The 441,287-nt window shown below is 68.5% G+C and carries 459 protein-coding genes, 5 tRNA genes, 1 other RNA gene and 4 pseudogenes (2 of these 469 cut by a window edge); 245 read left to right on the top strand and 224 right to left on the bottom strand.

What is annotated here, in order from left to right:
- From rplP to RS883_RS04255, 25 genes are all read left to right on the top strand, one after another.
- Nucleotides 1-384 carry the 3' portion of a 50S ribosomal protein L16 gene (gene rplP / locus RS883_RS04135; RefSeq protein WP_096343773.1) on the top strand. Its footprint begins 48 nt before the window's first position, so only the last 384 of its 432 coding nucleotides appear in the window; its start codon lies beyond the left edge, outside the window; it ends in the stop codon at nt 382-384.
- Between the two features lie 3 nt (nt 385-387).
- A complete protein-coding gene (rpmC, locus tag RS883_RS04140) occupies nt 388-591 on the top strand; it encodes a 50S ribosomal protein L29 (protein ID WP_315762970.1) in 204 nt (67 codons plus the stop codon).
- 13 nt (nt 592-604) lie between these two features.
- The gene (rpsQ, locus tag RS883_RS04145; protein WP_315762971.1) at nt 605-883 is read left to right on the top strand and encodes a 30S ribosomal protein S17; all 279 of its coding nucleotides are present in this window, start codon (nt 605-607) and stop codon (nt 881-883) included.
- Nucleotides 884-968: 85 nt separating this feature from the next.
- Nucleotides 969-1,337, top strand: coding sequence for a 50S ribosomal protein L14 (gene rplN / locus RS883_RS04150; RefSeq protein ID WP_315762973.1), 369 nt, complete (start codon nt 969-971; stop codon nt 1,335-1,337).
- Nucleotides 1,337-1,654, top strand: a complete 318-nt coding sequence (gene rplX, locus RS883_RS04155) for a 50S ribosomal protein L24 (protein ID WP_315762975.1) — start codon at nt 1,337-1,339, stop codon at nt 1,652-1,654. Before rplN ends, rplX begins: the two co-directional genes overlap by 1 nt.
- Nucleotides 1,647-2,231 (top strand): 50S ribosomal protein L5, encoded by a 585-nt coding sequence (gene rplE, locus RS883_RS04160; RefSeq protein WP_315762977.1) that lies wholly within the window; start codon nt 1,647-1,649, stop codon nt 2,229-2,231. The genes rplX and rplE overlap by 8 nt, the downstream gene beginning before the upstream one ends.
- Before the next feature lie 19 nt (nt 2,232-2,250).
- Nucleotides 2,251-2,556, top strand: a complete 306-nt coding sequence (gene rpsN / locus RS883_RS04165) for a 30S ribosomal protein S14 (protein ID WP_315762979.1) — start codon at nt 2,251-2,253, stop codon at nt 2,554-2,556.
- 12 nt (nt 2,557-2,568) lie between these two features.
- The gene (gene rpsH / locus RS883_RS04170; protein ID WP_315762981.1) at nt 2,569-2,964 is read left to right on the top strand and encodes a 30S ribosomal protein S8; all 396 of its coding nucleotides are present in this window, start codon (nt 2,569-2,571) and stop codon (nt 2,962-2,964) included.
- On the top strand, nt 2,964-3,497 hold the full coding sequence (rplF, locus tag RS883_RS04175; RefSeq protein ID WP_315762983.1) for a 50S ribosomal protein L6: 534 nt from the start codon (nt 2,964-2,966) through the stop codon (nt 3,495-3,497). The genes rpsH and rplF overlap by 1 nt, the downstream gene beginning before the upstream one ends.
- On the top strand, nt 3,497-3,850 hold the full coding sequence (gene rplR, locus RS883_RS04180) for a 50S ribosomal protein L18 (RefSeq protein ID WP_315762985.1): 354 nt from the start codon (nt 3,497-3,499) through the stop codon (nt 3,848-3,850). The genes rplF and rplR overlap by 1 nt, the downstream gene beginning before the upstream one ends.
- Nucleotides 3,851-3,852: 2 nt before the next feature.
- Nucleotides 3,853-4,572: a 30S ribosomal protein S5 gene (gene rpsE, locus RS883_RS04185; protein ID WP_315762987.1), complete on the top strand. Its 720-nt coding sequence runs from the start codon at nt 3,853-3,855 to the stop codon at nt 4,570-4,572.
- A gap of 5 nt (nt 4,573-4,577) precedes the next feature.
- Nucleotides 4,578-4,754 (top strand): 50S ribosomal protein L30, encoded by a 177-nt coding sequence (gene rpmD / locus RS883_RS04190; protein ID WP_315762989.1) that lies wholly within the window; start codon nt 4,578-4,580, stop codon nt 4,752-4,754.
- A gap of 89 nt (nt 4,755-4,843) precedes the next feature.
- Nucleotides 4,844-5,398 (top strand): 50S ribosomal protein L15, encoded by a 555-nt coding sequence (rplO, locus tag RS883_RS04195; RefSeq protein ID WP_315762991.1) that lies wholly within the window; start codon nt 4,844-4,846, stop codon nt 5,396-5,398.
- A gap of 252 nt (nt 5,399-5,650) precedes the next feature.
- Nucleotides 5,651-7,024: a preprotein translocase subunit SecY gene (secY, locus tag RS883_RS04200; protein ID WP_315762993.1), complete on the top strand. Its 1,374-nt coding sequence runs from the start codon at nt 5,651-5,653 to the stop codon at nt 7,022-7,024.
- Between the two features lie 29 nt (nt 7,025-7,053).
- Nucleotides 7,054-7,704: an adenylate kinase gene (locus RS883_RS04205; RefSeq protein WP_315762995.1), complete on the top strand. Its 651-nt coding sequence runs from the start codon at nt 7,054-7,056 to the stop codon at nt 7,702-7,704.
- Nucleotides 7,705-7,749: 45 nt separating this feature from the next.
- On the top strand, nt 7,750-8,265 hold the full coding sequence (locus RS883_RS04210; protein ID WP_315762997.1) for an SRPBCC family protein: 516 nt from the start codon (nt 7,750-7,752) through the stop codon (nt 8,263-8,265).
- 210 nt (nt 8,266-8,475) lie between these two features.
- Entirely contained in the window at nt 8,476-8,844 is a 369-nt protein-coding gene (rpsM, locus tag RS883_RS04215) for a 30S ribosomal protein S13 (RefSeq protein ID WP_315764967.1), read from the top strand.
- Between the two features lie 104 nt (nt 8,845-8,948).
- Entirely contained in the window at nt 8,949-9,338 is a 390-nt protein-coding gene (gene rpsK / locus RS883_RS04220) for a 30S ribosomal protein S11 (protein WP_066583941.1), read from the top strand.
- 107 nt (nt 9,339-9,445) lie between these two features.
- Nucleotides 9,446-10,516, top strand: a complete 1,071-nt coding sequence (locus RS883_RS04225; RefSeq protein ID WP_315763001.1) for a DNA-directed RNA polymerase subunit alpha — start codon at nt 9,446-9,448, stop codon at nt 10,514-10,516.
- 244 nt (nt 10,517-10,760) lie between these two features.
- Nucleotides 10,761-11,183 (top strand): 50S ribosomal protein L17, encoded by a 423-nt coding sequence (gene rplQ / locus RS883_RS04230; RefSeq protein ID WP_315763003.1) that lies wholly within the window; start codon nt 10,761-10,763, stop codon nt 11,181-11,183.
- Nucleotides 11,184-11,264: 81 nt separating this feature from the next.
- Nucleotides 11,265-13,421 carry a prolyl oligopeptidase family serine peptidase gene (locus tag RS883_RS04235; RefSeq protein ID WP_315763005.1) on the top strand — a complete coding sequence of 719 codons (2,157 nt, stop codon included), beginning with the start codon at nt 11,265-11,267 and terminating at the stop codon, nt 13,419-13,421.
- A gap of 147 nt (nt 13,422-13,568) precedes the next feature.
- Nucleotides 13,569-14,213: a TonB family protein gene (locus RS883_RS04240; RefSeq protein ID WP_315763007.1), complete on the top strand. Its 645-nt coding sequence runs from the start codon at nt 13,569-13,571 to the stop codon at nt 14,211-14,213.
- 76 nt (nt 14,214-14,289) lie between these two features.
- Nucleotides 14,290-15,846 carry a glutamine-hydrolyzing GMP synthase gene (guaA, locus tag RS883_RS04245; protein ID WP_315763009.1) on the top strand — a complete coding sequence of 519 codons (1,557 nt, stop codon included), beginning with the start codon at nt 14,290-14,292 and terminating at the stop codon, nt 15,844-15,846.
- Between the two features lie 250 nt (nt 15,847-16,096).
- Nucleotides 16,097-16,510 (top strand): hypothetical protein, encoded by a 414-nt coding sequence (locus RS883_RS04250; RefSeq protein ID WP_315763011.1) that lies wholly within the window; start codon nt 16,097-16,099, stop codon nt 16,508-16,510.
- Between the two features lie 19 nt (nt 16,511-16,529).
- Nucleotides 16,530-17,276, top strand: coding sequence for a TorF family putative porin (locus RS883_RS04255; protein ID WP_315764969.1), 747 nt, complete (start codon nt 16,530-16,532; stop codon nt 17,274-17,276).
- 138 nt (nt 17,277-17,414) lie between these two features.
- Here RS883_RS04255 and clpA read toward each other — a convergent pair whose 3' ends face one another.
- Together clpA and RS883_RS04265 are read right to left on the bottom strand one after the other, a co-directional pair.
- Entirely contained in the window at nt 17,415-19,742 is a 2,328-nt protein-coding gene (clpA, locus tag RS883_RS04260; protein WP_315763012.1) for an ATP-dependent Clp protease ATP-binding subunit ClpA, read from the bottom strand.
- Nucleotides 19,743-19,869: 127 nt separating this feature from the next.
- Nucleotides 19,870-20,067, bottom strand: coding sequence for a DUF1192 domain-containing protein (locus tag RS883_RS04265; protein WP_315763015.1), 198 nt, complete (start codon nt 20,065-20,067; stop codon nt 19,870-19,872).
- A gap of 92 nt (nt 20,068-20,159) precedes the next feature.
- Here RS883_RS04265 and RS883_RS04270 point away from each other — a divergent pair, with 92 nt between their 5' ends.
- The 6 genes and pseudogenes from RS883_RS04270 to RS883_RS04295 all read left to right on the top strand — a co-directional run.
- On the top strand, nt 20,160-21,155 hold the full coding sequence (locus RS883_RS04270; RefSeq protein WP_315763017.1) for an NAD(P)H-quinone oxidoreductase: 996 nt from the start codon (nt 20,160-20,162) through the stop codon (nt 21,153-21,155).
- A gap of 97 nt (nt 21,156-21,252) precedes the next feature.
- Entirely contained in the window at nt 21,253-22,131 is an 879-nt protein-coding gene (locus RS883_RS04275; RefSeq protein WP_315763019.1) for a UDP-2,3-diacylglucosamine diphosphatase, read from the top strand.
- Between the two features lie 17 nt (nt 22,132-22,148).
- Nucleotides 22,149-23,171: a glycosyltransferase family 1 protein gene (locus RS883_RS04280; RefSeq protein WP_315763020.1), complete on the top strand. Its 1,023-nt coding sequence runs from the start codon at nt 22,149-22,151 to the stop codon at nt 23,169-23,171.
- Nucleotides 23,172-23,285: 114 nt separating this feature from the next.
- Nucleotides 23,286-23,939: a DUF1013 domain-containing protein gene (locus RS883_RS04285; RefSeq protein WP_315764971.1), complete on the top strand. Its 654-nt coding sequence runs from the start codon at nt 23,286-23,288 to the stop codon at nt 23,937-23,939.
- A gap of 113 nt (nt 23,940-24,052) precedes the next feature.
- Nucleotides 24,053-24,439 carry an NADH:ubiquinone oxidoreductase subunit NDUFA12 gene (locus RS883_RS04290; RefSeq protein WP_315763022.1) on the top strand — a complete coding sequence of 129 codons (387 nt, stop codon included), beginning with the start codon at nt 24,053-24,055 and terminating at the stop codon, nt 24,437-24,439.
- A gap of 293 nt (nt 24,440-24,732) precedes the next feature.
- Nucleotides 24,733-24,900 (top strand): annotated as a pseudogene (locus RS883_RS04295) (DUF2155 domain-containing protein); the annotation flags it as partial.
- Nucleotides 24,901-24,935: 35 nt separating this feature from the next.
- Here the strand turns inward: RS883_RS04295 and aat are convergent.
- From aat to RS883_RS04315, 4 genes are all read right to left on the bottom strand, one after another.
- Nucleotides 24,936-25,697, bottom strand: a complete 762-nt coding sequence (gene aat, locus RS883_RS04300) for a leucyl/phenylalanyl-tRNA--protein transferase (protein WP_315763024.1) — start codon at nt 25,695-25,697, stop codon at nt 24,936-24,938.
- Nucleotides 25,694-26,425 (bottom strand): ParA family protein, encoded by a 732-nt coding sequence (locus RS883_RS04305; RefSeq protein ID WP_315763026.1) that lies wholly within the window; start codon nt 26,423-26,425, stop codon nt 25,694-25,696. The genes aat and RS883_RS04305 overlap by 4 nt, the downstream gene beginning before the upstream one ends.
- 129 nt (nt 26,426-26,554) lie before the next feature.
- Nucleotides 26,555-26,938, bottom strand: coding sequence for a hypothetical protein (locus RS883_RS04310; protein WP_315763028.1), 384 nt, complete (start codon nt 26,936-26,938; stop codon nt 26,555-26,557).
- Nucleotides 26,939-27,044: 106 nt separating this feature from the next.
- Nucleotides 27,045-28,355: a type VI secretion protein ImpB gene (locus tag RS883_RS04315; RefSeq protein WP_315763029.1), complete on the bottom strand. Its 1,311-nt coding sequence runs from the start codon at nt 28,353-28,355 to the stop codon at nt 27,045-27,047.
- 99 nt (nt 28,356-28,454) lie between these two features.
- Between RS883_RS04315 and RS883_RS04320 the strand changes: the two genes are divergently transcribed.
- The 6 genes from RS883_RS04320 to RS883_RS04345 all read left to right on the top strand — a co-directional run bounded on the left by RS883_RS04320 (nt 28,455) and on the right by RS883_RS04345 (nt 33,215).
- A complete protein-coding gene (locus RS883_RS04320; protein ID WP_315763031.1) occupies nt 28,455-29,567 on the top strand; it encodes an S-(hydroxymethyl)glutathione dehydrogenase/class III alcohol dehydrogenase in 1,113 nt (370 codons plus the stop codon).
- Between the two features lie 13 nt (nt 29,568-29,580).
- Complete coding sequence (locus RS883_RS04325; protein ID WP_315763033.1) at nt 29,581-29,964, top strand: VOC family protein; 384 nt, start codon at nt 29,581-29,583, stop codon at nt 29,962-29,964.
- Entirely contained in the window at nt 29,961-30,317 is a 357-nt protein-coding gene (locus RS883_RS04330) for a cupin domain-containing protein (protein ID WP_315763035.1), read from the top strand. The genes RS883_RS04325 and RS883_RS04330 overlap by 4 nt, the downstream gene beginning before the upstream one ends.
- 2 nt (nt 30,318-30,319) lie before the next feature.
- Nucleotides 30,320-31,156 (top strand): S-formylglutathione hydrolase, encoded by an 837-nt coding sequence (fghA, locus tag RS883_RS04335; protein ID WP_315764973.1) that lies wholly within the window; start codon nt 30,320-30,322, stop codon nt 31,154-31,156.
- Nucleotides 31,153-32,373, top strand: coding sequence for an NAD(P)/FAD-dependent oxidoreductase (locus RS883_RS04340; RefSeq protein ID WP_315763037.1), 1,221 nt, complete (start codon nt 31,153-31,155; stop codon nt 32,371-32,373). Before fghA ends, RS883_RS04340 begins: the two co-directional genes overlap by 4 nt.
- Before the next feature lie 65 nt (nt 32,374-32,438).
- Complete coding sequence (locus tag RS883_RS04345; protein WP_315763039.1) at nt 32,439-33,215, top strand: SDR family oxidoreductase; 777 nt, start codon at nt 32,439-32,441, stop codon at nt 33,213-33,215.
- A gap of 248 nt (nt 33,216-33,463) precedes the next feature.
- On the opposite strand, the gene RS883_RS04350 is transcribed toward RS883_RS04345, so the two are convergent.
- A complete protein-coding gene (locus tag RS883_RS04350; RefSeq protein WP_315763041.1) occupies nt 33,464-34,642 on the bottom strand; it encodes a zinc-dependent alcohol dehydrogenase in 1,179 nt (392 codons plus the stop codon).
- Nucleotides 34,642-35,223: an SRPBCC family protein gene (locus RS883_RS04355; RefSeq protein WP_315763043.1), complete on the bottom strand. Its 582-nt coding sequence runs from the start codon at nt 35,221-35,223 to the stop codon at nt 34,642-34,644. The genes RS883_RS04350 and RS883_RS04355 overlap by 1 nt, the downstream gene beginning before the upstream one ends.
- A 313-nt stretch (nt 35,224-35,536) precedes the next feature.
- Here RS883_RS04355 and RS883_RS04360 point away from each other — a divergent pair, with 313 nt between their 5' ends.
- Nucleotides 35,537-36,079 (top strand): septal ring lytic transglycosylase RlpA family protein, encoded by a 543-nt coding sequence (locus RS883_RS04360; protein ID WP_315763045.1) that lies wholly within the window; start codon nt 35,537-35,539, stop codon nt 36,077-36,079.
- A 3-nt stretch (nt 36,080-36,082) separates the two neighbouring features.
- On the opposite strand, the gene RS883_RS04365 is transcribed toward RS883_RS04360, so the two are convergent.
- From RS883_RS04365 to RS883_RS04415, 11 genes are all read right to left on the bottom strand, one after another.
- Nucleotides 36,083-37,375, bottom strand: coding sequence for an MFS transporter (locus RS883_RS04365; RefSeq protein ID WP_315763047.1), 1,293 nt, complete (start codon nt 37,373-37,375; stop codon nt 36,083-36,085).
- Nucleotides 37,376-37,428: 53 nt separating this feature from the next.
- Nucleotides 37,429-37,908, bottom strand: a complete 480-nt coding sequence (locus RS883_RS04370; RefSeq protein ID WP_315763049.1) for a MarR family winged helix-turn-helix transcriptional regulator — start codon at nt 37,906-37,908, stop codon at nt 37,429-37,431.
- 43 nt (nt 37,909-37,951) lie between these two features.
- Nucleotides 37,952-38,284 (bottom strand): DUF423 domain-containing protein, encoded by a 333-nt coding sequence (locus RS883_RS04375; protein WP_315763051.1) that lies wholly within the window; start codon nt 38,282-38,284, stop codon nt 37,952-37,954.
- Nucleotides 38,281-40,065 (bottom strand): cation:proton antiporter, encoded by a 1,785-nt coding sequence (locus RS883_RS04380; protein ID WP_315763053.1) that lies wholly within the window; start codon nt 40,063-40,065, stop codon nt 38,281-38,283. The genes RS883_RS04375 and RS883_RS04380 overlap by 4 nt, the downstream gene beginning before the upstream one ends.
- A 17-nt stretch (nt 40,066-40,082) precedes the next feature.
- Complete coding sequence (locus RS883_RS04385; protein ID WP_315763055.1) at nt 40,083-40,520, bottom strand: iron-sulfur cluster assembly scaffold protein; 438 nt, start codon at nt 40,518-40,520, stop codon at nt 40,083-40,085.
- Between the two features lie 32 nt (nt 40,521-40,552).
- Nucleotides 40,553-41,098 (bottom strand): CvpA family protein, encoded by a 546-nt coding sequence (locus RS883_RS04390; RefSeq protein ID WP_315763057.1) that lies wholly within the window; start codon nt 41,096-41,098, stop codon nt 40,553-40,555.
- 318 nt (nt 41,099-41,416) lie between these two features.
- Nucleotides 41,417-41,986: an aminoacyl-tRNA hydrolase gene (gene pth, locus RS883_RS04395; RefSeq protein WP_315763059.1), complete on the bottom strand. Its 570-nt coding sequence runs from the start codon at nt 41,984-41,986 to the stop codon at nt 41,417-41,419.
- A gap of 142 nt (nt 41,987-42,128) precedes the next feature.
- Nucleotides 42,129-42,857, bottom strand: a complete 729-nt coding sequence (locus tag RS883_RS04400) for a 50S ribosomal protein L25/general stress protein Ctc (RefSeq protein ID WP_315763061.1) — start codon at nt 42,855-42,857, stop codon at nt 42,129-42,131.
- A gap of 114 nt (nt 42,858-42,971) precedes the next feature.
- Nucleotides 42,972-43,766 (bottom strand): DUF2189 domain-containing protein, encoded by a 795-nt coding sequence (locus RS883_RS04405; protein ID WP_315763063.1) that lies wholly within the window; start codon nt 43,764-43,766, stop codon nt 42,972-42,974.
- A 130-nt stretch (nt 43,767-43,896) separates the two neighbouring features.
- On the bottom strand, nt 43,897-46,239 hold the full coding sequence (locus RS883_RS04410) for a penicillin acylase family protein (RefSeq protein ID WP_315763065.1): 2,343 nt from the start codon (nt 46,237-46,239) through the stop codon (nt 43,897-43,899).
- A gap of 268 nt (nt 46,240-46,507) precedes the next feature.
- Nucleotides 46,508-46,963, bottom strand: a complete 456-nt coding sequence (locus RS883_RS04415; RefSeq protein WP_315763067.1) for a MarR family winged helix-turn-helix transcriptional regulator — start codon at nt 46,961-46,963, stop codon at nt 46,508-46,510.
- 91 nt (nt 46,964-47,054) lie between these two features.
- On the opposite strand from RS883_RS04415, the gene RS883_RS04420 reads away from it, so the two are divergent.
- From RS883_RS04420 to RS883_RS04435, 4 genes are all read left to right on the top strand, one after another.
- The gene (locus tag RS883_RS04420; RefSeq protein ID WP_315763069.1) at nt 47,055-48,218 is read left to right on the top strand and encodes an HlyD family secretion protein; all 1,164 of its coding nucleotides are present in this window, start codon (nt 47,055-47,057) and stop codon (nt 48,216-48,218) included.
- Nucleotides 48,215-49,789, top strand: coding sequence for an MDR family MFS transporter (locus tag RS883_RS04425; protein WP_315763071.1), 1,575 nt, complete (start codon nt 48,215-48,217; stop codon nt 49,787-49,789). The genes RS883_RS04420 and RS883_RS04425 overlap by 4 nt, the downstream gene beginning before the upstream one ends.
- 7 nt (nt 49,790-49,796) lie before the next feature.
- Nucleotides 49,797-51,227, top strand: coding sequence for an efflux transporter outer membrane subunit (locus RS883_RS04430; protein ID WP_315763073.1), 1,431 nt, complete (start codon nt 49,797-49,799; stop codon nt 51,225-51,227).
- Nucleotides 51,228-51,322: 95 nt separating this feature from the next.
- The gene (locus RS883_RS04435; protein WP_315763075.1) at nt 51,323-51,895 is read left to right on the top strand and encodes a hypothetical protein; all 573 of its coding nucleotides are present in this window, start codon (nt 51,323-51,325) and stop codon (nt 51,893-51,895) included.
- 118 nt (nt 51,896-52,013) lie between these two features.
- Here RS883_RS04435 and ruvC read toward each other — a convergent pair whose 3' ends face one another.
- The 5 genes from ruvC to RS883_RS04460 form a co-directional block, all read right to left on the bottom strand.
- Nucleotides 52,014-52,499, bottom strand: a complete 486-nt coding sequence (gene ruvC / locus RS883_RS04440; RefSeq protein ID WP_315763077.1) for a crossover junction endodeoxyribonuclease RuvC — start codon at nt 52,497-52,499, stop codon at nt 52,014-52,016.
- Between the two features lie 33 nt (nt 52,500-52,532).
- Nucleotides 52,533-53,276 (bottom strand): YebC/PmpR family DNA-binding transcriptional regulator, encoded by a 744-nt coding sequence (locus tag RS883_RS04445; protein ID WP_315763079.1) that lies wholly within the window; start codon nt 53,274-53,276, stop codon nt 52,533-52,535.
- A gap of 69 nt (nt 53,277-53,345) precedes the next feature.
- A complete protein-coding gene (locus tag RS883_RS04450; protein WP_315763081.1) occupies nt 53,346-53,882 on the bottom strand; it encodes a DUF1003 domain-containing protein in 537 nt (178 codons plus the stop codon).
- 4 nt (nt 53,883-53,886) lie between these two features.
- On the bottom strand, nt 53,887-54,126 hold the full coding sequence (locus RS883_RS04455; RefSeq protein ID WP_315763083.1) for a DUF2312 domain-containing protein: 240 nt from the start codon (nt 54,124-54,126) through the stop codon (nt 53,887-53,889).
- A 192-nt stretch (nt 54,127-54,318) separates the two neighbouring features.
- Complete coding sequence (locus RS883_RS04460; RefSeq protein ID WP_315763085.1) at nt 54,319-55,692, bottom strand: amidohydrolase family protein; 1,374 nt, start codon at nt 55,690-55,692, stop codon at nt 54,319-54,321.
- 84 nt (nt 55,693-55,776) lie between these two features.
- On the opposite strand from RS883_RS04460, the gene RS883_RS04465 reads away from it, so the two are divergent.
- Genes RS883_RS04465 through RS883_RS04475 form a run of 3 tightly spaced genes read left to right on the top strand, consistent with a single transcriptional unit; the run spans nt 55,777 to nt 57,810 of the window.
- A complete protein-coding gene (locus tag RS883_RS04465; protein ID WP_315763086.1) occupies nt 55,777-56,001 on the top strand; it encodes a DUF1272 domain-containing protein in 225 nt (74 codons plus the stop codon).
- Entirely contained in the window at nt 55,998-57,206 is a 1,209-nt protein-coding gene (thiD, locus tag RS883_RS04470; protein ID WP_315763087.1) for a bifunctional hydroxymethylpyrimidine kinase/phosphomethylpyrimidine kinase, read from the top strand. Before RS883_RS04465 ends, thiD begins: the two co-directional genes overlap by 4 nt.
- Entirely contained in the window at nt 57,199-57,810 is a 612-nt protein-coding gene (locus RS883_RS04475; protein ID WP_315763088.1) for a ribonuclease HII, read from the top strand. Before thiD ends, RS883_RS04475 begins: the two co-directional genes overlap by 8 nt.
- Nucleotides 57,811-58,173: 363 nt before the next feature.
- On the opposite strand, the gene RS883_RS04480 is transcribed toward RS883_RS04475, so the two are convergent.
- From RS883_RS04480 to RS883_RS04565, 18 genes are all read right to left on the bottom strand, one after another.
- Nucleotides 58,174-58,572: a flagellar protein FliS gene (locus RS883_RS04480; RefSeq protein WP_315763089.1), complete on the bottom strand. Its 399-nt coding sequence runs from the start codon at nt 58,570-58,572 to the stop codon at nt 58,174-58,176.
- A 2-nt stretch (nt 58,573-58,574) separates the two neighbouring features.
- Entirely contained in the window at nt 58,575-59,984 is a 1,410-nt protein-coding gene (fliD, locus tag RS883_RS04485; protein WP_315763090.1) for a flagellar filament capping protein FliD, read from the bottom strand.
- Nucleotides 59,985-60,032: 48 nt separating this feature from the next.
- Nucleotides 60,033-61,160 carry a flagellar type III secretion system protein FlhB gene (locus tag RS883_RS04490; RefSeq protein ID WP_315763091.1) on the bottom strand — a complete coding sequence of 376 codons (1,128 nt, stop codon included), beginning with the start codon at nt 61,158-61,160 and terminating at the stop codon, nt 60,033-60,035.
- Nucleotides 61,160-61,933, bottom strand: coding sequence for a flagellar biosynthetic protein FliR (fliR, locus tag RS883_RS04495; protein ID WP_315763093.1), 774 nt, complete (start codon nt 61,931-61,933; stop codon nt 61,160-61,162). Before fliR ends, RS883_RS04490 begins: the two co-directional genes overlap by 1 nt.
- A 102-nt stretch (nt 61,934-62,035) precedes the next feature.
- Entirely contained in the window at nt 62,036-62,305 is a 270-nt protein-coding gene (gene fliQ / locus RS883_RS04500) for a flagellar biosynthesis protein FliQ (RefSeq protein WP_315763095.1), read from the bottom strand.
- A 5-nt stretch (nt 62,306-62,310) separates the two neighbouring features.
- On the bottom strand, nt 62,311-63,132 hold the full coding sequence (gene fliP, locus RS883_RS04505; protein WP_315763097.1) for a flagellar type III secretion system pore protein FliP: 822 nt from the start codon (nt 63,130-63,132) through the stop codon (nt 62,311-62,313).
- Nucleotides 63,132-63,383: a flagellar biosynthetic protein FliO gene (locus tag RS883_RS04510; protein WP_184024382.1), complete on the bottom strand. Its 252-nt coding sequence runs from the start codon at nt 63,381-63,383 to the stop codon at nt 63,132-63,134. Before RS883_RS04510 ends, fliP begins: the two co-directional genes overlap by 1 nt.
- Nucleotides 63,384-63,389: 6 nt before the next feature.
- Nucleotides 63,390-63,695 (bottom strand): flagellar motor switch protein FliN, encoded by a 306-nt coding sequence (gene fliN / locus RS883_RS04515; protein WP_315763102.1) that lies wholly within the window; start codon nt 63,693-63,695, stop codon nt 63,390-63,392.
- A complete protein-coding gene (locus RS883_RS04520) occupies nt 63,692-64,657 on the bottom strand; it encodes a flagellar motor switch protein FliM (RefSeq protein WP_315763104.1) in 966 nt (321 codons plus the stop codon). Before RS883_RS04520 ends, fliN begins: the two co-directional genes overlap by 4 nt.
- A gap of 6 nt (nt 64,658-64,663) precedes the next feature.
- Nucleotides 64,664-65,254, bottom strand: coding sequence for a flagellar basal body-associated FliL family protein (locus RS883_RS04525; RefSeq protein WP_315763106.1), 591 nt, complete (start codon nt 65,252-65,254; stop codon nt 64,664-64,666).
- An 18-nt stretch (nt 65,255-65,272) separates the two neighbouring features.
- Nucleotides 65,273-66,586 carry a flagellar hook-length control protein FliK gene (locus RS883_RS04530; protein WP_315763108.1) on the bottom strand — a complete coding sequence of 438 codons (1,314 nt, stop codon included), beginning with the start codon at nt 66,584-66,586 and terminating at the stop codon, nt 65,273-65,275.
- A gap of 36 nt (nt 66,587-66,622) precedes the next feature.
- Nucleotides 66,623-67,054, bottom strand: a complete 432-nt coding sequence (locus tag RS883_RS04535) for a hypothetical protein (protein ID WP_315763110.1) — start codon at nt 67,052-67,054, stop codon at nt 66,623-66,625.
- On the bottom strand, nt 67,044-68,375 hold the full coding sequence (locus tag RS883_RS04540; RefSeq protein ID WP_315763112.1) for a FliI/YscN family ATPase: 1,332 nt from the start codon (nt 68,373-68,375) through the stop codon (nt 67,044-67,046). Before RS883_RS04540 ends, RS883_RS04535 begins: the two co-directional genes overlap by 11 nt.
- Nucleotides 68,369-69,118 carry a FliH/SctL family protein gene (locus tag RS883_RS04545; protein ID WP_315763114.1) on the bottom strand — a complete coding sequence of 250 codons (750 nt, stop codon included), beginning with the start codon at nt 69,116-69,118 and terminating at the stop codon, nt 68,369-68,371. Before RS883_RS04545 ends, RS883_RS04540 begins: the two co-directional genes overlap by 7 nt.
- Complete coding sequence (gene fliG, locus RS883_RS04550) at nt 69,111-70,067, bottom strand: flagellar motor switch protein FliG (protein ID WP_315764975.1); 957 nt, start codon at nt 70,065-70,067, stop codon at nt 69,111-69,113. The genes RS883_RS04545 and fliG overlap by 8 nt, the downstream gene beginning before the upstream one ends.
- A 47-nt stretch (nt 70,068-70,114) precedes the next feature.
- The gene (fliF, locus tag RS883_RS04555; protein WP_315763118.1) at nt 70,115-71,791 is read right to left on the bottom strand and encodes a flagellar basal-body MS-ring/collar protein FliF; all 1,677 of its coding nucleotides are present in this window, start codon (nt 71,789-71,791) and stop codon (nt 70,115-70,117) included.
- A gap of 6 nt (nt 71,792-71,797) precedes the next feature.
- On the bottom strand, nt 71,798-72,169 hold the full coding sequence (fliE, locus tag RS883_RS04560) for a flagellar hook-basal body complex protein FliE (protein WP_315763120.1): 372 nt from the start codon (nt 72,167-72,169) through the stop codon (nt 71,798-71,800).
- Nucleotides 72,166-73,434 carry a sigma-54 interaction domain-containing protein gene (locus tag RS883_RS04565; RefSeq protein ID WP_315763122.1) on the bottom strand — a complete coding sequence of 423 codons (1,269 nt, stop codon included), beginning with the start codon at nt 73,432-73,434 and terminating at the stop codon, nt 72,166-72,168. Before RS883_RS04565 ends, fliE begins: the two co-directional genes overlap by 4 nt.
- 255 nt (nt 73,435-73,689) lie before the next feature.
- Here RS883_RS04565 and RS883_RS04570 point away from each other — a divergent pair, with 255 nt between their 5' ends.
- Complete coding sequence (locus RS883_RS04570; RefSeq protein WP_315763124.1) at nt 73,690-74,733, top strand: flagellin; 1,044 nt, start codon at nt 73,690-73,692, stop codon at nt 74,731-74,733.
- A gap of 148 nt (nt 74,734-74,881) precedes the next feature.
- Here the strand turns inward: RS883_RS04570 and RS883_RS04575 are convergent, their stop codons facing one another.
- Genes RS883_RS04575 through trmB form a run of 4 tightly spaced genes read right to left on the bottom strand, consistent with a single transcriptional unit; the run spans nt 74,882 to nt 79,187 of the window.
- Nucleotides 74,882-76,513 (bottom strand): FAD-dependent oxidoreductase, encoded by a 1,632-nt coding sequence (locus RS883_RS04575; protein WP_315763126.1) that lies wholly within the window; start codon nt 76,511-76,513, stop codon nt 74,882-74,884.
- A 55-nt stretch (nt 76,514-76,568) separates the two neighbouring features.
- Nucleotides 76,569-77,873 (bottom strand): nicotinate phosphoribosyltransferase, encoded by a 1,305-nt coding sequence (pncB, locus tag RS883_RS04580; protein ID WP_315763128.1) that lies wholly within the window; start codon nt 77,871-77,873, stop codon nt 76,569-76,571.
- A gap of 5 nt (nt 77,874-77,878) precedes the next feature.
- Complete coding sequence (locus tag RS883_RS04585; protein ID WP_315763130.1) at nt 77,879-78,493, bottom strand: DJ-1/PfpI family protein; 615 nt, start codon at nt 78,491-78,493, stop codon at nt 77,879-77,881.
- A gap of 13 nt (nt 78,494-78,506) precedes the next feature.
- Entirely contained in the window at nt 78,507-79,187 is a 681-nt protein-coding gene (gene trmB, locus RS883_RS04590) for a tRNA (guanosine(46)-N7)-methyltransferase TrmB (RefSeq protein ID WP_315763132.1), read from the bottom strand.
- Nucleotides 79,188-79,935: 748 nt separating this feature from the next.
- On the opposite strand from trmB, the gene RS883_RS04595 reads away from it, so the two are divergent.
- The 11 genes from RS883_RS04595 (at nt 79,936) to tatC (ending at nt 89,068) form a co-directional block, all read left to right on the top strand.
- Nucleotides 79,936-80,715: an SDR family oxidoreductase gene (locus tag RS883_RS04595; protein ID WP_315763134.1), complete on the top strand. Its 780-nt coding sequence runs from the start codon at nt 79,936-79,938 to the stop codon at nt 80,713-80,715.
- Between the two features lie 162 nt (nt 80,716-80,877).
- Nucleotides 80,878-81,777: an EamA family transporter RarD gene (gene rarD / locus RS883_RS04600; RefSeq protein ID WP_315763136.1), complete on the top strand. Its 900-nt coding sequence runs from the start codon at nt 80,878-80,880 to the stop codon at nt 81,775-81,777.
- A 33-nt stretch (nt 81,778-81,810) separates the two neighbouring features.
- Nucleotides 81,811-83,541: an arginine--tRNA ligase gene (gene argS / locus RS883_RS04605; protein ID WP_315763138.1), complete on the top strand. Its 1,731-nt coding sequence runs from the start codon at nt 81,811-81,813 to the stop codon at nt 83,539-83,541.
- The gene (locus tag RS883_RS04610) at nt 83,541-84,293 is read left to right on the top strand and encodes an SPOR domain-containing protein (RefSeq protein ID WP_315763139.1); all 753 of its coding nucleotides are present in this window, start codon (nt 83,541-83,543) and stop codon (nt 84,291-84,293) included. The genes argS and RS883_RS04610 overlap by 1 nt, the downstream gene beginning before the upstream one ends.
- A 334-nt stretch (nt 84,294-84,627) precedes the next feature.
- Complete coding sequence (locus RS883_RS04615; RefSeq protein ID WP_315763141.1) at nt 84,628-85,635, top strand: glycoside hydrolase family 3 N-terminal domain-containing protein; 1,008 nt, start codon at nt 84,628-84,630, stop codon at nt 85,633-85,635.
- A gap of 120 nt (nt 85,636-85,755) precedes the next feature.
- A complete protein-coding gene (locus RS883_RS04620) occupies nt 85,756-86,181 on the top strand; it encodes a hypothetical protein (protein WP_315763143.1) in 426 nt (141 codons plus the stop codon).
- Between the two features lie 46 nt (nt 86,182-86,227).
- A complete protein-coding gene (locus RS883_RS04625) occupies nt 86,228-86,971 on the top strand; it encodes a segregation and condensation protein A (protein WP_409977389.1) in 744 nt (247 codons plus the stop codon).
- Nucleotides 86,968-87,546 (top strand): SMC-Scp complex subunit ScpB, encoded by a 579-nt coding sequence (scpB, locus tag RS883_RS04630; RefSeq protein ID WP_315763145.1) that lies wholly within the window; start codon nt 86,968-86,970, stop codon nt 87,544-87,546. Before RS883_RS04625 ends, scpB begins: the two co-directional genes overlap by 4 nt.
- A 27-nt stretch (nt 87,547-87,573) precedes the next feature.
- Nucleotides 87,574-87,795, top strand: coding sequence for a twin-arginine translocase TatA/TatE family subunit (locus RS883_RS04635; protein ID WP_315763147.1), 222 nt, complete (start codon nt 87,574-87,576; stop codon nt 87,793-87,795).
- An 83-nt stretch (nt 87,796-87,878) separates the two neighbouring features.
- Nucleotides 87,879-88,301 (top strand): Sec-independent protein translocase protein TatB, encoded by a 423-nt coding sequence (tatB, locus tag RS883_RS04640; RefSeq protein WP_315763149.1) that lies wholly within the window; start codon nt 87,879-87,881, stop codon nt 88,299-88,301.
- The gene (tatC, locus tag RS883_RS04645) at nt 88,298-89,068 is read left to right on the top strand and encodes a twin-arginine translocase subunit TatC (protein WP_315763150.1); all 771 of its coding nucleotides are present in this window, start codon (nt 88,298-88,300) and stop codon (nt 89,066-89,068) included. Before tatB ends, tatC begins: the two co-directional genes overlap by 4 nt.
- Nucleotides 89,069-89,128: 60 nt before the next feature.
- On the opposite strand, the gene RS883_RS04650 is transcribed toward tatC, so the two are convergent.
- The 3 genes from RS883_RS04650 to RS883_RS04660 all read right to left on the bottom strand — a co-directional run bounded on the left by RS883_RS04650 (nt 89,129) and on the right by RS883_RS04660 (nt 91,366).
- Complete coding sequence (locus tag RS883_RS04650) at nt 89,129-89,254, bottom strand: entericidin A/B family lipoprotein (protein ID WP_315763152.1); 126 nt, start codon at nt 89,252-89,254, stop codon at nt 89,129-89,131.
- Nucleotides 89,255-89,494: 240 nt separating this feature from the next.
- Nucleotides 89,495-91,096 (bottom strand): sensor histidine kinase, encoded by a 1,602-nt coding sequence (locus RS883_RS04655; RefSeq protein WP_315763154.1) that lies wholly within the window; start codon nt 91,094-91,096, stop codon nt 89,495-89,497.
- Between the two features lie 96 nt (nt 91,097-91,192).
- Complete coding sequence (locus RS883_RS04660; protein ID WP_315763156.1) at nt 91,193-91,366, bottom strand: NepR family anti-sigma factor; 174 nt, start codon at nt 91,364-91,366, stop codon at nt 91,193-91,195.
- Nucleotides 91,367-91,589: 223 nt separating this feature from the next.
- On the opposite strand from RS883_RS04660, the gene RS883_RS04665 reads away from it, so the two are divergent.
- The 3 genes from RS883_RS04665 (at nt 91,590) to RS883_RS04675 (ending at nt 93,348) form a co-directional block, all read left to right on the top strand.
- On the top strand, nt 91,590-92,399 hold the full coding sequence (locus RS883_RS04665; protein ID WP_315763158.1) for a response regulator: 810 nt from the start codon (nt 91,590-91,592) through the stop codon (nt 92,397-92,399).
- A gap of 59 nt (nt 92,400-92,458) precedes the next feature.
- A complete protein-coding gene (locus RS883_RS04670) occupies nt 92,459-92,596 on the top strand; it encodes a hypothetical protein (protein ID WP_315763160.1) in 138 nt (45 codons plus the stop codon).
- Between the two features lie 107 nt (nt 92,597-92,703).
- Nucleotides 92,704-93,348, top strand: a complete 645-nt coding sequence (locus tag RS883_RS04675; protein WP_315763162.1) for a sigma-70 family RNA polymerase sigma factor — start codon at nt 92,704-92,706, stop codon at nt 93,346-93,348.
- Between the two features lie 146 nt (nt 93,349-93,494).
- On the opposite strand, the gene RS883_RS04680 is transcribed toward RS883_RS04675, so the two are convergent.
- Entirely contained in the window at nt 93,495-93,674 is a 180-nt protein-coding gene (locus RS883_RS04680) for a hypothetical protein (protein ID WP_315763164.1), read from the bottom strand.
- 75 nt (nt 93,675-93,749) lie between these two features.
- Between RS883_RS04680 and RS883_RS04685 the strand changes: the two genes are divergently transcribed.
- The 8 genes from RS883_RS04685 to RS883_RS04720 all read left to right on the top strand — a co-directional run bounded on the left by RS883_RS04685 (nt 93,750) and on the right by RS883_RS04720 (nt 101,812).
- Nucleotides 93,750-96,428: a bifunctional [glutamine synthetase] adenylyltransferase/[glutamine synthetase]-adenylyl-L-tyrosine phosphorylase gene (locus tag RS883_RS04685; protein ID WP_315763166.1), complete on the top strand. Its 2,679-nt coding sequence runs from the start codon at nt 93,750-93,752 to the stop codon at nt 96,426-96,428.
- Entirely contained in the window at nt 96,425-96,883 is a 459-nt protein-coding gene (locus RS883_RS04690) for a peroxiredoxin (protein WP_315763168.1), read from the top strand. The genes RS883_RS04685 and RS883_RS04690 overlap by 4 nt, the downstream gene beginning before the upstream one ends.
- Complete coding sequence (locus tag RS883_RS04695; protein WP_315763170.1) at nt 96,880-97,698, top strand: ferritin-like domain-containing protein; 819 nt, start codon at nt 96,880-96,882, stop codon at nt 97,696-97,698. The genes RS883_RS04690 and RS883_RS04695 overlap by 4 nt, the downstream gene beginning before the upstream one ends.
- A gap of 93 nt (nt 97,699-97,791) precedes the next feature.
- Nucleotides 97,792-98,940: a M23 family metallopeptidase gene (locus RS883_RS04700; RefSeq protein ID WP_315763172.1), complete on the top strand. Its 1,149-nt coding sequence runs from the start codon at nt 97,792-97,794 to the stop codon at nt 98,938-98,940.
- A gap of 49 nt (nt 98,941-98,989) precedes the next feature.
- Entirely contained in the window at nt 98,990-99,367 is a 378-nt protein-coding gene (erpA, locus tag RS883_RS04705) for an iron-sulfur cluster insertion protein ErpA (protein ID WP_409977390.1), read from the top strand.
- An 8-nt stretch (nt 99,368-99,375) separates the two neighbouring features.
- On the top strand, nt 99,376-100,146 hold the full coding sequence (gene xth / locus RS883_RS04710; protein WP_315763173.1) for an exodeoxyribonuclease III: 771 nt from the start codon (nt 99,376-99,378) through the stop codon (nt 100,144-100,146).
- Nucleotides 100,147-100,205: 59 nt separating this feature from the next.
- A complete protein-coding gene (locus RS883_RS04715) occupies nt 100,206-101,393 on the top strand; it encodes a GGDEF domain-containing protein (protein ID WP_315763175.1) in 1,188 nt (395 codons plus the stop codon).
- Between the two features lie 170 nt (nt 101,394-101,563).
- Nucleotides 101,564-101,812, top strand: a complete 249-nt coding sequence (locus RS883_RS04720) for a hypothetical protein (RefSeq protein ID WP_315763177.1) — start codon at nt 101,564-101,566, stop codon at nt 101,810-101,812.
- Between the two features lie 45 nt (nt 101,813-101,857).
- On the opposite strand, the gene RS883_RS04725 is transcribed toward RS883_RS04720, so the two are convergent.
- Nucleotides 101,858-103,003 (bottom strand): N-acetyltransferase, encoded by a 1,146-nt coding sequence (locus RS883_RS04725; RefSeq protein WP_315763179.1) that lies wholly within the window; start codon nt 103,001-103,003, stop codon nt 101,858-101,860.
- Between the two features lie 89 nt (nt 103,004-103,092).
- On the opposite strand from RS883_RS04725, the gene RS883_RS04730 reads away from it, so the two are divergent.
- A complete protein-coding gene (locus tag RS883_RS04730) occupies nt 103,093-104,205 on the top strand; it encodes a fatty acid desaturase family protein (RefSeq protein WP_409977391.1) in 1,113 nt (370 codons plus the stop codon).
- A gap of 188 nt (nt 104,206-104,393) precedes the next feature.
- Here the strand turns inward: RS883_RS04730 and lptG are convergent, their stop codons facing one another.
- The 8 genes from lptG to obgE all read right to left on the bottom strand — a co-directional run bounded on the left by lptG (nt 104,394) and on the right by obgE (nt 113,509).
- On the bottom strand, nt 104,394-105,491 hold the full coding sequence (gene lptG / locus RS883_RS04735; RefSeq protein WP_315763181.1) for an LPS export ABC transporter permease LptG: 1,098 nt from the start codon (nt 105,489-105,491) through the stop codon (nt 104,394-104,396).
- Nucleotides 105,488-106,678: an LptF/LptG family permease gene (locus tag RS883_RS04740; protein ID WP_315763183.1), complete on the bottom strand. Its 1,191-nt coding sequence runs from the start codon at nt 106,676-106,678 to the stop codon at nt 105,488-105,490. The genes lptG and RS883_RS04740 overlap by 4 nt, the downstream gene beginning before the upstream one ends.
- An 85-nt stretch (nt 106,679-106,763) precedes the next feature.
- On the bottom strand, nt 106,764-108,683 hold the full coding sequence (locus RS883_RS04745) for an ATP-binding protein (protein WP_315763185.1): 1,920 nt from the start codon (nt 108,681-108,683) through the stop codon (nt 106,764-106,766).
- Between the two features lie 14 nt (nt 108,684-108,697).
- Entirely contained in the window at nt 108,698-109,966 is a 1,269-nt protein-coding gene (gene spt / locus RS883_RS04750) for a serine palmitoyltransferase (protein ID WP_315763187.1), read from the bottom strand.
- Between the two features lie 128 nt (nt 109,967-110,094).
- Nucleotides 110,095-110,340: an acyl carrier protein gene (locus RS883_RS04755; protein WP_096342328.1), complete on the bottom strand. Its 246-nt coding sequence runs from the start codon at nt 110,338-110,340 to the stop codon at nt 110,095-110,097.
- 66 nt (nt 110,341-110,406) lie between these two features.
- A complete protein-coding gene (locus RS883_RS04760) occupies nt 110,407-111,309 on the bottom strand; it encodes an NAD-dependent epimerase/dehydratase family protein (protein ID WP_315763191.1) in 903 nt (300 codons plus the stop codon).
- Nucleotides 111,306-112,454: a glutamate 5-kinase gene (proB, locus tag RS883_RS04765; RefSeq protein WP_315763193.1), complete on the bottom strand. Its 1,149-nt coding sequence runs from the start codon at nt 112,452-112,454 to the stop codon at nt 111,306-111,308. Before proB ends, RS883_RS04760 begins: the two co-directional genes overlap by 4 nt.
- The gene (gene obgE / locus RS883_RS04770; RefSeq protein WP_315763195.1) at nt 112,439-113,509 is read right to left on the bottom strand and encodes a GTPase ObgE; all 1,071 of its coding nucleotides are present in this window, start codon (nt 113,507-113,509) and stop codon (nt 112,439-112,441) included. Before obgE ends, proB begins: the two co-directional genes overlap by 16 nt.
- Before the next feature lie 195 nt (nt 113,510-113,704).
- Here obgE and RS883_RS04775 point away from each other — a divergent pair, with 195 nt between their 5' ends.
- Together RS883_RS04775 and RS883_RS04780 are read left to right on the top strand one after the other, a co-directional pair.
- The gene (locus tag RS883_RS04775; protein WP_315763197.1) at nt 113,705-113,917 is read left to right on the top strand and encodes a cold-shock protein; all 213 of its coding nucleotides are present in this window, start codon (nt 113,705-113,707) and stop codon (nt 113,915-113,917) included.
- Between the two features lie 61 nt (nt 113,918-113,978).
- The gene (locus RS883_RS04780; protein ID WP_315763199.1) at nt 113,979-114,161 is read left to right on the top strand and encodes a hypothetical protein; all 183 of its coding nucleotides are present in this window, start codon (nt 113,979-113,981) and stop codon (nt 114,159-114,161) included.
- A gap of 140 nt (nt 114,162-114,301) precedes the next feature.
- On the opposite strand, the gene RS883_RS04785 is transcribed toward RS883_RS04780, so the two are convergent.
- Entirely contained in the window at nt 114,302-114,877 is a 576-nt protein-coding gene (locus RS883_RS04785) for a TetR/AcrR family transcriptional regulator (protein WP_315763201.1), read from the bottom strand.
- A gap of 44 nt (nt 114,878-114,921) precedes the next feature.
- Here RS883_RS04785 and RS883_RS04790 point away from each other — a divergent pair, with 44 nt between their 5' ends.
- Nucleotides 114,922-115,764, top strand: coding sequence for a metal-dependent hydrolase (locus RS883_RS04790; RefSeq protein ID WP_315763203.1), 843 nt, complete (start codon nt 114,922-114,924; stop codon nt 115,762-115,764).
- A 201-nt stretch (nt 115,765-115,965) separates the two neighbouring features.
- Here the strand turns inward: RS883_RS04790 and RS883_RS04795 are convergent, their stop codons facing one another.
- From RS883_RS04795 to hspQ, 5 genes are all read right to left on the bottom strand, one after another.
- Nucleotides 115,966-116,472, bottom strand: a complete 507-nt coding sequence (locus tag RS883_RS04795) for a DUF4142 domain-containing protein (protein WP_315763205.1) — start codon at nt 116,470-116,472, stop codon at nt 115,966-115,968.
- 71 nt (nt 116,473-116,543) lie between these two features.
- A complete protein-coding gene (locus RS883_RS04800) occupies nt 116,544-117,083 on the bottom strand; it encodes a GNAT family protein (protein WP_315763206.1) in 540 nt (179 codons plus the stop codon).
- Between the two features lie 160 nt (nt 117,084-117,243).
- The gene (gene rpmA / locus RS883_RS04805) at nt 117,244-117,513 is read right to left on the bottom strand and encodes a 50S ribosomal protein L27 (protein WP_184024261.1); all 270 of its coding nucleotides are present in this window, start codon (nt 117,511-117,513) and stop codon (nt 117,244-117,246) included.
- Nucleotides 117,514-117,538: 25 nt separating this feature from the next.
- Nucleotides 117,539-117,844, bottom strand: a complete 306-nt coding sequence (gene rplU, locus RS883_RS04810) for a 50S ribosomal protein L21 (protein WP_315763208.1) — start codon at nt 117,842-117,844, stop codon at nt 117,539-117,541.
- Nucleotides 117,845-117,973: 129 nt separating this feature from the next.
- Nucleotides 117,974-118,354 (bottom strand): heat shock protein HspQ, encoded by a 381-nt coding sequence (gene hspQ / locus RS883_RS04815; RefSeq protein ID WP_315763210.1) that lies wholly within the window; start codon nt 118,352-118,354, stop codon nt 117,974-117,976.
- A gap of 118 nt (nt 118,355-118,472) precedes the next feature.
- Between hspQ and RS883_RS04820 the strand changes: the two genes are divergently transcribed.
- Together RS883_RS04820 and RS883_RS04825 are read left to right on the top strand one after the other, a co-directional pair.
- A tRNA-Ser gene (locus RS883_RS04820) sits at nt 118,473-118,563 on the top strand.
- Between the two features lie 44 nt (nt 118,564-118,607).
- Nucleotides 118,608-119,639: an NAD(P)H-dependent flavin oxidoreductase gene (locus RS883_RS04825; protein ID WP_315763212.1), complete on the top strand. Its 1,032-nt coding sequence runs from the start codon at nt 118,608-118,610 to the stop codon at nt 119,637-119,639.
- Between the two features lie 4 nt (nt 119,640-119,643).
- On the opposite strand, the gene RS883_RS04830 is transcribed toward RS883_RS04825, so the two are convergent.
- Nucleotides 119,644-120,540 carry a LysR family transcriptional regulator gene (locus RS883_RS04830; RefSeq protein ID WP_315763214.1) on the bottom strand — a complete coding sequence of 299 codons (897 nt, stop codon included), beginning with the start codon at nt 120,538-120,540 and terminating at the stop codon, nt 119,644-119,646.
- An 89-nt stretch (nt 120,541-120,629) separates the two neighbouring features.
- Between RS883_RS04830 and RS883_RS04835 the strand changes: the two genes are divergently transcribed.
- The 11 genes from RS883_RS04835 (at nt 120,630) to RS883_RS04885 (ending at nt 132,747) form a co-directional block, all read left to right on the top strand.
- Nucleotides 120,630-121,454, top strand: coding sequence for an SDR family oxidoreductase (locus tag RS883_RS04835; RefSeq protein WP_315763216.1), 825 nt, complete (start codon nt 120,630-120,632; stop codon nt 121,452-121,454).
- Nucleotides 121,455-121,521: 67 nt separating this feature from the next.
- Entirely contained in the window at nt 121,522-121,947 is a 426-nt protein-coding gene (locus RS883_RS04840) for a hypothetical protein (RefSeq protein ID WP_315763218.1), read from the top strand.
- 45 nt (nt 121,948-121,992) lie between these two features.
- Nucleotides 121,993-122,757, top strand: coding sequence for a hypothetical protein (locus RS883_RS04845; RefSeq protein ID WP_315763220.1), 765 nt, complete (start codon nt 121,993-121,995; stop codon nt 122,755-122,757).
- Nucleotides 122,758-122,806: 49 nt separating this feature from the next.
- Nucleotides 122,807-125,083: a phosphoenolpyruvate--protein phosphotransferase gene (gene ptsP, locus RS883_RS04850; RefSeq protein WP_315763223.1), complete on the top strand. Its 2,277-nt coding sequence runs from the start codon at nt 122,807-122,809 to the stop codon at nt 125,081-125,083.
- A 107-nt stretch (nt 125,084-125,190) separates the two neighbouring features.
- Nucleotides 125,191-125,979 carry a helix-turn-helix domain-containing protein gene (locus tag RS883_RS04855; protein ID WP_315763225.1) on the top strand — a complete coding sequence of 263 codons (789 nt, stop codon included), beginning with the start codon at nt 125,191-125,193 and terminating at the stop codon, nt 125,977-125,979.
- A gap of 69 nt (nt 125,980-126,048) precedes the next feature.
- Complete coding sequence (locus RS883_RS04860) at nt 126,049-126,969, top strand: hypothetical protein (RefSeq protein WP_315763228.1); 921 nt, start codon at nt 126,049-126,051, stop codon at nt 126,967-126,969.
- A gap of 49 nt (nt 126,970-127,018) precedes the next feature.
- The gene (gene tilS, locus RS883_RS04865; RefSeq protein ID WP_315763231.1) at nt 127,019-127,927 is read left to right on the top strand and encodes a tRNA lysidine(34) synthetase TilS; all 909 of its coding nucleotides are present in this window, start codon (nt 127,019-127,021) and stop codon (nt 127,925-127,927) included.
- A gap of 101 nt (nt 127,928-128,028) precedes the next feature.
- Nucleotides 128,029-129,990: an ATP-dependent zinc metalloprotease FtsH gene (gene ftsH / locus RS883_RS04870; RefSeq protein WP_315763233.1), complete on the top strand. Its 1,962-nt coding sequence runs from the start codon at nt 128,029-128,031 to the stop codon at nt 129,988-129,990.
- 340 nt (nt 129,991-130,330) lie between these two features.
- Nucleotides 130,331-131,101 (top strand): MipA/OmpV family protein, encoded by a 771-nt coding sequence (locus RS883_RS04875; RefSeq protein ID WP_315763235.1) that lies wholly within the window; start codon nt 130,331-130,333, stop codon nt 131,099-131,101.
- 33 nt (nt 131,102-131,134) lie between these two features.
- Nucleotides 131,135-131,836, top strand: coding sequence for an SDR family oxidoreductase (locus RS883_RS04880; RefSeq protein WP_315763239.1), 702 nt, complete (start codon nt 131,135-131,137; stop codon nt 131,834-131,836).
- The gene (locus RS883_RS04885; RefSeq protein ID WP_315763241.1) at nt 131,833-132,747 is read left to right on the top strand and encodes a 50S ribosomal protein L11 methyltransferase; all 915 of its coding nucleotides are present in this window, start codon (nt 131,833-131,835) and stop codon (nt 132,745-132,747) included. Before RS883_RS04880 ends, RS883_RS04885 begins: the two co-directional genes overlap by 4 nt.
- Before the next feature lie 18 nt (nt 132,748-132,765).
- Here the strand turns inward: RS883_RS04885 and RS883_RS04890 are convergent, their stop codons facing one another.
- The 4 genes from RS883_RS04890 to purD all read right to left on the bottom strand — a co-directional run bounded on the left by RS883_RS04890 (nt 132,766) and on the right by purD (nt 138,807).
- The gene (locus RS883_RS04890; protein WP_315763244.1) at nt 132,766-135,915 is read right to left on the bottom strand and encodes a PAS domain S-box protein; all 3,150 of its coding nucleotides are present in this window, start codon (nt 135,913-135,915) and stop codon (nt 132,766-132,768) included.
- Between the two features lie 234 nt (nt 135,916-136,149).
- Nucleotides 136,150-136,770, bottom strand: a complete 621-nt coding sequence (locus tag RS883_RS04895) for a response regulator transcription factor (RefSeq protein ID WP_315763246.1) — start codon at nt 136,768-136,770, stop codon at nt 136,150-136,152.
- A 59-nt stretch (nt 136,771-136,829) separates the two neighbouring features.
- Nucleotides 136,830-137,504 carry a helix-hairpin-helix domain-containing protein gene (locus RS883_RS04900; protein WP_315763248.1) on the bottom strand — a complete coding sequence of 225 codons (675 nt, stop codon included), beginning with the start codon at nt 137,502-137,504 and terminating at the stop codon, nt 136,830-136,832.
- Nucleotides 137,505-137,541: 37 nt separating this feature from the next.
- Nucleotides 137,542-138,807, bottom strand: coding sequence for a phosphoribosylamine--glycine ligase (gene purD, locus RS883_RS04905; protein ID WP_315763250.1), 1,266 nt, complete (start codon nt 138,805-138,807; stop codon nt 137,542-137,544).
- On the opposite strand from purD, the gene xseA reads away from it, so the two are divergent.
- Genes xseA through RS883_RS04920 form a run of 3 tightly spaced genes read left to right on the top strand, consistent with a single transcriptional unit; the run spans nt 138,806 to nt 141,246 of the window.
- Nucleotides 138,806-140,194 carry an exodeoxyribonuclease VII large subunit gene (gene xseA, locus RS883_RS04910; protein ID WP_409977392.1) on the top strand — a complete coding sequence of 463 codons (1,389 nt, stop codon included), beginning with the start codon at nt 138,806-138,808 and terminating at the stop codon, nt 140,192-140,194. The genes purD and xseA overlap by 2 nt on opposite strands.
- A 30-nt stretch (nt 140,195-140,224) precedes the next feature.
- Entirely contained in the window at nt 140,225-140,425 is a 201-nt protein-coding gene (locus RS883_RS04915) for a DUF2093 domain-containing protein (protein WP_315763253.1), read from the top strand.
- On the top strand, nt 140,422-141,246 hold the full coding sequence (locus RS883_RS04920; RefSeq protein ID WP_409977393.1) for a M23 family metallopeptidase: 825 nt from the start codon (nt 140,422-140,424) through the stop codon (nt 141,244-141,246). Before RS883_RS04915 ends, RS883_RS04920 begins: the two co-directional genes overlap by 4 nt.
- 289 nt (nt 141,247-141,535) lie before the next feature.
- Here the strand turns inward: RS883_RS04920 and cmk are convergent, their stop codons facing one another.
- Nucleotides 141,536-142,165 (bottom strand): (d)CMP kinase, encoded by a 630-nt coding sequence (cmk, locus tag RS883_RS04925; protein WP_315763255.1) that lies wholly within the window; start codon nt 142,163-142,165, stop codon nt 141,536-141,538.
- Nucleotides 142,162-143,505: a 3-phosphoshikimate 1-carboxyvinyltransferase gene (gene aroA, locus RS883_RS04930; protein WP_315763257.1), complete on the bottom strand. Its 1,344-nt coding sequence runs from the start codon at nt 143,503-143,505 to the stop codon at nt 142,162-142,164. The genes cmk and aroA overlap by 4 nt, the downstream gene beginning before the upstream one ends.
- A 106-nt stretch (nt 143,506-143,611) precedes the next feature.
- Here aroA and RS883_RS04935 point away from each other — a divergent pair, with 106 nt between their 5' ends.
- The 7 genes from RS883_RS04935 to RS883_RS04965 all read left to right on the top strand — a co-directional run bounded on the left by RS883_RS04935 (nt 143,612) and on the right by RS883_RS04965 (nt 148,129).
- Nucleotides 143,612-143,932: a TIGR02300 family protein gene (locus RS883_RS04935; RefSeq protein WP_315763259.1), complete on the top strand. Its 321-nt coding sequence runs from the start codon at nt 143,612-143,614 to the stop codon at nt 143,930-143,932.
- Nucleotides 143,933-144,041: 109 nt separating this feature from the next.
- A tRNA-Ala gene (locus RS883_RS04940) sits at nt 144,042-144,117 on the top strand.
- Between the two features lie 136 nt (nt 144,118-144,253).
- Complete coding sequence (locus RS883_RS04945; RefSeq protein ID WP_315763261.1) at nt 144,254-145,609, top strand: LysM peptidoglycan-binding domain-containing protein; 1,356 nt, start codon at nt 144,254-144,256, stop codon at nt 145,607-145,609.
- Nucleotides 145,587-146,075 (top strand): hypothetical protein, encoded by a 489-nt coding sequence (locus RS883_RS04950; RefSeq protein ID WP_315763264.1) that lies wholly within the window; start codon nt 145,587-145,589, stop codon nt 146,073-146,075. The genes RS883_RS04945 and RS883_RS04950 overlap by 23 nt, the downstream gene beginning before the upstream one ends.
- Before the next feature lie 69 nt (nt 146,076-146,144).
- A complete protein-coding gene (locus tag RS883_RS04955) occupies nt 146,145-146,414 on the top strand; it encodes a PadR family transcriptional regulator (RefSeq protein ID WP_315763266.1) in 270 nt (89 codons plus the stop codon).
- Nucleotides 146,411-147,037: a hypothetical protein gene (locus RS883_RS04960; protein ID WP_315763268.1), complete on the top strand. Its 627-nt coding sequence runs from the start codon at nt 146,411-146,413 to the stop codon at nt 147,035-147,037. The genes RS883_RS04955 and RS883_RS04960 overlap by 4 nt, the downstream gene beginning before the upstream one ends.
- A 30-nt stretch (nt 147,038-147,067) precedes the next feature.
- Nucleotides 147,068-148,129 (top strand): alpha/beta hydrolase, encoded by a 1,062-nt coding sequence (locus tag RS883_RS04965; protein ID WP_315763271.1) that lies wholly within the window; start codon nt 147,068-147,070, stop codon nt 148,127-148,129.
- Here RS883_RS04965 and RS883_RS04970 read toward each other — a convergent pair.
- Together RS883_RS04970 and RS883_RS04975 are read right to left on the bottom strand one after the other, a co-directional pair.
- The gene (locus RS883_RS04970; protein ID WP_315763273.1) at nt 148,101-148,874 is read right to left on the bottom strand and encodes a hypothetical protein; all 774 of its coding nucleotides are present in this window, start codon (nt 148,872-148,874) and stop codon (nt 148,101-148,103) included. The genes RS883_RS04965 and RS883_RS04970 overlap by 29 nt on opposite strands.
- Before the next feature lie 53 nt (nt 148,875-148,927).
- Complete coding sequence (locus RS883_RS04975) at nt 148,928-149,170, bottom strand: hypothetical protein (protein ID WP_315763276.1); 243 nt, start codon at nt 149,168-149,170, stop codon at nt 148,928-148,930.
- Nucleotides 149,171-149,426: 256 nt separating this feature from the next.
- Here RS883_RS04975 and RS883_RS04980 point away from each other — a divergent pair, with 256 nt between their 5' ends.
- A complete protein-coding gene (locus tag RS883_RS04980) occupies nt 149,427-149,747 on the top strand; it encodes a DUF485 domain-containing protein (RefSeq protein WP_315763278.1) in 321 nt (106 codons plus the stop codon).
- Nucleotides 149,748-149,767: 20 nt separating this feature from the next.
- A complete protein-coding gene (locus RS883_RS04985; RefSeq protein WP_315764985.1) occupies nt 149,768-151,396 on the top strand; it encodes a cation acetate symporter in 1,629 nt (542 codons plus the stop codon).
- A gap of 236 nt (nt 151,397-151,632) precedes the next feature.
- Here the strand turns inward: RS883_RS04985 and RS883_RS04990 are convergent, their stop codons facing one another.
- The 6 genes from RS883_RS04990 to RS883_RS05015 are packed head-to-tail and all read right to left on the bottom strand — an operon-like array spanning nt 151,633 to nt 157,707.
- A complete protein-coding gene (locus RS883_RS04990; RefSeq protein WP_315763281.1) occupies nt 151,633-153,312 on the bottom strand; it encodes a GMC family oxidoreductase in 1,680 nt (559 codons plus the stop codon).
- Between the two features lie 23 nt (nt 153,313-153,335).
- Nucleotides 153,336-154,169 (bottom strand): sugar phosphate isomerase/epimerase, encoded by an 834-nt coding sequence (locus RS883_RS04995; RefSeq protein ID WP_315763283.1) that lies wholly within the window; start codon nt 154,167-154,169, stop codon nt 153,336-153,338.
- Entirely contained in the window at nt 154,166-154,738 is a 573-nt protein-coding gene (locus RS883_RS05000; RefSeq protein ID WP_315763286.1) for a gluconate 2-dehydrogenase subunit 3 family protein, read from the bottom strand. The genes RS883_RS04995 and RS883_RS05000 overlap by 4 nt, the downstream gene beginning before the upstream one ends.
- Nucleotides 154,735-155,538 carry a DUF1080 domain-containing protein gene (locus RS883_RS05005; protein WP_315763288.1) on the bottom strand — a complete coding sequence of 268 codons (804 nt, stop codon included), beginning with the start codon at nt 155,536-155,538 and terminating at the stop codon, nt 154,735-154,737. The genes RS883_RS05000 and RS883_RS05005 overlap by 4 nt, the downstream gene beginning before the upstream one ends.
- Nucleotides 155,539-155,551: 13 nt before the next feature.
- The gene (locus tag RS883_RS05010; protein ID WP_315763291.1) at nt 155,552-156,460 is read right to left on the bottom strand and encodes a hydroxypyruvate isomerase family protein; all 909 of its coding nucleotides are present in this window, start codon (nt 156,458-156,460) and stop codon (nt 155,552-155,554) included.
- Entirely contained in the window at nt 156,457-157,707 is a 1,251-nt protein-coding gene (locus RS883_RS05015; protein ID WP_315763294.1) for an MFS transporter, read from the bottom strand. Before RS883_RS05015 ends, RS883_RS05010 begins: the two co-directional genes overlap by 4 nt.
- A 124-nt stretch (nt 157,708-157,831) precedes the next feature.
- Between RS883_RS05015 and RS883_RS05020 the strand changes: the two genes are divergently transcribed.
- Entirely contained in the window at nt 157,832-158,827 is a 996-nt protein-coding gene (locus tag RS883_RS05020) for a LacI family DNA-binding transcriptional regulator (protein WP_315763297.1), read from the top strand.
- A 187-nt stretch (nt 158,828-159,014) separates the two neighbouring features.
- Here the strand turns inward: RS883_RS05020 and rsmA are convergent, their stop codons facing one another.
- The 4 genes from rsmA to RS883_RS05040 form a co-directional block, all read right to left on the bottom strand.
- Nucleotides 159,015-159,836 carry a 16S rRNA (adenine(1518)-N(6)/adenine(1519)-N(6))-dimethyltransferase RsmA gene (rsmA, locus tag RS883_RS05025; RefSeq protein ID WP_315763299.1) on the bottom strand — a complete coding sequence of 274 codons (822 nt, stop codon included), beginning with the start codon at nt 159,834-159,836 and terminating at the stop codon, nt 159,015-159,017.
- Nucleotides 159,833-160,807 (bottom strand): 4-hydroxythreonine-4-phosphate dehydrogenase PdxA, encoded by a 975-nt coding sequence (gene pdxA / locus RS883_RS05030; RefSeq protein ID WP_315763301.1) that lies wholly within the window; start codon nt 160,805-160,807, stop codon nt 159,833-159,835. The genes rsmA and pdxA overlap by 4 nt, the downstream gene beginning before the upstream one ends.
- A gap of 43 nt (nt 160,808-160,850) precedes the next feature.
- The gene (locus RS883_RS05035) at nt 160,851-162,170 is read right to left on the bottom strand and encodes a peptidylprolyl isomerase (RefSeq protein WP_409977410.1); all 1,320 of its coding nucleotides are present in this window, start codon (nt 162,168-162,170) and stop codon (nt 160,851-160,853) included.
- 89 nt (nt 162,171-162,259) lie between these two features.
- A complete protein-coding gene (locus RS883_RS05040) occupies nt 162,260-164,512 on the bottom strand; it encodes an LPS-assembly protein LptD (protein WP_315763305.1) in 2,253 nt (750 codons plus the stop codon).
- A gap of 195 nt (nt 164,513-164,707) precedes the next feature.
- Between RS883_RS05040 and RS883_RS05045 the strand changes: the two genes are divergently transcribed.
- The 3 genes from RS883_RS05045 (at nt 164,708) to ndk (ending at nt 167,125) form a co-directional block, all read left to right on the top strand.
- Complete coding sequence (locus RS883_RS05045; RefSeq protein ID WP_315763307.1) at nt 164,708-166,168, top strand: leucyl aminopeptidase; 1,461 nt, start codon at nt 164,708-164,710, stop codon at nt 166,166-166,168.
- Between the two features lie 20 nt (nt 166,169-166,188).
- Nucleotides 166,189-166,626: a DNA polymerase III subunit chi gene (locus RS883_RS05050; protein ID WP_315763311.1), complete on the top strand. Its 438-nt coding sequence runs from the start codon at nt 166,189-166,191 to the stop codon at nt 166,624-166,626.
- Between the two features lie 76 nt (nt 166,627-166,702).
- On the top strand, nt 166,703-167,125 hold the full coding sequence (gene ndk, locus RS883_RS05055) for a nucleoside-diphosphate kinase (RefSeq protein WP_315763313.1): 423 nt from the start codon (nt 166,703-166,705) through the stop codon (nt 167,123-167,125).
- Nucleotides 167,126-167,419: 294 nt separating this feature from the next.
- On the opposite strand, the gene RS883_RS05060 is transcribed toward ndk, so the two are convergent.
- Entirely contained in the window at nt 167,420-167,677 is a 258-nt protein-coding gene (locus RS883_RS05060) for a hypothetical protein (RefSeq protein WP_315763316.1), read from the bottom strand.
- A 121-nt stretch (nt 167,678-167,798) separates the two neighbouring features.
- The gene (locus tag RS883_RS05065; protein WP_315763319.1) at nt 167,799-169,163 is read right to left on the bottom strand and encodes a M20/M25/M40 family metallo-hydrolase; all 1,365 of its coding nucleotides are present in this window, start codon (nt 169,161-169,163) and stop codon (nt 167,799-167,801) included.
- Nucleotides 169,164-169,284: 121 nt separating this feature from the next.
- On the opposite strand from RS883_RS05065, the gene ettA reads away from it, so the two are divergent.
- Both ettA and RS883_RS05075 read left to right on the top strand, forming a co-directional pair.
- Nucleotides 169,285-170,964: an energy-dependent translational throttle protein EttA gene (gene ettA / locus RS883_RS05070; protein ID WP_315763322.1), complete on the top strand. Its 1,680-nt coding sequence runs from the start codon at nt 169,285-169,287 to the stop codon at nt 170,962-170,964.
- Nucleotides 170,965-170,972: 8 nt separating this feature from the next.
- On the top strand, nt 170,973-172,157 hold the full coding sequence (locus RS883_RS05075) for a sensor histidine kinase (RefSeq protein WP_315763325.1): 1,185 nt from the start codon (nt 170,973-170,975) through the stop codon (nt 172,155-172,157).
- A gap of 147 nt (nt 172,158-172,304) precedes the next feature.
- Here the strand turns inward: RS883_RS05075 and RS883_RS05080 are convergent, their stop codons facing one another.
- Genes RS883_RS05080 through RS883_RS05090 form a run of 3 tightly spaced genes read right to left on the bottom strand, consistent with a single transcriptional unit; the run spans nt 172,305 to nt 175,554 of the window.
- The gene (locus tag RS883_RS05080) at nt 172,305-172,949 is read right to left on the bottom strand and encodes a pilus assembly protein (RefSeq protein WP_315763327.1); all 645 of its coding nucleotides are present in this window, start codon (nt 172,947-172,949) and stop codon (nt 172,305-172,307) included.
- Entirely contained in the window at nt 172,946-173,560 is a 615-nt protein-coding gene (locus RS883_RS05085) for a TadE/TadG family type IV pilus assembly protein (protein ID WP_315763330.1), read from the bottom strand. Before RS883_RS05085 ends, RS883_RS05080 begins: the two co-directional genes overlap by 4 nt.
- Nucleotides 173,557-175,554, bottom strand: coding sequence for a pilus assembly protein TadG-related protein (locus RS883_RS05090; protein WP_409977394.1), 1,998 nt, complete (start codon nt 175,552-175,554; stop codon nt 173,557-173,559). The genes RS883_RS05085 and RS883_RS05090 overlap by 4 nt, the downstream gene beginning before the upstream one ends.
- An 83-nt stretch (nt 175,555-175,637) precedes the next feature.
- Here RS883_RS05090 and RS883_RS05100 point away from each other — a divergent pair, with 83 nt between their 5' ends.
- On the top strand, nt 175,638-176,330 hold the full coding sequence (locus RS883_RS05100) for a squalene/phytoene synthase family protein (protein ID WP_315763339.1): 693 nt from the start codon (nt 175,638-175,640) through the stop codon (nt 176,328-176,330).
- A 46-nt stretch (nt 176,331-176,376) separates the two neighbouring features.
- On the top strand, nt 176,377-176,847 hold the full coding sequence (locus tag RS883_RS05105) for an EF-hand domain-containing protein (RefSeq protein WP_315763341.1): 471 nt from the start codon (nt 176,377-176,379) through the stop codon (nt 176,845-176,847).
- 4 nt (nt 176,848-176,851) lie between these two features.
- Here RS883_RS05105 and trmFO read toward each other — a convergent pair whose 3' ends face one another.
- The 5 genes from trmFO to RS883_RS05130 all read right to left on the bottom strand — a co-directional run bounded on the left by trmFO (nt 176,852) and on the right by RS883_RS05130 (nt 180,915).
- Complete coding sequence (gene trmFO / locus RS883_RS05110) at nt 176,852-178,198, bottom strand: methylenetetrahydrofolate--tRNA-(uracil(54)-C(5))-methyltransferase (FADH(2)-oxidizing) TrmFO (RefSeq protein ID WP_315764987.1); 1,347 nt, start codon at nt 178,196-178,198, stop codon at nt 176,852-176,854.
- Nucleotides 178,199-178,237: 39 nt separating this feature from the next.
- Entirely contained in the window at nt 178,238-178,618 is a 381-nt protein-coding gene (locus tag RS883_RS05115; protein WP_315763343.1) for a hypothetical protein, read from the bottom strand.
- 51 nt (nt 178,619-178,669) lie between these two features.
- Entirely contained in the window at nt 178,670-179,050 is a 381-nt protein-coding gene (locus RS883_RS05120; protein WP_315763345.1) for a hypothetical protein, read from the bottom strand.
- A gap of 63 nt (nt 179,051-179,113) precedes the next feature.
- Nucleotides 179,114-179,671 carry a GbsR/MarR family transcriptional regulator gene (locus tag RS883_RS05125; RefSeq protein WP_315763347.1) on the bottom strand — a complete coding sequence of 186 codons (558 nt, stop codon included), beginning with the start codon at nt 179,669-179,671 and terminating at the stop codon, nt 179,114-179,116.
- A gap of 41 nt (nt 179,672-179,712) precedes the next feature.
- Nucleotides 179,713-180,915, bottom strand: a complete 1,203-nt coding sequence (locus RS883_RS05130; protein ID WP_315763349.1) for a phospholipid carrier-dependent glycosyltransferase — start codon at nt 180,913-180,915, stop codon at nt 179,713-179,715.
- 96 nt (nt 180,916-181,011) lie between these two features.
- On the opposite strand from RS883_RS05130, the gene RS883_RS05135 reads away from it, so the two are divergent.
- The gene (locus RS883_RS05135) at nt 181,012-181,791 is read left to right on the top strand and encodes a transporter (protein WP_315763351.1); all 780 of its coding nucleotides are present in this window, start codon (nt 181,012-181,014) and stop codon (nt 181,789-181,791) included.
- A 177-nt stretch (nt 181,792-181,968) separates the two neighbouring features.
- On the opposite strand, the gene rpoH is transcribed toward RS883_RS05135, so the two are convergent.
- Nucleotides 181,969-182,874: an RNA polymerase sigma factor RpoH gene (rpoH, locus tag RS883_RS05140; RefSeq protein ID WP_315763353.1), complete on the bottom strand. Its 906-nt coding sequence runs from the start codon at nt 182,872-182,874 to the stop codon at nt 181,969-181,971.
- 69 nt (nt 182,875-182,943) lie between these two features.
- Complete coding sequence (locus RS883_RS05145; RefSeq protein ID WP_315763355.1) at nt 182,944-183,897, bottom strand: RluA family pseudouridine synthase; 954 nt, start codon at nt 183,895-183,897, stop codon at nt 182,944-182,946.
- Nucleotides 183,898-183,914: 17 nt separating this feature from the next.
- Between RS883_RS05145 and RS883_RS05150 the strand changes: the two genes are divergently transcribed.
- From RS883_RS05150 to RS883_RS05190, 9 genes are all read left to right on the top strand, one after another.
- Nucleotides 183,915-184,328, top strand: a complete 414-nt coding sequence (locus RS883_RS05150) for a M67 family metallopeptidase (protein ID WP_315763357.1) — start codon at nt 183,915-183,917, stop codon at nt 184,326-184,328.
- 65 nt (nt 184,329-184,393) lie between these two features.
- Nucleotides 184,394-185,038 carry a histidine phosphotransferase family protein gene (locus tag RS883_RS05155; RefSeq protein ID WP_315763359.1) on the top strand — a complete coding sequence of 215 codons (645 nt, stop codon included), beginning with the start codon at nt 184,394-184,396 and terminating at the stop codon, nt 185,036-185,038.
- Between the two features lie 54 nt (nt 185,039-185,092).
- On the top strand, nt 185,093-187,414 hold the full coding sequence (locus tag RS883_RS05160) for a chemotaxis protein CheA (RefSeq protein ID WP_315763361.1): 2,322 nt from the start codon (nt 185,093-185,095) through the stop codon (nt 187,412-187,414).
- Nucleotides 187,411-187,842 carry a chemotaxis protein CheW gene (locus RS883_RS05165; RefSeq protein WP_315763363.1) on the top strand — a complete coding sequence of 144 codons (432 nt, stop codon included), beginning with the start codon at nt 187,411-187,413 and terminating at the stop codon, nt 187,840-187,842. The genes RS883_RS05160 and RS883_RS05165 overlap by 4 nt, the downstream gene beginning before the upstream one ends.
- A gap of 63 nt (nt 187,843-187,905) precedes the next feature.
- On the top strand, nt 187,906-188,271 hold the full coding sequence (locus tag RS883_RS05170) for a response regulator (RefSeq protein ID WP_315763366.1): 366 nt from the start codon (nt 187,906-187,908) through the stop codon (nt 188,269-188,271).
- Between the two features lie 13 nt (nt 188,272-188,284).
- A complete protein-coding gene (locus RS883_RS05175) occupies nt 188,285-189,346 on the top strand; it encodes a chemotaxis protein CheB (RefSeq protein WP_315763368.1) in 1,062 nt (353 codons plus the stop codon).
- A complete protein-coding gene (locus tag RS883_RS05180) occupies nt 189,343-190,182 on the top strand; it encodes a protein-glutamate O-methyltransferase CheR (RefSeq protein WP_315763371.1) in 840 nt (279 codons plus the stop codon). Before RS883_RS05175 ends, RS883_RS05180 begins: the two co-directional genes overlap by 4 nt.
- 41 nt (nt 190,183-190,223) lie before the next feature.
- Nucleotides 190,224-190,910, top strand: coding sequence for an N-acetylmuramoyl-L-alanine amidase (locus RS883_RS05185; protein WP_315763373.1), 687 nt, complete (start codon nt 190,224-190,226; stop codon nt 190,908-190,910).
- Between the two features lie 71 nt (nt 190,911-190,981).
- Nucleotides 190,982-191,182 carry a hypothetical protein gene (locus tag RS883_RS05190; protein WP_315763376.1) on the top strand — a complete coding sequence of 67 codons (201 nt, stop codon included), beginning with the start codon at nt 190,982-190,984 and terminating at the stop codon, nt 191,180-191,182.
- On the opposite strand, the gene RS883_RS05195 is transcribed toward RS883_RS05190, so the two are convergent.
- The 6 genes from RS883_RS05195 to RS883_RS05220 all read right to left on the bottom strand — a co-directional run bounded on the left by RS883_RS05195 (nt 191,179) and on the right by RS883_RS05220 (nt 197,161).
- On the bottom strand, nt 191,179-192,870 hold the full coding sequence (locus RS883_RS05195) for a long-chain fatty acid--CoA ligase (RefSeq protein ID WP_315763379.1): 1,692 nt from the start codon (nt 192,868-192,870) through the stop codon (nt 191,179-191,181). The genes RS883_RS05190 and RS883_RS05195 overlap by 4 nt on opposite strands.
- 50 nt (nt 192,871-192,920) lie before the next feature.
- Nucleotides 192,921-193,121, bottom strand: coding sequence for a hypothetical protein (locus RS883_RS05200; RefSeq protein ID WP_315763381.1), 201 nt, complete (start codon nt 193,119-193,121; stop codon nt 192,921-192,923).
- Between the two features lie 51 nt (nt 193,122-193,172).
- Entirely contained in the window at nt 193,173-194,819 is a 1,647-nt protein-coding gene (locus RS883_RS05205) for a diguanylate cyclase (RefSeq protein ID WP_315763384.1), read from the bottom strand.
- 94 nt (nt 194,820-194,913) lie between these two features.
- A complete protein-coding gene (locus RS883_RS05210) occupies nt 194,914-195,873 on the bottom strand; it encodes a nitronate monooxygenase family protein (protein ID WP_315763387.1) in 960 nt (319 codons plus the stop codon).
- Between the two features lie 55 nt (nt 195,874-195,928).
- Nucleotides 195,929-196,156: a hypothetical protein gene (locus RS883_RS05215; RefSeq protein ID WP_315763390.1), complete on the bottom strand. Its 228-nt coding sequence runs from the start codon at nt 196,154-196,156 to the stop codon at nt 195,929-195,931.
- 114 nt (nt 196,157-196,270) lie between these two features.
- Complete coding sequence (locus RS883_RS05220; protein WP_315763392.1) at nt 196,271-197,161, bottom strand: DMT family transporter; 891 nt, start codon at nt 197,159-197,161, stop codon at nt 196,271-196,273.
- A gap of 131 nt (nt 197,162-197,292) precedes the next feature.
- On the opposite strand from RS883_RS05220, the gene RS883_RS05225 reads away from it, so the two are divergent.
- The 8 genes from RS883_RS05225 (at nt 197,293) to RS883_RS05255 (ending at nt 205,562) form a co-directional block, all read left to right on the top strand.
- On the top strand, nt 197,293-197,586 hold the full coding sequence (locus tag RS883_RS05225) for a hypothetical protein (RefSeq protein WP_315763394.1): 294 nt from the start codon (nt 197,293-197,295) through the stop codon (nt 197,584-197,586).
- Between the two features lie 85 nt (nt 197,587-197,671).
- Nucleotides 197,672-198,049: an SEC-C metal-binding domain-containing protein gene (locus RS883_RS17135; protein ID WP_409977395.1), complete on the top strand. Its 378-nt coding sequence runs from the start codon at nt 197,672-197,674 to the stop codon at nt 198,047-198,049.
- A complete protein-coding gene (locus RS883_RS05230) occupies nt 198,046-199,149 on the top strand; it encodes a GNAT family N-acetyltransferase (protein WP_315763396.1) in 1,104 nt (367 codons plus the stop codon). The genes RS883_RS17135 and RS883_RS05230 overlap by 4 nt, the downstream gene beginning before the upstream one ends.
- A 46-nt stretch (nt 199,150-199,195) precedes the next feature.
- Complete coding sequence (locus RS883_RS05235) at nt 199,196-199,705, top strand: (2Fe-2S)-binding protein (RefSeq protein ID WP_315763398.1); 510 nt, start codon at nt 199,196-199,198, stop codon at nt 199,703-199,705.
- Complete coding sequence (locus tag RS883_RS05240; protein WP_315763400.1) at nt 199,702-200,682, top strand: xanthine dehydrogenase family protein subunit M; 981 nt, start codon at nt 199,702-199,704, stop codon at nt 200,680-200,682. The genes RS883_RS05235 and RS883_RS05240 overlap by 4 nt, the downstream gene beginning before the upstream one ends.
- Entirely contained in the window at nt 200,679-203,015 is a 2,337-nt protein-coding gene (locus RS883_RS05245; protein ID WP_315763402.1) for a xanthine dehydrogenase family protein molybdopterin-binding subunit, read from the top strand. Before RS883_RS05240 ends, RS883_RS05245 begins: the two co-directional genes overlap by 4 nt.
- 10 nt (nt 203,016-203,025) lie before the next feature.
- Entirely contained in the window at nt 203,026-203,847 is an 822-nt protein-coding gene (locus RS883_RS05250; RefSeq protein ID WP_315763404.1) for a glycoside hydrolase family 16 protein, read from the top strand.
- A 134-nt stretch (nt 203,848-203,981) separates the two neighbouring features.
- Entirely contained in the window at nt 203,982-205,562 is a 1,581-nt protein-coding gene (locus RS883_RS05255; protein ID WP_315763406.1) for a cisplatin damage response ATP-dependent DNA ligase, read from the top strand.
- A 188-nt stretch (nt 205,563-205,750) separates the two neighbouring features.
- Here RS883_RS05255 and RS883_RS05260 read toward each other — a convergent pair whose 3' ends face one another.
- The 5 genes from RS883_RS05260 to RS883_RS05280 all read right to left on the bottom strand — a co-directional run bounded on the left by RS883_RS05260 (nt 205,751) and on the right by RS883_RS05280 (nt 209,104).
- Entirely contained in the window at nt 205,751-206,377 is a 627-nt protein-coding gene (locus tag RS883_RS05260; protein WP_315763408.1) for a PAS domain-containing protein, read from the bottom strand.
- A 67-nt stretch (nt 206,378-206,444) separates the two neighbouring features.
- The gene (locus RS883_RS05265) at nt 206,445-206,993 is read right to left on the bottom strand and encodes an LptA/OstA family protein (protein ID WP_315763410.1); all 549 of its coding nucleotides are present in this window, start codon (nt 206,991-206,993) and stop codon (nt 206,445-206,447) included.
- The gene (gene lptC / locus RS883_RS05270) at nt 206,993-207,637 is read right to left on the bottom strand and encodes an LPS export ABC transporter periplasmic protein LptC (protein WP_315763413.1); all 645 of its coding nucleotides are present in this window, start codon (nt 207,635-207,637) and stop codon (nt 206,993-206,995) included. Before lptC ends, RS883_RS05265 begins: the two co-directional genes overlap by 1 nt.
- Before the next feature lie 23 nt (nt 207,638-207,660).
- Nucleotides 207,661-208,281, bottom strand: coding sequence for a ribonuclease D (locus RS883_RS05275; RefSeq protein ID WP_315763415.1), 621 nt, complete (start codon nt 208,279-208,281; stop codon nt 207,661-207,663).
- Nucleotides 208,282-208,312: 31 nt separating this feature from the next.
- On the bottom strand, nt 208,313-209,104 hold the full coding sequence (locus RS883_RS05280; RefSeq protein WP_315763418.1) for a TerC family protein: 792 nt from the start codon (nt 209,102-209,104) through the stop codon (nt 208,313-208,315).
- A gap of 210 nt (nt 209,105-209,314) precedes the next feature.
- Between RS883_RS05280 and RS883_RS05285 the strand changes: the two genes are divergently transcribed.
- From RS883_RS05285 to RS883_RS05300, 4 genes are read left to right on the top strand one after another with little or no spacing between them, the layout of a single operon-like run.
- The gene (locus RS883_RS05285) at nt 209,315-210,121 is read left to right on the top strand and encodes a cold-shock protein (RefSeq protein ID WP_315763421.1); all 807 of its coding nucleotides are present in this window, start codon (nt 209,315-209,317) and stop codon (nt 210,119-210,121) included.
- A gap of 22 nt (nt 210,122-210,143) precedes the next feature.
- Complete coding sequence (locus RS883_RS05290; protein WP_315763424.1) at nt 210,144-210,950, top strand: glutaminyl-peptide cyclotransferase; 807 nt, start codon at nt 210,144-210,146, stop codon at nt 210,948-210,950.
- Between the two features lie 20 nt (nt 210,951-210,970).
- Nucleotides 210,971-211,945: a glutathione S-transferase family protein gene (locus tag RS883_RS05295; RefSeq protein WP_315763429.1), complete on the top strand. Its 975-nt coding sequence runs from the start codon at nt 210,971-210,973 to the stop codon at nt 211,943-211,945.
- A gap of 32 nt (nt 211,946-211,977) precedes the next feature.
- Nucleotides 211,978-212,490 (top strand): hypothetical protein, encoded by a 513-nt coding sequence (locus RS883_RS05300; RefSeq protein ID WP_315763432.1) that lies wholly within the window; start codon nt 211,978-211,980, stop codon nt 212,488-212,490.
- Nucleotides 212,491-212,722: 232 nt separating this feature from the next.
- Here the strand turns inward: RS883_RS05300 and RS883_RS05305 are convergent, their stop codons facing one another.
- On the bottom strand, nt 212,723-214,597 hold the full coding sequence (locus RS883_RS05305) for an ABC transporter ATP-binding protein (RefSeq protein WP_315763435.1): 1,875 nt from the start codon (nt 214,595-214,597) through the stop codon (nt 212,723-212,725).
- A gap of 190 nt (nt 214,598-214,787) precedes the next feature.
- On the opposite strand from RS883_RS05305, the gene recA reads away from it, so the two are divergent.
- On the top strand, nt 214,788-215,861 hold the full coding sequence (gene recA, locus RS883_RS05310) for a recombinase RecA (protein WP_315763438.1): 1,074 nt from the start codon (nt 214,788-214,790) through the stop codon (nt 215,859-215,861).
- A gap of 97 nt (nt 215,862-215,958) precedes the next feature.
- Here the strand turns inward: recA and lpdA are convergent, their stop codons facing one another.
- The 11 genes from lpdA to RS883_RS05365 all read right to left on the bottom strand — a co-directional run bounded on the left by lpdA (nt 215,959) and on the right by RS883_RS05365 (nt 228,888).
- Complete coding sequence (lpdA, locus tag RS883_RS05315) at nt 215,959-217,353, bottom strand: dihydrolipoyl dehydrogenase (RefSeq protein ID WP_315763440.1); 1,395 nt, start codon at nt 217,351-217,353, stop codon at nt 215,959-215,961.
- A gap of 141 nt (nt 217,354-217,494) precedes the next feature.
- Nucleotides 217,495-218,748, bottom strand: coding sequence for a 2-oxoglutarate dehydrogenase complex dihydrolipoyllysine-residue succinyltransferase (gene odhB, locus RS883_RS05320; protein WP_315763443.1), 1,254 nt, complete (start codon nt 218,746-218,748; stop codon nt 217,495-217,497).
- Nucleotides 218,749-218,775: 27 nt separating this feature from the next.
- Nucleotides 218,776-221,745: a 2-oxoglutarate dehydrogenase E1 component gene (locus RS883_RS05325; RefSeq protein ID WP_315763445.1), complete on the bottom strand. Its 2,970-nt coding sequence runs from the start codon at nt 221,743-221,745 to the stop codon at nt 218,776-218,778.
- 198 nt (nt 221,746-221,943) lie between these two features.
- Entirely contained in the window at nt 221,944-222,828 is an 885-nt protein-coding gene (sucD, locus tag RS883_RS05330) for a succinate--CoA ligase subunit alpha (RefSeq protein ID WP_315763447.1), read from the bottom strand.
- Between the two features lie 54 nt (nt 222,829-222,882).
- Nucleotides 222,883-223,176 carry a GIY-YIG nuclease family protein gene (locus tag RS883_RS05335; RefSeq protein ID WP_315763450.1) on the bottom strand — a complete coding sequence of 98 codons (294 nt, stop codon included), beginning with the start codon at nt 223,174-223,176 and terminating at the stop codon, nt 222,883-222,885.
- A 61-nt stretch (nt 223,177-223,237) separates the two neighbouring features.
- A complete protein-coding gene (gene mdh / locus RS883_RS05340; RefSeq protein ID WP_315763452.1) occupies nt 223,238-224,200 on the bottom strand; it encodes a malate dehydrogenase in 963 nt (320 codons plus the stop codon).
- Between the two features lie 145 nt (nt 224,201-224,345).
- On the bottom strand, nt 224,346-225,164 hold the full coding sequence (locus RS883_RS05345) for a shikimate 5-dehydrogenase (RefSeq protein WP_315763454.1): 819 nt from the start codon (nt 225,162-225,164) through the stop codon (nt 224,346-224,348).
- On the bottom strand, nt 225,161-226,279 hold the full coding sequence (gene zapE, locus RS883_RS05350; RefSeq protein ID WP_315763456.1) for a cell division protein ZapE: 1,119 nt from the start codon (nt 226,277-226,279) through the stop codon (nt 225,161-225,163). The genes RS883_RS05345 and zapE overlap by 4 nt, the downstream gene beginning before the upstream one ends.
- Complete coding sequence (locus RS883_RS05355; RefSeq protein ID WP_315763459.1) at nt 226,276-226,725, bottom strand: PaaI family thioesterase; 450 nt, start codon at nt 226,723-226,725, stop codon at nt 226,276-226,278. The genes zapE and RS883_RS05355 overlap by 4 nt, the downstream gene beginning before the upstream one ends.
- Before the next feature lie 134 nt (nt 226,726-226,859).
- Nucleotides 226,860-227,645 carry a succinate dehydrogenase iron-sulfur subunit gene (locus RS883_RS05360; protein ID WP_315763462.1) on the bottom strand — a complete coding sequence of 262 codons (786 nt, stop codon included), beginning with the start codon at nt 227,643-227,645 and terminating at the stop codon, nt 226,860-226,862.
- Nucleotides 227,646-227,883: 238 nt separating this feature from the next.
- Nucleotides 227,884-228,888 carry a sugar kinase gene (locus tag RS883_RS05365; RefSeq protein WP_315763465.1) on the bottom strand — a complete coding sequence of 335 codons (1,005 nt, stop codon included), beginning with the start codon at nt 228,886-228,888 and terminating at the stop codon, nt 227,884-227,886.
- Between the two features lie 89 nt (nt 228,889-228,977).
- On the opposite strand from RS883_RS05365, the gene uxaC reads away from it, so the two are divergent.
- Both uxaC and RS883_RS05375 read left to right on the top strand, forming a co-directional pair.
- The gene (gene uxaC / locus RS883_RS05370; RefSeq protein WP_315763467.1) at nt 228,978-230,399 is read left to right on the top strand and encodes a glucuronate isomerase; all 1,422 of its coding nucleotides are present in this window, start codon (nt 228,978-228,980) and stop codon (nt 230,397-230,399) included.
- Nucleotides 230,396-231,772 (top strand): mannitol dehydrogenase family protein, encoded by a 1,377-nt coding sequence (locus tag RS883_RS05375; RefSeq protein ID WP_315763469.1) that lies wholly within the window; start codon nt 230,396-230,398, stop codon nt 231,770-231,772. The genes uxaC and RS883_RS05375 overlap by 4 nt, the downstream gene beginning before the upstream one ends.
- Nucleotides 231,773-231,899: 127 nt before the next feature.
- On the opposite strand, the gene RS883_RS05380 is transcribed toward RS883_RS05375, so the two are convergent.
- The 3 genes from RS883_RS05380 to RS883_RS05390 are packed head-to-tail and all read right to left on the bottom strand — an operon-like array spanning nt 231,900 to nt 235,702.
- On the bottom strand, nt 231,900-232,898 hold the full coding sequence (locus RS883_RS05380) for a LacI family DNA-binding transcriptional regulator (protein WP_315763471.1): 999 nt from the start codon (nt 232,896-232,898) through the stop codon (nt 231,900-231,902).
- Nucleotides 232,899-232,915: 17 nt separating this feature from the next.
- The gene (locus RS883_RS05385) at nt 232,916-234,235 is read right to left on the bottom strand and encodes an alginate export family protein (protein WP_315763474.1); all 1,320 of its coding nucleotides are present in this window, start codon (nt 234,233-234,235) and stop codon (nt 232,916-232,918) included.
- Nucleotides 234,236-234,283: 48 nt separating this feature from the next.
- On the bottom strand, nt 234,284-235,702 hold the full coding sequence (locus RS883_RS05390; RefSeq protein WP_315763476.1) for a sigma-54 dependent transcriptional regulator: 1,419 nt from the start codon (nt 235,700-235,702) through the stop codon (nt 234,284-234,286).
- 152 nt (nt 235,703-235,854) lie between these two features.
- Between RS883_RS05390 and RS883_RS05395 the strand changes: the two genes are divergently transcribed.
- From RS883_RS05395 to RS883_RS05415, 5 genes are all read left to right on the top strand, one after another.
- Entirely contained in the window at nt 235,855-235,980 is a 126-nt protein-coding gene (locus tag RS883_RS05395) for an aa3-type cytochrome c oxidase subunit IV (RefSeq protein WP_315763479.1), read from the top strand.
- Between the two features lie 5 nt (nt 235,981-235,985).
- Nucleotides 235,986-237,113 carry an NAD(P) transhydrogenase subunit alpha gene (locus tag RS883_RS05400; protein ID WP_315763482.1) on the top strand — a complete coding sequence of 376 codons (1,128 nt, stop codon included), beginning with the start codon at nt 235,986-235,988 and terminating at the stop codon, nt 237,111-237,113.
- Nucleotides 237,113-237,484, top strand: coding sequence for a PH domain-containing protein (locus tag RS883_RS05405; RefSeq protein WP_315763485.1), 372 nt, complete (start codon nt 237,113-237,115; stop codon nt 237,482-237,484). The genes RS883_RS05400 and RS883_RS05405 overlap by 1 nt, the downstream gene beginning before the upstream one ends.
- On the top strand, nt 237,484-237,786 hold the full coding sequence (locus tag RS883_RS05410) for a proton-translocating transhydrogenase family protein (RefSeq protein ID WP_315763487.1): 303 nt from the start codon (nt 237,484-237,486) through the stop codon (nt 237,784-237,786). The genes RS883_RS05405 and RS883_RS05410 overlap by 1 nt, the downstream gene beginning before the upstream one ends.
- Nucleotides 237,787-237,892: 106 nt before the next feature.
- Nucleotides 237,893-239,392 (top strand): NAD(P)(+) transhydrogenase (Re/Si-specific) subunit beta, encoded by a 1,500-nt coding sequence (locus RS883_RS05415; RefSeq protein ID WP_315763489.1) that lies wholly within the window; start codon nt 237,893-237,895, stop codon nt 239,390-239,392.
- A gap of 4 nt (nt 239,393-239,396) precedes the next feature.
- On the opposite strand, the gene RS883_RS05420 is transcribed toward RS883_RS05415, so the two are convergent.
- A complete protein-coding gene (locus tag RS883_RS05420; protein ID WP_315763492.1) occupies nt 239,397-240,707 on the bottom strand; it encodes a hypothetical protein in 1,311 nt (436 codons plus the stop codon).
- Between the two features lie 149 nt (nt 240,708-240,856).
- Here RS883_RS05420 and RS883_RS05425 point away from each other — a divergent pair, with 149 nt between their 5' ends.
- The 4 genes from RS883_RS05425 (at nt 240,857) to RS883_RS05440 (ending at nt 245,357) form a co-directional block, all read left to right on the top strand.
- Nucleotides 240,857-242,041, top strand: a complete 1,185-nt coding sequence (locus tag RS883_RS05425) for an acyl-CoA dehydrogenase (RefSeq protein WP_315764990.1) — start codon at nt 240,857-240,859, stop codon at nt 242,039-242,041.
- Entirely contained in the window at nt 242,038-243,165 is a 1,128-nt protein-coding gene (locus RS883_RS05430; RefSeq protein WP_315763494.1) for a CaiB/BaiF CoA-transferase family protein, read from the top strand. Before RS883_RS05425 ends, RS883_RS05430 begins: the two co-directional genes overlap by 4 nt.
- A gap of 234 nt (nt 243,166-243,399) precedes the next feature.
- Nucleotides 243,400-243,735 (top strand): pilus assembly protein, encoded by a 336-nt coding sequence (locus RS883_RS05435; protein ID WP_315764992.1) that lies wholly within the window; start codon nt 243,400-243,402, stop codon nt 243,733-243,735.
- A complete protein-coding gene (locus RS883_RS05440) occupies nt 243,732-245,357 on the top strand; it encodes a pilus assembly protein TadG-related protein (RefSeq protein WP_315763496.1) in 1,626 nt (541 codons plus the stop codon). Before RS883_RS05435 ends, RS883_RS05440 begins: the two co-directional genes overlap by 4 nt.
- Nucleotides 245,358-245,426: 69 nt before the next feature.
- Here the strand turns inward: RS883_RS05440 and RS883_RS05445 are convergent, their stop codons facing one another.
- Nucleotides 245,427-246,278: an outer membrane protein gene (locus RS883_RS05445; protein ID WP_315763498.1), complete on the bottom strand. Its 852-nt coding sequence runs from the start codon at nt 246,276-246,278 to the stop codon at nt 245,427-245,429.
- Between the two features lie 176 nt (nt 246,279-246,454).
- Between RS883_RS05445 and parE the strand changes: the two genes are divergently transcribed.
- From parE to RS883_RS05460, 3 genes are read left to right on the top strand one after another with little or no spacing between them, the layout of a single operon-like run.
- A complete protein-coding gene (gene parE, locus RS883_RS05450; RefSeq protein ID WP_315763500.1) occupies nt 246,455-248,440 on the top strand; it encodes a DNA topoisomerase IV subunit B in 1,986 nt (661 codons plus the stop codon).
- Nucleotides 248,433-249,227, top strand: a complete 795-nt coding sequence (locus RS883_RS05455) for a hypothetical protein (protein ID WP_315763502.1) — start codon at nt 248,433-248,435, stop codon at nt 249,225-249,227. Before parE ends, RS883_RS05455 begins: the two co-directional genes overlap by 8 nt.
- A 52-nt stretch (nt 249,228-249,279) precedes the next feature.
- A complete protein-coding gene (locus RS883_RS05460) occupies nt 249,280-250,449 on the top strand; it encodes a hypothetical protein (protein ID WP_315763503.1) in 1,170 nt (389 codons plus the stop codon).
- Nucleotides 250,450-250,484: 35 nt separating this feature from the next.
- Here the strand turns inward: RS883_RS05460 and RS883_RS05465 are convergent, their stop codons facing one another.
- The 6 genes from RS883_RS05465 to RS883_RS05490 all read right to left on the bottom strand — a co-directional run bounded on the left by RS883_RS05465 (nt 250,485) and on the right by RS883_RS05490 (nt 254,533).
- Complete coding sequence (locus RS883_RS05465; protein WP_315763505.1) at nt 250,485-251,294, bottom strand: ATP-binding protein; 810 nt, start codon at nt 251,292-251,294, stop codon at nt 250,485-250,487.
- Nucleotides 251,295-251,463: 169 nt separating this feature from the next.
- Nucleotides 251,464-252,426 carry a CDF family Co(II)/Ni(II) efflux transporter DmeF gene (gene dmeF / locus RS883_RS05470; protein ID WP_315763507.1) on the bottom strand — a complete coding sequence of 321 codons (963 nt, stop codon included), beginning with the start codon at nt 252,424-252,426 and terminating at the stop codon, nt 251,464-251,466.
- Nucleotides 252,427-252,438: 12 nt separating this feature from the next.
- Complete coding sequence (locus tag RS883_RS05475; protein ID WP_315763509.1) at nt 252,439-252,714, bottom strand: metal/formaldehyde-sensitive transcriptional repressor; 276 nt, start codon at nt 252,712-252,714, stop codon at nt 252,439-252,441.
- Between the two features lie 33 nt (nt 252,715-252,747).
- Nucleotides 252,748-253,206, bottom strand: coding sequence for a vgr related protein (locus RS883_RS05480; RefSeq protein WP_315763510.1), 459 nt, complete (start codon nt 253,204-253,206; stop codon nt 252,748-252,750).
- On the bottom strand, nt 253,203-254,096 hold the full coding sequence (locus tag RS883_RS05485; RefSeq protein ID WP_315763512.1) for a hypothetical protein: 894 nt from the start codon (nt 254,094-254,096) through the stop codon (nt 253,203-253,205). The genes RS883_RS05480 and RS883_RS05485 overlap by 4 nt, the downstream gene beginning before the upstream one ends.
- Nucleotides 254,093-254,533 (bottom strand): copper chaperone PCu(A)C, encoded by a 441-nt coding sequence (locus tag RS883_RS05490; RefSeq protein WP_315763514.1) that lies wholly within the window; start codon nt 254,531-254,533, stop codon nt 254,093-254,095. Before RS883_RS05490 ends, RS883_RS05485 begins: the two co-directional genes overlap by 4 nt.
- A 175-nt stretch (nt 254,534-254,708) precedes the next feature.
- On the opposite strand from RS883_RS05490, the gene dnaK reads away from it, so the two are divergent.
- Entirely contained in the window at nt 254,709-256,616 is a 1,908-nt protein-coding gene (gene dnaK, locus RS883_RS05495; protein WP_315763516.1) for a molecular chaperone DnaK, read from the top strand.
- A gap of 122 nt (nt 256,617-256,738) precedes the next feature.
- A complete protein-coding gene (gene dnaJ, locus RS883_RS05500; protein ID WP_315763519.1) occupies nt 256,739-257,857 on the top strand; it encodes a molecular chaperone DnaJ in 1,119 nt (372 codons plus the stop codon).
- 123 nt (nt 257,858-257,980) lie between these two features.
- On the opposite strand, the gene RS883_RS05505 is transcribed toward dnaJ, so the two are convergent.
- The 3 genes from RS883_RS05505 to purB are packed head-to-tail and all read right to left on the bottom strand — an operon-like array spanning nt 257,981 to nt 262,422.
- Complete coding sequence (locus tag RS883_RS05505; protein WP_315763521.1) at nt 257,981-260,548, bottom strand: HWE histidine kinase domain-containing protein; 2,568 nt, start codon at nt 260,546-260,548, stop codon at nt 257,981-257,983.
- Nucleotides 260,549-261,085, bottom strand: coding sequence for a biliverdin-producing heme oxygenase (locus RS883_RS05510; RefSeq protein ID WP_315763524.1), 537 nt, complete (start codon nt 261,083-261,085; stop codon nt 260,549-260,551).
- Entirely contained in the window at nt 261,082-262,422 is a 1,341-nt protein-coding gene (gene purB, locus RS883_RS05515; protein WP_315763527.1) for an adenylosuccinate lyase, read from the bottom strand. The genes RS883_RS05510 and purB overlap by 4 nt, the downstream gene beginning before the upstream one ends.
- Before the next feature lie 238 nt (nt 262,423-262,660).
- Here purB and RS883_RS05520 point away from each other — a divergent pair, with 238 nt between their 5' ends.
- On the top strand, nt 262,661-263,152 hold the full coding sequence (locus tag RS883_RS05520) for a hypothetical protein (RefSeq protein ID WP_315763529.1): 492 nt from the start codon (nt 262,661-262,663) through the stop codon (nt 263,150-263,152).
- Between the two features lie 65 nt (nt 263,153-263,217).
- Here RS883_RS05520 and RS883_RS05525 read toward each other — a convergent pair whose 3' ends face one another.
- The gene (locus RS883_RS05525) at nt 263,218-264,903 is read right to left on the bottom strand and encodes a hypothetical protein (RefSeq protein ID WP_315763531.1); all 1,686 of its coding nucleotides are present in this window, start codon (nt 264,901-264,903) and stop codon (nt 263,218-263,220) included.
- A 98-nt stretch (nt 264,904-265,001) separates the two neighbouring features.
- A complete protein-coding gene (gene radC, locus RS883_RS05530; protein ID WP_315763534.1) occupies nt 265,002-265,685 on the bottom strand; it encodes a RadC family protein in 684 nt (227 codons plus the stop codon).
- A gap of 175 nt (nt 265,686-265,860) precedes the next feature.
- On the opposite strand from radC, the gene RS883_RS05535 reads away from it, so the two are divergent.
- From RS883_RS05535 to RS883_RS05575, 9 genes are all read left to right on the top strand, one after another.
- The gene (locus tag RS883_RS05535; protein ID WP_315763536.1) at nt 265,861-268,917 is read left to right on the top strand and encodes a YdbH domain-containing protein; all 3,057 of its coding nucleotides are present in this window, start codon (nt 265,861-265,863) and stop codon (nt 268,915-268,917) included.
- Complete coding sequence (locus RS883_RS05540; protein ID WP_409977396.1) at nt 268,914-269,141, top strand: YnbE family lipoprotein; 228 nt, start codon at nt 268,914-268,916, stop codon at nt 269,139-269,141. Before RS883_RS05535 ends, RS883_RS05540 begins: the two co-directional genes overlap by 4 nt.
- A 2-nt stretch (nt 269,142-269,143) precedes the next feature.
- Entirely contained in the window at nt 269,144-269,515 is a 372-nt protein-coding gene (locus RS883_RS05545) for a YdbL family protein (protein ID WP_315763538.1), read from the top strand.
- Nucleotides 269,516-269,671: 156 nt separating this feature from the next.
- Nucleotides 269,672-269,869 (top strand): hypothetical protein, encoded by a 198-nt coding sequence (locus tag RS883_RS05550; protein ID WP_315763539.1) that lies wholly within the window; start codon nt 269,672-269,674, stop codon nt 269,867-269,869.
- Between the two features lie 89 nt (nt 269,870-269,958).
- Complete coding sequence (locus RS883_RS05555; RefSeq protein ID WP_315763541.1) at nt 269,959-270,276, top strand: AtpZ/AtpI family protein; 318 nt, start codon at nt 269,959-269,961, stop codon at nt 270,274-270,276.
- A gap of 20 nt (nt 270,277-270,296) precedes the next feature.
- The gene (locus RS883_RS05560) at nt 270,297-271,103 is read left to right on the top strand and encodes a F0F1 ATP synthase subunit A (protein WP_315763544.1); all 807 of its coding nucleotides are present in this window, start codon (nt 270,297-270,299) and stop codon (nt 271,101-271,103) included.
- A 38-nt stretch (nt 271,104-271,141) separates the two neighbouring features.
- Complete coding sequence (locus RS883_RS05565; protein WP_096343951.1) at nt 271,142-271,369, top strand: F0F1 ATP synthase subunit C; 228 nt, start codon at nt 271,142-271,144, stop codon at nt 271,367-271,369.
- A 62-nt stretch (nt 271,370-271,431) separates the two neighbouring features.
- Entirely contained in the window at nt 271,432-271,923 is a 492-nt protein-coding gene (locus tag RS883_RS05570) for an ATPase (protein ID WP_315763548.1), read from the top strand.
- Nucleotides 271,916-272,578, top strand: coding sequence for a F0F1 ATP synthase subunit B (locus tag RS883_RS05575; protein ID WP_315763551.1), 663 nt, complete (start codon nt 271,916-271,918; stop codon nt 272,576-272,578). The genes RS883_RS05570 and RS883_RS05575 overlap by 8 nt, the downstream gene beginning before the upstream one ends.
- Before the next feature lie 67 nt (nt 272,579-272,645).
- Here the strand turns inward: RS883_RS05575 and RS883_RS05580 are convergent, their stop codons facing one another.
- From RS883_RS05580 to RS883_RS05600, 5 genes are all read right to left on the bottom strand, one after another.
- Nucleotides 272,646-273,272, bottom strand: coding sequence for an immunity protein Imm33 domain-containing protein (locus RS883_RS05580; RefSeq protein ID WP_315763553.1), 627 nt, complete (start codon nt 273,270-273,272; stop codon nt 272,646-272,648).
- Nucleotides 273,269-274,243, bottom strand: coding sequence for a 2OG-Fe(II) oxygenase (locus tag RS883_RS05585; RefSeq protein WP_315763556.1), 975 nt, complete (start codon nt 274,241-274,243; stop codon nt 273,269-273,271). The genes RS883_RS05580 and RS883_RS05585 overlap by 4 nt, the downstream gene beginning before the upstream one ends.
- Nucleotides 274,244-274,327: 84 nt before the next feature.
- Complete coding sequence (locus RS883_RS05590; RefSeq protein ID WP_315763558.1) at nt 274,328-277,450, bottom strand: TonB-dependent receptor domain-containing protein; 3,123 nt, start codon at nt 277,448-277,450, stop codon at nt 274,328-274,330.
- A gap of 150 nt (nt 277,451-277,600) precedes the next feature.
- Complete coding sequence (locus RS883_RS05595; protein WP_315763560.1) at nt 277,601-278,776, bottom strand: acetyl-CoA C-acetyltransferase; 1,176 nt, start codon at nt 278,774-278,776, stop codon at nt 277,601-277,603.
- A 30-nt stretch (nt 278,777-278,806) separates the two neighbouring features.
- Nucleotides 278,807-279,811, bottom strand: a complete 1,005-nt coding sequence (locus RS883_RS05600) for an alpha/beta hydrolase (protein WP_315763562.1) — start codon at nt 279,809-279,811, stop codon at nt 278,807-278,809.
- Nucleotides 279,812-279,906: 95 nt separating this feature from the next.
- Between RS883_RS05600 and phaR the strand changes: the two genes are divergently transcribed.
- Nucleotides 279,907-280,485 carry a polyhydroxyalkanoate synthesis repressor PhaR gene (gene phaR / locus RS883_RS05605; RefSeq protein WP_315763564.1) on the top strand — a complete coding sequence of 193 codons (579 nt, stop codon included), beginning with the start codon at nt 279,907-279,909 and terminating at the stop codon, nt 280,483-280,485.
- 3 nt (nt 280,486-280,488) lie between these two features.
- Here phaR and RS883_RS05610 read toward each other — a convergent pair whose 3' ends face one another.
- Nucleotides 280,489-281,544, bottom strand: coding sequence for a serine hydrolase domain-containing protein (locus tag RS883_RS05610; RefSeq protein WP_315763566.1), 1,056 nt, complete (start codon nt 281,542-281,544; stop codon nt 280,489-280,491).
- 142 nt (nt 281,545-281,686) lie between these two features.
- Between RS883_RS05610 and RS883_RS05615 the strand changes: the two genes are divergently transcribed.
- Nucleotides 281,687-282,985, top strand: a complete 1,299-nt coding sequence (locus tag RS883_RS05615; RefSeq protein ID WP_315763568.1) for an amidohydrolase family protein — start codon at nt 281,687-281,689, stop codon at nt 282,983-282,985.
- A complete protein-coding gene (locus tag RS883_RS05620; RefSeq protein ID WP_315763570.1) occupies nt 282,982-283,338 on the top strand; it encodes a YybH family protein in 357 nt (118 codons plus the stop codon). Before RS883_RS05615 ends, RS883_RS05620 begins: the two co-directional genes overlap by 4 nt.
- Here RS883_RS05620 and RS883_RS05625 read toward each other — a convergent pair.
- Both RS883_RS05625 and RS883_RS05630 read right to left on the bottom strand, forming a co-directional pair.
- Nucleotides 283,335-283,778 (bottom strand): hypothetical protein, encoded by a 444-nt coding sequence (locus RS883_RS05625; protein ID WP_315763572.1) that lies wholly within the window; start codon nt 283,776-283,778, stop codon nt 283,335-283,337. The genes RS883_RS05620 and RS883_RS05625 overlap by 4 nt on opposite strands.
- Nucleotides 283,779-283,839: 61 nt before the next feature.
- Complete coding sequence (locus RS883_RS05630) at nt 283,840-284,631, bottom strand: class I SAM-dependent methyltransferase (RefSeq protein WP_315763574.1); 792 nt, start codon at nt 284,629-284,631, stop codon at nt 283,840-283,842.
- A 180-nt stretch (nt 284,632-284,811) separates the two neighbouring features.
- On the opposite strand from RS883_RS05630, the gene RS883_RS05635 reads away from it, so the two are divergent.
- A complete protein-coding gene (locus RS883_RS05635; protein WP_315763576.1) occupies nt 284,812-285,060 on the top strand; it encodes a hypothetical protein in 249 nt (82 codons plus the stop codon).
- Nucleotides 285,061-285,108: 48 nt separating this feature from the next.
- Here the strand turns inward: RS883_RS05635 and mtgA are convergent, their stop codons facing one another.
- Entirely contained in the window at nt 285,109-285,825 is a 717-nt protein-coding gene (gene mtgA, locus RS883_RS05640) for a monofunctional biosynthetic peptidoglycan transglycosylase (protein ID WP_315763578.1), read from the bottom strand.
- Nucleotides 285,826-285,923: 98 nt separating this feature from the next.
- On the opposite strand from mtgA, the gene RS883_RS05645 reads away from it, so the two are divergent.
- Genes RS883_RS05645 through RS883_RS05660 form a run of 4 tightly spaced genes read left to right on the top strand, consistent with a single transcriptional unit; the run spans nt 285,924 to nt 288,890 of the window.
- Entirely contained in the window at nt 285,924-287,132 is a 1,209-nt protein-coding gene (locus tag RS883_RS05645; protein WP_315763580.1) for a trans-sulfuration enzyme family protein, read from the top strand.
- Nucleotides 287,129-287,527: a Co2+/Mg2+ efflux protein ApaG gene (apaG, locus tag RS883_RS05650; RefSeq protein WP_315763582.1), complete on the top strand. Its 399-nt coding sequence runs from the start codon at nt 287,129-287,131 to the stop codon at nt 287,525-287,527. Before RS883_RS05645 ends, apaG begins: the two co-directional genes overlap by 4 nt.
- Nucleotides 287,524-288,315, top strand: coding sequence for a LysR family transcriptional regulator (locus tag RS883_RS05655; RefSeq protein ID WP_315763584.1), 792 nt, complete (start codon nt 287,524-287,526; stop codon nt 288,313-288,315). Before apaG ends, RS883_RS05655 begins: the two co-directional genes overlap by 4 nt.
- Complete coding sequence (locus tag RS883_RS05660) at nt 288,312-288,890, top strand: GNAT family protein (RefSeq protein WP_315763587.1); 579 nt, start codon at nt 288,312-288,314, stop codon at nt 288,888-288,890. Before RS883_RS05655 ends, RS883_RS05660 begins: the two co-directional genes overlap by 4 nt.
- Here RS883_RS05660 and RS883_RS05665 read toward each other — a convergent pair.
- Nucleotides 288,834-290,090 carry a serine hydrolase gene (locus RS883_RS05665; protein WP_315763590.1) on the bottom strand — a complete coding sequence of 419 codons (1,257 nt, stop codon included), beginning with the start codon at nt 290,088-290,090 and terminating at the stop codon, nt 288,834-288,836. The two genes, RS883_RS05660 and RS883_RS05665, sit on opposite strands and share 57 nt — an antisense overlap.
- Entirely contained in the window at nt 290,091-291,230 is a 1,140-nt protein-coding gene (gene hemW / locus RS883_RS05670; protein ID WP_409977397.1) for a radical SAM family heme chaperone HemW, read from the bottom strand.
- An 83-nt stretch (nt 291,231-291,313) separates the two neighbouring features.
- Here hemW and RS883_RS05675 point away from each other — a divergent pair, with 83 nt between their 5' ends.
- Both RS883_RS05675 and RS883_RS05680 read left to right on the top strand, forming a co-directional pair.
- Complete coding sequence (locus RS883_RS05675) at nt 291,314-291,766, top strand: MarR family transcriptional regulator (RefSeq protein WP_315763596.1); 453 nt, start codon at nt 291,314-291,316, stop codon at nt 291,764-291,766.
- A gap of 1 nt (nt 291,767) precedes the next feature.
- Nucleotides 291,768-292,583, top strand: a complete 816-nt coding sequence (locus RS883_RS05680) for an NAD(P)-dependent oxidoreductase (RefSeq protein WP_315763597.1) — start codon at nt 291,768-291,770, stop codon at nt 292,581-292,583.
- Between the two features lie 29 nt (nt 292,584-292,612).
- Here the strand turns inward: RS883_RS05680 and RS883_RS05685 are convergent, their stop codons facing one another.
- The 3 genes from RS883_RS05685 to RS883_RS05695 form a co-directional block, all read right to left on the bottom strand.
- Nucleotides 292,613-293,026, bottom strand: a complete 414-nt coding sequence (locus RS883_RS05685) for a hypothetical protein (protein ID WP_315763599.1) — start codon at nt 293,024-293,026, stop codon at nt 292,613-292,615.
- 1 nt (nt 293,027) lies between these two features.
- Nucleotides 293,028-294,092 (bottom strand): hypothetical protein, encoded by a 1,065-nt coding sequence (locus RS883_RS05690; RefSeq protein WP_315763601.1) that lies wholly within the window; start codon nt 294,090-294,092, stop codon nt 293,028-293,030.
- A gap of 131 nt (nt 294,093-294,223) precedes the next feature.
- Complete coding sequence (locus RS883_RS05695) at nt 294,224-294,958, bottom strand: SDR family oxidoreductase (protein WP_315763602.1); 735 nt, start codon at nt 294,956-294,958, stop codon at nt 294,224-294,226.
- Nucleotides 294,959-295,043: 85 nt separating this feature from the next.
- Between RS883_RS05695 and RS883_RS05700 the strand changes: the two genes are divergently transcribed.
- A complete protein-coding gene (locus tag RS883_RS05700) occupies nt 295,044-295,421 on the top strand; it encodes a helix-turn-helix domain-containing protein (RefSeq protein ID WP_315763605.1) in 378 nt (125 codons plus the stop codon).
- Between the two features lie 77 nt (nt 295,422-295,498).
- On the opposite strand, the gene RS883_RS05705 is transcribed toward RS883_RS05700, so the two are convergent.
- The 3 genes from RS883_RS05705 to rph all read right to left on the bottom strand — a co-directional run bounded on the left by RS883_RS05705 (nt 295,499) and on the right by rph (nt 297,180).
- Nucleotides 295,499-295,738 (bottom strand): hypothetical protein, encoded by a 240-nt coding sequence (locus RS883_RS05705; protein WP_315763608.1) that lies wholly within the window; start codon nt 295,736-295,738, stop codon nt 295,499-295,501.
- A 99-nt stretch (nt 295,739-295,837) separates the two neighbouring features.
- Nucleotides 295,838-296,467 (bottom strand): RdgB/HAM1 family non-canonical purine NTP pyrophosphatase, encoded by a 630-nt coding sequence (gene rdgB, locus RS883_RS05710; protein ID WP_315763610.1) that lies wholly within the window; start codon nt 296,465-296,467, stop codon nt 295,838-295,840.
- Nucleotides 296,464-297,180, bottom strand: coding sequence for a ribonuclease PH (gene rph / locus RS883_RS05715; protein WP_315763613.1), 717 nt, complete (start codon nt 297,178-297,180; stop codon nt 296,464-296,466). The genes rdgB and rph overlap by 4 nt, the downstream gene beginning before the upstream one ends.
- Before the next feature lie 81 nt (nt 297,181-297,261).
- On the opposite strand from rph, the gene RS883_RS05720 reads away from it, so the two are divergent.
- From RS883_RS05720 to RS883_RS05755, 8 genes are all read left to right on the top strand, one after another.
- Complete coding sequence (locus RS883_RS05720) at nt 297,262-297,768, top strand: DUF6438 domain-containing protein (protein ID WP_315763616.1); 507 nt, start codon at nt 297,262-297,264, stop codon at nt 297,766-297,768.
- 3 nt (nt 297,769-297,771) lie between these two features.
- The gene (locus tag RS883_RS05725; RefSeq protein ID WP_315763619.1) at nt 297,772-298,248 is read left to right on the top strand and encodes a DUF6438 domain-containing protein; all 477 of its coding nucleotides are present in this window, start codon (nt 297,772-297,774) and stop codon (nt 298,246-298,248) included.
- Nucleotides 298,249-298,279: 31 nt separating this feature from the next.
- Nucleotides 298,280-299,320, top strand: coding sequence for a heat-inducible transcriptional repressor HrcA (gene hrcA / locus RS883_RS05730; RefSeq protein WP_315763622.1), 1,041 nt, complete (start codon nt 298,280-298,282; stop codon nt 299,318-299,320).
- 29 nt (nt 299,321-299,349) lie between these two features.
- Nucleotides 299,350-299,916 (top strand): nucleotide exchange factor GrpE, encoded by a 567-nt coding sequence (gene grpE, locus RS883_RS05735; protein ID WP_315763625.1) that lies wholly within the window; start codon nt 299,350-299,352, stop codon nt 299,914-299,916.
- Between the two features lie 198 nt (nt 299,917-300,114).
- The gene (locus tag RS883_RS05740; RefSeq protein WP_315764996.1) at nt 300,115-302,859 is read left to right on the top strand and encodes a [protein-PII] uridylyltransferase; all 2,745 of its coding nucleotides are present in this window, start codon (nt 300,115-300,117) and stop codon (nt 302,857-302,859) included.
- 13 nt (nt 302,860-302,872) lie between these two features.
- Nucleotides 302,873-303,232 carry a VOC family protein gene (locus RS883_RS05745; protein ID WP_315763629.1) on the top strand — a complete coding sequence of 120 codons (360 nt, stop codon included), beginning with the start codon at nt 302,873-302,875 and terminating at the stop codon, nt 303,230-303,232.
- Nucleotides 303,229-303,480: a hypothetical protein gene (locus tag RS883_RS05750; RefSeq protein WP_315763631.1), complete on the top strand. Its 252-nt coding sequence runs from the start codon at nt 303,229-303,231 to the stop codon at nt 303,478-303,480. The genes RS883_RS05745 and RS883_RS05750 overlap by 4 nt, the downstream gene beginning before the upstream one ends.
- 102 nt (nt 303,481-303,582) lie before the next feature.
- Complete coding sequence (locus RS883_RS05755) at nt 303,583-305,685, top strand: TonB-dependent siderophore receptor (RefSeq protein ID WP_315763634.1); 2,103 nt, start codon at nt 303,583-303,585, stop codon at nt 305,683-305,685.
- A gap of 114 nt (nt 305,686-305,799) precedes the next feature.
- On the opposite strand, the gene infC is transcribed toward RS883_RS05755, so the two are convergent.
- The 6 genes from infC to RS883_RS05785 form a co-directional block, all read right to left on the bottom strand.
- The gene (infC, locus tag RS883_RS05760) at nt 305,800-306,330 is read right to left on the bottom strand and encodes a translation initiation factor IF-3 (RefSeq protein WP_315763636.1); all 531 of its coding nucleotides are present in this window, start codon (nt 306,328-306,330) and stop codon (nt 305,800-305,802) included.
- A gap of 96 nt (nt 306,331-306,426) precedes the next feature.
- Nucleotides 306,427-306,996 (bottom strand): Uma2 family endonuclease, encoded by a 570-nt coding sequence (locus RS883_RS05765; RefSeq protein WP_315763639.1) that lies wholly within the window; start codon nt 306,994-306,996, stop codon nt 306,427-306,429.
- 10 nt (nt 306,997-307,006) lie between these two features.
- Entirely contained in the window at nt 307,007-309,007 is a 2,001-nt protein-coding gene (gene thrS / locus RS883_RS05770) for a threonine--tRNA ligase (RefSeq protein ID WP_315763641.1), read from the bottom strand.
- Between the two features lie 64 nt (nt 309,008-309,071).
- Nucleotides 309,072-309,566, bottom strand: coding sequence for a hypothetical protein (locus tag RS883_RS05775; RefSeq protein ID WP_315763643.1), 495 nt, complete (start codon nt 309,564-309,566; stop codon nt 309,072-309,074).
- Nucleotides 309,567-309,576: 10 nt separating this feature from the next.
- Nucleotides 309,577-310,152 (bottom strand): hypothetical protein, encoded by a 576-nt coding sequence (locus tag RS883_RS05780; RefSeq protein ID WP_315763645.1) that lies wholly within the window; start codon nt 310,150-310,152, stop codon nt 309,577-309,579.
- Between the two features lie 63 nt (nt 310,153-310,215).
- Nucleotides 310,216-311,037 carry an LD-carboxypeptidase gene (locus tag RS883_RS05785; RefSeq protein ID WP_315763648.1) on the bottom strand — a complete coding sequence of 274 codons (822 nt, stop codon included), beginning with the start codon at nt 311,035-311,037 and terminating at the stop codon, nt 310,216-310,218.
- Nucleotides 311,038-311,664: 627 nt separating this feature from the next.
- Here RS883_RS05785 and RS883_RS05790 point away from each other — a divergent pair.
- From RS883_RS05790 to RS883_RS05805, 4 genes are all read left to right on the top strand, one after another.
- Nucleotides 311,665-313,065 (top strand): glutamate ligase domain-containing protein, encoded by a 1,401-nt coding sequence (locus RS883_RS05790; protein WP_315763650.1) that lies wholly within the window; start codon nt 311,665-311,667, stop codon nt 313,063-313,065.
- Entirely contained in the window at nt 313,062-313,775 is a 714-nt protein-coding gene (locus tag RS883_RS05795; RefSeq protein WP_315763652.1) for an alpha/beta hydrolase, read from the top strand. Before RS883_RS05790 ends, RS883_RS05795 begins: the two co-directional genes overlap by 4 nt.
- A 67-nt stretch (nt 313,776-313,842) precedes the next feature.
- Nucleotides 313,843-314,790: a diaminopimelate epimerase gene (dapF, locus tag RS883_RS05800; protein ID WP_315763654.1), complete on the top strand. Its 948-nt coding sequence runs from the start codon at nt 313,843-313,845 to the stop codon at nt 314,788-314,790.
- 36 nt (nt 314,791-314,826) lie between these two features.
- Nucleotides 314,827-316,620, top strand: a complete 1,794-nt coding sequence (locus tag RS883_RS05805) for a diguanylate cyclase (protein ID WP_315763656.1) — start codon at nt 314,827-314,829, stop codon at nt 316,618-316,620.
- A 144-nt stretch (nt 316,621-316,764) separates the two neighbouring features.
- On the opposite strand, the gene RS883_RS05810 is transcribed toward RS883_RS05805, so the two are convergent.
- On the bottom strand, nt 316,765-317,055 hold the full coding sequence (locus tag RS883_RS05810; protein ID WP_315763658.1) for a hypothetical protein: 291 nt from the start codon (nt 317,053-317,055) through the stop codon (nt 316,765-316,767).
- A 75-nt stretch (nt 317,056-317,130) separates the two neighbouring features.
- Nucleotides 317,131-317,979, bottom strand: coding sequence for a pantoate--beta-alanine ligase (panC, locus tag RS883_RS05815; protein WP_315763660.1), 849 nt, complete (start codon nt 317,977-317,979; stop codon nt 317,131-317,133).
- A gap of 82 nt (nt 317,980-318,061) precedes the next feature.
- Between panC and RS883_RS05820 the strand changes: the two genes are divergently transcribed.
- From RS883_RS05820 to RS883_RS05835, 4 genes are all read left to right on the top strand, one after another.
- Nucleotides 318,062-318,862, top strand: a complete 801-nt coding sequence (locus RS883_RS05820) for a division plane positioning ATPase MipZ (RefSeq protein ID WP_315763661.1) — start codon at nt 318,062-318,064, stop codon at nt 318,860-318,862.
- Nucleotides 318,862-319,116: a J domain-containing protein gene (locus tag RS883_RS05825; protein ID WP_315763663.1), complete on the top strand. Its 255-nt coding sequence runs from the start codon at nt 318,862-318,864 to the stop codon at nt 319,114-319,116. The genes RS883_RS05820 and RS883_RS05825 overlap by 1 nt, the downstream gene beginning before the upstream one ends.
- Before the next feature lie 86 nt (nt 319,117-319,202).
- The gene (gene pgmG / locus RS883_RS05830; protein ID WP_315763665.1) at nt 319,203-320,585 is read left to right on the top strand and encodes a phosphoglucomutase/phosphomannomutase PgmG; all 1,383 of its coding nucleotides are present in this window, start codon (nt 319,203-319,205) and stop codon (nt 320,583-320,585) included.
- A 178-nt stretch (nt 320,586-320,763) separates the two neighbouring features.
- A complete protein-coding gene (locus RS883_RS05835; RefSeq protein WP_315763668.1) occupies nt 320,764-321,528 on the top strand; it encodes an exonuclease domain-containing protein in 765 nt (254 codons plus the stop codon).
- Nucleotides 321,529-321,546: 18 nt separating this feature from the next.
- Here the strand turns inward: RS883_RS05835 and RS883_RS05840 are convergent, their stop codons facing one another.
- On the bottom strand, nt 321,547-323,205 hold the full coding sequence (locus RS883_RS05840) for a DUF5597 domain-containing protein (protein ID WP_315763670.1): 1,659 nt from the start codon (nt 323,203-323,205) through the stop codon (nt 321,547-321,549).
- 153 nt (nt 323,206-323,358) lie between these two features.
- On the opposite strand from RS883_RS05840, the gene RS883_RS05845 reads away from it, so the two are divergent.
- The 3 genes from RS883_RS05845 (at nt 323,359) to clpB (ending at nt 328,305) form a co-directional block, all read left to right on the top strand.
- Entirely contained in the window at nt 323,359-323,808 is a 450-nt protein-coding gene (locus RS883_RS05845) for a DUF983 domain-containing protein (protein ID WP_315763673.1), read from the top strand.
- A 91-nt stretch (nt 323,809-323,899) separates the two neighbouring features.
- Entirely contained in the window at nt 323,900-325,534 is a 1,635-nt protein-coding gene (locus RS883_RS05850; RefSeq protein ID WP_315763676.1) for a M20/M25/M40 family metallo-hydrolase, read from the top strand.
- A 191-nt stretch (nt 325,535-325,725) separates the two neighbouring features.
- Entirely contained in the window at nt 325,726-328,305 is a 2,580-nt protein-coding gene (gene clpB / locus RS883_RS05855; protein WP_315763678.1) for an ATP-dependent chaperone ClpB, read from the top strand.
- A gap of 34 nt (nt 328,306-328,339) precedes the next feature.
- Here the strand turns inward: clpB and RS883_RS05860 are convergent, their stop codons facing one another.
- Nucleotides 328,340-329,602 carry a NupC/NupG family nucleoside CNT transporter gene (locus RS883_RS05860; RefSeq protein WP_315763681.1) on the bottom strand — a complete coding sequence of 421 codons (1,263 nt, stop codon included), beginning with the start codon at nt 329,600-329,602 and terminating at the stop codon, nt 328,340-328,342.
- Between the two features lie 175 nt (nt 329,603-329,777).
- On the opposite strand from RS883_RS05860, the gene RS883_RS05865 reads away from it, so the two are divergent.
- Entirely contained in the window at nt 329,778-330,815 is a 1,038-nt protein-coding gene (locus tag RS883_RS05865; RefSeq protein WP_315763683.1) for an amidohydrolase family protein, read from the top strand.
- On the opposite strand, the gene RS883_RS05870 is transcribed toward RS883_RS05865, so the two are convergent.
- Nucleotides 330,782-331,429: a glutathione S-transferase family protein gene (locus RS883_RS05870; RefSeq protein WP_315763685.1), complete on the bottom strand. Its 648-nt coding sequence runs from the start codon at nt 331,427-331,429 to the stop codon at nt 330,782-330,784. The two genes, RS883_RS05865 and RS883_RS05870, sit on opposite strands and share 34 nt — an antisense overlap.
- Nucleotides 331,430-331,482: 53 nt before the next feature.
- Here RS883_RS05870 and RS883_RS05875 point away from each other — a divergent pair, with 53 nt between their 5' ends.
- Together RS883_RS05875 and argB are read left to right on the top strand one after the other, a co-directional pair.
- Nucleotides 331,483-332,127 carry a queuosine precursor transporter gene (locus RS883_RS05875; RefSeq protein ID WP_315763686.1) on the top strand — a complete coding sequence of 215 codons (645 nt, stop codon included), beginning with the start codon at nt 331,483-331,485 and terminating at the stop codon, nt 332,125-332,127.
- The gene (argB, locus tag RS883_RS05880; RefSeq protein ID WP_315763688.1) at nt 332,124-333,023 is read left to right on the top strand and encodes an acetylglutamate kinase; all 900 of its coding nucleotides are present in this window, start codon (nt 332,124-332,126) and stop codon (nt 333,021-333,023) included. The genes RS883_RS05875 and argB overlap by 4 nt, the downstream gene beginning before the upstream one ends.
- Here argB and RS883_RS05885 read toward each other — a convergent pair whose 3' ends face one another.
- The 4 genes from RS883_RS05885 to pdxH all read right to left on the bottom strand — a co-directional run bounded on the left by RS883_RS05885 (nt 333,024) and on the right by pdxH (nt 335,900).
- Entirely contained in the window at nt 333,024-333,521 is a 498-nt protein-coding gene (locus RS883_RS05885) for a hypothetical protein (RefSeq protein WP_315763691.1), read from the bottom strand.
- 65 nt (nt 333,522-333,586) lie between these two features.
- Complete coding sequence (locus RS883_RS05890) at nt 333,587-334,372, bottom strand: PhzF family phenazine biosynthesis protein (RefSeq protein ID WP_315763693.1); 786 nt, start codon at nt 334,370-334,372, stop codon at nt 333,587-333,589.
- On the bottom strand, nt 334,369-335,322 hold the full coding sequence (locus RS883_RS05895; RefSeq protein WP_315763694.1) for a cation diffusion facilitator family transporter: 954 nt from the start codon (nt 335,320-335,322) through the stop codon (nt 334,369-334,371). The genes RS883_RS05890 and RS883_RS05895 overlap by 4 nt, the downstream gene beginning before the upstream one ends.
- Complete coding sequence (gene pdxH / locus RS883_RS05900; protein ID WP_315763696.1) at nt 335,319-335,900, bottom strand: pyridoxamine 5'-phosphate oxidase; 582 nt, start codon at nt 335,898-335,900, stop codon at nt 335,319-335,321. The genes RS883_RS05895 and pdxH overlap by 4 nt, the downstream gene beginning before the upstream one ends.
- 95 nt (nt 335,901-335,995) lie before the next feature.
- Between pdxH and RS883_RS05905 the strand changes: the two genes are divergently transcribed.
- The 3 genes from RS883_RS05905 (at nt 335,996) to RS883_RS05915 (ending at nt 339,939) form a co-directional block, all read left to right on the top strand.
- Nucleotides 335,996-336,892 (top strand): Ku protein, encoded by an 897-nt coding sequence (locus RS883_RS05905; protein ID WP_315763698.1) that lies wholly within the window; start codon nt 335,996-335,998, stop codon nt 336,890-336,892.
- A 133-nt stretch (nt 336,893-337,025) separates the two neighbouring features.
- The gene (gene ligD, locus RS883_RS05910; protein ID WP_315763700.1) at nt 337,026-339,464 is read left to right on the top strand and encodes a DNA ligase D; all 2,439 of its coding nucleotides are present in this window, start codon (nt 337,026-337,028) and stop codon (nt 339,462-339,464) included.
- Nucleotides 339,465-339,468: 4 nt separating this feature from the next.
- Nucleotides 339,469-339,939, top strand: a complete 471-nt coding sequence (locus RS883_RS05915) for an OsmC family protein (protein ID WP_315763702.1) — start codon at nt 339,469-339,471, stop codon at nt 339,937-339,939.
- A gap of 58 nt (nt 339,940-339,997) precedes the next feature.
- Here the strand turns inward: RS883_RS05915 and RS883_RS05920 are convergent, their stop codons facing one another.
- Complete coding sequence (locus tag RS883_RS05920; protein WP_315763704.1) at nt 339,998-340,663, bottom strand: HAD hydrolase-like protein; 666 nt, start codon at nt 340,661-340,663, stop codon at nt 339,998-340,000.
- Between the two features lie 402 nt (nt 340,664-341,065).
- On the opposite strand from RS883_RS05920, the gene RS883_RS05925 reads away from it, so the two are divergent.
- Nucleotides 341,066-341,653, top strand: coding sequence for an NAD(P)H-dependent oxidoreductase (locus RS883_RS05925; RefSeq protein ID WP_315763705.1), 588 nt, complete (start codon nt 341,066-341,068; stop codon nt 341,651-341,653).
- 203 nt (nt 341,654-341,856) lie between these two features.
- The gene (locus RS883_RS05930) at nt 341,857-342,237 is read left to right on the top strand and encodes a hypothetical protein (RefSeq protein WP_315763707.1); all 381 of its coding nucleotides are present in this window, start codon (nt 341,857-341,859) and stop codon (nt 342,235-342,237) included.
- Between the two features lie 163 nt (nt 342,238-342,400).
- On the opposite strand, the gene RS883_RS05935 is transcribed toward RS883_RS05930, so the two are convergent.
- Nucleotides 342,401-344,113 (bottom strand): gamma-glutamyltransferase family protein, encoded by a 1,713-nt coding sequence (locus RS883_RS05935; RefSeq protein WP_315763710.1) that lies wholly within the window; start codon nt 344,111-344,113, stop codon nt 342,401-342,403.
- 174 nt (nt 344,114-344,287) lie between these two features.
- Between RS883_RS05935 and RS883_RS05940 the strand changes: the two genes are divergently transcribed.
- The 7 genes from RS883_RS05940 to RS883_RS05970 all read left to right on the top strand — a co-directional run bounded on the left by RS883_RS05940 (nt 344,288) and on the right by RS883_RS05970 (nt 349,680).
- Nucleotides 344,288-346,084 carry a long-chain fatty acid--CoA ligase gene (locus RS883_RS05940; protein ID WP_315763711.1) on the top strand — a complete coding sequence of 599 codons (1,797 nt, stop codon included), beginning with the start codon at nt 344,288-344,290 and terminating at the stop codon, nt 346,082-346,084.
- 343 nt (nt 346,085-346,427) lie between these two features.
- Complete coding sequence (locus RS883_RS05945; protein WP_315763714.1) at nt 346,428-346,787, top strand: hypothetical protein; 360 nt, start codon at nt 346,428-346,430, stop codon at nt 346,785-346,787.
- Between the two features lie 81 nt (nt 346,788-346,868).
- Complete coding sequence (locus RS883_RS05950; protein ID WP_315763717.1) at nt 346,869-347,291, top strand: VOC family protein; 423 nt, start codon at nt 346,869-346,871, stop codon at nt 347,289-347,291.
- A gap of 3 nt (nt 347,292-347,294) precedes the next feature.
- Nucleotides 347,295-347,600: a polyhydroxyalkanoic acid system family protein gene (locus RS883_RS05955; protein WP_315763720.1), complete on the top strand. Its 306-nt coding sequence runs from the start codon at nt 347,295-347,297 to the stop codon at nt 347,598-347,600.
- A 55-nt stretch (nt 347,601-347,655) separates the two neighbouring features.
- Complete coding sequence (locus RS883_RS05960; protein ID WP_315763723.1) at nt 347,656-347,904, top strand: hypothetical protein; 249 nt, start codon at nt 347,656-347,658, stop codon at nt 347,902-347,904.
- Nucleotides 347,905-347,928: 24 nt separating this feature from the next.
- On the top strand, nt 347,929-348,414 hold the full coding sequence (locus tag RS883_RS05965) for a GAF domain-containing protein (RefSeq protein WP_315763725.1): 486 nt from the start codon (nt 347,929-347,931) through the stop codon (nt 348,412-348,414).
- 147 nt (nt 348,415-348,561) lie between these two features.
- A complete protein-coding gene (locus RS883_RS05970) occupies nt 348,562-349,680 on the top strand; it encodes an RcnB family protein (RefSeq protein WP_315763728.1) in 1,119 nt (372 codons plus the stop codon).
- 36 nt (nt 349,681-349,716) lie between these two features.
- On the opposite strand, the gene RS883_RS05975 is transcribed toward RS883_RS05970, so the two are convergent.
- Genes RS883_RS05975 through RS883_RS05990 form a run of 4 tightly spaced genes read right to left on the bottom strand, consistent with a single transcriptional unit; the run spans nt 349,717 to nt 352,517 of the window.
- Entirely contained in the window at nt 349,717-350,520 is an 804-nt protein-coding gene (locus tag RS883_RS05975) for a hydrolase 1, exosortase A system-associated (RefSeq protein WP_315763731.1), read from the bottom strand.
- Nucleotides 350,508-351,176, bottom strand: coding sequence for a hypothetical protein (locus RS883_RS05980; protein WP_315763735.1), 669 nt, complete (start codon nt 351,174-351,176; stop codon nt 350,508-350,510). The genes RS883_RS05975 and RS883_RS05980 overlap by 13 nt, the downstream gene beginning before the upstream one ends.
- A gap of 35 nt (nt 351,177-351,211) precedes the next feature.
- Nucleotides 351,212-351,484 (bottom strand): phosphopantetheine-binding protein, encoded by a 273-nt coding sequence (locus tag RS883_RS05985; RefSeq protein WP_315763738.1) that lies wholly within the window; start codon nt 351,482-351,484, stop codon nt 351,212-351,214.
- 34 nt (nt 351,485-351,518) lie between these two features.
- Nucleotides 351,519-352,517: a GNAT family N-acetyltransferase gene (locus RS883_RS05990; protein WP_315763742.1), complete on the bottom strand. Its 999-nt coding sequence runs from the start codon at nt 352,515-352,517 to the stop codon at nt 351,519-351,521.
- 51 nt (nt 352,518-352,568) lie between these two features.
- On the opposite strand from RS883_RS05990, the gene RS883_RS05995 reads away from it, so the two are divergent.
- Complete coding sequence (locus RS883_RS05995; protein ID WP_315763743.1) at nt 352,569-354,083, top strand: AMP-binding protein; 1,515 nt, start codon at nt 352,569-352,571, stop codon at nt 354,081-354,083.
- Nucleotides 354,080-355,297 carry a pyridoxal-dependent decarboxylase, exosortase A system-associated gene (locus RS883_RS06000; RefSeq protein WP_315763746.1) on the top strand — a complete coding sequence of 406 codons (1,218 nt, stop codon included), beginning with the start codon at nt 354,080-354,082 and terminating at the stop codon, nt 355,295-355,297. Before RS883_RS05995 ends, RS883_RS06000 begins: the two co-directional genes overlap by 4 nt.
- Nucleotides 355,298-355,349: 52 nt before the next feature.
- On the opposite strand, the gene RS883_RS06005 is transcribed toward RS883_RS06000, so the two are convergent.
- Together RS883_RS06005 and RS883_RS06010 are read right to left on the bottom strand one after the other, a co-directional pair.
- Complete coding sequence (locus RS883_RS06005) at nt 355,350-356,507, bottom strand: saccharopine dehydrogenase family protein (RefSeq protein WP_315763749.1); 1,158 nt, start codon at nt 356,505-356,507, stop codon at nt 355,350-355,352.
- 14 nt (nt 356,508-356,521) lie between these two features.
- A complete protein-coding gene (locus RS883_RS06010; protein WP_315763751.1) occupies nt 356,522-358,306 on the bottom strand; it encodes an ABC transporter transmembrane domain-containing protein in 1,785 nt (594 codons plus the stop codon).
- Between the two features lie 106 nt (nt 358,307-358,412).
- Between RS883_RS06010 and RS883_RS06015 the strand changes: the two genes are divergently transcribed.
- Nucleotides 358,413-359,384 (top strand): cysteine synthase A, encoded by a 972-nt coding sequence (locus RS883_RS06015; RefSeq protein ID WP_315763753.1) that lies wholly within the window; start codon nt 358,413-358,415, stop codon nt 359,382-359,384.
- Between the two features lie 161 nt (nt 359,385-359,545).
- On the opposite strand, the gene RS883_RS06020 is transcribed toward RS883_RS06015, so the two are convergent.
- From RS883_RS06020 to ald, 3 genes are all read right to left on the bottom strand, one after another.
- The gene (locus tag RS883_RS06020) at nt 359,546-359,998 is read right to left on the bottom strand and encodes a nuclear transport factor 2 family protein (RefSeq protein WP_315763755.1); all 453 of its coding nucleotides are present in this window, start codon (nt 359,996-359,998) and stop codon (nt 359,546-359,548) included.
- A gap of 68 nt (nt 359,999-360,066) precedes the next feature.
- A complete protein-coding gene (locus RS883_RS06025; protein WP_315763758.1) occupies nt 360,067-360,291 on the bottom strand; it encodes a DUF3072 domain-containing protein in 225 nt (74 codons plus the stop codon).
- 52 nt (nt 360,292-360,343) lie between these two features.
- Entirely contained in the window at nt 360,344-361,450 is a 1,107-nt protein-coding gene (ald, locus tag RS883_RS06030; protein WP_315763761.1) for an alanine dehydrogenase, read from the bottom strand.
- A gap of 128 nt (nt 361,451-361,578) precedes the next feature.
- Between ald and RS883_RS06035 the strand changes: the two genes are divergently transcribed.
- From RS883_RS06035 to RS883_RS06050, 4 genes are all read left to right on the top strand, one after another.
- Complete coding sequence (locus RS883_RS06035; protein WP_315763765.1) at nt 361,579-362,049, top strand: Lrp/AsnC family transcriptional regulator; 471 nt, start codon at nt 361,579-361,581, stop codon at nt 362,047-362,049.
- A 323-nt stretch (nt 362,050-362,372) separates the two neighbouring features.
- Nucleotides 362,373-364,217, top strand: coding sequence for a potassium transporter Kup (locus tag RS883_RS06040; protein WP_315763768.1), 1,845 nt, complete (start codon nt 362,373-362,375; stop codon nt 364,215-364,217).
- Entirely contained in the window at nt 364,214-364,726 is a 513-nt protein-coding gene (locus RS883_RS06045; protein WP_315763772.1) for a 2'-5' RNA ligase family protein, read from the top strand. The genes RS883_RS06040 and RS883_RS06045 overlap by 4 nt, the downstream gene beginning before the upstream one ends.
- 59 nt (nt 364,727-364,785) lie before the next feature.
- Nucleotides 364,786-364,862 (top strand) — tRNA-Met (locus RS883_RS06050).
- Nucleotides 364,863-364,871: 9 nt separating this feature from the next.
- On the opposite strand, the gene RS883_RS06055 is transcribed toward RS883_RS06050, so the two are convergent.
- Nucleotides 364,872-365,099 carry a hypothetical protein gene (locus RS883_RS06055; protein WP_315763773.1) on the bottom strand — a complete coding sequence of 76 codons (228 nt, stop codon included), beginning with the start codon at nt 365,097-365,099 and terminating at the stop codon, nt 364,872-364,874.
- A 63-nt stretch (nt 365,100-365,162) separates the two neighbouring features.
- The gene (locus tag RS883_RS06060) at nt 365,163-366,047 is read right to left on the bottom strand and encodes an ROK family protein (RefSeq protein WP_315763775.1); all 885 of its coding nucleotides are present in this window, start codon (nt 366,045-366,047) and stop codon (nt 365,163-365,165) included.
- A 170-nt stretch (nt 366,048-366,217) separates the two neighbouring features.
- Between RS883_RS06060 and RS883_RS06065 the strand changes: the two genes are divergently transcribed.
- From RS883_RS06065 to RS883_RS06090, 6 genes are all read left to right on the top strand, one after another.
- The gene (locus RS883_RS06065) at nt 366,218-366,382 is read left to right on the top strand and encodes a hypothetical protein (RefSeq protein WP_315763777.1); all 165 of its coding nucleotides are present in this window, start codon (nt 366,218-366,220) and stop codon (nt 366,380-366,382) included.
- 97 nt (nt 366,383-366,479) lie between these two features.
- Nucleotides 366,480-366,800 (top strand): hypothetical protein, encoded by a 321-nt coding sequence (locus RS883_RS06070; RefSeq protein ID WP_315763779.1) that lies wholly within the window; start codon nt 366,480-366,482, stop codon nt 366,798-366,800.
- Nucleotides 366,801-366,824: 24 nt separating this feature from the next.
- A complete protein-coding gene (locus tag RS883_RS06075) occupies nt 366,825-367,181 on the top strand; it encodes a CsbD family protein (RefSeq protein ID WP_315763781.1) in 357 nt (118 codons plus the stop codon).
- Between the two features lie 11 nt (nt 367,182-367,192).
- Complete coding sequence (locus RS883_RS06080) at nt 367,193-368,704, top strand: PAS domain S-box protein (protein WP_315763784.1); 1,512 nt, start codon at nt 367,193-367,195, stop codon at nt 368,702-368,704.
- On the top strand, nt 368,701-368,853 hold the full coding sequence (locus RS883_RS06085) for a hypothetical protein (RefSeq protein WP_315763787.1): 153 nt from the start codon (nt 368,701-368,703) through the stop codon (nt 368,851-368,853). Before RS883_RS06080 ends, RS883_RS06085 begins: the two co-directional genes overlap by 4 nt.
- Nucleotides 368,854-368,989: 136 nt before the next feature.
- Complete coding sequence (locus RS883_RS06090) at nt 368,990-369,130, top strand: entericidin A/B family lipoprotein (protein ID WP_315763790.1); 141 nt, start codon at nt 368,990-368,992, stop codon at nt 369,128-369,130.
- 82 nt (nt 369,131-369,212) lie between these two features.
- Here the strand turns inward: RS883_RS06090 and RS883_RS06095 are convergent, their stop codons facing one another.
- The 4 genes from RS883_RS06095 to RS883_RS06110 form a co-directional block, all read right to left on the bottom strand.
- Nucleotides 369,213-369,398 (bottom strand): hypothetical protein, encoded by a 186-nt coding sequence (locus RS883_RS06095; RefSeq protein WP_315763795.1) that lies wholly within the window; start codon nt 369,396-369,398, stop codon nt 369,213-369,215.
- A 48-nt stretch (nt 369,399-369,446) separates the two neighbouring features.
- Nucleotides 369,447-370,028 (bottom strand): inner membrane-spanning protein YciB, encoded by a 582-nt coding sequence (locus RS883_RS06100; RefSeq protein ID WP_315763798.1) that lies wholly within the window; start codon nt 370,026-370,028, stop codon nt 369,447-369,449.
- Nucleotides 370,029-370,235: 207 nt separating this feature from the next.
- Nucleotides 370,236-371,168: a signal recognition particle-docking protein FtsY gene (ftsY, locus tag RS883_RS06105; RefSeq protein ID WP_315763801.1), complete on the bottom strand. Its 933-nt coding sequence runs from the start codon at nt 371,166-371,168 to the stop codon at nt 370,236-370,238.
- Nucleotides 371,165-372,370 (bottom strand): MiaB/RimO family radical SAM methylthiotransferase, encoded by a 1,206-nt coding sequence (locus tag RS883_RS06110; protein ID WP_409977398.1) that lies wholly within the window; start codon nt 372,368-372,370, stop codon nt 371,165-371,167. The genes ftsY and RS883_RS06110 overlap by 4 nt, the downstream gene beginning before the upstream one ends.
- Before the next feature lie 55 nt (nt 372,371-372,425).
- On the opposite strand from RS883_RS06110, the gene RS883_RS06115 reads away from it, so the two are divergent.
- Complete coding sequence (locus RS883_RS06115) at nt 372,426-372,971, top strand: DUF924 family protein (protein WP_315763803.1); 546 nt, start codon at nt 372,426-372,428, stop codon at nt 372,969-372,971.
- On the opposite strand, the gene RS883_RS06120 is transcribed toward RS883_RS06115, so the two are convergent.
- Complete coding sequence (locus RS883_RS06120; RefSeq protein WP_315763805.1) at nt 372,946-374,556, bottom strand: putative bifunctional diguanylate cyclase/phosphodiesterase; 1,611 nt, start codon at nt 374,554-374,556, stop codon at nt 372,946-372,948. The two genes, RS883_RS06115 and RS883_RS06120, sit on opposite strands and share 26 nt — an antisense overlap.
- Nucleotides 374,557-374,788: 232 nt before the next feature.
- Here RS883_RS06120 and ffh point away from each other — a divergent pair, with 232 nt between their 5' ends.
- The 4 genes from ffh (at nt 374,789) to rimM (ending at nt 377,488) form a co-directional block, all read left to right on the top strand.
- Nucleotides 374,789-376,282: a signal recognition particle protein gene (gene ffh, locus RS883_RS06125; RefSeq protein ID WP_315763807.1), complete on the top strand. Its 1,494-nt coding sequence runs from the start codon at nt 374,789-374,791 to the stop codon at nt 376,280-376,282.
- A gap of 107 nt (nt 376,283-376,389) precedes the next feature.
- On the top strand, nt 376,390-376,794 hold the full coding sequence (gene rpsP, locus RS883_RS06130; RefSeq protein WP_315763810.1) for a 30S ribosomal protein S16: 405 nt from the start codon (nt 376,390-376,392) through the stop codon (nt 376,792-376,794).
- A 54-nt stretch (nt 376,795-376,848) separates the two neighbouring features.
- Complete coding sequence (locus tag RS883_RS06135; RefSeq protein WP_315763812.1) at nt 376,849-377,034, top strand: hypothetical protein; 186 nt, start codon at nt 376,849-376,851, stop codon at nt 377,032-377,034.
- The gene (gene rimM / locus RS883_RS06140; protein ID WP_315763814.1) at nt 376,997-377,488 is read left to right on the top strand and encodes a ribosome maturation factor RimM; all 492 of its coding nucleotides are present in this window, start codon (nt 376,997-376,999) and stop codon (nt 377,486-377,488) included. The genes RS883_RS06135 and rimM overlap by 38 nt, the downstream gene beginning before the upstream one ends.
- Nucleotides 377,489-378,291: 803 nt before the next feature.
- On the opposite strand, the gene RS883_RS06145 is transcribed toward rimM, so the two are convergent.
- The gene (locus tag RS883_RS06145) at nt 378,292-378,576 is read right to left on the bottom strand and encodes an integration host factor subunit beta (protein ID WP_315763817.1); all 285 of its coding nucleotides are present in this window, start codon (nt 378,574-378,576) and stop codon (nt 378,292-378,294) included.
- A 181-nt stretch (nt 378,577-378,757) separates the two neighbouring features.
- Nucleotides 378,758-380,467 carry a 30S ribosomal protein S1 gene (gene rpsA / locus RS883_RS06150; RefSeq protein WP_315763819.1) on the bottom strand — a complete coding sequence of 570 codons (1,710 nt, stop codon included), beginning with the start codon at nt 380,465-380,467 and terminating at the stop codon, nt 378,758-378,760.
- Nucleotides 380,468-380,786: 319 nt separating this feature from the next.
- Here rpsA and RS883_RS06155 point away from each other — a divergent pair, with 319 nt between their 5' ends.
- Nucleotides 380,787-381,431, top strand: a complete 645-nt coding sequence (locus RS883_RS06155) for a glutathione S-transferase (RefSeq protein ID WP_315763821.1) — start codon at nt 380,787-380,789, stop codon at nt 381,429-381,431.
- Nucleotides 381,432-381,455: 24 nt separating this feature from the next.
- Here the strand turns inward: RS883_RS06155 and RS883_RS06160 are convergent.
- From RS883_RS06160 to RS883_RS06180, 5 genes and pseudogenes are all read right to left on the bottom strand, one after another.
- Nucleotides 381,456-381,807 (bottom strand): annotated as a pseudogene (locus tag RS883_RS06160) (GIY-YIG nuclease family protein).
- A gap of 56 nt (nt 381,808-381,863) precedes the next feature.
- On the bottom strand, nt 381,864-382,082 hold the full coding sequence (locus RS883_RS06165) for a hypothetical protein (protein WP_315763824.1): 219 nt from the start codon (nt 382,080-382,082) through the stop codon (nt 381,864-381,866).
- Between the two features lie 66 nt (nt 382,083-382,148).
- On the bottom strand, nt 382,149-383,405 hold the full coding sequence (locus RS883_RS06170; RefSeq protein ID WP_315763826.1) for an N-succinylarginine dihydrolase: 1,257 nt from the start codon (nt 383,403-383,405) through the stop codon (nt 382,149-382,151).
- Between the two features lies 1 nt (nt 383,406).
- The gene (locus tag RS883_RS06175; RefSeq protein WP_315763829.1) at nt 383,407-384,417 is read right to left on the bottom strand and encodes an arginine N-succinyltransferase; all 1,011 of its coding nucleotides are present in this window, start codon (nt 384,415-384,417) and stop codon (nt 383,407-383,409) included.
- The gene (locus RS883_RS06180; protein ID WP_315765000.1) at nt 384,414-385,622 is read right to left on the bottom strand and encodes a hydrolase; all 1,209 of its coding nucleotides are present in this window, start codon (nt 385,620-385,622) and stop codon (nt 384,414-384,416) included. Before RS883_RS06180 ends, RS883_RS06175 begins: the two co-directional genes overlap by 4 nt.
- Before the next feature lie 98 nt (nt 385,623-385,720).
- Here RS883_RS06180 and RS883_RS06185 point away from each other — a divergent pair, with 98 nt between their 5' ends.
- From RS883_RS06185 to RS883_RS06195, 3 genes are all read left to right on the top strand, one after another.
- Complete coding sequence (locus RS883_RS06185) at nt 385,721-387,109, top strand: erythromycin esterase family protein (RefSeq protein WP_315763831.1); 1,389 nt, start codon at nt 385,721-385,723, stop codon at nt 387,107-387,109.
- A 49-nt stretch (nt 387,110-387,158) separates the two neighbouring features.
- On the top strand, nt 387,159-389,423 hold the full coding sequence (parC, locus tag RS883_RS06190; RefSeq protein WP_315763833.1) for a DNA topoisomerase IV subunit A: 2,265 nt from the start codon (nt 387,159-387,161) through the stop codon (nt 389,421-389,423).
- A gap of 80 nt (nt 389,424-389,503) precedes the next feature.
- Nucleotides 389,504-391,216, top strand: a complete 1,713-nt coding sequence (locus RS883_RS06195) for a putative bifunctional diguanylate cyclase/phosphodiesterase (RefSeq protein WP_409977399.1) — start codon at nt 389,504-389,506, stop codon at nt 391,214-391,216.
- Here the strand turns inward: RS883_RS06195 and RS883_RS06200 are convergent.
- The 3 genes from RS883_RS06200 to RS883_RS06210 are packed head-to-tail and all read right to left on the bottom strand — an operon-like array spanning nt 391,180 to nt 393,535.
- Nucleotides 391,180-392,376 (bottom strand): CCA tRNA nucleotidyltransferase, encoded by a 1,197-nt coding sequence (locus RS883_RS06200; protein WP_315763835.1) that lies wholly within the window; start codon nt 392,374-392,376, stop codon nt 391,180-391,182. The two genes, RS883_RS06195 and RS883_RS06200, sit on opposite strands and share 37 nt — an antisense overlap.
- Complete coding sequence (locus tag RS883_RS06205; RefSeq protein WP_315763836.1) at nt 392,373-392,957, bottom strand: CoA pyrophosphatase; 585 nt, start codon at nt 392,955-392,957, stop codon at nt 392,373-392,375. Before RS883_RS06205 ends, RS883_RS06200 begins: the two co-directional genes overlap by 4 nt.
- Complete coding sequence (locus tag RS883_RS06210) at nt 392,954-393,535, bottom strand: DUF1285 domain-containing protein (protein WP_315763839.1); 582 nt, start codon at nt 393,533-393,535, stop codon at nt 392,954-392,956. Before RS883_RS06210 ends, RS883_RS06205 begins: the two co-directional genes overlap by 4 nt.
- Nucleotides 393,536-393,679: 144 nt before the next feature.
- Between RS883_RS06210 and RS883_RS06215 the strand changes: the two genes are divergently transcribed.
- The gene (locus RS883_RS06215; protein ID WP_315763841.1) at nt 393,680-394,156 is read left to right on the top strand and encodes a MarR family transcriptional regulator; all 477 of its coding nucleotides are present in this window, start codon (nt 393,680-393,682) and stop codon (nt 394,154-394,156) included.
- 93 nt (nt 394,157-394,249) lie between these two features.
- The gene (locus RS883_RS06220) at nt 394,250-396,355 is read left to right on the top strand and encodes a malate synthase G (RefSeq protein WP_315763843.1); all 2,106 of its coding nucleotides are present in this window, start codon (nt 394,250-394,252) and stop codon (nt 396,353-396,355) included.
- 23 nt (nt 396,356-396,378) lie between these two features.
- On the opposite strand, the gene RS883_RS06225 is transcribed toward RS883_RS06220, so the two are convergent.
- Genes RS883_RS06225 through RS883_RS06245 form a run of 5 tightly spaced genes read right to left on the bottom strand, consistent with a single transcriptional unit; the run spans nt 396,379 to nt 402,066 of the window.
- Nucleotides 396,379-397,113 carry a PP2C family protein-serine/threonine phosphatase gene (locus RS883_RS06225; protein ID WP_315763846.1) on the bottom strand — a complete coding sequence of 245 codons (735 nt, stop codon included), beginning with the start codon at nt 397,111-397,113 and terminating at the stop codon, nt 396,379-396,381.
- Nucleotides 397,110-398,111 carry a type VI secretion system-associated FHA domain protein gene (locus tag RS883_RS06230; RefSeq protein ID WP_315763849.1) on the bottom strand — a complete coding sequence of 334 codons (1,002 nt, stop codon included), beginning with the start codon at nt 398,109-398,111 and terminating at the stop codon, nt 397,110-397,112. Before RS883_RS06230 ends, RS883_RS06225 begins: the two co-directional genes overlap by 4 nt.
- Before the next feature lie 6 nt (nt 398,112-398,117).
- Nucleotides 398,118-399,758 carry a serine/threonine-protein kinase gene (locus RS883_RS06235; RefSeq protein ID WP_315763852.1) on the bottom strand — a complete coding sequence of 547 codons (1,641 nt, stop codon included), beginning with the start codon at nt 399,756-399,758 and terminating at the stop codon, nt 398,118-398,120.
- A 59-nt stretch (nt 399,759-399,817) separates the two neighbouring features.
- Entirely contained in the window at nt 399,818-400,543 is a 726-nt protein-coding gene (locus tag RS883_RS06240; protein ID WP_315763854.1) for a LysM domain-containing protein, read from the bottom strand.
- Nucleotides 400,540-402,066, bottom strand: a complete 1,527-nt coding sequence (locus RS883_RS06245; RefSeq protein WP_315763857.1) for an EAL domain-containing protein — start codon at nt 402,064-402,066, stop codon at nt 400,540-400,542. The genes RS883_RS06240 and RS883_RS06245 overlap by 4 nt, the downstream gene beginning before the upstream one ends.
- A gap of 173 nt (nt 402,067-402,239) precedes the next feature.
- On the opposite strand from RS883_RS06245, the gene RS883_RS06250 reads away from it, so the two are divergent.
- Entirely contained in the window at nt 402,240-402,611 is a 372-nt protein-coding gene (locus RS883_RS06250) for a c-type cytochrome (protein ID WP_315763859.1), read from the top strand.
- A 9-nt stretch (nt 402,612-402,620) separates the two neighbouring features.
- A complete protein-coding gene (locus tag RS883_RS06255; protein WP_315763861.1) occupies nt 402,621-404,675 on the top strand; it encodes a TonB-dependent receptor in 2,055 nt (684 codons plus the stop codon).
- Here the strand turns inward: RS883_RS06255 and RS883_RS06260 are convergent.
- The 4 genes and pseudogenes from RS883_RS06260 to RS883_RS06275 form a co-directional block, all read right to left on the bottom strand.
- Nucleotides 404,672-404,800: pseudogene (locus tag RS883_RS06260) on the bottom strand (S-adenosylmethionine:tRNA ribosyltransferase-isomerase); the annotation flags it as partial. The gene RS883_RS06255 and the pseudogene RS883_RS06260 overlap by 4 nt on opposite strands.
- Nucleotides 404,801-405,078: 278 nt before the next feature.
- Complete coding sequence (locus RS883_RS06265) at nt 405,079-406,242, bottom strand: tyrosine-type recombinase/integrase (RefSeq protein ID WP_315763863.1); 1,164 nt, start codon at nt 406,240-406,242, stop codon at nt 405,079-405,081.
- Nucleotides 406,243-406,381: 139 nt separating this feature from the next.
- Nucleotides 406,382-406,693 carry a hypothetical protein gene (locus RS883_RS06270; RefSeq protein ID WP_315763865.1) on the bottom strand — a complete coding sequence of 104 codons (312 nt, stop codon included), beginning with the start codon at nt 406,691-406,693 and terminating at the stop codon, nt 406,382-406,384.
- Between the two features lie 406 nt (nt 406,694-407,099).
- The gene (locus tag RS883_RS06275; RefSeq protein ID WP_315763866.1) at nt 407,100-407,366 is read right to left on the bottom strand and encodes a hypothetical protein; all 267 of its coding nucleotides are present in this window, start codon (nt 407,364-407,366) and stop codon (nt 407,100-407,102) included.
- A gap of 366 nt (nt 407,367-407,732) precedes the next feature.
- On the opposite strand from RS883_RS06275, the gene RS883_RS06280 reads away from it, so the two are divergent.
- Nucleotides 407,733-407,900 carry a helix-turn-helix transcriptional regulator gene (locus tag RS883_RS06280; protein ID WP_315763868.1) on the top strand — a complete coding sequence of 56 codons (168 nt, stop codon included), beginning with the start codon at nt 407,733-407,735 and terminating at the stop codon, nt 407,898-407,900.
- A 416-nt stretch (nt 407,901-408,316) separates the two neighbouring features.
- Complete coding sequence (locus tag RS883_RS06285) at nt 408,317-409,600, top strand: DNA cytosine methyltransferase (protein ID WP_315763870.1); 1,284 nt, start codon at nt 408,317-408,319, stop codon at nt 409,598-409,600.
- A 1-nt stretch (nt 409,601) separates the two neighbouring features.
- Here RS883_RS06285 and RS883_RS06290 read toward each other — a convergent pair whose 3' ends face one another.
- The 4 genes and pseudogenes from RS883_RS06290 to RS883_RS06305 all read right to left on the bottom strand — a co-directional run bounded on the left by RS883_RS06290 (nt 409,602) and on the right by RS883_RS06305 (nt 412,516).
- The gene (locus tag RS883_RS06290) at nt 409,602-410,246 is read right to left on the bottom strand and encodes a hypothetical protein (protein ID WP_315763872.1); all 645 of its coding nucleotides are present in this window, start codon (nt 410,244-410,246) and stop codon (nt 409,602-409,604) included.
- 240 nt (nt 410,247-410,486) lie between these two features.
- Nucleotides 410,487-410,612: pseudogene (locus RS883_RS17165) on the bottom strand (S-adenosylmethionine:tRNA ribosyltransferase-isomerase); the annotation flags it as partial.
- A 178-nt stretch (nt 410,613-410,790) separates the two neighbouring features.
- Nucleotides 410,791-411,816, bottom strand: a complete 1,026-nt coding sequence (gene queA, locus RS883_RS06300) for a tRNA preQ1(34) S-adenosylmethionine ribosyltransferase-isomerase QueA (RefSeq protein ID WP_315763874.1) — start codon at nt 411,814-411,816, stop codon at nt 410,791-410,793.
- 10 nt (nt 411,817-411,826) lie between these two features.
- Nucleotides 411,827-412,516, bottom strand: a complete 690-nt coding sequence (locus RS883_RS06305) for a peptidylprolyl isomerase (RefSeq protein ID WP_409977400.1) — start codon at nt 412,514-412,516, stop codon at nt 411,827-411,829.
- Between the two features lie 133 nt (nt 412,517-412,649).
- Between RS883_RS06305 and RS883_RS06310 the strand changes: the two genes are divergently transcribed.
- Nucleotides 412,650-414,527, top strand: coding sequence for a S8 family serine peptidase (locus RS883_RS06310; protein ID WP_315763875.1), 1,878 nt, complete (start codon nt 412,650-412,652; stop codon nt 414,525-414,527).
- A 113-nt stretch (nt 414,528-414,640) separates the two neighbouring features.
- Here the strand turns inward: RS883_RS06310 and coaD are convergent, their stop codons facing one another.
- From coaD to RS883_RS06325, 3 genes are read right to left on the bottom strand one after another with little or no spacing between them, the layout of a single operon-like run.
- On the bottom strand, nt 414,641-415,090 hold the full coding sequence (gene coaD, locus RS883_RS06315; RefSeq protein WP_425475057.1) for a pantetheine-phosphate adenylyltransferase: 450 nt from the start codon (nt 415,088-415,090) through the stop codon (nt 414,641-414,643).
- Between the two features lie 53 nt (nt 415,091-415,143).
- Nucleotides 415,144-416,010 (bottom strand): polyprenyl synthetase family protein, encoded by an 867-nt coding sequence (locus RS883_RS06320; RefSeq protein WP_409977411.1) that lies wholly within the window; start codon nt 416,008-416,010, stop codon nt 415,144-415,146.
- A 44-nt stretch (nt 416,011-416,054) separates the two neighbouring features.
- Nucleotides 416,055-416,297: an exodeoxyribonuclease VII small subunit gene (locus tag RS883_RS06325; RefSeq protein ID WP_315763881.1), complete on the bottom strand. Its 243-nt coding sequence runs from the start codon at nt 416,295-416,297 to the stop codon at nt 416,055-416,057.
- A gap of 96 nt (nt 416,298-416,393) precedes the next feature.
- Between RS883_RS06325 and RS883_RS06330 the strand changes: the two genes are divergently transcribed.
- From RS883_RS06330 to rnpB, 3 genes are all read left to right on the top strand, one after another.
- Complete coding sequence (locus RS883_RS06330) at nt 416,394-417,758, top strand: NAD-dependent succinate-semialdehyde dehydrogenase (protein ID WP_315763883.1); 1,365 nt, start codon at nt 416,394-416,396, stop codon at nt 417,756-417,758.
- Between the two features lie 18 nt (nt 417,759-417,776).
- Nucleotides 417,777-417,965 (top strand): hypothetical protein, encoded by a 189-nt coding sequence (locus RS883_RS06335; protein ID WP_315763886.1) that lies wholly within the window; start codon nt 417,777-417,779, stop codon nt 417,963-417,965.
- A gap of 32 nt (nt 417,966-417,997) precedes the next feature.
- Nucleotides 417,998-418,364: RNase P RNA component class A (gene rnpB, locus RS883_RS06340), an RNA gene on the top strand.
- Nucleotides 418,365-418,408: 44 nt separating this feature from the next.
- Here the strand turns inward: rnpB and RS883_RS06345 are convergent.
- Complete coding sequence (locus RS883_RS06345; protein WP_315763889.1) at nt 418,409-418,954, bottom strand: hypothetical protein; 546 nt, start codon at nt 418,952-418,954, stop codon at nt 418,409-418,411.
- 70 nt (nt 418,955-419,024) lie between these two features.
- On the opposite strand from RS883_RS06345, the gene RS883_RS06350 reads away from it, so the two are divergent.
- Nucleotides 419,025-419,561 (top strand): J domain-containing protein, encoded by a 537-nt coding sequence (locus RS883_RS06350; protein ID WP_315763891.1) that lies wholly within the window; start codon nt 419,025-419,027, stop codon nt 419,559-419,561.
- Between the two features lie 18 nt (nt 419,562-419,579).
- Nucleotides 419,580-419,921: a (2Fe-2S) ferredoxin domain-containing protein gene (locus RS883_RS06355; RefSeq protein WP_315763894.1), complete on the top strand. Its 342-nt coding sequence runs from the start codon at nt 419,580-419,582 to the stop codon at nt 419,919-419,921.
- A 107-nt stretch (nt 419,922-420,028) separates the two neighbouring features.
- Here RS883_RS06355 and RS883_RS06360 read toward each other — a convergent pair whose 3' ends face one another.
- Nucleotides 420,029-420,433, bottom strand: coding sequence for a SufE family protein (locus RS883_RS06360; protein ID WP_315763896.1), 405 nt, complete (start codon nt 420,431-420,433; stop codon nt 420,029-420,031).
- Between the two features lie 193 nt (nt 420,434-420,626).
- Nucleotides 420,627-420,854, bottom strand: coding sequence for a hypothetical protein (locus RS883_RS06365; RefSeq protein ID WP_315763898.1), 228 nt, complete (start codon nt 420,852-420,854; stop codon nt 420,627-420,629).
- 114 nt (nt 420,855-420,968) lie between these two features.
- On the opposite strand from RS883_RS06365, the gene RS883_RS06370 reads away from it, so the two are divergent.
- From RS883_RS06370 to RS883_RS06395, 6 genes are all read left to right on the top strand, one after another.
- Nucleotides 420,969-421,053 (top strand) — tRNA-Leu (locus RS883_RS06370).
- 69 nt (nt 421,054-421,122) lie between these two features.
- Nucleotides 421,123-422,796, top strand: coding sequence for a trigger factor (gene tig, locus RS883_RS06375; protein ID WP_315763901.1), 1,674 nt, complete (start codon nt 421,123-421,125; stop codon nt 422,794-422,796).
- A gap of 196 nt (nt 422,797-422,992) precedes the next feature.
- Nucleotides 422,993-423,925: a glycosyltransferase family 2 protein gene (locus tag RS883_RS06380; protein ID WP_315763905.1), complete on the top strand. Its 933-nt coding sequence runs from the start codon at nt 422,993-422,995 to the stop codon at nt 423,923-423,925.
- Between the two features lie 71 nt (nt 423,926-423,996).
- Nucleotides 423,997-424,635, top strand: coding sequence for an ATP-dependent Clp protease proteolytic subunit (locus RS883_RS06385; protein ID WP_315763908.1), 639 nt, complete (start codon nt 423,997-423,999; stop codon nt 424,633-424,635).
- 178 nt (nt 424,636-424,813) lie between these two features.
- Nucleotides 424,814-426,079 (top strand): ATP-dependent Clp protease ATP-binding subunit ClpX, encoded by a 1,266-nt coding sequence (gene clpX / locus RS883_RS06390; protein WP_315763910.1) that lies wholly within the window; start codon nt 424,814-424,816, stop codon nt 426,077-426,079.
- A gap of 199 nt (nt 426,080-426,278) precedes the next feature.
- Nucleotides 426,279-427,148: a GGDEF domain-containing protein gene (locus RS883_RS06395; protein ID WP_315763912.1), complete on the top strand. Its 870-nt coding sequence runs from the start codon at nt 426,279-426,281 to the stop codon at nt 427,146-427,148.
- A 137-nt stretch (nt 427,149-427,285) separates the two neighbouring features.
- Here RS883_RS06395 and RS883_RS06400 read toward each other — a convergent pair whose 3' ends face one another.
- From RS883_RS06400 to RS883_RS06415, 4 genes are all read right to left on the bottom strand, one after another.
- Entirely contained in the window at nt 427,286-427,960 is a 675-nt protein-coding gene (locus RS883_RS06400; protein WP_315763914.1) for a hypothetical protein, read from the bottom strand.
- A 73-nt stretch (nt 427,961-428,033) separates the two neighbouring features.
- Nucleotides 428,034-428,348: a hypothetical protein gene (locus RS883_RS06405; protein ID WP_315763916.1), complete on the bottom strand. Its 315-nt coding sequence runs from the start codon at nt 428,346-428,348 to the stop codon at nt 428,034-428,036.
- 157 nt (nt 428,349-428,505) lie between these two features.
- Entirely contained in the window at nt 428,506-429,072 is a 567-nt protein-coding gene (locus RS883_RS06410) for a hypothetical protein (RefSeq protein WP_315763919.1), read from the bottom strand.
- Nucleotides 429,073-429,085: 13 nt separating this feature from the next.
- The gene (locus RS883_RS06415) at nt 429,086-429,313 is read right to left on the bottom strand and encodes a hypothetical protein (protein WP_315763921.1); all 228 of its coding nucleotides are present in this window, start codon (nt 429,311-429,313) and stop codon (nt 429,086-429,088) included.
- A 77-nt stretch (nt 429,314-429,390) separates the two neighbouring features.
- Between RS883_RS06415 and RS883_RS06420 the strand changes: the two genes are divergently transcribed.
- Entirely contained in the window at nt 429,391-430,533 is a 1,143-nt protein-coding gene (locus tag RS883_RS06420; protein ID WP_315763924.1) for an ionic transporter y4hA, read from the top strand.
- 73 nt (nt 430,534-430,606) lie between these two features.
- Here the strand turns inward: RS883_RS06420 and RS883_RS06425 are convergent, their stop codons facing one another.
- Nucleotides 430,607-432,280: a M1 family metallopeptidase gene (locus RS883_RS06425; RefSeq protein ID WP_315765007.1), complete on the bottom strand. Its 1,674-nt coding sequence runs from the start codon at nt 432,278-432,280 to the stop codon at nt 430,607-430,609.
- Nucleotides 432,281-432,356: 76 nt separating this feature from the next.
- Between RS883_RS06425 and lon the strand changes: the two genes are divergently transcribed.
- The 4 genes from lon to RS883_RS06445 all read left to right on the top strand — a co-directional run bounded on the left by lon (nt 432,357) and on the right by RS883_RS06445 (nt 436,154).
- Nucleotides 432,357-434,753, top strand: coding sequence for an endopeptidase La (gene lon, locus RS883_RS06430; protein WP_315763926.1), 2,397 nt, complete (start codon nt 432,357-432,359; stop codon nt 434,751-434,753).
- 213 nt (nt 434,754-434,966) lie between these two features.
- A complete protein-coding gene (locus RS883_RS06435; protein WP_315763929.1) occupies nt 434,967-435,239 on the top strand; it encodes an HU family DNA-binding protein in 273 nt (90 codons plus the stop codon).
- A gap of 118 nt (nt 435,240-435,357) precedes the next feature.
- A tRNA-Val gene (locus RS883_RS06440) sits at nt 435,358-435,432 on the top strand.
- A 323-nt stretch (nt 435,433-435,755) separates the two neighbouring features.
- A complete protein-coding gene (locus RS883_RS06445) occupies nt 435,756-436,154 on the top strand; it encodes a DUF4168 domain-containing protein (protein WP_315763932.1) in 399 nt (132 codons plus the stop codon).
- Between the two features lie 173 nt (nt 436,155-436,327).
- On the opposite strand, the gene purC is transcribed toward RS883_RS06445, so the two are convergent.
- Both purC and RS883_RS06455 read right to left on the bottom strand, forming a co-directional pair.
- Nucleotides 436,328-437,107: a phosphoribosylaminoimidazolesuccinocarboxamide synthase gene (gene purC, locus RS883_RS06450; RefSeq protein WP_184025265.1), complete on the bottom strand. Its 780-nt coding sequence runs from the start codon at nt 437,105-437,107 to the stop codon at nt 436,328-436,330.
- Between the two features lie 95 nt (nt 437,108-437,202).
- Nucleotides 437,203-438,147: a DUF4349 domain-containing protein gene (locus RS883_RS06455; RefSeq protein WP_315763939.1), complete on the bottom strand. Its 945-nt coding sequence runs from the start codon at nt 438,145-438,147 to the stop codon at nt 437,203-437,205.
- 90 nt (nt 438,148-438,237) lie between these two features.
- Here RS883_RS06455 and RS883_RS06460 point away from each other — a divergent pair, with 90 nt between their 5' ends.
- Nucleotides 438,238-439,509, top strand: coding sequence for an OmpP1/FadL family transporter (locus RS883_RS06460; protein ID WP_315765009.1), 1,272 nt, complete (start codon nt 438,238-438,240; stop codon nt 439,507-439,509).
- A gap of 251 nt (nt 439,510-439,760) precedes the next feature.
- Here the strand turns inward: RS883_RS06460 and RS883_RS06465 are convergent, their stop codons facing one another.
- From RS883_RS06465 to RS883_RS06475, 3 genes are all read right to left on the bottom strand, one after another.
- Nucleotides 439,761-440,378: a hemerythrin domain-containing protein gene (locus RS883_RS06465; protein WP_315763941.1), complete on the bottom strand. Its 618-nt coding sequence runs from the start codon at nt 440,376-440,378 to the stop codon at nt 439,761-439,763.
- A 68-nt stretch (nt 440,379-440,446) separates the two neighbouring features.
- Nucleotides 440,447-441,199 (bottom strand): pyrroline-5-carboxylate reductase, encoded by a 753-nt coding sequence (locus RS883_RS06470; protein WP_315765012.1) that lies wholly within the window; start codon nt 441,197-441,199, stop codon nt 440,447-440,449.
- A 47-nt stretch (nt 441,200-441,246) separates the two neighbouring features.
- On the bottom strand, nt 441,247-441,287 hold the end of the coding sequence (locus tag RS883_RS06475) for a YbjN domain-containing protein (protein WP_315763944.1). It continues 466 nt past the right edge of the window; the window shows 41 of its 507 coding nt (coding positions 467-507); the start codon falls outside the window, past its right edge; its stop codon occupies nt 441,247-441,249.

Consider the following 441,287-nt stretch of genomic DNA (forward strand, 5'->3'; position numbering starts at 1 on the left):
ATCAAGGGCGAGGCCAAGGGCGGCGCGACGCTGAACTTCGGCGCCTATGGCCTGAAGGCGATGGAGCCCGAGCGGATCACCGCGCGTCAGATCGAGGCGGCCCGCCGCGCGATCACGCGTCACATCAAGCGTCAGGGCCGCCTGTGGATCCGGATCTTCCCGGACCTGCCGGTGTCGTCCAAGCCCGCCGAAGTCCGCATGGGCTCGGGCAAGGGTGCCCCTGAGTTCTGGGCCGCCCGCGTCAAGCCCGGCCGCATCCTGTTCGAGCTGGACGGCGTGCCCGGCCCGCTCGCGGCGGAAGCGTTCGAGCGTGCGGCGATGAAGCTGCCGATCAAGACCAAGGTCGTGGCCCGCCTCGGCGACACGTCGCACCTGGAGGGTTAAGCAATGACCAAGGCAACCGATCTGCGCGCCAAGAGCGACGATCAGCTGGGCGAGGAGCTGGGCAACCTGAAGCGCGAGGCGTTCAACCTCCGCTTCCAGGTCGCGACCAGCCAGCTCGAGAAGTCGAGCCGCGTGCGCGAAGTGCGCCGCGACATCGCGCGCATCAAGACGCTGCAGACCGAGCGTTCGCGCTCGGACGCGAAGTAAGGAAGGGACCGACATGCCGAAGCGCGTGCTGACCGGGGTGATCGTCTCGGACAAAACCGACAAGACGGTGGTGGTGAACGTCGAGCGCAAGGTGAAGCACCCGCTCTACGGCAAGATCATCCGCCGCTCGAAGAAGTATCATGCCCATGACGAGGGCAACGAGTATCGCGAGGGCGAGACCGTGCGCATCGAAGAGACCGCGCCGATCTCGAAGCTCAAGACCTGGAAGGTCGTGGCGCGGGTGAACACCCATGCGACGCCCGAAGAGGTCGCGGCCGAAGCCAGCGCGTAAGTCTATGCTGCCGCCGGCTTGAGCCGGGGGTTGGTTGAAGGCGGGGTTGGGTCGGTATCCACCCCAGTGAGAAGGAACGGGTCACATGATCCAAATGCAGTCCAACCTGGAGGTCGCCGACAATAGCGGCGCCAAGCGGGTCCAGTGCATCAAGGTGCTGGGCGGCTCCAAGCGTCGTACCGCCGGCGTGGGCGACGTCATCGTCGTCAGCGTCAAGGAAGCGGCGCCGCGCGGCCGCGTGAAGAAGGGTGACGTGCACCGTGCCGTCATCGTCCGCACGCGCAAGGATATCCGCCGCGCCGATGGCTCGGTCATCCGCTTCGACGGCAACGCCGCCGTCCTCGTCAACAAGAACGAGGAGCCGATCGGCACTCGTATCTTTGGCCCGGTGGTTCGCGAGCTGCGCGGCCGTGGCTACATGAAGATCATCAGCCTTGCGCCGGAGGTGCTGTAATGGCCGCCGCGAAGATCAAGAAGGGCGACAAGGTCGTCGTCCTGTCCGGCAAGGACAAGGGCCGCACCGGTGAGGTGATCCAGTCGATGCCGCGCGATGGCAAGGTCGTCGTGTCGGGTGTCAACGTGGCCGTCCGTCACCGCAAGCCGACCCAGGCGAACCCGCAGGGCGGGCTCGAGCGCTCGGAAGCGCCGCTGCATGTCTCGAAGGTCGCGCACGTGACCGCCGACGGCAAGCCGACGCGCGTCCGCTTCGAAATCCGCGACGGCAAGAAGGTTCGCGTCGCCGCCAAGACGGGGGACGTCATCAATGGCTGACACCTACACGCCCCGCCTGCGCAAGCTGTATGACGACAGCATCGCCAAGGCGATGACCGAGAAGTTCGGTTACACCAACGCGCTCCAGGTGCCGCGCATCGACAAGATCGTCCTGAACATGGGCGTCGGCGAAGCGACTCAGGATAAGAAGAAGGTCGACCAGGCCGCTTCGGAGATGGAGCTGATCGCCGGTCAGAAGCCGGTCGTCACGCGCGCCAAGAAGTCGATCGCGCAGTTCAAGCTGCGTGAGGGCATGCCGATCGGCGTGAAGGTCACCCTTCGCCGCGAGCGCATGTACGAGTTCCTGGACCGCTTCGTCACGATCGCGCTGCCGCGCGTCCGCGACTTCCGCGGCCTGAACCCGAAGAGCTTCGATGGTCGCGGCAACTATGCCTGCGGCATCAAGGAGCAGCTGATTTTCCCCGAGATCAACTATGACCGGATCGAGAAGATCCGCGGCATGGACGTGATCGTGACCACCACCGCGAAGACCGATGAAGAGGCTCGCGAGCTCCTCCGTCTGTTCGGCTTCCCGTTCCCGCGTGCGGCGGACGATGAAGCGAAGCAGGCGGCATAAGGAAGGAAGAACTTAAGTCATGGCGAAACTGAGTTCTGTCAACAAGAACGAGAAGCGTCGCAAGATGGTCGCGAAGTACGCGCCCAAGTATGCGAAGCTGAAGGCGATCGCGAACGACGAGTCGCTCGATGAGACCGAGCGTCTCATCGCGCGCCTCAAGATGGCGGAGCTGCCGCGCAACGGCAATCCGACGCGCATCCGCAACCGTTGCGAGCTGAGCGGCCGTCCGCGCGGCTATTACCGCAAGTTCCGTCTTGCTCGCGTCATGCTGCGTGATCTGGCCAACAAGGGCCTGATCCCCGGCGTCGTGAAGTCGAGCTGGTAAGGGATCAAGACAATGGCAGTAACCGATCCCCTGGGTGACATGCTCACCCGCATCCGCAACGGCCAGCGCGCGCGCAAGGACAGTGTCCTGACGCCCGCGTCGAAGCTGCGGACTCGCGTGCTCGACGTGCTCCAGCGCGAGGGCTACATCCGTGGCTACAGCGAAGAGCAGATGGGGCCCGCGGCCGGCATCCGCATCGAGCTGAAGTATTTCGAGGGGCAGCCGGCGATCAAGCACGTCGCGCGCGTCTCGAAGCCCGGCCGCCGCGTCTATTCGGGTTCGCAGGAGCTTCCGCGCGTCCGCAATGGCCTTGGCATCACGATCGTCTCGACGCCCAAGGGCGTTCTGTCCGACGCCGAAGCGCGTGAGCAGAATGTCGGCGGCGAAGTGCTGGCGGAGGTGTTCTGATGAGCCGTATCGGCAAGAAGCCGGTCAGCGTTCCTTCGGGCGTGACGGCGAACATCGCGGGCGGCGAGCTCAGCGTGAAGGGTCCCAAGGGCACCCTCACCATGCCGCTGGCCGACGACATCAAGTATGAGACGGTCGAGGGCGGCATCTCGGTGCAGCCGGCGAACGACACCAAGCGGGCTCGCGCGTTCTGGGGCATGCAGCGCACGCTCGTCCAGAACCTGGTGACCGGTGTGACCGAGGGCTTTTCGAAGAAGCTGCTCATCACCGGTGTCGGCTATCGTGCGGCGGCGCAGGGCAAGACCCTGAAGCTGCAGCTCGGCTACAGCCACGACGTCAATTTCGACATCCCCGAGGGGATCGAGATCAAGACGCCGGATCAGACCACGGTCGAGATCAGCGGCATCGACAAGCAGAAGGTCGGCCAGGTCGCCGCGGAAATCCGCCGCTGGCGCAAGCCCGAGCCCTACAAGGGCAAGGGCATCAAGTATGCCGACGAGTTCATCTTCCGCAAGGAAGGGAAGAAGAAGTAATGAGCAAGGGTCTCTCTCTCTTCGAGAAGCGGCGTCGCCGCAACCGCACCGCGCTGCGCGCGCGTTCGGGCGGCCGTCCGCGGCTGTCGGTGCATCGTTCGGGCCGGCATATCTATGCCCAGGTGATCGACGATACCGAGGGCAAAACGCTCGCGTCGGCCTCAAGCCTGGTCAAGGGCGGCGGGCAGATCGGCGCGACGGTCGCTTCGGCGGCGGACGTGGGCAAGAAGCTGGCCGAGGCGGCCAAGGCGGCGGGCGTGACGCAGGTCGTCTTCGACCGCGGCGGCTTCCTCTATCATGGTCGCGTCAAGGCGCTGGCGGAAGCCGCGCGTGAAGGCGGATTGGAGTTCTGACGATGGCCGACGAAAACAACCAGACCGAGGCTCCGGCCGAGGCAGCGACGACCGCGCCGGACACCAACACCGGTGCGCCGCGCGGCGGCCGCGGCGGTCGCGGGCGCGGCCCGGGCGGCGGCGACAATCGCGGTCGTGGCGGCCGTGACGGCAATCGTGGTCGTCGTGACGACCGCAACCGCGACGATGGCGGCGAAGAACTGATCGAGAAGCTGGTCCACATCAACCGCGTTTCGAAGACGGTGAAGGGCGGCAAGCGCTTCGGCTTCGCGGCGCTGGTCGTCGTGGGCGACGGCAAGGGCCGGGTCGGCTTCGGCCATGGCAAGGCACGCGAGGTGCCTGAGGCGATCTCGAAGGCGACCGCCTCGGCCAAGAAGAAGATGATCCGCGTGCCGCTGCGCGAGGGTCGGACGCTGCACCATGACGGTCGCGGCCACTTCGGCGCAGGCAACGTCTATCTCCGCGCGGCGCCGTCGGGTACCGGCATCATCGCCGGCGGTCCGATGCGTGCGGTGTTCGAGAGCCTGGGCGTCGCCGACGTGGTGACCAAGTCGACCGGCACGTCGAATCCCTACAACATGATCCGCGCGACGTTCGAGGCGCTGGGTGAGCAGAGCTCGCCCAAGGCCGTCGCTCAGCGCCGGGGCAAGAAGATCGCCGACCTGCTCGGCCGTGGTGGTTCGCAGACCGCCGAGGCCGACGCCGCGGCGCTGGTGGAGTAAGGACCATGGCGACGATCAAGGTGACGCAGACGGGTTCGCCCATCCGCCGGACCAAGGATCAGCGCGCGACGCTGGTCGGCCTGGGCCTCAACAAGATGCACCGGACCGTCGAGCTCGAGGACACCCCCTCGGTGCGCGGCATGATCCAGAAGGTGCATCACATGGTGTCGGTCGAGGACTGATCCTCGTTTCGACATGACAAGACGAGGGAAGGGGGCTAACGGCCCCCTTCCTGATTTTAGCGCGAACCTAGCGAAAGCGAGTGCAAGACATGAAACTGAACGACATCCGCGACAACAAGGGCGCCCGCAAGGAGCGCGTCCGCGTCGGCCGTGGCATCGGCTCGGGCCTGGGCAAGACTGCCGGCCGCGGCCAGAAGGGCGCCAAGGCGCGCTCGGGCGTCGCGATCAACGGTTTCGAAGGCGGTCAGATGCCGCTCCACATGCGGCTGCCGAAGCGCGGCTTCAACAACCCGTTCGGCAAGGACTATGCCGAGGTCAACATCGGCGCGCTGCAGAAGGCGATCGACGAGGGCAAGCTTGAGGCCGGTGCGGCGCTCGACCAGGCCGCGCTGAACGCGGTCGGCCTGACGCGCGGCGGCAAGGACGGCGTGCGCGTGCTCGGTAAGGGCAGCCTGTCGGCCAAGCTCAACCTGACGGTCGCCGGCGTGTCGAAGGGCGCGCGTGAGGCGATCGAGGCCGCGGGCGGTTCGGTCAACGTGATCGAGGTCGTCCCCGCCGCCGAGAAGGCCGCGGCCAAGAAGGGCAAGGCCCGCACCGAGCGTCTCGCCGCCAAGGCCGAGAAGCAGCAGGCCAAGCAGGGCTGATTCGAGGAGGGGCGTCCGCCAGGCGGGCGCCCCTTCTGCCTTATGCCCATGAGGCCCGTTCGTCCTGAGCTTGTCGAAGGGCGTGTTTCGGGCACGTGCTTCGACGAGCTCGACACGAACGGATATGGGTTCGCATGCGATGAGGGCGGTCGATCGCCCGCCCGCCATTAGACATCGCCGCGCCACCGCCTATATGCACGAACCGGACGGGCGAAGGTTCCGCCCGCACTGATTCCCGGGACAGACATCCAGATGGCATCCGCAGCCGACAATCTCGCCACCAGCATCAGCCTGTCCAAGTTCGGCAAGGCGACCGAGCTCAAGAAGCGGCTCTGGTTCACGCTGGGTGCGCTCATCGTGTTCCGCATGCTGAGCTATGTGCCGCTTCCCGGCATCGATCCCACGCAGCTCAACCTGCTCGCGCAGCAGACGCAGGGCGGCGTGATGGACTTCTTCAACACCTTCTCGGGCGGCGCGCTGTCGCGCATGTCGATCATCGCGCTGGGCGTGATGCCGTACATCACCGCCTCGATCGTCGTGCAGCTCGCGACCTCGCTGTCGCCGCAGCTCGCCGCGATCAAGAAGGAAGGGGAGAGCGGCCGCAAGCGGCTCAACCAGTACACCCGCTACGGCACGGTCGCGCTGACCGCGATCCAGGGCTGGTTCATCGCCGTCGGGCTCGAGGCGTTCGGCGCCTCGGCCGGCGCACAGGCGGTGGTCGAGCCGGGCATGCTGTTCCGCGTGGGCGCGGTCATCAGCCTGATCGGCGGCACCATGTTCCTGATGTGGCTGGGTGAGCAGATCACCAGCCGCGGCATCGGCAACGGCATCAGCCTCATCATCATGGCGGGCATCGTCGCCCACCTGCCGACGACGTTGGTCCAGCTATTCGAGGGAAGCCGCACCGGCACCGTTGATCCGGTCCGCCTGCTCGGTATCATCGCCGCGGTCGCGGGCCTCGTTCTCTTCATCTGCTTCATGGAGCGCGCGCAGCGCCGCATCCTGATCCAGTATCCCAAGCGCCAGACCGCGCGCGGCGTTCAGGCCGAGCGCAGCCACCTGCCGCTCAAGATCAACACCGCGGGCGTCATCCCGCCGATCTTCGCCTCGTCGCTCCTGCTGATGCCGGTGACGATCAGCCAGTTCGCGGGCCAGAACGTGTCGGCGTCGAACGGCACCTGGTGGAATGACGCGATGATCGCGCTCAACCAGTATCTTCAGCATGGCAGCCCGGTGTATATGGCGCTCTATGCCGCGGGCATCATCTTCTTCTCGTTCTTCTACACCGCCGTGGTGTTCAATCCCGAGGAGACCGCGGACAATCTGAAGCGCTATGGCGGCTTCATCCCCGGCATCCGTCCGGGCAAGAACACCGAGAATTATTTTGACTATGTGCTGACGCGCATCACCGTGATCGGTGCGGCGTATCTGACGATCATCTGCCTGCTGCCGGAATATCTCGTCTCGGCGCTCAGCATCCCCTTCTATCTGGGGGGCACCAGCCTGCTCATCGTCGTCAACGTGACGATGGACACGGTGACGCAGATCCAGTCGCACCTGCTGGCACACCAGTATGGCGACCTCATCAAGAAGGCCAAGCTGAAGGGCGGTCGCGTCCGCCAGTAAGGCGGACCGTCGTTCCAAGGGGGGAATCAGTGGACATCATCCTTCTGGGGCCGCCGGGCGCGGGCAAGGGCACGCAGGCGCAGCGCCTCGTCGCCGATCGCGGCATGGTGCAGCTCTCGACCGGCGACATGCTGCGCGCCGCCGTCAAGGCGGGCACGCCGACGGGCCTCCAGGCCAAGGCCGTGATGGAAGCGGGCGCGCTCGTCTCCGACGAGATCGTGTCGGGCATCATCGGCGAGCGGCTGGACGAGCTCGGCGCCGAGCCGGGCCTGATCTTCGACGGCTATCCGCGCACCGCGGCGCAGGCCGCGTCGCTGGACGAGCTGCTGGCCGCGCGCGGGCGCAAGCTCGACTATGTGATCGAGCTGGTCGTCGACGAGGATGCACTCGTCGAGCGGATCACCGGCCGCTACACCTGCGCCAAGTGCGGTGAGGGGTATCACGACCGATTCAAGCAGCCCGCGGTCGAGGGCGTCTGCGATGTCTGCGGCTCGACGGAGTTCAAGCGGCGGCCGGACGACAATGCCGAAACCGTTCGCACGCGCATGGCCGAATATCGCGCCAAGACCGCGCCGATCCTACCGCATTATGAAGCCCAAGGGCTGGTACGCCGCATCGACGGCATGGCCGACATCGCGCACGTGACCGCGGCGATCGAGGGTATTCTCGGCGAGGGTTGACCCGCTCCGCCTTCCGCGACGAACATCGCGTGAAAGGGGGATGACGTGCGCTGGTCAGTCGTTCTGGGATTGCTCGTGGCGGCGCCCGCTGCAGCCGAGGTTCGGTCGAGCGCGCCTGACGCGTTCGTCAGCGAGCAGGTCGTTACCATTGACGCGCCGCCAGAGGCGGTGTGGACGCGGATGGGCGACATCGGCAGTTGGTGGGATCCGGCGCACAGCTATTCCGGACGCGCGACCAACCTGTCGCTGGACCTCGACGCGCATGGCTGCTTATGCGAGCGGCTGCCGGGGGAGCGGGGCAGCGTAGAGCACGCGCACATCGTCCATCTCGATCGTCCGCGGCTGTTGCGGCTGAGTGGCGCGCTGGGGCCGCTTCAGGCCGAGGCGGCGGTCGGCACGCTGACCTTTGCGCTGGCCAGGCAGGGCGCGGACACGAAGCTGACGGTGACCTATGTCGTCGGCGGCAACCTGCGCGGGAAGGGTGTGGCTCTCGCGCCGGCGGTCGACGGTGTGCTCGCGCATCAGGTCGCGAGGCTCAAGGCGGCGGCCGAACGGCGCTAGGTGCACGCCACAGCAGCGAAAAGGTTCCGCTTGACAGTTCGCGACTCGCTTGACAGGGGCCAGCGCCCCGCCTAACTGGCACCTCTTCCGACACCGCGGTTGACCGGCGGCGCGCTTTCGCGACCGCCGCTGCCGCGCGTTTCGGAGCAACGCGACGAGATAGCGGGCGTGCGGCCATGCCGCCTGCTGTGGAGCTGGGAGAAATCGTTCATGGCTCGTATTGCGGGTGTCAACATCCCGACCAACAAGCGCGTAATCATCGCGCTTCAGTATATCCACGGCATTGGCCCGTCCAAGGCCAAGGAAATCACCGACAAGCTGGAAATCGCCGCGGACCGCCGCGTGCAGGACCTGAGCGACCAGGAGGTTCTTCAGATCCGCGAGGCGATCGACGCCAGCTACACCGTCGAGGGTGATCTTCGTCGCGAGACCGCGATGAACATCAAGCGCCTGATGGACCTCGCCTGCTACCGTGGCCTGCGTCACCGCAAGGGCCTGCCGGTCCGCGGCCAGCGCACGCACACCAATGCGCGCACCCGCAAGGGTAAGGCGAAGCCGATCGCGGGCAAGAAGAAGTAAGAACGGTCCGGGGGACCGTTCTTCCTTCTTCTCCGTCGGAGACTGGTTCGAGGCAGACCGCCTCCCGGCCTCCGTACCACGACACAAAGTCAGGATGATTTCCAATGGCACGTGAACCGCAGCGCCTTCGCCGTCGCGAGCGCAAGAACATCACCGCCGGCGTCGCGCACGTGAACGCCAGCTTCAACAACACCATGATCACGATCACGGATGCGCAGGGCAATGCGATCAGCTGGTCGTCGGCCGGCATGATGGGCTTCAAGGGCTCGCGCAAGTCGACGCCGTACGCCGCGCAGGTCGCCGCCGAGGACGCGGGCCGCAAGGCCGCCGAGCACGGCGTCCGCACGCTCGAGGTCGAGGTCAAGGGTCCGGGTTCGGGCCGCGAGTCGGCGCTTCGCGCGCTGCAGGCGGTCGGCTTCCAGATCACGTCGATCCGCGACGTGACCTCGATCCCGCACAACGGCGTCCGCCCGTCCAAGCGCCGCCGCGTCTGATTTGATTATCGCGTCGCGCGGCGGTGCCGGCCTGGCGGGCCGCGCCGCCGCGCGACGCCGCGTTTCGGCGGGAAGCGCCCCGTTCCCGCCCAACCCAGGGGAAGCCTGTGTCTGTCAACGCAAAGAACTGGCAGGAACTCAAGAAGCCCAACGGCCTCGAAAAGAAGTCGGGCACCGATTCGAAGCGGAAGGCGACGTTCGTCGCCGAGCCGCTGGAGCGCGGCTTCGGCCTGACGCTCGGCAACGCGCTACGCCGCGTGCTGCTCTCGTCGCTTCAGGGCGCGGCGGTCACCTCGATCAAGATCGAGAACGTGCTGCATGAATTCAGCAGCCTGACCGGCGTTCGCGAGGACGTGACGGACATCGTCCTCAACGTCAAGCAGATCGCGCTCAAGATGCAGGGCGAGGGGCCGAAGCGCCTTCAGCTGTCGGCGACCGGGCCTGCCGAGGTCAAGGCGGGCGACATCGCCGTCACCGGCGACATCGAGGTGATGAACCCCGAGCTGGTCCTGTGCCACCTGGACGATGGCGCGACGCTCAACATGGAGCTGACCGCCGACACCGGGAAGGGCTATGTGCCCGCGACCGCCAACCGCCCGGCCGATGCGCCGATCGGTCTGATCCCCGTCGACGCGCTCTACTCGCCCGTCCGCCAGGTCAGCTACAAGGTCGAGAACACCCGCGTCGGGCAGGAGCTCGACTATGACAAGCTGACGCTGACGGTCGAGACCGACGGCACGGTGGTTCCGGACGACGCGCTCGCCTATGCGGCGCGCATCCTTCAGGACCAGCTGGCGCTGTTCGTCCACTTCGACGATTCGACGATGACGCGCGCGGCGCCTGCGGCTGCCACCGGCGGCCTGCCGGTGCCCGCCGCCGATACGCCGGGCGACACCGCGACGATCAACCGCTACCTGCTCAAGAAGGTCGACGAGCTGGAGCTCTCGGTCCGCAGCGCCAACTGCCTCAAGAACGACAACATCATCTATATCGGCGATCTGGTGCAGAAGACCGAGGCCGAGATGCTGCGCACGCCGAACTTCGGCCGCAAGTCGCTCAACGAGATCAAGGAAGTGCTTTCGAGCATGGGCCTTCGCCTCGGCATGGAAATCCCGGGCTGGCCGCCCGAGAACATCGAGGAAATGGCCAAGAAGCTCGAGCAGGAGATCATGGGCTGAGCCGCATCGGGCTAGCCTCGGCTAGCCCGAAGACGGCGACAGCCCGGCCGGCGGGTCGGCGTGCCGACCCGTCCGACGACCCGGCTTCGCCGCGTCGAGCCTCTCCACCACCGGCCTTTGGCCGGCGGTCCCCCTCCCCGAGCAAGCTCGCGGAGGTTCCGAAAGGCGAAGGGTGGCGGCCTCCAACGGCCACCTGGTCCGGGGTACCTGACACGGCCCCCGAACGAACGAGAAGGAAGTATCCATGCGTCACAAGTATGGCGGCCGTAAGCTTCAGCGGACCTCGGCCCACCGCATCGCGCTGTTCCGCAACATGTCGGCGGCGCTCATCAAGCACGAGCAGATCACGACGACGGTGGCCAAGGCCAAGGAGCTGCGCCCCTATGTCGAGAAGCTGGTGACGCTGGCCAAGAAGGGCGGCCTGTCGAACCGTCGTCTGGCGCATGCCCGCCTGCTCGACGACGCGCAGCTGGTGAAGCTGTTCGACGTGCTGGCGACCCGCTATGCCGATCGCGCCGGCGGCTATACCCGCATCATCAAGGCGGGCCCGCGCGCGTCGGACGCCGCACCGATGGCGATCATCGAGTTCGTCGACCGCGACGTCAGCGCCAAGGGCCAGGATTCGGGTCCGGTCCTGAGCGACGAGGATTTCGACGAAGCCGCCTGATCCGCGTCTTCTCCGAGACTTGCACGAAGGGCCGCATCCCGTCAGGGTGCGGCCTTTCTTGTATCATCGGAGACCAATTCGATGCGTGCCGCGCTGCTGACCTTGCCGCTCCTGTTCGCCGCCCCCATCCATGCGGCAGACGACCCCAAGCCGGAGACGCGAGCGCCAGTGACTGCCCCCATCACCTATCCCGCCACCGACAAGGTCCCCGTTACCGAGACGATCCATGGCGAGACGATCGCGGATCCGTATCGCTGGCTCGAGAACGACGTGCGCCGCGATCCCAAGGTCGCCGCATGGGTCGCCGCCCAGAACCAGGCGACCGACGCCTATCTCGCGACGCTGCCGGGACGCGCGGCGTTCAAGGCGCGGCTGACGCAGCTGTTCAACTATGAGCGGTTCGGCGTGCCGCAGAAGAAGGGCAGCCGCTATTTCTACAGCCGCAACTCGGGGCTTCAGAACCAGGCGGTGCTGTACGTCCGCGACAGCCTGAACGGCGAGGGGCGGGTGCTGATCGATCCGAATGCCTGGGCCAAGGACGGGGCGACGGCGCTGGGCGAGTATGAGCCGTCGGAGGACGGCAAGCGGCTGGTCTATTCGATCCAGGATGGCGGGTCCGACTGGCGGACGGTGCGCGTGCTCGACGTCGATACCGGCCAGCCGCTGGCCGACGAGCTGAAGTGGGTCAAGTTCTCGGACCTGAGCTGGGCCAAGGACGGGTCGGGCTTCTTCTATTCGCGCTTCCCCGCACCCGACGAGGCGGCGCAGTTCCAGGCGCTCAACGAGAACCAGGCGGTCTATTTCCACAAGGTGGGGACGCCGCAATCGGCCGACCGGCTCGTCTATTCGACGCCGGCCACTCCCAAGCGCGGGCATTCCGCCAAGGTCGGCGACGACGGCCGCTATCTCATCATCACGACGAGCGAGGGCACCGACAATCGCTACGAAGTGACGCTGATCGATCTTCAGGACGCGGCGTGGAAGCCGCGCACGCTCATCAAGGGGCTGGAGAACGAGTGGGGCTATGTCGGCAACCAGGGGACGCGCTTCTGGTGGTCGACCAACAAGGGGGCGCCGCGGTCGAAGATCGTGACGATGGACGTGGCCGAGGCGAGCCCGACCGCGCGCGACGTCGTCCCCGAGGATCAGGCGGTGATCGAGAGCGCCGGCCTGGTCGGCGGTCAGCTGATGATCGCCTATATGGTCGATGCCAAGAGCGAGGTGCGCCGCTTCACTCCGGATGGCAAGTCGCTGGGCAAGCTGGCGCTGCCGGGCGTAGGTACGGTCGCCAGCATCTCAGGCGACGCCGATCAGGACGAGGCGTTCTACGCCTTCACCAGCTTCAACGTGCCGACGACCATCTATCGCTATGACGTGAAGACGGGGGCGGCGACGCCCTGGGCCGCGCCGAAGGTGGCGTTCGATCCCTCACGCTACGGGGTCGAGCAGCGTTTCTATGCCTCGAAGGACGGCACGCGGGTGCCGATGTTCGTCGTACGGCGCAAGGACGTGACCGGCCCCGCGCCGACGATGCTGTGGGGTTATGGCGGGTTCAACGTCAGCTACACGCCTGCCTTCTCCGCGGCGCGGATCGCGTGGCTGGAGCAGGGCGGCGTGTTCGTCCTCGCCAACATCCGCGGTGGCGGCGAGTATGGCAAGGCGTGGCATGACGGCGGGCGCCTCAAGAACAAGCAGAACGTCTTCGACGACTTCATCGCGGCGGGCGAGTATCTGATCGCCGAGGGCATCACGAAGAAGGATGGCCTCGCCATCCAGGGCGGATCGAACGGCGGGCTGCTCGTCGGGGCGGTGGTCAACCAGCGGCCCGACCTGTTCGCCGCCGCGCTGCCGGCGGTGGGGGTGATGGACATGCTGCGCTTCGACCGCTTCACCGCGGGCCGCTATTGGGTGGACGATTACGGCTATCCGTCGAAGGCCGAGGATTTCCGGACCCTGCGCGCCTATTCGCCGTATCACAACGTCGCCGCGGGCAAGACCTATCCGGCGATCCTGGCGACGACGGCGGACACCGACGACCGCGTGGTGCCGGGCCATACCTTCAAATACACCGCTCAGCTTCAGGCGAGCGACATCGGCCCCAAGCCGCACCTCGTCCGCATCGAGACGCGCGCCGGCCATGGCAGCGGCAAGCCGACCGACAAGATCATCGAGGAGACGTCGGACCTCTATGCCTTTGCCGCCAAGTGGACGGGGCTGGACATCAAGCCCGTCCAATAACGGTTTGAGGAACAACTATAATCGCGATTGCGCGGATGCGGGCATGTGATAGCATAACATGACCGCATCCGCCGATGGGGTGGAGCGGCCATAGAGAGGATGCCCACCATGTCCTATGCCAATTCAGGCTCCGGACGGGAACGGATCGTGGCGATCGGCCTTGTCGGGCTGGTCCAGGGCGGCATCATTGCCGCGCTTCTATCCGGCCTCGCCATCCAGTTCGTCGACCGCATCGCCGACAAGCCGCTCGAAACCTATAACATCAAGGACGTGCCGCCGCCGCCACCGGACGTGGTCCCGCCCAAGAAGATCGAGACGCTGACGACCTCGATGATTCCGGAGACCAAGCCGCTGGTTACCGATCCGATCGTCAAGGTCGATACGCCGCCACTGGTGAGCGGCACGCCCGACATCGTGCTGCTGCCGCCCGTCACCGATATGAAGCCGGCGCCGATCCCGTCGCCGACGATCACGCCGACGCCCGCCGCCGATCTCTCGCGCGGTGCCGCGGCACGGGGTGCAGTGGGCGAGTGGTTCCCGCGCAGTGAATATCCCTCGGCCGCCCTGCGCGCCGGGATCGAGGGGCGCGTGTCGATCCGCCTCTCGATCGGCGCGAACGGGCGAGCGACCGGTTGCGACGTGGTGACGGGCAGCGGCAGCGAGGCGCTCGATGCCGCGACGTGCCGCCTGGCGCTTCGCAACGGCCGCTTCGAGCCCGCACGCGACGCGCTCGGCAACAAGACGGCGACGCAGCTTCGCCTGCCGCCGATCGTCTGGCGCATCGAGAACTGATCCCGGCTCCCTCCCTCGCGCTTGTCGCGGGGGAGGGTAGCCCTTGCCCTCGGCGCCGCGTCCGCTAGATGGGCGCATGGTCGAACCCACCGAATCCATCCTCATCGTCGACTTCGGCAGCCAGGTGACGCAGCTCATCGCGCGGCGCGTGCGCGAGGCCGGCGTCTATTCCGAAATCGCGCCCTTCACCGCCGCCGCCGAGGCGTTCGAGCGGCTGAAGCCGGCGGGCATCATCCTGTCGGGCAGTCCCGCCTCCGTCCTGGACGACGGAAGCCCGCGCGTGCCGCAGGTGATCTTCGACAGCGGCCTGCCCGTCCTTGGCATCTGTTACGGCCAGCAGGTGATGATGCACCAGCTGGGCGGCGCGGTGCAGAAGGGCGATTCGGGCGAGTTCGGCCGCGCCTTCATCGAGGTGGCCGAGCCCTGTGCGCTGTTCGACGGCATGTGGGGCGAGGGCGAGAGTCATCAGGTGTGGATGAGCCACGGTGACAAGGTGACCGCGCTCGCTCCCGGCTTCCGCCCCGTCGCGGCGAGCCCCGGCGCGCCCTATGCGGTGATCGCCGATGACTCGCGCCGCTATTACGCCATGCAGTTCCACCCGGAGGTCGTGCACACGCCGGACGGCGCGCGGCTGCTCGCCAATTTCGTGCGGCATGTCTGCGGCGCGTCGGGCGAATGGTCGATGGCCGAATTCCGCGCCGCCAAGATCGCCGACATCCGCGCGCAGGTGGGCAAGGGTCGGGTGATCTGCGGCCTGTCGGGCGGCGTCGATTCGGCGGTGGCGGCGGTGCTGATCCACGAGGCGATCGGCGAGCAGCTGACCTGCGTGTTCGTCGATCACGGCCTGATGCGCGCCGGCGAGGCCGATCAGGTCGTCAGCCTGTTCCGCGGCCACTACAACATTCCGCTCGTCCATGTGAACGCGGAGACGCTGTTCCTGTCAGGCCTGGCCGGGGTCACCGATCCGGAGGCCAAGCGCAAGTTCATCGGCAAGACGTTCATCGACGTGTTCGAGGACGAAGCCCGGAAGATCGGCGGCGCTGAGTTCCTGGCGCAGGGCACGCTCTATCCCGACGTGATCGAGAGCGTCAGCTTCACCGGCGGGCCGTCGGTGACGATCAAGAGCCACCATAATGTCGGCGGCCTGCCCGAGCGGATGGACATGAAGCTCGTCGAGCCGCTGCGCGAGCTGTTCAAGGACGAGGTGCGCGCGCTGGGCCGCGAGCTCGGCCTGCCGGAGATCTTCGTCGGCCGCCATCCGTTCCCCGGACCCGGCCTTGCCATTCGCATCCCCGGCGAGGTGACGAAGGAGCGCTGCGACATCCTGCGCAAGGCCGACGCGATCTACCTCGAAGAGATCCGGAACGCGGGGCTCTATGACGCGATCTGGCAGGCGTTCGCGGTATTGCTCCCCGTGCGGTCAGTTGGCGTGATGGGCGATGGGCGGACCTATGACAGCGTGCTGGCGCTGCGCGCGGTCACATCGACCGACGGGATGACGGCGGAGGCGTTCGGCTTTCCGGGCGACTTCCTGCCGCGCGTTGCGACGCGGATCATCAACGAGGTGCGCGGCATCAACCGCGTAACCTATGACTATACGAGCAAGCCGCCCGGCACGATCGAGTGGGAGTGACGAAGACTTGAAATCCCGCGGGGCGGGATTTCGGCTTCGCCACTCGGCGGCGATAGCCGCCGCGGCCTAACTGATGGCCCGCTCCAAGGGAGCAATCTCAGCATTCCCTGGGAATGGCCTCTGAGGCTCTTTTCGCTCCTGTAATTTCTTGTTGCGCTTGGAGAATGAGCGCGTCCCGCGCATTGGTCTGTCGCAGACCGGCGACAGCCGGCGCACCGCAGGAACGCCACAGGACAATAGAGGAGAGCCCATGTCCATCGCCCTCACGCTCGCCGCGCTGACGCTGGGTGAGATGCTGGAGCATCGAGTCACCGTCGCTCACGCCGGCACCGAGCATGCCGCCACCTATCGCGCGCGGGTCGCGCTCGACACCAAGACGATTGGCGCGCACACGCCCAACCGCCCCTCGCGCCAGCAATGTGCCTGGACCGCGGCAGTGACGGTCGAGCGCGCGCTGGATGCGGCGCCCGCCGCCGCGCGCCCCGTCGCCACCGACCGGACGCTGAAGGGCGTGCATCCGGGCGCCTGCCAGACCGCGCGCCCCGCGATCGAGGATAATGTCGCGCGCCGCAGCCCCGCGATCCGCGACCGGCTGGTCGCCGCGGCCGAGAATGACCGGGCGACCCTGGTTGCCGAGCTCGCGGCGATGCGTCCGAATGGGTGATCGGCATGGCTTGGCGCTGGTGCTTGCGATCGCGAGTGCCGGCGCTGGTGTCGGCGTCGGCGCCCCCGCGGCGCAGGCGCAGGAATTGTCGCGCCCGACCGCCTCGATCGAGGCGACGACCGACCATCGCCGCCGCGGCCTGAGCTGGAGCGACGGCGATCCGGCGCTCGATGCGATCGTCTCGGTTCCGCTGGCTGGATTGCGCGTCGATGCGCGCGCGACGACGACGCGCGGCGCGATCCGGCATGACGGCGCCGACATGGTGTTCGACGGCTCCGCGAGCTATTCGCGCGATCTGGCCAGCGGATTGTCGCTGACGGGCGGCGTCACCGGCCACTTCTTCGCGGGCGCGGCGAGCAAGGCCGACTACGGCGAGCTCGACCTGACGCTCGGCTATGCGTTGGGGCCGCTGCAACTCGATTTGGGCGGCAGCTATGCGCCCAAGCAGGACGCGATCGGCGGCGACAATCTCTACCTTCAGGCGCGCGCGAGCGGGTCGATCCCGCTGACGGGCATCGAGGTGGCGGCGCATGTCGGGCGGACGTCGGGGTCGACCGACGACCTGATCCGCGCCGCGCGGTTGCGGCCGGAGGGCATGAGCTATGTCGACTGGGGCGTGCGGGTGGAGCAGCGGTTCGGGCCGCTGGCGCTGGGGCTGCGCTATTCGGGCACGGACATCGATACCGATGCGGTGGCAGGATCGCCGTTCGCCGATCTGGACGATGCGGGGCACAAGCTGACCGCGCACGCGGCGGTGTTCTTCTAGGCTGCCGCCGTTATTCGCAAGCGTACGTCACCCCGGTCTCAGAGCCGGGGTCCCGCTTCCTCTTGCCTGTCAGGTAAGGAAGAAGCGGGACCCCGGATCAAGTCCGGGGTGACAGTCGTGGTTGGGCCAATGTAGGCCTTATTCCGCCTTCGCTTCCTCGGACTTCTTGCCACCCTTGCGCTTCGCCTTCTTGGGCGGGGCGGGGATGATCTCGAAGGCGAGGGCGCCGTCCTTCAGCTTAACGCTGACTTCACCGCCATGGACGAGCTTGCCGAACAGAAGCTCCTCGGCGAGCGGCTGCTTGACCTTTTCCTGGATCAGGCGGCCCATCGGGCGGGCGCCATAGAGCTTGTCATAGCCGCGCTCGGTCAGCCAGGTCTTGGACTCGTCGTCGAGGCGGATGTGAACGCCGCGGTCGGCGAGCTGAAGCTCGAGCTGGAGGATGAACTTGTCGACGACGCGGTTGACCACCGCCGGCGGCAGATAGGCGAACGGCACGATCGCATCGAGGCGGTTGCGGAACTCGGGGGTGAAGAGCTTCTTCACCGCTTCTTCCTGGACGTCCTCGCGCGCGATCTCGCCGAAGCCGATCGACTCCTTCGCCATGTCCGACGCACCGGCGTTGGTGGTCATGATGAGGATGGTGTTGCGAAAGTCGACGGTCTTGCCGTGGTGGTCGGTCAGCTTCCCGTTGTCCATCACCTGCAGCAGGATATTGAACAGGTCGGGATGCGCCTTCTCGATCTCGTCGAGGAGCAGCACGCTGTGCGGGTTCTGGTCGACCGCGTCGGTGAGCAGGCCGCCCTGGTCATAGCCGACATAGCCCGGGGGCGCACCGATCAGCCGGCTGACCGAGTGGCGCTCCATATATTCGGACATGTCGAACCGCTGGAGCGGGATGCCCATGATCTCGGCAAGCTGCTTGGCGACTTCGGTCTTGCCGACGCCCGTGGGGCCGGAGAAGAGGTAGTTGCCGATCGGCTTGTCGGGATCGCGCAGCCCCGCGCGGCTGAGCTTGATCGCCGAGGACAGCACCTCGATCGCGGTATCCTGGCCGAACACCACGCGCTTCAGGTCGGTCTCCAGGTTGGCGAGCACGCGCGTGTCGTCGCTCGACACCGTCTTCGGCGGGATCCGCGCCATGGTCGCGATGACCTGCTCGATCTCCTTGGGCGTGATGACCTTCTTGCGCTTGGCTGGGGGCACCAGCATCTGCATCGCGCCGACCTCGTCGATCACGTCGATCGCCTTGTCGGGGAGCTTGCGGTCGTTGATGTAGCGGCTTGAGAGCTCGACCGCCGACTTGATCGCGTCGGGCGTGTACTTGACCGAATGATGCTCCTCGAACGCAGAGCGCAGGCCGGCGAGGATCTTGATCGTGTCCTCGACCGTCGGCTCATTGACGTCGATCTTCTGGAACCGGCGCAGCAGCGCGCGATCCTTTTCGAAGTGGTTGCGGAACTCCTTGTAGGTGGTCGACCCGATGCAGCGGATCGTACCGCCCGACAGTGCGGGCTTGAGGAGGTTAGACGCGTCCATCGCCCCGCCGCTGGTCGCGCCGGCACCGATGACGGTGTGAATCTCGTCGATGAAGAGGACCGCGTGCGGCAGCTTCTCGAGCTCCGACACGACCTGCTTCAGCCGCTCCTCGAAATCGCCGCGATAGCGCGTGCCGGCCAGCAGCGCGCCCATGTCAAGCGAATAGATGACCGCGGGCTTGAGCACGTCGGGGACGTCGCCCTCGACGATCTTGCGCGCCAGGCCCTCGGCGATCGCGGTCTTGCCGACGCCGGGATCGCCCACATAGAGCGGGTTGTTCTTCGACCGGCGGCAGAGGATCTGGACGGTGCGGTCGACTTCCGGCCCGCGGCCGATCAGCGGATCGACCTTGCCGTTTTTGGCCTTTTCGTTGAGGTCGACGGTGAACTGCTTGAGCGCGCTTTCGCCCTTTTGGTTCTTGTCGGCCTGCTTGGGCTGGGGCTTTTCCTCCTCGGCGCCCTTGACCTCGCGAGCCTCCGTGGGCGCACCGCCCTTGCCGACGCCGTGGCTGATGAAGCTGACGGCATCCAGGCGGCTCATGTCCTGCTGCTGGAGGAAATAGACGGCGTAGCTCTCGCGCTCGCTGAACAAAGCGACGAGCACGTTGGCGCCGGTCACCTCGTCCCGGCCCGAGGACTGGACGTGGAGGATCGCGCGCTGGACGACGCGCTGGAACCCGCTGGTGGGCGAGGGGTCGGTGACGTTCTCGACCTTCAGCGCCTCGAGCTCGGTATCGAGATAGTGCGCGACGGTGGTCTTGAGATCGCCCAGGTCGACGCCGCAGGCGCTCATCACCTTGGACGCATGCTCGTCGTCGACGAGCGCGAGGAGAAGGTGCTCGAGCGTCGCATATTCGTGGCGGCGCGAGGACGCGGCCTCCAGCGCCTTGTGCAGCGTGGATTCGAGGGCGGATGCGAAGGACGGCATTTGGGGAATTACTCCGGTGGGGCCGCAGGGGGACTCGCGACCCGGGACTGCAATGTCGGGTGCGGTAGCGCGGTGTGCAAGACGGTCGGGATCGGGCGGGGCCGCAGGTAAGGGATGCGGCCCGGCATCATCGGCGGAACAGCGCGTCGGCGCTCTTTCGGTGCCCGCCGGCGCGATCGCGATGCGCCTTCACGCGCTCGATCTCGGCCTCCAGTGCGGCGATGCGCGCGCCCAGCTCCTCGATCGAGAGGGGATCGAGATCCTGGCGCGCCAGCATCGCGACGGGATCGTCGCTGCGCCGCGGCAGATTATCGTCGGCGTCCATGGTCGGGAGCGTTGACCGCCCGGGCTTCGATGTCAATAAGCGCGGGATTCACCATCGACATATGGGGCGGCGATGGATCGGGGGAACGCGTGATGGAACGAGCCGAGACGATGCGCGCGATCGATCCCGAAACGCCGGGCGGACCCGAGGTGCTGCGCCTGGTCGAGCGGCGCGTGCCGCAACCGGGCGAGGGCGAGGTGCTGATCCGCGTCGCCGCCGCGGGGGTCAACCGCCCCGACGTGCTCCAGCGCCAGGGCGGCTATGCGCCGCCGCCGGGCGCGCCGTCGATCCCGGGGCTGGAGATCGCGGGCGAGGTCGTGGCCGTGGGCGAGGGCGTGGAGCCCGCGCTGATCGGCCAGCCGATGTGCGCGCTGGTCGCCGGCGGCGGCTATGCCGAATATTGCGTCGCGCCCGCGGGTCAGTGCCTGTCGGTGCCGGAGAGCCTGTCGATGGTCGAGGCGGCGGCGATCCCGGAGACGCTGTTCACCGTCTGGACCAACCTGTTCGAGCGCGGCTTTGCCAGTGAAGGCGACACGGTGCTGGTCCATGGCGGCACCAGCGGCATCGGCACGATGGCCATTTCGCTGTGCAAGCTGTTCGGGGTCGAGATCATCGTCACGGCCGGGTCGGCGGACAAGTGCGCGCGGGCGCTTGAGCTCGGCGCGGATCACGCGATCGACTACAAGGCGGACGACTTCGTCGAGGCGGTGAAGCGGATCACCGGCGGGCGCGGCGTCGCGGTGGTGCTCGACATGGTTGGCGGCGACTATCTGCCGCGCAACCTCAAGTGTCTGGCCGAGGACGGGCGTCACGTGTCGATCGCCGTGCAGCGCGGGGCGGAGGCGACGATCCCGATCTTCGACATCATGCGTAGGCGGCTTACGCTGACGGGCTCGACGCTGCGCCCGCGCGACACGGGGTTCAAGTCGATGGTCGCCGACGAACTCGCCCGCACCGTCTGGCCGCATGTCGAGGCGGGACGGCTGAAGCCGGTGATGGACGTGACCTTCCCGCTGGAGCGCGCGGCCGACGCGCATGCGCGGATGGAAGCGGGGGACCATGTGGGGAAGATCGTGCTGACGATCTGAAGACCGAGGCATCACAACCCCGTAACCCTCCCGCCGCGCTCATGTAACAATCCTCGGCCATCGCGGTTCAAGCCAATCGCTTGCCGGGGAACATGCCATGGGCACCGTCACCAAGCTGCCGTTCGAGGCTGCCGACCTGTTCGACTTCGCCGCCAGCGCACCGCAGCGGCCCGAGCGGGACGGGATCGTCCGCCGCCGCTATCGAACGATCTGGATCAGCGACGTCCATCTGGGCACGCGCGGCTGCAATGCCGAGATGCTGATCGACTTCCTCGACCATGTCGACAGCGAGACGATGTACCTGGTCGGCGACATCTTCGACGGGTGGCAGCTAAAGAAGAAGTTCTACTGGCCCGCCAGCCACAACGACATCGTCTGGCGCATCCTGAAGCGTGCCAAGCGCGGCACCGACATCGTCTACATTCCCGGCAACCATGACGAAATGTTCCGCCAGTTCACCGGGCTCGACTTCGGCGGCGTGCGGATCAAGCGGCAGGCGATCCACACCACCGCCGACGGGCGCCGGCTGCTCGTCCTGCATGGTGACGAGTTCGACGCGATCACGCTCTCGCACCGCTGGCTCGCGCACCTTGGCGACGCGGCGTACCATGTGATGATGGTCCTCAACCGCTGGGTGAACCTGTATCGCCGCGCGGCGAACCTGCCTTACTGGTCGCTCAGCAAATACGCCAAGCACAAGGTCAAGAACGCGGTCGAGTTCATCTCCAAATTCGAGGAGATCGTCGCGCACGAGGCGGGCGTCCGCGGTGTCGACGGGGTGATCGCCGGACACATCCACACCGCGGACTATCGCCGGATCGACGGAATCGATTATTATAACGACGGCGATTGGGTCGAAGGGTGCACCGCGCTCGTTGAGCATCACGACGGCCGGATGGAGATCCTGCTCTGGGCGGACGAGATCAAGGCGAGAGAAGCGGCACTGACGGCCGCGACGACGCGGGCGGCGGCCTGACCGCGGCTCACGCGCCGATGCGTATCGCCATCGTCACCGACGCCTGGGAACCGCAGGTCAATGGCGTCGTCCGTACGCTGAAATCGGTGCGTCAGGTTCTCGAAGGGCAGGGGCATGTGGTCGAGGTGATCTCGCCCGACCTGTTCTATTCGGTGCCGTGCCCGACCTATCCCGAGATCCGGCTGGCGATGGCGACGACCGGCGCGGTGGGCGCGCTGATCGAGGAATTCGCGCCCGACGCGGTGCATCTGGCGACCGAGGGACCGGTGTGCGTGGCGGCGCGGCGATGGTGCCTGCGCCACGACTATGCGTTTACCACCGCCTATCACACGCAGTTTCCCGACTATGTCTCGGCGCGGTCGGGTGTCCCGGCGGAGTGGATCTGGCGTTATATCCGCTGGTTCCATGCGCCCGCGCAGGCGGTGCTCGCCTCCACCCCGTCGATCCGCCGGACGCTGGAAGCGCATGGGCTCACCCAGGTGCGGCATTGGGGGCGGGGCGTGGACCTGGCGCGCTTCCATGCCGGCGTCGAGCCGCACCCGGCGCTCGCCGGCCTGGCCGGGCCGATCCAGCTCTATGTCGGCCGGGTCGCGGTCGAGAAGAATATCGAGGCGTTCCTGAAGACGCACCACCCGGGCACCAAGGTGGTCGTCGGCGACGGCCCCGCGCGGGCGCAGCTGGAGGCAGCCTATCCCGACGCGGTGTTCCTGGGTGCGCGGTTCGGCGACGAGCTCGCGCAATGCTATGCCGGGGCGGACGTGTTCGTGTTTCCCAGCCGCACCGACACCTTTGGCCTGGTGATGATCGAGGCGCTCGCCTGCGGCACGCCGGTCGCGGCCTATCCGGTGACGGGGCCGGTCGACGTGCTGACGCCCGAGACCGGCGCGATGGACGAGGAGCTGGATACCGCGATCGCCGCCGCGCTCGCGTGCGACCGGGGACGGTGCGCCGCCTATGGCCGCGGCTTCACCTGGGAAGCGAGTGCGGGCCAGTTCCTCGACGCGCTGGTCGCCATCCACCGGCCGGCCGTCGCCGCCTGAACATCGCTTGCCCTTTGCAGGGCGTTGCATTAGATTGGTCAGGTTAGCGGCCACCCGGCGACGGGTGGCCCTTATTGTTTTCGCATTCGGAGATTGGCCGTGGCCCAGCCGCTCATGCCGCACGCGACCGCCTCTTGGCTGGTCGACAACACCTCGCTCTCGTTCGAGCAGATTGCCGATTTCTGCGGCCTCCACATCCTGGAAGTGCAGGCGATCGCCGACGATACCGCCGCGACCAAGCTGACCGGCCGCGACCCCGTCCGCGCGCACGAGCTGACGATGGACGAGATCGAGAAGGGTCAGGCGAACCCCGACTATCAGCTTCAGATGCTGAAGGGTCCGGAGCAGGTCCGCCGCACCAAGGGGCCGCGCTATACGCCGGTCAGCAAGCGCCAGGACAAGCCCGACGGCATCGCCTGGATCATCCGCAACCATCCCGAGATTTCGGACGGCGCGATCGGCAAGCTGATCGGCACCACGCGCACGACGATCGCGGCGATCCGCGACCGCACGCACTGGAACATCGGCAACATCACGCCGAAGGATCCGGTGACGCTGGGCCTCTGCTCGCAGCGCGAGCTCGATGCGCTGGTGGCCAAGGCCGCGAAGGCGGCGGGGATCGAGGCGCAGCCCGATACGCGGCTGGAGGGCGACCGCGAGGCGTTGCTCGAGCAGCTCCGCGCCGAGCGCGAGCAGGCCGCGCGCGATGCCGAGAATGGCGGCGTGGTCGCGCCCAAGCCGCTGTTCGAAGACCCGTTCCGGCGGTAATTCGTTGAAGGCCGAACGGGCTCCGGCCCGTTCCCAAACAACTCTACCGGCGTTGCCATCGCCCCTGCCGCCGCGCTAAGGCCGGCGGCGCGGGTAGCCTAGCGAGTGGAACCATGGGTCTGAACATCTTCACCTGGTGGAACGGCGCCACCGTCGGCACGCTGGCCGGGCTGCGCGGCAAGACCAAGGTCGGCACCGACGACGACGGCAACGTCTATTGGCAGGGCGGCAAGGACACCGCCGGACGCCCGCGCCGCTGGGTGATCTATGCCGGCTCGAACGACGCCAGCCGCGTGCCACCCGAATGGTTCAGCTGGCTGCACCACCAGATCGACGACGTGCCCGACCGCGCACTGCCGCCGGTCCGCCAGTGGCAGCAACCGCCGCTCGCCAATATGACCGGCACGCCGCTCGCCTATCGTCCGCCCGGCACGCTCGAAAAGGGCGGTGAGCGCGTCCGCGCGACCGGCGATTACGAGGCCTGGTCGCCCGACGCGTGAGCGCGCGGGTCAAGTGGATCGGTGCCGCGGTCGCGGCGCTGCTGATCGCGATCGGCGCATGGTTCGGCGTCGCCGCGTGGCGCCGATCGCAGGTGCCGGAGGCGGCACCGCCGCCCGCCAACGCCTCGCTCCCCGTCCCTGATGCAGCGGCCCCTGGCGCGCCCGCCAATGGCGAGGTCGTGGCGCCTGCCGAAACCGCAACCATCGCCACCACCGGCGTGACGCCGATGGCGCAGCGTGTGGCGGTGCTCGGTCTGCTCAACAAGCGGAGCGGCGAAAGCCGCGACCTGACGATGAAGCCGGGCCAGGCGCTGCGCGCCGGCAACGTCGTCGTGCGGCTGCGCGCGTGCGAGCGGACGGGGCCGTGGGAGCCCGAGCAATATACCGGCGCGTTTGTCCAGCTAGACGTGCAGAATGTCGAGCGTCGGTGGCAGCGCGTCTTTTCGGGCTGGCTCTATGCCGAGCGGCCGGCGCTCAACGTCGTTCGCCACCCCATCTATGACGTCTGGGTCAAGAGCTGCACGATGTCCTTCCCGAGCGGCGGCGCGGACACGGTGCCGCTGGACAAGGGCGCCGCATCGGGCAAGGCCGCGCCCAAGCGCTCGAGTGCGCCGAACTCGCCAGCCACTACCGGCACGCCCGCGACCAGCCCGCCCGCCGACGGGCCGAGCGCCTCGCTCAACAACGCCATATAGGCATCGCGCCGGATCTCCACCGCGCCCAATGAGCGCAGGTGATCGGTCTGAAACTGGCAATCGAGCAGGGTGAAGCCGCCCGCGCGCAGCCGCGCGACGAGCCACGCGAGCGCGACCTTCGACGCATCGGTCGCGCGGCTGACCATGCTCTCGCCGAAAAAGGCGCAGCCGAGCGCGAGCCCATAAAGGCCGCCGACCAGCCGGTCGCCGTCCCAGCACTCGACCGAATGCGCATAGCCCGTCTCGTTCAACCGCGCGAACACGTGCGCGATCGGTGGGTTGATCCAGGTCTCCGGCCGGTCGCCCGCGCTTTCCGCGCACAGCGCGACGATCGCGTCGAAGGCCTGATCGACGGTGACGCGGAATCGATCCCTCGCGATCGTCTTGCGCAGCGACCGCGACAGGCGAAAGCCATCGAGCGGCAGCACGCCGCGCATCCGCGGTTCGACCCAATAGACGCCGGGCGCGTCGCGGTGGTCGGCCATCGGGAACACGCCCATCGCATAGGCGCGCAGGACGAGCTCGGGATCGAGCCGCTGATAGAGCGACAGCCGCCGCGTCATGCCGCCGCGGCTAGGCGGCGCTCGACCGCCTGCCATAGATCGCCGAACGCGCGCGCGGCGGCGCTGCGGGGCGCGAAGCTGCCGACGGGCGCGCGGCGGGCCGCCATCGCCTCGACCATGCTCGCCATCGGGATGACGGGCCAGTCGGGCTCGGCGGTCAGCGCCTCGGCATGCAGCTTCCGCCGCCGGTCGACCATCGCGTGTACGGGCATCAGCGCGGCACGTCCGCGCTTGCCGTCGAGATGGCGCACGACCTCGTCGAACGCGCGGGTCGAGAGCGGGGAGGGGATCACCGGCACGACGATCAGGTCGGCGGCGCGCATCACCTGCTCGCTGGTTTCAGTGAGGCCCGGCGGGCAGTCGAGGATCAGCCGGTCATAGGCCTTGTCGAGCGAGGCGACGAGCTTGGCCAGCCGCTTCTTTTTGTCGAGCTCGTGAAACACGCGGCCTAGGCTACGCAGCGAGGCGTCGGCGCCGATCAGGTCGATCCGCTCGATCCCGGTCGGGCGGATCAGGCGCTCGACCTCGACGTCGCGGGTGAAGACCGCTTGCGCCTGATCGCGCGGCTTGGTGTCGCCGCCGAGCAGCCAGGTCGAGGCGGCCTGGGGGTCGAGATCCCAGACGAGCGTCCGCCGCGCCGACAATTGCGCCGCGCACCAGGCCAGGTTGACCGCCAGCGTCGTCTTTCCGACGCCGCCTTTCAGGCTGTAGATCGCGACAACCGCCACGTACGCTCCTGTGGTCGATCCAGAGCGGCGAAGCTGCCGCCTCCACCCGCCATGCGCAAGGGCGGCGAGCGCAAAAAAGGGCCGCTGCGATGCCGCAGCGACCCTGATTTCATGTCGACGATGCCGCGATCAGACGTGGCAGGACAGGTCACCCTTGCCTGGGATCGTGACCTTGATGTTCTTCATGTCGCCGGTGAGCGAATAGCCACCCTCGGCCGTCAGCGGCTGACCCGCCTCCGGCGCGGTGAGCACGGTGGGCGTGCCACCCTTTTCGGTGCGCAGGTTGGCCAGCTTGTCGCCCGCGAAGAAGTCGACGAACACGAGGCTGTTGCCCGGCTGGCAGCGGAACGAGACCGAACCCTTCATCGCCGGCGGCAGTTCGACCGGCGCGGCGTTGGCGAGTTGCGACGCGAGCGGATCGGGCGGGAGGGCGTTGACGACCTCAGGCTCGTTCTGACACGCGGCGAGCGAAAGCGCGGCGGCAACCGCGGCGAGGGGGAGGGTGTACTTCATACGGGCCGCACGCTTCGCCGATGCAGCATGGGCCGTCAAGAGAGAGAAATGTTGCTGAAAGGCGATATCGGGGTGCGGCGCAATATTGTTGCTGTTGCGTACGACTTCACTCGTGGAACTCGTTGATTTCAGGGATGCGGCCAAAGGCGATCTTGGTGCCGACGCGGTCGATGCGACCGCCGCCGAGCGGGCCGACCGTCACCGCATTTCGCCCGAACCGTTCGTTCATCCGGTCCATCGCGCGGCTGAGCGCGAGGCCCCGGGTCTCTCGCGCGAGCGGATCGTCGGGATCGAGCATCGCGAACAGCGAGCCCTGGTCGCCGGTCACCGGCTCGATCTCCGCCAGGGTCACGCCGACCATGCGCAGCCGAAAGCCGCCGGGGCGCAGCCGGCCGGCCGCGGCGAGGCGCGGGAACAAGCCGTCAAGCGCATGGAGGATGACGAAGCTGTCCTGCGTCACCGGCAGCTTCACCGACGCGCGCCAACTGGACTTGTCGTCCTCGAACTTGCCGTGGAGGATCAGGAGCCGCGCGCGATAGCCCTTGCGGCGGAGCCTGCTCGCGGCCTTGAGCGCGAGGCGGCGGGCGGTGAGGCGGGTGGGCTCCAGCCCGCGCCTGGCCGGACTCAGCACATGGCTGTGGCCGATCGTGCGGCTCTGCGTCGGCTTGGACGGCAAGTCGACGCCGTGGAGCAAATACCAGAGCCGGTCGCCGTCGGTGCCGCCCCATGCGGTCCCGGCATCGCGCGGCCGGCGCGCGCACAAATCGGCGATGTCGTTGATCCCGTCGACCGCCAGCCGCCGCTCCATCCGGGGGCCGATGCCGGCGATGTCGCGCAGCTTGAGCCCGAACAACCGCTGCGGCAGCTCCGCGCCCTCCAGCACCGTCAAACCGTCCGGCTTCTCCATGTCGGAGGCGAGCTTGGCGAGAAGGCGATTGGGGGCGATCCCGACCGAGGAGCGCAGGCACTCGCCGACATTGTCGAGGATACCCGCCTTGATCCGCCGCGCCAGCGCCACCGCGCTGTCGCGGTCGTTCTCGTTGTCGAGCAGGCGGCAGGCGACCTCGTCGATCGAGCACACCTTGGTGACGGGGATGTGCCGCCAGATCTCCTCGACGATCGCGTCGTGAAACTCGACGTAGCGGCGGTGGCGCGCGGGGGTGACGACCAGGTCGCGGCACAGGCGTTTCGCCTCCCACACCGGGGTGCCGGTCGAGATGCCGTAGCGCTTGGCCTCGATCGAGGCGGCGATCGCGACCGTCGTGTCGCTGTCGACCGGCGCGACGATCACCGGGCGGCCGCGCAGCTCGGGCTGGAGCTGCTGCTCGACGCTGGCGAAATAGCTGTTGAGGTCGAGGAACAGCCAGCGCAGCGGCCGCGGCGGCAAGGCGAGGATCGGGGGCGACTCGGCGGCCATGCCGGAACAATAAAGGAACATGGGCACGCACGCAGCCCGCTTTCAACGCGCGCCGTCCTGTCGCATAGGGGGCGGACGCGTTGCCCAAGGAGTTGCCCCATGAAGACCCGCGCCGCCGTCGCATTCGAGGCGAAGCAGCCGCTCGAGATCGTCGAGCTGGACCTGGAGGGGCCGAAGGCCGGCGAAGTGCTGGTCGAGATCATGGCGACCGGCATCTGCCATACCGATGCCTATACGCTCGACGGCTTCGACAGCGAGGGCATCTTCCCGAGCGTGCTGGGGCATGAGGGCGCGGGGATCGTGCGCGAGGTGGGTGCGGGCGTCACCAGCGTCGTGCCCGGCGACCATGTCATCCCGCTCTACACGCCCGAGTGCCGCCAGTGTAAGTCGTGCCTGTCCGGCAAGACCAACCTGTGCACCGCGATCCGCGCGACGCAGGGCAAGGGGCTGATGCCCGACGGCACGACGCGCTTCTCCTACAAGGGGCAGCCGATCTTCCACTACATGGGCTGCTCGACCTTCTCGAACTTCACCGTGCTGCCCGAGATCGCGGTCGCCAAGATCCGCGAGGACGCGCCGTTCAAGACGAGCTGCTATATCGGCTGCGGCGTGACGACGGGCGTGGGCGCGGTCATCAACACTGCCAAGGTGCAGGTGGGCGACAATGTCGTCGTGTTCGGGCTGGGCGGCATCGGCCTGAACGTCATTCAGGGAGCGAAGCTGGCCGGGGCAAACCGGATCATCGGCGTCGACATCAACCCGGACCGCGAGGCGTGGGGCCGCCGCTTCGGCATGACCGAGTTCCTCGATTCGAAGGGCATGAGCCGCGAGGACGTCGTCGCCCGCATCGTCGCGATGACCGACGGCGGCGCCGACTATACGTTCGATGCGACCGGCAATACCGACGTGATGCGGACCGCGCTGGAGGCGTGCCACCGCGGCTGGGGCACCAGCATCATCATCGGCGTGGCCGAGGCGGGCAAGGAGATCGCGACGCGGCCCTTCCAGCTCGTCACCGGGCGCAACTGGCGGGGAACGGCGTTCGGCGGCGCGAAGGGGCGGACCGACGTGCCCAAGATCGTCGACATGTACATGACCGGCAAGATCGAGATCGACCCGATGATCACCCACGTCATGGGGCTGGAGGAGATCAACAAGGGCTTCGACCTGATGCATGCGGGCGAAAGCATCCGCAGCGTCGTCGTCTACTAAAGGAGAGAACACGATGTTCAGCCACGTGATGCTCGGCGCCAACGACATGGCCGCCTCCCGCACCTTCTATGACGCGCTGCTCGGCACGCTCGGCGCGAAGCCGGGGTTCGAGGATCCCAAGGGCCGCGTCGTCTATCGCCACAAGGGGGCGATGCTGATGCTGACCACGCCGATCAACGGCGAGCCCGCCTGCCATGCCAATGGCGGCACCGTCGGTTTCGCGTGTGAGAGCCCCGAGCAGATCGAGGCGTGGCATGAAGCCGGCCTCGCGCATGGCGGCACCGCGATCGAGGATCCGCCGGGCGTGCGCAACTCGCCGTTCGGGCCGCTGCACCTCGCCTATCTCCGCGATCCCACCGGCAACAAGCTTTGCGCCGCCTATCGGCCGCCAGCATGATCGATCCGGTCAACCTGCCGGCGAAGTTCGACAGCTTCGCCGAGCATTGGGCGCCGCGGATCGTCGGCAGCTACAACGGCAACGACATCCGCATCATCAAGGCGGAGGGCGAGTTCGTGTGGCACAGCCATGCGGATACGGACGACCTCTTCCTGGTGCTCGACGGGACGCTCGACATCGAGCTTCGCGACGGCACGGTGACGCTCGGGCCTGGCGACCTCTATGTCGTGCCGCGCGGGGTCGAGCATCGCCCCGTCGCGCGGCACGGCGAGGTCCGCATCCTCAACATGGAGCCCAAGGGCACGCACAATGTCGGCGACGGCTCGCCGCAGCGAATGCCGGTGGCGGCGTGACGATCGAGACCGTGTCGACCGCGCGTGCCTTTGGCGGCACGCAGGGCATCTATCGCCATGCCTCGTCGGCGACGGGCACGGAGATGACCTTCTCGGTCTATGTGCCGGAGCATGCGGCCGGGGCAAGGCTGCCGGTCATCTGGTATCTGTCGGGCCTGACCTGCACGCACGCCAACGTCACCGACAAGGGCGAGTATCGCCGTGCTTGTGCCGAGCACGGCCTGATCTTCGTCGCGCCAGACACCTCGCCGCGGGGCGAGGACGTACCCGACGATCCGGCAGGCGCCTATGACTTCGGGCTGGGCGCGGGCTTCTATGTCGATGCGACGCAGGCGCCGTTCGACCGGCATTATCGGATGTGGTCCTATGTCACGCAGGAACTGCCGGCGCTGGTCGCCGAGCAGTTCCCGGCCGACATGGATGCGCAGGGGATCATGGGTCACTCGATGGGCGGGCATGGCGCGCTGACGATCGGCCTCTCGCACTCCGATCGTTACAGGGCGGTCAGCGCGTTCGCGCCGATCGTTGCGCCGTCGCAGGTGCCGTGGGGGCAGAAGGCGCTGGGCGGCTATCTGGGCGACGATCGCGCGGCGTGGCGGCGGCACGACGCGGTGGCGCTGATCGAGGATGGCGCGCGGCTGCCCGAACTGCTTGTCGATCAGGGCGATGCCGACAATTTCCTCGCCGAGCAGCTTCGCCCGGAGTTGCTGGCCGAGGCGTGCAGCGCCGCGAGAATCGACCTGACGCTCCGGATGCAGCCGGGATACGACCACAGCTACCACTTCATCTCGACCTTCATGGCCGATCACCTGGCCTGGCATGCCGCGCGGCTGAAGTGAGCGCCTATGACGTCCTGATCGTCGGCGCGGGGCATGGCGGCGCGCAGGCGGCGATCGCGCTTCGCCAGCGCGGCTATGCGGGCAGCATCGCCATCGTCGGCGAGGAGCCCGAGCTCCCCTATGAGCGCCCGCCGCTCAGCAAGGACTATCTCGCCGGGGGAAAGCCGTTCGAGCGGTTGCTGATCCGGCCGGCGTCCTTCTGGGCCGACCGCGACGTGGCGATGCTGACCGGCCGACGCATCGTCGCAATCGATGCCGAGGCGCGGACTGCCACCGACGAGGGCGGCACGGCGATCGGGTACGGCACGCTGATCTGGGCAGCGGGGGGTGCGCCGCGGCGGCTTGCCTGTGCGGGACACGACCTTGCCGGCGTGCATGCGATCCGGACGCGCGCGGACGTCGATGCGCTTGGCGGAGAACTGGCGGGCGCACGGCGAGTGGTCGTGGTGGGCGGCGGCTATATCGGGCTGGAGGCGGCAGCGGTGCTCGCCAAGCGGGGCTTGGCGGTGACGGTGATCGAGGCGCAGGACCGCGTCCTCGCGCGCGTCGCGGGCGAGCCGCTGTCGCGCTTCTACGAGGCCGAGCATCGCGCGCATGGCGTGACGCTCCGCCTCTCAGCCGCGGTCGATTGTCTGATCGGCGAGGGCCGCGTCGACGGCGTGCAACTGGCGGGCGGCGAGGAGGTGCCCGCGGATCTGGTGATCGTTGGCATCGGTATCGTCCCCGCGGTCGAGCCGCTGCTGGCGGCGGGCGCCGAGGGCGGCAACGGGGTGCGGGTCGATGAAGCGTGCCGGACGACGCTGCCGGACGTCTTCGCGATCGGCGACTGCGCGGCGCATGCCAACCGCTATGCAGACGGCGCGGTGATCCGGCTGGAGTCGGTGCAGAACGCCAACGACATGGCCAACGTCGTCGCCCGGCAGCTCGTCGGCGAGCCGGGCGATTACGACGCGGTGCCGTGGTTCTGGTCGAACCAGTACGACCTCAAGCTCCAGACGGTCGGGTTGTCGGCGGGGCATGACGCGGCGATCGTCCGCGGCGACGTGGCGGCTCGCAGCTTCTCGGTCGTGTACCTGCGCGGCGGCCGGGTGATCGCGCTCGACTGCGTCAACCGGGTCAAGGACTATGTCCAGGGGCGCAAGCTGGTGGAGGCTGGTGCGGTGATCGCGCCCGACCGGCTGACGGACGCGAGCGTGCCGCTCAAGGAACTGATCTAGCGCCGATCTCCGGGCGATTGGGCGTTTCGCCGCATCCCGCGTTGCCGCTTTTAAAGGAGACGGCGATGGCGCGGACGGCGGTGGTGACGGGTGGGGCGCAGGGGATCGGCAAGGGACTTGTCCAGCATCTGCTCGGCCAGGGCTGGCGGGTGGCGGCGCTCGACCTGGATGGGGAGGCGGTCGAGGAATTGGGCGCCGAGATGCCGGGCGACAGCCTGCTGGCGCGCCAATGCGACGTGTCGAGCGAGCGGGCGGTCGCCGCCGCCTATGAGGCGATCGACCAGTGGCAGGCGAAGGCGGGCGAGGTGCCGGGCATCGACCTGCTCGTGTCCAATGCCGGGCTTGCCGATCCGGTGATCGGGCCGATCGAGGAAGCGAGCCTGACCGACTGGCGGCGCTGGCAGGACAGCCATGTGACGGGCGCGTTCCTGATGGTGCGCGGCGGGGTGCCTCGGCTGCGGGCGCGGGCGGGCGCGAGCATCGTCCTGATGGCCTCGACGCGTGCGCTCCAGTCGGAGCCGATGTGCGAGGGCTATGCCGCGGCGAAGGGCGCGCTCTGCGCGATGACGCACGCGCTGGCGGTCAGCCTGGGGCCGGCGATCCGCGTCAATGCGGTGCTCCCCGGCTGGATCGAGACGAGACCGTGGCAGAAGTCCGCTGAACGCCAAGCGGCGGCGCATCGCGAGGTCGACCGGACGCAGCATCCCGTCGGCCGCGTCGGCGAGCCGCGAGACATCGCCGCGACGGTGGCATGGCTGGCGAGCGAGGGGGCCGGGTTCGTGACGGGGCAGCAGATCGTCGTCGACGGCGGGATGACGCGGCGGATGATCTATGCGGAGTGAGGGCTTGTGCCCCGGCGAAGGCCGGGGCCCAGCTGGGAAAGCTTGAGTTGGGGAGGGCGTCGCCCGCCAACCCAGTTCACCGCAACTGGACCCCGGCCTTCGCCGGGGTACAAGCATATTTGAAAGGCTTGCCTCTAGCCAAGTCGTCACCCCGGACTTGTTCCGGGGTCCACCTGACCACCAGCCAAGCCGCCGCTGAGGGTGCGGCTCGGTGGACCCCGGAACTAGTCCGGGGTGACGAAGAAGAGTTACGTCCCCGGCTTCAGCACCACCTTCGTCCACTCGTTCTGGTAGTTCTTGAAGTTGAAATAGCCGTCCGGTGCCTGTTCGAGCGGCAGGCGGTGGCTGATGAGGAAGGTGGTGTCGATCTTTCCTTCCTCGATCAGGCCGAGCAGCTTCTTGGTATAGCGCTGGACGTGCGTCTGGCCGGTGCCGATCTTGAGGCCCTTTTCCATCAGCGCGCCGAGCGGGAACTTGTCGGTCATCCCGCCATAGACGCCGGGGATCGAGACGCGGCCACCCTTGCGGCAGGCGAGCAGCGCCTGCTTGAGCGCGCTCGCGCGGTCGGCGCCCATGCCGACAGTTTGCTTGGCGACGTCGAGCATGTTGTCGATGGCAAAGCCGTGCGCCTCCATGCCGACCGCGTCGATTACCGCGTCGGGGCCGATCCCGCCGGTCATCTCGAGCAAGGCCTCGCGGACGTCGACCTCGCGGAAATTGAGCGTCTCGCAGCCGAGCCCCGCGGCAAGCTCCAGTCGGTGCGGGTGATGGTCGATGACGATGACGCGCGCGGCGTTCATGATCCGCGCGCTCTGCGCCGCGAACAAGCCGACAGGTCCCGCGCCCCAGACCGCGACGGTGTCGCCGCCCTCGATCTCCGCATTCTCCGCCGCCATCCAGCCGGTGGGCAGGATGTCGGAGAGGAACAGCACCTTCTCGTCTTCCAGGTCGTCATTCTCGATGACGATCGGGCCGACGTCGCTGAACGGCACGCGGACATATTCGGCCTGACCGCCGGGATAGCCGCCGGTCATGTGCGAATAGCCGAACAGCCCGCTCATCGGCTGGCCATAGAGCGGCTCGGAAATGTCGCGCTTCTCGACCGGGTTCGAATTGTCGCAGGCGCTGAACTGCTGCTTCTCGCAGAAGAAGCAGCTGCCGCAGGAGATGGTAAAAGGGACGACGACGCGCTGGCCCTTGCGGAGTGTCGAGCCGGGGCCGGTCTCCACCACCTCGCCCATGAACTCGTGGCCGAGGATGTCGCCCGACATCAAGCCGGGGATCACGCCGTCATAGAGGTGGAGGTCCGAACCGCAGATCGCCGTCGCGGTGATCTTGATGATCGCGTCGCGCGGGTTGACGATGCCCGGATCCGGGTGGGTGTCGACGCGGACGTCCTTCTTGCCGTGATAGGTGAGCGCGCGCATCAGGCCTTCTCCGTCTCGATCCGGTTGTCGCTGGTCGGGATCTCGCCCGTTTCCATCAGCGCCTTGAAGCGGCGAAGGTCGCGCCGCGCCTGCTGCTCGGGCTCGCGCTGCAGGAGCTTGGCGATCGCCACGCCGGCGCCGCCCGCGGGCGGCACATAGGCGACGACGAGCTCGACCTGCGTGCCGCGGCCGCCGGGGGCGTCGCGGAAGGCGACGCGGCCCTCGGTATCGATGCTCGATCCTTCGACCGAACGCCACACGATCAGTTCGCCCGCGCGTTCGCTGGCGATCTCGGTCACCACCTTCACGCTGGTCTCGCCCGGTGCAACGATTTCCCATTCCCAGCGGCCCTGGCCCGCCGGGCGGACGGCGTTCAGGTTCTCCATGAACGCCGGCAAGTTGGTGAAGTCGCGCCAGAAGGCGAAGAGCTCGTCGCGGGACGGCTTGCTGACCGTCACCGTCTTGCCGACGACACGGTAGCGGCCGAACCGCTCGCGACGCGCGGTGCGGCCGGGGGCGTTGCCGGTGGCGGTGGGGGTGTGCTTGCCGGCGCTGCTGCGTGCCAGGGCGAGCAGGCCCATGGCGACGGCGCCGACGGCAACGGCGGTTTGCGTGCGTGACGCCTTCATCGAGCGGGCTTCCGGTGCATGACGGTCCTCCTAGATCGAGGCGAAGAACCGCACCGGGTTGGTGAACGTTCCGAATGATGTGCGGAAAAATGCCGTTCTTGACGTGGGTTAGTAGAGGCTGGGGTTCGTCAATCACGACCGTCATGCCGGACCTGTTCCGGCATCCACCGCGCCGCATTCTCGGCGGCTTCTAGGTTCGCGGAACGGTGGACCCCGGAACAGGTCCGGGGTGACGAGCGGGAAGTGGCCGGGTATCGCATCGCTCATGCGTCGCCTCGTCCCGCTCGCGCTTCTCGCCCTATCCGCATGCGCCGGCGGGCGGCCGGTGGCCGACTTTCCGGTCAGGATCGGTGCGCCCTACCGCGTGCGCGGCGTCACTTACGTCCCCGCGGCCGACTCGCGCTACGACATGCTCGGCTATGCGAGCTGGTACGGGTCGGAATCGGGCAACCGGACCGCCAATGGCGAGCGCTTCCGGCCGAAATGGCTGACCGCCGCGCACCCGACGCTGCCGCTGCCCAGCTATGTCGAGGTGACGGCGCTCGACACCGGACGGCGGCTGGTGGTGCGCGTCAACGATCGTGGGCCGTTTAGCGAGCGGCGGCGGATCATCGACCTGTCGCGCGGCGCGGCAGACGTGCTGGGCCTCAGGCGGGGCGGGCCGGCGCCGGTGCGCGTGCGGCTGGTGAACCCTCGCGAGCAAGATCGCGCGCGGTTGCGGAAGGGCAAGGCACCGGGCGAGCTGGCGTCGGTCGACGAGCGGACACTCGCCAACCTGCGTGCACAGCTCGCCGCCGCCCCTCGCTGACGCCTATTCGGCGTCGGTTTCGCGCATCAAAATCAGCGCGATCGCGGCGATGGTCGAGCCCAGACCCATGACAAGCGAGATCGTCGCGAGCGTCAGCCCCGCCTCGAACAGATAGCCCGCCGCGATCGGGGCGAGCGCCGCGCCGCCGCGGCCGATGCCGATCGCAAAGCCGGTGCCGGTCGCCCGCACATGCGTCGGGAACACGCGCGCGAACAAGGTGTAGAGCCCGACGATCGCGGCGTTGGTGAAGAAGCCGGTCGCCAGCACCATCGCCGACAGCGCGCCCAGCCCGACATTGCCCGCCACCTGGCCAAAGGCGAAGATCAGCAGCGTCGAGGCGAACAGGATGATGATCGTCAGCCGCTTCAGCCCTAGCCGGATCGCGGCAAGCCCGAACAGCGCGCCGCCGCTCGCCCCGCCGACATTGGCCCAGGTGAGCACGCCCGCGGCCGATCGCGCCTCGAACCCCATGTCGACGACGATCTTGGGCACCCACTTCAGCACGAAGTAGAAGGCGAGGATGTGCGCGAAATAGGCGAGGGTGATGAGGATGGTCGTGCGGATCAGCGCGGGGCCGAAGATGTCGGCGATCGACCCGCGTGATCCCTCGGCCTCGCGCGGGCTCAGCGCCTCGACCGCGGCCAGGCCGAAGCGGCGCAGGCTGCGGTTGATGCGATCGAGCGCGCCGGCGGGCTGGCGCCGGTCGAGGAAGGCGATCGTCTCGGGCACCAGGAACCAGGTGAGGGGAATGAACAGCGCGGTGACGATCGCGCCGAAGTGGAACACGTCGCGCCAGCGGCCACCAGAGCCGAGGATGCCCTGCACTGCCAGCCCGCCGAGCACGCCGCCGATCGGATAGCCGATCACCATCAGTGCCATGGCGAGGCTATACCAGCGCTTGTTGGCGAACTCCGCCGCCGCCGCGTTGATCGCCGCGAGCATGCCGCCGATGCCGAGGCCGGTGAGCAGGCGCCAGGCGAGCAAGGTGCCGACGCCGCCGGCCTGGCCCGCACCCCACATGCCGATCGTCATCGCGACGAGACAACCGAGGATCGTGTTCCGCCGACCGATCATGTCGGCAAGCCCGCCGAGCAGGATCGAGCCGATCGCCATGCCGAGCAGCTCCATCGACAGGATCCAGCCGAGCGTCGCCGGCGTGGTGCCCCATTCCCTGGCAATGCCGGGCGAGGCGAAGCTGATCGACAGCACGTCGAATCCGTCGAGCGCGTTGAGCCCGACGGTCACGGCAACCGCCGCCCATTGCCACCCGCTCATGCGGCCCTGTTCGATGGCCATTCTTGGACCCATGTCGCATCCCCTCTCGCCGCCGCCGGTGGTCCGGCGTGCCGTCATTCGTGCAATCGTGTCAGGAGCTCGACCAACGTGTCGACTTCCTGCGGTGTGTAGCGCTGCTTGAGCCAGGTCTCGTGCTCCCGCACCGCCTGCTTGGCGGTGGCGAGCGCGGCGCGGCCGTCGGTGGTCAGGTTGAGCGTCTGCTTGCGCCCGTCGGTCGCCGACTTGCCGCGGACCAGGTATCCGCGCGCCTCCAGCCGGTTGACGATCGCCATCGTCGTCGCGCGGTCCATCCGCATCCGCTGGGCAAGGCCCGTCTGCGCGATGTCGGGATGGTCGTCGACCAGCCACAGCACCGACACCTGCTTCTGTGTCAGGTCCAGGTCGCTGAAGGTTTCGGTGAAATGGCGATAGACCGCGCCGTACGCCAGGCGGATGTGGAAGCCGACAATGTCGCGGATCTCGCCGATATCGTCGGCGTCGTCGCTTGCCGGCTGGGTCGCTGCCAGCGCTTCCTTGATCCTCGCCGTACGCATCGTGCGCGGATTGTTAGTGGCACGAACGAAATGTGTCGAGGGGTCAGCGGCGGAGCATCAACCATGCAAGCCACAGCCAGCCGGCGATCATCGCCGCCCCGCCGATCGGCGTGATCGCGCCCAGCCAGCGCGGCGCGCCGAGCGCCATAAGGTAGAGCGTGCCGGCAAAGATCGCCGCCCCCACCAGCATCGCCCAACCGGCGCCGGTCGCGCGCTGCTGGACCGCGACGAGCACGGCGACGGCGTGGATCAGCTGATAGGTGCCGCCGGTGCGAAGCCACTCGGCTGCCTGACCGCTGGCACCATGCGCGCCGAATGCGCCGGCGGCGATGGCGAGGGCGCCAGACAGCGCGGCGAGGGCAGCGAGGAGGTTCATCCCTGTTGCTCCCCCGCCTGCGCGGCGATCGCCTTTTCGCGCAGTTTCCGCTGGCGCGCCTGGCTGAACACGACATCGCGCGCGGCATAGATGTCGCCGGCTTCCACCTGGATGCCGAGGCGCTTGGCGTCCATGCGGCGATAATCGTCCTCGCTCCGGTCGACCTCGCCATCGTCCACGCCGACCGCGCGCAGCGCCTGGCGCGCCATCTGGATCGCGCTTTCATAGACTTCGCGGAACAGCCCGGCGACGGGCGCATCCTTGAGCGCGATGATCGCGCGGCGGTCGAACACGCGGGTCATGACCGTCGCGTCGGGATAGCCGTGCGCGACGAGTTCGAGCAGGTCGGTGCTCACCTGATCGCCGTCGAGGCAGAAGAGGATGAGCTCGGCATCCTCCGCGCCCGCGAGCCGGAGCAGGTCGAGGCGCGTGCCGTCGCCGTAGTAGACCTTCATCCCGAACTTGCCGCCGGTCTCGATGATCTCGGGATCGCGGTCGATCAGCGTCACCGACAGGCCCTGTGCGATCAGCATCTGCGCGACCGTCTGGCCAAAGCGGCCATAGCCGACGACGATCGCACTGGCGCCGTCGTGGCGTGGCGGCTCGAGCGACTGGCCGTCGCCGGCCGCGGGCTCCGAACGGAAGCGCTTGGTGAACATCATCAGGAACGGCGTCGTCGCCATCGACAGCGTGACGATCGCGCCAAACACGCTCGCCGCTTCGGGCGCGATCAGATACGCATTCTGCGCCTGGGCAAAGAGGACGAAACCGAACTCGCCGCCCTGGCTGAGCAGCAAGCCCATCGCCAGCGCCTGTCGCCACGACATCTTGAAGGCGAGGCCGATTGCGAAGATCACGCCCGCCTTCACCGCAACCAGCGCCAGCGCCATGCCGATGACGAAGCCGGGCCGCGCGGCGACTGCGCTCAGGTCGAGCATCATGCCGACCGCGAGGAAGAAGAGGCCGAGGAGGATCGAGCGGAACGGCTCGACGTCTGCCTCCAGTTCGTGGCGATAGGGGCTGTCGGCGAGCATCACGCCCGCGACGAAGGCGCCGAGCGCGGTCGAGAGCCCGAGGGCCTCCATGATCGCGGCGGCGGCGATAACGGTGAACAGGCCGGCGAACACGAACATCTCGCGTTCGCCCAAATTGCCGATCAGCCGGAACAACGGACCCAGGATGAAGCGGCCCGCCAGGATCAACCCGGCGACCGCGAGCACGGTGTAGAGGCCGAGCTGCCAGCCCGGCGGCCCCGCGGCGTCCGCCGGATTGCGGCTGAGCGCCGCGATGATGGTGATGAGCGGGACGATCGACAGGTCCTGGAAGAGCAGGACCGAAAAGGCCCGCTCGCCGAACGGCGTCCGCAGGCGCCCCGCCGATTGCAGCATCGGCAACACCTGCGCGGTCGACGAGAGCGCAAGCGGAAGCCCGAGTGCCAGCGCCGCGGGCCAGGAGAAACCCGCGCCCAGCCCGGCCAGTCCGGTGACGGCGATCCCGCACAGCACCACCTGGAGCAGGCCGACGCCGAAAATGTCGCGCTTCAGTTGCCACAAGCGGGAGGGACTGAGCTCGAGCCCGACGAGGAACAGGAGCAGCGTGATGCCGAGTTCGGCAAAGGTCAGCTTGTCTTCGGCGTCGCCGACCAGTCCCAGCACCTGCGGCCCGACCACGGCGCCGGCGACGAGGAAGCCGAGCGTCGCGCCCAGTCCCATGCGCCGAAACGCGAGCACCGAGACCAGCCCCGCACCGAACAGCGGCGCGAATTCACTGACCAGCGACATCCCCCCATGCGCCGCCATCAGCCGGCGGGTGCCTGGGTGCGGGCGGTTTCGGCGGCTTCGGTCGCCGCCTCGAAGGCGAGACGGACCGAGGGATGACGGGCGCTGTGGGGCAGCGCGGGCTCGAACAGGTCGAGGCCGGGCCAGGCGGGCACCGGGCCGCTGCCCGCGAGCCAGGCGGTGAGCGCGTCGCGAGCCTCGGCGAGGTCGGCGGCGGACTTGCCGACGGCATGTTCGGCCATCAGCGCCGCGGCGGCCTGACCCAGTGCGCAGGCCCGCACGCGCATGCCGATCTCGGCCACCTGGCCGGCGTCGTCGAGGCGGACGTCGACGGTGACGCGGCTGCCGCAAACGGGCGAGCGCTTCTCCGACGAGCCGTGCGGCTCGGGCAGGCGGGTGTCGAACGGCACGCTGGCGGCGAGCCGCAAGATCTGCTGGTTGTAGAGGGTCGCGCTCACCCCGCCCATGTAGGACAAGCGGTGGCCGGGCGCTACCGCCCGATCTTCTTCATCGTTTCGGGGCTGAACACGGGCTCGCCGCGGCGACGGCGGTCGACGAAGTCGGCGATGCTGGCGCTGGTGTTGTTAAGGAGCGGATAGGTTCGCGCCGAGCGGATCCAGTCCGGGCGCCGCGACGCGCCGCCGTTCAGCGTGTCGACGACGAGCACCACGACGATGAAGGCGAGGCTGACGAGAATCAGTCCCTTCAACGCGCCGAAGCCGAAGCCGAGCGCGCGGTCGACCGGGCCGAGCACCGACGCCTTGGTCCGCTTGCCGATCGCGCCCGCCACCATCTTGCCGCCCAGCCACACGACGCCGACGATCAGCGCGAAGGCGAGCACCGCCGCGCCCGACGTGGTGCCGACCGGCCCCAGCAGCATCGCGGCGAGCGGGACGTGGAACAGCTTCACCGCAAACACGACGAGCAGCCAGGCGAGCAGCGACAAGACTTCGGTCACGAAACCGCGCATCGCGCCGAGCACCGCGGCGCCGCCGATCGAAAGCAGAACGACGATGTCGAGCGCGGTCAGGTCCATGGCGCGGCGCTTTAGCGCGGCCGGGCGGGGCGGGGGAAGGGGGAGCTTCACCGCAGCCGTCACGTGCCGAGCGGGTGATGATCGCCTGGCGGCCACGGTTCGGCATTCGGCGGACCGGTCGGAACGTCAGCGTGGGTGGGGACATTATGTCGGCACTGCAGCCATTCCGGTGCAGGGCAAGAGGGTTGGTCGATGAAGCGAGGATGTCTGTTGTGGTTGTTCGGGGTCCCGCTGCCGGTCGTCCTCCTGCTGTATTTCCTGTTCTTCCGCTGATCCGGGCGGGTCGGCGCCCACGGCCACGGGCGCCGACATGCTGCCTCAGTCCTGGAGCCGGAGCGCGACGTCGTTCATGAAGCGGGTGTCGTCCCCGGCAGCCAGCCATGACGCCTCGGCGGCGAGCGCGCCGAGCAGGTCGGTGAGCGGGTCGATCTCTGCCTTGGCGAAGTTGCCGAGGACGTAGCCGGTCACGCGGTCCTTGTGGCCCGGATGGCCGATTCCGAGGCGCACGCGGCGGAAGTCGGGGCCGACATGTGCGATTGCGGAGCGGATGCCGTTATGCCCCGCCGCGCCGCCGCCGGTGCGCACCTTGACCTTGAAGGGGGCGAGGTCGAGCTCGTCGTAGAAGACGATCACCGCCTCCACGCCCAGCTTGTAGAAATCGAGCGCGGCGCGGATCGCGCGGCCGCTTTCGTTCATGAAGGTTGCGGGCTTGAGCAGCAGCAGCTTCTCGCTGCCGATGCGCCCTTCCTGCAGCCAGCCCTGGAACTTCTTCTGCGGGGCCGAGAAGCCGTGGATCTCGGCGATCGCGTCGACCGCCATGAAGCCGATATTGTGCCGGTGCATCGCATATTGCGGCCCCGGATTGCCGAGGCCCACCCAGAGCTGCATCACGTGTTCCTTCGGGATTGAGGTGCGTGGGGCACGTCCTTCGACAGGGTCAGGACGAACGGCGCAGGGCGCAAACGAAAGCGGCGGCCGGATCGATGGGATCCGGCCGCCGCCCGTGGTTCCAGCCGGAAGGGCCGGGCGATTACTCGCCCTTGGCCTCTTCCTCGCCGCCCTCGGCATCGCCTTCGGCGTCCGCATCGGCCTCGGCCGCGTCGGCTTCCGCCTCGGCCTGCTGCTCGGCAGCGGCAGCCTCGGCCTGCGCGTCGGCTTCAGCCAGCGATTCCTGGACATCGGCCTTCATCGCCGACGGGGCGATGATCGTGGCGATGGTGAAGTCGCGATCCTCGATCGCCGATTCGGCGCCGTTCGGCAGCGTGACCGCCGAGATGTGGACCGTGTCGCCGACTTCCAGGCCCTTGAGCGACACTTCGATCGACTCGGGGATCTTGTCGGCGTCGACGACGACTTCGAGCTCGTGGCGGACGATGTTGAGGACGGCGCCCTTCTTGATGCCCGGCGCTTCCTCTTCATCGGTGAACACCACCGGCACCGCGACGGTGACGGTCGCGTTCTTGGCGATGCGCAGGAAGTCGACGTGCACCGGACGATCGGTGACGGGGTCGAAGGTCACATCCTTGGGCAGGGTGCGGATCGAGCCCTGGCCGGCGCCGTCGATCATGACGATCGAGTTCATGAAGTGGCCGGTGCCGAGCAGCTTGTTCAGCGCTCGCTCCTCGACGTGGATCGAGAGGGGTTCCTGCTTGTTGCCGTAGATCACGGCGGGGATGCGGCCTTCACGACGAAGCGCGCGGGAGGCTCCCTTGCCAACCCGCTCGCGCGTCTCGGCCGACAGGTTAAGCGTATCGCTCATGTCGGTGCTCCGAAATGCTGATGATTAGTCCAATTATCCGGCCGAGCCTCCAGGGATGACCCCGGCACGGAAGCGGCGGCCCCTATCCGAAAAGGGGCTGACGCTCAACCCTCATCATGGCCCGACCACGCGCGTGTAGAGGTGCCAGGTGGCGTAGCCGAGCCACGGCAGCACGACCGCCAGCCCGACCGCGAACGGGATCGTGCCGAGCGCGAGCAGTGCGGCGACGCGCAGGCCCCAGCCGGCGGTCTCGGCCGGGTTCAGCCGCGCGGCTTCGATCGAGGTGCGCAGCGCCGTTCCCGCATCGACCGGCCGGTCGACGACCATCGGGAAGGAGACGAACGAGATCACCAGCGAGACGATCGCGAAGCCAAGGCCGGCCAGGTTGCCGAAGATCACCATCTCCCAGCCCGCCTGTGTGCTAAACAGGCGGCCGAACAGGTCGGCGGCGCGCATCTGCCCCTCTGCCCCAAAGGTCAGCGCATAGATCGCATAGGCGGCGGCGAGCCAGACGAGGAAGAGGCCGAACAGCACCGCGGTCAGCACCAGGATCGGTCCGCGGCTGCGGCCCTTCAGCGGATCGAAGAAGTGCGACCAGTCGGACTCGCGTCCTTCCTCACGCCGCCGCGCCAGTTCGTAGAAGCCGGCGGCAACTGCCGGGCCCGCGATCGACAGCCCCGCGACGGCGGGGAACAGGAGCGGCAGCATCGCATCGTTCATCGCGATGATGACGGCGGCGGCGCAAATCGCGGGATAGATCAGACCGAGGAACATCAGGTCGCCGCGCCGCTCGCGAAAGTCGCGCCAGCCCTCTGCCAGCGCCCAGTCGAGATCGGCCCTGCCGATCCGGCGTACACCCACCCGTTCGACGCCGCGCGGAAGGGCGGCGGATTCCATCGTGATGGCCATGTCCTGATCCTCTACCTAAGTCGGTCCGGTTCCTTTTCTTCGCTTCCGCGCCGTGACCGCGCGTTCAGGCTTGGGGTCGTCCTTGTACGCCTTTCGCCGCCGGGGTGCCAGCGCGAGGGCCATACCGATTTTAGGCGGGGGTCAGGATCGTCCGCGCCGCCGCTTCGGCGTCGACCCGCTCGCGGCTGAAGACGAGGGGGAGCATGCGTCCTTCGATCCAAGGCTGGGCCATGTCGGCATAATGCGGGCTGGCGGGATCGGCGGACTGGCCGGGCAGGTTGAGGAACAGGCTGTCGTCCCACTGACCGACGTCGATCGCCTGGAGATAGCTAGCGCCGCCGGCGACGCCGAAGTCGCTGGCCACCCAGCGCGCGTTGACCGTCGTATAATCGCCGCCGGAGCCGCCGGCCTCGATCCGCGGGAACGCTTCACCGATCGCGGGAAAGCGGCGGGCGAGCGGATGGGCGATCGTGACGTCGTGAAGGTTGCCCCATCGCCACAGCGCCGGCTCGGGGCCGAGTCGCCGCTCCGCCTCTTCCCACCCGGCCGCCAGCGCCATCGCAACGATCAGGTCGCGCGAGCCCCTGGGATTGGGGCCGAGCCGCTTGTCCGGCGTCTCCAGCAGCGACAGCATCGCGCCGATCTCGAAGCCGGGGACCAGCGGCCGGTGCTCGATCGGCACGACGATGTTGATGAGGCGATCCTCGAGATCGGCGAGCGTCAGTTCGTAAAGTGCCGCCGCCGCGCTGTCGGCGCCCAGCCGCCCGTCCCAGCCGCGCAGCATCGCCGCCGCCGCCTCGGCCGCGGGCGGGACGCTTTCGGGCACCAGCGCCGCGAGCCGGCGGGCGGGGGCGGACGCGACGTCCTGCATCAGCGCAGCGGAGTCGGCGAGCGAGTGCTTGGGCTGCCTCTCCAGCACCTCGGCCACGCGCGCGTACCGCCACGGCTCGCGAAAGGTGTAGGCCAGGATCGGCTTGTAGTCCTTGGGCAAATTGTCCTGGTTGGCGCTGGCGAACCAGCCGGACCTGGGATCGACGACGCTCGGCAACTGCTCGATCGCCAGCAGCCCTTCCCAGTCATAGCGGCCGTCGCCCGGCGCGGGGGTCATCCCGTCATGCCCGCCCATGCGACGCGGCGCGAAGCCGATGATGCGCCACGCGATGCGCCCGCCGACATCGGCGTAATGGAAGTTGGTGGGGGAAGGATGGAGCCGGAACGCCGCCTGCAATCCCTGCCAGTCGCGGGCGAGATTGATCGCGATCATCGCGAACACGCCGCTGGCGCCCGGCCGTTGCGAGACGTGGGCGAGCGCGGTGGCGCGGTTGAGTGCCGGATGGTGCGCGATCACCGGACCCTGGACACTGTAGCGCAGCACTGCCTTTCGCGGCGGTGCGCCGCGGACGGCGATCGTCACCTCGCGTCGCTCGAACGTCTTCCAGCGGCCGCGATGCCAGTAACGCTCGGCATCGACTGGGTTGAGGTCGAGGATGTAGAGGTCGGACTGGTCGATATGGCTGTTGGTGCGCCCGAACGCAAAGCGGTCGGTATGCCCCTGCATGATCCCGGCAAGCCCGGGTGCGCCGCCGCCGATCACGTCGAGACCGGGGGCGCTCAGATGCGCGACGTGGCGCGGCGGGAAGCCGCCGATCGACAGATGCGGATCGTTGGCGAGGATCGGGCGCCCGGTCGCGCTTCGCGAGGGCGCGATCGTCCAAGCGTTGCTGCCCGCCGCGGCAGGCGGGGGCGGGGCGTTGCCGAAGATGCCGAGATCGGCCTCGCCGACCTTGGCCGGATCGAGGCCTTCGCGGAACGCGATCGCGCGGGCGGGGCGCGGCGGCGCGATCAGTTGCTCGAGGTCGAGCGCGCCAGCGGCGGCGAGGCGCGAGCGGCGCACCTCGTCGTCGATGTTGCCCGCCGTCAGTTCACGCGCGGCGACGAGGTCGGCGAGCGATTGGGCGAGCGGCTTGTAGCCGAGGATCGCGAACTCGGCGGGGAGCAGCGATGGGTCGACCGCCACCTCCGCGATGCGTGCGTTGATGCCCGCGACATACGCCTCCGCACAGGCGCGAACGTCGGCAGGGACGGCGGCGATCTCGGCCGCGACGTCGCCGCGGAAGCGACCGAGCGCGGCGCGCGTGTCGCTGGCGACATAGGCCGTACCCATGACTTCGGCGAGGCGGCCCTGGCCGCGGCGATATTCGTAATCGACCTGGAACAGCCGATCGCGTGCGACGGCATAGCCCTGCCCGAAAAAGGCGTCGGGCACGCTGTCGGCACGGATGTGCGGGACGCCCCAGCGGTCGTCGACGATCTCGATCGGCGCCGAAAGACCGCGGACGACGGCGCGGCGCGGTTCGGCGGGCGAGGGCGTTTCCTCGGCCTCGTCGGGGTCGGGCACCACCTGTGCCGACACGCGGCTGCCCGCGAGCGCGGCGAGTGCTGCCCCGCGCATCAGCAGCGAGCGTCGCGACATGGCCATGGAAAGGGGTGCCTCCTCCAGAGGGTCGGAGGGCCTGCTTGGCCGTTACCCGGCCGGTGATGTCAACCGCCCTCGGTCATCCGGGGGACGATCGCCGCGTCGATCAGGTCAGGGCGACGAACACCGTGCCCAGGATCGCGAGCGCGGCACCGCTCATCCCGCAAAGCATGCCGAAGCGGCATTGGCACAATTCTGCGCCGATCCGTTCCATCGCACCTCTCCACCCCGCCGCGATTGATCGCGGTCGGAATGGCGGAGGGTATCATGGACGCGACAGCGTGCAAGAGGGGTCGAGGTCGAGCCGCTGGATCAGCTTTTCGAGCGTGGCGCCGAGCGCGTTGCGTTCATCGTCGGAGAGGGGGCCGAACAAGTCGGTGGTCAGCCGCTGGCGCAGCGGCTCGGTCGCGGCGATCGCGCGCTCGCCTTCTTCGGTGATCGTCACGCGCTTGACGCGCCGGTCGCTGGGATCGGCGATGCGCGCGATCAGCCCGTCGCGCTCAAGGCCGTCGAGCGCCTCGGTCACGGTGCGCGGCGCCTGGTTGAGCCAGGCGGCCAGATCGGCGGCGCGTGCCTCGCCCGCCTGCTTCTGGATCATCAGCAGCATCTTGGTACGCGCGAGCGACGCCCCCTCCGCCGCCATCGCGGCGTCGAGCTTGCGGTGGAGCCGCATGTAGGTGCCGGCAAGCAGGCGGGCGAGATCGTCGCATCGATAATTCATGAGGTGCCTCAATATATGGTCTTGCGCTATGCTGCAAGCGCGAGCACATGGGCAGCAACGACTCGACACAATTTTTCTGAAGGCATCTGCCGTGGCCGATATCGCAGCCGACCAAACCGCCCCCGACGACACCGCAGCCGCCCCGGCGAGCCCTGCGAAGAAGCGGCGCGCGAAGCTCATCATCCTCATCATGCTGGCGGTGGTGCTGGTCGGCGGTCTGCTGTGGTTCCTGCGCTATCAGAGCTATGGCAAGTTCCAGCAGTCGACGACCGATGCCTATGTTCAGGCCGACTCGGTCACCGTCGCGCCCAAGGTATCGGGCTATGTCGACCGGGTATTCGTCGCCGAGAACCAGAATGTGAAGGCGGGCGATCCGCTGGTCGCGATCGACGCGCGCGACTATCGCGCACAGGCACAGCAGAGCGAGGCGCAGATCGCCGTCGCACGCGCCAATGCCCGCGGGGTCGAGGCGCAGATCGACGAGCAACAGGCGGCGATCGCCCGCGCTCAGGCCGACTTGGTTGCCGCGCAGACCGATGCGAGCTTCGCCAACAACGAGGTCGCGCGGTACGCGCCGCTTGCCGAGAGCGGTGCCGAGACGCGTGAGCGTGTCGCGACGCTGCGCAATCAGGCGCGCCAGGCCAATGCCCGCGTCGCCGCGTCGCGCGCCGCGCTTGCCGCCGCGCAGCGCCGCGTCGGCACGCTGCGCGCTCAGGTCCAACAGGCGTTGGCGCAGGGCGAGGGCGCGCGGGCGCAGCTTGCCGCCGCCGAGACCAATGTCGGTGCGACGCTGATCCGCGCGTCGATCAACGGGCGTGTCGGCGACAAGACGGTGCGCGTCGGCCAGTTCGTCCAGGGCGGGACGCGGCTGATGTCGGTGGTGCCGACCACCGAGCTCTATATCGAGGCGAACTTCAAGGAGACGCAGCTCGGTCTGATGCGCGTTGGTCAGCCCGTCCACATCGAAGTGGACGCGCTGCCGGGCGTCGACATCCCCGGCCGCGTCGCCAGCATCGCCCCCGGCACCGGCGCGCAATTCTCCGTCCTCCCGCCGCAGAACGCGACGGGCAACTTCACCAAGATCGTCCAGCGCGTGCCGGTCCGCATCGCGCTCTATCCCGGACCCGCGACGCGCGCGCTGATGGTGCCCGGCATGTCGGTCGAGGTGAGCGTCGACACGCGCTCCGCCCGCGACGCCGCCGATCGTATCGCCAAGGAGCAGGAGGCGCATAACGAAAAGGTGACCCGCCGGTGAGCGCAGCCACCGCCGACCCGTCGGCACCGGCGACCCCCGCGCCGCAAGCCGAGCCCAACGCCGACGCGACCGCCTGGCTCGCCGTCGCGGCGGGCAGCCTGGGCGCGATGATGGCGACGCTCGACATCTCGATCGTCAACTCGGCGCTGCCGACCATCCAGGGCGAGATCGGCGCGAGCGGGACCGAAGGAACGTGGATCGCGACGAGCTACCTCGTTGCCGAGATCGTCATCATCCCGATGGCCGCCTGGCTGTCGCGCGTGTTCGGATTGCGCACCTTCCTGCTGGTCGCGGCGACCTTGTTCACGATCTTCTCGATGGTCTGCGGTGTCGCCGGCGACCTGACGACGATGATCATTGGCCGCGCGGGGCAGGGGATCACCGGCGGCGCGCTGATCCCGACCGCGATGACGATCATCGCAACGCGCCTTCCGCGGCATCAGCAGCCGATCGGCAATGCGCTGTTCGGCGTCGTCGTCATCCTGGGACCGCTGCTGGGGCCCCTGATCGGCGGCTGGCTGACGGAGAATGTGAGCTGGCATTATGCCTTCTTCCTCAACCTGCCGGTCGGCGTCGTGCTTGTCACGCTGCTGCTCGTCGGACTGCCGCACCAGAAGGCGCATATCGAGGAGCTGGCGAACGCGGACTGGCTGGGCATCATCGGCCTAGCGCTGGGGCTCGGCTGTCTGACCGTCGTCCTGGAAGAGGGCCAGCGCGAGCAATGGTTCGAGAGTCGCGAGATTATCGAGCTGTCGATCCTGTCGGCCATCGGTTTTGCCTGCCTGTTCGCGGGCCAGTTCGTCGCTCGGCGGCCGGTCATCAAGCTCAAGCTGCTGCTCGATCGTCAGTTCGGCGCGGTGGCGATCATGGGCGTGGTGCTGGGCATGATGCTCTACGGCACCGCGTATGTCATCCCGCAGTTCCTGGCGGCCATCGCCAATTACAACGCGCTCCAGGCGGGCCAGATCGTGCTGTTGTCGGGCATCCCTAGCCTGTTCCTGATGCCGTTCACGCCGATCCTGATCCGCAAGCTCGACATCCGCATCGCGGTCGGCGTCGGGCTGACGATCATGGCGTATAGCTGCTGGATCGACACGACGTTGACGGCCGACGCGGTGGGCGGGGACTTCGTGGAATCGCAGCTGTTGCGCGGCGTCGGCACGATCTTCGGCTTTCTGTTCCTCAATCAGGCGGCGATCGCGTCGGTCCCGCGCGAGGATGCGGGCGATGCCGCCGGGCTGTTCAACGCCGTCCGCAACCTGGGCGGATCGCTGGCGCTGGCCGGGATCGCGACCGTGCAGGACCAGCGCATGTGGCTGCACAGCCGCCGGATCGAGGAATCGATGCCGGCGAATTCGGAAGCGACGCAGGGCTATCTCGCCGGACTGACCCAGTCGTTCGGCAGTCCCGACGCGGCGCTCCGCACCCTGGCGGGCACCATCCAGCGCGAGGCGCTGGTGATGACCTACAACGACATCTTCGTCCTTTTGACGGTGCTGATCGCCTGCTCCGTCCCGCTCGTCCTGTTCCTGCGACCGCTGCCCAAGGGGCCGATGGCCGCGATGCACTGAGGCATCCATGCGCAAGTATCTCTCGCTCGTCTCGCTGGCCGCGCTCGCCGCCTGCACCGTCGGCCCGAACTATGACGGCCCGAAAAGCGCCGGCGCGGTGGCGGCGCCGGCGGCGTTCGCGCGCGGCGGCGATGCGTCGGTCGCGACGCCCGCCGTCGCCGACTGGTGGAAGGGGCTGAACGACCCGCAGCTCGACGCGCTCGTCGATCGCGCGCTGGCCGCCAATCCCAGCGTGGCGGTGGCCGAGGCGCGGCTTCGCCAGGCGCGCGCGTCGCTGCGCCTCGACCGCGCCAACGGACTGCCAAACGCCAATGTTCAGGGCACCTATCTGCGCGCCGAGTTGCCCGAGGGCGGGCTGACCGGTGGTGGCGGCGAGGGTGGGGGCGGGTCCGGCGGGGGCACGACCGGCGTCGACTTCTACAATGTCGGCTTCGACGCGAGCTGGGAGATCGACCTGTTCGGCGGTCAGAAGCGCCGCGAGGAGGCCGCACGCGCGAGCGTCGGCGCCGCCGAGGCGCAGGTCGCCGACGCGCAGGTGAGCCTGAGCGCCGAGGTCGCCAGCGCCTATGTCAACCTGCGCGATCGCCAGCGGCGCCTGGAGCTCGGCCGCGCGACGGCAGAGACGCGGCGGCGGATGCTGGCGCTGACCGAGCAGCGCTTCCGCGCGGGTACCGCCAGCCAGCTCGATGTCGAGCGGCTGCGCGGGCTGGTGGTCGAAAGTGACGCGGCGATCGTGCCGATCGACGCCGAGCGCGATGCCTTCCTCAATGCGCTGGCGGTGCTGGTGGGCGAGGCGCCGGGCACGCTCGACGCCGAGCTCGCGAGCCCGCGCCCCGTGCCGCTGCCGCCCGCGCGCGTCGATGTCGGCGATCCGGCGCAGCTGCTCGAGCGACGCCCCGACGTCCGCGCCGCCGAGCGCGTGCTGGCGCAGCGCACCGCCCAGATCGGGCTGACCAAGGCGGCGGCGATGCCGCGCATCAGCTTCCTCGGGCTGATCGGTATCGGCGGGACCGATCCCGGCGACCTGTTCGATCCGAGCAACCTGGTGGGCATTGCCGCGCCCAGGCTCCAGTGGAACGCGCTCGACTTCGGCCGCAACGCCGCGCGGCTCGGCCAGGCCGAAGGGCAGCGCGACGAGGCGGCGGCGCAGTATCGGGCCGCGGTGCTGACCGCGCTGCGCGATGCCGAAGACGCGCTGTCGCGCTATGCTGCGCGACGGGGCACGGTTGCGGCGGCAGCGCGATCGAAGGCCACGGCGGATCGCGCGGCGGCGCTGATGCAGCAGCGCTATCGCGCCGGCGTGTCGACGCTGATCGACACGCTGGATGCCGAGCGTCAGCGCACCGCCGCCGAACAGTCGCTGGTCGAGGCGACGGCGGCGATGACCGCGGATTATGTGGCGCTGCAAAAGGCGCTGGGCCTCGGCTGGCGCGCCTGATCGCGGACCAAGGCTTTTCTCCTCTTCCGGGCCGAGCTAGCCTGACCGGGTGAGCGGATCGGCACCAAGCCGGCCGCCGCGACGGGGGAGAGATCATGAAGGCTTTGGTATTCGCGGCTGCGCTGCTGCCGCTCGCGTCGGTCGGTGCACAGACGGCGACGCCCGCGCAGCCCAGCATCTTCGACAAGGCGATCAACCAGCCCGGCATCGGTTGGGAAGTCTATGGCCCCAACCAGAGGGCCAAGCAGGTGCCCGCCGCCGAACTGCCCGGCGGCCAGGCCGTGCGCGTCCAGGTGGCCAAGGCGGGCGCGAACCCATGGGACGCAGGCGCCTCCTATCCCGCGATCAAGCCGGTGGCAGCGGGCGATACGCTGCTCGTCATGGTGTTCCTGCGCGCGCCCGATGCGGCGGCGGGGACGACGGTGCCGGTGCCGATCGGCGCCGGCGGGGCGGAGGCGCCCTATACGCCGGTCGCCGCGGAGACGGTGCAGGTCGGCTCGGGCTGGAAGCGCTACTACGCCTCGGGCGTGTCGGCCCAGGCATTCGCCGCGGGCAAGGCACGCATTTCTCTGCAACTAGCGGGCGCCAAGCAGGTGATCGAGATGGGTCCGGCGTTTCTGTTGAACTTGGGACAGAATGTGAATCCGGCCACGCTGCCGAAGAACTGAGGCCGGCGACCGCTCGCGCTGAGCCGGTCGAAGCCGGTGTCGCAAGCGGCACGCCCTTCGACAAGCTCAGGGCGAACGGGAGGCGGGTGGCGTGTGACGTTGGCCGCTCGGCCCGATCTCACGCCCCGCGCCGTGCGCTCGCCAGGTGATGCGCGTGGCAGATCGCCACTGCCAGCGCGTCGGCGGCATCGGGGCCGTCGATCGTCGTGCCGGGAAGCAGGCGGGAGACCATCCCGTGGACCTGTGCCTTGTCGGCACGGCCGGTGCCGACCACCGCCTGCTTGACGAGGGTGGGGGCGTATTCGCCGACGATCAGCCCGGCGCGCGCGGCGTTCGCGAGCACGACGCCGCGCGCCTGGGCGAGCTTGAGCGTCGATTGCGCGTTGGCGTTGACGAACACTTCCTCGCACGCCGCCGCCGCGGGGGCGTGGTCGGCGACGAGCGCGGTCAGCATCATGTCGAGATGCGCGAGCCGGTTGGGTAAGGGCGCGCTGGTGTCGGTCTTGAGTCGTCCATTCGCGCGGTGCGAGAGGCGATTGCCGTTCGCCTCGATCAACCCCCAGCCGGTGGTGCCGAGCCCGGGGTCGAGGCCGAGGATCAGCACCCTAGATCCTCCCCATGCCGGGGAGGACGTCCGTCAACCCAGCTTCTCCATGACCTCGTCGGAGACTTCGTAATTGCCCCAGACGGTCTGGACGTCGTCGTCGTCGTCGAGCGCGTCGATCAGCTTGAAGAGCTGGCCCGCCTCGTCCTCGCCGACCGCGACCATCGTCTGCGGGCGCCAGGCGAGCTTGGCGCCTTCGGGCTCGCCGAGCACCGGGGTGATCGCGTTGGCGACCTCGTGCAGCGCATCCTGTGCGGTCCAGATCTCGTGGCCGTCCTCGCTGGAGGCCACGTCCTCGGCACCGGCCTCAAGCGCCGCCTCGAACACCTTTTCGGCGTCGCCGGCGGTCGCGGGATAGTTGATGAGGCCCATCCGGTCGAAACCGTGGCTGACCGAGCCCGATGCGCCGAGATTGCCGCCGTTCTTCGAAACCGCGGTGCGCACGTTGGTGGCGGTGCGGTTGCGGTTGTCGGTCAGCGCCTCGATGATGAGGCTGACGCCGCCGGGGCCGAAGCCCTCGTAGCGGATTTCCTCGTAATTATCGGTGTCGGCGGTCGAGGCCTTGTCGATCGCGCGCTGGATATTGTCCTTGGGCATCGACTGCGCCTTGGCGGCATTGACCGCGGCGCGCAGGCGCGGGTTCATGTCGGGATCGGGCGTGCCCATCTTGGCCGCGACGGTGATTTCGCGGGAAAGCTTGGAAAAGAGCGAGGAGCGCTTCTTATCCTGCGCACCCTTGCGGTGCATGATGTTCTTGAACTTGCTGTGGCCTGCCATGTCGCGCTTCCGGTTCGATGCCGCCCTGGACGATAGGGGCGGCGTCCTAGCCGGGAAGCGGCCCCGTGCTCAAGAGGGGAGGCGCGCCGACAGTGCGTCGAGCTTGGCGTCCAGCGCCTCCAGCCGCGCGAGCACCGCATGGTCGAGCTTGTGGTGGAGCCGCAGGATGTCGAGCTCGGCGCGCAGGTTGGTCTCGTAATCCAGGCTGGCGGCGACGCGATCCTTCGCGGCCTGGCGGTTCTGGCTCATCATGATGATCGGCGCCTGCACCGCGGCGAGCGTCGAGAGCATCAGGTTGAGGAAGATGTACGGATAGGGGTCGAAGGCAAGGCCGAGACGACCGAGCACTTCCGAATTGAGGAGCATCCAGCCGAGCAGCACGCACGAAAAGGCGATGATGAAGCCCCAGGAGCCGCCGACTGCGGCGACCCGGTCGGCCAGGCGGTCGCCGAAGCTGGAGCGCAGATCCGCCTCGTCGCCCGCATCGCGCGCGACGAGGGTGCCCGCCTCGATGCTGTCGAGGACGCGGCGCTCTTCGGCGTCGAGGTTGCTCCCGCCGCGGGTCAGCAGCGTGCGGGCGGCCTCGACGGCGTGCGCCGCGTCCATCGGATCAGACGAGACCCAGCGCGGTCTTGTACGTCTCCAGCAGCATCTCCGCCTCGTCGCGGTGATGCTTCTCCATCTTCCGAAGGCGGACGATCGTCTTCATCGTCTTGACGTCGAACCCGGTCGACTTGGCTTCGGCATAGACGTCCTTGATGTCGTCGCTGATGCCCTTCTTTTCTTCCTCGAGCCGCTCGACGCGCTCGATCAGGAGGCGAAGCTGCTCGGCGGAAATGTTGTCGGTCATGATGTCCCTGGATTGGCTATGGTGAATCAGGGGGCGGCGAATAGCGCATCGGGGCCGCCGCGCAACCGCGCTGCGGTAGGTCAATGAAATCCTTCGTCACCCCGGACTTGATCCGGGGTCCCGCTTCTTCTTTCCGTTGGTGGGTAGACGAAGAAGCGGGATCCCGGGTCAGGCCCGGGATGACGGGGAGGGTTACTCCGTCGGGAACACCGTGTGCTGCCCGGCCAGTTTGTGGACGACGCCGCGGCGCATCACAAACGGCACGGTCTGGAGCCGCGTCACGTCCGCCACCGGGTCGCCCGCGACTGCGATGATGTCGGCGTCCTTGCCGACCTCGATCGAGCCGATGCGGTCGGCGCGGCCGAGCAAGGTCGCCGCGTCGATCGTCGCCACACGGATTGCGCGGGCGGGGTCCATGCCGACCTGGGTCATGTACTGGAATTCGAGCGCGTTGGTGCCGTGCGGGCCGACGCCCGAATCGGTGCCGAAGGCGATCTTCATGCCGCTGGCAAAGGCGCGGCGATGGCTTTCCTTGACCACCTTGGCCACTTGCTCCGCCTTGGCGACGCTCGCGGCGGGGCGCTCACCCGCGCGGCCCTGGCGGATGACGCTTTCGAAGGCGTGCATGGTCGGGACGAGGTACACGCCCTTCGACTTGAACAGCGCGATCGTCTCGTCGTCGATATAGCTGCCGTGCTCGATCGAATCGACGCCGGCGCGGATCGCGGTGTCGATGCCCGACTTGCCGTGCGCGTGCGCCGTCGCCTTGCGGCGGAAGGCGTGGGCAGTGTCGACGATCGCCTTCATCTCGTCGAAGGTCATCTGCGCCTCGAGCCCGCCAGCGATGTTGGAGCCGACGCCGCCCGACGCCGCGAACTTGATGACCTCCGCGCCGGTGAAGATCTGCTCGCGGGTGGCGCGGCGGCAATCGTCGGGACCGTTGCAGAGCTCCGGCGACTGTTCGCGCTCGACATGGGCAAGCTCTCGGCGAAGACCGTTGGCGTCGCCGTGGCCGGCGGTGACGGAGATCATGCGACCGGCATTGACGATCGTCGGCCCGACGATCTCGCCCCGCTCGATCCCGTCGCGCAGCGCGCGGATGCCGCGCGGCTCGCCGCCCAGATCACGAACCGTCGTGAAGCCCGCGTCGAGCGTCCGCCGTGCCGAGTCCATCGCGCCGACGAACTGGTCCTCCAGATCCCGGGTCGATCCCTCCAGCCGCTCCTTCAGCGGATAGCCCGACGAATAAAAATGGACGTGCATGTCGATGAAGCCGGGCAGGACATACTGGTCCTTGAGGTCGATGAGCTCAGCCCCGCCCTCCGGCGCGGCGAAGCCGTCGCGGACCTCCGCGATCTTGCCGTCGCGGACGACGATCGTCGAAATTCCGCGCGCACGCTCGCCGGGGCGGGCGAGCAAGGCGCCGGCATGGATGTAGCGGACCTTCTGCGTCGGCCTTGCGGCCGGGGCGGGCGCCTGCTGCGCGGCCGGGGCGGGTGCCTGCTGCGCGGTGGTGGGCGCGGTGCAGACGAGCGCGGCGGTGGCGGCAAGAAACGCGAAACGCATGGCAATCCCCCTTTGGTCGTTGGTGGCAACAGACACCAAGTCGTCCGGCTTGCCAAGCGCAGCGAGTGGCGCGATGGAGACGCGATGCTGGAGATGCGGCCCGATTGCGAGCGCTGCGGCACCGACCTGCCGCCCCAGGCGCATGGCGCCTTCATCTGTTCGTTTGAATGTACGTTCTGCGCCGAATGCGCCGATGTGCTGGACGAGCGTTGTCCCAATTGCGGCGGCGAGCTTGCCGACCGGCCGACGCGGACCGGGGATCGGCTGAAGCGGCATCCCGCCGCCACCGAGCGGCGGCACCGCGGATGACGCCGCGCATCCTCATCATCGCAGGCTCCGACAGCGGCGGCGGCGCGGGCATCCAGGCGGATATCAAGACCGCGACGATGCTGGGCGCGCACGCGATGACGGCGATCACCGCGATCACCGCGCAGAACACGCTGGGCGTCGATGCGGTCCACCCCATTCCGACCGAGATGGTGCTCCAGCAGATCGACTGCACGATCCGCGATATCGGCGTCGATGCGGTCAAGATCGGGATGATCGGCTCCGCCCGGACCGCGGCGGCGCTGGCCGAGCGGCTGGCCGAGCTGCCGGGACTGCCGATCGTGTTCGATCCCGTGATGGTCGCCACGTCAGGCGCCACGCTGGCCGACGAGGCGACGGTGGCGGCGTTCGAGCGGCTGATGCGCGTCGCGACGGTGACCACGCCGAACCTGCCCGAATTGAAAGCGCTGTCGGGGATGAGCATCCTCGACAAGGCCGCGCAGCGCGAGGCGGCGCGGAGCCTGGTCAAGCGGCGCGGGCGCGCGGTGCTGGTCAAGGGCGGCCATGCCAAGGGGCGGCAGGTCACCGACCGGCTGTTCCAGACGGCAAGCGCCAATACTGAACTCGGGGGCGTCGCGCCCGAGGTCGAATGGACCGATCCGCGCATCGACGGCGAGGCGACGCACGGCACCGGCTGCACGCTGTCGACGGCGATCGCGTGCGAGCTCGCCAAGGACTGGTCGCTGCCCGAGGCGGTGGCGCGCGCGCGCCGGTTCGTGCGGATCGCGATGCTCGACGCCGCCGGACTGGGGCAGGGGCATGGGCCGATGGCGCAACAGGCGGTGCGGCTCGACCTGAACCAGTCGCGCTGGTCGCCGATGCTGAACCACGTCACGCTGCCGACGCGCGACCTGAGCGCCAGCGAGCATTTCTGGCGGCTGCTCGGGCTTCGCCAGATTGTCCGCGCCGACGAGCGCTATGCCCGGTTCGAGACAGAGGGCGGCGCGACGCTGAGCCTGGAGGCGGAGGAGGAGCTGCCCGCGCCGGTGGTGTTCCTGGAGTGCGGCGACCTCGACCTCACCGCCGCCTATCTGAAGGCGCAGGGCCTGACCTTCACGCAGGAGCCGCGTGACGAGCAATGGGGCTGGCGCGAGGCGCGGCTGGCCGACCCGTCGGGCAACATCGTCTGCCTCTATCAGGCGGGCGAGATGCGGCGCTTTCCGCCGTGGCGGCTGGCCGATGCCTGATTTCCTGATGGAAGCGCGGCACGTCGGCCCCGTCGCGGGCGTTGACGAGGCGGGGCGGGGGCCGCTCGCCGGGCCGGTGGTCGCGGCGGCGGTGGTGCTCGATCCGGCCTGCATCCCGCCGGGCCTGGACGACTCCAAGGTGCTGACCGCGGCGCGGCGGGCGGAGCTGGCGGCGGCGCTGCTCGGCTGTGCGCGCGTGGGCGTGGGGATCGCCAGCGTCGAGGAGATCGACGAGCTCAACATCCTCTGGGCGACGATGCTGGCGATGACCCGCGCGGTCGAGGCGCTGGGGATCGCGCCGGCGATGGTGCTGGTCGATGGCAATCGCTGTCCCAAATGGACCTGGTCGAGCGAGGCGGTGGTGGGCGGCGACGCGCGCTGCTTGTCGATCGCCGCGGCCTCGATCGTCGCCAAGGAGCATCGCGACGCGCTGATGCGCGACTATGACGCGGCGTGGCCGGGGTACGGTTGGGCGTCGAACAAGGGCTATGCCGCGCCCGAGCATCGCGATGCGCTCAAGCGGCTGGGGCCGACCCCGATCCACCGGCGAAGCTTCGCGCCGGTGCGCGAGGCGCAGCTGGTGATGGAGCTGGCGGCGGGGTGATGGGGGCGGCTCACCGCTACCCCCTTCACCGTTCGTCCTGAGTAGCCGTCGAGTAGCGGCGAAGCCGCGTATCGGGACGGCGTATCGAAGGATGGTGTGGGCGGGGGCGGTACCTCGATGCGAGCCCTCAATACGGTGCTGGCGCAGTTACTCGGTACGAACGGTTAGCGCGGCGCGGATTATCCTCTCCCTTGAGGGGAGAGGATAGCGGAGCTTGCCGCTTCAGCGGCTAGCGCAGCTTGGAGAGGGTGAGCGGCGCGATAGAGAGGCGCGACCGCCTTGCGGTCGCTCACCCTCTCCAACTCCGACTAGGCGGCAAGCCGCCAAGTCTTCGTATCCTCTCCCCTCAAGGGAGAGGAGGGGTTAGTGCCGCACCGCGCGCCAGGCGTCGGCGATCTCTTTGAGGTCCTGCGCCACCGCGCGGAACGGTGCGGGGTCGCTGCCGATGCTGGCGTCCACCACCTGGGCGCGCAGGCCGCGGTATAGCGTCGCCAGCGTGCGCGACACGTCGCCGCCGCGTTCGTAATCCAGGCCGTTTTCGAGCGCGAACAGGATCGCGGTCGCGCGCGTCACGCGCTCGCTCTTCATGCGATAGTCGCTCTTCTCGGTCGCGAACGCGGCCCCAGTGAGCGCGCGGATCGCCTCGACATAGAGGAGGTCCACGAGCGCGTGCGCGTCCGCGCCGCCCGTGCGGCTCGCCAGGTCGATCTGGCGATAGGTGGCGGCCGGATCACCGGCGAGGGCGGTTGCGTAGCGGGCCATCGTCAGCGGTTCGAGTTGTTCCAGGCGTCGACCTGTTGCGTGAGGAAGGTCTGCGTCGATTTATACGCCGCGACCTTAGCATCCATGCTCGCGAATTGCTGGGTCATGCGGGTGCGCATCGTCTCGGCCGCCTCAAGCGCCTTTTCGCGCGCCTCGGCGATGTCGTCGACCTGCTTGTTGTAGTTGACCTCGCTGGCGCCCAGGCCCGTCTTCACGTTACCGGCGGCGAGCGAGATCTTCTGCATCGCGGCGGGCAGCCCAGCGCCCGAGGCGAACATCGCCTCGACCGCCTGGGGATTGCGCGACAGGGCGGTGGCGAGCTGGCCGGTGTTGACGGTCAGCGACCCGTCGCGGAGCGTCGCCACGCCGATCTCGGCGAGCGTGCGCGGGCCACTGGCATCGCCGGTCAGTACCGTGCCGACGAGGCGCGAGAGGTCGTCCGACAGCGTCCGCGCGGCGAAGTCGGACCGCAGCGCACCGCCCTTGGGATCGGTCGCGGTCTTCAGCATCGACTTGAGTTCGTTGTAGGTCGCGACGAAGTCCTGCACCGCCTGGCTCAGCGCCTCTGTCGGCGGGGTCGAGCCGAGCTGTACCGTCGTACCCGGCTTGGCCGAGACGAGGTCGAGCCGGACGCTCGGCAGCAGGTTGCTGATGCTGTTCGAGGCGCGGCGGACCTCGACGCCGTCGACGGCAACGATCGCGTCCTGCGCGGCGGTGCCGATCGTGGCCGGCTTGCCGACGCCGATTTCGAGCGAGGCGAGGCCCGGCGCGTCGGCATCCTCGGTCGCGGTCAGCGTGAACGCCTGGCTGTCGCCCGTCTGCCCCTTGAGCACGAGGCGCGAGCCGTTGACGTCGCCGATGACGCTGGCGGTGACGCCTGCCTTCTCGGCGTTGATAGCGGCGGCGATGTCGGCGAGCGTGCCCTTGCCGGGCTCGATCGTGATCTCGACCGGGGTGCCCGCACCCGCGGTGAAGCCCGTCATCGCGCCGCCAGCGACCGTCGCGGTGCCGAAGGTGAGCGTGAGCTTGCCCGTGCCGACCGGATCGGCGGGCTTGGTGACGAGGCCGGAGTTGGTCGCCTGCACCGCGGCGATCCGCTTGACCTCGACGCTGGCGGACAGGCCGGTGACGCTCGCGCCGGTCAGCAGGCTGGCCTTGACGATGCTGGTGTCGCCGCTGGTCGGCTGAGTCGACAGCGAGCCGCCGCGCGCCAGCGTCGACAGCGCGTTGGAAAAGCCGCTCATCGCGCTCTTGAGCTCGGCAGCGGCGGAAATCTGCGCCTTGACCGTCTGCTCGCGCGTGTCGAGCATCGCGGTCTTGGTCGAAAACTGCGCGTCGACCAGGCTGGTGACCAGCGCCTTGATATCGATGCCCGAGCCGACGCCCAGCGCCGTGGTAATCGAATCGACCATCGCGAAGCGCTCCCTTTCCCTTTCAGAAACGACCGTGCGCGCGTGCGCTTAAGCCGCGAGATTGCCGTTTTCGTCGAAGCGAGCGCCGGCGGGCACGGTGACCGGCGGCGGCGTGCCGCCCGCCGCCACGTTGACGCCGAACACGAAGGCGAGGACCGTCGCGATCGAGAGATAGAGGTCGTCGCGCACCTCCTGCCCCTCGCGGCTGGTGTAATAGACCGCGCGGGCGAGCGTCGGATATTCGAGTACGGGCACCGCCATTTCGCCCGCCAGTTCGCGGATCGCGAGCGCGGTGGCGCCGCGGCCCTTCGCCACCACGACGGGCACGTTGTCGCGGCCACGTTCATAGCGGAGCGCGACGGCGAAATGGGTCGGATTGGTGAGCACGACATGCGCTTCGCCCACCGCCTTGCGGAAGCTGCGCTTGGTCATCTCGTGCCGGCGGCGATGCTGCGCGGCCTTTGCCTCTGGCGAGCCTTCGGTTTCCTTGTGCTCGTCCTTCACTTCCTGCTTGGACATGCGCAGCTTCTTGAGGCGCTGGACGATCTGGAGCGGCACGTCGATGCCGGCGATCAGGACGAGCCCGCCCGCCATGGTGAGGAGGAGCGTGGTCAGCTGTGCGCCCAGGCCGCCGAGCGCGTGGCTGAGGTCGGTCGAGACGACGCCGAGGCCCTGACGCGCGGTCGCCGACAAGAGCCACCAGCCGATCGAGCCGAGCAGAACGACCTTGAGCAGCGACTTGCCGAGTTCCATCCAGCCATTGGGGCCGAAGATGCGGGCGAGGCCGGCACCGGGGTTGATGCGCGATCCCTTGGGCGCGATCAGCTTGCCGTTGAAGCTCAGGCCGCCGAGTGCGCCCTGCGCGGCGATCGCGCCGATCACGGTGATGAGGAGCAGGCCGCCGAGCGCGGGGGCGAGCTTCCACCCGGCCTCGATCAGCGGTCGGGCGGGTTCGAAATGCTCGACATCGGCGCGGCCGAAGGTGAGGCTGGCGACGACCACCTCGCGGATCGCGCCGAGCAGCATCGGCCCGAACGCGATCAGCCAGCCGCAGCCGAGCAGCACGACGAGGGCGGTGCCCAGTTCCTTGGACTTGAGGACATTGCCTTCTTCCGCGGCTTTTTGTTTGCGCCGCGGGGTTGGGGCTTCGGTCTTTTCACCGGCGCTTTCGGCCATCAGCCAAGCACCAGGTTCTGCGCGGCGTCGAGCGCCTCACGCACGATGACGAGCATGTAGTCGCCCATCGCGGGCATCGCGACGAACATCGCGATCACGCCCACGAACAGGCTGGCGGGCAACCCAACCGCGAACAGGTTGAGCGCGGGCGCCGAGCGCGACAGCATCGCGACGACGAGGTTGAGGCAGAGGAGCAGGAAGCCGACCGGGAGCGCGAGCAGGAAGCCGGCAAGAAACGCATAGCCGCCGAACAGCGCGATGTTCCTGAGCGCGTTCTCGCCCAGCCAGGCGGCGCCCGGCGGCAATAGCGAATACGAGCGGGCGACGAGGTCGACGAGGATCAAATGCCCGTCGACCGACAGGAACAAGAGCGTCAGCAGGATCGACAGGAAATTGCCGAGTGCGGGGGTCGAGGCGCCGCGTTGCGGATCGACCATCGTCGCGAAGCCCAGGCCCATCGACCCGCCGATGACTTCGCTGGCGATCAGCGGCGCGGCAAACGCGATCTGGAGCACGAAGCCGAGCGCAAGGCCGACCAGCGCCTCTGCCGCGATGGCGAGGAAGGTGGCGAACGCGAACACTTGCGTCGGCGCGGCGATCGGCATCGAACCCATCACCAGCACGCCGACCGCGGCCGACAGCGTCACGCGCACCATCACCGGCACGTTGACCGCACCGAAGACGGGCGCCGCAACGAACGCCGCACCGACGCGAACCATGACGAAGATCAGCGTCCAGAGCTGTGGCTCGACCGCGAGCCCGAAGCCGAGCATGTCAGGCTGCCTTCGCCGTCATCGCGAGCGCAGCGAAGCAATCCAGTGTCCCGCCCGCGGCCTGGATTGCTTCGCTACGCTCGCAATGACGAGGGTTTGGGCTCACCGAACCAGTTCCGGAATGCGTTCGAAGATGCTGACGGTGAAGTCGCTGAGCAGCCCCATCATCATGCCCCCGAAGATGACCAGGCTGACGCCTACCACCATCAGCTTGGGGACAAAGGAAAGCGTCTGCTCCTGGATCGACGTCGCCGCCTGGATCATGCCGAGGATCAGGCCGGAGATCAGCGCCGGCAGCAGCACCGGCGCCGCGACGAGCGCGAGGATCCACATCGCCTGACGCGCGACGGAGAGGAAATATTCTGCGTCCATCGCCTCTAACTCACGAAGGAGTTGGCAAGGCTGCCCATCGTCAGCGCCCAGCCGTCGACGAGGACGAAAAGAAGGAGCTTGAACGGGAGCGAGATGATCGTCGGCGACATCATCATCATGCCAAGGCTCATCAGCACCGTCGCGACGACGAGGTCGATGACGATGAAGGGCAGGAAGACGAGGAAGCCGATCTGGAACGCGGTCTTGAGCTCCGACGTGACAAAGGCGGGGAGGAGGACGGAGAAGGGCACGTCCTGGGGGTTCGCATACGGCCCGGTCTTGGCGATGCCGGAGAACATGGTGATGTCCTTCACCCGCGTCTGCTTGAGCATGAAGGCATGCATCGAGGCGCCGCCCACCTCGATCATCTGCTCGGCGCCGATCTGGCCGGCGGCATAGGGCTTGATCGCGGTGTCGTTCACGCGGGTGATCGTCGGCGCCATCACGAACAGCGACAGGAAGAGCGACAGGCCGATCAGCACCTGGTTGGGCGGGGTCTGTTGCAGGCCAAGTGCCTGGCGCAGGATCGCCAGCACGATGATGATTCGCGTGAAGCTGGTCATCATCAGAACGATGCCCGGCAGCACGCTGAGCAGGCCCATGATGATGAGGACCTGGAGCGACAGCGCGAGCGGCGCGTCGTTGCCGCCGCCAAGCTGCCCGAGCGCGCGGTCGAGCGCATCCGACACGCCGGGCGCCGCAGGCGCGGCCGGAGTGGGGGCAGTCTGCGCGAAGGCAGGCTGGACTATCACGAGTGCGAGCAGGAAGGCGGCGAGGACGAAGGCGGCGACCTTGATCCACCCCTGCCGGGTCGAAAGCGCGTGCATCACTCGGCCTTGTCGATCAGCGTGACGCCCGCGCGGCTGACCGAGACGAGCAGGCGACGTCCCTCGAACTCGAGCACGGCGAGCTTGGTGCCGGTCGAGACCATCATGGTCTCGCGCACCTTGAGCATGCGTTCACCCTGGTTGCCGGGCATCCGCGCCTCGAGCCGGCGCCAGAGATAGAGGCAGCCGATCAGGAGGCCGCAGACGAGCGGCAGCAGCACGACCAGCTTGAGGATGTAGGACCACATCATGGCGGTTCAGCGGACCCGGCGCTCGGGGCTGACGAGTTCGGTCATGCGCACGCCGAAGCGGTCGCCGACGGTCACCACCTCGCCGCGGCCGATCAGCGTGCCGTTGACGAACACGTCGAGCAGCTCGTTGGCCTGGCGATCCAGCTCGATCACGCTCGATTCGCCGAGCGCGAGCAGCTCTCGCAGCGTCAGGCTGGTCGATCCGATCTCGACCGTCAGCTTGACGTCGACGTCCTGGAGCAGCCGGAAATTGGCGGCGACGCCGGGGCTGATCGGCGCATCCTGGGCAAAGCCGCCGGTCATGTCGTTCATGGGTGGAATTCCTCTTCGTCGAGCTGTTCGAGGCTGTGGATGCAGATGGCGGCGCGGCCGTTCTGGGTGCCGACCACGCCGGTGCCGAGCCGGTGGCGGCCGACCATGATCGGCACGAACTGGCCGAAGCTGACCGGAATGACGTCGCCTTCCTTGAGCTCCATCAGCGCGCCGAGCGACATGGTGGGTTCGGCCAGGACGGAGCGAACGGGGAAACGGACGCCCATCGCTGCGCGGGTGAGGCCGTTGCGCCACTTGGGTTCGGGATCGGCGGTGCGGCCGTGGACGCGCGCGTTGAGCGAGGGGCCGATCGGCTTGAGCGCCGCGACCGGATAGACGAGGTCGACGAACACCGGCTTCTCGCTGGCCGCCGCCACGCCGAAACGGGTGACGATCACCGCATCCTCGCCGTCGAAGTCGGACAGCATCGCCGCGTTGGTCTCGACCCGGCCGGGGGCGAAGTCGAGGCGCGAGACGGGCTCCCACGCAGCGGCAAGCGGCTCTGCGACGGTGCGGCCCAGCCGCTCGACCAGTGCCTCTGCCGCGGGCGAGAATTCACCGGGAAGCTGTGCGGGCGCTTCGCCCAGGCCGCCGAAATAGAGGTCGAGCATCTCCAGCGTGAAGCGCCCGTCGAGCACCAGCAGCGCCTGGCCCGACAGGGTGCCCGCGGGCGGACGCATCGCCATCGGCAGGAAAGCGGTCAGGCCCTTGGGCCGCTCCGCGACATAGTCGGCGAAGCGCATCACGGTCAGCGGCTCGGCCCAGCTGCGCACCGCGCGGCGCAGCACCGGCTCGAACACGGCGCGAAGCCCGCGGGCGAAGCGGGCGGACAGATGCTGAAGCGTATGGAGGTCGCCGAACGGATTCAGGTTCGCGATCCCCAGCGCGGCCGCATGGGTCGCGTCCTGCCGGGGCCGCTGGCGCCGCTCGCTGGCGGCGTTTCCTGAAGCGTCGTTAACCATCGACGTTCACTGAACAACGAAATTGGTAAAGTAGACGTTACCGACGCCGCCAAAGCCTTCCTTTTCCTTCAACGTGTCGTTGATCGCCTTCACCAGCCGCTTCTGGAGCTGCTTCTTGCCGGCGGGGGTGAACACCTGCTCCTCGTCAGTTTCGGACAACGCCATCAGGACGGCCGACCGGACGGCGATCTCGTGCGTCTTGAGGTTGGTGATGACCTTGTCATCATAGGGGGTCGACACGGCGAGGCCGACCTGGATGAAGTGGACGCTGTCCATCAGGTTGGACGTGAAGTCCTTTTCGAGCGTGTAGTAGTTGGAGGCATAGTCCTCGCCGCCTTCACCCTCGCCCTTGGACTCGCCGCCGCCTTCGCCGCCTTCACCACCCTCGCCGGCGTGCTTCTGCTCGCTGCGGGGAACGAGGCGCGGGCCGTCGGCCTTCTTCTCGCCATGCTCGCCGCCGCCGAGCATACCGGTGGCATAGAGGCCGCCGCCGACGCCGCCGCCGGCCAGGATCAGCCCGCCAAGGCCGATCACGATCCACTTCATCTTGCCGCCCTTCTTCTTGGGCGCTTCCTTTTCTTCCTTGGCGTCGCTCATCGGTCAGTTCCCCCGTGTTCAGGCAATGCGGTCGTCGGTTGCGGCGTCGGCGGTGCTGGCCGGGCGCCGGTTCGGCATGGGTGTGTCGGGCTGAGGCCGCGGCGGGGCCGGGCGGTGATCGCCCGCGCCGCCATCGCCGCTGCCGGTCTGGAGCGAGAGGCGCAGCCCGCGCGCCTCTGCCATGTCGGCCAGCCGCGGCGCGGCCTCGGCGAGCAGTGCGCGTGCCTCCGGCGTGGCGGCGTCCAGCGCGACCTCGATCCCGCGATCGGTTTCGACCAGCCGCACCGCAACCTCGCCCAGCGCGTCGGGCGAGAGGGTGATGCGCGTCTCGCGGCTGGGCGCGGCGTCGGCGGTGGCAAAGGTCTCGATCCGGTCGATCATCTGCGCGCGCCAATCGCGGTGCTGCGTGTCGAGCGGCGTGGGCGTGGTCGCCTCGGTGCGGGCGGGTGCTGCGGCGGGCTCGATCGCGAGCGGCGTCGGGGCGGGCTCCGCGGTGAAGGCGGTGTTCGGGCGCGCGCGCAGGAGGCGGTCGGTGGCCTCGGGGGCCGCCGCGACCGGAACGTCCTGGTGCGGCGTGACCGGGCCGGGCCGCTGGGCGTGTGGCTGACGAGCGCCCATGCGAGGCGCGGGATCGCGCGCCGGGATCGGGGTGGCGGCCTCTACCGGCGGGGTGGCCAGCGCAGCCGGGGCTTGCGAAATCCGGACCGCCTCGATCGCTTGTGGTGTGCTCGTCCCTTCCGTTGACGGGAGGACGAGGCCAGTCGACGTCGGAGTGGCAGCAACGGTTCCGGTCGTGGCCGCGCCCGGCGAGACGGTCTGCTGGGTGTCAGGCTCGATCGCAGCGGTTGGCGCACCCGCGGGGAGTGCATCCGACTGAGGCTGAAACGGCGCCGTCGTCGGAGCCGGCGGCGTGACGACCGGCAGGTCGAGTGTGACCGCGACGGGATCGCGCGTCGGCTCGTCGGCGCTCGGCTGGCGCGGATCGGGCAAGGCCGGCTCGTCCATAGGCGTGCGGTGGAGCGGCAAGGTCTTGCCGGGGGCGGCACGTTCCGGCCGTCCGGTATGGCCTGCCGGCGCGAGTGGCGGCGGCGGTGGCGGCGGATCGGCGGGCGGTGCCTCCTCCGGCGTCAGCGCATCGAGCGTCGTCGCGAGCAGGGCGGTCGGTGGCTTGGGTCCGGCCTTGGCGTCAGAGGCCGGGTCGCCTTCGACGCCGCTCGGCGCCGGCTTCGCGCCTGCGAGCAGGGCGGCGAAACCGTCGCTCGCGCTCGCGCGTCCGGCCGCGGGCGGAGACGCGGCAACGGTCGGCGGCAATGGCGCGGCGGTGAGAGACATGGATAGGATCGCTTCGGGCATGGTTCGCCCGAGCAATCAGCAAGGATCGTGCCGTTTTGCCGGACGGCCCGGCGGAAGCGCTTCGAGCGCGCGGATCGCCTTCAGTGCGGCGGCGTGATCGGCGCGGGCGATCAGCTTCTCGACCGCGCTCTGGTCGCGCCGCGCGTCGCGGGTCGCGCCTTGGGCAACGGCCAGGCCGTCATGCGCCGCGGCGACGCGCGCCTGTGCGGCGTGCGCCGATTGGTGCAGCCGCTCGCGATAATGCGCGGCGGCGGCGAAGCTCAGCGAGTCTGCCGGGAGCGACGAGGGGGTGGGCGCGACCTCGTCCGCCAAGCGGGCGATGCGGTCGCGCAGCGCCAGCTCGCTTGCCACGCGATCGGCGGCGCGCGCTTCGTCGGCCTGGGTCAGGCCGAGCTGGAGCGTGCGGACGCGCAGGATGCGCGCCAGCTTCTTCGCGTCAGCCGGCATCGCTGAACACGCCGACAAGCTCGGTCACGGCATCGGGCAGGCTGACGATGTCGTGCGCGTCCTGGCGGATATATTCGAGGACCGCGCCATGCGCGGCGATCGCCGCGTCGATCGCCGGATCGGCGCCCGCGCGATACGCGCCCATAAGTACGAGGTCGCGGTTTTCCTCATAGGTGGCGAGATGGCGGCGCAGCGTCCGCGCGGCGAGGACATGCTCGCGCGGAACGATGTCGGTCATTACACGGCTGACCGAGGGCCCGACGTCGATCGCCGGATAGACACCGCGTTCGGCGAGGGCACGGCCCAGGACGATGTGCCCGTCGAGGATCGAGCGCGCCGAATCGACCACGGGGTCGTTGCCGTCGTCGCCATCGGCCAGCACCGTATAGATGGCGGTGATCGACCCGCCCGACGACACGCAGGTGCCCGCGCGCTCGATCAGGCTGGGCAGCATCGCGATGGCGCTGGGCGGGTAGCCGCGCGCGGACGCGGGCTCGCCGAGCGCCAGGCCGATCTCGCGCCCGGCATGCGCGACGCGGGTCAGCGAATCCATGATGAGGAGGACCTTCTTGCCCTCCGCGCGAAACGCCTCGGCGATGGCGGTAGCACGCAGCGCGCCGCGGATGCGCAGGACCGGCGAGTGGTTGGCGGGAACGGCAACGACGACGCTGCGTGCCCGCGCCTCGCCCGCAACCTTGGTCTCGAGGAAGTCGGCGACTTCGCGGCTGCGCTCGCCGATCAGGCCGATGACGATGACGTCGGCCTTGGCCGCGCGCACCATCATGCCCAGCAGCACCGACTTGCCGACGCCCGAGCCCGCCATGATGCCGACGCGCTGGCCCTGACCGATGGTGAGCAGGCCGTTGATCGCGCGGACGCCGACGTCCATCGGTTCGAGTACCCGCCCGCGGTCGAGCGGGCTCTGGAGCTTGCCGGCGAGCGGCCAGCGGCCCGCGCCGCGGATCGGGCCGAGCCCGTCGATCGGCTTGCCAGCGCCGTCGACCACGCGGCCGAGCAGCGCGGCGCCGACATCCGCCTCACCCGGCGGGCCGATCGGGCGCACGGGCGCCTGGGGCAGGAGGGCGGCGGGACCGCCCAGGTTCATGAGCAGCGTTCGGGGACCGCGAAAGCCGATCACCTCGGCCTCGATCCGGCTCGCCCCTTCGCCGATCTCGCACACGGTGCCGACCGGCAGCGACAACCCGACGGCCTCCATCAGCAGCCCGTCATAGGAGGCGAGGCGACCCGACACGCGCGGCTGCGGCACGAAGGCGGAGGCGCCGATCGCGCCCAGATAATCGTCGGCGAAGCGGGTCAGCATTTGGGGAGCGGCACCTGATCGATGGCCTGGGCCAGCTGTTCCAGCCAGCGCGCCGGCCCGTCTTCCACGATGGTCGAGGCGGCCTCCAGGCTGAAGGCGCCGCGCGCGATGGCGGCGTCGGCGATGGCGAACACGGTCTTGGGCAGGCGGCCCTCGACCAGCGTCACGTCGGCGGGATTGAGGCGAAGGATCGCGGCCTCCGCATTGTCGGCGAGCAGATCGGTAGCGGCGGTGACGCGCGCGGCAAGCCGCTCGCCGTCGATGCCGCTTTCCGCGACCAGGTTGCCGACCAGTGCCAGCACCGTCTGGCGCAGCCGCTGGGCGAAATTGTCGCGGTCGAGCCAGGCGGCGCCGGCGACGGCGCGGGCGAGCTGATCCATCAGCGCCATGTCGCGCGCGCGTTCGGCGGCAGCCTCGTCCAGTGCGGCGCGAAGCCCTTCGGCATAGCCCTCCGCGCGCGCGGCGGCCACGGGGTCGGCGACGGGCGTGGCGGGGGCGTCGAACGGGTCCCAGCCCTCGGTCGGGTTGGCGTCGCGGTCGGCGGGGCGGAAATGGCGCGGGCCGTCATGCACCACCACCGGCTCGGGCGCGGGGCGGCCGGGCGGCGTCGGCGCGAACCCGGGCGGCGGCGCGAAGGCGCGGCGAAGCGCATCGCCGATATCAGCGTGGCGCCCGGCAAAGCCCGCGGCAAAGGGCAGCGCGCCGGCGGTGAAGCGGCCAGTGCCGGCAAAGGCCTCAGACATAATCGTCCTCGCCGCCGCCCATCATGATCGTGCCGTCCTTGGCGAGCTGACGCGCGACGGCGATGATCGCCTTCTGCGCTTCCAATACTTCGGTGAGGCGCATCGGCCCACGCGCTTCCATCTCGTCGCGGATGCCGTCGGCGGCGCGTGCGGACATGCAGCCGAGGAAGCGGTTGCGCCCTGCCTCGTCGATGCCCTTCAATGCGCGGACGAGCTGGTCGGTCTCGACGCTGCGGATCAGGACGCCCAGATTCTTGTCGTCCATGTCGAGCAGGTTCTCGAAGACGAACATCGCCTCCTCGATCGCCTTGGCGACGTCGCGGTCGATCTTGGCGAGCTTCGGCATGACGCGCGCTTCGGTCGCCTTGCGCGCGCTCGACAGGATCTTGGCGGCGTCCTTGGTCCCGCCGAGCTGGAGCCCGGCGCCGGACTGCGAATGGCCGATCCGGCTGGACAGCGCGGCCTTCAGCGTCTCGATCGCCTCCGGCGTGATCGGGCCCAGGCGCGCGACACGGTGGAGGATCTGCGGCTGGAGCGCTTCGGGCAGGATCTCCAGCACCTGCGCCGCGACGGTGGGATCGAGATTGGCGATGAGGACCGCGGCGATCTGAGGATGCTCGGTCTCGATCAGCGAAGCGATCTCGCCCGCGTCGAGCCAGTCGAGCAGGTCGATCGCGCACGCGGCCTCTGCGGGCGTGATGCGGGCAAGCACGCTGTCGGCCTTTTCTGGGCCGAGCGCCTTGTTCATCATCCCCTCGATCTTGGGCCGGGGGTCGAAACCGATCGCTGTCCGTTCGCGGGCATGGGCGGTGAAGTCGTCGAGGACGTGCTCGACCTCCTCCTCGCTCACATCGGCGACGGCGAACATCGCCTTGCCGAGCTGACGGACCTCTTCGGGTTCGAGCTTCTGGAGGATGGCCGCGGCCTCCTCCTCGCCGACGAGCATCATCAGCACCGCGGCGCGCTCCACGCCGGAGAACTGGCGCGGGGGCTCGATCACTGAACGCCGTCCTTGATCATGTCGCGGACCGCCAGCGCGGCGCGGGTCGGATTGTCGCGGGTGAAGCCGCGGACCAGGCCGACGCGCTCGTCATAGCTGCGCGCGGATTGCAGCATCTCGATGCTGACCGGGACGGGTGGCGGTGCACCGGGGGCGGCGGGCTGGCCGGGCTGGCCGTCGTCCGCGACAGTCGCGGCGGCGCGGGTGCCCGCGGCGTTCGGCAGCGGCAGCGCGGCCTCCGGCTTGTCCTCGCCCTTCTTCTTCGACAGCGAGCGGACGATCGGGCGGACGCCGACGAACAGGACCAGCAGCGCGATGACGAGCGCGGTGGCGTTGCGCGCGGCCATCGGCACCCAGGCGGCATCGTACCATGCCTGCTTCTCGGCCTCGGTCACTTCGGACGAGAAGGGGCGGCTGATGACCGTCACCTGGTCCTGGCGAGCCTGCGAATAGCCGACCGCGGCGCGGACGAGGTCGTTGATCTGCCGAATCTCGGCGGGAGTACGCGGCTTGGCACCGGCGGATTCGCGCAGCAGCACCGCGACCGACAGGCGCTTGATCGCACCGGGCGCCGCGCGGCTGACCGACACTTCCTTGCCGAGGTCATAGCTGCGGGCATATTCCTCGCTCGCCTTGCCGCCGCCCTGGCTGTTGCCGGCACCCGGCTGGGTGTTCGGGTCGTTGGGGTTGGTCAGGCTGGCGGGGGCAGGGGGCGTGTTCGACAGCGCGCCGGGGATGCCGCCGGGCTGCTGGCCGGTCGCCTGCGGCGACTGCCACTGGCCCTGCTCGGCGCGGATCACGCCCTGCTTGTCATAGCTTTCGCGGGTCGCCTGGTTTTCGTCGAGATCGACGTCCGCCTGCACCTCGGCCGAGAAGTTGCCGGCGCCGACCAGCGGCGTCAGCAGCTTGGAGAGCTGGAGCCGGAACTTGTCCTCGACGCGCCGCTGATAGTCGATGCGTGCGTCGCCCGCGCCGGTGCCGGCCTGCGAATCCTTGGAGGAGAGCAGCGCCCCCATCTGGTCGACGATGGTGACGTCGTCGGCCTTCATGCCGGGGACCGAGCCCGCGACGAGGTTGACGATCGAGCGTACCTGGCTGTCCGACAGCGTGCGTCCGGGCTCCAGGCGAACGATGACCGATGCCGAAGGGCGCGCATTGTCGCGCACGAACACGGAGGCCTCGGGCGTCGCCAGGTGAACACGTGCGTCGATGACGGCGTCGATCTCGGCGATCGAGCGAGCAAGCTCGGTCTCGCGCGCCTGACGAAGGCGTTCGCCCTCGACCGCGCGGCTGACACCCATCGGCAGCTGGTCGAGAATGGCATAGCCGCCGGGCGCCGCCTTGGGCAGATCCTGGCTGGCGAGCAGCATCCGCGCGCGGTGGAAATCGTCCTCGGCGACGGTGAGCGCGCCTGACTGGTCGATGTCCGACGCGATATTGGCCGCCGACAGCGCTTCGCTGACTGCGGCCTTGTCGGCGTCGCCGAGGCTCGGAAACAGCACGCGCTGCGGCGGCTGCGCGATCATCATCCAGGCGAGCGCCGCCGCGGCGATCAGACCGACGACGAACACCATTGGCAGCGCGCGCTTGACCGCGGGCTGCTGGAAGAGGCCCTGCGCCTGGCGCAGCGGCTGCGCGATGGCGGGGGGGAGCGTGGCAAGAGCGTTCGACATGGCGCGTTACACCGGCATGCTCATGATGTCCTTGTAGGCGGACAACAGCTTGTTGCGGACTTGCAGCGTGGCCTCGAACCCGACCGAGGCCTGCTGGCGGGCTAGCATCACCTTGGCGATGTCGATGGTCTCGCCGCGTTCATAGGCTGACGAGAGCTCGCTTGCCTGATGCTGCTGGGCGTTGACCTTGCCCAGCGCGCTTTCGAGCGTCGAGGCGAAGTCGGTCGCGGCCGGCGTGGTGCGCGCGGGTGCGGTGGTGGGGACCGCCACTTCCTGATTGGCGCGCGACAGCGCCTGGTTCTTCTCAAGGATCTGCTGGCGCATGGCCATGATCCGGTCGACGCCCATGGCGCCGCCGCCGATGCCGCCGACGCTCATGCCGTGGCCCGCCGATCAAAGGCCGGCTCGCCCTGTTCGCGAAGCCGCGCCAGGCGATAGCGAAGCGTCCGTTCCGAGATGCCCAGGCGGCGCGCGGTCTCGACGCGGCTGCCGCCGCACGCGGCCAGCGTGTCGCGGATGGCCTGGAACTCGTGCATCTGAACGATGTTCGAGAGGCGACCGGTGCCCCCGCTCGCGCTTTCGTCGTTGGCGACGGCGCGCGGCGCGGCGGGACGGTCGAAGATGACGTCGGCGGGCTCGATCCGGTCGCCGGCCGAGAGCAGCAGCGCGCGCTGGATCACGTTCTCCAGCTCGCGGACGTTGCCCGGCCAGTCATGGTTCTCGAGCTTCGCCAGCGCCTCGGGCGAGAGCCAGGGAAGCTGGGCACGGTCGCCGGCATGGCGGACGATCATCGCGGTCGCGAGCGCGGCGACGTCGGCGGGCCGGTCGGCCAGCGCACGCGTCGTCAGCGGGAAGACCGAGAGGCGATAGTAGAGATCGGCGCGGAAGCGGCCGGCGGCGACTTCGGCCTGAAGGTCGCGGTTGGCGCAGGCGATGACGCGGACGTCGATCTTCTCGGGCTCGGTGGCACCGATCGGCACGACTTCGCGCTCCTGAAGTGCGCGGAGCAGCTTGGCCTGGAGCGGCAGCGGCATCTCCGCGATCTCGTCGAGGAGGAGCGTGCCGCCGTTCGCCGCGCGGAAGAAGCCCTGGCCGCCCGAGGAGGCGCCGGTGAACGAACCCTTGGTATGGCCGAACAGCATCGCCTCGAGCATCGTCTCAGGGAGCGCGGCGCAGTTGATCGCGACGAACGGCCCGTCGCGCCGGTCGGAGGCGCGGTGGATCGCGCGGGCGAGCACTTCCTTGCCGGTGCCAGTCGGGCCGCCGATCAGGACGGTGATGTCGGAGCGGCCAACCCGCTCGGCCAGTGCGAGGAGCGCCAGGCTTTCGGGATCGGCGGCGACCGCCGCATCCGGGCCGCGCAGCATCGCCGCGGCATAGCCGCCGCCGGTCGCGGCATCGGCGGGATCGAAGCCGATCATCGCAGGCGCGCCGTCGCCGAACGGCCGGGCGATCTGGCGACCGCTGGCGACGACCATCGTGCGCGCCGGCACCGCCGCCATCTCACCCCCGGCAACCAGGAACCGATCGCCAGGCCGCGCCTGCGACTCGGGTTCGGCGATGTCGAGCCCGGCCGAGCGGAGCATCGACAGCAGCAGGTAATGGTCGCGCTGGACAGCGCGCGACGGGATGATCGACGACATTGAAAAGCCCCCTGTGACAAGGCTCCAATGCACTTTGGATAGTTAACGGCCGGTAAAATCTGCCGCTCCCGGCAAGAATTTTCCGCTCCTGTATTCCGCGTGCACATGCGGGTTTCGACTCCGCCCGCAAGCGCGAGGGGCGATCGATTTTTTTTGCTTAAGCCCGGCGCGTGGCGGTCGTTCCCCGGCATGACTGCTCGGCCCCGATCACTCGGGGGGGCGATGGGGCGGTCCGGGAATGATGGAGATCGGACAATGACCGTTATCGGAACGAACATCGGCTCGCTGCGGGCCGCCAATGCCGCCACCTCGGCGGGCGAAGCCCTCAAGTCGTCGATGGAGCGTCTGTCGACCGGCAAGCGCATCAACTCGGCCAAGGACGACGCCGCGGGCCTCGCCATCGCGTCGAGCATGACCTCGCAGATTCGCGGCATGGCGCAGGGCATTCGCAACGCTAATGATGGCATCTCGCTGGCGCAGACCGCTGACGGCGCGCTCAACGAGATGTCTAACATCCTTCAGCGGATGAGCGAGCTGGCGACCCAGTCGGCGTCGGGTACCTATAGCAACGACGATCGTGAAAATCTGCAAGCGGAAGTCACGGAACTGAAAAAGCAGATGCTCGTCATCGCTGATACGCAGTTCAACGGCGAAGACCTCTTCAGTGCAGCCGCTGGTGGCAGGCCCGTCGTGATCCAGGTTGGGGCGAGCGATACCGACCAGATTACCCTGAACATCGGCAGCCTCGATATGTCGGCCGTCAGTGGTGCACTTGGTGCCCAAGCCTCGCCGGGTCTGACTTCGGCTCTTCAGGCTGGCGATCCCAAGATCGGCAAAACGTACACGGTGACTGCCGAGGACGTGGCCTACGGTGCTCTGCTTGGTGGTGCGAGTGGTACCCCGACCGCAGCGACCTCTGCGATGATCGGGACCGATGTTACGCTGCGAGCAGATATGACCATGTACCAGCCTGCTGCCGATCGCGGGGTTGTAGGTGGCGTCAACATTTCGGATGCGGCGGGAGCAACGCAGGCGCTCGTAGATCTGAAGCAGGCGCTAAAGGACGTAAACACAACTCGCGCCTCCATCGGTGCAGGCCAGAACCGTCTCCAGTCGGTGGTCAACAACCTGACGACGAACATGACCAACCTGACCGACGCGCGCAGCCGCATCGAGGACGCCGACTTCTCGGCCGAGACGACGATGCTCGCCAAGCAGCAGATCCTGAGCCAGGCGTCGACCGCGATGCTGGCGCAGGCCAATCAGTCGCAGCAGGGCGTGCTCTCGCTGCTCCGCTAAGCGGACGGTTCCAGTACAGCGTACCCGGCGCCGCCGCCTCCCCCCTTCGACGAGGGCGGATGGCGCCGGCCCCGTCGGTCCCCCTGGACAGTGGATCGGCAAGGCGAGAACCCCGATCGGCCCCGGCCGGTCGGGGTTTTTCGTGCCGTTATGCGGGCCGTGCCGCCAGCATCGCGTGGATCTGTGCGACAACCGCGGCGCCCTCGCCGACCGCGGCGGCGACGCGCTTGGTCGATCCGGCGCGAACGTCGCCGATCGCGAAGACGCCGGGATGGCTCGTCTCCAACGGGAAGCCCCCGGCGCCGGTCGTGACGAAGCCCTTGCCGTCGATGTCGACGCAGCCGCGCAGCCAGTCGGTGTTGGGATCGGCGCCGATGAACAGGAACAGGTGGCGGATCGGTACCTCGCTTCGCGATCCGTCGTTCAGTCGCCGGACGGTCATGCCGCGCAGCCCCGCCTCGGCATCGCCCTCCAGCCCGACGATCTCGGTCCCGACATGGCAGGTGACGTTGGGCAGCGCCTCGATCCGGTCGATCAGATAGCGCGACATGGTGGCCGCCAACGGACGGCGGACATGAAGGTGGAGCCGCTTCACCTGCGGCGCAAGGAAGACGATCGCCTGACCCGCCGAATTGCCGCCGCCGACCAGCGCCACCTCTTCGCCGGCGCACAGCCGCGCCTCGATCGGGCTTGCCCAATAAGAGACGCCATGCCCCTCGAACATCGCGAGGTTGGGGATGTCCGGCCGGCGATAGCGCGCGCCCGAGGCGATGACGACCGCGCCGGCGTTGATGCGACAGCCGCTGCGCAATCGCACCGCCGGCGGCGCGTCGGTGCAGTCCAGCCGCTCGACGCCGATCGGCACGGCGATCTCGGCGCCGAACTTCAGCGCCTGGTTGAACGCGCGGCCGGTAAGCGCGCGGCCGGAGATGCCGGTCGGGAAGCCCAGGTAATTCTCGATCCGCGACGACGCGCCCGCCTGGCCGCCGACATTGCGCTCGTCGAGGACGACCACCGACAGCCCCTCCGACGCGGCATAGACCGCCGCCGCCAGCCCGGCAGGGCCGCCGCCGACGACCGCCACGTCATAGGTGGCGCCATCCTGGATCTCCGGCACGATGCCCAGGCACGTCGCGATCTCGAGCTCGGTCGGACGGCGGAGGAGCGAGCCGTCGGGACAGACGACCAGCGGCAGTTCCTCGGGCAGCACGCCCAGCCGTTCGACCAGCGCATGGCCCTCGGCATCGGTCGAGGCGTCGAGGACGCGATTGGGATAGCCACCGCGGACGAGAAAGCCCTGAAGGTCGAGCACGGCGCTCGAGTCCGGATTGCCGATGATGATCGTCCCCGCCTCGGCATCGTCGATCAGGTCGACCCGGCGCAGGATCAGCGCGCGCATCACGATCTCGCCGAGTTCGGCCGACCCGATCATCAGCGCGCGAAGATGCGCGGCATCGAAGGGGAGGGCGGTGCACCCCGCCGGACCCGCGCGTCCGCCGGCGAGCGCGGGACGGCCGGCGAGCTGATTGACCTCGCCGCTGAACTGGCCGGGTTCGTAGCGGTGCGTCACCGCTTCCCCGCCGATGCCGCGGCGGCGGACGATGTCGATCGCGCCGTCCAGCACCAGCCACGCGGGCGTGCCGGGCTCGCCGATCGAGAAGATCGTCGCGCCGGGCTCGAATTGCTGCGCCGGTCCGCTCGCGAAGCGGCGCGCGGTCGCGACCTGCGCGGCGCTCAGCACCGGATAGAGTTGATGCCGCCTCTGTTCGAGCTCGCTCATGCCGGTCCTCCGCCGCGCATCATGCCGCGGCGCAGCAGCGAAATCGAGGGGGCGGTTACACGCTCACGGGCTGCACGCCGCGGCCGGCATCGCCGAAGACGCGCAGGTAGCGGGCGATCTCCGCCGCATCGCCGGTGGCCTTCTCGGGATTGTCCGACAGCTTGACCGCGGGGCGGCCGTGGGCGCTCACCACCTTGCAGACGAGCGAGATCGGCGCGAGCGCATCGTCGCCGTCCGGGTCGCAGCCGCGAAAGTCGTTGGTGAGATTGGTGCCCCAGCCGAAGCTCGTCCGCACGCGCCCGTCGAAATGGCGATAGGTCTGCTCAATCGTATCGACGTCCATGCCGTCGGAAAAGATCAGGAGCTTGCCGCGCGGATCGCGGCCCTTCGCCTGCCACCAGTCGATGATCTGCTCGCCCCCGGCGATCGGCGGCGCGCTGTCGGGCCGAAAGCCCGTCCAGTCGGCGACCCAGGCGGGCGCATCGCGCAGGAAGGCCGTCGTCCCGAACGCGTCCGGCAGCGCGATCAGCAGGTTGCCGCCATAGATGCGGCGCCACTCGTCGAGCACGCGGTACGGCGCCTCAGCGAGCGTGGCGTCATCCTCGGCAAGCGCGGCGGTGACCATCGGCAGCTCGTGCGCGTTGGTGCCGATCGCCTCCAAGTCGGTGTCCATCGCCAGCAGCACGTTGGACGTGCCGATGAAGCGGTCGCCCAGCCCCTCCTTCACCGCCTCGACGCACCAGCGCTGCCAGAGGAAGCCGTGGCGCCGCCGCGTGCCGAAGTCGGAGAGGACGAGGTCGGGAAGCGTGCGCAGCCGCTCCACCTTGGCCCACATCCGCGCCTTGGCCCGCGCATAGAGGATGTCAAGCGCGAACCGGTCCTTGCCGCGCATCGCCGCGCGGGCGCGCAGCTCGTTGACGATCGAGAGGGCAGGGATCTCCCACATCGTCGTGTGCGTCCACGGGCCAGCGAAGCGCAGTTCGAACTGGCCGTCCACCGTCCTCAGCTCGTAGTCGGGCAGCTGGAAGTCGCGCAGCCAGGCGAGGAACTCGGGCTCGAACATCCGCGCGGTGCCATAGAAGCTGTTGCCCGCCAGCCAGATCAGCTCCTTCTTGCCGAAGCGGAGCGTCCGCGCATGGTCGAGCTGCGCGCGAAGCTCGCCCTCGTCGATCACATCGGCCAGCCGCACCGACCTGGTGCGGTTGATGAGCGCGAAGGTCGCGTGCGTATCGCGATGCAGCCGCCAGATGAGCTGGAGCATCAACAGCTTGTAGAAGTCGGTGTCGAGCAGGCTGCGAACGATCGGGTCGAGCCGCCAGCTGTGATTATAGGTGCGCAAGGCGATGTCGGTGAAGACCATCCGGCTCAGCCGTCGATCGCGAACGGGTCGTTGTCCGGATCGTCGTTCCAGACATATTCCGCCCGGGCGGCGGCCGCCTCTGCCTCGTCCCGGCCGTAGAGCGCTGCCACCAACGCCAGCGCCATGTCGGTGCCTGCGGAGACGCCCGACGACGTGTAGAACCGCCCGTCCGCGACCCAGCGTGCGCGTTTCTGCCAGTTCACTTGGGCGGCAAGGCCGGCGACCCAGTCGAACGCCACCTTGTTGGTCGTCGCGCGCCGCCCGTCGAGCAGCCCCGCCTTCGCCAGCAGCGCCGCGCCCGTGCACACCGATGCCGTCCAGCGCGCAGCCGCCGATCGCTCGCGCAGGAAATCGAGCATCGCGCCATTCTCGACCTCGCGCCGCGCACCCATCCCGCCGGGCACCAGCAGCACGTCAATCGCCGGCGCATCGGCAAAGCCGTGATGCGCGACCGTCTCGATGCCCTGCGACGATCGTGCCGGTCGGCCATCCTCCGTCACGACGACGAGACGATGACCGGGCAGCCGCCCCAGCATCTGCACCGGCCCGAACACGTCGAGCGTCTCGAACTCCGCGAACAGGACAATGCCGATCACCCGCTTCGCATCGTCGTCGCTCATCGCACCCTCGCTATCAGAGTCGGACGTAGCGGAAATACCACACCTCGTGCCCCTTGCGGCGTGCCTTGCGCTCGTAGCGTGTCTCGGGCCAATCGGCGGGGCGGGTGAGGAAGTCGGCGGCGCTCGTCGCCTGCCATTCGAAATCGCGGCGCTGGTTCATCACCATCATCGACCAGCGGCAATAGGTCGGATCGTCGGTGCCGAGGCGGAACTCGGCGCCCGGCTTCAGCTTGGCGGCGACGAGGTCGAGCGGGCCGTGATTGACCATCCGCCGCTTGGCGTGGCGCGCCTTGGGCCAGGGATCGGGGTGAAGCAGATAGAGGCGCGAGAGACTCTGGTCGGGCAGTCGTTCGAGCACTTCCAGGGCGTCGCCCATGTGCAGTCGGACATTGCCCAAGTCGCCGTCGCGAACGTGGCCGAGCGCCGAGACGACGCCGTTGAGGAAGGGCTCGCAACCGATGAAGCCGGTGTCCGGTCGCGCCGCGGCCTGGCCCGCCAGATGCTCGCCGCCACCGAAGCCGATCTCGAACTCGAGCGGGCGATCGTCGCCGAACAGACGCGCGGCATCGAGCGGGCCGTCCGCGGGCACGCTGATGCGCGGCAGCAGGTCCTCGACCAGCGCGGCCTGGCCGGCGCGCAGCTTGTGGCCCTGGCGGCGGCCATAGAGACGGCGGATCGTGGCGGGATCGTTCATGGGCTGGGGCCTGTGGCGTGGACGGGGGCCGATGTCGAGGGGGGCTTGCAGCCCGCAGGCGATCGGCTATCCGGCCGCCGCCCCGGCCCGCGCGAGTCGCCCGGTGTCATCCCCACGATCCACGCTTTCCACAGGCGCGCCGCACGATTTGCCGCTTGGCGCGACTCGGCGCGCATGAGACGCTTTGCAGGTAGCCGGAGCAAGGCGGTTCGAGAAATCGAAGCAAATCGAAACGGTTATGCGAAGTCGGCGGCGTCGCGCAGGTGCCTTTGGGAAACCGCGAGAGGCCAGGACTTCGGGCGAACGAAGCGATGGACGCGGCATGATGATCGGACCTTCGGTCGGATCGGAAAGCCGGGACCGAAGCAGAGAACGCAAACCGCCGGACGGCGACGCTCCCTTGGGAGCCAAGCGGAAGGGCGGGCCGAAGCGGCCAAAGCCAGGCGCCCTCGGGCAAATGGCGGATGGCGGCGGAAGCACAGGCGGCAGGCGGTACCCCTGTCGTTGGCCATCGAGGCCGGAGCGCGGGCACAGCAAGCACCCTGGTGCGCGCAGGATCCCGCATCCGGCCCCGGTGACCGGAGCCCGGCGGCACGACCCGACAAGGGAAGGAAGCGGGGTTTGAAGGGGCTGGCGGCGACGCCGGCCCCTTTTGCCGTGCCCGCGACCTTTTTTTTCGACGCGTCCCCCTTCCATCGCGCCCGCGCCGCCCAAGATAGCCGCCGCAATCCTTCCCCTGGAGGCGGACATGAAGACGAGCGGCAACACCATCCTCATTACCGGCGGCGGTTCGGGCATCGGCGCGGCGCTGGCGCACCGGCTCGCGGGCGCGGGCAACACGGTGATCGTCGCCGGGCGCCGCCAGTCGGCGCTCGACGAGGCGATCGCGGGGCACGAGAACATGCACGCGCTGACGCTCGACATCGAGGATGCCGCGGCGATCAAGGCGTTCGCGGCCGAGGTGATCGCGCGCTTTCCCGCACTCAACGCTGTCGTCCACAATGCCGGCATCATGCGCTTCGAGACCGTCGATGCCGCGCGCGACCTGTCCGATGCGGAGGCGACAATCACCACCAACCTGCTGGGGCCGATCCGGCTGACCGATGCGCTGATTGATCATCTGGTGGCGCAGCCCGATGCCGCGATCGTCACCGTGACCTCTGGCCTCGCCTATGTGCCGCTGGTTGCGACGCCGACCTATTCGGCGACCAAGGCGGCGGTGCACAGCTACACCGTCAGTCTGCGTGAGGCGCTGGTGGGCAAGGTCGAGGTGATTGAGATCGCACCGCCCGCGGTCCGCACCGAACTGACGCCCGGCCAGTCGGATCGCGAAGGCTATATGCCGCTCGACGCCTTTGCCGACGAGGTGATCGCCTTGTGGTCGCAATCCCCGACGCCGCCCGAGATCATGGTCGAGCGCGTGAAGCCGCTGCGCTTCGCCGAACGCGAAGGCGCGTTCGACGAGCGGCTGAACATGATCAACGACTTCGCCCGCGCCGAGCGTGAGAAGGCGGGCGGGGCGGCGTAGCGACAGGCGCTGTCACGGCGATGGCGGGTAGTGGGTGTGTCGCACCTGCGGCCCGCCCTCGCCCACGCCGGAGTAGGATCTGGTTCCGCTCGCAACTTTTCTTTCCCGCGGGCAACGCCATGCGCTTTGCCGCATCGCAGCGGCGCGACTATCTGACCGGGCATGACGCAGCAGCCTGCCGACGCCGCCAGCCGCTCCACCCGCATCGGGCTGATGCAGGGCGCGGGCGCCTATCTGCTGTGGGGGCTGCTTCCGCTCTATTTCATGCCGCTTCGCGCAGTCGATGCGGGCGAGGTCGTGTCGGCGCGGGTCGTCGGGTCGCTGGCGCTCCTGTTCGCGATCGTCGCGATCCTCCGGCGAGGCTCGCTCCTCTGGCTGGCGCTGTCGACGCCGCGGACGCTCCGCCTGCTCGCGCTCAGCGCCGCGCTGATCTCGGTCAACTGGCTGGTCTATATCTGGTCGGTGCAGCACCATCATGTGCTGGAGGCGAGCCTCGGCTATTTCCTCAACCCGCTGGTCAACGTGCTGCTCGGCGTCGTCGTGTTGCGCGAGAAGCTGACGCGGCCGCAACTCGCGGCGGTGGTGCTTGCCACGGCGGGCGTGCTGGTGCTCGCCAGCCAGGCGGCGGCAGGCTTGTGGATCAGCCTGACGCTGGCGCTGTCGTTCGGGCTCTATGGCCTGGTCCGCAAGATCGCGCCGGTCGAGTCGATCGAGGGGCTGACGGTCGAGACGCTGCTGCTGACGCCGGTCGCGCTCCTCTATCTGTTCTGGCTGGCGGGGCATGGCGGGCTGGCGCTGGGCGGCGACGCCAGGATCACCGCGCTGCTGTCGGTGGCGGGGGTCATCACCGCGGTGCCGCTCCTCCTGTTCGCGGCGGGGGCGCGGCGGTTGCCCTATTCGGTGATCGGGCTGCTCCAGTATCTCGCGCCGACGATCCAGTTCGGGCTGGCGATCACGCTGTTCGGTGAGACGGTGACGACCGCGCACCTGATCTGCTTCGCGCTGATCTGGTCGGGCCTTGGCGTCTATGTCCTGGGGAGCCTGCGCGCGCGCCGCGTTTGATGCGGGCGCGCCGCTCGGCTAAGGGCGCGCGCCATGACGATCTACGCGCAATTCGCCGCCCATCTCGACTCGATCCTCGACGCGCTGACCGCCGAGGAAACGCTGCCCGCCGGTCTCAACCGCCGCGCGGTGACGGTCGAGCCGCCGCGCGATGCGAGCCATGGCGACCTTGCCACCAACGCGGCGATGGTGCTGGCGAAGCCCGCGGGCACCAACCCGCGCGCGCTGGCCGAAGCGATTGCGGCGAAGCTGGGCGCGCTGCCCGAGGTCGCGTCGGTGGCCGTCGCAGGTCCGGGGTTCATCAACCTGACGCTTGCTGAGGATCGCTGGCGCGAGGAACTGCGCGCGATCCATGCGGCGGGCGGCGATTATGGCCGGTCGGACGGCGGGGCGGGGATCACCGTCAATGTCGAATATGTCTCGGCCAATCCGACCGGGCCGATGCACATGGGCCATTGCCGCGGCGCGGTGGTGGGCGATGCGCTGTCCAGCCTGCTGGAGCATGTCGGACACAAGGTCGTGCGAGAATATTATGTCAACGACGCGGGCGGCCAGGTCGACGTGCTCGCCCGCTCGGTCCACCTGCGCTATCGCGAGGCGCTGGGCGAGGACGTCGGTGCGGTGCCGGAGGGACTCTATCCCGGCGACTATCTGGTCCCGGTCGGCCAGGCGCTCGCCGCCGAATATGGTGACCGCTATGCCGCCGCGCCCGAGGGCGAGTGGCTGGCGCTGTTCCGCACCCGCGCGGTCGCTGCGATGCTGGAGCTCATCAAGGCCGACCTGGCGCTGCTCGGCATCCATCACGACCTGTTCTCGTCCGAAGCGGAGCTCCAGGCGGCGGGCAAGCCCGAGGAGGCCGAAGCGTGGCTGCGGTCGCGCGACCTCGTCTATGACGGCGTGCTCGAGGCACCCAAGGGCGAGACACCCGAGGACTGGGAGCCGGTGGAGCTGCCGCTGTTCCGCTCCACTCAGTTTGGCGACGATCAGGATCGGCCGATCAGGAAGTCGAACGGGCAATGGACCTATTTCGGTGCCGACCTCGCCTATCACTTCCAAAAGGCGGCGGGCGCGGACCAGCTGATCGACATCTGGGGCGCCGACCATGCGGGCACCGTCAAGCGCATCGTCGCGGCGGTTCAGGCGTTGACGGAAGGGCGGACGCGCTTCGACGTCAAGCTCATCCAGATGGTGCGGCTGCTGCGCGGCGGCGAGCCGGTCAAGATGTCGAAGCGGGCGGGCAATTTCGTCACGCTCGCCGACGTGGTCCGCGAAGTCGGCAAGGACGTCGTCCGCTTTACCATGCTGACGCGCAAGGCCGATGCGCAGATGGACTTTGACTTCGCCAAAGTGGTGGAGGCGTCGAAGGACAATCCCGTCTTCTACGTCCAGTATGCCCATGCCCGCGTCCATTCGCTGCGCCGGCGCGCGGGCGAAGCGGGGATCGCGCCGACCGACGCGCCCGATCTGTCCCGGCTTGACACGGCGGAGCTCGCGCTCGTCCAGCGGCTGGCGCAGTTCCCGCGCGTGGTCGAAGGGGCGGCGCAGGCGCGCGAACCGCATCGGATCGCCTTTTATCTCTATGACTTGGCGGCCGAGTTCCATGCCGCGTGGAACGCGGGCAACGACGATCCATCGCGCCGGACGGTGATCGCCGGTGACGCGACCTTAACGCAAGCGCGGCTTTATCTGGCGGATGCGATCGGGCAGATCATCCGGTCGGGCCTCGGCATCATGGGAGTCGAGGCGGTCGAGGAGATGAAGTGATGGCGCCAGCCGCCGACGACGCCGCAATGGCCGACGAGGATCGGCTGCCCTGGCTGGAAACGGTCGAGGAGCGGTATGAGGAAGGCGCGCCGATCGGCCGCGTGATTCTGCTCGTCGTGCTCGGTCTCGCCATCATCGGTGCGGCGATCGCGGGGCTCTATTGGTGGCAGGATCGCGCGCCGTCGACCGGCGGTGGCTCCGGCGAACTCATCAACGCGGCCGAGGGCGACTACAAGATCAAGCCCGACGAGCCCGGCGGCATGCAGGTCGCGGGCGAGGGCGACAGCGTGTTCAAGACGAGCGACGGCGGCCAGACCGCCAACGCCTCGGTCGACCTGTCCGCGGTGCCCGAGGCGCCGCTGGCAACCGGCGCGCGCCCCGCGCCCAAGGCGGCGCCGTCGCCCGCCGCGGGTGCCGCGCGCGTGACCGAGGCGGTGCCGCCGCCCTCGCGCAGCGACACGCCCGCGGGCAAGGCGGGCGTGCGCCTGCCCCCCGTCGCGACCGGCGGCGCGGGCGGGGCGATCGTCCAGCTCGGCTCCTTCCCCAGCGCCGCGGCGGCCAATGCGGCGTGGAAGCAGCTGTCGGGCCGCTTCGGCTATCTCGCCGGGCTCGGCCAGTCGGTGCAGCCGGCGGAGGTCAACGGGCGCACCGTGAACCGTCTCCGCGTCAACACCGGCAGCAACGCGCAGGCGCGCGAGGTTTGCGGCAAGCTGAAGGTCGCGGGCGAGGCGTGCTTCGTGGTGGCGGAGTAGGGGGGCGAGACGGTCGAAGGGGCCTGAGGACGAACTCTTTCTCGTCACCCCGGACTTGTTCCGGGGTCCACTTCGCAACTCGTCTGGCCGCTGGTTGAAGCGCGGTACTGCCACCACGCACGTTCGCCTGAGCGGCGAGGTGGACCCCGGAACAAGTCCGGGGTGACGGTTGGGGGCTTGGGACGCGAGCCGTTTCACGTCCAGCGTTCGTTTCGAGCGTCGTCGAGAAACGGCCCCACGCGCTCCCCCAGCGTTTCTCGACTTCGCTCGAAACGAACGCTGGCGGTGTTAGCGCCCCCTTCCGCGAAGGGCCACCCGCCGCTAACCCTCCTCCATGCTTCCCGTCATCTACGGCCTGTCCGGCCCGACGCTCACTGCCGACGAGCGCGCCTTCTTTCGCGATGCCGATCCGCTCGGCTACATCCTGTTCGGGCGCAACGTCGTCGATCGCGGCCAGCTTCGCGCGCTCACCGACGATCTGCGCGCGCTGTCCGGCCGTGACGACCTGCCCATCCTGATCGACCAGGAGGGCGGCCCGGTCGCGCGGTTGAAGCCGCCCGAATGGCCCGCCTTTCCTGCCGGCCCGGCCTTTGCCAGGCTGTGGGAGATCGCGCCCGTCTCCGCGATCGAGGCGGCGCGGGCGAACGCGCACGCGATCGGGCTGATGCTAAGCGAGGTTGGGATCAGCGTCGATTGCCTGCCACTGCTCGACGTCGCCGGTCCTGACACGACGCCCGCCATCGCCAGCCGCGCTTATGGCGAGGCGCCGATGCAGGTCGCCGCGATCGGCCGCGCGGTGCTCGACGGACTCGCCGCGGGCGGCTGCATCGGCGTGGTCAAGCACATCCCCGGCCACGGGCGCGCGCGCGTCGACAGTCACCACGAACTGCCGCGCGTGGCGGCGAGCGATGCCGAGCTCGAGATCGACCTCGAACCCTTTCGCACGCTGTCGCACGCGGGCATGGCGATGACCTGTCACGTCGTCTTCGAGGCCTGGGACGCCGAGCGGCCCGCGACGCTGTCACCCACGGTGATCGAGGAGGTGATCCGCGGCCGCATCGGCTTCGACGGTCTGCTCATGACCGACGACATCGACATGAAGGCGCTGTCGGGATCGGCCGGCGACAAGGCCGCAGGCGCGCTCGCCGCGGGCTGCGACGTGGTGCTCGACTGCTGGGCGCGGATGCCGGAGATGGTCGACATCGCCGGGCGATTGACGCCGGCCGGGGACGCAGTGCTCGCGAGGCTGGGGCGGGCGATGGCGGGGCGCTGCGCCGCTGAGGGTGACTTTGCGGAACTGGTCGCCAAGCGGGATGCGTTACTTGGGCTGCCCGTCGGTTAGCCACCTGTACGTGGTCGACGTTGTCGCCCACCAGCGGTTATGCGGCGAAGCTGGGTGACGATAGCTATGGCCACAATCCTATTGCCAATTGTCAAGGACGGCGTCGAGACTTGGCGAGCAGTGGAGGTCACGCCGTTTACGGGCAATGAATACCGCGTTGAAGGTGTTGAGCCAGCCGGAGAAGTTTGGAAATTCCCTCCCGGCAGCATCATCGACGTAAGATGGAAGAAGTTCGATAATGGCAACTGGCATCTGGTGCCCAATGGTCTGTCGCCCACGGTAGGTTCGATATTGCCCGATCATCGCGACCGAAACCTCGGAATATTCGCCGGAACGATACCGTTACTACTCGCCATGGTTTGGTTCATGAACAATGTCGATGGAGGGTTGAGGACGGCTTCGTTCCAGGTTGTTGCCATCTCGTACGCGCTCATCGCCGGATTCGTCAGCTTTCGGTACATGCCGAAGACATTGGTCCTCAGATGGACAGCATGGTCGGCGTTGGCGTTCGGTGCGCTGATGAGCGTTCTGATCTTATTTGGCTGATAGCAGGGGCATAGAATCCCTCCGACTTGCCCCCGCCGCCACCGTCATGCCAAGCATCGCCATGGCCGATGCCGACACGCTGACGATCTCGCTGGAGAGCTGGGAGGGGCCGCTCGACCTGCTCCTGGGGCTCGCGCGGACGCAGAAGGTCGATCTTCGGGCGATCTCGATCCTCGAACTGGTCGACCAGTATCTCGCATTCATCGCCACGGCGCGCGAGCTTAAGCTGGAGGTCGCCGCCGACTACCTCGTGATGGCGGCGTGGCTCGCCTATCTCAAATCCGCGCTGCTCCTCCCGCGCGATCCGGAGGAGACGCCGAGCCCGGAGGAGCTGGCGCTCCGCCTGACGCTGCGGCTCGCGCGTCTGGATGCGATGCGTGAGGCGGGGGCGCGGCTGATGGCGCGCGACCGGCTGGGGCGGGACGTGTTCCCCCGTGGCCGCCCGGAGGGGCTCAGGACGATCCGCCGCACGCGCTGGGATGCGAGCCTCTACGACCTCATCGCCGCCTATGGACGAGTGAGTGCGCGGTCGCGGCCGGTGCTCCACGTCGTGCGGCGGCGGCCTGTGATGACGCTGGAGACGGCGCTAGCCCGCGTGTCGGCGATGCTGGGCGAGGCGATCGACTGGACGGTGCTGGAACGCTTCATGCCCGAAGGCGGGGAGGCGGCGTGGCGGCGCTCGGCGCTGGCGTCGAGCTTCCTTGCCGCGCTCGAACTCGCCAAGCAGGGGCGCGTCGAGCTTGCGCAGGACGGGCCGTTCGCGCCGCTCTATGTCCGGGCGATCGCATGAGCCCGCCGGACGAGACGGTGCGCGCGGTCGAGGCGATCCTGTTCGCCGCTGCCGAGCCGCTGACGCCATCCGACATCGCCGCTCATCTGGGCACCGCCGACGGCATCGCCGCAGCGCTGGCAGCGCTGGAGGGCGACTATGCCGGGCGCGGCATCAATCTCGTCCGGCGCGGCGACCATTGGCATTTCGAGACGGCGGGCGACATGGCGCATGTCCTGCGCCGCGACCGCGAGGACAGCCGCCGGTTGAGCCGGGCGGGAATCGAGACGCTGGCGATCATCGCCTATCACGAACCCGTCACGCGAGCGGAGATCGAGGCGATCCGCGGCGTCCAGGTCGCGAAGGGAACGATCGACGTGCTGATGGAGGCCGGCTGGGTGCGCCCGGCCGGACGGCGTGAGGTGCCGGGGCGGCCGCTCACCTATGCGACCACCGCCGGCTTCCTCGATCATTTCGGGCTGGCGAGCCGCCGCGACCTTCCCGGCATCGACGATCTAAAGGCCGCGGGGCTGCTCGATCCGGTCGATCTCGCCCTTGAACACGTATCAGTGGAAAAGGGCGACGAGGACGCCTAGATAGAGGGAACCTCGAGGAGATTCGTGATGGGTAGTTTCAGCCTGGTCCATTGGCTGGTGTTCGGTGTGATCGCGATCCTGCTGCTGGGCGGCGGTCGTTTCTCGAACCTGATGGGCGACGTCGCCAAGGGCATCAAGAACTTCAAGAAGGGCATGGCCGAGGAAGAGGCCGAGCCGACGCGGATCGAGGCGCAGCGCGCCGCCGAGCCCGCCTACAAGACCGAAGAGCGCGCGCGCGAGCAGCGCTGACGCCGACCGGATGACGCGGCGGCGGGCATCGTGCTCGCCGACCGTACGATAGCGTACAGCGAAGGCGGGGCCGACAGGGCGAGATGCTCGATTTCAACATGAGCGAGATGATGGTGGTCGCCGTCGTCGCGCTGCTCGTCATCGGCCCCAAGGACCTGCCCAAGGCGATGCGCTTCGTCGGCTATTGGGTCGGCCGCGCGCGCGGGGTCGCGCGCCAGTTCCGCTCGGGCTTCGACGCGATGGTGCGCGAGGCCGAGCTCTCCGAAATGGAAAAGAAGTGGGCGGACGAGAACGCCCGCATCATGCGCGAGCATCCGCCCGAGCCCGAGGCGCAGCCCGTCGCGCTCGAAGGACCGCCGGCACCGGATGCTCCCGTCGCGGCTGAGGGCGCCGATGCGGCACCAGCCGGCCTGCCGCCGGCGACCACGCCGCAGCCCGTGATCCGCGACGAGGCTCCCGCCGCGCCCGTGCCGACCACCGATCCGGCCGAGAAGGGCCAGCCGTGAAGGATATCGACGACACCCAGGCGCCGCTGCTCGAGCACCTGATCGAGCTTCGCCGCCGGCTGTTCTTCTGCATGCTGACGATCGCGGTGGCGTTCGGCGTCTGCTATTATTTCGCCGAGCAGATCTTCGCCTTTCTGGTCCAGCCGCTGCTGGCGGCGGGGCAGAAGAAGGTGATCTTCACCCAGCTGTTCGAGGCGTTCTTCGTCCGCATCAAGGTCGCGTTCTTTGCGGCGATGATGATCTCGTTCCCGGTGCTCGCCAACCAGCTGTGGCAGTTCGTGGCGCCGGGGCTCTATCGCAGCGAGAAGAAGGCGCTGCTGCCCTTCATCCTGGCCACGCCGATCCTGTTCACGATGGGCGCGGCGCTCGCCTATTACGTCACCATCCCGGTGGCACTTCACTTCCTCCTCGGCTTCCAGGGCAATTTCGGCGGCATCCAGCAGGAGGCGTTGCCCTCGGTCGGCAACTATCTCTCCTTCATCATGCAGTTCCTGTTCGCGTTCGGCATCTCGTTCCTGCTGCCGGTGCTGCTGATGCTGCTGGAGCGGGCGGGCATCGTCACGCGCAAGCAGCTGGTCGGCGCGCGCCGTTATGCCATCGTCGCGGCGTTCGGCCTGGCGGCGGTGCTGACGCCGCCCGACATCGGTTCGCAGTTCCTGCTCGCGATCCCGATGATCCTGCTCTACGAGCTCGCGCTGATCGGCATCTGGTTCACCGAGCGCAAGCGCGCCAAGGTCGCCGCCGACGAGGCCAGCGAACCCGCCTGACACGAAAAAGGCCGCGTCCCGGCGTGGAACGCGGCCCTTCGCAATGCTTGGATTGTCGGCTTAGTTGGCTGCGTCTTCGACGGCCGAACCGGCCGACTTCACGTCCCTGCCGACGCCCTCGACGGTGTTGCACGCGCCGACCATCAGCGCACCTGCGACCATCGCCAGACCCAGAAGCTTGCGCATAATCATCTCCATCAAACGATACCGGTGGCGACACAATGCCGCGCACGGGCTTTCGTTCCGGAGGTGCAATCAGCGATGTTGGGGAGAGACGGTAAAGGCCTGGAAGCGTCGCCGGGGGGGGGGGAGGGTCGACGCTTCCAGGCCTCATGTCGCGGACAGCGAGAGCGGGGGGGCAAAAGGTCGCTGTCCGAAGGTCTGAACGAGCACTCGCCACCGGGGTTCCGGCGCGGTCGATTTTTTTTAGGCGCGCCCGATCACCGGCACCGCGATCTCATAGGCGCCGCTCAGCGGGTCATGGTGGAGCGGCGATCGGAGCTGCCGCGCGAGACCCGCGATCACCCGGCCATAGCGGGTCGCGAGCAACGCTTCCAGTTCGTCGGTCTGGATCAGCCCGGTCGACACGACGCGCAGCGTCCCGATCTTCGGATCGTCGGCGCGCTCGCGAAGGCTGATGCGCGCCTGTGTTTCCGGATTGGCGGTCATCGCCAGCTCGAGCAGTTCGGTGACGAGGAAGGCGACGGCGATCGCGGTGTCCTGCGACACCATCACCGGCTCGACCTCGACCAACACGGCAAAGCGCTGCGCGCTCTGGGGCGCGCCGGCGCGGATGCCGGCGGCTAGCTCGCCGATCACCGCGCGCATCTCGACGCCGCGATTCTCCTCAAGCTCGGCGAAGTGATAGCGATGGACGACCGCCAGCGCGTCGACGCGCCGCTGGATCGAGGCATAGGCGGCGGCCGCCTCGGCGCTCTCGGCGCCGCGCGCGTGGAAGTTGATGAGGCTGGAGATGACCTGAAGGTTGTTCTTGACGCGGTGGTGCACCTCGCGGGTCAGCTTGGTCTGACGAACGAGCCCCTCGGCCAGCCCAGCCTCGTGCGCGACGACGGTGCGGGTGATGTCGCGGAACGTCTCGCCCAGCTGGCCGATCTCGGTCGCGGGAACCGCGCCGTAATCGACGGGGCCGAGGATCGTGCCCGGCGCATAGGCGCCGACGCTGGTGCGCAGCCGGCGGAGCGGGCGGATCAGCAGCCGGTCGACGACGAACCATGCGATCGCGGCGGCGAAGATCCACATCAGGAACGGCAGCAGCATCGCCACCACCAGCGGGGAGGTGATCGGCGCGCCGCGGACAGTCATCTCAACGACCAGGCCGTCGATGCCGATCGGCGTGGCGGCGTTTTCCGTCCGGCTGAGCACTCCCGAACCTTCGAGCACGTCGAGATCAACCGCTTCCTCGTCGTCCCGCAGCGTCAGGCCGTTTTCCGGAACGACGCCGCTCGGCCGGGCGATGGGGGCGAGGAAAGTCGTCGGGAAGAAGGCGGTGCCGACCACCTCGTCGCGCGTGTCGGCGATCGCGAGGACGATGCCGTCGTCGACTACCCGAGCGGCGATGCGGCCGGGGAACAGCTCGCCGCGATCGATGCTCTGGTTGGGAGCGAGCGGGCTGCCGCAGAGCAGGCGTCCGCTGCGTTCGTTGATCGCGAAGCGAAGGCCGGCGGCGTATTGCTGCGCGAACACGCCCTGCGTCCGGGCGCAGACGGCATCGTTGGTGCGGTCGGCGGCAAGCGCCGCGACCGCGCTGCGAAGTGCGCTCATGTCGCCGAGCAGTTCGTTCGACAGCGTTCGCGCGCTTTCGGCAAGCGCTACGCGCAGCTGCGATCGCGCTTCCAGGTCGGCGATCCGCGTCGTCTGAACGGTGGCGAGGAACGCGATCAGCGCCAGCGGCAGCAGCGCGCCGCCCAGGATCAGGAAGACGCGCGCGCCCGTCGGCAGCCGCGAGAGCCAGCGCCGCTTGTCGCTGTCGGGGTCGTCGCTGGAATTGTCGGATGCAGGGTCGGTCATCGCCATCCAACGCTAGCGCAAAATGGGCGGCAAACCATCGCTGTTCGAGAAAAGAGCCGCGCGCGCCGCGCGATCACGAGGCGTGGGACGTGCGAATCAGCCGAGCTTCTTGAGAAGGTCGAGCAGATCGTCCGGCACCTGTTCCTCGACAGCTTCCCGATAGACGGCACGAAGGGCGTCCCCGACATTCTTGTTCTGCGGCTTGGACGGTTCCGTCGTACTGGGTTTCTTCTGTTCTGAACGCACGACGTCCCCCTGCAGCCCGTTCACCCCCTTGCCGGATCACGGGTACGACAATGTCCAGAGGCGCCATCGCAGCGCCCCGCCGTTCGCGCAATCGTTGCGCAGTCGGTGCGATGAAACCAAAAAGCGCGTCGTTGGTTCCGTGGGTCGTGGCATTTCCGGGGGGAAGGCTCCTTCGCCTATCCGCGTCGTCACGAAAAGACCGAACGGCCGTCCGTTTCAGGCGGCAGTGGAGGAGACTGAAATTACCATGTCGCTTGGCCAGCAGCTTGCCCCGCATCTTCCTTTTCTCCGTCGGTATGGCCGTGCGCTAACCGGCAGCCAGACCGAGGGCGACCGCTATGTCCGCGCGACGCTGGAGGCGATCGTCGCCGCGCCCGACCAGTTCCCGCGCGACGTCGACCCGCGCCTCGGCCTGTATCGCACGTTCCAGGCGATCTGGGGCTCGACCCAGATTGACGAGCATGACGGCGGCGACTTGAGTGCGCAGGGCAGCGACCAGGAGGCGATCGCCCGCGCCCGCCTCGCCCGGATCGCGCCGCTGTCGCGCCAGGCGCTGCTGCTGACCGCGATGGAGGGCTTCACCGTCGAGGACACCGCGTACCTGATCAACGTCGACACGCCCGAGGTCGATGCGCTGGTCGCCGACGCGCTTGCAGAGATCGAGCAGCAAACGCGCGCCCGCGTGCTAGTGATCGAGGACGAGCCGATCATCGCCATGGACTTGGAGACGATCGTCCGCGACCTGGGCCACGAGGTGACCGGCGTCGCCGTGACCCGCGACGAGGCGGTGGCGCTGGCGATGGAGGATCGCCCCGGCCTGGTCCTCGCCGACATCCAGCTGGCCGACGACAGCTCGGGCATCGACGCGGTCAAGGATATCCTGGCGCAGTTCAACGTGCCGGTGATCTTCATCACCGCCTTCCCCGAGCGCCTGCTGACGGGCGAGCGGCCGGAGCCGACCTTCCTCATCACCAAGCCGTTCCAGCGGTCGACGGTGAAGGCGGCGATCAGCCAGGCGCTGTTCTTCGACCAGTCGACGGTCCCCGCGGCGGCGTAACGCCGCGGGAAACCGGCAAAAGTAACGGACCCAAAACGAAGCTGGGGGGTTGAAGCGTCATGGCCGATCCAAACGAACAAGTGCACATCGACACCGACCGCGCGCGCGCCGGGTCGACCCCCCACATGACCCGCTATATCCTGCCGATCTCGCTGGCGCTGGTGATCGCGATCTTCGCATATCTGGTGCTGGCCTGAGTACGGTACAGCCGCGACCGATCGCGCCGGGGGTGGCCATTGCCGAGCCGGCCCCCTATGTTCTCGAGCCGGCCCGCGTCACGCTTGGCCTTTCCGAACGGAGCCGCATGTCTGAGTCTGCCGATGAAGAGCCGGGCGGCGTCGAGCCCGAGCGCGAGCATGTCTCGCTGTCGGACCCCGAGTTCAAGGCGCAGCTGACGCAGGTCATCCCGCACCTGCGCGCATTCGGCCGCTCGCTGTCGGGCAGCCGCGATACGGCCGACGATCTGGTGCAGGAGACGCTCCTCAAGGCTTGGGCCGCGCGCAAGCGCTTCCAGGCGGGCACCAACATGCGCGCATGGACCTTCATCATCCTGCGCAATCTCTATCTCAGCCAAATGCGCCGTGCGCGCTTCAAGGGCGAGTGGGACGATCTGGTCGCCGACCGGCTGCTCGCCGCGCCGGCCAGCCAGGATCGCCATGTCGAGCTGACCGACATGCAGCGCGCGTTGCTGCATCTGCCGCGTCCGCAGCGTGAAGCGCTGATCCTCGTCGGCGCGGGCGGCTTCGCCTATGAGGAAGCGGCCGAGATCTGTCAGGTGGCGGTCGGCACGATCAAGAGCCGCGTGGCCCGCGGCCGTGTCGCGCTCGAAAACCTGTTGACCGACGGATCGCTCCCCAGTCGCGCGTTGCACCAGATGGGCGACAAGAGCGCGCTCGACACGATCATGGGCGAGGTCGACGATCTCAGCCGCGATCGTGACATCCACTGATCGCACTCAGCCAAAAAATCAACGTTGAGCCTGTCGAGATGCTGCGCTTGCTTCGCCCGTGCGGGTGAAGGGGGCGGGCATTTCGGCAGGCCCAACGCGTAAGGGCTGCTGTCGGTATTAATTAGGTCGGGCAGACCGCGTCGATTTTACGACCGGCCGACCGTCTGCTGGTCGAGTTCGCGCAGCAGCCGCACCATGTCGTCGGGCAGGCCGTCGCCGCGGCCATAGGCACAGCGGAGCGTCTCGCTCAGGCGATCGGGCGCGCTGGGCGGCGCAACCTGGAAGCGCTGAAATGCGTGGCGCTGCGTGGACGACGAGTGGTTCATGGATGCTATAACGCAGGTCAAGGTCGATCGTTTCTTGACAATACGGCCTTTCCGTCGCTTCGGCGCAACTGTGACATGAACGAGACGGTAAACTCCCAAGCAATTTCCGCTGCATTGACGCGGGCATGCGACGAATCGCCGTTCCTGAAGCTTGCCGCACAGCGCGAGCCCGGCGTGGCGAGCGATCCCGCGCGGCTGCTCCTCGATCCGCTTGTGGCGGTCTTTGACGGGCTCGACGGCTTGCCGGTCGCGACCCGGTTGCGGCGTGCGCGGTGGCGGATTGCCTTGCTTGCGGCGCTGGGCGACCTGTCGGGCGAGTGGTCGCTGGAGACGGTGGTCGGGACGCTGACCGAATTCGCCGATCGGGCGCTCGACATCGCAATCCGCGCGGCTATCGCGGAACGGACGCCGGATGCCGACCCCGTCGGGTTCGTCGCGATCGCGCTCGGCAAGCAGGGCAGTCGCGAGCTCAATTATTCATCCGATATCGATCCGATCCTGCTGTTCGATCCCGAAACGCTGCCGACACGCCCGCGTGAGGAGCCACAGGAAGCGGCGGTGCGGATCGGCAAGCGCGTGGTCGAGCTGCTCCAGGCGCGCGACGGCGACGGCTATGTCCTGCGCGTCGACCTGCGCCTTCGCCCATCCAGCGAGGTGACGCCGATCGCGCTGCCGGTCGAGGCGGCGATCGGCTATTACGAGTCCGCTGCGCTGCCATGGGAGCGCGCGGCGTTCATCCGCGCGCGCGCCTGTGCCGGCGACGTTGCGCTGGGCGAGCGCTTCCTTGCCGCGATCCGGCCGTTCGTCTGGCGGCGCAGCCTCGACTTCGGGGCGATCGCCGAGATCCGCGGCATCACCGCGCGCATCCGTGACCATCATGCGCAGGGGCAGGCATTCGGACCAGGATACGACCTGAAGCGCGGGCGCGGCGGCATTCGCGAAGTCGAGTTCTTCGCGCAGGTGCACCAGCTGATCCATGGCGGGCGCGAACCGGCGCTGCGCGTGCCCGCGACGCTCGACGCGCTCGCGGCACTGGGGGCGGCAGGCCGCATCGACGCGCGCGATGCCGAGACGCTCGCCGCCGCCTATCGCCGGCTGCGCACGGTCGAGCATCGGGTGCAGATGATCGACGATCGCCAGACGCATGCGCTGCCCGCGGGCGAGGCGCTGGATCGGGTGGCGCGGCTCGACGGGCTGGCGGACGGTGCGGCGTTGCTCGCGGACCTCTCCGCCCATGTCGAGGCGGTCGGCCCGATCTATGACGCGATCGAGCCCGACACCGCCGATCGCCTGCCCGATGCCGAGGCGGGGCTTGCCACGCGATTGAGCGAGGCCGGATTCGCCGATCCGGCGAGCGCCGTGCGCCGTGTCGCCGAATGGCGGTCGGCCGCCTATCCGGCGCTCCGGTCAGCGCCGGCGCGCGCGGCGCTGGAGGATGTGTTGCCCGGCCTGATCGCGGCGCTGGGCGAGGCGCCCGATCCCGATGCGGCGCTGCTGCGGTTCGACCGGATGCTGGCTGGCTTGCCGAGCGCGATCAACTTCTTCCGACTGATCGACGCGCAGCCGCAGCTTGCCCGACTGCTCGCGACGGTGTTGTCGCTGGCGCCGACGCTGGCCGACGCGCTGGGGCGGCGGGCCGAGCTGCTGGACGGGTTGATCGACGCGAGCGCGCTGGAGCCGGTGGGCGAGGTCGCCGACCTGGTCCGCGCGATGGCGGCGGGGCGGCTGGAGTATGAGCAGCGGCTCGACCATGTCCGCCGCGTCGTCGCGGAAACCCGCTTCGCGCTCGGCGTGCAGATCGTCGCGGGCGTGCGCGATCCGCTGGAGGTCGCGGGCGGCTATGCCCGCCTTGCCGAGGCGGCGATCGAGGCGCTTGCCGCGGCCACGGTCGCGGAGTTCGAGCGCGCGCATGGCCGGGTGTCGGACAGCGAGCTCGTCATCCTCGCCCTGGGCCGGCTGGGCGGCGGCGCGCTGACGCATGCCAGCGACCTCGACCTCGTCTATCTTTTTACCGGCGACCATGCGGCCGAGAGCGACGGAAAGCGGCCGCTGGGCGCCGTTCATTACTACAACCGACTGGCGCAGCGGGTGACGGCGGCCCTGTCGGTGCCGACCGCGTCCGGCCCGCTCTATCCGGTGGACACGCGGCTGCGGCCTTCGGGCAATCAGGGCCCACTGGTCGTGTCGCTGGAGGGGTTCCGCCGCTACCAGACCGAGAGCGCGTGGACGTGGGAGCATATGGCGCTGACCCGCGCGCGGCCGGTGTTCGGCTCGGCCCAGGCGCGCGAGCGGACGCAGGCGATCATCGCCGCGGTGCTCGGCGGCGAGCGGCCCGAGCGCGACATCGCCGCCGACGCGCGGACGATGCGGGCCGAGATGCGCGCGCACAAGCCGGCGCAGGGGCCGCTCGATGCCAAGCTGCTCGACGGCGGGCTCGTCGACCTGGAATTCGCGGTGCATGTCCGGCAGCTTGCGCACCGCGCCGGCTTCTCGCCCGATCTTGCCGCCGCGATCCTGATGCTGGCGGAGGCGGGGCTGGTCCCGCCCGACCTGATCGCCGCGCACGATCTGCTGACACGGCTGATCGTCACATTGCGGCTGGTCGCGCCCGATGCGCAGGTGCCGCCGCCCCCGACTCAGGCCCTGATTGCCCGCGCACTCGGCCTCGCCGATTGGAACGCGGTGACGACCGCGATGGATCGGGTGCGCGAACAGGTCTGCGCGGCGTGGGAAGCGGCACAAGGAGACGAATGATGAAGGAAGGCGACCCGATCCCGGCGGTCAAGGTGACGCTGCCCGATGGCAGCGAGCGGTCGCTTGCCGAGTATGCCATGCCGCTGGTCGTCTATTTTTATCCCAAGGACGACACGTCGGGCTGCACCAACGAGGCAAAGGACTTCTCCGCCGCGATGGCCGACTTCGCGGCGGCGGGGGTCGAGGTGCTCGGCATCTCCAAGGACCCGCCCGCCAAGCACGCGAAGTTCACCGCCAAGTACGAGCTGACCGTCCCGCTCGCCACCGACGCCGACGACCGCGTGTGCGAGGCGTTCGGCACCTGGGTCGAGAAGTCGATGTACGGCAAGAAGTACATGGGCATCGAGCGTGCGACCTTCCTGTTCGGCAAGGACGGCAAGCTCGCGCGCGTCTGGCGCAAGGTGAAGGTGCCGGGCCACGTCGCCGAGGTGCTGGAGGTCGCGAAGACGCTGTGAGCCGGAGCGTTGCCGAAGCGGTGCATGCCGTCCTCACCGCGGCCGAGCCGCGCGAGAAGGTGAAGGCGGCGCGGGCGGCGTCGCGCGACTGGCGGATGGGGCGGCTCGATCACCGTTTCGACGTGGCCATGCCCGATCGACCCGCGCGCCCGGCGGCGCCCGAGCTGCTGCCGCCCAACCGCATGCCCAAGCGCGGTCGCGGCGGGTCGGAGCGGGGTCGCATCGCGTTGATCCACGCGCTTGCCCATATCGAGTTCGTCGCGATCGACCTCGCCTTCGATGCGGTGGGGCGGTTCGGGGCGGAGTTCCCGCGCGGCTTCGTCGACGACTGGATGGCGGTGGGCGCCGACGAGGCGATGCACTTCGCGGTGATCGAGCGGCGGTTGCGCAGCCTGGGCAGCTTTTATGGCGCGATGCCGGCGCATGACGGGCTATGGGACGCCGCCTTTGCGACGCGGCACGATGCGCTGGGCCGGCTGGCGGTCGTGCCGATGGTGCTGGAGGCGCGCGGGCTGGATGTAACGCCGCAGACGATCGACCGGTTCGCCAGCGCCGACGACGCGCCGACCGTGCGCATCCTTCGCCGCATCCTGACCGACGAGATCCGCCACGTCTCGGCGGGCACGCGCTGGTACGGGTGGGGGTGCGTCCGGGATTCGCTGAACCCGGCCGAGCACTGGCAAAGCCTGGTTTCCCGCTACTTTCGGGGAGCCATTAAGCCACCGTTCAACGATTCAGCGCGCGCCGCAGCCGGTTTGACGCGCGATTTCTATGCGCCCCTTGCTGACACCAATGTTACCGGACACACAGCCTGACGTCACGAGACGCGGGTGGGGCTGCGAACGGGACATCTTCACAAGCGGCCGGGCATCCTGCCCGCTCCCGCGTGTCTGGGTCGCAAGCGCTTTATGTCTGAACTGTCGAACGCCAATAACGTACCGACCCGGCAAAAGGCTCCTTTCCTCCGTACCCGCCAGTTCCTGATCCACGATGGCCGCAAGGCGCGCCGCGTGGCGGTCAAGCCGATCCACCAGCTGATGCTCGCGGGCGCCGCGATGGCGACGCTGTCGATGAGCGGCTATGGCGCGGTCCAGGCGATGACCGCCCCCGACGGCAAGGTAGAGGCGATGCAGGCCGAGGTCGCCAAGATGCGCGCCGACGTCGTCGCAGTCCGCGATGCGGCAAAGGCGCATGCCGCCCGCGTCGAAAAGCGCCAGGCGCTGATCGCCGCGGTGCTGAGCGGCAGGGGCGATCCCGAGCAGCTCGCCGACCTGGCCGAAGCGCCCGAGCTTCGCGCCGAGGCCGCTGCCGCCCAGATCCTCGCGCCGCTGCACCAGGTCGAGGCGCGTCAGGTCGAATATGCGATGGCCGCGCGCGAGGCGACCGACGCCCGCCTCGCCGCCACCGCGCGCCAGCTCAAGAAGCTGGGCGTCAAGCCCGAGCGCGTCCTGGCCCGCGCCGGCATGGGTGGGCCGCTGATCCCGCTCGACAGCAAGGACGCCGCCGAGGCCGCGGCCGACACCAATGCCGATGCGCAGTTCCGCTCGCTGTTCCAGAGCTGGAAGAAGCTCGACACGCTCGAGCAGGCGGTGATCGCCATTCCGTCGCTCCAGCCGGTCGAGAACGTCGCGCTCACCTCTTCGTTCGGCGTCCGCTCCGACCCGTTCCGCGGCACCGCCGCGATGCATGCCGGCGTCGACATTCCCGGCCCGATCGGCACGCCGGTCTATGCGACCGCTGACGGCATCGTGTCGCGCGCACAGCGCGCCGGCGCGTACGGCAACCTCGTCGAGATCAATCACGGCAAGGGCATCGAGACGCGCTACGGCCATCTCAGCAAGATCCTGATCGGCGGCAGCACGCGCGTGAAGCGCGGCCAGCTGATCGGCCTGATGGGTTCGACCGGCCGTTCGACCGGTAGCCACCTCCATTACGAGGTCCGCATCGGCGGTCGCGCGGTCAATCCGCTTCCCTATATGCAGACCGCCGATCTTCTGTTAGGGGCGCAGGACAAGGCGCTGCGCCAGCGCGGCGCCGTCGGCGGCCCTGCCAAGTAAGGCCGCCACCAGGGTTTGAGAGGTAGGGGAGGAGAGGGGTCGTCCATTGATGGCGACCCCCACTTCCCTTATCTCCACCTCCATGACCGACCTCCACACCGCCGCCGACATCGCGCTGAGCCCCGCCGCTGCCGCGCGCGTCGCCGCCATTGCCGATCGCCAGAAAAAGCCAGCGATCCTGCGCCTTTCAGTCGAAGGGGGTGGGTGCTCGGGCTTCCAGTACCGCTTCGGTCTCGCCGAATGGGTCGATAGCGACGACAGCGTGGCCGAAACCAATGGCGTCAAGCTGGTAGTCGATTCGGTCAGTCTGGACCTCGTCCGGGGAGCGGAGGTCGATTTTGTCGAATCGCTCGGCGGCGCGGCGTTCCGGGTGAACAATCCGGTCGCTGCCTCGGGCTGCGGCTGCGGCACCAGCTTCTCGGTCTGACGGCGCACGTGCGGATCGTCAGCTACAACGTCAACGGCATCAAGGCGCGGCTGCCCCGCCTCCTCGAATATCTCGAGGAGCAGCAGCCCGATGTCGTCTGTCTTCAGGAACTCAAGTCGAGCGACGAAACCTTTCCGGAGGCCGATATTCGGGGCGCCGGGTACGGCGCGGTGTGGCACGGACAGAAGGGCTTCAACGGCGTCGCGATTCTGGCCAAGGGCGCCGATCCGTTCGAGCGTCAGCGGGGCCTGACGGGCGAGCCGGAGGACGAGCATAGCCGCTATTTGGAGGCCGAGGTGGATGGCGTCGTCATCGCCTCGATCTACCTGCCCAACGGCAATCCGGTGCCCGGTCCCAAATTCGACTACAAGCTGCGCTGGATCGAACGATTGTCGGCGCGTGCGCGCGATCTGCTCGCCGAGGAGCGGCCGGTGGTGCTGGCGGGCGACTATAACGTCATTCCCAATGACGACGACACCTTCTCCGTCCGCGCGATGGAAAGCGATGCACTGATGCAGCCTGAATCGCGCCAAGGCTATCGCCGGCTGGTCGCGCAGGGGTGGACCGATGCGCTGCGCACGCGCTTTCCCGGCGGCGGCGTCTGGACGTTTTGGGACTATCAGGCGGGCGCATGGCAGCGCGACGCGGGGTTCCGCATCGATCATCTGCTGCTCAGCCCGACTGCCGCCGACCGCCTAGTCGATGCCGGCGTCGACAAGGAATATCGCGGGCGGGAGAAGGCGAGCGATCACGCGCCGACCTGGGTACGGCTGCGCTGAGCCGTTAACCGGACGACAGCCTCTGCGGATTAGGGTCTGCGGCTTCACTGGGGGTGAAGATGGAAGCGGGCGGGTTCGGACTGGCGGCGAATGTCGGCGTGGCGCTGTTGTTCGCGCTGAGCTTTGGCGCGATCGCCGCAACCGACCCCAGCCAGCGCCACGCGCGACTGTTCGCTGCCGCCTATCTGCTCGGCATGTTGACGCCGCTGTGCGAGCTGCTGGTCCGCTATACCTCACTGCCGACCTTCTTCTCGCTTGCCGGTTATGCGAGCTTTCTCGCCTCGATGCTCGTCACCGCGTACAGCGTCGCGACCTTCTTCGGCCAGCGCAGCTCGCGACGATTGCTGATGGCGCTGTTCGTCGGCGGCGTCGCGCTCCGGATGATGATCTGGGGCGGACCGCGCGACTGGCTCCCTTACGAGCTTGCCTATCAGGCGCCGTTCGCGCTCGCGATGCTGGCGGCGACGCTTGCCGCCTCGCGCGTGCGGCCGCGACGGCTGCTGACCGTCGTGCTCACGGTCGATTTCGCGCTGGTGGCTGCGCATTTTCCGCTGAAGGCGGTCGCGTCCGTGTGGCTCGGTTCGGGCGCTACCGCGCGCGATTATGCCGCGAGCAACTATGCCGCGCTGTCCCAAGCGGTGACGGGGCTGCTGCTCACGTCCGCGGGACTCGTCCTGTTGCTGCTGGTGCACGAAGCGGCGGTGCTGCGGTCGCGGAGCGAGGCGAACAGCGATCCGATGACCGGCCTCGACAATCGCCGCGGTTTCTTCGCGCGGCTCGATCGGTTGCTGGCCGAGGCCGACCGGTCGCACCGGCCGGTACCGGTGGTGCTGTTCGACCTCGACCAGTTCAAGGCGATCAACGACCGGCACGGCCACGCCGCCGGCGACCGGGTGATCGGTGCGTTCGCAGCGGTCCTGGAGGCGCATGTGCCGCCGGGCGGCGCAGTAGCACGGCTGGGCGGCGAGGAGTTCGCGATGGTGCTGCCGGGGCTCGGCCTCGACGCCGCCTGGCGCTTGGCCGAGCGGGTGCGCCATGTCGCGGCGACGGCGCCGGTGGAGGGGATCGCCTATACCGTCAGCGGCGGCGCGGCCGAGCGAATGCCTGGCAGGCCGATGGACGCCGCGCTCGCCCGCGCCGACCGCGCGCTCTACGCGGCGAAGGCGCAGGGTCGCAACCGCATCGCCCGCGCCGCCGCCGAGCCCGAGCGCGGCGCCGAGATCCTGGCGCTCGACCGGGCGGGTTGAGCACCGGCGGATTTCGCCAACCCTTCGCAGCTTCTGCCGACTACAAGTGTAATCGACAGTCGTTACACCGGCAACTTGTTGAAAACAGGGGACCGGCCGATCTGGCACGCGCCGTGCAATCTTCCGTGCGTCGCCAGCCCCCGCAGCGACGCAAAGTGGAGGAGGACCCCATGTCGATCATTACGAGCACCGCCATCTTCGTCGCCAGCCTTGGCATCGCCGCCGCGGCGCCCGCGCTTGCCGAAGATCCCAAGCCGGCTGGCGCGCCGGCGCGTCCTGCGGCGTCGGTCCCCTATCAGGCGTCGGACAGCACGCGCGTCTGCATCCGCGACACGATCACCGGCTCGCGCGTGCCGCGCAAGGTCTGCAACACGATGAAGGACTGGAAGGCCAAGGGCATCGACCCGTTCCAGCGCTGATCGCGACGACACCGCTCCGGGGCCGTGTGCCCCGGAGCCGGCGGATCAGAGCGCTTTCTCGAAGATCGTGTAGCGCTTGTTGATCCGGCTCTGGATCGCGTCGGCGATCGCGATCATCCCCTGATTGTCGTCGAGGATCCAGCCGATCTCCCCGCGCGATGCGCCGTAATGCGCGACCGCGTCGCGGCGGATATATTCGATCATCATGAAGGCGAGCTGGCTCGCCATTCGCGACGCCTGAAGCCGCTTGACCACGCCCATCAGCGGCACGCGCATCGTCCGCGCCTTGGGCCGGCGCAGCCACAGGAGCAGCTTGGCCCAGCCGAAGGGGAGGAGGTTGCCCTTGAGCGGCGCCACCGCCTCGTTGAGGTCGGGCAGCGTAATCATGAACGCCACCGGCTCGCCATCCAGTTCGGCGATGCGGATGAGGTCGTTGAACACGATCGGCTTCAGCTTCTTGCCGACATCGTCGATCTCTGGCTGGGTCAGCGGCACGAAGCCCCAATTGTCGCCCCAGGCGTCGTTGAGGATGCCCAGGATGATCGCCGCTTCCTCGGCGAATTTCGCCTTGTCGACCTCGCGCACGCGGATGCGCGCATTGCGCTCGCCCGCGGCGACGATGCGCTGGACGATCGGCGGGAATTCCTGGGTAATGTCGAGCTCGTAGGTGACGAGTTCCTTCGCCGGCGTATAGCCCGCCGCCTCGACCCAGCCGCGCTGTTCGGGCTTGTTGTGGCCCATCAGCACCGTCGGCGGATGATCGAAGCCTTCGGTCAGGAGGCCCGGCTGTTCCCAGATCGACAGGCTGATGGGGCCGAGCGCGCGCGTCAGCCCCTTGCCCTTCAGCCATGCTTCCGCCGTGCGGATGAGCGCGGCCGCGACCTCGCCATCCTCTGCCTCCAGCAGGCCCCATTGGCCGGTGCCGGGACCAAAGCCGCGGTCGGCGGGCATGGTCAGCGCGAGCGTGTCGACATGCGCGGAAATGCGACCCACCACCTTGTCGCCGCGCTCGGCGAGGAAGAGCTGGCCCTCGGCATGGCTGAACCAGCCGTTCTTCTTGGGGCTGATCGTTTCCGCCACTTCCTGTCGCAGCGGCGGTACCCAGTTCGGGTCGTCGGCGTTCAGGCGATAAGCAAGGTCGATGAAGGCGCGGGTATCGGCCTTGGTGGCGACGGGGCGAACCTGGATCATGGGAGCTTCACGTCCTCCTGCGGGGCGACGCTGTCAAGCGTCCAGAACCGCCGGATTGCACGCCAACATACTGCCACTATCTCATGTCAATGGATGCGATCATGAACATGCTGACGGTGAACCAGATCGACGCGAGCGGCGTCGCCGCGCGGCGGATGGCGGCGCCGGTGCGCGACCGCATGGCGGAGGACAAGGCGATGCTCCGCACCGCCGCCGAGCTGACGCGCGACCTGTTGAAGCCCAATCCGACGATCTACTGGACCGACCTGATCGCGTCGAGCGCGCTGGGCTATGGCGCGTTGATCGCGTCGATGACGCTGGCTTCGACCGGCTGGGCGGTGGCGGCGTTCGTCGTCGCGGTGCTCGCGCTCTATCGCGCGGCGAGCTTCATCCACGAAGTGAGCCACATCAAGCATTCGGCACTGCCGGGGTTTCGCACCGGCTGGAACGCGCTGATCGGCGTGCCGCTGCTGGCGCCGTCGTTCCTGTATGAGGGCGTCCACAACCTCCACCATCAGCGGACCAAGTACGGCACCGCCGACGATCCCGAATATCTGCCGCTGGCGCATATGAAGCCGTGGAGCGTGCCGCTGTTCGTGCTGGTCGCCGCGCTGGCGCCGATCGGCTTCCTGATCCGCTTCGGCATCATGGTGCCGGTCGGGCTGGTCAGCCCGAAGCTGCGCGCCGAGATCGATGCGCGCTTCTCGGCGCTGGCGATCAATCCCGACTTCCGCCGCCGTCCGATCGAGGGCGAGGCGCTGACGCTGTTCCGCCGCTACGAGCGCGCGGCGAGCGTCTGGGCGATCACGCTGGTGGCGCTGACGGTTGCGGGCGTCGTGCCGCTCAAGGCGTTCGCCATCTATCTCGGCGCGATCTCGGCGCTGATGATCATCAACCAGGTCCGCACGCTCGTCGCCCATCTCTGGGAGAATGAGGGCGAGGCGATGTCGGTGACGTCGCAGTATCTCGACTCGGTCAACGTGCCGCCGCCGGGAATGCTGCCGTTACTGTGGGCGCCGGTGGGCCTGCGCTATCATGCGCTCCACCATCTCCTGCCGGGGCTGCCCTACCACTCGCTGGGCGAGGCGCATCGCCGTTTGTCCGGCGTGCTGGAGGCGCATTCGCCCTTCCATGCCGCGAACCATCGCGGATTGCCGGGGCTGCTCGTGCGGCTGGTGCGCGGGACGTTGGGCCAGCGCTGAGCGCGCTGGTGCTCCCGCGCAGGCGGGAGCCCAGGGTGGCGAACGCTGTTCCGCGTGGCTCTGTGCTCCAGCCTGCGCGGGAGCACGGCACCGTTCACCCGTTCGTGCTGAGCTTGTCGAAGCACGTGTCAAAGCGTAGCGCCACATAACACGTCCTTCGACAGGCTCAGGACGAACGGGGTGTCAGTTTATTCCTCCGTCCGGATCAGCACCGCTTCGCCGATCAGGAAGAACAGCAGGAACGGCGCCCACGCCGCGAGGAAGGGCGGGTAGGCACCGAGATTGCCCATCGCAAGCGCGAAATTGTCGGCGACGAAGTATGCGAAGCCGAGCCCCATGCCGATCACCGCGCGGACGAACAGCTTGCCCGACCGCGCGACACCGAACGCCGCGACGGCGCCCAGCAGCGGCATCAGCACGGACGACAGCGGGCCGGACAGCTTGTGCCATAGCGCGCCTTCTAGCGCCTTGGTCGGGCGACCGGCGGTCTCCAGCTCGTCGATTGCGCTCGCCAGGGCAGAGAAGGACAGGCCGTCGGCATCGACGCTGGCGAGCGTGAACTGGTCCGGGCTGATGCCGTCGCCGATATGCGCGCTGCCCAAATTCTCGAGCCGGCCCGCCGCGACGTCGAACCGCTTGGCACCCTCGACGCGCCAGCCCTGACCCTCGCGCCGGCCGGTGGTGGCGCTCAGGACCGAGCGGAGCGTGCCGCCGTCGCGGACATAGAGCGTGATGCCCGCGATCCGCACGGCGTCGCCGCGGCCCGCGACCTGGCGGACGTTCATCAGGTTGTTGCCCTCTCGCACCCACACGTTGGCGCGGTCGCCGCGATCGACGGGGAGGGGGCCGTAATCGACCCGCTGCCACTGGTCGAGCGTGGCGGTGGCGCGGGCGACGACGCGCTCGTTGAAGGTGAAGCTCACCACCGCGACGCCGAGCGCGGTGACGATCAGCGGCGCCAGCACCTGATGCGCCGACAGCCCGGCCGCCTTCATCGAGACGACCTCGCTGTTCTGGTTGAGCGTCGACAGTGTGATGATCGTGCCGAGCAGCACCGCAAAGGGCAGGAAGCGGGCGATGATCTCCGGCGTGCGAAGGCTGACATAGCGCAGCACCTCGCCCTGGCCGTTGCCCGCATAGGCAAGGATGCGGCCGCTTTCGGAGAGCAGATCGAGCGCCTGGAGGACGAGCACCAGCGCCGCCAGGATGGCGAAGGTGCGCACCAGGAACATCTTGCCCATGTAGAGCGTGACGGTGCGCGACGGGAAGAAGCTGGCCGCGCTCATGCCATCCGCCTCCGGCCGGGCAGTCGCCGGGCGATCGCCGATGCCGCCTTGCCGAACCAGCGTTCGAGCGCGGCGATCGGCTGGCCGCCGGGGACATAGGCGGTCTGATAGAACATCCAGACGATCAGCGCGGCGAACACCGTGAACGGTCCCCACAAGGCGATGATCGGATCGACGCGGCCGAGCCCGCCGATCGCTTCGCCATATTCGTTGATCTTGTGATAGGTCACGATCATCACGATCGACAGGAAGACGCCCAGCGCCGAGGACGATCGCTTCGGCGGGATGCCGAGCGCGAGCGCCAGCAGCGGCAGCAGGAACATCGTCGCCACCTCGACCACGCGGAAGTGGAAGGCGGCGCGGCTGGTGTCGCGGATCTCCTCCGTCACGCGCGGATCCTTGCCGAGCACGACGAGCTCCGGCAGCGTGCGTTCGAGGTTGCGGTCGCCGCGCGCGCGGAACTGGCCGAACTGCGGCAACGGGATCGGCAAATCGTGACTGGTGAAGGTCAGTACGCGCGGCTGGGTGAAGCCGGGCGAATTATGGACCAGCGCTCCGCGCGTCAGGCGGAAGATGATCGTGTTGGGATCGTCGGTGCGCAGGAACTGGCCCTTTTCGGCGGTCGCGGCGTACCAGCTGTTATCCTTCGACCGGAAATGGACGAAGATGCCCGACAGGTCGGCGCCGTTCTTGCGGCTTTCCTCGATACGGAGCGCCATGTCGGGGCCGAAGCTCGTAAACTCGCCGACCTTGATCGAGGCGCCGAGCGCACCCGAGCGCAGCTCGAACCGCAGCTCCTCATAGGCGTAGCGCGCCTTGGGCTGGACATAGCCGACGATCGCCAGGTTCAAGGCGGCCAGCGCAATCGTGTAGAGATAGGGGACGCGCAGCAGCCGCGAATAGCTCATGCCGACACCGCGCAGCACGTCGAGCTCGCTTTGCGCCGCAAGCTTGCGGAAGGCGAGGAGGATGCCGAGCATCAGCCCGATGGGAATGCCGAGGCCGAGATATTCGGGCAGCAGGTTGGCCAGCATCTTCCACACGACGCCGACCGGGCCGCCCTCTGTTGCGACGAAGTCGAACAGGCGCAGCATGCGGTCGAGCACCAGCAGCATCGCCGCGATGACCAGGGTCGAGAACAGCGGCACCGCGATCAGGCGGGCCATGTAGCGGTCGATCGAGGCCATGGGGGCTGTGGCGGTGCCTTTTCACGCAGGTCGGGGACCGCGGGGGACGGCCGGCATCGTCTATAGGGCCTCGCCGACGCGCTTGTCAGCCCCCGGCGGCGGCCGCGATCGCATGCGACAGCGCCGCGAGCGTGAAGGGCTTTCGGATCACCGAATCGTGGCCGAGCGCGTCGTCGTCCAGATCGCCGGCGAACCCGGTCATGAACAGGACGCGCAGGTCGGGGCGGTCGGTGCGGAGCGCCTGGACCAGCTCGGGCCCGGTCTGGCCGGGCATCAGCACGTCGGAAAGGATCAGGTCGACGCGCGGCATAGCGGCGATGGCGCGGGGCGCGTCTGCCGGATCGCCGCAGCCGACCGCACGATGACCGAGTTCGCCGAGCGCGGCGAGCACCGACTTGAGCACGCGCGCGTCATCCTCGACGACGAGGATGTCCAGACCGGTGCCGGGTTCGCTCGGGACGTCGGCGGGCTCGGCCGGCGCGGGGACGGCGGCGGCGTCCTGGAAGCGGGGCAGATAGAGCGTGACCGTCGTGCCCTCGCCGGGTGCCGACTCGATGGCGATCTCGCCGCCGAAGCGGCGCACGGTGCCGAACACCTGGCTGAGGCCGAGGCCGGTACCGCGCCCGACCGGCTTGGTGGTGAAGAAGGGCTCGAACACGCGCGCCTTGATCTCGGGCGTCATGCCGTGGCCGCTGTCGGTGACGGCAAAGGCGACATGCTCGCCCGCCGAACACCCGCCCACCTCCGCCGCCCCAAGCTTCACCGCCCGCGCGGTGAGCGTCAGCGTGCCGCGCCCTTCCATCGCGTCGCGCGCGTTGACGGCGAGGTTGAGGATCGCGTTTTCGAGCTGATGGCGGTCCGCCCACACGCACCAGCCCTGCGCCTCGTCGCGCGTCTCGATGCGGATCGCGTCGCCCAGCGTGCGGTCGAGCAGCGGGGTCATGCCGGCGATCAGCGCCGGCGGGTCGATCGCCTCCGGCGCGACGGGTTCGGCGCGGGCGAAGGCGAGCAGCTGGCGCGTGAGCGCGGCGGCACGCTGACCACCCTCTGCCGCAAGGTCGAGGTGGCGGGCGAGCGCCGGATCGGTGGCGGCGTGACGGCGCGCGAGCTCGATTCCGCCGAGCACGACGGCGAGCATGTTGTTGAAGTCATGGGCGATGCCGCCGGTCAGCTGGCCGATCGCCTCCATCTTCTGCGCCTGGCCGAGCTGTGCCTCCGCCGCCGCGCGCTCGGCCTGTTCGGCGCGCAGGCTTTCGGTCGCGGCGGCGACGGCGGCCTCGAGTTCGGCGGCGCGGGCGCGTTCCGCGTCGGCTTCGTCGGCGGCAGCGCGGCGCTCGGCGATCGCCTGGAGAAGATGCCAACCGACGAACAGGCCGATGGCGAGCAGCGCAATGCCAAGCGCGAGGAGAAAGCCCGCAAGCCGGTTCGATCGTGCGACCGTCGCGTCGAGCTCGATCGAGCGGGCATCGAGCAGCAGCCGCTCTGCCGCCATCGTCTGACCGAGCAGTTCGTCGATCCGGCGCAGCGATGCGCTGTCGCGGGCGTCGTAGAAGGCGGCGATCGCGCGATCGGGTTGGAGGTCCGCCGCGCCGGAAGCGATCGTCGCCAGTTCGCGTCCGCGCGCGTGATACGCCCGGTCGAGCGCCACGACCCGCGACCGCTGAAGCGCGTTGTCGCCCATCATCCGCGCGAGCAGGTCCATCTGGCGGCCGGCCGAAGCCCATTCGCGCGCGAACCGCACGCCCAGCTGCTTGTCACCGCTGATGACGAAGCGGCCGAGCGCCGCCTCCGCCTGAGACAGGTTTTCCCCCAGCGAGCGGGCGAGGATCATAACCTCGAAACTGTGCGAGCGGCGCTCGATCGCGCGGTCGCGGGCGGTGTTGGCGTCGACGACGGTGCGCACCAGCGCGAACGTCACCGCCATGCCGAGCACGAGGATCAGCGCGACCGCCCAGCCGCGCCAGTCGTCGTGCAGCCAGCGCGGGCGGCGGAGCCTTTCGTTCACGCCGCCCCCGCAGGTCAGCCGATCACGCCGACGGCGCGTCCGGCTTCGGCGAACATCGCGCTGATCGCCTCGATCTGCTCGGGCCGGTGCTCGGCACAGAGCGAGCAGCGAAGGAGGAAGGTGCCGGCCGGCGTCGCGGGCGGGCGGGCCATGTTGACGTAGAGGCCTGCCTCCAGAAGTGCCTGCCACATCATTACCGCCTGTTGCTGGTCGGTGAGGATGACGGCGATGATCGCGCTGTCGGCGTCCTCGGTGCCGAGCTTGAACCCGAGTGCCTTGAGGTTTGCGTGCAGCGTGCGGGCGTTGGTCCAAAGCCGCTCGCGCTTTTCCGTCGCGGTCATCAGCTTGGTGATGGAGGTCGCGGCGGTCGCGACCACCGACGGCGGCAGCGATGCGGTGAAGATGTACGGGCGGCAGGCGAGGCGCATCACCTCGAACTTGGGATGGTTCGAGACGCAGAAGCCGCCGACGGTGCCGACCGACTTGGAAAAGGTGCCGATGACGAAATCGATGTCGCGGCCGAGTTCCAGCCCCTGCGCCTCATAGACGCCGCGGCCATGCTCGCCGAAGAAGCCCATCGAGTGCGCCTCGTCGGAGAGCGTCATCGCGCCGTGCTTGCGCGCGACCGCGACCATCTGGTCGAGGGGGGCGATGTCGCCGAGCATCGAATAGACGCCCTCCAGCACGACGAGCTTGCCCGCTTCCTTGGGCAGGCGCCCGAGCCGCTTGTCGAGGTCCTCGACCGAATTGTGGCGGAAGCGGACGACCTCTGCATTGCCGAGCGCGCAGCCGTCGTAGATCGAGGCATGACTGTCGGCGTCGAGGATGATGTAGTCGCCCTTACCGGCGATGGTCGAAATGATGCCGAGATTGGCCTGGTAGCCGGTCGAGAACACCATCGCATGGTCGGCGCCGTAGAAGGCGCGCAGCGCGTCCTCAGCGGCGATATGGTCGCGGAAGGTGCCGTTGAGCATCCGGCTGCCGTTGGTACCGGATCCGAACGCGTCGAGCGCCGCCTTGCCCGCGGCGATCACGTCCGCATCGAAGGTCATGCCCATGTAATTGTAGGTGCCGGCGAGGATCGTTTCCTTGCCGCGGATCACCGCCTCGGTCGGCGAATGCACCTCGTCCATCACGATCGCGAACGGGTCGCGCACGCCGGTGGCGAGCAGCGCCTCACGCTCGGCGATCAGCGCGTCGAACTTGGAAAAGAGGTCGCGTTCGGCCGGGGCGGCTGGCGCTTCGGCGGGGAGTTCGTGGGCGGTGGCGGCGGCTTCGGTCATCGGTCTGCTTTCAACAATTCCGTTCGTGCTGAGTAGCCGCTGAGCCTGTCGAAGCGGCGTATCGAAGCATCCTTCGATACGGGCCTTCGCCTCCGCTCAGTCCCTACTCAGGACGAACGGTCTTTGGCTTAGTCCTGCTTCAGCTTCTGCACCGCGTCGACGAGCTGGCCGACGGTCTCGATCTCGGCCTGCATGTTCATGGTGATGAGGATGTCGAACTCGTCCTCGATCGCGGCGACGAAATCCATGACGGTTAGGCTGTCCCATTCGAGATCGCCGGCAAAGGTCGTCGCCTCGGTGAGCGCCACGCCCTTCTTGTTGAAGGGCTCGATCTGGGCGGCGACGGTGTCGAAAACGGCCTGGCGGTCGGACATTCGGGCTCTTTCTCAAGTCTCAGAGGCCGCATGTGACAGGGCAATGCGGCGGCTTTTCGGCGGGGCTTATAGCAAGCCGGCGGCGCGATACCACTCGGCGGTGGCGGCAAGGCCGGGCTCGGTCGCGATCGACGGGCGCCACAGCGCGGGCGGGGGGCGGCGATCGGCGCGGACGACCCAGTCGGGATGGCTGAAATAGGCGGCGCGGTCGGGGGTGAGCTTCGCCCGGTCACCCTGCACCGCGCGGGCGATGGACGCGGAGAGCATCAACAGCGCGCGCGGTGTCGAGAGCGGCAGGACGCGGCGCCCGACCGCGCGGCCGAGCGCGCGGGCAAAGTCGACATGCGACCAGCCCATCGGCGCCTCGTCATCCACCTCGAACACGCCCGCGGCGTCGCTGCCGGCGAGCGCGAGGAGCAGGTCGGCGAGGTCGTCGACATGAATCGTCGAGAAGCGGCCGGGCGGGGGGAGGGGAACGACGCCCTTCTTTGCCAGCCGGAACAGCTCCAGCATCTCGAGGTCGCCGGGGCCGTAGATGGCGGGCGGCCGCACGATCGCGGCGTTCGGCAGCGCCGCGGCGACGCGCGCCTCGCCCTCCGCCTTCGACCAGCCATAGGTGGAGAGCGCGGGCTCCCGCGCCGAGAGCGAGGAGACGTGGACGAAGCGGGGCGTGCCGGCGGCTTGCGCGGCGGCGATCACCGCCTCTGTGCCGGTGACGTTGCCGGCGACGAAGCCGGCGCGGTCGGGCGCGTTGACGACGCCGGCGACGTGGATGACAACGTCCGCGCCTTCGACGAGCGATGCGAGCGCCGCCGGCTTGTCGAGCGCTCCGGCGATCCAGGTGACGCCTTCGCGGTCCGGCTGGTTGCGGCGGGTGAGAGCGCGGATGGTGTGGCCCACCCCGAGCGCGCGATCGATCAGGCGCTTGCCGACGAACCCCGTGCCGCCGGTAATTGCGATTACGCTCAAAGCAGCGCCATGTGGTTGCGATGGACAAGCGCGGAGCGCGGCGCATAGCCGAGCAACGCCTCATGCTCGTCGCTGCGCCGACCGACGATCAGCGCGGCATCGGCATCGCCATATTCGGCGAGGCCGCGCGCGACGGGGCGGCCATCGGGGCCGGACAGCACGACGAGATCGCCGCGCGCAAAACGCCCTTCGACCCGCGTGGCGCCTGCCGCCAGCAGGCTGCGCCCCGACCGGAGCGCGTCGCAGGCGCCGGCATCGACCTGGATCGTGCCGCGCGCCGTCAGCCCGCCGCGCAGCCATGCTTTGCGCGCCGGCGCGCCGCTCGGGGCCACGAACAGCGTGCCGCGACCGCTCTCGGCGAAGCGGGCGAGCGCGTGGTCGCCATGCCCGCTGGCGATGGCGAGGTGGGCGCCCGCCGCGACGGCGATCCGCGCCGCCTCGACCTTGGCGACCATGCCGCCCGATCCCATGCCGGAGGCAGAGTGGCGATCAGCCATGTGCTCGACCGAGGCGACGTGCTCGACGCGCGGGATCAGCGTCGCCGCGGGATCGGTCGCGGGATTGGCGGTATAGAGCCCGTCGACATCGGACAGCAGGATCACCCCCTGCGCCATCGCCGCCCCCGCGACGCGCGCGGCAAGGCGGTCGTTGTCGCCGAAGCGGATCTCTTCGGTCGCGACCGAGTCATTCTCGTTGATGATCGGCACGACGCCCAGCTTGAGCAACCGGTCGAGCGTCGCCGCGGCGTTGAGATAGCGCCGCCGCTCCTCCAGATCGTCGAGCGTCAGCAGCATCTGCGCCGCGGTCAGACCATGATCGTGGAGCAGCCCCGCCCAGACGCCCGCGAGCGCGATCTGCCCGGTCGCCGCTGCCGCCTGTGCGTCCTCGAGACTTGCCCGCCCACCCTTGGCCAGGCCCAGTCGCCGCGCACCGAGCGCGATCGCGCCGGACGAGACGACCGCGACCTGCTGTCCCGCCGTCACCCGTGCGGCAATGTCCGCGACCAGGCTCGCCAGCCAGTCGCGCCGCACCGCGCCCGCGGGATCGACGAGCAGTGCCGAGCCGACCTTGACCACCAACCGCGGACAGGCGGCGGGGGCGAACGGAGCGGCGGCGTCGGCGGAAGCGGTCAGATCGGCGACCATTCCTTCGGCTCCCCGGGCTCGGCCTCTTCATCCTCGCGCATCTCGGCGTAGGTCGTGACTTCGGCCGGGCCGATCGTCTCGATCAGCCGATCGAGCACCGCCTCGACACCGACGCCGGTCGCGCCCGACATGGGGAGGACGAGCGCACCGCCCGACGCTTCCTCGAGCTCCGCCGAGATCGCGGCGATCAGCTCCTCGTCCAGCAGGTCGCACTTGTTGAGCGCGATCACCTCGGGCTTGTCCTCCAGCCCGCCGCCATAGGCCTCGATCTCCTCACGGACGATGCGGTACGCCTCCGCCACATCCTCGCCATTGGCGTCGATCAGGTGGAGGAGCACGCGGCACCGCTCGATATGGCCGAGGAAGCGGTCGCCGATGCCGGCGCCTTCCGCCGCGCCCTCAATCAGGCCGGGGATGTCGGCGAGCACGAACTCGCGGTTCTTGTGGCTGACGACGCCGAGCTGCGGCCGCGTGGTCGTGAAGGCATATTCGCCGACCTTGGCCGTCGCGTTGGTCACGGTGTTGAGGAAGGTCGACTTGCCCGCATTGGGCAGGCCGAGCAGCCCTGCATCGGCCAGCAGCTTCAGCCGCAGCCACACATAGGCCTCGGCACCCGGCCAGCCGGTGCCGTGCTGGCGCGGCGTGCGGTTGGTCGACGTCTTGTAGCTGGCATTGCCGCGCCCGCCGTCCCCGCCGCGTAGGAACATGACGCGCTGACCGACATAGGTGAGATCGGCGAGCAGCGTGCGCTCCTCGTCGTCGGCCAGCACCTGCGTGCCCACCGGCACCTTGATGACCAGGTCCTGGCCGCCCGCGCCGGTGCGGTTCGAACCCGCGCCGCCCTTGCCGCGCTCCGCCCGGAAATGCTGGGTGTAGCGGAAGTCGATCAGCGTGTTGAGGCCGGCAACCGCCTCGAAGATGATGTCGCCGCCCTTGCCGCCGTCGCCGCCATCGGGGCCGCCATATTCGACATATTTCTCGCGCCGGAACCCGACGGCGCCGCCGCCGCCATGCCCGGAGCGGACATAGATCTTGGCCTGGTCTAGGAAATGCATGGCCGCCCGTTAGCGCAAAGGGGGCGGGGCGTCACCCTTTCGCGAGCCCGGGGTTGTCCAACCGGGCCAAAGGGGCCATGTTGTGGGTGCTATAGTCGCAAATCGACGGTTCTCGCTTTGCGGCGCTTTCCTTCTTTCCCTGCTGACCGGCAACCGGTCCCGCGACACGCGCGGGCGAACAGAAAGGAAATCCACATGGCCATCACCGGCACCGTCAAGTTCTTCAACATGGACAAGGGCTATGGCTTCATTGCGCCCGACAATGGCGGCAACGACGCCTTCGTCCACATCAGCGCGGTCGAGCGGTCGGGCATGGTGACGCTGCAGCAGGACCAGCGCGTCACCTATGAGCTCGAAGAGGATCGCCGCGGCAAGATGGCGGCGGTCAACCTGAACGCGGCCGACTGACCTAATCCTCGCGTGCGGCGGCGATCGTCGCCGCACGCGCCCCATACCGATAGGAGGCACCATGGCCGACGACGCCACGACTTTTCGCGATCGCGCGACCCAGGCTCGCGCCGATGCCGCCAACACCAGCCTCCAGAACGTCCGCGAACGCTGCGAGCGGTCCGCCGCGACGTGGGAAGCGATGGCGGTCCGCGCCGAACGCGTCGCGCACGAGCGGGCGATGAAGGTGGCGGCCCAGTCCTGACGCGCTGAGCCGCATCCGGCTTCTACCGTCTTCGTCATCCCGGACTTGATCCGGGATGACGCTTCTTCCTTTTACGATTGCCAAGAAAGCGGGACCCCGGATCAAGTCCGGGGCGACGAGAACGCTTGACCTCTGTCCGTTCAGCCCTGCGACCGCACCAGCGCCCCGAGGGCCAGCCGGCGCGCCGTGTCGCGCGGCAGGCCCAGCGCCCGCGTCATCGACCCGCCCAGCAGCGCATCGCCGAGCGCCAGCAGCACCAGGTGCAGCGTGTCGGCATGGATCGGCTTGTCCGGCCGTGCGACGTCGGCGAGTTCGTCGACCAGCCGGTGAATCGCTTCCAAGATCGGGTCGAGTGCATCCTCGTTGCCGGTCAGGATCATCCAGCTCGCCAGCGCGCCCGCGCCCTCGATATCGAAGGCGTCGAAGGTGAGGTCGACGACCTCGCGCGGCTCCTGTTCGCCCGCGCGCGCGCGGAGCGCCGCTTCGCCGATCTTGGCGGTGATGGCGTCGGCCATGCTGCCTGCCAGCGCCTTTTGCAGCCCGGATGCCGAGCCGAAATGATGGAGCAGGTTGGCGTGGGTACGGCCGATTCGCGTCGCCACTGCCTTCAGCGTCACCGCCTGCGGCCCCGCCTCGATCAAAAGGTCGCGCGCGGCCTGGAGCGCGGTATCGCGTGAGGCTTCGGGGGACAGGCGGCGGCGGGCGACTATTGACATTGGTGTAAGTAAACTCCAGCTTCGCGGCAATCTGGAGGATAATGATGGCGAACGCAAAGACCCCCGCCGACCTCACCATCACGCCGCGGGATCGCCGCTTCGGGCGCGAGCGGCGGCCCGACCGCTGGTGGCTGAACGGCGACCCGATCGCCACCGCCTTCTACAACGCGCTTTCGGTCACATTTCCGAAGGGCGAGGCCTTCTTCGTCGACAGCGTGCGCAAGTTCCGCGACGGCACCCCGCCGCGCCTTGCCGCCGAGATCCAGGCGTTCGTGAAGCAGGAGGTCATCCACACGCGCGAGCATGTCGCGTTCAACCGGCACGTGATCGACCAGGGATACGACACCTCGCGCCTCGAAAAGCGCGTCGATGACGAGATCGCGCTGACCCGCGACAAGCCGCCGATCGGCTCACTCGCGGCGACGATGTGCCTCGAGCATTTCACCGCGATCCTCGCGCACGAGCTCGTCGCCAATCCGCGTCACCTGGCGGGCGGGGATGGCGAGGCGGCCGCGCTGTGGCGCTGGCACGCGATCGAGGAGATCGAGCACAAGGGCGTCGCGTACGACACCTGGCTCCACGCGACGCGCGACTGGCCGCGGTTCCGACGCTGGTGGATCAAGACGCTCGTGATGCTGACCGTCACGCGCAAGTTCCTGGTCGGCCGGTGGATCGGGATGCTCGACCTGCTCGAACAGGACGGGCTGACCGGCTGGCGCGTGAAGGTGCGGGTGCTCCGCTATGCGCTGGGGCGGCCGGGGATGGCGCGCAAGGTGATGGGGGCGTGGCTCGCCTTCTTCTTGCCGGGCTTCCACCCCTGGAACCATGACGACCGCGAGCTGATCGGCGTGGTCGACAGCGAGTTCGCGATGGCGCGGGTGGCGTAAACCTTCTCCCCCTGAGGGAGAAGGATACCGCAGCTTGGTCGCGAAGCGACTTAGCGGAGGTTGGATGAGGGGTGGCGAGCCGAAGGCTCGCGTGGCCGCAAGTGCGACCACTTACCCCTCACCCAGCTACGACTAGGCCCGCGCGAAGTGCGCGGACCAAGTCTCCGCAACCCTCTCCGCCAGCGGGGGAGAGGGAGGTGGTTAAAGCTTTCCGCTGTGCAGATTTTCGAGATGCTTCAGATGCTCGGTGATCTGGCCCTTCGCCAGCATCGCGACGTGGCGCATGTCCGGGTTGCGGCCCGACGCCAGGTAGCGCTCCTGCACCTGGAGGAGCTTGCGGTGGCCGTCGGTTTGCGCCGCGATGTACGCCGTCTCGAACGCGCGGCCGGTGGCGGCGTTGAGGCGGGCCATGATCGCGCGCGCCTCGGCATCGGGCGGGGGCGGGGCCATGCCGGTCGCCTCGCGAAGGATCTGCGCGATCGTCGTCTGCTCGGCGACCTCGAACGTCGCGAAGTCGCGCACGGGGCCGTTCGCCTTGCGCTGCGCAAGCTCGCTCGACTGAAGCGCGAGGCTGCCGATGCGCAGCGTCTCCATCGCATGCTCGCGCTCCGGCCCGCCGGCCGGTGCCTGTGCAAAGGCGAGGGCCGGCATGCTCGCCACGCAGACCGCGCCCATCACCAATGTCTGTGCCAATTGCCGCCTGTTCATCGCATCGCTCCTGACAGCCGCCCCGCACCGCCCAACGATACTTAGTGACTGTAGTTGCGACGTTTTTTCCGTTACGCGGCGAGCGCTCTGGGTTGCTGCCGCAGGTCAATGACATGCATCAGGCAATCGACCTCTTGGCCGCGTGCGACCGAGTAACGACGGCGGATTTCTCCGGTCGGACGAAAGCCGATCCGCTCGAGCACGCGCCCCGAGGCGGCATTGCCGACATAATGGCCGGACACCAGCGACTCGATGCCAAAGCTGGCCGACAGCGACGCGACAAAGGCGCTGGCCGCCTCGCGCATCAGGCCGCGGCCCCAGGCGGCGGGGGTCAGCCAATAGCCGAGCTCGCGCGCGCCATGTTCGTCGCGGTGCACGCCGATGCCGCCGATCACCGGCGCACCTTCAGCCCGCCGGTCGACGATCAGGAGCCGCGGCTCGTCGATCACCTCGGGCAGCGAGAGGACGCCGCGCGCATCGTCGATGGTGTAGGGCCAGGGCGCGCGCGCGAGCATGGCCACGACACGCTCATGCGCGATCGCATGGGCAAGGGCGGGCGCATCCTCGGCCCAGCCGGGACGCAGCGTCAGCCGTTCGGTCAGCACGAACATGGGTCAGCTCTCCTCGTGTCGCGCGCACCGGGCGGGTGCGGGCGGGGGCGAGGGGAGCAAGAAAAAAGGGAGCCGGGGCGGACCCGTCTCCCTTCCTCTGGCTGGTTCCGAAACCGGAACCCGGGTCTGCCCGCGTTGGGCAACCCGGCCGGTTACCCGATTATTCGGCGGCTTCCGCCATCGGCTGGACCGCACAGAAGGTGCGGCCGAGGCGACCACGCGAAAACGCGACCTGACCCTCGGTCAGCGCGAACAGCGTGTGGTCCTTGCCGATGCCGACGTTCGGCCCCGGATAGTATTTCGTGCCGCGCTGGCGGATGATGATGTTGCCCGGAATGACGTGCTCGCCACCGAACTTCTTCACGCCAAGGCGCTTGCTCTCCGAATCGCGGCCGTTGCGCGACGAGCCGCCAGCTTTCTTATGTGCCATTGTCTGGGTCTCCTTCCGCTACGAATCAGGCCGCGTCGCCGATCGACACGATCTTCAGGATCGTGTGATTCTGGCGGTGGCCGTTCTTGCGGCGATAATTGTGACGGCGGCGCTTCTTGAAGACGATGACCTTCTCGCCCTTCGCCTGCGCGACGATCTCGGCAGCGACGGTCAGGCCGGCGACCGACTTGAGGTCGGCGCCTTCGCCCGCGAGCAGGACGTCGTCCAGCGTGACCGAATCACCGGCCTCGCCGCCGAGCTTCTCGACGACGATCTTGTCTCCAGCGGCAACGCGATACTGCTTGCCGCCCGTGCGCACGACTGCGAACATGGCCCTAAATCTCTTCCAGCAATACGATATCCCGCACCGACACCATGGCCGTGCGAGAGGGAAGGCGTCCGTTATGCGGGTGAGGTGATTCTGTCAACTGGTGTTGGGGTCATCGCCGACGCGACAAACTCAGTGCCGGTGGACGGGCTTCAGCCTGTAGCGGTTGCCGGCGACATGGTCGAACAGGCCATCGATCGCGGGATGCTCGACCGGCTCCTCGCTCTCGTCCTCGATCAGGTTCTGCTGGCTGACATAGGCGACATAGCTCGATTCGCCGTTCTCCGCGAGCAGGTGGTAGAAGGGCTGGTCCTTGCGCGGGCGCACCGCCTCCGGGATCGCTTCGTACCATTCCTCGCTGTTGGCGAAGACGGGATCGATGTCGAACACCACGCCGCGAAAATCGAACAGCCGGTGCCGCACCACGTCGCCCACGTTGAAGCGCGCATGCGCGACCGCGGGAAGGGCGACATCGGGGTCGAGAGGCAGGGTATTCGTATCGAGGCGATCCATCCCCCAAACTTAATGTCGTTTCGCGCCTGCACAAGCTGGGGCTTGCGGACCTCTTCGCATTGAGCTAACCGCCCCGCCTCCGACCGACAGGCCGTTCGCGGCCACAGGGGACCTCTGCGGAGAGGTGGCAGAGTTGGTCGATTGTACCGCACTCGAAATGCGGCGTACCCGCGAGGGTACCGTGGGTTCGAATCCCACCCTCTCCGCCACCCCGCCGCTGGCAATCCGGCCGCGGCCCGACTAACGGACCGACATGAGCGAGACGATTTCGACGGGCGCCGCGCGCCTGGAGCGGCGCATGGCGCGCGGATGCGAGTTTCTGGGGTCGGAGGTCGCGATCCTGTGCGGCGCGATGTCATGGGTGAGCGAGCGCAACCTGGTCGCCGCGATCTCGAACGCGGGCGGGTTCGGCGTGATCGCGTGCGGCGCGATGAGCCCCGAACTGCTCGACAAGGAAATCGCCGCCACGCGGGAGCGGACCGAGCGGCCGTTCGGCGTCAACCTCATCACCATGCACCCGCAATTGTTCGAGCTGATCGAGGTGTGCGGGCGCCACCGCGTCGGCCATGTCGTACTTGCCGGCGGGCTGCCGCCCAAGGGCGCGCTGGAGGCGATCAAGGCGACGGGGGCAAAGGTCGTGGCGTTCGCACCGGCGCTCAGCCTGGCCAAGAAGCTCGTCCGATCGGGCGTGGATGCGCTGGTGATCGAGGGGATGGAGGCCGGCGGTCACATCGGCCCGGTGTCGACCAGCGTGCTCGCGCAGGAGATCCTGCCCGAGGTCGCCAGCGACGTGCCGGTGTTCGTCGCGGGCGGCATCGGCCGCGGCGAGGCGATCGCCGGCTATCTCGACATGGGCGCGGCGGGCGTCCAGCTCGGCACGCGCTTCGTCTGCGCCACCGAATCGATCGCGCACCCCAATTTCAAGCGCGCCTTCATCCGCGCCTCGGCGCGCGACGCGGTGGCGAGCGTGCAGGTGGATGCACGGCTTCCGGTCATTCCCGTCCGCGCGCTCAAGAATTCGGGGACCGAGCTCTTCACCGCCAAGCAGCGGGAGGTCGCCGCCAGCCTGGATGGCGGCGCGGTCGAGATGGCGGAGGCGCAGCTCCAGATCGAGCATTATTGGGCCGGCGCGCTGCGCCGTGCGGTGATCGACGGCGATGTCGAGCATGGCAGCCTGATGGCCGGCCAGTCGGTCGGCATGGTGACCAAGGAAGAGCCCGTCGCCGACATCATCGCCGCGCTGATGGGCGAGGCGGCGGCGGCGCTGGAGAAGCGCGCCGCCTGACGCCTCAGCTCGGGTCGCCCTCGCGGATCGCGTCGATGAAGGCGCGGAGCGTCGCGGGGACGTGGCGGTGGCTGGCGTAATAGAGGCACCCGCCCGGAAACGGCGGTGACCAGTCCTCCAGCAGCAGCACGAGCCGCCCGGCATCGAGCGGTTCGCGGGCATAGGCCTCGGGAACGAAGGCGATGCCGAGGCCCTGTTCCGCCGCCTCGACCATCAAGGCGCTGTTGTCGAGGATGAGCGTGCCGGGCACCTCGAGCGCGATCTCGCGCCCGGCACGCTCGAACTCCCAGCGATAGGGACGGCCGCTCGGCAGGCGCTGGCGGATGCAGGGATGGTCGGCGAGGTCGGCGGGCGCCCGCGGCCGGCCGTATCGCTCGACATGCGCAGGCGCGGCGACGGCGAGGAAGCGCGTCGTCCCGCCGAACGGCACTGCGATCATGTCCTGCGGCACCGCCTCCAGCAGGCGCACGCCCGCATCGAACCCTTCGGCGACGATGTCGACCAGCCGTCCTTCGGTGACGAGATCGAGCGTGACGCGCGGGTGGCGCGCGGCGAAGATTGGCACCGCGTGGCGCAGCAGCCAGCGGGCGCCGCCCTCATTGGCATTGATGCGGAGCGTCCCGGTGAGTTCGCCTGCGGGCCGGCCGGCTTCGGCGAGCGCCGCATCGAGATCGCCGAGCAGCGGCGCGATCCGCGCGAGCAGCGCCTCGCCCGCCTCGGTCGGCGCGACGCTGCGCGTGGTGCGGTGGAGCAGGCGGATGTCCAGCCGCCGTTCGAGCGAACGCAGCGCATGGCTGAGCGCCGAGCGCGAGGTGCCGATCTCCTCGGCCGCGCGGCGGAAGCTGCGATATTGTGCCACCGCGGCGAAGGCGCGCAGGTCAGACAGGCTGACGTCGTTCATTGGTGAGCAGTCCTCACGGGCTCATGCCGATTGCGCCGGATTATCACATCAGTCCGAACCGCTAAATGGAGCGTCGAGGGAGACGCAGCATGAAGACCTGGTTCATCACCGGCGCATCATCGGGCCTGGGCCTGACAATGACCCGAAAGCTTCTGGAACGCGGCGACCGTGTGATCGCGAGCGCGCGGCGGTTGCAGCCGCTGGAGGTGCTGGCCGCCGAGCATGGCGAACGGCTGATGCTCGCCAGCTTCGACGTGACCGACACGGCGGCGATGCGGCGGGAGGTCGAACGCGTGTTCGCGGCGGCCGGGCGGATCGACGTGGTCGTCAGCAATGCCGGCTACGGGCTGTTCGGCGCGGTCGAGGAAGTGAGCGACGCACAAATCGACCGCCAGATCGCGACCAACCTGACCGCCTCGATCCAGCTGATCCGTGCGGTGATCCCACATCTTCGCGAGCAGGGTGGCGGCCGCATCCTCCAGGTGTCGTCCGAAGGCGGGCAGATCGCCTATCCCAATTTCGGCCTCTACCATGCGAGCAAATGGGGCATCGAAGGCTTTGTCGAAACGGCGGCGCAGGAGGTCGCGCCGTTCGGGATCAGCATGACCCTGATCGAACCCGGCCCGACCGCCACAGCCTTTGCCGAGGGCCTCGACCGCGCGCCGGAAAATCCCGTCTATGACGCGACACCCGCGGGCGCGGTGCGACAGGCGCTGGCGGCGGGCGCGTTCGCGATCCGCGGCGACGCCGATCGCACCGTCGACGCGATGATCGCGGCGGGCGACGCGGCAGAGCCGGCACTCCGCGTCGCGCTCGGCAGCACGGCGTACGAGCATATCGAGGCGGCGTTGGAGGGGCGGCTGGCCGAGCTCAGGGCGCAGCGGGACGTCGCCTATTCGGCCGATGCTGACTGAATGGTCTGGCTGCTTCGCCGTCGGAGGGCTAGACTGAAGCCTGGCCTCCTTCGACGGCATCGGAGCCATGATGGACCTGCTTGCATTGACGATGTTGATCGCTGGCGTCTCACCGGCTCAGGACTTCGACGCGGTGACGGCGGCACCCGCCAGTCACCGTGTCCTGCTGGAGGACGCGAAGGTTCGCGTGTTGCGGGTCGAGGTGGCGCCGGGCGCGACCGAGCCCGTTCACGATCACCGCTGGCCGAGCATCATGATCTTCGAGCAGCCCCAGCCGATCACCTATATCGAATACAGGCTGGTCGACGGCCGCCTCGTGGAGACCCGGCGCGTCGATGCGCCTGCGCTCAAGGCCGATCAGACCGTGCGCGGGGAGGCCGAAGGGCTTCATGCAGTGCTGAACCGAGGATCTGCCCCCTTCGTCGCGCGATCCGCGTCGAGTTCAAGGATGTGGGTCGCTAGAGGTCGGCCCCACCTCTTAACCTCATCTTAGCCATATCGGGCGACTCTCTCCCCGCCTCGTCCAGGGAGTCGACCGATGCTGCGTACCCGCTTCGCCCTTGCCCTGCTGCCACTTGCGCTTGCCGGTTGCGGCAAGTCGAAGACTGCGGTGGTCGCCGCGCCGCCCCCTGCACCGGTTGCGGTGGTCGAGCGGCCGATGCCGCGCCCGCCGATGGGCGCTGCCGCGAACCTGACGCTGCCGATCGCGGGGCCGGACGGCGCGTTCGCCACGCCCAACCGCAACCTGTCGGCGATCGCCGCGCAATGGCATCTGCGCGCCGCGCTCAACGTCGCGGTGCTCCAGTGCGTCCGCGCGGGCGACCCGATGGAGGCGCAGTATAACGGCTTCCTCGCGACGCATAAGAAGGCGATGACGCGCGCGCATGACGGGCTGAAGGCCGAATATCGCACGCGCTTCGGAGCCGAGTGGCAGGACCGCTTCGACGACGACATGACGCGGCTCTACAATTTCTATGCGCAGCCGCCCGCACGCGCCGCCTTCTGCGCCGCCGCCCAGCCGCTGATCGCCGCCGCCGCCGCGACGCCGGCCGGGGCGCTCGACGAGTTCGCCGCGACCGCGCTCCAGTCGCTCGATGTGCCCTTCACCGATTTCTATCGCGCCTATGCCGACTATCGCGCCGATCTGGCCGCCTGGCAGACCGACCGGACGCAGCCGGCGCCAGGCCAGATTGCGCCCGTCCAGATCGCGGCGGTGCAGCCGGTGCCGCTCACCCGCGCGCCGGTGCTGACGGTCGCGCGCGACCTGTTGATGGCCGACACCGGCGTGACCGGCGGCGATTGAGCGGCGCGGGCGCTTTAGCCCGCCCGCGCGATCTGTTACCCGGGGGGTCATGCCGACCTCTGCCGCCGCTGCCGCCCGCGAGATCCTCGTCCGCCTTCACGAGGTGATGGCCGCGCGATCGGGCGCCCAGGCCAAGCTCAACGCCGTCGTCAACATCATCGGCGAGGCGCTGGATAGCGAGGTCTGCTCGATCTACCTGCTGCGCGAAGGCGTGCTGGAGCTCTTCGCGACCCGCGGCCTGGATGAGCGCGCGGTGCACGTCACCAAGCTGGCGCCGGGCGAGGGCCTGGTCGGCACGATCGCCAAGAATGTCGAGACGCTGAACCTGGATGAGGCGGCGACGCATCCCGACTTCGCCTATCGCCCCGAAACCGGCGAGGACCGCTTTCACAGCTTCGCCGGCGTGCCGATCATCCGGCGCGAGCGCGCGGTGGGCGTGCTGGCGGTCCAGCATGTCGATCCGCGCCGCTATGCCGATGTCGAGATCGAGGCGCTTCAGACCGTCGCGATGGTGCTGTCGGAACTGATCGCCAATGCCGGGCTGATCGACACCGCCGGCGCCTCCTCCGCCCGCCCGCAGCCGACGACGACGCAACGGATCGAGGGCTTTCGCCTGGTCGACGGCATGGCGAGCGGCGTCGCGGTCTTTCACCAGCCGCGCGTCGTCATCGAGCATGTCGTCGCCGAGGATGTGGAGGCCGAGCGCCACCGCGTCTATGCCGCGTTCGACAAGATGCGCGACCAGATCGAGCGCTTTGCCAGCCAGGCCGAATTCGGCGTCGGCGGCGAGCATGACGAGGTGCTCGAGACGTACAAGATGTTCGCCTATGACGAGGGCTGGGCACGGCGCATCAACGAGGCGATCGACAGCGGCCTGACCGCGGAGGCGGCGATCGAGCGCGTGCAGCAGCGCACGCGGATGCGGATGCGCGAGATCGACGATCCGCTGCTGCGCGACCGCATGCACGATCTGGAGGACCTGTCGAACCGGCTGCTGCGGATCGTCGCGGGGCAGCTCGGTACCGCGGCGCAGATGGGGCTTCGTCAGGACACGATCCTGATCGCTCGCAACCTGGGGCCGGCCGAGCTTCTCGAATATGACCGTCGCCGGTTGAAGGGCGTGGTGCTGGAGGAAGGGTCGCTGACTGCGCACGTCACGATCGTCGCGCGGGCGATGGGCGTGCCGGTGCTGGGCCGCGTGCGCGACGTGAAGCGATTTATTGGGGAGGGCGACCGCCTGCTCCTGGACGTGACGTCGGAGGCGGTGCTCGCGCGTCCCACGGCGGCGATCGAGGAGGCGTTCGAGGCCAAGCTCGCCGCCAGCCAGAAACGCCGCGCGGCGTTCGCGGCGCTCAAGACCGAGCCGCCAGTGACCAGGGACGGGCATCGGGTCACGCTGATGGTCAATGCCGGGCTGCGCGACGACGTCGCCGCGCTCGACCTGACCGGCGCAGACGGCATCGGCCTGTTCCGCACCGAGTTCCAGTTCCTCGTGTCCGCGACCCTGCCCGCGCGCGAGCGCCAGCAGCGGCTCTATCGCGACGTGCTGGAGGCGGCGGGCGACCGGCCGGTCGTGTTCCGCACCGTCGATATCGGCGGGGACAAGGCGCTTCCCTATCTCGACCATGACGAGGATCATCTCGAGGAGAACCCCGCGATGGGCTGGCGCGCGCTGCGGTTGGCGCTGGAGCGGGAGGGGTTGATGAAGGCGCAGGCGCGCGCGCTGCTGGAGGCGGCGTCGGGGCGCACGCTCAACGTCATGTTCCCGATGGTCAGCGAGCCCTGGGAATTCGATGCCGCACAGGCCCTGTTCGAGGCGCAGCGCAGCTGGCTCGCCTCGCGCGGGCGCAAGCTGCCGAACGAGGTTCGCTACGGCGCGATGCTGGAGGTGCCGGCGCTGGCCGAGGTGCTCGACCTGCTGCTCCCCAAGCTCGACTTCCTGTCGATTGGCACCAACGACCTGACGCAGTTCCTGTTTGCCGCCGACCGCGCCCACCCCAAGCTGGCGATGCGATACGACTGGCTGTCGGTGCCGATCCTGCGCTTCCTTCGCCGCGTCGTCGTGCCGGCGCGCGCCGCGAACAAGCCCGTCGCGGTCTGCGGCGAGATGGGCGGGCGCCCGCTGGAGGCGATGGCGCTGCTCGGGCTCGGCATCGAGCGGCTGTCGATCACCCCGGCCGCAGTCGGCCCGGTCAAGGCGATGGTGCGAACCCTCGATCTCGCCAGGCTGCGGGACGACATCGCCGCGATGCTCGACACGCCATCGGAACCGCTGCGTCCGAAGCTCGAAGCCTGGGCGGCGGTGAACGGCGTCGAGCTCGCCTGACTTTTTTCAAGCGGTTCGCCGCGCCGCACTCGATTGATCTAAATTGTCGGGTTAAAGGCTGACGCGACGCGAAAAATCTGGGTCGTCACCATGCGTCGGAGAGAATGATGGTCGATGAAGCCGCCGGTTCCCCTGCTCCTCAGGGCCGTGAGCGCGTAGGCGATCGCCTTCGCGCCGCGCGCGAGGCGGCCGGGCTGACGCTGGCGGACGTCGGCCAGCGCACGCGCATCCCGCTTCGCCACCTGGAGGCAATCGAGACCTCGACCTATGGCTCGCTGCCGTCGATCACCTATGCGATGGGGTTCGTCCGCGCCTATGCCCGCACGGTGGGTGCCGACGAGGTATCGCTTGCCGGCGACCTGCGCGGCGAGCTGTCGACCACCTGGGCGCCCAAGGCGCGGCACGAGCCCTATGCGCTGGCCGAGCCCGCGCGGCTGCCCCCTCGTGGACTGGCGCTGGCGGGCGTATTCGTCGCGGTGCTGATCCTGGCGGGCGTGGCGCTGTGGTACGGCACCTCGATCTTCCGCGGTGAGGAAGCGCCGCAGGTCGCCGCGGTGCCCGTCGATGCATCGCCCGTGCAGCCCGCCGCCGTGCCGCAGCCGGCGCCGACACCCACCGGCGGCCAGGTCCGCCTGACTGCGACGGATGAGGTGTGGGTCCGCGTCTATGACGCCGCCAACGACACGCTCCTTATCAAGACGATGCAGAAGGGCGAGACGTTCGACGTGCCCGCGAACGCCAACCGTCCGCAGATCAACGTCGGCCGCCCCGACAAGCTGGCGATCACCATCGATGGTCAGGCGGTGCCCGCGCTCGGCACCGGCGAGCGGCCGATCAAGGATGTCGGCATCAGCGCCGACGCGCTGCGCGCAAGGGCTGCGCCTGCAGGCGCTTAAGGGTGGCGACAGCTTGGCGGGTTCATTAAGGATATCGCCGAAACCGTCACCGGGGGGTGCGAGAAGCCGATGATCCGTCCGTTCCTGATCCTGTTGTCCTGCGGCGCCGCCGCGATTTCCGCATCCGCCGCTGCGCAGGATGGCGTGACCCAGCGCGTCGATCGGCTGGAGCGCGAGATGCGCGCCGTCCAGCGCAAGGTCTTTCCCGGTGGCAATGGCCAGCTGATCGAGCCGCAGATCACCGCGCCGCAATCGCAGGCCGCCACGCCCGGCGTGCCCGCGACCAGCGCGGTCGCCGACCTGACCGCGCGCGTCAGCTCGCTCGAATCGCAGCTGTCCAGCCTGACCGGCCAGATCGAGCAGAATCAGTACCAGCTCCGCCAGCTGCAGCAGGCGTTCGAGGCGTATCGCAAGTCGACCGATGCCAAGCTGGCCGCCGGCGTCGCCCCGCCGCCGGTCATCTCCGATGCGGCGCCGCCGCCGCGCGACGTCGCGGCCGCGGGCGACACGCGCGACGCCCCGCCGCCGCGCATCACCGTGCCCGCCACCGGCGGCAACCGCGCCGCCCAGGTCGCGGCTGTGGCGAAGCCGTCGAGCGGGGATGCGGGCGAGGATGCCTATACCTATGGCTATCGCCTGTGGCAGGCGAAGCTCTATCCGGAGGCGGCGACGGCGCTGAAGAAGATGGTCGCCGACTATCCGCAGCATCGCCGCGCGAGCTTTGCGCAGAACCTCCTCGGCCGCGCCTATCTGGACGATGGCAAGCCGAGTCTCGCGTCGATCGCCTTCTACGACAACTACAAGAAAATGCCCGACGGCGAGCGGGCGCCCGACAGCCTCCTCTATCTCGGCCAGTCGCTCGTCCAGCTCAAGAAGCCGGCCGATGCGTGCAAGGTCTATGACGAGCTTGGCGAGGTTTACGGCGACCGCATCTCCGCGGCGATGAAGGCCGACGTGGCCAGGGCGCGTACCGCTGCCAAGTGCAAGTGACGCGCTGAACCCGGCATGGGTCGAGCGGTTTCGCGCCGACCTGTCGCAATTGATCGATGTCGAGCGTGACACGCTGCTGGTCGCCGTCTCCGGCGGCGGCGACAGCCTGGCGCTGATGCTGCTCGCGCAGGCGCTGCTGGGGAAGCGCTGCGTCGCGGCGACGGTCGATCATGGGCTCCGGCCCGAAGCCGCAGGCGAGGCGGCGTTCGTCGCGGGGATCGCGGCGGAGCGCGGCATCGCGCACGCGACGCTGACCGGCGAGCTGCCGGCGAGGGCGGGGCGCACGGCCAACGTGTCGGCTCGGGCGCGGGCGCTGCGATATGCGCTGCTCGAGGCGGAGCGGGCGCGGGTGGGCGCGGCGGCGATCGCGACGGCACACCATGCCGACGATCAGGTCGAGACGATGGTGATGCGGCTCAATCGCGGGTCAGGTCTGGCGGGGCTTGCCGGGATTCGCGCGCGCACCGGGCACATCGTCCGGCCGTTGCTCGGTTGGCGGCGAGCCGAGCTGGCAGCCGTGGTCGCTGCGCTGGGAATCGCGCCGGTCGCGGACCCCTCCAACACCGACGATCGCTTCGATCGCGCGCGGCTGCGCAAGGAACTCGCGGTGATGCCCTCGCTCGATCCCGGCGGCTGGCAGGCGAGCGCCAAGGCGCTGGGCGATGTCGAGGAAGCGCTCGCCTTCGCCGCCGAGCGGCTCATTGCCGAGCAGGTGACGACCGAGGCGGGCGGCGTTCGCCTGGCAGCGCGGGACCTGCCGTTCGAACTTGGGCGCCGACTCGTCCTGCTGTGCCTTCAGCGCATCGATCCGGCGATCGAGCCGCGCGGCGGCGAGGTGGCGGCGATGGTGAGTTCCTTGTCCGGGGGACGCCCGGCGACGCTCGGCGATGTACTCGTGCGGGTCGGCCGCGACGGTTCCTGGGTGTTTTCGAAGGCACCGCCCCGGCGATCATCCTGATCGTCCCCATTCCGCCGACCGATCACACTGATCGGCGCTGTTCCATTGCCATTAACCTGGCTTCGCCTATCTTGTCGGGTGAGAAGAGGTGACTCCATTCCATGAACGATAACGACAAGCAGCAGGACCCGGGCAACGGCGGCGGCGGCAATCCGTGGATGCGCAGCCTGATGATCTGGGTCGGCATCCTTCTGGCGCTGGCGCTGTTCGTGCAGATGTTCGGCGAACGCTCGGGTCAGGCGGCGGGGAACAGCATTCCCTATTCGACCTTCCTCGATCGGGTCGAGGAGGGCCAGGTCCGCCAGGTCAACGTCGCGCCCGACACGATCACGGGCGAGCTGACCAACAGCGAGCGGTTCCGGACGAACACGCCCAACGATCCGCAGCTGATTCAGCGCCTGCGCGACCGCGGCGTCATCATCAATGCGCGGCCCCAGGAAGGGCCGAACATTTGGATGGTGCTGCTCTACAACTCGCTACCGTTTCTGCTCTTCCTCGGGATCGCCTTCTTCGTCCTGCGCCAGATGCAGAAGGGTGGCGGCGGTGGCGGCGCGATGGGCTTCGGCAAGTCGCGCGCCAAGCTGCTGACGCAGAAGGAAGGCAAGGTCACCTTCGACGACGTCGCCGGCATCGACGAGGCACGCGAGGAGCTGGAGGAAGTCGTCGAGTTCCTGAAGGATCCGACCAAGTTCGCGCGGCTGGGCGGCAAGATCCCGAAGGGCGCGCTGCTGGTCGGTTCGCCCGGTACCGGCAAGACGCTGCTCGCCCGCGCGATCGCGGGTGAGGCGGGCGTGCCGTTCTTCACCATCTCGGGTTCGGACTTCGTCGAGATGTTCGTCGGCGTCGGCGCCAGCCGCGTGCGCGACATGTTCGAGCAGGCCAAGAAGTCGGCGCCGTGCATCGTCTTCATCGACGAGATCGACGCGGTCGGCCGCCATCGCGGTGCGGGTTTGGGCAACGGCAACGACGAGCGCGAGCAGACGCTCAACCAGCTGCTGGTCGAGATGGACGGGTTCGAGGCCAACGAGGGCATCATCATCGTCGCGGCGACCAACCGCCCCGACGTGCTCGATCCCGCGCTGCTGCGTCCGGGCCGCTTCGACCGCCAGGTCGTGGTGCCGCGCCCCGACATCGAGGGCCGGATCAAGATCCTTCAGGTCCACATGAAGAAGGTGCCGCTGGCGCCCGACGTCGATGCGCGGGTGATCGCGCGCGGCACGCCGGGCTTCTCGGGCGCCGACCTTGCCAACCTGGTCAACGAAGCCGCGCTGATGGCGGCGCGCAAGGCCAAGCGCCTGGTCGCCATGCAGGAATTCGAGGAAGCCAAGGACAAGGTCATGATGGGCGCCGAGCGCCGGTCGATGGTCATGACCGACGACGAGAAGCGCATGACCGCCTATCACGAGGCGGGCCACGCGATCGTCAGCATCCACGAGCCGGCGTCCGACCCGATCCACAAGGCGACGATCATCCCGCGCGGCCGTGCGCTGGGCATGGTGATGCGCCTGCCGGAGCGGGACAGCTACTCGTACCATCGCGACAAGATGTACGCGAACCTGGCGGTGGCGATGGGCGGCCGCGTCGCCGAGGAGATCATCTTCGGCTATGACAAGGTCTCGTCGGGCGCGTCGGGGGACATCCAGTACGCGACGGGGCTTGCCCGCGACATGATCACCAAATGGGGCATGTCGGACAAGGTCGGCCCGGTCGAATATGCGCAGCCCGAGGGCGAGAGCTTCCTCGGCTATTCGGCGGCGCAGCCGCGGCACATGTCGAACGAGACCGCGCAGCTGATCGACGCGGAGATCCGTTCGACCGTTGAGGGCGGGCTGAGCAAGGCGCGTCAGGTGCTGACCGACCATATCGACCAGCTCCACACGCTGGCGGGCGCGCTGCTCGAGTATGAGACGCTATCGGGCGACGAGATCAAGCGTCTGATCGCCGGCGAGGACCTCGATCGTCCCGATCCGGGTGCGGGCCTGAAGCCGGTGGCCGCGGCGGGAACGTCGATCCCCAAGACGCGCCGGCCCAAGGGTCCGTTCGGGTCGCCGCAACCGGCCTGAGGCGCTCAACTCTGAATACCGAAACCCCGTCGCAGCGATGCGGCGGGGTTTTTGGTTTGGAGGGGGCGGCTCTCGGCTCTCGCCTTCGTGGGACCGCGTATGTGAGCCCGTCCGATGCTTTCTCCTCCTTGTTCCCCGGCGAAGGCCGGGGTCCAGCTGGGAACGCCGTCGTGGTTGAGCACAGCGCGTCACTGAGCCGCCTCCCAACTGGACCCCGGCCTTCGCCGGGGAACAGCAGAAGGAGCGGCGTGCGATCGTCGGAGGGCCAAGTCGCGCCCTCCACTCGGCGCAACCGCTTCAAACCAAAGGAACCTTGCGGCTGCGTAACGGTTTCTGCGCGATGCGCACCCTGCTCCTGGCCACTGCCGCCCTCGTCGCCGCCCCCGCCATCGCGCAGGAGGCGCCAGACGACCGGCCGCGGCGAACGCGGGTCGGGCTGGGGCCGCAGCTGGTGCCGAGCTTTCCGGGCAGCGACAGCCACCGCATCCGCCCCTTCGTCGACGTGTCGCGCGCACGCGGCAACGACGAGTTCGCGTTCGAAGCCCCCGACGAGAGCGCCGGCTTCCCGCTGCTGCGCGGCGAGCGTTACGCGTTCGGCCCGTCGATCGGCATCGAGGGCAAGCGCCGGAGCCGCGACGTCGGCGGTGTGTTGTCCGAAGTCGGCTTCACCGTCGAGGTCGGCGGGTTCGCACAGGTCCAGCTGACCGACGCTGTCCGGCTGAGGATCGAGGGGCGAAAGGGCTTGGGCGGGCATCGCGGCTGGATCGGCATGGTCGGCGCCGACTATGTGCTGCGCGACGGCGATCGCTGGCTGGTGTCGCTCGGACCGCGTGTTACGCTTGCCGACAACCGGTACATGGACGCCTATTTCGCGGTGACGCCGGACGATGCCGTGCGCTCCGGCCTCCCGGTCTTCGATGCCGGCGGCGGCGTGCAAGCGGTGGGTGCGACCGCGGGGGTGCTGCGCCAGCTGAGCGACCGCTGGGGTATCGCCGGCTATGCCAAGTACGACCGGCTGACTGCGGACGCGTCGGACTCGCCCGTCGTTGCGGCGTTCGGCGATCGCAACCAGGTTTCGGGCGGGATCGCGCTCAGCTACACCTTCGATTGACCGGCATGGGCGGCAGGTCCTAACGCCCGAGGCATGACGATCCATATCCTTCTGACCGGCGCGAGCCGCGGCATCGGCGCGGCGATCGCCGGCGTATTGGCTGGGGACGATGTCCGGCTCGCCCGCCAGTCGACGCGCGAGCATCTTGCCGCCGACTTCGCCGACCCTGCCGCGCCCGCCGACCTGTGGCAGCGCGCGCTCGACCAGCTGGACGGCCGCATCGACGTGCTCGTCAACAATGCCGGCGTGTTCGAAGCCTCGCCGCTCGATGCCGGGCATGACGAATGGGTCGCCGCCTGGGAGCGGACGATGCGCATCAACCTGACCGCCAGTGCCGAGCTGTGCCGGCTTGCGGTGCGCCACTGGCAGGAACGCGGCGCGGGCGGGCGCATCGTCAACGTTGCCAGCCGCGCCGCCTATCGCGGCGACAGCCCGGCGCACTGGCATTATGCCGCGTCGAAGGCGGGCATGGTCGGCATGACCAAGTCGATCGCGCGCGGCTATGCCAAGGACGGCGTCCTCGCCTTTGCGATCTGTCCCGGCTTCACGATGACGGGCATGGCCGAGGATTATCTGGAGAGCCGCGGCGGCGACAAGCTGCTCGCCGACATTCCGCTCGGCCGCGTCGCCGATCCGGCGGAAGTGGCGGCGATCGCGCGTTTCTGCGCGCTTGAGGCGCCCGCCTCGATGACCGGCGCGGTGCTGGACGTCAACGGCGCGAGTTACGTGCGATGAGCGACAGCTGGAAAGTGACCCTGCCCTGCACGCGCGCGGAGGCCGAGGCGATCGATCCCGAGGGCGCGGCCTTCGCAGAAATGGCCGCGCCGCCCGTCCTCATGACCCGCGAACTCACTGAGGACGATGTCGAGGACTGGGTGCTCGACGCCTATTTCCAGGACGAGCCCGGCGCGCGCGAGATCGACATGCTGCGCGCGATGGTGCCGAGCGCGGGCGACCTGGCGGTGGCGCCCGAGCGGATCGCCGAGCAGGACTGGGTGACGCTCAGCCAGTCGGGGCTGGAGCCCGTGGCGACGCGCCGCTTCTATGTCCACACCAGCGCCAACAAGGGCGAGGTGCCGGATGGCGCGCGCGCCTTTCATATCGAGGCGGGGCTCGCCTTTGGCACCGGGCATCATGAGACGACCACCGGCTGCCTGATGACGCTGGAGGCGATGCGCGCCGCGGGGACGGTGGTGCGCAACCATATCGATGTGGGCACGGGCACCGGCCTGCTCGCCTTTGCCGCGATGCATCTGTGGCCGCGCGCGCGGGCGACGGCGTCCGACATCGATCCGATCTCGATCGACGTGACGCGCGGCAATGCCGCGGCGAACGACGTGAAGCTGGGCGAGGGGCCGGGCCGCCTGGCGCTCGCGGTCGCGCCGGGGATGGCGCATCGGCTGATCGAGCGGCGCGCGCCTTATGACCTGGTGCTCGCCAACATCCTCGCCGCGCCGCTGATCGAGCTGGCGCCGGTGATCGCCGCGGCGACGGCGCCCGGCGGGACGGCGGTGCTGGCGGGGCTGCTCGACCGACAGGCGGAGGCGGTGTTGGCCGCGTATCGGCGGGCCGGGTTCCGGCTGGCCGGACGGGTGCAACTCGGCGACTGGCCGAGCCTCAGGCTGGTGAGGCGCGCGATCCGCTGAGGTCGGCCGCCGATAGCGCTAGATCCGCCGTTCGATCGCGGCGCGGGTCGCGGCGGCTGCCGCCAGCAGTTCGGGCACCAGGGGCGATAGCGTCGCGCCGGCTTCGCAGGCGGTTTCGATGCGGCGCGCGACCTCGGCAATACGGTCCGCCCCCACGTTGAGCGCGGCCCCCTTCAACGCATGCGCCTCCGCCGCCGCGGCGACGCGCGCGTCGGTTTCGATCAGTCGCGCGATGCCTTCCGGCCGCGCGGCGACTTCGTCCCGCATCATCGCCAGCAATCGCCTGGCATTGTCCTCGCCGATCGTCGCGCGAAGCGCGTCGAGCTTGGCGGCATTGAGGATCGGACGCTCGTCGCGCGGCGCCGCGTCGGCGAGCTGGCGCAGGCGGTCTAGCAATGCGGCGCTGTCTATTGGTTTGGTGAGCAGGTCGGTGAGGCCCGCATCGGTATAGAGCGACCGCCGCTCCAGCGCGGCATCGGCGGTGAGCGCGAAGATCGGCGTGTCGGCATTGGGACCGCCGCCGCTGCGGATGACGCGGGTCGCCGACAGCCCGTCGAGCTCCGGCATCTGCATGTCCATCAGGATCGCGTCATAGCGGCGCACCGACGCCGCCTCGACCGCAAGCCTGCCGTTCTCGACGCTGTCGATCGCATGGCCGTCGCGGCGGATCAGCGCCTCCACAAGGGTGCGGTTGATCGCATTGTCCTCGGCGAGCAGCAGCGACAGCGGCCGGGTGGGCGCGGCGGTCGGTGCGCTGCTCGCGGGCAGCGTGTCCATGGGCGCGGCGAGGCGGAGTTCGAAGTGGAAGCAGGCGCCCTTGCCGGGCTCGCTCTCGACCCGGATCTCGCCGCCCATCGCCTCGACCAGCCGGCGGGTGATGGCGAGGCCCAGGCCCGTGCCGCCGAAGCGCCGCGTGGTCGACGGATCGGCCTGGACAAAGGGTTGGAACAGCCGCGCCTGTGCGTCGGCGGCGATGCCGATGCCGGTGTCGCGCACACGCCCGCGCAGGAGCGGCGCCGATGCCGCGCCGGTCAGCGACAGCGACAGCTCAACGCTGCCCGTCGGCGTGAACTTGACCGCGTTGCTGATGAGGTTGGCGATCACCTGTCGCAAGCGCACGGGATCGCCGCGGACGTGCAGGTCGCGGCCGACCGGCAGCGACAGGCTGAGTGCCAGGCCCTTGTTGGCGGCGGCGTGGCTGAACAGGTCGATCGTGCTGCGCGCAAGCTCGCCAAGGTCGAAGTCGACTGCTTCCAGCGCCAGCGCGCCGCTCTCGATCTTGGAGAAGTCGAGCACGTCGTCGAGGACGGTCATCAGGAGCGACGCCGACTGCTCCAGATTGTCGAGATAGCGCGTGCGGTCATCGTCGGCCGGGCTGCCGCGCAGCAACTCGATCATGCCGAGCACCCCGGTCATCGGCGTGCGGATCTCGTGGCTGACGGTTGCGACGAAGTCGCTGCGCGCGTCCGCCAGCGCATGCGCCTCGTCCCGAGCGGCGATCAGCGCCTGCTCGATCGCGACCTGGTCGGTGACGTCGCGAAAGACGCCGACGATGCCGACGATCTGGCCGTCGAACGATCGTTCGGGCTGACCGTGCGATTCGACGTCGCGCATTTCGCCGTCCTGCCGGCGGATGCGGGCGCGGAAGGTCCAGGGTTCGCCCGCTTCGATCCCGCGCGCGATCAGCGCCTCGACGCGCGCGCGGTCTTCGGCCGGATAGGCCTGCATGCCTTCGTCCAGCGTGGGCGTGTCGCCGATCTCGCGGCCGTGAATGCGGTACACTTCGTCCGACCAGATCAGGCGATTGTCGATGAGATCGTACCGCCAGTGGCCGATACCCGCCATCCGCTCCGCCATGGTCAGCAGTCGATAGCTCTCCTCCCGCTGCGCGGCGGCGCGCGCGGCCTCGATCTCCGCCTCCCGTCGCCGGCCGATGTCGCGGACGCTGGAGATGAACTCGACCGGCTCGCCGCTTGCGTCGCGAACGAGGCTGTAGGTCGCCTCTAGCCAGACATAGCGGCCGTCGGCATGACGCTGGCGGTAGGTGGCAGAGGGGTGCTCGACGCCCTCGAACAGCGACCGGCAGGCACGCTCGACACGCGCGCGATCCTCGGCATGGATCGTGGTCAGCGGGCTTTCGCCGATCAGCGCGGCGGGTGGATAGCCCAGGATCGCCTGCGATGCGGGCGAAGCATAGCGGCGGATGCCATCCAGGCCGACGCGGACGATCATGTCGCCGCTGTGCCGCGCGAGCAGGCGATAGCTGCGCTCGCTCTCGCGCAGCCGGTCGGTCAGGCGGCGGCGCTCGACCAGCGTGGCGGCGACGGGAAGCGTCGACATGACGGTGACCGCGATGAACGTCTGAAGGTAGAGGACGCGCTCGCCGACCGAGTCGAGGAGGCCGGAGATGGGGCCGTGCCCCGACATCGTCTGGATTGAGGCGATGACCGCGACGATCGGTATCGTCAGCAGGACGCCCACGAACCGCAGGCGGAACGCGGCGAGCGTCAGGCCGGGCAGGATGATGAACAACGCGGGATATCGCGTCTGGTCGAACACCAGCACCGTGAGAAGGGCGGTGGCGAGCGCGGTTGCCGCCGCCTCGATCAATCGACCCTGCCGCAGCAGCGCGCGGCTGTCCGAATGGAAGGCGACGAGGATGATTGGGCCGACGACCAGCATGCCGAGCGCGTCGGCAGCAAACCAGTGGAGCACGACGAGCGAGAAGATGTTGTTGCCGCTCGCATGGACGACTGCGGCGCCCACCAGCGCCCCGATCAGCGACGCGACAAGCCCGGCGAACAGCATGAACTGGGCGAGATAGCGCGACGAATGGACCGGCAACCGTCCGAAGCGGCGGAGCAGGCATAGCGCCGTCGCGATCTCGATCATGTTGGCGAGCGCGAGCCCGACCGCCGCGATCGACAGCATGTCGGCAAGGACGTAGGCGCTGAACAGCCCCGCCGCGAACCCGGTCAGAATGAGGCGGAGTGGTAGCGACGGAAAGCGCAGCAGCAGCGCCACGACGACCGCGTTGGAAAGCCAGAGCGGCGCGATCCCCGGCTGCGACTTGGCGAGCAGGAGCCCGGGTACCGACAGCAGCGTGCTCAGCAGCCATGTGAGCGCTACCGTCGCCAATCGCGATCCGAAGGGATGCGCGGCACTCATGCGCTCGGTGTGCGCCTGGATCCTGGATCGCGCGCGCGCCCACCGCGGAGCGGCGTCGCCGTCGGTACGAACATCGACCGTCCCCCTGTCGTCGGTCGCTCGCGTGGCAGAGGCCGGCGAAGGGGGAGCCCTTCTCGATCCGACCGTCGATCCGCGTGCGTGTGGCGGGTCGCCATCGATGCCGGTCGGCATCACGGCGGGCCTAGGGCTATGACGGGGGGTAGAAACGTACCATCACCCTATAGGATCACGCACGGCGTCGTGGAGGAGCAGCACCGCCTGAGTGCGGTTGACGACGCCCAATTTGCGCAGGATCGCCTTGACGTGCTGCTTGACGGTGATCTCCGAGAGGTTGAGTTCCCAGGCGATCTGCTTGTTGAGCCCGCCGCCGCGCATCGCGCGAAGCACCCGCGCCTCGGCCGGGCTGAGCGAGGCGAGACGCGCATCGGCGTCGTCGGGGGCGTGCGGTTCCAGGCCAGGCGTGAAATGCGTGCCGCCCTCGCTCACCGTGCGGATCGCGGCGGCGAGTTGATCGAGGGGGGCCGCCTTGCCGACGAACCCGGCGGCGCCATTGGCGGCGGCACGAACCTCGGTATCGGGTCGCTCGTCGCCGCTCATCACCAGGATCGGCGTGGTCGGGCGCGCGCGCGCGACCTCGATCAGGCTGGCGATGCCGCGGCTGTCGGCAAGGCCGAGATCGAGGATGACGAGGTCGGCATTATCCTCGTCGGCGAGCACGTCGCCGAGCGATGCGGCCTGTATGGCCTCCGCCGAAGGCGCGACGATCTGAAGCGCCAAGCGTGCCGCTTCCCGGCACATCGGATGGTCATCGGCGATGATCGCGCGCTTGATCATAATTTGCACCCCTGACTCAGCACTTTAAACTCAATTCCTGTGCCAAGTCAGCGGGAAAATCATCCAAGCTTGCCGAAGATCGCTTCATAGCCCGCCCGGTCGTTGTCGGCGAGCAGCCGCGCCTGTTCGTGCCAGCGGTCGCGGCCCATTCGCCCGGCGAACGGTCCGAGCTCTGCATCGAGCGCCGCGGCCTGTTCGGGAGAGAGGGCTGCGAGTTCGGCGATGCTGGCGATTCCGCGCTCTGCCAGCAGCGCGGCGGCCTTCGGCCCCAGGCCCTTCAGCTTCGTCAGGTCGGTCGCGATCGCGCTCGGCTGTGCGGGTGTCGCGGGCAGCGTGTCGGCAAGCGGCGGCGGTGCGGGCGAGACGGGCGGCGGTGGCGCCGGGGTGACCGGCGCAGGCGCGGCGGGTTCGATCGGCACCGCGGGTTCGGCCGCGGGCTGGACGACATGGGCAAGCCCGGCGTCGTTGGCGCCGGCATCGGCATCGCCGCCGGTATCCTGGACCGGTGCCTCGGCACCCACCTCGACCGTCGAGCCGCTTTCCTCGAGCGCGCGTTCGCCCGCGCGCCGCTGGCGCCAGCGACGTTGCCCCCAGACGATCATCAGGACGGTGAGGACGATCGCGATCGCGATCAGGACGAGATGGGTGATGGTGATCGGCATCATCGCGTCGGCGGCGCCGGCGGGCGTCGTCGAGGTGATCGTATCGGTCGGCGCGGGATTCGAACTGGCCATGTCGATCCTTTCGGGGGTCGGCAGATATCGGGACGAATCAAGCGCCTTCGCGTTCCACCTCGCGCCAGCCGATATCGCGCCGGCAAAAGCCGCCAGGGAAATCAATGGCATCGACACCGCGATAGGCAGCCGCCTGCGCCGCGGTCACGGTCGCGCCGGTGGCGGTGACCGCCAGCACGCGCCCGCCCGCCGCGACGAGCTTCCCGTCGTGATCTCGCGTGCCTGCCTGGAACACCGTCGCACCCGCCGCCTCGGCGCGGTCGAGCCCGGCGATCGCGCCGCCGCGCTCGGGCGTGCCGGGATAGCCGTTCGCCGCCATGACGACGGTCAGCGCGGTCAGGTCGGCAAAGGCGGGGGCGGGCGCCTGTGCCAGCCGCCCTTCCGCCACCGCATGAAGCAGCGCGAGCAGGTCGCCCTCGTACCGCGCCATCAGCACCTGGCATTCGGGATCGCCGAAGCGGCAATTATATTCGATCAGCTTCGGCCCGGTGTTGGTCAGCATCAGCCCGGCATAGAGCACGCCCGAATAGGGCATGCCCTCGGCTGCGAGCGTCTCGATCGTCGGGCGGACGATCTCGTCGATCGCGCGTTGCTCCAGCGCGGGCGTGAGGACGGGGGCTGGGGAATAGGCGCCCATGCCGCCGGTGTTGGGACCGGTGTCGCCGTCGCCGACACGCTTGTGGTCCTGAGCCGACCCAAAAGCGACATGCGCGGTGCCGTCGGTCAGCACGAACAGGCTGGCTTCCTCGCCGGACAGGAACTCCTCGATCACCGCCTCGCCGCCCGGTTCGGCGAAGAGGGCGGCGAGCGCCGCCTCAGCCTCGTCCGGGGTCATCGCGATCGTCACGCCCTTGCCGGCGGCAAGTCCATCCGCCTTGATGACGACGGGCAGGCCGAAGGGGCTGAGCGCGGCGCGCGCCTCATCCAGCGACGTGACGTGCGCATAGCCGGCGGTGGGGATGTTCGCGCGGGTGCACAGCGCCTTGGTGAAGCCCTTCGACCCTTCGAGCTGCGCGGCTGCCTTTGACGGGCCGAACACCGCGATCCCGGCGGCGCGCAGGTCGTCGGCAAGGCCGGCGACGAGCGGCGCTTCGGGGCCGACAACGACCAGACCGATGGAATTGGCGCGGCAGAAATCGAGCACCGCGGCGTGATCCTCGACGGTCAGGCCGATGCACTCGGCATGCGCCGCGATGCCCGGATTGCCCGGCGCGGCGAACAGCGTAGAGAGGCCCGGCGATTGCGCGAGCTTCCATGCGAGCGCATGTTCACGCCCTCCCGATCCGATCAGCAGGACGTTCATGCCCGATCCCTTTTCCATGTCCGACGACGACAGGCCCGCGCTGTTAGCCGAGGCCCGCCCCGGCGACAACGCCGCGCCGATGAGCGTGGCTGAGCTGTCGGGACGGCTGAAGCGGATGGTCGAGGGCGAGTTCGGCCATGTCCGCCTGCGCGGCGAGATTTCGGGCTACAAGCGCGCGGCGTCGGGCCATGCCTATCTGTGCCTGAAGGACGAGTCCGCGGTGATCGACGGGGTGATGTGGCGCGGCGCGGCGGGCAGCCTCGCCTTCTCGCCCGCCGACGGGATCGAGGTGGTCGCGACCGGCAAGCTCACCACCTATCCGGGCCGATCCAAATACCAGATCGTCATCGAGCGGATGGAGCTGGCGGGCGAGGGCGCGCTGATGGCGCTGCTCGAACGCAACAAGGCGCGGTTCGAGGCGGAAGGGCTGTTCGCCAAGTCGCGCGCGCGGGCACCGCTGCCGTTCATGCCGAGGGTGATCGGCGTCGTCACCTCGCCCACCGGCGCGGTGATCCGCGACATCCTCCACCGGCTGGAGGATCGCTGCCCGACCCATGTGCTCGTCTGGCCAGTGAAGGTGCAGGGCGACGGGTCGGCGAACGAGGTGGCGGCGGCGGTGCGCGGCTTCGATGCGATCGCCCCCGGCGGGCCGTTGCCGCGTCCCGACCTGGTCATCGTCGCGCGTGGCGGTGGGCCGATCGAGGATCTTTGGGCCTTCAACGAGGAAGCGGTGGTGCGCGCGGTCGCGGGGTGCTCGATCCCGATCATCTCGGCAGTGGGGCATGAGACCGACACGACATTGTGCGACTATGCCGCCGACCTGCGCGCGCCGACGCCGACCGCGGCGGCGGAGATCGCGGTGCCCGTCCGTGCCGACCTGATCGAGCAGGTGGCGATGATGGGGCTGCGCACCGACCGCTGCGTGCGGCGATATCATGAGCGCGGCGGCGAGAAGCTGACGGCGCTCGCACGGCTGATGCCGAAGCGCGACGCGCTGCTCGGGCCCCAACGCCAGCGCGCGGACGACGCCGGGGCGCGGCTGGTGCGCGGGCTGGAGCGGCGGCTGACGGTGTCGCGCGGTCAGCTCGACCGTGCGGGGGCGGTGCTGCGGCCGGCGCTGCTCCACCGGCGGATCGAGCGGGCGGGGGCGGCGCTCGCCTCCGGCGCCCGCGCGCTCGCGGCGAACGATCCGGCGCGGCCGCTGGAGCGCGGCTATGCCTATGTCGAGGGGCGTGTGAGCGGGCGCGTGGTGGCCGACACGGGCGCGGCGCGGGCGGCGGGGGCGCTTCGCCTCCACTTCAAGGACGGCACCGTCGACGCGCGGGTTGAGCGCGGGGCCGGGCGTGCCTACACTGGTGAGACGCCCGAACAGCCCGATCTATTCTGAAGGAGCCCCGGCGACGGGGATGCGACGCTCATGCTGATGTCGAACACCGCCCGTCCCGCGCGCCTCCACTACATGGCCAACGGCTTTCGCGTGCTGACGCCGGGCGATCATGTCGTGTGCGCGGTGACGGGTGAGCGGATCGCGCTCGACACGCTGAAATACTGGAGCGTGGGGCGGCAGGAAGCCTATGCCAATGCCGAGGTCGCGACGAAGGCTCTGGCCGGCGCGTGATCGCGCGGCGAGGGGTACTGGCAGGGGCGGGCGCGGCGCTGATCGCCGGGCGCGCCGCGGCGCAGGGTGACGGCTTCGCGCTGTCGGGCATGCCGCAGCAGGGGGCGCTGGTGCTCGGCACCGTGCCCCGGGGAACCACGGCGCTGACGCTGGATGGCTTGGCCGTCGAGGTGGCGCGCGATGGACGCTTCGCGATCGCCTTCGACCGGGATGCGGGGCCGAGCGCGCGGCTGGTCGCGCGCGGATCTGGCGTGCTGCTCGACCGCACGCTGACCGTCGCGCCGCGGGCGTGGCGGATCGAGCGGCTGCCGACGCTGCCGCGCGTGTCACAGCCGAGCGCCGAGTTCCAGCGCCGCCGCCCGCCCGAACTCGCCCGCATCGCGGCGGCGCGCGCGAAGCAGACCGGCGCGGAGGGTTGGCGCCAACGCTTTGCCTGGCCGGTAACGGGGCGCATCTCGGGGCTGTTCGGATCGCAGCGTATCTATGCGGGGGAGCCGGGCGCCTATCATGGCGGCGTAGACGTCGCGAGGCCGACGGGCACGCCGGTCGCGGCACCCGCCGATGGCGTCGTCATCCTGGCGGCCGACGCGCCGTTCACGATGGAGGGCAACCTGCTGATGATCGATCACGGCATGGGGCTGAACAGCGCGTTCCTGCATCTGTCGCGCATCGATGTGCGCGAGGGCGATGCGGTGCGACAGGGGCAGCCGGTCGGCGCGATCGGCGCGACGGGGCGGGCAACCGGACCGCATCTCCACTGGGGCATGAAGTGGCGCGACGCGCGGATCGACCCGCTGCTGATCGCGGGGCCGATGCCCTAAGCGGTACGGATCGCGCGAGGGCCAAGGATGATCCACGACCTCAGCCAGCCGATCCGTCGTTCACCAGTCACGGCAATGCCGCAAGCAGCCGTGCTCCCGCGCAGGCGGGAGCCCAGAGCCAAGCAGGGCCTCGCTCGTGGCCCTGGGCTCCCGCCTGCGCGGGAGCACGGTAGGGAACGGGAAGGCAATCCCTAACCCCGTTCGTGCTGAGCTTGTCGAAGCACGTGTTCGGGGCGAGCGACGCTCGCGACACGTCCTTCGACAGGCTCAGGACGAACGGGGAGAGTGGTCAGCTGCGGCTGGCCCGCCGGGCGTCAACCAGCGCGATCGCCTTTTGCACCGCGGCTTCGATCGAGAGGAAGCTCGTGTCCAGCGCCGCGGCGTCGGCGGCCTGGCGGAGCGGGGCTTCGCTGCGGCGGCTGTCGCGGTCGTCGCGGGCGCGAATGTCGGCGAGGACGCGGTCGAGGCTGACGTCGATGCCGTGGCGCCGCAGTTCCTCGTGCCGGCGGCGGGCGCGGATCGTCGGCGTCGCCTTGACGAACAGCTTGGCGTCGGCCTCCGGCGCGATGACCGTGCCGATGTCGCGCCCGTCGAGCACGGCGCCGCCCGGCTGCTGCGCGAAGCGGCGCTGGCGCTGGAGCAAAGCGGAGCGGACCAGCGGGTGCGCGGACACGACCGACGCGGTCTTGCCGACGTGGTCGCTGCGCAGGTCGGGCGAGGCGAGCAGCGCTTCGTCGAAGTCGCACATCGCGACGACGTCGGCCTCGCGCGTCGGATCGAGCCCTTCGGCCAGCACCCGGGCGGCAACCGCGCGATAAAGGAGCCCGGTGTCGAGGTGCGGCAGGCCGTAGTGCTTCGCCAGCGCCCGCGCGATCGTGCCCTTGCCCGATGCGGCGGGTCCGTCGACGGCGATGATCATGCGTCGAGCCAGGTCGGCTGCGCGCCGAGCTTCTGCGCGGTCGCGACGAAATCGGGATAGCTGGTGGCGATCGGTGCGGCATCGTCGATCGCGATTGGCTGCGCGGCATTCATGCCCGCAACCGCCATCGCCATCGCGATGCGATGGTCGAGCAGCGACGCGACGCGCTCGCCGCCGGTCCCCGCCAGCGGCTCGCCGTCGCGGCCCTCGACCGTCAGCCCGTCCTCATGCTCCTCGACGCGCACGCCCGACAGGCCGAGCGCCGCCGCCATCGCGGCGATGCGGTCCGATTCCTTGACGCGCAGCTCGTGCGCGCCGCGCGCGATCGTGCGCCCCTTGGCGAACGTGGCGGCGACGAACAGCACGGGATATTCGTCGATCATGCTGGGCGCGAGATCGGGCGGAACCTCGATCGCCGACAGCGGAGCGTGGCGGACGCGCAAATCGGCGACGTCCTCGCCGCTGATCGTGCGCGCGTTCAGCCGCTCGATCGACGCGCCCATCATCGTCAGCGCCTGGATCAGGCCGGTGCGGGTCGGGTTCATCAGCACGTTGCGGATGACGATGTCGGAGCCCGGCACGATCGAGGCGGCGACCATCCAGAAGCCCGCGGACGACGGATCGCCCGGCACGTCGATGTCCTGCGGGCGGAGCTCGGCCTCGCCGCGGATCGAGACGATTTCGCCCTCGACGGTCAGTTCGGCGCCGAAGCCGCGCAGCATCCGCTCGCTATGATCGCGCGTCGGCACGCTCTCGATCACGCGGGTGATGCCGGGGGTGTTGAGCCCGGCGAGCAGCACCGCCGACTTCACCTGGGCCGAGGCGACGGGCAGGCGGTATTCGATCGGCACCGCGGGGCACAGGCCGCGCATGGTGAGCGGCAGGCGGTCGCCGGGACTCGACGTGAACTCGGCGCCCATCCGCGACAGGGGCTCGGTCACGCGCGCCATCGGGCGGCGCGAAAGGCTGGCGTCGCCGGTGAAGGTCGCGGTGATCGGATGGCTGGCGACGATGCCCATCAGGAGCCGCGTCGAAGTGCCCGAATTGCCCATCTCGAGCGCGGTCTGCGGCTGGAGCAGCCCGCCGACGCCGACACCCGACACGCGCCACTCGCCATCCTCGCGCCGCTCGACCGAGGCGCCCATCGCGCGCATTGCCGCGGCGGTGGCGAGCACGTCCTCGCCCTCCAGCAGCCCGCGGATGCGGCTTTCCCCAACGGCGAGACCCGAGAACATCAGTGATCGGTGGCTGATCGACTTGTCGCCGGGCACCGTCACCTCGCCCGTCAGCGGGCCGGCGGCGGCGATGGCGAGCGGGCGGGGGGCGACGTCGGCATGCATGGGCGCGGGCTTTTGACAGGGGGCTTGCACTATGGCAAGGCGCCCGCCACTTCGCGGGGCTCTTCCAAGACCCGGAAATCTCATCATCCGAAAGGCGATACACGGCATGGTCAAGCCGGAATGGGGCACGAAGCGGTCGTGCCCGAAATGCGGAACCCGCTTCTACGACCTTACCAAGGACGAGCCGGTCACCTGCATCAACTGCGGTTATGCGTGGGAGCCCGAGCCCATCCTGAAGTCCAAGCAGCCGCTGCCGTTCGAGGCGGTCAAGGCCGCGCCGGTCAAGGACAAGGAAGCCGATTCGGACCTGGGTGACGATCTCGACATCGACACCGAGGACGACGACACCCCCGCCGACGACGATGTCGATCTGGGCGGCGACGACGACCTGGGCGTCGAGGCGCCCGACAACGACGACGAAAATTAAGGGTCGCGGTCCGGGCAGCGTGGCTGTCCGGGCCGACCCGGCAAGGCTCGCGAAAAGCGCGCTTGCCAAAGCCCAGAAGCGCCTCTAAGGGGCGCCTTCCCGGAACGATGGGGCCGTAGCTCAGCTGGGAGAGCGTCGCAATGGCATTGCGAAGGTCAGGGGTTCGATCCCCCTCGGCTCCACCATCGGTTCCGCGCTGCCGCTTGCGGCATTCCTGACATCATCGAGGTTTACGTCGGCCGGGCTAGTCGGTTCGATTAGATACATGCGCCTGCGCTTGTGGGACCAAGGGTCGTCGCCAAGCGCAAGGAGTCGGACGACATGGTCGGCGCGGTATCGAACTCGGCAGAAGCCAACACCCGTCTGGAGGCGAACAACGCGCCGCCGCCCGAACCCGGCGGCAGCCACCGCGTGCGCGCGGGCGAGACGCTGTCGGGGATCGCGGCGCGATACGGCACCGACGTCGGCACGCTGGCGCAGCTCAACGACATCCGCAATCCGAACCTGATCCATCCGGGCCAGCAGCTTTCGCTGCCGCAGGGCGCCACCCAGTCGCACCTGATCGAGCATGGCGACACGATCGGCGGCATCGCGCGGGCGAACGGCGTCAGCACGCAGGCGCTGCTCGCCGCCAATCCGCAGGTCGCCAATCCGGACCGCATCTATCCCGGCGATACGCTGACCATTCCCGCCGCCGATGCGCGGGTGCAGGGCCAAGCGGTGACTGGCAACGACAATCGCGTCGCCGCGGTCGAGGGTCCGACGCGGGTCGAGAACGGCACGCTGCGCCTGAGCGAGACCGATGTCGTCAACCTGAAGAAGACGCTCCAGACCGAATGGGTGCAGACGGCGGGCGAGGGGCAGGCGCACGGGATCATCGACACGATCCTCAACCGCACCGCGTCGGGCCATTGGGGCGACAGCGTTTCGGATGTCGTCAACGCGTACAACCAGTTCAGCGACATCAATGGGCCGATCGCGCGCCGCGACGGTCGCAACGCGGTCGAGGATTTGCCCGCAAGCAGCATCAGCACGCGCGTCGACACCCTCGTCGACAGCTATCTCGCCGAGCGGGCAGGGGGGCGCGCTTCGTCGATCGGGTCGCACCTCAACTACGCCAATCCGAACTATTCGAGCGCCAACAATCTCGGCTGGATCAATGCGCTGGACGGCCCGGTGCTGGGCCGGGGCGATGCCGTCCATCACCACGGCACGACGCCCGAATTGCAGCGGCACCGGCCAGGCGACTTCGCGGTCGCGCTGCCGGGGAGTGCAGAGGCGCCGGCGCTGGCGCCCGCGGCCGCGCAGCAGGGCGGCAGCGTCGACGGCAATGCCGCCGCGGCGGCGAACGACGTCGCGATCAAGGGATCGACGGTGCGGATCGGCCAGCTCGACACGTCGATGGAGCCCGCGATCCGCGCGGCGGCACAGGCCGCCGACCGGCTCGGCCTGCCGCAGCCGGTCATCACCTCGGGCAACGACAGCCGCCATTCGAACGGATCGCTGCATTACGAGAATCGCGCGCTCGACTTCCGCGGCAACAACATCAGCGTCGAGCAGGGCCGCGCCTTCCAGAACGAGATGCGGCGGCTTTTAGGGCCCAATTACGACGTGGTGTTTGAAACCTTTGCCAATCGCAGCAACAATCACCTGCATGTGGAATACGACCCCCGCTGATCGGATGCGCCGCTCGCTCGCCGCGCTCGGCCTGATCCTCGCCGCCGCCTGCTCGCCCGCGAGCGAGGCGCAGCCGCCCGCGCCGGAGCCGACGCGGGCGGCGCCGGCGGTGGTGGAGGCTTCGCCGACGCCCTCGCCGACACCGAGCGAGGGAGCGTCGCGGGTTATCGGCAAGACCGACATGACGCTGCGCGGCAAGCCGGCGTGCCGAGTCGCCTTCGCCTATGCCGGACGGCCCGATGAGGACCTGTTCTGGGAAGAGCCGTGCGCCAACGTCACCGCCAAGCTGATGACGCAGGCAGATCTCGAGTCGCTCGGCAAATGGGACCGCCTCGACGAATTCGCGCGCAAGTTCATCGCGGCGCGGCCGGACGGCAAGGTGCTCTATGTCGAGGGCAGCTTCTCCGCCTCCGTTTATCCGATCGGCACGACCGGGGAGACCTACGAGGTTTCGGTCACCGACTGAGTACTTGACTCATAACTCTACATATGTTGGATGTGGGGGATGGGAAGGACTCGACGCCCCTCGCCGCAAATGCTCTCGCTTGTCGCCGCGCTCGCCGCGGCGGCGCCGCAGCGGCTGCATGGTTATGACCTGATGAAGGCGACGGGGCTCGCCTCCGGCACGCTCTATCCGCTGATGATGCGGATGACCGAGCAAGGGCTGGTCGAGGCCGAATGGCAGGCGCCGGCGCAGCCCGGCCGCCCGCCGCGCCACGCCTATCGACTGACCGCCACCGGGCTGGAGCTCGCGCGCTCGATCGAGGACGAGGGCCGCGCGCCCGGTGGGGCGCTGCCGGCATGAGCGCCGCGCGCTGGATCGTCGCGCTCGCGGCGCTCAGCCTGGGCCAGAGCCGCCGCGCCTGGGGCGAGGCGATGATGGCCGAGTTCGAAGCCGCGGAGGAAGACGGCCAGCCGCTTCGCTTCGCGGTCGGATGCCTGATCGGCGCGTGGCGGACGATGCCCACGAACGAGGAGGGACGCTTTCGGCTGGCGAGCTATGTCCTCGCGATCGGGTTGATGGTCCCGGTCGGCACCGCGCTCCTGATCGCGGCGGCGCTCGGCTTTCCTTTTGTCGAGACGCGGGGCGGCGTCGCCGATTTCCTGGCGGGCGGATCGCATCCGTCGCTGCTCAACGTCGGCAACTTCACGATCGCGCCGTCGCTGTGCGCGGTGATGCTGGCGCTGGCGCTCTGCCATCTGCCGCTCGCCTGGTGGACGCTGGACGGCAATTGGCGCGGCGTCGCGGCGATGACGCGGTTCGGGGCGGCGGCGATCACCACGCTGGCGATCGTGACGACGCTGGTCGCGCTCAATCCGCTGCCGCTCCTGATGCCGCTGGCCGCGCTGGGCGTCGAACTGGCCGGGATCGCGGTGCTGATCGGCTGGCAGGCGACGCTGACGGGGGAGGCAATCGGCACGGCATAGCGACCGCGCCATTACGGAGAGGGCTGGAGCATGGACGGCACGAGGGTTCGGGCGCCGAGGGACGGCGCGCGCGCGGCGATGATGGGCTTGCTGCTGGCATTCGGCGGCGGAAGCGCGTGGGCGCAGACGCGCGAGGAAGTGCGGATCGCCTCCGCGCCCGGCGTCACGCTGGCGGGAACGCTGCACCTGCCGGCGCGTGGGTCGCGGCATCCGCTCGTGGTCGTGGTCCAGGGAAACGGGCGCAATGCGCGCGGCGGTTATGGCGAGATCATCAAGCGGCTGAACGCCGACGGCATCGCCGCGCTGGAATATGACAAGCGCGGCGTGGGACAGTCGACCGGCACCTATGAGGAGGACGTACCCAAGCTCGTCGCCGATTGCGCCGCAGCGGTGGCGGCGATGCGCGCGCGCGGCGACATCGACGGCAGCCGCATCGCGCTGTTCGGGCACAGTCAGGGCGGCGTCGTCACGCCGGCCGTCGCGGTCGGCGATCCGCGCATCGCGGCGGTGGTGATGGCGGGCGGCTCGGTCGGCGACGGGCTCCCGTATCTGAAGCGCGCGATCCGCAACCAGATGCTCGCGGCCGGTCGTCCGGCGCCCATGGTCGGGCCTGCGGTCGAGGCGGTCGGCGCGCTGCTCCAGGCGCGGATCGACAAGCGGGAAGATGCCGCGATCGTGCCGCTGCGCGCGGCGGTGGTCGAGCGGTTCCTGGCCGCCGGTTTCACGCAGGCGGAGGCGAACGGCGGGCTGGCGATGATCGACACGCCGCAGGCCTGGCAGATCGACAAGCTGCGCGCGGGCAGCGACCTCAAGGCGCTGCGCATTCCCGTGCTCGCCATCTTCGGCAGCAGGGATCCGCTGGTCGTCGCCTCCGACGAGGCACCGGCGGCGACCGCGGCGCTGGCGGGCAATCCGCGGGCGCGCGTCGTCGTGCTTCAGGGCCTGAGCCACTGGTTTCAGGAAGGCGCGGTGACCGGCAATGCCGAGGAAGTCGAGCGGCTCGGCCCCAACATGGGTTCGCCGCGGGTCGTGACGCTGGTCGGCGACTTCGTTCGCGACGCGGTCAGTCCGATGCGTGCCGCGAGCCGATGACGACCCCTGCGACGACGAGGATCGCGGCGAGGATGACCGCACTCGCGATCGCCGCCGATTCCTGCCCGCCCGCCGCATAGATCGCGGCGAGCGCCCAGAGAAACACCCCGGCATACGGCAGGTTGCCGCGACCCCGCAGCAACGCGGCGAGCGCGATTCCACCGGCGACGAGGATCACCGCGCCGCCGATCACGCCCGCTGCATCGCCACCCTCGACCCCGTAGAAGCGCAGGCTCGCGGCGATGTTGACCGTGGTGGCGACGGTCAGCCAGGCGGCGAGCGCGCTGAGCGGCAGATAGGCGAACCAGCGCTCGCCCGTGGTCAGACGCGCATCGGACAACGCGCTATAGGCGACGAGCAGGCAGCCGAGCGTCCAGGCGATGATGACCACCGACACGGCGCCGAGGCCATAGACCTGCGTGTAGGCAGCCCACAGCGCGTTGCCGAGAAAGGCGCCCGCGGCGGGCATCCGCACGCTCGCCGCCACCGCGTTGCCGCGCTGCGCGGGCAATGCCTGCCAGATCGCGAACAGGAGCGAGCCCGTGTAGAGCGCGCCCCAGATCGAGAACGCCCAGCCTGCGGGCGTGATGAGCGTCCGCACCGCATCCGATTGCGACCCGATCGGCTCACCCAGGCCGAGCAGCGGCAGCGTGGGCGTGACGATCTGGAGCACGGCGCAGAGCAGGACAAGAAGCTGCGGCGTGCCGAAAGCGGGCGCGGGGGCGGATTGGAAGCGGGTGGCCATGATCGGCCAACGCGCATACTGCAGGCTTGTTGCAGCATGCCGCGCCGAGCCCGTCAGTCGGCGATCGCCGAATAGAGGAGGGTGGGGATGCCGATCAGCGCGATATAGCGCCAGATGCCCCAGTCGCCGCCCGACGCGGCTTCAGGGCGCGCCTCATGGTCGACGCAAAGGTCGAAGCGGCTCGAGAAGAAATGGCGCGGGCGGTTTTCGAGCACGCCGCGGCTGTCATGGTCGGGATGCTCGAGCATGATCGGCTCGGACCGACGATCGCCGGCATCGGGGGGCAGATTGGTCATGGGGCAAGGTCCGCTTGTTCAGGGTGCGCGAGGCCGCGCACTGCGGCTCGTGCATCAGGGCGAAGGATCCCGAACCCGCGCGATCCGCCGGGTCCGGGCTAGACGCGTGCGGCGAGTTGCCCGGCATGGGCGCGAAAACGCTCGAAAAGGGCGGTCGCGGACATGGGCCAAGTGTGGCCGGCGCAACGCCACTTTGCAAGCCGCAACGGCCCGTTATGGTGCGCAGCAATCAAGGAGAGGGGGCGGGATGTCGGACATGGCGAGGGAGGCGGAACAGGGCCGCGCGGCACGGATCGCGGCGGACCCGCGCTATCGCGATCTGGTGCGGCGGCGGAACCGCTTTGGCTTCGTCCTCACCGCGATCGTGCTCGTCGTCTATTTCGGCTTCATCCTGCTCGTCGCGTTCGACAAACCGCTGCTGGCGGCGCCGATCGCGGGCGGGGCGACGTCGCTGGGCATCCCGATCGGGATCGGCATCATCCTGCTCTCGGTCGTGCTGACGGGCGTCTATGTCCGCCGCGCCAACACCGATTATGACGCGGCGCTCGCCGCCATCGTCGCGGAGCATGGCGCGTGAGGGCGACCCGGCTCGTCGCCATGCTGGCCTTGCTGGGGCTGCCGGCGGCGGCGCTGGCCGACACGATCGGTGCATCGGAGCAGCAGGCGACCAACTGGACCGCGATCGGCATGTTCGGCGCGTTCGTGCTCGCGACGCTCGGCCTCACGCGCTGGGCGGCGGGACGGACCAAGACCGCGGCCGATTTCTATACGGCGGGCGGGGGGATCACCGGGTTCCAGAACGGGCTGGCGATTGCGGGCGACTTCATGTCGGCGGCGTCGTTCCTCGGCATCTCGGCGCAGATCTTCGCCGATGGCTATGACGGGCTGATCTACTCGATCGGGTTTCTGGTCGGCTGGCCGATCCTCCTTTTCCTGATGGCGGAGCGGTTGCGCAATCTGGGTCGCTTCACCTTTGCTGATGTCGCGAGCTTCCGCTTCGCGCAGGGGCCGGTGCGCGGCTTCGCCGCCACGTCGACGCTGCTCGTCGTGCTCTTCTACCTGATTGCGCAGATGGTGGGGGCGGGGCAGCTCATCAAATTGCTGTTCGGCCTGCCATACCCTTACGCGGTCGGCATCGTCGGCGTGCTGATGACCTTCTACGTGCTGTTCGGCGGCATGACCGCGACGACCTGGGTCCAGATCGTCAAGGCGGCGCTCCTGCTGGGTGCCGCGAGCTTCATCGCGATCGCGGTGCTGTGGCGCTACGGCTTCTCGCCCGAGGCGCTGTTCGCCGATGCGGTCGCGGTCAAGGGGACGCGCGCGATCATGGGGCCGGGCGGGTTCATCAAGGATCCAGTGAGCGCGATCTCGCTCGGCATCGCCCTGATGTTCGGCACCGCGGGGTTGCCGCACATCCTGATGCGCTTCTTCACCGTCCCCGATGCCAAGGCGGCGCGGACGTCGGTGCTGTGGGCGACGGGGTGGATCGGCTATTTCTATTGCCTGACCTTCATCATCGGCTTCGGCGCGATCGTGCTGGTGGGGACGGACCCGAGCTTCCTCGATGTCGAGGGCGGCCTGCGCGGCGGCCGCAACATGGCGGCGATCCATCTGGCGCAGGCGGTCGGCGGCAATCTGTTCCTGGGCTTCATCTCCGCCGTCGCCTTCGCGACGATTCTCGCGGTGGTCGCCGGGCTGACGCTGTCGGGCGCGTCGGCGGTCAGCCACGACCTCTATGCCAGCGTGTTCCGGCGCGGACGCGCGGACAGCGCGGCCGAGCTTCGCGTGTCGCGGATCACCGTGCTCGTGCTAGCGGTGGTCGCGATCCTGCTGGGCATTGCGTTCGAGAAGCAGAATGTCGCGTTCATGGTCAGCCTCGCCTTTGCGCTGGCGGCCTCGAGCAACTTTCCGGTGCTGCTGCTGTCGCTGTTCTGGAGCGGATGCACGACGCGAGGCGTGGTCGCGGGCGGGCTGACAGGGGCGCTCAGCGCGTTCGGGCTGACGATCCTGTCACCGGCCGTGTGGGTGACGGCGCTGGGCAATGCGGCGCCGATCTTCCCCTATGATAGCCCGGCGATCTTCTCGATGCCGCTTGCCTTCTTCGTCATCTGGCTGGTGTCGGTGACGGACCGCAGCGGCCGGGCGGCGGTCGATCGCAGCGGCTTCCTGGCGCAGCAGGTGCGTGCGGAGACGGGAATCGGCGCGGCGGCGGCGAGCAGCCACTAGCGGGAGACTATACGCGCTGAGTCCTTGGTCGGACTGGTGTCGAACAGGCGGGAGCGCTTTCCCCTGACGACCTCCCCGGCGAAGGCCGGGGTCCAGTTGAGGGACGCAGATGATCGGCGTTGCGCGTCGTCACTACGGCCTTCCCACCTGGACCCCGGCCTTCGCCGGGGGAGCAAAAGTTGGAAAGGACTGAGAACCCGCAAACCCCCGCCGCATCGCTGCGGCGGGGATTCGGATCAGGCCTTCATCTGCTTGAACGCGTGGTCGGCGGCGCGGGCGGTCATCGCCATGAAGGTCAGCGACGGGTTGACGCACGACACCGACGCCATCTGCGCACCATCGGTGACGTAGAGGTTGGACGCGTCGTGCGCCTGGCTCCAGCCGTTCAGCACCGATGCGCGCGGATCGGACCCCATGCGGGCGCCGCCCATCTCGTGAATCGCGTCGCCGGGGACATGCTCGCCCTCATAGCTCGACACGTTGAGCAGGCCAGCACCCTTCAGCATCGCCTCGCCCTGCACGCGGGCATCGGCCATCATCTTGAGCTCGTTCTCGCGGAACGTGACGTCGAACTTCATCTGCGGCACGCCGAAACGATCGACCTTGGTCGGGTGCAGCGAGACGCGATTGTCCTTATAGGGCAGGCATTCGCCGAACGCGGTCATGCCGAACTTCCACGGGCCATAGCGGCGCATCGCGTGCTTCATCGACGCGCCGAAGCCGACCGGGCCGGCAGGGCTGCGTTGCGCGGAGCCCTGATAGCCATAGCCACGGCGGAAGCCCACGCCCTCCTCGCGGCCGATGTTGCGGAAGCGGGGGATATAGACCCCGCCTGGCCGCCGGCCATATTCGATGAGGTCGGTCATGCCCGGGATCTCACCGTCGATGCTGACGCGGAAGATGTGGTCCATGACGTAGCGGCCCAAAGTCCCGCTATTGTCGAAATGGCTCCGCTCGCCGCCCGGCGCGCGCGAGTTCATCAGGATCTGCACCGATCCCATCGCCGAAGCGCACAGGAAGACGAGATCGGCGTTCACCGTCTCCGCCTGGCCGGTCTTGGCATCGATGTAGCGGACGCCGGTCACGCGCTTGGCGCGCGGATCATATTCGAGGTTGGTGACGACGGCGTCGGCCTGAAGCGTCAGCCGCCCGGTCGCCCGCGCGGCGGGCAGGGTAACCGCCTGAGTTGAGAAATAGGCGCCGAACGAGCAGCCATTGCCGCACTGGTTGCGGTGCTGGCACTTGGTGCGGTTCTGCTCCGGCTTGTCCTCGGTGATGTTGGACAGGCGCGTGTTGATGAGCTTGCGGCCGGGGAACTTGCCCTCCAGCTGCGTCTTCAGCCACTTCTCCGCGACGTTCATCGGCATTGGCGGCATGAATTCGCTGTCGGGCAGATAGGGCAGGTTCTCACGCGAGCCCGACACGCCGATATACTTCTCGACCTGGCTGTACCAGGGGACGAGGTCGTCGTAGCCGATCGGCCAGATGCCATCCACGCCTTCGCGCTTGTTCGCCTCGAAATCCTCGGGCGCCCAGCGGAAGCTCCAGCGACCCCAGATCAGCGACTTGCCGCCGACCGCGCCGGGACGGATCCAGTAGAACTTGCTCCCGTCCTCATAGGCATAGGGGTTGAGCCGGTCGTCATTGTAGAACTGGCGGTTGCTCGGCGCGACATAGCCATAGCGCGCGATCGAATAGTCGCTGTCGCGCAGCGGCTTGGGCATGATGTTGCGCGCCGGCACCTCGAAGGCGGGCTTGCCCTCATAGGTATAGTCGTCGCTGTGCTCGACCATCTTGCCGCGATCGAGCATCAGGACGCGCAGGCCCTTTTCGGTCAGTTCCTTGGCGGCATATCCGCCGCTGACTCCCGATCCGATGACGATCGCATCGAAGCGGTTGGTGGAAGCAGTCTGCATGGAAATCCCCTCCCGGAACGCGCTCAGTACCGCAGCGCGCGGAGCGTCTTGAAGCTGGTGGTGATATCGGGAAGATAGGGCGCGGGCGCCTGGTCGTTCTCGACATAGAAGTGGCGCACGCCTGCGCTCGACGGGCGGCGGAACAGGGCGGCGAAGTCGATCGTGCCCGCGCCGACCGCGGTCATCGACTTGTCCGCGCGCATGTCCTTGACGTGATAGGCGTAGAGACGCGGGCTGAGCCTGTCGATCAGCGCGCCGGCATCCTCGCCCGCACGGATCGCCCAGAACAGGTCGAGCTCCACCTTGACGAGCTTGGGATCGGTCGCGGTGAGAAAGCGGTCGTAGAGGCTGACGCCGTCGGGCTTCGTCGTGAACTCGAAGTCGTGATTGTGATAGGCGAAGCCGAGGCCCGCATTCGCCAGTCCCTCGGCAAAGCGGGTGAAGTTGGGAAGCGCCGCGGTCCAGCCCGCTTCGGTACGATACTGCTCGGTCATGTAGGGGAGGACGACGGTGTCGGCGCCGAGCGTCTTGGCGCGCGCGATCGTCCCGGCCATGTCGCCGAGCAGCAGGTCGTAGCCGACATGGATCGACGGGCAGCGAAGGCCGAGCCGGTCCATCGTCCGGCGCAGCATCGCGGCGTCCATCTTGTCATAGCCGCCGCCGCCATATTCGACTTCCTTGTAGCCGATGCGCGCGACCTTCCCGAGCGTGCCGGCCGGATCCTTCTCGAAGATGTCGCGGACGGTGTAGAGCTGGAGGCCGATCCGCGCGATCGACTTGGCGGCGGCGAGGCGCGGGAGCGCACCGATGGCGAGCGTGGCGCCGGCGGCACCCATGAGCGTGCGGCGATCGATCACGAGCTGTAGACCTTGTTCACATTCGCATAGGGGAAGGCGCCGTTATATTCGCCGGGCACCGGGAGATATTCGCGCTCCACGGTGATGCCGATCTCCGACGTGTAATAGCCGGTGATGACGAGCTGTCGGAACCCGTCGAAGAAGGTCTTTCCGCCCGGCAGCTGGTCGTTCATCGCCAGCGTCAGCAGCGCGTCCTGCTGCGCCGGCTTCGCCTTCGCGCCCGTCACCTTGTAGTCGCGCATCGACCGCGCCTCGATCAGGTCGAGCCCTTCCAGGATCGGCTTGCGCTCGTCCGGGTAGGACCAGTCGGCGAGCAGCTTTTCGATATAGGCGGGGACGCCCGCGGCGATCGCGCCCGGCGTGTCGGTCGTGGGGATCACCCGCTCGGACAGCGCGGTCATCAGTGCGCGCTGCGCGGGCGTGAAGACCTGAACCGTCGCCGGTCCTTCGCTGATGACGGGCGGCGCGCCCTTCACCTGCGCGGCGGCGGCGGCGCGCGCGATCGGGGCGAACGCCCCGGCGCCGAACATGGCGACCACGCCGGCGAGCGCGGTTCTACGGTCGATCACTTGGCCACTCCTTCAAGGTCCTGCGCGATCGCCGCTTCCGGCAGCGGGCGCACCCAGATGTTTCGGAACGATACGGGCGAGTCGTGATCCTGAAGCTGAATGGGGAGCGCATCAGGATGCGGCTTGTAGCTGGAAACGGTGCGCCAGATTGTCGTGCCCAGCATCGCCTGATGGTTCTGGACGAGCACGCCGTTCAGGAACGCGGTGATGTAGGCGGGGCGAAGCAGCTTGCCCGACGCATCGAAGCGCGGCCGCTCGAATACCACGTCATAAGTCTGCCACTCGCCGGGCTTGCGCGAGGCGTTCACCAGCGGCGGCTTCCAGCCATAGATCGCGCCGACCGTGCCGTCGGCATAGGTCGGGTTCTGGTACCCGTCGAGGATCTGGATCTCGTACCGCTCCATGAACCAGATGCCGCTGTTGCCGCGATCCTGCGAGGTCCGGGTCGGCGGATTGGGGCTCATGAATTCCAGGTGGAGCTGGACGTCGCCGAAGCTCTGCTTGGTGGTGAGATTGCCCGCACCCTTGGGGATCGTCATCGCGCCGTTCGCGACCGTCCAGGGCGCCTTGCTGGGCGTCCAGGCGTCGAGCGAGCGGCCGTCGAACAGCACCACCGCGTCGGCGGGCGGGGCGCCGGGCTGGGCCGCAGGCGTGGTGACGGTGGGATAAGGGCGGTCGGCGTCGTGGACTCGCCACTTGCCGCCGGGCAGCACCGGCGTGTCCGTGAACCCCGGCTTGTCCTGTGCCGCGGCGGGGCCCGCCACCAGCACCGCCGCCAGCGCGGCCGCTCGCATCATCATCGTTCCTGCTCCTTCAGGCCGCGTCGATCGCGCGATAGGCGGCGACCAGCCGATCCTCGCCCGCGCGGCCCTTTGCCGAATTGCCATGTTCCATGCCGATTACGCCCGAATAGCGGCGCCCGCGCAGCCATTTGACGATATTGGCATAGTTGATCTCGCCCGATCCCGGCTCCTTGCGGCCGGGATTGTCGCCGAACTGGATATAGCCGATCTCCGACCAGCATTCCGTCATCGCGGGGATCAGGTTCCCCGACTGGATCTGCTCGTGATAGAGGTCGGCGAGGATCTTGACCGAGGGGCGATCGACGCCGCGCGCGACGGCGTAACCCTGCGCGATCGTCTGCATATAGACGCCCGGATGATCGGTGCGCGTGTTGAGCGGCTCCATCACCAGCACCAGGCCCGAGGCCTCGACGAGGTCGGCGGCGCGGCGCATCGTGTCGACGACGCGCGCGGTCTGGACGTCGAGCGGGATACGCGGGTCCATGAAGCCGGTGACGACGGTCGCGTGGCGCGCGTTCAGCCGCTTGGCGACGTCGAGCGACGCCTTGATCCCGGCAAGATAGCTTTCGCGATCGGCATCGTCGTTGCCGCCCAGGCGCGGGCGCATCTCGCTCCAGCGCGGCATGCCGGCGACGAACACGCCCATCGTCATGCCGCGATCCGCCAGCATCTTGGCCATGCGCGTCTGCTCGGCGACGGGGCGCTTGGCCGCCTCGTTATCCTCCCAGGCGGTGAAGCCCTGGTCGGCGGCATAGGCGATCTGTTCGAACAGCCCGCCGCGACTGGCGAAGCTGCCCTCGTGCGGGGCATAGCCCAGCGAGAAGCGTGCAGCGTTCGACCGCGGCGCCTGCGCACAGGCGGCGGCGAGCGGCGCGGCGACCGCGGCGGCGCCGATCAGGGCCCGGCGCGACAGCGTCATGCGACCATCCGGCCGCTTGTGTCGTCGCGGAAGGTGAACTGGAAGAGGAGCGCGATGACCGCGGCGGCGATCGCCGGATACCACCACATCGCCTGCCAGTCGGCGATCGTCGGGCTGGCGGGAAGCTGCGCATACAGAAGCCCGCCGATCTGCGAGCCCAGCAGCATGCCGAGGCCATAGGTGAACAGCGTCAGCATCCCCTGCGCCTGTGCATTGACGCCCTTCGGCTGGGCGATCGTCTGCGTATAGATCGCGCCGGCGACGAAGAAGAAGTCGTAGCAGACGCCGTGGAGCGCGACGCCCAGATACACCGCCCACAGCCCCGAGCCGCCATCGCCGATCGCGAACAGCGCATAGCGCAGCGCCCAAGCGGCCATGCCGACCAGCAGCAGCGGCTTCACGCCGAAGCGGCGATAGAGGAACGGCATCGAGAACATGAAGACGAGTTCGGACATCTGCCCGATCGCCAGCGTCCCGCCGACATTCTCGATCCCCGCCGCGCCGACATAGGGCGAGGCATAGGCATAATACATGGCGAGCGGGATCGAGATCAGCGTCGCGCAGGCGACGAACACCAGGTACGAGCGCTGGCGCATCAGCCCGAACGCCTCGACACAGAGCACCTGGCGCACCAGGCTCTCGTCGCTCGGCTTGTCGGGGGCCACGTTGGGGAGGGTGATGCAATAGAGGCCGAGCGCGACCGAGACGACCGCGGCGATCGTGAAGATCTGCGGGCTGGCCGACAGCCCGGCCCAGCCGATGATGAGGCCCGAGGCGATCCAGCCGATCGTCCCGAATGCGCGCACGAACGGAAAGCGGTCGACACGCTCGCCGAAGCTCTTGAGCGCGATCGTGTTCGCCAGGCCCACGGTCGGCATGTAGAGGATCATGTAGCAGAGCAGCAGCAGGACGAAGGTGCTGCCCCCCTCCGGCGTGATGAAGCGCGGCAGCACGAACAGCAGCGCGCCGCCGACCAGATGCAGGATCACCATCAGCGACTTGGGGCTGAAGAAGCGCGACGCGGCCATGCCGAGCAGGAAGGAGCCGACGATCGAGGCGATCGGCCCGACCGAGAACGCGTTGGCGATGAGGTTGCCGATGCCCACCGTCTGCATGACCAGGCCGAGCGTCACCGCGCCCGCGCCCCAGACGAAGAATTGCATGAACATCAAGGCGCTGAGACGCAGCGTCAGCGCCCCCGAGCCCGGACGCGCGAGCCCGTCCATCGTCCCTTCCGCAGCGGTCATCCCGTCCTCCCCGTGGGTGCGGTCGCGCCGCCCATCGAATCGAAGCCTATTGGCGATGATCCGCGATGTAAAGGATTACACGGGAGGGATCGACACGCCCCGCCGCACGCCGCATGAAGTGGCCATGACGACGATCATCGAGGTCGCGGCGGTCGCGGGGGTTTCCACCGCCACGGTCTCGCGTGTGCTGACGCGGCCCGATCGGGTGGCCGAGCCGACGCGGCTTCGCGTGCTCGAAGTCGTCGAGACGCTGGGTTACCAGCCCAACATGGCGGCGCGGAGCCTGCGCACGCTGCGCGCGGCGCGGATCCTGCTGACCGTGCCCGACATCTCGAACCCGTTCTTCGCGAGCGTCATTCGCGGTGCGGAGGAAGCGGCGCGCGACGCAGGCTATGCCGTGGTGCTGGGCGACACGCGCCACGATGTCGAGGTCGAGGACCAATATGCCGACATGTTGCTGCGGCGAGAGGTCGACGGGCTGGTCTTCCTGGGCCATCGGCTGCCCGAGCGGCTGGCGGCTTTGGTCGGGCAGGGCGAGGGGCGGGCGCCGATCGTCAACGGGTGCGAATATTCGCCCGATATCGGCGTGCCGAGCGTGCATATCGACAATGCGGCGGCGGCGGCGGATGCGATGGAGCACCTGATCGCGCTTGGCCACCGCTCGATCGGGATCGTCACCGGACCGACGATCAGCCCGATCACGCGCGATCGCCTTGCCGGGGCGATGGCGGCGGCGGCGCGCGTGGGGATCGAGCCCGAGGTGCGGACCGGCGACTATTCGGCCAACTCCGCCTTTGCCGCGGCGCGCGAGCTGATCGCGGGCGGCGTGACGGCGATCTTCTGCTTCAGCGACGAGATGGCGCTGGGCGCGATCGGTGCGGTGGGGCAGGCGGGGCTGTCCTGCCCCGGCGACGTGTCGGTGGTGGGGTTCGACGACCTGCCGCTCGCCCGCTTCTGTCACCCGGCGCTGACGAGCGTCGCCCAGCCCAAGGGCGCGATCGGGCGGCAGGCGATCGAGTTGCTGGTCGAGATCCTGCGCGGCGGCGCGCCGGCGGCCGCGGCGGTGACGCTGGCGCACGAGCTGGTGGTGCGCGGGAGTACGGCGCCGCCGCGGGCTTGAGCTCTCTTCGTCACCCCGGACTTGTTCCGGGGTCCACTCGTCCGCGCGTGCGGAGGCAAATTGGTGGGCGTGACGAATCCACTGAGGGCAAGGCCTGCGGCCCGGTGGACCCCGGAACAAGTCCGGGGTGACGAGTTATTCTTCCGTTCGTCCTGAGCTTGTCGAAGGACGTGCCAAGCACGAACCGCTAGCCCAGCGCCTTCGCCAGCGCGCAGAATTCCGCGACGCTCACCGTCTCCGCGCGACGGGTCAGCTCGATGCCGATCCTCTCAGCTGCCTCGACCGCGCCGGGCACGCCCTTGAGGCTGGTGCGCAGCATCTTGCGTCGCTGGCCGAACGCGGCGGCGGTCAGGCGCTCAAGCGTCGGGAGCCGCACGCCCTCCGGCGCGTCGGCGGGCACGACATGGACGACCGCGGACATCACCTTGGGCGGGGGGGTGAAGGCCGAGCGGTGGACGGGCATCGCAATGCGCGGGATCGAGCGCCACTGCGCCAGCACCGCCAGCCGGCCATAGGCGTCGCTGCCCGCGGGCGCGACGATGCGGTCAGCGACCTCGCGCTGAAACATGAGCGTCAGGCTCTGCCACCAGGGCCGCCATTCGGTGCTGAGCCAGCCGACGAACAACTCGGTTCCGACATTATAGGGGAGGTTGGCGACGATGTGCGGCGCGCCGGCGAACAGCGTGCGGTGGTCGATCGCCAGCGCGTCGCCCTCGATCACGCGCAGGCGATCTGGATAGGCTTCGCCCAGTTCGGCGAGGGCGGGAATGCAGCGGCGGTCGCGCTCGATCGCGGTGACGCGGGCCCCCGCGCCGAGCAGCGCGCGGGTGAGGCCGCCGGGGCCGGGCCCGATCTCCAGCACCTCGGTGCCGTCGAGATTGCCGGGCACCCGCGCGATGCGGTCGAGCAACTGGCCGTCGAACAGGAAGTTCTGGCCGAGCGCCTTGCTGGCGGTCAGGCCGTGCCTGGCGATGACCTCGCGAAGCGGCGGCAAGTCGGGGCGGGTCACGCGGCGTCGTAGATTCGGCGGCGCTCGGCCGCCTGCGCCGCCATGCGGATCGCGGCGATCATCGCGCCCGGCTCGGCGGTGTTGGTGCCCGCGATCGCAAAGGCGGTGCCGTGATCGGGCGAGGTGCGGACGATGGGCAGCCCGAGGGTCAGGTTGACGCCCTCGTCGAAATGCAACGTCTTCAACGGGATCAGCGCCTGGTCGTGATAGCAGCAGAGCGCGGCGTCATAGGTGGCGCGCGCGCGGGCGTGGAACATCGTGTCGGCGGCGAGCGGCCCGATCGCGTCGACGCCCTCGTCGCGCAGGATCGCGATCGCGGGCTCGAGCACCGCAATCTCCTCGTCGCCCAGCGCGCCGCCTTCGCCCGCATGCGGGTTGAGCCCGGCAAAGGCGAGGCGCGGCCGCTCGATCCCGAAATTGCGGGTCAGGCCGCGCACGGTCGCGCGCGCCTTGGCAAGGACGAGGTCGACGGTCAGCAGCCCGCGCACCGCGGACAGCGGCACATGGGTGGTGATCGGCACGACGCGAAGGGTCGGACCGGCGAGCATCATCACCGCATTGGCATGGGCGATCCCGCACCGCTCCGACACGAACTCGGTCTGGCCCGGATAGTGGAAACCGATCGAATAGAGCTGCGACTTGGAAACCGGCCCGGTGACGAGCGCGCAGGCGGCACCCGCCTGGGTCAGGCCCATCGCGAGCTCGAGGCTCTGCAGCGCACAGCGGGCGCCGTCGACATCGGGGCGGCCGGGCACGACGTCGCCGGCATCGGCCACGTTCATCACCGGCAGCGCGTCGCCAAACGTCGCGGCGGCCTGCTGCGGCGTGTCGATCCGAGCCAGCGGACCGCGCCACACGCGCTCGATCGCGCGCGCGTCGCCGACCGCGAAGAAGGGGTCGAGCGCGTGGACGTCGCGCGCCGCCCAGGCCTTGGCGACGATTTCCGGCCCGATCCCCGCCGGGTCGCCCATCGAAACGGCGATCGGGCGGGAGGGAGCGCCGCCCGCGCCCACCTCAGCGATACTCGACGATCGCGTCGCGGCGAAGATCGCGCAGCATGCGCTGGGCGCGCAGATTGACGCGCTCCTGCTCCAGGCCCTGCTGGATCTGCGCGGCCGACGGCTGGGCGGCGACACGCGGATCGTCGCGGCCGCAGAGCACCAGCACGCGGACGCCATCCTCGGGCGAACCGAAGGGCGGCGTCGCCTGGCCGACCTGAAGCTTCAGCATGATGTCCTGCAGCTGGGGCGGCAGGTCGCGGATGCGGATCGCGTCGTTGTCGACGACCTCGGCACCGATCGTCTGCGCCACCTTGCTGACGTTGCCGCAGCCCTGGATCGCCTGCGTCGCCTTGGCGAAATCGGCGGCGCGCGCCTGAAGCTGGGCCTGGTTGAGACCGGCGGGGAACTTGAGCGCGAGCTGGCGCAGGCTCAGCTTGGCATCGCGCGGGTCGGCGCCGAGCACGGTGCGCTTGTCGACGAGGTAAAGGAGCGAATAGCCGCCCGGCACCTCGATCGGGCCGGCGATCTGGCCGACTTGCATGCTCGAGGCGGCGGCGGCGAGCTGCGGCGGGATCATCGCCGGGCGCACCCAGCCAAGGTCGCCGCCGACCGACTTGGTCGTCGCTTCGGAGAAGTTGGTGGCGAAATACTCGAACGGCGCGCCTTCGCGCATCTTGGCGACCATGGTCTTCATCGCCTCGCCCACTTCGGCCGCGCGCTCGGGCGGGGCGGAGAGATAGACTTCGCGGAGGTTGTATTCCTCGGTGCCCTTGGCCTGTTCGAGGCGGTCGATGATCGCCTTGACCTCTTCGTCGCCGACGCTGATGAACGGCTCGACCCGGCGGCGCAGCAGGCGCTGCCACGCGAGCTCGCCCTCGATCTGGCGCTTCAGCGACCGCTCCGACGAGCCGATCTGCGTCAGGTACGCGCGCATCTGCTCCGGATTGCGCTCGAAATTGCGCGAGACGCGGGTGAAGCTCTGCTCGATCTCCTGCGGGGAGACGGTGATCTCGTTGTTCTTGGCTTCCTGGATCTGGAGCGTCTCGTCGATCAGCTGGCGCAGCACCTGAAGCCGGAGCTGGTCGCGCTCCTCCTCACGGACCTGAATGCCACGAAGACCGGTGATCATGCTCATCCGCTGATCGACGTCGGTGCCGGTGATGACCGCGTCGTTGACGATCGCGGTGGGCTTGCGGATGTTCGGATCGGCCTTGCCGAAGATCTGGAGATTCTGGGGCAGGTTGAGGCCCGCCTGCGGCGTCTGCGCCTGATCGCCCACGGTCTGCGCCGCGCCAATGCCCGCCGCCCCGGCGAGCAGCAGGCCCGCCACCATCTTCAACGTCGTTGCCAAGTCGATACCCTCATGCCGCGCACGCGCGCCCACTTCGCGGGTCACTAATCCCCCCACGATGAACGCTGCCTTTAGCGGCCCAGGTTCGTGAACGCCAGCGTCAGCAGGAAGCTGTTGCCGGCGCGCGCATCGCCATTGTCCTGATAGTCGCGGCGCCAGGTGAGGCCGAGGCGGACACAATCGTCCTCATACTGGACGCCCAGGCGGTGGCGGATCGGCTCGAACCCGTCGGACACCGACAGCGGATCCTCCTCGCGGTCGGTCAGGTCGACGGTGGCGGAGCCGAACGCCGACCAGAAACGCGCAAAGGCGACGCGGCCGCCGACGCGAAGCTCCTCACGGTCGCGAAGATCCTCCAGCTCCTGGTTGTTGTTGCGGTTGAGGCGGAGATAGCCGACCAGCGCATAGGTCTTGCGCGAGCCGATCGTCGCATCGACCTCGTTCCGGCGGATCGCCAGCCCGTCCTTGTCCAGGCGATAGCGGTGGGTGAAGCCGACGAACTGGCCGACGCGCACTTCGGTCCGGCCGACGAAATCCGACCAGCGATCGGTGAGGCCGGTGCCCTCGGGGAAGATCGACGGGCGCTGGCTCAGGCGATAGCTTTGGCCGACATTGGCGTTGATCGCCACGCCGGGCAGGTCGAGTGCGTAGTCGACACCGTAAGTGAAGCGCGTCGAATCCTCGAACCGGTCGTAGCCGGGGAAGCGGTTGAGCGCGAAGAGGTTCGAATCCTCCAGATCGACGGCGCGCGCATCCTCGTTGGGGATCGAGAGATTCTCGATCCGCGGCGCGGCCACGACCTGGACGCGGGGCGTGATGCGCTGGTCGCCGCCGAACGCCTCGCCGATGAAGGGCCATTTGACGTCGACAGCGACGGCGCCGATGCCGCGCGCATGAAAGCCGTCCTCGCCGCGATAGAGCGGCGTCGCGGTCAGCGCCGACCCTTCGGTGTTGTAGAGGTCGCCGCGGGCATAGGCGCTGAACGTCACCTCCTGGCCCCAGTCGGTGATCCGCCGAAGCTCCCACAATGCCGACGCAAAGGCGCGCTGCGTGTCCTGTCCGCCGTTGCGCGATATGGCGAGGCTGTTGAGCTGGAGCGTCACCCGCCCGCCGAGCCAAGGATCGGTCAGGCGGTGGCGAAAATCGATCTCGGGCAGCGCGACCGGCTGGATCTGGCCGGCATCGTCCAGGCGGAGCGACTGCACCGCCCAGCCCTGGATCGAGAAATAGCTGTTCTCGCTGATCCGCTGGACGCCGATGTTGCTGCGCAGCCGGTCGTCGCGCGAAATGTCGTAGCGGCGCAGGAACGTCTTGTCGGTCGCGACCCGGATCGATCCGAACGCGCTCCAATTAGGATCGAACTGCGCGCGGCCGACCGCATCGATATAGCCGCGGAACGCATTCTGCGTCTCGGGCGCGACGCCCGTCTCGGTGATGAGGTCGTCGCTGCGGCTGGAATAGGTGCCATAGGCGGTGACGTTGAACGCGCCGAGCGAGGTATATTGCCGGTAATTGCCCTCGATCATCGGCAGCGCGCCGGTGAAGACGTGCGGCGTGATCGTCAGGTCGCGATTGGGGCCGATGTCGAAGTGATAGGGCAGCGCGAACTCGAGCCCGTTCACGCGGCTGATGCGGATCTGCGGCGCGAGCAGGCCGGGCGCGCTTCCCTCGCCGATGACGTGGCTGAAGGCGGGAAGCGGCAACGACAGGCCGAACAGCGTGATGCGCGCGCCCTTGTAGCGGATGCGCCGCTTGTCGGGATTATAGGTGACCTCGGCCGCGGTGATCTTCCAGCTCGGCTCCTTGGGACAGCCGTCGCTCGTCTCGACCGCGCAGGGGGTATAGGCCGCCTTGGTCACGCGCAGCACGCCGCCATTTTCGCGCACGCCGCGCTCGGCGGCGATTCGGCCACCCTGTTCCAGGACGACGAGCATGTTGTTGACGACGCCGTCCCTGAGCGTGTCGGTCAGCTCGATGCGGTCGCCGTAAGCGACGTCGCCCTCCGGATTGGTGACCGCGATGTTGCCCTCGGCCACCACTTGCCCGGTCTTGCGGTTCCAAGTGACCTTGTCGGCGCGCAGCCGCTCCCCCTGGCGGAACAGGCGCACGTCGCCGGTCGCGTTCACCAGCTCGGCGTCGAAGTCGTATTCGAGCTGGTCGGCGGTGAAGTCGATCTGGTTGTCCGACCGCGGCGTCGCGGTCTCGATCGGCGGCGGCAGCGCGGCACCCTCGGGCGTCTGGAGGTCCTGCGCCGCGGCGATCGCGGGCAGGGTCAGCCACAGACAGGCGGGCAGCGCGGCGGTACGCAACAGGGCCAGGCGCATGCGAATCGGTCTTGTCCCCTTTGAGCCCGCGGGCCGCTTCGCTCCCCGGACAGGCCGCTCCCTATCGCATCGCACAACGCGTCGCGCAATCGAGCGGGTTTTGCCGAAGGCCAAGGGTCCCTAGATGGGCATAATGACTCGTGCGACGCTTGGTTGCACGAGCGCAACGACGCCGAACGAAAGGTGCGCCCGCGCATGAAGATCGAGTTCCAGTCCGACCTGCCCGACCTCCAAGACATCGCGATCGCGGTGCCCAAGGGCGCGGTGCCCGGCCTCGACCGGCTCGACGCGGCGGCGCGCACGCTGGTCGAGGGCGCGGTCAAGGCGGCGAAGTTCGAGGGTGAGGCGGGATCGGTCGCCGAGATCTTCGTGCCCAAGGGAGATGGCGTCGGCCGCGTCATCCTGATCGGCACGGGCTCGGGCGCCGGTGCGGACCTCGAAAAGGCGGGCGGCGCGCTCGCCGGACGATATGAGACCGCGGGCATCGAGGCGATCGGCGTCGACCTGTCGGCGGCGGGCGTCGATGCGGCGGGCGCGGCGCGGTTCGCGGGCGCGGCGGCGCAGCGCGCGTGGCGCTTCGACATCTATCGCACGACGCTGACCGAGAAGCAGAAGCCGACGATCCAGCGGCTGGTGATCGCGGGCGCGGACGACGTCGAGGATGCGTGGCGAGAGGCGGATGCGCTGACGCAGGGTCTGGAGCTCACGCGCACGCTCGTCGCCGAGCCGCCGAACATCCTTTATCCCGAGACCTTCGTCGAGCGTTGCCGGCACCTGGAGGAACTGGGCGTCACGCTGACCATCCTGGACGAGGCGGCGATGGGCGAGCTCGGCATGGGCGCGCTGCTCGGCGTCAGCCAGGGGTCGGCGCGTGAAGCGCGGCTGCTGGCGATGCACTGGAACGGCACCGGCACCGACGGCGATCCGACGATCGCGCTGGTCGGCAAGGGCGTGACCTTCGACACCGGCGGCATCAGCCTCAAGCCCGGGCCGGGCATGGAGGACATGAAGTGGGACATGGGCGGCGCGGGCGCCGTTGCGGGTGCGATGAAGGCGCTGGCGATGCGCAAGGCCAAGGCCAACGTCATCGGCGTCGTCGGCCTGGTCGAGAACATGCCCGACGGCAATGCGCAGCGGCCGGGCGACGTCGTCAAGTCGATGTCGGGGCAGACGATCGAGATCCTCAATACCGATGCCGAGGGGCGGCTGGTGCTGTGCGACGTACTGACCTGGGTCCAGCGCAACCACCGGCCCAAGACGATCGTCGACCTCGCCACGCTGACCGGCGCGATGATCATCGCGCTCGGCAACGAGCATGGTGGGCTTTTCTCGAACGACGACGCGCTGGCGGACGCGCTGCTTTCGGCGGGGCGCGAGACGGGCGACAAGCTCTGGCGCTTCCCGCTGTCGCCGGCCTATGACAAGCTGATCGACAGCCCGATCGCCGACGTGAAGAACGTCGGCCCGCGCGGCGCCGGATCGATCACCGCGGCGCAGTTCCTCCAGCGCTTCGTCGAGACGGGTACCGCCTGGGCGCATCTCGACATCGCCGGCATGGTCTGGGCGGACAAGCCGAGTGCGACCTATGACAAGGGCGCGACGGGCTATGGCGTGCGGCTGCTCGACCGGCTGGTCCGCGACCTGGCCGAAGGCTGAGCGGTAAAGGGGCGGGCGCGGTGCAGGTCGACTTCTATCACCTGACGCTACGCCCGCTGGGTCGCGCGCTGCCGCAGATCGCCGAGAAGGTGCTGGCGGGCGGGGCGCGGCTGCTGGTCGTGAGCGGGGACGAGGGGCAGCGAGCAACGCTCGACCGGCTGCTCTGGACCTATTCGCCCGACAGCTTCCTCCCTCACGGCCTGGCGGGCGAGGACGGGGAGGGCATCCAGCCCGTGCTGATCGCGCCCGAGCCGGTGGCGGCGAACGGCGCGCGCATGGTTGCGATCGTCGACGGCACGTGGCGCGAGGCGGCGCTCGGCTTCGACCGGGCGTTCCACTTCTTCGACGACGACAGCGTGGGCGCAGCGCGCGCGGCGTGGCGGGGACTGGCCGATCGCGACGGCGTGGAACGGCGATACTGGAAGCAGACCGAGCGCGGCTGGGAACAGGCCGCCTGACACGCTTGCACGGGCGCGGCGCGGGCACTAAGGCGCGCGCCATTCACTCCCACGACAAACAAGGAAGTCGACCGTCATGGCCGTCACGCGCACCTTTTCGATCATCAAGCCCGACGCCACGCGCCGCAACCTGACCGGCGCCGTCACCAAGATGCTCGAGGAAGCCGGCCTTCGCGTCGTCGCCTCCAAGCGCATTCAGATGACGCGCGAGCAGGCCGAGGGCTTCTACGGCGTTCACCGCGAGCGCCCCTTCTTCAACGACCTGGTCGAGTTCATGATCTCGGGCCCCGTCGTCGTCCAGGTGCTCGAGGGCGAGGACGCGGTGACGCGCAACCGCGACATCATGGGCGCGACCAACCCCGCCAATGCGGAGCCCGGCACGATCCGCAAGGAACTGGCCGAATCGATCGAGGCGAACACGGTCCACGGGTCGGACTCGGAAGAGAATGCCAAGATCGAGATCGACTTCTTCTTCAAGGGCGACGAGCTCGTCGGCTGATCAAAGCGGTTCTTCGCTGATCCGGACCGGGTCGGAGGGATGCCTCCGGCCCGGTTTTGTTTTGGGCAACGATTGCCCCACACCCACCCGTCACCCCGGACTTGTTCCGGGGTCCACCGGTCCGCGAACCAGCGGCCGCTTGGCTGGCGGCATGATGGACCCCGGACCAAGTCCGGGGTGACGACGGGGACGGGGCTGTCCCGGACCGCAAGCACGAAAAAGGGGCGCCCGGGTCGGGACGCCCCTTTCTCTATTCGAGTTCCTGACGGCGGCGCCGGAGCGCCGCCGACGCGATTACATCGCGTTGGTCAGGTTCGCCTCGCCGATGTCGTCGGCGTTGTCGGCAGCCGCCTCGAGGTTGTCGGCAGCGTTCTCGAGCGCAGCGGCCTCGGCCTCGTTGCTCGTCGCGTCAGCGGCGGCCTCGAAGTTGTCGGCCTCGGCCTCGAGGTTCGCCGCCAGCGCGTCGCCGGCGTTCTCGGCGGGGGTGCCCTGGTTGCACGCGGCCAGAGACATCAGGCCGGCGGCAGCAGCGACAAACACGATCTTCTTCATGCGTTTGCTCCCAAGCAAATCCGTTTCGTGGCCGGCCCGAATGCCGTCACGAAGCTGCCGCATTAGCGCCCGTTTCGGGAGCGTCAACGCTTAATTCTACTCAAACCATAGGAAAGCGCGCTCAGTTCGTCGCAGAAATCGGCTCCTGCGCGTCGGCGACCACGGCCAGCATCGCCGTCCACGCTGCCACATTCTGCCTCAATTGAACGGGATCGACCTTGTCGAGCGTATCGTCGGGCGTGTGGTGCAGGTCGAAGTAGCGGGTGCCGTCCTGTTGCAGATCGACGCCGGCGACGCCAGCCGAAATCAGCGCCGCGACGTCCGCGCCGCCGCCGGCGTGCTGCTTGCTCGCGGCAATGCCGAGCGGCGCGAGCGCGGCGGCGAGGCGATCGGCCAGTGGCTGGTTGGCGGGCGCGAACTTCGTATCGACGCGCCAGATGCGGTCGGCGCCGAAGTCGGATTCGGCGGCAAGCACGTGGTTGTCGCCCTTGTGCGCCTCGAAATAGGCGCGGCCGCCGAACACCCCCACTTCCTCGGACCCCGCCCACAGCACGCGGATGGTGCGGCGCGGGCGGCCCGCGTCCATGATCCGCTTGGCCGCGGCGGCGACGATGCCGCAGCCCGCCGCATCGTCGATCGCCCCGGTGCCGAGGTCCCAGCTGTCGAGGTGGCACGCGACGACGACGATCCCCGCAGCCGGATCGCGGCCCGGCACCTCGGCGATGACGTTGCCCGACTGGCGCGTGCCGAGGATGCGCGGGGTCAGCGTCAGCTTGAGCCGCACCGGCGCACCGCGACCGATCAGCCGCTCGAGCTGTTCGGCGTCGGGCACGGCAAGCGCGGCGGCCGGGATCGCGGTCGTGCCGGCGGGGAAGACGGTGCTGCCCGCATGCGGCATCCGGTGGCTGTCGGTGCCGACCGAGCGGATCAGGATCGCGGCCGCCCCCTTCTGCGCGGCGATCGCCGGACCCGTGCGGCGGACGGGGCCGTAATAGCCATATTGGCTGCCGTCCTGCGTGCGCGTCATCGCGTGGCTGACGAACGCGATCTTGCCGGCGAGCGAGCCGTCGGGCGCGTCCTTGAGATCGTCGAGCGAGGGAAAGAAGACGACCTCGCCCTCCAGGCCCGTCTCGGGGGTGGCGCCCGAATTGCCGAGCGCGGTGAGCACCAGCGGCTGCGAGCTGTCGCCCAGCACCTCCGCCCGCTCCGCACCACGCACCCAGGTCTGGAGCGGGAAGGGCTCGTCGCGGACGTTCTTGAAGCCCATCTTGCTAAGCGTGCTGACCGCCCATTTGCGCGCCCGCGCTTCCTCCGGCGTCCCCGCCAGCCGCGGCCCCAGTTCGGTCGTGATCGCCTCCGTGATCGCATAGGCGTAATCGTCGTCGAGCGCGGCGTCGCGCAGCGCCGCGACGCGGTCCTCGGGCGAGTCCTGAACGGGGGCGGGATGGGCGAGCGCGGCGACCGCGGGCAGGATCAGGCTGAGCATCCCGCCTTGGTACCCGCTGGCGCTCGCGCGTAAAGGCCCCCTCGTTGCCAACCGGCGGCGCCATCGCTATCTCGCTCGCCGACTTTCCATCCCTGCCGAACCCCTTTGCCGGAGACCCGCCGTGGCCGCCCAGTACGCCTTCGTCATGAAGGACATGACCAAGACCTTCCCCGGCGCGCCCAAGCCGGTGCTGTCGAACATCAACCTGCAATTCTATCAGGGTGCCAAGATCGGCATCGTCGGCCCCAACGGCGCCGGCAAGTCGACGCTCATCAAGATCATGGCCGGCATCGACACCGATTATTCGGGCGAGGCGTGGCCGGGCGAGAACATCACCGTCGGCTATCTGGAGCAGGAGCCGCAGCTCGATCCGTCGAAGACGGTGCTGGAGAACGTCAAGGACGGCGCGCGCGACACCGCCAACCTGGTCGATCGCTTCAACGCGATCTCCGACGAGATGGGCGACCCCAAGGACGACACCGACTTCGACGCGCTGATGGAGGAGATGGGCGAGCTTCAGGCCAAGATCGACGCGGTCGACGGCTGGAGCCTCGATAATCAGCTCGAGATCGCGATGGAGGCCCTTCGCTGCCCGCCGGGCGACTGGTCGGTCAACAATCTGTCGGGCGGTGAGAAGCGCCGCGTGGCGCTGACGCGCCTCCTGATCCAGAAGCCGTCGATCCTGCTGCTCGACGAGCCCACCAACCATCTCGACGCCGAAAGCGTGAAGTGGCTGGAGAATCACCTCAAGGAATATGCCGGCGCCGTGCTGATGATTACGCACGATCGCTACTTCCTCGACAATGTCGTCAACTGGATCCTCGAGCTCGATCGCGGCAAGTACTTCCCGTACGAGGGCAATTACTCGACCTATCTCGAGAAGAAGGCCAAGCGCCTGGAGCAGGAGGACCGCGAGGCGACCGGTCGCCAGAAGGCGATCAAGGACGAGCTCGAATGGATCCGGGCGGGCGTCAAGGGCCGCCAGACCAAGTCGAAGGCGCGTATCGCCAAGTTCGAGCAGCTCGTCGAGAGCCAGCAGAACCGCAGCCCCGGCAAGGCCCAGATCGTCATCCAGGTGCCCGAGCGCCTGGGTGGCAAGGTGATCGAGGTAGAGAACGTCTCCAAGGCGTATGGCGACAAGCTGTTGTTCGAGAACCTGTCGTTCACGCTGCCCGCGGGCGGCATCGTCGGCGTGATCGGGCCGAACGGCGCGGGCAAGTCGACGCTGTTCAAGCTCATCACCGGCCAGGAACAGCCCGACACCGGCAAGATCGAGCTGGGGACGACCGTCCGCCTGGGCTATGTCGACCAGAGCCGCGATCACCTCGATCCGTCGAAGAACGTCTGGGAGGAGATCTCCGACGGGCTCGATTACATGAAGGTCAACGGCCACGACGCCTCGACCCGCGCCTATGTCGGCGCGTTCAACTTCAAGGGTCAGGACCAGCAGAAGAACGTCGGCAAGCTGTCGGGCGGTGAGCGCAACCGCGTCAACATCGCCAAGATGCTGAAGCGCGGCGGCAACGTGCTGCTGCTCGACGAGCCGACCAACGACCTCGATGTCGAGACGCTGGGCGCGCTGGAGGAAGCGATCGAGAATTTCGCGGGCTGCGCCGTGGTCATCAGCCACGATCGCTTCTTCCTGGACCGTCTGGCCACGCACATCCTCGCGTTCGAGGGCGACAGCCATGTCGAGTGGTTCGAGGGCAATTTCGAAGCCTATGAGGAGGACAAGCGCCGCCGCCTGGGCGACGCGGCCGATCGTCCGACGCGGCTTGCCTACAAGAAGCTGACGCGCTGATCGCACGCATGGCGGTGGTCGAGGACGCACAGGGCGACATGGCCCCGCCGGGCGGCGATGCGATCGCCTATCGGCTGGGTCAGCAGCGCATCCTTGCCGAGTTCGGCATGGCGGCGCTGCGGTCGCGCGACATCGGCGAATTGCTTCAGCGCGCGACCGAGCTGTGCGCGCGCGGCATGTCGGCGCGCTTCGCCAAGTTCCTGGCGGCGCCCGATGCCGAGGAGCGGATGCGTGTCGAGGCGGGCGTTGGCTGGGCCGAGGGCGTGGTGGGCGTGGCGAGCCTGGGCGGCGACGCCGGGTCGCCTGCCGGCTATGCCTTCATGACCGGCGAGCCCGTCATCTCGAACCATCTGGAGGCCGAGGAGCGGTTCCGGACGCCCGAGCTGATGGCGGAGCACGGCATCCGCCGCGCGATCAACGTGCTGGTCGAGGCGGACGGCAAGCGGTTCGGCGTGCTCGAGGTCGACAGCCCGGAAGAGGGGATCTTCGACGCTGACGACCTCGCCTTCATGCAGGGCTTTGCCAATCTGATCGGCGTCGCGATCGAGCGGCAGCAGGCGGAGGCGCGGCTCGCCGCGTCGGTCGAGCATCAGGAACTGCTGGTCCGCGAGGCGAGCCACCGCGTCAAGAACAGCCTGGCGCTCGTGTCGGCGATGCTGACGCTTCAGATGCAGGCCGACGACGATCCGCGCGTCACCCGCCTGTTGGGCGACGCACAGGCGCGAATCACCGCGATCGCGCAGACGCACGACCAGTTGTGGCGCGGGGCGCGGGTGGGCATCGTCGCGCTCGACGACCTGGCTTGCGGGCTCGCCAACGCGCTGGCCGAGCAGGCGCCGCTCCACCGCATCGACTGTCATGCCGAGCCGATCGAGCTGAGCGCCGACACCGCAATCCCGCTGGGGCTGATCCTCACCGAGCTCGTCACCAACGCGATCAAATACGCCTATCCCGAGGGCGAGGGCGGGCCGATCGCAATCCGCATCGCCCGCGCCGGGGACTCGATCGAGACGGTGGTCGAGGACGAAGGGGCGGGGTTGCCCGCGGACTTCGACCTCAAGGCGCAGTCGCGCCGAAGCCTGGGCACGCGGATGATCGCCAGCCTGACGCGGCAATTGGATGGCGAGATCGAGCTAGGCGCGCGCGCCGGGCGCTCCGGCACGCGCGCGGTGCTGGTGTTTCCGGCGCCGTAAAAAGGAAAGCGCCCACTCCGTTCGTCCTGAGCTTGTCGAAGGACGTGTCACGAGCGGTAGCGTTCGAAACATGTGCTTCGACAAGCTCAGCACGAACGGAGAAATGGATGCTCACCGCCGGCCAAGCACGAACGGCCGGCTAGAAGATCAACAGGTCGACGGGGTCTCGCCGGCCACTGCCACCACGCCGTTGGTGCCCGCATCGAGCGCCCGGCGGTCGCGGACCATCATCGAGGCGGTTTCGGTCATGTCGAGCGACGGCGCCCAGGCGGTCTTCACCAGCGGCTGATAGGTGTAGAAGACCTCCACCCACATCGTCGCGCCATCGGGCGGCGCGATCACCTGGCGACCCGCGGGGCCGACACCGGTCAGGTTGGTCTTGGTCGCGTCATAGGGCGACGTATAGGGCTTGTCGCCGCGGCAGCGCTGCCAGCGGATGCGATAGCGGCCAGAATTGGCGGGATCGTTCTCGACGCTCGACACCTTTACCCGCCCGCGCTCGTAGAGCTTGAGCTCGCCCGCCTGGAGGCCGGCACCGGTCAACAGGTCGTTGATATCCGTCTCGTTGATCGTCTTCTGCTGAAGCTGCGTGCCAGTGCCGATCCGCGCCGAATTGTCGGCCAGATGCAGCGCGATCTGGCTGATCCGCATTCGCGTGATGATGTAATTGGTGATCTCCGCGCCCGTCAGCCCGATCAGCAACAGGATCGGCAGGTAGAAGGCGTATTCGATAATGATGACGCCCTCACGCGCGGGCGCGAGGCGGCGGAGCGTGGTGAGGAGCCGCGTCATGCCGGGCAATTCCGCCAGACGGGCGCGGTATAGCTGCCCTGGTCTGAATAGGGCTGGTTCTTGAGCACCGTCGTTGCGACGATCTTTGCATTGGCCGTATCGTCGCCGAACAGCTTCAGCAGCGGCGTCATCCGCGGATAGGTGACGGTCACGGTCACGACCGTCGCATCCTTTGCCCCGCCCTGACCGTCATTACCGCCGTCGGCATCCCAGACACCGTTGTTGTTCGCGTCTTCATAGGGCTCGCCCTTGTCGCAGCGCCCGTTCCGGTTGGTGTCGGTCCAGTCCTCCGCCCTCGCGGCGGCCGCGTCGGAGAAGGTGCGGTAGTAGCGCCGCTTGATGTCCAGCGTGGCATTGTTCGCCAGCGCTTTCACATGGCTACGTACCCGCGTGTCGAGGATCGCCTGCTGCCCCTCGGTCGTGTTGCTCTCCAGCGTCGCGTCGCGCGCGACCTTTTGCAGCACGCCCTGGAGCGCACCGCGCATGTAGAGCGTGTGTCCGAAGTCGAAGATGCCCAGCAGCACCATGCAGAAGGTCGGCGCGATGAAGGCGAATTCGACCGCGGACACGCCGCGCCGGTCGCGGGCGAGGGGACGAAGACCGGCGATCATTGCGTGAGCCTCAACGCGGAGATCTGGTCGGCGATCGAACGGAAGGTCTGCTGGAGCTGCGTCGAATTACGCGCGGAGAAGAAGCGCCCTTCCGAGGCACATGACCTCATGCGGCCCTCGATGGAGGTGTTCTTGTCGCCGAACCAGATCACCCAAAGCGTAATGTTCAGATTCTTGGTCGCTTCGCAGAGTGCCGCAGTGCGCGCATTGACCTGCTGCGTCAGGGTGCCGCTCGTTCCACAGCCCTCGGTCGGCGCCGCACCAGGGTCTGTCTGGCGCCGGTCGAACCATGCGATGCCGTAGGCTTGGTAATTGTCGGCATCGGTACAGGTATCGCCGTCCGTCATGAAGATGAGATGCCGCTCGATCTCGCCGCCCTGTGGCGTGAATTCGTTGTCGGTACGGAACAGTCCGGTCGGCGAGAGAAGACGCGCGCCCCAAAGCAGGCCGATGTCGTGGTAGGTGTTTCCACCCGGAGTCAGCGAGTCGACGTAGCTGCCGAAGTTGCCGGGGTCCCAGTCCTGAAGGCGACGAGCCGGGGTCGGGCATGAATAGGCACGACCGGTGAAGTTCGTGAAGGTCGTGATCTCTGCCTGGTTGTAGGCGGAGCTATTGCTGTAGGTCGACCGGCGTACATAGGTCGCGCCGCCGATCGCCGGTGCCCACAGCGTGTCGGCGTCGCCCGAACTGGGCACCTCGTTGATCTGAAGGTCGTGTGCCGCGGCGGGAATCGGCTGATAGTTCGACTGGCGAACGGTCGCGCGCTCCTCGATGCAGCCATCCCAGCGAATTGTAGAATTTACATATCCGTTGCCGATCGGCAGATCGATCGAGTCGTTCCAGCTCGTCCCACTCTTGAGCGGGCCGACGTCGATGCGGACGGGCTTGTAGCGCCAGGCGGGGGTCGGGATTGCGTTCTTGCTGCCTTGCACTGCGCGGGTCAGATAGCTTCGGCGATAGACGGTCCGTTCGCGCTCCTGCAGCTGACAGACTTTCCCAGAGCTGTTGTACACGCCCTGATAATCGCGCTGCGTGAACGGTACGTCGGCAACGAACCATGCATCGTTTTCGAGTTGGCCGTTGATCGCGCCGCCGTCCGCCTGTTCATAATCGTCGGCTGGCGGGTTTGAGCAGCTCGTACCGTTCGACTGGAAATAACCGGCTCCGCGGTTCTTCCACGCACTCCAACTGCTTGCAGGTCCACGAAGCGTGTTGTCGTAAAAGGAATTCCAGACACCCCAGATCGCGCTGATCTCACGCGACTGATACGTCCACTCGTCCGCCATCCATGCTGGCTGTAGCAGGCGCCCGACATTGGCGTTGGTCGCATACGGAACGAAGCCGAACCGCACCTGCACGGCGCTGCCAACCCCTCCGCTTGGAGCGTCGCCATCGCAAGCCGCATCGGTGTCGAGCTTGGCAACGATCTCGTAGAAGCACTTCACCGCCACGCGTAGACCATCGATCTTCGGTCGGCTGTCACCCGACAGCGTTTCGCCCATCGAACCGGTCGTATCGAGGACAAACATGACGTCGGTGTTGGGAAGCCGCATCTCGGTCTCGCACGTGACCTCAAGCTTTTCGGTCGTCTTGCCGAGGACGCGCATCAGCGTCATCGGCAAGATCGCGGACGCATTGCCCGTCACCTTGCCCGCGCTTTCGCTGAAGCTTCGCGTGATCGTGTTCGAGCCATAGGCGTCGGTGCGGATGTTGGCGTCGAAGAAGCGCTCGGCCATCGACCGCGGCATGTAGCTCGACTGCGCCCAGGTGCCGCCGCCCATCGCCTTCCGCCCCGCCAGCGCGCCGGCGTCGCAGGCGTGCTGAAGCCGCGTCTTGACGATGTACATGCGCGACAGGTCGAAGCCGCCGCCGATCATGCCGCACAGCGGGATCATCGCCGCGGCGACGATCGCGATCGTGTTGGCGCGCGTGTCATGGACAAGCCGCGCGAGGAACCCGCCGCTTGCCCAAGCCTTTAAGCCGTTCAACCCCATGCCCCGCGCCCACGCCCCGTATTTGACAACTCAGTCCGATCCGGCGCTATGCGCGCGCAAGCGATAAGCCGGATTGAAGCGACATGGTTAACGCCGCCGAAACCGCCGCAGCCGGCGTGGAAGCTCGCGCGGCGGAGCGGCGGCTGATCCTTTCCTACGCGCCTGTGGACGGCCGCGCGCGGCTGGCGGCGCTGCTCGATCTGGACGCGACGCTCGCCGAGGTGATGCGCCAGATGCGCGAACCGATGATCGCGCAGATGCGGCTGACCTGGTGGCACGATGCCGTCGCGCGGCTCGACACCGCGCCGCCGCCCGCGCAGCCGGTCTTGGTGGCGCTCGCCGCCGCGCTGCCCGACAGCGGGGTCGCGGGGAGGGAAGTCGCGCTGCTCGTCGAAGGCTGGGAAGCGCTGCTGGAGGGCGATCCGCGCGAGGCCGAGGTGCGCGCTGCCTTTGCCACGGGGCGGGGCGCGCGCCTGTTCGCGCTGGCGGCGCGCGGGGCTTCGGTTGACGGCGTGGAGGATGCGGGCCGGGGCTGGGCGCTCGCCGACTTGTCGCGATCGCTGACCGATGCGGGCGCAGCATTGGCGGCGCGCGAGGAGGCGGCGGCGTTGCTCGCCCCCCCGCTGTCGCGGCGGTGGCCGCGGCGCCTACGTGCGTTGGGGGCGCTCGCGCATCAGGCGGCGATGGACCTGCGCGCCGATCCCGCCGCGCCGCTGCCCGCGGCGACTCCGGGGCGGATCGCGCGGCTTGGCTGGCACCGGCTGACGGGACGCTGAGGATCGGCTAGGATCGCGACCGCAACGATTCCAGGGGGATGGGGCGATGTGGCGATACTGGGTGGGTGCACTGGCGGCGCTGCTGCTGGCGGGGGCAGGCCTGTTTCTCTTCCGGTCGAGTGCGACGGCGGACGTGATCCTGCCACCCGCGCCGCCCCCGCTCGCCGTGCAGACGAGCGCCGACGCCGACGCACCGGTGGCCGCGGTGCCGGAGGCGGCGCCCAAGACGCGGGAGGAGAAGCGCTTCAACCGCTACGACAAGGACCGCGACGACCGCATCACCCGCGAGGAATATCTGGCGAGTCGGCGAAAGGCGTTCGCCCGGCTCGACGCCAATGGCGACGGGCGGCTGAGCTTCGAGGAATGGGCGGTGAAGACCACCGACCGCTTCGCCGACGCGGACAAGGACAAGTCGGCGACGTTGGACCGCACCGAGTTCGCGACGACGGCACCCAAGCGAAAGGCGCCGCGACGGCGAGTGGATTGCCCGCCCGCCAGGGCGGAGGCGGAGGACTGACGCGTCAGGCCGCCACCATCTCCAACCCGGCCGTCCACTCGCGAAAGGCGGCGCGGGCGCGGGAGGTGTACATGAGCTTGCGGTCCGCCTTCTTCGTCCGGCCCTCGATCGGCGGGAACAGGCCGAAATTGACGTTCATCGGCTGATAGTCTTCCGCCCCGTCCGCGCCGGTGATGTGCGACAGGAGCGCGCCGAGGGCCGTCTCCACCGGCGGTGCCGCCAACCGCTGCCCCGTCAGTTCGGCGATCGCGAAGCGCGCGGCGATCAGCCCGATCGCGGTGCTCTCAACATAGCCCTCGCAGCCGGTGATCTGGCCCGCGAAGCGCAGGTTCGGCCGCGCCTTCAGCCTCAGCTCGCCGTCGAGCAGGTCGGGCGAGCGGATGAAGGTATTGCGGTGGAGGCCGCCCAGCCGCGCGAACTCCGCGCCTTCGAGGCCCGGGATGGTGCGAAAGATGCGCAGTTGCTCGCCATGCTTCAGCTTGGTCTGGAAGCCGACCATGTTCCACAGCGTGCCCGAGGCATTGTCCTGGCGAAGCTGCACGCAGGCATAAGGCCAGCGGCCCGTGCGCGGATCGTCGAGGCCGACGCCCTTCATCGGGCCGTAGCGCAGCGTCTCGACCCCGCGCTCGGCCATCACCTCGATCGGCATGCAGCCTTCGAAATAGGGGACATGCTCCCATTCCTTGAACGCGGCCTTCTCGCCCGCGATCAGCTCGGCATGGAAGGCGGCATATTGATCGCGATCGAGCGGGCAGTTGATATAGTCCTTGCCGTCGCCTGCCGGCCCCGCCTTGTCCCAGCGCGACTGCTTCCAGGCGACGCTCATGTCGATCGAGTCGGCGTGCACGATCGGCGCGATCGCGTCGAAAAAGGCGAGCGCGTCGGCGCCGGTCGACTGGCCGATCGCCTCCGCCAGCGACGGCGCGGTCAGCGGCCCGGTGGCGACGATCGCGGGCGTGTCGGTCGGGAGCGTGTCGACGCGCTCGCGCACGATGGTGATGTTGGGATGCTCGGCCAGCGTGCGCGTCACCTGGTCGGAAAAACGGTCGCGATCGACGGCGAGCGCCGAGCCGGCGGGAAGCTGATGCGCGTCCGCGGCGGTCATGACGAGCGAACCCAGGTCGCGCATCTCGGCATGCAAAAGCCCGACGGCATTGCGCTCGGCATCGTCGGAGCGGAAGCTGTTCGAACAGACGAGCTCGGCAAAGCCGTCGGTCTGGTGCGCCGGCGTCGTGTCGCCGCCGCCGCGCATTTCGGAAAGCTTCACGCGAAGTCCGGCCTTCGCGAGCTGCCAGGCAGCTTCCGAACCGGCGAGCCCGCCGCCGATGACGTGGATGTCGTGCTGTGTCATTCGGGGCAGATAGGCCACTCCGCCAGCGTTGGACAGGGGTCAGGCGGCGGCGAGCTGGCGCAGCAACGTCCGGCGCGCGACCAGCGCGCAGAGCGCACCGGTGGCGGCAAGGGCAAAGGTCTCGGGTGCGCCGACGTCGGTCAGGAAGGCGAGCGGGGCGATCGGCGCCGCACCGGCGATCGTCCAGACCGGCGCAAGGCGGCCGACTCCCGATCGAGCGAGCGGCGTCAGCACCATCGCCGCGACCAGGCAGGGCAGGATCGTGATCGCGAACCCGAACGGGATCGACATCGCCATGATGCCGACGACAACGCCGATGGCGTCCGGCTCGATCGCCATCGGCGGGCCGCTCGCCGCGGCGATCCCCATTGCCAGCAGGAAGCTGGCGATGAAGATCGGCCCGGCGGCCAGCGCTGCCATGACCGCTGCCCTGCCGCCGCGTGGGCCGGGATGGTCGACACAGGGCATCGCTCAGGCGCCCGGCTGGACGGCGGGGCGGGCGGCGAACCAGCCTTCGACGGTGCGGCCGAAATGCGCGATCGCGCCCATGTTGAAGAAGTGCATCACACCGACGACGATGACCGCAAGGCCGACCTTGGCGCTGAGGAAGCGGATCGCGCCGGCGAGCGTGGTGGGTTCCTGACCCAGGCTGAGCGTCAGTGCGATGAAGCCGATGTTGACGAGATAGAAGCCGACGACGAGCAGGTGGTTGGTGGAGCGGGCGAGTTCCGCATTGTGGCCGAAGCACTGGATCAGGAACACCTCTCCGTTGCGGGACAGCGTTCGCGCGACCCAGACGGTGATCGCCAGCGTGATCGCGAGATAGAGCGCGTAGGCGGTTTCGACGAGCATCGATCTTCTCCTTTCATCGGTATTTTCGGTAAGAACAGAAACTGCAACGCAAATAAAGGCGGCTTACGGCTCCGGCTTGCTGCCCTTGAACGGGGTGACGAAGCGGGCGACCTTGCCGCCCAGCTTCATCAGCGCGATCAGGGTCGGCTTGGGCAGGCGGCGGACCTGTTCGTACCAGTTGCCGAGCGTCGAGATGAACTCGTGCATCCGCACGATCCGCTCACGCACCATCGGCGGGGCGGTCTTGTCGTCGCGGAGCCGCTCCGCCAGCTCGCCGAGCAGCGCGATCGTCGGGTCGATCTCGCGCCGCTTGCGCTCGGCGGCGATGCGCAGAAGCATTTCCCACTGGTCGCTTTCGGCGACGAAATGGTCGCGGCGGTCGCCCTCGACATGGACGCGGCGGACGATCGAATAGCCGAGCAGCTCCTTGAGCGCGGTCGACACGTTGGATCGGGCAAGGCCCAGCGCCTCGGTGATCTCGTCGGCGGGGAGGGGGCGATCGGCCAGGTAGAGCAGCGCATGGATCTGCGCCACCGACCGGTTGACGCCCCATTGCGTCCCCATCTCGCCCCAATGGAGGACAAAGGCTTTTACGTCGGGATGTTCGAGAAGCGACTTCATCGTCAATTTCTGTAATTACAGAAATAACGGGAGTCAAGCGATCAGCGCCAGCTGTCCAGCCACATCCAGTGGTTGAAATCCTGCGGGTCGGACAATGCCGCGCCGCTGATGATCGGATAGAAATAGGCGAACAGTCCCACCGCGAGCAGCGCGAACGCCGGCTCGATCCAGCGCAGACGCGTAGGCAACAGGCTGAGCGCCGCGGCACAAGCGAGCGCGGCGAAGATGCTGGAGAGGTGGTAATAATAATAGAAGCCGAGGCTCTTGGGGATCGCCGCCCAGATCGCGATCGAGAAGACCCAAAGCTTACCGACCAGCGCATGGCGCCCCCGCGCCCACAGGCACGCGGCGATCGCGACCAGCCCACCCCACATGATCGCCGGATTGCCGATCAGCAGCACGCCGCGCTGAACGCCCATGTCGGGCTCGTAATAATACCAGATCGGGCGAAGGAGGAGCGGCCAGCTCCACCAGTCAGATTGGTAGGGATGCGGCTGGAGGATCTGCGTCTGCGCCTCGTACATCCGCTGCTGGAGCATCAGCAGGTCGCCGGGGCGGACGGCGTCGACGACGTAGAAGAAGGTCGGCACGAAGGTCGCGACATAGACGACGATCGCGACGATCCCGAGCGGGACGGCAAGCGCGAGGCCCACGACCGGCCGTCGCCGCTCGACCGCCACGAGGCCGAGGCATGCGAGCGCGACATAGGGCGCTGCGGCCCACTTCACTGCCACCGCCGCGCCAAGCAGCACCCCGGCCAGCGCCGTGCGCAACCCGCGCGCGCCGGGCGGCGCGCTCGCGGCCCAGACGGTTGCTGCCAACCCGCCGGTCACAAATGCGCCCAGGAACCCGTCGAGCATCGCCACGCGCGCCTGGATGAAGACGGTCTGGTTGATTGCCACGAACAACGCGCCGAACGCCGCCGTTCGCAGCGACCCGAACAGAAGGAAGAGCAGCGCGAACCCGGCCGCGACCGTCGCCGCGCCGGCAAGCGCGGGCATTGCACGCCAGCCGATCGGTCCGTCGCCGAACAGCCCGATGCCGATCGCGATCAGCTCCTTGGCGAGCGGCGGATGCTCAGTGTTGGCGGGGTGCGCGAGCTCCAGCATCGTGCGCGCGGCGGGTACATAATGGACCTCGTCGAACACCAGCCCGCTTGGACGGCCCAGATGCACCGCGAACAGCGCGAACGCTGCGAGCGCGACCAGCAGGCAGACGAGGCGGGGACGGTCGGCAAGGCGCATCGCCCGTTGCTGTAGCGCGCGAGGCGGGCGGCGGAAACGTCCGACGGATCGATCCAGTTGATTGTCGCTTGAGGCGCGCAGGCGTAACGATCGTGCATGCGCCGTCTCCTCCCGCTCTGCCTCGTGCTCGCGCCTTCACCGCTGATGGCGCAGGAGGAGCCGATCTGTGCGGATCGACCGGGGCTGGGCTCGCCGCCCTGTGCGACGCCCGCGGGCCGCGTGGTCGCCGAACTCGGCCTGGCGGACTGGACGCTCGACCGCATGCCGGGCGAGCGCAGCGACACGATCGTCGCGGGTGATCTGCTGGTGCGGATCGGCCTTGCCGACGGGTTGGAGGCGCAGGTCGGCTGGACGTCGTTCGGAACACTGCGCGAGCGGGAAGACGGCGCCGTGTCGCGCCAGTCCAGCATCGGCGACGCGCGGTTCGGAATGCTCAAGACCATCGTCGAGGGCGATCCGGTCGAGGTGTCGGCACTGGCGCGCGTCAGCGTGCCGATCGGCGGCGAGGCAATCGGTGCGGGCGACTGGGGCGTCAGCCTGCTCGCCCCCACCGAGATCGCACTGGGCGGGCCGTTCTCGTTCGAGCTCACGCCGTCGATCGCGGCTTCGGTGGACGAGGATCGATCCGGGCGGCACCTCGCCTATGGCAGCATCTTCGGGATCGGCGCCGACCTGAGCGACACGGCGCTGGCGAGCATCGAGATCGGCGTGACCGAGGACGACGATCCGCACGGCGCGTCGACGCCGGTGCTGCTGGGGATGTCGGCGGGGTGGCGGCCGAACCCGAACTTCCAGATCGACTGCGGTGCGAATGTCGGCCTCAACGAGGATGCCGATGATCTGGAGCTGTACGTCGGCATTTCGCGGCGGTTCTAGCGTGCTCCCGCCTTCGCGGGAGCACCTCGGAAGGCTCCAGACAGAGCTTGTACCCCGGCGAAGGCCGGGGTCCAGGCGGGAAGGCCTCAATGATCTAGCGGAGCGACCAATCACGATCGTCCCCCACCTGGACCCCGGCCTTCGCCGGGGTACAAAGGTGGGAGGATCAGCGCTCCGTCAGGCCATCGCCAGCAGGCGCTTTTCGCCCGCCAGCCGCATCATCGCCTTTTGCAGCTTCTCGAACGCGCGCACCTCGATCTGGCGGACGCGCTCGCGCGACACGCCGTACACCTGCGACAGCTCCTCGAGCGTCTTGGGGTCGTCGGTGAGTCGACGCTCGGTCAGGATGTGCTTCTCGCGATCGTTGAGGTCGTCCATCGCCTCGACGAGCATCGTGTGGCGGACGTCCGCCTCCTGCGCCTCTGCGACGCGCTGGTCCTGAAGCGGCTCGTCGTCGGCGAGCCAGTCCTGCCACTGGCTTTCCGAATCCTCGCGCATCGGCACGTTGAGCGACGTGTCGCCGCCCATCGCCATGCGGCGGTTCATGCTGACGACCTCGTCGGCGGTGACGCCCAGATCCTTGGCGATCTTGGCGACGTCGTCGGGATGGAGGTCGCCATCCTCGAATGCGTCGAGCTTGGCCTTCATCCGGCGAAGGTTGAAGAACAGCTTCTTCTGGGCCGCGGTGGTGCCCATCTTGACGAGGCTCCACGAGCGCAGGATGAATTCCTGGATGCTCGCGCGGATCCACCACATCGCATAGGTGGCGAGGCGGAAGCCGCGATCGGCCTCGAACTTCTTCACGCCCTGCATCAGCCCAATATTGCCCTCGCTGATGAGCTCGCTGACGGGCAGGCCATAGCCGCGATAGCCCATCGCGATCTTGGCGACGAGGCGAAGATGGCTGGTGACGAGCTGCGCCGCCGCCTCGGGATCCTGATGCTCCTCGAACCGCTTGGCGAGCATGTATTCCTGCTCGGGGCTCAGGATGGGAAATTTCTTGATCTCGGAGAGATACCGGTTGAGGCTCGCCTCACCGCCGAGCGCGGGGATCGTCGCAGGGACGTTGCTACCGCTGGCCATGACCAATTCTCCCTTATCGATGAGGCAGTATCGCTGCCGTGGGTGCACCGCGGCAATCTTGCCCGAAGGCTATACGACAAGCCGGTTGAACAGTTCCTGCATGTCGGCGGGTATCGCACTGTCAAACGACAGGGCGTGGCCCGTCACAGGATGGATGAACCCCAGCCGGGCGGCGTGCAACGCCTGGCGGCGGAAACCCAGCGTTTCCAGGACCGGACGGTGAACCGCCTTAGTCCTGCCATACACCGGGTCGCCGAGCAAGGGGTGCCCGATCGAGGCCAAGTGGACGCGAACCTGATGCGTCCGTCCGGTCTCGAGCCGGCATTCGACGAGCGCCGCGTCGGCCAGCGGCTGGACGAGGCGCCAATGGGTGACGGCATGCTTGCCGGCATTGGCGCCGACGATCGCCATCTTCTTGCGATTGGCGCTCGAACGGCCGATCCGCGCGTCGACGGTGCCGCTGCCGATGGTCGGCCGCCCGGCGACGATCGCGGCATAGCGCCGGTCGATGCTGTGCGCCTTGAACTGGCGCGAAAGCCCCTCGTGCGCGCGATCGTGCTTGGCAGCGACGATCAGCCCCGACGTATCCTTGTCGATGCGGTGGACGATGCCGGGCCGCGCGACGCCGCCGATCCCCGACAACTGCCCCGCACAGTGATGCAGCAGCGCGTTGACCAGCGTCCCGTCCAGGTTGCCCGCAGCGGGGTGGACCACCAGCCCGGCCGGCTTGTCGACGACGATCAGATGCTCGTCCTCATGCGCGATGACGAGGTCGATCGCCTGCGCCTCGTTATGCGCCGGCGCCGGCGCGGGGATCGCGACGCTGAACTGCATGCCGGCCGCGGCCTTTCGTGCTGGGTCGCGGACCAGGCCCTCGCTGGTCGAAACCGCGCCCGCGGCGATCAGCGCCTTCAGCCGCTCGCGCGACAGGCTGGGCACCGCGTCGGCGAGTGCGCGGTCCAATCGCCAACCATTCGCGGTCTCGGCGATCGTCGCATCGATGGTGGAAACCCCCCGGTCCATTCTTGTAGGGGAAATGGGTGCCAGGTGTAACGATTTCAAGGGCGGCGCACGCCGAGATGCTCGCCGCGGCGCGTGCCGCGGACGGGCTGGAGGCCTGTGGATTGCTGCTCGGCAAGGGCAACGCCATCGAAGGGGCGAGCGTGGCGGCGAACGTCGCAGCGACGCCGGCGACCCGGTTCGAGATCGATCCCGCGCACCTCTTGGTCGCGCACCGGTCGGCGCGGGGTGGTGGCGCGGCGATCCTGGGCTATTGGCACTCGCATCCCTCCGGTCTGGCGGAGCCGTCGGCGACCGATGCGGCGATGGCCGATCCCGACGGGCGCATCTGGGCGATCGTCGCCGATGGCGCACTCGCCTGCTTTCGCGCGGTGGCCAATGGCGAGGTCCACGGGCGTTTCACCGCATGCGCATGGTCGATCGGCCCGGATTGAACCGCTTGCCTTGCGCGGCGAGTTCCCGACGTGGCACAAGGCGCGCCGTCAAAGGGGAAGTTATTTTGCCGACAAGTCCCACCGAGTTTGCGAGCCTGCTCTGCTCGCGCCTGTGTCACGACCTGCTCAGTCCGGTGGGGGCGCTCAACAACGGGCTGGAACTGCTCGCCGACGAGCATGACCCGGAGATGCGGGCCCGCTGCCTCGAACTGCTGGCGGACAGCGCGCGCGCCTCGGCCAACAAGCTCAAATTCTTCCGGCTGGCGTTCGGTGCCGCCGGCGGCTTTGGCGAGCTGGTCGACACGCGCGAGGCGAAGGCGGCGATCGAGGGGCTGTTCGTCGACAACCACCGGCTCCAGCTCGGCTGGATGCTGGAGGCGGGGCAGCTGCCCAAGCCCGCGATCAAGGTGCTGCTCAACCTTGCGCTGATCGCCGGCGACGCGCTGGTGCGCGGCGGGCGGCTCGACATCGGCGCCGAGGCGGATGGCGACGTGGTCGAGATCGTCGTGCGCGCAGACGGGCCGCGTATTGTCCTCGATCCCGAACTGCGCACCGCGCTGGAGGGCGAACTGCCCGCCGACGGACTTTCCCCGCGGTCGGCGGCGGCGCATCTGGTCCACAGCCTGGTCGCCGAAAGCGGCGGCACGCTTCAGGTTTCGCCCGCCGAGGCCGAGGTGCTGCTGTTCGGCGCACATTTCGGCCAGCAGTAAACCCTGCCTTAACTGCCCGCGCACCAAGGTGCCTCGCCGATCGGGCGGGGGACCATGGACGAGCTGCTTCAGGAATTCATCGCCGAGACGCGGGAGACCGCCGAGGCGCTCGCCGGTGAGATCGTCGCGTGGGAAGCCGCCCCCGACGATCGCGCGCGGCTCGACGGCATCTTCCGCTTCGTCCACACCGTCAAGGGAAGCTGCGGGTTCCTCGACCTGCCGCGGCTCGAGCGGCTGGCGCACGCCGCCGAGGATGCGCTCGCCGAGGTTCGCGACGGCCGCCGCACGCCCGACCGTGCGCTGGTCGACGCCGTGCTCGCGATCGTCGACCGGATCGGCGAGATCGTCGACGCGATGGATCGCGGCACCGCGCTGGACGATGGCGGCGAGGACCTGCTGATCGCGGCGCTGGCGGCGTCCAGCGCGCCCGCGGCGATCGACCTGCCCAGCGCGTCCGCCAGCCCCGTCGCCGCGCGCGCGCCGATGCGCAGCGTCCGCCTGGGCGTCGACCTGCTCGACCGGATGATGTCGGGCATGTCGGAGATGGTGCTGGCGCGCAACGAGCTCGCCCGCCGCATGCGCGCGAGCGAGGTCGATCCGGCCGCGGAGGCTGCGCTGGAGCGCCTGTCATCCACCGTCGCCGAGATGCGCGAGACGGTGACGCGCACGCGCATGCAGAAGATCGATGCGCTGTTCTCGCCGCTGCCGCGGCTGGTGCGCGATACCGCCGGGGCGCTCGGCCGGCGCGTGTCGCTGGAGATCGAGGGCAGCGACGTCGAACTCGATCGCGAGATGATCGAGGTGATGCGCGATCCGCTGGTCCACATCATCCGCAATTCGATCGACCACGGGATCGAGGATCCCGCCGTCCGCCGCAACGCCGGCAAGCCGGAAGCGGGGCGGCTGACCGTTTCCGCGCGCCAGGCGGGCAACCAGATCGTCGTCGAGGTGACCGACGACGGCCGCGGCATCGATATCGAGCGCGTCATCGCCAAGCTGGTGCGCGGCGGACAGGACGAGCACCAGCTCCGCTCGTTGCCCGCGCAGGAGAAGCTGGCGCTGATCTTCGAGCCCGGGCTCAGCACCAAGGATGCGGTGACGGCGGTGTCCGGGCGCGGCGTCGGCATGGACGTGGTGCGATCGGCGATCGACGGCATCGGTGGCCGGATCGAGCTGGACAACGCGCCGGGCCGCGGTCTGCGCATCGCCATCCACGTGCCGCTGACGCTGTCGATCCTCTCGACGATCGTCATCGCGCTCGGCAACCAGCAACTCGCAATTCCGCGCAGCGTAATCGAGGAGATCGTCTCGGTGCGCGCCGCGGGCGTGCGGCTCGACCGGCTGGGTGGGCGCAGCGTCGCGACCGTGCGCGGGCGGCGGCTGCCAATGGTGACGCTGGGGCGGCTGCTCGGCATCGCCGACGCCGGGATCGAGCCGGCGATGCTCGTCATCGCCAATGTCGGGCCGGGGGCGCTGGCGATCGGCGTCGACGACGTGCTCGACCATGAGGAACTCGTGATCCGCCCCGCCGCGCTCGCGGTGATGTGCGCGGGTGTCTATGCCGGGCAGGCGCTGCCCGACAGCGGGCGGCCGATGCTGCTGATCGATTGCGCGGGTGTCGCGCATCGCGCGGGGCTGAACTTCCGCCGCGATGCCGCACCGGTCGAGGTCGAGGAGACGGCCGCCGAAGCGCCGGGGCTGGCGGCACTGACGTTCCGGGATCTGGACGGTGCGCGTCGGGCATTGCCGGTGGCGGCGGTCGACCGCATCGAGTCGGTCACCGCCGACCAGATCCACCGGACCGGCGGCCGGTTGCGGCTGTTGATCGAGGGCGTGCTGGTTCCGCTCGCGGCGCTCGGCACGCTGCCCGCCGGTCGCTTCGCGGCGCTCCGCCTTCGCGACGGTCAGTCCGAAATCGCCTACGCCATCGCCGAGGCGAGCGACATCGTCGACCTGCCCGTCGATTTGGCGGGCCCGGCGTCGCCGGGGGCGATCGCCGGAGTGGCGCTGATGGACGACGAACCCGTCGAGCTGATCGATCCCTTGTGGCTGTTCGCCGGCCATGCCGATGTCGCCGCGGCCGATCACAAGCCCGTCTGCCTGCTCGACGAGCATGACGGCGGATGGATGGCGACCTTCCTGGCGCCGATGCTGCGCGGGGCAGGCTGGCGCGTCACCGGACGGCTGGCGCCCGGCGAGCAGGCCGATGTCGTGATCCGCCTGGATGCCGAGGCGGAGGCGCCGGCGCCGGAGGGCGCCGCGATCGTCAGGCTCGTCACCGATCCCGCCGCTGCCGAGGCGAGCGGCGCCATCCACCGTTATGACCGCGAGCGATTGCTCGCCGCGGTCGGTGCCCGCCTGGGAGCCGCGCGATGACCGAATTGTTCCTGATCGCCCAGGTCGCGGGTCAGGCGATCGCCGTCGCCTCCGCCTCGGTCGAGTCGGTGGTGGACCTTGCCGAAGTGACGCCCGCGCCACTCGCCGCTCGCAACGTGCTGGGCCTTACGACGCTGCGCAGCCGGATCGTCACGGTGCTCGACACCGCGGGTGCGCTGACGGGCGAGGCGACGATCGCGCCGCCCGGCCGCGCGATCGTCTCGGCGATCGACGGGCATCATTATGCCTTCGTGGTCGACGCGCTGGACGACGTCGCCGATTTCGCCGTCCAGCCGCTTGCGAGCGGGATCGCGCTGTCGGGCGCTTGGGCGCATGCCGCCACCGCCCTAATCGAGCGCGACGGCGATCCGGCATTGGTCATCGACCTGTCGGCATTGGTCCCGAACGGACAAACCCGCGCCAATTAACGCGGTGATTACAATACCCATGCAAGGGTGGGCTGGGCGCAAGTAAACAGGGTAGGGCGTTTGATGAAAAGCTGTCTGGTTGTCGACGACTCCAAGGTGATCCGTAAGGTCGCTCGCCACATCCTCGAAGGATTGTCCTTCGAGGTGCGCGAGGCCGCGGATGGCCGCGAGGCACTCGACGCCTGTCTCGATTCGCCGCCCGACGTGGTGCTGCTCGACTGGAACATGCCGGTCATGAGCGGCATGGATTTCCTTCGCGCGCTTCGCGAGACCAATCTGGGCGCCAAGCCCAAGGTGGTGTTCTGCACGACCGAGAACGGCATGGCCTATATCCGCGCCGCGATCGAGGCGGGGGCCGACGAATATGTGATGAAGCCTTTCGACCGCGAGACGCTGCAGTCGAAGCTCCAGATCGTCGGCATGGCGTAAGGATCGACGCCCGGTGGCGACGAATGCTGCGATCGGGGACATGGAGGCAGCGCCCGTCCAGGTGCTGATCGTCGACGATTCGATCGTCGCGCGCGCGGTGCTTCGCCGGATCATCGAAGGCGATCCACGTTATCACGTCGCCGCCGCCGTCGGCGATGCGCGGGCGGCGATCGCGTTCCTGATGCAGGAGCGCGTCGACATCGTCCTCCTCGACATCGAGATGCCGGGTGAGAGCGGGCTGAGCGCGCTGCCGGAAATCCTGCGGGCGGGGCGCGGCGCGCGCGTGCTGATCGTGTCGTCGACCAGTGCACCGGGCGCGGAGGCGAGCGTTCGCGCGCTGGCGCTGGGCGCCGCCGACACGCTGGTCAAGCCCGGTGCGGGCGTGCTCGCGGGCCGGTTCGCACAGGCGCTGGCCGAACGGCTGGCGCGATTGTCGAGCGAGTCGCACGCCGCCGCCGAACCCTTCGAAGAGATTGCGGCGCCCGTCGGCCAACGGCGCGAAGTGCCGCGGGTGATCGCGATCGGCGCCTCGACCGGCGGCATCCACGCGCTCGGGCGGTTGCTCGGGGAGTTCGATGCCGGCTGCTCGTCGCCGATCCTCGTGACCCAGCATCTGCCGGCATCGTTCATGCCCTATTTCGCGGCGCAGCTTGCGCAGCTCGCCAAGCGGCCGTGCCTGGTGGCCGAGGATCGGATGCGGCTGCGAGCGGGCCATCTTTATGTCGCGCCGGGCGACGCGCATCTGACGTGTGCGGCGATGACCGATGGGTATCTGATCCGGCTCGACCGGCGGCCGGTCGAAAGCGGCTGCCTGCCGTCCGTCGATCCGATGCTGGCGAGCGTCGGCGACGTGTTCGGCACCGGCGCGGTCGGCGTGGTGCTGAGCGGGATGGGTCGCGACGGGGCCGTCGGGGCCCGGCGATTGATCGACAATGGGGGGACGTTGATGGCTCAGGATCGCGAGACGTCGGTCGTCTGGGGAATGCCCGGCGCGGTCGCGTCGTTCGCGGAGGCGGTGCTGCCGCCCGAGGCGATCGGCCGCGCGCTGCGCCAGCGCTTCGAGGGCGCACGATGACGCTCAGGCCGCCACCGGGGGCGCCGCCGCAAGTGGGTGCGATGGGCATCATCGCGTCGCTGCTCGAGCAGCGCACGGGCCAGCAGCTTGCGCCCAATCGCGCGTGGCGCATCGATGCGACGCTGAAGCCCCTGCTTCGCGAGCGCAGGCTCGCCGATTTCGACGCGCTGGTCGGCGCCCTGCTCGGCGCGCGCGACCCGACGCTGGCCGACGCGGTGATCGAGGCGCTGCTCAACCAGGAGACGAGCTTCTTTCGCGACGCCGGCGTGCTCGAACAGGTGGTCGAGGCCGCCGCCACGATGGCGAGCCAGACCGGGCGGCTGCGCATCTGGTCGGCGGGCTGCTCGACCGGGCAGGAGCCGCTCAGTCTGGCGATGCTGTTCGCCGAGCGGCCGGCGGTGCCGATGCCCGACATCCAGGCGACCGACGTGTCCACCGGTGCGCTGGCACGCGCGCGGTCGGGCCGCTACTCGCAGTTCGAGATGCAGCGCGGGTTGCCGATCCGGCGGCTGATGCAGTGGTTCGACGCGGCCGGCGACGACTGGGTGGCCAAGTCCGAACTGGTCGACCGCATCCGCTATCGCCGCCAGAACCTTGCGGCCGATCCGGTGCTGCCGGGCAAGTTCGACATCATCCTGTGCCGCAACGTGCTCCTCTATTTCAGCCCGCCGGTCCGCAGCCGGGTGCTGGACGCGCTCGCCTGTGCGCTGCGGCCGGGCGGGATGCTGGTGCTGGGGGCGGGCGAGACGGTGATCGGTCAGACCGACCGACTGTCGCCCAGCCGCGAGTGGCGCGGCTTCTATGGCATCGCGGAGGCGCCGCGCCGCTGCGCGTGACGGGACTTGCGCGGGGCCTCGCCCCGCCGCAAGCAGGAACAATGCAGCCGATCGAAGCGCCATCGCCCAATTTCGACGCGCGAACGGCGCCGATCTCGATGATCGTGCTCCATTATACCGGCATGGAAACGGGCGAGGCGGCGCTGGCGCGGCTGCGCGATCCCGAGGCGAAGGTATCCTCGCATTACCTGATCGAGGAGGATGGCCGCGTCTTCGTGCTGGTCGACGAGGACAAGCGCGCCTGGCATGCGGGGCGCTCGCACTGGCGCGGGATCAGCGACGTCAACTCGGCGTCGATCGGGATCGAGATCGTCAATCCCGGGCACGAGTTCGGCTATCGCGACTTTCCGGAGGCACAGGTCAACGCGGTCATCCGCCTCGTCGCGGGGGTCAAGGACCGCTACTCGATCACGCGCGGCAACGTCGTCGGCCATTCGGACATCGCGCCGACGCGCAAGAAGGATCCGGGCGAGCTGTTTCCCTGGAGCAAGCTCGCCCGCCTCCGCCTCGCGCTGCCGCGTCCGACCAGGGGGCTGATGGACCCGCACTGGAACGAGGCGAGCTTCCTCCTCGCGCTCGAGCGGTTCGGCTATGAAGTGACCGATCCGCGGGCGGCGATCATGGCGTTCCAGCGCCGCTTCCGCCCCGAGATGATCGATGGCGAGATGGATGCCGAGTGCCGGATGCTGCTGCTGGCGCTGCTGCTCCCCCAGCCGCAGGGCGACTGAAGCGCGGTCATCCACAGCAATCTTCCGCCGGGCGGTGGACAGGCGATGGCGGGGACGCTTTACGGCCCGCCATGCCGATCATCGCCACCATCATGAACTCGACCACGGGCCAACCCATCCAGAAGATGTCGTTCGGCCGGATGCCCAAGCCTTGGGCGACCTTCAACCTGGAGTCCGGCGAACTGGTAAAGGCCGACCGCGTCGAGGTGGGCAAGCCCGCGCCGGGCAAGGTCGTCGTTCCGGTCGCGGTCTGGGTCACGCCAAAGGCCTAGCCCTCGGCGGTCACTTCCTTCAGCAGGTCCTTGCGGCTCAGCTTGCCGATCATCGTCTTGGGCAGCGCGAGGCGGACGACGACTTCGTCCACCCGCTCGTGCTTGCCGAGTTGCGGGTTGAGCCAGTCGCGGATCGCCTCTGCGGTCGCGTCGCTGTCCGCCTCCAGCGTCACATAGGCGCGCGGGACTTCGCCGCGATAGGTATCGGGCATGCCGAGCACCAGCGCCTCTCGCACGGCGGGGTGGTGATAGAGGATCGCCTCGATCTGGCTGGGAAACACCTTGAAGCCGCCGACCGCGATCATGTCCTTCAGCCGGTCGACGATGCGGATGAACCCGTCCTCGTCGATCGTGCCGACATCGCCGGTGCGCAGCCAGCGCGTGCCCGCCGCATCGGTGACGAACACCTCCGCGTCGGCGTCGGGGCGTTGCCAGTATCCGCACATGATCTGCGGGCCGGCGACGACGATCTCGCCGGGCTCGCCATCGGGGGCGGGGCGGCTGGGGTCTTCCTTGTCGACGAGCGCGACGCGGGTGCCGGCGATCGGCTGGCCGATCGTGCCGGGCTTGCCCTCCGCCTCATAGGGGTTGGCGGAGACCACGCCCGAGCTTTCGGAAAGGCCATAGCCCTCGATCAATGTCGCGCCGGTCGCCGCCTCGAAGCGCTCCTTGAGCTCGGCCGGGAGCGGCGCGCCGCCGGAGATGCAGACGCGCAGCGACGAGAGGTCGGTCTGGGCGAGTTTGGGATGGTCGAGCAGCGCGCGGTACATCGTCGGCACGCCCGGCAGCGCTGTCGCCTTGGTCCGCTGGATCGCGGCAAGCACCTGCCCCGCATCGAAACGCGGCAGCAGCACGATCTCGCCGCCGGTCAGCACCGTGCGGTTGAGGACGCAGGTGTTGGCGAAGACGTGGAACATCGGCAGCGCGCCGAGGATGCGGTCCGTCGTCGTTTCGACCTCGGGGTCGAGCAGCGACACCTGCCGCGCATTGGCGGACAGGTTCTGGTGGCTCAGCATCGCGCCCTTGGGCACGCCGGTGGTGCCGCCGGTGTACTGGATGAGCGCCAGGTCGCGCTCCGGATCGAGCGCCGGGGTGCCGCACGCGCCGTCGTTGGCGATCAGCCTGGAAAAGGCGAGGATGCGCGGATCATCGGGCTTCTCGGCGATCTCCTTGGCCTTGAACCAGCGGTAGAGCACCGACTTGGTCGTTGGCAGCGCGCCCGCGACCGATCCCACCACCAACCGCTCCAACGCACTCTTCTCCAGCACTTGAAGCGCGGTTGGCAGGAGCGCGGTGGCGGACAGCGTGAAGAGGAGGCGCGTGCCCGAATCCTCGACCTGATGCGCCAGTTCGTCGACGGTGTAGAGCGGCGAGAAATTGACCGCCGTGGCACCCAGCTTGAGGATGCCGTAATAAGCCGCGAGATAATGCGGGACGTTGGGCAGGAACAACCCGATGCGATCGCCGGGACCATAGCCGAGCTGCGCAAGGCCGCAGGCGACGCGGTTGGCACCGTCCAGCGTCTCGGCATAGCTGAACTTGCGGCCGAGAAAATCGATCAGCGGCCGGGGACCGTGCGCCTTTGCCGACGCCTCGAACAAGGCGGTCATCGTCTCTGGCGGGAAGGCGCGATCCCACGCACCCGGGTGGCGGTATCGTTGCCGCCAGACGTTCTCGTCCTCTCTCATTGACACGAGTGTAAGCAGGTTGACGTGTCCGTCAACCGGCGATCAGGCGTTTAGCGGACGCTGCGTTCGGCCTGGCGGAACAGCAGCGTGACGGCGATCGCGCCGATCTCCAGCGCCGCCTCGACCTTGGCTGGGCCATGCGCGGGATCGGTGTCGAGCGACAGGCGGATCTGGCCGAGCGGCGGCTTGACCGCGATCAGCGCCGCAAAGGCGAGCAGCGCGATGGCGAGACCCAGTCGTCGGCGCTGCATGGCGATCGGCTTTCCTGAAATGGCCCGTGGTTGGTGCGCAGTTTAGCGTATTCAGGCGACCGCCGCGAGCCCCTCGATGATGCGCGCGCGGTCGCGGCCGCCGGCTTTCGCATCATAGAGCGCGCGGTCGGCGTTCTGGTAGAGCCGCTTCCAGTCGAGATCGGTGGCGAGCGGGCCGCTGCACGCGCCGATGCTGGCGGTGACGGCCAGGTCGAAGGGCATGCGCGTCGCGCGCAGCCGGGCGAGCAATTGCACCGGATCGATCGGCGCGTTCGCGTGCGCGACCAGCGCGAACTCCTCGCCGCCCAGTCGTGCGACCAGCGTGTCTGCGACGCCCATCTGGCGCAGCACGCGGGAGACGACGCGGAGCACCTCGTCGCCGCCGTCATGGCCGAGCGTCTCGTTGACCATCTTGAAATGGTCGATGTCGAGCAGGATCAGCTGCTGGCGCCCCTCGCGCCCGATCGCCTGCGCCAGGAACGCGCGGCGGTTGAGCAGGCCGGTCAGCGGATCGGTCGCGGCGAGCAGCCGGTCGACGACCGACGCGGCCACCGCCTTGTCCCGCTCCGCCGACAACAGGCGGATCCGGTAGGCGATCGCAAGACTAGAGAGCAACGCCTCCACCGCCATCGCGATCAGCGTCGAATTGTCGAGCCAGAAGTTCCAGGGCACCAGGTTCATCGACTGGGCGATGCGCGTGACCGCGGTGCCGATCGGCGCGACCCAGGCGAGCGCGAACATCCAGATATACGCACTTCGCCGCGCGAACGCACGCCAGACGATCAGCGGGATCACCGCCACCAGCAGCGCGCAGCAGACGGTGAAGGCGAAGTCGAGCTCGACCATCCAACGATGCGCGAACAGCGCGACACCGATGCCGATCGCGAACATCAGCACGATGACGCCCTCGACCATGCGGCCAAGGCCCCCTTCGAACACGCGCGCCTCGAAATAGGTGCGCGCGAACAATAGCGCGGCGGCGGCGGACGCGGCCAGCGTCATGTAGTTGATGCGCAGGCGATTGTTGTTGTCGAGCGTCGGCATCAGCCACGCGAGCAGCCCGGAACTGGACAGCGCATAGAGCAGCAACAGCGCCAGCATCAGGCAATAGGCGAGCTGGAACCCGTGGCGCAGCGCCCGCCACAGCGCGAAATTGAAGATGAGCAGCGCGATCGCCAGCCCGCCGAACGCGGCATAGATCGTCGCCATGTAGAGGTTGGATCGATCGCTCTGCTTCTCGGTCGAGACATGCACGCCATTGAGCACGCCGCGACGATTGGCGGCGCCATCTAGCCGCCAGACGATCCGGGTGATCGGAGAGGCGGCAGCAGGCACCGCATATTCGACGATCGCGCCGAGCTGAAGCTGGTGGGTGAGCTGGCGCGAGTCGGCGACGATCCAGTCGACCTGGCCGTTCGCATGGACGAGGCCGACGGTGGTGCGCGCCTGCCACAGGCTGGCGGTCCGCAGTCGCAGGTCGCCTTCGCTCGCATTCAGGGAGAGGGGCCCGGTCGCGGCCCAGAAATCGCCCTGGCCGTACCGCGTCTGGCGCCCGTCACAATCGAGCGCGATGCGACCGGCGATGAGGTCCGTGATGCGCTCGCCCGACCGCACCGGCGCGATGCACACCGCAAGCCGCTGTCCCGTCAGCCCCGCCTGTCCCCAGGCCGGCGATCCGGCAGGCAGCAACGCTGCCAACGCCGTGCACAGCACGGCGAGCAAGAATTTCCCACACCCCACGAGCCGGACCATCGCACCGCTTGCTAAACGAGCGGTAAATGTCGCCTTCGGTTCAGCCGATCAGGCGTGCACGGGCGGCAACATATTCGGCCGCGAGCCGATCGACCCGGTCGGCGACGCTCTCCACCGCCTGCACCGCGCCGATGCCCTGACCCGATCCCCAGATGTCGCGCCACGCCTTTGCCTTGCTGCCGCCGCCCGAGCCGAAGTTCATCGCGCTGGGGTCGCTGGCGTGCAGATTGTCGGGATCGAGCCCCGCCGCCTCGATCGAGGCGCGCAGGTAGTTGCCGTGCACGCCGGTGAAGAGGTTGGTGTAGACGATGTCGGCCGCGCGCCCGTCGACGATCCCCTGCTTGTATGCAGGGTCGGCATTGGCCTCGACCGTGGCGATGAAGGGCGAGCCGATATAGGCAAGGTCCGCGCCCGCCGCCTGCGCCGCGAGCACCGCGCCGCCATTGGCGATCGCGCCGGACAGGAGCACCGGCCCGTCGAACCAGTCGCGCACTTCCTGGACGAAGGCGAAGGGATTGAGCCGCCCGGCATGGCCACCCGCGCCGGCGGTGACGAGGATCAGGCCGTCCGCGCCCTTTTCCACCGCCTTGTGCGCGAAGCGGTCGTCGATGACGTCGTGGAGCGTGATCCCGCCCCAGCCATGCACGGCGGTATTGAGTTCCTCACGCGCGCCGAGCGACGTGATGACGATCGGTACCCGCCACTTGGCGCAGGTCTCCAGATCGGCCTCAAGCCGGTCGTTGGACTTGTGGACGATCTGGTTGACCGCGAACGGCGCGGCGGGCGTGTCGGGATGCTCGCGGTCCCAGGTCGCGAGTTCCTCGGTGATGCGGTGCAGCCACTCGCCGAACAGCGCCTGCGGCCGGGCATTGAGCGACGGGAAGGAGCCGACGATCCCCGCCTTGCACTGGGCGATCACCAGCTCGGGACCCGAGACGATGAACATCGGGCTGGCCACGATCGGCAGCCGGAGACGGTCGAAGAGTGGAGGAAGCGCCATGACCCGTTTCATAGCGCAACTCAAAAGCCTGTCCAGCGCCGCCGGACGGGCGAGTTCAGCGCGCGGCGGTCAGAACCTCGAACATCGGGCCCGTGGCGCCCATCGCCATCGCCATCGCGACGGCGGCGAGCAGCAGCGCGAGCACCGACGACATCGACATCAGGCCCCAGCCCATCGCGATCACCACGGTCGGGTTCGGCTTCGACTCGCGCCGGTTCTTGTGCGCGATCATCAGGATCAGCCCAGCGCACAGGCCATAGAGAAACACCGCGAACTCAATCATCGAACTTTGTTCCCGCCCGGATGAAAAATATCTGCCCTGTGTCCCGCTATCCTCAAATGGTTAATCCTTCAACCGAGTCGCGCTCGGCTCGCCGCAATGCAACAAGGTCTCGCCTCAGCGGCGCAGCAGCGGCAGCGCGATGCCCGCGAGGATGAGCAGCATGCCCAAACCGTGGTAGGCCTGGAGTGCTTCGCCGAGCAGCGCCGAGGCGAGCAGCGCGCCGAACAGCGGCAAGAGCGCGATCATCCGCCCCGCACTTGCCGGGCCGACGATCCCGACGGCTCGGTTGTAGAGCGCATAGGCGAGCGTCGAGGGAAAGATCGCGACATAGGCCACGCCCGCGAGCGCCCGCGGAACCGGATCGATGCCGCGCCCGGCGATCCATTCGGTCGCAGCGGCCGGCAGCATCGCCGCGACGCCGATCGCAAAGGTGACGGCAAGGAAGCTGGCGGGCGCGATGCCCGGCCGGCGGCGCAGCAGCGAGGTGTAGAGCGCCCAGACGACGACGCTCGCCAGGATCAGCGCGTCGCCCGGATTGAGGTGGAAGTTCGCCGCAACGTGCCAGTCGCCGCGGAACACCACGACCGCGACGCCCAGCGTGGCAAGCACCACTGCCGCCACCTCGATCGGGCGCGCGCGGATGCCGAAGCCCGCGCGATCGATCAGCAGCACCAGCGCGGGCACCCCCGCCTGGAGCAGCAGCGCATTGCTCGCGGTGGTGGCGGCCAGGCCCGAATAGAGGAGCGCGTTGAACGCCGCGATGCCGAGCAGCCCGAGCAGCAGCAGCATGCGCCAGTGCCGGACGATCACCACGCGATCCGCGGCGAGCGACCGCCAGGCGAAGGGCAGCACGATCGCGAGCGCGCCCGTCCAGCGGAGCAAGGCGAGCGTCAGCGGTGCCACATCCTCCCGGATCGCGCGCCCGACGATCGAGTTGCCGGCCCAGAACAGCATGACGATGGCGAGCATCGCATAGGCGCGGGCGGGGGAGTCGGGGCGGGTCACGACCGGGCTCTGCCGCCCCCCGCCGGACGATGCAACGGCCGGTAAGCCGGGCGCCGCTGTCGACAAGCCGCTGAAGCCACGTTAGGTTACCGGCAAAGATGCGGTCGCCCACTCCCGACTCCCAGCAAACGATGCAGCGGATTCGCGTTGCCCTGACCGGGCTCGCGGCTGTGGTGCTGCTCATCGGCCTGGCCGGCGCGATCTTCAGCGCGGTCGATCGTAATGCGCCCGTCGAGGCGGCCGGCGCCGCGCGGCCCGATGTCGTCGCCAACCTGACCGGCGCCGCCCCCGGCCCGAACGCCGAAGCCGCGGTGGTCGACGAACCGCTCGCCGAACTCGGCGTCGCGCCGAGCAAGTCGGCAAGCGAACCGGTCAACGTGACCGTAGTCGAGCAGCCGCCGAACCCGGGCGCGCCGCAGCCTTAGTTCAAGGCATCCGCGGTATCTCACACCCGTTCGTCCTGACAGGCTCGGCACGAACGGGGAGACGGGATGCCCATTGGCCGCGTCCATGCTACTGGGGACCGGCCACAATGACAGGAGGCGAACATGGCAAAGCATCGCGACCCGTTCGACCAGCCCTGCTTTCGAGCGCACGTTTAAGCGCCGCAAGGGCTATCCGTCCGAGACTCAGGTGAAACGAGGCCTGCGCTTCGTTCATGGCGACAAGGAACTCGTCGAGAAGCTGGGCCGGAACGATCCGTGCCCGTGCGGCTCCGGCCACCGGTTTCAAGCGGTGCTGCCTCGCCTCCGGATGCTTTCGATGGTGCCGGACGGCACGATTATTGGCGTGAGTGACACACATCGGCGAGGCTGGCGGCCGGCGCGACGAACCGTTGCCGCGCCTCCATCGCTTGGTAACCCGATTGCGCTAGGGCGGCGGGGATGACCAAGCCGATGTCGCTCGCCGAATTCGATCGCCTGCCGCCTGCCCACCATGTCGAGACGGTGGTCGGGCTGTCGGCGGCGATCGATGTCGTCGCGGCGCGCGCACGGCCGACGCACCGGTTCCTGCGCTATGGCTGGTTCGCTGCGGCGCTCGCGGCCTATGGCGGCGCGGCGCGGACGCTGACCGTGGTGCGCGAGGGGGCGCCGGTGGCCGCGCTGCCGATCGTGCCGGCGGGGCCGGGCGTGATCGGCATGGCGGCGGTGCCCGGCTGCTACTGGCCGATGCGCAGCTTTCCGGTTGCCGAGGATGCCGGGATCGAGGCGGGCGAGGCGCTGCTCGGCGAACTCGGCAAGAGCGTGCGCGCGCTGCGGCTCGGCCCCGTCTATGACGACGATCCGGCGCTGGCGTTGCTGCGCGCGGGTGCGGCGGCGCGCGGATGGCGCGCCATGCCGCGGGATGTCGCGCCGAGCTTCCTGCTCGACATGGCGGCGCTCGCGGCCGAGGGGCCGTTCCCGCGGCTGTCGACGCTCAAGAAGAACCGCTTCCACGAAAAGCATCTGGGCGCGCATGGCAGCCTCGACTGGTCGTTCGTCAGCGGCGCCGACTGGACCGATGAGGCCTTCGACGCGCTTGCCACCGTCGAGGAGGGCAGCTGGATCGCTGACCGTACCGATGGCAGCGATGCCAAGTTCACGGGCGCCGGCCATGGCGCATTCTGGCGCGCCGCCGCGGCGGATCCGGTGCTGGCGCAGATGATGTGGGCGGCGGTGCTGCGCGTCGACGGGCGGCCGGCGGCGTTCAGCTTCGACATGAACGTCGGCGACCTCAAATACGCGATCGCCAACAGCTATGTCCCCGATTACGCCAAGCATTCGCCGGGCAAGCTCCTTTACTATCGCAACCTCGTCCGTGCGCGCGAGGATGGGATCGCGCGGGTCGACTGGGGCGCGGGCGACAGCGGCTACAAGCGCGTGATCGGCGCCGAGCCGGGGCCGATGATCCGCGACTGGCTGTTCGTGCGGCCGGGCCTCGCCTCCGCGGTCGCGCGCCTGTTCGAGTCCCGCTGGACCGGCAGCGGCCAGCCGCAAACATCCGTCTAGCCGCGCGCATCGCGCCGCGTTAGCCTGTGCCTCGAAGGAGAGGCGCATGGCATTGATCGTCAACGGGATCGAGGCGCCGCCGCCCGCCGATCCGCGGGTCTCGCTCGCCGATTATCTGCGCGACCATCGCCACCTGACCGGCACCAAGATCGGCTGCAACCAGGGTGCCTGCGGGGCGTGCACCGTGCTGGTCGACGGTACGCGGATGCTCTCCTGCCTGATGCTGGCGGTACAGGCCGACGGGCGATCGGTGACGACGATCGAGGGGCTGGGCACACCAGAGGCGCTCCACCCGCTCCAGGCGGCGTTCGTCGAGCATGACGGGCTCCAGTGCGGCTATTGCACGCCCGGACAGATCTGTTCGGCGGTGGCGATGGTCGAGGAACTGCGGCGCGGGATGCCCAGCCATGTCACCGGCGACGTGGGCGAGACGACGATCGCGCCGACGCGCGAGGAACTGCGCGAGCGGATGAGCGGCAATCTGTGCCGCTGCGGCGCGCACAACGGCATCATCGCCGCGATCGAGGATGCGTTCGGGCTGGAGACCGCGGCGTGACGCCCTTCACCTATGTCCGCGTCAGCGACGCCGCCGATGCGATGCGGCTGGAGGGCGCTGCGCGCTATCTGGGCGGCGGGACCAACCTCATTGACCTGATGCGTGAAGGGCTGGAGACGCCCGCGGCGCTGGTCGACGTTACCGGGCTCAACGACGCGATCGAGGAGACCGAAGGCGGCGGGCTGCGCATCGGTGCGGGCGTGCGCAACAGCGCGATGGCCGAGCACCCGCTGGTGCGGACGCGCTATCCGCTGGTGTCGCGCGCGATCGTCGCGGGCGCCTCGGCCCAGATCCGCAACATGGCGACGCTGGGCGGCAACCTGATGCAGCGGACGCGCTGCACCTATTTCTACGACACCGTCGGGTCGCGCTGTAACAAGCGGGTGCCGGGCGAGGGATGCGACGCGCAGGGCGGGTTCAACCGCATCCACGCGATCCTGGGCGCGAGCGCGGCGTGCGTTGCGACGCACCCGTCCGACCTGTGCGTCGCGCTGACCGCGCTCGACGCGGTGGTGCATGTCGAAGGGGCGGCGGGCGCGCGCACGATCCCGATCGGCGAGTTTCACCTGTTGCCCGGCGACACGCCCGATCGGGAGACGGCGCTGGCGCCGGGCGAGCTGATCGTCGCGGTTGAGCTGCCGGCGCTGCCGATCGCGATGCACGCGCGCTATCGCAAGGTGCGCGACCGGGCGAGCTATGCCTTTGCACTCCTCTCGGTCGCCGCGGCGCTGCGCGTCGAGGACGGCCTGGTTGCCGAGGTGCGGCTGGCGCTCGGCGGAGTCGCGCACCGGCCGTGGCGCGCGCACGCGGCGGAGGCGGCGCTGATCGGCCAGCCCGCCGGCGAGACGAGCTTCCTCGCCGCCGCGGAGGCCGAACTCGCCGCGGCGGTTCCGCTTCGCGACAATGGGTTCAAGATCGAGCTGGCGCGGCGGACGATCGCCGCGGTGCTCGGCGAGCTTTCGGAGACGGGCGCATGAGCATCCTCGACGGCGCCAAGCAGCGCGCACAAGGCCTGGCGATGGCGGCGCTGACCAAGGCGGTGGCGCTCGCCCCCGACAAGTGGATCCCCGGCGGCACGCCCGATCCGCTGATCCGCCGCCAGAATGGCGAAGTAGGCAAGCCCGTCTCTCGCCTGGACGGACCGATGAAGGTCGCGGGGCAGGCGCGCTTCGCCGCGGAGTTCGAGGCGCCGAACCTCGCCTACGCCGCGATCGCGCATGCCGGCGTGGCAAAGGGGCGGATCGCAACGCTCGACACCGCGGCGGCGGAGGCGGTGCCGGGCGTCGTCCTCGTCATGACGCATCGCCACGCACCGCGGCTCAACCCGCCGCCGGTGTTCATGTCGGCGTCGAAGGCGGCGTTCCCCGACGACGTGCCCATCCTTCAGGACGACCGCATCCACTGGAACGGCCAACCCATCGCCATCGTCGTCGCCGACAGCCAGGAAGCCGCGCGGGAGGGCGCGAGCCTGATCCGCGCAACCTATGCCGAGGAAGCCGCGGTCACGAGCTTCGCGGTCGCGCGTGCGAAGGGGCCGAAGCAGGCGACCTTCATGATGCAGCCGCTGCGCAACGAGATCGGCGACGCCGAGCGCGCGTTGGCGACGGCGCACTACCGGATCGACGCCACCTATTCGACGCCCCGGCACAACCACAATGCGATCGAGCTGCATGGGCTCACCTGCCTGTGGGACGAGGACGGCACCCTTCGCATCCACGACACCACGCAGATGGTCGCGCATGAGGCGTGGTCGGTCGCGCGCGTGTTCGGCCTGCCCGAGGAGAAGGTGATCGTCACGTCGCCCTTTGTCGGCGGCGGGTTCGGCGGCAAGGGACTGTGGCAGCATCAGGCGATCGCCGCCGCCGCGGCGAAGCTGGCCGGGCGGCCGGTGCGGCTGATGCTGTCGCGCGAGAGCGTCTACCGCCTGGTCGGCGGACGCGCGCCGACCGAGCAGCGCGTGGCGCTGGGCGCCGATGCGGAGGGCAAGCTGACCGCGCTGATCCACACCGGCGTCACCGCCAAGTCGCCCGCCAGTGCAATGCCCGAGCCGTTCATCCTGCCGACGCGGAGCGCCTATGCCGCCGAGACGATGCTGCTCGACGTGCAGACGGTCGAGATCGACTCGCTCGCCAACACCTTCATGCGCGCGCCCGGCGAGGCGGTGGGTACGTTCGCGCTGGAATGCGCGATCGACGAGCTGGCCGAGGTCGCCGGCATCGATCCGATCGAGCTGCGCATCCGCAACGAGCCCGACAAGGACCCGGTGAGCGGCCTCGCCTTTTCCGGACGCCATCTGGTCGAGGCGTACCGGACCGGCGCCGAACGCTTTGGCTGGGACCGGCGATCGGCCGCCCCGCGCTCGCGCCGCGAAGGCGAATGGTGGGTCGGCATGGGCTGTGCGACCGGCACCTATCCCTATTACCGGATGCCCGGTGCCGCCGCGCGGATCACGCTGACCGCGGCGGGCGAAGCGGTGATCCACATCGCCGCGCACGAAATGGGGATGGGCACTGCGACGGTGCAGGTCCAGATCGCCGCCGACCGGCTAGGCCTCGACCCCGCGGCGATCCGCTTCAACTATGGCGACTCGACCTTGCCGGGCGCGGTGATGGCCGGCGGGTCGCAGCAGACCGCGGCGATCGGCGCGTCGGTGGTGGCGGCGCAGCGCGCGCTGGTCACCGAACTCGTCAAGCTGGCCGGCAACGACTCGCCGATCGCCGGCGCCAAGCCCGACGAACTGGCGTGCCGCGACGCGGGTCTGTGCCGCGGCGACGATCCGGGGGCGTTCGAGAGCTATGCCTCGATCCTCGCGCGCGCCAACCGGGCGGAGGTGAGCGTCGAGGCGACGCCGCCGATGCCGCTCGAGCTGATGCACTGGTCGATGCACAGCCATTCGGCGATGTTCGCGGAGGTGCGCGTCAATGCGGTCACCGGCGAGGTGCGCGTCAGCCGCTTTCTCGGCAGCTTCGATTGCGGGCGCATCCTCAACCCCAAGACGGCGGCGAGCCAGTTCCGCGGCGGCATCATCATGGGCCTGGGCCTCGCGCTGATGGAGGAGACGCAGTTCGACGAGCGCAAGGGACGGGTGATGAACCCCAGCCTCGCCGAATATCATGTGCCGGTGCATCTGGACGTCCCCGACATCGAGGTAATCTGGACCGACATTCCCGATCCCCACACGCCAATGGGTGCGCGCGGGATCGGCGAGATCGGCATCACGGGGACGGGCGCCGCGGTTGCCAACGCGATCTACAATGCGGTCGGCCGGCGCGTGCGCGACCTGCCGATCACGCTCGACAAGCTGCTGTGAGACCCGGAGCATGAGTGTGCTGCTGACAATCGCGCTTCAGACCGCGACGCTGGGCGCGACCAACTACAAGGTCGACGCACCGATGGCGGTGCCCGCGGGCAAGCCGAGCTTCGCCGACGAGTTCGACGGGCCTCGCGTCGACACAAAGGCGTGGCGATACCACACCTCGCGCAATGCGGTGGGCTGGGCGAACAACGAGAAGCAATATTACTCGGCCGCCCGGTCGGAGAATGCGCGGATCGAGGACGGCGCACTGGTGATCGAAGCGCGGCGCGAAACGCTTTCCAGGGATCGCTTCGCCGACTGGGGCGGGCAGGCGTACAGCTCGGCCAAGCTCGTGACGCGCCAGCCGCTCGGCTACGGCTTCTACTCGGTTCGCGCGAAACTGCCGTGCGAGCGCGGCGGCTGGCCGGCGGTGTGGCTGTTGCCGGAGGGCGGTAAATGGCCCGACATGGGCGAGATCGACATCATGGAGATGGTCGGCTGGGACGCGAACGTGATCCACGGCACGCTCCACTCGGGCGACTACAACCATGTGAAGGGCACGCAGCGCGGCGCGCAGCAGCGCGTGCCGGATGCCTGCACCGCCTATCACGACTATCAGCTCGACTGGCGGCCGGATGCGATCACGATTGGGATCGACGGGCGTGCGTTCATGCGCGTCACCAACGACAAGCCCGGCGACAAGGGCGCCTGGCCGTTCGACCGGCCGTATTTCCTAATTCTCAACCTGGCGGTGGGTGGCGACTGGGGCGGGTCGAAGGGAATCGACGACACGGCATTCCCGATGCGACTGTCGATCGATCATGTGCGGTACTGGAAGGCGAGGTGAGCTTCCCTTCAGCCGTTGGTCCTGAGCCTGTCGAAGCACGTGGTCTAAGCGAAACGCTTTTGGCACGTCCTTCGACAGGCTCAGGACGAACGGGGGCGGGTCGCACCAAAGCCGCTGACGTGCGTTAGGGGCGGATGCGCGCCTTTGCCGACCTGCTCGACCGGCTGATCTACACGCGGTCGCGCAATGCCAAATTGAAGCTGATCGCCGATTATCTGCGCGCGACGCCCGATCCCGATCGCGGCTGGGCACTGGCGGCGCTGACGGGCGAGATCGACCTGCCCGCGGTCAAGCCCGCGCTGATCCGCGCGCTGATCGCCGAGCGTGTCGACCCGGTGCTGTTCGCGATGAGCCGCGACTTCGTCGGCGACACCGCCGAGACGGTGGCTTTGCTCTGGCCCGAACCCGCCGAGAAGCGCGCGCACAATGCCGAGCCGCTGACGGTGGCGCAGGTGATCGACCGGCTCGCCGCGCTCAGCCGATCGGACGCGCCGGCGGTGCTGGCCGACATGCTCGACCGGCTCGAATCGGACGAACGCTATGCGTTGCTCAAGCTCGCCACCGGCGGCCTTCGCGTCGGCGTGTCGGCACGGCTCGCCAAGACGGCGCTGGCGCAAGCATTCGGGCTCGACGTCGACGCGGTGGAGGAGGTGTGGCACGGCCTCGGCGCGCCCTATGCCGAGCTGTTCGACTGGGCCGAGGGGCGCGGCGAACAGCCGGGCGCCGCCGACGTACCGGTGTTCCGCCCGTTCATGCTCGCGCATCCGCTGGAGGACGGGACCGTCGACCTCTCCGACTATGCCGCCGAGTGGAAGTGGGACGGCATCCGCGTTCAGCTCGTCCATGTCGCCGGACAGACGCGCCTCTACAGCCGGGCGGGCGACGACGTGACCGGCAGCTTTCCGGAAGTCGCGGCGGCGTTCACCGTGCCCGGCGTGCTCGACGGCGAATTGCTGGTGAAGGGCGAAGCGCAGGGCGGGGAGGCGGCAAGCTTCAACGCGCTGCAACAGCGGCTGGGGCGAAAGGTCGTGTCGGCCAAGATGCTCGGCGACTATCCGGCGTTCGTCCGCCTCTACGACATCCTGTTCGACGGCGCCGAGGACCTGCGCAATCTCGGCTGGGCAGAGCGGCGCGAGCGGCTGGAGGCGTTCGTCCCGCGGCTCGACCCCGAGCGGTTCGACCTCAGCCGGGTGATCGTCGCGCCCGACTTCGACGCGCTCGGCGCGATCCGGGAAGGGGCGCGCGACTCGGCGATCGAGGGAGTGATGCTCAAGCGGCGCGACTCGCCCTATGTCGCGGGGCGGCGCGTCGGCCTTTGGTACAAATGGAAGCGCGATCCGCTGACCGCCGACTGCGTGATGATGTATGCGCAGCGCGGGAGCGGCAAGCGGTCGAGCTTCTACAGCGACTATACGTTCGGCTGCTGGACCGAGGACGGTGAGCTCCTGCCGGTCGGCAAGGCCTATTCGGGGTTCACCGACGAGGAGCTGAAATGGCTCGACCGGTTCGTGCGCAACCACACGGTCCAGCGCTTCGGCCCGGTGCGAGAGGTCGAGAAGACCTTGGTGCTGGAGGTCGCGTTCGATTCGATCCACGAGTCGAAGCGGCACAAATCGGGGCTGGCGATGCGCTTCCCTCGGATTGCGCGCATCCGCCGCGACAAGCCGGCGGCGGAGGCGGATCGCATCGACACCCTCCGGCGGATGGTGAGTTGAGGGGGTTGTTTGTGCCGCAGGGGGACGGCGGCCGCGTAGAGTAAGGCGACCTCTTCTTCCTACTTCCCCGGCGAAGGCCGGGGTCCAGTTGGGAAGGTCGACGTCACGAAGCGGACCGCGTCATCGCGGCCGTCCCCCAACTGGGCCCCGGCCTACGCCGGGGAAGTAAGAAGAGAGGGGCTAGGCGCTTAAAGCCCCGCTTCGACCGCCAGCCGCACCATCTCCGCCGAGCGGCTGATCCCCAGCCGCTCCATCACGATCGCGCGGTGCATCTTCACCGTCTTCTCCGACAGGCCGAGCACGCCGGCGATCTGCTTGTTGAGCAGCCCCTTGGCGACGAGCATCAGCACCTGGCGCTGACGCTCCGACAGCGCCTTGATGCTCTCGGCCGCCTTGATGCGGCGGCTGGTCGAGGGGCCGGGGACGCCTTCGCCCAATTCGACCTGCGAGCCGACGAAATAGGCGAGCGCGCCACCCTCGTCGAACATCGGCGCGACGACGACGGCGTTGCGGAAGGGGGTGCCGTCCTTCTTGTAGTTGAGGATCTCGACCAGCACCGGGCGCTGCTCGCGCACCCCGGTGCGGATCTCCTCGGTCAGCCAGGGCTCGGTACCGGTGCCCGCCAGGAAGCGGCAGTTGCGCCCGACGATCTCGTCGCGGTCGTAGCCGGTGAGCGTGCAGAACGCATCGTTGCACGCCACAATGGGATTGTCGGCGATCCGCGGATTGGAGATGACCGAGGCGATCGGGCTGCCCGAGATCATCGCCTCGACCCAGGGTTCGATGGTGAGGATCGGTGCGGGGATCGACGACATATCCGTACAATATCAGCTTTGGCGACTTGTACCAGTCGGCTGACGGTTCAGCGTCGTCCCGCTTCTGTCAACGCCGTTCGGGCACGGTGAAGCGCCCGGTGACGCGGCCACTCTGGCGCACCACGCCATTGTCGGTCGCGGTGCCGCCCCCGCCGCCACCGACTGCGGAGCCGTCGATGACTGCCCGTCCGGTGTCGAGGTTGATCGACAGCCGCCCGCCGGTGACGGTGTTGGTCCCCTGCGTCAGCGACACGCCGCCCAGCATCGTGATGACGCGGCGGTTGAGGTCATAGACGCCGTACTGCGCCCGCGCCCGCTGGTCGGGACGCACGACGGTGACCCCGCCCGAGGCGTCGAGCCGCGACACCTGCGGACTGCCGCCGATCACCTGCCCCGTATAGGCGACGGTGACGCGATCGGCGGTGAGCGTCAGATTGGCCTGGCGGATGTTGACGCCGCCCGACAGCACCGCGCGATTGGCGCGATCCTGCAGCTCGATCGCGTTCGCCGCGAAGTCGATCGGCGCGTTCGAATTGTGGCGCTGCGCACCCGCGGCGCCGGGAAAGGCCGCGCTGGCGGCGAGCACGACGGCGAGGGGGGCGAGGGCGCGGAGCATCAGCGCCTATTTGCGCTTTGCGGCACGATCCGCAAGCGGGCGTCGCCAACGATTCGCACGGTTCTTTGCTCGAGATCGGCTTCGAGGCGGTTGCCGCTGAAGCGACCCTGCGGCGTCTGGCCGGTGACGGCCCCGCCCGATTGCAGCTTGCGCTCGCGAAGGTCGACGGTCGCGTCGCGCGTGTCGAGCGAATAGCCGTCGGCGGCGCGCACCGCGATCGGCCCGTCGATGGCGACGCGATCGGTCTCCATGTCGTAGCGGCCCTGGTTGGCGCGGATGGTGGCAGGGCCGTCGGTCAGCTCGATTCCGGCGGCCAGGCGGTTGAGGCGAACCACGCGCTCGGCCGAGCTTTTCTGGACGGCCGATCCCGCATCGATCTCGAACGCGCGGCCCTTGTCGTCGGCGCCGCGATACTTGGCCGCCTGGATGCGCATCCGCTCGGCGGCGACATCGACCTTGTTCTTGTCGAGGACGAACGACACGTCGCCGCCCATGAACAGCGGCGCCATGACAAGGAACGCGGCAAGGATGCCGATGCCCATCGGCAGCACCACCTGAAGCACGCGGACGAGCGCGTCGTGGCGGCTGCCGGGCGCCGCCCAGCGCTGGCGTTCGGTGCGGACGCGGGTGGCTATCTCGGACAAGCGGCGGCTCCGGTGAGAGGCGGTCAGGCGTGGGCGAAGATGTCGGTCTCGGGCCAGCCGGCCAGGTCGAGTTCGGCACGGTGCGGCAGGAAGTCGAAGCATGCCTGCGCCAGCGCCATCCGCCCCTCGCGCGCCAGCCGCTTGTCGAACTCGGTCTTGAGCGCGTGGAGGAAGCGCACGTCGGAGGCGGCGTAATCCTTCTGCGCGTCGGACAGGATGGGCGCCCCCCAATCGGAGGACTGCTGCTGCTTCGAGATGTCCTGGCCGAGCAGCTCGCGCACCAGCTCCTTCAGGCCATGCCGGTCGGTATAGGTCCGCACGAGCCGCGAGGCGATCTTGGTGCAATAGACCGGCGCCGCGACGACGCCCAGATAATGGCGGATCGCCGCCAGATCGAAGCGCGCGAAGTGATAGAGCTTGAGCCGGTCCGGGTCGGCGAGCACGGCGCGCAGGTTCGGCGCGGCATAGTCGCTGCCCGGATTGAAACGAACGAGATGCTCGTCGCCCGACCCGTCGGAGAGCTGGACGACGCACAGCCGGTCGCGCGGGGTGAGCAGGCCCATCGTCTCGGTATCGACGGCGATCGAGGCGCCCGGCGCGAAGACGCCCGCGGGCAGGTCTTCCTCATGGAAATGAACGGTCATCGCCGCGCCATAGGGAAAGCGGCGGGCAGGCTCAATGCCCGCCCTTTTCCCGCTCGCGTCGCCGCCGCGCAAAGATGTTGAGCATCTCGACCCCGGCGGAAAACGCCATTGCGGTATAGATATAGCCCTTGGGGATGTGCGCGCCGAAGCCCTCGGCGATCAACACCATGCCGATCATCAGCAGGAAGCCGAGCGCGAGCATCACGACGGTGGGATTGCGATTGATGAAGTTGGCGAGCGGATCGGCGGCGACCAGCATCACCGTGACCGCGACGATCACCGCGACATACATGATCTCGACATGCTCGGTCATGCCGACCGCGGTCAGGATCGAATCGATCGAGAAGACGATGTCGAGCAGGATGATCTGAACGATCGCGGCGGTGAACCCGATCTCGACCGCGCTCTTGGTCTTGTCGAGAAGCTCGGGACTTTCCTCATGATCGAGCGTGTGGTGGATCTCCTTGGTCGCCTTCCACATCAGGAACAGACCGCCGGCGATCAGGATGAGGTCGCGCCACGAGAATTGCGTCTCGAAGCTGGGCTCGCCATGCGCGCCCAGGGGGCCGGTGATGCCGAGGTCGAAGACGGGCTGCGTCAGCGCGACGATCCAGGCGATCGCTGTGAGCAGCAACAGGCGCATCACCAGCGCAAGGCCGATGCCGACCCTGCGCGCCTTCTGCCGCTGTCCCTCGGGCAGCTTGTTCGACAGAATCGAGATGAAGATCAGATTGTCGATTCCAAGCACCACCTCCATCACGATCAGCGTGATGAGGGCGGCCCAGGCGGCCGGATCGGCGAGAAGTGCGCTGATGTTTTCCATGACCTGTGCTTTCGTTGCGACGAAGCAACGTCAATCGCCAATGTTCCCTATAAACGCCGCATTTGCGACGAATTCGTTCGCGGTGCCCGAAATTATCGGCTATGCGGTGAAGTGAGGCGCCTGACTTTTGGGCGCATGGACACCTGCGTTCTTCGTCCGGCGCTTGGGTTTCGATGATTGTAGCGGACGAACCGGGAAGACGAACAGGGCATGGGTTTCGATCGAGGGCGCGGCGGTGGCCGCGGTGGCCGCGGCGGCAAGGATAAGCGCGATTTCTTCGGCGGCGACGACTTCGGTGGCGGCGGCGGCGGCTTCGGTGATCGCGGCGGCTTCGGCGGCGGCGACCGCTTCGGCGGTGGCGGCGGCTATGGCGGCGGCGGTGGCGGCTTCGGCGGCGGTGGCGGCGGTGGTTACCGCGGCGGCGGCGGTGGTTTCGGCGGCGGCGGTGGCGGCTTCGGCGGCGGTGGTCGCGGCGGCATGCCTCCCCAGGTCGTCGGCGAGGGCAAGGGCGTCGTCAAGTTCTTCAACGGTCAGAAGGGCTTCGGCTTCATCGTCCGTGACGACGGCGGCGAGGACGTGTTCGTCCACGTGTCGGCGGTCGAGCAGGCGGGCCTCACCGGCCTGGCCGAGGGCCAGCCGCTGGGCTTCACGCTCGTCGATCGCGGCGGTCGCATCTCGGCGACCGAGCTCAAGATCGATGGCGAGCCGCTTCCCGTTACCGGTGGTTCGGCAGCGACGCCGCGCGGCGATCGCGACGCGGGTCCGCGCGGCGGCGCCGGCGGTCCGCAGCGCCAGCTGACCGGCGAGCGTTCGTCGGGCACGGTCAAGTTCTTCAACGCCATGAAGGGCTTCGGCTTTATCCAGCGCGACGATGGCCAGCCGGACGCGTTCGTCCACATCTCGGCCGTCGAGCGTGCGGGTCTGCCCACGCTGAACGAGGGCGACCGTCTCGAGTTCGAGCTCGAGGTCGATCGTCGTGGCAAATATGCCGCGGTCAATCTGAACCCGGTTCAGTAACCGGACGATCGGGGCACGCGCGATGCGCGCCGCAACGATCCTGCGAATCGCCGCGTCGGTCCTTGCCGGCGCGGCGTTTTCGTGTCCGGCGCTGGCGCAGGACGCGGTGCCCGCGGCGACTTGTCCGGCTCCGGCGCTCGAGGGCGTGCGGGTCGTCCGGCGGATGGCACACGACCCGATGGCGTTCACGCAGGGGCTGATCTGGCACCGCGGCGCGCTGATCGAATCGACCGGGCAATATGGCGAGTCGCAGGTGCGGCGCGTCGATGCCGCGACCGGCCGCGTGCTGATGCGGCGGGCGATCCCCGCCAATCAGTTTGGCGAGGGATTGGGGCGGATCGGCAACGAGCTGGTCGCGCTGACCTGGACCAACGGCGTCGCGCATCGCTTCGCCGCCGACACGCTGCGGCCGCTCGGCACCTTTCGCTACGAGGGCGAGGGCTGGGGACTGACGAGCGACGGCAAGCGCTGGATCCGCTCGGACGGTAGCGACAGCCTGATCTTCCACGATCCGGCGACCTTTGCCGAGACGGGTCGCGTGCGCGTGACGCTGGCCGGAACGCCGCTGCCGCAGCTCAACGAGCTCGAGTGGATCGACGGGCTTGTCTTCGCCAATGTCTGGCACAGCGACGTGATCGTCGCGATCGATCCGAAGACGGGCTGCGTCGCGCGCCGCTTCGACCTGTCGCCGCTGGTGCGGGAAGTTGCCGCACGCGATCCGGAGGCGGTGCTCAACGGCATCGCCTGGGACGAGGCGGGCAAGCGCCTCTACGTCACCGGCAAGGATTGGCCCCGCCTGTTCGAGATCGCGCTGCCGGAGCGGAAATAGCCCGGCCGCGTTGGGTCGGCATGGGAAAACTGATCGACGGCAAGTGGACGAGCGACGACGCGGTCGCACCGACCAATGACAAGGGTGAGTTCGAGCGAGCGGACAGCGGCTTTCGCGGCTGGCTAACGCGGGACGGCGGGCCGGGGCCCGAGGGCCAGCGCGGCTGGAAGGCGGAAGCGGGCCGCTATCGGCTCTATGTCAGCCTCGCCTGCCCGTGGGCGCACCGCACGCTGGTGGTCCGCGCGCTCAAGGGGCTGGAAGCGCTCATTCCGGTGACGGTCGTCGGGCCGATCATGGGCGAGGACGGCTGGAGCTTCGAGCCGCAAGATGGCGGCTCGGGCGAGCCGCTCTACGGTCTGTCGCACCTCCACCAACTCTATACGCGCGCCGAGCCCGGCATGAGCGGCAAGGTCACCGTGCCGGTGCTGTGGGACGAACAAGACGAGACGATCGTCAGCAACGAATCGGCCGACATCCTGCGAATGCTGTCAACCGCGTTCGACGATCTGGGCGCCAGGCCGGGCGACTTCTACCCCGCCGATCTTCGCGGCGAAATTGATGCGATCAATGACCGCGTCTATCCCGGCCTCAACAACGGCGTCTATCGCGCGGGCTTCGCAACCCGGCAGTCCGCCTATGAAGAAGCGGCGCGGGGCGTGTTCGAGACGCTCGACTGGCTGGAATCGAGGCTGGACGATCGCGAGTGGCTGGCGGGCGACCGGCTGACCGAAGCGGACATCCGCACCTTCACGACCCTGGTGCGCTTCGATCCCGTCTATCACGGGCATTTCAAGTGCAACTGGCGGCGGCTGATCGACTATCCGCGGCTGTCGGACTTCGCCGAGCGGATCGCCGCGCTGCCCGGCGTCGCCGCGACGATCGACCTCAACCAGATCAAGACGCATTATTACCGCAGCCACCCCGACATCAATCCGACCGGCATCGTGCCGATTGGCCCGGCGCAGCGCGTGGGCGGCGGGGCGGAGGGCGGTTGAACGCGGGGCCATGCGCCCGCATAAGGCGAGCCATGTTGCGTCCGCTTCTCGCCGCCCTGCCGCTCGTCGCTCTCGCCGCCTGCGTGCCGCCGGCCCGGCCGCTTCCGCAGCCGACGCCCGAGCCGCGGCCGGCGCCCACGCCGCGCCCGACACCGCCACCCGCGCCGCCGCCCGCCTCCAGCGACTGGCGCGACTGGCCGCTGACGCCGGGGGACTGGCGCTACACCGCGACGGCGGGCGGATCGGTGGCGCGCTTCGGCACTGGCGTGGCGAGCCTGACTTGCGACCGCGCCGCGTCGACGGTGACGTTCGCGGTGCAGGGGAGCGGATCGCGTGCGGTGGTACGCACCAGCAGCACCGCACGGACGCTGTCGCTGACGCCAGGGGCCGCGGGCATGGTGCAGGTGCGCCTGCCCGCGCGGGACGGATTGCTCGACGCGATGGGCTTCAGCCGCGGGCGGTTCGTGGTCGAGGGCGCGACGCCGCGCCCGCTGGTGATCCCCGCCTGGCCCGAAATCCTGCGCGTGGCGGAGGATTGCCGGTAGGCGCTTGGGTCCGGGTAGGGCGGTGAGCCCGTCCCACGCTTATCCGTTCGTCCTGAGTAGCCGCTGAGCTTGTCGAAGTGGCGTATCGAAGGACAGGCGATCTTGCGACCAGCGTACTTCGATACGAGCCCTCGACTTCGCTCGGTCTCTACTCAGCACGAACGGGGAAGGCAGACCCCGATCTGACGAGTTGCAAGACTCGACCTGTACGGCACCGGCGCTCCGGTATCCATCACCCCTTGCCAGACGCCCTGCGCCACGCCGCCTGAACGCGGTCGTTGAGGCCCAGCATCGCGTTCCCGCCGATCAGGCGCAGCTTCGGCTCGGGCTTGTCGTCGAGCTCCAGCCCCTGCGCCTGGAGCGCCCACAGGCGGCGGAACTCGCCCTCCTCGCGCATCAACAGGTGCTGCGGTGCGCCGTCCTCGACGATGCGGCCGCGCTCGACCACCAGCACGCGGTCGAATTCGGCAATCGTCGACAGCCGGTGCGCGACCGCCAGCACGGTGCGGCCGACCATCAGCCGCTCGAGCCCCGCCTGCACCGCCAGTTCCGATTCGGTGTCGAGCGCCGACGTCGCCTCGTCCAGAAGCACGATGCGTGCGTCCTTCAGGAAGGCGCGGGCGATGCCGATCCGCTGGCGCTGGCCGCCCGACAGCGACGTGCCGCGCTCCCCGACGATGCTGTCATAGCCGTCGGGCAGCTCGGCGATGAAGTCGGCGCAGCCCGCCGCCTCCGCCGCGCGCCGCACGTCCTCGTCGGTCGCTTCGGGGCGGGCGAAGCGGATATTGTCCATGACGCTGCGGTGGAACAGCAGCACCTCCTGCGGCACCATCGCGATCGCCTGGTTGAGGCTTTCCTGCGTCACCGCATCGGCAGGCTGGCCGTCGATCAGCACGCGGCCGGCGCCCGCGTCGTAGAAGCGCTGGACGAGCTGGAGGATCGACGACTTGCCCGCACCCGACGGGCCGACGATGCCGACCTTCTGCCCGGCGGGTACGTCGAAGCTCAGGTCGCGCAGGATCGGGCGAGTGGGGTCGTAGCCGAAGCTCACTGCCTCGAACGCGACGGTGCCCGCGCCCGGCACGAGCGCGGGGGCGTCCGGCGCGTCAGTCAGCGTGTGCGGCACGCCAACGATCTCCAGCGTCTCGTCGAGGTAGCTGAACTGCTGGCTGGTATCGATCAGCGCCATCGCCAGGTCGCGCGCGCCGTGGAGCATGCGGAAGGTGAGGGTGGTGATGATGACGACATCGCCCGTCGTCACCGCTCCGGCCGACCAGCGGCCGATCGCCCAGACGAGCGTGCCCGCGACCATCGCCGCCATCGCGATGTCATAGAGGCCGCGGACGCGCTCGACGAAGAACCAGCCCTTGCGCTGGGCGTGCGCCTCGTCCTTGAGGATCACGTCCAGCCGGTCGAGCTCGCGCCGGCGCGCGGCGAATGCCTTGAGCACCCAAATATTGCCGATCAGGTCGACCAGCTCGCCGCCGACGACGCCCGCCTTTTGCGCGAACGCGCGGTGGTGGACGTGCCCCTTGAGGCCGTGGATGACGAGGATCGCGGTGACGGTCAGGAAGATGCCGCCCAGTACCGCCGCCATTGCCGGGTCGATCGTTACGAAGATGACGAGCGCGCCGACGAACGCAACGATCGGCGGCGTCACCTCCATCACCAGCCGGTGAACGAGCGCGCCGAAATTGCCCGCGAGCGAGCCGATGCGATGGCCGAGCGATCCGGCGCGCTGCTGCTGGAAGAAAGGCATCTGGTGCCCGGTCAGATAGTCGAACATGTCGAGGCGGATGCGCACCCCCGACGTGACGGTCAGGTGCCCGAGCAGGAACGCGGCAGCCCGCTGAAGCAGGCTCTCGGCCACCACTAGGCCGATGAACAGCCCCAGTGCCCAATAGACCGCCGCCAGCGCGCTCTTCGCGGTCATCGCGTCGATCAGCAGCTTCATGGCATATTGCGTGCCGATCGACCCCGCGCTCGCCGCGACGACGATCGCGCCGAGCAGCAGAAAACCGAGCGGCCGAGCGGCGACATAGTGGATCAGGAACCGGGCAGGACTGGTGAGAAAGCGCAAGGCGTTCGATCCATGAGCAGCGTTCATGATGCTGCGATGCAGCAGCCTCAAACTCTTGAAAGCGCTTTTGGGTGCAACGACCCGGACGCACGAGGAACCGAAGCCACGCTTGTGGTTGCGCTACCACGTTCCCATCTTGTTCTCATCGAACGAATTGGGTACGAAGCTCGCGCGCGTTGAACGGGGCGCGCGGTTGCTCTAGCGAGGAAAGCGGAAAATGGCAGCTCAGCTCAAGGTGATCGGGAACGACATGGCGACCGCGAACTCGGACCGGCAAAAGGCGCTCGACGCCGCTCTGGCACAGATCGATCGTGCCTTTGGCAAGGGATCGGCAATGCGGCTGGGCCAGAAGGAGACGATGCAGATCGAGGCGATCTCGACCGGCTCGCTCGGGCTCGACATCGCGCTCGGCGTCGGCGGCCTGCCGCGCGGCCGCGTGATCGAGGTCTATGGTCCGGAGAGCTCGGGCAAGACGACGCTGGCGCTCCACTGCATCGCCGAGGCGCAGAAGGGTGGCGGCACCGCGGCGTTCGTTGATGCCGAGCACGCACTCGACCCCGTCTATGCCAAGAAGCTGGGCGTCAACATCGACGAGCTGATCGTGTCGCAGCCCGACACGGGCGAGCAGGCGCTGGAGATCGTGGACACGCTGGTGCGGTCGAACGCGATCGATGTGCTGGTGGTCGATTCGGTTGCGGCGCTGGTGCCCCGCGCGGAAATCGAGGGCGAGATGGGCGACAGCCATGTCGGCCTTCAGGCGCGCCTCATGTCGCAGTCGCTGCGCAAGCTGACGGGGTCGATCAGCCGCTCGCGCTGCATGGTGATCTTCATCAACCAGCTGCGCATGAAGATCGGCGTGATGTACGGCAACCCAGAGACGACGACGGGCGGCAACGCGCTCAAATTCTACGCTTCGGTCCGCCTCGACATCCGCCGCACCGGCCAGATCAAGGACCGTGACGAGGTGACCGGCAACGCCACGCGTGTGAAGGTCGTCAAGAACAAGGTCGCGCCGCCGTTCAAGCAGGTCGAATTCGACATCATGTACGGCGAGGGCATCTCGAAGATCGGCGAGATCCTCGACCTGGGCGTCAAGGCGGGACTGGTCGAGAAGGCCGGCGCCTGGTTCAGCTATGACAGCGTCCGCATCGGCCAGGGCCGCGAGAATTCGAAGAACTTCCTCCGCGAGAACCCGGAGATCACCGCCCGCCTCGAAGCCGCGATCCGCGCCCGCACCGCCGAAGTGGCGGAGGAGCTGATGGTCGGCGAGAGCCCCGACGACGACGTTTGAGACCGGGACGCACCGGGGCGGGTTGACCGCCCCGGTGCGCTGAACGCCTGATTATCGTAATCACCAAAGGAGGCGGCGCGAGCCGCCTCCGTACGCCTCAGACGTGGATCGGCTTGCCGCGGACCGCCATCGCGGCTTCCTTCAGCGCTTCCGAATGAGTCGGGTGCGCGTGGCAGGTATAGGCGATATCCTCGGCCGTGGAGCCGAACTCCATGGCCTGCGTCGCCTGCGCAATCATCGTGCCCGCGACCGAGGTGATGATCCAGACGCCGAGCACGCGATCGCTCTCCGCGTCGGAGATGATCTTCACGAAACCGTCCGGTTCGTGGTTGGTCTTGGCGCGGCTGTTGCCGGCCATCGGGAACTTGCCGACCTTCACCTCGCCCTTTTCACGCGCGGCTTCCTCGGTCAGGCCGACGCCGGCGATCTCGGGCATGGTGTAGACGACGCTGGGGATCAGGTCGTGGTTCACGATGCCGGTCTGGCCGGCGATGTTCTCGGCCACCGCAATGCCCTCGTCCTCGGCCTTGTGCGCGAGCATCGGGCCGGGCGTGACGTCGCCGATCGCCCAGATGCCGTCGACCTTGGTCGTGAAATCGTGATCGACCTCGATCTGGTGGCGCTGGTTGAGGGTCAGGCCGGCAGCTTCGAGGTTCAGCCCCTCGGTATTCGGACGACGGCCGATCGCGACGAGGACGTTGTCGGCCTCGATCGTCTCGGCCGCGCCGCCGGCGGCGGGCTCGACGGTGATCGTCGCCCTGTCGCCGTTGACGACGACGCCGGTGACCTTGGTGCCCGTTTTGAACTCGAGGCCCTGCTTCTTGAAGAGCTTCGCGCTCTCCTTGCGGACGTCGCCGTCGAAGCCGGGCAGGATCTGGTCGAGATACTCGATCACGGTGACCTTGGCGCCCAGGCGCTTCCAGACGCTGCCGAGCTCGAGGCCGATGACGCCGCCGCCGATCACGACGAGGTGGCCGGGGACCTTGGCAAGCTCGAGCGCGCCGGTCGAATCGACGACGACCTTCTGGTCGACCTCGACGCCGGGGAGGGGGGTGACCGACGAGCCGGTCGCGATGACGATGTCGCGCGCGGTGACCTGGCGATCGCCGACCTGCACCGTCGAGGAATCGACGAAGCTCGCACGGCCCTTTAGCCACTCGACCTTGTTCTTCTTGAAGAGGTACTCGATGCCGCCGGTCAGGCCCTTGACGGCGTCGAGCCGCTGCGCGTGCATCGTGTCGAGGTCGAGGCTGACGCCGTCGAACTTGACGCCGAGCTTGGCAAGCTTGCCGCCTGCGGCCTCTTCGTAGAGCTCGGACGCGTGGAGCAGCGCCTTGGACGGGATGCAGCCGACGTTGAGGCAGGTGCCGCCCAGCGTCTCGCGGCTCTCGGCACACGCGACGCGCTGGCCAAGCTGGGCCGCACGGATCGCCGCGACATAGCCGCCGGGGCCGGCACCGATCACCAGGACGTCGAAGTCGTATTCAGCCATTTTACACACTCCCGTGCGGGGCTACCCCACCCGTTCGTGCTGAGTAGGGGCTGAGCTTGTCGAAGACCCGTATCGAAGCATCCTTCGAAACGCCATTTCGACTTCGCTCAATGGCTACTCAGGACGAACGGACTTAACGAATCAAAGGTCGATCAGCAGGCGCGTCGGATCCTCGATCGCGTTCTTGAGCGCGACGAGGAAGGTCACCGCCTCACGCCCGTCGATCAGACGGTGGTCGTAGGACAGCGCCAGGTACATCATCGGGCGGACGACGACCTGGCCGTCCCGGACGACCGGCCGGTCCTCGATGCGGTGGAGACCCAGCACCGCCGACTGCGGCGGGTTGATGATCGGGGTCGACATCAGCGAGCCGAACACGCCGCCGTTCGAGATGGTGAAGGTACCGCCCTTCATCTCGTCCATCTTGAGCGTGCCGTCCTTGGCGCGCTTGCCGAAGTCGCCGATCGTCTTCTCGATGCCGGCGACCGACAGGCTCTCGGCATTGCGGATGACGGGGACGACCAGGCCCTGCGGCGCGGAGACGGCGACCGAGATGTCGGCATAGTCGCGATAGACGATCTCGTCGCCCTCGATCGAGGCGTTGACGGCGGGAATGTCCTTCAACGCCATGCACGCGGCCTTCACGAAGAAGCCCATGAAGCCGAGGCGGACGCCGTGTTTCTTCTCGAACAGATCCTTGTACTTGGCGCGCGCCTCGATGACGGCCGACATGTCGACGTCGTTGAAGGTGGTGAGGAGCGCGGCGGTGTCCTGCGCGTCCTTCAGGCGCTTGGCGATCGTCTGGCGCAGACGCGTCATGCGGACGCGCTCCTCGCGGCGGTTGTCGCCCGCCGGCGCGGCGACGGCTGCGGCGGGTGCCGCGGCCGGGGCAGGGGCAGCCGGCGCGCTCGACTTGGCGGAGGCGGCGGCGACGACGTCCTCCTTGGTGATGCGGCCATCCTTGCCCGAGCCCTTGATCGTGGCGGGATCGACGCCGTGCTCCAGGATCGCGCGGCGGACCGAGGGCGAGAGCGCGGCGGCCTCGACATTCTCACCGCCAGCGGGCGCCTGCTGTGCGGGCTCGGTCGGCGCTGGAGCCGGCGTCGGGGCGGGGGCAGCAGCCGGCGCCTGGGGCTTCGGCGCGGCGGCAGCACCGTCGCCCACCTCGATTGTGCCGATCATCGCGCCGACATTGACGGTGTCGCCGGGCTTCACCGCGTGCTGGCCCATCACGCCGGCCGCGGGGGCGGGCACTTCGACCGAGACCTTGTCGGTCTCGAGGCTGGCGACGGGCTCGTCGGCGGCGACGGCCTCACCCGGCTGCTTGAGCCATTCGCCGAGCGTCGCTTCGGTGATCGATTCGCCCAGCACGGGGACGAGGATTTCGGTGGCCATGGGGAGGGTCCTTATCTCAGGCTTCGATCACGACGCGGCCTTGCCGGTCGTACGCTTGTCTTGGGTCTCGCGGGTGCGGCGGATTTCCTCGCGCACGCTGTGGCCGAGCGCGTCGGCGACGAGCGCGCCCTGCTCGGTCTGGTGCCGCTTCATCAGCCCGGTGGCGGGGGAGGCGGAGGCCGCACGGCCGGCATAACGCGCGCGCCTGACCGGGGCCTCAGCAGCGGCGAGCGCCTCCTCGATCATCGGCTCGACGAAGAACCACGAGCCGTTGTTCTTCGGCTCTTCCTGCGCCCAGACCACATCCTCGAGCTGCGGCATGCGCCGCAGCCGCTCGGCGAGCGGATCGCCGGGGAAGGGATAGATCTGCTCGACACGGATGATCTGCGTGGCCGCGTCGCCGGCCGCATCGCGCGCCTCGATCAGGTCGTAGGCGACCTTGCCCGAGCAAAGCACGACGCGCTTCGTCACGTCGTCGGCGGGTGCCGAAGGGTCGGAGAGCAGGCGCTGGAAGTGGCTGGTGCCGAGGAAATCCTCTGCCTTCGACACCGCCATCTTGTGGCGGAGCAGCGACTTGGGCGTGAACACGACCAAAGGCTTGCGGAAGTTGCGGTGCATCTGCCGGCGCAGCAGGTGGAAGTAGTTGGCCGGCGTGGTGCAGTTGGCGACCTGCATATTGTCCTGCGCGCAGAGCTGGAGGAACCGCTCCAGGCGCGCCGACGAATGCTCCGGCCCCTGGCCTTCATAGCCGTGCGGCAGCAGCAGGACGAGGCCGTTGGCGCGCAGCCACTTGGCTTCGCCCGAGGCGATGAACTGGTCGATCATGATCTGCGCGCCGTTGGCGAAGTCGCCGAACTGCGCTTCCCAGAGCACCAAGGTCTTGGGATCGGCAAGCGCGAACCCGTACTCGAAGCCGAGCACGCCATATTCGGACAGCGGGCTGTCGAGCACCTCGAACCGGCCGTGCGGGATCTCGCTGAGCGGAATGTAGCGGCGCTCGTCATTCTGGTCGACCCAGACGGCGTGACGCTGGCTGAAGGTGCCGCGACCCGAATCCTGGCCCGACAGGCGGACGCCATAGCCTTCCGACAGGAGCGAGCCGAACGCCAGTGCCTCGCCGGTCGCCCAGTCGAAGCCGGTGCCCGAGCGGAACATCTCGCGCTTGGCATCGAGCACGCGGCCGAGCGTCTTGTGGAGCTCATAGCCCTCGGGCGCCTCGGTCAGCGTGCGGCCGAGCGAGTCGAACAGCTTCTGCTCGATGCCGGTATCGACGCTGCGACGCGTGGTCTCGGCATCGACGGGGGCATGGAGGCCTGACCAGCGGCCGGCGAACCAGTCCGCCTTGTTGGGCTTGTAGCCCTTGGCGCTCTCGAACGATTCTTCAAGCGACTGGGTGATCTCGTCGGTGCGGGCCTTGACGAAGCCGTCGTCGACCACGCCCTCGGCGACCAGGCGCTTGGCATAGATCTCGCTGACCGGCGGATGCTGGCGGATCGCCTTGTACATGATCGGCTGGGTGAAGCTCGGCTCGTCACCCTCGTTGTGGCCGAAGCGGCGATAGCACCACATGTCGATGACGACGTCGCGCTTGAAGGTCTGGCGGAACTCGGTCGCGACCTTGCACGCGAAGGTCACCGCCTCGGGATCGTCGCCGTTGACGTGCAGGATCGGCGCCTGGACGCCCTTGGCGACGTCCGACGGATAGGGCGAGGAGCGCGCGAATTGAGGGCTCGTCGTGAAGCCGATCTGGTTGTTGATGACGAAGTGGACGCAGCCCCCGGTGTTGTACCCGCGGATGCCCGAGAAGCCGAGGCACTCCCAGACGATGCCCTGGCCCGCGAACGCCGCGTCGCCGTGGATCAGGACGGGCAGCACCTGCTCGTGCTTGCCCAGATCCTGGCGGAAGGTCTGCTGCGCACGCACCTTGCCGAGGACGACGGGATTCACCGCCTCCAGGTGGCTGGGGTTGGCGACCAGCGACATGTGGACGTTGATCCCGTCGAATTCACGGTCGGTCGAGGTGCCGAGGTGATATTTGACGTCGCCCGAGCCGCCGATGTCGTCGGGGTTGGCCGAGCCGCCGGCAAATTCGTGGAAGATCACGCGCGTCGGCTTGGCGAGCACGTTGGCCAGCACGTTGAGGCGGCCGCGATGCGCCATGCCATAGACGATCTCGCGAACGCCGAGCTGGCCGCCGTACTTGATGACGGCTTCGAGCGCGGGGATCATCGACTCGCCGCCGTCCAGGCCGAAGCGCTTGGTGCCGACGTACTTGCGGCCCAGGAACTTCTCCCACTGCTCGGCCTCGATGACCTTGGACAGGATCGCCTTCTTGCCGTTGGGCGTGAAGTCGATCTCCTTGTCCTTGCCTTCCATCCGCTCCTGGAGGAAGCGACGCTCCTCGACATCGGCGATGTGCATGTATTCGAGGCCGACATTGCCGCAGTAATTCTTGCGCAGCGTGTCGACGACCTGGCGGATCGTCGCGGTCTCGAAGCCGAGCGAGCCGCCGAGATAGACGGGGCGGTCGATCTCGCTGTCGCTGAAGCCGTGATGCTCGGTCTTGAGATCCTCGGGCATCTCGCGCTTGGAGAGGCCGAGCGGGTCGAGATTGGCGGCTAGGTGCCCGCGCACGCGATAGGTGCGGATCAGCATCATCGCGCGAATCGAATCCTGCGCGGCGCGCTGGATGTCGGCGGTCGAGGGGGCGGGCGCAGCCTTGGGCGCAGGCGCGGCGCCACCACCCTTGGCGGGCTTGGGCGCGGGCTCCATCTGCGTCGGGTCGAGCGCTGCGGTGAGCGCGTCGGTGTCGCTGAGCGGCCAGTTCTTGCGCGCCCAGCTGGGGCCGGTCACGACATTTTCGAGCCCGTCGAAGAAGGTCCGCCAGCCCGGCTCGACCGAACCCGGATCGGCCTTGTAGCGGGCATAGAGCGTGTCGATGAACGCGGGGCTCACGCCGCCGGCGACATCCGCGAAATCCTGACCTTCGTAACCCATTTACCATCTCCTCCCTCTCCCCTTGCGGGAGAGGGTTGCGCAGACTTAGGCCTGCAAGGCCTTAGTCGTAGCTGGGTGAGGGGTAAGCGCTTTCGGGGAAAGCGCGCGAGCCTGCGGCTCGCTACCCCTCTCCAACTTCGCCTAGGCGGCAAGCCGCCAAGGCTTCGTATCCTCTCCCGCAAGGGGAGAGGATGACAATCAACCCTTCAGAACCTCGACCAGCGTCTCGCCGAGAAGGCTGGGGCTGGCCGAGACCTTGATCCCGGCCGCTTCCATCGCCGCGATCTTGCTCTCGGCATCGCCCTTGCCGCCCGAGACGATCGCGCCGGCATGGCCCATGCGGCGGCCCGGAGGCGCCGTGCGGCCCGCGATGAAGCCGGCCATCGGCTTCTTGCGGCCACGCTTGGCCTCGTCGATCAGGAACTGTGCGGCCTGCTCCTCGGCGTCGCCGCCGATCTCGCCGATCATGATGATCGACTGGGTCGCCTCGTCGGCGAGGAACAGCTCCAGCACGTCGATGAAGTTGGTGCCGTTGACCGGATCGCCGCCGATGCCGACCGCGGTGGTCTGGCCCAGGCCCGCATTGGTCGTCTGGAACACCGCCTCATAGGTGAGCGTGCCCGAGCGGCTGACCACGCCGACCGACCCCTTGGAGAAGATCGAGCCCGGCATGATGCCGATCTTGCACTCGCCGGGCGTCAGCACGCCGGGGCAGTTCGGGCCGATCAGCCGCGACTTCGAACCCGACAGCGCGCGCTTGACCTTGACCATGTCGAGCACCGGAATGCCCTCCGTGATCGCGACGATCAGCGGCACTTCGGCATCGATCGCCTCGAGGATGGAGTCCGCGGCGAAGGCGGGGGGCACATAGACGACGCTGGCCGTCGCGCCGGTCGCGTCGACCGCCTCGCCGACGGTGTCGAACACGGGAAGGCCGATATGCTGCGATCCGCCCTTACCGGGCGTCACGCCGCCAACCATCTGCGTGCCGTACGCGAGCGCCTGCTCGGTATGGAACGTGCCGGTGGCGCCGGTCATGCCCTGGACGATGACCTTGGTGTTCTTGTCGACGAGGATGCTCATCGTTTCTCCGATCCTACCACCCCGGCGAAGGCCGGGGTCCAGTTGGCGAGACGTTCATGGTTGTGCGATCCGTTCGTAGAGGTCTTCCCATCCGGGATTGAGCCTCTCGATCTCACGCAACTTCCAATCGCGTTTCCATTCCTTCATGCGTCGTTCGCGAAGCCGCGCACTTTCCCAGCAATCATGCACTTCGAACCAAACCAGCTGGTGACAGCCATAGCGTTTGGTAAACCCTTCGACGACGTTGCTACGATGCTCCCAAACACGGCGCACCAAATCGATCGTCGAGCCCAAGTAGATCGTGCCGTTGCGGTGACTGGCCATGATGTAGACAAAGGCCGCAGTCATCGATGGTCCAGCCGTTCCACTGGACCCCGGCCTTCGCCGGGGTGGTTGCGTATGTCGCCAATCAGTTCAGGCTGCTATCGATCCCCTTGCACGCGACCAGCAGTTCCTTGACCGCGTCGACCGAGACGGTGAGGTTCTGCTTGGCCTCTTCGGTCAGGTTGATCTCGATGACCTTCTCGACGCCGCCGGCACCGATCACGACGGGGACGCCGACATAGAGGTCGTCAACGCCGTACTGGCCAGTCAGGTGCGCCGCGGCCGGAAGGACGCGCTTCTTGTCGAAGAGATACGCCTCGGCCATCGCGATGCCGCTGGTCGCCGGCGCGTAATAGGCCGAGCCGGTCTTCAGGAGCGCGACAATCTCGCCGCCGCCCGAGCGCGTGCGCTGGACGATCGCGTCGATGCGCTCCTGCGTCGAGAAGCCCATCGCGATCAGGTCGCTGACGGGGATGCCGCTGACGGTCGAATATTCGAGGACGGGGACCATCGTGTCGCCGTGGCCGCCCAGCACGAAGCTGTTCACGTCCTTCACCGACACCTTGAACTCGTCGGCGAGGAAGTGGCTGAAGCGTGCCGAGTCGAGCACGCCGGCCATGCCGACGACCTTGTTGTGCGGCAGGCCGGAGAATTCACGCAGCGCCCACACCATCGCGTCGAGCGGGTTGGTGATGCAGATCACGAACGCGTCGGGGGCGTTGGCGGCGATGCCCTCGCCCACGGCCTTCATGACCTTGAGGTTGATGCCGAGCAGGTCGTCGCGGCTCATGCCCGGCTTGCGGGCGACACCGGCGGTGACGATGATGACGTCGGCGCCGGCGATGTCCTTGTAATCGTTGGTGCCGATGATGGTCGCGTCGAAGCCCTCGACCGGGCCGCACTGGCTGAGGTCCAGCGCCTTGCCCTGCGGCACGCCCTCGACCACGTCGAACAGCACGATGTCGCCAAGCCCCTTGAGCGCGGCGAGGTGCGCGAGCGTGCCGCCGATGTTACCGGCGCCGATCAGCGCGATCTTCTTGCGAGCCATGGATCCTCCCTAGACGGAACCCGAGAAGGCGGGCGCACACACGGGCACCCGCGAGAACGGGGGCGACTTAGGCCTTTTGGCCCGATGCCACAACCGCCTTTCGACCCCGGGGCTCAACTATCTTTGCGAATGGTTCGCAAGTGCATTAAGGCGCGAGCGCGACCCTTGCTGCCGCGTCGACGATCGCTTCGTCGGGCTGGACGCCGGTATAGAGGACGAACTGCTCGCGCCCTTGCAGCACGAGCACGGCGTCGCCGGTGATAACGCGCTTGCCCTTGTTTTGAGCCATCCGGATCAGCGGCGTCTCGGGCGGGATCGCGACGACGTCGAAGACGATCTCCGCGGCGTCGATTGCCTCGGACGAGAAGGGCAGGGCGTCCGCCTCCGCGCCGCCGGCCATGCCGATCGGCGTGGCGTTGACGAGCATCGCGATGCCCGCGGGCGCCACCTCGGCATGCGCGATGCCGAGCCGGTCGGCGAGTTCGCGCCGCTTGGGCTCGTTGCGCGCGATAATCGTGCCGTTCGTATAGCCATAGTCGACCAGCGCCGAGGCCACCGCCTTCGCCATCCCGCCCGCGCCCGCCAGGGCCCAGCGCGTTTCGGTGGGCACCTGATGCCGCTGCATCAACTGGACGACGGCAAGATAGTCGGTGTTGTAGCCGGTGAGCCGGCCGTCGTCGTTGACGATGGTGTTGACCGCGCCGATCGACGCCGCCGAGGGATCGAGTTCGTCGATCAGCGGGATCACCGCTTCCTTGAACGGCATCGACACCGCGCAGCCGCGGATGCCGAGCGCGCGGATCCCGCGCACCGCCCCCTCGATATCAGTCGTCGAGAACGCCTTGTAGACATAGTCGAGGCCGAGCGCCTCATAGAGGTGGTTCTGGAAACGCGTGCCGAAATTGCCCGGCCGCGCGGACAGTGAGATGCACAGCCGGGTGTCGCGGTTGATGCGTGCGGTCATCCCTGTTCCCCCTCGCCATGGCCGAGCGCCAGATACGCGTCGGAGCGCATTTCGTTGAGGCGGCTGACCGTCCGCTCGAACTCGAACGCGCCGTCACCCTTTTCGTACAGATGCTCCGGCACCGCGTCGGCGGCGGCAAGCAGCTTGACCTTGTGCTCGTACAGCGCGTCGATCAGCGTGACGAAGCGCGCCGCCTCGTTGCGGTTGTCGGGACCGAGCCTAGGAATGCCGACGAGGATGACAGTGTGGAAGCGCCGCGCGATCGCGAGATAATCGGGCGCGCCGCGGGGCTCGCCGCACAACCGCTTGAAGCTGAACACCGCGACGCCCTTCAGGCACTTCGGCACATGCAGGCTCCGCCCGCCGAGGTCGAGGTCGCAGGTCGGAACGTGGTCGCGATCCTCGACGGCGAAGTCGGTGAGCCGGAAGAACGCCTCGGAAAGCTTCGCCGTCGCTTCCGCGCCGTTGGGGACGAGCCACGTCTCCATGCTGCCCAGGCGGTCGCGGCGGTAATCGACGGGGCCGTTTAAGGACAGGACGTCCATCTTCTCGCGGATCAGCGCGATAAAGGGGAGGAAATGCTCGCGATTGAGCCCGTCCTTGTAGAGGTCCTCGGGCACGCGGTTCGAGGTCGCGACGACGGTCAGGCCATGGCTCATCATCGCGGTGAACAGCCGCGACAGGATCATCGCGTCGGCCGAGTTGTTGATGACCATCTCGTCGAAGGCGAGCAGGCGCGTCTCGCCCACCATCGCCTCCGCCACCGGCAGGATCGGATCGCCGCTTTCCTTGGCGCGCTCCTTGTGGAGGCGGGCATGGACCTCGATCATGAAGGCGTGAAAGTGGACGCGGCGCTTGCGGTGGACGGCGACGTTCTCGAAGAACAGGTCCATCAGCATCGACTTGCCGCGCCCGACGCCGCCCCACAGGTATACGCCCTGCGGCGGGGCGGGCGCGCGGCCGAGCATCTTCCAGAGCACGCTGCCGCGCCTCGGCACCTGCTCCAACTCCGCGGCGAGCGTGTCGAGGCGGCGGGCGGCGGCCTCCTGGTCGGCGTCGGCGCGAAGTTCACCGCCAGCGACGAGCGCGCGATAGGCGTCGAGGACGGCGGTCATGTCGGCGAACCGGGCTTGCGCGCGGTGGCGGTGAAGCTGGCGCAGGTCGTGCCATCCTGCACGATCAGCCCGCGCACGAAGAACAGGCGGCCGGTCTCGCGCAGCAGCTCGACCTCCGCCTCGATCGGGCGCGCGGCGTCGGCGCCGGCAATAAACTGCGCAGACAGGTCGACGGTCGAGGCGCCGCCCTCGTTGACGATGCCGAACACCCGGCCGGCGGCGAACACGGCGACGTCCATGAAGCCGAGCAGCACGCCGCCATGGACATGGTCGCGGATGTTCGAGTGGATGCGCTGCGGCACCATCCGCACGCGGGCGCGGCCCCTATCCTCCGCGCGGACCGACAGCGGCGCGAGAAAGGCGTTGTAGCGCGTCGGGTCGGTCAGCTCCCAACGATGCCAGCCGGGCAGGTCGGGATCGGGGAAGAAGCGGAAGGGGGCGGTCATCAGGTCCTTCGATACGCGCCTTCGCCAGGCTCAGTCGCTACTCAGGACGAACGGTTAGCCTTCCCACCCGTTCGTCCTGAGTAGCCGTTGAGCGAAGTCGAAACGGCGTATCGAAGGATGGTGCGAGCGGAGGATCAGACGATCCGCTCGACTTCCATCTTCTTGATCTCGGCGATCGCCTTGGCCGGGTTCAGACCCTTGGGGCAGACGTTCGCGCAGTTCATGATCGTGTGGCAGCGATAGAGGCGGAACGGATCCTCGAGATCGTCGAGGCGCTCGCCCGTCATCTCGTCGCGGCTGTCGGCGAGCCAGCGATACGCCTGGAGCAGGATCGCGGGGCCCAGGAACTTGTCGGCGTTCCACCAATAGCTGGGGCAGCTGGTCGAGCAGCAGGCGCACAGGATGCACTCGTATAGGCCGTCGAGCTTCGCGCGATCCTCGGGGCTCTGGAGCCGCTCCTTGCCCGCGGGCGGCGGCGTCACCGTCTGCAGCCACGGCTTGATCGAGGCGTATTGCGCATAGAAGTGCGTGAAGTCGGGGACGAGATCCTTGATGACGTCCATGTGCGGCAAGGGCGTGATGCGGATGTCGCCCTTGATATCCTCGATCGCGGTGGTGCAGGCGAGACCGTTCTTGCCCGCGATGTTCATCGAGCAGGAGCCGCAAATCCCCTCGCGGCACGACCGGCGGAAGGTGAGGCCGGGGTCCTGCTCCGACTTCATCTTGATGAGCGCATCGAGCACCATCGGACCGCAATCGTCGAGGTCGATCTCGAACGTGTCGTAGCGCGGATTGGCGCCCGAGTCGGGATCGTAGCGATAGATCTTGAAGCGCTTGATCCGCTTGGCACCCTCGGGCGCACGGTGGACGTGGCCTTCCTTCTTGATGACGCTGTTCTTGGGAAGGGTGAAGGTCGCCATGATCGCTCTCGATACCAGATGCCTGCCGAGGTAGCGCCGCGGGCGCTGCCTTCAAGGCCGACCAAAGCCGATACAGGACCCGTGCTGCATTGCAACCCGGACCGAGGGCCGCGGTAGCCTTGACGTCCCTTATCTTGCGTCACCCCGGACTTGATCCGGGGTCCCGCTTCTTCTGCCGCTAAAAAGGAGCGGGACCCCGGATCAAGTCCGGGGTGACGGTCAGATTGCTTGAATTGTTCTATCGCCGGACGTCGCGGGTCCCGGCCAGGAACGCCTCGATATCGTCGCGGCGAAAGCGTGACGCGTCGCCGGGCAGCGTGTGCTTGAGCGCGGCGAGCGCGAGGCCGGCCTCGACCGTGGCCTGAGGGTCGAGCCCAGCATGCAGCCCGTGGAGGATGCCCGCCGCGAACGCGTCGCCGCCGCCGATCCGGTCGACGATGCCGGTGATCGCCACCTCCTCGGTCTGATAGGCGGCGTCGGGCGTGTCGAGGCGCGCGGCGAGGCGGTGGTGGTCGGCATCGACCACGTGGCGCGCGGTCGAGGCGATGTGGGTGAGGTTGGGAAAGGCCGCGAACGCCGCCCCCGCCGCCTCGCGCCGCCGCTCCGGACCGTCGCCCGAAAAGCTGGCGCCGGTCAGCAGCGCGATGTCGCGGTGATTGCCGAAGAACAGGTCGGCCTGGCCGACCAGCTCGGTCAGGATCGCGCGCGGATCGCTGTCCCACGCTTCCCACAGGCGGGCGCGGTAGTTGCCGTCGAACGAGACGGGAATGCCGAGATCGCGCGCGGCCCGCGCTGCCGCCAACGCGGCGCGCGCGCTTACCGGACCGAGCGCGGGGGTGATGCCCGAGAGGTGCAGCCGCGCCGCGCCCTTCAGCAATCCCGGCCAGTCGAACGCCTCGGCCAGCGCGAATGCCGAGGCGGCGCGGTCATAGACAATGTCGGCCGCGCGCACGCCCGCGCCCGGCGAGAGGAAGTAGAGCCCCATCCGCCCCGGCGCGCTGCTCACCGTCGAGCAATCGACGCCGCCCGCGCGGATCGCCGCCACCGCGCCGCGGCCGAGCGGATTGTCGGGGACGACGCTCACCAGCCGGGTCGGATGGTCTAGCGACGCGAGTCCGACCGCGACGTTCGCCTCCGCCCCGCCGACGACGATGTCGAGCCGCGGCGATTGCATCAGCAGCTCGCGGCCGGGGGCGGATAGACGGAGCAGGAGCTCGCCGAAGCAGACGATGGGACCGGTCATGTGCGCTCTCCTACGCCGCCTCGTTGCCTGTCGCTAGTCCGTTGCCAGCGCTGGCACAAGTCGCTAGGCGATGGGTAAAGGAGAGACCCATGCGCCCCCTCACGCTCGATCCCGATCGGCTGTTCCCCGCCGAGCCGCGCAGCCGCGACATTGCCCGCGCGCTCTATGCCGAGGTGAAGGGGCTGCCGATCGTCAGCCCGCACGGCCACACCGATCCCGCCTGGTTCGCGAGCGACGAACCCTTTGCCAATGCGACCGAGCTGCTGCTCGCGCCCGACCATTATCTGTTTCGGATGCTCTATTCGCAGGGCGTGCCGCTGGAGGCGCTGGGCGTGCGGAGCCGGGAGGGCGCCCCCGCGACCGACCCGCGCGAGGCGTGGCGGACGCTTGCCGATCACTACCACCTGTTCCGCGGCACGCCGTCGCGGCTGTGGCTGGATCATGTCTTCGCCGAGGTGTTCGGGATCGATGTGGCGTTCGAGCCGGCGAGCGCCGACCTCTATTTCGACACGATCAACGATGCGCTGGCGACGCCGGGCTTTCGCCCGCGCGCGCTGTTCGAGCGGTTCGGGATCGAGTTCCTGGCGACGACCGAAGGTGCCGACGATCCGCTCGACCACCACCGCGCGATCCGCGCGTCGGGATGGCAGGGCCGGGTCGTCACCACCTATCGACCCGATGCGGTGATCGATGCCGAGCATGAGGGCTTTGCCGCCGCGCTGGAGCGGTTCGGATCGCTGACGGGCGAGGACGTGATGCGCTGGGATGGCTATCTCGCCGCGCATCGCCGCCGCCGCGCCGATTTCCGTGCGATGGGCGCGACCGCGACCGACCACGGCCATGCCAGCGCGCGTACCGCGAACCTCTCGACGGCGGAGGCCGAGGCGCTGTTCGACCGCATCGTCTCGCGGCGCTTCGACGCCGCCGATGCCGAGCTGTTCCGCGCACAGATGCTGACCGAAATGGCGCGGATGAGCGTCGAAGACGGGATGGTGATGCAGATCCACCCGGGCTCGTTCCGCAACCACAATGCCGCTTTGTTCGCGAGCCACGGCCGTGACAAGGGCGCCGACATCCCGATGCGGGCGGGCTTCGTGTCCGAACTGAAGCCGATGCTCGACGTGGTCGGGTCCGAGCGCGACCTGACGATCATCCTCTTCACGCTCGACGAATCGACCTATGCGCGCGAGCTGGCGCCGCTTGCCGGCCATTATCCTTGCCTCAAGCTCGGACCGGCCTGGTGGTTTCACGACAGTCCCGAGGGGATGCGCCGCTTCCGCGAGATGACGACGGAGACGGCGGGCTTCTACAACACGGTCGGGTTCAATGACGATACGCGCGCCTTCCTGTCGATCCCGGCGCGGCACGACGTCGCGCGGCGGGTCGATTGCGCGTTCCTCGCGCGGCTGGTCGCCGAAGGCCGGCTGGCCGACTGGGAGGCGGCCGAGCTCGCGCAGGAACTGACGGTCGGGCTGGTGCGGCGCGCGTACAAGCTGGGTGAGCCGGCATGACGCGGCTGTCGAACGCGGCGCTGGGCGGACTTCCCGCGTCGGTCGAGCGGCCGGGGTACGATCGTGCGACGATGCGGACCGGCATCGTCCATTTCGGCCTGGGGGCGTTCCACCGCGCGCATCAGGCGCCGGTCTATGACAGCCTCAACGCCGGCGATCCGCGCTGGGGCGTGGTCGGCGTCAGCCTCAATTCGCGCGGTGTGGCCGACGCGCTCAATCCGCAGGACGGGCTCTATACGCTGGCGTTGCTCGGGGCAGAGCGGCGGGTGCGGGTGATCGGCTCGATCGCGCGCGTGCTGACCGCGGACGAGGGGGCGGCGATCGTGGCGGCCGTCGCGTCGCCTCACACGCGGATCGTCAGCGCGACGGTGACGGAGAAGGGCTATTGCTACGCGCCCGACGGCACGCTCGACTTCGACCATCCGGCGATCGCCCACGACCGGGCGGGCGACGGCGCGCCGGAGTCGCTGGCCGGCTGGCTCGTCGCCGGCCTCGCCGCGCGGCGGGCGGGCGGGGCGGGGGGCTTGAGCGTCCTGTCCTGCGACAACCTCGCCGATAACGGCGCCAAGCTGGGCGCGGCGGTGCGGGCGCTGGCGGCGACGCGCGACCCCGATCTGGCGCGCTGGATCGAGGGCGAGGTGCGTTTCCCCAACGCGATGGTCGATTCGATCACGCCCGCGACCGACGATGCGCTCCGCGCCGAGATCGCCGCGCTCGGCATCGAAGACGCCTGGCCGATCCAGCGCGAGCCGTTCTGGCAATGGGTGATCGAGGACGATTTCGCCTCGGGCGAACGGCCCGACTTCGCCGCAGCCGGCGTGACGCTGACGCATGACGTGCGCGGCTATGAGCTTGCCAAGCTGAGGCTCCTCAACGGCGCGCATTCGACGCTCGCCTACCTGGGACTGGCGCGCGGCGCGACGACGGTGGCCGAGGCGATGCGCGACGCGCCGCTCGCCGCCTTTGTCGAGCGGCTGATGCGTCAGGATCTGGCAGCGTCGCTGACCGCGCCCGCGGGGCTGGATGTCGGCGCCTATGTCACGACGATCCTCGACCGCTTCGCCAATCCGGCGATCCACCACCGGCTGATCCAGATCGCCGCCGACGGTTCGCAGAAGCTTCCCTATCGCATTCTCGCGCCGCTCCGCGAGGCGATGGCGGCGGGGCGGCCGATCGAGCGGCTGGCGGTCCCGGTCGCGGCGTGGCTGCGGTTCCTGGTCCGCGGGGAGGGCGTGTCCGATCCGCTCGCCGAGCGGCTGGTGGGGCGCGACGCTCGCGACGTGCTGGCCGTGCGCGAGGTTTTTGGGGAACTGAGCGACGATGCTCGGTTCATCGAGGCGGTGATGCAGGTCAAGGAGGGCGAGCTGCCCTGATCCTCCCCTGGAAGGGGAGGTGGCAGGCCATCGGCCTGACGGAGGGGTGGATCGCGAGGGCGGGCGACGTGGCCAATACCCCTCCACCATGCTTCGCATGGTCCCCCTCCCCCTCCGGGGGAGGATCTTAGGCTGGCCCCGTCGATTCACCCAGTTGAAGCGTCAACGTCGCCGCCAGGTCGCCGCCGGCCGCTTTCCCTTCGACCTGATCGATTAGCCGCGTCGCCGCGCGCGACGCCATGTCGGCGAGCGGGCGCGCGACGGTAGTGAGCGCCGGCGTCAGCATCGTCGCGAGTGCGCTGCCGTCGAACCCGACGACCGACAGCGCGCCCGGCACCGCCACCCCGCGCCGCGCCGCGACCTTGAGCACGCCCGCCGCCATCACGTCGTTGGACGCGAAGATCGCGCTCGGCGGCTCGGGCAGCGCCAGCAGCGCCTCGCCCGCTGCGACGCCCGCGGGGAAGCCATAGTCGCCGGGCACGATCAGGCCGGGGTCGAGCGGTACGCCACCTGCCGCGAGCGCTTCGGCGAACCCCGCCTGCCGCTCGCTCGCCGAGAGCAGTCCCTTGGGGCCTGCGATGAACGCGATCCGCCGATGCCCGAGCGACAGCAGATGCCGCGCGACCTCGCCCGCGGCGGCGCGCTCGTCGGACACCAGCATCGAGGCGAAGCCGTCGATCCGCGCCGCCGCCAGCGCGATCGCCGGCACCGTCAGCCGTGCGGCCAGGCCCGCTGCCTCGCATACCGGCGGCAGGACGAAGATGCCGTCGACGCGCGACCGGCGCGCGAAGCGGGCGATGTCGTCGATCAGCGCCGCGCCCGACCCCTGCGCCGGGTGCACCACCATCTCGTACCCACGCGCGGCGCAGGCGGCGACGATGCCGCGCTGCACGGCGTCGAGCACCAGCGCGTTGGGATCGTCATGGACCAGCCCGATCAGGAACGACCGACCCGTCGCCAGCGCGCGTGCGCGCAGGCTGGGCACGAAGCCCATCGCCGCGATCGCCGCCTCGATCCGGTCGCGCGTCTCGCCATTCACCTTTGGCGAGTCGTTGAGCACGCGCGACACGGTGCGGATCGACACGCCCGCGCGCGCGGCGACGTCGTGGATGGTGGGATCGTTCATGAGGCTCGCCTAGCCGATCAGAACGTCGCCGTCAGGTTGGAGGAGAGATAGAGCGTTGGGCCGTCCTTCGGCGCCTGTGCCTCCAGAAAGCGACCCTGGGTGACGAGGACGCCGTCGAACTCGTAACGAAGCCGCTTGGGCACCAGCCAGTAGCGCAGCCGCGTGTCGACATAGGTGCCGGCATAGCGACCGCTCTCGCCGCGCGGATCGCGAAGCGTCGAGGTGGAGAAGCTGTCGCTCGCGCTCTCCAGCCACATCGGGCGGATGCTCAGGAGCAGGTCGGTGCACTTGTCGGGCGTCGCCTCGACGCGGAGGCCCGGCGTGACGATGTTGGCGCGGCCGATCGCCGAGAAGATGCCGCCCGGCGTGTAGTCGGCGCGGCGCATCCCGAACAGCGTGTCGAAGCGGCCATAGCGCCCGCCCGTCCGGTCCCCGCTCGCCACGTCGAAGTCGATCGCGACACGCGGCTTCCATCCGCCGGCAAAGCTGTAGCCGGCGTCGGCGTGGAGGAACCAGGCGCCGACCTTGAGCTCGGGCGCGGTCGATGCGGTCGAGGCGCTGACCCGGCCGGTCTGCACATAGCCCTCCACCTCCAGGTCCCATTTGCCGCTCGCAGCTTCGCGGATCAGGCGGCCGCCATAGGTGTCGAGCGAGCGGTCGCGGGTGGTGAGATCGGGACGGTCGCGTTCGCCGAGATGATAATAGCTCGCCTCGATCGCGAACGTGCCGATCGCGCGGCGGCGCATCGCCGTCCCGCCCCACAGGACGATGTCGAAGCTCTCCCGGTCGAGCACGACCACGTCGCGCCGCAGCCGCTCGTCGTCGGGCAATCGCGTCTGCGGGAGGACGTAGATCAATGTGCCATCCCAGCCGGACGGGCTCGCAAAGGTCAGGCGCGCGCCGGTATAGCCGTTGGTGGTGTTGCGATAATCGTCGGCGGCGACCAGCCGGCGTGACGCGATGTTGAGCGTCATCCGCCCGACATCCAGCGTCGCCTTGGTACCGAACACGTCGAAGTCGGCGCCGACGAACGCCTGCACCGGCTCGATCGTGTTGACCTCACCCGTGGTGATCGGCGAGTGCGCGTCGTCCAGGGTGACGCGGCTGTCATAGATCTCGCCGGTCGCGTGAAAGTCGCCGGCCTTGTAGTCGAGGCGGATGGTGCTGCGGATGCTCGCGACATCCTCGGCGACGTTGAAGCCGGGGCGAAGCTGGCCGTCGAGCGCCTCGTAGCGGAGGCGGACGCTGCCGCTTGCCGCCACGCCCTCCTGGCGCTCGTCCTGCGCGAGTACGGGCGCGGCAGCGGTCGCCAGCGCGAATATCAGAATGCCCCTCATGCCTGGCGGCCAAGCACGCCGCCGGCCGCTTGCCAAGCCAGCAAATTTTCAGGCGGCGGACTGGTCGATGCCGAGTTCGCCGAGCTTGCGATAGAGGGTGGAGCGGCCGATGCCGAGCCGCCGTGCGACCTCCGTCATGCGGCCGCGATAATGACCGATGGCGAGGCGGATGACGTCGGCCTCGATCTCCTCCAGCGCGCGCAGGTTGCCGTCGGCGCGAAACAGCGTGACGCCGCCCGAGGGCACCGGACCCTGCACGGTCGCCGACCCGGACGCGGCCATGTGCGCGATCTGCGGAAAGTCGCTGCGGGTCAGCGCGTCGCCGTCGCACAGCACTGCCGCGCGGAACAGCGCGTTCTGGAGCTGGCGGACATTGCCCGGCCAATCATAGCCGGAAAGGAGTGCCAGCGCGTCGTCGGTGATGCCGAGCGGGCGGAGGCCCGGCTGCTCGGCAATCCGCGCGAGCAGATGGCGGGCGAGCGGCGCGACGTCGCCGGGCCGGTCGCGCAAGGGCGGGATCGTTACCTGGACGACGTTGAGCCGGTAATAGAGGTCCTCGCGGAAGCGGCCGGCCTCGACCTCCTCGGCCAGCGTCTTGTTGGTCGCGGCGACGACGCGGACGTCGACCTCGCGGACATGGCGCGCGCCGAGCGGCTGGAGTTCGCCCGACTGGAGCACGCGCAGCAGCTTGACCTGCGCCTCCAATGGCATCTCGCCGATTTCGTCGAGGAACAGCGTGCCGCCATCCGCCTCCTGGAAGCGGCCGATCTTGCGCTCGAATGCGCCCGTGAAGGCGCCCTTCTCGTGCCCGAACAGCTCGGATTCGACGAGGTTGCCGGGGATCGCGCCGCAATTGACGCGAACCAGCGGCTTCTTGGCGCGCGGAGAGGCGGCGTGGATCGCTTCGGCCACCACTTCCTTGCCGACGCCGCTTTCGCCCTCGATCAGGACGGGGATGCGTGCGCGCGCCGCCTTGGCCGCGATCGCGAGCGCGGCGCGGAACTGCGGGGCGGAGCCGACGATCTCGTCAAAGGCGAGCGGCATCGACAGTTTCTCGGTGAGCGGGCGAAGCTCGCCCGCCGCCTTGCCCGCGACCGCGGCCTCCAGCGCCGATAGCAGCCGTTCGGCGGCCAGCGGCTTGGTGAGGAAATCGGTCGCGCCCGCGCGCATCGCGTCGACGGCGCTCGCCACCGATCCGTTGGCGGTGAGCATCAGGATGGGGAGCGACGGGCGATTGCGGCGAAGCTCGGCAATGAGCCCGCTCGCGTCGCAATCGGGCGCCCAATGGTCGAGCACGATCGCGTCGAGCGCCATGCCGTCCTGCGTGCCCAGCATCGCCAGCGCGGTTTCGTGATCGCCGGCATACACCGTGCGCCATCCGCGGCGCGAGGCGATGGCGCCGATCAACCGCCGTTGAGCCGGCTCGTCGTCGATCAGCATCAGGAGCCGCTGTCCGTTGCGTGTCATTGCGCGCGTTTGTCCCCGTCGTCCCGCTTGTGGACACCACCGATACCGACGAAGCGTAAAGCTGCGCTTAAGCGCGTGCGTGCCGCGGCCCCTTGCCGATACGGGCGCGCGCTGGCTAAGGGTTGGCAACGATCGATTGAACGAGGACGAGAATGGCCGAGCACACCGAAACGCCGCTGCGCGAAGACACCTATTCGGGCTTCATGCGGATGGTGAAGGTCGGATCGATCATCGTCGCCATCGTCGCGGCGGTCGTCGTCGCGCTGATCGCCAGCTAGCCCCCATGAAAATAGCCGTCCTGCGCGAAACTGCCCCCGGTGAAGCCCGTGTGGCGGCGACGCCGGAGACGGTGAAGAAGTTCGCGGCGCTCGGCGCGACCGTCGCGGTCGAGGCCGGGGCGGGCGGGCCCGCATCGATCGCCGACGCCGCCTTTGCCGAGGCGGGCGGGACGGTCGGCGAGCGTGCCGCGACCATCGCGGGTGCCGACATCGTGCTGGGCGTGCAGGGGCCCGATCCCGCCGCGCTCGCCGGGGCCGCACCGGGTGCCTGGGTCGTCGCCGGCCTCAATCCGTTCGGCGACCGCGCGCGCATCGACGCCTATGCCGCGGCGGGGCTGGAGGCGCTGGCGATGGAGTTCATGCCGCGCATCACCCGTGCGCAGTCGATGGACATCCTGTCGTCGCAATCGAACCTGTCGGGGTACAAGGCGGTGCTGGACGCCGCGGCCGAATATGGCCGCGCCTTCCCGATGATGATGACCGCGGCGGGCACCGTCAGCGCCGCGCGCGTCTTCGTCATGGGGGTCGGCGTCGCCGGGCTCCAGGCGATCGCCACCGCGCGGCGGCTGGGGGCGCAGGTGTCGGCGACCGACGTTCGCGCCGCGACCAAGGAGCAGATCCTGTCGCTGGGCGCCAAGCCGATTTTCGTCGAGGCGGTGAAGGGCATCGAGGGCGAGGGCACCGGCGGCTATGCCACCGAGATGAGCGACGAGTACAAGGCCGCGCAAGCCGAGCTCGTGTCCTCGCACATCGCCAAGCAGGACATCGTCATCACCACCGCGCTGATCCCCGGCCGGCCCGCGCCGCGGCTCATCAGCGACGCGCAGGTCGCGTCGATGCGCCCGGGCAGCGTCATCGTCGACCTGGCGGTCGAGCAGGGCGGCAATGTCGAGGGCGCCGTGCCGGGCGAAGTGGTGCTGCGCCACGGCGTCAAGATCGTCGGCCACCGCAACGTGCCCTCGCGCCTTGCCGCCGACGCATCGGCACTGTTCGCCCGCAACCTGTTCAACTTCCTCTCCGCCTTCTGGGACAAGGAAGCCGGCCGCCCCGTGCTCGACGCCGAGATCGGCGACGCAATCCGGCTGACGCAGGGCGGGCAGGTGATCCATCCGCGGCTGACCGGCGCCGCCTGATGGGGCTGTTCAACGCCACCGAGGTCAAGCCGGAGACGGTCGCACGCGACTATGCCCCGGTGCTGATCGAGGGCGAGCGGGTGCTGATCGCGTTCAAGACGATGCGCGACCTGGTCTTCCTCACCAACCATCGGCTGTGCACGGTCAACGTGCAGGGCCTGACGGGCCGCAAGGTCGAGATCGAGAGCATCCCGTACAAGTCGATCACCCGCTGGGCGATCGAGCGGGCGGGCACGTTCGACATGGACGCCGACCTGACCGTCTGGGTCTCCGGCAGCGACGAGCCGCTCGAGGTCAAGGTGGCGGCAAGCGCCAACATCGTCGGCGTGCAGCAGGTGCTGGCACGGCATATTCTGGCAGGGGGCCGCTGATGGACTTCGTTTCGATCCTGTCGATCTTCGTGATGGCGTGTTTCGTCGGCTATTATGTCGTGTGGTCGGTGACACCGGCGCTGCACACGCCGCTGATGGCGGTCACCAACGCGATTTCCTCGGTCATCATCGTCGGCGCGCTGGTGGCGAGCGCGGCGGCGGGGTTCGCGGTGTCGAAGTGGCTGGGGCTGCTGGCGGTCGTGCTGGCGAGCATCAACATCTTCGGCGGCTTTGCGGTCACGCAGCGGATGCTGGCGATGTACAAGAAGAAGGAGCGGCCGGTCACGCCGGCCAAGCACTAGGATCGTCACCCCGGACTCGGAGCCGGGGTCCCGCTTTTTTCGGCGGGTTAAGAAGAAGAAGCCGGACCCCGGATCCAGTCCAGGGTGACGAGATAAGGGGTTGGGGATGGAGCACGTAACCGCCGGCAATTCGTTCGCGGCGCTCGCCTATCTGGTGGCGGGCGTGTGCTTCATCCTGGCGCTGCGCGGGCTGTCGTCGCCGGCGACGAGCCAGCGGGGCAACCGCTTCGGCATGATCGGCATGGCGATCGCGGTGGTGACGACGCTGGTGACGCATATTCCGATGGGCGGAACCAGCGGTGCTCATGGCCCGGCTTTGTCCATGAACGGCGGGTTCGTCGATCTGATCGCCCTCCTCGAAATCCTCGCCGCGATTGGCCTCGGCGCGCTGATCGGCATCGTCACCGCGCGGCGGATCGCGATGACGGCGATGCCGCAGCTGGTCGCCGCCTTCCACAGCCTGGTCGGCCTGGCCGCCGTGCTGGTCGCGGTCGCGGCCTATCTCAACCCGATGGCGTTCGGGATCGCCGAGATGGTGATCCCGATGATCGGCGATCCCTTTGCGGTCATCAATCCGGTTAGCAAGGTCGAGATGGGTCTGGGCGCGGCGATCGGCGCGATCACCTTCTCCGGCTCGGTGATCGCGTTCCTGAAGCTCAACGGCAACATGTCGGGCAAGCCGATCCTGCTGCCCGCACGCCACGCCATCAATCTCGGCACGCTGGCCGCGATCCTGTTCCTCGTCGCGCAATTCGCGCACACGCAGGACGTCTGGCCGTTCTGGGTGCTCCTCGCGCTCAGCTTCGTGATCGGTTTCCTGCTGATCGTGCCGATCGGCGGCGCGGACATGCCGGTCGTGGTGTCGATGCTCAACAGCTATTCAGGCTGGGCGGCGGCGGCGATGGGGTTCACGCTCCACAACACCGCGATGATCATCACGGGCGCGCTGGTGGGGAGCTCGGGCGCGATCCTGAGTTACATCATGTGCCGCGCGATGAACCGCAGCTTCCTCTCCGTCATCGCCGGCGGGTTCGGGGCCGAGGCGGCGAGCGGCGGCGGGGAGGCGAAGGAGCAGCGGCCGTGGAAGCGCGGGTCGGCCGACGACGCCGCCTTCCTGATGCAACAGGCCGAGCAGGTCATCATCGTCCCCGGCTACGGCATGGCGGTCGCACAGGCGCAGCATGTCCTTCGCGAGATGGCCGACAAGCTGAAGGAGCATGGTGTCCGCGTGAAGTATGCGATCCACCCGGTCGCGGGGCGGATGCCGGGGCACATGAACGTGCTGCTGGCGGAGGCCAACGTCCCCTATGACGAGGTGTTCGAGCTGGAGGACATCAACAGCGAATTCGCGCAGACCGACGTCGCGTTCGTCATCGGCGCCAACGACGTGACCAACCCGGCGGCCAAGACCGACAAGACCTCGCCGATCTACGGCATGCCCGTGCTCGACGTCGAAAAGGCCAAGACCGTGCTGTTCATCAAGCGGTCGATGGGCGGCGTCGGCTATGCCGGCGTCGACAACGACGTCTTCTACATGGACAACACGATGATGCTCCTCGCCGACGCCAAGAAGATGGTCGAGGAGATTGTGAAGGCGCTTGACTGAGCCGTCAGCGGCTCATGACGACGTAGACGCGGTCGCCGAGGAACAGCATGTTGGTCGCCGGCTGGGCCGGCGTGCCCTTCGATCCGAACGCGAAGAACTGGCGCTGGGGGCGCCCATCGGGGCCGGCGATGGTGATGGTGTGGCGCTGGATCGTGTAGCGCCCCTGACCGGCGCTCCGGCTCGACACGCCGAGCCCTACGCCCGACTGGTTGCCCGAGCCGATCGCGCCGCCGCCCGAGTTGCGGCCGAAGCTGCCGTCCGGATTGAAGCTGATGTCGGTGCGACCGCCGATGGTGATGTCGCCGCCCATCGCCGAATTGCCGCCGCCCGACACGCGCGAATAGGTCGCCGACAGCTTGCCGCCGCTCGTCTCGGCCGGAAACGCCTTGAAGAAGCTGCCGCCCTGAAGCTTCTCGGTCGAGGTCTTGCCGCGGTCGTTGGTGAGCGCATAGCCGCCGGGCGCCTTGGCCCAGCGGCCCCAGGCGCGCGGCTTGGCGCGGCGGCTGGCGGCGAGGTCGACATCCTCCAGCGCCGGCCCCTCGACCTCGTAATAGCTGCCGTCGTTGAACAGGACGACGGGCTCGAACGCCTGCGTCACCATGCCGCCGACGCCGAAGCCGGTGTAGGAGCGGAAATAGACGCCCTCGACCTTGCTCCAATTGTCGGCGTGCGCGGCGGGGCCGGCGGTGCTGGTGGGGGTCGCAGTTGCGGCACCGCCCCGGATGGGTGCGGCACCGCCCTTCGGCTTGAAGCCGGCGGGGGTAAGCGTGACCTGGCGCAGGTCGGTCTTGAGGATCTGGCTCGCCTCGGCATGGATGGTGTCGCTCATTCGCGTCTGCATCGCCGCGCCGGCCTTTGCCGCCGCGCCCATCCGCGCTTCGGCGAGCACGCCTTGCAGCAGCATCATGTCGGCGATCTCCTGCTTCTGCGCGTCGCTCATCTGCGCGGCGGCCGCCATCGTGCCCGCAATCTGCGCCCTCGCGCCCTTCACCAGCGCCGGATCGGTCCGGCGACCGACGATGCCGTTCGACGCTTCCCAGGCGGTCACCCAATAAACCGTCGTCATGTCGGCGACGTCGCTGACGTCGAGCCCCATCTGGCGCATCTGGGGGTCCAGCATCGCGATCAGGTCCCGGCCGAACAGCCCCTCCACATCGCGCGCGGCGTCGGGCGTGGTGCGGCGCATCTCGGCGACGATCCTGGCCTGCATCGCCTTGAACCGGGCCGGATCGCGCGTGAAGCGGGTGGCGCCGCTCTGTGCATCCGCGGGCGCGCAGGCCACCACCATCGACGCGATCAGGACAGTCCGCAGCATCCGGTTCCTCCAGCTCAGGTTCGGGCGCTGTCCTGCCGTGCGTTTGTGCCCAAACGGTTGCAATTTCGACCGGACGGCGCGACCGAGCGACGAGGCGCCGATTTGACCGCCGCATCCAAATGGCCGAAATGACGGGCCAGGAGGATGCCATGACCGGAATGACGCGCTTCGACTGGAGCGACGCGCTGCGGCTCGATGCCGAGCTGACCGATGACGAGCGGATGATCCGCGATGCCGCGCACGCGTTCGCGCAGGATCGGCTTCAGCCGCGGGTCGCCGACGCGTTCGAGCGCGAGCATACCGATCCGGCGATCTTTCGCGAAATGGGCGAGCAGGGCCTTCTGGGCATCACCATTCCCGAGGCATTCGGCGGCGCAGGCGCGGGCTATGTCGCCTATGGCCTGGTCGCGCGAGAGGTCGAGCGGGTGGATTCGGGCTATCGCTCGATGATGAGCGTGCAGTCGAGCCTCGTGATGTACCCGATCCACGCCTATGGCTCCGACGAACAGCGCGCGAAGTATCTGCCTGGCCTCGCCAAGGGCGAGCTGATCGGCTGCTTCGGCCTGACCGAGCCCGATGCGGGGTCCGATCCCGGCGGCATGCGGACGCGGGCCAAGCCGGTCGAGGGTGGTTACATCCTCTCGGGCGCCAAGACGTGGATCTCGAACAGCCCGATCGCCGACGTGTTCGTCGTCTGGGCCAAGTCCGACGCGCATGGCGGCGCGATCCGCGGCTTCGTGCTCGAAAAGGGCATGAAGGGCCTGTCGGCGCCCAAGATCGAGGGCAAGATCAGTCTGCGCGCGTCGATCACCGGCATGATCCAGATGGACGAGGTGTTCGTGCCCGAGGACGCGCTGCTGCCGGGCGTCGAAGGCTTGAAGGGGCCGTTCGGCTGCCTCAACCGTGCGCGCTACGGCATCAGCTGGGGCGTGATGGGCGCGGCAGAGTTCTGCTATCACGCGGCGCGGCAATATGGCCTCGACCGGCATCAGTTCGGGCGGCCGCTGGCGGGCACGCAGCTCTATCAGAAGAAGCTCGCCGACATGGCGACGGAGATCGCGCTCGGCCTCCAGGCCAGCCTGCAGGTGGGCCGGCTGATGGACGAGGGGCGGTTCGCGCCGGAGATGATCTCCCTGGTCAAGCGCAACAATTGCGGCAAGGCGCTCGATATCGCGCGGGTGTCGCGCGACATGCATGGCGGCAACGGCATTTCGGGCGAGTATCAGGTGATCCGCCACATGGTGAACCTGGAGACGGTCAACACCTATGAGGGCACGCACGACGTCCATGCGCTGATCCTGGGCCGCGCGATCACCGGCATCGCGGCGTTTTGAGCGGCGGGCCGCTTGCCGGGCTGCGCGTCGTCGAACTGGCGCGTATCCTTGCCGGCCCCTGGGCGGGACAGGTGCTCGCGGACCTGGGCGCCGAGGTGGTCAAGGTCGAGAGCCCGGAGGGCGACGACACGCGGCGATGGGGCCCGCCGTTCATCGACAACCCGGACGGCAGCCGCGACGCAGCCTATTTCCACGCCGCAAATCGCGGCAAGCGCTCGGTCGTCGCCGACTTCTCGACCACGGAAGGCCAGGCGGTGGTGCGCGCCTTGGTCGCCGATGCCGATGTGGTGATCGAGAACTTCAAGGTCGGCGGCCTCGCCAGATACGGGCTCGACTACGCCAGTCTCTCCGCAAGTCATCCCGGCCTCGTCTATTGCTCGATCACGGGGTTCGGGCAGGACGGGCCCTATGCCGCCCGCGCCGGCTACGACTTCATCGTTCAGGGCATGAGCGGGATCATGAGCCTGACCGGCGAGCCCGACGGCGCGCCGCAGAAGATCGGCGTCGCCTATGCCGATATCCTGACCGGACTCTATGCGGTGATCGGCATCCAGGCGGCGCTGGCCGAGCGGGCGCGGACGGGGCGGGGCGCGCATGTCGACATGGCGCTGTTCGACGTAATGACCGGGACGCTCGCCAACCAGGCGATGAACTTCCTCGCTTCCGGCACACCGCCGATGCGGCTGGGCAATGCGCATCCCAACATCGCGCCCTATGCCGCCTATCCGGTCGAGGATGGCTGGATCATCCTGGCGGTGGGCAACGATCGCCAATTCGCGCGGGCGTGCGAGGTGCTGGGGCTCCATTGCGACGACACCTTCGCCACCAATGCGCTGCGGGTGGCGCAGCGGCCGACGCTCGACGCGATGGTGGCGACGGCGACGCGCGCGTGGAAGCGCGAGCCGCTGCTCGCCGCCCTGGAGGCGGTCGGCGTGCCGGCGGGTCCGATCAACAGCGTGGCGGACGCGTTTGCCGACCCGCAGATCGTCCATCGCGGGCTGGCGATCGCCGCCGCGCGGCCCGACGGGTCGACGGTGCCGGGCGTGGCGCTGCCGATCCGCTTCGTGGGTCGTGACCGGCTCCCGGGGGATGCCGCGCCGATGCTGGACGCGCCTCAGGATTGACCTGCGTTAGTTCAGTACGGTTTCAATCACATGGGTTTTGCATAGAACTATTCCGAAATCGGAATCGAAAGCGCGTGAACAAGGCCGCAATTTGCGCATTAGTTGATCCTGTCCGTTCCCAGGTTTTTAGAGGTGCAGGGATAGGGTCGACTTATGTACGCGCTTTCTCGTCTTCGGTCCGATCGCCGTGGTGCGGCCCTGATCGAATTTGCGCTGTTGTCGCCGATCTTGATCGTGCTGCTTGTCGGAATGCTGGGCTATGGTCAGTACTTCCTGACCGCCTATACCTTGCAGCAACTCGCCAACGACGCGGCTCGCGCGGCGATTGTCGGTCAGACCCGGACTGAGCGGGAGACGCTGGCGCGGACGAGCGTGACGCAGGGCCTGACCAAGGCCGCCGTCGCCAAGCCCGGTGAGGTGTCGAGCGCGGTCGAGGAGAGCGACAACCGCGTCACCGTCACGCTGTCGGTCGACACGCGCGCGCTGTCGCTGCTGCGGTCCGGGCTGGTGCCGATGCCCGATCCGGTGATCGAGCGGCGCGCGGTCGCACAGGTCGCGCTGATCCCATGATCCGCCGCCTTGCGAAGCAGCGCCGCGGCGCCACGGCAGTGATCGTGGCGGGCGCGATGCCGATGCTGGTCGGGCTGGCGGCGGTCGGTATCGACCTTGGCGCGGTGCAGCTCGAGCGGCGGCGATTGCAGGGCGTCGCCGATGCCGGCGCGCTCGCGGCCGTGCGCGACCCCAGCCAGGCATCGGCGATCGCCAACGCGATGGTGACCGCCAGTCCCGGCCGCTATCCGGTCGCGACCGAGACCGTCACCGGCCGGTATGCCGCCGACGCCGCCCCCGATGCGCGGTTCGTGGCGGGCGGCGCCGATCCCGATGCGGTCCGCGTGACGGTGCGCGGCGACGTCCCCACGCTGTTTGCCGCCGTCTTCGGCACCCGCGCCGTCACCGTCGAGCGCCGCGCCACCGCGCGTCGGCTGGACCTCGCCAGCTTCGCGGTCGGCAGCCGGCTCGCCAGTCTGGACGGCGGCGTCGCCAATGCGCTGCTGTCGGGGCTGACCGGCGGCAACGTGTCGCTGTCGCTGATGGACTATAACGCGCTTGCCAGGGCGAAGGTGGACCTCATCCCCTGGCTCAAGGTGCTGGGCGCCGATGCCAAGGTGACGGTCGGGAGCTATGACGAACTGCTCGCGACCGAACTGCCGGCGGGCACGATCCTGGGCAGCCTGTCGCGTCAGGTCGCCGATCCGGTCGCCAAAGCGGCGCTCGCCAATCTGGCGACCGCGGCAAAGGGGGCGATCAGGCTCTCCAGCCTCATCAGCCTGGGCGAGCTCGGACGCCAGAACGATGGCGGTGCGGGACTCATCTCGATCGACACGCTCGATATCGCCAGCAACGTCATTCAGGGGAGCGCGACGAGCCGGCAGGTGGCGCTGGACCTGGGCGCACAGATCCCCGGCCTCGCGAAGACGCGGCTGTGGGTGGCGATCGGCGACCGGCCCGCCAATTCGCCCTGGATCGCGCTGACGCGCGACCGCACGCCCGTGATCCGCACCGCGCAGACGCGCGTCTATCTTGAAAGCACGCTTAACGCCGCCCCCTTGCCGGGCATCAGCCTTGCGTCGGTGGAACTTCCCATCTTCATCGAGGTGGCGAGCGGGGAAGCGCGGCTGGAGGCGCTGTCCTGCGGTGCGCCGCGCAGCGTCGACCTGGGCGGCAGGCCTGGGATCGGCCAGGTGGCGATCGCGCGCGTCGACCCGAATTCGCTCAACATTTTCCGCACGCCCGTGTCACAGGCCGATGCGCGCATCCTTCAGACGCTGCTCGTCAGTATCGACGGGCGCTCGACGATCGATCTCGGCGCGGCCGAGACGTTCCAGGTCCGACGGTTCGACGCCGCGGCGATCGCCGCGGGCACGCCGCAGACGGTCCGCAGCTCTACGCCGATCGGCGGCGTCGCGAGCAGCTTGATGCAGAAGGTGGAACTGCGCGCGCGGTTGCTGGGCGGGCTGGTGCCGCTCCCGCTCGATCCCGTCGTCCGCGCGGTCGGCAGTCAGCTCTCGCTGATCGCGCCGGTGCTCGATCCCGTGCTGATGTCGGTGACCAACATCCTGGGCGTCGGTGTCGGCGAAGAGGATATGTGGGTCACGGGCCTGCGCTGCGGCACGCCGGTGCTGGTGCAGTAAAAAGCCCCGCCGCTCGGGTGAGCGGCGGGGCGGTACGCATACGCTTACTGAAACTGGATCCGGCGCGCCTTAGAAGCGGAACGCTGCCGTCGCGCGGATCGAGTGGAACCGGAAATTGTCGTCGCTGCGACGAATGTCCGTGCCGCCGGCATTGCCGAGCAGGAACGGGTTGGTCGCAGGCGCCGTGCCGGGGCCGGCACGAACGACGTAATCGTCGTCGTTATAGTTGTTGTACATGTACTCGAGGCCGAGCGAGATGTTGCGCGTGATCGACTGCTCGACACCGCCGCCGGCCGTGTAGCCCCAGCTGTTGTGCTTGCCGCCATTCGAGGTGAACGAGTTCGCCCCGTTGGTGGTCGTGAAGCTGTTGTTGATCCGCGCATAGGCCGGACCGCCCGCTGCGTAGAACAGCGTCTTGCCGCCCGCGGCATAGCCGACGCGACCACGGATGCTGGCGTTCCAGTCGAAGCTGCGCCCGAACTGGTACGAGGCCGGGGTCGAGCTGTAGCCGGTCACATAGTCCTTGGCCTGGCTCTTGCCGAACTCGCCGACGACACCGACGACGAAGTTGTTGTCGAACTGGCTATCCCAGCCGACGCGGCCGAAATATTCCATGTCGTCCTTGTCGTTGAAGCAGCCGCCCGCCGGGGTCGCGCCGCGCGCGCCGCCGTTGCAGAAGCCCGGCGCGAACGCGTTGGCGCCGCCCGAGGTGACGACGGTGTCGCCGAAATTGCCGTCCAGGGTACGGTCGAACACGATGCTTTCGCCCGCGTCGTTGGGCTGGACGCTGATGCCGAACGAACCACCGACATAGGGGCCATTGAAGCGCTTCTCGCCATCGGCGGTCTGCGCCAGCGCCGGGACGGCGGCGAACAGGGCGGTGGCACCGACAACGGCACGATAGAGGGTACGCTTACGCATACAACGCTTACTCCTTACGGTTACGCAAAAATGCTACTGACGGGCCGCCCAACGCCCTTGATCCGGATTTAGCTGCATTGCGGCGGAATTAAGATGCGGGGGGTGTGGCGGAACGGCAACACATGCCGTTTGCGGCTCCGCTTTGTTCCGGGGCACGGCCGGGCTATACGGCGTGAATGTCCGACGACGACCTGTTCGCGGCGCCGACGCCGTCCACCGCCACCGACTATACCGCCGCCTCGATCGAGGTGCTGGAGGGGCTGGAGCCCGTCCGCCGCCGGCCCGGCATGTATATCGGCGGGACCGACGAGCGCGCGCTCCACCACCTCGCCGCCGAAGTGCTGGACAATGCGATGGACGAGGCGGTGGCGGGGCACGCCACCCGGATCGAGATCACGCTGGCCGAGGGCAATCGCCTGACCATCGTCGACAACGGCCGCGGCATGCCCGTCGACCCGCACCCGCGCTTTCCCGACAAGTCGGCGCTGGAGGTCATCCTGTCGATGCTCCATTCGGGCGGCAAGTTCTCGGGCAAGGCCTATGCGACGTCGGGAGGCCTTCACGGCGTCGGCGTCAGCGTCGTCAACGCGCTGTCGGTCGACACGGTGATCGAGGTGGCGCGCGACCGCCAACTCTATCGGCAGCGGTTCAGCCAAGGCCAGACGCTCGGCCCGCTGGAGCATCTGGGCGGCACGCCCAACCGGCGCGGTACCTCCGTCAGCTTCACCCCCGATTTCGAGATCTTCGGGCCGGAAATGCACTTCAAGCCCGCACGCCTCTACAAGCTGGCGCGGTCAAAGGCGTATCTGTTCGCGGGCGTCGAGATCCGCTGGCGCTGTGCGCCGAGCCTGGCGAGCGAGGACGTGCCGGCCGAGGCGGTGTTCCAGTTTCCCGGCGGCCTTGGCGATCATCTCAAGGAACAGATCGGCGCGCGCGAGTGCGCGACCGCCGATTTCTTCACCGGCGCGCAGTCGTTCGCCGACGAGCAGGGCCGCGTCGAATGGGCGGTCGCCTGGCCACTCTGGAGCGACGGATCGTACAGCTGGTACTGCAACACCATCCCGACGCCAGACGGCGGCACCCACGAACAGGGCCTCCGCCAGGCGCTGGTGCGTGGCCTTCGCGCCTTTGGCGAACTGGTGGGTCAGAAGAAGGCCAAGGACCTGACGCCCGACGACGTGATGGTAGGGTCCGAGCTGATGCTCTCGGTCTTCATCCGCGAACCGCAGTTCCAGAGCCAGACCAAGGACCGGCTGACCAGCCCGGAAGCCGCCAGCCTGGTCGAGAAGGCGGTGCGCGACCATTTCGATCATTTCCTGTCCGACCGCATGGACCGCGGCAAGGCGCTGCTCGGCTATGTCCTCGAACGGATGGACGAGCGGCTGAAGCGCAAGGCCGAGCGCGAGGTGAAGCGCAAGACCGCGACCTCCGCCCGCAAGCTGCGCCTCCCCGGCAAGCTCACCGACTGTGCCGCCGACAGTCCGGAGGGCACCGAATTGTTCATCGTCGAGGGCGACTCGGCCGGCGGCAGCGCCAAGCAGGCGCGGGATCGCAAGACGCAGGCGATCCTGCCGATCCGCGGCAAGATCCTGAACGTGGCGAGCGCGACCAGCGCCAAGATCCTCGCCAATCAGGAGATCGCCGACCTGATCCAGGCATTGGGCTGCGGCACGCGCAAGGACTGCCTGCCCGACAATCTTCGCTACGAACGCATCGTCATCATGACCGACGCCGATGTCGACGGCGCGCATATCGCGACGCTGCTCATGACGTTCTTCTTCCAGGAGATGCCCGAGCTCGTGCGGCGGGGGCACCTCTATCTGGCGCAGCCGCCGCTCTATCGGCTGACGGTGGGGGCCAAGTCGCTGTACGCCCGCGACGACGCGCACCGTGCCGAGATCGAGCGGACGGCGTTCCGCGGCAAGAAGGTGGACGTCGCGCGCTTCAAGGGACTGGGCGAGATGAATCCGGGGCAGCTTCGCGAGACGACGATGCACCCCTCGACACGCAGCCTGATCCGTATCACCCTGCCGCAGGAATATGAGGAGCGGTCGGGCGTGAAGGATCTGGTCGACCGGCTGATGGGCAACAATCCCGCACACCGGTTCGCCTTCATCCAGGAGAACGCCGCCCGGCTGGAGGTGGAGGAACTCGATGCATAAGGGGGTTGCGGCGGGGCTCGCCGCATTGGGAATGGCTGGCGCGGCGCAGGGGGCGAGCGCGGCCGAGACGTTCGACGTCGGCGCGGATGCGACGAGCTGCACCGTCTATCGCCAGGCGACCGCCGCCGACACGCCGATGGTGGTGGGCGTGCGGCACTTTCCGGGTCAGCCGGGCGTGACCGCCTTGCTGTCGGTGCCGCCCGCGATGGCGATCGAGCGGCGCGCAATGCGGCCCGCCTTCGACAATGGCGATCTGTCGATCGGCGCGATCGAGGTTGCGCGGACGAGCGCAGGCACCGGCGTCTATCTCCTGCCCATCGAACCGGCCCCGGGCACCGTGCTGCCGCCGAGCGGCACCGCGACCTTGAGGGGATTCGCCGACGCGCCCGTCGTCGTCGACATGGGCCAGATCGCACGGATGGTGCGCGCCGCGGGCGAGTGTGAGCGGGGCCTGCTCGCCAGCTGGAACGTCGAGCCCGACGGACCGATGTCCGTGACGCTCGCCGCCACGCCGCGATCGGCGACGTGGATCAATGTCGAGGACGTGCCCGACCGCTATCTCGACAAGATCAACGGCCGGTTCACGACGATCCTGTGGACGATCGGCGACGACGCGAAGATCACGGATTGCCGCGTGCTGGTGCCCTCTGGTGACGAGGCGCTCGACAAGCTTGCCTGTCCGACGCTCCGCCGCAAGGTCAGCTACAAGGCGCCGGCGCGCAACGGCACCGGCCAGCCGGTAAGCTCGCTCATGGTCCGCCGCATCCGCTGGGGTCCGATCGAATAGGCTGAAGGAGGTGCGCGTGATGTTCGGTTTGAAGCTTGGCGTGGTGGCTTTGATGGCGTCCATCGCCGTTCCTGCCGTCGCACAGACACAAGCGCCTACGATCACCGTGATCGGCCCCAGCCTGAAAGACAGCGAGGCGCGGCTGCGCGCGTGCATCGCCCGGGGGTGCCCGCCGGCCGAGGAGATCGACGCGGTGCTCGGCCATGCCGAGGGTCAATTCGTCGCCGGTGACTATCGCGGCGCGCGCGAGACCGTTCGCCGCGGCGTTTCCCGCAATCGCAAGTTCGCCAAGACCGCGCCCGAGCCTGTCGCCGACTTGCTGCGCGCCGATGCGCGGATCGCGGGACATCTGGGCTTTGCCGACAAGGCACGCCAGAGCATGATGGCGAGCGAGGGGGTGCTGCGCGGCGCGTTCGGCGAGACCGACGCGCGCTCGATCGCGGGGCGCATCGCGACCGCCGATGCCTGGCTGTCGCAGCGGCGCTTCGACGCGGCGATGGAGGGCTATCGCGCCGCCGAGCGCCTCGCAGGGCGCGCCGGCAATGCGCGGCTGGAGGGACTGGCGCTGCTGCGCCGTGCGTCGCTTGATGCCCAGCTCTCGTCCGCGCGAAGCGGCGATGGCCGGCCTGACTCGCTTCGGCGTTTGCTGGAGCGGCGCGAGCCGGAACTTGCCGTCTTCGTCAATGCCGCGCGGATCGTCGATGCCCGAATCCAGGTGGCGCAAGGCAAGACCGATGCGATGGAGGCGATCATCGCGGCAGCACGGCAGGATGTCGGCAACGAGCCGCTGCTCCTCCACATGCCGGTGATCGTGCTCGACGAAACGGGCGACCGGGTGGTCGACAAGCTGGCGAAGCGCGGGGCGCCGCCATTGACCAGTGCCCAGACGCCGCTGCTGAAGGTCGCGACGGAGGGAAACTGGGCCGATTTCGGCTTCTGGGTCGGTCCCGACGGCCGCGTTCGTGAGGCTGAGATGCTCCGCAGCGGGCCGAAGCTGTCCGGCGAATGGCCGAAGCTGGTCGTCGCCTCGCTGGGCGGCCGACGTTATGCGCCAACGACCGCGCCCGCCGACGAGCCCGGCTTCTACCGCGTCGAGCGCTTCACCATGACCGCACCTTTCACCCAGGAAACCAGGTCGCGCATCCGCGTGAGATCGGCCGAGCGGAAGCTCGTCCGCCTCGATCTGACTGCACCGTCCCAGGCCACCGCCTCGGCCAATTAGGCATCGAGTTCGCAGGGACCTCTATCGGCCGTGCGTCAGACTGGCTTTCCCGCGCGGCCGGCGAGTTCGGTGACGTAGTGCCAGGCGACGCGGCCGGAGCGGCTGCCGCGTTGCGTCGCCCACTGGATCGCGTCGGCGGGTTCGAAGGTCAGGCCGAGCGCGGCGGCATAGCCTGCGACGATCGCGAGATAGCCGTCCTGATCGAGCGCGTGGAAGCCGAGGCTCAGGCCGAAGCGGTCGGCGAGCGCGAGCTGGTCGTCGATGACGTCGCGCGGATTGATAGCGCTGTCCTGCTCGGCGATGTCGCGCGGCATCAGGTGGCGGCGGTTGGAGGTGACGACGATCCGCGCATTGGCGGGCCGTGCTTCGGCCCCGCCCTCCAGCAGCGAGCGCAGCGCGCGCGCCTCGCCCGCGGCATCGAAGCCGAGATCGTCGAGGAAGATCGCGAACGCACGGGGCGCGTCGGCGATGCGCGCGAAGAGGCGGGGGAGGGTGTCGAGGCGGTCGGTGACGACCTCGATCAACGCGATCGCCTGGCCCTCGGCCTGGAGCGCGCCGACGACGCCCTTGACCAGCGCCGACTTGCCGGTGCCGCGTGCGCCCCAGAGCAGCGCGTCCTGCGCCGCGACGCCGTCCGCGAGCCGCGTGAAATTGGCGAGCAGCACCGCCTTGTTGCGGTCGATGCCCTTCAGCCGGTCGAGCGGTTGCGGCGCGAAGGCACGGACGGCGCGCAGGCCCGTGCCGTCCCAGACATAAGCGGGGTGCGCCAGCGGGTCGGCATCGGCGGGCGGGGGCGGGGCCAGCCGGTCGAGCGCGTCGGCGATGCGGACAAGTGGGTCGGTCATGGTGCCTGGTCGTTGCCGCGCGCCTCGGTCGCGGGTCAAGCGATTAGCCACGTTCGGTTCAGGCGAAGCGTGCGACACCGCAGGAAAGGGGAGGGCGCCGGGCATCAGCTCCCGCCCGGCGCCCAGCCCTTTCCCGAATGTGCTCCCGCGGAGGCGGGAGCACGGCGGTTCAGCTGTGTTCGGCGACCGTCAGATGCGCGATAGCAGGCACAGAGGCCAGGCGAGCGCGGATCGTGCCAGCGCTCGCCATTCCTTCGGCCTCCACGATCACCGCGTGCGCTTGCGGCCCGACACGCCAGACGTGGAGGTCGACGATCCGCGCGTCACCCGGCGCTTCCACCGCGCCGCGGATCGTGTCGGCGAGCCCCGGGTCGGCGCGGTCGAGGAGGACGCGCGAGGTGTCGACCATCAGGCCCCACGACCAGCGCGCGATGACGATCGCGCCCAGCACGCCGACCACCGAGTCGAGCCACACCCAGCCGAGATACGCCCCCGCCAGCAGCGCCGCGATCGCCAGGACCGAGGTGAGCGCGTCGGCAAGGACATGGAAATAGGCGGAGCGCAGGTTGTTGTCGTGCGCATGGGCGTGGTCGTGACCGTGTCCATGATCGTGACCGACGCCGAGCAGCGCGACGCTGGCGATGTTGACGGCGAGGCCGATCACCGCGACCAACGTCGCTTCGCCGAACGCGACGGTGCCGGGTTCGACGATGCGGCGGATGCTCTCGACGCCGATGCCGATCGCGAACAGCGCGAGTACGAGCGCGGAGGCGAAGCCGGCGAGGTCGCCGACCTTGCCCGTGCCGAAGGTATAGCTCGGGTCGCGGGCATGGACGCGGGCATAGCGATAGGCGAGCGCCGCGACGCCGAGCGCGCCGGCATGCGTCGCCATGTGGAAGCCGTCGGCGAGCAGCGCCATCGACCCGGTCCAGTAGCCCGCGGCGATCTCCGCCACCATCGTCACCGCGGTCAGCCAGACGACCCAGACCGTGCGGCGGGCATTCGCCTCATGCGCGTCGCCCAGATATTCGTGGGTACGCGAGCAGGGATGGCCGGCGTCGCGCGTCGCCGCGGTGGCGGCGGGCGCATGGCTGTGGCCGTGATGATGGTGATGACCCGAATGCGGCGGCATCGCGCGATCCTCTTAGCGGAAGTGGCGGCGGAGCACCGTCGCCAGCTCGTCGGCGCCCGCGGCGCGCTGTTCGGGGGAGAGGCCGTCGGCGGCGACATGCTCGCGCAGATGCTCCTCGACGAGTTCGTCCATCAGCCCGGCGACCGCGCCGCGGACGGCGGCGGCCAGGTGGAGCGTCTCGGCACAGGGAGCGCCGGCATCGACCGCGCGCTCGATCGCTGCGACCTGCCCGGCGATCCGGCGGACGCGCGCGAGCAGCTTGGACGAGTCCTGATGAAGATGAGCCATAGGATAGGGGGGTACCCTATTATCAGCCTGAACTCAAGCAGGCCCGAACGGCAGGATCCCGCGATACTGGTCGAGCGGCGGGGCGCCCGGCACCAGCCGGTTGCGGCGCAGGAGAAAGACGTGGCGGACGATCTCGGCCTGCTGCTCGAGACCATAGCGCGACAGCCGCCATCCGGGCCTGAGGCTGTAGTCGTAGCGGCAGAAGGGATGGCGCTTGAGCGGCAGGAAGATGCCCTGCTGATGCTGCCAGATATGGGTCATCTCATGGATGAACAGCCCCTGCGCGTCGGGGTGCACGCAGGAGAAATCGTCGCAGTAGAGCCCGCCCTTGGGATGGAAGTGGATCGAGCCCGTGGGTGCCATCACGGTGCCACGCGGCTGAAAGAATGCCCACTTCCGGTTCTCGACGCCGACCTGGCCATAATCGATCGCGTCGCCGAACATTTCGCGAGCGAGCGCGATCTCGCCGGCGGTGAGCGGGCGACCCCTCACTTGGGCCGGATCGAACCCGCGAGCCGGTCGCAGCGTGCGGCGAGGTCGTCGGCGACGGGCCAGATGCAGACGGTGCGGACATAGCCGCCCGCTGGCTGAAGGCGCAGGTGCTGGCGGATCGACACGACGCGCGCGCGATCGACGGCGGTGCCGGCGACGACGACATCGTCGCCCGTCCGCCTGGCCTCAACGACCTTGAGGCGGGTGAAACCCGGCTGCGCCTCGAACAACTGGCGGGCATAGGCTTCGGGATCGGCGATCGGGCGGCCGTCGATGCTGGCGGCGACCACCACTACCGGCTGCGCGCCGTCGGGATCGGTGTCGCGCGGGCCGTCGGTCAGGATCAGGCCCGATCCCATCAGCGTGCGGACCGGGCGATAGCCGGCGCGGTCGCCGATCGCGAAGGGAAGGGCGGCGACCGCCGCCTCGATCTCCGCGGGCTGGCGGATGCGGAGCGTGGCGAGCGCGGCTTCGATCGCGGCGGTGCCGGCGGCGGCGCCCGCCTCGGGCAGTTGCGCGGTGACGATCGCGGTCGTCGCGCCCGACTTGGCGATCAGCAGCCACTTGGCATACCGCTGGCCGCCGACGGTCTGATGGCCGCGCCAGCGTTTCGCCTCGACCCCGTCGGCAAGGCGCGGCACCGTGCCCGAACCGTCGAGGACGATGCCGTTGGGCAGCGGCTCGCCGGGCTTGGCCGCGTCGATGCGGGCGACAAGCTCGGCATACGCTTCGGCCGGGAGTTCGGCGACGACGATGCTGCCGCCGGCCGTATCGGCGAACCCGGTGAATCCCTCCGCCGCGGTCATGCCGGGCGGGGGGACGAGGCCGATCGCGCCGCCCTGGGGATAGACGGCGGCCGCTTGTGCCGCGATCAGCGCCAGCGCGATCATGGCGGGCCGGCGGTGCCCGGCGCGGCGAGCTTGGCGTCGAGCTCGATCGGCGGCGCCTTGTCGAACATCAGCGTGACGCGCGTCGTGCCCCCGGCCTTGAGCGCCGGGTCGAGGTCGAACAGCATCGCATGATCGCCGCCCGGCGATAGCGCCACCGTGGCGCCCGCGGGCACGTCGATCGCATCGACCGGCGCCATCGACATGACGCCGCCCGCCGACGAGGTCCGATGCAGCTCGACCAGCCGCGCGGCGGGGATGCGCAGCGAGGTCAGCCGCACGTCCTGATCGCCGCCGCGGATCGCGACATAGGCGGCGGCGGGACGGCCAGGAACGGCGGGAAGGCGGATCCAGGCGCCCGTCGCGGTGGGCGCGTCCGCGCCGCCGCCGCACCCGGCCAGCAGCGCCGCGCCCGCTACCGCCAAAAAGCTCAATCGCATCGCCATTCCCCTCGTGGGACAATCCGTCTCTCGGCCGCCTCGCGCCTAGCTTTGCCGCAATCTTGCGGCAAGGCGAACCCCCACTATATCGCCACTCGTAATTGGTTCCGTCGCCACCAACCATCGGGGCGGAACCGTTCTCGAACGCATTGAACCGGGGGCCTTACGAGGGACTATGGCTAAAGTAATCGGTATCGATCTCGGCACGACCAACAGCTGCGTGGCAGTGATGGAGGGCGGCAAGCCCAAGGTGATCGAGAATGCTGAGGGCGCACGTACGACGCCTTCGATCGTCGCCTTTGCCAAGGATGGCGAGCGACTGATCGGCCAGCCGGCCAAGCGCCAGGCGGTCACCAATCCCGACAACACGATCTTTGCGGTCAAGCGCCTGATCGGCCGCCGCTTCGACGATCCCGTGACGCGCAAGGACACCGAGCTGGTGCCCTATACGATCGCGCGCGGTCCGAACGGCGATGCGTGGGTGACCGCGGGCGGCCAGGATTATTCGCCGTCGCAGATCAGCGCCTTCACGCTTCAGAAGATGAAGGAAACCGCCGAGGCGTATCTGGGCGAGACGGTCAGCCAGGCGGTCATCACCGTCCCGGCATACTTCAACGACGCCCAGCGTCAGGCGACCAAGGACGCGGGCAAGATCGCGGGCCTGGAAGTGCTGCGCATCATCAACGAGCCCACGGCGGCGGCGCTCGCCTATGGCCTCGACAAGAACGAGAACAAGACGATCGCGGTCTATGACCTGGGTGGCGGTACGTTCGACATCTCGATCCTGGAGGTCGGCGACGGCGTCTTCGAGGTGAAGTCGACCAACGGCGACACCTTCCTGGGCGGCGAGGATTTCGACGCCAAGCTCGTCCAGTATCTCGCCAACGAGTTCCAGAAGGCCGAGGGCATCGACCTCACCAAGGACAAGCTGGCGCTCCAGCGCCTGAAGGAAGCGGCCGAGAAGGCGAAGATCGAGCTCTCGTCGGCGCAGACGACCGAGGTCAACCTGCCCTTCATCACCGCCGATCAGAACGGGCCGAAGCACCTGGTCAAGTCGATCAGCCGTGCCGACCTGGAGCGTCTGGTCGACGACCTGATCCAGCGCACGCTGGAGCCGCTCAAGAAGGCGATGGCCGACGCCGGCGTCAAGAACGAGGGTATCGATGAGGTCGTGCTCGTCGGCGGCATGACGCGCATGCCCAAGGTGCGCGACGTCGTGAAATCGTTCTTCGGCGGCAAGGAGCCGCACACCGGCGTCAACCCCGACGAGGTGGTGGCGATCGGCGCAGCGATCCAGGCGGGCGTCCTTCAGGGCGACGTCAAGGACGTGCTGCTGCTCGACGTGACCCCGCTGTCGCTGGGCATCGAGACGCTGGGCGGCGTGTTCACGCGCATGATCGATCGCAACACGACGATCCCGACCAAGAAGAGCCAGGTCTACTCGACCGCCGACGACAACCAGGGCGCCGTGACAATCCGCGTGTTCCAGGGCGAGCGCGAGATGGCCGCGGACAACAAGATGCTGGGCCAGTTCGACCTGGTCGGCATCCCGCCCGCGCCGCGCGGCGTGCCGCAGATCGAAGTCACGTTCGACATCGACGCGAACGGCATCGTCAACGTGTCCGCCAAGGACAAGGGCACGGGCAAGGAGCAGCAGATCCGCATCCAGGCGTCGGGCGGTCTGTCGGACAGCGACATCGAGGGCATGGTCCGCGATGCCGAGAAGTTCGCCGAGGAGGACAAGAAGCGCCGTGCGGCGGCCGAGGCGAAGAACAACGCCGAGAGCCTGATCCACACGACCGAGCGCCAGCTTGCCGACAATGGCGAAAAGGTCGACGCGTCGCTCAAGTCCGAGATCGAGGGCAAGATCGCCGAGGCGAAGGCCGCGGTCGAGGGCGGCGATGCCGATGCGATGCAGGCCAAGACCCAGGAGCTGGCGCAGGTCGCCATGAAGCTGGGCCAGGCCATCTATGAGAAGCAGCAGGCGAGCGAAGCCTCGCCTGGCGGCGATCAGGCGAACAAGGCCGACGACGACGTCGTCGATGCCGAGTTCTCCGAGGTGGACGACAGCCAGAAGGCGTAACGCATCCCTTCTCCCTCTCCCCTTCAGGGGAGAGGGTCGGGGAGAGGGGGATGAAGATTGGTGGCATTCTTGACTGCCCCTCTCGCAACCCTCTCCCCTGAAGGGGAGAGGGCTATTTTGTTATGACCACCGAAGTTGATTTCTACGAACTGCTCGGCTGCGCTCGCGACGCCGACGGCGCGACGCTCAAGTCCGCCTATCGCAAGCTTGCCATCCAGTATCACCCCGACAAGAACGGGGGCTGCAAGGATCACGAGGCCAAGTTCAAGGCGATCAGCGAAGCCTATGACGTCCTGAAGGACCCGCAGAAGCGCGCCGCCTATGACCGCTATGGCCATGCCGCGTTTCGCAGCGGTGCGGGCGGCGGCGGTGGCGGGCAGGCCGACTTCTCCGGCTTTTCCGACATTTTCGAAAGCGTGTTCGGCGAGTTCATGGGCGGCCAGCGCGGCGGGCGCCAGCCGCGCCGCGGCGCCGACCTGCGCTACGATCTCGAGATCAGCCTGGAGGACGCGTTCCACGGCAAGCAGACCGAGATCACGGTCGACGTCTCCGGCACGTGCGACACCTGCGCGGGCAGCGGGGCGAAGCCCGGCACGATGGCGCGCACCTGTGGCACGTGCGGCGGCGCGGGCAAGGTTCGCGCGCAGCAGGGCTTCTTCGTCGTCGAGCGGACCTGCCCGACCTGCATGGGCGCGGGTGAGACGATCGCCGATCCGTGCGGCACCTGCCGCGGCGACGGACGCATCGACAAGACCAAGACGCTGTCGGTCAACGTGCCGCCGGGCGTCGACGAGGGCACGCGCATCCGCCTGACCGGCGAGGGCGAGGCGGGGCCGCGCGGGGCGCCGCCGGGCGATCTCTACATCTTCCTCCACGTCGCGCGGCATGCGGTGTTCACGCGCGAGGGCACGACGCTCCATGCGCGCGCGCCCGTCAGCTTCGCGACCGCGGCGCTGGGCGGAGAGTTCCGCGTCGAGGGGCCGGATGGCGTCGAGCAGGTCATCCGCATCGCGCCCGGCACCCCCTCCGGCCGCGAGATCCGCCAGCGCGGCGCCGGCATGCCCGTGCTGCAAGGCCGTGGCCGCGGCGACATGGTCGTCCATGTCGAGGTGCAGGTCCCGACCAAGCTGACCCCGCGCCAGCGCGAACTCCTCGAAGCGCTGCGCGAAGTCGAGGGCGAGATCGTCGCCGAGGACGATGCCGGCTTCTTCTCGAAGATGAAGGCCGCGTTCGGGGGCTGAGCGTCCCGCCTCCCTCGCCGTGCCACAACTGTACCGTTCGTGCTGAGCTTGTCGAAGCACGTGCCTGAGGCGTCGGCGCCTCCGTAACGCGCTTCGACCAGCTAAGCACGAACAGGTTTGCGGTTAAGCCTTCGCCGTTCCCAACGCATCGGCGAGCATCCGGCGCATGTTGAGTGCGGTGTACGGCTTCTGCAGCACCGACCGATCCTCCAGCTCATCCGGCAGGACGAGCTGCTCGCCATAACCCGTCGCGAACACGAACGGGATGCCGCGCCGCGCGAGTTCCGCGGCGACCGGCAGGCTCGTTTCCGACCCCAGGTTGAAGTCGAGCACCGCCACCGTCACCGGCTCACGCTCCAGCTCGTCCATCGCCTGCTGGACGCTGTTGGCGGTGACGACCCGGGTGGCGCCCAGCGAGGTGAGAATATCCTCCGCGTCCATCGCGATGATGAGGCTGTCCTCGACCAGCAGCGCGACGCCGTCGATCGTCTGGGTGGAGTCGCTGACCGCAGTGTCGCGGGGGTCGGGCGCAGGAAGCGTGTGCTGCGGCGCGCCGGCATCGGCGCCGATGCTGACATGGCGCGACGGGATGAGCAGGTCGACCTCGAGCCCGCCGAGCGCATAGCGCACCGCCGCGCGCCCACCGAGATCGTAGGGGACCGATCGCTGGATGATCGTCGTGCCGAAGCCCTGACGTGTCGGTGCCTGGACCGGCGGGCCGCCGCGCTCGCGCCACTCGATCAACAGGTCACCCATGCCGTCGGTATGCCACTCGATCGCGACGGTTCCGTTGTCCGACAGCGCGCCGTACTTGGCCGAGTTGGTCATCAGCTCGTGCAGCACCAGCGCCAGCGTCGAGAAGGCCTGCGGGCTGAGCAGCGCGGGCTCGCCGGTGAGCTGGAGGCGTGAGGCACGGCCGCCGAGATACGCCGCCGCCTCGGTCTCAATCAGGCGCTTCAAGGGCGCCGGGGACCAATTGTCCTGCGTGATCTGGTCATGCGCGCGGGCCAGCGCCTCGATCCGCCCCTCCAGCATCCGCATATAGGTCTCGCTGTCCGCCTGCGGGTCGCGCGACTGGCGCACGAGGCCGCGGATCAGCGACAGGATGTTGCGGACGCGGTGGTTGAGTTCGGCGATCAGCAATTCCTGCCGCTCCGCCGCGCGCCGCCGCTCTTCCTGCGCATCGTCGGATAGACGCAGCACCACCTCGATCAGCGAGGCGCGCAGCATCTCGGCAACGCGCAGCTCCGCCTCGTTGAAGGGTTCGGAGCGGCCGCGCACTTCCTCGCGCCATGCCTCGAAGCTCTTGCGGGGAGAGAGGCGCGCGCCGTTGGGGCCCCAGGTCGCCGGCTTGTGCGGATCGCCGCCCCAGGTGACCGCGCGCACGCGTTCTTCGCGGAACAGCATCACGTAATCGCGCGGCGTCCGCGACAGGGGGAGGGCTAGCAGCCCGGCGCCGCGATCGGACCAGGCCTCGGCCTGAGGCAGCACGCCCGAGAGATGGTCGGTGGCGAAGATGTGCCCTGGGGTCATCGCGTTCAAACGGCGGGCGATCACCGGGATCGCCTCGGGCGGCGGGGTGCGGCCGGAGGTAGCCACCCGCCCGTCGAGCCAGATCGCGACGCCGTCGCAGGCGATCGTCGTCGCCAGCATCTCACCCAGATAATCGGGGTTGTCGAGCAGCTGCGCATTGCCCGCGATCGCGGCGAGCAGCCGGTCGGACGCGGCGCGCGCGGCGATTTCGTACGCCGCCATCGTCTTGCGTTCGCGGCTTTCGAGCTTGAAGGCGAACATCTGGCCGAAGAGCTCGGCGATCGAGCGGCGTTCGAACCCGGGCCGGCGCGGGCCGTAATGGTGGCAGGCGAACAGCCCCCACAGCTTGCCCTCGACGATGATCGAGATCGACAGCGAAGCGCCGACGCCCATGTTCGACAGATATTCGACATGGATCGGGCTGACCGAGCGGAGCACCGACAGCGACAGGTCGACGGGCTCGCCGCGCTCGTCCAGCGGGGGGAGGATCGGCGACGGCGCCGCTTCGATATCGGCGATGATGCGGAACGGCGTGCGCAGGTAGAGCGCGCGCGCCTGGCGCGGGATGTCCGACGCGGGATAGCGCAGGTCCATGAAGCTGCCGATGCCGCCGCGCACCGCCTCCGCCACCACGGTGCCGCTGCCGTCGCCGTCGAAGCGATAGACCATGACCCGGTCGAAGCCGGTCAGCGCGCGGACCTGGCGTGCGCCCTCGCGAAAGAAGGCGGGAAGGCTGTCGGTGGCGTCGAGCCGGCCGATCATCGCGCGGATCGTGCTTGCGGTGTCGCCGACGCCGACATCGTCGCTCGGCTCACCCTCGACGATGATGTCCGCGCCCGAGACATGGAGCGCGAAGTCGAAGCGGCGCCCGCTGGCGATCGCGACGCCGAACACGCGCTCGACCGCGTCCGCGCCGCGCAGCAGGGTCATGCGGTTGCGCAGCAGGTGGACCGCGTCTTCGCCGAACAGTTCGATCGCGGCGGCGCCGAGGGCCCCTTCGGCATCGATGCCGATGAACTCGGCGAGGTTGGCGCTGGCGCGGCGAACGATCCAGTCGGAGGAGAGCGCGACCAGAAAACCAAAGGGTTGGATCGCGCCGAGCAAGTGGATCGGTTCGCGATCACAATTGCCAAGATCGACCGGGACGACTTCCTGCATTTACGCTTTCATCCAGACACGCCCCGCTTGTCCGAACACTTCAAACACTGCGAGCGCCGACTTGACCGCGGCCTCGTCAGCCTCTGGCTGGTAGAGGATCGCGTCGATCCGATCCAGCAGTTTTGCCCAGCTTCCGGGCGGTTGATCTGCATCAAGGAAGGCGGTCGGCAAGTCGGCGGGTACCTGCTTGCGCAGGAAGCGCGCGCCGTGCCGAGAGCCTTCGACGACGTAGAGTGCGCCGGCGACCTCGGGCAGGCTGGTGAAGGTGGGCGCGGGGACGGTGCTCGGTTCGAGGCCGAGTGCTGCCGCGTCGGCGACCAGCGCATCGCCGCGGCGGCGGCGAGGCCAGTCGTCGACGACTTCCGCCGCGCCGCTCGCATCGAGCGCGGCCTCGACCGCCAGCATCGCGCTCGCCTGCGCGCCGATGAAGCGGCGATACCCCTCGGCGCTGGTCAGGTCGAAGCCGGTGAACAGCGCGTCGAGGTCCTCATGCGCCTCGCGCGTCGCTTCGCGCAGCAGGCGATGTCCGTCCCTCACGCGGCGCCGAACACGCGCGCGAAGATCGTGTCGACGTGCTTGAAGTGATAGTCGAGGTCGAAGCGCGCTTCGATTTCCTCGGCGGGCAGGGCTGCGGCGACTTCCGGATCGGCCTTGAGCAGGTCGAGCAGCGACAGCGCACCGTCCGACTCCCACACCTTCATCGCGTTGCGCTGGACCAGGCGATAGCTGTCCTCGCGGCTCAATCCCGCCTGCGTCAGCGCGAGCAGCACGCGCTGTGAGTGGACGAGTCCGCCCATGCGGTCGAGATTCTTCTGCATCCGCTCCGGATAGACGACGAGCTTGTCGACGACGCTGGTCAGCCGCGCGAGCGCGAAGTCGAGCGTGATCGTCGCATCGGGACCGATATAGCGCTCGACCGACGAGTGGCTGATGTCGCGCTCATGCCACAGCGCCACATTCTCGAGCGCCGGGGTGACATAGCCGCGGACCATGCGGGCGAGGCCGGTCAGGTTCTCGGTCAGCACCGGATTGCGCTTGTGCGGCATCGCCGACGAGCCCTTCTGCCCCGGCGAGAAATACTCCTCGGCCTCAAGTACTTCGGTGCGCTGGAGGTGGCGGACCTCGGTCGCCAGCCGCTCGATCGAGCCGGCAATGACGCCCAGCGTCGCGAAGAACATCGCGTGGCGGTCGCGCGGGATCACCTGGGTCGACACGGGCTCGACGGTCAGGCCCATCTTCTCGGCGACATGAGCCTCGACCGCGGGATCGATGTTGGCGAAGGTGCCGACCGCGCCGGAGATCGCACAGGTTGCGATATCCTCGCGCGCGGCGACCAGGCGGGTGCGGTGGCGCTGGAACTCGGCATGCGCCTGCGCCAGCTTGAGGCCGAAGGTGACCGGCTCGGCATGGATGCCGTGGCTGCGGCCGATCGTCGGCGTCATCTTGTGCTCGCGCGCACGGCGTTCGATCGCTTCAAGGAGCGTGTCGAGATCGGCGATCAGGATGTCGGCGGCGCGCGCGAGCTGCACCGCAAGGCAGGTGTCGAGCACGTCGGAGCTCGTCATGCCCTGATGCATGAAGCGCGCTTCCGGCCCCACCTGTTCGGCAACCCAGGTGAGGAAGGCGATGACGTCGTGCTTCGTCACCGCCTCGATTGCGTCGATCGCGGCGACGTCGATCGGCACCTCGCCATCGGCGCTCTTGGCCTTTTCGTCGTTCCACCAGCGCCACAGCGCGTCGGCCGCCTCACGCGGGACGACACCCAGGTCAGCGAGCGCGTCGGTGGCATGTGCCTCGATCTCGAACCAGATGCGCAGGCGCGCTTCGGGCGCCCAGATCGCGGTCATCGGCGCACGCGCGTAGCGGGGGACCATTTTTTTCCTTTCGCAGGCGGAATCATCTCGTCGCGAAAGCGCAACGCAACTGCGACGAATCGTGCGCTAGCAAAGGACGAACGCAGTGGCAAACGCGGTTGCCTCGGGAACATGAACGTGAAGCAACGCATTGGATGCTGGCAATTCGGCAAGCAAACCCTATCTATAGCTTCGCACACAGAGATGTGAACAACTAGGAGAAAGACCGATGTTGAAGCCTATTCTTCTGGCCAGTGCCATGATGATTTCGGCGCCCGTTCTTGCGCAGGAGGCCCCGCAGCAGGGCGCGACTTCTCCGCAGGCACAGCAGGCCGCCCCGGCACAGCCGAACACTGAGACCGACGCGACGCCGGCCGAGACGGCCGCGCCGGCGCAGGAGTCGGCCGCAGCGGCCACCGCCGATCAGGGCAAGACGCAGGCGGCTCCCGCACAGAGCGCGGAGGCGGCGCCCGCCGCCGGTCAGCCGCAGCAGGCCAGCGCAACCCAGATCGCGCAGATCGTCGAGACCGAGTTCCCCAATTATGATGGGGACAAGGACGGCGAGATCACCAAGGACGAGTTCGGCAAGTGGATGGTCGCGCTGCGCAGCGCGAGCGAGCCGGGCACCAACGCGCAGAGCGCCGAAGTCCAGACGTGGGTCGGCAACGCCTTTGCGAGCGCCGACGCGGACAAGTCGACCAAGGTGTCGAAATCAGAGCTGACGAGCTTCCTGTCGAAGGGCGCTTCCTAAGCTCCGGATCAACTGATCTCAGTGGCGGCCGCCGGTTCCATAAGGAGCCGGCGGCCGTCGCCGTTTCAGGGCCGGCCCGGTCGCGGTGGGGCGGCGCCCAGCGGCGTTCGATTGGCCGTGCCGGGGATCGGCGGCGAGGCGCGGTTGGGCGCGGGGGGCGAGCCGCGGTTTGCGGCCGTCGGGATCGGCGGCGGCGCCCGGTTCGGTGCCGGCGAGCTCAACGGCCCGCGCCCGGCGGTGCTGGGAACCGGCGGCGGCGTGCGGGTCGGCGGCCCGCCGGAGAGCGCACCGCGACCGACCGTGCTCGGCACCGGCGGCGGCGTGCGTGCCGGCGGCAGGCTGGCGACGACGTTCGGCGCACGCTTCGGCACCGGTGGTGGAAGGCGGATCACCTCCACGGTCGCCTCGAAACGAGCGGCGGCGGGCGCGCTGCTGTCGGCGCCGGGGCCCTTGGCCATCTGAACGAACTCGACGAAATCCTTGATCGTGCCCTGGCTGTCGTTGATGATCGTGCTGGTCAGGCCGGCGATCTTGACGGCACTGTCCACCTCCACGCCCGTGCCATAGGCGCCGCCGGCAAAGGCGAGGTTGCCGAGGATTTTGACGACGTTGCTGATGATCTCGATCGCGCGGGGATGCTTCTCGATCGCGTTGATCTGGCCCATCAGCGTATCGAAGACGGTATAGCCGTCCATGCCCTGCTGATATTTGGCGTAGGCGCTGCTGACCGTGAAGTTCGCGCTGAAGCGGAACGCCTTTTCGGTGGCGTCGAGCAGTTTGTTCTCACGCTTGCTGCCGTCGAGCAGGCGGGCGATGCGCTTTTCCAGCTTGTCGAGCCCCGGCATCGTTTTGGGATCGACGCCGGGATTGGCCTTCTTCCAATCGTCGATCTGATCGATCAGCGCGAACAGCTCGGACGCGAAGCGGTTGGCGAGCGTATAGAGATGGCCGCACTTGCCCTTCAGCACCTCCATGTCGCCCTTGATCTTGCCCATGCTGGGAATGAGCTGGCGGTTGATGAAGGGAGCGACCTCGACCAGCGGCAAGAGGCCGATCGCCTCGCCGATCGCCGAAGCCGCCTGGACGCCGCGGCCAAGGTGCACGCTCTTCTGATAGGCGGCGAGCAGCGTGTGGATCGAATTGTCGATCCGCTTCATCTGATCGTCGACATCGCGCAGGCACTCGGCGACCTTTGCCACCGTCTGCGCGAGCACGCGCGCACCGCCGACGATCGACATGGCGATGCTGGCGCCGCCGGTCGGCACCGCAAGCGCGGTCGAGGCGAGCGTCAGCGTGATGCCGACCGCGCAGAAGATGAGGTCGCGGCGCTGCTTCTTGTAATAGTCGCCCCACGCCTTGTTCATCTCAGCATGACGATCGAGCAGCGCGCCGACGATGCGGTCGACATCGGCCTGATGCGCCTTGAGGACGTTGTTGGCCTGCGTCGTCGCGATGATCGGCGACTGCGCGCGCTTGGCGATCGGCGTCAGTTCGGGTCCCGAGAAGCTCTTGACGAGGTCGCGGACCTTCTCCTGCATCACCGCCTTCAGCATCGGCGCACCCTGGATCAGGGTATAGGCCTCTGCGGTCAGCTGGATCTCATACTTGAGCCCGACCGACGCGAATTGGTTCCAGCGTTCGTCGCGCGGCTGTGACGGCCCCGTCGAGGCGCGCGGCTCGCCGACCCGCGCCATCGCGGCCAGGTTCGACTCCCAGATGTTCAGCTTGTGCGGAAACGTCCCTGCCGGCATGCGCCGTTCCTCCCCCCGGATTCGACTTGACGGCATCGCATCAAGTCGGCGCGTTTATTATCGTTTCGACCGGTCGTTAGCGAATCAATTCTTGAGCGCTACATGAGGCCCATTGCGCGAAGGCTGGCATGGCCGTCGGTGCCGATGACGAGATGATCGTGGACGGCGATGCCGAGCGGCTTGCCCGCGGCGACGATGGTGCGCGTGAGGTCGATGTCGGCGCGGCTGGGCTGCGGATCGCCCGAGGGGTGGTTGTGGACGAGGATGATCGAGGCGGCGCTCATCTCCAGCGCACGCTTGATGACCTCGCGCGGGTGCAGCACTGCCTGGTCGATCGTACCCTCGCTCATCTTGTCGTCGAGGATCAGCTTGTTGCGGCTGTCGAGATGGAGGACGCGCACGCATTCGGTCGCGCGGTGGGCCATGTCGGCACGCAGATAATCGAGCAGCGACTGCCAATTGGACAGGACGGGGCGCTGCGCCACCTCGCTCTTGAGCATCCGGATCGCGACCGCGTGCGCGATCTTGAGCGCCGCCGCCGACGTGTCGCCCATTCCATCGACGCGGGCGAGCGCGGTGGCGTCGGCGGTCAGCACGCCGCCGATTGTGCCGAACTCGCGCAACAGTTCCTTGGCGATCTTCTTGGTGTCGCGACGCGGGATGACGTTGAACAGATAATATTCGATCAGCTCGTAATCGTGGAAGCCTTCGCCGCCATGATCGAGCAGGCGCGACCGCAATCGCGCGCGGTGTCCGGCGGTGTCGCTCGCCTCGTCCCCCATGGGTCGAGGCGTAGCAGAGGCGCGCGCGGGCGCAAGGCGCAGGGTTGACCCGAACCACGCGGCTGCGCAACGATTTGCCCGGTTGGCGGTTCGAGGCTTTGTGACGGCAGACGGGGAAGACGAACCGGGACCTGCGCCCGCGCGGCGACGGGTCCGCCTGCCACGGCGAGGACGCGTGCCGCTGGCGATCGTCCTGCTGATCGTCATCCTGGTCGCCATCGCCTGGTTTCAGCGGCGGCCGATCGCCGCGGGCTTCATCGATCGCGAACTGGCGCGGCGCGGCGTTGCGGCGCGGTACGAGGTGGCGGAGATCGGCACGTCGACGCAGACGCTGCGGAACCTCGTCATCGGCGATTCGCGCGCGCCGGACCTCGTCGCCGACGAGGTGGTGGTGCGCACGCGAATTGGCCTCGGCACGCCGGAGGTGACCGCGATCGAGGTGGGCCGCGCACGGCTGCGCGCGCGGTGGGTGGACGGACGCCTGTCGCTCGGCGCGCTCGACAAACTGCTGCCGCCGCCCTCCGGCAAGCCGTTCACGCTGCCGGCGTTGCAGATTTCGATCGAGGACGGTCGCGGACGCGTCGAGACGCCCGCCGGCGTGATCGGCGTGCGGCTGAGCGGGCGTGGGCGGCTGGACGACGGGTTCCGCGGACGGTTGGCGCTGGTCGGCGCGAGGCTGACGGCGAATGGCTGCGCGATCGACTCGCCGGTGGCGGCGCTGGGTTTGGCGATCGACAAGCGCGAGCTTCACATGACCGGGCCGGTGCGCGCTGCGGCGGCCGAGTGCGCAGGGTCGCGGTTGCGTTCGGCGGCGCTGACGATCGATGCGCGGTTGCCCGAGGTTTTCGATCGGTGGCGCGGGTCGGCGCGGGTCGCGGTCGGCGAACTTGCCTCCACCGGGATGCGGGGCCGCGACCTGTCCGGCGAGGTCGGCTTCGCGGGCGCTGCGGCGGCGACCGAAGGTGAGGTGAAGCTGGCGCTCGCCGATGCTGCCTATTCGGGGACGGCTGCCAAGGGACTGTCGGTTCGCGGCCGCTATCGCGTGCGCGGGTCCGAGGTGCGACTGGCCGGGCGTGCCGCGGCGGCGGCGGTCAGGCCCGGTCGGCGCCTGTTCGACCTGCGGCTCGCGGGCGGCACGCCCGGCGCACAGCTCGCCGCCGCGCTCGACCGCGCGCTGGTCGATGCGAGCCGGTCGGTGGGCGGCAGCGCGGACTTCGCGCTGACGCTCGCGGGCGGGCGCGGTGCGGTGGTCGTCCGTGCGGTTGAGGCGACCAGCGCAAGCGGCGCGCGCTTCGGGTTTGCGGGCGAGCGCGGGATCGGGTTCGGGTGGCCCGGCGCAAGGTTGATGATCGATGGTCGGTTGAACGGGCAGGGCGGGGGCCTCCCCACCTTCGCCGCGACGCTGCGACAGTTACGGCCGGGGGCGCCGGTGACCGGCCGGCTGGTCGCAGCGCCCTTCGCTGCGGGGGGCGAATCGGTGGCGCTGACGCCGATCGAGTTCACGCGGGCGGACAGCGGCGCGACGCGGATCGCGGGCCGAGCGCGCGTATCGCTGGGGCTGCCGGCGGGTCGCGTCGACGGGCTCGACGTGCCCATCGCGTTGCGGTGGGACGGCGTGCGGCGGCTGGCTTCGGAACCGGGCTGTGCCGATGTGCGCGCCGAGCGGCTGCTCCTGTCGAGTCTTGACCTGCGGCGCCTTGCGCTGCGTGCCTGTCCGACCGAATCGACGCTCTATTCGGTCGGCGCATCGGGGCTGACCGCGGGCGCGCGCATCGCCGCACCCCGGCTGTCAGGCACGCTGGGTGGCTCGCCCGTCAGCATCGCTGCTTCGCGCGCGGACATCGCGGTGGCCGGCTCGACGCGCTTCGATCTTGCCGGCGTCGAGACCCGGCTGGGGACGCCGGAGCGCGTCTCGCGTCTGTCGATCACGCGCCTCACTGGTCAGGTGGTGCCGGGCGGTGCCGAGGGACGGTTCGATGGCGCCGCGGGCGTGATCGGCAACGTGCCCATCGACCTGACGCAGGGCGCGGGCGCGTGGCGCTTCGTCGGCGGACGGCTGTCGCTCAAGGGTGAGGCGCTGCGCGTTGCCGACGCCGCGCCCGAGCCGCGCTACGAACCGCTCGCCGCCAACGATTTCGAGCTGCTGCTCGCTGATGGCCGGATCGACGCCACGGGCACGCTCACCGCGCCCGCAAGCGGCGCCAAGGTGGCGGGCGTGCGGCTCCAGCATGTCCTGTCCAACGGTACGGGCGACGCGGTGTTGAGCGTCGACAATCTCCGCTTCGACGACACGCTTCAGCCCGATGCGCTCACCCGCCTCGTCTTTGGCGTCGTCGCCGACGTGAAGGGCAGCGTGTCGGGCATTGGCAACATTCGCTGGTCGCCGACGGGCGTGACGAGCGATGGCGTATTCCGCACCGCGGGCACCGACCTGGCTGCCGCGTTCGGCCCCGTTACCGGCCTGTCGGGCGAGATCCGCTTCACCGACCTGCTCGGGCTGAAGACGGAGAGTGCGGTCGGCACGATCGCCAGCGTCAATCCGGGCATCCCGGTTGAGAACGGCCAGATCCGCTATCAGCTGATCGGCGACCAGCGCGTGGCGGTGGAGGGAGGGCGTTGGCCCTTCGCCGGCGGCGCGATGATCCTGGAGCCCACGGTTCTCGACCTGTCAGAAGGCAAGGAGCGGCGGCTGACCTTTCGCGTCGAGGGCGTGGATGCGGCGGGGTTTCTTCAGCAGTTCGACTTCAGCAACCTCAACGCGACCGGAACCTTCGACGGCACGTTGCCGATGATCTTCGACGAGCGCGGCGGGCGGATTGAGAACGGCAAGCTGACGGTGCGCGAGGGCGGCGGGACGCTCGCCTATGTCGGCGCGGTGTCGCGCGAGAATCTGGGCACCTGGGGCAATTTCGCGTTCGAGGCGCTGAAGTCGCTGCGCTACGAGCGGCTGAACCTGACGCTCAACGGTCCGCTGGACGGCGAAATGGTGACCGAGATCCGCTTTGCCGGCGTGCGACAGGGGGAGGGGGCGAAGAGCAACTTTCTCATCCGCCGGCTCGCGCGACTGCCGCTCGTCTTCAACGTGACCGTCCGCGCGCCGTTTCGTCAGCTGATCGACTCGGTCCAGTCGTACTACGACCCCACGCGGCTGATCGAACGCAACCTGCCCGCGCTGCTCGAGGAGCAGAAGAAGCGCGGCGTTCAGCCTCCCGCAAGCGAGACCATGCCATGAGCGAAACAACAGGATTGATGCCACCCGTGAAACGCGCGACCCTCGTCCCCATGTACAGGATCGCGATGATTGCGGCGGCGGCCGGCCTTGGCGGATGCGTGAACGTGAGCGCGCCCGACAAGCCTATCGTCATCAATCTCAACATCAACATCACGCAGGAAGTGGTGTACAAGCTGGACGGTGAGGCGAAGTCGCTGATCCAGAACAACCCGGGGATTTTCTGACGATGCGGTACGGATTGGCGGCTCTTTTCCTCTCGATCGGCGTGCTGGCGTCCGGTGCGGCGCTGGCCCAGCGCGACCCGGCCTATGCCGCGGCGCGATCGGCGGGGCAGGTGGGCGAGCAGACCGACGGCTATCTGGGCATCGTCGGATCGGCCACGCCCGACCTTCGCGCGCTGGTCAACAAAATCAACATCCAGCGCAAGGCTGCCTACACCCAGGGCGCGCAGGCCGGATCGACGGTCGAGCAGTTCGCGTTCGTGTCGGGCTGCAACCTGATCGCGCGGACCGAGGCGGGTGAGATGTACCAGGCGCCCGACGGCAGCTGGAAGAAGCGCGGCGGCGGTGCGCCGGAGCGTGACCCGCGGTGTGTGTGACCTTGCGATTTCGGAAACTTCTGCTAGGCTGATTGGGCAGTTGCTTCTTCAGGAATCACCTCCGAACCCCGGTCGTTCCAGCGGCCGGGGTTCTCTGCGTTTGGGGGCTGGTTCCAGCCAGCCCCCGCCCGTCGCTCTTACGAACGAGCCACCTCGATGACTTTCAGCATCAAGGTGGCGAATGCGATCATCAGCATGGCGATGCCGACGATCAGATTTGCAGTTTCTCTCTTCAGGTTTATCACCTCCTTCGCGTTCCGGATTTCAGGTAGGCCTGATGGAACGCTTCACGAACATAGACGCATGTCGCTAGCAGCCAAGCGCCATCTGCCTGGCATCCAAGCCGCTGGTTGACTTGCCCCGCCCCCGCCCCTAAGCGGCACCTGCCTTGGCGGGCTCGCCGCTTGGCGCATGACTGGCCCCGCCATTTGGAGGGGAGAGACATGGTCGAACCAGAGCCCGGACCGGACCCCTTGCCCGAGGATGCGCGGCTCGAATCGCTCGACGAGCGATTGCGGCGCGCGACTTCTGAGGAGGCACGGCGATCGGGCGAGGGGGCTTCCGCATCGTCGGAAGGCTATCGCCTGGGTAATCGCGTGCTTGCCGAACTGATCGGTGGGATGGTTGGCGGTGCCGTGATCGGGGGAACGCTCGATTACTTCCTCGGCACCTCGCCTTGGCTCCTGCTCGTGCTGCTTGCCCTCGGCATCGTCAGCGCGTTCAGGAACATCATTCGGATTTCTGGCAAGCGCCCGGAGTAAGCTTCGGGCGCTTTGGTCAAATGGGAACGGCAGTGGCGGCTCAGGGACAAGGCACCATCGATCCGATGCACCAGTTCGAGGTGCAGTCGATCGCCGACATGTTCACGGTGGGCGGCCAGACGATCGCCTTCACCAACTCGGCGCTCTACATGGTCGCCGCGCTCGTCGCGCTGTGGGCGTTCATGCTGATGGGCATGAAGCGCGAGATGGTGCCCGGTCGCGGCCAGATGATGGTCGAAGGTTTCGTCGGCTTCATCGACAAGCTGCTGGCACAGAACATCGGCCATGCCGGGCGCAAGTACGTGCCCTATGTCTTCACGCTGTTCATGTTCATCCTGCTCGGCAACCTGATTGGCCTGATGCCGCTCGGGCTGTTCAAGCTGCACCCCTTCACCTTCACCAGCCACTTCACGGTGACGGGCGTGCTCGCGATCATGAGCTTCTCGATCGTGCTGATCGTCGGCTTCGCCAAGCATGGCCTTCGCTTCTTCAGCCTGTTCGCGCCGAAGGGCACGCCGATCCCGGTGCTGCTGCTGGTCGCGCCGATCGAGTTCGTCTCGTTCATGGTGCGCCCGTTCAGCCTGGCGCTCCGGCTGTTCGTCGCGATGACCGCAGGCCACATTCTGCTCAAGGTGCTGGCGAGCTTCGTCGTCAACGCCGCCAATGCGGGTGCCGGCATCGGCCTCGCCGTCGGCATCCCCAGCTTCGCGCTGATGGTCGGCGTCTCGGCGCTCGAGATCCTGGTCGCAGGCGTCCAGGCCTATGTCTTCGCGCTGCTCACGTCGCTCTACATCAACGACGCCGAGCATCTGCACGACCATCACTGATTTCTCACCAATCGATTGATTTCCCAAGGAGTTGAACAATGGAAGCTGACGCAATCAAGCTGCTGGGTGCCGGTCTTGCGGCGATCGGTGCGGGTCTGGCCGCGCTGGGCGTGGGCAACGTCTTCGCCGCGTTCCTCGAAGGCGCTCTGCGCAACCCGTCGGCCGCCGCCGGCCAGCAGGGCAATATGTTCATCGGCTTCGCCGCTGCCGAGCTTCTCGGCCTGCTGGCATTCGTCGTCGCCGTGCTGCTTATCTTCGTCGCGTAATCCAAGCGACCGAAGACGGGGACCGGCACGTCGCCGGTCCCGGCAGCTGACAGGACACCTCGATGCCTCAGATCGAACAAGTCGCCGCGACCTATGCGTCGCAGCTCTTCTGGCTGGTCGTCACGTTCGGCCTGGCCTTCCTCATCGTCGGCCGCGGCATGGTGCCGCGCGTCCAGTCGACGATGGATGCGCGCGACAACCAGGTCGCCGCCGATCTGAAGGCGGCAGAGGCCGCGCGTGCCGAGGCCGACGCCAAGGAGGCCAAGTGGCGCGCGGACGAGAATGCCGCGCGTGAACAGGCGCGCACGACGCTCGCCGCCGCAAAGGAAGCCGCCACTCGCGAGAGCGAAGCCCGGCTTGCCGCCAGCGATGCCGAACATCAGGCGCATGTCGAGGCCGCCGAGGCACGGATCGCCGAGGCGAGCGGTGCCGCCGCCGCCGAGATCGAAAGCGTCGCGGCCGATGCCGCACGCGACATCGTCACCCGTCTGTCGGGTGCATCGGTCACCGATGAAGAGGCGCGCGGCGCCGTGAAGGCAGTGCTCCATGGCTAATCCCGTCCACGGCGATCCGGTGGTGCAGACCACGCCCGACGGCTCGACCAACGCCAATTATCAGGCGGAGCTCGACGCGGCCTCGCACGGCAAGGGAATGGGCATGCCCGAGACCGGTGTGAACGCGATCGAGACCCATGGCGAGGCGGTGCCGCACAGCGACCCGACCGCGTTGTTCCTCGACCCCACCGGCTGGGTGTCGGCGGCGATGGCCGTCTTCATCCTCATCCTGCTGGTCAAGGGCGTGCCGAAGCTGATCGGGCGCCTGCTCGACGGTCAAATCGCCGCGATCCGCAGCCGTCTGGACGAGGCCAAGCAGCTTCGCACCGAGGCGGAGGCGCTCCGGTCCGAGTACGAGCGCAAGCTCGCCACCGCCGAGGCCGACGCCGCCGCGATGGTCGCGCATGCCGAGGAAGAGGCGACCGCGCTCCGCGCCAAGGCCGAAGCCGACGCCGCCACGCTCGTCCAGCGCCGCGCCAAGATGGCCGAGGATAAGATCGCCGCGGCCGAGCGCCAGGCGATCGCCGACATCCGCGTCAAGACCGCCGACGCCGCTGCCAAGGCGGCCGCCGCGATCCTGGCCGAGAAGCACGATGCCGCGACCGACCGCGCGCTGGTGGATCGCACGATCGCGGGGCTAGTCCGCCCGAACTGATCGACGCGCAGAAGATCGAGCCGGCGGGGAGGGCGATGGCCGTTCCCGCCGGCTTTTTCGTGTCTGCTCAATCGGCCGCGTAGTACCCGCCATCCTCGCCGCGGCGGAAGGCGGAGCCCACCGGCGCGTCGATCAATGGCAACCAGCTGTCGTCCTGATTGAGAACCTTGCCGAGCGCGATGTATTCGGGGCCATTTTCGTTCGCCTCGATGGCCGCGGCAGAGGCTCTGATGCGCCAACCGCTGTCGGGATAGCGATCGCCCTCCTGGGTCATGTCGGGCTCTTCGCGATAGAGATAGTCGACTGGCTCGCCGGTCAGCACACAGTGATCGACCAGGCAGCGGTCCCAGTATCCGCGCCGCGGCGTCCGTGACGGCGCCCGCTCAGGGTCGGCCCAATCGATATCGATCAGTAGCGCACGATCGAAGGTTACAACGTCGCCATATTTCACGGGCGCATTCGGCTCGCCGGGATGGTTGGCGAGCGTGCCGGTCAGCGTCGATCCCGTAACCGCGGACACCGTGACCCACATCCGTTCGGCGTCGAAATCCTCTACGGGTCCGTCATAATCGAACACCAGTTTCACGTGGTCACCAACGCCCACGGCGGCGATCTGGGCGTCATTGGGTAGAAAATAGGTGTATGGCGCACTCTCCGCGATCGGTCGCGGATCGGCGAGCGTGTAGCCGCTCACCCCCGCGACCCGCCCATCGTCCACGGATCGAGCGGCTCGGCGCGAATCCAGCGGGTGGCGAGCAGCTTCTGCCCCGCGATCACCGGCAGGCCGGCATGTTCGGCGTCGGGATCGGGCCGCCCGTCGGGTAGCGTATTCCCGAACACCAGGGCATCGCCGCCGCGTCCCGCCACCGTCAGCCCGCTGCGCGAGAAGCGCGTCTCGCCGCCCTTATACCCCTGGTTGAGGTAGAGCAGCACCGTGGCGATGCGCTGGTTCGCGAGGCCGGGCAGCGCGTCGTGATGCGGGCGATATTGCTGGCCGGGCTGATAAGCGAGGAGCGTCAGCGGCTCACCCTGATCGACACCGGTGCCGGACAGGAGTGCAATCCGCTTGAGGATCGCCTGGATCGGCAGCGTCTCTCGCGTCGGGCCGATCGCTGCGCTGGCGGAGGTGCGGATCGGATGCGCGATCTGACGCCCGCTGCGCGGGTCGACGACGGTCGAGGGCGCCAGGAGGTCGGATGCCGCCTGCACCACGTGGCGCGCCTCCTGGGGGCTCAGCAACCCACGCGCGAGCGCGACGCGCGGACGCTCGCTCAGCCGCTCCAGATCGGGTAGGCGTCGGGGCAGGCCCTCGCCATCCAGGTTCATGGCGCGCAGCATTTCCAGATGGTCCGCGGCCAGCCGGTCGCTCCGCGCGGCCCGCTCGAGCAACGCCACGGCGAGCCGCCAGTCACGTGGACCCCCGGTGCCGTTGGCCGTCAGCGCCACTTCCATCAGCGCGGCATCCGGATGACCGGCTTCGCGCGCGGCGGTGAGGGCGGTGCGGGCACCGACCAAGTCGCGCGGCACCACGTCGCCCGTCAGCCGCAATACCGCCAGCCGAAGCCAGGCCCCGCCATCCCCCCGTCGACCCGCCATCTCCAGCGCGGCGACGCCCTCGTCGATATGGCCGGCGGCGATGAGGGCTTCGGGATCGGCGGTGCTCATGCGCCGACTATCACGAGGCTCCGCCCAAAAGAAAAGGGGCCGGGCGCGAACGCCCAGCCCCTTCGAGGTCGCTGGTGAAGCGGATCAGAACTTCGCGACGAAGCCGATATACCCGTAACGGCCACGCACGTCGTAAATGCCCGAGCCGGCGCCGACGCCGGTCAGGCCGAGCGGCGGCAGCTGGTTGGTGACGTTGTCGATGCCCAGGTACAGGTTGAACTTGTCGTTCACGTCCACGTCGGCGCGAATGTTGTGGTACCAGACGTCCGGATAGAACTTGAACTCGGCATAGTCCGGGTTCTCGGGCGGACGACCCTGGAGCGAGTTAAAGTCCTCATAGGTGTTGAGGTACATCTTGTCGATCCAGCGCAGCTCGTACCCGATCCGGAAGTTGCCGATGCCCAGGCGGGCATTGACGTTGACCTGATCGCGCGGATTGCCGAGCTCCTGAAGCAGGCGGTTGATGCGATCCGGGTCGGTCGGATTGGTGAAGCTGTCACGCTGCAGCACGCGCGTCCAGATGCCCGACAGCAGCAGGTTGCCCCAGCCGAGGTTCTGACGATAGCTGATGTTCGTGTCGATGCCGCGTGCCTTGAGCTTGGCGAAGTTGAGCGTCGATGCGAGCAGCGTCCCTTCGAGAATCCGGAACGGCTCTTCGCCGTTCGGACCGCCGCCAGCACCCGCACGCTGGATCAGCGCGCAGAACTGGTTGTCGAGCGTTGCCAGGTCATAGCACTGGTTGGCGATCGTCTGCGCCGCGACCGAGGTGATGACGTTCTTCACCGCGACGTCGTAATAATCGACCGACATCGAGAAGCCCGGGAAGAAGCTCGGTTCGAAGACACCGCCGATGGTGTACGAGACGCCGCGCTCTTCCTCGAGGTTCGGGTTGCCGCCGCTCAGGACCTCGAGCGACTGGACATACACGAAGTCGTAGTTGGCCGGACGGCCTGCGGCGGCGCAGTTGGCGGCGCGGGTGTTCGAGCCCGTACCGATGTTGCGCGCCGAGCAGGGATCGGCGAAGCCAGGCGCAAAGTTCTGGCTCTGCGCCGAGTAGAGCTCCGAAAGGTTCGGCGAACGGATCGAGCGCGAGTAGCTGCCGCGGAACCGGATGTCCGGGATCGGCGCGAAGTCGACGCCGGCGCTCCACGCGAACACGGTGCCGACCGCGTTGTTGTAGTCGGCGACGCGACCCGAACCGGTGACGGTGAGTGCATGCGCGAACGGCAGGTCCTTGAGCAGCGGGATCGAGACCTCGCCGAACAGCTCCTTCACCTCGAACGCGGGCGCCGTGAACTCGGGGATCGCGTTGTAGAAGGCGTAGCCCTGCTGCGTCAGCTCATCCAGGTCGTAATAGTTCGTCTCGCGGCGATACTCGGCACCGACCGAGAACGCGATCGGACCGCCTGGCAGCTCGAACAGCTGGCTGAGGTCACCCGACATGAAGCCCGAGGCCACGAACTGGGTGATCTTGCCCTGCGCCGACGAGTCGACGGTGACGTAGTCGCGCGCCGCCTGCGATGAAGAGCCCTGTCCGAACGGGTTGATCGGAACGCAGGCCGCGATGTCCGCGGCGAGGCGAGCAGCGTCCGGGGTCGCACCGGCGTAACCGATCGCGGCGGCCGGATCGACCTGCGAGCGGCAGACGATCTGACCGGCGGCGTTGCGGGTCGTGTCGAGGCCGAGCAGGTAGCGCTGGAGATTTACGTTGCCGGCGATCCGGTTGCGCTCGTTGTGCTCGCCGTAGTTCAGCGAGAGTTCGTAGTTCCAGTCGTCGTTGAAGTCACCGCGGACACCGCCGACGATGCGGAACGTCTCACGCGTGATCTCTTCGTCGCGGATGCCGAATTCGACCCAGTTCTTGCGAAGGGCGAAACGCGTCGCGCCGGTCGGCGCGGTCGAGCCCGCAGCAAGGCGGGCGGTCGTCAGGACACCGCGTGCCTGATCGGTCAGGTACGGGTTGTCGAAGCGGATCTGCTCGCGGACATCGGCGCCCAGCGTGCCGCCCTGCGAGAAGAACGGACCCGACTGCGAACCGAAGGCGCGCGTGCGCGAATACTTCGCCTCGTAGAAGGGGACGAACGCAGGCGAGACTTCGAAGTGACCGATCGAGTTGACCGAGACGCGCTCGAGGTTCGGCGACAGCGTCAGCAGCTGGCCCTCGCGGCTGCTCGTGCCGTTGCCGCCCAGGAAGTTGCCATTCGGCGCAAGGCCGACGCGCTGACCGGTCTGCTGCACCAGCGTGCCGTCGGGCTGGAACAGATAGGCGCAGGTGAACGCGGCGCCGAGCGAGTCGCGGCCGCATGCGCCGGTCGGGCTGGCGAACGCAACCTGACCGCCGAGCGAGATCGTCGCCGCGCGGATGTCGCGGAAGAACAGGCGATCGGGAACGCCGTCCGAGTTGTTCACGACGCCAGGCGCACCGGGCACGTCGGTGTCGACGACCACGAAGCCGTTGTTCTGACGAAACGCCGGACGGCCCGAGCCGAAATAGCTCGACTGGTTCGAGTATTCGACGTTCAGCGCGACGTTACCGCGACCTTCGGCGAAGTTCTTGCCGACGAGCGCCGACACGTACTGATTGCCAGCATCGCCATAGTCGATGTTGACGCCGGCCTGGCCGCGGATCTGGATACCCTCGAAATTGTCCTTGAGGATGAAGTTCACCACGCCGGCGATCGCGTCCGAACCATAAACCGACGAGCTGCCGCCCGTGGTGATGTCGACGCGCTCGATCAGGTCGGTCGGGATGGTGTTCACGTCGGGCGAAACGCCGTTGACGAGGATGTCGCCCGCAACGTGGCGGCGGCCGTTCTGGAGAACGAGCGTGCGCTGCGTGCCTAGGTTGCGAAGGTCGAGCAGGCTGATCCCACGCGTGCCGAGGAAGCGCGTCGAGTTCTGCTGGCTGAACGTGTTGGCGAGCTGCGGCAGGTCGTTGAGAATGTCACCGACCGAAACCTGGCCGGTCTCGAAGAATTCCTCACCCGACACCGACGTGATCGGCACGGTCGATTCGAGGTTGGGCTGGCGAATGCGCGTGCCGGTCACGATGATCTGGCCCGAGCTGTCGTCCGAGGTCTGGCCGGCGTCGACCTGCTCCTGCTGAGCGACGGCGGGCGGCACGGTCGCCTGCGCGTTTGCGGCGCTCGGCGCGAAGGCTGCAACGCCCGCGAGCGCGGTCGCGGACATCCAACGAGTGGTACGCATCTTTGTCCCCTTTTACTTTTCTGAACGTAAGATGGCTGGATCAAAGCGCTTCGTTCAGATCGGGGCAAGATGGCATTGGTTCGTTTTGAAACTTCCTGTGCGGTATGTGACAATCCCGTCACATACCGCAATGTTCTTTTACAATTGAGCTCACCCCCGCTCGATGCACATGGCGATGCCCATGCCGCCGCCGATGCAGAGCGTGGCAAGGCCCTTCTTGGCGTCGCGGCGCTGCATTTCGTAGACGAGCGTCGTCAGCACGCGCGCGCCCGACGCGCCGATCGGATGGCCGATCGCGATCGCGCCGCCGTTGACGTTCACCTTGTCGAGCGGCCAGCCCATGTCCTTGCCGACCGCCAGCGCCTGGGCGGCAAAGGCTTCGTTGGCTTCGATGAGGTCGAGGTCGCCGACCGACCAGCCGGCCTTTTCGAGCGCGCGGCGGCTGGCGGGGACGGGGCCGATGCCCATGATCGAGGGGTCGACGCCGGCGCTGGCGAAGCTCTTGATCGTGGCGAGCGGGGTCACGCCGCGCTTGTCGGCTTCCTCGCGCGTCATCAGGACGAGCGCGGCGGCGCCGTCGTTGAGGCCGCTGGCATTGGCGGCGGTGACGGTGCCGTCCTTCTTGAAGGCGGGGCGCAGGCCCGCGACGCCGTCGACGGTGGCGCCCGCGCGGATATACTCGTCGTCGGCGACCACGGTGTCGCCCTTGCGGCCCTTGATCGTCACCGGCGCGATCTCGTCCTTGAAACGCCCTTCGCTGCGCGCCTGTTCGGCGAGGTTCTGGCTGCGAACGGCGAACTCGTCCTGGTCGCCGCGTGTGACCTGATACTGCTCGGCCAGGTTCTCGGCAGTGATGCCCATGTGATAGCCGTTGAAGACGTCGGTCAGGCCGTCCTTGATCATCGTGTCGACGAGGCTGGCGTCACCCATCTTGGTGCCGGCGCGCATCGGCACCGCGTGCGAGGACATCGACATCGATTCCTGACCGCCGGCGACGACGATCGTCGCGTCGCCATTGGCGATCGCCTGCATCCCGAGGGCGACGGCGCGCAGGCCCGATCCGCAGACCTGGTTGACGCCCCAGGCGGGCACCTCCTTGGGCACGCCGGCGGCCATCGACGCCTGGCGCGCGGGGTTCTGGCCCTGCGCGGCGGTCAGCACCTGGCCGAGGATCACTTCGGAGACTTCCTCGCCCTTGACGCCGGCCTGCTCCAGCGCTGCCTCGATCGCGATGCGGCCGAGTTCGTGCGCTGGCGTGGCGGCGAACGCGCCCAGGAAGCTGCCAACGGGCGTGCGCTTGGCGGCGGCGATGACGATCTCGGTCATGAGAGCTCCTGCGTAGGGTTGTTTCGGGCGCTATCTAGCGAGCGCGTGCCCGCTTAACCAGTCGGCGAGCGGCGCCCACAGCGCTGCGTGCGCCTTCGACCCGACGATCATGCCGACATGGCCCGCGCCGAGGAGGCGGCGGTCAGTGAGCGTCGCACTCGACGCGGCCGGCACGATGCGATCGGTCGAGGAGACGAACTCGACCGCGGGGCAATCGAGCGCACGTGGATCGGCAATCCGGCCGCCGACGCGCCAGCGACCGGTCCCCGGCAGGTCGGCGTCGTAGAAGTCGTCGAACAGCTCGCGCCCGGCGGCATAGGTGAGCGGCGCCCCCTGGTTGGTCCAGTCCTCCAGCGCGACGAAGGCGGCGGCCGCCTCGCTGACCGGATCGACCTCGGCGAAGCGCGCATATTTGTCGAGCGTACGTTCGGGATCGAGCCGCCAGAAGCCCGACTGGAGCACCTCCATCGGCACCAGCCCCAGCGTGTCGCAGGCGGGCTCCGCCGCAGTCCAGAGATCGGCGATGTCGGCGCGCGCGCGGTCCGAGAAGCCCGAGAAGCGCCACGGCGCGGCAATGAGCGCGAGACCGGCCAACGGCGTCAGCGCACTCGCCGCCATCGCGATGGTGCCGCCTAGGCAATAGCCGACGAGGATCGGCGGCTCGTCGAGTGCGGCGAGCAGCGGAAGCAGCCGGTCGGTGATGTGACCGCCGATGTCGAGGCCGCGCTCGGCCGGCATCGGCTCGCCCCAGTCGACCAGCATCGGCGAGAGGCCGCGATCGGCGAGCCAGCCGAGCAGCGAATTGCCTGCCGACAGATCGAGGACGCGCGGCGGGTTGATGAGCGAAGGGACGAAGACGACCGGCCGCCCCCGGCTCGCCGCGCCGCGATGGTCGCGCAGCGTCGCCGACCCCGCCTGTGCCAGCACTGGCCGCGGCGGGCGGGCAGGGGGCCGCGGCGCCCGCTGATAGGCGGCGAGCCCGGCGAGTACCGCGGTGCGGCGATGTGGCAATGCTGCACTATGTTCGCGCAGCATCGACAGAAACAGCGGGAGTGGACGCGGGCCGTGTTGCGGTGCGTCAACAAAGGATGTTACGGGTATGTCATTCAAGGTGGCAGGGGTCCGTACCGATGAAGAAGGCCAATTCGGGGAATGGCCCCGTCATCATCAAGAAATACGCCAATCGGCGGCTCTACAATACCGAAACCTCGTCCTACATCACGCTGGATCACCTGGCGACGATGACTCGCGACGGGCGCGACTTCAAGGTCGTCGACGCGCGCAGCGACGAGGATATTACCCATAACGTCCTGACGCAGATCATCATGGAAGAGGAAGCGCGCGGCGGCCAGACCATGCTCCCGGTCAGCTTCCTGCGACAGCTCATCAGCCTTTATGGCGACAGCATGCAGGCGATGGTGCCCGGCTATCTGGAGGCGTCGATGGACAGCTTCCGCCGCAACCAGGAACAGTTCAAGTCGGCGGTCGAGGGCGCCTTCGCCAACTCGCCCTTCGCCGAGATCGCCAAGCGCAACATGGAAATGTTCGAGGTCGCGGCCGCAGCATTCAAGCCCAAAGGCGGTGCAGCACCCGCGGCGGCCACGCCCGGACCGGCAACCGCCCCCGCGCCGCACGCCAAGGACGAAGAGATCGCGGCGCTGAAGGCACAGCTCGCCGACCTCCAATCCAAGGTCGAGAAGCTGGGCTGACGTTCAGGCGAGCGCGACCGCCTCGACCCAGCGGGCGATCTGGCCCTGGTCGAGGTCTGTGGTGTTGAAAACGACCACGGTCTCGCTCGCCGACAGCCGGTGCGCGATGTGGGCGCGATAGCCCTGCACCTTGCCGGTCTCCCACGCCCAGCGCTCATCGCCGATGACATGGACGCGGCCGCCCAGGGCATAGTCCTGCTCGGGCCAGCGCACCGTCGTCAGCGCGGTGCGCGAGGCGGCGCCGATCAGCGAACCGTGAAAGATGCCGTGCGCGGCGCGGATTGCGTCCGCCGCGGTCCCCGCGACATTGCCGGTCGCGGCGATGAAGCCGGGCGAGGGCAGCATCTTGCGCACCGGCGGTTGAACGCTGCCATAGGCGGCGGCGAGATGCGGCAGCGGCGGACGATCGAGCTGCGCGAAGCCGGTGTTCGTCAGCCCGAGCGGCCGGAGCACCAGACGCCCGACCGTGTCTGCAAACGCTTCTCCGGTCAGTCGCTCCACGATCGCCGCCAGGATCACCCAATTGAGCGCGGCATAGTCCCAGCCCTGGCCCGGTTCGAACATCAGGTCGCCGCCGCCGAACCGTGCGACGATCTCCGCCGCGGAAGCACTGGAACTGCGCAGCGCCGGCTCGCTCGCGATCTGGCGCGTGAGGAGGTCGGGGATGCCGCTGGTGTTGGAGAGAAGATGGACGAGGCGGACGCGCTCGCCCGTATCGGGGCGAAAGTCGGGCAGGTAGGTCGCGATCGGTGCGTCGATCGACAGCCGGCGCTGCTCGGCAAGGCGCAGCACCGCAACGCTCGCCAGCCATTTGGAAGCTGACCCGAACTTGAACCGTGTCTCCGGCGTGACCGGCCGCCGCGCCTCCACGTCCGCGAAGCCGACGCGGCGGGCATGGACGATCCGGCCGCGACGCCCATAAGCCAGTACGCCGTTGAAGCCGGCGGGAAGCTCGACGGCCTCGATCGCGCGGCGCTTGGCGTCGGCCACTGGCCCCGCCGCGGCGCGGCTGGCAAGCAGCACGGCACTGCCGGCCAGGATGGTGCGGCGATCGAGCATCTTCCTCCCCCTTTTCCCGCGACATAGGCCGGCCGCCGGGCGTGCGCCAGCCGAGGATCCCCTTGCCTCCGCCGCGCCGCTCGGGAACAACCGTCTCGGCACCGCGGGCGAACCCGGGCCGTCTCTCGGGGAGTTTCCAGCCATGCCGTTGTTCCTGCCGCTCGCGCTTCAGGTTGCGCCGCCGACACCCGGACCCGTGCCGCCGCCGTCCGTCACCACCTACATTCTCGCGGGCCGCGTCATCGATCGGCCGGGGCGGCCACCGCGCGGCGCCACGACGATCGTCGTGCGGGACGGCAAGGTCGCCGAGCTGATCGACGGGCATCAGACGCCGCCCGACCGGACGAACGTCATCGACCTGTCGAGCCAGACGGTGCTGCCCGGCCTAATCGACGCGCACGTCCACCTCTCTTCCGATCGCGCGGGGCAGGAGGGGCTGCTCGCGGAGTTCACCGAGGGCGCGCAGATGCACGCCTATGAAGCGCTGTGGAACGCGCAGAAGACGTTGCGGGCGGGCTTCACGACAGTGCGCAACCTGGGCGACGACGGCGCGACGCTGGCACTGCGCGATGCGGTCGCGCGCGGGTGGGTGACGGGACCACGGATCGTCGATGCCGGGCGCTCGATCTCGACCACGTCGGGGCACATGGACGCGCGGCTGGGGCTCAACGACGAGCTGCGCGACCATCCGCATACCGACAATCTGTGCGACGGCCCGGAGGCGTGCCGCAAGGCGGTGCGGCTCCAGATCGGCCGCGGCGCCGACGTCATCAAGATCGCGACGACGGGCGGCGTCAACAGCCGAATCGGCGCGGGCCTCGGCGCACAGATGTTCGACGACGAGGCAAAGGCGATCGTCGAGACCGCGCACCTCTATGGCAAGAAGGTCGCGGTCCACGCACACGGCGCCGACGGGATCAAGGTCGCGATGGCGGCGGGCGCCGACTCGATCGAGCACGGCACGCTGATGGACGAAGAGGCGATCGCGGTGATGAAGAAGGCGGGTGCCTTCTACGTCCCGACGCTGTCGACGGTGAACGGCTACAAGGAGCGGATCGCGCGCGACCCGAACGCCTATCCGCCCGAGGTGCGCAAGAAGATCGACTGGCGCATCTCGATCACTGGCAAGGCGCTGGAGCGCGCGGCACCCGCGGGCGTGCGCATCGCGTTCGGCACCGACGCGGGCGTGTCGAAGCACGGCCGCAATGCCGACGAGTTCGAGCTGCTGGTCCAGCACGGCCTGACCCCGGTACAGGCGATCCAGGCGGCGACGGTGAACGCCGCCGAGCTGCTGGGCCTGTCGGGCGAGATCGGTACGCTCGAGCGGGGCAAGGCCGCCGATTTGATCGCGGTCGCGGGCGATCCGCTGGCCGATGTGCGCGTGCTCAAGTCGGTGGCGTTCGTGATGAAGGGCGGGGCGGTGGTGCCGCTGACGCCATGAGTCCGGCCGAAACCGCGATCCGCACCGCGCGCCTCCACTGGAACGCGGCGATTGCGACGGGCGATGTCGAGGGCGCGGTCGGGCCGGTCACGCGCGACTGCGTGCTGGTGCCCGCGGGCGGCGAGCCATTCAACGGGCGTGCGGCGATCGCGCTAGCGTGGCGGCGGTTGCTCGGCCAGGGCGGGCGGTATGTGCGCGAGGTCGAGCGGATCGAGGCGGGCGAGGGCGTCGCGGCCGAGTTCGGGCGCTGGCGGAGCGACGCGGGGCTGTCAGGCGCATATCTCGCCGAATGGCATGAGGGCGCCGAAGGCTGGCGGTGCGCGCGCGAGCTGTACGTGCAGCTCTCGGGCTAGAGTTCCAGCGTCATCGCGTCGTTAACCGGGAGTGCTGTCCAGCGCTCGGAAAGCGTGTCCAGGCGCGCCCGGATCGCTTCGATATCGTGCTCGGTCACCGCGGCGACGGCATGGTCGCGTGCATGACAGGCGTGCTCGTAGGTGGCGATCATCTCGCTTGCGGGCACGCGGCCGCCCCATAGTTCGGCCTGGAACGTCTCAACCAGCCGCTCGACCGCTTCCTCCCCTTCGCCGCCTTGCGCAGAGAAGTCGGCTGGCGAACCATCCTTGACCATGGACAGGAAGCCGCGCTGGGCGAGCACGGTTTCCACCGCATAATGCACCATGTCGTGAGGAACGATCCCCTGCTTCGGACAGGCGATCGTCTCGGTCGCGCCGCCCTCGCGCACGAGGGTCAGCTCGTCATATTTACCGGCGCGTTTGGTGAAGGTGAGTTGCACAGGGTCTAACCTGGGGAAGTCGGCGGGATCGCAGTTTGGTCTGGGATCCCGCTTCGACCGCTTATTTCTTGGGCTTCCTGAACCGCACCGTCATGCGGTCGCTCTCGCCGATCGCGACATACTTGGCGCGATCGACGTCGCCCTTGCGGAGCACGGGGGGCAGCGTCCAGACGCCGTCGGGATAGTCGGCGGTATCCTTGGGGTTCGCGTTGACCTCGCTCTGGCCGACGACCTCGAAGCCAGCGGCCTTGGCGAAGCCGATCACCGACGAGGTCTTCATATAGCCGCTCTTCTCCTCGGCCGCGGCGTCGCGGCTTTCGGGAAGGCGGTGCTCGACCACGCCGAGCGTGCCGCCGGGCTTGAGCATCCGGAACGCGGCGTTGAACACCTGTTGCGCGGCATCCTGGCCGCCGAAGCGCCAGTTATGCACGTTGCGGAAGGTGAGCACGACATCGGCGCTGTTAGCCGGCACGGTCTCCAGCCCGGTCGCGACCTTCACCTTGCCATAGGTCTTGGCGTCCTTGGCGATCAGCGCCTGGACGCCCTTGAGCCCGCCGGCGGGCGCCGCGACCCAGAGCTGGCCCTTGGCCGACAGATAGGGCGCGAGAATCTCGGTGTACCAGCCGCCGCCGGGGAAGATCTCGACCACCGTGTGATTGGGCTGCACGCCGAAGAAGGCGAGCGTTTCGACCGGGTGGCGATACGGGTCACGGGCCTTGTTGGCCGGTGTCCGCGTCGATGCCTCGGTCGCGGCCTTCAGCGCCGATCGCTGCGTCTGGGGGGCGCCGACGGCGACGCTGGCGACCGCGACGGCGGTGGTGGCGACGGCAAGAACGGCGATGGTCTGGCGCATAGATGGTCCCCCGATGACGCAGTAACGATCGGCCCACTACCGCTAGCAGTGCGCTGACCAGCGCTCAACCGGCGGCGTCCCGATAAGTTGCAGCTCGGCAGCCTAGCTGAACATTTCACAACGGGAACAATCGTTTTCGGACGCAGTTTCTTCGCCCATCATCAACGGAGGGACCGTGACATGATCGAGGAACGCACCACCTATTCGGACCAGCCCCACACCACCACCGTCGTCGAGCGTCGCAGTGGCGGTGGCGGCACGATCCTGATCGGCGTCGTATTGCTGGTCGCAGTTATCATCGGGGCCTTCTTCCTGATGAACCAGAACCGCAACGAGACCATCCAGACCAAGGCGATCAGCGGTGCCGCCGAAAGCGTCAGCGAAGGCGCGCAAAAGGTCGGCGACGCGGCGCAGAAGGCGGTCGAGTAAGATCGGGACGACGCAGCGGCGTACGCCCGCCGCTGCTGGTCCGTTACCTTACCGGACGCACGCATCCAGCCGCTCGCGGCGGACGACGCCGATGCGGCGGACGATGGTGTTGCCGTATCGGCGGGTGAAGCCCTGCGGCGCGATGCCGGCGCGCTTCTTGGGCAGCGGCAGCACCGCAGCGATGCGCGCCGCCTCGCGCTCGGTCAGGCGGCCGGCACCGTGGCCGAAATAACGACGCGCACCCGCCTCCACGCCATAAGTGCCGATGCCCGTCTCCGCGACGTTCAGATAGACTTCCATGATCCGGCGCTTGCCCCAGATCGCCTCGATCAGCAGCGTGAACCAGGCTTCGCCGGCTTTCCGAACATAGCCGCCGCCCTGCCACAGGAAGACGTTCTTCGCCGTCTGTTGGCTGATCGTCGAGCCGCCGCGGATACGGCCACCGCTCGCGTTGCGGATCGCCGCCGCGGCGATCGCCGAATAGTCGAAGCCGTGGTGCGAACAGAAGCTGCTGTCCTCGCCCGCGATGACCGCGCGCGCCATATCGGGGTCGATGTCGTCCAGCGAACGCCAGCTCTTGGTCACGCTGCGTCCGGCAAAGATGTCGCCGGCCATGGTCAGCGTGAACGGCGGCGGCACGAAGCGATAGATGCCAACGACCACGACGCTCAGCACCACGAAGATCAGCGCGGCGCGCACCGTCCAGCCGGCGATCCGCCGGACCCATCCCCTTGTCGGTTTCCGCTGCCGCTCGCCCCGTGCCATCGCGCGATCCGTTAGCGCGGGCGGCGCGGGGTGCAAGCGGTGAAATGCGTGCAGCCTGCGACCTTGCTGCGACGAAGCGTAGACCTTAGGGAACGCGCATGAAGCGCAATACCGGCCAGGACCGCAGCATCACCTCGCAATGGCGCCCCGCCACCCAGGCGGTGCGCGGCGGCACGATGCGGTCGGAGTTCGGCGAGACGTCGGAGGCGATCTTCCTAACGTCGGGCTATGCCTATGACTGTGCGGGCGACGCGGCGGCGCGCTTCGCCGGCGAACAGTCGGGCATGACCTATTCGCGGCTCCAGAACCCGACGGTCGAGATGCTGGAGCATCGCATCGCCCTCCTGGAAGGGGCCGAGGCGTGCCGCGCGACGGCCAGCGGCATGGCGGCGATGACCGCGGCGTTGCTCTGCCAGCTGTCCGCGGGCGATCATGTCGTCGCGGGCCGCGCGCTGTTCGGGTCGTGCCGCTGGCTGACCGACACGCTGCTCCCCAAGTTCGGCATCGCCACGACGATCGTCGATGCGCGCGACGCCCAGGCGTTCGCGGACGCCACCACCGACAAGACCAAGCTCTGGTTCTTCGAGACGCCCGCCAATCCGACGATGGATGTCGTCGACCTGCGCGCGGTGTGCGATCTTGCCAGGGCAAAGGGCGTGCGGACCGTCGTCGACAACGCGTTCGCTACTCCCGCGCTTCAGCGGCCGATGGAGTTCGGCGCCGACATCGTCGCCTATTCCGCGACCAAGATGATGGACGGGCAGGGCCGCGTGCTGGCGGGCGCGGTGTGCGGGACCGAGGATTTCATCCTCAATGAGCTGCTGCCGTTCACGCGCAACACCGGGCCGACGCTCTCCGCGTTCAACGCCTGGGTGGTGCTGAAGGGGCTGGAGACGCTCGACCTTCGCATCCGCCGCCAGTCGGAGAACGCGCTGGAGGTCGGCCGCTTCCTCGAAGGGCGCGTCCCGCGCATCAACCATCCGGGCCTGCCGAGCCACCCGCAGCACAACCTCGCGCTGTCGCAGATGGCGATGACGGGGCCGATCTTCTCGTTCGAGGTGGATGGCGGGCGCACACAGGCGCACGGGTTGCTCGACGCGCTGACCCTCATCGATATCTCGAACAATATCGGCGACTCGCGCTCGCTGATGACGCATCCCGCCTCGACCACGCATTATGGCGTAGCCGAGGAAAAGCGGCTGGAGATGGGCGTGACGGAGGGGCTGCTACGCCTCAACGTCGGGCTCGAGGATCCCGCCGACCTGATCGACGATCTCGACCAGGCACTCCGGCAGGTCGGCCTATGAAGGCGCTGTTCACCGAGGAGGCGCGAACGCGCGGCGTCGTTGTGCGCACGTCGGTCAGCTATCTGCCCGAGCAGTCGGAGCCGGCGCGTGGTCGCTGGTTCTGGGCCTATCACATCCGCATCGAGAACGAGGGCGAGACGGGCGTCCAGCTCCTCACGCGGCACTGGATCATCACCGACGGCCGCGGCGCGCGCCATTCGGTCGAGGGCGAGGGCGTCGTCGGCGAGCAGCCGATGATCGCGCCGGGCGGCAGCTTCGACTATGTTTCCGGCTGCCACCTCGCGACGCCGACGGGATCGATGCAGGGCAGCTATCACATGCTGGCTGAGGACGGATCTGCGTTCGACGTCGCCATCCCCAAGTTCGGGCTGATCGCCCCGGCGGTCGCGGGATGAAGCGCACGCATCTTCCGCTCAATGGCCTGCGCGTGCTCGACGCCGCGGCGCGGCACCTGTCGTTCACCCGCGCCGCCGACGAGCTGGCGGTGACCCCCGCCGCGGTCGGGCAGCAGATCCGCGCGCTGGAGGATACGCTCGGCGTCGTGCTGTTTCGTCGCACCACCCGCGGGCTGGAGCTGACGCCGGAGGGCGAGCGCGGGCTGGTCGCGCTGCGTGACGGCTTCCTCCAGTTCGAGGAAGCGGTCCGCGCGATGCAGGCCGGGCAGTCGTCGCGGTCGCTGACGATTGCCGCGCCGCGCGACCTGACGCACAAATGGCTGATGCCGCGGCTCGCCGCGATCGCCGAGAGCGACCCCGACCAGCGCTTCACGCTCGTCGCGGCGGAGGATGGCGTCGACTTCGCACAGGCCAACCTCGACCTCGCGATCCGCTGGGGCGAGGGGCCGGGCGAGCATGAGGGCGAGGCGCTCGAATCCGACGGCATGGTGACGGTGGCGGCGCCGGGCGGCGGGGCCGACACGCGCATCTCCTGGCCCGGCTGCCTTAACGAGGAAGCGGTGTCGCGCGTCGCGGTCGGCGATGCGGGCCTGGCGATCGACGCCGCTGCCGCGGGCCTCGGCTTCGCGACGGTGCCGGAACTGCTCGCACGCGCCGATCTCGCCGCCGGGCGGGTGGTATCGGTGGGCGAGCCGACGCCCTATTCGCGCGGCTATTGGATGGTCGCGCCGTTGCCGCAGTGGCGCCAGAAGAAGGTGCGCGCGCTGGTCGACGCGCTGGCGGCATGACCCCGCGCGAACTGCCGGTGCTGCGCAGCGAGCGGCTGGTGCTGCGCCCGCGCGAGGCACGCGATGCCGAGGCGCTGCACCCGCTGTTCGCCGATGTCGAGGCGATGCGATATTGGTCGGGCCCGCCGCACCGCGACGTGGCCGAGACGCTCGCCTCGTTCGACCGCAACGAGCCCGCCTGGCGCGTGTGGGCGATCACCACCCCCGCCAACGACCATGCGATCGGCTTCGTCGCCGCGGGTGAGGACTGGAAGGGCAACGTTACCGAAATCGGCTACATGCTCGGCCGTGCGCATTGGGGCGGCGGCATCGCGCAGGAAGCGGTCGGCACGGTGATCGACCGCATCTTCGCCGAGGGTCAGCGGCGCGTCTATGCCGATACCGATCCCGACAATACGCCCTCGCGCGCGATGCTCGAGCGGTTGGGTTTCAAGCTCGAAGGCATCCTTCGCGCCGAGTGGGAGACGCATATCGGCGTCCGCGACACCGCGCTCTACGGCCTGCTCGCCGGCGAATGGTCAGCGGGCCGCGCCGATCAGGTCGAGCGCGCGCGCGACGAGGTTGTCGAGGGCTGACGGCTCGATCGCGCCGTCGCCGCGATGCTGGCTGGCGGCCACGACATACCATCTGCCCGACCGATCGCGCGCGAGGTGGTTGAGGCTGAGTATGCCCGGCTCCGACCCGCCCTTGTAGCCGACATAGGCCAGGCCATGGCGATCCGCGCGCGCGGTGGCGAGGATGGCGAGCGCCTGCGATCCGCCCTTGCGCGACAGCCAGTCGAGCGTCCGTGCCATCGCGCGCGGGCTGGCGAACCACTCGATCTCCGGCCGGACGGCGGTGTCGCCGAACAGCGCCGGGTCGAGCGGCACCTTGGCAAGTGCCGGATCGGCAAGGCGGGCGCGGCGCTGCTCGGGCGTGAGCGTCGCCCAGCCGGTGGCGAGCGCGGCGGCGGCGGGGTGCTTGAGCCGGAACGCTTCAGCCGTGGTCAGCACGGGCAGGCTGGCGGCACCCAGCGCCTGTGCCCGCGCATCGACGGCGTCGCGGCCGAGCAGCGCGACCAACGTGTCGGTGGCGGTGTTGTCGCTGATCGAGATCATCAGCGTCGCCAGCGCCTGAAGCGTCATCGGCGTGCCCGCGGGCCAGTCCTGGGTGATCCCGCTGGCAAGCGAGCGGGGGCCGAGCGGCGCGACCTCGTCCCAGCGATGCTTCCCGTCCGCGACCTGCGCGGCGAGTTCGGCGAGGACCCACAGCTTGAACGCCGAACCGATCGGCGCCGCCGCCTCGCCGCGATGCTCGCCGATCGCGCGCGGGCTCGGGTCCTCCAGCGCATAAATGCCGAAGCCGGTGTCGCCGGGCAGCCGCGCCGCCTCTGCGACGATCCCGGCGAAGCTGTCGGCGAGCGGCGCGGTGCCGACGATTGCGAAGCCCGCGACCTGCCGCGTGCCGCCGGGCGCCAGCGTCAGCCGGACCCGCGCGCGCCCGCGCTCGAACATCAGGCTGGCATCCGCCTCCAGCGCGTTGTGTCGCTCGACCCGGCCGATGCCGGTCGGTTTGCCCAGCCCGGTGCGAAGCTTCGCGGCGATCGCATCGAAGCGCGGTTTGGGCACCTCGGTGCGAAAGCGCTCGCCGAACGTGGCCGCATAGTCGCCGCTGCCGCCGAGCAGCGCGACGATCTCGGCCAGGCGCTTGTCGGCGTCGGCGGGGCGGGCTGGACGATTGCGGGGGCGGGGCGGCCTGGCATGTCCGACCCTCGCGCATCGCCGTGGCTGGCGCAATCAGACGGCGACGATCTCGCGCAGGATAGCCTCGAGCACGGGCATCCCGGTATCGGTCGTGCGAAGGCGGTCGCCGTCCCGTGCGAGCAGGCCCTGGTCGATCAGCAGGTCGACCCGCTCCCCGCGCAGCGGCGGCTCGCCGCCCGTCAGCGCGGCGATGCGCGGCATGTCCACGCCCTCGCGCAGCCGCAGCCCCATCAGCAGCGCCTCGACCGCCTGTTCGTGGCCGGGCAGCGCATCCTCCGCCTCGATCCCGTGGCCATTGCGGGCGAGCGCGTCGAGCCAGTTCTCCGGCTTCTTGCGCCGGAACGTCGCATGGCCGCCGCGTCGCCCGTGCGCGCCCGGCCCGACGCCGAGATAGTCGCGATACCGCCAGTAAGTGAGATTGTGCCGGCTCTCCTCGCCCGGTCGCGCATGGTTCGACACCTCATAGGCGGGCAGCCCCGCGGCCTCGGTCATCGCGCGCGTCAGCTCGAACAGGTCGGCGGCGTCGTCGGCGTCGGGGATCGTCAGTTCCCCCTTGGCGGCGAGCGTAGCGAAGCGCGTGCCGGGTTCGATCGTCAGCTGATAGAGCGAGAGGTGCCCGGTGCCGAAGCCGATCGCGCGGCCAAGTTCCGCCTCCCATTCGGCCATCGACTGGCCGGGGCGGGCATAGATGAGGTCGAACGACACGCGCGCGAACGCCGCCTGTGCGGTGTCCAGCGCCGCCAGCCCCTCGCGCACCGAATGCGCGCGGCCCAGGAACGCGAGTGCCGCATCGTCCAGCGACTGCAGGCCGAGCGACACGCGGTTGACCCCCGCCGCCGCCAGATCGGCAAAGCGCGCCGCCTCGACCGAGGAGGGGTTGGCCTCCAGCGTGATCTCGCAATCGGGCGCGAGACCCCAGTGCCGATCCGCCGCCTCGATCAGCGCGGCGACGGTGTCGGGCGGCATCAGCGAAGGCGTACCGCCGCCGAAGAAGATCGACCCGATCGGCCGCCCGGCCGCGACCCCGGCCTCATGCGCCAGATCGGCAAGCAACGCCGCGCGCCACCGGTCCTGGTCGACCGCGTCACGGACGTGGCTGTTGAAGTCGCAATAGGGGCATTTGGAAACGCAGAACGGCCAGTGAATGTAGAGGGCAAGCGGGTCGGCAGACATGGAGGCCGCCATGCCCGATGCTGGCTCCCGCGAAAAGCCGTCAACGCCTTGACAGCCTGTTAGCCCTCTAACATCATAGTTAGATGGCAAACAATAAGGCGTCTGCCGAGTCTGGATTGGTCGGAGCGTGGGCGAAGCGCTGCTACTTCGCCGGCCGTGCGCTGATGGAGGAGGCATTGCGCCCGCATGGCCTCGGCGCGACGCAATGGTATGTCCTGCATCAGCTGGCGCAGGGCGGCCCGACGATGCAGCGCGAGTTCGTTCCGCTGCTCCAGGTCGAACGCGCAACGGTCAGCATCGTCATCGCAGCGCTCGTTCGTAAGGGCCTGATCGAGCAGGTGCCGGACACCGCCGACCAGCGCCAGAAGCTGCTTCGCCTGACGCCTGCCGGCGCCGCGCTGTGGCATGAACTGCCCGACCTCAGCTTCATCCATGACGAGGCATTCGGCGGGTTCACCGATGCCGAGATCGAGACGACGTCACGCGTGCTGATGGCCGCGACCCGGCGTCTGAACCAGCGACTGAAAAGGAAGTAACATGACGATCCTCGTGACTGGCTCGACCGGCCTGGTCGGCGAACGGCTGTTGCCGCGACTGGTGGAGGGCGGAGAAGTCTGCCGCGCGCTGGTGCGGCCGGGGAAGGTGGCGCCCGCCGACGTTCAGACGGTGACGGGGGATCTGTTCGATCCGGCGGCACTCGCCGACGCCGTCAGCGGCGTGTCGGCGATCATCCATCTGGCAGCGGTGTTCCGCACGCAGGACACCGACTTGATCTGGAAGAGCAATCTCGAGGGAACACGCAACCTGATCGCGGCGGTACGGGCCCATGCGCCCCGCGCCCGCTTCATCCTGGCGAGCACGTCCAACGTCTATGACCGAAACGGCTCGCGTCCGGGCAGGGAAACCGACATGGTCGCGCCGGAGCAGGCCTATCCGGCGAGCAAGGTCGCGGCCGAGCGGGCGCTGTTCGAAAGCGATCTGAAGGCCGCGGTGCTTCGCTTCCCGTTCGTCTATGGGGACGGCGACGGCCACCTTGCCATGCTGCCCAAGCATGTGGGCGCGTTCGGGTTCCACCCCGCCAACCGGCTGAGCACGATCCATCACCGCGACATCGCGACCGCCATGAAGCTGGCCTTGGCCGGCACCTTCGACGGCCGCATCGTCAACATCACTGACGAGGCGCCAACGACCCTCTACGAGCTGATCGGGCTGGTCGGGGAAGAGATGAACCCGTCCGCGGAAGCGATGCAGAACCCTTGGTACCTTCATGTCGACGGCTCGCTCGCCCGCTCGATGGGGTTTCAACCGACGATCAGGACGGTCCATCAGGCTGCGCAGGCGGGGATCCTCTAGGTCGCAGCATCGGCGCGCGCCGCGTTAGATCAAGCCGGCTCGATCTCCGCATTGGCGAGGCCGAGCGGCTTCAGCACGTCGAGCGCGCGCTGCGACAGGAGCAGCCGGCCGTCGGGGGCGGTGGCGATGTCGCCGTCCTTGGCGGGCTTCAGCCAGGCAAAGGCGGGCAGCGCGCCGTCCTTTGCCTTTGCACTCATGAAGTCGGGCGAGACGGTGATCGTCACCGTGTCGAACGCCGCCCCGGATAGACCGGCGGCCTTGATCGCGCGGCGCGCCTCTTCGGTGACGACGAACACGGGGAAGCTTTCGAGCAGGCAGTCGCCCAGCCACCCTTCCATCCGATATTCGAGGCGGCGCACGACCGGCGGGTGCGTCGAGGTGTCGAGGTCGGTCGCCGGGCCCAGGCTGCCGGCGACTTCGGGCTCGACGTAGAAGCGGTCCATGTTACCTCACCGGTGGATTGAACTGGGTGCCGTACTTGGCATCGATCTCGGTGGCTTTGTCCAGTAGCTGCTGCTGCGTCGCGGTGGAGTTCTCGCGATAGAATTTGTTCCATTCGCGGCGGATCTGGCTGAGGTGCAGCTCCGAATTACGTTCGTTGGGGATGCCGCGCAGATTCTCGAGCGAGTGCATCTGCCCCTCGGTCACGACGCCGGGATAGCGGGTCAGCACCTGCTGTTCGACGGCGTGATGGACGACGACCTTGCCTTCGAGCGACGGGTTGGCGGCAAAGAAGGTGCCGCGATAGTCGGTGGAGACGGCGTTGCCGAACCGTGCGCCCTCTGCGTTGCGCGTGCCGGCGGCGAAGAAATCGTCGAGTTGCCGCTTGGTCGCCTCAAGCGATTCGCGAGCGCTGGCGGGAAGGGCGTTGAGCGCGCCTTCAGGGATCGCGTCGATCGCGCCCTTCACCTTCTCGAGCGCGGGGGCGAGCGTCTGGCGGAGCGCGGGGTTGTGCGCGACCGCGCTCACCGAATCGCCGACCGTCTCGGCCCATTTGCCGATCTTGCCGAGCTTGGCGGTGTCGCCCAGGATCGGCAGCATCGACGCGCCGGAGATGAGGCCGTTGACCGCGTGGCCGCCGGCCTCACCCCAATTGCCCGAGAGGAGCGAACCGAACGCGCGGCCGGCGGAGATGACGCCGTTGGCGCCGTCGCTGATCGGGGTGGGGTCGAACAGCCCGGCGATGTCGAGCGCCATCTGGCCAAGGTCCAGGCCGAGCTGCACCGGATCGGGTCCGGTGCCGGGCGCGGGATTGTCGTTGGCGGGGGCGTCCAGCGCGCGGGCGAGCTCGCCGCGCTCGACGGGGGTAAGCTGTGCCTCGACCTGCTGCTGGAGCGCCGAGGTGGCGCCGGGGTTGCCGGCGCCAAGCTCGGTCAGGCGTGCGGCGAGCGCCGGGGCGTCGAAGCTGCCGGTCGCCCGCGCATCGAGCGCCAACTGGGCCGCCTGATCCTGCGGCAGCGACGCCCCGACGTTGCTTGAGCCCGCAACCGATGCGGTTTCGGCGACCATGACCTGACCTTTCCAGCAACCCGATGCCGGCGGTTAGAGCAGGTTCGTGGGCGTCCCGCCCTCCGCGGAGCGACTAGCGGGCCTAGTCGGATCGACTAGGCGCCTCCCCGGCCGGGGGAGGCGCGTCGGGGTCACACTTGGGCGAGGCCGCCATCGGCGAAGACTTCGCCGCCGGTCATGAAGCTGCTGTCGTCGGAGGCGAGGAAGGCGGCGACGGCGCCGATCTCGGCGGGTTCGCCGATGCGGCCGATCGGCGTGCCTGCGCCCAGCGCCTCGATCGCCTCGATCCCGACCACTTCGCCGGCAAGCTCGGTGCGCGTCGGCCCGGGCGAGAGCACGTTGACGCGGATGCCCGTTCCGCGAAGGTCGAGCGCCCAGCTTCGCGCGAGATTGCGCACCGCCGCCTTGGTCGCGCTGTAGAGGCTGAAACCGGGCGTCCCCATCACCCCGGTCGTCGATCCGGTGAGGATGATCGATCCGCCCGCCTGCATCAGCGGCAGGCCCTTCTGCACCGTGTCGATCGTCCCACGGACGTTGACGTCGAACGCCTGGTCGTACTGCGCGCGCGTCAGCTCGCCGAGCGGGGCGACGCTGCCGGTGCCGGCGTTGGCGAACAGAATGTCGAGCCGGCCATGCCCCTCGCGTACCGCGTCATAGAGCCGGTCGAGGTCGGCCGGGTCGGTGACCGAACCCGCGACCGCGCTCGCCTGTCCGCCCAGTTCCTCGACAGCGGCGTCGAGCGGCGCCTGGCGTCGGCCGAACAGATAGACGAACGCGCCTTCCTCGACGAACCGCCGTGCTGCGCCCAGGCCGATGCCGGTGCCGCCGCCAGTGATGATCGCAACCTTGCCCTTCAATCGTGTCACGTCCTTTGCTCCTGTCAGTGATGGACAGGAGCTGGCGGGGCGCATACCTATCGACAAGTATGCACCTTTTGGTAAGTATCAAAATATGAGCGAACCCGAACTCGATCCGGTCGCCGGCTTCAGCTGCGGCCTCGACGCCACCCTCCGCATCATCTCGGGCAAGTGGAAGCCGCTGATACTCTATTTCCTGCGGCAGGGGCCGAACCGCTATGGCGAGCTCAAGCGGGCGGTGCGCGGCGTTAGCGACAAGGTACTGATCCAGCAGCTCAAGGAGCTGGAGGCCGATGGCGTGCTGATCCGCCACGATTATCGCGAGGTGCCGCCGCGCGTCGACTATGCGCTGACGCCGCTGGGCGAGGGGCTGGCGGAGGCGCTTCGTCCGCTGTGCGAGTGGGGCAGCGCCAACCTGGAGGCGGTCGCGAAGGTGCTGGCGGAGCGCGCCAAGTGGAGCGACGCGGCGTAAGCCGCGAGCCCCAACGAAAAAGGGAGGCGCAATGGCCTCCCTCCCGCCGCTTCAAGCGGCGCCAAGCTGATCGAGGATCAGTTGCTGTCGGGCGAACCATCGTCGCCGACCGTCAGGCCGACCACGAGAATCGCGACGATGCCCGCGCCGAGCAGCAGCCCAGCGGCGCCGGCACCGCCCAGCGCGCCATTGGCGTTCCGGGTCTGGGTCGAGGCGCGAACCTGCTTCGCAACCGACAGGCTGGAGGCGGGATTGGCGGCGAGCGGCGCGGCCGCCATGGTGGTGGCGGCAAGCGCCAGGGCGATCTTCCCGATCATCGGAACGCTCCTTCAAAGACAGACACAACAAACGGTGCGCGGATGCACACCAAGCGTTCCAACAGCTTAGACCACAGTTTGTTGCAGATGCGAACCGTTTTATATGACGGATGCGACGAGTTGATGGAACGCGTCGGCGCGGTGGCTGGTCGCGTGCTTCGCCGCCGGGTCCATCTCGCCGTACGTTTCCTGGCCGCCGTCGGGCAGGAACATCGGATCGTAGCCAAATCCCTTGTCGCCGCGCGGCGGCCAGACGAGCGTGCCGTCCACGCGCCCTTCGAACCATTCGACATGACCGTCGGGCCAGGCGAGCGCGAGCGCACAGACGAAGTGCGCCGCGCGGGTGGGGACGGGATCGATCGCGGCGAGCTTGTCCTCGACTGCCTGCATCGCGAGCGCGAAATCCTTGCTCGGCCCGGCCCAGCGCGCGGAGAAGATGCCGGGGTCGCCGCCCAGCGCCTCGACGCACAGCCCCGAATCGTCGGCGAGTGCGGGAAGGCCGGACAGGTCGGCCGCCTGCATCGCCTTGAGCTCCGCATTGGCGACAAAGGTCGTGCCCGTCTCCTCGGGCTCGGGCAGGTCGAGCTCGGCGGCCGACACGGGCTCGATGCCATAGGGGGCGAGCAGCTCGCGGATTTCGCGCACCTTACCCTGGTTGTGGCTGGCGATGACGAGCTTGCCGGGGGCGAGCTTGCGGATCGCCTGCGGCTCCTTGCCCTCGCCGCTCATCGGCCGATCGCCTTTCGCTGCGCCTCGAAGATGCCGTTGCAGCCGATCCGCGCGAGGCGGAGGAGGCGAAGGAGCGATTCCTCGTCATAGCAGGCGCCCTCGGCGGTCGCCTGCGCCTCGGCGATCTTGCCGTCGCCCAGCAGCACGAAATTGGCGTCGGCGTCGGCCGCCGAATCCTCGGGATAGTCGAGGTCGAGCACGGGCGTGCCGTTATAGATGCCGCAGCTTACCGCCGCGACCTGGTGCAGGATCGGGTCGGTGGTGAGCTTGCCGTCCGCCATCAGCTTGTCGACCGCGAGCCGCAGCGCGACCCACGCGCCCGAGATCGAGGCGGTGCGCGTGCCGCCATCGGCCTGGATCACGTCGCAATCGAGCGTGATCTGGCGCTCGCCGAGCTTCTTGAGGTCGGTGACCGCGCGAAGGCTGCGGCCGATCAGCCGCTGGATCTCCTGGGTGCGGCCCGACTGCTTGCCCTTGGCCGCCTCACGGCTGCCGCGGGTGTGGGTCGCGCGCGGGAGCATGCCATATTCTGCGGTGACCCAGCCCTCGCCCTTGCCGCGCAGGAACGGCGGCACCCGCTCCTCGACGCTGGCGGTGACGAGGACGCGCGTGTCGCCAAAGCCGATCAGCACCGATCCTTCGGCATGGCGGGTGAAGTTCGGCTCGATCGTGATCGCACGCATTTCGTCGGGGGCGCGGCCGGATGGGCGCATCGGTTCAGCTCCTATATCGTTGGGGCGGGCGAATAGACCGGCGATGGCCGCCACGCCAGCCTGACGACAAGGGGAACCCGAATGAACCTGCGCCTTCTCGCCCTCGCGCCGCTCACACTCGTCGCCGCCTGTGCGATGCAGCCCGGTGTCGAGGCCGGTGCGCCCGTCGCGATCGAGCGCACCGCCGTCACCTATTCGACCGAGCCGTGCCGCGGTTTCTGCCCCGTTTATTCGGTGACGGTGACGCCGGAGGGCGAAGGCGTGTTCGAGGGTCGCGAGCACACCGCGGTCAAGGGCGAGCGCCGCTTCACCGTCGACGCCGCCACCGCCGCGCGCTTCATCGAGCATGTCGGCGCGGTAAAGCCGGCTGCCGGCGATCGCCGGATTGAGATGGACACCCCCGATTGCGGGATGGTCGCCACCGACCTGCCGGCGATCAACGTGCAGTGGAACGCGAACACCGGCGCCGCCCCGCAGATGCTCCACCTCTATCTCGGCTGCCGCTCCGACGAGGCGGCGCGCGTCAAGGCGGTGCTGCAATCCGCACCCGACCTGCTTCCGATCGCCGCCTTCATCGGAAAGCGCTGAGCGGTGGCCATTCATCTCGCAGCCTTGGCCGCATTGCTCTCGCCTGCCCCGGCCGAGGCTGAGACGATCACGCTGGAGATGAGCGGCTGCTACGGGACTTGCCCGATCTACCGAGTGACCGTCGATGAGCGTGGCAACGGCGTGTTTGTCGGCAAGCGCTTCACTTGGGTCAGCGGCGAGCGGCACTTTCCCCTGCCAACGGCCACGTTCGATCGCTTCCGCCGGCATCTGGAAGCCGTCAGACCCAAGTCGGGTGACCTGACGGCGACCGGCCTGTCTCCGGCCTGCGCCGGAGATACGAACCTCCTTGTCTCCGATGGTCCGACCGCGACGATCAGCTGGTCCGGGGGAGGTCAGCGGGCGCGGCAGACGCTGGTCTTGTATCTCAGCTGTCCGGGGCGGGAAGCCAGGCGCTGGAGCCGGACGGTGCAATCCGCACCCGACCTGCTCCCGATCGGCGAGTATATCGGAACCCGTTGAGCCCGGCGCCGCACGGCCCTAGATCAAAGGGATGACACCGCCGATCCATGAGATGACCGACCGCGCGCGCGAGGTGTTCCGGATCGTCGTCGAAAGCTACCTCGATACCGGCCTGCCAGTGGGGTCGCGGACACTTTCGAAGATGTCTGGCCTCAACCTTTCGCCCGCCAGCATCCGCAACGTGATGCAGGACCTGGAGGAATATGGCCTGCTCGCCGCGCCGCACACCAGCGCGGGGCGGATGCCGACCGAAAGTGGCCTGCGCCTGTTCGTCGACGGCATGATGCAGGGCCACGAGCCCTCGCCCGAGGAGCGCGCGGCGATCGAGCGCCAGTCGAAGGAAGGCGGCCCGGTCGAGGAGGCGATCGCCAACACGACCGCGGTGCTGTCGGGCCTGTCGGCCTGTGCCGGTCTCGTCCTCGTCCCCAAGCGCGAGCCGCGGCTGCGCCAGGTCGGGTTCGTGCCGCTCAGCCACGACAAGGCGCTGGCGGTGCTGGTCGGGGAGGACGGGTCGGTCGAGAACCGGGTCGTCGACCTGCCGCCGGGGCTGCCTGCCTTCGCGCTGGAGCAGGCGGCGAATTATCTTTCCGCGACGCTCGCCGGGCGGACGCTCAGCGAAGCGCGCTCGCTACTGGGCCGGGAGATCGCGCGCGAGCGGGCGGCGCTCGATGCGGCGGCGCGCGACCTGGTCGAGCGCGGGCTCGCCGTCTGGAGCCAGGACGGCGGTGCGCGGCCGGTGCTGATCGTCCGCGGCCAGGCGCGCTTGCTCGACACCGGTGCCGCCGAGGACCTCGACCGCGTGCGCCAGCTTCTCGACGAACTGGAGGACAAGGAGGAGATTGCGCGCCTGCTCGATTCCGCGCGAGAGGGCGATGCGACGCGCATCTTCATCGGGTCGGAGAACAAGCTGTTCGCGCTGTCGGGCTCGTCGGTGATCGCCAAGCCGGTGCGATCGCTGGACGGGCGCGTTGTCGGCGTGGTCGGCGTGATCGGGCCGACGCGGTTGAACTATGCGCGCGTCGTGCCCATGGTGGACCTGACGGCCGCGACACTGTCGCGCCTCCTCAGCTGATTCAACATTCGACTGACCGACAGGGGCTTATGGAACACGAAGAAACAACGGCATCGGCGACCGCGACGGCCGACGCCGAGGCACTGCGCGAGGCGACCGCCGACGCCGCACCGGAGGTCGCCGAGCATGACCGCCACGCCGAGCTTGCCGAGGAACTGGCCGAGGCCAAGCGCCAGGTGCTCTATGCCCAGGCCGAGGTGCAGAACGTCCGCCGCCGCGCCGAGAAGGAAGCCGCCGACGCGCGCACCTATGCGGCGACCGCGTTCGCGCGCGACATCCTGTCGGTCGCCGACAACCTGTCGCGTGGCCTGTCCGCGATCCCCGAGGATGTCCGCGGCGAGGAGCGGTTCAAGGGGCTGGTTACCGGCCTGGAGGCGACCGGCCGCGAGCTCGACAGCATCTTCTCGCGCCACGGCATCACCCGCATCGCCGCGGTCGGCGAGACGCTGGACCCCAACCGCCACCAGGCGATGTTCGAGGTGCCGACCGCCGACCAGGCGCCCGGCACGATCGTGCAGGAGATTCAGGCCGGCTACATGATCCGCGACCGGCTGCTGCGCCCGGCGCTGGTGGGCGTGGCGAAGGCGGGGGAGTAAGCCATCCTCCGCTCGTCACTTGCTTCGTCATCCCGGACTTGATCCGGGATCCCGCTTCTTCTCAGGCCTGGGCGAAGGCAGCGGAACCCCGGATCAAGTCCGGGGTGATGGGTTGGAGAGGGTGCGCCAGATAGCGGTGGTCGCACCCTCCCCAAAGCGCACGCGACTTTTCATCCCATGCGCCTTATCTATCCCAGCATGTCGAACCGCATCGCCACGCTTCCCAATCGCCGCGCGATCATCGATCGCCGTGTCGTCGCCGACCGGCTTACGGCGGTAGAGGGTAAGGGCGCGGCGCTGCGTCAGGCAGGCACGGTGGTGCTCAAGGCGGCGCTGGATGATGGCCGCGCCGAGATCGAGCGGCGCTTTGCCGAGCATCCGACGCGTGGCCTCGAAACCGCGGCGTCCTATGCGTTTCTGACCGATCAGCTGCTCCGGCTGCTGTGGGACTTCACCGTCCAGCGCATCTATCCGAACAACAATCCGACCGCCGCCGAGCGCATGACGCTGATCGCCGTCGGCGGATATGGCCGTGGCGAGATGGCGCCGCATTCGGACATCGACCTGGGCTTTCTCACCCCTTGGAAACGGACGGGCTGGTGCGAGCAGGTGATCGAATCGATGCTCTATGCCCTGTGGGACATGGGGCTGAAGGTCGGGCATTCGTCCCGCTCGCTGGACGAGATGGTCAAGATGGCCAAGTCCGACGTGACCATTCGCACCGCATTGCTCGAAGGGCGCTACGTCTGGGGGGACACCGCGCTCTATGACGATGCGTCGCGGCGGTTCCGGCTGGAGGTGCAGTCGGATACGCGCGGCTTCATCGGGCTCAAGCTGGCGGAGCGCGACCAACGGCATCGCAAGATGGGCGACAGCCGCTATGTCGTCGAACCCAATGTGAAGGAGGGGAAGGGCGGGCTTCGCGACCTCCACACCCTGTTCTGGATCGGCAAGGACGCATACGGCGTCCAGCGCGCGGCCGAACTGGTCGAGAAGGGCGTGCTCGGCGCCGCCGAGTATCGCCGCTTCCACCGCGCCGAGAACTTCCTGTGGGCGGTGCGCTGTCACCTGCACCTGATCGCCGGCCGGGCCGAGGATCGCCTGACCTTCGACATGCAGCGGGAGATCGCGGCGCGGATGAACTATGCGGACCGGCCCGGCAAGCTCGCGGTCGAGCGGTTCATGCAATTCTACTTCCTTCAGGCCAAGACCGTCGGCGACCTGACCGGCGTGTTCCTGGCGCATCTGGACGAGAGCTTCGCCTCGCGCGGGCGGCGGTTCGGGTTGCCGTTTATCCGGCGGAGTCCGCGCAAGATGAAGGGCTTCGTGCTCGACCGCGGTCGCCTGGCGCTTCCCAACGACCAGTTCTTTCGCGAGGACCCGGTGCGCCTGGTCGAGCTGTTCGCGCTCGCCGACCTGCACGGCGTCGAGGTCCACCCACAGGCGATGCGGATCGCCGCGCGCGATGCCAAACTGATCGACGATTACCGCACCGATCGGCGCGCCAACGCGCTGTTCATGGACCTGCTGACGTCCCCGCGTGATCCCGAAACGGTGCTGCGCTGGATGAACGAGGCGGGCGTTTTCGGCCGCTTCGTGCCCGATTTCGGCCGCGTCGTCGCGCAGATGCAGTTCGACATGTACCACCACTACACCGTCGATGAGCACACGATCCGCGCGGTCGGCCTGCTCGCGCGGATCGAGCAGGGCAAGCTCAAGGACGAGCATCCGATCTCGACCGCGATCTTCCCGCAGATCGTGTCGCGCCGTGCGCTCTATGTCGCGGTGCTGCTCCACGACATCGCCAAGGGGCGCGGCGGCGACCATTCGATCCTGGGCGCCGAAGTCGCCGAGCGGCTCTGCCCCCGCTTCGGCCTGACCGCGGCCGAGACCGAGACGGTGGCGTGGCTGGTGCGCTGGCACCTCCTGATGTCGGCGACCGCGTTCAAGCGCGATCTCAGCGACTTCAAGACCGTGCTCGATTTTGCGGGCGCGGTGGCGAGCCCGCAGCGCCTGATGATGCTGATGGTGCTGACCGTGGTCGACATCCGCGCGGTCGGGCCGGGCACCTGGAACGGCTGGAAGCGGCAGCTGATCGGCGACCTCTATGAGGCCGCCGAGGAGGTGCTGCGCCTCGGCCACAAGCAGCGCGGGCGCGGCGAGCGCGTGGCGGCCAAGCAGGCGGCGTTGGCGCAGGCGCTTGGCTGGGACGACGCAGCGTTCCAAAAGCTCGTCCGCACGCTCCCCGAAAGCTATTGGGTGGCAGAGCCGCTCGACGTGCTGGAGCGCAATGCGCGGCTGATCGAGCGCGCGGCCAATGCAAAGCTGAGCGTGGACACGCAGCCGCATCCGGAGCGCGGCGCGACGCTGGTGACGATCTATGCCGCCGACCATCCCGGCATCTTCTATCGCATCGCCGGTGCGATCCACGCGGCGGGCGGCAACATCATCGACGCGCGCATCCACACGACGCGAGAGGGAATGGCGCTCGACAATTTCCTCGTCCAGGACCCGCTCGGCCGGCCGTTCGACGATCCGGGGCAGATCAAGCGACTGACCGCGGCGATCGGCGACGCGCTGCTCAACCGGGCGCGCATCACCGAACGGCTGCGCGCCAAGCCGCTGACGCGCCCCCGCGCCGACGCCTTCACCATCGAGCCCGCGGTGCTGATCGACAACCACGCGTCGAACCGGTTCACGGTGATTGAGGTCAACGCGCGGGATCGGCCGGCGCTTCTCTTCCACCTCGCGAATGCGCTCTTCCAGTCGAAGGTGACGATCCATTCGGCGCATGTCGCAACCTATGGCGAGCGGGCGGTCGACACCTTCTACGTCACCGACCTGATCGGCGATAAAATCGATTCGACCTCGCGGATGCGCAGCCTTGAGCGCAGGCTGATCGAGGCGGCAGCGGGCGAGGGTGCCCTGGCCGAGGCGGCGTGAAGGAGGACGGACGATGCCGGTCGTGGGCCTTGGCGGTTTCTTCTGGCGGGCACAGGATCCCGCTGCGCTGAAATCATGGTATGCCGAGCATCTGGGTGTCGGCCCGGGACCTGGCGAGTGCTTCTGGCAACCGGAGCCCGGGCCGATGGTGTTCGAGCCGTTCAAGGCGACCACCGACTATTTCGCCGCCGAAAAGGCATTCATGCTCAACCTGCGCGTCACCGACCTCGACTCGCTGTGCGAGCAGCTCAACGCCGCCGGGATCGCGGTCGAGACGCGAGCCGAGTGGAACACGCCCGAAACCGGCCGCTTCGCACGAATCCACGACCCGGAGGGCAATCCGATCGAATTGTGGGAGGCACCGGCATCATGACCCTCAAATGGCTGCTCGCTGGCGCGCCGCTGCTGATCGCGGCGACCGCCCCGGCGGGGCAGGGGCTCGATACGCCGACGCTCCTCTTGATGGTCACCGCGGTAGTTGGGGTGGTGGTGCTGCGCGGCGTGCTGATGCGGCGGCATTTGCGCAAGCGGAGGCCGCGACGGACGGGGAGCGAGGGGCCAGGCATGCGGCGTTCGGGCAGCGAAGACCCGATCGACGCAGACCGCGATCGGGGCAAGTAGCCTAACTGCAACTAACTCGCATTAATTGCGACTCGCTATTGCGAGTGACTTGCATCCTGACACCGCGGCGCTAAAGCGCGCGGCAGAAGGAGACACGTCCCAATGCCTGCACCGTTGTTGCTCGCCGCCCTGACACTGGCCGCGCCGATCGAGGAAGATCATCAGACCGGCCAGGAGATCATCGTCACCGGCGTGCGCGACGAAGCGAGCGAAGACGGCAACTATGGCGTGCGCTCCTCACGCTCGGCGACGCGGCTCGGCCTCAGCCAGAAGGACACGCCCCAATCGGTGAGCGTCGTCACGCGCGCGCAGATCGACGATTTCCAGCTTCGCGACGTCAATACGCTGCTCAGCACGACGACGGGCGTCAACGTCCAACAGGCCGAGACCGATCGCACCTATTACACCGCGCGCGGGTTCGAGATCACCAACTTCCAGTATGACGGCATCGGCCAGCCCTTCGCGTTCGGGCTTCAGAACGGTGCCCTCGATACCGCAACCTATGATCGGGTCGAGGTACTGCGCGGCGCCAACGGCCTCCTGTCGATGACCGGCAATCCGTCGGCCACGATCAACTATGTCCGCAAGCGTCCGGGCACCGATTTCGCGGGAAGCGTCCTGCTGACCGGCGGCACCTATGATACCAAGCGGGTCGAGGGTGACGTGACGGTCCCGCTTGCCGCCGACGGCAGCGTGCGGTCGCGGATCGTCGGCGCCTATCAGGATGTCGGCAGCTATCTCGATCGCTACACCGGCAAGCGATCGGTCCTGTACGGCATCGTCGAGGCGGACCTGACGGACACCACGACGCTGACGATCGGCTATCAGCGGGAGGACAATCGCACCGATGGCGGCCTGTGGGGCGCGCTGCCGCTGTTCACCGCGCAGGGCAATCCCACCGACTATCCGCGCTCGACGAGCACCTCGGCCGAATGGACGCGCTGGAATATCCTGACGCAGCAGATCTTCGGCGACCTGACCCAGGACCTCGGCGGCGGCTGGAGCGCCAAGGCATCGTTCCTGCGCAAGGCGATCGACGAGGATAGCAAGCTCTTCTACGTCTATGGCAATCCCGACGAGACGACCGGCGACGGGCTGTTCGCCTATCCCGGCTGGTTCCGTGGGCCGACGCGCGACCTGACGCTCGACGGCTATGTCACCGGCCCCGTCAACATCGGCGGCCGCGCGCACGAGGTCGTGATCGGCGTCAACCACGGCACCGCCCACCTGATGCAATATTCGAGCTATCCGTCGGCGGGCGCGCCGCTCCCCGGGACCAGCGCGTTTGACGGCAGCATTGCCGAGCCGACCTTCCCGCCGTTCACGCTCAGTGCCGACTACAACACCAAGCGCACGTCGGTGTACGGTCTCGTTCGGTTGAACCCGTTCGATCAGCTCAAGATCATGCTCGGCGGCAACTATACCTGGGTCGAGAGCGGCGGTTACTCGTACGGCGTCGATCGCGTCTATGACGAGAGCCGCGCGCTGCCGTTCGTCGGCGCGACCTTCGACGTCACACCGACGGTCAGCCTGTACGCAAGCTATGCCGAGATCTTCAATCCGCAGTTCGAGATCGGCGAGAACTTCTCGATCCTGCCGCCGGTCAAGGGCGACAATCTGGAGGCCGGCATCAAGGGAAGCTGGTTCGGCAACCGCTTCTATGCCTCGGCCGCGGTATTCCGCGCGACGCAGAACGACCTGGCGGAGGCGTCGATCTTCGACACGACGATTGGGCAGCAGCTCTATCGCCTCATCAACGCGCGGTCCGAGGGGATCGAGCTCGACGTTGGCGGCCAGCCGCTCGCCGGCCTCAACGTCAATGGCGGCTACACGACGCTGCGGCTTCGCGATCCGGCAACCGACTTCGCGGTGCGGACCTATGTCCCGCGGCACACCGCGCGGCTGAACGTCACCTACACCCCGCCGTCGCTGCCGGCGGTGACGGTGGGCGGCGCCGTCCAGTACCAGAGCGAGATCTCGCGCGAGCAGCGGCCGGCTACCGACACATCGGCGGCGATCCGCACCGCGCAGGGAGACTATGCGCTGGTCGACCTGATGGCGCGCTGGTCGATCACGCCGGCACTGTCGCTGACCGCCAATGTGCGCAACCTCACCAACGTGAAGTACATCAGCAGCCTCTTCTGGGAGCAGGGCTTCTACGGCGCGCCGCGGACCGCCAGCGCGACGTTGGGGTTCAAGTTCTGATCGAAAACCGTCACCCCGGCTCAAGGTCGGGGTGACGATTGGTGTTGCCGAAACCGGACAACGAAAGAGGGCGGCCCGAACGGACCGCCCTTTTTCTTGGCCTTCAGCGCGAACTCAGCGCGGGGACAGCACCATCAGCATCTGACGGCCTTCCATGCGCGGATAGCTCTCGACCTTGGCATCCTCGGCGCAATCGGCCTGGACGCGCTGGAGGAGCTGCATGCCGAGCTGGCCATGGCTGAGCTCACGACCGCGGAAGCGCAGCGTCACCTTGACCTTGTCGCCTTCGCCGATGAACTTGTGGATGTTGCGCATCTTCACGTCGTAATCATGGTCGTCGATGTTCGGACGCATCTTGATCTCCTTGATCTCCTGCGTCTTCTGCGACTTGCGCGCGAGGTTCGCCTTCTTCTGCGCCTCGTACTTGTACTTGCCCACGTCGAGGAACTTGGCCACCGGCGGGTCGGCATTGGGCGACACTTCGACGAGGTCGAGGCCGACTTCCTTTGCCTGATCCATCGCTTCGCGCGTGTACATCACGCCCAGATTCTCGCCGTCCTGATCGATCACGCGGACGCGGGGGCTCTGGATGAACTCGTTGAAACGAGGGCCGTTCATGGGCGGTGGCGCCATCGGGCGCCGCATCGGGGGACGTATAGCTTCTTCTCCTAGGACTATTCCGATCGCGCGATATAGTCGTTCGCACCCGATTTTGGAAGCGCCCCGGCCCGACTTTCGGCTTTAGTCCAAGGCGTCGAGGCGCAAGGTGATGCCGGGAAGCAACAACGGCGCGACTTCGTCATGCGCCTCATATTCCTCGACATCGGCATAGCTGCCGCTTTCCGGCACCCGATGGATGCGGATCGTCTGGCGGACCGCATCGACGACCCAGTAGTCCCGCACGCCGTAGCGGGCGTAAAGCGGTGCCTTGACCCGCAGATCATAGGGCAGCGAGCTGTCCGCGACCTCGATGACGAGCAAGAGGTCGGGGCCGCGCAGGTCACGCGGACGGATCGTCTTCGGCGCGACGACCAGATCGGGTTCGAGCAATGTTTCGGGCGCGAACGTAATCGAAGGTGCGGGGTAGAAGCGGGCCTCGGACGGCACCAATGGCGCCAGCGCGCGGACCAGGCGGCCCTCCATGATCGAGTGCCAGTCCGCCTTTGCCGCCGCCATCGGCATCACCTCTCCGTCGATCAGCTCGAACCGATCCCCTTCGCCCAGCACACCCGAGTCGGTCAGCGCATAAACCTCGTCCACCGTCAGGCGGGCGGGGATCAGCCCTTTGCGGATGTTCTGAAAGACGGTCATGGCCTCCAGCCTAGCACAGATCGGGCGGGGTCGCCTCCTGCCGCAGCATCACAATCGCGTCGGCCAGCGGCATCATTCGCTGGCCCTCGCGGCCGAGCGTGCGGATCGCCACGGTGCCTTCCTCCGCCTCGCGCTTGCCGACGACGAGCAGGTGCGGGACCTTGGCCAGCGAGTGCTCGCGCACCTTGTAGTTGATCTTCTCGTTGCGAAGATCGGCGGCGACACGGATGCCCGCGGCCTTGAGCTGGTCCTCGACCGATCGCGCATAATCGTCGGCGTCGGAAACGATCGTCGCCACCACCGCCTGGGTCGGCGCGAGCCACACGGGCAGGCGACCGGCGAAATGCTCGATCAGGATGCCGATGAACCGCTCATAGCTGCCGAAGATCGCGCGGTGGAGCATCACCGGCCGGTGGCGCTCGCCATCCTCGCCGACGTACGACGCATCGAGCCGGTCGGGCAGCACGCGGTCGGACTGGATCGTCCCGACCTGCCACGTCCGCCCGATCGCGTCGGTCAGGTGCCATTCGAGCTTGGGCGCATAGAAGGCGCCTTCGCCGGGCAGCTCTTCCCAGCCATATTCGGGCGTCGCCAGCCCCGCCTCGACCACCGCGGCGCGCAGCTCCGCCTCGGCCTTGTCCCACATTTCCTCGGTCCCGAAGCGCTTCTCGGGACGAAGCGCCAGCTTGATCGAATAGGTAAAGCCGAAGTCGCGATAGATGCGGTCGGCCAGCTCGCAAAAGGCCCGGACCTCGCCCACGATCTGGTCCTCGCGGCAGAAGATGTGCGCGTCGTCCTGCGTGAACTGGCGCACGCGCATCAGCCCGTGGAGCGCGCCATGCGGCTCGTTGCGGTGGCAGCACCCATTCTCGTAGAGGCGCAGCGGCAGGTCGCGATACGACTTGATCCCCTGGCGGAAGATCAGGACGTGCGCGGGGCAGTTCATCGGCTTGAGCGCCATCCAGTCGGCGTCGTCGCTGACGATCGGTCCCTCGTCCTCGGTGTTGGGTACCTCGTCGGGGATGACGAACATGTTCTCGCGATACTTGCCCCAATGGCCCGACGCCTCCCACTGGCGGGCGTCCATGACCTGCGGCGTCTTCACTTCCTGATAGCCGGCACCATCGATCGCGCGGCGCATATAGGCCTCCAGCGCGCGCCAGATGACATAGCCGTTGGGGTGCCAGAACACCGACCCGTGCGCTTCGGCCTGGAGGTGGAACAGGTCCATTTCCTGCGCCAGCTTGCGGTGGTCGCGCTTGGCCGCTTCCTCCAGCCGGTGGAGGTGCGCGTCGAGCTGCTTCTTGTTCAGCCAGCCGGTTCCGTAGATGCGGCTGAGCATCGCGTTCTTCTGGTCGCCGCGCCAATAGGCGCCGGAGACGCGCGTGAGCTTGAACGCGTCGGGTGCGACCTTGCCCGTCGAGGCGAGGTGCGGACCGCGGCACATGTCGAGCCAGGCATCCTCGCCGCGACCGGCACGATAGACGGTCAGCTCCTCGCCGTCGGGCAGTTCGGCGGCCCACTCGGCCTTGAACGTCTCGCCTTCCCTGGACCAGCGCGCGATCAAATCTTCGCGCGCCCAGACCTCGCGGATCAGCGGCTCGTCTGCGGCGATGATGCGGCGCATCTCGGCCTCGATCGCGGGCAGGTCGTCCTCGGTGAACGGCCGGTCCTTGGGGGCGAAGTCGTAGTAGAAGCCATCGTCCGTCGCGGGACCGAAGGTGATCTGCGTGCCGGGGAACAGCTTCTGCACCGCCTCGGCCAGGATGTGCGCGTAATCGTGGCGGACGAGTTCGAGCGCGTCGGCCTCGTCCTTGGCGGTGATGAGCGCCAGCTGCGCGTCGCCCTCAAATGGGCGCATGATGTCGCGCACCTCGCCATCGACGCGCGCTGCCATCGCCGCCTTGGCGAGGCCCGGGCCGATCGCCGCGGCGATGTCCGCGGGGGTGGTCCCCGGCGCAACCTCACGGACGGAACCGTCGGGCAGCGTGATGCGGAACATGGCGGACATGATTTCACCAATTTGTTGAAAGAGCCGCGCATATGGCTTGGCGGCCTAGTCTCGCGCAAGTCGCTTACTTGGCGATGCCGGTCTCGCGGACGATGCCGCCGCCGTTCCTCGCCACGAAGTTCGTGATGTCGGCGCCAGCGCGGCCATGGTCGAAGTCGCGCATCGCGATCGCCGCGTCGACATTCTCCTGCATCTGAAGCCGCAGCAGGTCGGCCCAGCGCGCGTCCAGGCTCGGGCGACCGTCACCGCCGGCAAAGCGGCAGTCCACCGCCACCTTGGTCCGGTCGTTGCCGCGCGCGTCGAGCGTCGCGGCGCAGTCGGCGCTGGAGCCCGGCGTCATCTCGGGCGTAAAGTCCCAGCGGACGACCGCGTGGCCGGGCTGCTCGTTGGTGGTGCGGGTTGGCCTGGCGCCGCTGAGAATTCCCGCGTCGAAGTCGAGCGCCTCGACGCGGAGGAGCGCGACGGGCTGGCGCACGGGCACGACGCCGCTTTCCGGTACCAGGCCGAAGGCGAATGCGGCGAGCACCGCGCCGCCGCCCATCAGGAGGATGTCGCGCATCGCGCGGGCGTCACCAGCCGGGCGGCTTGGGCTTGGGCCGCTCGGCCTCCGCCTTTTCCATCTCGCGAAGCGAGCGCATCTCTTCGGCCTGCATCTGAAATGCCTCCGACTGCGCGTCGAAGATCGTGCCGTGCTCGACATCGTCCTTGGGCCACTTGGCCGCGGTGGCGCCGCGGGCGCGTTCCGCGTCATAGGCGCGGCCCGTCATCGTCGCGTCGGCCAACTCGATCATCTTGTTCCGGCGCATGACCGTCGTCAGCCCCGCCGCGGCGCCTTCGCCGATATTGGGGCAGGTCATGTCGAGCTGGGTGCGGCCACCCTCGACCGGCGCGATCAGGATCGTGCAGCCGCGGCCGCTTCCCTTCATGCCGGTATCCCAGCGGACCTCGCTCTTGCCGTTGCCGGACGGATAGACCTCCAGCCGATCATAGGGGCCGTCGCCGTCGCCCGTCTTCACGGGCTCCATCAATTTGGCATAGGCCGCCTCGGGCGCCACCGGATAGATATTGGGCGGTGTATAGGGGCTGAGCAGGAACCAGCCGCCGACCAGCGCCGCCGCGCTGACACCCAGAATCATCACCTTCATCGATCGCCCCCGTTCGAAGTCCGGACGGCGCTACGCCAATGCTGGTAAAGGATTCGCCAAAGGTTAGGCGATTCCGAACGGCACCACATGATTGTCCGCATCATGGCCGATCCGCGCTCGGCCCAAATAGGGGACACGCATCTCGCCGCACCAGCGCGTCATGATCTGGTCGATCGTCTCTCCGAAGGCGTCCGGCCCGTCGCCCTCCGGCACGTCGGTCACCGACCCCATGCGGATGCCGGCAAGCCCGCGAAGCTGGCTGGCATTGGCGATCTGGAACATCATCCGGTCGAGCCGGTAATAGCTTTCGCCCACCTCCTCGAGCAGCAGCACATGGTCGGTGAGGTCGGGTACCCAGGGCGTGCCGAGCATCGCCGTCAGGATCGCCAGGTTGAAGGCGGCGGCGGGGCGGCCGTCGAGCGCGGGTTCGAGCGCGCGGCGGTCCTTCGCGGTCAGCCAGGCAAGCGCCCGCCACGCCGGCGCGCCCTGATTGCGCGCAGTCGCCTCGGTCGACATCGGCCCGTGGCACGGCCGCCCGATCCGCCGCGCATAGAGCGCGCCGAGCAGGAACCCCATGTCCGAAAAGCCGAGATAGGTCTTCGCCCGCGCCGCGTCGTTGAGCTTCGGCATCACCTCGGCGAGGATGCGGTTCGAGCCATAGCCGCCGCGCGCGAACCAGATCGCGTCATAGGCGGGGTCGTTGGCGTAGCGCAGGAAGGTCTCGGCGCGCAGCGCATCAGGGCCTGCGAAATGTCCCGCATCGGCAAAGCATTGCGGATCGAAGACCAGGTCGGCGCCGGGAAAGCTCAGCGCGGCGAACGCAGCGCCGCGCGTGGCCGATTCGGGGCGGATCGAGCGGGCGGGGGCAACGACGGCGATCTTCATGGGCGGCGGTGTAGGGCGGTCCGGCCGCGGCGTGAAGCGGGTGCGATGCCGGGTGCGAGCACCCACCCCCCGTTCGCCCTGAGCTTGTCGAAGGGCTGCCCTTCTTTCCACAGTCGAGATGGGCAGGGCCTCGACAAGCTCAGCCAGCACGGTGGGGGCAACATCATATCCCCGTTCGTGCTGAGCCTGTCGAAGCACGTGATCCAGGCGCGCCGCCCTTGGCACGTCCTTCGACAGGCTCAGGACGAACGGGGAGGGGAGTTACCCACCAGCGTTCGCTTCGAGCGAAGTCGAGAGGCGGTTGGGTGGCGATCCGCTTCGGCTTCTCGACTGCGCTCGAAGCGAACGCTGTTCGGAAAGACAGCCTCCTCCACCGTTCGTGCTGAGCCTGTCGAAGCACGTGATCCAAGCGCGCCGCCCTTGGCACGTCCTTCGACAGGCTCAGCACGAACGGGGAGGGGAGGTACCCACCAGCGTTCGCTTCGAGCGAAGTCGAGAAGCGGTTGGGTGGCGCTCCGCCCAGCCCTCTCAACTTCGCTCGAAGCGAACGCCGTGGGGGTGCCGTGCGCAGAACGATCGGATCAGCCACCCTTGCCCCAGCCCCCCGAACCCCCGATACGCGCCGACATGAACCAGCGTTACTTCTTTGTCGGCGTGGGCGGGTCGGGGATGACGCCGCTGGCGATGATCCTGGCCGGGCGCGGGGCCAGGATCGCGGGGTCGGACCGGACGCTGGACCAGGGCCGGCTCGCGCCCAAGTTCCAGGCGCTGCGCGACCTCGGCATCGAGCTGTTCCCTCAGGACGGCAGCGGCATCACCTCCGCCGAGCAGACCGTCGTCGCCTCCGCCGCGGTCGAGGATAGCGTGCCCGACATCCAGGCCGCCACCCGCGTCGGCGCGCCGCGCCTCTCCCGCGCGCAACTCCTCGCCAGCCTGTTCAACGACAGCCGCGTCCGCATCGGCGTCGCCGGGACCAGCGGCAAGTCGACCGTCACCGGCATGATCGGCTGGATCCTCCACGCCGTCGGCCGCGATCCCACGGTGATGAACGGCGCGGTGATGAAGAACTTCGCCGCGCCCGACCGCCCGTTCGCCAGCGCGCTCGTGGGGCAGGGCGACGCCTTCGTCAGCGAGGTCGACGAGAGCGACGGGTCGATCGCGCTCTATGCACCCGACATCGCGGTGCTCAACAATGTCAGCCTCGACCACAAGTCGCTGGAGGAACTGCGGACGCTGTTCGGCGACTTTGCGGGCAAGGCGTCGCGGGTGATCGTCAATGCCGGCGATGCCGAGGCGGCCGCGCTCGCCGCGACGATCGGCAGCGACCGGCGCACGACCTTCGCGGTCGAGGGCGAGGCGGACCTCGTCGCGCGCGACCTCGAGCCCGAGCCGTTCGCGATCGCTTTCACATTGGCGGCGGCGGACGAGCGCATCCCCGTCCACCTGTCGGTGCCCGGTCGCCACAATGTCGCCAACGCCCTCGCCGCGATCGGCGCGGCGCACGCCGCGGGCGTGCCGCTCGCCGACGCAGCGAAGGCGGTCGAAGGCTTTGTCGGCCTCAAGCGCCGGTTCGAACTGGTGGGGGAGGCGGGCGGCATCGCCGTCATCGACGATTTCGGGCACAACCCCGACAAGATCGCCGCGACGCTCGACACGCTCCTTGCCTTTCCCGGCCCGCTCAAGCTCCTGTTCCAGCCGCACGGCTATGGCCCGCTCAAGGTGATGCGGCGCGAGCTGGTCGAGAGCCTGGCGCAGCGGCTCCGCCCCGGCGACGAGCTCGTGCTGCCCGACCCGGTCTATCATGGTGGCACGACCAGCCGCGAGGTGACGAGCGCCGACATCGCCGCCGACCTCGCGGCACTGGGCGCCCCCGCGCGCCACATTCCCGACCGCGCCGCCGCCGCCGCGCATCTCGTCGCAGGTGCCAGGCCCGGCGACCGCATCGTCGTCATGGGCGCGCGCGACGATACGCTGAGCCAGCTTGCCGCCGACATGCTCGCCGCGCTGGCGAAAAGGAGTGACCGATGACCGAACCCGCCCGCATCGCCTTTCGCGTGACCGAAGGAGCGGGGCCGACCATCGTCTTCCTGCCCGGCTATGCCAGCGACATGAGCGGGACCAAGGCGCTGGCGCTGGAGGCATGGGCCAAGGCGCACGGCCGCAGCTTCGTCCGCTTCGACTATCGCGGCTGCGGCGAGAGCGAGGGGTCGTTTGAGGACTTCACGCTCGCCGATTGGCTGGAGGACGCGCTGCTCGTCATCGATCAGGCGGCGAAGGGCCCGGTCGTGCTGGTCGGATCGTCGATGGGCGGGTGGCTGGCGCTGCTCGCCGCGCGCGAGCGGCCCGACCGGGTGACCGCGCTGGTCGGCATCGCGCCCGCCCCCGACTTCACCGATTGGGGCTTCAGCCAGGCGGACAAGATGGCGCTGCTCAACGACGGGCGGCTGGAGAAGCCCTCGCCCTATTCGGACCAGCCGACCGTCACCACCCGCGCTTTCTGGAGCTCGGGCGAGGCGCGGCGGCTGATGCACGGGACGATCCCGCTCAAGCTGCCGGTGCGAATCGTCCAGGGCATGCGCGACGCCGACGTGCCGTGGGAGCGCGCGGTGCGGCTGGCCCAACTGATCGAGGGCGAGGACGTCCAGTGCTGGCTGGTCAAGGACGGCGACCACCGCCTGTCCCGCGACCCCGACATCGCGATGATGGTTCGCGCAGTCGAGGAGGTGAGCGCCGCATAGCCGCGCTATGCCGCGCCCGGCTTTTCCGATGCTTCCAACCGACGCCCCGCGCGCCTAATTCGGCGCCATGCAATTCGATTTCATCCATTGCCATGGTTCGGGCAACGACTTCCCGCTGATCGACGCGCGGGCGCTGACGCTGGCCGATGCCGAGTGGGCAGCGGTCGCGCGCGCGCTGGCCGACCGGGCGGGGCCGGTCGGAGGCGACGGACTTCTGCTTCTCGTGCCGGGACGCGGCGGCGCGCCGTTCGGGCAGCGCATGTTCAATCCCGACGGCAGCGAGGCGGAGACCTGCCTCAACGGCCTTCGCTGCGTCGCGCGTGCGGGGTTCGAGGCGGCCGGGCTCGACGCCGCGACGGTGACGCTGCCGCAAAGCGAGGCGGCGGCGCGGCGCGTGGCCGACATCGCACCCGGCGTCGTCAGCATCGAGACGCGCGTGACCTCGATCGGAGATGCACCAAGTTCGGTGGGGCTGACGACGGGCGAGACGCCGTTCGTCGACGCCGTCATCCCCGGCCTGCCGAGCGAGCGCCGCTTTACCGCGCTCGCCATGCCGAACCCGCACCTTGTCGCCTTCGTCGATGGGGTGGACGAGGGCGAGCTCGTCGCGCTCGGCGACTGGTGCGAGGCGGCGCCGGCACTGATCCCCGGTCGCGCGAATGTGAGCTTCGTGACCGCGGGCGAGGGCGGGCTGTTCGTCCGCACCTATGAGCGCGGTGTCGGCCTGACCGACAGTTGCGGGAGCGCGATGGCCGCCTCGACGATCGCGGCGGCGCGGACCGGGCGGACTGCGTGGAACGCCGAGGTGATCGTCCGCAACGCCGGCGGGCTCGTGCGCGCCCGGCCCGAACGGACGAGTGAGGGTGAGGCGGTTTCGATCGCGGGCAACGCGACCTTCACGCATCGCGGCGTCGCCGAGGTGGACGTCACGGCCGGGCGGATCGTTACGACCGCGACGACGGTACGGAACGAAGCAGAGATCGCCGCCTGGAGCGCGCTTCTCGCCGCGATCTAAAAAGGTCCGTTAACCTCGCGCTGCTAGGCCAGCGGCATGGCGCGTAACGATGTTCGTACCCTAACCGGCACGTGGCCGTTGTTGATCTTCGGCATCGCCTATGCCGTCGCGATCGCGTTTTCGCTGCTAACGCGGTTCGGCGGCGGGGTCGCCTGCATGTGGCTGGCGACGGGCGTGCTCGCGCCGGTGCTGGCGCGCCTGCCGATGCGCCATTGGTGGCGGGCCGCGATGATCGCCATCCCGGTCAGCGGCGTGCTGACGGCGTTCATCGGACTGGGTCCGATCGCCGCCCTCCCGCTCGGACCGCTCAACTTCATCGAGGCGGGGATCCTCGCCTACCTGCTCAAGCGACTCGCCCCGGTCGACGACGGCGCGCTGCGCAGCATCGGCCAAGTCGCGGTGCTGATCCTGGGCGGCCTGCTGGCGGCGATGCTGGTCGGGGTACCGGCCGCCGTCGTCGCCGATCAGGTGTCGCAGACGGGCTTTGCGCACAATTGGTCCAACTGGGCGACCGGCCATGCGCTCGGCACCATCGCGGTCGCACCGATCGTGCTGCTGCTGCTGAGCGGCGACCTTGGCGAATGGTGGCGAAGCGCAGGGCGCGGCGAGCGGATCGAGGCGGGGGTCCATGCCGCGTTCGTGACCGCGATCGCGCTTGCGACCTTTGCGCAATCGATCATGCCGCTGTCGTTTCTGCCGATCCTGCCCGTCACGCTGGCGACGTTCCGGCTGGGCCGAGTCGGCGCGGCGATGTCGACCTTGATCCTGTCGACGATCGCCATCCTGTTCTCGATGCAGGGAACCGGTCCGGTCGCATTGCTGCCGCCGGAGCCGGCGCTTCGCATGCACCTGATCCAATTCTACCTCGCGACCGTCGTCATCACCGTGCTTCCCGCTGCCGCCGATCTTCGCCGGCGCAAGGACGTATTGCGGCGACTGTCGGCGAGCGAGGCGCGCTATCGGCTGGTGACGGAGAATGCGTCGGACGTCGTGCTGACGCTGGATGCGGAGGGGTATATCCGCTTCGTCTCGCCCTCAATCGAGGGACTCGGCGATTACCGCGTCGCGGCGCTGAGGGGCACGCCCGCCAGCACGCTGATCGCGGCCGAGCATCGCCCCGCGGCGGCGCGCGCGCATCTGGAGGCGCTACGCACGCCCGGCACTTCGCAAATCGTCGAGGTTGAGACGCGGCCCGATGCCGACGGCCACCAGCGCTGGATCGAGATGCGCGTCCGCGCGATCGAGCCGGAGGTCGCGGGCGACGCGATCGAGCTCGTCTGCGCGATTCGCGACATTTCGAAGCGCAAGTCGGTCGAGGCTGAGCTTCAGCGCGCCGCGCGGACCGATCCGCTGACCGGGCTCGCCAACCGGCGGTTGTTCAATGACGCGCTCGATCTCGTCCTCGATCGTGTGGGCCGCGACGAGCGCGCCAATGCGTGCATCGCCATCTTCGACATCGATCATTTCAAGCGCGTCAACGACGCGTTCGGCCATGACGCCGGCGACCGCGTGCTCGCGCGCTTCGCCGCGGTCGCGTCGCGGGCGACTCGCGCGAAGGACCTGGTTGCGCGGCTGGGCGGCGAGGAGTTCGGGCTGGTGCTGCCCGGCGCTACCCAGGCGGAGGCGCAGGCGATCTGCGAGCGGCTGCGCGGCGACTTTGCGGGTGAGGCGACGGTGCTGGACGACGGCAGCCGCATCTGGTCGACGGTGAGCGCCGGGATCGCGACGATCGGCGGGGATGAAAGCCGGGCCGACGTCATGCGCACCGCGGATGCCGCGCTCTACGCGGCCAAGCGCGCGGGGCGCGACCGGCTGGTGCTGGCGGCTTAGCGACCGGCAGAACCCCCGTTCGTGCTGAGCTTGTCGAAGCACGTGGGGAGCCGATGCGCTCGTGGCACGTCCTTCGACGAGCTCAGGACGAACGGGCCGGTGGTGGCAAGTTGACGTAAAACCGGGCTCGCGAACGGCGACTCCTCAGTTCGCGCGGGCGACCTGCAACCAGGCGCGCGCCGCCTTCTGGGCCGCGGCGATCTCGGCCGCGGTCATGTCCTCGGCCACTTCGGCGCGGCACGCCTGCGCCGCGGTGCTGCCCGACATCGCGGCCAGGTTGAACCATTTGTGCGCCTCGATCAGGTCGACGATCGCGCCCTGTGCACCGCTCGCATAGACCATGCCGAGGTCATAGAGCGCGTCGGCATCGCCGCACGCGGCCTCGCGCATCCTGCTCTCGATCAGGAATTGCGCGCTCTTGAGACTGTTGCCCATGTCGCATTCACCCCTTTTGCCCGTTTTCGAGCAGGTTCAGGATGAAGGCTGACGATCAACAAATGGTTAACGCTGTTAACCCTGTTGAGCGGTGACCGCGACATTGTCGATCAGCCGCGTGCTGCCGATCCGGGCCGCGGCCAGCAGCCGCATCGGTCGCGCGGGATCGACCGGCTCCGCGAGCGTTTCGGCATCGACCAGCGCGACATAGTCGACGGCAAATCCCGCTGCCGACAGCGCCTCGCGCGCATGGGTTACCGCCGCCGCCGGATCGCCGCCCTTCTCGATCGCCCGCGCCGCCACGCCCAGCGCGCGGGGCAGGGCGACCGCCTTCGCGCGATCATCCGGCGCGAGGTAGAGGTTGCGCGAGGAGAGGGCGAGGCCGTCATCGTCGCGCTGGGTCGGCACGCCGACGATCTCGACGGCCATGTCCAGGTCGGCGACCATGCGGCGGATCACCGCCAGCTGCTGGAAGTCCTTCTCACCGAACAGCGCGACGTCGGCGCGGACCTGGTTGAAGAGCTTGGTCACGACGGTGGCGACGCCGTCGAAATGGCCCGGCCGCGCGGCGCCGTCCAGGCCGTCGCTGACGCCCGTCACCGATACCGTCGACGCAAAGCCCGCCGGGTACATCGCCTCGACCGGCGGCAGCCAGAGCAGGTCGGCGCCGGCATCCGCCAGCATGCGGCTGTCGGCTTGTTCGCGGCGGGGATAGCGGTCGAGGTCCTCGCCGGCGCCAAACTGCATCGGATTGACGAAGATCGACACCGCGACTCGGGCCGCGCGGCGGCGCGCTTCGGCGACCAGCGCCATGTGGCCGGCGTGGAGCGCACCCATGGTTGGCACCAGTGCGATGCGCTCTCCCGTGGCTTTCCACGAGTCGATCAGCGTGGCCAGCGCGGCCTTGTCACGGATGGTTTGCACGGCCCGCCCCTTGCGATAATGACCCTTGGGGCGCGCGTTCTATGAGGGGGGACGCGGCCGATCAACAAGGGAAGTTTGCGTCTTGGCCAGCCATGCCGACGGCTTGCACGTCATTGTCTTTGCGAACGAAAAGGGCGGCACCGGCAAGTCGACGACGGCCGTCCACGTCGCCATCGCGCTCGCGACCAAGGGCGCGCGCGTCGCCGCGCTCGACCTCGACCATCGTCAGCGGACGCTGGGCCGCTATCTCGACAATCGTGCCGCGACGATGAAGCGGACGGGCAGCGCGCTGCCGATCCCGCGCCACGCGACTCACGACGGCGAGAGTCACGATCGCTTCAACGACCTGCTCGGCGAGTTGAGCGAGGGCAGCGACTTCCTCGTCATCGACACCCCCGGCCGCGACGATCCTTTCGCGCGGCTCGCCGTGACTAACGCCGACACCCTCGTCACCCCCATGAACGACAGCTTCGTCGATTTCGACCTGATCGGTCAGGTCGATCCCGACGACTTCAAGGTGACGCGGCCGAGCTTCTATTCAGAGCTGATCTGGGAATCGCGCAAGAAGCGCGCGCGTGCCGACGGCGCGACGATCGACTGGGTCGTGCTTCGCAACCGCCTCCAGCATATCGAGGCGCGCAACATGCGCCGCGTGTCCGACGCGATCCAGCAATTGTCCCGCCGCGTCGGTTTTCGCGTGGTGCCCGGCCTGTCCGAGCGCGTCGTCTATCGCGAGCTGTTCCCGCAGGGACTGACGATGCTCGATTCGCGCGAGTTCGGCGCGATGGGCCTCAGTCATGTCGCCGCGCGCCAGGAGCTTCGCGAGATGATGGCGGGGCTGGCGCTCCCCGACACCGCCGCTGCGCTCGCTGTTCCGGCCTGATGGGAAAGATTCTTTTCGCGCTCGCGCTGATGGGCGTGATCTGGTGGCTGGTCGCCCGGCCACGACGGCCGCGGGTTTCGCTTTCCGAGGCGGAAGCGCGGGCAGTGCTGGGCGTGGGCGCGAGCGACGATGCCGAGGCGATCCGCGCGGCGCATCGCCGGCTCGTCACCGCGGTCCATCCCGACAAGGGCGGATCGGCGGAGCTGACGCGCCGCATCAATGCCGCCCGCGACGTGTTGCTGCGGACCCGCTGAACGATTTCTGTTGCAAGTGCGAGAGAATGCAACTTTCGCAGTGCAGGGGAATTCTGGCCGCTACGCCTTGATCCATTGGGGGACCCATGACGCATCAGTTCGATCCGACTTCGCTTCGTGAATATGACATCCGGGGGATCGTCGGAAAGACGCTGCACCCCGCGGACGCAGAGGCGATCGGACGCGGCTTCGGCACGCGCGTGCGCCGAGCAGGCGGTACCCGCGTGGTCGTCGGCCGTGACGGTCGCGTGAGCTCGATCGAGATGGAAGCGTCGCTCGTGCGCGGGCTGACCGCGGCCGGCATCGACGTCGTGCGCATCGGCCTCGGTCCCACGCCGATGCTCTATTATGCAGAGGCGACGCTGGAGGTCGACGGCGGCATCCAGATCACCGGCAGCCACAATCCGGCCGATTACAACGGCTTCAAGATGGTGCTTCAGCACAAGCCCTTCTTCGGTGCCGACATTCAGGACATCGGCAAGCTGGCGGCCGATGGCGACTGGGAAGAGGGCGAGGGCGCGGTCAGCGACCACGACATCGTCGACGACTATGTCGGCCGGTTGATGGCCGGCTATTCGGGCGGTACCTACAAGATCGGCTGGGACGCGGGCAACGGCGCCGCCGGTCCGATCGTCGAGCGGCTGGTCAAGCTGATCCCGGGCGAGCACCACACGCTCTACACCGATGTCGACGGTGCCTTCCCCAACCACCATCCCGATCCGACCGAGGAGAAGAACCTCGTCGACCTCAAGGCGCTGGTGGCCGAGAAGCAGCTGGACTTCGGTCTCGCCTTCGACGGCGACGGCGATCGGATCGGCGCGATCGACGGCCAGGGTCGCGTGATCTGGGGCGACCAGCTCCTCTCGATCCTGGCCGAGCCGGTGCTGCGCGAAGTGCCCGGCGCGACGATCATCGCCGACGTGAAGGCGAGCCAGGCGCTGTACGACCGGATCGCCGAGCTCGGCGGCCAGCCGTTGATGTGGAAGACCGGCCACAGCCTCATCAAGACCAAGATGAAGGAGACCGGCTCCCCGCTCGCCGGCGAGATGTCGGGGCACATCTTCTTCGCGCACAATTACTATGGCTTCGACGACGCGCTCTATGCGGCGATCCAGCTCATCCGGTCGGCGCATGTCATCGGCAAGTCGATCACCGAGCTGCGCAGCGAGATGCCGGCAATGGTCAACACGCCCGAGATGCGCTTCCAGGTCGACGAGAGCCGCAAGTTCGCGGTCGTGACCGAGGTGCTCGATCGGCTCCGCCAGGAAGGCGCCGAGGTCAACGACACCGACGGTGCGCGCGTCAACACGCCCGACGGCTGGTGGCTGCTCCGCGCCTCGAACACGCAGGACGTGCTGGTCGCGCGTGCCGAGGCCAAGGACCAGGCGGGTCTCGACCGGCTGATGGGCATGATCGATGCGCAGCTCGCCGCGAGCGGTTTGGAGCGCGGGCCGCAGGCGGCTCACTAACACAGTCGTGCTCCCGCGTAGGCGGGAGCATGAAGAAGTTTGGTTCGCACAATGGCGCGAAGGCGCAAAGAGGCCATGGTTCTCTTCGCGCCTTTGCGCCTTTGCGTGAACCGCCTTCCTTCTTCCTGCCTGCGGCGCCACGCTCGCAATTGTCAGGATTAGTCGCCACATAGGCGTCATGCCTCCCAAGCCGCAGCCGAGCATCGTTCGCGTCATCGATCTGGAGACCACCGGCAACGCCCCGCCCGCACATGCCGTCCTGGAGATCGGCTGGCAGGACGTGGCGCTCGGCGACGACGGCCGCTGGGAATTGTACGGCGAGGGCGGCGCCCGCTTCGTCAATCCCGGCCGCCCGATCCCGCCGGTCACACAGGCGATCCACCACATTCTGGAGGAACAGGTCGCCGATGCGCCCTGGTTCCACGATCTCGCCCGCCCGATCCTGGACCCATGGCCGCGCCGGGTCGCGTTGGCGGCGCACCGGGCGAGCTTCGAGCAGCAATTCTGCACCGCCGCGCTGACCCGGGGGGCCGACTGGATCTGCACGTGGAAGTGCGCGCTGAGGCTTTGGCCGGACAGCCCCAGCTTCTCAAACCAGACGCTTCGCTATTGGCGCAAGCCCGAGGGGCTGGAGCATGAGCGCGGGCTGCCCGCCCACCGGGCGTTCCCCGACAGCTACGTCACTGCCCATCACCTGCGCGACATGCTCAACGAGGCGAGCGTCGCGCAGCTCGTCCAATGGTCGAACGAGCCCGGGCTGCTGCCGCGCGTCCGCTACGGTCCCGATCGCGGCAAGGAATGGCGCGAGATCGACAATGAGTCGCTCGCCAAGTTCCTGACCGACCGCGACGAGGACGTCCGCTTCACCGCGCAGACGGAGCTGACGCGGCGGCGCGGCGGCGGCGCGGTGGGGCGCGACGCCGCCGACTGGCTGCTGCTCTAGCCGGCCGCGCGCTGCGCCCTACCGATAGCGGTAGAGGCGCAGGCGATAGAGCTTGCGGTCGGCATTGTCGGTGGAGAACAGGCGTAGTCCCTGACCCTGGCCGGTTTCGTCGCCGTTGAGGCGGCGGCCGGTGCGCAGCGTGCCGTCTTCGCCCGCGAACTGCTCGTCGATGCTTTCGATTCCCGCGATCGGCGCGCCCGGCCGGTCGGTCGCGAACGACAATTGCATGTCGCCGGCGCCGACCACCAGGAACTCGTCGGGCGCAGTCTGGATGAACATCGCGGCGACGCGGCTCAGCGGATCGGTCTTGCCATCGGGGCCGCCCGCCCGCGAGACATTGGCGACATAGTCGCCGATCCGCCCGCGTGCCGCCCGCTGCGCACCGCCTTCGGCGATCACCGTCGTGATCGCGCCCTTTGCCTGCGCATCGAGGATGCGCGGCGCCAGCGGTGCGAGCAGGCCGTACAGCGCCGTCATCGTCGGATCGCCTGCGCCCGCGGCGCTGAGTCCGATGCTGGCGTCGCCCTGAAGCACGACACCCTCACCGTCGATGCCGAACGGCGAGAAGCCGATCGCCCGCAGCGCGCCGAAACTGTAGAGCGCGTTCGCCGCGCCGACCGCCCCGCCGCGCGCCTCGGGCACGAACAGGGGATTGTCGGGACGGGCATATTGCGACGCCCAGTTGACGTAATCCTCGAAATAGATGTCGGGCGCGAGGAAATCGAGCGAGGGCGCCCCCGCCTTGTACACGTCGATCGCGTGGGGCAGGGGGCCGCCCGAATTATACTGGCCGGGTTCGTAGTTCGGCCGGATCAGCGCGGCGTTGGTGAACATCGGCAGCGCGTATTCGGCCTTTCCGGCGGCGGTCACCCGTTCGATGAACGTCGCATAATGCCACGCCATGAACAGCGAGTCGGTCATGGCGGCGTCGCCGAATACCTCGCGCCAGTTGCCGCTCGTGCGCGCGCCGGCCCGCTCCCAGGCGGTGCGAAGCTCCGGATGCAGGCCCACGCGGTCGCTTTGTAGTCGCTGGAGCAGCGTAGTAGGCACGGGCGCCGCGAACGCCGCCTCCGCCACTGCCGAATGGTCGCGCGATACGGGAATGACGCCGACCTCGTTCTCGACCTGCACCATCAGCACCGTCCGCCGCGCGCCATCGACCCGCTTCAGGTGGCGCATCAGCGCGGCGAACGCGCGCGCATCCGCGTCGCGAACCGTGGCGGAGAAGGGCGACAGCCGCTCGGTCCCGCGACCGTCCGCGGTCTCGACCCGCGGGAACCGTGCCTGGTCGCGTTTCACCCAGGCGGGAACATAGCTGGAATAGGTGTTCTTCCACGCCCCGAACCACAGGATGACGAGGCGCATGTCATGGTCGCGCGCACCCTTGAGCAGGCCGTCGACGTTGCTGAAGTCGAACCTGCCTTCCTCCGCCTCGATCGTTTCCCACGCGACAGGCGCGAGCACGGTGTTGAGGTTCATGGCCTTTAGCTGCGGCCAGATCGGCGCCATATAGGCAAGGTCGCTGCTGCTGGAATTATGGAGCTCGCCGCCCAGCATCAGGAACGGCTTGCCGTCGACGATCAACTGGGTCGCCGCGCCGCGCTTCTCCAGCGTTTGCGCATGGACGCTGCCAACGCTGGCAACAAACGCCAGCAGGGCGGTCAGCAACGTACGCATCGGCTCTCCTCATCCATTGATCGCGCATGGCGGCGCGCGGGCAGTAAGCACGGACCTGACCCGTTTGGCCAGACCAATCTGGAGGCGGGCGCGGCGACCGCTGAGACATTTTGTCCCATCGCCCTGCGCGTGCGGAGCACCCATATCCGCGCAATGGCCGAACCCGACGAACCGCTGAAGACCGACGACGCCAACAAGTGGCGCTGGATCCTGTCGTCCGGCTGGCACGGCCGCTGCCCGCGCTGCGGCGAGGGGCACATGTTCGCGTCGTGGCTGAAGGTCACCGAGCGATGCGACGCGTGCGGGCTCGACTATCGGTTCGCGGCGCCGGATGACGGGCCGGCCTTCTTCTCGCTGTGCATCATCGCGTTCCCGCTCGCGTTCGTGATCGTCTGGCTGGAGGTCATGTTCGATCCGCCGATCTGGGTGCACCTGTTCACCTCGGTGCCGATCATGCTGTTCGGCTGCCTGTTGCCGCTTCGGCCGATCAAGGGCTGGCTGGTCGCTTCGCAATATGTGAACCGCGCGCAGGAGGCGGGCACGCAGGGGCTGTGGGCGAAGCTCCACGGCAGCGACGCGAGCCGGAGCGAGTTCGACCAGTAATGCGCCGGGCGGCGCAGCGCCGCGACCTTGCGGCGGATGGCGGCGGTGCTACACCGTTGCCATCGAAACCTTCTTCGGGACTTCTCGCCACATGCGCACGACCGTCGCCGCGGGCCTCGCGGCTCTTCTCTTCTCGACCAGCGCACTGGCGCAGACGGCTGCCGACTTCTCCGCCGACCGGGTGAAGGCCGATGTGACCTGGCTCGCCGACGACGCGCGCGAAGGCCGCGACGCGGGCAAGCCGGGCTATGACGCCGCCGCCAAATACGTCGCCGATCGCTTTGCCGAGCTCGGCCTGACGCCCGCCAACAATGGCCAATGGTATCAGCAGGTGCCCTTCGTCACGGTGGGCGCCGACAAGAGCGCGCCCCGCCGCCTGACGATCGGTGGCAAGCCCTTCGCGCACAAGGCCGATGTGATGGTCAACGCCTATGGCACCGGCGCGCAGTCGCTGACGACCGACACGGTGTTCGTCGGGCGCGGCATCGTCGATCCGGCACGCGGGTTCGACGACTATGCCGGGCTGGACGTGAAGGGGAAGACGGTAGTCCTCTTCTATGGCGTGCCCAAGGGCGTGCCGAGCGACGTCGCCGCCGCGCTCAACAATCGCAAGTCGAAGATCGCCGAGGAGCATGGCGCGGTCGGCGTCATCACGATCCTGGACAGCGAGACGGCCAAGCGCTTCCCGTGGGACGAGATCGCGCATCAGGGTGACGAGCCGTTCATGAGCTGGGCGACCGAAACCGGCGCGCCCTATCGCAATGCCGCCGGGATCAAGGCGTCGGGTCTGGTTCGCGGTGCGGCGGCGCAGGCGCTATTCGCCGGTGCGCCGCAAAGCTACGCGCAGGTGCTCGCCGCGGTCGACAAGGGCGGCAGCGTCAAGGGGTTCGCGCTCAAGCCCAAGCTGAGCTTCGAGGCAACGATGACCGCCAACCGCTTCGACAGCCCCAATGTGGTCGCGATGATCCCGGGCAGCGATCCCGCGCTCAAGGGTGAGGCGGTACTGCTGATGGCGCATCTCGACCATGTCGGCGTCGATCCGGAGGCGAAGGGCGACGACAAAATCTTCAACGGTGCGATGGACAATGCCGCGGGCGTGGCGACGATGCTTGAAGCGGCGCGCGCGTTTGCGAAGAGCAATCCCAAGCCCAAGCGCACCATCCTCTTCGCCGCGGTGACGGCGGAGGAAGACGGGCTGCTCGGCTCGCAATACCTCGCCAAGCATCCGCTGCCGGGCGTCAAGGTGACGAGCGTCGTCAACCTCGACATGCCGGTGCTGCTCTACGACTTCACCGACGTCGTCGCGTTCGGCGCCGAGCATTCGACGATGGGCCCGATCGTCGAGAAGGCGACGGCGGACATGGGGATCAAGCTGTCGCCCGATCCGATGCCGGAAGAGGGACTGTTCACCCGTTCCGACCATTATCGCTTCGTGACGGAGGGCGTGCCGTCGGTGTTCCTGGTGACCGGCTTCGCCAATGGCGGCGAGAAGGCGTTCAAGGACTTCCTCGCCACCAACTATCACAAGCCCAGCGACCAGGTGACGCTGCCGTTCAACTGGAACGCGGGGGCCAAGTTCGCGCGGGTGAACTACAACATCGCCCGCGCCCTCGCCGACGCACCCGAAGCGCCGCGCTGGTATGCCGACAGCACGTTCGGGCAGCTCTACGCGGCAGACGCACCAAAGGCGCAGCGGCCGGCCGGGGCACCGGCGCCGGCGAAGTAACGCGCCTCTCCGTTCGCCCTGAGCCTGTCGAAGGGCGTGCCACGAGCGCTTCGCTCGCGGCACGTGCTTCGACAGGCTTCAGCACGAACGGGTTTGGCAAACGCCGAGCGCCCCCCCGCTCGGGTGCATGAGACGCCTTGTGTTGCCCATGTGCAACACTATCTCAGCCGCATCAAACCGCAGGGGACCGCATGAACCTCGAGAAATTCACCGATCGCGCGAAGGGCTTCCTCCAGTCCGCACAGACCGTCGCGATCCGCAACAGCCACCAGCGCATCGCGCCCGAACATCTGCTCAAGGCCTTGCTCGAGGACGAGCAGGGCATGGCCTCGGGCCTGATCGGCGCAGCGGGCGGCGATGCCAAGCGCGCGCTGGCCGAAACCGATGCCGCGCTTGCCAAGATCGCCAGCGTTAGTGGGTCGGGCGCGCAGTCGACGCCCGGCCTCGACAACGATCTCGTCCGCGTCCTCGACCAAGCCGAGCAGGTCGCGCAAAAGGCCGGTGACAGCTTCGTCACCGTCGAGCGGCTGCTGCTCGCGCTCGTCCTGTCGTCGACGACCGCGGCTGGCCGTGCGCTGGCGGGGGCGGGGGTGAAGGCTGAGGCGCTCAATGCTGCGATCAACCAGCTTCGCGGGGGGCGCACCGCCGATACCGCGGGCGCCGAGGACCGCTATGACGCGCTCAAGAAGTTCGCGCGCGACCTCACCCAGGCGGCCAGGGACGGCAAGCTCGATCCCGTGATCGGCCGGGACGAGGAAATCCGCCGCACCGTCCAGATCCTGGCGCGCCGCACCAAGAACAACCCCGTCCTCATCGGGGAACCCGGCGTCGGCAAGACCGCGATCGCCGAGGGGCTGGCGCTTCGCATCGCCAATGGCGACGTGCCCGACACGCTCAAGAACCGCACGCTGATGGCGCTCGACATGGGATCGCTGATCGCGGGCGCGAAATATCGCGGCGAGTTCGAGGAGCGGCTGAAAGGCGTGCTCGACGAGGTGAAGGCGGGCGAGGGCGACATCGTCCTGTTCATCGACGAGATGCACACGCTGATCGGCGCAGGAAAGAGCGACGGCGCAATGGACGCGTCGAACCTGCTCAAGCCGGCACTGGCACGCGGCGAGCTCCACTGCATCGGCGCGACGACGCTCGACGAGTACCGCAAGTACGTCGAAAAGGACCCCGCGCTCCAGCGGCGGTTCCAGCCCGTCTTCGTCGGCGAGCCGACGGTCGAGGACACGATCTCGATCCTGCGCGGCCTGAAGGAGAAGTACGAACTCCACCACGGCGTCAGGATCACCGACGGCGCGATCGTCGCCGCCTCGACGCTCTCCAACCGCTACATCACCGACCGCTTCCTGCCCGACAAGGCGATCGACCTGATGGACGAGGCGGCAAGCCGCCTGCGGATGGAGGTCGAGTCCAAGCCCGAGGAGATCGAGAACCTCGACCGCCGCATCATCCAGCTCAAGATCGAGGCGGAGGCGCTGCGCAAGGAAAGCGACGCGGGCTCGCGCGACCGGCTGGAGCGGTTGACGGGCGAGCTGTCGGGGCTGGAGGCGCAGTCGGCCGAGCTGACCGAGCGCTGGCAGGCCGAAAAGGTGAAGCTCCAGTCGGCGACGTCGCTGAAGGGCGAGCTCGACGCCGCGCGCACCGCGCTCGACCAGGCGCAGCGCGAGGGGGACCTCGCCAGGATGGCCGAGCTTTCGTACGGCACCATCCCCGCGCTCGAGAAGCGCATGGCGGAGGCCGAGCAGGCGACCGAGAGCGCGATGCTGCGCGAGGAGGTCACCGCCGATGACATCGCCTCGGTGGTCAGCCGCTGGACGGGCATTCCCGTCGACCGGATGCTGGAAGGCGAGCGCGAGAAGCTGCTCCAAATGGAGGCGCAGCTCGGCCGCCGCGTGATCGGCCAGGCCGATGCCGTGCGCGCGGTCGCGACGGCGGTGCGGCGCTCGCGCGCCGGCTTGCAGGACCCGAACCGGCCGCTCGGTTCGTTCCTGTTCCTGGGGCCGACGGGCGTGGGCAAGACCGAGCTGACCAAGGCGTTGGCCGAGTTCCTGTTCGACGATCCCAACGCGATGGTCCGCATCGACATGAGCGAGTTCATGGAGAAGCACGCGGTCGCGCGGCTGATCGGCGCGCCGCCGGGCTATGTCGGATACGAGGAGGGCGGCGTGCTGACCGAGGCGGTGCGGCGCCGCCCCTATCAGGTGGTGCTGTTCGACGAGGTCGAGAAGGCCCATGGCGACGTGTTCAACGTGCTGCTCCAGCTGCTCGACGACGGGCGGCTGACCGACGGACAGGGGCGCACGGTCGATTTCTCGAACACGATCGTCATCCTGACCTCGAACCTGGGCAGCCAGTATCTGACCGCGCTGGGCGACGGCGACCGGGTCGAAAGCGTCGAGCCGCAGGTGATGGAAGTGGTGCGCAGCCACTTCCGGCCCGAGTTCCTCAACCGGCTGGACGAAATCATCCTGTTCCACCGGCTGGGCGCGGAGCACATGGCGCCGATCGTCGACATCCAGGTGGCGCGCGTCGCCAAGCTGCTGGCGGATCGCAAGATCGGCATCCACCTCACCGATGCGGCACGGGCGTGGCTGGGGCGGGTCGGCTACGACCCCGTCTATGGCGCGCGGCCGCTGAAGCGCGCGGTGCAGCGCTACCTTCAGGATCCGCTTGCCGACCTGATCCTCCGCGGCGACGTCCGCGACGGCTCAAACGTCGAGGTGGACGAGGGCGACGGCGCGCTGGCGCTGACGGTGGGGTAAGTAAGAACCTCCCCGTGCCGGGGAGGTGCTTACCTCACGGCAGGATCAGCCCCGCCAGCGCCGCCGACATCAGGTTGGCCAGGCTCCCCGCCAGCAGCGCACGCACGCCCAGCCGGGCGATCATTGGCCGCTGGTTGGGGGCGAGGCTGCCGGTCGCGGCCATCTGGATCGCGATCGAACTGAAATTGGCGAAGCCGCACAGCGCAAAGGTGACGATCGCCTGCGTCCGCATGCTCATCGCCTGACGAAGCTGGCCAAGTTCGATGAAGGCGACGAATTCGTTGAGGACGAGCTTGGTCCCGAACAGGCCGCCCGCCAGCCCCGCTTCGTGCCAGGGGATGTTGAGGAGATACATGATCGGCTGGAACACCGCGCCGATCAGCAGCTGGAAGCTGAGCGCCGGATAGCCGAACCAGCCGCCGACAACGCCCAGCAGCCCGTTGGCCATCGCCACGAGCGCAACGAAGGCGAGCACCATCGCGCCGACCGCGACCGCGATCTTGACGCCGGTCTGCGCGCCCATCGCGGCGGCCATGATGATGTTCGCAGCGCGCTCGTCCTCCGGATCGGGTTCGGCGACGGCAAGCACCGCGGCTTCCTCGACGCCCTCGGCCTGGAGCGTGGGTTCGGGCGCGACGTCGGGCATGATGATCTTGGCCATCAGAATGCCGCCGGGCGCCGCCATGAAGCTGGCCGCGAGCAGATAGGGGAGCGACGCCGGGCCGAGGAACGAGGCATAGGCCGCCAGGATCGTGCCCGCGACGCCCGCCATGCCGACCGACATCACCGCGAACAACTGGCTGGGGGTGAGGCTCGCGAGATAGGGACGGATGACGAGCGGCGATTCGGACTGGCCGACGAATATGTTCGCCGCCGCGCAGAGCGACTCGACCTTGCTGACGCCGATCAGCTTCTCGATCCCGCCGCCGACCCAGCGGATCACGAACTGCATGATGCGCAGGTGGTAGAGCACCGAGACGAGGCTGGCGAAGAAGATGATGACGGGCAGCGCGGAGATCGCGAAGCTCTGTCCGCCCATTTCCGGCGTCGCCAGCGGGCCGAAGATGAAGTCGGTGCCCGCCTTGGCATAGCCGAGCAGCGCCGACACGCCGGTCGCCAGCGCACGGATCGCTGCCTGGCCTGCGGGCACATAGAGGACCAGGAACGCGATTCCCGCCTGGAGCGCGAAGGCCGAGCCGACGACGCGCAGCCGGATCGCGCGGCGATTGGTCGAGAGGGCGACGGCGAGGCCCAGGATGACGGCGATGCCGGCCAGGCCGATGAGGAAACGGGTCAACAAGCGATTCTGGCTCCCACGCGCATGGGCCGTGCGTGGCATAGCCGGGCGGGCGGGGAAAGGGGCGGGGTGGCTGGCGCGCGACTGGCGTGACCTTCTTGCCACCCACCGGCGCGCCGCTTGCCAGTCGCCTTGATCCAGGTCACACTCTGCCCGCCTTTCGGGGGGAGGGATCATGCGAACGATCGCGGCGATGCTCATCGCCATGTTGCTTGCCACGCCAGCGGAGGCGCAGCGGCGCGAGCCCGTCATCGACATGCACATCCACGCCTATGGCGCGGACAACATGGACGGGGCGTCCTATGTCTGTGCGCCGTTCCCAGCGTTCCTGCCGATGGATCCGGGCAAGGGCGGCGACGGCCTTCCCGGATACATGAAGCGGATGTTCGAGGACCCGGCCTGTCCCAACCGGATCGCGCCAGCCAAGGACGATGCGGACCTGCGGGCGCGCACGATCGCCGAGCTTCGCCGCAACAACGTCTATGCGATCGCGGGCGGCACCGTCGCCAATGTCGATCGCTGGATCGCCGACGATCCGGTTCGCCTGATGCCTGCGATCAGCGCCAGCGGCCCGGACCGGCTGCCTCCGCCCGACGTTCTTCGCAAGCGGCATGCCGAGGGCAAGCTCAAGGCGCTGATGGAGCTCACTTTCCAGTATCGCGGCATCGCGCCCGACGATCCGCGGATGGAGCCATATTGGTCGCTCGCCGAGGCGCTCGACATCCCGGTCGGCATCCACATGGGGCCAGGGCCGCCGGGGACGACCTATTTCGCGACCCCCGGCTATCGCGCGGCGCTCAGCGACCCGTTGTTGATCGAGCCGGTGCTGGTGCGCCACCCGAAGCTGCGCGTCTTCATCGTCCATGCGGGTTTTCCGATGAAGGACCGCACGATGGCGCTGATGGCCGCGCATCCGCAGGTCTATGCCGAATTCGGCGTCCTCACCGCGCTTTATCGCGACAGCGACATCTGGCCCTACCTCAAGGCGTTCGTCGATGCCGGGTTCGAGGATCGCATCCTTTATGGCAGCGACCAGATGATTTGGCCGCAGATGATCGGCATCTCGATCGACCGCATCCGCAAGACGACGGCCCTGACCGCCGCGCAGAAGCGCAAGTTCCTCTACGACAATGCCGCCCGCTTCCTGCGCATCGACCCGGCGGGAACGGGCGTGCTCGGTCAATCGCGATGGGGCGCGCCGAGCGGGAAGTAGCGGCGGAACGGCCGGGCGTCGTCGACCACTCGCGCGATCGAGGGGCGGGCGAGCAGGCGTGCGCGATAGGCGGTGAGGACCGGAAGCGAGTCGCCCAGCGGTTCGGCCCAGTCGGCGTAGAACAGCGCCGGGGCGGCGGCGACGTCGGCGATCGTGAAGCGCTCGCCTGTCGCCCAGTCGCGCCCCGCCAGCCGCCGCTCGAACCAGGCATAGGCGCGGCGCAGCCGCTCGCGCTGGCGTGCGACCTCGCTCGGGCTGCGCTCGGCGTCGGGCAGCAGCGCGTCGGCGACGATCCGCTGCATCGGCACCGCGATATAATCGTCGAACAAATCGGCCAGCTCGCGCGCCTCGATCGCGGCGAGGCGATCGGCGGGGATCAGCGGGGGCATGTCGCCGATGCCGTCGAGATAGTCGATCACCGCGTTGCTGCCGACGACCGTGCGGTCGCCATCGACGATCACGGGGAATTGCCCCGTCGGCGACAGCTCGGCAATGCGCGCGCCGTGCTCCGGCTGGTCGACCTGCCGGAACTCGAACGGCACGCCGCGCTCGTGCAGCGCGATCAGTGCCTTCCAGGCAAAGGCGGCGAAGGGGTGGCCATAGAGCGCGATCATGACGGCGCTTCATACCGCTTTCGCCGCGCCCCGGCATCCGCTAACCGCCGCCGATGGACTCTAGGCCGACGATTTCCCGTTCGCTGTTCGCGCTCGCCATCTTCTATGGCGGAATGGTGTGCATTGCCGGCGTGCTCGGCAACAAACAGGTGGCGCTGGGGCCGCTGGCGGTGGAGGCGGGGATCTTCGCGTTCCTGCTGCTGGTCGTCGTCTCCTCGGCGGTCGCGGAGCTGCATGGGCGGGCGATCGCCAACCGGCTGGTGATCGTCGGCTTCGTGCCCTTGCTCATGTCGATGCTGCTATCGTGGATCGTCGTCCAGCTGCCGCCGGCCGGCAGCATGGAGCCCGAGCGGGTCGAGGCGTTCACGCTGCTGATGAGCAGCACGTGGCGCATCTGGGCGGGCGGGATCGCCGCCTATGGCCTGTCGCAGATCCTCAACGTCACCCTGTTCGACGTGCTGAAGCGCGGCGAGGGCAGGCTCCTCTGGCTGCGCGCGGGCGTCGCGAGCGTGCTGAGCCAGGTGCTCGACACGCTGATCTTCGTCACCGTCGCCTTTTACGGCGTGTTCCCGATCGGTCAGCTGCTCGTGGGGCAGATGCTGGCCAAGGTCGTGCTGTCGATCGTGCTGGTGCCGCCGCTCATCTATCTCTTCGTCGGGCTCGGTCGCCGGCTCGACGCCAAGGACCTGGCCGCATGACCAACCACGCCCCCGATCCCGCGCTGCTCGCCAAGGCGGAGACGCTGACCGAGGCGCTGCCTTATCTCCAGCGCTATGCCGGCAAGACCTTCGTCATCAAATATGGCGGCCACGCGATGGGCGATCCGGAGCTCGCGCGCGACTTCGCCGAGGACGTGGTGCTGCTGAAGGCGGTCGGCATCAACCCCGTCGTCGTTCATGGCGGCGGGCCGCAGATCGGCGCGATGCTGAAGCGGCTGGGCGTCGAGTCGCAGTTCGTCGGCGGTCTGCGCGTCACCGATGCCGCGACCGCCGAGGTCGCGGAGATGGTCCTCGCCGGCAAGATTAACAAGGAGATCGTCGCCTGGATCGACGCCGCGGGCGGCCGCGCGATCGGCATCTCGGGCAAGGATGCGCGGCTGGTCATCGCCGAGAAGGTCCAGCGGTCCGAGCCCGACCTGAATTCTGGGATCGAGCGGCATGTCGACCTGGGCTTCGTCGGCGATCCCGTCGCGGTCGATCCGTCGATCCTGACGATGTTGGCCGACCAGAACGTGATCCCGGTGGTCGCGCCGGTCGCGCTGGGGCTGGACGGGCACACCTACAACATCAATGCCGACACGATGGCGGGCGCGATCGCCAGCGCGATCGGCGCCTCGCGCTTCTTCCTGCTCACCGACGTTGCGGGCGTGCTCGACAAGGATGGCGAGCTCCAGACCGACCTGGACCCACAGCGCATCGCCGAATTGAAGGCCGACGGCACGATCTCGGGCGGGATGATCCCCAAGGTCGAGACGTGTGTGAACGCTGTCGAGGCGGGGGTGGATGCCGCGGTCATCCTCGACGGCCGGGTGCCGCACGGGATGCTGCTGGAGATCTTCACCCGCCGCGGCGCAGGGACGCTGGTCAGGCGGTAATCAGCGCAACCGTCGATAGTGGAAGTTGCGCACGAATGGCGCGCCGGTCGGATCGACTGCGGCGGCCGATTCGGTCATCGCGCGGCCATCGGGCGACACGGCATAGACGCGGACCGAGCCCAGCATCTTCTCGCGTGACAGGGTCATGACGAGCACGTCGGGCGCGGGTGAGCCGAGCGCGGCGCTGTCGGCTTCGCTGGTGTCGCCTTCGCCCGGCATCGCGCGGCCGTCGCGGCGATAGCGGACGACCATGTGGCGGACGCTGTCGTCGGGCGCGATGATGTCGACCGTGGTGCGCCACATGCCTTCGCCGACATCCTCGAAGCGATAGACGACGCGCTTGGGCGGCGGGCCGTAGCTGTCCGGCATCCGATCGAGGTCGAGCTCCCACTCGCCGAGAAAGGGTGAGGCCTTCGCCTCCTGTCGCGTGCTGGCGGGCGCCGCGGCGGCGAGGAAGAGGGTGGCAAGGGCGAGGGACGTCTTGAATGCAGGGGCCATGACAGGTTCCTTCGTGGACACCTTTTATAACCTATATATGTAGACTTAAGAGTCAATCGTTTCGATCAGGGGATGAAGCGGCCCTCGATCACCGTCACACATCGCCCACGCAGGATCACACGGTCCCCCGAGACCTCGCAGTCGAGATGCCCGCCGCGCGCACTCGCCTGAAGCGCGGTGAAGCGCGAGCGCTCAAGGCGTTCGACCCAATAGGGTGCGAAGACGCAGTGCGCCGAGCCCGTTACCGGGTCCTCATCGATGCCCGCCGCCGGGGCGAAGACGCGGCTGACGATGTCGGTGTCGTCACCGGGCGCGGTGACGATGTTGAGCGTGTCGCCGATCGCGGCGAGCGCGCGATAGTCGGGCGCGACCGCTCGCACCGCCGCCGCGTCCCTCAGGACGACGAGATCATAGCCATTCGGATGGCGCAGCACCTCGCCCGCCGCGAGGCCCAATGCCTCCAGCAGCCCCGGCACGTCCGCGGGTTGCGGCGGATAGGCGGGGAGCGCCATCGCATAGCCTTCGCCCTCACGCGTGACTTCGAGGATTCCGGCACGGCGCGTCCTGAAGGTCACCCGCTCGGCCCCTTCACGGGCCAGCAGGAAATGCCCGCTCGCCAGCGTCGCATGGCCGCACAGCGCGACCTCGGTCCCCGGCGTGAACCAGCGGAGTTCGTAATCCGCCGCGCCGCTTTCGTCGGCAACGAGGAAGGCGGTCTCCGACAGATTGTTCTCCGCCGCGATTGCCTGAAGGACCGCATCGTCGCGCCACGCATCGAGCGGCATCACTGCCGCCGGATTGCCGGCAAACGGCCGGTCCGCAAACGCGTCGATCTGGGCAAAGGGGATCATGCGCGCTTCCGGAACCAGTGGGGGGTAACGTCCTCCTCGACCAGGGGGTCGTCGGTGTCGGTATGCCCTTCGGGGTCGAGGTGGATCAGCACCTCTACCTTGGGGAACGCCGTGTGCAGCGCGTGCTCGACCTCCTCGACCACGTCATGCGCCTCGACGATCGACAGGTTGCGGTCGACGTTCATGTGGAACTGGGCGAAGTCGCGGGTGCCCGATCGGCGGGTGCGGAAATCGTGGATGCCGCGCACCTCCGGACTGGCGACGGCGACCGCGATATAGCGCTGGCGTTCCTCCTCGGGCCACTCCTTGTCCATCAGCTGGTCGATCGCCTGAGCCGATGCTTTGAACGCGCCGAACCCCAGCCAGCCGGCGATGGCGATGCCGAACAGCGCGTCGGCGCCCGACAGCCCCAGATAGCGGGACAGCACCAGCGCCGCGATCACCGACAGGTTGAGGAGGATGTCGCCCTGATAGTGGAGGCTGTCGGCCTGTACCGCGATCGATCCCGTCTCGGCGATGATGCGCTTTTGATAGGCGACGAGCGCCATCGTCGCGATGATGGCGACGCCCGAAACCGCGATGCCGAGCTCGGCATCGGCGACCTGCGCATCGCTGCCCAGCGCCGCGATGCCGCGCCAGCCGATCGCCAGCGCCGATGCGGTGACGAGCGCGACCTGGAACAGCGCCGCCAGCGCCTCCGCCTTGCCATGCCCGAAGCGGTGATCGTGATCCGCGGGCGTCGCCGCCAGCCGCACGCCATACAGCGTGACCAGCGAGGCGAGCAGGTCGAGTCCCGAGTCCGCAAGGCTGCCCAACAGCGCGACCGAATTGGTCGTCAGCGCGGCATAGCCCTTGAGACAAAGGAGGAAGATCGCCGTCGCGACGCTCGCCAGCGCGGCGCGCGCGGCGACGCTGTTGAGCAGACGCCGGCGGCGTTCGGTCTCGGTCACGGGAACAGCAATCCTTCGGTCCAGCCGCCATCGCCGGTGGCGGTGAAGACGCGCCGCTCGTGCAGTCGATGCGCGCGGTCCTGCCACAGTTCGATGGCCCGGGGCGTCACGCGGTAGCCGCCCCAATGCGGCGGGCGCGGCACGTCTGCGCCTTCGAAACGCGCCTTCATCGCCTCGAACTGCGCCTCGAACGTCTCGCGCGCATCCAGTGGTCGCGACTGTTCGCTGGCCCAGGCGCCGAGCTGGGAATCGCGGCTGCGGCTGGCGAAGTATGCGTCGCTCTCGGCATCGCTGGCGCGGGTGACGGACCCTTCGATCCGAACCTGTCGACGCAGTGACTTCCAGTGAAAGAGGAGCGCTGCGTGCGCGTTCTCGGCCAGCTCGCCCGCCTTCCGGCTCTCTCGGTTGGTGTAGAAGACGAAGCCGTCGGGGCCATGCCCCTTCAGCAGCACCATCCGCACCGACGGGCGGCCGTCGGCATCGGCGGTCGCCAGCGCCATGGCGTTGGGATCGTTGGGTTCGCTGGCCCGCGCCTCCGCAAACCAGGCGTCGAACAGGGCGATGGGGTCGTCGGCCATGATCCGCGCGGCATACGCCCGCGCCTGACGGCTGTCGAGGAACGAGTCCGCGCCTCGCGCTTTGACTCGGCTTCGCAACGACTTGGGGACCAGACATGGCCGCGCGAGCCTATTGGCAGGGACAGATCCGCCTCGCTCTCGTCTCGATCCCGGTCGAGATCTACTCCGCGACTCGTAGCGGCGCGACGATCAGCTTCCGCCAGATCCACGAGCCGACGGGCAAGCCGATCCAGTATGAGAAGGTGGTGGCGGGCGTCGGTCCTGTCGACACCGACGAGATCATGAAGGGATACGAGATCGAGAAGGGCAATTACGTCCTCCTTGAGCAGGACGAGATCGAGGCGGTGAAGCTCGAGTCCAAGAAGACGCTGGAGCTCACCCAGTTCGTCGATGCCGACGAGATCGACGTCCTTTATTACGAGAAGCCCTATTTCGTCGTTCCCGCCGACGACCTGGCCGAGGAGGCCTTCATCGTGCTGCGCGAGGCGCTGCGCCGGACGAAGAAGGTGGGGCTCGGCCAATTGGCGATGCGCGGTCGCGAATATGTCGTCAGCCTGAAGCCGTGCGGGCGCGGGCTGGTGCTGGAGACGCTGCGCTATGCCGACGAGGTGCACAAGGCGCAGGGCTATTTCCGCGACATTCCCGATGACGAGCCCGACGCCGACCTGCTCGACCTGGCCGAGACGCTGATCGAGAAGAAGGCGGGCAAGTTCGACCCGCAGGTCTTTCACGACCGCTATGTCGACGCTTTGAAGGGCCTGATCGAGCGCAAGAAGAAGGCCAAGGGCGGCAAGATCATCGAGGAAAGGGACGAGGGCGGCGCCGGGCGGCGCGGCTCGAACGTCGTCGACCTGATGGCGGCGCTGAAGAAGAGCCTGGAGAAGCCGGGCGAGAGTGGGGCGTCCAAACCCGCGGCGAAGAAGGCGCCGCCGAAATCGACCGCCGCGAAAAAGGCGCCTGCACGAAAGCCGGCGGCGAGGAAGCGGGCGTGACGAACCCTTTTCATCGTCACCCCGGACCTGTTCCGGGGTCGACCGGCCAGCAGGCGCCGCCGCCGGTCGGATACGCGGTACGCTGGACCCCGGAACAAGTCTGGGATGACGGTAAGAAGAGCGAGTAGGATCTGTGCCCCGCGCGCCCGACCCGCTCGCCGCCTACAACGCCAAGCGCGACTTCGCGCGGACCGCCGAGCCGGCGGGCACGCTGGCGCCGGGCAAGGGGAACAGCTTCGTCGTCCAGAAGCACGACGCCACGCGCCTCCACTGGGACTTCCGCCTGGAGGTGGACGGCGTCCTCAAGAGCTGGGCGGTGACGCGCGGCCCCAGCCTCGACCCCGGCGAGAAGCGGCTGGCGGTCCGGACCGAGGACCATCCGCTCGGCTATGCGACCTTCGAGGGGACGATCCCGGCCGAGGAATATGGCGGCGGCACGGTGATGCTGTGGGACCGCGGCACCTGGTCGCCGATCAAGGGCAAGTCGGCAAAGGATCTCGACAAGGGCCATCTCCACTTCATCCTCGATGGCGAGCGGATGAAGGGCGAGTGGCTGCTGATCCGCCTGAAGCCGCGCGGCAAGGAAAAGCGCGAAAACTGGCTCCTGCGCAAGATCGACGATGCGCATGCCGGGGGTGCCGACATGCTGGTCGAGACCGCGCTGACCAGCGTCGAGACCGGCCGAACGATGGACGAGATCGCCGAGGGCAAGAAGCCCCCGAAGCGCAGCCGCAAGGCGCCGAAGAAGACGGCCAGGCCGCCCGCCTCGCCGTTCCGCGGCGGCGGCGAGGTGCTGCAGCTCGCCACGCTCGCCGATGCCGTCCCGGCGGGCAATGGCTGGCTGCACGAGGTCAAATATGACGGCTATCGCGCGCTGATCGCGGCAGGCGGGAGGACGGCGCGCATCTACACGCGCTCGGGGCTCGACTGGACCGACAAGTTTCCCGCCATCGCCGAGGCGGCAGCGGCGATCGACACGCCCGCGCTGATCGACGGCGAGATCGTCGCGATGAAGGATGGCCGTCCCGACTTCTCGACGCTCCAGGACGCGATCTCCAACGCGTCGGGCGAGATGATCCTGTTCGCCTTCGACCTGTTGGAGGCGGGCGGCGAGGACCTGCGCGCGCTGCCGCTGACCGAACGCAAGCAGCGGCTGGCGACGATCCTGCCGGCGGGCGACCCGCGCATCCACTTCGCCGAGCATGTCGTGGGATCGGGCGAGAAGCTGCTCGACGCGATGTGCACCGAAGGGCTGGAGGGGATCGTCGCCAAGCGCGTCGATGCGCCCTATCGCGCCGGCCGTGCGAAGAGCTGGATCAAGGTCAAGTGCACCCGTCGGCAGGAATTCGTGATCGTCGGCTGGCTGCCGTCATCGGCCAAGGGTCGGGGCCTGCGCTCGCTGCTGCTTGGGCTCAACGAGGACGGCAAGCTGCGCTATGCGGGCAAGGTCGGAACGGGCTTCAACGCTGACACCCAGGCGATGCTGGCCGAGAAGCTGGACAAGCTGGCGCGCAAGACCGCGCCGGTCGAGGTGCCGCGCGCAGCGGCGCGGGGCGCGATGTGGGTCAGCCCCAAGCTGGTCGCCGAGATCGCGTTCGCCGAATTCACGGCCGAGAATGTCGTCCGGCACGCCAGCTTCATCGGCCTGCGCGGCGACAAGCCGGCAAAGGAGGTCGTGGCCGAGCAGCCCGCGGACGCGCCCTCGCCCGAACCGGCGGTAAAGATCAGCAGCCGCGAGCGCGAGATCTTCCCCGGCGACGGCATCACCAAGGGCGAGCTAGCCGACTATTATGCGGCGATGGCGGGGCTGATGCTGCCCTGGCTCGCGCGCCGGCCGATCAGCCTGGTCCGCTGTCCGCAGGGGCGCGCCAAGCAATGCTTCTTCCAGAAGCACGACGCGGGCAGCTTCGGCGGGCACGTCCACCATGTCGACATCCACGAGAAGGACGGGTCGGTCGAACCCTATCTCTATGTCGAGGATGCCGCAGGCATGCTCGCCTGCGTCCAGATGGGGACGATCGAATTCCACGGATGGGGCGCGCGCAGCGACGATGTCGAGCGGCCCGACCGCCTCGTCTTCGACCTCGACCCCGATGAGGGGCTGGACTTCGACGACGTGAAGAAGGCGGCGGAGCACATCAAGACGGTGCTTGCCGACATGGGGCTGACCAGCTTTCCGATGCTGTCGGGGGGCAAGGGCGTCCATGTCGTCGTGCCGCTGACGCCCGAGGCCGAGTGGCCCGCGGTCAAGTCGTTCGCCGACCGCTTCGCCCGCGCGCTCGCCGCCGCCGAGCCCGACCGCTTCACCGCGACGATGAGCAAGGCGAAACGGACGGGGCGGATCTTCATCGACTGGCTGCGCAACCAGCGGGGCGCGACCGCGGTGCTCCCCTATGTCGTCCGCGCGCGACCGGGGGCGCCGGTGGCCGCTCCGGTCGCGTGGAGCGAGTTCAAGGCGATCGACACGGCGGCGCGCTGGCATCTCGGCGATGCGGCGGAGCTTCAGAAGCGGGCGGCGAGCCGGCTGCTGCAAGGCTGGGGCGTTGCCGATCAGGTGTTGCCGGAGGTCTGAAGCGATGGCCAAGTCGCACGATTTCACCGCCGCGATCGAGTGGACCGGCAGCCGGGGATACGGCACCACCGGCTATCGCGATTACGACCGCAGCTGGCGGGTGACGACACCGGGCAAGCCGCCCGTCGACTGCTCCAACGAGCCTGCGCTCGGCGGCGATCCGGCGCTGCACAATCCCGAGGATCTGCTGCTCTCCGCGCTGTCGGCGTGCCACATGCTCTGGTTCCTCCACCGCGCGAGCGAGGCGGGGATCGTCATCACCGGCTATCGCGACGCGCCGCTCGGCATCGGCGAGAGTGAACCGTCGGGGGCAGGGCGCTTTACCGCGGCGGTGCTGCGGCCCGAGATCGCACTGGCCAACCCGAGCCAGGCCGAGCGCGCCGATGCGCTGCATGCGGCGATCCACGAAGTCTGCTTCATCGCGCGGTCGGTGGCGTTCCCGGTGACGATCGAGGCGCGGTACGTCACGAACTAACCACCGTTCGTGCTGAGCCTGTCGAAGCGCGTGTCCCGGAACACGTCCTTCGAAAAGCTCAGGACGAACGGTGGTGTGTGTTCGAGAGTAAAAGCCGCACCACGGCGTCCGGCGTGTCAAACCCGTAATCCGGCGCGAGCTCGTCCAGCGCCGCGCGGTGCGCATAGCCCCAATGCACCGCGCCCGAGCGGATGCCGCATCGCCGCGCCGCTTCGATATCGCGGGTCTCGTCGCCGATCGCCAGCACCTCGCTTGCGCGCACGCCGGCCGCGCGCAGCACGCGGCGGAAGCGCGGCGCCTTGCCATAGAGCGAGGAGGCGCATTCCCAGATCGCGATCCGCCGCGCATTCTCCTCGCCCAGGATGCGACGCGCATTGATCTCCGCGTTGGAAGTGACGAGCGCGAGCCGGACGCCCGCCTGGTCGAGCGTCGCCAGCATCTCGGTCACGCCGTCGAACAGCTGCACCTCGTGCGTGTGGAGCGCGAACAGGCTGCGGACATAACGGGCGATGAAGGGGAGCTTCCAGGCGGGGATGCGCAGGCGGCGGATCACCTCGCGCGTCGGCAGCGCGCGCAGTCGCTCGACCTCGCCCGCTTCGACCATGCGGAAGCGATAGCGCTGGGCGAGATGGTCGACGATGCCGAGGAACCAGTGCCCGCTGTCCGAAAGCGTCCCGTCGAAATCGAAGATGACCAGACGGATGGGCGGATCGAGCGGCGGCACACGCAAAGAGTGGCGGAGGGGCGGCGGCGTTGCAACCCGCCCGGCGCAGGCCGGAAATTTGAGGATCGTAAAAACGAAGCGCGATTACAAGACTTGTTCTGCACGCCCGCATGACTCATGTATCACCCGTGGCCTGGAGCCACGCTCGTTCTTCAACAGCGAAAGGAGGTGATCCGATGTCTCATGGTTCAGCAGTGAGGTCGGTTCAGTTCGTTCGGGAGACGCGCCGCTAAACGCACGGCGTGAAGGCGGGGGATAATCTTCCCCAATCAACGCCTTCGTTCGCCAAGCGCGCGGCCCGCATGGTCTCCCGCGTCGGAACGTCCGGCCGCTGACCATGTCGGAGGCTGTCGGGCCCTTGGGAAAGGGCTCGGCAGCCTCTTTCATTTTTGAGGAAGATCGATGGCGCGACTGCTCGTCCTCTATGGCTCTTATCGGCGCGACCGGATGGGCATCCGGCTTGCCGACTATCTCGTCGCCGGCCTTGCCGCGCGCGGGCATGATGTCGAGCTGATCGACGCCAAGGCGGTGGGACTGCCGATGCTCGACCGGATGTACAAGGAATATCCGGCGGGCGAGGCGCCGGCCGCGATGCAGGCGCTGGCCGACAAGATCGTCGCCGCCGACGGCTTCGTGTTCGTCACCGGCGAGTATAATTGGGGCATGCAGCCGGGGCTCAAGAACCTGACCGACCATTTCCTCGAGCAATGGTATTGGCGGCCGGCAGCGATCGCCAGCTACTCGGCAGGCCGACTGGGCGGCGCGCGGTCGGCGACCGCGTGGCACGGGACGCTGTCCGAGATGGGCATGGTCGTCACCTCGACTACGATCGGCGTCGGCCAGATCGGCGGCGCGCTGGATGCCGATGCGCAGCCGACCGGCGATGGCGGCGCGGCGCTGGACCGCAACTTTCCCCGCTTCGCCGCCGACCTCGAATGGTGGGTCGAGGCGGCGATGGCGCAGCGTGAACGGAAAGCGCCGCCCTACTGATCCTCCCCTGGAAGGGGAGGTGGCAGGCCGAAGGCCTGACGGAGGGGTAGGCGGCGATGGCATATTCCATTGAAGCCGGTGACACCCCTCCACCACCGGCTGCGCCGGCGGTCCCCCTCTCCTTGCAGGGGAGGATCTTGCAGGACCGGAACGCCCGCCGCTCCGCGCCGTTGAAGCGGCGGGCGATGTGGCGGAGAAAGTTGATGGATTTCAGGAAATTAGCGGTTGGCCTCGGCGTCTTCTCGATCGTGCTCGGCGCGGGCGAGCTGTTCGCGCCGAAGAAGATCGCCCGGACCCTGGATGCCGAGGGCGGCGAGCCGGTGATCCTGGGCTTCGGCGCGCGAGAGGTGCTGACGGGCGTAGGCCTGATCGCCGCACCGGCGGTCTCGGCGGGTGCCTGGGCGCGGGTGGCGGGCGATGTCGCCGACTTGACCGCACTCGGCGTCGCGGCGCGGCGAAGCCCCGACAATCGCGCGATCTGGGGCGCGATCGCCTTCGTGCTGGGCGCGGCCGCACTCGATCTGTTCGCCGCGCGCGGGCTGGACCAGCAGAGCGACGACGAACTGCGGGCGGCGATGGCTTAGCCAAGCTCGTCACCCCGGACTTGTTCCGGGGTCCACCGCGCCGCGCAGGCGTTGGTTCGTTGTCTGTGAGCGGCGGCCACCTCCTGAAAGTCTGAACCATCTTCTCAGATGGATGCGCACGTGGGCCGGTGGACCCCGGAACAAGTCCGGGGTGACGAAGATGCTACTCCACCAGCACGCGCCCTTCACGCCGCGGGTCGTAGCCGCCGTCGATCCGGCCGTTTCGCACCAGCACCGCGTGGACACCCGAATCCTCGCCCTGACCGGGCGTCAGCGTCACGCCGCGCGCGGCGAGACCCTCGACCACGCCGGGCGCGAACTTGTCGACCTCGCCGCTCATCGACGATCCGCGCGCGACGAGGTTAGGAAGGGCGAGCGCCTGCTGCATCGGCAGCCTCCACCACACCCCCGCCACCAGCGACTTGCCGACATAGGGGAGGATCGCATTGCCCCCCGCCGATCCGATCGCCCCGGCGAAGCGGCCCTGGCCGTCGAGCAGGATCATCGGCGTCATCGACGACCGCGGCCGCTTGCTTGGCGCGACCGCATTGGCCGCGGGGCTGCCGTCGCGCTCGGTGGGGGAGAAGCTGAAGTCGGTGAGCTGGTTGTTGAGGAAGAAGCCGTCGACCATCCGGCCGGTGCCGAAGATCGATTCGACGGTCGTCGTCATCGACACGACGTTGCCGTCGCGATCGCCGACGATGAAGTGCGTCGTCCCCGCGGGCTCCCGCGTGGCGTCGGGGGCACGTGCCAGGGCCCCCGGCGGTGTGCCGAAGGCGGGCGGCGGGCCGGCGCGCTCGCCGATCAGTTGCGCGCGACCGTCGAGATAGGCCGGATCGAGCATCCCCGCGACGGGCACCCGCACGAATGCGGGGTCGCCGACATAGCGGTCGCGGTCGGCGAACATCACCCGGCTCGCTTCCTCGAACAGATACCAGGCCTGGGGATCGGTCGGCCCCCGCTTGGCGATGTCGGTCCGCTCGAGCAGTTGCAGCAGCATCAGCATGCCGACCCCCGACGATGGCGGTGGCGGCACGCAGGCGCGATAGCCGGCCCAGGGCGCGCACAGCGGCTCGCGCTCGACTGGCTTGTAGGCGGCGAGGTCGGCGAGCGTCATGCTCCCTTCCAGCGGCGCGGCGCGCGTCCGCTGGACGATCCGCGCCGCGGTCTGACCCTTGTAGAGCGCATCCGGCCCCTGCGCCGCGAGGCGGGTCAGGAACTCGGCATAGGCCGGGTTGCGGAGTCGATCGCCGATACCGACCAGCGACCCGTCGGGCTTGCCGAAATAGGCGCGCGCATCGGGCTGTTCGAGCTGGGGAAAGCTGCGGCCGAGGAAGCGAGCGAGGCGCGGCGACACGATGAAGCCGTCGCGCGCCGTCCGTTGCGCATCGCCGAACAGGTCGCGCCAGGGGAGACGTCCGTGCGCGCGCTGCGCCGTTGCCAGCATCGCCACCGCACCTGGCACCCCCGTCGCGCGGCCCGACACGACCGCGCGGCCGAACGGCAGCGGCTTGCCGTCGGATCCCAGGAACATCGACGGCGTCGCGCCCGCGGGCGCCACCTCCCGTCCGTCATAGATGCGAACCTTGCCCGATGCGCCGTCCAGATAGGTCATGAACGCGCCGCCGCCGATGCCGGAGCTTTGCGGCTCGACCAGCGACAGCATCGCCTGCACCGCCACCGCCGCGTCGACCGCGCTGCCGCCGCGACGCAGGATCGCCATGCCCGCTTCCGCCGCCAGCGGATTGGCGGCGACGACGAACATCTCGCGAGCCGCCGGCGCGCTTGCCGGCGCGGGTACCGCAGCGCGGGGAGCGGGCGCGCACCCGGCAAGGGCGGCGGCAGCGAGGCCGGCGACGAGGGCGGACAGACGCATCGGCAACTCCGGTATCGGGCCGCGAGCGCGCCCCTTCGTCCCTGCGATAGCCGAGCGCGCGGGCCTGTCCAACCATGGGGCAGGCATCCGGGCTTTGCCCCGCCGCGCGGGCGCTCTAGAAGGGCGACGCTACGGCAAGCGTATGGCGCCCGCCGGGCAGGAGACGGACGACGAATGGCGCGCAAGCTCGAGCACTTTCCCAACCTCGTCAGCATGTTCTTCGTGCGCGCGCGCGAGCGCGGCGAGCGGCCGTTCCTGTGGGCCAAGGTCGGCGGCAAATGGGTCTCGACGAGCTGGGCGGAAGCCGCGCGCCAGGTCGCCAGCCTCGCCACCGCGCTCAAGAAACTGGGGCTGCAACCCGGCGATCGGGTGATGCTGGTCAGCGAGAACCGGCCGGAATGGTGCATCAGCGATGTGGCGATCATGGCCGCCGGCTGCGTCACCGTGCCGACCTACACCACCAATACCGAGCGCGATCACCAGCACATCATCGAGAATTCGGGTGCGCGGGCGATCATCGTCAGCAATGCGCGCCTCGCCAAGACTTTGCTCCCCGCCGCGATCCGCACCGGCACCGCGCAGCAGATCATCGGGTTCGAGGAGCTGCGCGGCGGCCAGCCCGGCGCGCTCGAATATCATCAGTTCCAGACGCTGATCGCCGACAACCCCACTGACCCCGACACGATGGCGGCGCAGGCCTTCTTCAAGCGCGAGGATCTCGCCTGCATCATCTACACCAGCGGCACGGGCGGCGCGCCGCGCGGCGTGATGCAGCATCACGGCGCGATCCTCCACAATGTCGAGGGTTGCTGCACCGTCATCAGCGAGGATTTCGGCTGGGGCGAGGAGGTGTTCCTCTCCTTCCTGCCGCTCTCCCACGCGTACGAGCATAGCGGCGGCCAGCATTTCCCGATCGGGCTGGGCGGCGAGATCTATTATGCCGAGGGCCTCGACAAGCTCGCCTCCAATATCGAGGAAGTGCGCCCGACGATCATGGTCGTCGTTCCGCGCCTGTTCGAGGTGCTGCGCCAGCGCATTTCCAAGACGATCGAGAAGCAGGGGAAGGTGCCCGCGTGGCTGCTCGATCGCGCGGTCGCGATCGAGGGGCGGCGGGCGGCGTCGGGGCGGACGCCGATCGGTGACCTGCCCACCTCGTTCGCGGTCGGGCGGCTCCTGCGCCCCAAGATCGCCAAGCGCTTCGGCGGGCGGATCAAGGCGATGGTATCGGGCGGCGCACCGCTCAATCCGGAGGTCGGCAACTTCTTCCAGGCTTTGGGCCTCACCTTCCTCCAGGGCTACGGCCAGACCGAGGCGGCGCCCGTCATCTCGTGCAACCGCCCGTCCGCCGGCCTCAAGATGGACACGGTCGGCCCGCCGCTCCCCAACACCGAAGTGCGGATCGCCGAGGATGGCGAGATCCTGGTGCGCGGCGAGCTCGTCATGCACGGATACTGGCGCAACGATGCCGAGACCGCGCGCGTGCTCAAGGACGGTTGGCTGCACACCGGCGACATCGGCCTGATCGACGACAAGGGCCGCATCAAGATCACCGACCGCAAGAAGGACATCATCGTCAACGACAAGGGCGACAACGTCGCGCCCCAAAAGATCGAGGGGATGCTGACGCTCCAGTCCGAGATCGTCCAGGCGATGGTTTACGGCGACCGCAAGCCGTACATGGTCGCGGTGCTGGTGCCCGATCCCGAATGGACGCAGGAATTCTGCGCCAAGGGCGGCGCGAGCTGCGACTTCGCCGCGCTGTCGCGCAACGCCGAGTACCGGGCGGCGCTGTCCGCGGCGCTGGAGCGGGTCAACAAGGACCTGTCGCAGATCGAGCGCGTGCGCCGCTTCATCATCGCCGACGCCCCCTTCGCGATCGACAACGAGCAGCTGACGCCGAGCCTGAAGATCCGGCGGCATGTGCTGAAAGCGGTGTACGGTGAGCGGCTGGACGCACTGTACAAGCAGTGATTCCCTCATCCGTCATGCCGGACTTGTTCCGGCATCCACCGCGCCGCGGGCCAAGCGGCCGATGAGTCTGCGGGCCAGTGGACCCCGGAACAAGTCCGGGGTGACGATGTCGGTGAGGCAACCGTCCCGGGTTTAGCGAGGTCGTCTGCCGTTCCATGGCAACTGCCTGTCGCACCTTGCCCTCGCGCCGCGTCTGCTTGGCCAGTGGCCAAATCATTGCAATTGGTGAGAAAAAACGAGCAACGAGCGTCGTCGCCCACCTCACCTGAACGCCCGATAAAGGAACGTCGCCGCCGCGCTTGCCGTTCTTGCCCCCGTTCCAGACGAATGAGGAGCCGAGACAATGTTCAAGCCGATCTTCGCCACTGCCGCCGCGCTTGCTGCGCTCACCGCTGCCCCCGCCGCCTTTGCCGGCGACGAGATCGGGCGCGACAAATATGTCGGGCTGTTCGACGACAGCAACTCGCATTACCTTGACTACAAGACCGACCTTTCCGAGGCGCGGCGCGAGCTCAAGAAGGATCTCGAGGACGCCGACAGCCCCGCCGACCGCGCCGAGGTGATCGGCGAGTTCGAGCGCGAGGTCGCCGATGCCGAGACCGACTTCATCAAGGAAATGGCCGAGCGCGGCGTCGTACTTCGCCGTGGCACCGTGACGGTCGAGCCGGAGATCGCCGCGCTGGTTGCCGTTCCGCGCTACTGACATCCGCGCCGGGCAACAGGGTAAGGGGAGGTCGCGGATTGCGGCCTCCCCTTTGCGCATGGGCTGTGGCAAGGGAGCGCGATGAGCTTGCGCCCCTTCCACCTCGCCTTTCCCGTCCATGATCTGGCGGCTGCCCGCGCCTTTTACGGCGATGTGCTGGGATGCGCGGAGGGACGGTCGAGCGACCAGTGGATCGACTTCGACTTCAAGGGGCATCAGATCGTCGCGCATCTCGATCTCGCTGCGCGGCCGGCCGGAATCACCAACCCCGTCGATGGCCATGACGTGCCCGTCCCGCATTTCGGCATCGTCCTGACGATGGACGACTGGCAGGCGTTGGCCGAGCGGGTCGAGGCAGCGGGCATCCGCTTCGGCATCGCGCCGCATATCCGCTTCAAGGGGCAGCCGGGCGAGCAGGCGACGATGTTCTTTCGCGACCCCAGCGGCAACGCGCTGGAGTTCAAGGCGTTCGCCGATGATGCCCAGTTGTTTGCCACGGAGTAGAGCATGAGCGAGCCCGTCACCGTCGAGGTCCCGCACAACCTGTCCAACGAGGAGCTGCATCGCCGCATCGACGCGGGCATCGGCAAGCTGGGCGCGATGGTTCCCGGCGGCGAGGTGTGCGAGCACCACTGGGAGAACGACCGGCTGATGACGTTCACGCTCCAGGCGCTCGGCCAGCGGGTCGGTGCCCGGATCGAGCTGCTGGAAGGGCGCATCAAGGCCGAGATCGCGCTGCCGCCGATGCTCGCCATGTTCGCGAACAAGATCAAGGCGAAGCTGGCCGAGACCGCACCGACGCTGCTGCGCTGACCGTCCGGAACCGGCCCGAGCTGATCTCGTTTAGCGACCGAGAGGAGACGGTCGCATGTTTCGCACGCTTCGCCTGCTGATGATCCTCGTGCTTCCGGCGATCATGATGGGTGTCCCGCTGGGCCTGATGCTCGGCAACTATGCCCGCGGCGAGGCGGCGATCGTCGGTTATGACGGCTCGGCGCCGCCCGAGCTCGGCGCCAACGAGCGCTCGGCGAGCAGTGCCGACGCGCTTCAGCCGGCCGCGGTCGCCTATACCCAGCACGACCGCTATGGCGACGCCGCGGCGCACTGGATCAACTGACCCGCGCCGCCTATCTGGCGGCGCATGTACCAGTTCGATATCGCCGCCGGCTCGAAGGCCGAACTCTACCGCGACCTTGCCGCCGCGCTCGAGGCGCTGACCGGGGACGAGCCCGACGCGATCGCCAACATGGCCAACGCTTCGGCCCTGATCGGCCAGTATTTGCCCGACCTCAACTGGTCGGGCTTCTACCGGCTCGTTGAGGGCGAACTCGTGCTCGGCCCGTTTCAGGGCAAGGCTGCGTGCATCCGCATCGCGATGGGCAGGGGCGTGTGCGGCACCGCCGCCGCGACGCGCGAGACGCAGTTGGTCGAGGACGTCCACGCCTTTCCCGGGCACATCGCCTGCGATGCGGCGAGCCGGTCCGAGCTGGTCGTGCCGATCGTGGTGGACGGTCGCCTGATCGGCGTGCTCGATCTCGACAGCCCGGCGCCTGCGCGGTTCGATGCCGAGGACGCGGCTGGGTGCGAGGCGCTGATGGCGCTACTGGGACCCCGCATCGCCGGCTGAATCTGCCCCGCCGCGGGACACATCGACGCCACGCATCGATTCGCGAGTCATTTTCGATTCGGTTAAGAAACCATGAACCACGTGCGCCGTTGCGTGCGAGGAACAAGGGTTCTTGACAGGGAGGCCTCGGGGCCGATGCGAACGATGATGATCCTGGCGCTGGCGACCAGCGCGGTGACGCCGATTGCGGCGGCTGAGGCGCAGACCGCCGTGCGCGGCGCACGCATGGGCGGCATGCAGGGCCCGATGGTGCGTCCGGGCGGCAATTGGCAGCGCCCTGGCGGCTGGACCCGGCCCGGCGGCAATTGGGGTCGGCCCGGCAACCACTGGAACAACGGCAAGCGCTGGGGTTATCGCTTCAACAATCGCTGGGTCGGCGGCTGGCGCGCGCCGGGCGGCTGGGGCGCCTATCGCCCGGCGGTCCGTGGCTGGTCGCTGCCGCAATACTGGATCGCGCCGAGCTTCTTCATTTCCGACTTCGGCGCCTACGGCCTTTCGGCACCGCAGCCCGGCTATGGCTGGTACCGCTATTACGACGACGCGGTGATGATCGACAATTACGGCCGCGTCTATGACAGCGTCCGCGGCGTCGACTGGGATCGCGGCGGCGACGCCTATTATGATTACGACGAGGATTATCGCGGCGACCTGTACGACCAGGGCTATTACGATCGCGACTATGCCGAGCGTCGCCGGGACAATGGCGTCGGCGGTGCGGTGATCGGCGGCGCGGCCGGTGCCGTCGCCGGCGCGGCGATCGCGGGGCGTGGCAACCGCCTGCCCGGCGCGCTGATCGGCGGCGGCGTGGGTGCGGTCGCCGGTGCGGTGATCGACCGGGCCGAGGATGATCGTCGCGGCCCGCCGCCGCCCCCGCCGCCGCATGGTGGCCGCGGCGCGCCCTATCCGCCGCCCGCCTATGCGCCGCCGGGCGAGATCGTCCAGCCGCTTCCCGGCGACGAGGATTACGAAGAGCGCGTCTATGACGACGGCCGCTATGACGAGCGTTATGTCGAGCGCGACGTCCGTACCGTGCATCATGGCGGCTATACGACCGTCCATCCGGGCGGCACGACGGTGACGACCACCGGCGGCGGCTATGTCGCGGGCGGCTGGTACTATCCGCCGGCACAGACGACGGTGGTAACGGTCAATTCGGCGCCGGTCACGACGACCACGGTGACGGAGGAATACGTCACCTATCGCTCGCCCGCTCGCAAGACGGTCAAGCGCAAGTGGCACGCCGCGAAGAAGTGCTACTGCCGGTGAGGTGAGACCTGGCTTCCCTCCCGCTCGGGAGGGAAGCTAGGCGGTCAGCGCCTCGACCAGCCGCGCTTCCAGCCACGCCTTGTCCGCTTCGCGGTGGAAGCTGTGGCTGTCGGTTTCCAGCGTCTTCAGCGCGACACGGTCTCGGAGCGGTGCATAGGCGGGCGTGCCCCACGCCTCCATGAAGGCGACCGCGGTGTTGTCGCGCCGGGCGATCAGCGCGGTGACGTCGGCCACCGTCTTGCCAAGCGCCGCCGCGAGCCGCGCCGGCAGCTTCTCGGGCGCCGCCGCTGCCTCACCGCTCGACCGCAGCTTGGCAATCCCGCCCGCCAGCTTGCGCAGGTCGATGCCGCCGGTCAGCAGCCGCCCCCATGCACGCGGATCGCGCAGCCGCTCGGCATAGCGGGCGCGGATCGCGGATGCGGGGGGCAGCGTGTCGGCCTGCGGCTCGATCACCCAGGGGTTGGCGAGCACCAACGCGTCGATGCCCGCGACGTCGTGCAGCGCCAGCGCGCTCGCCGCATCGCAATTGCCGAAGGCTACGACGCGCGTCAGCCCCGGCACCGCCTGGCGGAATGCAGCGACCGCGGCAGCGATGTCCGGGCCGCTCGACTCGAAGCCGCGATTGACGCCGGTCGAATCGCCGATGCCGCGCCGGTCGAAGCGGAACACCGGATAGCCGACCGCCGCCAGCCGCGCCGCCATCAGCGCCATGCCGCGATGCGCGCCGATGCGAAGCTCGTTGCCGCCCGACACGATCAGCAGCCCGCGCGTCGACGTCCCGCGGTCGAGCGTGCCGACCAGCGCGTCGCCCGCGCAGGGAAAGGCGATCAGCTCGCGCACGTCTTTACCCAGCCGGCGAGATCGGCGGCGAGTTCGCGGGCGAGCGCGGGGTTGTTGTCGGGCTCGGCCCGGCGCCACAATGGCCGCGCGACGATCTTGTGGTCGGTGGGCGCCGCATCGGTGTCGAGCCGCAGCGTCCGGAGCCCCGGTCCGGCATAGGGCACCGCGCCCTGCAAATCGGCGAGCATCGCGCGTGAGATGAGGTTGCCGGCAAGCTCGACCGGTGGGCCGTCACCCGTGATCGCCTTCGCATCGAAGCTTTCGCCGGCTTCCTTTGCCGAAGCCTGGCGCGCGCGGACCATGTCGCGCACCAAGGCGGCGCCCGTTACCGGCGCGAAGTGCCAGCGCGACTGGCAATTGGCGCGCCCCTCGAACAACGCGCCGCCGCGCATCGCGGCGACATGGACGCGAAGGCCCTCTCGCGTCAGCTTTTCCTCCGCCGCAGCAAAGGCGTTGCGCCAGTCGTCCAGCGCAGCGTCCTCGGTCGCGCGCTCGCTCTCACCTTGGCCGGGCATGTCGGGGAGCGCCGCGCCGATGCCGTGGTCGCCGAGTGCGCGCAGGAGCGTGACGAAAAAGGCGCGGAGGCGATTGGCTTCCTCGAACGGGGGCATCGCCGCGAGCACGACCTCACGCCCGATCGGCCCGAAGCGCAGCATCGGCTCGCGCCCGCCGCTCCAGGGATAGTCGTCGATCAGGACGAGACCTTGGCCACGGCGAAGCGGGTGAGCGAGCCGAAGCTTTCCAGCGTGTCGCCGTCGATATCGTCGTCGTCGATGACGATGCCCAGCCGATCCTCGAGCTCGGTCAGCACGCCCGCGACCGCCATCGAATCGAGTTCGGGCAGCGCGCCGAACAGCGGCGTCGTGGCATCGAAGCCCTCGACCTGCGCGTCCGACAGGCCGAGCACGTCGCGCAGCACCGCGCGGACGGTCGCCTCGATCTCTCCATGCTGCTCCGAAATCATCCCTAGTCCCCTGAACCCATGTTTTCCCGCGCGCCTAGCGGCCCCGCGCGCGCCGGACAAGCGCCGCCACCGCCCCGCGCACGATCATGTAAAGCCCGACCGGATGGCGCGGATTGGACGCCTCGATCCGCCATAGCGGCAGCGCTTCATCCATCCAGTCGGCCTTGTAGGGCTGATCGCCCGAGCCATAGTCGATCAGGTCCGGCCGATCGCGCTCGATGACATGCGCGAACATCGCGTGGCTGAGGATCGAACCGGGCGACAGCGCCTTGGCATCGTCCCGGTATGCCAGCTTGTGGATCGTCGCGCGGCCGTTCTCGACCGTCCAGAGCTGTGCGGCGACGGGCTGCCCCTCATGGCGCGCGACGCCCAGGCGCAGCGTGCCCGCCGTCCCCTCCGTTTCGGCAAAGGCACGAAGGAACGGCCAGGAACCCTCCTCGCCCTTCCAGCTCGCCTCGTAGATCGCTTCATAGGCGGCCCAGGCGTCGCCATCGAACTCGCGGTGGATGACGATGTCGAGCCCGGCCTTCTTGCCCTTGCGCTCGACGGTCGAGCGGAGCTTGCCGGGGCGGGCGGCCCAGAAGGCGGCGAAGTCGCGGCCGGGGGCGATCCGCCAGTTCACGTCCATCCGGCTGACCGCGACTCGCCAGCCGGCATTGCGGAACGCGTCGGCGAGCGGCGCGGGCGCCTCGATACGGGCCAGTTCGATATGGCCGAGGCGGCGCAGCGCCACCGGCAACGCGGCGAGAGCGATGGCCGCGTCATCGATCAGCACGGCGTCGAAGGCGAGCGTGTACCAGCTGGCAAGCGCAACCGCGCGGTGACCCTGCTGCATCAGGAACAGCCATGCCGCCCCCGCCTCGGTCCGGGTGCGCGCGACCAGCAGCCGACCGCGCGGCGGGCAATGCGCCAGCGTGCGGCGAAACCAGTCGAGTCGATCGTAGAGCCGCGGCTGTCGCGCACGGTCCAGCATCCCCGCGGCATCGCGGGCGACTGCGTCCAGATCGGTGAAAAGCGCCTGCTTGGCCCGCACGCGGCCCCTCGTAATCGGTCTGTTTACCGTGCAGGCTTATGGCCGGCACCCATGAGTATCCCGTTAAACCCAGAACCCCGGCCGCTCGATCATCTGCCCTTGCTGGGCGCGATGGACGCGGCCGCGCTCCATGACAAGGGGGGCAGCTGGACCTATGCCGAGCTGGAGACGGCGGTCGGCGCCGCGGCGGCGTGGCTGGCGGCGCAGGGGCTTTCGCCCGGCGACCGGGTTGCAAGCTGGCTGGCGAAGACGCGCGCGGCGTGCGTGCTGCCGCTCGCCGCGGTGCGCGCGGGCCTCGTCCATGTCCCCGTCAATCCGCTGCTCAAGCGCGCTCAGGTCGCGCACATCCTGTCGGACAGCGGCGCGCAGTTGCTGATCGCGGGCGGTCCGCGGCTGGCGACGCTGGAGGCGGGCGACGTGCCGGCCGATTGTTCGACGGTGGAGGAGGGCGCATTGCCGCTTGTCGGTGGGGGGCTGTCGCCGTCGGAGGCCGACCCGCAGTCGCTGGCGGCGATCCTCTATACGTCGGGCTCGACGGGCCGGCCCAAGGGGGTGATGCTCAGCCATGGGAACCTGTGGCTCGGCGCGATCAGCGTCGCGCATTATCTCGACATCGCGCCCGATGACCGCGTGCTCGGCGTGCTGCCGCTCAGCTTCGACTATGGCCAGAACCAGCTGCTTTCGAGCTGGGCGGCGGGGGCGAGCGTGATCCCGCTCGACTATCTGACCGCGCGCGACGTCATCAAGGCGGTCGAGCGGTTCGGCGCGACCAGCCTGGCGGGCGTGCCCCCGCTGTGGGTGCAGTTGCTCGACGCCGATTGGCCGGCGGAGACCGCGGCGCGACTGCGGCGGCTGACCAATTCGGGTGGCGCGCTGACGCCGCGGCTGGTGCGCGGGCTTCGCGAGCGCTTTCCGGCGGCGCGGCTGTTCCCGATGTACGGCCTGACCGAGGCGTTTCGCTCGACCTTCCTCGATCCCGAGCTGGTCGACGCGCATCCCGACTCGATCGGCCGCGCGATTCCCTTTGCCGAGGTGTCGGTGGTGCGCGCCGATGGCAGCCGCGCCGATCCCGACGAACCGGGCGAGCTCGTCCATGCCGGCCCGCTGGTCGCGCGAGGATACTGGCAGGATCCGGAGCGCACCGCGATCCGCTTCAAGCCCGCACCCGCTTTCTCCGACTATCCCGGCATGGCGGTGTGGTCGGGCGACACCGTCGTCGCCGATGCGGCTGGGCTGCTCCGCTTCGTCGGGCGCGACGACGAGATGATCAAGTCGAGCGGCAACCGCATCAGCCCGACCGAGGTCGAGGAGGCGGTGCTGGCGGGCGGCGAGGCGGGCGAGGCGGTGGCGCTCGGCATCCCCGACGAGCGACTGGGCCAGGCGATCCTGGTCGTCGCCAGCGCCAAGGGCGACGCGGGCGAGGCGGAGGCGCGGCTGCGCGAACGGCTGAAGCGCGAGCTGCCCGGCTTCATGCAGCCGCATCGTTACGTCTGGCGCGACGCGTTGCCGCGCAACGCAAATGGCAAGCTCGACCGGTCGGGCCTCAAGGCGGAGATGCTGGCATGAAGCCGATGGGTCCGATCCCGCCGCATTTTGCGGGACGCGAAGCGCTGACGATCGCCGGCCAGGATGCCGAGCACTGGATCGCAAAGGCGGGCAACACGCCGCTGTTCGTCTATGACATAAGCGAGGTGCGCACGCGGCTGGCGCGGCTGCGCGCGGCGATGCCCGAGCGGCTCGACATCCATTATGCGATCAAGGCCAATCCGCACCCTGAGATGCTGGCGGCGATCGCGCCGCTGGTCGACGGGCTCGACGTTGCGTCCGGCGGCGAGCTGACCAAGGCGCTGGCGGTCAAGGAGGCCGGCGTCGTCAGCTTCGCCGGCCCCGGCAAGCGCGACGACGAGATCGAGGCGGCGATCCGGGCGGGGGCGACGCTCAACCTCGAATCGGAGGGCGAGGCGCGACGCGCGCTCGCCATCGCCGATCGATTGGCCGTGCGCGCGCGGCTGGCGGTGCGGGTCAATCCCGACTTCGACCTCAAAGGGTCGGGGATGAAGATGGGCGGGCGGCCGTCGCCCTTCGGTATCGACGCGGCTCGCGTGCCGGCGCTGGTGCGCGAGCTGATCGCCGGCGGCGCGGACTGGCGCGGCTTCCACATCTATGCCGGGTCGCAGGCGCTGTCGGCGGCGGCGATCATCGAGACGCAGGCGGCGACGGTGGCGCTCGCGCGGCGGCTGGCGGACGAGGCGGGCGCGGTGCCGCCGCTGGTCAATCTGGGCGGCGGGTTCGGCATCCCCTATTTCGCGGGCGACGAGCCCGTCGACGTGGAAGCGGTCGGCGCGGCGCTGGGCGAGACGCTGGCGCGCGAGGGCGATCCGGGCACGGCTTACGCGATCGAGCTTGGGCGATGGATCGTCGGGGAGTGCGGCGTCTATCTGACGCGCGTTGTCGACGTGAAGGAGAGCCAGGGCGAGCGCTTCGTCGTCGTCGATGGCGGGCTTCACCATCAGCTGGCGGCGAGCGGCAATTTCGGCACGGTGGTGCGGCGGAACTATCCTATCGCGGTGGCGGGGCGGATGACCGGCGAGGGTCGGGAGGTTTCCGTCGTCGGCAGTCTCTGCACGCCGCTCGACCGGCTGGGCGACAAGGTCGGGCTGCCCGGTCCGGCGGTCGGCGACGTGATCGCGATCTTCCTTGCCGGCGCTTACGGCTTCACGGCCAGCCCGGGGCTGTTCCTCGGCCATCCAGAGGCGCGGGAGCTGGTGGTCGGCACCTGACGAAGCGCTGCCGCCTCCCGCAGATGAGGGCAGCGCGTCGACGGGCTGGCGTTCAGCCAGCCCGAAAGGTGAGGCCGGCCTTCTCCGCCAGACGGTCGCGCAGCGCGCCGCCCAGTAGCGCGGTCGGCGTCCACACGCCGCCCGCGCTTTCGGTCTCGCCGAGCAGCAGCGCCGTCTCCGCGATCATTTTCGACGTCGATCCGTAGCCCGGGTCCATGTCGCCGGTGACCACCGACTCGGCACGGTCGCCGTCGGGCATCTCGGCGATGAAGAGGAGGTCGTAGAAGCCCGCCTCGCGTTCCTCGCGCGTGGGGCCTTCGCCGGGCGCCGGGCCCTTGTCGCCGCCGATCGGGTTGAGCTTGGCGATCGCCTCCGCCGCCGCCTTGCCGAGTTCGCCAAGGCCGGGCGCGATCATCATCTCGTCATACACGAAGTCGGTGCCGTATGCGTGTCCGGTCAGCGCGTTGGTGCGGTGGACGTTCTTGGTGTTGATCGTTGCCATGACGAAGGGCGCGACCCAGCCGCCGACGGCGGCGTCATATTCGGGGATCATGCCCGACGGCTGCGAAGGCCCCTGGAAATCCGGCGTCAACGCAAAGGGGTTGACCATCAGTTTCAGGATGCCCGGCTCGCGCGCGGCGGCGGCCATCGTTGCCTTGGCACTGGCGAAGGTGCCGCCAGAGAAGGTGCCCTGCATCTTGCGGATGCGACCCTTCACGCGCGGGGCGGGGCGGCCGAACTTGGCGCGCGCGCATTGCTGCACTTCCCAGACACCGAGGTCGAAGGGGATCGAATCGAACCCGCAGGAAAAGACGATCCGCGCGCCCGATGCCTTTGCATCGGCATCGTAGCGGTCGATCATCGCGCGCATCCACGCAGGCTCGCCGCACAGGTCGACATAGGAGGTGCCGGTGCTGGCACAGGCGGCGACCAGCGGCTCGCCATAGAGCTGATAGGGGCCGACGGTGGTCAGCACAACCTTGGTGCGCGCGCACATCGCCTTGAGCGCGGCAGGGTCCTCGGCATCGGCGGCGATCAGCGGCAGGTCGGCAGGAGCCCCGACCTCGCTGCGCGCGGCCTCGAGCTTCGTCAGCGAGCGGCCGGCCATCGCCCAGCGCGGGGCGGGTTCGCGCTTCGCCAGATATTCGGCGACGAGCTTGCCCGTATAGCCGGTGGCGCCATAGACGATGACGTCGAACTCGCGATCCATGTGGCTCTCCCAGATCAGTTTCGTTCTGCAACCTCGTTGAATTGCAGCGCCGCGAGCCGCGCGTAAAGCCCGCTTCGCGCGGCAAGCTCGGCATGGGTGCCGGTTTCGACGATCCGGCCGGCTTCCATGACGACGATGCGGTCGGCGTTGCGGACGGTCGCCAGGCGGTGTGCGATGACGAGCGTGGTGCGGCTTTCCATCAGCCGTTCGAGCGCGTCCTGCACTAGCCGCTCGCTCTCCGCATCCAAGGCGGAGGTCGCCTCGTCGAGGAGCAGGATGGGCGCGTCGCGAAGCAGCGCGCGGGCGATCGCGACGCGCTGGCGCTGGCCGCCCGACAGACGTGCGCCGCCCTCGCCCAGAAACGTGTCGAGGCCCTGCGGCAGCTCGCGAAGGAAGGTGGCGGCATTGGCCGCTTCCGCTGCGGCCCAGATCGCCTCGTCACTCGCGTTCCAGTGGCCATAGCGCAGATTGTCGCGGGCGGAGGCGGCGAAGATCACCGTTTCCTGCGGCACCATGGCGATGCGGGCGCGGACGTCCTCCGGATCGGCGCGGTGGACGGGGACGCCGTCGATCCGCACCTCGCCAACCTGCGGATCGTAGAAACGCTCGGCGAGCTGGAACAAGGTCGACTTGCCCGCGCCTGAGGGGCCGACGACGGCGACGGTCTCACCCGGTGCGACGTCGAGCGTGAAGTCGTCGAGCGCGGCGACCTCCAGCCGCGTTGGATAGCGGAACTCGACCCGGTCGAAGGTGATGCGACCCTGTGGCGGCACCGGAAGCGGCACGGGATTGGCGGGCGCGGCGATGTCGGGCGTCTCGGCCAGCAGTTCGGCCAGCCGCGCGGCGGCACCGGACGCGCGCAGAAGGTCGCCATACACCTCGATCAGCGCGCCGAACGCGCCGGTGACGAGGCCCGCGGTCAGCACGAACGCGGTGATCGAGCCGCCGGTCGTACGGCCGGAGGCGACGTCGGCGACCGCTTCCCAGATGATAAGCGTGACCGCGCCGAACAGCAGCGAGATGACGAGCGCGGTCATCAGCGCGCGGGTGCCGAACCGCGCCTTGGCGGTCGCGAAGCCGCGATCGACCGCGGCGGCGAAGCGATCGGCCTCTCGCCGTTCCTGCCCGAACGCCTGGACGATCTTCATCGCGCCGAGCGTCTCGTTCGCGGTCGCGCCGATTTCCGCCACGCGGTCCTGGCTCGACCGCGACAGGCGTCGCACCCGGCTGCCGAGCGCCACCATCGGCGCGACGATCAGCGGCAGGCCGAGGATCAGATAGCCCGCGATCTTGGGGCTCAATGCGAAGAGATAGATCGTGCCGCCGACGCCGACGAGCAGGTTGCGAAGCGCGATCGAGACGGTGGAGCCGACGATCTGTTCGACGATTGCGGTGTCGGCGGTCAGGCGGCTGGCGATCTCCGACGGGCGGTTCTCCTCGAACCAGCGCGGCGCGAGGCGAAGGAGGTTGCGCTGGACCGCGACGCGCATGTCGGCGACGGTCCGCTCGGCCAGCCAGGAAACGAACCAGAAGCGCGCCGCGGTCGCCACGGCGAGCACGCCGACGACCATCAGCAGCCGATGGAAATAGGGCGCGATCGCCGCCGCATCGCCGCCAGCAAAGCCGTTGTCCACGACGAGCTGGAAGGTGCGCGGGATATAGAGCGTCGCGGTCGCTGCGACGATCAGCGCGAGCACCGCCGCGGCCAGTTGCAGCGGATAGGCCCGCGTGAAACGCCAGACGACGAGCAGGTTCGAAAGCTTGCGCGGGGGCGGGGCGGGCGGGGCAGCTTGGGCCATGGCGCGCGACCTAGCGCGAAGCGGGCCCAGGGGAAAGGCGGGCGATTGTCCCGGCCCAAGCGATGGTTGCTTGGCGGGGCGGCGGGCCGGCCCTATCTCCCGCCCCATGCACACCGCCACCGACACGATCGCGCTTATCGGCAACACCCCGCTCGTCCGCCTTGCCGGCCCGAGCGAAGCGGCCGGCGCCGAGATCTTCGCCAAGTGCGAGTTCGCCAATCCCGGCGCCAGCGTGAAGGACCGCGCCGCGCGCTTCATCGTCGAGGATGCCGAGGAGAAGGGGCTGATCCAGCCCGGCGGCACGATCGTCGAGGGGACGGCGGGCAATACCGGCATCGGCCTCGCGCTGGTCGCCAATGCCAAGGGCTACAAGACGATCATCGTCATGCCGGAGACGCAGAGCCGCGAGAAGATGGACACGCTGCGCGCGTTGGGCGCCGAGCTCGTGCTGGTGCCGGCCGCGCCCTATTCGAACCCCGGCCATTTCGTCCACACCAGCCGCCGCATCGCCGAGGAGACGGCAAATGCGATCTGGGCGAACCAGTTCGACAACATCGCCAATCGCCGCGCGCACATCGTCGGCACCGCGCCCGAGATCTGGGAGCAGATGGAGGGGCGCGTCGACGGCTTCACCTGTGCGGTGGGCACGGGCGGGACGCTGGCCGGCGTCGCGCTGGGGCTGAAGGAGAAGGACGCGAATGTCCGCATCGCGCTCAGCGATCCGCACGGCGCCGCGCTCTACGAATATTACGCGCATGGCGAGCTGAAGGCGGAGGGATCGTCGGTTGCCGAAGGGATCGGACAGGGGCGGATCACCGCCAATCTGGAGGGCGCGCCGATCGACACCCAGTACCGCATTTCCGATGCCGAGGGGTATGAATGGGTCCGCCGGCTGCTCGACGAGGAGGGGCTGTGCCTGGGGCTGTCGTCGGGGATCAACGTCGCTGGGGCAGTGCGGCTGGCGCGTGAGATCGGGCCGGGATCGCGCGTGGCGACAATCCTGTGCGATACCGGGTTCCGGTATCTGTCGACGCTGTACAATCAGGAGTGGCTGGCGGCGAAGGGGTTGGCGGCCTGACGGGCGACCGATGATCCTTCTTGTACCCCGGCGAAGGCCGGGGTCCAGTTACGGCGCGGTTGTTGTCTGGCGGGCCGTTGTTCGGGCCCGGGCAAGCGTAGCGCTACCTCACGTCGGACGTCACAACTGGACCCCGGCCTTCGCCGGGGTACAATTTAACTTCAATGCACCCGCGCTTCGCCTTCGCCAGCAGCGCGGGGCAGGCCATTCGCCTTGCAGACCGACGTCGCCTCGAAGCTCGCGATCCGCCAATGGTCGGTGCGGCGCATCAGGATGATGCAGTCCGCCGACGCGACGGGATCGCAGTTCATGCAGTCGCGCACGGTCAGCAGCGCGCGAACCTTCATCTCGCGTCCGCTGGCGGCGCGGTCGACGATGATGTTGGTGAAGTGGTGCCGCGAATTGCCGCCGAATCGCGACTGCAGATCCTCGGGAAGGCGCATGATCGCGGCACGCCCTTCCAGCGTTTCCATCCCTGGCTTGGCGAAGTGCGCGTCGATGGTGAAGAGCTGCTCCCACTCGGCCATGTCGACATGGTCGAGCGACCAGCAATAGCGGCTCAGCACCTCGTGCAGTTCCAGCTTGGTGACGGGATCGACGCTCGACAGGCCCATGACAACTCTCCGACGCTTCTGTTTGGTATAACAAACCATGAGCGCCGGGTCGGTTGCAAGACTGGAATCTAAGTTCCGGTTCCTCGGCCCGTTTTCGCCTGAAGCGCGTCGATCGCCTTGGACGCGTCCGCCTTGGTCAGCGACTCGTCGAACGTCTCGCCCGCTTCTTCGCTCAGCGTCTTGAGGTAGCTCGCCTGCGCGCCGGTCATCGGTTCGTCGCCGGTCGTCCAGTCGTCGGGATCCTTCTCGGCATTGGAGAAGGGTTCGGTCTTGGGATTGTGCGTGTCGGCCACGGCAAAGTCTCCTTCGCCGCGGCCAACGCATGATGTTCTCAATGTGTTCCGCTCAGGCGGCCCAGGCCTGGAACGGCAGGCCGAGATCGTCGGCGACCGCCTTGAACGCGATGTTGCCCTTGTAGACGTTGAGACCGTTGGCGAGGTGGCGATCGGCCTTCATCGCCGCTTCCGCGCCCAGGTTGGCGAGGCGGAGGGCGAAGGGGAGCGTCGCATTGTTGAGCGCGAAGGCGCTGGTGCGCGCGACCGCGCCCGGCATGTTGGCGACGCAATAGTGGATCACGCCGTCCACCTCGAACACCGGGTCCTCATGGGTGGTGGCATGGCTCGTCTCGAAACAGCCGCCCTGGTCGATGGCGATGTCGACCATCACCGAGCCGCGCTTCATCGTCTTGACCATCTCGCGCGTGACGAGCTTGGGCGCGGCGGCACCGGGGACGAGCACCGCGCCGATGACGAGGTGCGCGTTCTTCACCGCGGCTGCGATCGCCGCCTTCGATGCGTAGGCGGTCTTGATCTGGCTCGAAAAGAACATGTCGAGCTCGGCCAGGCGGTCGTTGTTGATGTCGTAGATGGTGACGTCGGCGCGCATGCCGACCGCCATCTGCGCGGCGTTGACGCCCGACACGCCGCCGCCGAGGATCGCGACCCGCGCCGGCGCGACGCCGGGCACGCCGCCCAGCAGCACGCCGCGGCCGCCCTGTTCCTTCTCCAGATAGTGCGCGCCGACCTGGACCGACATGCGGCCAGCGACTTCGCTCATCGGCTTGAGCAGCGGCAGACTGCGCGAGTCGCTGGTGACGGTCTCGTACGCGATGCAGGTTGCGCCCGACTTCATCAGCCCCTCGGCCTGCGGCTTGTCGGCGGCGAGGTGGAGATAGGTGAAGAGCGTGTGGCGCGGCTCGAGCATCGCGATCTCGCTGGCCTGCGGCTCCTTGACCTTCACGATCATGTCGCTCTGCGCGAAGACTTCCGCCGCAGTGGCGACGATGCGCGCGCCGGCGGCGACGTAATCGTCATCTTCGAAATCGATGCCGCCGCCTGCCTTGGTCTCGACCACGACCTCATGGCCCGCAGCGACGAGCTCGGCGACCGATGGCGGGGTCAGGCCGACGCGATATTCGTGGTTCTTGATTTCCTTGGGCACGCCGATCCGCATCGTCCATCTCCTGATCTAGTATCGTCCGATACTAGCATCGTTGGGCCGTGAATTGTGTGCAAAGGTGCCGGCGAGGGGTGCGTTTGATGCATGGATCGTGCGCGCCATTGCCGGTACAAGCTCGATCCATGCATATCGACCGGATCGACCGTGCCATCCTGCGCGTCCTTGCCGACGATGCGCGCGCGCCCGTCGCCCGCGTCGCGGATGCGTGCGGCCTCTCTCAATCCGCCTGCTCGCGCCGCATCGCCGCGCTGGAGGCCGCGGGGGCGATCCGCGGCTATGGCGCGCGGCTGGGCGCCCGGCGACTCGGCGTCCATGTCACGGCCCTGGTCGACATCACGCTGTCGACCCAAGTCGAAGAGGACCTTGCCGCGTTCGAGCGAGCGGTGGGCGCGATCCCCGGCGTCGTCGGCTGCGCGCTGGTGTCGGGGGGACAGGATTATCGGCTGACCATCCTCGCCCGCGATCTGGACGACTACGAGCGGCTGCACCGCGAGCATCTGGGCCGGCTGCCCGGCGTGACGACGATCAACTCCAGCTTCGTCCTGCGCGAGGTGCCCACGCTGGGCGAGGCGGAGGCGATGCTGGGGACGTAAGGTCCTCCCCTGCAAGGGGAGGGGGACCGCCGCGAAGCGGTGGTGGAGGGGTGTTGCCGCATACGCGTCGCTAGCGGCGGCTACCCCTCCACCAGCCTGCGGCTGGTCCCCCTCCCCCGCCGGGGGAGGAGCTTGAAGGAGCCACGTTGCGGGCCGCATCGCGCGGTGCTAACGGCGCGCCGGACATGGACCGGAACGTCGCCCGCGCGCTGACTTCGCCTCGACCGGCCGACCGGGAAGCCGTGCGTCCGTGACGCCCGCCCCGGCGCGCCCGCCGCCCCGCGACCGAACCGGCCGCCGCCCCGCACCATCCCAATCAGCCGATGTGGAAACTCGTCGTCGGCGCGATCGGCATCGTGTTCGGCGACATCGGCACCAGCCCGCTCTACGCGATGAAGGAGACCTTCATCGGCCACCATCCGCTGCCGGTCGAGCCCTTCTTCGTCTACGGCGTCGTCAGCCTCGTCTTCTGGACGATGGTGATGATCGTCACCGTCAAATATGTCGGCTTCATCATGCGCGCCGACAATAATGGCGAAGGCGGGAGCATGTCGCTGCTCGCGCTCATCACCCGGCGGAGCGGCGGGGCGGGCTGGACCGCCAGCCTGGTCATGCTGGGCGTGTTCGCCACCGCGCTCTTCTATGGCGACAGCGTCATCACGCCCGCCATCTCGGTGCTGTCCGCGGTCGAGGGGCTGACGACGGTCAATCCCGGCTTCACGCCCTGGGTGCTGCCGATCGCCACCGCCATCCTCGTTTTCCTGTTCGTGCTCCAGGCGCGGGGTACGGAGACGATGGGCAAGCTGTTCGGGCCGATCGTGCTCGTCTATTTCGCGACGCTCGCCGGTCTCGGCATCATGCACATCGTCACGCGGCCGGAAGTGCTGATGGCGCTGTCGCCGCATTATGCCGCCGAGTTCTTCGCGATGCGGCCGCTGCTCGCCTTCCTCGCGCTCGGCTCGGTCGTGCTCGCGGTGACGGGGGCCGAAGCGCTCTATGCCGACATGGGCCATTTCGGGCGCAAGCCGATCTCGATCGCCTGGCTCTATCTCGTCTTTCCGGCGCTGGTGCTCAACTATCTGGGCCAGGCGGCGCTGCTGCTCAACGATCCGTCGGCGGCGTCCAATCCCTTCTTCCGCATGGCGCCGGAGGAGTGGCGCCTGCCGCTCGTCATCCTGGCGACGATGGCGACGGTGATCGCCAGTCAGGCGGTGATCTCCGGCGCGTTCTCGATCACGCAGCAGGCGATCCAGCTCGGCTTCATCCCGCGGATGCGGATCACGCACACCAGTGCGACGACGGTCGGCCAGATCTATATCCCGATGGTCAACTGGACGCTGCTGGTCATGGTGCTGTTGCTGGTGTTCACCTTCGGCAACTCGACCGACCTCGCCGCCGCCTATGGCATCGCGGTCACCGGCACGATGTTCATTACTACCTGCATGCTGGGCGTGCTGATGTGGCGCGTCTGGGCGTTCAACCGCTTCCTGGCGGGCGGGCTGTTCGCCGCGTTCCTGGTCATCGACGGCGCGTACCTTGCGTCGAACATGCTCAAGGTAACCGATGGCGGCTGGTTCCCGCTGCTCATCGGCATCATCATCTTCACGCTGCTGACCACCTGGTCGAAGGGGCGCAAGCTGATGATGGAGCGGCTTCGCGAAAGCGCGATGCCGATCAAGGTGTTCATCCAGTCGGCCGCCAATTCGGCGACGCGCGTGCCCGGCACCGCGGTGTTCATGACCTCGACGCCGGAGGGCGTGCCGCACGCGCTGCTCCACAACCTCAAGCACAACAAGGTGCTGCACGAGCGTGTGATCCTGTTGACCGTCAAGATCATCGACGAGCCCTATGTGGCCGAGGCCAATCGCGTCCGGCTGGAGCATCTGGAAAGCGGCTTCCACCGCATGGTCCTCTGCTACGGCTTCATGGAAGAGGTCGATGTTCCCGCCGCCCTGAAGCGCGTCCACAATTGCGAGGGCGAGTTCCGGATGATGGAGACGAGCTTCTTCCTTGCCCGCCAGACATTGCTCCCCTCGGCGCGGCCGGGGATGATGATCTGGCGCGAGAAGCTGTTCGCATGGATGCTGCGCAACGCCGAAAGCGCGATGGAGTTCTTCCGCCTTCCCACCAATCGCGTCGTCGAGCTGGGCAGCCAGGTGGAGATTTGAGCGACCTGGACGCGCCCGTTATCGTCACGGCGCTGTTCGGGGCGGCGGACGCGGCGTGGTTGACGGGGCTGCGCCAGCGCCACTTTCCGCCAGAGCGTAACCATCTCGACGCGCACCTGACGCTGTTCCACCACATCGCGCCGAGCCTGGCGCCCGAGGTCAAGCAGCGGCTGGTCGCGGAGACGCGCGGGATCGCACCGCCCCAGGCGCGCGTCGGCGGCGTCATGTCGCTGGGGCGGGGGACCGCATTCCGCATCGAGAGCCCTGAGCTGGAGGCGATCCGCGCCCGCTTGGCCGATGCGTTTCGCGGCATGCTGATGCCGCAGGACCAGGCCGGCTGGCGCCCGCACGTCACGATCCAGAACAAGGTCGAGCCCGCCGCGGCGAAGGCGCTCAAGGCCGAGATCGAGGCCGGGTTCAGCCCGCGGCCGCTGGCGATCGCGGGGCTGGCGGCATGGTGGTATCGCGGCGGTCCGTGGCAGCCGCTCAGCCGCCACATGTTCGCTTGACGATCCGGCGGGCCGCTCGTATGTCGCCCGCCTCGCCAGCACCGCTGGCGGCCCCGTGGGGCGGAGTAGCTCAGTTGGTTAGAGCAGCGGAATCATAATCCGCGTGTCGGGGGTTCAAGTCCCTCCTCCGCTACCACGCCTTTCCTCAGCCGTGATATTCGCGAAAGACGCCCTTGATCGTCGCGCCGCGCGCGCCGCATTCGCGGCATCGTGAGCGGCGTTCGGCGTCGGTGAGGAGCGTCATCGCGCCATAGGCTTTCGCGACCAGCTTGGGCGGCAGGATCACGGTCCGGCGACACGCGCGGCAGCGGATCTCGGCGTGCTGGCACCTGCGCTCGAAATCCATGACCACCCGAATCGTCCTGTCTGCCATGGGCGAACGGAAGCGGAACGGGGCGCTGTAGGATAGCCGGTCCTCGGCGCTGCCGGTGCAATCTCAGCCGGGCCGTACGGCCCGCGCAAGCATCCACGCGCCGAGCAGGCCGGCATCGCCCGACAAAGCGGAGGGCGCGACGACCGCATCCACCGCTTGCGGGGGCAGCAGATAGCCATTGTCCAGTCGCCGCGTCTCCGCACGGATGCGGTCGATCATTCCGGGCGTCCCGAGCACGCCCCCGCCAAACGCGATCCGCCGCGGCGACAGCGTGGCGATCAGCGCGATCGCCAGATGGGCGAGCGCCTGGGCGACGATGGCGTGTCCCGGATGGTCGCCGGGCAGTTCCGACAGCGACGCGCCCCAGCGATCGAAGATCGCGGGCCCCGACGCGATCCCCTCCAGGCAGTCGCCATGATAGGGGCAGCGGCCGGGAAAGTCGGTGTCGTCCGGATGGCGGGGTACGCGGAAATGGCCCATCTCGGCGTGGCGCTCGCCGTCCAGCGGTACGCCATCGACGACCACCCCGCCTCCGATGCCCGTGCCCACGGTGATATACACGACCACGCCGCCGATCCTGCCGACCGCGGCCTCTGCCATAGCCGCCGCGGCGACGTCGGTATCGAAGCCGGCGGGGGTGTCGCCGGCGATCCCCGCCACCAGCTTCGTGCCGCTCCAGCCGGGCTTGGGCGTGTTGAGGATCGATCCCCAATCGGCCGAGCCGCGGTCGCGATCGACGGGACCGAAGCTGCCGATGCCATAGGTGTCGATCGGCCCGCGCTCGGCACTCGCCGCGGCGAAGAAGGCGCGGACCGCGGCCAGCGTCTCGTCCGGCGTCGTCGTCGCGATACGAACACGCTCGCCGATCGGGCCACAGTCGTCGGCGAGCGAGCAGACGAACTTGGTGCCGCCCGCCTCGACGCACCCATAAAGTCGCTTGCCGCCCATCATCCCGTCTCCCTTTGTAACGGGCGTAGCCGACCGGACACCCCGGCCGTCAAGCCGCGAGGCGCTGGCGGGGCCGCGAAGCTACCAGTCACATGGTACGTCCGCACCATATCGGCGGGTGCGGGCGGGCCGTACAGCGGGCGCGCCAACGATAACGAAAGCGGGTCGCCATGGACAGGACGGACGAGGACGAGCACGCCTATTTCCTCAAGCGGCGCGACGACCATCGCACGCTGGCCAGGCGCTGCGAGGACGCATCGCAGCGGGCGCTGCATGAGCGGTTCGCCGATCTCTATGCCGAACGTGCGGCGTCGATCGGAGTAGATGACCACTAAGGGTCAGGCGCAAAGATACCAGGAACGGCCTAACTTTTGATAGGTTCTACCCGTCCAATCGGCCCGGCCAATCGGGCCGATCCGGACGGAGACGTCGATGCGACCCCTTATCATCGCTGCCTTGGCCGGCGCGGCGCTCTCCGCCTGCGCCGCCCCCTCGACGCGGATCGCAGACGGGCTCCAGCGCTACGGGCTGGACGCGCAGCGCTCGCAATGCGTGGGCGACCGGCTCGGCAGCAATCTGTCGCTCGGCCAGCTTCAGCAGCTCGGCAGTGCGGCCGCCGCCTATCGCCGTGACGACAGCGATCCCACCCGCCTGACGGTCAGCGACCTGCTGCGCGTCGCGGGGGAGATCAAAGACCCCAGGATCGCGCTCGAAGTGGGCAAGGCCGCCGCCGGGTGCGGCGTCGTGCCCTGAGCGAATCATCACAGGAGCTAGATGATGAACAAGCATGAGGTTCGCGGCAGCGTCCGCCACGTCGGCGGCGCCGCCGAAAAGGCGATCGGGGACGTGGTCGACAGCAACGACCTTCGCGTGGGCGGCGTCGTCGATCAGGTCGCGGGCAGCGCCGAGCATCTGTTCGGCCGTGTGAAGTCGATCGCCGAGGATGCGGCCGACGCGACGCCGGGCCTGATCGAGGCCGCGCGCGACCGCGTCGAGGACGCCGCGCATCGCTCTGCCCATGTCGCGCGGAAGGCGGCGCACAAGGCCAAGGGCGAGCCGCTGTGGATCGGTACGGCGGTCGCCGCGATCGCCGGCTATGCCATCGGCGCGCTCGTCCACCGACGCCGGGGCTGAGCCAGCCCGACATGAAGGCCGTGGCCAAGTCGCTGCGCGAGACCGCGGATCTGCGCCACCTGCGCCAGATCGTCGCAGGCCTCGACGAAGGCGTGATCCTGATCGATCCCGACGAGACGTTGCTGTGGGCGAATGCCGCGGCGCTGGCGATGCACGGGGTCGATCGGCTCGAGGATCTCGGCCGCGACGTCGACGATTATCGCCGGCGCTTCCAGCTGCGCTATCGCAACAACCATCGGCTTGCCGCCGACGACTACCCGATCGAGCGCGTCGTCAACGGCGACAGCTTCTCCGAAGTGGTGGTCGAGGTGACGGTGGCGGGCGAGGACGAACCGCGCTGGGTGCATCAGGTGCGCAGCCTCGTCCTCAACGACGATGACGAGGGCGAGCCGTCGTGCGTCGTGCTCGTCATCCAGGACGTGACCGCGCGGTTCGAGGCGGAGGATCGGTTCGAGCAGTCGTTCAACGCCAATCCGGCGCCTGCGCTGATCTGTCGCCTGGCCGACCTTCGCTACGTCAAGGTCAACCAGGGTTTCCTCGAGATGACCGGGCACCAGCGCGATCAGGTGCTGTGCCGCACCGTCTATGACCTCGACGTGCTGCGCGAGGCCGATCGCCGCGATCTGGCCAAGGCGCGGCTGTGCGACGGCGCGACGATCCCGCAGATGGAGGCGGAGCTCGAGCTGCCCGAGGGTGGCACCAAGCTCGTCATCGTCGCCGGACAGCCCATCGACATGGGCGGCGAGCCCTGCATGCTGTTCACCTTCGCCGACCTCGAGCCCCGGCGAAAGGCCGAGGCGGCGCTTCGCCACAGCGAGGAGCGCTTCACGCGCACGTTCCAGCTTGCGCCGGTGCCGATGGCGATCGGTGCGCGCGACGGTCATCGGCTGTGCGAGGTCAATGCCAGCTTTACCGAGCTGACGGGGTATGCGGCGACCGACATCATCGGCCGTTCGCTGGCCGAGACCGGATTGTGGGCAGACGCGGACGTCCGCCGCGATGTCGAGAGCGCGATCGAGCATGGCCGCGACCTGCGCGGGCATGACGTGCGCATCGTGGCGAAAGACGGGGGGACGGCCGACTGCCTCGTGTCGACCGAGGCGATCACCATCGGCGGCGATGCGTGCGTGCTCTGGGCGTTTCAGGACATCACCCAGCGCAAGGCGACCGAACTCGAACTGGTCGAGGCGATCGAGGCGGTGATGAAGGACACGCGCTGGTTCAGTCGATCGATCATGGACAAGCTCGCGCGGCTGCGGGCGCCCCAGCCGGAAGTGTCGGGTGCGGGGCTGGACGACCTGACCGCGCGCGAGCGCGAGGTGCTGGCGCTGATCTGCCGCGGGCTGGACGACAAGAGCATCGCGCGGGCGCTGGGTGTGTCGGGCAACACCGTGCGCAACCATGTCGCGCGGATCTATGGCAAGATCGGCGTCAATCGCCGCACTGCCGCCGCTGCCTGGGCGCGCGCACGCGGGTTCGACAGCGATGCGGTGGCGCCGGTGAAGCGAGAGACTGCGTCATGAGCGTGCCGAACGACGAGGCGGCGCGTGCCCGTGCTGCCAAGGGGGCGGCACGGGAAGCGATCGGCAAGCTGATCGGCGACGATGCCGAAGTCCGCAAGGGCCGCGACGAACGGGAAGCGACCGCGCCGTCGCAGAAGAAACGCAAGTGATCCAGGCGGCCTTACCCATGCGGCTCGGTCCCGCCTGCTTTGGCGCAGCGGCGGTCTGCCGCTGCTCGCGCTGTGTACCCGCGGCAGGCCGGCGTATCGGGCCTGCCGCACCCATTCTGGAGCCAAGGAGAAGGCCATGAAGAAGATCGCGATGATGGCGGGGCTGTCCGCACTCGTCACGCTGGCGGCGTGCAACACCGTCAACGGCGCGGGCAAGGATCTGAGCTCGGCCGGCAGCGCCGTGTCGGGCGCGTCGGGTCAGAAGGGCAAGAATTAAGGGGCCGCGCCGCCGCCTCTGGCGGCGCTCTCCTGCGGGACGGACGACCGGCGGCCCCACCCGCCGGTCGTTCGCCTTGCCGCTATTCGCGGGCCTGTCCGCGATCCAGCGTGTCACTGGGACGGCGCGCATCGCCTTCCTTCTGGTGCTCGGTCGAGATGTTCGGGTTCGGCTGGGTCTCGGTTGGCTTGTTGCCGGCGGTCGTCTTCTCGCCGGGCTCGGTCGAGAGATTGGGGTCGGGCTGCGTCTCGGTATGCTCGCCGCTCATGCTGGCTCTCCTTCGCCGGATCAACGGCTTGGGCGCCGGCCGCGTTCCTCAGCCCTCCGGCGGCGGGACCGCCGAATCCTGCGGCTTGTCGAGCTGGAGGCCATGCTTCAGCAGCATGGGCACGTTGGCAAGGGTGAAGATCAGCGTCGCCGGGATCATGCCCCAGGTCTTGAACGTCACCCACTGATCCCAGCTGAGCGACGCGCGCGCGACTTCGTTGGCGACTGCCGCGACCGCGAAGAACGCTGCCCAGTTGATCGTCAGCTGCCGCCACCCGCTCGCGGTAAGGCCCGGATAGGCACTTTCGAGCAGGCTCTGGAGCAGCGGCTTGCCGGTCGCGAGGCCATAGCCCAGCAGGACGGCGAACATCGCATAGACGAAGGTCGGCTTGACCTGAATGAACACGCGGTCGTGGAAGTAGAGGGTGAGGCTGCCGAACACGAGCACCAGCCCGCCCGACAGCCACAGCATCGGCGAGATATGCCCCGCCTTGATCCACGAGAAGGCGAGCGCCGCGGTGATCGCGATCATGAACGCGGCAGTGGCGGCGAGGATGCGACCGATCTCCGTCCCCGGCGCCAGCGCATTGACCGCGAAGAACACCGCGAGCGGGCCGAAATCGACCGCCATGCGGAGGCCGGGGGAGAGGGGGGCTTTGGTGCTAGCTGGCATAAAAAGACCGTTCGTCCTGAGTAGCGGCCGAGTAGCTCGCGCAGCGAGCGTATCGAGGTCGCGTATCGAAGGATGTGGAGCTCGGGACGGTGCTTCGATACGCCACCTCGATACGCCGCTCCGCGGCTACTCGGCGGCTACTCAGCACGAACGGTTTGCTTGCGATCAACGCACCAGCTCCTCGACGCCGGCAATGATCCGCGACACCTCGTTCGCGTCGAAGGCGCGAAGGTCGTCGGCCTTCTCGCCCACCCCGATCGCGTGGATCGGCAGCCCGTATTTCTCCGCCGCCGCCACCAGCACGCCGCCGCGCGCGGTGCCGTCGAGCTTGGTCATGACCAGGCCGGTGACGCCCGCCACTTCCTTGAACACCTCGATCTGGCTGAGCGCGTTCTGGCCCGTCGTCGCGTCGAGCACCAGCACAACGTCGTGCGGCGCGGCGGGGTTGAGGCGGCCGAGCACACGGCGGATCTTGGCAAGCTCGTCCATCAGCTCGCGCTTGTTCTGAAGGCGGCCGGCGGTGTCGACGATCAGCACGTCGATGCCGGTCGCGGTCGCCTGCTTCACCGCCTCATAGACGATGCCGGCCGCGTCCCCGCCTTCGTTGCCGGAGACGATCGGCACGCCGATCCGCTCGGCCCAGGTGCGAAGCTGGCCGATCGCGGCGGCGCGGAACGTGTCGCCCGCGGCCAGCATCACGCCGTAATCCTGATCGACCAGCGTCTTGGCGAGCTTGGCGATCGTCGTCGTCTTGCCCGAGCCGTTGACGCCGATGACGAGGATCACCTGCGGCCGCGGAAACGCCTCGATCTCGAGCGGCTTGGCCACCTTGGCGAGGGCCTTCTCCACCTCCTCGGCCACGACCAGACGGATACCGAGCTCCTCCATGTTGCGCTCGTACTGGCCCTCTTCCAGGCGACGGCGCACGCGCGCGGCGGTCTCCGGACCCAGGTCGGACGCGATCAGCGCCTCCTCGATCTCGTCGAGCGTCGCGTCGTCGAGCCGCGCGAGCGACAGCCCGGCGAGGTTGCCCATCAGCCGGTCGGAGGTCTTGCGAAAGCCGCCGAGCAGTTTCTCGTGCCAGCTGGGGGCAGTCATTCGGGCTCTCCGATCAGATGGTCGTGCGCGGCCGTGATGCGCGCACGGATGAGGGTGCCGGGGACGGCGGGGCGGGTCAGCCGCACCTCGGCGAAATTCTCGGCATGGCCGCGGTCGCCGGGGCGCTCGACCAGCACCGACTGGATGCTGCCGACCAGGCCGGCCTGCCAGTCGTCGCGGACGCGCGCGGCGATTGCGCGAAGCTGCGCGGCGCGATCGCGGACGATGGCAGGATCGACCTGCGGCATGCGGGCGGCGGGGGTGCCTTCGCGCGGGGAATAAGGAAAGATGTGTGGGTGGACGATGCGGCACGTCTCGATCAGCGAGGCGCTGTTGGCGAAGGCGGCATCGTCCTCGGTCGGGAAGCCGGCGATCAGGTCCGCGCCGACGGCGATGTCGGGGCGGAGCGCGTGCAGGCGGGCGACGAGCTCGACCGCCTGCGCGCGGCTGTGACGGCGCTTCATGCGCTTGAGGATCAGGTCGTCGCCCGCCTGCATTGACAGGTGAAGGTGCGGCATCACCCGCGGCTCGTGCGCGAACAGTGCGAACAGCCGGTCGTCGACCTCGGCGGGGTCGATCGAGGAGAGGCGTATGCGCGGCAGGTCGGGGACGAGGCGGAGGATGCGCTCGACCAAGCGCCCGAGCGTCGGGATGCCGGGCAGGTCGCCGCCATAGCTCGTCAGGTCCACACCGGTCAGCACGACCTCCCGGTGCCCGGCATCGACCAGCGCCCGGATGCGATCGACGACGCCGCCGGCGGGCAGCGAGCGGCTGGCACCGCGTCCAGCGGGGATGATGCAGAAGGTGCACGCATGGTCGCAACCATTCTGGACTTCGACCAGCGCGCGGGCATGGGGAGAGGGGGCGGGCTCGGCGGGTGCCGGGGCGCCCCATGCCTCGGGCGAGAGCTTGAGCGGATTGGCGACCACACGCGCGACGCCGGGCAGTGCGGCGAACCCCGCCGGATCGATCGTCGCGGCGCAGCCGGTCACGACCAGCTCGGCGTCCGGATGCGCACGCGCTAGGCGGCGGACCGCGCGACGCGACTGGCGCACCGCCTCGCCCGTCACCGCGCAGCTGTTGACCACCGCGACGCGCCGATCGCGGACCATCGCCCGGATCGTTTCGCTTTCGGAAAGGTTGAGGCGGCAGCCCAGCGTGACGATCTCGGCCATGTCACCCCGCGGCTTGGCGGCGAACATGGAGCGGGACTTAGGGGCGAAGCGGCGGGAAGTCCATTGGCGAGCGGAGCGGGACATGCACGGGCAGGCGGCGGCGGTACTCGACTTCTGGTTCGGCGAATGCACGCCCGAACAGCATTTCGCCAAGGACGAGGCGCTCGACCGGACGATCGCCGATCGCTTCGGTGCCCTGCGCGACCGCGTCGTGGCCGAAGGGGCGGGCGGCTGGCGCGACGATCCCGAAAGCCTGCTTGCCGCGATCATCCTGATCGACCAGTTCAGCCGCAATATCTATCGCGGCTCGGCCGAAGCGTTCGCCGCCGATCCGCTGGCACTGACGCTGGCGCGCGAGGGTGTCGCAAAGGGGTTTGACGCGCGGCTACCGCCGGAGCGCGCCAAGTTCCTCTACATGCCGTTCATGCATGCCGAGGATGCGGGCGCGCAGGCCGACTGCGTGCGGTTGTTCGAGGCGCTGGGCGACACCGAATCGGCCGATTACGCGCGCCAGCATCAGGCGGTCATCGCCGACTATGGCCGCTTCCCCTCGCGCAATGCCGCATTGGGGCGCGAGGACACACCGGCCGAAGTCGCCTATCTCAGCCGGCCCGACGCCGGCTGGTGATCGGCAGCACGATCGCCGGCTCGGGCTCGATCCCGGTGATGAGGTGCCGCTCGGCCAGGAGCTTGCGGACGCCGATCGTCGAGAGCGGCTTGCCGTAATACCAGCCCTGACCCTTGGCACAGCCCATCGCGGCCAGGCGCGCGGCGATCGTCTCGTCCTCGATCCCCTCGGCGGTGACGGGCAGATTGAGGCTTTCACCGAGGCGGACGATCGCGGTGACGATCGCGGCCGAATCCGGCGCCTCGTTGATCGAGGTGACGAACGACTTGTCGATCTTGATCCGGTCGAAGGGCAGCGCGCGAAGGTGCGCGAGGCTGGAATAGCCCGTCCCGAAATCGTCGAGCGCGAGTTTCACGCCCTGGTTCTTGAGGCTGCCCGCGATCGATTGGGCGAGCGCCAGATTGTCGAACAGCGCGCTTTCGGTGATCTCGATCTCGAGCCGGCTGGCGGGAAAGCCCGTCTCGGTCAGCGTCTTGATGATCTTCTGTGCCAGCCACGCATCGCGAAGCTGCCAGGGCGAGATGTTGACCGAGAGCGTGAGACCGGGGTCCCAGTCGCGCGCGGCGGTGAACGCCTGACGCATGATCGACAGCGAGAGCTCCGCGATCATGCCGGTTTCCTCGGCGATCGGAATGAAGCGGTCGGGGCCGATCAGCCCGCGCGTCGGATGCTCCCAGCGCGCAAGGACTTCGAGGCCGGTGAGGCGCCCCTCGGCAAGATCGACCTGCTGTTCGAAATAGGGGACGATCTGGCCGCCGGGGATGGCGATGCGCAGCCCCTGTTCCAGCTCGTTGCGCGCCTTGAGGTCGCGCTCCATCGAGGGGTCGAACCAGGCGAACCGGTTACGACCCGATTTCTTGGCCGCGTACATGGCGATGTCGCCAGCGCGCATCAGCGCCTCGATCGAATGGCTGCCGAAATCCGATCGCGCGATGCCGAGCGAGCAGCTGATGTGGAGTGTCTGGCCCTCCGCCTCGAACGGCTGCGAGAGGCGCGCGACCAGCCGCTCGGCGACACGGTCGACGACGTCGGGCGCGCTGGGATCGAAGACCATCGTGATCGCAAATTCGTCGCCGCCCAGCCGCGCATGAAGCGCGCTGGTCGGGCTGATCGCCTCCATCTCCTGCGCGACCAGCCGCAGCAGCGCGTCGCCGACGGCATGGCCGTGCATGTCGTTGACGCTCTTGAAGTGGTCGAGGTCGAGCGCCAGCAGCGCGACCGCCTTGTGGCGGCGCTCGGCATTCGTGAGCATCGCGCCGCCTTCGTCGGCGAGGCTGCGGCGATTGTGAAAGCCGGTCAGCGGGTCGCGTGCCGCCAGTGCCCGCGCGCGCGCCGCCGCCTCCGCATGGCCGCGCACTTGGCCGACCAGGCCGGTGTGCCGCCGCCAGCCGATCAGGATCAGCGCGGTGTTGAGCAGAAGCGCGATCACCAGCATCTCGTCCGCCGCCTCTCGCGTGCCGAGATACTGGCCTACGAGCTGCGACAGGACGGTCGAGGCGATGCCGACGAAGAGCAGGATCGCCGCGACGCTGATCGCGCCGGTCACGCGTGCGGGCGCCTCGGCATCTGGTCCGTCGCTGGTCATGGCGTGTCGTTTGCTCCCCATCGGACCGGCTATCGCATAATCGGGGTCAAGAAGCCGTTAATCGGTTGTGGCGCGTTGCGTACCGGGGCGAGTTGCGCTAAGCGCCGCCGCTGACGTTCCGCGAGGAGCGTATCGCATCGCGCCCCAAGGGGTACGCCGGCCGACGAGGTTTCGTCCGCCGGCGCATTTTGCGTTACGCGCCCGGTCGAACGGATCAAGGAGTGTTTCGGGCATGTTCGACAGTCTCAGCGATCGGCTTGGCGGCGTCTTCGACCGCCTGCGCGGCCGCGGCGCGCTGACCGAAGCCGATGTGCGCGGCGCGATGCGCGAGGTGCGGATCGCGCTGCTTGAGGCGGACGTCGCGCTGCCCGTCGCGCGCGCCTTTGTCGACAAGGTGACCGAGGAAGCGGTCGGCCAGAACGTCCTGCGCTCGGTCACGCCGGGGCAGCAGGTCGTCAAGATCGTCAACGACGCGCTGGTCGAGATGCTGGGCGCGGACAGCGCCGACCTCGACATCGACGTGACGCCGCCCGCGGTCGTGATGATGGTCGGCCTTCAAGGCTCGGGCAAGACGACCACGACGGCCAAGCTGTCGCGGCTCATCAAGAAGCGCGGCAAGAAGGTGCTGATGGCGTCGCTGGACGTCAATCGCCCGGCCGCGCAGGAGCAGCTGGCGGTGCTCGGCACCCAGGCCGAGGTCGCGACGCTGCCGATCGTTCAGGGCCAGCAGCCCGTCGACATCGCCCGCCGCGCGCTCCAGTCGGCGAAGCTCCAGGGCTTCGACGTGGTGATGCTCGACACCGCGGGCCGCCTCCACGTCGACCAAGCGCTGATGGACGAGATGAAGGCGGTCGCCGACATTTCGAAGCCCAACGAGATCCTGCTCGTCGTCGATTCGCTGACCGGTCAGGACGCGGTCAACGTCGCCACCAACTTCAGCCAGCAGGTGCCGCTGACCGGCGTCGTGCTGACCCGCATGGACGGCGATGCGCGTGGCGGTGCGGCGCTGTCGATGCGCGCCGTCACCGGCAAGCCGATCAAGTTCGCGGGCGTCGGCGAGAAGCTCGACGCGATCGAGCCCTTTCATCCCAAGCGCGTCGCCGGCCGCATCCTGGGCATGGGCGACGTCGTCAGCCTGGTCGAGCGCGCGGCCGAGGCGATCCAGGCCGACGATGCCGAGAAGATGGCCTCGCGCCTGGCCAAAGGGCAGTTCGATATGAACGACCTGCGCAGCCAGCTGGCGCAGATGCGCCGCATGGGCGGGCTCGGCGCGCTTGCCGGCATGATCCCCGGCATGAAGAAGGCGCAGGCGGCGATGGCGGCGTCCAGCATGGACGACCGCATCCTGATCCGTATGGACGCAATGATCGGATCGATGACGATCAAGGAGCGGTCGAAGCCGGAACTGCTCAACGCCAAGCGCAAGATCCGCGTCGCCAAAGGGTCGGGCACCACGGTGCAGGACGTCAACAAGCTCCTGAAGATGCATCAGGAAATGGCGACCGCGATGAAGCGCATCAAGAAGATGGGGGGCATCAAGGGTCTTGCCGCGATGCTGGGCAAGGGTGGTCCCGGCGGCGGCATGGGCGGCATCGGCAATGCGCTGGGCGGCCCGGCGATGGGCGATTTCATGAGCAAGGCGGGCGGCGGCCTGCCGGGCCTGGGCGGCGGGGGCGACACGCCCAAGCTGCCGCCGGGGTTCGAGGACCTGTTGAAGAAGAAGTGACGGTCGTCACCCCAGCGCAGGCTGGGGTCTCTGGCCCAAGGTACAAGATCAACGAACCGATCCCAGCCTGCGCTGGGGTGACGAATTGAAAGAAGGAAGAAGATCAAATGGCAATCAGCATGCGTCTGTCGCGTGGCGGCTCGAAGAAGCGTCCCTATTACCGGATCGTCATCGCCGACGCCCGCAGCCCGCGCGACGGCAAGTTCATCGAGAAGATCGGCACCTACAACCCGCTGCTCGCCAAGGATTCGGACGAGCGCGTCAAGCTGGACACCGATCGCGCCAAGCACTGGCTGAGCGTCGGCGCGCAGCCGACCGACCGCGTCGCGCGCTTCCTCGACGCCGCGGGCCTGCGTGAGCGCGCCGCGCGCAACAACCCGAACAAGGCGAAGCCCGGCGAGAAGGCGACCGAGCGCGCCGAGGAGCGGGCCGAGAAGGCGAAGGCTCGCGAGGAAGCCGCCGCCGAGGCGACCAGCGCCCCCGCCGCTACCGAAGAAACTGCCGAGGCTTGAGGCACTTGCGCGCCGTCATGCGTTCCCCTTGCCCAACCGGCACAGGAGCGCATGATGGCGAGCAACCCTCCCGAAGATTACGAGACCGGCGCGCGTGACGAACCCGGCAAGACCGACACGAACCCCGCCGGGGTCTCGACGCCCGAACCCGCCGAGGGATCGGACGACACCCCAGGCGGCGGCGTCCAGTCCCCCGGACACAATGACGCGACCGACGATCCCGCCAGCAACGGGGCCTGATCGCCCCGTCACGCTGGCGGTCGTCACCGGCGCGCACGGCGTGCGCGGCGAGGTGCGGCTGAAGATCTTCGCCGACGACCTTGCCGCGCACCGCGTGTTCAACGGCGGTGCGCTGAAGCTGGAAAGCCTGCGCAACGGCGTGGCGCGCCTGTCCGGCGTGGCCGACCGGACGGCGGCGGAAGCGATGCGCGGCACCGCCTTGACGGTGCCGCGGTCGAGCCTGCCGCCGCTCGAGGACGGCGAATATTATCATGTCGACCTGATCGGCCTCGCCGCCCGCAGCGAGGGCGGCGAGCCGCTGGGCGTCACCGTCGCGGTCGAGAATTACGGCGCGAGTGACGTGGTCGAGATCGAGCGGCCCGACGGCCGCCGCTTCCTCGTGCCGCTCACGCCACAGGCGGTGCCGCACTGGGACGAGCGCGAGTTGGTCGTCGCCGACGCGTTCATCGAATAGAGCGGTGCGCGGCGAGCCGGACGAGGTCGGTCCGCGCTGTCATGTCAGCCAGTACCTCGCGGATCGATCGTTATAATGGCGTGATTAGCGTCGACTTGCCGCACCTCTGCGCTTCGCGTGGCCGTTCGGTGCAGTGAGCGAGGCTCCGGTTTGAGCGAAGGGGGCTTCGGCGACTGGTCCGAGCTTTTCCGCGCCTTCCCACAACATCACGTGCTCCCGCGGAGGCGGGAGCTCAGGGTCAAGCAGTGCGTCGTTTGCGGCTCTAGGCTCCCGCGTTCGCGGGAGCACAGCCTTCATCTCTCGACGGCTGCGGTTCGGTTGGTACCCGGCAATTGCTTGGCGGCGGCAAGTTGAGTGTGCCGAGATGCCCGCAATAAGCCTCTTCCCACTGGGCCCCGGCCTTCGCCGGGGAAGTAGGAAAAAGTTCGTTCTATGAAAGCTGGTGCGGGCGGGGGGACTCGAACCCCCACGGGCTGTTCAGCCCACCGGATTTTCATACCCGCCACGGCTTTCGCCGCCGCGGCGCCGGATGGCGCGCGCGTTCGGGGTCTGGACTATCCCTTCGCCATGCCCATGACCGGGGTTAGGCGCCGCCCGTCTAGTCTCTACACCTTCCCGGCAGCGTGTGGCCGCCGGGCTTGGCTCGGGATCGCCATCTGACAGGGTTCCCCGAATTTGAGCGGTTCTACGTCCCCGATTTCCCGGGGCGCACTCAATCCTTGCGTCAAGTCCGTTGCGTCTACCGATTTCGCCACGCCCGCATGCCGCGCGACCGCCATAAGCCGACGGACGCGCAAGGCAAGCTACTCGGCGACGTTCAGCCGCTCGCGCATTTCCTTGCCGGGCTTGAAATAGGGGACGCGCTTGGCGTCGACGGGGACGACCTCGCCCGTGCGCGGGTTGCGGCCAGTGCGCGCGTCGCGCGCGCGAGTCGAGAAGGCACCGAAGCCGCGAAGCTCGACGCGGCCGTCCTCGGACAGGCGCGTGCTGATCTGGTCGAAGAAGATGTTGACGATGCGCTCGACGTCGCGAACGGCCAGGTCCGGATTGTCGCGGACCAGAAGCTGCACCAGTTCGGAACGGATCATTCGCCTAAAACCCCCGCGGTCGCCGGCTTGAATCGTGCCGGGTCGACTCTGATAAACGGGGACAATCTAGCGCAAGGACCTGATTTCGATCAATCTAAATGCGCCAACGGGTTGTCTCGCAGCGCTCATCATTTGGGGTGAAATGGCGGCCGGGACGTGCCCGACCGCCAATTCTATCCGCTTAGCGACCTTCGCCGCGAGCCTTGAGCGCCTCGCCCAGGATGTCGCCGAGCGACGCACCCGAGTCGGACGAGCCGTACTGCGCGACCGCCTGCTTCTCTTCGGCGATCTGCATCGCTTTGATCGAGAAGGTCGGCTTCTTCGAGCGGTCGAAGCCGGTCACCAGCGCGTCGAACTTCTGGCCGACCTGGAAACGCTCCGGACGCTGCTCGTCGCGGTCGCGGCCCAGATCGGTGCGCTTGATGAAGCCGGTGACGCCGTCGTCGCCCGACTGGACCTCGAGGCCCGCATCGCGGACTTCGAGCACGGTCACGGTGACGATCTCGTTCTTGCCAACGCGGCTGCCGCCGCCGGCCGCCGCACCGCCCGCGACGGGGGCGCCGCGCTCGAGCTGCTTCATGCCGAGCGAGATACGCTCCTTGTCGGCCTCGACCGCGAGCACGATCGCCTTGACGACCTCACCCTTGCGATGGAGCGCCAGCGCGTCCTCGCCCGAGATGCCCCACGCGATGTCGGACATGTGGACCATGCCGTCGACGTCGCCGTCCAGGCCGATGAACAGGCCGAACTCGGTGGCATTCTTGACTTCGCCCTCGACTTCGCTGCCGACCGGGTGCGCCTCGGCGAAGCGCTCCCACGGGTTCTGCTGAGCCTGCTTGAGGCCGAGCGAGATGCGGCGCTTGTCCTGATCGACCTCGAGCACGACGACTTCGACTTCCTGCGAGGTCGAGACGATCTTGCCCGGATGGACGTTCTTCTTGGTCCACGACATCTCGCTGACGTGGACGAGACCCTCGATACCCGGCTCAAGCTCGACGAACGCACCATATTCGGTGATGTTCGTGACGCGGCCCGACAGCTTGGCGCCGACCGGATACTTCGCGCCCGCGCCATCCCACGGATCGCTCTCGAGCTGCTTCATACCGAGCGAGATGCGCTGCGTGTCGCGGTTGATGCGGATGATCTGCACCTTCACCGTGTCGCCGATATTCAGCATCTCCGACGGGTGGCCGACGCGCTTGTAGCTGAGGTCGGTGACGTGGAGCAGGCCGTCGATGCCGCCCAGGTCGACGAACGCACCGTAATCGGTGATGTTCTTGACGACGCCGTCGATGATCTGGCCCTCGGCCAGGCTCTGGATCAGGCCCGAACGTTGCTCGGCGCGCGTCTCTTCGAGGACGGCGCGGCGCGACACGACGATGTTGCCGCGCTTGCGGTCCATCTTCAGGATCTGGAAGGGCTGGGGCAGGTCCATCAGCGGGGTGACGTCGCGCACGGGGCGGATGTCGACCTGCGAACCCGGCAGGAACGCGACGGCGCCCGACAGGTCGACGGTGAAGCCGCCCTTGACGCGGCCGAAGATCACGCCCTCGACGCGGTTGCCCTGGCTGAACTCGAGCTCGAGCTTGTCCCAGGCCGCTTCGCGGCGGGCGCGGTCGCGCGACAGCATCGCTTCGCCATTGGCGTTCTCGACGCGGTCGACATAGACCTCGACCTCGTCGCCGACCTTGAGCTCGGCCTTCTGGCCCGGCGCGGCGAATTCGCGCAGCGGCACGCGGCCTTCGGACTTCAGACCGACGTCGATGACGGCCAGGTCGTTCTCGATGGCGGTGACGGTGCCGTGGACGACGCGGCCTTCAAAGCTGTCGGCACCGCCGAACATGTCGTCGAGCATCGCGGCGAAATCGTCGCGGGTGGGGTTGGTAGCCATGGGTTGGAGTTGATCCTCGATATTGACGTTTTCCGGCCAGCCGGTTGGGTCCGGCGGTCTTTGGGCCAGAACGCCGTCGCGGCCGAATGCCGCCACGGCATCCGCGCGAACATCGGATCGGCGGACGAAGGGCTCTCGATCGCGTCTGTGATGCGATAGGGGCGCTGTCGGGCCATCGCCCCGCGCCGCTCCGCCGCCGAGCCTATACTCGTCGGACGGTCGCGCGCATAGACGGGTCAGGGCAAAAGGGCAAGCGCGGCATCGCTTTGGCGGGTCCGCGAGTTAAGCCGCGCGATCAGGTTTCAGGGGAGCGACCAGCATGACGATCATCGTCCACCACCTCGAAAATTCGCGCTCGCAGCGGGTGCTGTGGCTGCTCGAGGAACTGGGCCTGCCGTACGAGGTCAAGCGGTACGAACGCAACAAGGTGACGATGCTCGCCCCGCCCGAGCTGAAGCGCATCCATCCGCTCGGCAAATCGCCGGTGATCGAGGATGTCGCGGCGGCGGGCGGCGACCGGGTGGTGGTGGCGGAGACGGGCGCGATCGTCGAATATCTGGTCCAGAAATGCGACGGCCGGCTGGGCACGCCCGCGCGGCGCGAAGACGTGCTCCGCTATCGCTTCTTCCTCCATTATGCCGAAGGGTCGGTGATGCCGCCGTTGCTCGTAAAGCTGGTGCTGAGCAAGGTGCCGCTGCTCGGCAAGGTGGCGATGAAGCGCATCCAGCCGATGATCGACGTCCACCTCGACTATATCGAGGCGGAATTGGTGAGCCGGTCCTGGTTCGCCGGCGACCAGTTCACAGCGGCGGACATCATGATGAGCTTCCCGCTGGAAGCGGCCCGCAGCCGCGGCGGGCTGGACGAGAGCCGGCCTGCGACCATTGCGTGGCTGCAGAAGGTCCACGCGCGGACGGCGTACCAGGCGGCGCTGGCGAAGGGCGGGCCGTATGCGTTTGCTTGAGGGAGCGCGGCGCCCCCATATCCGTCACCCCGGACTTGTTCCGGGGTCCACCTGTCCGCGTACCGGAGCCTTGAGCGGCTCCAGCCCGAAACCAACCGCCAGATCATGCCATTCCGGATTGTCGCGCTCGATCAGGTTGCGCTTCCAGTCGCGCCGCCAGCGTTTGATCTGCTTTTCACGCAGGATCGCGGCTTCCATCGTCTCGGCGACGTCGAACCAGACAAGGCGGGTTCACACCATATCGCTTGGTGAAGCCGTCGAATGTGCCTTCGCTATGCTGGATGACCCGCGCGAGCAGGTCGGACGTCACGCCGACGTACAATACGCCGTTCGCGGCGCTGGCGAGGATGTAGACGCACGGGGTTCGTTCTCTCACTACCCGTCAAGTCTGCCGCCCGGTGGACCCCGGAACAAGTCCGGGGTGACGATATCCTACTCCCCGTATCCCCGCTCGACCGAGTCGAGGATGCGGCCGCCGGCCATGAACACCGCGATCGGGCAGACGGCGAACAGGAGCTTGCCGCCGAAGCCGGGATAGTCGTGGAGATAGTGCAGCCCGCGCTCCACCGCGCCGAGGCCGAGGCCATATATGACGACGAACGCCTCGAACTTGGTCTTGATCGTGAACAGGCGGGTGACACGATGGAACATGGCGAAACGCTACGCAAAGTCCGTACCAGCCGCAGAAAACCTCCGTTCCGGCGTTACCGGAGAGGGTTAACTGTCAACTAATTCGACAAGCTCCAGCGCCTCCAGCAGCGCACGGCGGGCCGCCACAATGCCGGCGATCAGCGCCGGGTCGGCGATGTCGTCGGCGCCGATCGCTTCGGGCCAGTGCGCCTCGACCACCGCGGCGATGCGGTCGAGCCTCGCTTCGTCCAGCAGGAAGCGCGGGTCGATCGTCGCGGGATCGGCGACAACGCGAAGGCGCAGGCAGGCGGGGCCGCCGCCGTTCGCCATCGACTGGCGGACATCGACCACCTCGACCCGCCGGACCGCGCCATTGCCGGCAAGGTGGTCCTGGAGCCAGGCCCACACCGCCGCATTGTCGCGCGCCTCGGTCGGGACGATCAGCGTCGGCTGGCCATCGGGCGGCGTCACGAGCTGCGCGTTGAAGAGGTAGGAGCCGATCGCGTCGGCCAGGGTGAGGCGGTCGGCGGGCACCTCGACGATCTCGACCTCCGGCATCAGGCGAGTGAGGTCGGCGTAGAAGGCCTCGCGATCGGCAAAGGCGTGTTCGTGCGCGAACAGCACGCGTTCGTTGGCGACGGCGACGACGTCGTTGTGGAACGCGCCCGCCGCAATCGCCGCCTCGGACTGCTGGACGAACAGCGTGCGCGCGGGGTCGAGGCCGTGGGCGCGTACGACCGCTTCGCTCGCCTCGCGATGCTGGCGCGCGGGGAAGGGACCGCCCGACACGCCATAGACGAACACCTCGACACCCGGCTCGCCGTGACGCGGGCAGAGGCGCATGTGGTTGGCCGCACCCTCGTCACCGAACGGGGCGGGGACGGGGCCGTGCACCGCGAAAGCCGGGTGCGCGAAGGCGAGGCGGAGCTGCGCGAGCGTGCCGGGCCACTCATGGCTGCGATGCGGCATCGTCACCAGATTCGCGACCGACAGGTGGCAGCGCCCGTCCGCGGTGTCCGGTGCGGGCGAGACCGTGGCGGCATTGGCCGCCCACATCGGCGAGGCCGACAGCGCCTGTGCGCGCAGGTGCGGCGCGGCGCGGTCGTAATCCGTCGAGAGGCTCGCCAGCCAGCGATGGTCGGGGCGGGCGTGCGGCAGGAAGATGCCCTGGGTCAGCCCGAGCGCGAGATTGGCGCGCATCTTGGCAATGCCCTGAAGCGCGGCGGCGCGCGGCTGCGACACCGCGCCCGCATTGCGCGTGGCGGCAAGATTGCCCGGCGACAGGCCCGCATAATTGTGGCTGGGCCCGATCAGCCCGTCGAAGTTGATTTCGGTGAGGGCCATGTCAGCGCTCCACATGCGTGACGGTATCGCCCGCGGCGACGCCGAGCACCTCGGCACAGCCGGGGTCGAGCGTCACGCCGCCCTTGCCCCCCGCGATCCGGCCGAACGCGCAGCGGAAATCCGCCAGCCGGCCCGTCGCCACAAGCTTGGCGTCGCCGCCCTCCGCCAGCGCGGTGACGGGCGCGGCGGTCGCCTCGCGGATGCTCTTCACGGCGTCGGTGCGTGCGGTCATGGTGGGGCCGCCGTCGAAAATGTCGACATAGCCGTCATGGCTGAAGCCCTCGCCCTCCAGCATCCGCATCGCCGCGCGGCCGGACGGGTGGGGCAGGCCGATCGCGGCGCGGGCCGTCTCCGTCAGCATGGCGATGTAGATGGGGTGCTTGGGCATCAGGTCGGCGATGAACTGGTTGCCGTGCGTCGCATTGAATTCGTCCGCCGCCTGGAAGTTCATGCCGAAGAAGCGGCCAGCCACCCCGTCCCAGAAGGGCGATCCGCCCGCCTCGTCGATCACGCCGCGCAGCTCGGCGAGGATACGGTCGGCAAAGCGCGCGCGATGCATCGCGACAAACAGGTAGCGGCTGCGCGCGAGCAGCATGCCCAGCCCCCCGGCACGCTCGCCGGGATGGAGGAACAGCCCGCCGACCTCGCTCGATCCCTCCAGATCGTTGACGAGGTTGAGCGTCTCCGAGCGGAAGGTGCGGCCGAGCTCCTCGCTCCGCTTGGTGATGGTGCCGATGCGATAGCTGTAGAAGGGCCAGCGCTGTCCGACCTGGGTGAAGATCTGGCAGGTGCCGCGCACTTCGCCGGTCGCGGCATTTTCGAGAATGAGCACGTAGAGGTCGTCGCGCAGCGCATCGTCGGTTCGTCCGAACGCCTCGTGGCTGCGTTCCAGCTTGGCGCGCAGCGCCGGCCTGTCGGGGGGCAGGTTGGTGAAGCCGCCGCCGGTCAGCTTGGCCATCTCGTAGAGTGGCTGGAGATCCTCGTCGCGGGCAGCGCGGATGCGGAAGCTCATGGGCGGCCCCGCTCGGCGATGCGCAAGATCGTCAGCGCCGACAGGGCGGCGCGCTCGGGCAGGCTTTCGGGAATGAGGAATTCCTCGCTCGAATGGATGGCGCCGCCGCGCGCGCCCATGGTGTCGATGACGGGCACGCCGCACGCCGCGATGTTGTTGCCGTCGCAGACCCCGCCCGACGCCTTCCACGCGATCGGAATACCGAGGTCTTCGCCGACCTGTCCGACGAGTGCGAACAGCCGCTCGGCACCGGCGTCGAGCGGCTTGGGCGGGCGATTGAAGCTGCCGTGAAGGTCGATGCGGACGTCGTGCGCGGCGGCCACGGCGGCCATCGCGGCGTCGAGCGCGGCCTGCGCCTCGGCGATGGCGGCGGTGTCGCGCGGGCGGAAATTGACGCGCAGGATCGCGTGTTCGGGTACGACGTTGTTCGGCCCGCCGCCGTCTATGCGCGCGGGATTGACGCTCAGCCCCTCGCGCCCGGCCTGTGCCAGCCGGAGCGCGAGGTCGGCGGCGGCGACGATCGCGTTGCGGCCGTCCTGCGGGTTGCGGCCGGCATGGGCGCTGCGGCCGCTGACGACGATCGAGAAATTGCCCGTCCCGCCGCGCGCGCCCGCCAGCGTCCCGTCGGCAAGCGCGGGTTCGTAGGTGAGCGCCGCGACCTTGCCGCGCGCCAGATCCGCGATCAGCGCCGACGACGACAGCGAGCCCGTTTCCTCGTCCGAGTTGATGAGCACGTCATAGCCGATGCGGGGGGCAAGCGGGCTCGCCTCCACCGCCTTCAGCGCGGCGAGCATCAGCGACAGCCCACCCTTCATGTCGGCCGCGCCCGGCGCGTTGATCGCACCGTCCGCGCGCCGCGTCAGCGACTGGAACGGATGGTCGGCGGGATAGACAGTGTCCATGTGGCCGGTGAACAGCATCTGCACCGGCGCGTCCGGGCGGACGGTCAGGTGCAGGTGGCGGCCATGATCGATCGCGACGACGCGGCCGTCGGGCTCGACCGCCTCGACGGGTTCGGGATCGACCATGCGGAGCGTCCCGGGCAGCGCGGAAAAGGCGTCGGCGAGCGCCGCGCCCATCGCCGAAACGCCGCTGAGGTTGCGCGTGCCCGAGTTGATCGCGCACCACCCCTCGATCTGTTCCAGCATCGGCGCGGCGGCGACGTGCCCGACGGCAGTGCGCTCAACCTCGATCAATCTCTCCATCCCCGGCTGGTAGCCGAGCGATCCCGGCGCGTCACCCCCGGGGCGTTGCATGGCGGCTGCTTCATGTTAGCCTCCGCTCCGGGAAATGGGGGGCCGACATGATCGGGTGGATGGCGGCGGCATGGGTGCTGGCGGGGCCGCAGGCGGCGGTGCCGAGCCCGGCGGAACGCGCGCAGGAACAGGGTGCGGCATCGGCCTGGATCGCCAGCGATGGCCGCCGCTTCGAGCCCGGCATGCCGACCGAGGCCGACCTCGCGCCCCTGGTGACGCGGCTCAAGGGCACCAAGGTGATCGGCATCGGCGAGGCGACGCACGGCACGCACGAGGATCAGGCGTTCAAGGCCGAACTCGTCAAGGCGCTGGTGCGCGCCGGCGCCATCGATGCCGTCGCGATCGAATGCAACCGGACCGCGGGGCGCGGCTTCGACCGCTATGTGACGTTGGGCGAGGGCGATCCGGCGGCGCTGATCCGCGCGCCGGGCTTCTTCTCGATCTGGCGCAACGACGAATTTGGCGGGCTGCTCCTGTGGCTGCGCGCGTGGAACCAGAGGGCCGACAAGCCGATCCGCATGTTCGGCATCGACGTTCAGGAAAGCGGGACCGACGCGGCGTTCGCGCTCCGGGTGCTCGGCCGCCGCGACCGCGGCAAGGCGGAGGCTCTGCGCAAGCGGCTGGCGCCGATCCTGCCGGGCGCCGACGGCAAGACGCCGTTCCTCTACGACTGGGTGAAAACGGCGGACGCGGCGACGATGACCGCCTTGCTCGCCGCCGCTGCGGATCTGGAAAACGCCTTTGGCGAGGCACCCGCTGGTGCGCGCGCCGATCCCGACGTCGACGAGGCGCGGTTCGCCGCACGCGCCGCATCGCAGGGGCTGGTGGCGTTCGAGTTCGACCGCGCCGGCGTCGACAGGAAGACGATCCCCGTCGAATATTGGGGTCGCCGAGACCGGTCGATGGCGCGCAACCTGATCGATCGCGTCGGTGGCGGTCGCGCGGCGTTCTGGGCACAGAACGGCCACGTCCTCTGGTCGCTGCCGCAATGGGAGCCGCAGGGCTATGTCTCGACGGGCATCGTGCTGCGCCGCGAGCTGGGGCGAGCCTATCAGGCGGTGGGCTTCACCTGGTCGCGCGCGGTCGTTCGCGCGGTCAGGCTGACCGATGGCAAGCCCGACCCCAAGCCTGCCGAACGGCGGTTCAGCGATCTCCCGCTCGTCAACGACCGGCCGGGCGACATGGGAGCCGCCTTCACGCCGGCAAGGGGTGATGCGCTCTGGATCGACATGGCGAAGCGCCCACGGGGCGCCGCGATCGATCGCTGGGCGGCACGGCCGACCTGGTGGGGCGTCATCGGCTGGGGCGTCGACCCAGCGACGTTCCAGACCGACGCCGAACCCGACAACCCGCCCGATGCGGGGTACGACATCGTCGTCTGGCACCGGAAGATGACGCCGTCCCGGACGTGGCCGGGCGCGATGAGCGGCTCGTGACGCGCGGCCAACTGGCGCCCGCCGCGGCGCTTTGCTAGCAGGCGCGGCGATGGCCACCGATCTCGACGATCCGCTCGATAACCCGCCCATCGGCATCCTCGACGCGCCGTTCGACAGTGCGCTGTCCGAACGATACCTCGTCTATGCGATGTCGACGATCACCGCGCGGTCGCTGCCCGACGTTCGCGACGGGCTGAAGCCGGTGCATCGCCGCCTGCTCTGGGCGATGCGGCTGCTGCGGCTGGATCCCGCCTCCGGTTACAAGAAGTGTGCGCGCGTCGTCGGCGACGTGATCGGCAAATACCATCCGCATGGCGACCAGTCGGTCTATGACGCGATGGTCCGCCTGGCGCAGACCTTTGCCCTCCGCTACCCGCTGGTCGACGGGCAGGGCAATTTCGGCAACATCGACGGCGATAACGCCGCCGCCTATCGCTATACCGAGGCGCGGCTGACGCAGGTCGCGATCGACCTGATGGCGGGGCTGGACGAGGACGCGGTCGATTATCGCCCGACCTATAATGGCGAGGAGCAGGAGCCCGAGCTGTTCCCGGGCATGTTCCCCAATTTGCTGGCGAACGGCGCGAGCGGCATCGCGGTCGGCATGGCGACGAGCATCCCGCCGCACAATGCCGCCGAGCTGCTCGACGCCGCGGTGATGCTGATCGACCAGCCCGAGGCCGATGATGCGGCGGTGCTGGCGCATGTGCGAGGGCCGGACTTTCCGACCGGCGGCATCGTCGTCGACAGCCCGGCGGCGATCGCCGAAAGCTATGCCACCGGGCGCGGCGGCTTTCGCGTTCGCGCGCGCTACACGATCGAGCGGGAGAAGGGCGGCGGCTGGCAGGCGGTCGTCACCGAGATCCCGTACGGCGTCCAGAAGGGCAAGCTGATCGAGGCGATCGCCGCGCTCATCAACGACAAGAAGTTTCCGATCCTCGCCGACGTGCGTGACGAGTCCGACGCCGAGATCCGCATCGTCCTGGAGCCGCGCGCACGCACCGTCGATCCCGCGACGCTGATGGACGGGCTCTTTCGCCTGACCGACCTTGAGACGCGAGTGCCGCTCAACCTCAACGTGCTCGATCACCAGCGCACGCCGCGGGTGATGAGCCTGCGCGAGGCGCTGTCGGCCTGGGTCGACCATCAGTTCGTCGTGCTCCGCCGCCGGTCGCAGCACCGGCTGGACAAGATCGCCGACCGGATCGAGCTGCTCGACGGCTATATCATCGCGTTCCTCAACCTCGACCGCGTGATCGAGATCATCCGGACCGAGGACGAGCCCAAGCCCGTGATGATGGCCGAGTTCGGGCTGACCGACCGTCAGGCCGAGGCGATCCTCAACATGCGGCTGCGCTCGCTTCGCCGGCTGGAGGAGATGGAACTGCGCCGCGAGCGCGACACGCTCGACAAGGAACAGGCCGAGCTCACCGCGCTGCTCGCCAGCGAGGGCAAGCAGCGGACGCGGCTGAAGCGCGACATGAAGAAGCTGCGCGATCGTTATGGGCCGGGGACGGCGCTGGGCGCGCGGCGCACCACGATCGAGGAAGCGGCGCCCGCGCGCGACATCCCGCTGGAGGCGATGATCGAGCGCGAGCCGGTGACGGTGATCGTGTCGCAGCGCGGCTGGATTCGCGCGATGAAGGGCCATGTCGACCTCGCCTCGACCGAGGCGATGAAGTTTCGTGAGGGCGACGGGCCGCGTTTCGCCTTTCACGCGCAGACCACCGACAAGCTGATCGTCGCGACCGAGAGCGGGCGCTTCTATACGCTGGGCGCCGACAAGCTGCCCGGCGGACGAGGGTTCGGCGAGCCCTTGAGCCTGATGATCGACCTGGACGGCGGCGGTGCGATCGTCACCGCGCTGCGGTCGGGCGGCGCGGATGCCAAGCTGCTGGTCGCCGCGAGCGACGGCCGCGGCTTCGTCGTGCGAGAGGGCGACGTGCTGGCGGAAACGCGCAAGGGCAAGCAGGTCGTCAGCCCGCGCACCGGCGCGAAGCTCAAGGTGGTGCGGCGTGTCGCGGTCGGCGACGATTATGTCGCGGCGTCGGGCGACAACCGCAAGCTCGTCGTGTTTCCGCTGAGCGAGGTGGCCGAGATGTCGCGCGGGCAGGGTGTGCAGCTCCAGCGCTTCCGCGAGGGCGGGCTGGCCGATGCGCGCAGCTTCCGCTTCGCCGATGGTCTTTCCTGGGCAATGGGCGGCGAGGCCGGGCGGATGCGGACCGAAGCCGATCTGTCGGCCTGGCGCGCGGCGCGCGGCGCGGCGGGGCGAACGCCCCCGACCGGGTTCCCGCGGAACAATCGTTTCGACTGATCCATGACTGTTATTCAGGTTTCATTTTGCGGGTGTCGGGTTCAACCGGTCTTAACCACTCGGCCCTAATTCAAGCGACGATGTACCCGGTCGAAGCCCTGACCGTTCCCGAATCGCTCGGCCGCTGGCTGGGCGGTGTCGACCCGCATGCGCACGGCCCTCAGGCGAGCGCGCTGCTGCTCGACATGCTGCCGATCCCCACTGCGATCCTGACGCTGACCGAAGGCGCGCTGGCGTTCGAGGCGGTGAACACGAGCTTTCGCGCGGCCGGACTCGGCGTGGTCGCGGTGCAGTCGCCGCTGGTGCGGCTGCTCGGCGCGCGTATCCTTGCTTTCCTGGCGGCGGACGAGCGCACCGCCGAATTCGACTGGCAATTCGGCGAGCGTGTGGATTGCCGCTATTTCTCGGTCCGCATGGCCAAGCCGCCCGTCGTCGGCGGGGCGCCGCGCTGCCTGTTGACCTTGCTCGACCGGACGGGCCAGTTCCGCACCGAACACAGCCTTCGCCGCGAGATGATGACGGACAGTCTGACCGGGCTGCCCAATCGCGCCGGCTTTGCCGACCAACTCGAGAACGCGATTGCCGAGCGGGCGCGCGAAAGCTTTGCGGTGCTGGCGATCAATCTCGACCGCTTCAGCCGCGTCAATGCGTGCATGGGCGGCCTTGCCGGCGACGAGCTGCTCATTTCGGTCGCGCGGCGGCTGAAGGGAGCGCTGCGCGCGCGCGACATCATCGCGCGCACGGGCGGCGACGAGTTCGCGATCCTGATGGCCATCGACGACGGCCCGGCTGAGGCGCTGCAACTCGCGCATCGGCTGGAGAACGCGCTGGTCAGCCCGTTTCGTCTTTCCGACTTCGAGATCCGCGTCGACTGCTCGATCGGCATCGCGCTCGGCACCGATGAAGAGGGCGAGGCCGAGGAGCTGATCCGTCACGCCCAGTTCGCGGTCAAGCGCGCGAAGAAGTCGGGCCATGTCGAAATCTATCAGACTCAGGCCTTCGACATCGCGCGCCAGCAATTCGGCATCGAGACCGAGCTTCGCCGCGCGATCGATGCGGGGGCGCTCCGGCTCTACATGCAGCCGATCTGTGATCTTGCCACCGGCCGCATCACCTCGTTCGAGGCGCTGGCGCGCTGGACGACCGAGCGCGGGCAGGAGATTTCGCCTGCCGACTTCATCCCCGTGGCGGAGGAAGCGGGGCTGATCGTCCCGCTGGGCCGCTGGGCGATGAACGAGGCGGCGCGGACGCTCGCCGACTGGGACGCAAAGGCGGGCGGCAATTGCGGCGTCAACGTCGCGGTCAACCTGTCGGCGATCCAGCTTCAGCGCGATCAGGTCGCGACGATGGTGGGTCAGGCGCTGGCGCGCCACGGCCTGGATGGTCGGCGGCTGACGCTGGAGCTGACCGAAAGCGCGATCGTCGCCGATCCCGACGGCGTGTCGCACACCATCCGCGCGCTCAAGGACCTGGGCACGACGCTGGCGATGGACGATTTCGGCACGGGCTATTCGAACCTCGCCTTCCTCCAGCGGTTGCCGATCGACCTGCTCAAGATCGATCGGAGTTTCGTGTCCGGGATGCTCGCCGATCGCGACAAGGTGGCGATCGTCCGCGCAATCCTCGGCTTGGCACAGGCGCTGGGGATGCAGACGACCGCCGAGGGGATCGAGACGCCGGAGCTTGCACAGACGCTGGCGGCGCTCGGCTGCGGCTATGGCCAGGGCTATCTCTATGCCCGGCCGCTACCGTCCGATCAGGCGTTCCGGCTGCTATCCTCGTTCAACGTCTGAGCCACCGCGGCGTCGGTCAGCGCCGCCAGCCGATCCTCGCCGGGAAAGCCCTCGGCGACCCACGCGTCCTCGATCCGCCTGAGCGTCGCGGCGACGAGCGGTCCCTTGCGGATGCCGCGCTCGACCAGCGCGCCGCCGGTGAGCGGGAAGCGCGGTAGGCTCCAGTCGGCGAGCGGCTCGACCGACGCGCCGGCAAGCAGCAGCCGATCGACCGCGGCATCGACGCTGATGCGATAGGCGAGCGTGCGCGGGTCGCTGCCGTCGTGCGGCACCGCGGCGCTTTCCAGTCGTTTGCGCTGGGCGTTGGAGAGGCGGAGCCGCGCGGCGATGTCGCCGGCGGTTGCCGAATCGGCGGGGATCAGCGCGGCCAGCCGACGGATCGCGTGCGGCGCGATGCCGGCCGCCGCCTCGCGCTCGGCGAGCGCGGCGAGGCGGGCGGTGTCCGCGATCTCGGGCAGCACCGGCGCGAAGATGCCGCGCTCGACCATCAGCGCCGCGACCCAGACCGCTCCCGGCGCGACCAGCAGCTTCAAAAGCTCGTCGGCGATCCGCTCCCGCGACAACGCCATCAGGTCGCGGGCGCGGGCGGTGCACGCGGCGAGGCCGGCGGGCTCGGGCGTATCGCCGAACCGCGCGAGGAAGCGGAAGAAGCGGAGGATGCGAAGGTGATCCTCGGCGATGCGCTGGAGCGGGTCGCCGATGAAGCGCACGCGCCGCGCGGCAAGGTCGTCGAGACCGCCGAAATAGTCGAACAACTCGCCCGTCGTGGGATCGGCATAGAGCGCGTTCATCGTGAAGTCGCGGCGCGCGGCATCCTCGCGCCAGTCGTCGCTGAACGCGACGGTGGCGTGGCGGCCATCGGTGGACACGTCGCGGCGAAGCGTCGTCACCTCGACCGGGCCATCGGGCAGGACCGCCGTGATGGTCCCATGGGCGATGCCGGTGGGCACCGCGCGGATGGCGGCGGCAGCCAGGCGCTCGACCACGGTTTCGGGCCGGTGCCGGGTCGCAAGGTCGAGGTCGGCAACGGGCAGGCCGAGCAGCGTATCGCGCACCGCCCCGCCGACGATGCGCACGTCGCCGGCGCCGAGCGCCTCGATCAGCCCGCCGAACCCCTCACGCCCCGCCCAGGGCGCGGTCGCCGGGTCGATCTGCGTCATGCCAGCCGCCGGGCGAGGTTGGCGATCATCGCCGCGGTCGCGCCCCAGATGCGCTCGCCGCCCCAGTTGATCTCCATCACCCGCCGCATCTCCCCGCGCCACGGCATGTCGCGCCACTCGCGGCTGGCCGGATCGAGCAGGAAGGCGAGCGGCGGCTCGAAGATCGCCGCGACCTCGCCGGGCTGCGGGACGAGCGGCAGGTCGGGGGGCACCACGGCGAGCACCGGCGTGACCGCAAAGCCGGTGATCGTGCGATAGGGATCGGCGACCCCCACCACCTCTACCATTGCGGGGGGCAGGCCGATCTCCTCCTCCGCCTCGCGCAGCGCCGCGGCGATGATGTCGGCGTCACCCGGATCGACCCGGCCGCCGGGAAAGGCGACCTGGCCGGCATGGCGCGACAAGCTGTCGGTGCGGCGGGTGAGCAGGACACCGGGTTCGGACCGGTCGGTGATCGCGATCAGCACCGCGGCGGGCATCGGGTCGCCCGGATGGTCGACGATCGCGTCTCCCGGAATCGGCGGCTCGCCATCGGCCGGCGCCCGCGCCAGTGCCGCGGCCAGCCGCTCGGCCAGCGTCACGCCGCCGCCGCGCCGTTCCCGGCGTCGATGGGAAAGAAGGCGCCGTCGCTCCAAATGCCGGGCGCCACCGCGCTATTGGCGAGCGCGATGTCGACTAGCTCGTAATAGACGGTGCGCGCGACCAGCGCTTCCAGCCCGCCGCGCACGTGCAGATAGGGGCGTGGCCCCTCCGCCCCGTTCTCGAAGCGGAGCGGATGGTTGGGCCCGGCGGTGACGAGGTCGCCGGTGTTCAGGCGGAAGGCGATCTTCATCGCCTCGCCAGCGCCTTCCGCCTTCATCTCGACCGCGACGAAGGGCGCGTCCTCGACCGCGATGTCCAGCTTCTCGACCGGGGTGACCAGCACATAGCCGCCATCGGGTTCGCGCCGCAGGATGGTGGAGAACAGGCGCACCATCTCCGTCCGCGTGATCGGGCTGCCCTGGTGCGTCCAGCTGCCGTCGCGGGCGATCCGCATCTCGCTGTCGCCGCAATGCGCGGGGTTCCACTTGTCGACCGGCGGCAGCTTGTCGGCTTCGGCGAGCCGGGCGATGTCGGCGAGCGAAAGGCCGGCGAGGTCGGGTTGGGAGGGCATCGGCATGGTCGTCCTGCGTTTGGTTCGCCCGCGCGCGATTGGCAAGCCGCGATGCGCCGAACCGGGACGGGTGTATGGTTCGACAAACACACTTGCATGGCGCTATGCAGGCAATCCGACTCGCGTGACTATCCGGGGGGATGACGTTCAGTGGCCGTTCTCGATCTCGACGCCTTTCTACCATATCGCCTCTCAATCGCCTCCAACGTCGTCTCGACCGCGATCGCCACGGTCTATCAATCGATGTTCGGGCTCCGCGTGCCGGAATGGCGGCTCGTCTGCGTGCTGGCGGAGGGCAAGGGGCTGACGCAGCAGGCGCTGGGCGCGCGGACGCAGATGGACAAGGTGACGGTCAGCCGCGCCGCGATCGCCCTCGCCGAACGCGGGCTGGTCGCGCGCGTCCCCAATCCCGGCGACCAGCGGTCGCGCGTGCTCAACCTGACCGATTCGGGCCGCGAGCTCTATGCCGTGGTCGCGCCCAAGGCGCTTGAGATGGAGCGCGCGCTGTTCGCCGAGTTCACCGACGCCGAACGGTCGCAGCTTCGCGACATGCTGCTGCGCATCGAGCAGGCGGTCTGCAAGATCGCGCCCGCGGCCACCAACGACCCGGGTGCGCCCCCGCCCTGAAGGTCCACGCTGACCGCTTGATCGCGGCGACGGCTCGTGCACTATTCGTCAGCCTCCCCAGGCATGATCGACCCATTGCCCGAGGAGCTTTCGATGACCGCCATGACCCCCCGCGCCGACCTGTCGGTGGCCGAGCCGCTCGCGCGCTTTATCGAGGATCGTGTGCTGCCCGATCTGGGCCTCGCGGCCGAGACCTTCTGGTCGGGCGCGGCGGCGATCTTTGCGCGGTTCGCGCCCGACAATCGCGCGCTGCTCGCAAAGCGCGACGCGCTGCAGGGCGAGCTCGACGCCTGGCACGGCGGGCGAGCGGGGCAGGCGATCGATCCGGCGGAATATGAGGCGTTCCTTCGTTCGATCGGCTATCTGGTCGATGAGCCCGCACCGTTCCGCATCGGCACGCAGGGGATCGATCCGGAGGTGGCGACGATCGCCGGGCCGCAGCTCGTCGTGCCTGTGCTCAACGCCCGCTTCCTTCTCAACGCCGCCAATGCGCGCTGGGGCAGCCTCTACGATGCGCTCTACGGCACCGATGCGCTGTCGGGTCCGATCCCGACCGGCGGCTATGACGCGGCGCGCGGCGCGCGCGTGGTCACCGCGGCCAAGGCGTTCCTCGACAAGTTCGTGCCGCTGGCCGACAAGAAATGGGCCGAGCACACGCGCGGGTTCCTCAATCTGAAGGACGCGACCCAGTTCGTCGGCCACCAGGGCGCGAACCTGCTGTTCAAGCATCACGGCCTGCATATCGAGGTGGTGATCGACCGCGAGCATCCGATCGGCGCCACCGATCCGGCGGCGATCGCCGACATCCTCCTGGAAAGCGCGCTCACCACGATCGTCGACCTGGAGGATTCGGTCGCGGCGGTCGACGCCGACGACAAGGTCGCCGCCTATGCCAACTGGCTGGGGCTGATGAAGGGCGACCTTGAGGAGACGTTCGAGAAGGGCGGGGAGACGATCACCCGGGCGCTCAATCCCGACCGCGACTATCAGGTCGGCGACCAGCGCCAGTTCACGCGTCCGGGCCGCAGCCTGTTGTTCGTTCGCAATGTCGGCCTTTTGATGACGACGCCGGCGATCCGGCTGGCCGACGGGGCGGAGGCGCCGGAGGGCGTGCTCGACGCGATCGTCACCTCGCTGATCGGCCTCTACGACCTGCGCGGGCTCGGCCGCACTCGCAACAGCCGCGCGGGATCGATCTACATCGTCAAGCCCAAGCTTCACGGCCCGCAGGAAGCGGCGTTCACCAACGCGCTGTTCGACGCGGTCGAGGATCTGCTCGGCCTCGATCGCCACACGATCAAGATCGGGGTGATGGACGAGGAGCGGCGCACTAGCGCCAACCTGTCCGCCTGCATCCACGCGGTGAAGGACCGCATCGCCTTCATCAACACCGGGTTCCTCGATCGCACGGGCGACGAGATCCACAGCGTTATGGCGGGCGGTGCGGTGATTCCGAAGGGCGAGATGAAGACCGCGGCGTGGCTGCGCGCCTATGAGGACCGCAACGTGCTGATCGGGCTGGAGCACGGCTTTCTCGGCCGCGCGCAGATCGGCAAGGGGATGTGGGCGGCGCCCGACCGCATGGCCGACATGCTGCGTGACAAGCAGGCGCAGTGCGAGGCGGGGGCCTCCACCGCCTGGGTGCCGAGCCCGACCGCGGCGACGCTGCACGCGCTCCACTATCACAATGTCGATGTCGGCGAGCGGCAGGTGCTGCGCCGGGCCGAGACGGTGCCGCTCCTGTCCGTGCTGCTCACCCCGCCGCTCGCCGGCACGCGTGACTGGTCGCGCGAGGAAGTGATGCGGGAGCTCGACAACAATGCGCAGGGCATCCTTGGCTATGTCGTTCGCTGGATCGACCAGGGTGTGGGTTGCTCCAAGGTGCCGGACATCAACGATGTCGGGCTGATGGAGGATCGCGCGACGCTGCGCATCTCGTCGCAGCTCCTGGCCAACTGGCTGAAGCACGGCGTCGCAACCCGGCAAGAGGTCGAGGCGGCGCTGCGGCGGATGGCGGCGAAGGTCGACGCGCAAAATGCCGGCGACCCCTTCTATCAGCCGATGGCGGGCCGCGAGGACGAGAGCCTTGCCTTCCAGGCTGCCCGCGCGCTGGTGTTCGAGGGGGAGACGCAGCCGAGCGGCTATACCGAGCCGCTGCTCCACCGCTTCCGCGCGGAGTCGAAGGCGCGGCGGCACTGAGGGCTCAAGGGAACGGGTGGAGTTTACCGCACCCGTTCCACCACCACGCAGCTTGCATTGTCGCTGCCGTCGCGTGCGACCGCGTTGGCGACCAGCCGATCGGCGCAAGCGGCCGCGCCCAGCGTCGCCGGCGCGTCCCCGGGGGCGAGCGAGCGGTAGCAGCCGTCGGACGCGAGCAGGAAGCGGTCGCCCGGCGCGAAGCTGATCCGCCGCACCTCGATCGCGCCGGGATCACCCGCACCGAGCGCGCGGGTGACGACGTTCGACTGAGGATGCGAATCGGCGTCCGCTGGCGCGACCAGCCCTGCCTCCACCAGCTCGGCGACCAGGCTGTGGTCGCGCGTCAGCCGCATCGGGACGGCGCCCGCCAGACGATAGGCGCGGCTGTCACCGGCCCAGAGGATCGTCGCCAGGTCACCCTCGGCGAGCAGCACGACGATCGTCGTGCCGCCGCCTTCGCCCGCGCGCAGCCGGCGGTCGGCGCGGGCCAGCGCTGTGGTGATCGCGTCGGCGTCGATCCGGCCGGGCCGGCCGGCAAGTTCCGCGAGCGCGTCGATCGCGAGCTGTGCCGCCGCGTCGCCGCGGGCCAGGCCGCCCATGCCGTCGGCGACGGCCCAGAGGCCGCGGTCCGGACGGTCGAGAATGCGGTCCTCGTTGACGCGGCGGACGCGTCCGACATGGCTGGCACCGGCGGAGGCGAAGCCGCGCGGGCGCGGCGTGGCGGCCGGCCGGCGCAGGCGGGCGAGCATCGCGATCATCGCCGCGTCCTCCCCAGGTCGCGTTCGGCCTGGTCGTATCCCTCGACAAAGGCGCGGTCGAGCGCGCCGGGCGGACCGCCCTCGACCTCCGCGGCAAGCGCGGCGTGGCGCTGGACGATCGTCTCCCGAATACCGGCATCGCGGCCCACGAACAGGCCGCGCCTGGCCTCGATCGCCGCGGGATCAAACGCGGCGATCGCCGCGCGCAGGCTTGCCTGGAGCCCGGCGAAGCTGGCGACCAGATGGCGCTTCACATCCTCGAACGACGCCTTCAGCGCGGTGGGTCCGGACAGGAAGCTGCTGGGGCCGGCGAGCAGCAGGTCGATCGCCAGCCGCTGCGACGGCGCCCATTTGAACGGGTTGTTGTTCGCGCCGCCGATCGTCGTGCGCGCCAGGCTGTAGCGCGCACGGGTGCGATCGCGCTCGGCCATCAGGTCGCCGACGCCGAGCACCATCTGGCGATAGAGCGCGCCTGCACGGCGCATGATCTCCTCCGGCTCCTCGCTGGAGAGGAGCGAGGCGTCGAGGCCGGCGCCTTCGCAGAATGCTTCGAGCAGCGACCCCTGGCCCATCGGCGCGACCGGCGCGGCGTCGTGCCAGTCGGCGGGCACCGGCTGCGTCGCGTCGAGCGGCGGCAGCGCGACCAGCGTGCGGTTGGCGTCGCCGTCCTCCGCCTGGCTGAGCGGCGCGCGCGTCGCGACCAGGCGAAAGCGGCCGAGCCGCCACGCCGCGGGTGTCGCGACGACGAGCGGGCAATCCTGCGGCACGCGGTCGCCGCTCGCCTCATCAATCATGCCGTTGGCGCCCAGCGCTTCCAGCGTCAGTCCGCCCGGCCGCACCGTCAGCCGGCAGTGACGACGGGACAGCGCGCAGTCGGGATCGGCGATCGTCCAGTCGGCCTCCGTATCGCGGCCGATCAAGAGCGTGCCGGTATCGAGCAGCCGCGCCTCGACCGGATCGGGGGCGGCGTCGTCCTGATAGAGCTGGAGCAGGTACATGGGACCTCAGGCGGCGCGCGCGACGATCTGCGTCGCGCGAAGATCGGGGGTGGGGGCGGCGGGGCCGGCGGCGAGCCGCGTCTCCATCGCCTCGGCGGTCCGGTTGAAGGCGTCGAAGGCGGCGCCGATCTCGTCGCGGCGGCGGTGCGAGATGCGCAGGGCAAAGCCGTTGTCGGCCGCCTCGGCCAGCGCGGTACGAAGCCGGCGAAGCGGTCGCGCGACCATCGAACCGCTCAGATAGCCGACGCCGAGCACCGCGAGCATGACGATCGCCGCGAGTGCGGCCATCATCGCGCGGGCGTTGGCGACCGCGCCGTCGAGCGCGGTGCGCTTGAGCACCAGATCGACCCGTCCGAACTCGATTCCCGCATAGTCGATCGGCCGGACGAAACGGATGCCGGTGCCGCCGGCATCGGTCGCGCGCGGGTCGCCGCCGAACGCCGGCTCGCCCGACGGCGGGCGGTATCGGGTGCCGACGCGGGCAGGATCGGTCGCGGCGCGGATCACCCCGCCGGCACCGACGACGGCGATCTCGCGCACATTGGCGTCGCGCGCGGCGGCGGCGACGAATGCCTGGAGCGGCGCCCAGTCCTGCTCGGCGGGCGGGAGCCCGGCATTGTCCGCGGCGAGCACCGCGGCGTTGCCGGTGACGAAGGAGGCGATCGTCTCGCCCGAGACGAGCGCCATGTGCTCCAGCGCCGATTGCTGGCGATCGAGGATCGAGACGATGCTGGCACCCAACGCCAGCGCAGTGACCGCAGCGAGCGCAAGCGGCAGCTTGAGGCCGAGCGGCAGGCCGCGGCGCGCCGGCTCGACATCCTTGGCATGGCCGATCTCGCGATCGATCGCGGCGACGAGCTGCGCGCCGTCCTGAAAGCGCGCATCCGGCTTCTTGGCGAGCAGCTTGTCGATGATGAAGGCGAAGCCCGGCGGGCAGTCGCCGACGATCCGCCCGACCGGCTCGACCCGCTCCTGCGCGATCTGGATGGCCAGCGTGGCCAGGCCCGTGCCCGGAAACGCGACCTTGCCCGTCATCATCTCGTAGAGGACGACGCCCAGCGAGAAGAGGTCCGCGCGGTGATCGACCGGCAGACCCAGCGCCTGCTCGGGGCTCATGTAGCGGGGCGTGCCGACAAGCTGGCCGGCATGCGTGCGGCCGAGCTGGCCGGCGTCGCTCTCGCCCAGCCGGGCGACGCCGAAATCGACGAGCTTGACCTGCTGGCCGTCGGCCGAGACGAGGATGTTCGAAGGCTTGACGTCGCGGTGGACGATGCCCGCGCGGTGGGCATAAGCGAGCGCATCGCCGAGCTGACGCGCAAGGGTCAGCACCCGCTCATAGGGAAGCCGACCCTGCGCGGCGAGCACCGCGTCGAGCGGCTGCCCCTCGACCAGCTCCATCGCGATATAGGCGATGCCCTGCGCCTGACCCACGTCATAGATCGTCGCGATGTTCTGATGGCTGAGCGCGCCCGCCGCTCGCGCTTCCCGGAGGAAGCGGGCTTCCAGGTCGGCGTCGCGGGCGAAGTCGGGCTTCAGCACCTTGACCGCGACGGCGCGGCCGATGTCAGGGTCGTGCGCGCGATAGACTTCGGCCATCGCGCCTTCGCCGATCATCGCCTCGATGCGATAGCGTCCGAGCGTCTGCATTTCGTTCCCCCGCGGCCCCTGCGCCGCCGTCCGAAATGGCGATGTTATTAGCGGCGCGTTTAGATCGTCTTACCGACGCGCGCGAACCGCCGCGGCGATGCGTTCGGCGCGGGCGAGATCGCGGCCAATCGCCGGGTTGCCGGGATCGAGCGCGGCGGCGCGGCGAAGCAGGACCACCGCCTGGGCCGCCTTGCCCGCGTTGAGCGCGGCGAGCCCGGCGCTGCGGGCGCGAGCGGCCGCGGCCGGGTTGACGACGGGCGCGGCGGGGCCGCCGGCTTTGGCTTGGCGACAGGCGCGGGGGCCGGGCGGGCGGGCGCCGGATCGGCGCGGCGCGGCGGCGGCGTGGGAGCGGGCGCGCGCGGCGGCTGGCCGGGGATGCGCAGCACCGTTCCGACGGTCAGCGTCGACGGATTCTCGACCTTGTTGTACCGAGCCAGCTGATACGCCTTGAGCCGGTTGCCGAGCAGCCGCGCGGCGATTCCCGCCATCGTATCGCCGCCGCGGACGGTATAGGCATAGCTTTGCGGCCCCAGCAGCTCGACCGGATCGCGCTCGATCGAATCGCGCAAGAGCTGGAGAGAGGGGTTCATCGGTTCGCGCTTGAGTGCGGCGGCCAGCCGCTTGCGCGCGGGCTTTACCTCGCCGCGGTCGAGCATCGCCGCGATCGCGTCGACTTCGGCGGCGATGCTCGTTGCGGGCGGTGGCGTCGGGGCGGGGCGGGGGCCGCCGCCGCACGCCGACAATGCCAATGCCAGCGCGCCTGCGCCCCCGATGCGTACGCTCAAGCCCATAACCGTTCCTCTACTCTCACCCCGTCGATCGCGTCGCCGAGCCGCGCGGCGAGGCCGCTGCGGTCGCGGACGAACCGCGCGAAACTCGCCGCATCGAGCGGCGCTGCGAAATAATAGCCCTGGAAATGCCGGCAGCCGTGGCGATGGAGCCAGGCGACTTCCTCCGCCCGCTCGACCCCTTCGGCGAGCACGCGGATGCCCAGGCCGCGGCCGAGGGCGAGGATGCTCTGGCAGATCGCCTGCCGCTCGCGGCTCGCCTCCACGCCGCTCACGAACTCGCGGTCGATCTTGATCTTGTCGAAGGCGAGCGTGCGCAGCGTGCTGAAGCTCGAATAGCCTGTGCCGAAATCGTCGATCGCGATCCGCACGCCCATCGCCCTCAGCGCGTCGAAGGTCGATCGGCCGCCCGCATCGTCGCCGAGCGCGACGCTTTCGGTCAGCTCAATCTCGAGCACATCAGGGCCGACGCCGTGCCGCGCCAGCGTGCGCGCGACCAAGCGGTCGAGGTCGTGCGCGTCGAGCTGGCGGCCGGAGACGTTGACCGCGATGCGCAGCCTGCCGCGCCCATCGCGGCGCCAGATCGCCGCCTGGCGAACCGCGGTGTTGAGCGCCCAGGTGCCGATCTCTGGCGCGAGGCCGCTCGCCTCCATGATCGGCACGAACTGGCCGGGGGACACCAGGCCGCGGGCGGGATGGTGCCAGCGGATCAGCGCCTCGGCCCCGGTCACGCTGCCGGTGCCGCTTTCGATCAGCGGCTGATAGTCGAGCGTCAGCTCGCCGCGCTGAACCGCGTGGCGAAGATCCTGTTCGAGCCGGTAGCGCTCGCGCGCGATCGCCTGAAGGTCGATCGGCGCGGCATCGGCGGGCAGGCCGGGCGCCGAGAAGGCGGCGAGCGTGCGCGTCAGCGCCAGTTCGGGGGCGGGTTCGCCGGCGGGAAGATAGGCGCGGCGCAACCCGATCTCGGGCACGATCTCGCGCCCGCCGGCGCTCAGCGCATCGCCCATCGCATAAAGGAGCGCGTCGAGTTCGCCGCGGGCGGCGTCCTCCGGCCCCTCGACCCAGAGTGCGACATGGCTGCGATCGACCTGCGCGACCAGCCGCTGGCGCCAGACCATCGCCACCAGCCGGTGCGCGAGCAGGCGCAGCACCTCGTCGCCCAGATCCGGGTCGAACGCGCTCAGCCGATTGACGTCGTGAAAAGCGAAGATCGCCAGCGTGCCCCCGCCGCCTTCCCGCATCCGCGCGATCAGCGGTTCGCGGGTGGGCAGGCCGGTCAGCGCATGGACCTGTGCCGCGCGGCCGCGAAGATCGCCGAGCTCGGCGATGCGGGGCAGCAGCGCATCCAGCGTCCGAGGGGGCCGGGCGTCGCCCAGGGCCTCGGCGGCGGCGGCGACGAACCGCCGCGACCGCCGACGCTCGATGTTCCAGAGGAGCAGAGCGGCCATCGCGCAGGCGACGAGCGCAAGGCTGATCGTCGCGACCGTCACGTCGCCGCCCCAAAGAACACCCCCACTCATCGTGGCCCCTCTAACGCGGGGAGCGTTGCCAAACGCTTAGCGTTGAAGGAGCGCGACCGGACCGATCGGGCGGGGCGGATTGATCGAGCGCATCGCAATGCAGCTTGCGTTCACGGTCCGGCCTGTACCAAGGGACTGGAAACGCTGCGTCAAAGCGAGAAAGGATGTTCTGAATGCGTGGATCGATGATGGCGGTACTCGGCCTGGGCCTGGCGGTTGCGGCGCCCGCCGCGGCGAAGCAGGCGGCCGATCCCGGCAAGCAGGCGTTCGCGCCCTGCGCGGCGTGCCACGCCGTGACGCCGAACACCAAGCGCCTTGGCCCGTCGCTGCACGGCGTCGTCGGCCGCAAGGTCGCAAGCGCCCCGGGCTTTGCCTATTCGCCCGCGCTCAAGGCCAAGGGAACGGCGGCCTGGACGCCCGAGACGATCGACGCGTTCCTTGCCGATCCGCGCGGCTGGGCGCCGGGCAACCGCATGAGCTATCCGGGGGTTAAGGATCCGGCCAAGCGCGCGGCGATCATCGCCTATCTCAAGACGCTGAAGTAAGCGCGCGGGGTGCGGCGTACGCTGGCGGGCCTGGCCGCCGCACCGCTTGCCGCGGCGATGCCCGCCGCGGCTCAGGAAGCCACGGCGCCCGACATCGTCGTGACGGGTCGCGGGCTCGAACTGCCCGAGACGCGTGCCGATGCGCGGACCGAGATCACGCGTGACCGGGCCGTCAACACCGCCAGCGGCCGGCTTGAGGACGTGCTCGCCGACGTCGCCGGGCTCCAGTCCTTCCGCCGCGCCGATTCGCGCAGCGCCAACCCGACCGCGCAGGGCATTACGCTTCGCGGACTGGGCGGCAATGCGGCGAGCCGTGCGCTCCTGATCCTGGACGGCGTGCCGCAGGCGGATCCGTTCGGCGGCTGGATCGCGTTTCCCGCGTTTTCGACAGATCGCATCGGCGCGGTGCGCGTCCGCCGCGGCGGCGGCAGCGGGCGCTGGGGATCGGGCGCGATCGGCGGCGTGATCGAGATCGACAGCGCCACCCCCGACCAGCTTCGGCCGCTGACCGGCGAGATCGTCTATGGCGAGCGTGATGCCCTCGACGCTCGCGCCACCGCGACGCTGGCGCGCGAGCCTGGCTTTGCGACGTTATCGGCCGGCTATGCGCGCGGCGACGGCTTCGCACCGATCGTCGCGGAGGATCGCGGCCCGGTGGACCGCGCCGCCCCCTATGAGCAGTTCAACGCCGCGCTGCGGGCGGTGGTGCGCGTTGCGCCCGACCTGGAACTGCAGTCGACGGTGCAGGGCTTCACCGACCGACGTGATCGCGGGCTCGACTTCACCGCCATCGAAAGCGACGGCGCCGACGCCAGCGTGCGGCTGGTGGGAACGGGCGACTGGCGCTTCTCGGCGCTCGCCTATCTGCAGACGCGCCGCTTCGCGAGCCAGTTCACCAGCGTCAGTGCCGATCGGACGACCGTCACGCCGACGCTCGACCAGTACAACACGCCCGCCACGGGGCTGGGCGGGCGCGTCGAGCTGATCCCGCCGCTGGGGCCGAACGTCGACCTGGCGATCGGCGCCGATATCCGCGCGATCGATGGGCGGACGCAGGAGCTCTACACCTATGTCGCCGGCGCGCCGACGCGGCGGCGCGAGGCCGGCGGTGCCACGCGGACAATGGGCGCGTTTGCGAGCCTGGGCGTTCAGGCGGGTGCCCTGAGGATCGAGGGCGAGGGTCGCCTTGATGGCTGGCGCATCGCCGATGGCCGCTTGTTCGAAGCGGCGCTGACCGGCGGCACGCTGACCGACACGCGCTTTGCCGATCGTTCGGGCACGGAGGCGACGGGCCATGTCGGCGCGGCGCTGGCGCTCAATGACGCGCTCAGCCTGCGCGCGGCGGCGTATCGCGCGTGGCGCCTGCCGACCCCCAACGAGCTGTATCGCCCGTTCCGCGCCGGCGCCGACGCGACCGCCGCCAATGCCGAGCTCGAGCCCGAGACGATGGACGGGTTTGAGGGCGGCTTCGACCTGACGCCCGCGCGCGGCGTCACGCTCGGCGCGACGCTGTTCCGCAACACGCTGCACGACGCGATCGCCAACGTGACCGTCGCGCGGGGGCCGGGAACGTTTCCCGGCGTCGGCTTCGTGTCGGCGGCGGGCTTCTATCGCCGGCGCGACAATCTCGACCGTATCCGCTCGACCGGCGTCGAGGTCGATGCACGGGCACAGCTGGGCGAAGTCTCGCTCGGCGCCGCTTACGCCTATGCCGATGCGGAGGTGCGCGGAGGGACGCTCGCGCCCACGCTCGATGGGCTGCGGCCCGCGCAGGTGCCCGAGCATCAGGCCTCCGCGACGCTCGGCTGGGCGCGTGACCGATGGGCAGCGAACGCGACGGTGCGGTATCTGGGCGGTCAGTTCGAGGACGACCAGAACAGCCGCACGCTGGGCGACGCGCTGACGGTCGATGCGGTGCTGGCGGTGCCGGTCACGCGCACGCTGGCGCTGGTCGGCCGCGCCGAGAACCTGTTCGATGCGCGCGTCGAGACGGGCTTCAGCAACACCACGCTCGAGCGCGCCCGCCCGCGGCAATTATGGGTCGGGGTGCGCTTCGGAACCTAACGCGCCGGCAGCAGCAGCGAGGCGTCGCCATAGGAATAGAAGCGATACCCGCTCGCAATCGCGTGCGCATACGCCGCCTGCATCGTCTCCAGTCCCATCAGCGCCGAGACCAGCATGAACAGATTCTGAGATGTCCGAGAAAAGTGCTGCGAATACAATGCGGTTAGCGGCTTTGGCCGGAAGGTTTTCACCTCTCCTAACGATCACCTAATCGCGCGCGCCAGTGTGATCCGATCGTATCCTAGCCATAGCGCTTTGGCTGGATCGCTGCGCAAAAAGCCGCCTCCCATCCGCCTCACGCAACCTGCATCGCTCCGGCCCCGCACAGCCGTTGGCGGGAAAAATAAAGGGTACCAGCCCCTCAAGCGACGACATGTCACCTGAGGGGCCAGTAAGTAGATAATCAAGCGCTATCATTCCACCCGCTGACCGCCGAAGCAGCATTCGCCGCCTTGTGCAGTGTTTCGTTAGATAGATGTGCGTACCTCATAGTTGTGCGTGGCTGGCTATGTCCAAGTATCTGACCGATCACGAACAACGACTGCCCTGCGTTGGCCGCATTGCTGGCCATAGAATGGCGCAGGTCATGTACGCGCACGTCTGGCAATCCTGCTGCTCTTCTTGCACTGTCCCAAGAGTTGTAGAATGAGGCGAGCGGCTTCAACGTTTTTGGGTTCGGCAGCAAGTACGGGCAATCCTTGTACCGAGGCAGCGCTTTGATGACCGCGATTGCATCCTCGCTCAAGGGTACGTGTCGAGGCTTTCCGGTCTTGCTGGTTGGAATGCGCCATAGTCGCTGGTCCAGCCGGAACTCCTCCCACTTCGCGTCGAGCAGTTCGCGTTTGCGGCAACCCGTGTGCAGCAGCAGCGCCACGATTGGGGCGAGCATCGGGTTGGGGCTGTTCTCGACCGCGCGGCGGAGGCGTTGCGTCTCGGCGGCGGTGAGGAAGCGCTCGACCTTGTTGTTGGGATCTTTCTGCTTCAGCCCGTCAAGCGGGTTCACCTCGGAGCCTGCGATGCCCCACACCTTCGCCATCCGCAGCATGTGCCCGAAGATCACCTGCCACCGGTTGACGGTCGCCTGAGCGTAGCCTTCTTTGACCTTGCCGGCGAGCCATTCCATGACTTCGACGCGATCGAGTTGGTTGATGCGCTGCTTGCCAAACCGGGGAAGCAGGTGAAGCCGAAGGTAGCGCTCATCGATGTCCGCGCTCTTCTTGTATGAACGGACATACTCAAGGTAGCGGTCGGACAATTGACTGACGGTCGGAACGGTGCGTGCGACCTTACGCTCTTCCTGAGGGCTCTTGCCCACCACGACTCGCGACTGAACGCGGATCGCTTCCTTCTTCGCTTCCGCGAAGGTGAGCTGTGACACGTTTGCGATTTTGAACTGCCGCTGAGTGCCGCTCGGATCGCGGTACTTGTAGGCGTATGTCTTGGTGCCGCTTCTGTGAACCTCGACGATGAAGTTTAAGATCGTGGTGTCGCGGTACACCTCTTTGGCCTTCTCCGGCGGGCATGTGAGCGTCTGAACGGTGAAGGCGTCGAGCTTAATGACTGGCATGATGATATCCTTTGTTCGATTGTGAATGGAAGAGGACACGGGAAGCCGATCCCGGAACCTCGTTGCTGAGGCTCCGGGTGGTTGGCGGCGGTGCGAGTGAATTGATGGTGCCCCCCCCGCAAGGGCACTCAGGGCTTCCTCAGGGCACGTCGAAGTCGAGGGGCGTCGTCCATGCCCGTTCGATCACCGGCTCGGGCTTCTCGGCAAAGAATGATTGCTGCGGCTTATCGAGCGGTTTGCCGACACGCTTCACCGCCCAAGCCTTCCGCTCCGAATGCGGTGCCTCGACAAGCTGCAAGCTGGCGACGATCCGGTTCTTGTTGCGGCCCAGGTAGCGGCCGAACTTGGATTGGTTCACGAACCCACGTTCGACGCAGGGCAGCTCCATCATAGCGTCGTAAAGATCGCCGTTGTCGTTGCGCTCGATATGGCTGAGCACCTGACGCACCATCGTCGGGCGCTCTCCGAAGGTGGCGTTCCAGGCACGAGCAACACGATGCAGTTGCCATCGTCGTTGGTGATGATGGGCGCTTCGAACGCACCGCCGTGATCAAGCACCCATTCCCAAGGAGGGTGTTCGCTGTTGATCGAGTAACCCGTACTGACTTCGATGGCCTGTAAGGTATCTCCTGGGCAAACAATGCTGAATGACGCAAGATCTATCAAGTTACGCCGAAGGCTAAGAATGTATCGAAGACGGTCAGGAAGGGGTGCATCTAAATCGCATGGCGACGTGATTAAAATCATATTTGATCTCCAAAAATAAAGCCCCCGGCAAGCTGGCCGAGGGCTGGTACAATTAAACTAGAAGGCCTGATCTTATCTGCGAGCTGACCTCATGTAAGCAAAACTTATGACTAACGTGGGCCACCTTCAAATGGTTGCATCTCATGTATCATCGCGACGCATTCTTCAAATGTTCCAGCTATCCCCTGAAAGTCCCACTTATCAAGCGAGGCCGGGCTTACAAAACGTGATGCTTGTGGTCCTGTGTATCCGCCGCCAGTACCACGCGAGTTGACCTCTAAGCAGGCCCAATCTCGATCCTTTGAATCCACTCGCTCGAAACGGCCAAACTCTGCCGATTTCGGATCAGTAAGATGAGACTTGGTGATGTCTTTCATTGTAGCTTGAGGATCGCTGCAGCTGACAAGCAGAGTGGGCGGGACAAGGCCAGATATCGTGCGAAAAATGCGATTTCTCATTTCGTATCCTATCAATTCTGATGGTTATGGCGTGGTGACAGGGCAAGGATGATTGCATCTAATCCATAGATCCTCCCAGAGAATTGCATTCTGCTCATGAGCACGTCCTGGCTCACGCGCGATTTCATCCAACAGAGCGAATGAGTCGTGCTGTACGGGCGGTAAGGCAAGCAAAAATGACACGGCTGGTGGACAGACGGAACGGCGCGTTCGCGGCCATCTGCGCACATGGACGTAGTGCGACTTCTCGGCGCCAACGTGAGGCGGCACCGCAAGCTGAGGGGCATGTCGCAGGAGGAGCTGTCGCTGGAGGCCGGAATGAAGCGCAGCTATGTCAGCGATCTGGAAAGAGGCACGCGCAACCCTTCTGTTCGGGCGCTCGGTCGGCTTGCCGAAGCACTCGGCATCGAGCCTAAGCAGCTACTGGATCAACCTGCTAATGACTGCTTGTAATCAAATAAGATAGCCGGTATTACGCGATTAATTTGCCGGGAACGGCATACTTAGATATTTAGGTCCTGCAGGCAGCGTCGACATCCAGCTGTATCCAGTCGACCAAGCAACAGCGCGGCATCTACTGCGTCCTTGATAGACGTGTAAGGCCCGGTCCAGATACTACGCTTTTGGCTGCCGTTTCCTTTCAACCCTGCGCCACAGCGGCAATAAACACATTCGTTCTTGTGGACGCGGATCACATCGTAGTTTCTGTTCTCATAGACAAAATAGCTTACGCTCATGCAATCGCTTTCCAGACTCATTGGCACCCTTCAGCCGACGTACGACTGATCCGCGTTGTCAAATTTTGATAGCGCCAGGGGGCGAAACGGGCAAAAAGCGGCGCGACGCTTTTCGGCTATCTGGAGCCTAGGTTGAAGTTTGCGAGCGAGTGGGTGCCCGATGGCAACGAGCCGGATCTGGCGGAAGGGCGGGTCGATCTACAGCCTGTAAGAACCGTTGCCGGTGAGGGGTATGTCACGGCCACCAAGGCTGTACGCGAGTGTACGACCGATCGCCGCCGCGATCCAAATCCCTCGCTCCGTCCAGTTTTAGACCTCTTCTGCGGGGTAGGCGGCTTCTCGAACGGCTTTGAAGCTACAGGCGAGTTTGAGGTAGTGGCGGGTGCGGATTTACTCGGTGATCGCTTGGACACATTTTGTGCAAATCACCCAACTGCGATCGGCCACGGTGGCGACATCAGAGGGCTCAGTGCGGATGCGCTGCTAAGTGGAACGCCGCAACCATTCGTGGTCATAGGAGGGCCGCCGTGCCAAGGTTTTTCGAGCATTCGTCCATTTAGGAACATCGAGTGGAACGATCCTAGGAATAACTTAGGAGAAGAGTTTTGCCGTGTTGTTGCGGCGACGAACCCCGAGTGGTTGGTGTTTGAAAACGTGGTAGGACTGCTGAAGCATGATAGAGGGCGCGCCCTCACTGCTCTGGTGGGTGGGTTCGAGGCGCTGGGCTATCGTGTATCCTATCGAGTTCTCAACGCAGCGTACTATGGGCTTCCTCAACGCAGAGAACGTCTAATCATCGTCGGATCCCGGAAGGGAAAGCCTTTCGAGTGGCCCACCCCTTCACATCGACACAATCACCGCAGCATGGCAGGAAATTCAAATGTGCTTATCACTCCCCAAGTGGGACTATTTGATGATACGGCGCCAGCACTTACATTGATGGACGCGATAGGCGATTTACCACAGCTGTCGTCTGGGCAGCGGGCGGAGCACTACGCATGCGTCCCGCAAAACCGATACCAAGAACTGCTTCGGTTCAACTCCGAAACTCTCACCATGCACAACGCCACTGCCCACTCGCCTGAGATGCTGAACATAATTCGGCATGCGGGATCAAACATACATGCATTGCCGCCGGGCATGGTAACAAGCGGCTTTTCAACTTGTTACAGCAGGCTTGATGCAGACGAGCCTGCAAATACAATCACGGTAAATTTCGTCCACCCCGCTTCGAACCGCTGCATCCATCCCTTTCAGGATCGAGCCCTGACGCCACGCGAGGGTGCTCGCCTACAAAGCTTCCCGGATGTCTTCAAATTTACCGGGACAAGGTCACAGATAGTTAAACAAATCGGCAATGCGGTTCCACCTTTGCTTGGGAAAGTCATCGCCGAGGCAATTTTAGATGCGGAGTAATCTATTCTAGAAGCGCGGCGTAGGCGCGGTAGTTTGCACCGTTCCTTGAGCCCGGAACCATATCGAGGTCGACATAGACAACCTTCAATGCTTCCATTCCACTTGCATTGACTACTGCCGTCTTCCCGCTATCGCCGGCCGTGTTGCTGATATTGAAATGATCTTCTGTCAGATATCCTGCGCGCATTTCCCAAATTACTGCTCTTTGGGCCTTATGACGATCAGCCTTTTCGGTGCATGGCGACTCGTCTGCATCGATCAGCACATATCTGCACGTCAGGTAGTTGCCTTCCTTGGCTAGATGACCCTTAGGGTTATTGCGATTAAGAGCCATTTTAATTTCGATGCCGGACTTCGCCGCGTTTGGGTGGGCGGGAACAAGATCAGGAAATTTGTGTGGTCCGTTACGGACGTACATACCATTGCTTGCCTTAGCCACTTCCGCACCAAGAACATTGCCGATCATAGACGAAAGGTTGGCAAGCTCAACTATCTGGCACAGAGGCTCTACGCCATCCGCGGTAAGCGTTTGATCGATGCGATCGAGTAGACGATATGTGCCCGCAACGCTCGCCGCGAGTTGGTCGGAGGATAACCCTACCTTCGTCAACGATGCCGTGTTGGCGAAGCCTTTTGTGTTCGCCATTCGCTTTGCAACGTGCTCGCCTGCCACTGGCCTCTTTGATCCCGCATAATAGTTACAAACCCTGCGGTGACAGTATAAGCTGGCTGACTAAGAATCTAGTGGTTGCGGTCCGTTTGTGCGACGTTGAGCGGTCGGGAAAGCGGCGCTTGCGACTCCGAAGCGGAGGGGGGCCGAGCATCCCACCAGTGGCCCACACGAGCACCTTAACAGCTGAATGTCCCCGTCAGTCCGAAGCGGCTTTCAAGGCAGAAGCAGCGACGCATCGCCGTAGGAGTAGAAACGGTAGCCGTTCTCGATGGCGTGGGCGTAAGCCGCCTTCATCCGCTCCAGCCTCATCAGCGCAGAGACCAGCATGAACAGCGCCGTTGGGCGGCTCTAAGGTTTGAGCGCCTTCCGGCTGTGAACGCCAAATCGACCGTCTGAAAAGCCGTTCCGCCGCATTCCTCAGAAAGACTTGGTAGCGCCGCCTCCGCCGGATACCTTGTTCGATCCCTAGTCAAAGCCATGTATAAAGGGCACCACTCGCACGCCCACCAAACGAACTCTACGGAAGGAGCAGCGACGCATCCCCGTAGGAGTAGAAACGATAGCCGTTCTCTATCGCATGGGCGTAAGCGTCTTTCATCTTATCTAGGCCCATCAGCGCCGAGACCAGCATGAACAGCGTCGATCGCGGCAGGTGGAAGTTGGTCATCAGGCCGTCGATCCCGCGAAAGCGGTAGCCGGGGGTGATAAAGATCGCCGTATCGCCCTCGAACGGGCGGATGACATCGTCCTCGCCCGCGGCGCTTTCGATCAGGCGCAGGCTGGTCGTGCCGACTGCGATCACGCGTCCGCCAGCGGCGCGCACGGCGTTGAGGCGGTCGGCGGTGGCGGCGTCGATGCGGCCCCATTCGGCGTGCATCGCATGGTCGTTCGTGTCGTCGGCCTTCACCGGAAGGAAGGTGCCCGCGCCGACGTGGAGCGTCAGGGTCGCATGGCCAATCCCGGCTGCCTCCAACGCGGCGAGTAGCTCGGGGGTGAAGTGGAGCGCGGCGGTCGGCGCGGCGACTGCACCCGCCTCGCGCGCGAACATCGTCTGGTAATCGTCGGCGTCGCGCGCGTCGGTCGGGCGCTTGGCGGCGATATAGGGCGGGAGCGGCATCCGGCCGGCCCGTTCCAGCAGCAGCTCGACCGGCTCGTCACCGGCAAAGTCGAGCGCGAAGCTGCCATCGGCGGCGCGGTCGCTCGCAATCGCAGTCACCCCTTCACCGAAGTCGATCGCATCGCTCTCGCGCAGTCGCTTGGCGTTGCGGATGAAGGCGCGCCAGCGGCGCGGCCCCTCCCGCTTGTGGAGCGTCGCGCCGATCCGCGCCTCGCCCCGCGTCCCTTCGAGCTGGGCGGGGATGACGCGGGTGTCGTTGAAGACGAGGCAATCGCCGGGCCGCAGGCAGCCGGGCAAGTCGCGGACGATCGCGTCGCGAAGGGCGCCGCCCTCGACCACCAGCATCCGCGCGGCATCACGCGGCGCGGCGGGGCGCAGCGCGATCCGTTCGGGCGGCAGCTCGAAATCGAACAGGTCGACCTGCATCGGGCCGGCCTTACTTGGTGCCCGGCAGCGTCACTTCCTTTTCGCCCGCGGGCAGCGCGGCGGCAGGGGCAGGCGCCTGATAGGGCGGCGGATTGTCCGCGGCGATATAGGCATGGAGGATGCGCGCCGGGGCCGTGGGCGGCTCGCCGCGCGGGATGGTGTCGACATATTGCATGCCGTCGATCACGCGCCCGAACACGCTATAGTCCTTATCGAGGCTGAGGCGCGGCGTGAACATGATGAAGAATTGGCTGTTCGCAGTGTTCTGCGCCGCCGTCTTCTGCTCGGCGGTCGCGTCCTCGGGCGCACCCTGACGCGCGGCGGAAACGGCGCCGCGGACGTGCGGGAGATAGCTGAACTCGGCGGGCAGGTCGGCGAGGTCGGAGCCGCCGGTGCCATCGCCCTTGGGATCGCCCGACTGGGCCATGAAGCCCTCGATCACGCGGTGGAACAGCACGCCGTCATAGAATTTGCGGCGCGTCAGCGTCTTGATCCGCTCGACCATCTGCGGCGCGACGTCGGGACGCAGCCAGATGGTGACCCGGCCGCCCGTCGACAGGTCGAGCAGCCAGAGATTTTCCTTGTCGGTCGTGGCCGGCGGCGCCTTGCGACCGGCGACGGGCGCGTCGACGATCTGCGCGGTGGCGGGCATGGCGGCGCCCAGGCCGACAAGAGCGAGAAGCGAGAGCAGGAAACGCATGGATACCCCGAAACGGTCAGTCGCCGCGCGGGATAGACCAGATTGCGAGGCAGGGAAATGGGGCGCGCTCGCCCCGTTGCCAGCCTCCCTCGACGGGCATAGCTTCGATCGCGGGGAAATCAGGGGGAAGATCATGCGGCGGAGTCGTGGCGTGTGGGCGTGGATGCTGGCGGGCGCGGTCGTCGCCTGTCCGGCCGTCGGCGGGGCGGCGTCGGCGCAGAGCGGATCGCCGGCCAAGAAGGTGGTCCGAACGCAGGACGACCTGCCGCGGCACAGTTATCCGGTGACGGGTACCGCCGCCGCGCTGCTCGGCGCCGACGATGCGACCTTCAATGCCTGGGCGGCGCGGGTCGACGCCGATGTTATCGCGACGCTAGCGGGCTATGACATTCAGGACCGCGCGACGCTGCGCGACCTGCTCTCGACGCATCTCGCCTATCAGATGCTGACCGGCGAGGATGCCGGGGCGATGGCGACGATGCTTCGCATCCGCAGCCTTCAGGACAAGCCTGACGCCAAGCTGACCAGTGGCCTCAAGATCGAGGCGATGCTGAAGGCGCGGGCGGAGACCAAGGCCATGAGCGGCGCCGCGTACGAGGCGGCGTTCGCGCGACACTATGCGGCGCTGCTCAAGCCGCTGCCCTGGCCGGTGGTCGGCACCGCGCTCAAGGAAGCGCGCGGCAACGCGCAGATCGTCGGGCGGACGACTGTCGAGGGCTATATCCTCCAGCAGATCGAGCCGATCGTCGCTCGTGACCACCGCGTCAGCGACAAGCCGGCGGGCGAGCTCATCTGGGCGCGCTCGATCCTGCGCCACGACGTGCCCGTCGCCCAACCGGTCGTCGCCGCGCTGACGCCGATCATCCGCGCGAACAGCGCGCCCAAGGCCGACATCTGGGCCGCGCGCGAAGTGACGCTGACATCGGCCGACAAGACGACACCCGTTGTCGCAGCGGTGTGGGACAGCGGCACCGACCTGTCACTGTTCCCGGGGCAGGTCTATACCGATCCCGCGCCTAGGAAAGGGGCGCCATACCACGCGCACGGCCTTGCCTATGACATCGACAGCAAGCCGACGACCGGATGGCTGCTTCCGCTGACCCCCGCGCAGTCGGCCGAGTTCAAGACGATGATCGCCGATTTCCAGGGCTTTGCCGATCTCCAGCAGGCGATCGACAGTCCGGCCGCCGACGCGCTCAAGGCCAAGCTCGCCGCCATGCCCGCGACCGAGCAGCCGGCCTATTTCGAGAAGCTCGCTCTCTACCGCGACTATGGTCACGGCACGCACGTCGCGGGGATCATGGCGCGCGGCAATCCGGCGATCCGGCTCGCCTCCGCCCGGATGACCTATGACTGGCGCAACATCCCGGCGCCGCCGACCGACGCCTCTGTCGCGCTGAACGCGACGTCGTGGCGCGAAACGGTCGCGTGGTTCCGCGCGCACAAGGTCCGCGTCGTCAACATGAGCTGGAGCGACTCGCCCGACTGGCACGAAAGCGCACTCGAAAAGAACGGCATCGGCAAGGACGCCGCCGAACGCAAGGCATTGGCGCGGCGCTATTTCGAGGTCGGCAAGGCAGCCTTGTACGAGGCGATCAAGAGCGCGCCCGAGGTGCTGTTCGTCTGTTCGGCCGGCAACACCAATGGCGACAACGGTTTCGAGGAATCGATTCCGTCCGGGTTCGAGCTGCCCAACCTCCTCACCGTCAGCGCGGTCGACAGCGGCGGGGACGAGGCGAGCTTCACCACCTATGGCAAGAACGTCGTCGTCAGCGCCAATGGCTATCAGGTCGATTCGGTGATCCCGGGCGGCGCGCACATCCAGGAATCGGGCACGTCGATGGCGTCGCCCAACGTCGCCAACCTCGCCGCCAAGCTGATCGCGCTCGATCCCACGCTGACGCCGGCCGAGACGATCGCGCTGATTCGAAAGGGCGCAACCGCGAGCGCGGACGGGCGGCGCAACAACATCGACCCGAAAGCGTCGGTGGCGCTGCTCAAAGCTCGCTAGAGCCAAAGACCCGTTCGTCCTGAGCTTGTCGAAGGACGTGTTCCAGGAGGGGCGCTCGCGGCCCGTGCTTCGACAAGCTCAGCACGAACGGAAGGGGGCTTGGGGAAGGAGCCTCAGCTGCCCTTGCGGCCGAGCTTGTCCACCCGCGCGCGGACGTCCGCGGCCACATCGGGCGTCACGAACTTGCCGATATCCCCGCCATACAGCGCGATTTCCTTGACCAGGCGGCTGGCGATCGGCTGCAGCGAGACGTCGGCCATCAGGAAGACCGTCTCAATCCGATCGTTGAGCTGCTGGTTCATGCCGGCCATCTGATATTCGTATTCGAAGTCGGCGACCGCGCGCAGCCCGCGGACGATCATGTCCGCCCCCTCGCGCTCGGCGAAGTCCATTAGCAGCGAATCGAACGCGACGACGTGGATCTCGCCGTCCAGCTCCGCGACCTCGCGCCGGACCATCTCCATGCGTTCGTCCAGCGTGAACATCGGCGACTTGGACGGGTTGGTGGTGACGCCGATCACCAGCCGGTCGACGATCCGCGCCGCTCGCCCGATGATGTCCATGTGGCCGAGCGTGACGGGGTCGAAGGTGCCGGGATAGACAGCAGTGCGTGCGCTCACCGGTCGCGCTCCAGCGTGTAGCGGGCGAGGTCGCGGAGCAGGTCGGCTTCCGCGCCATAGGCGTGGAGGTGCGCGACCGCCTGGTCGACCAGCATCCGCGCCTGTTCCCGCGCGCGATCGACGCCGAGCAGCGAGACGAACGTTTCCTTGCCCGCGGCGCCGTCCTTGCGAAGCGCCTTTCCGACCTTGCCCTCGTCGCCTTCGATGTCGAGCAGGTCGTCGGCGATCTGGAAAGCGAGGCCGATGTCGCGGGCATAGCCCTTGAGCCCCGTGCGCCCCTCCGGCGCGATGCGGCCGAGGATCGCGCCTGCCTCGACCGAACAGGCGATCAGCGCGCCGGTCTTCATCGCTTGGAGGCGGGTGACGGTCGCGAGGTCGAAGCTCGACCGCTCCGCCTCCAGATCCATTGCCTGGCCGCCCGCCATCCCCGACGGCCCGGACGCGTGGGCGAGGCAGAGGATCAATTCCGAGCGCACAAAGGGGTCGGGGTGAGTCTTCTCGTCGGCGAGGATCTCGAAGGCGAGGGCGTGGAGGCAGTCGCCGGCCAGGATCGCCGTCGCCTCGTCGAATGCCTTGTGCACCGTCGGCTTGCCGCGGCGCAGATCGTCGTCGTCCATCGCCGGCAGGTCGTCATGGACGAGGCTGTAGACATGGATGCACTCGATCGCGGTCGCAACGCGCGCGGCGGCCTGGCGATCGACGCCGAACAGCCGCGCGGTCGCGAAAACGAGCAGCGGGCGCAGCCGCTTGCCGCCGCCGATCGCGGCATGGCGCATCGCCTTGTAGAGGTTCGCGCGCGCGTCGCCTGGTACGGGGAGCAGCGCGTCGAACTGCCGGTCCATCTCGGCCGTGATCTCGCGCATCGCGTTCTTGAGCGCGAGGCTGGGCGCGGCGAGCGTCATGCCCATTACGCGCCGAAGGACGTGGTACCGGCGGCGCGGCCGTCGGCGTCAGTGCGGATCGCCTCGATCCGGGCCTGTGCCGCGTCGAGCCGCGCGGCGCATTGCCGCTTCAACTGATCGCCACGCTCGTAAAGGTCGATCGCTTCCTGAAGCGTCGCCTCGCCGCTTTCGAGCCGCGCGACGATGCGTTCGAGCTCCTTCAAAGCGTCCTCGAACGAAAGCTCGGCGATGCCGGATTCCTCTGCCATGCCCTGCCTATGCGGCAGGTTGTGCCCGACGCGCAATGGGGAGCCATCCCCCGTCCCGCGGGTTCTGATCGGCAAACCAGTCGAGGGAACCCTTTCATGTTCGAGACCGTCAATCCCGCCACCGGCGAGAAGCGCCCGCCGATCGAGGAACTGGACGAAGCCGGCATCGACGCCGCGCTGGATCGCGCGCACGCCGCCTATCGGACATGGCGCCGGACGCCGATCGAGCAGCGGACCGCATTGCTCGGTCGCATCGCCGACGCGTTCGAAGCGAACAAGGACCGGCTCGCGCGCGCCGCGACCGAGGAGATGGGCAAGACGCTGAAGTCCGCCGTCGCCGAGGTCGAGAAGTGCGTCGCGGGCTTCCGCTATTATGCCGAGGCCGGGCCCGACTTCCTCAAGGAATCGACGGTGCCGCTGAAGGGCGGGCGCGCGATCGCGACCTGGCATCCGATCGGCCCGGTGCTGGCGATCATGCCATGGAACTTCCCCTATTGGCAGGTCGTCCGCTTCCTCGCGCCGACGATCCTGGCGGGCAATGTCGGCCTGCTAAAACACGCGTCGATCACGCAGGAATGCGGCGCGCTGATCGAGGAGATGGTGCGAGCGGGCGGGGCGCCGGACGGGCTGTTCCAGAACCTTCCCATCAAGTCGGGTGCGGTCGAGGCGCTGATCGGCGATGATCGCGTCGCCGCGGTGACGCTGACCGGCAGCGAGGGCGCGGGGCAGAAGGTGGCCGAGGCGGCGGGTCGCGCGCTCAAGAAGGTGGTGCTGGAGCTTGGCGGGTCGGACCCGTTCATCGTCCTTCCCTCCGCCGATCTCGACGAGGCGGCCAAGGTCGCGACCACCGCGCGCATCCAGAATGCCGGCCAGTCGTGCATCTGCGCCAAGCGGATGATCGTCCATGCCGACGTGTTCGACGCATTCCTCGACAAGTTCTCCGAAGCGATGCGCGCGGCCAAGGTCGGCGATCCGATGGACGCGGGGAGCGACATCGGCCCGCTGTCGAGCTTCGAGCAGCGCGACACCGTGATCGAGCAGGTGGCGCGGGCGCGGGAGGAAGGCGCGCGGCTGTTGTTCGGCGCGGAGAAGCCCGACCTGCCCGGCGCGTACCTGACGCCCGGCATCCTCCTCGACGTCGATCCGGAAAGCGACTTCGCCAAGGAGGAGCTGTTCGGCCCGGTGGCGATGGTGTTCAAGGCGGACGACCTGGACGCCGCGATCGCGCTCGCCAACGACATTCCGTTCGGCCTCGGCTCGTCGATCTGGACGAACGACGATGGCGAGCGCGAGCGGCTGGTCCGCGACCTCGAATGCGGCATGGTCGCGGTCAACCAGATGCTCGCCTCGACCCCCGAGGCACCGTTCGGCGGGATCAAGCGTTCTGGGCATGGGCGCGAGCTGGGTCCCTGGGGCCTGCACGAGTTCATGAACCTCAAGGCCGTCATGCTGAAGGATTGAGGAAGAGGAAGGGGCGCCATGTTCGTCAACTTCAACCCCGACTGGCCGCCCCCGCCCGAGCCGCCTGCACCGCCGCCGCCCCGCCTGGACAAGCAGGGCGAGGCGCGGCTGGGCTGGGTGATCGCGCTCAACCTGGCGATGCTGATCCTGGGACCGCTCGCCGGCGCGACGGTGCTCCAGGCGCTGGTGGCGCTGTTCGCGGGTTGAGCGCGGGCGCGACTGCCGCTAGGGCGCGCGCACCAGAGGGCCGGGCGGCCGCGGGCGGGTTAAACCGCGCGAGGAAAGTCCGGGCTCCACGAGACAACGGTGCCGGGTAACGCCCGGCGGGGGCGACCCCAGGGAAAGTGCCACAGAGAGCAGACGGCCAAGGCTTCGGCCCGGTCAAGGTGAAAGGGTGCGGCAAGAGCGCACCGCGCGCCCGGTAACGGGGGCGGCACGGCAAACCCCACCGGGAGCAAGACCGAATAGGGGCGGCACATGGGCCTTGTCTCGGCCCGTCGCCCGGGTTGGTTGCTTGAGCGCGCCGGCAACGACGCGCCTAGAGGAATGGTCGCCCATCCTTCTTCGGAAGGTGGACAGAACCCGGCTTACAGGCCCTCTGGTGATTTTTTAGGCGCGGGCGGGGAGGCTAGCTCCTCGGATTCCGCCTCTCAACATCGGCTGACCTTTCGCCACTCGGCTAAACGCGCCTCGACAAAGCGAGTCGCAACTGCCTGCGTCTCCCATGTGTCCGGAACGTCGTACAGCGTCTGGCTACTAAAGAATTCGTGGTCGTAGTCAGCATGATACGACCCTGGATCAGTATGAAGCCCATCGCTGCCAGCATAGTAATGCGCAGCGAAGCGATTCCCCTCACTGTTCAGGTCCTCATCGGTGAACTTTCCATCGCAGACATTGAAGAACCATTCTCCGGGCGTAACTTCTTGTCGACGAAGTTGCGAGAGCTCGTCAGCGAAGTCCTCAATGTGCAGGTCGCTCGCCATACCGTTCAGAACAGCCCACGATGCGAACATCGCGATGTGCGTTCCCCCCGCGGTTTCGGGCAGGTTGGATGGAAAATCACCGCCATAATGCCAGGACGCATCATCGTACTTCATGGAACCGGCCTCGTGTGCGGAAGCAGATTGGCGCACGCCACGAGGATCGGCAATCGGGCGTGATCGCACGGCCGGGCGAGTCGAGACCTGAAGGTACATAGCCCCGCGATCCCAAGCCCCTCCATCCCCGCTTGCGTGGGCCAGCATCGGGCCTATCTGCTAGCCGACGATGGTACGGCCGACACGATCCAACGACTGGGGCTTTCCGCGGTGGCGCGGGTATGAGGACGAGCGGGCGGCGGCGAAGGTGCGGCTGTGCGATCGCCATGGCTGCGACGCGCCCGGCAACTGTCCCGCGCCCAAGTCGCCCAACAGCCCCGAGCGCTGGTATTTCTGCGAGACGCACGCCGCCGAATACAACAAGGGCTGGGACTATTTCGCCGGGCTTTCCGCCGAGGAAGCCGCGCAGCGCGAAGCGGACGAGCGGCGCGATGCGTCGGGCTTTGCCGAGTCGAAGCACAATGCCTGGGCCGGTCCGGGTGACGGCAGCCGGTCGCGCGACGAGATGCGTGCGCTGGGCGTGCTGGAGCTCGATCCCGATGCCGATTTCGAGGCGGTGAAGCTCGCCTGGCGGCGGCTCGCCAAGGCCAACCATCCCGACATCCGCCCCGGCGATGCCGAGGCCGCGGAACGCTTCCGCGCGGGTCAGGCCGCGTACGACGTACTGCGTACGGCCGAGGAGCGGCGCCAGTGGAAGCCCGCCTGAGCGCGTGAAGGGCCCTTGGTGAAGACTGAGCTCCGCTCCAACTGGTCGAACGCCGTCCTCGTCTGCGCCAAATGCTCGAAGCGCGTCGATGGCGGCTTTGGCGACAAGGGCAGGACGCCGCTCGCCAAGGCGCTGCGCCGGCATCTGAAGCTCAGGAAGGGGCGCAAGGGCGCTGCGGGGGTGGTCGAGGTCAAGTGCCTGGGCGTCTGCCCGCGCGATGCCGTGGTGGTGGTCAACGGCGCCGAGAGCCGGACGTGGCATCTGGTGCGGCCGGCGAGCGACCTGGACGAGGTCGCGGCGGCGGTGGGGCTGAGCGAAGATCGTACCTCCCCGGAACGGGGAGGGGGACCGCCGGCGTAGCCGGGGGTGGAGGAGTGTTCTTGCTCTCCGCTGGCGTGCCGCTTGCGGCGCCACCCCTCCACCAGCCTGCGGCTGGTCCCCCTCCCCGTACCGGGGAGGTGCTTGCGTCAGCTCTGCCGCGCCGCCGTTTCCCGGATCAGTGCGATCATATTGGGGATGCCTTGCGTGCGGTTCGAGCTCAGCTGGTTCTTGAGGTCGAAGGGGGCGAGTGCCGCCTCGATATCGGTGGCGAGGATCGCTCGCGGGGCCTGGTCCTGTACCGTTAGCAGGACGAGCGCGATGATCCCCTTGGTGATCGCGGCATTGCTGTCCGCGAGGAAGTGGAGCGTGCCGTCCTCGCCCCGTGTGGGATAGACCCAGACCGACGCCGAGCAGCCGCGCACCAGCGTCGCCTCGGTCTTGAGCGCGTCGGGCATCGGCTCGAGCGCGCGGCCGAGGTCGATGAGCAGGCGATAGCGGTCGTCGCCTTCGAGAAACGCATATTCGTCGGCGAGGTCGGTGAGGCTGGACATGCGCGCCGCATAGCGGGGGCGGGCGGGGGCGTCACCCTGTCCGTTCGGCGGCGGGTGTTCGGGGCACGTCCTTCGACAAGCTCAGGGCGAACGGGGAGAGGTGACGTGTTCCAAACCGTTCGTCCTGAGCTTGTCGAAGGGCGTGCCGAATGCGCTTCGGTGAAGGGGCGGGCGGAACCCGCCCCTTTGCCGTTCAGGCGACCGGCTGGCCGGGCGCGATGTCGGGGCCACCGGGTTGCGGCGAGGGGACGTCGATGTCCGGCCCAACCGGCGGCGTTTCCGCGGGCGGTTCGGTGGGCTGGCCCGGGATGCCCGGCTGGGCGGGACTGCCCGGGTGCGGCGGCGCCTCGGCGGGCGGAGTGGCCGGCTGGCCGGGCGTGCTGGGCTCGGGCGCTTCGGGGATGGGGGGCTCGACGGGCATTGGACGTCTCCTTCATGCCCTTCAACGATCGCCCCCGCGCGCGGTTGCCGGCGCCCTTGTCTGTAGTCCGCTTGCTGCTATAGACGCCCGCTGACCGGCGGTGTCCTCTCTCATGCGGGCGTGGCGGAACTGGTAGACGCAGCAGGTTTAGGTCCTGCCATCGCAAGATGTGGGGGTTCGAGTCCCTTCGCCCGCACCAGTCTCCGCCCTCGACGAGGGAACGGGATCGCCACAGACCTTCAACCAGACGAAAGCGCGAACCCGAAGAATGCAGACTGTCGAGACGCTGAACGAGGGCCTCAAGCGCGCCTATACGCTCACCATCACCGCCGGCGAGATCGACGGCAAGGTCGAGGCCGAGGTCAAGCGCGCCGCGCCGACGATCCGCATGCCCGGCTTCCGCCCCGGCAAGGTGCCCGCCAACCTGATCCGCAAGATGCACGGCCCGGCGCTGGCGCAGGACGCGCTCAACACGTCGATCCAGGAAGGCGTGCAGAAGCTGATCGCCGAGCAGCAGCTTCGCCCCGCGATGCAGCCGGCGGTCGAGCTGAACGAGGGCTATGAGCCCGGCAAGGATGCCGAGGTCAAGGTGACGCTGGAGGTGCTGCCGCAGGTGCCCGCGCCCAAGATCGACGGCCTGAAGCTCGAGCGGCTGGTCGTCCCCGTCGCCGACGAGCGCGTCGACGAACAGCTCCAGCAGCTCGCCAGCGGCCAGAAGAAGTGGGAAGAGGCCGAGGACCGCGCGGCGGAGACCGGCGACCTGGTCGTCATGGACTTCGTCGGCAAGGTCGACGGCGTCGCCTTCGACGGCGGCACCGGCGAGGACATGTCGGTCGAGATCGGCACCGGTCGCCTGATCCCCGGCTTCGAGGACCAGATCGTCGGCGTGAAGGCGGGCGACGAGAAGCAGATCGAAGTGACCTTCCCCGCCGATTACGGCGTCGACACGCTGGCGGGCAAGCCGGCGACGTTCGACCTCGTCATCAAGTCGGTGAAGACCGCCGGCGAGACCGTGATCGACGACGAGTTCGCCAAGTCGCTGGGCCTCGAGGGTCTGGACCAGCTCAAGGGCCTGCTGCGCGGCCAGCTCGAGAACGAGACGGGTCAGCTGACGCGCACGCACATGAAGCGCAAGCTGCTCGACCAGCTGGCCGAGGGCCACGACTTCGAGGTGCCGCCGTCGATGGTGGATGCCGAGTTCGCGCAGATCTGGCAGCAGCTGGAGCATGAGGCGAGCCACGAGGAAGATCCCGAAGCGGCGATGAAGGAGCTCGAGGGCGAGCGCGACGACTATCGCAAGATCGCCGAGCGCCGCGTCCGTCTGGGCCTTTTGCTGTCGGAAATCGGCCAGGCGAACGGCGTCGAGGTCAGCCAGGCCGAGATGCAGCGCCTGATCGCGCAGGCCGCGCAGCAGTACCGCCCCGAGGACCGTGAGCGGTTCGTTCAGTATGTCCAGCAGGAGCCGATGGCCGCCGCCCAGCTGCGCGCCCCGCTCTATGAGGACAAGGTCGTCGACTTCCTGTTCGACAAGGCCGAAGTCACCGATCGCGAAGTGACCAAGGAAGAGCTGGAGGGCGCGATCGAGGCCGAGGACGGCAACGTGCCGCACGTCCATGGTCCGGGCTGCGGCCACGATCACGACCACGACCATGCCTCCGCGCCCAAGAAGGCGAAGAAGGCCAAGGCCGTCGAAGTGACCGACAAGGACGTCGAGCCCGCCGCCGCCGATGCGCCGGCCGAGGCCGAGGCGCCCAAGAAGAAGGCCGCGACCAAGAAGGCCGCCGACGCTCCCGCCGAGGAAGCGCCGGTGACCGAGGCCGAAGCGCCGAAGAAGAAGGCCGCGCCCAAGAAGAAGGCCGAAGCCGCCGAGGGCGACGCCGCCCCCGCCGCCGACGCGCCCAAGAAGAAGGCGCCGGCCAAGAAGAAGGCCGAGGCGGAGTGACGTTAATCCCTCTCCCCCTGCGGGAGAGGGTTGCGAAGACTTGGCAGCTTGCTGCCTAGTCGAAGCTGGGTGAGGGGTATGCCGCGAGCGCGACGCGTTTGGCACCACCCTCATCCAAGCTCTGCTAGGTCGCTGGCGCGACCAAGCGACGCTATCCTTCTCCCCTCAAGGGAGAAGGTTTGAGGGGGCAACGACGGTGACCGAACCCCGCATCGCGGTGATCCTGCCCTGCTACAACGAGGAAGCCGCGATCGGGCAGACCGTGGCCGGTTTCCGCGCCGCGCTCCCGAAGGCGCGCATCTATGTCTACGACAACAACAGCCGCGACCGGACGGTCGAGGTCGCGCGCGCGGCCGGTGCGATCGTCCGCACCGAGCGCGTGCAGGGCAAGGGTGCGGTGGTGCGGCGGATGTTCGCCGACGTCGATGCCGATGTCTATGTCATGGCCGATGGCGACGCGACCTATGACGCCGCGTCCGCGCCGGCGCTGGTCGCGCGTCTCGTCGAGGAGCAGCTCGACATGGTCGTCGGCAGCCGCGTCCACGAGGCCGCCGCCGCCTATCGCCGCGGGCACCAGTTCGGGAACAAGGCACTGACGGGGATGCTCGCCAAGCTGTTCGGGCGCAGCTTCACCGATATCCTCTCGGGCTATCGCGTGTTCTCCCGCCGGTTCGTCAAGAGCTTCCCCGCGCTGTCGGCGGGGTTCGAGATCGAGACCGAGATCAGCGTCCACGCGCTCGAGCTCAAGATGCCGGTAGCGGAGGTGGTGACCCCCTATTTCGAGCGACCGGAGGGGTCGATGTCGAAGCTGTCGACCTATGGCGACGGCTGGCGGATTGCGACGACGATCGCCACGCTCTATCGTATCGAGCGGCCGCTCCTGTTCTTCGGCGCGATCGGCGGGGTGCTGGCGCTGCTCGCGGTGCTGCTCTCGCTGCCGCTGGTGTTCACCTATTTCGATACCGGCCTGGTGCCGCGGTTCCCGACGGCGATCCTGTCGACGGGGCTCATCATCCTCGCTTCGCAATGCCTGTTCGCAGGCCTGGTCCTCGACACGGTGGTACGCGGGCGGCGGGAGGTGCGGCGGCTCGCCTATCTGGCGCATCCCGCGCCGGGCCACGCGGATTGATCGTCGCACCCTTGCGCGGTTCTGCCCGAGCGCCGATGTAGGCGAGCGACACACAACCGAGCGGGATTTCCATGCACGACCCTCTGAGCGCTCTCCAGAACGCCCTCGTTCCCATCGTCATCGAACAGTCGAGCCGCGGCGAGCGCAGCTTCGACATTTATTCGCGCCTGCTGCGCGAGCGGATCATCTTCGTCGTCGGCCCGGTCGAGGACCACATGGCCTCGCTCATCACCGCCCAGCTGCTCTTCCTCGAGTCCGAGAACCCGAAGAAGGACATCTGGATGTACATCAACTCGCCGGGCGGCGTGGTGACCGCGGGGATGGCGATCCACGACACCATGCAGTATATCCGTCCGCGCGTCGGCACGGTTTGCATCGGCCAGGCCGCGTCGATGGGCAGCTTCCTCCTCGCCGCGGGCGAGCCGGGGCTGCGCGTCGCGCTGACCAACGCGCGGATCATGATCCACCAGCCCTCGGGCGGCGCGCAGGGCATGGCCTCCGACATCCAGATCCAGGCCAAGGAAATCCAGCGCATCAAGGACCGGATGAACGCGCTCTACGTCAAGTACACCGGCAAGTCGCTCGAGGAGATCGAGCGCGCAATGGATCGCGACACCTTCCTGGAGGCCGAGGAAGCCAAGGCGTTCGGCCTGGTCGACGAGGTGTACGAGAAGCGTCCGCAGCCGAGCGAGGATGCCTCGGCAAGCTGATCCGACCGCTTGACGGGACTGGGGGGCGACCACATTTTGTTGATTGTCCCCCGGCACCCGGTGTGTAGTGTCGAGCGTTGAATGCGACCGGCCGCGGATGCCGGGTCGGGACTTGCGGGCGCCTCGCCGGATCAGGGGCTGAAAGGTTGCCCTGCGCGGCGGGGCAGATGGTGAGTGAATGACCAAATTGAGCGGCGGCGACTCGAAGAGCACCCTTTACTGCTCGTTCTGCGGCAAGTCGCAGCACGAAGTGCGCAAGCTGATCGCCGGCCCGACCGTGTTCATCTGTGACGAGTGCGTCGAGCTCTGCAACGACATCATCCGCGAGGAGACGAAGTCGGCGCTGGTGTCCAAGAAGGACGGCGGCGTCCCGACGCCTCAGGAGATTTGCGACGTTCTGGACGATTACGTGATCGGCCAGAGCCGCGCCAAGCGCGTGCTGTCGGTGGCGGTGCACAACCACTACAAGCGGCTGAACCACGGCGCCAAGGGTGCCGATGTCGAGCTGTCGAAGTCGAACATCCTTCTCGTCGGGCCGACCGGCTGCGGCAAGACGCTGCTGGCGCAGACGCTGGCGCGCATCCTGGACGTGCCGTTCACGATGGCGGATGCGACGACGCTGACCGAGGCGGGATATGTCGGCGAGGATGTCGAGAACATCATCCTCAAGCTGCTCCAGGCATCCGACTACAACGTCGAGCGGGCGCAGCGCGGCATCGTCTATATCGACGAGATCGACAAGATCAGCCGCAAGGCCGAGAACCCGTCGATCACGCGCGACGTGTCCGGCGAGGGCGTCCAGCAGGCGCTGCTGAAGCTGATGGAGGGCACGACCGCCAGCGTGCCGCCCCAGGGCGGTCGCAAGCATCCGCAGCAGGAGTTCCTGCAGGTCGACACGACGAACATCCTGTTCATCTGCGGCGGTGCGTTCAGCGGCCTCGAGAAGATCATCGGCGACCGTCTTCAGGGCAAGTCGATCGGCTTCGGCGCCTATGTCGCCGCGCCGGAGGAGCGCCGGACGGGCGAGACGCTGCGTCAGGTCGAGCCCGAAGATCTGCTCAAGTTCGGCCTGATTCCCGAGTTCGTGGGTCGTCTGCCGGTGATCGCGACGCTGGAGGACCTGGACGTCTCGGCGCTGGTCAAGATCCTGACCGAGCCCAAGAACGCACTGGTCAAGCAGTATCAGAAGCTGTTCGACATGGAGGGCGTGAAGCTCGGCTTCAACGACGACGCGCTCAACGCCGTCTCGAAGAAGGCGATCGAGCGCAAGACCGGTGCACGCGGCCTGCGGTCGATCCTGGAGGGCATCCTGCTCGACACGATGTTCGACCTGCCCGGCATGGACGGCGTCGACGAAGTGATGGTCGACAAGGACGTGATCGAGGGCCGCAAGGAACCCGTCCGCGTCTATGCCAAGAAGGAAAAGGCGGGCGGCGCGGCCTGACCCGCTCGTCCGATCGAAGAAGAGGGGCGCTGGTCTTTGGACCGGCGCCCTTTTCATTGGCGGTGATCTGATCCATTTCGGCGGTAAGACGCATGGTAAAGCTCCGGTTTAGCGCCGGGTTTGCGGCCGCGTTAACTGTCCAAAATCATGAAGGCAGCATCGGGCGCGACGGGCGTGCCCCTGGAGAAAAGGGCAATCGATGCGCCTTGCTTCCTCCGGCAGCTTCTTCTTGCCGCAGAGCCTTCGCATGCGGATCTTCGCGATCTGCTTCATCGGTACGCATGTTCCGCTGTTGAGCTTCGTCGCGCGAGAAGCGGTGCGCGGGCAATTCGCCTGGGGCGATCTGGGCGTGCTGCTCGTCGCGACGCTGATCGGCACGGCGGGCGCGCTCTATGGCATCCACGCGCTGCTCTCGCCGCTCAAGCTGTCGATCGAGGGGCTCCAGTCGATCGGGCGCGGCGAGCCGGTGACGATCGGGCCGGTCGCGGGGCCGGATGAGATCAGTGAGCTGCTCCGCCGCGTCAACGAGGCGGCGGCATCGGTGCATTCGCGCCTCAGCACGCTCGACCATGCGGCGCACCGAGATCCGCTGACCGGGCTGCTCAACCGGCGTGGCTTTTTCGCCGAGATCGATCCGCTGTTCGCCGCGCGCATCGGCGGCGCGTTCGCGATCCTCGACCTCGATCGGTTCAAGACGATCAACGATCGGTTCGGCCATCCAGCGGGCGATCAGGTGCTGCGCGACTTTGCCAACCGGCTAAGCTCGGTCTGTCCGCGCGACACGATCGTCGCGCGATGGGGCGGCGAGGAGTTCGTGGTCTATTTCCCGCGCACCGATGAAGTCGCGGCGCAGAGGGTGCTGGCGGCGATGCTGACGTCGCTGGACGCGGTGCCGGTCGGTCCCACGGGACTGCCGCCGATCACCTTTTCGGCCGGGCTGGTCGAGGCGGGTAGCGAACCCATTGAGCGGACGGCGGAGCGGGCGGACGCCGCACTCTATGCGGCCAAGCGTGGTGGACGCGCGCAGGTGCTGGTTGAGCGCGACCTCGTGGCGCGGGCGGGGGAGTAGGGCTTCGTTCTGGCGGCCGCGCTCCGGGCACGTGCTTCGACAAGCTCAGCACGAACGGGACGGGGCTTAGCTCATCCGACCGTTCGTGCTGAGCTTGTCGAAGCACGTGCCACGCGCGATGTCGTGCGCGACCGGCCTCACCCCATTGCCGGCATCGTCCTCAGCCGCGGGAACACCTCGTCGATCGGTTTGGTGTCGGGCAGGATGTAGACGTAACCGCCCTTCCGCCGGAACCCGGGCCGCAGCTTCGCCGAATAGAAGGCGCGCGGCACGTTGATGCAGCCGAAGGTGATGCGGTTGTCGGTCGGGGTCGGCGACAGCATCCGCTCGCGGCGCTTTTCCTTTGGACTCGCATCCGCGGGAATTGGGTGGAGCGCGACCGACGTGGCATAGTCGACCCACAGAACGCGCTCGCCCGCGACGGGCAGGCCGAACTTGGCGAGGTAGCGGCCCGCGGGCGTGGTCTTTTCGGCGGGACCGAGGTCGGAGAGCTTCTTCGAGCCGACGCCCGGCGTCGCCTCGTCACCGCTCGCGATGCCGATCAGGACGGGGACGGCGTCGAGCTGCTCGCCGCTCGCGTCGAACAGGAACAGCGCGGCGTTGACCTTGTCGATGATGGCATAGGGGAGCGCGCGGTTATCCTTCGACGCCGCGACCCAGGCGGCGACGCGCGCTGCCTCGGGCGAGAGGAGGATCGGCACGGCGGCGGACGCCTCGACCTTGGGCCGCGGGTTGGCGCGTGCCTTCTTGGTCTGGGCGGCGGCGGGGCTGGCGATGGCGAGCGCGATCAGGGACGCGAACAGCAGCTTCATGGATGAGAGACTCGAAAAGGCCGGCCCTCCCGCTGGGAAGGCCGGCCGAACCGGTGTTTCTGGGGAGCGCGGATCAGTGGCGCGGACGGCGGGCGGGGCGCTGCTCCGCGGCGGTCAGGCGCTGCTCGGCGCTATCGACGCGGCCGGTGAGCTGATCGATGCGCTGGCCGTTCTGCTGCGACTGGCCGGCTGCGGCCTGCGCCTCGGCAAGCGCCTGCTTGGCGGTGCCGTCGGTTTCCTGGAGGCGGGTCTCGAGCGTCGCGACGCGCTCGCTCACCGGCGCGATCTGCTCGCGGACATATTTCTTGGTGGCACAGCCGCCGAGCGTGGTGGCCGCACCCGCCAGGATCAGCGCGACGAGGAGGGGCTTGGACGCAGTTACGGACATAGAGAACCTTTCTAACCTGAACCTTCGCGCCAATGGACAGCGCAAGCTTGACAGCCACACAATCCGCCTTCTGACCGGACGTGCTTCTTCTCCGTTCAACCGTTTTGCGGGCGAAACGTGCCGTGAGGGCAGGGCATTTCGTCGCAAAGCCGAAGCATTACTTGCGGCGACGCTTTGCCGGTTCGGCAAACGGATCCTTTGGGATCGCGTCGGAGTCGGCGGCGCGGGCGCCGCGTGGCGCACCCTTCGACGCGGTGACGCAGCGGCGCAGTTCGGCGACGGCGACGCCGCTCCCCTCCAGCGTCACCCGCTCCACCGGCACGTCGCCGCGGAAGACGGCCAGGCTGGTCGAGGCGGCGAACTGTGCCGGAAACTTGGCGTCGAAGGTGGAGACGAAGCCCTGCTTGCGATCCGCCGCCATGCCGACCGCGAACTGCTTGGCAAAGCGGCGGTTGGACAGGCGATAGTCCAGCGTCAGTCGGTCCCTAGGCTTGATCGACCAGTTGGCGTTGAGGAGCGTGAGCCGGTTCGACCCGTCGGCGGACAGGCCGAGCAGCAATGTCGTCGCACCGTCGCGGTCGAAGGTGCGCGTCGCGAAGCAGCCATCGCCGTCGCGGCTGGCGGCGACGGTCCAGTCGCCGACGGTCTTGGTGGCATAGTCCTGCGCGGCGGCGGGCGCGGCGGCGAACAGCAGCGGGAGGGTGAGGAGAAGGCGATCGATCATGCGCATGATCGCATCACGTCCGCTGGCGCGATGCAAGCCACAGCCCGGCCGCGACCTGAAGCAGCGCGTAGGCCTGGCGCCGTCCCGGCCGGTTGCGGAACGGCGCGACGAGGGCCTCGGCGCCGAGTGCGTCGCGCTCCCACAACTCGACGTGCCGCCGCGGCTGGGTGAGCCCGAGCAGCCCGTCACCGATCATGAATACCGCCGCCATTTCGGCCGCGCGCCCGCTCCAGTTCGCCATCATCGTTCCTTTGCCATCTTCGGACGCAACCAACGCGCAGTCGGAACATTGGTTTTCCGAACCCTGACGGAGGTGAAATGACGGACGCGACGATCGATCGTGCGCCAACCGCTGCGCCAGCGGTCGCGCGAAAGCTGCTCGACAAGCATGTGCTGCCCATCTGGTCGCTGGTGCTGCCGGTACTGGGCGTGCTGGCGGTGCTGATGTCGCTGGGCAAGATAGGGACGATCGGCATCATCGCGGCGGCGGTGATCCTGGGCGGGTCGGTCATCACCGCGGTCCATCATGCCGAGGTCGTCGCGCACCGCGTGGGCGAGCCGTTCGGCACGCTCGTCCTGGCGGTCGCGGTGACGGTGATCGAGGTGTCGCTCATCATCTCGCTGATGACCTCGGGCGGCGGCGATGCGGCGACGCTGGCGCGCGACACGGTGTTCGCGGCGATCATGATCATCCTCAACTTCATCGTCGGCATCTGCCTGCTGGTCGGCGGCGTCCGCCACCATGAGCAGGTGTTCGCGCTGAAGGGCGTCAGCGCCGCGCTGTGCGTGCTCGCCGCGATGGCGGTGCTGAGCCTGGTGCTGCCCAATTATACCGCGTCGGCGCCCGGCCCCTATTTCACCAACTCGCAGTTGATCTTCACCGCCGTCGTGTCGCTGACGCTCTATGCGACCTTCGTGCTGGTGCAGACGGTGCGGCACCGCGATTATTTCCTGCCTGCGGACCTCGAGGACATCGACGAGGATACGCATGCGGAGCCGCCGACGGGCGCGCAGACGCTGGTGGCGTTCGGGCTGCTCATTGTCGCGCTGGTGGCGGTGGTGCTGCTCGCCAAGGACCTCGCGCCGACGCTGGAGGCGGCGGTGCTCGCCGCCGGGTTGCCGCTGGCGCTGGTCGGCGTGGCGATTGCGGGGCTGGTGCTGGCGCCGGAGAGCCTGGCGGCAGTGCGGGCGGCGCGCCGCAACCGGCTTCAGACGAGCCTCAACCTGGCGCTGGGTTCGGCACTGGCGACGATCGGGCTGACGATCCCCAGCGTGGCGATCGCGTCGCTGGTGCTGGGATTGCCGATCGCGCTCGGCATCGGGGCGAAGTCGATGACGCTGCTGGGGCTGTCGCTGATCGTCGCGGTGCTGTCGCTCGGCACCGGGCGGACGACGGTGCTGCAGGGGATGGTCCACCTGCTGATCTTTGCGACGTACCTGTTCGTGACGATCGTGCCTTGACGGTCGACCGTTCGTCCTGAGTTTGTCGGAGCGCGTCTGGAACACGTGCTTCGGCAGGCTCGGCACGAACGGTTTACTTCGCCGCCTGCATCGCCTCATAGGCGGGCAGGCGGCGCAGGACCCGCATCATCGGGTCAATCCGGACCGCCGCGCCAACGGGAACGGCGATCGAGCCGCGACCGCTGGTCATCGGCAGTGTTTGGACGCGGCCGTCCACCTCGACCTCGACCGGCAGCGGGAAGGCGCCGCCGCCGGGGACGCGCCACTGGAGGTCGAGCCGGTCGCCGCGGCGCGTCTCGACCAGGTCGGGAAGCGGCGCGCGTGTGAGATAGGCGTCGAGGAACCAGTTCATGTCGCGGCCCGTCACCTCCCGGACGATGCGGCGATATTGGTCCGTCGAGGTGTAGATCGGCCCGAAATTGCCCGGCCGCGGATCGTCGCGACCATGGACGGTGCGGCGCGTGATCGCGTCGAACGCCTTGTCGCCGACGAGCCCGCGCAGCGTGTGGAGCATCCACGCGCCCTTGAAATAGATGTCGCCGCCCGGCCCGTTGGCATCGTCATAGACGGCACCCTCGTCACGCGGTTGGCCCGACACGATCGGGTGGCGGTTGGCGATTCGCGCGCGCCCCTCGATCATCATCGCGATGTATCGGGCATAGCCCTCCCGCTCCAGGCCATAGAGCGGCTGCATGTACTGGGCGTAGCTTTCGTGGAGCCAGAAGTCGTCCCAGTTGGCGACCGTCATCTGGTTGGCGAACCATTCGTGCGCGAATTCGTGATGGAGCAGCCAGTCGAAACCCTCCGCGGCCTTCTTGTAGCCATTGCCATAGGCGTTGATCGTCTGGTGCTCCATGCCGAGGTGCGGCGTCTCGACCACGCCCATCTTCTCGTCGGCGAAAGGATAGGGGCCGACCCGCGCCTCGAAGAAGTCGATTGTCGGGGCGAACTCGGCGAACAGCCCGCGCGCCTTTTCGGCATTGCCCTTGAGGTGCCAGAAGCTGAGCGGAATGTCGTTGCCGAAGCGGCTGCGATGCGTCCCCTTCATCTCTTCATAAGGGCCGATGTTGAGGGCAATCGCATAGGTGTTGGGCTGGCGCGCACGCCAGTTCCAGCGCGTGCGGCCATCGGGAAGCGTGTCGACGCCAATCAGCCGGCCGTTGGAGGGCGCGCTCAGCCCCTTGGGCACGGTGATGTGGAGGTCGACGCTGGCGGGCTCGAACGTCGGCGCGTCGATGCACGGCCAGAACAGGTCGCAGCCTTCGCCCTGCACTGCGGTCGCGATCCACGGCTCGCCGGTGGGCGCCTTCGACCAGACGAAGCCGCCGTCCCAGGGCGCACGCACCGCAACGTGCGGTGTGCCGCCATAGGTGATGCGCGCGCTCGCCTTGCCGCCCGCGGCGACCGGGCGGGGCAGGTCGATCGTCATTCGGCCTTCAGGATTGCGCCACGCGCTCCTAGGCAGCGGCCGGCCGTCGATGGCGATCGCGCTGACGGGCAGATTGCGGTCGAGGTCGATGACGAGCTTGGTCAGCGGCGCCTTGGCCGTGAAGTCGAGCACCGCGACGCCGGCGATCGCCTCCCGCTCCGGAAACACCTCGAACGACAGGTCGGCGTGGGTAAAGACGAGCTTGGCCTGTTCGGGGTCGATCGGCGCGCCCGACATCTCGGTCTGACGGGTCAGCGGCGGCTTGCCCGGGTCGGGTGCCGCGCCAGCGAGCGCGAGTGCGACGAACGCCCCCGCCATCACCCGATTGATGGCTTGCGCATGCACCCCATATAGGCTGCAAAGGGTGCCCCAGTTGGGCGCCGTCGGAGATTTCATGAAGTCCAGCTACCCCGTATTGCCGCTGCGCGATATCGTCGTCTTCCCGCACATGATCGTGCCGCTGTTCGTCGGCCGCGACAAGTCGGTCGCCGCGCTCGAGGCGGCGATGGCCGACGACAAGATGATCTTCCTCGTCGCGCAGCTCGATCCCGCCAACGACGATCCCGCGCGCGACGACCTCTACGACACCGGCGTCACCGCCGAGGTGCTCCAGCTCCTGAAGCTGCCCGACGGCACCGTCCGCGTGCTCGTGGGCGGGCGCGAGCGCGCCAACCTGGAGGCGATCGAGGCGCGCGAGGGCTATGTCGAGGCGACCGTCGCGCCGGTCGCGGAGGCGGAGGCCGAGGGCACTGAGGTGCAGGCGCTGATGCGCTCGGTCGTCGACCAGTTCGAGAACTATGCCAAGCTCAACCGCAAGCTGCCCGCCGAGACCGCGGTGCAGCTGGGCGAGCTCGACGACCCGTCGCGCCTGGCCGATGCGGTTGCCGGCAACATCGCGGTCAAGGTCGCCGACAAGCAGTCGCTGCTGGTCGAGACCGATCCGCGCAAGCGGCTGGAGATGGTGTTCGCCTTCATGGAGGGCGAGCTCGGCGTGCTTCAGGTCGAGAAGAAGATCCGCAGCCGCGTGAAGCGGCAGATGGAGAAGACCCAGCGCGAATATTACCTCAACGAGCAGTTGAAGGCGATCCAGCGCGAGCTCGGCAACGAGGGAGACGAGGGCGAAGGCGACGAGATCGCCGACCTGACGCAGAAGATCGCGACGCTCAAGCTGTCGAAGGAAGCGCGGACCAAGGCGCAGGGCGAGCTCAAGAAGCTCAAGACGATGGCGCCGATGTCGGCCGAGGCGACAGTCGTGCGCAACTATCTCGACGTGCTGCTGGGGCTGCCCTGGGGCAAGAAGTCGAAGCTCAAGAAGGATCTGGTCGAGGCCGAGAACGTCCTGGACGACGATCACTATGGGCTGGAGAAGGTCAAGGATCGCATCGTCGAGTATCTGGCGGTACAGGCGCGCACCAACAAGCTGAAGGGGCCGATCCTGTGCCTCGTCGGCCCGCCGGGCGTCGGCAAGACCAGCCTGGGCAAGTCGATCGCCAAGGCGACGGGCCGCGAGTTCATCCGCCAGTCGCTGGGCGGCGTGCGCGACGAGGCCGAGATCCGCGGCCACCGCCGCACCTATATCGGTTCGCTGCCGGGCAAGATCGTGTCGAACCTCAAGAAGGCGGGCGCGAGCAATCCGCTGTTCCTGCTCGACGAGATCGACAAGCTGGGCCAGGATTTCCGCGGCGATCCCGCATCGGCGCTGCTCGAGGTGCTCGACCCCGAGCAGAACTCGAAGTTCAACGACCATTATCTCGAGATCGACATCGATCTGTCCGACGTGATGTTCGTGTGCACCGCCAACACGCTCAACCTGCCGCAGCCGCTGCTCGACCGCATGGAGATCATCCGGCTGGAGGGCTATACCGAGGACGAGAAGGTCGAGATCGCCGAGCGGCACCTGGTCGCCAAGCAGGTCGACGCGCATGGCCTGAAGGAAGGCGAGTTCGAGCTGACGCAGGCGGGTCTGCGCGACCTCATCCGCTACTATACGCGCGAGGCCGGCGTTCGCACGCTGGAGCGCGAGATCGCCAAGCTCGCCCGCAAGGCGCTGCGCCGCATCCTGGAGGGCAAGGCGGTGCAGGTCACCGTCAGCCCTGAAAACCTCCACGAGTTCGCCGGAGTGCGGAAGTATCGCTTCGGCATCGGCGAGGAGGAGCATCAGATCGGCGCGGTCACGGGTCTTGCCTGGACCGAGGTGGGCGGCGAGCTGCTGACGATCGAGAGCGTCACCGTGCCCGGCAAGGGCGCGATCAAGACGACCGGCAAGCTGGGCGACGTGATGAAGGAAAGCGTCGAGGCGGCGATGAGCTTCGTCAAGGCGCGGGCGCCGACGTTCGGCATCAAGCCCAGCCTGTTCGCGCGGAAGGACATCCACGTCCACCTGCCCGAGGGCGCGGTGCCCAAGGACGGGCCATCGGCGGGCATCGGCCTGGTCACGTCGATCGTCTCGACGCTGACCGGCGTGTCGGTGCGCAAGGACGTGGCGATGACCGGCGAAGTGACGCTGCGCGGCCGCGTTCTGCCGATCGGGGGCTTGAAGGAAAAGCTGCTCGCGGCGCTGCGAGGCGGTATCACCACGGTGCTGATTCCGGCCGAGAACGAGAAGGACCTGGCCGAGATCCCGGCGGTGATCCGCGAGGGGCTGACGATCATCCCCGTCGCGCATGTCGACGAGGTGCTGCGCCTGGCGCTGACCGAGCCACTGACGGCGATCGACTGGAGCGACTCGGACGAGCTTGCCGCCCAGCCGCCCGCCGGGGTGACGCCGGCGGCCGACCCGGTTCGTCATTGATTTGATCCGAAACGGGACGGGCGCGCATCGCCGCGCCCGTCCTTCCGCGGTTGCACGAGCTTCAACTTACTTGAACCGGGTCGTTCCGCCGCAAAGCGGCCTGATTTTCTTTGACAGCGCGGGTCGCCATGGGCCTACTGCCGCACCGGTCGCGCTTCGGTGCGAATCCGAACCGATTTTCGTGAGAACAGCAGGACAGGGGTGTAGAGGGCAATGAACAAGCAAGAGCTGATCGCGCAGGTCGCCGACTTGTCGGGCCTCGCCAAGGGCGATGCGAACAAGGCGGTGGAAGCCGTGTTCGAGTCGATCTCGGCCGCGCTCAAGAAGGGTGACGAAGTTCGCCTGGTCGGGTTCGGCACCTTCTCGGTCAGCAAGCGCAAGGCATCGACGGGCCGCAATCCGCGCACCGGCGAGCCGATGACGATCAAGGCATCGTCGCAACCCAAGTTCAAGGCGGGCAAGGTCCTGAAGGACTCGGTCAACTGACCACCGGCCGGTCGCTGCCGCCGAGCGCCGACCGGCTCATTTCCGGGCTTTACAGGGGCGACGCCCCCGCCTAAACGCCCGGCTCCGATTTCGCCGACGCCCGCGTGGCACCGGCATCGGGCGCGTAGCTCAGCGGTAGAGCACACCCTTCACACGGGTGGGGTCACAGGTTCAATCCCTGTCGCGCCCACCATCGATCAGGCCCGTCCGGCATTGCCGCGGCGGGCCCTTTTGATTCTGGGCGCGGCGAGGTGTGCCTCCATCCGTCACCCCAGCGTAGGCTGGAGTCTCTGCTTGGCGGACGTCGCGTGCGCCTCAGAAAGATCCCAGCCTTCGCTGGGATGACGAGCAAGCCTGAAGGTCGCGTCGCTTCATCTACGCAGCGTCTCGCTTCACCGGCCCCGAACGGCATCGGTCGTATTCCCGCCACCATGCGTCATCCGCGCGGTTGCGTTGCCGCGGCGTAGCGCGATGCTGGGCGTCTGAGTTTCACGAACCAACGATTGGAGTAACGCCATGCGTTCATTCACCATTGCCGCCGCTGCCATTGCCGCGACCTTTGCCGCCGCAGCCGGCGCGCAGCAGACCCCGCCCGCCGGTGGGGCTGCCGACCCTGCACAGAGCGCGCCGCCGGCCGCCTCGGCGACGCCGCCGGCCGCCAGCGCCGCGGCAGGCCCGGTCAGCGATGCCGAGGTCGGCCAGTTTGCGACCGCGCTTGCCGAGGTCGACAAGATCAACAAGGACACGGCGGCCCCCGCGGCCGACAAGCAGACCAAGATGGCCGCAGCGGTCACCTCGGCCGGGCTGACGCCCGAGCGGTTCAACACCATCGCGACGGCGATGAGCAGCGACACCGCGCTTCAGGGGAAGGTCGCCGCCGCGCTCCAGGCCAAGGGCGCAGCGCCGAGCCAGTAAAGGACTTGTGCCCCGGCGGAGGCCGGGGCCCAGGTGCGGAACGGTGGTTGGTTGGCGTTGGACGAGCCAACATCGGCCTTCCCAACTGGACCCCGGCCTTCGCCGGGGAACAAGGCTTCGCAACGAAAAAGGGGAGCCTTCCGGCTCCCCTTTCTGCATTCCAGATCGGGCGCTTACTTGCCCCGGCGCTTCCGGTGCGTTTCGAGGTCCAGCACCGCCGAGTCCGCGCCCTCCGGCATCAGGCCCAGCCGCCGGGCGACCTCTTGATAGGCCTCGACCTCGCCGCCCAGGTCGCGGCGGAAGCGATCCTTGTCGAGCTTCTCGCCCGTCGTCGCGTCCCACAGCCGGCAATTGTCCGGACTGATCTCGTCCGCCAGGATGATCCGGGCATAGTCGTTGTCCCAGATCCGCCCGAACTCGAGCTTGAAGTCGACGAGCTTGATGCCGATGCCGGCGAACAGCCCCGACATGAAGTCGTTCACGCGCACCGCCAGGTCGGCGATGTCGTGCAACTCCTCCTGGCTCGCCCAGCCGAAGCACAGGATGTGCTCGTCGGTGATGAGCGGGTCGCCGAGCGCGTCGTCCTTGAGGTAATATTCGATGACGGTGCGCGGAAGCTGCGTACCTTCCTCAATCCCCAGCCGCTTCGACATCGAGCCGGCGGCGACGTTGCGGACCACGACCTCGATCGGGACGATTTCGACCTGGCGGATCAGCTGCTCGCGCATGTTGAGGCGGCGCAAGAAGTGCGTCGGCACGCCGATGTTGCCGAGCATCGTGAAGATATGCTCGGAGATGCGGTTGTTCAGGACGCCCTTGCCGTTGATCGTCCCCTTCTTCTGCGCGTTGAAGGCGGTGGCGTCGTCCTTGAAATACTGGATGAGCGTGCCCGGCTCCGGACCCTCGTAGAGGATCTTGGCCTTGCCCTCGTAGATCTGGCGGCGGCGAGCCATGCGCATGTCCCTGAAACGATCGGCCCCGGCAGCGCGGATCCGCGCGCCGGGGCAAGTGAGTGGGCGCCTATACCGGATGGGGGCGGGGGGTGCAATCAGCCTTCCGGCAGGCGCTTGCGGTGGCGGCGCCAGCGGCGAAAGGCCCAGATCAAGATCCACAAGACCAAGGCCCAGGGGATCGCGATGATCGCGAAGCTGATGAGTGCGCGCACCGAGCCGAGCAATTCGTTGCGCGATTGATCGAGCAGCGCGCCGGGCGAGCCGAACACGCCGGCACCGTCCGCCGAACGGCTGGCATAGCTGACGTCGATTGTCGACGTGGCGACGCGGCGGTTGAGCATCGCGAGCGTAGCACGCGCGGCGTCGAGTTCCTCCTGCGCGTCGGCCACCGCCTTTTCGGCGGAAACGAGATCGCCGACCGAGCCCTGGCGCGTTCGCAGCAATTCGGTCAGCCGCTGGACGAGGAGGGTACGCTGGCGAAGGCGGGCTTCGGCATCAATCGTGGCTTTGGTCACGTCCTCCGCCTCGATCGCGCTGTCGCTTGTGCGACCGCCGGCACCGGCCGCCGCCTGTTCCAGCGCGGTCGTGAAGCGGCGGGCCAGGCGAGCGTCGACCTGAAGCGTCATCTCTCCGCGACCGCTGCTGTCACCTGTCGTTCGATTGACCTTGAGGACTTGGCAACGCGCTGCGGTCAGGCGGCGGCACAGCGCCTCGTGACGTTGCTGAAGGTCCGGGATGCGGTCGCTATCGAGGGTGAAACCGAGGCGGTAGACATAGGCGATCCGGCCCACCTGACTTGGCGGCTGTTCGGCGGCGGGCGCGAGCTCGGCCACGTCGTACGCTGCCATCTGCTCGGACGAGGGCTGACCGGAGCAAGCGCCAAGCGCTGCAAGCGACAGAAGCATTACGGCATGGCGCATCGTCAGCCTCTCCCACGAACTTCGCCTATGGTCGCGCGGCGCTTTGCCCCGGTCAACCTGCGTTGCATGGGCGCAACGGTTTCGATCAATCGGTTGCGGATCGGAACCCATCGTCGCCATGGGCGCTCCTCCGCGCACGAACCGGCATCAGCCGGCAGGTCGCAGGGAAAGGGCTGAGGAATGTTGCGCAAGGCGTTGATGTTGGCCGCGGTGTCGGCGGGGGCGATCGGCGGCGCGGGAACGGCTGTGGCGAGCGGCTTCTCGCTCAAGGAACAATCGGCCAAGGAGACCGGGCGCGCCTTTGCGGGCGGCGCGGCGGCGGCCGACGATGCCTCGATCATCTTCTACAACCCGGCCGGCATGACCAAGCTGGAGCGCAGCCAGATCTCGCTCAACAGCCATTTCCTGTTCGTCGACAGCGCACAGCGAAACGACGGCACCACGCTGACGGTGCCGGGCGTGCCGAGCGCGATTCCGGTGACGGGCAATGACGGCGGCAATCCGTTCGACCAGCCGGTGATCGTGCCGACGGGCTATGCCGCGTTCCAGGCGACCGACCGGCTGTGGTTCGGCCTGGGCATCAGCGCGCCGTTCGGGCTGAAGGTCGAATATGATCCCGGCTTCTTCGGTCGGTACGACTCGATCAAGTCGGAGGTGAAGACCGTCAACATCCAGCCGAGCGTCGGCTTTGCGATCAACGACAATGTCTCGATCGGCGGCGGCATCGACATCCAGCAGATCGACGTCAAGCTGCGCAACGCGCTGCCCAATCTGGTTCCGGGCGCGGGCGATGGCGAACTCAACATCTCCGGCGACGACCTGTCGGTCGGCTGGAATGCGGGCGTGCTGTTCAGCCTGGGCAAAATTCGGCTGGGCGGGCATTACCGATCGAAGGTGACGCACCGGCTGGACGGCAAGTACCAGGTGTCGGGGCTGGTCGGTCCGCTGGCGGGCGCCAACGGTACGGCGTTCGCCACCGCGCCGCTGGAGATCCCGGAGAGCGTGACGCTGAGCGCAATGTACGGCGTCGGCGAGCGGTTCCGCGTGATGGCGACGGGGCAGTGGTTCAACTGGTCTCGCTTCGACGCGATCGTGGTCGAGCCCAATGGCCGCCCGGCGACGGTGAGCGAGCAGAACTACAAGGACAGCTGGTCGGGTCACGGTGCGATCGAGTTCGACGCCAGCGAGCGGCTGACGCTGCGCGCCGGCGGCCTCTACGACACGACGCCGACGCGCGATGCGTTCCGGACGACGCGGGTGCCGGATGGCGACCGCATCTGGGCGACGGCGGGCGCGACGTGGCGGCTCAACGACCGGATCGACGTCAATGTGAGCTATGCCCATGTCTTCGTCAGCGAGGAGCGGCTGGATCGGCGCGACGTGCTGTTCGCCGGGACGGCGGCAGCGACGACGGCGCGGATCGTATCGACGAACTCGGGGAATGCCGACGTGATCGGCACGTCGCTGACGGTTCGGCTGTAGACTTGTGTGCTCCCGCGGAGACGGGAGCCCAGGATCGGCGGCCGTGGCGCTTTTGGCTCCCCCCTGCGCGGGAGCACGGTGAGATTGCGCCAACTCTCAACGTACCTCCCCGGCGGAGGCCAGGGTCCAGTTGGGAAGGCTCGAGTTGGTGAGCGAAGCGCTTGCCAACGTTTGGGTCCCAACTGGACCCCGGCCTTCGCCGGGGAACCAAGAAGGAACGCGGGGCGGGTCGATCGACCCGCCCCGACTGCTTACGCGACCTTGAAGCCTTCCTTGTTCATCGCCGCGGCCAGCGCCTTGTTCTTCTCGTCGGAGAGCTGGGCGCGGAGCGACGGGAAGAGTTCGGTCTCTTCCTCGGTCATGTGCTTCTCGATATCGGCGCGGAATCTCCGCAGCTTGGTCAGGAACTCGGGATTGTCCTTGGGCATGTTCTCAAGCTCGTAGAGATACTGCTTGATATAGCCGTGATCCTTGGTGAGGTGATCGGCCTCTTCGGTCCGGCCCGCCTCGCGCAGCGCCGGATAGATCACATTGCCTTCCTCGACATCGTGCTTGGCCAGCGCATGCTTCATCTGCGCGAGCAGGATCGAGCGCTTGGTGGTGTTGCGGCTCTCCGTCGCCTCCAGCGCGTCGAAGATCTTGAGCACCGCCTTGTGCTCCAGCGCGAGCGCCGCGGCCCAGTCGGCGGCCAGCGCGCTCGGCGCCTGGACCGCCGCCTTGCGGCCGAGCATCGCGAGCATGCCGATCGCGGCGCCCGCGGTCGCGGCGCCCGCGATCACGCCCAGATTGGCGTTGCTGGTGGTGCCGTTCGACGCCTTCTTGAAGCGTCCGTCGGTGTCGCGCTTCTTCGCCGTCGTGGTCGTCGTCATGCCGTCCTCCTTCGATTGCGATGGGCCTTCGACCGATCACAACCCGTTGAGGCTGGGCCCTGTTCCGTTCAGCGGCGTGCGGCGGCGGCCAGTTCGGCGTTGCGACGGGTCGCTGCGTCGAGCGTATCGGTGAGAAGGCCGACGAGCGCGCCATCGGCGTCGAGCACGTTCAGCCCCTCGCGCGTCGAGCCGCCGGGGCTGGCGACGCGGTCGGCGAGGATCGCGGGGCTCTCCTCGGCGCCGGCGGCCAGCATCGCCGATCCCTCCACGGTGGCGCGTGCGAGCCGAAGCGCCTGGTCAGCGGGCAGACCCAGCGCCGCGCCCCCCTTCGCCAGCGCGTCGATGAAACGATAGGTGAAGCCGGGGCCGCTGCCCGACAGCGCGGTGACGACGTCGAACAGCCCCTCGTCGACCCACTCGACATGCCCGAGCGGCGCCATCAGCGCCTCGGCCGCGGCACGGACAGCGGGGGCGTCGCTGTCGCTGTGGAGCGCGACGACGCCCTTGCCGATCGCGACGGGCAGGTTGGGCATCGCGCGGACGATCGCCTGCGCGGCGAAGCGGTCGCGAAGCGCCGCGACTTCGACGCCGGCAAGGATCGAGACGAGCATCGGCGCGGCGATCGCCGCCAGCGATGGCGCGACGCTGTCGAGCATCTGCGGCTTGACCGCGAGGATCAGGATGTCGGGGGTGTCGCCCGGCGGCGGCGCGGCGACGACCGTGACGCCTTCCGGCACCGGCGGGCTGCCGGGATCGATGACGGTGATGCGATCGGCGGCGATCCCGCTCGCCACCCAGCGGCGCAGCATCGCGCCGCCCATGTTGCCCGCGCCGACCAGCCAAAGGCGCGCAGGCGCCGCCGTCTCGCTCACGCCTCGCCCTGCGTTTCGATCAGCGCGGCGGCGATCG

It is taken from the genome of Sphingomonas sp. Y38-1Y (assembly GCF_032391395.1).
In the GTDB taxonomy this organism is placed as follows: Bacteria; Pseudomonadota; Alphaproteobacteria; order Sphingomonadales; family Sphingomonadaceae; genus Sphingomonas.

What these genes read in the sequence shown, in the direction of transcription:
- rpmC (WP_315762970.1), top strand. Translation starts at nt 388, where the DNA reads ATGACCAAGGCAACCGATCTGCGCGCCAAGAGCGACGATCAGCTGGGC.
- rpsQ (WP_315762971.1), top strand. Translation starts at nt 605, where the DNA reads ATGCCGAAGCGCGTGCTGACCGGGGTGATCGTCTCGGACAAAACCGAC.
- rplN (WP_315762973.1), top strand. Translation starts at nt 969, where the DNA reads ATGATCCAAATGCAGTCCAACCTGGAGGTCGCCGACAATAGCGGCGCC.
- rplX (WP_315762975.1), top strand. Translation starts at nt 1,337, where the DNA reads ATGGCCGCCGCGAAGATCAAGAAGGGCGACAAGGTCGTCGTCCTGTCC.
- rplE (WP_315762977.1), top strand. Translation starts at nt 1,647, where the DNA reads ATGGCTGACACCTACACGCCCCGCCTGCGCAAGCTGTATGACGACAGC.
- rpsN (WP_315762979.1), top strand. Translation starts at nt 2,251, where the DNA reads ATGGCGAAACTGAGTTCTGTCAACAAGAACGAGAAGCGTCGCAAGATG.
- rpsH (WP_315762981.1), top strand. Translation starts at nt 2,569, where the DNA reads ATGGCAGTAACCGATCCCCTGGGTGACATGCTCACCCGCATCCGCAAC.
- rplF (WP_315762983.1), top strand. Translation starts at nt 2,964, where the DNA reads ATGAGCCGTATCGGCAAGAAGCCGGTCAGCGTTCCTTCGGGCGTGACG.
- rplR (WP_315762985.1), top strand. Translation starts at nt 3,497, where the DNA reads ATGAGCAAGGGTCTCTCTCTCTTCGAGAAGCGGCGTCGCCGCAACCGC.
- rpsE (WP_315762987.1), top strand. Translation starts at nt 3,853, where the DNA reads ATGGCCGACGAAAACAACCAGACCGAGGCTCCGGCCGAGGCAGCGACG.
- rpmD (WP_315762989.1), top strand. Translation starts at nt 4,578, where the DNA reads ATGGCGACGATCAAGGTGACGCAGACGGGTTCGCCCATCCGCCGGACC.
- rplO (WP_315762991.1), top strand. Translation starts at nt 4,844, where the DNA reads ATGAAACTGAACGACATCCGCGACAACAAGGGCGCCCGCAAGGAGCGC.
- secY (WP_315762993.1), top strand. Translation starts at nt 5,651, where the DNA reads ATGGCATCCGCAGCCGACAATCTCGCCACCAGCATCAGCCTGTCCAAG.
- rpsM (WP_315764967.1), top strand. Translation starts at nt 8,476, where the DNA reads ATGGCTCGTATTGCGGGTGTCAACATCCCGACCAACAAGCGCGTAATC.
- rpsK (WP_066583941.1), top strand. Translation starts at nt 8,949, where the DNA reads ATGGCACGTGAACCGCAGCGCCTTCGCCGTCGCGAGCGCAAGAACATC.
- rplQ (WP_315763003.1), top strand. Translation starts at nt 10,761, where the DNA reads ATGCGTCACAAGTATGGCGGCCGTAAGCTTCAGCGGACCTCGGCCCAC.
- RS883_RS04235 (WP_315763005.1), top strand. Translation starts at nt 11,265, where the DNA reads ATGCGTGCCGCGCTGCTGACCTTGCCGCTCCTGTTCGCCGCCCCCATC.
- guaA (WP_315763009.1), top strand. Translation starts at nt 14,290, where the DNA reads ATGGTCGAACCCACCGAATCCATCCTCATCGTCGACTTCGGCAGCCAG.
- RS883_RS04250 (WP_315763011.1), top strand. Translation starts at nt 16,097, where the DNA reads ATGTCCATCGCCCTCACGCTCGCCGCGCTGACGCTGGGTGAGATGCTG.
- clpA (WP_315763012.1), bottom strand. Translation starts at nt 19,742, where the DNA reads ATGCCGTCCTTCGCATCCGCCCTCGAATCCACGCTGCACAAGGCGCTG.
- RS883_RS04265 (WP_315763015.1), bottom strand. Translation starts at nt 20,067, where the DNA reads ATGGACGCCGACGATAATCTGCCGCGGCGCAGCGACGATCCCGTCGCG.
- RS883_RS04270 (WP_315763017.1), top strand. Translation starts at nt 20,160, where the DNA reads ATGGAACGAGCCGAGACGATGCGCGCGATCGATCCCGAAACGCCGGGC.
- RS883_RS04275 (WP_315763019.1), top strand. Translation starts at nt 21,253, where the DNA reads ATGGGCACCGTCACCAAGCTGCCGTTCGAGGCTGCCGACCTGTTCGAC.
- RS883_RS04280 (WP_315763020.1), top strand. Translation starts at nt 22,149, where the DNA reads ATGCGTATCGCCATCGTCACCGACGCCTGGGAACCGCAGGTCAATGGC.
- RS883_RS04285 (WP_315764971.1), top strand. Translation starts at nt 23,286, where the DNA reads ATGCCGCACGCGACCGCCTCTTGGCTGGTCGACAACACCTCGCTCTCG.
- RS883_RS04290 (WP_315763022.1), top strand. Translation starts at nt 24,053, where the DNA reads ATGGGTCTGAACATCTTCACCTGGTGGAACGGCGCCACCGTCGGCACG.
- aat (WP_315763024.1), bottom strand. Translation starts at nt 25,697, where the DNA reads ATGACGCGGCGGCTGTCGCTCTATCAGCGGCTCGATCCCGAGCTCGTC.
- RS883_RS04310 (WP_315763028.1), bottom strand. Translation starts at nt 26,938, where the DNA reads ATGAAGTACACCCTCCCCCTCGCCGCGGTTGCCGCCGCGCTTTCGCTC.
- RS883_RS04315 (WP_315763029.1), bottom strand. Translation starts at nt 28,355, where the DNA reads ATGGCCGCCGAGTCGCCCCCGATCCTCGCCTTGCCGCCGCGGCCGCTG.
- RS883_RS04320 (WP_315763031.1), top strand. Translation starts at nt 28,455, where the DNA reads ATGAAGACCCGCGCCGCCGTCGCATTCGAGGCGAAGCAGCCGCTCGAG.
- RS883_RS04325 (WP_315763033.1), top strand. Translation starts at nt 29,581, where the DNA reads ATGTTCAGCCACGTGATGCTCGGCGCCAACGACATGGCCGCCTCCCGC.
- RS883_RS04330 (WP_315763035.1), top strand. Translation starts at nt 29,961, where the DNA reads ATGATCGATCCGGTCAACCTGCCGGCGAAGTTCGACAGCTTCGCCGAG.
- RS883_RS04345 (WP_315763039.1), top strand. Translation starts at nt 32,439, where the DNA reads ATGGCGCGGACGGCGGTGGTGACGGGTGGGGCGCAGGGGATCGGCAAG.
- RS883_RS04350 (WP_315763041.1), bottom strand. Translation starts at nt 34,642, where the DNA reads ATGCGCGCGCTCACCTATCACGGCAAGAAGGACGTCCGCGTCGACACC.
- RS883_RS04355 (WP_315763043.1), bottom strand. Translation starts at nt 35,223, where the DNA reads ATGGGCCTGCTCGCCCTGGCACGCAGCAGCGCCGGCAAGCACACCCCC.
- RS883_RS04360 (WP_315763045.1), top strand. Translation starts at nt 35,537, where the DNA reads ATGCGTCGCCTCGTCCCGCTCGCGCTTCTCGCCCTATCCGCATGCGCC.
- RS883_RS04365 (WP_315763047.1), bottom strand. Translation starts at nt 37,375, where the DNA reads ATGGCCATCGAACAGGGCCGCATGAGCGGGTGGCAATGGGCGGCGGTT.
- RS883_RS04370 (WP_315763049.1), bottom strand. Translation starts at nt 37,908, where the DNA reads ATGCGTACGGCGAGGATCAAGGAAGCGCTGGCAGCGACCCAGCCGGCA.
- RS883_RS04375 (WP_315763051.1), bottom strand. Translation starts at nt 38,284, where the DNA reads ATGAACCTCCTCGCTGCCCTCGCCGCGCTGTCTGGCGCCCTCGCCATC.
- RS883_RS04380 (WP_315763053.1), bottom strand. Translation starts at nt 40,065, where the DNA reads ATGTCGCTGGTCAGTGAATTCGCGCCGCTGTTCGGTGCGGGGCTGGTC.
- RS883_RS04390 (WP_315763057.1), bottom strand. Translation starts at nt 41,098, where the DNA reads ATGGACCTGACCGCGCTCGACATCGTCGTTCTGCTTTCGATCGGCGGC.
- pth (WP_315763059.1), bottom strand. Translation starts at nt 41,986, where the DNA reads ATGCAGCTCTGGGTGGGCCTCGGCAATCCGGGGCCGCAATATGCGATG.
- RS883_RS04400 (WP_315763061.1), bottom strand. Translation starts at nt 42,857, where the DNA reads ATGAGCGATACGCTTAACCTGTCGGCCGAGACGCGCGAGCGGGTTGGC.
- RS883_RS04405 (WP_315763063.1), bottom strand. Translation starts at nt 43,766, where the DNA reads ATGGCCATCACGATGGAATCCGCCGCCCTTCCGCGCGGCGTCGAACGG.
- RS883_RS04410 (WP_315763065.1), bottom strand. Translation starts at nt 46,239, where the DNA reads ATGTCGCGACGCTCGCTGCTGATGCGCGGGGCAGCACTCGCCGCGCTC.
- RS883_RS04415 (WP_315763067.1), bottom strand. Translation starts at nt 46,963, where the DNA reads ATGAATTATCGATGCGACGATCTCGCCCGCCTGCTTGCCGGCACCTAC.
- RS883_RS04430 (WP_315763073.1), top strand. Translation starts at nt 49,797, where the DNA reads ATGCGCAAGTATCTCTCGCTCGTCTCGCTGGCCGCGCTCGCCGCCTGC.
- RS883_RS04435 (WP_315763075.1), top strand. Translation starts at nt 51,323, where the DNA reads ATGAAGGCTTTGGTATTCGCGGCTGCGCTGCTGCCGCTCGCGTCGGTC.
- RS883_RS04445 (WP_315763079.1), bottom strand. Translation starts at nt 53,276, where the DNA reads ATGGCAGGCCACAGCAAGTTCAAGAACATCATGCACCGCAAGGGTGCG.
- RS883_RS04450 (WP_315763081.1), bottom strand. Translation starts at nt 53,882, where the DNA reads ATGGACGCGGCGCACGCCGTCGAGGCCGCCCGCACGCTGCTGACCCGC.
- RS883_RS04455 (WP_315763083.1), bottom strand. Translation starts at nt 54,126, where the DNA reads ATGACCGACAACATTTCCGCCGAGCAGCTTCGCCTCCTGATCGAGCGC.
- RS883_RS04460 (WP_315763085.1), bottom strand. Translation starts at nt 55,692, where the DNA reads ATGCGTTTCGCGTTTCTTGCCGCCACCGCCGCGCTCGTCTGCACCGCG.
- RS883_RS04465 (WP_315763086.1), top strand. Translation starts at nt 55,777, where the DNA reads ATGCTGGAGATGCGGCCCGATTGCGAGCGCTGCGGCACCGACCTGCCG.
- thiD (WP_315763087.1), top strand. Translation starts at nt 55,998, where the DNA reads ATGACGCCGCGCATCCTCATCATCGCAGGCTCCGACAGCGGCGGCGGC.
- RS883_RS04475 (WP_315763088.1), top strand. Translation starts at nt 57,199, where the DNA reads ATGCCTGATTTCCTGATGGAAGCGCGGCACGTCGGCCCCGTCGCGGGC.
- RS883_RS04480 (WP_315763089.1), bottom strand. Translation starts at nt 58,572, where the DNA reads ATGGCCCGCTACGCAACCGCCCTCGCCGGTGATCCGGCCGCCACCTAT.
- fliD (WP_315763090.1), bottom strand. Translation starts at nt 59,984, where the DNA reads ATGGTCGATTCGATTACCACGGCGCTGGGCGTCGGCTCGGGCATCGAT.
- RS883_RS04490 (WP_315763091.1), bottom strand. Translation starts at nt 61,160, where the DNA reads ATGGCCGAAAGCGCCGGTGAAAAGACCGAAGCCCCAACCCCGCGGCGC.
- fliR (WP_315763093.1), bottom strand. Translation starts at nt 61,933, where the DNA reads ATGCTCGGCTTCGGGCTCGCGGTCGAGCCACAGCTCTGGACGCTGATC.
- fliQ (WP_315763095.1), bottom strand. Translation starts at nt 62,305, where the DNA reads ATGGACGCAGAATATTTCCTCTCCGTCGCGCGTCAGGCGATGTGGATC.
- fliP (WP_315763097.1), bottom strand. Translation starts at nt 63,132, where the DNA reads ATGCACGCGCTTTCGACCCGGCAGGGGTGGATCAAGGTCGCCGCCTTC.
- RS883_RS04510 (WP_184024382.1), bottom strand. Translation starts at nt 63,383, where the DNA reads ATGATGTGGTCCTACATCCTCAAGCTGGTCGTGCTGCTGCCGCTCGTC.
- fliN (WP_315763102.1), bottom strand. Translation starts at nt 63,695, where the DNA reads ATGAACGACATGACCGGCGGCTTTGCCCAGGATGCGCCGATCAGCCCC.
- RS883_RS04520 (WP_315763104.1), bottom strand. Translation starts at nt 64,657, where the DNA reads ATGGTTAACGACGCTTCAGGAAACGCCGCCAGCGAGCGGCGCCAGCGG.
- RS883_RS04525 (WP_315763106.1), bottom strand. Translation starts at nt 65,254, where the DNA reads ATGAGCGACGCCAAGGAAGAAAAGGAAGCGCCCAAGAAGAAGGGCGGC.
- RS883_RS04530 (WP_315763108.1), bottom strand. Translation starts at nt 66,586, where the DNA reads ATGTCTCTCACCGCCGCGCCATTGCCGCCGACCGTTGCCGCGTCTCCG.
- RS883_RS04535 (WP_315763110.1), bottom strand. Translation starts at nt 67,054, where the DNA reads ATGCCGGCTGACGCGAAGAAGCTGGCGCGCATCCTGCGCGTCCGCACG.
- RS883_RS04540 (WP_315763112.1), bottom strand. Translation starts at nt 68,375, where the DNA reads ATGCTGACCCGCTTCGCCGACGATTATCTGGGCGCGATCGGCGCCTCC.
- RS883_RS04545 (WP_315763114.1), bottom strand. Translation starts at nt 69,118, where the DNA reads ATGTCTGAGGCCTTTGCCGGCACTGGCCGCTTCACCGCCGGCGCGCTG.
- fliG (WP_315764975.1), bottom strand. Translation starts at nt 70,067, where the DNA reads ATGATGCTCGTCGGCGAGGAGGAGGCCGCGGCCATCCTCCAGAAGCTC.
- fliF (WP_315763118.1), bottom strand. Translation starts at nt 71,791, where the DNA reads ATGTCGAACGCTCTTGCCACGCTCCCCCCCGCCATCGCGCAGCCGCTG.
- fliE (WP_315763120.1), bottom strand. Translation starts at nt 72,169, where the DNA reads ATGAGCGTCGGCGGCATCGGCGGCGGCGCCATGGGCGTCGACCGGATC.
- RS883_RS04565 (WP_315763122.1), bottom strand. Translation starts at nt 73,434, where the DNA reads ATGTCGTCGATCATCCCGTCGCGCGCTGTCCAGCGCGACCATTACCTG.
- RS883_RS04570 (WP_315763124.1), top strand. Translation starts at nt 73,690, where the DNA reads ATGACCGTTATCGGAACGAACATCGGCTCGCTGCGGGCCGCCAATGCC.
- RS883_RS04575 (WP_315763126.1), bottom strand. Translation starts at nt 76,513, where the DNA reads ATGAGCGAGCTCGAACAGAGGCGGCATCAACTCTATCCGGTGCTGAGC.
- pncB (WP_315763128.1), bottom strand. Translation starts at nt 77,873, where the DNA reads ATGGTCTTCACCGACATCGCCTTGCGCACCTATAATCACAGCTGGCGG.
- RS883_RS04585 (WP_315763130.1), bottom strand. Translation starts at nt 78,493, where the DNA reads ATGAGCGACGACGATGCGAAGCGGGTGATCGGCATTGTCCTGTTCGCG.
- trmB (WP_315763132.1), bottom strand. Translation starts at nt 79,187, where the DNA reads ATGAACGATCCCGCCACGATCCGCCGTCTCTATGGCCGCCGCCAGGGC.
- RS883_RS04595 (WP_315763134.1), top strand. Translation starts at nt 79,936, where the DNA reads ATGAAGACGAGCGGCAACACCATCCTCATTACCGGCGGCGGTTCGGGC.
- rarD (WP_315763136.1), top strand. Translation starts at nt 80,878, where the DNA reads ATGACGCAGCAGCCTGCCGACGCCGCCAGCCGCTCCACCCGCATCGGG.
- argS (WP_315763138.1), top strand. Translation starts at nt 81,811, where the DNA reads ATGACGATCTACGCGCAATTCGCCGCCCATCTCGACTCGATCCTCGAC.
- RS883_RS04610 (WP_315763139.1), top strand. Translation starts at nt 83,541, where the DNA reads ATGGCGCCAGCCGCCGACGACGCCGCAATGGCCGACGAGGATCGGCTG.
- RS883_RS04615 (WP_315763141.1), top strand. Translation starts at nt 84,628, where the DNA reads ATGCTTCCCGTCATCTACGGCCTGTCCGGCCCGACGCTCACTGCCGAC.
- RS883_RS04625 (WP_409977389.1), top strand. Translation starts at nt 86,228, where the DNA reads ATGCCAAGCATCGCCATGGCCGATGCCGACACGCTGACGATCTCGCTG.
- scpB (WP_315763145.1), top strand. Translation starts at nt 86,968, where the DNA reads ATGAGCCCGCCGGACGAGACGGTGCGCGCGGTCGAGGCGATCCTGTTC.
- RS883_RS04635 (WP_315763147.1), top strand. Translation starts at nt 87,574, where the DNA reads ATGGGTAGTTTCAGCCTGGTCCATTGGCTGGTGTTCGGTGTGATCGCG.
- tatB (WP_315763149.1), top strand. Translation starts at nt 87,879, where the DNA reads ATGCTCGATTTCAACATGAGCGAGATGATGGTGGTCGCCGTCGTCGCG.
- RS883_RS04650 (WP_315763152.1), bottom strand. Translation starts at nt 89,254, where the DNA reads ATGCGCAAGCTTCTGGGTCTGGCGATGGTCGCAGGTGCGCTGATGGTC.
- RS883_RS04655 (WP_315763154.1), bottom strand. Translation starts at nt 91,096, where the DNA reads ATGACCGACCCTGCATCCGACAATTCCAGCGACGACCCCGACAGCGAC.
- RS883_RS04665 (WP_315763158.1), top strand. Translation starts at nt 91,590, where the DNA reads ATGTCGCTTGGCCAGCAGCTTGCCCCGCATCTTCCTTTTCTCCGTCGG.
- RS883_RS04670 (WP_315763160.1), top strand. Translation starts at nt 92,459, where the DNA reads ATGGCCGATCCAAACGAACAAGTGCACATCGACACCGACCGCGCGCGC.
- RS883_RS04675 (WP_315763162.1), top strand. Translation starts at nt 92,704, where the DNA reads ATGTCTGAGTCTGCCGATGAAGAGCCGGGCGGCGTCGAGCCCGAGCGC.
- RS883_RS04680 (WP_315763164.1), bottom strand. Translation starts at nt 93,674, where the DNA reads ATGAACCACTCGTCGTCCACGCAGCGCCACGCATTTCAGCGCTTCCAG.
- RS883_RS04685 (WP_315763166.1), top strand. Translation starts at nt 93,750, where the DNA reads ATGAACGAGACGGTAAACTCCCAAGCAATTTCCGCTGCATTGACGCGG.
- RS883_RS04690 (WP_315763168.1), top strand. Translation starts at nt 96,425, where the DNA reads ATGATGAAGGAAGGCGACCCGATCCCGGCGGTCAAGGTGACGCTGCCC.
- RS883_RS04700 (WP_315763172.1), top strand. Translation starts at nt 97,792, where the DNA reads ATGTCTGAACTGTCGAACGCCAATAACGTACCGACCCGGCAAAAGGCT.
- erpA (WP_409977390.1), top strand. Translation starts at nt 98,990, where the DNA reads ATGGCGACCCCCACTTCCCTTATCTCCACCTCCATGACCGACCTCCAC.
- RS883_RS04715 (WP_315763175.1), top strand. Translation starts at nt 100,206, where the DNA reads ATGGAAGCGGGCGGGTTCGGACTGGCGGCGAATGTCGGCGTGGCGCTG.
- RS883_RS04720 (WP_315763177.1), top strand. Translation starts at nt 101,564, where the DNA reads ATGTCGATCATTACGAGCACCGCCATCTTCGTCGCCAGCCTTGGCATC.
- RS883_RS04725 (WP_315763179.1), bottom strand. Translation starts at nt 103,003, where the DNA reads ATGATCCAGGTTCGCCCCGTCGCCACCAAGGCCGATACCCGCGCCTTC.
- RS883_RS04730 (WP_409977391.1), top strand. Translation starts at nt 103,093, where the DNA reads ATGGATGCGATCATGAACATGCTGACGGTGAACCAGATCGACGCGAGC.
- lptG (WP_315763181.1), bottom strand. Translation starts at nt 105,491, where the DNA reads ATGAGCGCGGCCAGCTTCTTCCCGTCGCGCACCGTCACGCTCTACATG.
- RS883_RS04740 (WP_315763183.1), bottom strand. Translation starts at nt 106,678, where the DNA reads ATGGCCTCGATCGACCGCTACATGGCCCGCCTGATCGCGGTGCCGCTG.
- spt (WP_315763187.1), bottom strand. Translation starts at nt 109,966, where the DNA reads ATGACCGAAGCCGCCGCCACCGCCCACGAACTCCCCGCCGAAGCGCCA.
- RS883_RS04755 (WP_096342328.1), bottom strand. Translation starts at nt 110,340, where the DNA reads ATGTCCGACCGCCAGGCCGTTTTCGACACCGTCGCCGCCCAGATCGAG.
- proB (WP_315763193.1), bottom strand. Translation starts at nt 112,454, where the DNA reads ATGGTCGCCGATCTGACCGCTTCCGCCGACGCCGCCGCTCCGTTCGCC.
- obgE (WP_315763195.1), bottom strand. Translation starts at nt 113,509, where the DNA reads ATGCATTTCCTAGACCAGGCCAAGATCTATGTCCGCTCCGGGCATGGC.
- RS883_RS04775 (WP_315763197.1), top strand. Translation starts at nt 113,705, where the DNA reads ATGGCCATCACCGGCACCGTCAAGTTCTTCAACATGGACAAGGGCTAT.
- RS883_RS04780 (WP_315763199.1), top strand. Translation starts at nt 113,979, where the DNA reads ATGGCCGACGACGCCACGACTTTTCGCGATCGCGCGACCCAGGCTCGC.
- RS883_RS04785 (WP_315763201.1), bottom strand. Translation starts at nt 114,877, where the DNA reads ATGTCAATAGTCGCCCGCCGCCGCCTGTCCCCCGAAGCCTCACGCGAT.
- RS883_RS04790 (WP_315763203.1), top strand. Translation starts at nt 114,922, where the DNA reads ATGGCGAACGCAAAGACCCCCGCCGACCTCACCATCACGCCGCGGGAT.
- RS883_RS04795 (WP_315763205.1), bottom strand. Translation starts at nt 116,472, where the DNA reads ATGAACAGGCGGCAATTGGCACAGACATTGGTGATGGGCGCGGTCTGC.
- RS883_RS04800 (WP_315763206.1), bottom strand. Translation starts at nt 117,083, where the DNA reads ATGTTCGTGCTGACCGAACGGCTGACGCTGCGTCCCGGCTGGGCCGAG.
- rpmA (WP_184024261.1), bottom strand. Translation starts at nt 117,513, where the DNA reads ATGGCACATAAGAAAGCTGGCGGCTCGTCGCGCAACGGCCGCGATTCG.
- rplU (WP_315763208.1), bottom strand. Translation starts at nt 117,844, where the DNA reads ATGTTCGCAGTCGTGCGCACGGGCGGCAAGCAGTATCGCGTTGCCGCT.
- hspQ (WP_315763210.1), bottom strand. Translation starts at nt 118,354, where the DNA reads ATGGATCGCCTCGATACGAATACCCTGCCTCTCGACCCCGATGTCGCC.
- RS883_RS04825 (WP_315763212.1), top strand. Translation starts at nt 118,608, where the DNA reads ATGAGCGAGACGATTTCGACGGGCGCCGCGCGCCTGGAGCGGCGCATG.
- RS883_RS04830 (WP_315763214.1), bottom strand. Translation starts at nt 120,540, where the DNA reads ATGAACGACGTCAGCCTGTCTGACCTGCGCGCCTTCGCCGCGGTGGCA.
- RS883_RS04835 (WP_315763216.1), top strand. Translation starts at nt 120,630, where the DNA reads ATGAAGACCTGGTTCATCACCGGCGCATCATCGGGCCTGGGCCTGACA.
- RS883_RS04840 (WP_315763218.1), top strand. Translation starts at nt 121,522, where the DNA reads ATGATGGACCTGCTTGCATTGACGATGTTGATCGCTGGCGTCTCACCG.
- RS883_RS04845 (WP_315763220.1), top strand. Translation starts at nt 121,993, where the DNA reads ATGCTGCGTACCCGCTTCGCCCTTGCCCTGCTGCCACTTGCGCTTGCC.
- ptsP (WP_315763223.1), top strand. Translation starts at nt 122,807, where the DNA reads ATGCCGACCTCTGCCGCCGCTGCCGCCCGCGAGATCCTCGTCCGCCTT.
- RS883_RS04855 (WP_315763225.1), top strand. Translation starts at nt 125,191, where the DNA reads ATGGTCGATGAAGCCGCCGGTTCCCCTGCTCCTCAGGGCCGTGAGCGC.
- RS883_RS04860 (WP_315763228.1), top strand. Translation starts at nt 126,049, where the DNA reads ATGATCCGTCCGTTCCTGATCCTGTTGTCCTGCGGCGCCGCCGCGATT.
- ftsH (WP_315763233.1), top strand. Translation starts at nt 128,029, where the DNA reads ATGAACGATAACGACAAGCAGCAGGACCCGGGCAACGGCGGCGGCGGC.
- RS883_RS04875 (WP_315763235.1), top strand. Translation starts at nt 130,331, where the DNA reads ATGCGCACCCTGCTCCTGGCCACTGCCGCCCTCGTCGCCGCCCCCGCC.
- RS883_RS04880 (WP_315763239.1), top strand. Translation starts at nt 131,135, where the DNA reads ATGACGATCCATATCCTTCTGACCGGCGCGAGCCGCGGCATCGGCGCG.
- RS883_RS04885 (WP_315763241.1), top strand. Translation starts at nt 131,833, where the DNA reads ATGAGCGACAGCTGGAAAGTGACCCTGCCCTGCACGCGCGCGGAGGCC.
- RS883_RS04890 (WP_315763244.1), bottom strand. Translation starts at nt 135,915, where the DNA reads ATGAGTGCCGCGCATCCCTTCGGATCGCGATTGGCGACGGTAGCGCTC.
- RS883_RS04895 (WP_315763246.1), bottom strand. Translation starts at nt 136,770, where the DNA reads ATGATCAAGCGCGCGATCATCGCCGATGACCATCCGATGTGCCGGGAA.
- RS883_RS04900 (WP_315763248.1), bottom strand. Translation starts at nt 137,504, where the DNA reads ATGGCCAGTTCGAATCCCGCGCCGACCGATACGATCACCTCGACGACG.
- xseA (WP_409977392.1), top strand. Translation starts at nt 138,806, where the DNA reads ATGCCCGATCCCTTTTCCATGTCCGACGACGACAGGCCCGCGCTGTTA.
- purD (WP_315763250.1), bottom strand. Translation starts at nt 138,807, where the DNA reads ATGAACGTCCTGCTGATCGGATCGGGAGGGCGTGAACATGCGCTCGCA.
- RS883_RS04915 (WP_315763253.1), top strand. Translation starts at nt 140,225, where the DNA reads ATGCTGATGTCGAACACCGCCCGTCCCGCGCGCCTCCACTACATGGCC.
- cmk (WP_315763255.1), bottom strand. Translation starts at nt 142,165, where the DNA reads ATGATCATCGCCGTCGACGGACCCGCCGCATCGGGCAAGGGCACGATC.
- aroA (WP_315763257.1), bottom strand. Translation starts at nt 143,505, where the DNA reads ATGCATGCCGACGTCGCCCCCCGCCCGCTCGCCATCGCCGCCGCCGGC.
- RS883_RS04935 (WP_315763259.1), top strand. Translation starts at nt 143,612, where the DNA reads ATGGTCAAGCCGGAATGGGGCACGAAGCGGTCGTGCCCGAAATGCGGA.
- RS883_RS04945 (WP_315763261.1), top strand. Translation starts at nt 144,254, where the DNA reads ATGGTCGGCGCGGTATCGAACTCGGCAGAAGCCAACACCCGTCTGGAG.
- RS883_RS04950 (WP_315763264.1), top strand. Translation starts at nt 145,587, where the DNA reads ATGTGGAATACGACCCCCGCTGATCGGATGCGCCGCTCGCTCGCCGCG.
- RS883_RS04955 (WP_315763266.1), top strand. Translation starts at nt 146,145, where the DNA reads ATGCTCTCGCTTGTCGCCGCGCTCGCCGCGGCGGCGCCGCAGCGGCTG.
- RS883_RS04960 (WP_315763268.1), top strand. Translation starts at nt 146,411, where the DNA reads ATGAGCGCCGCGCGCTGGATCGTCGCGCTCGCGGCGCTCAGCCTGGGC.
- RS883_RS04965 (WP_315763271.1), top strand. Translation starts at nt 147,068, where the DNA reads ATGGACGGCACGAGGGTTCGGGCGCCGAGGGACGGCGCGCGCGCGGCG.
- RS883_RS04970 (WP_315763273.1), bottom strand. Translation starts at nt 148,874, where the DNA reads ATGGCCACCCGCTTCCAATCCGCCCCCGCGCCCGCTTTCGGCACGCCG.
- RS883_RS04975 (WP_315763276.1), bottom strand. Translation starts at nt 149,170, where the DNA reads ATGACCAATCTGCCCCCCGATGCCGGCGATCGTCGGTCCGAGCCGATC.
- RS883_RS04980 (WP_315763278.1), top strand. Translation starts at nt 149,427, where the DNA reads ATGGCGAGGGAGGCGGAACAGGGCCGCGCGGCACGGATCGCGGCGGAC.
- RS883_RS04985 (WP_315764985.1), top strand. Translation starts at nt 149,768, where the DNA reads ATGCTGGCCTTGCTGGGGCTGCCGGCGGCGGCGCTGGCCGACACGATC.
- RS883_RS04990 (WP_315763281.1), bottom strand. Translation starts at nt 153,312, where the DNA reads ATGCAGACTGCTTCCACCAACCGCTTCGATGCGATCGTCATCGGATCG.
- RS883_RS05005 (WP_315763288.1), bottom strand. Translation starts at nt 155,538, where the DNA reads ATGATGATGCGAGCGGCCGCGCTGGCGGCGGTGCTGGTGGCGGGCCCC.
- RS883_RS05010 (WP_315763291.1), bottom strand. Translation starts at nt 156,460, where the DNA reads ATGACGCTGTCGCGCCGGGCCCTGATCGGCGCCGCCGCGGTCGCCGCG.
- RS883_RS05015 (WP_315763294.1), bottom strand. Translation starts at nt 157,707, where the DNA reads ATGACCGCTGCGGAAGGGACGATGGACGGGCTCGCGCGTCCGGGCTCG.
- RS883_RS05020 (WP_315763297.1), top strand. Translation starts at nt 157,832, where the DNA reads ATGACGACGATCATCGAGGTCGCGGCGGTCGCGGGGGTTTCCACCGCC.
- pdxA (WP_315763301.1), bottom strand. Translation starts at nt 160,807, where the DNA reads ATGGGCGACCCGGCGGGGATCGGGCCGGAAATCGTCGCCAAGGCCTGG.
- RS883_RS05035 (WP_409977410.1), bottom strand. Translation starts at nt 162,170, where the DNA reads ATGGTGGCGGGCCTGCTGCTCGCCGGGGCGGCGGGCATTGGCGCGGCG.
- RS883_RS05040 (WP_315763305.1), bottom strand. Translation starts at nt 164,512, where the DNA reads ATGCGCCTGGCCCTGTTGCGTACCGCCGCGCTGCCCGCCTGTCTGTGG.
- RS883_RS05045 (WP_315763307.1), top strand. Translation starts at nt 164,708, where the DNA reads ATGAAGATCGAGTTCCAGTCCGACCTGCCCGACCTCCAAGACATCGCG.
- ndk (WP_315763313.1), top strand. Translation starts at nt 166,703, where the DNA reads ATGGCCGTCACGCGCACCTTTTCGATCATCAAGCCCGACGCCACGCGC.
- RS883_RS05060 (WP_315763316.1), bottom strand. Translation starts at nt 167,677, where the DNA reads ATGAAGAAGATCGTGTTTGTCGCTGCTGCCGCCGGCCTGATGTCTCTG.
- RS883_RS05065 (WP_315763319.1), bottom strand. Translation starts at nt 169,163, where the DNA reads ATGCTCAGCCTGATCCTGCCCGCGGTCGCCGCGCTCGCCCATCCCGCC.
- RS883_RS05075 (WP_315763325.1), top strand. Translation starts at nt 170,973, where the DNA reads ATGGCGGTGGTCGAGGACGCACAGGGCGACATGGCCCCGCCGGGCGGC.
- RS883_RS05080 (WP_315763327.1), bottom strand. Translation starts at nt 172,949, where the DNA reads ATGACGCGGCTCCTCACCACGCTCCGCCGCCTCGCGCCCGCGCGTGAG.
- RS883_RS05085 (WP_315763330.1), bottom strand. Translation starts at nt 173,560, where the DNA reads ATGATCGCCGGTCTTCGTCCCCTCGCCCGCGACCGGCGCGGCGTGTCC.
- RS883_RS05090 (WP_409977394.1), bottom strand. Translation starts at nt 175,554, where the DNA reads ATGGGGTTGAACGGCTTAAAGGCTTGGGCAAGCGGCGGGTTCCTCGCG.
- RS883_RS05100 (WP_315763339.1), top strand. Translation starts at nt 175,638, where the DNA reads ATGGTTAACGCCGCCGAAACCGCCGCAGCCGGCGTGGAAGCTCGCGCG.
- RS883_RS05105 (WP_315763341.1), top strand. Translation starts at nt 176,377, where the DNA reads ATGTGGCGATACTGGGTGGGTGCACTGGCGGCGCTGCTGCTGGCGGGG.
- trmFO (WP_315764987.1), bottom strand. Translation starts at nt 178,198, where the DNA reads ATGACACAGCACGACATCCACGTCATCGGCGGCGGGCTCGCCGGTTCG.
- RS883_RS05115 (WP_315763343.1), bottom strand. Translation starts at nt 178,618, where the DNA reads ATGGCAGCGCTGGCCGCCGGGCCGATCTTCATCGCCAGCTTCCTGCTG.
- RS883_RS05120 (WP_315763345.1), bottom strand. Translation starts at nt 179,050, where the DNA reads ATGCTCGTCGAAACCGCCTACGCGCTCTATCTCGCGATCACGCTGGCG.
- RS883_RS05125 (WP_315763347.1), bottom strand. Translation starts at nt 179,671, where the DNA reads ATGAAGTCGCTTCTCGAACATCCCGACGTAAAAGCCTTTGTCCTCCAT.
- RS883_RS05130 (WP_315763349.1), bottom strand. Translation starts at nt 180,915, where the DNA reads ATGCGCCTTGCCGACCGTCCCCGCCTCGTCTGCCTGCTGGTCGCGCTC.
- RS883_RS05135 (WP_315763351.1), top strand. Translation starts at nt 181,012, where the DNA reads ATGCGCCGTCTCCTCCCGCTCTGCCTCGTGCTCGCGCCTTCACCGCTG.
- rpoH (WP_315763353.1), bottom strand. Translation starts at nt 182,874, where the DNA reads ATGGCCAGCGGTAGCAACGTCCCTGCGACGATCCCCGCGCTCGGCGGT.
- RS883_RS05145 (WP_315763355.1), bottom strand. Translation starts at nt 183,897, where the DNA reads ATGGACCGGGGGGTTTCCACCATCGATGCGACGATCGCCGAGACCGCG.
- RS883_RS05160 (WP_315763361.1), top strand. Translation starts at nt 185,093, where the DNA reads ATGGACGAGCTGCTTCAGGAATTCATCGCCGAGACGCGGGAGACCGCC.
- RS883_RS05165 (WP_315763363.1), top strand. Translation starts at nt 187,411, where the DNA reads ATGACCGAATTGTTCCTGATCGCCCAGGTCGCGGGTCAGGCGATCGCC.
- RS883_RS05170 (WP_315763366.1), top strand. Translation starts at nt 187,906, where the DNA reads ATGAAAAGCTGTCTGGTTGTCGACGACTCCAAGGTGATCCGTAAGGTC.
- RS883_RS05180 (WP_315763371.1), top strand. Translation starts at nt 189,343, where the DNA reads ATGACGCTCAGGCCGCCACCGGGGGCGCCGCCGCAAGTGGGTGCGATG.
- RS883_RS05185 (WP_315763373.1), top strand. Translation starts at nt 190,224, where the DNA reads ATGCAGCCGATCGAAGCGCCATCGCCCAATTTCGACGCGCGAACGGCG.
- RS883_RS05190 (WP_315763376.1), top strand. Translation starts at nt 190,982, where the DNA reads ATGCCGATCATCGCCACCATCATGAACTCGACCACGGGCCAACCCATC.
- RS883_RS05195 (WP_315763379.1), bottom strand. Translation starts at nt 192,870, where the DNA reads ATGAGAGAGGACGAGAACGTCTGGCGGCAACGATACCGCCACCCGGGT.
- RS883_RS05200 (WP_315763381.1), bottom strand. Translation starts at nt 193,121, where the DNA reads ATGCAGCGCCGACGACTGGGTCTCGCCATCGCGCTGCTCGCCTTTGCG.
- RS883_RS05210 (WP_315763387.1), bottom strand. Translation starts at nt 195,873, where the DNA reads ATGGCGCTTCCTCCACTCTTCGACCGTCTCCGGCTGCCGATCGTGGCC.
- RS883_RS05215 (WP_315763390.1), bottom strand. Translation starts at nt 196,156, where the DNA reads ATGATTGAGTTCGCGGTGTTTCTCTATGGCCTGTGCGCTGGGCTGATC.
- RS883_RS05225 (WP_315763394.1), top strand. Translation starts at nt 197,293, where the DNA reads ATGCAGCGGATTCGCGTTGCCCTGACCGGGCTCGCGGCTGTGGTGCTG.
- RS883_RS17135 (WP_409977395.1), top strand. Translation starts at nt 197,672, where the DNA reads ATGCTACTGGGGACCGGCCACAATGACAGGAGGCGAACATGGCAAAGC.
- RS883_RS05230 (WP_315763396.1), top strand. Translation starts at nt 198,046, where the DNA reads ATGACCAAGCCGATGTCGCTCGCCGAATTCGATCGCCTGCCGCCTGCC.
- RS883_RS05235 (WP_315763398.1), top strand. Translation starts at nt 199,196, where the DNA reads ATGGCATTGATCGTCAACGGGATCGAGGCGCCGCCGCCCGCCGATCCG.
- RS883_RS05245 (WP_315763402.1), top strand. Translation starts at nt 200,679, where the DNA reads ATGAGCATCCTCGACGGCGCCAAGCAGCGCGCACAAGGCCTGGCGATG.
- RS883_RS05250 (WP_315763404.1), top strand. Translation starts at nt 203,026, where the DNA reads ATGAGTGTGCTGCTGACAATCGCGCTTCAGACCGCGACGCTGGGCGCG.
- RS883_RS05255 (WP_315763406.1), top strand. Translation starts at nt 203,982, where the DNA reads ATGCGCGCCTTTGCCGACCTGCTCGACCGGCTGATCTACACGCGGTCG.
- RS883_RS05260 (WP_315763408.1), bottom strand. Translation starts at nt 206,377, where the DNA reads ATGTCGTCGATCCCCGCACCGATCCTCACCATCGAACCCTGGGTCGAG.
- RS883_RS05265 (WP_315763410.1), bottom strand. Translation starts at nt 206,993, where the DNA reads ATGCTCCGCGCCCTCGCCCCCCTCGCCGTCGTGCTCGCCGCCAGCGCG.
- RS883_RS05275 (WP_315763415.1), bottom strand. Translation starts at nt 208,281, where the DNA reads ATGACCGTTCATTTCCATGAGGAAGACCTGCCCGCGGGCGTCTTCGCG.
- RS883_RS05280 (WP_315763418.1), bottom strand. Translation starts at nt 209,104, where the DNA reads ATGGAAAACATCAGCGCACTTCTCGCCGATCCGGCCGCCTGGGCCGCC.
- RS883_RS05285 (WP_315763421.1), top strand. Translation starts at nt 209,315, where the DNA reads ATGGGTTTCGATCGAGGGCGCGGCGGTGGCCGCGGTGGCCGCGGCGGC.
- RS883_RS05290 (WP_315763424.1), top strand. Translation starts at nt 210,144, where the DNA reads ATGCGCGCCGCAACGATCCTGCGAATCGCCGCGTCGGTCCTTGCCGGC.
- RS883_RS05295 (WP_315763429.1), top strand. Translation starts at nt 210,971, where the DNA reads ATGGGAAAACTGATCGACGGCAAGTGGACGAGCGACGACGCGGTCGCA.
- RS883_RS05300 (WP_315763432.1), top strand. Translation starts at nt 211,978, where the DNA reads ATGTTGCGTCCGCTTCTCGCCGCCCTGCCGCTCGTCGCTCTCGCCGCC.
- RS883_RS05305 (WP_315763435.1), bottom strand. Translation starts at nt 214,597, where the DNA reads ATGAACGCTGCTCATGGATCGAACGCCTTGCGCTTTCTCACCAGTCCT.
- recA (WP_315763438.1), top strand. Translation starts at nt 214,788, where the DNA reads ATGGCAGCTCAGCTCAAGGTGATCGGGAACGACATGGCGACCGCGAAC.
- lpdA (WP_315763440.1), bottom strand. Translation starts at nt 217,353, where the DNA reads ATGGCTGAATACGACTTCGACGTCCTGGTGATCGGTGCCGGCCCCGGC.
- odhB (WP_315763443.1), bottom strand. Translation starts at nt 218,748, where the DNA reads ATGGCCACCGAAATCCTCGTCCCCGTGCTGGGCGAATCGATCACCGAA.
- RS883_RS05325 (WP_315763445.1), bottom strand. Translation starts at nt 221,745, where the DNA reads ATGGGTTACGAAGGTCAGGATTTCGCGGATGTCGCCGGCGGCGTGAGC.
- sucD (WP_315763447.1), bottom strand. Translation starts at nt 222,828, where the DNA reads ATGAGCATCCTCGTCGACAAGAACACCAAGGTCATCGTCCAGGGCATG.
- RS883_RS05335 (WP_315763450.1), bottom strand. Translation starts at nt 223,176, where the DNA reads ATGACTGCGGCCTTTGTCTACATCATGGCCAGTCACCGCAACGGCACG.
- mdh (WP_315763452.1), bottom strand. Translation starts at nt 224,200, where the DNA reads ATGGCTCGCAAGAAGATCGCGCTGATCGGCGCCGGTAACATCGGCGGC.
- RS883_RS05345 (WP_315763454.1), bottom strand. Translation starts at nt 225,164, where the DNA reads ATGACCGCACGCATCAACCGCGACACCCGGCTGTGCATCTCACTGTCC.
- zapE (WP_315763456.1), bottom strand. Translation starts at nt 226,279, where the DNA reads ATGACCGCCGTCCTCGACGCCTATCGCGCGCTCGTCGCTGGCGGTGAA.
- RS883_RS05355 (WP_315763459.1), bottom strand. Translation starts at nt 226,725, where the DNA reads ATGACCGCCCCCTTCCGCTTCTTCCCCGATCCCGACCTGCCCGGCTGG.
- RS883_RS05360 (WP_315763462.1), bottom strand. Translation starts at nt 227,645, where the DNA reads ATGGCGACCTTCACCCTTCCCAAGAACAGCGTCATCAAGAAGGAAGGC.
- RS883_RS05365 (WP_315763465.1), bottom strand. Translation starts at nt 228,888, where the DNA reads ATGACCGGTCCCATCGTCTGCTTCGGCGAGCTCCTGCTCCGTCTATCC.
- uxaC (WP_315763467.1), top strand. Translation starts at nt 228,978, where the DNA reads ATGCGCCCCCTCACGCTCGATCCCGATCGGCTGTTCCCCGCCGAGCCG.
- RS883_RS05375 (WP_315763469.1), top strand. Translation starts at nt 230,396, where the DNA reads ATGACGCGGCTGTCGAACGCGGCGCTGGGCGGACTTCCCGCGTCGGTC.
- RS883_RS05380 (WP_315763471.1), bottom strand. Translation starts at nt 232,898, where the DNA reads ATGAACGATCCCACCATCCACGACGTCGCCGCGCGCGCGGGCGTGTCG.
- RS883_RS05385 (WP_315763474.1), bottom strand. Translation starts at nt 234,235, where the DNA reads ATGAGGGGCATTCTGATATTCGCGCTGGCGACCGCTGCCGCGCCCGTA.
- RS883_RS05390 (WP_315763476.1), bottom strand. Translation starts at nt 235,702, where the DNA reads ATGACACGCAACGGACAGCGGCTCCTGATGCTGATCGACGACGAGCCG.
- RS883_RS05395 (WP_315763479.1), top strand. Translation starts at nt 235,855, where the DNA reads ATGGCCGAGCACACCGAAACGCCGCTGCGCGAAGACACCTATTCGGGC.
- RS883_RS05400 (WP_315763482.1), top strand. Translation starts at nt 235,986, where the DNA reads ATGAAAATAGCCGTCCTGCGCGAAACTGCCCCCGGTGAAGCCCGTGTG.
- RS883_RS05405 (WP_315763485.1), top strand. Translation starts at nt 237,113, where the DNA reads ATGGGGCTGTTCAACGCCACCGAGGTCAAGCCGGAGACGGTCGCACGC.
- RS883_RS05410 (WP_315763487.1), top strand. Translation starts at nt 237,484, where the DNA reads ATGGACTTCGTTTCGATCCTGTCGATCTTCGTGATGGCGTGTTTCGTC.
- RS883_RS05415 (WP_315763489.1), top strand. Translation starts at nt 237,893, where the DNA reads ATGGAGCACGTAACCGCCGGCAATTCGTTCGCGGCGCTCGCCTATCTG.
- RS883_RS05420 (WP_315763492.1), bottom strand. Translation starts at nt 240,707, where the DNA reads ATGCTGCGGACTGTCCTGATCGCGTCGATGGTGGTGGCCTGCGCGCCC.
- RS883_RS05425 (WP_315764990.1), top strand. Translation starts at nt 240,857, where the DNA reads ATGACCGGAATGACGCGCTTCGACTGGAGCGACGCGCTGCGGCTCGAT.
- RS883_RS05440 (WP_315763496.1), top strand. Translation starts at nt 243,732, where the DNA reads ATGATCCGCCGCCTTGCGAAGCAGCGCCGCGGCGCCACGGCAGTGATC.
- RS883_RS05445 (WP_315763498.1), bottom strand. Translation starts at nt 246,278, where the DNA reads ATGCGTAAGCGTACCCTCTATCGTGCCGTTGTCGGTGCCACCGCCCTG.
- parE (WP_315763500.1), top strand. Translation starts at nt 246,455, where the DNA reads ATGTCCGACGACGACCTGTTCGCGGCGCCGACGCCGTCCACCGCCACC.
- RS883_RS05455 (WP_315763502.1), top strand. Translation starts at nt 248,433, where the DNA reads ATGCATAAGGGGGTTGCGGCGGGGCTCGCCGCATTGGGAATGGCTGGC.
- RS883_RS05460 (WP_315763503.1), top strand. Translation starts at nt 249,280, where the DNA reads ATGGCGTCCATCGCCGTTCCTGCCGTCGCACAGACACAAGCGCCTACG.
- RS883_RS05465 (WP_315763505.1), bottom strand. Translation starts at nt 251,294, where the DNA reads ATGACCGACCCACTTGTCCGCATCGCCGACGCGCTCGACCGGCTGGCC.
- dmeF (WP_315763507.1), bottom strand. Translation starts at nt 252,426, where the DNA reads ATGCCGCCGCATTCGGGTCATCACCATCATCACGGCCACAGCCATGCG.
- RS883_RS05475 (WP_315763509.1), bottom strand. Translation starts at nt 252,714, where the DNA reads ATGGCTCATCTTCATCAGGACTCGTCCAAGCTGCTCGCGCGCGTCCGC.
- RS883_RS05485 (WP_315763512.1), bottom strand. Translation starts at nt 254,096, where the DNA reads ATGATCGCGCTGGCGCTGATCGCGGCACAAGCGGCCGCCGTCTATCCC.
- RS883_RS05490 (WP_315763514.1), bottom strand. Translation starts at nt 254,533, where the DNA reads ATGCGATTGAGCTTTTTGGCGGTAGCGGGCGCGGCGCTGCTGGCCGGG.
- dnaK (WP_315763516.1), top strand. Translation starts at nt 254,709, where the DNA reads ATGGCTAAAGTAATCGGTATCGATCTCGGCACGACCAACAGCTGCGTG.
- dnaJ (WP_315763519.1), top strand. Translation starts at nt 256,739, where the DNA reads ATGACCACCGAAGTTGATTTCTACGAACTGCTCGGCTGCGCTCGCGAC.
- RS883_RS05505 (WP_315763521.1), bottom strand. Translation starts at nt 260,548, where the DNA reads ATGCAGGAAGTCGTCCCGGTCGATCTTGGCAATTGTGATCGCGAACCG.
- purB (WP_315763527.1), bottom strand. Translation starts at nt 262,422, where the DNA reads ATGGTCCCCCGCTACGCGCGTGCGCCGATGACCGCGATCTGGGCGCCC.
- RS883_RS05520 (WP_315763529.1), top strand. Translation starts at nt 262,661, where the DNA reads ATGATGATTTCGGCGCCCGTTCTTGCGCAGGAGGCCCCGCAGCAGGGC.
- RS883_RS05525 (WP_315763531.1), bottom strand. Translation starts at nt 264,903, where the DNA reads ATGCCGGCAGGGACGTTTCCGCACAAGCTGAACATCTGGGAGTCGAAC.
- radC (WP_315763534.1), bottom strand. Translation starts at nt 265,685, where the DNA reads ATGGGGGACGAGGCGAGCGACACCGCCGGACACCGCGCGCGATTGCGG.
- RS883_RS05540 (WP_409977396.1), top strand. Translation starts at nt 268,914, where the DNA reads ATGAGCGAAACAACAGGATTGATGCCACCCGTGAAACGCGCGACCCTC.
- RS883_RS05545 (WP_315763538.1), top strand. Translation starts at nt 269,144, where the DNA reads ATGCGGTACGGATTGGCGGCTCTTTTCCTCTCGATCGGCGTGCTGGCG.
- RS883_RS05550 (WP_315763539.1), top strand. Translation starts at nt 269,672, where the DNA reads ATGACTTTCAGCATCAAGGTGGCGAATGCGATCATCAGCATGGCGATG.
- RS883_RS05555 (WP_315763541.1), top strand. Translation starts at nt 269,959, where the DNA reads ATGGTCGAACCAGAGCCCGGACCGGACCCCTTGCCCGAGGATGCGCGG.
- RS883_RS05560 (WP_315763544.1), top strand. Translation starts at nt 270,297, where the DNA reads ATGGGAACGGCAGTGGCGGCTCAGGGACAAGGCACCATCGATCCGATG.
- RS883_RS05565 (WP_096343951.1), top strand. Translation starts at nt 271,142, where the DNA reads ATGGAAGCTGACGCAATCAAGCTGCTGGGTGCCGGTCTTGCGGCGATC.
- RS883_RS05570 (WP_315763548.1), top strand. Translation starts at nt 271,432, where the DNA reads ATGCCTCAGATCGAACAAGTCGCCGCGACCTATGCGTCGCAGCTCTTC.
- RS883_RS05575 (WP_315763551.1), top strand. Translation starts at nt 271,916, where the DNA reads ATGGCTAATCCCGTCCACGGCGATCCGGTGGTGCAGACCACGCCCGAC.
- RS883_RS05585 (WP_315763556.1), bottom strand. Translation starts at nt 274,243, where the DNA reads ATGAGCACCGCCGATCCCGAAGCCCTCATCGCCGCCGGCCATATCGAC.
- RS883_RS05590 (WP_315763558.1), bottom strand. Translation starts at nt 277,450, where the DNA reads ATGCGTACCACTCGTTGGATGTCCGCGACCGCGCTCGCGGGCGTTGCA.
- RS883_RS05595 (WP_315763560.1), bottom strand. Translation starts at nt 278,776, where the DNA reads ATGACCGAGATCGTCATCGCCGCCGCCAAGCGCACGCCCGTTGGCAGC.
- RS883_RS05600 (WP_315763562.1), bottom strand. Translation starts at nt 279,811, where the DNA reads ATGCTGCGCGAACATAGTGCAGCATTGCCACATCGCCGCACCGCGGTA.
- phaR (WP_315763564.1), top strand. Translation starts at nt 279,907, where the DNA reads ATGAAGAAGGCCAATTCGGGGAATGGCCCCGTCATCATCAAGAAATAC.
- RS883_RS05610 (WP_315763566.1), bottom strand. Translation starts at nt 281,544, where the DNA reads ATGCTCGATCGCCGCACCATCCTGGCCGGCAGTGCCGTGCTGCTTGCC.
- RS883_RS05615 (WP_315763568.1), top strand. Translation starts at nt 281,687, where the DNA reads ATGCCGTTGTTCCTGCCGCTCGCGCTTCAGGTTGCGCCGCCGACACCC.
- RS883_RS05620 (WP_315763570.1), top strand. Translation starts at nt 282,982, where the DNA reads ATGAGTCCGGCCGAAACCGCGATCCGCACCGCGCGCCTCCACTGGAAC.
- RS883_RS05630 (WP_315763574.1), bottom strand. Translation starts at nt 284,631, where the DNA reads ATGCGCCAGACCATCGCCGTTCTTGCCGTCGCCACCACCGCCGTCGCG.
- RS883_RS05635 (WP_315763576.1), top strand. Translation starts at nt 284,812, where the DNA reads ATGATCGAGGAACGCACCACCTATTCGGACCAGCCCCACACCACCACC.
- mtgA (WP_315763578.1), bottom strand. Translation starts at nt 285,825, where the DNA reads ATGGCACGGGGCGAGCGGCAGCGGAAACCGACAAGGGGATGGGTCCGG.
- RS883_RS05645 (WP_315763580.1), top strand. Translation starts at nt 285,924, where the DNA reads ATGAAGCGCAATACCGGCCAGGACCGCAGCATCACCTCGCAATGGCGC.
- apaG (WP_315763582.1), top strand. Translation starts at nt 287,129, where the DNA reads ATGAAGGCGCTGTTCACCGAGGAGGCGCGAACGCGCGGCGTCGTTGTG.
- RS883_RS05655 (WP_315763584.1), top strand. Translation starts at nt 287,524, where the DNA reads ATGAAGCGCACGCATCTTCCGCTCAATGGCCTGCGCGTGCTCGACGCC.
- RS883_RS05660 (WP_315763587.1), top strand. Translation starts at nt 288,312, where the DNA reads ATGACCCCGCGCGAACTGCCGGTGCTGCGCAGCGAGCGGCTGGTGCTG.
- hemW (WP_409977397.1), bottom strand. Translation starts at nt 291,230, where the DNA reads ATGTCTGCCGACCCGCTTGCCCTCTACATTCACTGGCCGTTCTGCGTT.
- RS883_RS05675 (WP_315763596.1), top strand. Translation starts at nt 291,314, where the DNA reads ATGGCAAACAATAAGGCGTCTGCCGAGTCTGGATTGGTCGGAGCGTGG.
- RS883_RS05680 (WP_315763597.1), top strand. Translation starts at nt 291,768, where the DNA reads ATGACGATCCTCGTGACTGGCTCGACCGGCCTGGTCGGCGAACGGCTG.
- RS883_RS05685 (WP_315763599.1), bottom strand. Translation starts at nt 293,026, where the DNA reads ATGGACCGCTTCTACGTCGAGCCCGAAGTCGCCGGCAGCCTGGGCCCG.
- RS883_RS05690 (WP_315763601.1), bottom strand. Translation starts at nt 294,092, where the DNA reads ATGGTCGCCGAAACCGCATCGGTTGCGGGCTCAAGCAACGTCGGGGCG.
- RS883_RS05700 (WP_315763605.1), top strand. Translation starts at nt 295,044, where the DNA reads ATGAGCGAACCCGAACTCGATCCGGTCGCCGGCTTCAGCTGCGGCCTC.
- RS883_RS05705 (WP_315763608.1), bottom strand. Translation starts at nt 295,738, where the DNA reads ATGATCGGGAAGATCGCCCTGGCGCTTGCCGCCACCACCATGGCGGCC.
- rdgB (WP_315763610.1), bottom strand. Translation starts at nt 296,467, where the DNA reads ATGAGCGGCGAGGGCAAGGAGCCGCAGGCGATCCGCAAGCTCGCCCCC.
- rph (WP_315763613.1), bottom strand. Translation starts at nt 297,180, where the DNA reads ATGCGCCCATCCGGCCGCGCCCCCGACGAAATGCGTGCGATCACGATC.
- RS883_RS05720 (WP_315763616.1), top strand. Translation starts at nt 297,262, where the DNA reads ATGAACCTGCGCCTTCTCGCCCTCGCGCCGCTCACACTCGTCGCCGCC.
- hrcA (WP_315763622.1), top strand. Translation starts at nt 298,280, where the DNA reads ATGACACCGCCGATCCATGAGATGACCGACCGCGCGCGCGAGGTGTTC.
- grpE (WP_315763625.1), top strand. Translation starts at nt 299,350, where the DNA reads ATGGAACACGAAGAAACAACGGCATCGGCGACCGCGACGGCCGACGCC.
- RS883_RS05740 (WP_315764996.1), top strand. Translation starts at nt 300,115, where the DNA reads ATGTCGAACCGCATCGCCACGCTTCCCAATCGCCGCGCGATCATCGAT.
- RS883_RS05745 (WP_315763629.1), top strand. Translation starts at nt 302,873, where the DNA reads ATGCCGGTCGTGGGCCTTGGCGGTTTCTTCTGGCGGGCACAGGATCCC.
- RS883_RS05750 (WP_315763631.1), top strand. Translation starts at nt 303,229, where the DNA reads ATGACCCTCAAATGGCTGCTCGCTGGCGCGCCGCTGCTGATCGCGGCG.
- RS883_RS05755 (WP_315763634.1), top strand. Translation starts at nt 303,583, where the DNA reads ATGCCTGCACCGTTGTTGCTCGCCGCCCTGACACTGGCCGCGCCGATC.
- infC (WP_315763636.1), bottom strand. Translation starts at nt 306,330, where the DNA reads ATGCGGCGCCCGATGGCGCCACCGCCCATGAACGGCCCTCGTTTCAAC.
- RS883_RS05765 (WP_315763639.1), bottom strand. Translation starts at nt 306,996, where the DNA reads ATGACCGTCTTTCAGAACATCCGCAAAGGGCTGATCCCCGCCCGCCTG.
- thrS (WP_315763641.1), bottom strand. Translation starts at nt 309,007, where the DNA reads ATGTCCGCCATGTTCCGCATCACGCTGCCCGACGGTTCCGTCCGTGAG.
- RS883_RS05775 (WP_315763643.1), bottom strand. Translation starts at nt 309,566, where the DNA reads ATGCGCGACATCCTCCTGATGGGCGGCGGCGCGGTGCTCGCCGCATTC.
- RS883_RS05780 (WP_315763645.1), bottom strand. Translation starts at nt 310,152, where the DNA reads ATGAAGGTGATGATTCTGGGTGTCAGCGCGGCGGCGCTGGTCGGCGGC.
- RS883_RS05785 (WP_315763648.1), bottom strand. Translation starts at nt 311,037, where the DNA reads ATGAAGATCGCCGTCGTTGCCCCCGCCCGCTCGATCCGCCCCGAATCG.
- RS883_RS05790 (WP_315763650.1), top strand. Translation starts at nt 311,665, where the DNA reads ATGAACCAGCGTTACTTCTTTGTCGGCGTGGGCGGGTCGGGGATGACG.
- RS883_RS05795 (WP_315763652.1), top strand. Translation starts at nt 313,062, where the DNA reads ATGACCGAACCCGCCCGCATCGCCTTTCGCGTGACCGAAGGAGCGGGG.
- dapF (WP_315763654.1), top strand. Translation starts at nt 313,843, where the DNA reads ATGCAATTCGATTTCATCCATTGCCATGGTTCGGGCAACGACTTCCCG.
- RS883_RS05805 (WP_315763656.1), top strand. Translation starts at nt 314,827, where the DNA reads ATGGCGCGTAACGATGTTCGTACCCTAACCGGCACGTGGCCGTTGTTG.
- RS883_RS05810 (WP_315763658.1), bottom strand. Translation starts at nt 317,055, where the DNA reads ATGGGCAACAGTCTCAAGAGCGCGCAATTCCTGATCGAGAGCAGGATG.
- RS883_RS05825 (WP_315763663.1), top strand. Translation starts at nt 318,862, where the DNA reads ATGGGAAAGATTCTTTTCGCGCTCGCGCTGATGGGCGTGATCTGGTGG.
- pgmG (WP_315763665.1), top strand. Translation starts at nt 319,203, where the DNA reads ATGACGCATCAGTTCGATCCGACTTCGCTTCGTGAATATGACATCCGG.
- RS883_RS05835 (WP_315763668.1), top strand. Translation starts at nt 320,764, where the DNA reads ATGCCTCCCAAGCCGCAGCCGAGCATCGTTCGCGTCATCGATCTGGAG.
- RS883_RS05840 (WP_315763670.1), bottom strand. Translation starts at nt 323,205, where the DNA reads ATGCGTACGTTGCTGACCGCCCTGCTGGCGTTTGTTGCCAGCGTTGGC.
- RS883_RS05845 (WP_315763673.1), top strand. Translation starts at nt 323,359, where the DNA reads ATGGCCGAACCCGACGAACCGCTGAAGACCGACGACGCCAACAAGTGG.
- RS883_RS05850 (WP_315763676.1), top strand. Translation starts at nt 323,900, where the DNA reads ATGCGCACGACCGTCGCCGCGGGCCTCGCGGCTCTTCTCTTCTCGACC.
- clpB (WP_315763678.1), top strand. Translation starts at nt 325,726, where the DNA reads ATGAACCTCGAGAAATTCACCGATCGCGCGAAGGGCTTCCTCCAGTCC.
- RS883_RS05865 (WP_315763683.1), top strand. Translation starts at nt 329,778, where the DNA reads ATGCGAACGATCGCGGCGATGCTCATCGCCATGTTGCTTGCCACGCCA.
- RS883_RS05870 (WP_315763685.1), bottom strand. Translation starts at nt 331,429, where the DNA reads ATGATCGCGCTCTATGGCCACCCCTTCGCCGCCTTTGCCTGGAAGGCA.
- RS883_RS05875 (WP_315763686.1), top strand. Translation starts at nt 331,483, where the DNA reads ATGGACTCTAGGCCGACGATTTCCCGTTCGCTGTTCGCGCTCGCCATC.
- argB (WP_315763688.1), top strand. Translation starts at nt 332,124, where the DNA reads ATGACCAACCACGCCCCCGATCCCGCGCTGCTCGCCAAGGCGGAGACG.
- RS883_RS05885 (WP_315763691.1), bottom strand. Translation starts at nt 333,521, where the DNA reads ATGGCCCCTGCATTCAAGACGTCCCTCGCCCTTGCCACCCTCTTCCTC.
- RS883_RS05890 (WP_315763693.1), bottom strand. Translation starts at nt 334,372, where the DNA reads ATGATCCCCTTTGCCCAGATCGACGCGTTTGCGGACCGGCCGTTTGCC.
- pdxH (WP_315763696.1), bottom strand. Translation starts at nt 335,900, where the DNA reads ATGGCCGACGACCCCATCGCCCTGTTCGACGCCTGGTTTGCGGAGGCG.
- RS883_RS05905 (WP_315763698.1), top strand. Translation starts at nt 335,996, where the DNA reads ATGGCCGCGCGAGCCTATTGGCAGGGACAGATCCGCCTCGCTCTCGTC.
- RS883_RS05915 (WP_315763702.1), top strand. Translation starts at nt 339,469, where the DNA reads ATGGCCAAGTCGCACGATTTCACCGCCGCGATCGAGTGGACCGGCAGC.
- RS883_RS05925 (WP_315763705.1), top strand. Translation starts at nt 341,066, where the DNA reads ATGGCGCGACTGCTCGTCCTCTATGGCTCTTATCGGCGCGACCGGATG.
- RS883_RS05930 (WP_315763707.1), top strand. Translation starts at nt 341,857, where the DNA reads ATGGATTTCAGGAAATTAGCGGTTGGCCTCGGCGTCTTCTCGATCGTG.
- RS883_RS05935 (WP_315763710.1), bottom strand. Translation starts at nt 344,113, where the DNA reads ATGCGTCTGTCCGCCCTCGTCGCCGGCCTCGCTGCCGCCGCCCTTGCC.
- RS883_RS05940 (WP_315763711.1), top strand. Translation starts at nt 344,288, where the DNA reads ATGGCGCGCAAGCTCGAGCACTTTCCCAACCTCGTCAGCATGTTCTTC.
- RS883_RS05945 (WP_315763714.1), top strand. Translation starts at nt 346,428, where the DNA reads ATGTTCAAGCCGATCTTCGCCACTGCCGCCGCGCTTGCTGCGCTCACC.
- RS883_RS05950 (WP_315763717.1), top strand. Translation starts at nt 346,869, where the DNA reads ATGAGCTTGCGCCCCTTCCACCTCGCCTTTCCCGTCCATGATCTGGCG.
- RS883_RS05955 (WP_315763720.1), top strand. Translation starts at nt 347,295, where the DNA reads ATGAGCGAGCCCGTCACCGTCGAGGTCCCGCACAACCTGTCCAACGAG.
- RS883_RS05960 (WP_315763723.1), top strand. Translation starts at nt 347,656, where the DNA reads ATGTTTCGCACGCTTCGCCTGCTGATGATCCTCGTGCTTCCGGCGATC.
- RS883_RS05965 (WP_315763725.1), top strand. Translation starts at nt 347,929, where the DNA reads ATGTACCAGTTCGATATCGCCGCCGGCTCGAAGGCCGAACTCTACCGC.
- RS883_RS05970 (WP_315763728.1), top strand. Translation starts at nt 348,562, where the DNA reads ATGATCCTGGCGCTGGCGACCAGCGCGGTGACGCCGATTGCGGCGGCT.
- RS883_RS05980 (WP_315763735.1), bottom strand. Translation starts at nt 351,176, where the DNA reads ATGCTGCGCTTCGGGCCGATCGGGCGTGAGGTCGTGCTCGCGGCGATG.
- RS883_RS05985 (WP_315763738.1), bottom strand. Translation starts at nt 351,484, where the DNA reads ATGATTTCGGAGCAGCATGGAGAGATCGAGGCGACCGTCCGCGCGGTG.
- RS883_RS05995 (WP_315763743.1), top strand. Translation starts at nt 352,569, where the DNA reads ATGAGTATCCCGTTAAACCCAGAACCCCGGCCGCTCGATCATCTGCCC.
- RS883_RS06000 (WP_315763746.1), top strand. Translation starts at nt 354,080, where the DNA reads ATGAAGCCGATGGGTCCGATCCCGCCGCATTTTGCGGGACGCGAAGCG.
- RS883_RS06005 (WP_315763749.1), bottom strand. Translation starts at nt 356,507, where the DNA reads ATGGATCGCGAGTTCGACGTCATCGTCTATGGCGCCACCGGCTATACG.
- RS883_RS06010 (WP_315763751.1), bottom strand. Translation starts at nt 358,306, where the DNA reads ATGGCCCAAGCTGCCCCGCCCGCCCCGCCCCCGCGCAAGCTTTCGAAC.
- RS883_RS06015 (WP_315763753.1), top strand. Translation starts at nt 358,413, where the DNA reads ATGCACACCGCCACCGACACGATCGCGCTTATCGGCAACACCCCGCTC.
- RS883_RS06020 (WP_315763755.1), bottom strand. Translation starts at nt 359,998, where the DNA reads ATGGGCCTGTCGAGCGTCGATCCCGTCACCAAGCTGGAACTGCACGAG.
- ald (WP_315763761.1), bottom strand. Translation starts at nt 361,450, where the DNA reads ATGCGGATCGGCGTGCCCAAGGAAATCAAGAACCACGAATATCGCGTC.
- RS883_RS06035 (WP_315763765.1), top strand. Translation starts at nt 361,579, where the DNA reads ATGCATATCGACCGGATCGACCGTGCCATCCTGCGCGTCCTTGCCGAC.
- RS883_RS06040 (WP_315763768.1), top strand. Translation starts at nt 362,373, where the DNA reads ATGTGGAAACTCGTCGTCGGCGCGATCGGCATCGTGTTCGGCGACATC.
- RS883_RS06055 (WP_315763773.1), bottom strand. Translation starts at nt 365,099, where the DNA reads ATGGCAGACAGGACGATTCGGGTGGTCATGGATTTCGAGCGCAGGTGC.
- RS883_RS06060 (WP_315763775.1), bottom strand. Translation starts at nt 366,047, where the DNA reads ATGGGCGGCAAGCGACTTTATGGGTGCGTCGAGGCGGGCGGCACCAAG.
- RS883_RS06065 (WP_315763777.1), top strand. Translation starts at nt 366,218, where the DNA reads ATGGACAGGACGGACGAGGACGAGCACGCCTATTTCCTCAAGCGGCGC.
- RS883_RS06070 (WP_315763779.1), top strand. Translation starts at nt 366,480, where the DNA reads ATGCGACCCCTTATCATCGCTGCCTTGGCCGGCGCGGCGCTCTCCGCC.
- RS883_RS06075 (WP_315763781.1), top strand. Translation starts at nt 366,825, where the DNA reads ATGAACAAGCATGAGGTTCGCGGCAGCGTCCGCCACGTCGGCGGCGCC.
- RS883_RS06080 (WP_315763784.1), top strand. Translation starts at nt 367,193, where the DNA reads ATGAAGGCCGTGGCCAAGTCGCTGCGCGAGACCGCGGATCTGCGCCAC.
- RS883_RS06085 (WP_315763787.1), top strand. Translation starts at nt 368,701, where the DNA reads ATGAGCGTGCCGAACGACGAGGCGGCGCGTGCCCGTGCTGCCAAGGGG.
- RS883_RS06090 (WP_315763790.1), top strand. Translation starts at nt 368,990, where the DNA reads ATGAAGAAGATCGCGATGATGGCGGGGCTGTCCGCACTCGTCACGCTG.
- RS883_RS06095 (WP_315763795.1), bottom strand. Translation starts at nt 369,398, where the DNA reads ATGAGCGGCGAGCATACCGAGACGCAGCCCGACCCCAATCTCTCGACC.
- RS883_RS06100 (WP_315763798.1), bottom strand. Translation starts at nt 370,028, where the DNA reads ATGGCGGTCGATTTCGGCCCGCTCGCGGTGTTCTTCGCGGTCAATGCG.
- ftsY (WP_315763801.1), bottom strand. Translation starts at nt 371,168, where the DNA reads ATGACTGCCCCCAGCTGGCACGAGAAACTGCTCGGCGGCTTTCGCAAG.
- RS883_RS06110 (WP_409977398.1), bottom strand. Translation starts at nt 372,370, where the DNA reads ATGTTCGCCGCCAAGCCGCGGGGTGACATGGCCGAGATCGTCACGCTG.
- RS883_RS06115 (WP_315763803.1), top strand. Translation starts at nt 372,426, where the DNA reads ATGCACGGGCAGGCGGCGGCGGTACTCGACTTCTGGTTCGGCGAATGC.
- RS883_RS06120 (WP_315763805.1), bottom strand. Translation starts at nt 374,556, where the DNA reads ATGACCAGCGACGGACCAGATGCCGAGGCGCCCGCACGCGTGACCGGC.
- ffh (WP_315763807.1), top strand. Translation starts at nt 374,789, where the DNA reads ATGTTCGACAGTCTCAGCGATCGGCTTGGCGGCGTCTTCGACCGCCTG.
- rpsP (WP_315763810.1), top strand. Translation starts at nt 376,390, where the DNA reads ATGGCAATCAGCATGCGTCTGTCGCGTGGCGGCTCGAAGAAGCGTCCC.
- RS883_RS06135 (WP_315763812.1), top strand. Translation starts at nt 376,849, where the DNA reads ATGGCGAGCAACCCTCCCGAAGATTACGAGACCGGCGCGCGTGACGAA.
- rimM (WP_315763814.1), top strand. Translation starts at nt 376,997, where the DNA reads ATGACGCGACCGACGATCCCGCCAGCAACGGGGCCTGATCGCCCCGTC.
- RS883_RS06145 (WP_315763817.1), bottom strand. Translation starts at nt 378,576, where the DNA reads ATGATCCGTTCCGAACTGGTGCAGCTTCTGGTCCGCGACAATCCGGAC.
- rpsA (WP_315763819.1), bottom strand. Translation starts at nt 380,467, where the DNA reads ATGGCTACCAACCCCACCCGCGACGATTTCGCCGCGATGCTCGACGAC.
- RS883_RS06155 (WP_315763821.1), top strand. Translation starts at nt 380,787, where the DNA reads ATGACGATCATCGTCCACCACCTCGAAAATTCGCGCTCGCAGCGGGTG.
- RS883_RS06165 (WP_315763824.1), bottom strand. Translation starts at nt 382,082, where the DNA reads ATGTTCCATCGTGTCACCCGCCTGTTCACGATCAAGACCAAGTTCGAG.
- RS883_RS06170 (WP_315763826.1), bottom strand. Translation starts at nt 383,405, where the DNA reads ATGGCCCTCACCGAAATCAACTTCGACGGGCTGATCGGGCCCAGCCAC.
- RS883_RS06175 (WP_315763829.1), bottom strand. Translation starts at nt 384,417, where the DNA reads ATGAGCTTCCGCATCCGCGCTGCCCGCGACGAGGATCTCCAGCCACTC.
- RS883_RS06180 (WP_315765000.1), bottom strand. Translation starts at nt 385,622, where the DNA reads ATGGAGAGATTGATCGAGGTTGAGCGCACTGCCGTCGGGCACGTCGCC.
- RS883_RS06185 (WP_315763831.1), top strand. Translation starts at nt 385,721, where the DNA reads ATGATCGGGTGGATGGCGGCGGCATGGGTGCTGGCGGGGCCGCAGGCG.
- parC (WP_315763833.1), top strand. Translation starts at nt 387,159, where the DNA reads ATGGCCACCGATCTCGACGATCCGCTCGATAACCCGCCCATCGGCATC.
- RS883_RS06195 (WP_409977399.1), top strand. Translation starts at nt 389,504, where the DNA reads ATGTACCCGGTCGAAGCCCTGACCGTTCCCGAATCGCTCGGCCGCTGG.
- RS883_RS06200 (WP_315763835.1), bottom strand. Translation starts at nt 392,376, where the DNA reads ATGACGCAGATCGACCCGGCGACCGCGCCCTGGGCGGGGCGTGAGGGG.
- RS883_RS06210 (WP_315763839.1), bottom strand. Translation starts at nt 393,535, where the DNA reads ATGCCGATGCCCTCCCAACCCGACCTCGCCGGCCTTTCGCTCGCCGAC.
- RS883_RS06220 (WP_315763843.1), top strand. Translation starts at nt 394,250, where the DNA reads ATGACCGCCATGACCCCCCGCGCCGACCTGTCGGTGGCCGAGCCGCTC.
- RS883_RS06225 (WP_315763846.1), bottom strand. Translation starts at nt 397,113, where the DNA reads ATGATCGCGATGCTCGCCCGCCTGCGCCGGCCGGCCGCCACGCCGCGC.
- RS883_RS06230 (WP_315763849.1), bottom strand. Translation starts at nt 398,111, where the DNA reads ATGTACCTGCTCCAGCTCTATCAGGACGACGCCGCCCCCGATCCGGTC.
- RS883_RS06235 (WP_315763852.1), bottom strand. Translation starts at nt 399,758, where the DNA reads ATGCAGACGCTCGGACGCTATCGCATCGAGGCGATGATCGGCGAAGGC.
- RS883_RS06245 (WP_315763857.1), bottom strand. Translation starts at nt 402,066, where the DNA reads ATGAGTGGGGGTGTTCTTTGGGGCGGCGACGTGACGGTCGCGACGATC.
- RS883_RS06250 (WP_315763859.1), top strand. Translation starts at nt 402,240, where the DNA reads ATGCGTGGATCGATGATGGCGGTACTCGGCCTGGGCCTGGCGGTTGCG.
- RS883_RS06265 (WP_315763863.1), bottom strand. Translation starts at nt 406,242, where the DNA reads ATGCCAGTCATTAAGCTCGACGCCTTCACCGTTCAGACGCTCACATGC.
- RS883_RS06270 (WP_315763865.1), bottom strand. Translation starts at nt 406,693, where the DNA reads ATGGTGCGTCAGGTGCTCAGCCATATCGAGCGCAACGACAACGGCGAT.
- RS883_RS06275 (WP_315763866.1), bottom strand. Translation starts at nt 407,366, where the DNA reads ATGAAAGACATCACCAAGTCTCATCTTACTGATCCGAAATCGGCAGAG.
- RS883_RS06280 (WP_315763868.1), top strand. Translation starts at nt 407,733, where the DNA reads ATGTCGCAGGAGGAGCTGTCGCTGGAGGCCGGAATGAAGCGCAGCTAT.
- RS883_RS06290 (WP_315763872.1), bottom strand. Translation starts at nt 410,246, where the DNA reads ATGGCGAACACAAAAGGCTTCGCCAACACGGCATCGTTGACGAAGGTA.
- queA (WP_315763874.1), bottom strand. Translation starts at nt 411,816, where the DNA reads ATGCAGGTCGACCTGTTCGATTTCGAGCTGCCGCCCGAACGGATCGCG.
- RS883_RS06305 (WP_409977400.1), bottom strand. Translation starts at nt 412,516, where the DNA reads ATGCGTTTCCTGCTCTCGCTTCTCGCTCTTGTCGGCCTGGGCGCCGCC.
- RS883_RS06310 (WP_315763875.1), top strand. Translation starts at nt 412,650, where the DNA reads ATGCGGCGGAGTCGTGGCGTGTGGGCGTGGATGCTGGCGGGCGCGGTC.
- coaD (WP_425475057.1), bottom strand. Translation starts at nt 415,090, where the DNA reads ATGGACATCATCGGGCGAGCGGCGCGGATCGTCGACCGGCTGGTGATC.
- RS883_RS06320 (WP_409977411.1), bottom strand. Translation starts at nt 416,010, where the DNA reads ATGCGCGAGATCACGGCCGAGATGGACCGGCAGTTCGACGCGCTGCTC.
- RS883_RS06325 (WP_315763881.1), bottom strand. Translation starts at nt 416,297, where the DNA reads ATGGCAGAGGAATCCGGCATCGCCGAGCTTTCGTTCGAGGACGCTTTG.
- RS883_RS06330 (WP_315763883.1), top strand. Translation starts at nt 416,394, where the DNA reads ATGTTCGAGACCGTCAATCCCGCCACCGGCGAGAAGCGCCCGCCGATC.
- RS883_RS06335 (WP_315763886.1), top strand. Translation starts at nt 417,777, where the DNA reads ATGTTCGTCAACTTCAACCCCGACTGGCCGCCCCCGCCCGAGCCGCCT.
- RS883_RS06345 (WP_315763889.1), bottom strand. Translation starts at nt 418,954, where the DNA reads ATGTACCTTCAGGTCTCGACTCGCCCGGCCGTGCGATCACGCCCGATT.
- RS883_RS06350 (WP_315763891.1), top strand. Translation starts at nt 419,025, where the DNA reads ATGGTACGGCCGACACGATCCAACGACTGGGGCTTTCCGCGGTGGCGC.
- RS883_RS06360 (WP_315763896.1), bottom strand. Translation starts at nt 420,433, where the DNA reads ATGTCCAGCCTCACCGACCTCGCCGACGAATATGCGTTTCTCGAAGGC.
- RS883_RS06365 (WP_315763898.1), bottom strand. Translation starts at nt 420,854, where the DNA reads ATGCCCGTCGAGCCCCCCATCCCCGAAGCGCCCGAGCCCAGCACGCCC.
- tig (WP_315763901.1), top strand. Translation starts at nt 421,123, where the DNA reads ATGCAGACTGTCGAGACGCTGAACGAGGGCCTCAAGCGCGCCTATACG.
- RS883_RS06385 (WP_315763908.1), top strand. Translation starts at nt 423,997, where the DNA reads ATGCACGACCCTCTGAGCGCTCTCCAGAACGCCCTCGTTCCCATCGTC.
- clpX (WP_315763910.1), top strand. Translation starts at nt 424,814, where the DNA reads ATGACCAAATTGAGCGGCGGCGACTCGAAGAGCACCCTTTACTGCTCG.
- RS883_RS06395 (WP_315763912.1), top strand. Translation starts at nt 426,279, where the DNA reads ATGCGCCTTGCTTCCTCCGGCAGCTTCTTCTTGCCGCAGAGCCTTCGC.
- RS883_RS06400 (WP_315763914.1), bottom strand. Translation starts at nt 427,960, where the DNA reads ATGAAGCTGCTGTTCGCGTCCCTGATCGCGCTCGCCATCGCCAGCCCC.
- RS883_RS06405 (WP_315763916.1), bottom strand. Translation starts at nt 428,348, where the DNA reads ATGTCCGTAACTGCGTCCAAGCCCCTCCTCGTCGCGCTGATCCTGGCG.
- RS883_RS06410 (WP_315763919.1), bottom strand. Translation starts at nt 429,072, where the DNA reads ATGATCGATCGCCTTCTCCTCACCCTCCCGCTGCTGTTCGCCGCCGCG.
- RS883_RS06415 (WP_315763921.1), bottom strand. Translation starts at nt 429,313, where the DNA reads ATGGCGAACTGGAGCGGGCGCGCGGCCGAAATGGCGGCGGTATTCATG.
- RS883_RS06420 (WP_315763924.1), top strand. Translation starts at nt 429,391, where the DNA reads ATGACGGACGCGACGATCGATCGTGCGCCAACCGCTGCGCCAGCGGTC.
- RS883_RS06425 (WP_315765007.1), bottom strand. Translation starts at nt 432,280, where the DNA reads ATGGCGGGGGCGTTCGTCGCACTCGCGCTCGCTGGCGCGGCACCCGAC.
- lon (WP_315763926.1), top strand. Translation starts at nt 432,357, where the DNA reads ATGAAGTCCAGCTACCCCGTATTGCCGCTGCGCGATATCGTCGTCTTC.
- RS883_RS06435 (WP_315763929.1), top strand. Translation starts at nt 434,967, where the DNA reads ATGAACAAGCAAGAGCTGATCGCGCAGGTCGCCGACTTGTCGGGCCTC.
- RS883_RS06445 (WP_315763932.1), top strand. Translation starts at nt 435,756, where the DNA reads ATGCGTTCATTCACCATTGCCGCCGCTGCCATTGCCGCGACCTTTGCC.
- purC (WP_184025265.1), bottom strand. Translation starts at nt 437,107, where the DNA reads ATGGCTCGCCGCCGCCAGATCTACGAGGGCAAGGCCAAGATCCTCTAC.
- RS883_RS06455 (WP_315763939.1), bottom strand. Translation starts at nt 438,147, where the DNA reads ATGGCGACGATGGGTTCCGATCCGCAACCGATTGATCGAAACCGTTGC.
- RS883_RS06465 (WP_315763941.1), bottom strand. Translation starts at nt 440,378, where the DNA reads ATGACGACGACCACGACGGCGAAGAAGCGCGACACCGACGGACGCTTC.
- RS883_RS06470 (WP_315765012.1), bottom strand. Translation starts at nt 441,199, where the DNA reads ATGGGCGGCGCGATGCTGCGCCGCTGGGTGGCGAGCGGGATCGCCGCC.